At 63.9% G+C, this 453,606-nt stretch carries 448 protein-coding genes, 2 tRNA genes, 1 pseudogene and 2 riboswitches (1 of these 453 only partly in view); of the genes and pseudogenes, 235 read left to right on the top strand and 216 right to left on the bottom strand.

Annotated features, from left to right (window positions below; translation table 11 throughout):
• Positions 1-540, top strand: partial view of an NADP-dependent malic enzyme gene (locus DY201_RS02240; protein WP_115729795.1) — the end only. 1,749 nt of this gene lie to the left of the window's left edge; 540 of the gene's 2,289 nt are visible here — the last part of the coding sequence; the start codon falls outside the window, past its left edge; it ends in the stop codon at positions 538-540.
• A gap of 319 nt (positions 541-859) precedes the next feature.
• Here DY201_RS02240 and DY201_RS02235 read toward each other — a convergent pair whose 3' ends face one another.
• Positions 860-1,918: a DUF4917 family protein gene (locus DY201_RS02235; protein WP_115729794.1), complete on the bottom strand. Its 1,059-nt coding sequence runs from the start codon at positions 1,916-1,918 to the stop codon at positions 860-862.
• Positions 1,919-1,978: 60 nt separating this feature from the next.
• On the opposite strand from DY201_RS02235, the gene DY201_RS02230 reads away from it, so the two are divergent.
• Positions 1,979-2,656, top strand: a complete 678-nt coding sequence (locus DY201_RS02230) for a DUF2971 domain-containing protein (RefSeq protein WP_115729793.1) — start codon at positions 1,979-1,981, stop codon at positions 2,654-2,656.
• Between the two features lie 621 nt (positions 2,657-3,277).
• Here the strand turns inward: DY201_RS02230 and DY201_RS02225 are convergent.
• Complete coding sequence (locus tag DY201_RS02225) at positions 3,278-4,285, bottom strand: adenosine kinase (protein WP_115729792.1); 1,008 nt, start codon at positions 4,283-4,285, stop codon at positions 3,278-3,280.
• 168 nt (positions 4,286-4,453) lie between these two features.
• Between DY201_RS02225 and DY201_RS02220 the strand changes: the two genes are divergently transcribed.
• A complete protein-coding gene (locus DY201_RS02220; RefSeq protein ID WP_115729791.1) occupies positions 4,454-5,176 on the top strand; it encodes a sulfate transporter family protein in 723 nt (240 codons plus the stop codon).
• Positions 5,177-5,198: 22 nt separating this feature from the next.
• On the opposite strand, the gene DY201_RS02215 is transcribed toward DY201_RS02220, so the two are convergent.
• The 4 genes from DY201_RS02215 to DY201_RS02200 all read right to left on the bottom strand — a co-directional run bounded on the left by DY201_RS02215 (position 5,199) and on the right by DY201_RS02200 (position 7,731).
• Entirely contained in the window at positions 5,199-6,005 is an 807-nt protein-coding gene (locus DY201_RS02215) for an isocitrate lyase/PEP mutase family protein (protein WP_115729790.1), read from the bottom strand.
• A 67-nt stretch (positions 6,006-6,072) separates the two neighbouring features.
• Complete coding sequence (locus DY201_RS02210; protein ID WP_115729789.1) at positions 6,073-6,729, bottom strand: HAD family hydrolase; 657 nt, start codon at positions 6,727-6,729, stop codon at positions 6,073-6,075.
• Positions 6,726-7,205 (bottom strand): dUTP diphosphatase, encoded by a 480-nt coding sequence (gene dut / locus DY201_RS02205; protein ID WP_115729788.1) that lies wholly within the window; start codon positions 7,203-7,205, stop codon positions 6,726-6,728. The genes DY201_RS02210 and dut overlap by 4 nt, the downstream gene beginning before the upstream one ends.
• A gap of 55 nt (positions 7,206-7,260) precedes the next feature.
• A complete protein-coding gene (locus DY201_RS02200) occupies positions 7,261-7,731 on the bottom strand; it encodes an Lrp/AsnC family transcriptional regulator (protein ID WP_115729787.1) in 471 nt (156 codons plus the stop codon).
• Positions 7,732-7,832: 101 nt separating this feature from the next.
• Here DY201_RS02200 and DY201_RS02195 point away from each other — a divergent pair, with 101 nt between their 5' ends.
• From DY201_RS02195 to DY201_RS02170, 6 genes are all read left to right on the top strand, one after another.
• Positions 7,833-8,048: a DUF6356 family protein gene (locus DY201_RS02195; protein ID WP_115733538.1), complete on the top strand. Its 216-nt coding sequence runs from the start codon at positions 7,833-7,835 to the stop codon at positions 8,046-8,048.
• Between the two features lie 5 nt (positions 8,049-8,053).
• Entirely contained in the window at positions 8,054-8,848 is a 795-nt protein-coding gene (locus DY201_RS02190) for a class II glutamine amidotransferase (protein WP_115729786.1), read from the top strand.
• A gap of 105 nt (positions 8,849-8,953) precedes the next feature.
• Positions 8,954-9,733 carry a helix-turn-helix transcriptional regulator gene (locus DY201_RS02185; RefSeq protein WP_115729785.1) on the top strand — a complete coding sequence of 260 codons (780 nt, stop codon included), beginning with the start codon at positions 8,954-8,956 and terminating at the stop codon, positions 9,731-9,733.
• A gap of 131 nt (positions 9,734-9,864) precedes the next feature.
• A complete protein-coding gene (locus tag DY201_RS02180; RefSeq protein WP_207904362.1) occupies positions 9,865-10,260 on the top strand; it encodes a VOC family protein in 396 nt (131 codons plus the stop codon).
• A 57-nt stretch (positions 10,261-10,317) separates the two neighbouring features.
• Positions 10,318-10,728 (top strand): VOC family protein, encoded by a 411-nt coding sequence (locus DY201_RS02175; protein ID WP_115729784.1) that lies wholly within the window; start codon positions 10,318-10,320, stop codon positions 10,726-10,728.
• A complete protein-coding gene (locus tag DY201_RS02170) occupies positions 10,718-11,074 on the top strand; it encodes a DUF1801 domain-containing protein (RefSeq protein ID WP_115729783.1) in 357 nt (118 codons plus the stop codon). The genes DY201_RS02175 and DY201_RS02170 overlap by 11 nt, the downstream gene beginning before the upstream one ends.
• A gap of 22 nt (positions 11,075-11,096) precedes the next feature.
• On the opposite strand, the gene DY201_RS02165 is transcribed toward DY201_RS02170, so the two are convergent.
• Positions 11,097-11,486 carry an SRPBCC domain-containing protein gene (locus tag DY201_RS02165; RefSeq protein WP_115729782.1) on the bottom strand — a complete coding sequence of 130 codons (390 nt, stop codon included), beginning with the start codon at positions 11,484-11,486 and terminating at the stop codon, positions 11,097-11,099.
• A 237-nt stretch (positions 11,487-11,723) separates the two neighbouring features.
• Here DY201_RS02165 and DY201_RS02160 point away from each other — a divergent pair, with 237 nt between their 5' ends.
• The 3 genes from DY201_RS02160 (at position 11,724) to phnN (ending at position 15,450) form a co-directional block, all read left to right on the top strand.
• Positions 11,724-12,830: a DNA alkylation repair protein gene (locus DY201_RS02160; protein WP_115729781.1), complete on the top strand. Its 1,107-nt coding sequence runs from the start codon at positions 11,724-11,726 to the stop codon at positions 12,828-12,830.
• A gap of 190 nt (positions 12,831-13,020) precedes the next feature.
• Positions 13,021-14,613: a peptide chain release factor 3 gene (locus DY201_RS02155; protein ID WP_115729780.1), complete on the top strand. Its 1,593-nt coding sequence runs from the start codon at positions 13,021-13,023 to the stop codon at positions 14,611-14,613.
• Between the two features lie 207 nt (positions 14,614-14,820).
• Complete coding sequence (gene phnN, locus DY201_RS02150) at positions 14,821-15,450, top strand: phosphonate metabolism protein/1,5-bisphosphokinase (PRPP-forming) PhnN (protein WP_115729779.1); 630 nt, start codon at positions 14,821-14,823, stop codon at positions 15,448-15,450.
• A 12-nt stretch (positions 15,451-15,462) separates the two neighbouring features.
• On the opposite strand, the gene DY201_RS02145 is transcribed toward phnN, so the two are convergent.
• The 6 genes from DY201_RS02145 to DY201_RS02120 all read right to left on the bottom strand — a co-directional run bounded on the left by DY201_RS02145 (position 15,463) and on the right by DY201_RS02120 (position 21,431).
• On the bottom strand, positions 15,463-16,572 hold the full coding sequence (locus DY201_RS02145) for a DUF1513 domain-containing protein (RefSeq protein ID WP_115729778.1): 1,110 nt from the start codon (positions 16,570-16,572) through the stop codon (positions 15,463-15,465).
• Positions 16,573-16,584: 12 nt separating this feature from the next.
• A complete protein-coding gene (locus DY201_RS02140; RefSeq protein WP_115729777.1) occupies positions 16,585-17,664 on the bottom strand; it encodes an imelysin family protein in 1,080 nt (359 codons plus the stop codon).
• Entirely contained in the window at positions 17,664-19,214 is a 1,551-nt protein-coding gene (locus tag DY201_RS02135) for a di-heme oxidoreductase family protein (protein ID WP_165916082.1), read from the bottom strand. Before DY201_RS02135 ends, DY201_RS02140 begins: the two co-directional genes overlap by 1 nt.
• Positions 19,215-19,285: 71 nt before the next feature.
• Positions 19,286-19,771, bottom strand: coding sequence for a bacterioferritin (gene bfr, locus DY201_RS02130; RefSeq protein ID WP_115729775.1), 486 nt, complete (start codon positions 19,769-19,771; stop codon positions 19,286-19,288).
• Positions 19,737-20,048 carry a bacterioferritin-associated ferredoxin gene (locus DY201_RS02125; RefSeq protein WP_115729774.1) on the bottom strand — a complete coding sequence of 104 codons (312 nt, stop codon included), beginning with the start codon at positions 20,046-20,048 and terminating at the stop codon, positions 19,737-19,739. The genes bfr and DY201_RS02125 overlap by 35 nt, the downstream gene beginning before the upstream one ends.
• 78 nt (positions 20,049-20,126) lie before the next feature.
• Complete coding sequence (locus DY201_RS02120; protein ID WP_115729773.1) at positions 20,127-21,431, bottom strand: imelysin family protein; 1,305 nt, start codon at positions 21,429-21,431, stop codon at positions 20,127-20,129.
• A 627-nt stretch (positions 21,432-22,058) separates the two neighbouring features.
• On the opposite strand from DY201_RS02120, the gene DY201_RS02115 reads away from it, so the two are divergent.
• On the top strand, positions 22,059-23,291 hold the full coding sequence (locus DY201_RS02115) for an NAD(P)/FAD-dependent oxidoreductase (protein ID WP_115729772.1): 1,233 nt from the start codon (positions 22,059-22,061) through the stop codon (positions 23,289-23,291).
• A 26-nt stretch (positions 23,292-23,317) separates the two neighbouring features.
• Here the strand turns inward: DY201_RS02115 and DY201_RS02110 are convergent, their stop codons facing one another.
• Positions 23,318-23,842 (bottom strand): DinB family protein, encoded by a 525-nt coding sequence (locus DY201_RS02110; RefSeq protein ID WP_115729771.1) that lies wholly within the window; start codon positions 23,840-23,842, stop codon positions 23,318-23,320.
• Positions 23,843-23,908: 66 nt separating this feature from the next.
• Between DY201_RS02110 and DY201_RS02105 the strand changes: the two genes are divergently transcribed.
• Entirely contained in the window at positions 23,909-24,532 is a 624-nt protein-coding gene (locus tag DY201_RS02105) for a TetR/AcrR family transcriptional regulator (RefSeq protein WP_342635170.1), read from the top strand.
• A 55-nt stretch (positions 24,533-24,587) separates the two neighbouring features.
• Here the strand turns inward: DY201_RS02105 and DY201_RS02100 are convergent, their stop codons facing one another.
• On the bottom strand, positions 24,588-25,862 hold the full coding sequence (locus DY201_RS02100; RefSeq protein ID WP_115729769.1) for a 4-aminobutyrate--2-oxoglutarate transaminase: 1,275 nt from the start codon (positions 25,860-25,862) through the stop codon (positions 24,588-24,590).
• Positions 25,863-26,050: 188 nt separating this feature from the next.
• Here DY201_RS02100 and DY201_RS02095 point away from each other — a divergent pair, with 188 nt between their 5' ends.
• A complete protein-coding gene (locus tag DY201_RS02095) occupies positions 26,051-26,425 on the top strand; it encodes a YciI family protein (protein ID WP_115729768.1) in 375 nt (124 codons plus the stop codon).
• Entirely contained in the window at positions 26,422-27,714 is a 1,293-nt protein-coding gene (locus DY201_RS02090) for an RNA polymerase sigma factor (protein WP_115729767.1), read from the top strand. The genes DY201_RS02095 and DY201_RS02090 overlap by 4 nt, the downstream gene beginning before the upstream one ends.
• Before the next feature lie 122 nt (positions 27,715-27,836).
• On the opposite strand, the gene DY201_RS02085 is transcribed toward DY201_RS02090, so the two are convergent.
• The 7 genes from DY201_RS02085 to DY201_RS02055 all read right to left on the bottom strand — a co-directional run bounded on the left by DY201_RS02085 (position 27,837) and on the right by DY201_RS02055 (position 35,788).
• The gene (locus DY201_RS02085; RefSeq protein ID WP_115729766.1) at positions 27,837-28,709 is read right to left on the bottom strand and encodes a DUF2189 domain-containing protein; all 873 of its coding nucleotides are present in this window, start codon (positions 28,707-28,709) and stop codon (positions 27,837-27,839) included.
• A gap of 220 nt (positions 28,710-28,929) precedes the next feature.
• Complete coding sequence (locus tag DY201_RS02080; RefSeq protein ID WP_115729765.1) at positions 28,930-30,174, bottom strand: Gfo/Idh/MocA family protein; 1,245 nt, start codon at positions 30,172-30,174, stop codon at positions 28,930-28,932.
• Positions 30,175-30,195: 21 nt separating this feature from the next.
• Entirely contained in the window at positions 30,196-31,212 is a 1,017-nt protein-coding gene (locus DY201_RS02075) for a LacI family DNA-binding transcriptional regulator (protein ID WP_115729764.1), read from the bottom strand.
• Complete coding sequence (locus DY201_RS02070) at positions 31,209-32,198, bottom strand: ABC transporter permease (protein ID WP_165916081.1); 990 nt, start codon at positions 32,196-32,198, stop codon at positions 31,209-31,211. The genes DY201_RS02075 and DY201_RS02070 overlap by 4 nt, the downstream gene beginning before the upstream one ends.
• Positions 32,195-33,181 carry an ABC transporter permease gene (locus DY201_RS02065; protein WP_115729763.1) on the bottom strand — a complete coding sequence of 329 codons (987 nt, stop codon included), beginning with the start codon at positions 33,179-33,181 and terminating at the stop codon, positions 32,195-32,197. Before DY201_RS02065 ends, DY201_RS02070 begins: the two co-directional genes overlap by 4 nt.
• Positions 33,181-34,680 carry a sugar ABC transporter ATP-binding protein gene (locus tag DY201_RS02060; protein WP_115729762.1) on the bottom strand — a complete coding sequence of 500 codons (1,500 nt, stop codon included), beginning with the start codon at positions 34,678-34,680 and terminating at the stop codon, positions 33,181-33,183. Before DY201_RS02060 ends, DY201_RS02065 begins: the two co-directional genes overlap by 1 nt.
• A gap of 82 nt (positions 34,681-34,762) precedes the next feature.
• Positions 34,763-35,788: an ABC transporter substrate-binding protein gene (locus tag DY201_RS02055; protein ID WP_115733535.1), complete on the bottom strand. Its 1,026-nt coding sequence runs from the start codon at positions 35,786-35,788 to the stop codon at positions 34,763-34,765.
• A gap of 542 nt (positions 35,789-36,330) precedes the next feature.
• Here DY201_RS02055 and DY201_RS02050 point away from each other — a divergent pair.
• From DY201_RS02050 to rpe, 3 genes are all read left to right on the top strand, one after another.
• A complete protein-coding gene (locus DY201_RS02050) occupies positions 36,331-38,226 on the top strand; it encodes a hypothetical protein (RefSeq protein ID WP_245432096.1) in 1,896 nt (631 codons plus the stop codon).
• Positions 38,227-38,237: 11 nt separating this feature from the next.
• Entirely contained in the window at positions 38,238-41,513 is a 3,276-nt protein-coding gene (locus DY201_RS02045; protein ID WP_115729760.1) for a DUF7929 domain-containing protein, read from the top strand.
• 217 nt (positions 41,514-41,730) lie between these two features.
• Complete coding sequence (rpe, locus tag DY201_RS02040) at positions 41,731-42,405, top strand: ribulose-phosphate 3-epimerase (protein WP_115729759.1); 675 nt, start codon at positions 41,731-41,733, stop codon at positions 42,403-42,405.
• 75 nt (positions 42,406-42,480) lie between these two features.
• On the opposite strand, the gene nagA is transcribed toward rpe, so the two are convergent.
• The 4 genes from nagA to DY201_RS02020 are packed head-to-tail and all read right to left on the bottom strand — an operon-like array spanning position 42,481 to position 46,322.
• On the bottom strand, positions 42,481-43,638 hold the full coding sequence (gene nagA, locus DY201_RS02035; RefSeq protein WP_115729758.1) for an N-acetylglucosamine-6-phosphate deacetylase: 1,158 nt from the start codon (positions 43,636-43,638) through the stop codon (positions 42,481-42,483).
• Positions 43,635-44,645 carry an SIS domain-containing protein gene (locus DY201_RS02030; RefSeq protein WP_115729757.1) on the bottom strand — a complete coding sequence of 337 codons (1,011 nt, stop codon included), beginning with the start codon at positions 44,643-44,645 and terminating at the stop codon, positions 43,635-43,637. Before DY201_RS02030 ends, nagA begins: the two co-directional genes overlap by 4 nt.
• A gap of 14 nt (positions 44,646-44,659) precedes the next feature.
• Positions 44,660-45,448 carry a GntR family transcriptional regulator gene (locus DY201_RS02025; protein ID WP_115729756.1) on the bottom strand — a complete coding sequence of 263 codons (789 nt, stop codon included), beginning with the start codon at positions 45,446-45,448 and terminating at the stop codon, positions 44,660-44,662.
• Positions 45,441-46,322, bottom strand: coding sequence for a glucosamine kinase nucleotide-binding domain-containing protein (locus DY201_RS02020; protein WP_115729755.1), 882 nt, complete (start codon positions 46,320-46,322; stop codon positions 45,441-45,443). Before DY201_RS02020 ends, DY201_RS02025 begins: the two co-directional genes overlap by 8 nt.
• Before the next feature lie 197 nt (positions 46,323-46,519).
• On the opposite strand from DY201_RS02020, the gene DY201_RS02015 reads away from it, so the two are divergent.
• The 6 genes from DY201_RS02015 (at position 46,520) to DY201_RS01990 (ending at position 52,865) form a co-directional block, all read left to right on the top strand.
• The gene (locus DY201_RS02015) at positions 46,520-47,434 is read left to right on the top strand and encodes an N-acetylmuramic acid 6-phosphate etherase (RefSeq protein ID WP_115729754.1); all 915 of its coding nucleotides are present in this window, start codon (positions 46,520-46,522) and stop codon (positions 47,432-47,434) included.
• Positions 47,435-47,470: 36 nt separating this feature from the next.
• Positions 47,471-48,730: an ABC transporter substrate-binding protein gene (locus DY201_RS02010; RefSeq protein ID WP_115729753.1), complete on the top strand. Its 1,260-nt coding sequence runs from the start codon at positions 47,471-47,473 to the stop codon at positions 48,728-48,730.
• Between the two features lie 217 nt (positions 48,731-48,947).
• Positions 48,948-49,889, top strand: coding sequence for a carbohydrate ABC transporter permease (locus DY201_RS02005; RefSeq protein ID WP_115733534.1), 942 nt, complete (start codon positions 48,948-48,950; stop codon positions 49,887-49,889).
• Between the two features lie 7 nt (positions 49,890-49,896).
• The gene (locus DY201_RS02000; protein WP_115729752.1) at positions 49,897-50,736 is read left to right on the top strand and encodes a carbohydrate ABC transporter permease; all 840 of its coding nucleotides are present in this window, start codon (positions 49,897-49,899) and stop codon (positions 50,734-50,736) included.
• A complete protein-coding gene (locus tag DY201_RS01995) occupies positions 50,733-51,797 on the top strand; it encodes a Gfo/Idh/MocA family protein (RefSeq protein ID WP_115729751.1) in 1,065 nt (354 codons plus the stop codon). Before DY201_RS02000 ends, DY201_RS01995 begins: the two co-directional genes overlap by 4 nt.
• Positions 51,798-51,866: 69 nt before the next feature.
• On the top strand, positions 51,867-52,865 hold the full coding sequence (locus DY201_RS01990) for an ABC transporter ATP-binding protein (protein ID WP_115729750.1): 999 nt from the start codon (positions 51,867-51,869) through the stop codon (positions 52,863-52,865).
• Between the two features lie 158 nt (positions 52,866-53,023).
• Here DY201_RS01990 and DY201_RS01985 read toward each other — a convergent pair whose 3' ends face one another.
• A complete protein-coding gene (locus DY201_RS01985; protein ID WP_115729749.1) occupies positions 53,024-54,757 on the bottom strand; it encodes a hydantoinase B/oxoprolinase family protein in 1,734 nt (577 codons plus the stop codon).
• Between the two features lie 265 nt (positions 54,758-55,022).
• Positions 55,023-57,092, bottom strand: coding sequence for a hydantoinase/oxoprolinase family protein (locus tag DY201_RS01980; protein WP_115729748.1), 2,070 nt, complete (start codon positions 57,090-57,092; stop codon positions 55,023-55,025).
• Positions 57,093-57,278: 186 nt separating this feature from the next.
• On the opposite strand from DY201_RS01980, the gene DY201_RS01975 reads away from it, so the two are divergent.
• The 3 genes from DY201_RS01975 (at position 57,279) to DY201_RS01965 (ending at position 61,820) form a co-directional block, all read left to right on the top strand.
• The gene (locus tag DY201_RS01975) at positions 57,279-58,106 is read left to right on the top strand and encodes a ferredoxin--NADP reductase (RefSeq protein WP_067955244.1); all 828 of its coding nucleotides are present in this window, start codon (positions 57,279-57,281) and stop codon (positions 58,104-58,106) included.
• Positions 58,107-58,330: 224 nt separating this feature from the next.
• Entirely contained in the window at positions 58,331-59,377 is a 1,047-nt protein-coding gene (gene deoC / locus DY201_RS01970; RefSeq protein WP_115729747.1) for a deoxyribose-phosphate aldolase, read from the top strand.
• A gap of 73 nt (positions 59,378-59,450) precedes the next feature.
• Positions 59,451-61,820 (top strand): aldehyde dehydrogenase family protein, encoded by a 2,370-nt coding sequence (locus tag DY201_RS01965; RefSeq protein WP_115729746.1) that lies wholly within the window; start codon positions 59,451-59,453, stop codon positions 61,818-61,820.
• Positions 61,821-61,888: 68 nt separating this feature from the next.
• Here DY201_RS01965 and DY201_RS01960 read toward each other — a convergent pair whose 3' ends face one another.
• From DY201_RS01960 to DY201_RS01935, 6 genes are read right to left on the bottom strand one after another with little or no spacing between them, the layout of a single operon-like run.
• Positions 61,889-62,317, bottom strand: coding sequence for a MarR family winged helix-turn-helix transcriptional regulator (locus DY201_RS01960; protein WP_115729745.1), 429 nt, complete (start codon positions 62,315-62,317; stop codon positions 61,889-61,891).
• Positions 62,314-62,898 carry an amino acid synthesis family protein gene (locus tag DY201_RS01955; protein ID WP_115729744.1) on the bottom strand — a complete coding sequence of 195 codons (585 nt, stop codon included), beginning with the start codon at positions 62,896-62,898 and terminating at the stop codon, positions 62,314-62,316. Before DY201_RS01955 ends, DY201_RS01960 begins: the two co-directional genes overlap by 4 nt.
• A complete protein-coding gene (locus DY201_RS01950; RefSeq protein ID WP_115729743.1) occupies positions 62,891-63,772 on the bottom strand; it encodes a UPF0280 family protein in 882 nt (293 codons plus the stop codon). The genes DY201_RS01955 and DY201_RS01950 overlap by 8 nt, the downstream gene beginning before the upstream one ends.
• On the bottom strand, positions 63,769-65,304 hold the full coding sequence (locus DY201_RS01945; protein WP_115729742.1) for a 6-hydroxynicotinate reductase: 1,536 nt from the start codon (positions 65,302-65,304) through the stop codon (positions 63,769-63,771). The genes DY201_RS01950 and DY201_RS01945 overlap by 4 nt, the downstream gene beginning before the upstream one ends.
• Positions 65,301-68,057: a molybdopterin-dependent oxidoreductase gene (locus DY201_RS01940; RefSeq protein WP_115729741.1), complete on the bottom strand. Its 2,757-nt coding sequence runs from the start codon at positions 68,055-68,057 to the stop codon at positions 65,301-65,303. The genes DY201_RS01945 and DY201_RS01940 overlap by 4 nt, the downstream gene beginning before the upstream one ends.
• Positions 68,054-68,911 (bottom strand): FAD binding domain-containing protein, encoded by an 858-nt coding sequence (locus DY201_RS01935; RefSeq protein WP_115729740.1) that lies wholly within the window; start codon positions 68,909-68,911, stop codon positions 68,054-68,056. The genes DY201_RS01940 and DY201_RS01935 overlap by 4 nt, the downstream gene beginning before the upstream one ends.
• 210 nt (positions 68,912-69,121) lie before the next feature.
• Here DY201_RS01935 and pncA point away from each other — a divergent pair, with 210 nt between their 5' ends.
• Both pncA and DY201_RS01925 read left to right on the top strand, forming a co-directional pair.
• The gene (gene pncA, locus DY201_RS01930) at positions 69,122-69,721 is read left to right on the top strand and encodes a bifunctional nicotinamidase/pyrazinamidase (protein WP_115729739.1); all 600 of its coding nucleotides are present in this window, start codon (positions 69,122-69,124) and stop codon (positions 69,719-69,721) included.
• Positions 69,722-69,806: 85 nt separating this feature from the next.
• Positions 69,807-71,234, top strand: a complete 1,428-nt coding sequence (locus DY201_RS01925; protein ID WP_115729738.1) for a sodium:proton antiporter — start codon at positions 69,807-69,809, stop codon at positions 71,232-71,234.
• Here DY201_RS01925 and DY201_RS01920 read toward each other — a convergent pair.
• The 8 genes from DY201_RS01920 to gcvA form a co-directional block, all read right to left on the bottom strand.
• A complete protein-coding gene (locus tag DY201_RS01920; RefSeq protein WP_115729737.1) occupies positions 71,231-71,938 on the bottom strand; it encodes an ABC transporter ATP-binding protein in 708 nt (235 codons plus the stop codon). The genes DY201_RS01925 and DY201_RS01920 overlap by 4 nt on opposite strands.
• Complete coding sequence (locus tag DY201_RS01915) at positions 71,935-72,672, bottom strand: ABC transporter ATP-binding protein (protein ID WP_115733533.1); 738 nt, start codon at positions 72,670-72,672, stop codon at positions 71,935-71,937. Before DY201_RS01915 ends, DY201_RS01920 begins: the two co-directional genes overlap by 4 nt.
• Positions 72,669-73,634 carry a branched-chain amino acid ABC transporter permease gene (locus DY201_RS01910; protein ID WP_115729736.1) on the bottom strand — a complete coding sequence of 322 codons (966 nt, stop codon included), beginning with the start codon at positions 73,632-73,634 and terminating at the stop codon, positions 72,669-72,671. Before DY201_RS01910 ends, DY201_RS01915 begins: the two co-directional genes overlap by 4 nt.
• Positions 73,631-74,512, bottom strand: a complete 882-nt coding sequence (locus tag DY201_RS01905) for a branched-chain amino acid ABC transporter permease (protein ID WP_115729735.1) — start codon at positions 74,510-74,512, stop codon at positions 73,631-73,633. Before DY201_RS01905 ends, DY201_RS01910 begins: the two co-directional genes overlap by 4 nt.
• A gap of 197 nt (positions 74,513-74,709) precedes the next feature.
• On the bottom strand, positions 74,710-76,014 hold the full coding sequence (locus DY201_RS01900; protein ID WP_115729734.1) for an ABC transporter substrate-binding protein: 1,305 nt from the start codon (positions 76,012-76,014) through the stop codon (positions 74,710-74,712).
• Positions 76,015-76,167: 153 nt separating this feature from the next.
• Positions 76,168-77,616 carry a hypothetical protein gene (locus DY201_RS01895; protein ID WP_425358708.1) on the bottom strand — a complete coding sequence of 483 codons (1,449 nt, stop codon included), beginning with the start codon at positions 77,614-77,616 and terminating at the stop codon, positions 76,168-76,170.
• A 352-nt stretch (positions 77,617-77,968) separates the two neighbouring features.
• Positions 77,969-79,273 carry a nicotinate phosphoribosyltransferase gene (pncB, locus tag DY201_RS01890; RefSeq protein WP_115729732.1) on the bottom strand — a complete coding sequence of 435 codons (1,305 nt, stop codon included), beginning with the start codon at positions 79,271-79,273 and terminating at the stop codon, positions 77,969-77,971.
• A gap of 162 nt (positions 79,274-79,435) precedes the next feature.
• Complete coding sequence (gene gcvA, locus DY201_RS01885; protein WP_115729731.1) at positions 79,436-80,398, bottom strand: transcriptional regulator GcvA; 963 nt, start codon at positions 80,396-80,398, stop codon at positions 79,436-79,438.
• A gap of 212 nt (positions 80,399-80,610) precedes the next feature.
• Between gcvA and speB the strand changes: the two genes are divergently transcribed.
• The 9 genes from speB to asnB all read left to right on the top strand — a co-directional run bounded on the left by speB (position 80,611) and on the right by asnB (position 89,621).
• Positions 80,611-81,672, top strand: a complete 1,062-nt coding sequence (speB, locus tag DY201_RS01880) for an agmatinase (RefSeq protein WP_115729730.1) — start codon at positions 80,611-80,613, stop codon at positions 81,670-81,672.
• A 93-nt stretch (positions 81,673-81,765) separates the two neighbouring features.
• On the top strand, positions 81,766-82,569 hold the full coding sequence (locus DY201_RS01875) for a transporter substrate-binding domain-containing protein (protein WP_115729729.1): 804 nt from the start codon (positions 81,766-81,768) through the stop codon (positions 82,567-82,569).
• Positions 82,570-82,572: 3 nt separating this feature from the next.
• Positions 82,573-83,241 carry an amino acid ABC transporter permease gene (locus DY201_RS01870; RefSeq protein ID WP_115729728.1) on the top strand — a complete coding sequence of 223 codons (669 nt, stop codon included), beginning with the start codon at positions 82,573-82,575 and terminating at the stop codon, positions 83,239-83,241.
• Positions 83,238-83,885 (top strand): amino acid ABC transporter permease, encoded by a 648-nt coding sequence (locus tag DY201_RS01865; protein WP_115729727.1) that lies wholly within the window; start codon positions 83,238-83,240, stop codon positions 83,883-83,885. Before DY201_RS01870 ends, DY201_RS01865 begins: the two co-directional genes overlap by 4 nt.
• Positions 83,886-83,957: 72 nt before the next feature.
• Entirely contained in the window at positions 83,958-85,046 is a 1,089-nt protein-coding gene (locus DY201_RS01860) for an ABC transporter substrate-binding protein (protein WP_165915982.1), read from the top strand.
• Between the two features lie 219 nt (positions 85,047-85,265).
• Entirely contained in the window at positions 85,266-86,303 is a 1,038-nt protein-coding gene (locus tag DY201_RS01855; RefSeq protein WP_115729726.1) for an ABC transporter ATP-binding protein, read from the top strand.
• The gene (locus DY201_RS01850; RefSeq protein ID WP_115729725.1) at positions 86,300-87,154 is read left to right on the top strand and encodes an ABC transporter permease; all 855 of its coding nucleotides are present in this window, start codon (positions 86,300-86,302) and stop codon (positions 87,152-87,154) included. The genes DY201_RS01855 and DY201_RS01850 overlap by 4 nt, the downstream gene beginning before the upstream one ends.
• Positions 87,154-87,951: an ABC transporter permease gene (locus tag DY201_RS01845; protein WP_115733531.1), complete on the top strand. Its 798-nt coding sequence runs from the start codon at positions 87,154-87,156 to the stop codon at positions 87,949-87,951. Before DY201_RS01850 ends, DY201_RS01845 begins: the two co-directional genes overlap by 1 nt.
• A 149-nt stretch (positions 87,952-88,100) precedes the next feature.
• Positions 88,101-89,621 (top strand): asparagine synthase (glutamine-hydrolyzing), encoded by a 1,521-nt coding sequence (gene asnB, locus DY201_RS01840; protein WP_115733530.1) that lies wholly within the window; start codon positions 88,101-88,103, stop codon positions 89,619-89,621.
• Between the two features lie 122 nt (positions 89,622-89,743).
• Here asnB and DY201_RS01835 read toward each other — a convergent pair whose 3' ends face one another.
• Both DY201_RS01835 and DY201_RS01830 read right to left on the bottom strand, forming a co-directional pair.
• Positions 89,744-91,147 (bottom strand): MATE family efflux transporter, encoded by a 1,404-nt coding sequence (locus DY201_RS01835; protein ID WP_115733529.1) that lies wholly within the window; start codon positions 91,145-91,147, stop codon positions 89,744-89,746.
• A 177-nt stretch (positions 91,148-91,324) separates the two neighbouring features.
• Entirely contained in the window at positions 91,325-92,227 is a 903-nt protein-coding gene (locus DY201_RS01830) for a LysR substrate-binding domain-containing protein (protein WP_115729724.1), read from the bottom strand.
• A gap of 131 nt (positions 92,228-92,358) precedes the next feature.
• Between DY201_RS01830 and DY201_RS01825 the strand changes: the two genes are divergently transcribed.
• Positions 92,359-92,538: a hypothetical protein gene (locus DY201_RS01825; RefSeq protein WP_131922386.1), complete on the top strand. Its 180-nt coding sequence runs from the start codon at positions 92,359-92,361 to the stop codon at positions 92,536-92,538.
• Between the two features lie 96 nt (positions 92,539-92,634).
• Entirely contained in the window at positions 92,635-93,270 is a 636-nt protein-coding gene (locus DY201_RS01820; RefSeq protein ID WP_115729722.1) for an HAD family hydrolase, read from the top strand.
• Positions 93,271-93,425: 155 nt separating this feature from the next.
• On the opposite strand, the gene DY201_RS01815 is transcribed toward DY201_RS01820, so the two are convergent.
• The 14 genes from DY201_RS01815 to DY201_RS01750 form a co-directional block, all read right to left on the bottom strand.
• The gene (locus tag DY201_RS01815; protein ID WP_115729721.1) at positions 93,426-94,184 is read right to left on the bottom strand and encodes a class II aldolase and adducin N-terminal domain-containing protein; all 759 of its coding nucleotides are present in this window, start codon (positions 94,182-94,184) and stop codon (positions 93,426-93,428) included.
• Positions 94,185-94,299: 115 nt separating this feature from the next.
• Entirely contained in the window at positions 94,300-94,935 is a 636-nt protein-coding gene (gene ureG / locus DY201_RS01810) for an urease accessory protein UreG (RefSeq protein WP_115729720.1), read from the bottom strand.
• Complete coding sequence (locus tag DY201_RS01805) at positions 94,932-95,372, bottom strand: DUF3995 domain-containing protein (protein ID WP_115729719.1); 441 nt, start codon at positions 95,370-95,372, stop codon at positions 94,932-94,934. The genes ureG and DY201_RS01805 overlap by 4 nt, the downstream gene beginning before the upstream one ends.
• Positions 95,369-96,079, bottom strand: coding sequence for an urease accessory protein UreF (locus DY201_RS01800; protein ID WP_425358707.1), 711 nt, complete (start codon positions 96,077-96,079; stop codon positions 95,369-95,371). The genes DY201_RS01805 and DY201_RS01800 overlap by 4 nt, the downstream gene beginning before the upstream one ends.
• Positions 96,030-96,575, bottom strand: a complete 546-nt coding sequence (locus tag DY201_RS01795) for an urease accessory protein UreE (protein WP_115729718.1) — start codon at positions 96,573-96,575, stop codon at positions 96,030-96,032. The genes DY201_RS01800 and DY201_RS01795 overlap by 50 nt, the downstream gene beginning before the upstream one ends.
• Positions 96,576-96,617: 42 nt before the next feature.
• A complete protein-coding gene (locus DY201_RS01790) occupies positions 96,618-97,205 on the bottom strand; it encodes a hypothetical protein (protein WP_115729717.1) in 588 nt (195 codons plus the stop codon).
• A 189-nt stretch (positions 97,206-97,394) separates the two neighbouring features.
• A complete protein-coding gene (locus DY201_RS01785) occupies positions 97,395-97,940 on the bottom strand; it encodes a peroxiredoxin (RefSeq protein WP_115729716.1) in 546 nt (181 codons plus the stop codon).
• Positions 97,941-98,100: 160 nt separating this feature from the next.
• Entirely contained in the window at positions 98,101-98,889 is a 789-nt protein-coding gene (locus DY201_RS01780) for a PhzF family phenazine biosynthesis protein (RefSeq protein WP_115729715.1), read from the bottom strand.
• A 27-nt stretch (positions 98,890-98,916) separates the two neighbouring features.
• Positions 98,917-100,629 carry an urease subunit alpha gene (ureC, locus tag DY201_RS01775; RefSeq protein WP_115729714.1) on the bottom strand — a complete coding sequence of 571 codons (1,713 nt, stop codon included), beginning with the start codon at positions 100,627-100,629 and terminating at the stop codon, positions 98,917-98,919.
• Complete coding sequence (locus DY201_RS01770) at positions 100,629-100,934, bottom strand: urease subunit beta (protein WP_115729713.1); 306 nt, start codon at positions 100,932-100,934, stop codon at positions 100,629-100,631. Before DY201_RS01770 ends, ureC begins: the two co-directional genes overlap by 1 nt.
• Before the next feature lie 5 nt (positions 100,935-100,939).
• On the bottom strand, positions 100,940-101,530 hold the full coding sequence (locus DY201_RS01765; RefSeq protein ID WP_115729712.1) for a HupE/UreJ family protein: 591 nt from the start codon (positions 101,528-101,530) through the stop codon (positions 100,940-100,942).
• 26 nt (positions 101,531-101,556) lie between these two features.
• Positions 101,557-101,811, bottom strand: a complete 255-nt coding sequence (locus DY201_RS01760) for a DUF1272 domain-containing protein (protein WP_115729711.1) — start codon at positions 101,809-101,811, stop codon at positions 101,557-101,559.
• Positions 101,812-101,818: 7 nt separating this feature from the next.
• Positions 101,819-102,121, bottom strand: coding sequence for an urease subunit gamma (locus DY201_RS01755; RefSeq protein ID WP_115729710.1), 303 nt, complete (start codon positions 102,119-102,121; stop codon positions 101,819-101,821).
• Positions 102,122-102,137: 16 nt separating this feature from the next.
• Positions 102,138-102,992: an urease accessory protein UreD gene (locus DY201_RS01750; RefSeq protein ID WP_115729709.1), complete on the bottom strand. Its 855-nt coding sequence runs from the start codon at positions 102,990-102,992 to the stop codon at positions 102,138-102,140.
• Between the two features lie 196 nt (positions 102,993-103,188).
• On the opposite strand from DY201_RS01750, the gene DY201_RS01745 reads away from it, so the two are divergent.
• The 3 genes from DY201_RS01745 to DY201_RS01735 all read left to right on the top strand — a co-directional run bounded on the left by DY201_RS01745 (position 103,189) and on the right by DY201_RS01735 (position 105,504).
• Complete coding sequence (locus DY201_RS01745) at positions 103,189-103,443, top strand: acyl carrier protein (RefSeq protein WP_115729708.1); 255 nt, start codon at positions 103,189-103,191, stop codon at positions 103,441-103,443.
• 1 nt (position 103,444) lies between these two features.
• On the top strand, positions 103,445-104,656 hold the full coding sequence (locus DY201_RS01740) for a beta-ketoacyl-[acyl-carrier-protein] synthase family protein (RefSeq protein ID WP_115729707.1): 1,212 nt from the start codon (positions 103,445-103,447) through the stop codon (positions 104,654-104,656).
• A 143-nt stretch (positions 104,657-104,799) separates the two neighbouring features.
• Positions 104,800-105,504, top strand: coding sequence for a glutathione S-transferase N-terminal domain-containing protein (locus DY201_RS01735; RefSeq protein WP_115729706.1), 705 nt, complete (start codon positions 104,800-104,802; stop codon positions 105,502-105,504).
• Positions 105,505-105,529: 25 nt separating this feature from the next.
• On the opposite strand, the gene DY201_RS01730 is transcribed toward DY201_RS01735, so the two are convergent.
• The 3 genes from DY201_RS01730 to DY201_RS01720 all read right to left on the bottom strand — a co-directional run bounded on the left by DY201_RS01730 (position 105,530) and on the right by DY201_RS01720 (position 107,716).
• A complete protein-coding gene (locus DY201_RS01730; RefSeq protein ID WP_115729705.1) occupies positions 105,530-105,853 on the bottom strand; it encodes a hypothetical protein in 324 nt (107 codons plus the stop codon).
• A gap of 96 nt (positions 105,854-105,949) precedes the next feature.
• On the bottom strand, positions 105,950-106,558 hold the full coding sequence (locus tag DY201_RS01725) for a nucleoside triphosphate hydrolase (RefSeq protein ID WP_115729704.1): 609 nt from the start codon (positions 106,556-106,558) through the stop codon (positions 105,950-105,952).
• Positions 106,559-106,624: 66 nt separating this feature from the next.
• On the bottom strand, positions 106,625-107,716 hold the full coding sequence (locus DY201_RS01720; protein WP_115729703.1) for a hypothetical protein: 1,092 nt from the start codon (positions 107,714-107,716) through the stop codon (positions 106,625-106,627).
• Between the two features lie 285 nt (positions 107,717-108,001).
• On the opposite strand from DY201_RS01720, the gene DY201_RS01715 reads away from it, so the two are divergent.
• Entirely contained in the window at positions 108,002-108,973 is a 972-nt protein-coding gene (locus tag DY201_RS01715) for a D-alanyl-D-alanine carboxypeptidase family protein (protein WP_342635169.1), read from the top strand.
• 24 nt (positions 108,974-108,997) lie between these two features.
• On the opposite strand, the gene DY201_RS01710 is transcribed toward DY201_RS01715, so the two are convergent.
• Positions 108,998-109,399 (bottom strand): (R)-mandelonitrile lyase, encoded by a 402-nt coding sequence (locus DY201_RS01710; RefSeq protein WP_115729702.1) that lies wholly within the window; start codon positions 109,397-109,399, stop codon positions 108,998-109,000.
• A gap of 250 nt (positions 109,400-109,649) precedes the next feature.
• The gene (locus DY201_RS01705) at positions 109,650-110,237 is read right to left on the bottom strand and encodes an IMPACT family protein (protein WP_115729701.1); all 588 of its coding nucleotides are present in this window, start codon (positions 110,235-110,237) and stop codon (positions 109,650-109,652) included.
• A gap of 192 nt (positions 110,238-110,429) precedes the next feature.
• Here DY201_RS01705 and DY201_RS01700 point away from each other — a divergent pair.
• Positions 110,430-110,506, top strand: a tRNA-Arg gene (locus tag DY201_RS01700).
• Between the two features lie 30 nt (positions 110,507-110,536).
• Here the strand turns inward: DY201_RS01700 and DY201_RS01695 are convergent.
• The 4 genes from DY201_RS01695 to DY201_RS01680 all read right to left on the bottom strand — a co-directional run bounded on the left by DY201_RS01695 (position 110,537) and on the right by DY201_RS01680 (position 122,896).
• Positions 110,537-111,013 carry a pyridoxamine 5'-phosphate oxidase family protein gene (locus DY201_RS01695; RefSeq protein ID WP_115729700.1) on the bottom strand — a complete coding sequence of 159 codons (477 nt, stop codon included), beginning with the start codon at positions 111,011-111,013 and terminating at the stop codon, positions 110,537-110,539.
• Between the two features lie 100 nt (positions 111,014-111,113).
• Positions 111,114-111,878: a class I SAM-dependent methyltransferase gene (locus tag DY201_RS01690; RefSeq protein ID WP_115729699.1), complete on the bottom strand. Its 765-nt coding sequence runs from the start codon at positions 111,876-111,878 to the stop codon at positions 111,114-111,116.
• A gap of 224 nt (positions 111,879-112,102) precedes the next feature.
• Positions 112,103-121,813: an autotransporter-associated beta strand repeat-containing protein gene (locus DY201_RS01685; protein ID WP_165915981.1), complete on the bottom strand. Its 9,711-nt coding sequence runs from the start codon at positions 121,811-121,813 to the stop codon at positions 112,103-112,105.
• 219 nt (positions 121,814-122,032) lie between these two features.
• A complete protein-coding gene (locus DY201_RS01680) occupies positions 122,033-122,896 on the bottom strand; it encodes a hypothetical protein (RefSeq protein WP_342635168.1) in 864 nt (287 codons plus the stop codon).
• Between the two features lie 364 nt (positions 122,897-123,260).
• Between DY201_RS01680 and DY201_RS01675 the strand changes: the two genes are divergently transcribed.
• The 3 genes from DY201_RS01675 to DY201_RS01665 all read left to right on the top strand — a co-directional run bounded on the left by DY201_RS01675 (position 123,261) and on the right by DY201_RS01665 (position 128,832).
• On the top strand, positions 123,261-124,427 hold the full coding sequence (locus DY201_RS01675; protein WP_115729697.1) for an efflux RND transporter periplasmic adaptor subunit: 1,167 nt from the start codon (positions 123,261-123,263) through the stop codon (positions 124,425-124,427).
• Complete coding sequence (locus DY201_RS01670; RefSeq protein WP_115729696.1) at positions 124,424-127,507, top strand: efflux RND transporter permease subunit; 3,084 nt, start codon at positions 124,424-124,426, stop codon at positions 127,505-127,507. Before DY201_RS01675 ends, DY201_RS01670 begins: the two co-directional genes overlap by 4 nt.
• Positions 127,508-127,701: 194 nt before the next feature.
• Positions 127,702-128,832, top strand: a complete 1,131-nt coding sequence (locus DY201_RS01665) for a glycoside hydrolase family 3 protein (RefSeq protein ID WP_115729695.1) — start codon at positions 127,702-127,704, stop codon at positions 128,830-128,832.
• A gap of 13 nt (positions 128,833-128,845) precedes the next feature.
• Here DY201_RS01665 and DY201_RS01660 read toward each other — a convergent pair whose 3' ends face one another.
• Complete coding sequence (locus tag DY201_RS01660) at positions 128,846-129,817, bottom strand: bile acid:sodium symporter family protein (RefSeq protein ID WP_115733525.1); 972 nt, start codon at positions 129,815-129,817, stop codon at positions 128,846-128,848.
• 152 nt (positions 129,818-129,969) lie between these two features.
• On the opposite strand from DY201_RS01660, the gene DY201_RS01655 reads away from it, so the two are divergent.
• The 4 genes from DY201_RS01655 (at position 129,970) to DY201_RS01640 (ending at position 134,456) form a co-directional block, all read left to right on the top strand.
• A complete protein-coding gene (locus DY201_RS01655) occupies positions 129,970-130,866 on the top strand; it encodes a LysR substrate-binding domain-containing protein (protein WP_115729694.1) in 897 nt (298 codons plus the stop codon).
• 76 nt (positions 130,867-130,942) lie between these two features.
• Positions 130,943-132,190 (top strand): flavin-dependent oxidoreductase, encoded by a 1,248-nt coding sequence (locus DY201_RS01650; protein ID WP_115729693.1) that lies wholly within the window; start codon positions 130,943-130,945, stop codon positions 132,188-132,190.
• 443 nt (positions 132,191-132,633) lie between these two features.
• Positions 132,634-133,467, top strand: coding sequence for an NADPH-dependent F420 reductase (locus tag DY201_RS01645; RefSeq protein WP_245431867.1), 834 nt, complete (start codon positions 132,634-132,636; stop codon positions 133,465-133,467).
• A gap of 350 nt (positions 133,468-133,817) precedes the next feature.
• On the top strand, positions 133,818-134,456 hold the full coding sequence (locus tag DY201_RS01640) for a class I SAM-dependent methyltransferase (RefSeq protein ID WP_115729691.1): 639 nt from the start codon (positions 133,818-133,820) through the stop codon (positions 134,454-134,456).
• Positions 134,457-134,478: 22 nt separating this feature from the next.
• Here the strand turns inward: DY201_RS01640 and maiA are convergent, their stop codons facing one another.
• Together maiA and DY201_RS01630 are read right to left on the bottom strand one after the other, a co-directional pair.
• A complete protein-coding gene (gene maiA / locus DY201_RS01635; protein WP_115729690.1) occupies positions 134,479-135,120 on the bottom strand; it encodes a maleylacetoacetate isomerase in 642 nt (213 codons plus the stop codon).
• Positions 135,121-135,131: 11 nt separating this feature from the next.
• Positions 135,132-135,500, bottom strand: a complete 369-nt coding sequence (locus DY201_RS01630) for a hypothetical protein (RefSeq protein WP_165915980.1) — start codon at positions 135,498-135,500, stop codon at positions 135,132-135,134.
• A 205-nt stretch (positions 135,501-135,705) separates the two neighbouring features.
• On the opposite strand from DY201_RS01630, the gene DY201_RS01625 reads away from it, so the two are divergent.
• Positions 135,706-136,263, top strand: coding sequence for a MarR family winged helix-turn-helix transcriptional regulator (locus DY201_RS01625; protein WP_115729688.1), 558 nt, complete (start codon positions 135,706-135,708; stop codon positions 136,261-136,263).
• Between the two features lie 28 nt (positions 136,264-136,291).
• Here DY201_RS01625 and DY201_RS01620 read toward each other — a convergent pair whose 3' ends face one another.
• The 7 genes from DY201_RS01620 to DY201_RS28895 all read right to left on the bottom strand — a co-directional run bounded on the left by DY201_RS01620 (position 136,292) and on the right by DY201_RS28895 (position 144,111).
• The gene (locus DY201_RS01620; protein ID WP_115729687.1) at positions 136,292-137,293 is read right to left on the bottom strand and encodes an ABC transporter ATP-binding protein; all 1,002 of its coding nucleotides are present in this window, start codon (positions 137,291-137,293) and stop codon (positions 136,292-136,294) included.
• Between the two features lie 13 nt (positions 137,294-137,306).
• Positions 137,307-138,335: an ABC transporter ATP-binding protein gene (locus DY201_RS01615; protein WP_115729686.1), complete on the bottom strand. Its 1,029-nt coding sequence runs from the start codon at positions 138,333-138,335 to the stop codon at positions 137,307-137,309.
• Entirely contained in the window at positions 138,332-139,390 is a 1,059-nt protein-coding gene (locus DY201_RS01610) for an ABC transporter permease (RefSeq protein ID WP_342635209.1), read from the bottom strand. The genes DY201_RS01615 and DY201_RS01610 overlap by 4 nt, the downstream gene beginning before the upstream one ends.
• Positions 139,391-139,403: 13 nt before the next feature.
• On the bottom strand, positions 139,404-140,324 hold the full coding sequence (locus DY201_RS01605; protein WP_115729685.1) for an ABC transporter permease: 921 nt from the start codon (positions 140,322-140,324) through the stop codon (positions 139,404-139,406).
• A gap of 99 nt (positions 140,325-140,423) precedes the next feature.
• Positions 140,424-141,860, bottom strand: a complete 1,437-nt coding sequence (locus tag DY201_RS01600; RefSeq protein ID WP_115733524.1) for an ABC transporter substrate-binding protein — start codon at positions 141,858-141,860, stop codon at positions 140,424-140,426.
• Between the two features lie 716 nt (positions 141,861-142,576).
• Complete coding sequence (locus DY201_RS01595) at positions 142,577-143,947, bottom strand: amidase (RefSeq protein ID WP_115729684.1); 1,371 nt, start codon at positions 143,945-143,947, stop codon at positions 142,577-142,579.
• Entirely contained in the window at positions 143,944-144,111 is a 168-nt protein-coding gene (locus DY201_RS28895; protein WP_165915979.1) for a hypothetical protein, read from the bottom strand. Before DY201_RS28895 ends, DY201_RS01595 begins: the two co-directional genes overlap by 4 nt.
• A gap of 102 nt (positions 144,112-144,213) precedes the next feature.
• Between DY201_RS28895 and DY201_RS01590 the strand changes: the two genes are divergently transcribed.
• Positions 144,214-145,473, top strand: a complete 1,260-nt coding sequence (locus DY201_RS01590; RefSeq protein WP_165915978.1) for an NAD(P)/FAD-dependent oxidoreductase — start codon at positions 144,214-144,216, stop codon at positions 145,471-145,473.
• Positions 145,474-145,484: 11 nt separating this feature from the next.
• Here DY201_RS01590 and DY201_RS01585 read toward each other — a convergent pair whose 3' ends face one another.
• Together DY201_RS01585 and DY201_RS01580 are read right to left on the bottom strand one after the other, a co-directional pair.
• A complete protein-coding gene (locus tag DY201_RS01585; RefSeq protein WP_115729682.1) occupies positions 145,485-146,249 on the bottom strand; it encodes an SDR family NAD(P)-dependent oxidoreductase in 765 nt (254 codons plus the stop codon).
• Between the two features lie 47 nt (positions 146,250-146,296).
• On the bottom strand, positions 146,297-147,718 hold the full coding sequence (locus DY201_RS01580; RefSeq protein WP_245431865.1) for a gamma-glutamyltransferase family protein: 1,422 nt from the start codon (positions 147,716-147,718) through the stop codon (positions 146,297-146,299).
• A 220-nt stretch (positions 147,719-147,938) separates the two neighbouring features.
• Here DY201_RS01580 and DY201_RS01575 point away from each other — a divergent pair, with 220 nt between their 5' ends.
• From DY201_RS01575 to DY201_RS01545, 7 genes are all read left to right on the top strand, one after another.
• Positions 147,939-148,697, top strand: coding sequence for an iron-containing redox enzyme family protein (locus DY201_RS01575; RefSeq protein ID WP_115729680.1), 759 nt, complete (start codon positions 147,939-147,941; stop codon positions 148,695-148,697).
• 9 nt (positions 148,698-148,706) lie between these two features.
• On the top strand, positions 148,707-149,015 hold the full coding sequence (locus tag DY201_RS01570) for a 2Fe-2S iron-sulfur cluster-binding protein (RefSeq protein WP_115729679.1): 309 nt from the start codon (positions 148,707-148,709) through the stop codon (positions 149,013-149,015).
• A gap of 162 nt (positions 149,016-149,177) precedes the next feature.
• Entirely contained in the window at positions 149,178-149,477 is a 300-nt protein-coding gene (locus DY201_RS01565) for an ATP-binding protein (RefSeq protein WP_115729678.1), read from the top strand.
• Positions 149,478-149,502: 25 nt separating this feature from the next.
• Positions 149,503-149,796 carry a 2Fe-2S iron-sulfur cluster-binding protein gene (locus DY201_RS01560; RefSeq protein ID WP_115729677.1) on the top strand — a complete coding sequence of 98 codons (294 nt, stop codon included), beginning with the start codon at positions 149,503-149,505 and terminating at the stop codon, positions 149,794-149,796.
• 76 nt (positions 149,797-149,872) lie between these two features.
• The gene (locus DY201_RS01555; RefSeq protein ID WP_115729676.1) at positions 149,873-151,327 is read left to right on the top strand and encodes an aldehyde dehydrogenase family protein; all 1,455 of its coding nucleotides are present in this window, start codon (positions 149,873-149,875) and stop codon (positions 151,325-151,327) included.
• A gap of 1 nt (position 151,328) precedes the next feature.
• On the top strand, positions 151,329-152,084 hold the full coding sequence (locus DY201_RS01550; protein ID WP_245431864.1) for a sulfite exporter TauE/SafE family protein: 756 nt from the start codon (positions 151,329-151,331) through the stop codon (positions 152,082-152,084).
• Complete coding sequence (locus DY201_RS01545) at positions 152,081-153,001, top strand: ornithine cyclodeaminase family protein (protein ID WP_207904343.1); 921 nt, start codon at positions 152,081-152,083, stop codon at positions 152,999-153,001. Before DY201_RS01550 ends, DY201_RS01545 begins: the two co-directional genes overlap by 4 nt.
• A gap of 21 nt (positions 153,002-153,022) precedes the next feature.
• Here the strand turns inward: DY201_RS01545 and DY201_RS01540 are convergent, their stop codons facing one another.
• The 5 genes from DY201_RS01540 to DY201_RS01520 form a co-directional block, all read right to left on the bottom strand.
• Positions 153,023-153,310 carry a hypothetical protein gene (locus DY201_RS01540; protein WP_115729674.1) on the bottom strand — a complete coding sequence of 96 codons (288 nt, stop codon included), beginning with the start codon at positions 153,308-153,310 and terminating at the stop codon, positions 153,023-153,025.
• Positions 153,311-153,353: 43 nt separating this feature from the next.
• Positions 153,354-153,620 (bottom strand): YjhX family toxin, encoded by a 267-nt coding sequence (locus DY201_RS01535; protein WP_115729673.1) that lies wholly within the window; start codon positions 153,618-153,620, stop codon positions 153,354-153,356.
• A gap of 573 nt (positions 153,621-154,193) precedes the next feature.
• Complete coding sequence (locus DY201_RS01530; RefSeq protein WP_115729672.1) at positions 154,194-155,702, bottom strand: S8 family serine peptidase; 1,509 nt, start codon at positions 155,700-155,702, stop codon at positions 154,194-154,196.
• A complete protein-coding gene (locus DY201_RS01525) occupies positions 155,699-156,361 on the bottom strand; it encodes an anti-sigma factor (protein WP_115729671.1) in 663 nt (220 codons plus the stop codon). The genes DY201_RS01530 and DY201_RS01525 overlap by 4 nt, the downstream gene beginning before the upstream one ends.
• On the bottom strand, positions 156,358-156,930 hold the full coding sequence (locus DY201_RS01520) for a sigma-70 family RNA polymerase sigma factor (protein ID WP_115733522.1): 573 nt from the start codon (positions 156,928-156,930) through the stop codon (positions 156,358-156,360). The genes DY201_RS01525 and DY201_RS01520 overlap by 4 nt, the downstream gene beginning before the upstream one ends.
• A gap of 222 nt (positions 156,931-157,152) precedes the next feature.
• Here DY201_RS01520 and DY201_RS01515 point away from each other — a divergent pair, with 222 nt between their 5' ends.
• The 5 genes from DY201_RS01515 to DY201_RS01495 all read left to right on the top strand — a co-directional run bounded on the left by DY201_RS01515 (position 157,153) and on the right by DY201_RS01495 (position 161,839).
• Positions 157,153-157,881: an iron-containing redox enzyme family protein gene (locus DY201_RS01515; protein WP_115729670.1), complete on the top strand. Its 729-nt coding sequence runs from the start codon at positions 157,153-157,155 to the stop codon at positions 157,879-157,881.
• Positions 157,882-157,972: 91 nt separating this feature from the next.
• On the top strand, positions 157,973-158,452 hold the full coding sequence (locus tag DY201_RS01510; RefSeq protein ID WP_115733521.1) for a GlcG/HbpS family heme-binding protein: 480 nt from the start codon (positions 157,973-157,975) through the stop codon (positions 158,450-158,452).
• A gap of 42 nt (positions 158,453-158,494) precedes the next feature.
• Complete coding sequence (locus tag DY201_RS01505) at positions 158,495-159,508, top strand: 2Fe-2S iron-sulfur cluster-binding protein (protein ID WP_115729669.1); 1,014 nt, start codon at positions 158,495-158,497, stop codon at positions 159,506-159,508.
• Between the two features lie 33 nt (positions 159,509-159,541).
• The gene (locus tag DY201_RS01500) at positions 159,542-161,104 is read left to right on the top strand and encodes a carboxylesterase/lipase family protein (protein ID WP_115729668.1); all 1,563 of its coding nucleotides are present in this window, start codon (positions 159,542-159,544) and stop codon (positions 161,102-161,104) included.
• A 93-nt stretch (positions 161,105-161,197) separates the two neighbouring features.
• Complete coding sequence (locus DY201_RS01495; RefSeq protein WP_067954987.1) at positions 161,198-161,839, top strand: GntR family transcriptional regulator; 642 nt, start codon at positions 161,198-161,200, stop codon at positions 161,837-161,839.
• Positions 161,840-161,849: 10 nt separating this feature from the next.
• Here DY201_RS01495 and DY201_RS01490 read toward each other — a convergent pair whose 3' ends face one another.
• Positions 161,850-162,869: a LacI family DNA-binding transcriptional regulator gene (locus DY201_RS01490; protein WP_115733520.1), complete on the bottom strand. Its 1,020-nt coding sequence runs from the start codon at positions 162,867-162,869 to the stop codon at positions 161,850-161,852.
• Between the two features lie 355 nt (positions 162,870-163,224).
• Here DY201_RS01490 and DY201_RS01485 point away from each other — a divergent pair, with 355 nt between their 5' ends.
• The 5 genes from DY201_RS01485 to DY201_RS01465 all read left to right on the top strand — a co-directional run bounded on the left by DY201_RS01485 (position 163,225) and on the right by DY201_RS01465 (position 169,777).
• On the top strand, positions 163,225-164,580 hold the full coding sequence (locus tag DY201_RS01485; protein WP_115729667.1) for an ABC transporter substrate-binding protein: 1,356 nt from the start codon (positions 163,225-163,227) through the stop codon (positions 164,578-164,580).
• Between the two features lie 214 nt (positions 164,581-164,794).
• Positions 164,795-165,811: a carbohydrate ABC transporter permease gene (locus tag DY201_RS01480; protein WP_067965784.1), complete on the top strand. Its 1,017-nt coding sequence runs from the start codon at positions 164,795-164,797 to the stop codon at positions 165,809-165,811.
• Between the two features lies 1 nt (position 165,812).
• Positions 165,813-166,967 (top strand): carbohydrate ABC transporter permease, encoded by a 1,155-nt coding sequence (locus DY201_RS01475; protein WP_115729666.1) that lies wholly within the window; start codon positions 165,813-165,815, stop codon positions 166,965-166,967.
• 17 nt (positions 166,968-166,984) lie between these two features.
• Positions 166,985-168,637, top strand: coding sequence for a beta-galactosidase BglA (gene bglA / locus DY201_RS01470; RefSeq protein ID WP_425358706.1), 1,653 nt, complete (start codon positions 166,985-166,987; stop codon positions 168,635-168,637).
• A gap of 27 nt (positions 168,638-168,664) precedes the next feature.
• Positions 168,665-169,777 carry an ABC transporter ATP-binding protein gene (locus DY201_RS01465; protein WP_115729664.1) on the top strand — a complete coding sequence of 371 codons (1,113 nt, stop codon included), beginning with the start codon at positions 168,665-168,667 and terminating at the stop codon, positions 169,775-169,777.
• 116 nt (positions 169,778-169,893) lie between these two features.
• On the opposite strand, the gene DY201_RS01460 is transcribed toward DY201_RS01465, so the two are convergent.
• From DY201_RS01460 to DY201_RS01435, 5 genes are all read right to left on the bottom strand, one after another.
• Complete coding sequence (locus DY201_RS01460) at positions 169,894-170,736, bottom strand: metal ABC transporter permease (RefSeq protein ID WP_115729663.1); 843 nt, start codon at positions 170,734-170,736, stop codon at positions 169,894-169,896.
• A gap of 238 nt (positions 170,737-170,974) precedes the next feature.
• Positions 170,975-171,835 (bottom strand): metal ABC transporter permease, encoded by an 861-nt coding sequence (locus DY201_RS01450; protein ID WP_115729661.1) that lies wholly within the window; start codon positions 171,833-171,835, stop codon positions 170,975-170,977.
• A complete protein-coding gene (locus DY201_RS01445) occupies positions 171,832-172,737 on the bottom strand; it encodes a manganese/iron ABC transporter ATP-binding protein (protein ID WP_172582913.1) in 906 nt (301 codons plus the stop codon). The genes DY201_RS01450 and DY201_RS01445 overlap by 4 nt, the downstream gene beginning before the upstream one ends.
• Positions 172,734-173,546: a metal ABC transporter substrate-binding protein gene (locus tag DY201_RS01440; RefSeq protein WP_245432094.1), complete on the bottom strand. Its 813-nt coding sequence runs from the start codon at positions 173,544-173,546 to the stop codon at positions 172,734-172,736. The genes DY201_RS01445 and DY201_RS01440 overlap by 4 nt, the downstream gene beginning before the upstream one ends.
• Before the next feature lie 327 nt (positions 173,547-173,873).
• Positions 173,874-174,641 (bottom strand): glycosyltransferase family 25 protein, encoded by a 768-nt coding sequence (locus DY201_RS01435; RefSeq protein WP_115729659.1) that lies wholly within the window; start codon positions 174,639-174,641, stop codon positions 173,874-173,876.
• A 183-nt stretch (positions 174,642-174,824) separates the two neighbouring features.
• Here DY201_RS01435 and DY201_RS01430 point away from each other — a divergent pair, with 183 nt between their 5' ends.
• Both DY201_RS01430 and gndA read left to right on the top strand, forming a co-directional pair.
• On the top strand, positions 174,825-175,265 hold the full coding sequence (locus DY201_RS01430; RefSeq protein WP_067954969.1) for a Fur family transcriptional regulator: 441 nt from the start codon (positions 174,825-174,827) through the stop codon (positions 175,263-175,265).
• Between the two features lie 135 nt (positions 175,266-175,400).
• On the top strand, positions 175,401-176,819 hold the full coding sequence (gndA, locus tag DY201_RS01425; RefSeq protein ID WP_115729658.1) for an NADP-dependent phosphogluconate dehydrogenase: 1,419 nt from the start codon (positions 175,401-175,403) through the stop codon (positions 176,817-176,819).
• A gap of 130 nt (positions 176,820-176,949) precedes the next feature.
• Here the strand turns inward: gndA and DY201_RS01420 are convergent, their stop codons facing one another.
• Positions 176,950-178,017 (bottom strand): LacI family transcriptional regulator, encoded by a 1,068-nt coding sequence (locus DY201_RS01420; protein ID WP_115729657.1) that lies wholly within the window; start codon positions 178,015-178,017, stop codon positions 176,950-176,952.
• A gap of 362 nt (positions 178,018-178,379) precedes the next feature.
• On the opposite strand from DY201_RS01420, the gene DY201_RS01415 reads away from it, so the two are divergent.
• The 8 genes from DY201_RS01415 to DY201_RS01380 all read left to right on the top strand — a co-directional run bounded on the left by DY201_RS01415 (position 178,380) and on the right by DY201_RS01380 (position 186,305).
• Positions 178,380-179,618 carry an ABC transporter substrate-binding protein gene (locus tag DY201_RS01415; protein ID WP_115729656.1) on the top strand — a complete coding sequence of 413 codons (1,239 nt, stop codon included), beginning with the start codon at positions 178,380-178,382 and terminating at the stop codon, positions 179,616-179,618.
• A 127-nt stretch (positions 179,619-179,745) separates the two neighbouring features.
• Positions 179,746-180,648: a carbohydrate ABC transporter permease gene (locus DY201_RS01410; RefSeq protein ID WP_115729655.1), complete on the top strand. Its 903-nt coding sequence runs from the start codon at positions 179,746-179,748 to the stop codon at positions 180,646-180,648.
• Positions 180,641-181,594: a carbohydrate ABC transporter permease gene (locus DY201_RS01405; protein WP_245431863.1), complete on the top strand. Its 954-nt coding sequence runs from the start codon at positions 180,641-180,643 to the stop codon at positions 181,592-181,594. The genes DY201_RS01410 and DY201_RS01405 overlap by 8 nt, the downstream gene beginning before the upstream one ends.
• A gap of 4 nt (positions 181,595-181,598) precedes the next feature.
• Positions 181,599-182,678 (top strand): ABC transporter ATP-binding protein, encoded by a 1,080-nt coding sequence (locus DY201_RS01400; protein ID WP_115729654.1) that lies wholly within the window; start codon positions 181,599-181,601, stop codon positions 182,676-182,678.
• Between the two features lie 29 nt (positions 182,679-182,707).
• A complete protein-coding gene (locus tag DY201_RS01395) occupies positions 182,708-183,451 on the top strand; it encodes a sugar phosphate isomerase/epimerase family protein (RefSeq protein ID WP_115729653.1) in 744 nt (247 codons plus the stop codon).
• Positions 183,452-183,463: 12 nt separating this feature from the next.
• Positions 183,464-184,606, top strand: a complete 1,143-nt coding sequence (locus DY201_RS01390; RefSeq protein ID WP_115729652.1) for a Gfo/Idh/MocA family protein — start codon at positions 183,464-183,466, stop codon at positions 184,604-184,606.
• Between the two features lie 57 nt (positions 184,607-184,663).
• Positions 184,664-185,716, top strand: a complete 1,053-nt coding sequence (gene mgrA, locus DY201_RS01385; protein ID WP_115729651.1) for an L-glyceraldehyde 3-phosphate reductase — start codon at positions 184,664-184,666, stop codon at positions 185,714-185,716.
• 175 nt (positions 185,717-185,891) lie between these two features.
• Entirely contained in the window at positions 185,892-186,305 is a 414-nt protein-coding gene (locus DY201_RS01380) for a Fur family transcriptional regulator (RefSeq protein ID WP_115733516.1), read from the top strand.
• 6 nt (positions 186,306-186,311) lie between these two features.
• Here DY201_RS01380 and DY201_RS01375 read toward each other — a convergent pair whose 3' ends face one another.
• The 4 genes from DY201_RS01375 to DY201_RS01360 all read right to left on the bottom strand — a co-directional run bounded on the left by DY201_RS01375 (position 186,312) and on the right by DY201_RS01360 (position 190,910).
• Positions 186,312-186,941: a LysE family translocator gene (locus tag DY201_RS01375; RefSeq protein WP_115729650.1), complete on the bottom strand. Its 630-nt coding sequence runs from the start codon at positions 186,939-186,941 to the stop codon at positions 186,312-186,314.
• A gap of 1 nt (position 186,942) precedes the next feature.
• Positions 186,943-189,924, bottom strand: a complete 2,982-nt coding sequence (polA, locus tag DY201_RS01370) for a DNA polymerase I (RefSeq protein WP_115729649.1) — start codon at positions 189,922-189,924, stop codon at positions 186,943-186,945.
• Between the two features lie 177 nt (positions 189,925-190,101).
• A complete protein-coding gene (locus DY201_RS01365) occupies positions 190,102-190,533 on the bottom strand; it encodes a GNAT family N-acetyltransferase (RefSeq protein ID WP_207904342.1) in 432 nt (143 codons plus the stop codon).
• Positions 190,534-190,697: 164 nt separating this feature from the next.
• Entirely contained in the window at positions 190,698-190,910 is a 213-nt protein-coding gene (locus tag DY201_RS01360; protein ID WP_342635167.1) for a winged helix-turn-helix transcriptional regulator, read from the bottom strand.
• A gap of 20 nt (positions 190,911-190,930) precedes the next feature.
• Between DY201_RS01360 and DY201_RS01355 the strand changes: the two genes are divergently transcribed.
• The 13 genes from DY201_RS01355 (at position 190,931) to DY201_RS01295 (ending at position 200,799) form a co-directional block, all read left to right on the top strand.
• Positions 190,931-191,212, top strand: a complete 282-nt coding sequence (locus tag DY201_RS01355) for a nuclear transport factor 2 family protein (RefSeq protein ID WP_245431862.1) — start codon at positions 190,931-190,933, stop codon at positions 191,210-191,212.
• A 24-nt stretch (positions 191,213-191,236) separates the two neighbouring features.
• Positions 191,237-191,446, top strand: coding sequence for a tautomerase family protein (locus DY201_RS01350; protein WP_115729647.1), 210 nt, complete (start codon positions 191,237-191,239; stop codon positions 191,444-191,446).
• A 343-nt stretch (positions 191,447-191,789) separates the two neighbouring features.
• Positions 191,790-193,178 (top strand): M20/M25/M40 family metallo-hydrolase, encoded by a 1,389-nt coding sequence (locus DY201_RS01345; RefSeq protein ID WP_115729646.1) that lies wholly within the window; start codon positions 191,790-191,792, stop codon positions 193,176-193,178.
• A gap of 76 nt (positions 193,179-193,254) precedes the next feature.
• Positions 193,255-193,872 carry a ribonuclease D gene (locus DY201_RS01340; RefSeq protein WP_115729645.1) on the top strand — a complete coding sequence of 206 codons (618 nt, stop codon included), beginning with the start codon at positions 193,255-193,257 and terminating at the stop codon, positions 193,870-193,872.
• 144 nt (positions 193,873-194,016) lie between these two features.
• Positions 194,017-194,316, top strand: coding sequence for a hypothetical protein (locus DY201_RS01335; protein ID WP_115729644.1), 300 nt, complete (start codon positions 194,017-194,019; stop codon positions 194,314-194,316).
• 73 nt (positions 194,317-194,389) lie between these two features.
• A complete protein-coding gene (locus DY201_RS01330; protein ID WP_115729643.1) occupies positions 194,390-194,641 on the top strand; it encodes a hypothetical protein in 252 nt (83 codons plus the stop codon).
• Between the two features lie 36 nt (positions 194,642-194,677).
• The gene (locus DY201_RS01325) at positions 194,678-194,878 is read left to right on the top strand and encodes a hypothetical protein (protein ID WP_115729642.1); all 201 of its coding nucleotides are present in this window, start codon (positions 194,678-194,680) and stop codon (positions 194,876-194,878) included.
• A 205-nt stretch (positions 194,879-195,083) separates the two neighbouring features.
• A complete protein-coding gene (locus DY201_RS01320; RefSeq protein ID WP_115729641.1) occupies positions 195,084-195,314 on the top strand; it encodes a hypothetical protein in 231 nt (76 codons plus the stop codon).
• A gap of 186 nt (positions 195,315-195,500) precedes the next feature.
• On the top strand, positions 195,501-197,744 hold the full coding sequence (locus DY201_RS01315) for a transglycosylase domain-containing protein (RefSeq protein ID WP_115729640.1): 2,244 nt from the start codon (positions 195,501-195,503) through the stop codon (positions 197,742-197,744).
• A gap of 77 nt (positions 197,745-197,821) precedes the next feature.
• Positions 197,822-198,325 (top strand): MarR family winged helix-turn-helix transcriptional regulator, encoded by a 504-nt coding sequence (locus tag DY201_RS01310; RefSeq protein WP_115729639.1) that lies wholly within the window; start codon positions 197,822-197,824, stop codon positions 198,323-198,325.
• Positions 198,326-198,413: 88 nt separating this feature from the next.
• A complete protein-coding gene (locus DY201_RS01305) occupies positions 198,414-198,755 on the top strand; it encodes a DUF6616 family protein (protein WP_115729638.1) in 342 nt (113 codons plus the stop codon).
• Positions 198,756-198,947: 192 nt separating this feature from the next.
• Positions 198,948-199,787, top strand: a complete 840-nt coding sequence (locus tag DY201_RS01300; protein ID WP_165915977.1) for a DUF2865 domain-containing protein — start codon at positions 198,948-198,950, stop codon at positions 199,785-199,787.
• 154 nt (positions 199,788-199,941) lie between these two features.
• On the top strand, positions 199,942-200,799 hold the full coding sequence (locus DY201_RS01295) for a hypothetical protein (RefSeq protein ID WP_115729636.1): 858 nt from the start codon (positions 199,942-199,944) through the stop codon (positions 200,797-200,799).
• Between the two features lie 91 nt (positions 200,800-200,890).
• On the opposite strand, the gene DY201_RS01290 is transcribed toward DY201_RS01295, so the two are convergent.
• The gene (locus DY201_RS01290; RefSeq protein ID WP_115729635.1) at positions 200,891-202,702 is read right to left on the bottom strand and encodes a cation:proton antiporter domain-containing protein; all 1,812 of its coding nucleotides are present in this window, start codon (positions 202,700-202,702) and stop codon (positions 200,891-200,893) included.
• Between the two features lie 189 nt (positions 202,703-202,891).
• Complete coding sequence (locus DY201_RS01285) at positions 202,892-203,341, bottom strand: baeRF12 domain-containing protein (RefSeq protein WP_115729634.1); 450 nt, start codon at positions 203,339-203,341, stop codon at positions 202,892-202,894.
• A 590-nt stretch (positions 203,342-203,931) separates the two neighbouring features.
• Here DY201_RS01285 and cysG point away from each other — a divergent pair.
• Genes cysG through DY201_RS01255 form a run of 5 tightly spaced genes read left to right on the top strand, consistent with a single transcriptional unit; the run spans position 203,932 to position 208,658 of the window.
• Positions 203,932-205,383, top strand: coding sequence for a siroheme synthase CysG (gene cysG / locus DY201_RS01275; RefSeq protein WP_115729632.1), 1,452 nt, complete (start codon positions 203,932-203,934; stop codon positions 205,381-205,383).
• Positions 205,380-205,685, top strand: a complete 306-nt coding sequence (locus DY201_RS01270) for a DUF2849 domain-containing protein (protein ID WP_115729631.1) — start codon at positions 205,380-205,382, stop codon at positions 205,683-205,685. Before cysG ends, DY201_RS01270 begins: the two co-directional genes overlap by 4 nt.
• A 20-nt stretch (positions 205,686-205,705) precedes the next feature.
• Complete coding sequence (locus tag DY201_RS01265) at positions 205,706-207,376, top strand: nitrite/sulfite reductase (RefSeq protein ID WP_115729630.1); 1,671 nt, start codon at positions 205,706-205,708, stop codon at positions 207,374-207,376.
• Complete coding sequence (locus tag DY201_RS01260) at positions 207,351-208,109, top strand: phosphoadenylyl-sulfate reductase (protein ID WP_115729629.1); 759 nt, start codon at positions 207,351-207,353, stop codon at positions 208,107-208,109. The genes DY201_RS01265 and DY201_RS01260 overlap by 26 nt, the downstream gene beginning before the upstream one ends.
• Positions 208,110-208,121: 12 nt before the next feature.
• Positions 208,122-208,658: a DUF934 domain-containing protein gene (locus tag DY201_RS01255; protein WP_115729628.1), complete on the top strand. Its 537-nt coding sequence runs from the start codon at positions 208,122-208,124 to the stop codon at positions 208,656-208,658.
• Positions 208,659-208,693: 35 nt separating this feature from the next.
• Here the strand turns inward: DY201_RS01255 and DY201_RS01250 are convergent, their stop codons facing one another.
• Positions 208,694-208,903 carry a hypothetical protein gene (locus DY201_RS01250; RefSeq protein WP_115729627.1) on the bottom strand — a complete coding sequence of 70 codons (210 nt, stop codon included), beginning with the start codon at positions 208,901-208,903 and terminating at the stop codon, positions 208,694-208,696.
• 255 nt (positions 208,904-209,158) lie between these two features.
• Between DY201_RS01250 and grpE the strand changes: the two genes are divergently transcribed.
• From grpE to DY201_RS01230, 4 genes are all read left to right on the top strand, one after another.
• A complete protein-coding gene (gene grpE / locus DY201_RS01245) occupies positions 209,159-209,791 on the top strand; it encodes a nucleotide exchange factor GrpE (protein ID WP_115733514.1) in 633 nt (210 codons plus the stop codon).
• Between the two features lie 116 nt (positions 209,792-209,907).
• Positions 209,908-210,540, top strand: coding sequence for a trimeric intracellular cation channel family protein (locus DY201_RS01240; protein WP_115729626.1), 633 nt, complete (start codon positions 209,908-209,910; stop codon positions 210,538-210,540).
• Positions 210,541-210,609: 69 nt separating this feature from the next.
• On the top strand, positions 210,610-211,953 hold the full coding sequence (locus tag DY201_RS01235) for an NAD(P)/FAD-dependent oxidoreductase (RefSeq protein WP_115729625.1): 1,344 nt from the start codon (positions 210,610-210,612) through the stop codon (positions 211,951-211,953).
• A 28-nt stretch (positions 211,954-211,981) separates the two neighbouring features.
• The gene (locus DY201_RS01230; RefSeq protein ID WP_115729624.1) at positions 211,982-212,329 is read left to right on the top strand and encodes a hypothetical protein; all 348 of its coding nucleotides are present in this window, start codon (positions 211,982-211,984) and stop codon (positions 212,327-212,329) included.
• Between the two features lie 30 nt (positions 212,330-212,359).
• Here the strand turns inward: DY201_RS01230 and DY201_RS01225 are convergent, their stop codons facing one another.
• From DY201_RS01225 to DY201_RS01190, 8 genes are all read right to left on the bottom strand, one after another.
• A complete protein-coding gene (locus tag DY201_RS01225) occupies positions 212,360-212,836 on the bottom strand; it encodes an SRPBCC domain-containing protein (RefSeq protein ID WP_115729623.1) in 477 nt (158 codons plus the stop codon).
• 20 nt (positions 212,837-212,856) lie between these two features.
• Positions 212,857-213,210: an MmcQ/YjbR family DNA-binding protein gene (locus DY201_RS01220; protein ID WP_115729622.1), complete on the bottom strand. Its 354-nt coding sequence runs from the start codon at positions 213,208-213,210 to the stop codon at positions 212,857-212,859.
• A gap of 5 nt (positions 213,211-213,215) precedes the next feature.
• The gene (olsB, locus tag DY201_RS01215; protein ID WP_115729621.1) at positions 213,216-214,097 is read right to left on the bottom strand and encodes a l-ornithine N(alpha)-acyltransferase; all 882 of its coding nucleotides are present in this window, start codon (positions 214,095-214,097) and stop codon (positions 213,216-213,218) included.
• A gap of 150 nt (positions 214,098-214,247) precedes the next feature.
• Positions 214,248-216,488 carry a PAS domain-containing hybrid sensor histidine kinase/response regulator gene (locus DY201_RS01210; RefSeq protein WP_425358750.1) on the bottom strand — a complete coding sequence of 747 codons (2,241 nt, stop codon included), beginning with the start codon at positions 216,486-216,488 and terminating at the stop codon, positions 214,248-214,250.
• Positions 216,489-216,640: 152 nt separating this feature from the next.
• A complete protein-coding gene (locus tag DY201_RS01205; RefSeq protein WP_165915976.1) occupies positions 216,641-217,348 on the bottom strand; it encodes an SH3 domain-containing protein in 708 nt (235 codons plus the stop codon).
• 329 nt (positions 217,349-217,677) lie between these two features.
• Positions 217,678-218,169: a signal peptidase II gene (gene lspA, locus DY201_RS01200; RefSeq protein ID WP_115729618.1), complete on the bottom strand. Its 492-nt coding sequence runs from the start codon at positions 218,167-218,169 to the stop codon at positions 217,678-217,680.
• A 9-nt stretch (positions 218,170-218,178) separates the two neighbouring features.
• On the bottom strand, positions 218,179-219,015 hold the full coding sequence (locus DY201_RS01195; protein ID WP_115729617.1) for a TrmH family RNA methyltransferase: 837 nt from the start codon (positions 219,013-219,015) through the stop codon (positions 218,179-218,181).
• A complete protein-coding gene (locus DY201_RS01190; RefSeq protein WP_115729616.1) occupies positions 219,012-220,121 on the bottom strand; it encodes an RsmD family RNA methyltransferase in 1,110 nt (369 codons plus the stop codon). The genes DY201_RS01195 and DY201_RS01190 overlap by 4 nt, the downstream gene beginning before the upstream one ends.
• A 296-nt stretch (positions 220,122-220,417) precedes the next feature.
• Between DY201_RS01190 and DY201_RS01185 the strand changes: the two genes are divergently transcribed.
• From DY201_RS01185 to DY201_RS01175, 3 genes are all read left to right on the top strand, one after another.
• A complete protein-coding gene (locus tag DY201_RS01185; protein ID WP_115729615.1) occupies positions 220,418-221,110 on the top strand; it encodes a helix-turn-helix transcriptional regulator in 693 nt (230 codons plus the stop codon).
• Between the two features lie 66 nt (positions 221,111-221,176).
• Positions 221,177-221,563, top strand: coding sequence for a VOC family protein (locus DY201_RS01180; RefSeq protein ID WP_115729614.1), 387 nt, complete (start codon positions 221,177-221,179; stop codon positions 221,561-221,563).
• Positions 221,560-221,994, top strand: coding sequence for an EVE domain-containing protein (locus tag DY201_RS01175; RefSeq protein WP_115729613.1), 435 nt, complete (start codon positions 221,560-221,562; stop codon positions 221,992-221,994). Before DY201_RS01180 ends, DY201_RS01175 begins: the two co-directional genes overlap by 4 nt.
• Here the strand turns inward: DY201_RS01175 and lhpI are convergent.
• The 4 genes from lhpI to sppA are packed head-to-tail and all read right to left on the bottom strand — an operon-like array spanning position 221,984 to position 224,661.
• Positions 221,984-222,949: a bifunctional Delta(1)-pyrroline-2-carboxylate/Delta(1)-piperideine-2-carboxylate reductase gene (gene lhpI, locus DY201_RS01170; RefSeq protein WP_115729612.1), complete on the bottom strand. Its 966-nt coding sequence runs from the start codon at positions 222,947-222,949 to the stop codon at positions 221,984-221,986. The genes DY201_RS01175 and lhpI overlap by 11 nt on opposite strands.
• A 36-nt stretch (positions 222,950-222,985) precedes the next feature.
• Positions 222,986-223,315, bottom strand: coding sequence for a LapA family protein (locus tag DY201_RS01165; RefSeq protein ID WP_115729611.1), 330 nt, complete (start codon positions 223,313-223,315; stop codon positions 222,986-222,988).
• A 44-nt stretch (positions 223,316-223,359) separates the two neighbouring features.
• Positions 223,360-223,644 (bottom strand): integration host factor subunit beta, encoded by a 285-nt coding sequence (locus DY201_RS01160; protein ID WP_055981346.1) that lies wholly within the window; start codon positions 223,642-223,644, stop codon positions 223,360-223,362.
• Positions 223,645-223,686: 42 nt separating this feature from the next.
• Positions 223,687-224,661, bottom strand: a complete 975-nt coding sequence (gene sppA / locus DY201_RS01155; protein ID WP_115729610.1) for a signal peptide peptidase SppA — start codon at positions 224,659-224,661, stop codon at positions 223,687-223,689.
• A 266-nt stretch (positions 224,662-224,927) separates the two neighbouring features.
• On the opposite strand from sppA, the gene lptC reads away from it, so the two are divergent.
• The 6 genes from lptC to ptsN all read left to right on the top strand — a co-directional run bounded on the left by lptC (position 224,928) and on the right by ptsN (position 230,138).
• Positions 224,928-225,647 carry an LPS export ABC transporter periplasmic protein LptC gene (gene lptC, locus DY201_RS01150; RefSeq protein ID WP_115729609.1) on the top strand — a complete coding sequence of 240 codons (720 nt, stop codon included), beginning with the start codon at positions 224,928-224,930 and terminating at the stop codon, positions 225,645-225,647.
• A gap of 40 nt (positions 225,648-225,687) precedes the next feature.
• The gene (locus DY201_RS01145) at positions 225,688-226,197 is read left to right on the top strand and encodes an LptA/OstA family protein (RefSeq protein WP_172582912.1); all 510 of its coding nucleotides are present in this window, start codon (positions 225,688-225,690) and stop codon (positions 226,195-226,197) included.
• Positions 226,198-227,019 carry an LPS export ABC transporter ATP-binding protein gene (lptB, locus tag DY201_RS01140; protein ID WP_115729608.1) on the top strand — a complete coding sequence of 274 codons (822 nt, stop codon included), beginning with the start codon at positions 226,198-226,200 and terminating at the stop codon, positions 227,017-227,019.
• A gap of 189 nt (positions 227,020-227,208) precedes the next feature.
• Positions 227,209-228,744: an RNA polymerase factor sigma-54 gene (gene rpoN / locus DY201_RS01135; RefSeq protein ID WP_115729607.1), complete on the top strand. Its 1,536-nt coding sequence runs from the start codon at positions 227,209-227,211 to the stop codon at positions 228,742-228,744.
• 280 nt (positions 228,745-229,024) lie between these two features.
• Positions 229,025-229,609, top strand: coding sequence for a ribosome hibernation-promoting factor, HPF/YfiA family (hpf, locus tag DY201_RS01130; protein WP_115729606.1), 585 nt, complete (start codon positions 229,025-229,027; stop codon positions 229,607-229,609).
• Between the two features lie 64 nt (positions 229,610-229,673).
• A complete protein-coding gene (gene ptsN / locus DY201_RS01125; RefSeq protein ID WP_115729605.1) occupies positions 229,674-230,138 on the top strand; it encodes a PTS IIA-like nitrogen regulatory protein PtsN in 465 nt (154 codons plus the stop codon).
• Positions 230,139-230,233: 95 nt separating this feature from the next.
• Here the strand turns inward: ptsN and DY201_RS01120 are convergent, their stop codons facing one another.
• Both DY201_RS01120 and DY201_RS01115 read right to left on the bottom strand, forming a co-directional pair.
• Entirely contained in the window at positions 230,234-230,491 is a 258-nt protein-coding gene (locus DY201_RS01120) for a BQ00720 family protein (protein ID WP_067954857.1), read from the bottom strand.
• 62 nt (positions 230,492-230,553) lie between these two features.
• Positions 230,554-230,979 carry an Hsp20 family protein gene (locus DY201_RS01115; protein ID WP_115729604.1) on the bottom strand — a complete coding sequence of 142 codons (426 nt, stop codon included), beginning with the start codon at positions 230,977-230,979 and terminating at the stop codon, positions 230,554-230,556.
• A 129-nt stretch (positions 230,980-231,108) separates the two neighbouring features.
• On the opposite strand from DY201_RS01115, the gene DY201_RS01110 reads away from it, so the two are divergent.
• Complete coding sequence (locus tag DY201_RS01110; protein WP_115729603.1) at positions 231,109-232,050, top strand: nucleoside hydrolase; 942 nt, start codon at positions 231,109-231,111, stop codon at positions 232,048-232,050.
• Between the two features lie 50 nt (positions 232,051-232,100).
• Here DY201_RS01110 and DY201_RS01105 read toward each other — a convergent pair whose 3' ends face one another.
• From DY201_RS01105 to DY201_RS01070, 8 genes are all read right to left on the bottom strand, one after another.
• The gene (locus DY201_RS01105) at positions 232,101-232,427 is read right to left on the bottom strand and encodes a hypothetical protein (protein ID WP_115729602.1); all 327 of its coding nucleotides are present in this window, start codon (positions 232,425-232,427) and stop codon (positions 232,101-232,103) included.
• A 75-nt stretch (positions 232,428-232,502) separates the two neighbouring features.
• Positions 232,503-233,117 carry a LysE family translocator gene (locus DY201_RS01100; protein WP_115729601.1) on the bottom strand — a complete coding sequence of 205 codons (615 nt, stop codon included), beginning with the start codon at positions 233,115-233,117 and terminating at the stop codon, positions 232,503-232,505.
• Between the two features lie 67 nt (positions 233,118-233,184).
• Entirely contained in the window at positions 233,185-234,084 is a 900-nt protein-coding gene (locus tag DY201_RS01095; protein WP_115729600.1) for a ribokinase, read from the bottom strand.
• 67 nt (positions 234,085-234,151) lie between these two features.
• Positions 234,152-234,613: a hypothetical protein gene (locus DY201_RS01090; RefSeq protein ID WP_115729599.1), complete on the bottom strand. Its 462-nt coding sequence runs from the start codon at positions 234,611-234,613 to the stop codon at positions 234,152-234,154.
• Between the two features lie 2 nt (positions 234,614-234,615).
• Positions 234,616-235,113 carry a hypothetical protein gene (locus DY201_RS01085; protein WP_245431861.1) on the bottom strand — a complete coding sequence of 166 codons (498 nt, stop codon included), beginning with the start codon at positions 235,111-235,113 and terminating at the stop codon, positions 234,616-234,618.
• Positions 235,080-235,469 carry a hypothetical protein gene (locus tag DY201_RS01080; protein WP_115729598.1) on the bottom strand — a complete coding sequence of 130 codons (390 nt, stop codon included), beginning with the start codon at positions 235,467-235,469 and terminating at the stop codon, positions 235,080-235,082. Before DY201_RS01080 ends, DY201_RS01085 begins: the two co-directional genes overlap by 34 nt.
• 28 nt (positions 235,470-235,497) lie before the next feature.
• On the bottom strand, positions 235,498-235,971 hold the full coding sequence (locus DY201_RS01075; protein ID WP_115729597.1) for a hypothetical protein: 474 nt from the start codon (positions 235,969-235,971) through the stop codon (positions 235,498-235,500).
• A gap of 584 nt (positions 235,972-236,555) precedes the next feature.
• Positions 236,556-236,822: a hypothetical protein gene (locus DY201_RS01070; RefSeq protein WP_115729596.1), complete on the bottom strand. Its 267-nt coding sequence runs from the start codon at positions 236,820-236,822 to the stop codon at positions 236,556-236,558.
• Between the two features lie 218 nt (positions 236,823-237,040).
• Here DY201_RS01070 and DY201_RS01065 point away from each other — a divergent pair, with 218 nt between their 5' ends.
• Positions 237,041-237,955 (top strand): EamA family transporter, encoded by a 915-nt coding sequence (locus tag DY201_RS01065; protein WP_115729595.1) that lies wholly within the window; start codon positions 237,041-237,043, stop codon positions 237,953-237,955.
• On the opposite strand, the gene DY201_RS01060 is transcribed toward DY201_RS01065, so the two are convergent.
• On the bottom strand, positions 237,885-238,811 hold the full coding sequence (locus tag DY201_RS01060) for a methylated-DNA--[protein]-cysteine S-methyltransferase (RefSeq protein ID WP_115729594.1): 927 nt from the start codon (positions 238,809-238,811) through the stop codon (positions 237,885-237,887). The genes DY201_RS01065 and DY201_RS01060 overlap by 71 nt on opposite strands.
• Positions 238,812-238,873: 62 nt before the next feature.
• The gene (locus DY201_RS01055) at positions 238,874-239,368 is read right to left on the bottom strand and encodes a DUF2244 domain-containing protein (protein WP_115729593.1); all 495 of its coding nucleotides are present in this window, start codon (positions 239,366-239,368) and stop codon (positions 238,874-238,876) included.
• A 22-nt stretch (positions 239,369-239,390) separates the two neighbouring features.
• Between DY201_RS01055 and nth the strand changes: the two genes are divergently transcribed.
• Positions 239,391-240,191 carry an endonuclease III gene (nth, locus tag DY201_RS01050; protein ID WP_115729592.1) on the top strand — a complete coding sequence of 267 codons (801 nt, stop codon included), beginning with the start codon at positions 239,391-239,393 and terminating at the stop codon, positions 240,189-240,191.
• Here the strand turns inward: nth and DY201_RS01045 are convergent.
• Positions 240,185-240,625: a DUF2214 family protein gene (locus DY201_RS01045; protein WP_115733512.1), complete on the bottom strand. Its 441-nt coding sequence runs from the start codon at positions 240,623-240,625 to the stop codon at positions 240,185-240,187. The two genes, nth and DY201_RS01045, sit on opposite strands and share 7 nt — an antisense overlap.
• 130 nt (positions 240,626-240,755) lie before the next feature.
• On the opposite strand from DY201_RS01045, the gene DY201_RS01040 reads away from it, so the two are divergent.
• Complete coding sequence (locus tag DY201_RS01040) at positions 240,756-240,983, top strand: YdeI/OmpD-associated family protein (protein WP_115729591.1); 228 nt, start codon at positions 240,756-240,758, stop codon at positions 240,981-240,983.
• Between the two features lie 129 nt (positions 240,984-241,112).
• Complete coding sequence (locus DY201_RS01035) at positions 241,113-241,646, top strand: GNAT family N-acetyltransferase (RefSeq protein WP_115729590.1); 534 nt, start codon at positions 241,113-241,115, stop codon at positions 241,644-241,646.
• A 16-nt stretch (positions 241,647-241,662) separates the two neighbouring features.
• Here DY201_RS01035 and DY201_RS01030 read toward each other — a convergent pair whose 3' ends face one another.
• Positions 241,663-242,235: a transglutaminase-like cysteine peptidase gene (locus tag DY201_RS01030; protein WP_245431860.1), complete on the bottom strand. Its 573-nt coding sequence runs from the start codon at positions 242,233-242,235 to the stop codon at positions 241,663-241,665.
• 282 nt (positions 242,236-242,517) lie between these two features.
• Here DY201_RS01030 and DY201_RS01025 point away from each other — a divergent pair, with 282 nt between their 5' ends.
• Genes DY201_RS01025 through DY201_RS01005 form a run of 5 tightly spaced genes read left to right on the top strand, consistent with a single transcriptional unit; the run spans position 242,518 to position 246,335 of the window.
• Positions 242,518-243,189, top strand: a complete 672-nt coding sequence (locus tag DY201_RS01025; RefSeq protein ID WP_115729589.1) for an amino acid ABC transporter permease — start codon at positions 242,518-242,520, stop codon at positions 243,187-243,189.
• Positions 243,189-243,860, top strand: coding sequence for an amino acid ABC transporter permease (locus DY201_RS01020; protein WP_115729588.1), 672 nt, complete (start codon positions 243,189-243,191; stop codon positions 243,858-243,860). Before DY201_RS01025 ends, DY201_RS01020 begins: the two co-directional genes overlap by 1 nt.
• Positions 243,861-244,592, top strand: coding sequence for an amino acid ABC transporter ATP-binding protein (locus DY201_RS01015; RefSeq protein ID WP_115729587.1), 732 nt, complete (start codon positions 243,861-243,863; stop codon positions 244,590-244,592).
• Between the two features lies 1 nt (position 244,593).
• Positions 244,594-245,517, top strand: coding sequence for an isoaspartyl peptidase/L-asparaginase (locus tag DY201_RS01010; protein WP_115729586.1), 924 nt, complete (start codon positions 244,594-244,596; stop codon positions 245,515-245,517).
• 20 nt (positions 245,518-245,537) lie between these two features.
• On the top strand, positions 245,538-246,335 hold the full coding sequence (locus DY201_RS01005) for a transporter substrate-binding domain-containing protein (RefSeq protein ID WP_115729585.1): 798 nt from the start codon (positions 245,538-245,540) through the stop codon (positions 246,333-246,335).
• A gap of 80 nt (positions 246,336-246,415) precedes the next feature.
• Here DY201_RS01005 and DY201_RS01000 read toward each other — a convergent pair whose 3' ends face one another.
• Positions 246,416-247,414: a LacI family DNA-binding transcriptional regulator gene (locus DY201_RS01000; protein WP_115729584.1), complete on the bottom strand. Its 999-nt coding sequence runs from the start codon at positions 247,412-247,414 to the stop codon at positions 246,416-246,418.
• A gap of 84 nt (positions 247,415-247,498) precedes the next feature.
• On the opposite strand from DY201_RS01000, the gene DY201_RS00995 reads away from it, so the two are divergent.
• Positions 247,499-248,413, top strand: coding sequence for an ROK family protein (locus tag DY201_RS00995; protein ID WP_115729583.1), 915 nt, complete (start codon positions 247,499-247,501; stop codon positions 248,411-248,413).
• Positions 248,406-249,131, top strand: coding sequence for a copper homeostasis protein CutC (locus DY201_RS00990; protein ID WP_115729582.1), 726 nt, complete (start codon positions 248,406-248,408; stop codon positions 249,129-249,131). Before DY201_RS00995 ends, DY201_RS00990 begins: the two co-directional genes overlap by 8 nt.
• A gap of 57 nt (positions 249,132-249,188) precedes the next feature.
• Here DY201_RS00990 and DY201_RS00985 read toward each other — a convergent pair whose 3' ends face one another.
• The 3 genes from DY201_RS00985 to DY201_RS00975 are packed head-to-tail and all read right to left on the bottom strand — an operon-like array spanning position 249,189 to position 254,042.
• Positions 249,189-250,745 carry a SpoVR family protein gene (locus tag DY201_RS00985; protein ID WP_115729581.1) on the bottom strand — a complete coding sequence of 519 codons (1,557 nt, stop codon included), beginning with the start codon at positions 250,743-250,745 and terminating at the stop codon, positions 249,189-249,191.
• 9 nt (positions 250,746-250,754) lie between these two features.
• On the bottom strand, positions 250,755-252,071 hold the full coding sequence (locus DY201_RS00980; RefSeq protein WP_115729580.1) for a YeaH/YhbH family protein: 1,317 nt from the start codon (positions 252,069-252,071) through the stop codon (positions 250,755-250,757).
• Between the two features lie 21 nt (positions 252,072-252,092).
• Complete coding sequence (locus DY201_RS00975) at positions 252,093-254,042, bottom strand: PrkA family serine protein kinase (protein ID WP_115729579.1); 1,950 nt, start codon at positions 254,040-254,042, stop codon at positions 252,093-252,095.
• 404 nt (positions 254,043-254,446) lie between these two features.
• Between DY201_RS00975 and DY201_RS00970 the strand changes: the two genes are divergently transcribed.
• From DY201_RS00970 to DY201_RS00925, 10 genes are all read left to right on the top strand, one after another.
• Complete coding sequence (locus DY201_RS00970) at positions 254,447-254,884, top strand: OsmC family protein (protein ID WP_115733510.1); 438 nt, start codon at positions 254,447-254,449, stop codon at positions 254,882-254,884.
• 147 nt (positions 254,885-255,031) lie between these two features.
• Positions 255,032-255,982, top strand: a complete 951-nt coding sequence (locus DY201_RS00965; protein ID WP_115729578.1) for a sugar-binding transcriptional regulator — start codon at positions 255,032-255,034, stop codon at positions 255,980-255,982.
• A 204-nt stretch (positions 255,983-256,186) separates the two neighbouring features.
• The gene (locus tag DY201_RS00960) at positions 256,187-257,497 is read left to right on the top strand and encodes an ABC transporter substrate-binding protein (protein ID WP_115729576.1); all 1,311 of its coding nucleotides are present in this window, start codon (positions 256,187-256,189) and stop codon (positions 257,495-257,497) included.
• Positions 257,498-257,590: 93 nt separating this feature from the next.
• The gene (locus DY201_RS00955) at positions 257,591-258,463 is read left to right on the top strand and encodes a carbohydrate ABC transporter permease (protein ID WP_115733509.1); all 873 of its coding nucleotides are present in this window, start codon (positions 257,591-257,593) and stop codon (positions 258,461-258,463) included.
• 10 nt (positions 258,464-258,473) lie between these two features.
• Positions 258,474-259,298 carry a carbohydrate ABC transporter permease gene (locus tag DY201_RS00950; protein ID WP_115729574.1) on the top strand — a complete coding sequence of 275 codons (825 nt, stop codon included), beginning with the start codon at positions 258,474-258,476 and terminating at the stop codon, positions 259,296-259,298.
• Between the two features lie 21 nt (positions 259,299-259,319).
• Entirely contained in the window at positions 259,320-260,318 is a 999-nt protein-coding gene (locus DY201_RS00945) for an ABC transporter ATP-binding protein (RefSeq protein WP_115729572.1), read from the top strand.
• Entirely contained in the window at positions 260,315-261,091 is a 777-nt protein-coding gene (locus tag DY201_RS00940) for an L-iditol 2-dehydrogenase (RefSeq protein ID WP_115729570.1), read from the top strand. Before DY201_RS00945 ends, DY201_RS00940 begins: the two co-directional genes overlap by 4 nt.
• A gap of 174 nt (positions 261,092-261,265) precedes the next feature.
• A complete protein-coding gene (locus tag DY201_RS00935) occupies positions 261,266-262,744 on the top strand; it encodes a mannitol dehydrogenase family protein (protein WP_115729569.1) in 1,479 nt (492 codons plus the stop codon).
• 157 nt (positions 262,745-262,901) lie between these two features.
• Positions 262,902-264,473, top strand: a complete 1,572-nt coding sequence (locus DY201_RS00930) for an FGGY-family carbohydrate kinase (protein WP_115729567.1) — start codon at positions 262,902-262,904, stop codon at positions 264,471-264,473.
• Between the two features lie 68 nt (positions 264,474-264,541).
• On the top strand, positions 264,542-265,111 hold the full coding sequence (locus tag DY201_RS00925) for an isochorismatase family protein (protein WP_245431859.1): 570 nt from the start codon (positions 264,542-264,544) through the stop codon (positions 265,109-265,111).
• Between the two features lie 12 nt (positions 265,112-265,123).
• On the opposite strand, the gene DY201_RS28890 is transcribed toward DY201_RS00925, so the two are convergent.
• The 4 genes from DY201_RS28890 to DY201_RS00910 form a co-directional block, all read right to left on the bottom strand.
• A complete protein-coding gene (locus tag DY201_RS28890) occupies positions 265,124-265,288 on the bottom strand; it encodes a hypothetical protein (RefSeq protein WP_165915975.1) in 165 nt (54 codons plus the stop codon).
• A gap of 161 nt (positions 265,289-265,449) precedes the next feature.
• Complete coding sequence (locus tag DY201_RS00920) at positions 265,450-265,842, bottom strand: hypothetical protein (protein WP_115729565.1); 393 nt, start codon at positions 265,840-265,842, stop codon at positions 265,450-265,452.
• A 70-nt stretch (positions 265,843-265,912) separates the two neighbouring features.
• The gene (gene groL, locus DY201_RS00915; protein WP_115729563.1) at positions 265,913-267,538 is read right to left on the bottom strand and encodes a chaperonin GroEL; all 1,626 of its coding nucleotides are present in this window, start codon (positions 267,536-267,538) and stop codon (positions 265,913-265,915) included.
• A 40-nt stretch (positions 267,539-267,578) separates the two neighbouring features.
• Positions 267,579-267,893, bottom strand: coding sequence for a co-chaperone GroES (locus tag DY201_RS00910; protein ID WP_115729561.1), 315 nt, complete (start codon positions 267,891-267,893; stop codon positions 267,579-267,581).
• 258 nt (positions 267,894-268,151) lie between these two features.
• Between DY201_RS00910 and DY201_RS00905 the strand changes: the two genes are divergently transcribed.
• Positions 268,152-268,379, top strand: a complete 228-nt coding sequence (locus DY201_RS00905) for a hypothetical protein (protein WP_067954773.1) — start codon at positions 268,152-268,154, stop codon at positions 268,377-268,379.
• 402 nt (positions 268,380-268,781) lie between these two features.
• Here the strand turns inward: DY201_RS00905 and DY201_RS00900 are convergent, their stop codons facing one another.
• The 4 genes from DY201_RS00900 to DY201_RS00885 all read right to left on the bottom strand — a co-directional run bounded on the left by DY201_RS00900 (position 268,782) and on the right by DY201_RS00885 (position 274,477).
• Positions 268,782-269,627 carry a ChaN family lipoprotein gene (locus DY201_RS00900; protein WP_115729559.1) on the bottom strand — a complete coding sequence of 282 codons (846 nt, stop codon included), beginning with the start codon at positions 269,625-269,627 and terminating at the stop codon, positions 268,782-268,784.
• A 4-nt stretch (positions 269,628-269,631) separates the two neighbouring features.
• On the bottom strand, positions 269,632-270,357 hold the full coding sequence (locus DY201_RS00895; protein WP_115729558.1) for a ChuX/HutX family heme-like substrate-binding protein: 726 nt from the start codon (positions 270,355-270,357) through the stop codon (positions 269,632-269,634).
• Positions 270,358-270,366: 9 nt separating this feature from the next.
• Positions 270,367-272,103: an ABC transporter ATP-binding protein/permease gene (locus tag DY201_RS00890; RefSeq protein WP_165915974.1), complete on the bottom strand. Its 1,737-nt coding sequence runs from the start codon at positions 272,101-272,103 to the stop codon at positions 270,367-270,369.
• Between the two features lie 64 nt (positions 272,104-272,167).
• A complete protein-coding gene (locus tag DY201_RS00885) occupies positions 272,168-274,477 on the bottom strand; it encodes a TonB-dependent hemoglobin/transferrin/lactoferrin family receptor (protein ID WP_115729555.1) in 2,310 nt (769 codons plus the stop codon).
• Positions 274,478-274,835: 358 nt separating this feature from the next.
• Between DY201_RS00885 and DY201_RS00880 the strand changes: the two genes are divergently transcribed.
• The 8 genes from DY201_RS00880 to DY201_RS00850 all read left to right on the top strand — a co-directional run bounded on the left by DY201_RS00880 (position 274,836) and on the right by DY201_RS00850 (position 288,738).
• Complete coding sequence (locus DY201_RS00880) at positions 274,836-276,596, top strand: peptidase domain-containing ABC transporter (RefSeq protein ID WP_115729553.1); 1,761 nt, start codon at positions 274,836-274,838, stop codon at positions 276,594-276,596.
• Positions 276,597-276,670: 74 nt separating this feature from the next.
• Positions 276,671-276,882, top strand: a riboswitch (cobalamin riboswitch).
• A 111-nt stretch (positions 276,883-276,993) separates the two neighbouring features.
• Entirely contained in the window at positions 276,994-279,879 is a 2,886-nt protein-coding gene (locus tag DY201_RS00875) for a ribonucleoside-diphosphate reductase subunit alpha (RefSeq protein WP_115733507.1), read from the top strand.
• A 69-nt stretch (positions 279,880-279,948) separates the two neighbouring features.
• Positions 279,949-281,067 carry a ribonucleotide-diphosphate reductase subunit beta gene (locus DY201_RS00870; protein WP_115729551.1) on the top strand — a complete coding sequence of 373 codons (1,119 nt, stop codon included), beginning with the start codon at positions 279,949-279,951 and terminating at the stop codon, positions 281,065-281,067.
• Positions 281,068-281,127: 60 nt separating this feature from the next.
• Positions 281,128-281,301 (top strand): hypothetical protein, encoded by a 174-nt coding sequence (locus DY201_RS28885; RefSeq protein ID WP_165915973.1) that lies wholly within the window; start codon positions 281,128-281,130, stop codon positions 281,299-281,301.
• A complete protein-coding gene (gene cobF / locus DY201_RS00865) occupies positions 281,298-282,056 on the top strand; it encodes a precorrin-6A synthase (deacetylating) (protein WP_115729549.1) in 759 nt (252 codons plus the stop codon). Before DY201_RS28885 ends, cobF begins: the two co-directional genes overlap by 4 nt.
• Before the next feature lie 99 nt (positions 282,057-282,155).
• Positions 282,156-285,965, top strand: coding sequence for a methionine synthase (gene metH, locus DY201_RS00860; protein ID WP_115729547.1), 3,810 nt, complete (start codon positions 282,156-282,158; stop codon positions 285,963-285,965).
• A gap of 86 nt (positions 285,966-286,051) precedes the next feature.
• Positions 286,052-286,257: riboswitch (cobalamin riboswitch) on the top strand.
• A gap of 117 nt (positions 286,258-286,374) precedes the next feature.
• The gene (locus tag DY201_RS00855) at positions 286,375-287,622 is read left to right on the top strand and encodes an aromatic ring-hydroxylating oxygenase subunit alpha (protein ID WP_115729545.1); all 1,248 of its coding nucleotides are present in this window, start codon (positions 286,375-286,377) and stop codon (positions 287,620-287,622) included.
• A 21-nt stretch (positions 287,623-287,643) separates the two neighbouring features.
• Positions 287,644-288,738 carry an FAD-binding oxidoreductase gene (locus tag DY201_RS00850; RefSeq protein WP_115733506.1) on the top strand — a complete coding sequence of 365 codons (1,095 nt, stop codon included), beginning with the start codon at positions 287,644-287,646 and terminating at the stop codon, positions 288,736-288,738.
• 12 nt (positions 288,739-288,750) lie between these two features.
• Here the strand turns inward: DY201_RS00850 and DY201_RS00845 are convergent, their stop codons facing one another.
• The 16 genes from DY201_RS00845 to exbB all read right to left on the bottom strand — a co-directional run bounded on the left by DY201_RS00845 (position 288,751) and on the right by exbB (position 306,590).
• Complete coding sequence (locus DY201_RS00845) at positions 288,751-289,509, bottom strand: iron ABC transporter ATP-binding protein (protein ID WP_115729544.1); 759 nt, start codon at positions 289,507-289,509, stop codon at positions 288,751-288,753.
• Positions 289,506-290,447: an iron chelate uptake ABC transporter family permease subunit gene (locus DY201_RS00840; protein ID WP_245431858.1), complete on the bottom strand. Its 942-nt coding sequence runs from the start codon at positions 290,445-290,447 to the stop codon at positions 289,506-289,508. The genes DY201_RS00845 and DY201_RS00840 overlap by 4 nt, the downstream gene beginning before the upstream one ends.
• On the bottom strand, positions 290,440-291,405 hold the full coding sequence (locus tag DY201_RS00835; protein ID WP_115729542.1) for an ABC transporter permease: 966 nt from the start codon (positions 291,403-291,405) through the stop codon (positions 290,440-290,442). The genes DY201_RS00840 and DY201_RS00835 overlap by 8 nt, the downstream gene beginning before the upstream one ends.
• The gene (locus DY201_RS00830; RefSeq protein ID WP_115729540.1) at positions 291,405-292,310 is read right to left on the bottom strand and encodes a siderophore ABC transporter substrate-binding protein; all 906 of its coding nucleotides are present in this window, start codon (positions 292,308-292,310) and stop codon (positions 291,405-291,407) included. Before DY201_RS00830 ends, DY201_RS00835 begins: the two co-directional genes overlap by 1 nt.
• 72 nt (positions 292,311-292,382) lie before the next feature.
• Entirely contained in the window at positions 292,383-293,228 is an 846-nt protein-coding gene (locus DY201_RS00825; RefSeq protein WP_115729538.1) for a sugar phosphate isomerase/epimerase family protein, read from the bottom strand.
• Complete coding sequence (locus tag DY201_RS00820) at positions 293,225-294,526, bottom strand: DUF6005 family protein (protein WP_115729537.1); 1,302 nt, start codon at positions 294,524-294,526, stop codon at positions 293,225-293,227. The genes DY201_RS00825 and DY201_RS00820 overlap by 4 nt, the downstream gene beginning before the upstream one ends.
• Positions 294,526-295,794, bottom strand: a complete 1,269-nt coding sequence (locus DY201_RS28880) for an AMP-binding protein (protein ID WP_165915971.1) — start codon at positions 295,792-295,794, stop codon at positions 294,526-294,528. Before DY201_RS28880 ends, DY201_RS00820 begins: the two co-directional genes overlap by 1 nt.
• Positions 295,795-295,804: 10 nt before the next feature.
• On the bottom strand, positions 295,805-297,517 hold the full coding sequence (locus DY201_RS28875; protein WP_165915970.1) for an IucA/IucC family protein: 1,713 nt from the start codon (positions 297,515-297,517) through the stop codon (positions 295,805-295,807).
• Positions 297,501-299,282: an IucA/IucC family protein gene (locus DY201_RS00810; RefSeq protein ID WP_115729535.1), complete on the bottom strand. Its 1,782-nt coding sequence runs from the start codon at positions 299,280-299,282 to the stop codon at positions 297,501-297,503. The genes DY201_RS28875 and DY201_RS00810 overlap by 17 nt, the downstream gene beginning before the upstream one ends.
• A 92-nt stretch (positions 299,283-299,374) precedes the next feature.
• Positions 299,375-299,659, bottom strand: coding sequence for a DUF2218 domain-containing protein (locus tag DY201_RS00805; protein WP_115729533.1), 285 nt, complete (start codon positions 299,657-299,659; stop codon positions 299,375-299,377).
• Positions 299,660-299,718: 59 nt separating this feature from the next.
• Complete coding sequence (locus DY201_RS00800; RefSeq protein WP_115729531.1) at positions 299,719-301,995, bottom strand: TonB-dependent receptor; 2,277 nt, start codon at positions 301,993-301,995, stop codon at positions 299,719-299,721.
• Between the two features lie 130 nt (positions 301,996-302,125).
• Positions 302,126-303,097 carry a FecR family protein gene (locus tag DY201_RS00795; protein ID WP_115729529.1) on the bottom strand — a complete coding sequence of 324 codons (972 nt, stop codon included), beginning with the start codon at positions 303,095-303,097 and terminating at the stop codon, positions 302,126-302,128.
• 112 nt (positions 303,098-303,209) lie between these two features.
• Entirely contained in the window at positions 303,210-303,713 is a 504-nt protein-coding gene (locus DY201_RS00790) for an RNA polymerase sigma factor (protein ID WP_165915969.1), read from the bottom strand.
• Positions 303,714-304,075: 362 nt separating this feature from the next.
• Positions 304,076-304,978: a TonB family protein gene (locus DY201_RS00785; protein WP_115729525.1), complete on the bottom strand. Its 903-nt coding sequence runs from the start codon at positions 304,976-304,978 to the stop codon at positions 304,076-304,078.
• A complete protein-coding gene (gene exbD / locus DY201_RS00780) occupies positions 304,975-305,436 on the bottom strand; it encodes a TonB system transport protein ExbD (RefSeq protein WP_115729524.1) in 462 nt (153 codons plus the stop codon). The genes DY201_RS00785 and exbD overlap by 4 nt, the downstream gene beginning before the upstream one ends.
• A gap of 11 nt (positions 305,437-305,447) precedes the next feature.
• Complete coding sequence (gene exbB / locus DY201_RS00775; RefSeq protein ID WP_115729522.1) at positions 305,448-306,590, bottom strand: tonB-system energizer ExbB; 1,143 nt, start codon at positions 306,588-306,590, stop codon at positions 305,448-305,450.
• A 421-nt stretch (positions 306,591-307,011) separates the two neighbouring features.
• Between exbB and DY201_RS00770 the strand changes: the two genes are divergently transcribed.
• The 7 genes from DY201_RS00770 (at position 307,012) to DY201_RS00740 (ending at position 313,071) form a co-directional block, all read left to right on the top strand.
• Positions 307,012-307,407, top strand: coding sequence for a cupin domain-containing protein (locus DY201_RS00770; protein ID WP_115729520.1), 396 nt, complete (start codon positions 307,012-307,014; stop codon positions 307,405-307,407).
• A 29-nt stretch (positions 307,408-307,436) separates the two neighbouring features.
• Positions 307,437-308,432, top strand: a complete 996-nt coding sequence (locus tag DY201_RS00765; protein ID WP_115729518.1) for a sialidase family protein — start codon at positions 307,437-307,439, stop codon at positions 308,430-308,432.
• 10 nt (positions 308,433-308,442) lie between these two features.
• Positions 308,443-309,135, top strand: coding sequence for an HpcH/HpaI aldolase family protein (locus tag DY201_RS00760; protein ID WP_165915968.1), 693 nt, complete (start codon positions 308,443-308,445; stop codon positions 309,133-309,135).
• Positions 309,132-309,482, top strand: coding sequence for a RidA family protein (locus DY201_RS00755; RefSeq protein WP_115729515.1), 351 nt, complete (start codon positions 309,132-309,134; stop codon positions 309,480-309,482). The genes DY201_RS00760 and DY201_RS00755 overlap by 4 nt, the downstream gene beginning before the upstream one ends.
• Positions 309,483-309,589: 107 nt before the next feature.
• The gene (locus tag DY201_RS00750; protein WP_115729513.1) at positions 309,590-310,765 is read left to right on the top strand and encodes a Gfo/Idh/MocA family protein; all 1,176 of its coding nucleotides are present in this window, start codon (positions 309,590-309,592) and stop codon (positions 310,763-310,765) included.
• On the top strand, positions 310,762-311,589 hold the full coding sequence (locus tag DY201_RS00745; RefSeq protein WP_165915967.1) for a sugar phosphate isomerase/epimerase family protein: 828 nt from the start codon (positions 310,762-310,764) through the stop codon (positions 311,587-311,589). The genes DY201_RS00750 and DY201_RS00745 overlap by 4 nt, the downstream gene beginning before the upstream one ends.
• Before the next feature lie 12 nt (positions 311,590-311,601).
• On the top strand, positions 311,602-313,071 hold the full coding sequence (locus DY201_RS00740) for an amidase (protein WP_115729510.1): 1,470 nt from the start codon (positions 311,602-311,604) through the stop codon (positions 313,069-313,071).
• Between the two features lie 3 nt (positions 313,072-313,074).
• Here DY201_RS00740 and DY201_RS00735 read toward each other — a convergent pair whose 3' ends face one another.
• The 5 genes from DY201_RS00735 to DY201_RS00715 form a co-directional block, all read right to left on the bottom strand.
• Positions 313,075-314,778, bottom strand: a complete 1,704-nt coding sequence (locus DY201_RS00735; RefSeq protein ID WP_131922383.1) for a glycoside hydrolase family 3 N-terminal domain-containing protein — start codon at positions 314,776-314,778, stop codon at positions 313,075-313,077.
• A 121-nt stretch (positions 314,779-314,899) separates the two neighbouring features.
• Positions 314,900-315,700, bottom strand: a complete 801-nt coding sequence (locus DY201_RS00730; protein WP_115729506.1) for an ABC transporter permease — start codon at positions 315,698-315,700, stop codon at positions 314,900-314,902.
• A complete protein-coding gene (locus DY201_RS00725) occupies positions 315,693-316,613 on the bottom strand; it encodes an ABC transporter permease (protein ID WP_245431857.1) in 921 nt (306 codons plus the stop codon). The genes DY201_RS00730 and DY201_RS00725 overlap by 8 nt, the downstream gene beginning before the upstream one ends.
• Positions 316,610-317,659 carry an ABC transporter ATP-binding protein gene (locus tag DY201_RS00720; protein ID WP_115729504.1) on the bottom strand — a complete coding sequence of 350 codons (1,050 nt, stop codon included), beginning with the start codon at positions 317,657-317,659 and terminating at the stop codon, positions 316,610-316,612. The genes DY201_RS00725 and DY201_RS00720 overlap by 4 nt, the downstream gene beginning before the upstream one ends.
• 30 nt (positions 317,660-317,689) lie before the next feature.
• Positions 317,690-318,751, bottom strand: a complete 1,062-nt coding sequence (locus DY201_RS00715) for an ABC transporter substrate-binding protein (RefSeq protein WP_115729502.1) — start codon at positions 318,749-318,751, stop codon at positions 317,690-317,692.
• Positions 318,752-319,217: 466 nt separating this feature from the next.
• Here DY201_RS00715 and DY201_RS00710 point away from each other — a divergent pair, with 466 nt between their 5' ends.
• Together DY201_RS00710 and DY201_RS00705 are read left to right on the top strand one after the other, a co-directional pair.
• The gene (locus tag DY201_RS00710; protein WP_131922381.1) at positions 319,218-319,535 is read left to right on the top strand and encodes a hypothetical protein; all 318 of its coding nucleotides are present in this window, start codon (positions 319,218-319,220) and stop codon (positions 319,533-319,535) included.
• Positions 319,536-320,030: 495 nt separating this feature from the next.
• Entirely contained in the window at positions 320,031-320,183 is a 153-nt protein-coding gene (locus DY201_RS00705) for a hypothetical protein (protein ID WP_245431856.1), read from the top strand.
• A 13-nt stretch (positions 320,184-320,196) separates the two neighbouring features.
• Here DY201_RS00705 and DY201_RS00700 read toward each other — a convergent pair whose 3' ends face one another.
• A complete protein-coding gene (locus DY201_RS00700; protein ID WP_115729498.1) occupies positions 320,197-320,886 on the bottom strand; it encodes a TetR/AcrR family transcriptional regulator in 690 nt (229 codons plus the stop codon).
• Positions 320,887-321,242: 356 nt separating this feature from the next.
• On the opposite strand from DY201_RS00700, the gene DY201_RS00695 reads away from it, so the two are divergent.
• Positions 321,243-321,725 carry a RidA family protein gene (locus tag DY201_RS00695; RefSeq protein ID WP_115729496.1) on the top strand — a complete coding sequence of 161 codons (483 nt, stop codon included), beginning with the start codon at positions 321,243-321,245 and terminating at the stop codon, positions 321,723-321,725.
• A 56-nt stretch (positions 321,726-321,781) separates the two neighbouring features.
• On the opposite strand, the gene DY201_RS28665 is transcribed toward DY201_RS00695, so the two are convergent.
• Positions 321,782-322,039, bottom strand: coding sequence for a hypothetical protein (locus DY201_RS28665; protein WP_131922380.1), 258 nt, complete (start codon positions 322,037-322,039; stop codon positions 321,782-321,784).
• Between the two features lie 14 nt (positions 322,040-322,053).
• On the opposite strand from DY201_RS28665, the gene DY201_RS00690 reads away from it, so the two are divergent.
• The gene (locus DY201_RS00690) at positions 322,054-322,263 is read left to right on the top strand and encodes a cold-shock protein (RefSeq protein WP_115729494.1); all 210 of its coding nucleotides are present in this window, start codon (positions 322,054-322,056) and stop codon (positions 322,261-322,263) included.
• Positions 322,264-322,402: 139 nt separating this feature from the next.
• Positions 322,403-322,627, top strand: coding sequence for a hypothetical protein (locus DY201_RS00685; protein WP_115729493.1), 225 nt, complete (start codon positions 322,403-322,405; stop codon positions 322,625-322,627).
• 41 nt (positions 322,628-322,668) lie between these two features.
• Here the strand turns inward: DY201_RS00685 and DY201_RS00680 are convergent.
• A tRNA-Ser gene (locus tag DY201_RS00680) sits at positions 322,669-322,758 on the bottom strand.
• A gap of 343 nt (positions 322,759-323,101) precedes the next feature.
• Here DY201_RS00680 and DY201_RS00675 point away from each other — a divergent pair.
• The 5 genes from DY201_RS00675 (at position 323,102) to DY201_RS00655 (ending at position 326,556) form a co-directional block, all read left to right on the top strand.
• Entirely contained in the window at positions 323,102-323,815 is a 714-nt protein-coding gene (locus DY201_RS00675) for a hypothetical protein (RefSeq protein ID WP_115729491.1), read from the top strand.
• 70 nt (positions 323,816-323,885) lie between these two features.
• Positions 323,886-324,206, top strand: a complete 321-nt coding sequence (locus tag DY201_RS00670; RefSeq protein WP_115729489.1) for a hypothetical protein — start codon at positions 323,886-323,888, stop codon at positions 324,204-324,206.
• Positions 324,207-324,251: 45 nt separating this feature from the next.
• Positions 324,252-324,917 (top strand): peptide-methionine (S)-S-oxide reductase MsrA, encoded by a 666-nt coding sequence (gene msrA, locus DY201_RS00665; RefSeq protein WP_115729487.1) that lies wholly within the window; start codon positions 324,252-324,254, stop codon positions 324,915-324,917.
• Positions 324,918-325,111: 194 nt separating this feature from the next.
• Positions 325,112-326,101 carry a BMP family lipoprotein gene (locus tag DY201_RS00660; RefSeq protein WP_115729486.1) on the top strand — a complete coding sequence of 330 codons (990 nt, stop codon included), beginning with the start codon at positions 325,112-325,114 and terminating at the stop codon, positions 326,099-326,101.
• Between the two features lie 83 nt (positions 326,102-326,184).
• Entirely contained in the window at positions 326,185-326,556 is a 372-nt protein-coding gene (locus DY201_RS00655) for a VOC family protein (RefSeq protein WP_115729485.1), read from the top strand.
• 37 nt (positions 326,557-326,593) lie between these two features.
• On the opposite strand, the gene DY201_RS00650 is transcribed toward DY201_RS00655, so the two are convergent.
• Positions 326,594-326,803, bottom strand: a complete 210-nt coding sequence (locus tag DY201_RS00650; protein WP_115729483.1) for a SlyX family protein — start codon at positions 326,801-326,803, stop codon at positions 326,594-326,596.
• A gap of 167 nt (positions 326,804-326,970) precedes the next feature.
• Between DY201_RS00650 and DY201_RS00645 the strand changes: the two genes are divergently transcribed.
• The 6 genes from DY201_RS00645 to deoA are packed head-to-tail and all read left to right on the top strand — an operon-like array spanning position 326,971 to position 333,232.
• Entirely contained in the window at positions 326,971-328,503 is a 1,533-nt protein-coding gene (locus DY201_RS00645; protein ID WP_115729481.1) for an ABC transporter ATP-binding protein, read from the top strand.
• Positions 328,500-329,642: an ABC transporter permease gene (locus tag DY201_RS00640; RefSeq protein ID WP_115729479.1), complete on the top strand. Its 1,143-nt coding sequence runs from the start codon at positions 328,500-328,502 to the stop codon at positions 329,640-329,642. Before DY201_RS00645 ends, DY201_RS00640 begins: the two co-directional genes overlap by 4 nt.
• A gap of 1 nt (position 329,643) precedes the next feature.
• Entirely contained in the window at positions 329,644-330,615 is a 972-nt protein-coding gene (locus DY201_RS00635; RefSeq protein WP_115729477.1) for an ABC transporter permease, read from the top strand.
• A gap of 59 nt (positions 330,616-330,674) precedes the next feature.
• Positions 330,675-331,067: a cytidine deaminase gene (gene cdd, locus DY201_RS00630; protein WP_115729475.1), complete on the top strand. Its 393-nt coding sequence runs from the start codon at positions 330,675-330,677 to the stop codon at positions 331,065-331,067.
• The gene (locus tag DY201_RS00625; protein ID WP_115729473.1) at positions 331,064-331,870 is read left to right on the top strand and encodes a purine-nucleoside phosphorylase; all 807 of its coding nucleotides are present in this window, start codon (positions 331,064-331,066) and stop codon (positions 331,868-331,870) included. The genes cdd and DY201_RS00625 overlap by 4 nt, the downstream gene beginning before the upstream one ends.
• 42 nt (positions 331,871-331,912) lie before the next feature.
• Positions 331,913-333,232, top strand: coding sequence for a thymidine phosphorylase (gene deoA / locus DY201_RS00620; protein ID WP_115729471.1), 1,320 nt, complete (start codon positions 331,913-331,915; stop codon positions 333,230-333,232).
• Positions 333,233-333,268: 36 nt separating this feature from the next.
• Here deoA and DY201_RS00615 read toward each other — a convergent pair whose 3' ends face one another.
• Positions 333,269-334,483, bottom strand: a complete 1,215-nt coding sequence (locus tag DY201_RS00615) for an MFS transporter (RefSeq protein ID WP_115729470.1) — start codon at positions 334,481-334,483, stop codon at positions 333,269-333,271.
• Positions 334,484-334,558: 75 nt separating this feature from the next.
• Here DY201_RS00615 and DY201_RS00610 point away from each other — a divergent pair, with 75 nt between their 5' ends.
• Positions 334,559-335,515: an AraC family transcriptional regulator gene (locus DY201_RS00610; RefSeq protein ID WP_115729468.1), complete on the top strand. Its 957-nt coding sequence runs from the start codon at positions 334,559-334,561 to the stop codon at positions 335,513-335,515.
• Between the two features lie 3 nt (positions 335,516-335,518).
• Here the strand turns inward: DY201_RS00610 and DY201_RS00605 are convergent, their stop codons facing one another.
• The 3 genes from DY201_RS00605 to DY201_RS00595 all read right to left on the bottom strand — a co-directional run bounded on the left by DY201_RS00605 (position 335,519) and on the right by DY201_RS00595 (position 337,865).
• Entirely contained in the window at positions 335,519-336,061 is a 543-nt protein-coding gene (locus DY201_RS00605) for a TIGR02281 family clan AA aspartic protease (RefSeq protein ID WP_115729466.1), read from the bottom strand.
• A gap of 100 nt (positions 336,062-336,161) precedes the next feature.
• The gene (gene upp, locus DY201_RS00600; protein WP_067954623.1) at positions 336,162-336,788 is read right to left on the bottom strand and encodes a uracil phosphoribosyltransferase; all 627 of its coding nucleotides are present in this window, start codon (positions 336,786-336,788) and stop codon (positions 336,162-336,164) included.
• 102 nt (positions 336,789-336,890) lie between these two features.
• Positions 336,891-337,865, bottom strand: coding sequence for an adenosine deaminase (locus DY201_RS00595; protein WP_115729464.1), 975 nt, complete (start codon positions 337,863-337,865; stop codon positions 336,891-336,893).
• A 110-nt stretch (positions 337,866-337,975) separates the two neighbouring features.
• Between DY201_RS00595 and ubiE the strand changes: the two genes are divergently transcribed.
• From ubiE to DY201_RS00530, 13 genes are all read left to right on the top strand, one after another.
• Positions 337,976-338,752, top strand: coding sequence for a bifunctional demethylmenaquinone methyltransferase/2-methoxy-6-polyprenyl-1,4-benzoquinol methylase UbiE (gene ubiE / locus DY201_RS00590; protein WP_115733503.1), 777 nt, complete (start codon positions 337,976-337,978; stop codon positions 338,750-338,752).
• 13 nt (positions 338,753-338,765) lie between these two features.
• Positions 338,766-340,340, top strand: coding sequence for a 2-polyprenylphenol 6-hydroxylase (gene ubiB, locus DY201_RS00585; protein ID WP_115729462.1), 1,575 nt, complete (start codon positions 338,766-338,768; stop codon positions 340,338-340,340).
• 68 nt (positions 340,341-340,408) lie between these two features.
• On the top strand, positions 340,409-340,603 hold the full coding sequence (locus DY201_RS00580; RefSeq protein ID WP_115729460.1) for a FitA-like ribbon-helix-helix domain-containing protein: 195 nt from the start codon (positions 340,409-340,411) through the stop codon (positions 340,601-340,603).
• 27 nt (positions 340,604-340,630) lie between these two features.
• Positions 340,631-340,867 (top strand): FitA-like ribbon-helix-helix domain-containing protein, encoded by a 237-nt coding sequence (locus DY201_RS00575; protein ID WP_115729459.1) that lies wholly within the window; start codon positions 340,631-340,633, stop codon positions 340,865-340,867.
• Positions 340,864-341,274 (top strand): type II toxin-antitoxin system VapC family toxin, encoded by a 411-nt coding sequence (locus DY201_RS00570; RefSeq protein WP_115729457.1) that lies wholly within the window; start codon positions 340,864-340,866, stop codon positions 341,272-341,274. The genes DY201_RS00575 and DY201_RS00570 overlap by 4 nt, the downstream gene beginning before the upstream one ends.
• A gap of 18 nt (positions 341,275-341,292) precedes the next feature.
• Positions 341,293-342,510 carry a bifunctional phosphopantothenoylcysteine decarboxylase/phosphopantothenate--cysteine ligase CoaBC gene (gene coaBC, locus DY201_RS00565; RefSeq protein WP_115729455.1) on the top strand — a complete coding sequence of 406 codons (1,218 nt, stop codon included), beginning with the start codon at positions 341,293-341,295 and terminating at the stop codon, positions 342,508-342,510.
• Positions 342,511-342,636: 126 nt separating this feature from the next.
• A complete protein-coding gene (gene gstA, locus DY201_RS00560) occupies positions 342,637-343,242 on the top strand; it encodes a glutathione transferase GstA (RefSeq protein ID WP_115729453.1) in 606 nt (201 codons plus the stop codon).
• Between the two features lie 369 nt (positions 343,243-343,611).
• Positions 343,612-343,701 carry a K(+)-transporting ATPase subunit F gene (gene kdpF / locus DY201_RS00555; protein WP_115729452.1) on the top strand — a complete coding sequence of 30 codons (90 nt, stop codon included), beginning with the start codon at positions 343,612-343,614 and terminating at the stop codon, positions 343,699-343,701.
• Between the two features lie 31 nt (positions 343,702-343,732).
• Positions 343,733-345,436: a potassium-transporting ATPase subunit KdpA gene (gene kdpA / locus DY201_RS00550; RefSeq protein WP_115729450.1), complete on the top strand. Its 1,704-nt coding sequence runs from the start codon at positions 343,733-343,735 to the stop codon at positions 345,434-345,436.
• A gap of 37 nt (positions 345,437-345,473) precedes the next feature.
• Entirely contained in the window at positions 345,474-347,546 is a 2,073-nt protein-coding gene (gene kdpB, locus DY201_RS00545; protein ID WP_115729448.1) for a potassium-transporting ATPase subunit KdpB, read from the top strand.
• A 12-nt stretch (positions 347,547-347,558) separates the two neighbouring features.
• Complete coding sequence (kdpC, locus tag DY201_RS00540; RefSeq protein ID WP_115729447.1) at positions 347,559-348,128, top strand: potassium-transporting ATPase subunit KdpC; 570 nt, start codon at positions 347,559-347,561, stop codon at positions 348,126-348,128.
• Positions 348,129-348,185: 57 nt separating this feature from the next.
• Positions 348,186-350,939 (top strand): sensor histidine kinase, encoded by a 2,754-nt coding sequence (locus tag DY201_RS00535; protein ID WP_115729445.1) that lies wholly within the window; start codon positions 348,186-348,188, stop codon positions 350,937-350,939.
• A complete protein-coding gene (locus DY201_RS00530; protein ID WP_115729443.1) occupies positions 350,936-351,628 on the top strand; it encodes a response regulator transcription factor in 693 nt (230 codons plus the stop codon). Before DY201_RS00535 ends, DY201_RS00530 begins: the two co-directional genes overlap by 4 nt.
• On the opposite strand, the gene DY201_RS00525 is transcribed toward DY201_RS00530, so the two are convergent.
• Positions 351,604-352,260 carry a Pr6Pr family membrane protein gene (locus DY201_RS00525; RefSeq protein WP_115733502.1) on the bottom strand — a complete coding sequence of 219 codons (657 nt, stop codon included), beginning with the start codon at positions 352,258-352,260 and terminating at the stop codon, positions 351,604-351,606. The two genes, DY201_RS00530 and DY201_RS00525, sit on opposite strands and share 25 nt — an antisense overlap.
• 133 nt (positions 352,261-352,393) lie before the next feature.
• Complete coding sequence (gene gyrB, locus DY201_RS00520) at positions 352,394-354,841, bottom strand: DNA topoisomerase (ATP-hydrolyzing) subunit B (RefSeq protein WP_115729441.1); 2,448 nt, start codon at positions 354,839-354,841, stop codon at positions 352,394-352,396.
• A 501-nt stretch (positions 354,842-355,342) separates the two neighbouring features.
• On the opposite strand from gyrB, the gene DY201_RS00515 reads away from it, so the two are divergent.
• Positions 355,343-357,241 carry a PAS domain-containing sensor histidine kinase gene (locus tag DY201_RS00515; protein ID WP_165915966.1) on the top strand — a complete coding sequence of 633 codons (1,899 nt, stop codon included), beginning with the start codon at positions 355,343-355,345 and terminating at the stop codon, positions 357,239-357,241.
• Between the two features lie 69 nt (positions 357,242-357,310).
• On the opposite strand, the gene DY201_RS00510 is transcribed toward DY201_RS00515, so the two are convergent.
• Positions 357,311-357,754 carry a response regulator gene (locus DY201_RS00510; protein ID WP_280959934.1) on the bottom strand — a complete coding sequence of 148 codons (444 nt, stop codon included), beginning with the start codon at positions 357,752-357,754 and terminating at the stop codon, positions 357,311-357,313.
• Between the two features lie 139 nt (positions 357,755-357,893).
• Complete coding sequence (locus DY201_RS00505; RefSeq protein ID WP_115729438.1) at positions 357,894-358,463, bottom strand: NADPH-dependent FMN reductase; 570 nt, start codon at positions 358,461-358,463, stop codon at positions 357,894-357,896.
• 195 nt (positions 358,464-358,658) lie between these two features.
• Here DY201_RS00505 and DY201_RS00500 point away from each other — a divergent pair, with 195 nt between their 5' ends.
• Both DY201_RS00500 and DY201_RS00495 read left to right on the top strand, forming a co-directional pair.
• On the top strand, positions 358,659-360,029 hold the full coding sequence (locus DY201_RS00500) for a cytochrome P450 (RefSeq protein WP_115729436.1): 1,371 nt from the start codon (positions 358,659-358,661) through the stop codon (positions 360,027-360,029).
• A gap of 166 nt (positions 360,030-360,195) precedes the next feature.
• Positions 360,196-360,468, top strand: a complete 273-nt coding sequence (locus DY201_RS00495; protein ID WP_115733500.1) for an acylphosphatase — start codon at positions 360,196-360,198, stop codon at positions 360,466-360,468.
• 149 nt (positions 360,469-360,617) lie between these two features.
• Here the strand turns inward: DY201_RS00495 and DY201_RS00490 are convergent, their stop codons facing one another.
• The 4 genes and pseudogenes from DY201_RS00490 to DY201_RS00475 form a co-directional block, all read right to left on the bottom strand.
• On the bottom strand, positions 360,618-360,848 hold the full coding sequence (locus DY201_RS00490; protein WP_115729434.1) for a DUF3297 family protein: 231 nt from the start codon (positions 360,846-360,848) through the stop codon (positions 360,618-360,620).
• Positions 360,849-360,968: 120 nt separating this feature from the next.
• Complete coding sequence (locus DY201_RS00485) at positions 360,969-361,340, bottom strand: YraN family protein (RefSeq protein ID WP_115729432.1); 372 nt, start codon at positions 361,338-361,340, stop codon at positions 360,969-360,971.
• Positions 361,333-362,232: a 16S rRNA (cytidine(1402)-2'-O)-methyltransferase gene (gene rsmI, locus DY201_RS00480; protein WP_115729431.1), complete on the bottom strand. Its 900-nt coding sequence runs from the start codon at positions 362,230-362,232 to the stop codon at positions 361,333-361,335. Before rsmI ends, DY201_RS00485 begins: the two co-directional genes overlap by 8 nt.
• 216 nt (positions 362,233-362,448) lie before the next feature.
• Positions 362,449-362,882: pseudogene (locus DY201_RS00475) on the bottom strand (EamA family transporter).
• A 92-nt stretch (positions 362,883-362,974) separates the two neighbouring features.
• Here DY201_RS00475 and DY201_RS00470 point away from each other — a divergent pair.
• Positions 362,975-363,448, top strand: coding sequence for a GNAT family N-acetyltransferase (locus tag DY201_RS00470; protein WP_115729429.1), 474 nt, complete (start codon positions 362,975-362,977; stop codon positions 363,446-363,448).
• A 6-nt stretch (positions 363,449-363,454) separates the two neighbouring features.
• Here DY201_RS00470 and DY201_RS00465 read toward each other — a convergent pair whose 3' ends face one another.
• From DY201_RS00465 to rph, 5 genes are read right to left on the bottom strand one after another with little or no spacing between them, the layout of a single operon-like run.
• Positions 363,455-363,775, bottom strand: coding sequence for a low molecular weight protein tyrosine phosphatase family protein (locus DY201_RS00465; RefSeq protein WP_115729427.1), 321 nt, complete (start codon positions 363,773-363,775; stop codon positions 363,455-363,457).
• Between the two features lie 11 nt (positions 363,776-363,786).
• Positions 363,787-364,953, bottom strand: a complete 1,167-nt coding sequence (gene hemW / locus DY201_RS00460; protein ID WP_115729425.1) for a radical SAM family heme chaperone HemW — start codon at positions 364,951-364,953, stop codon at positions 363,787-363,789.
• A complete protein-coding gene (rdgB, locus tag DY201_RS00455) occupies positions 364,953-365,600 on the bottom strand; it encodes an RdgB/HAM1 family non-canonical purine NTP pyrophosphatase (RefSeq protein ID WP_115729423.1) in 648 nt (215 codons plus the stop codon). Before rdgB ends, hemW begins: the two co-directional genes overlap by 1 nt.
• The gene (locus tag DY201_RS00450; protein ID WP_115729422.1) at positions 365,600-366,028 is read right to left on the bottom strand and encodes a VOC family protein; all 429 of its coding nucleotides are present in this window, start codon (positions 366,026-366,028) and stop codon (positions 365,600-365,602) included. Before DY201_RS00450 ends, rdgB begins: the two co-directional genes overlap by 1 nt.
• Before the next feature lie 10 nt (positions 366,029-366,038).
• The gene (gene rph / locus DY201_RS00445; protein ID WP_115729421.1) at positions 366,039-366,755 is read right to left on the bottom strand and encodes a ribonuclease PH; all 717 of its coding nucleotides are present in this window, start codon (positions 366,753-366,755) and stop codon (positions 366,039-366,041) included.
• A 149-nt stretch (positions 366,756-366,904) separates the two neighbouring features.
• Here rph and hrcA point away from each other — a divergent pair, with 149 nt between their 5' ends.
• Complete coding sequence (hrcA, locus tag DY201_RS00440) at positions 366,905-367,975, top strand: heat-inducible transcriptional repressor HrcA (RefSeq protein WP_115733499.1); 1,071 nt, start codon at positions 366,905-366,907, stop codon at positions 367,973-367,975.
• A 24-nt stretch (positions 367,976-367,999) separates the two neighbouring features.
• Positions 368,000-368,197, top strand: a complete 198-nt coding sequence (locus tag DY201_RS00435; protein ID WP_067954561.1) for a hypothetical protein — start codon at positions 368,000-368,002, stop codon at positions 368,195-368,197.
• Positions 368,198-368,210: 13 nt separating this feature from the next.
• Here DY201_RS00435 and DY201_RS00430 read toward each other — a convergent pair whose 3' ends face one another.
• The 3 genes from DY201_RS00430 to DY201_RS00420 all read right to left on the bottom strand — a co-directional run bounded on the left by DY201_RS00430 (position 368,211) and on the right by DY201_RS00420 (position 370,477).
• The gene (locus DY201_RS00430; RefSeq protein WP_115729419.1) at positions 368,211-369,008 is read right to left on the bottom strand and encodes a YiiX/YebB-like N1pC/P60 family cysteine hydrolase; all 798 of its coding nucleotides are present in this window, start codon (positions 369,006-369,008) and stop codon (positions 368,211-368,213) included.
• Between the two features lie 63 nt (positions 369,009-369,071).
• Entirely contained in the window at positions 369,072-370,004 is a 933-nt protein-coding gene (locus tag DY201_RS00425; RefSeq protein ID WP_115729418.1) for a CHAD domain-containing protein, read from the bottom strand.
• Entirely contained in the window at positions 370,001-370,477 is a 477-nt protein-coding gene (locus DY201_RS00420) for a CYTH domain-containing protein (RefSeq protein ID WP_115729416.1), read from the bottom strand. The genes DY201_RS00425 and DY201_RS00420 overlap by 4 nt, the downstream gene beginning before the upstream one ends.
• Before the next feature lie 79 nt (positions 370,478-370,556).
• Here DY201_RS00420 and DY201_RS00415 point away from each other — a divergent pair, with 79 nt between their 5' ends.
• The 5 genes from DY201_RS00415 (at position 370,557) to DY201_RS00395 (ending at position 375,227) form a co-directional block, all read left to right on the top strand.
• Entirely contained in the window at positions 370,557-371,240 is a 684-nt protein-coding gene (locus DY201_RS00415; RefSeq protein WP_115729415.1) for a DUF1956 domain-containing protein, read from the top strand.
• On the top strand, positions 371,237-372,193 hold the full coding sequence (locus DY201_RS00410) for an HlyD family secretion protein (RefSeq protein ID WP_115729414.1): 957 nt from the start codon (positions 371,237-371,239) through the stop codon (positions 372,191-372,193). Before DY201_RS00415 ends, DY201_RS00410 begins: the two co-directional genes overlap by 4 nt.
• Positions 372,194-372,262: 69 nt before the next feature.
• Positions 372,263-373,180 carry an ABC transporter ATP-binding protein gene (locus DY201_RS00405; protein ID WP_115729412.1) on the top strand — a complete coding sequence of 306 codons (918 nt, stop codon included), beginning with the start codon at positions 372,263-372,265 and terminating at the stop codon, positions 373,178-373,180.
• The gene (locus DY201_RS00400; RefSeq protein WP_115729410.1) at positions 373,177-374,319 is read left to right on the top strand and encodes an ABC transporter permease; all 1,143 of its coding nucleotides are present in this window, start codon (positions 373,177-373,179) and stop codon (positions 374,317-374,319) included. The genes DY201_RS00405 and DY201_RS00400 overlap by 4 nt, the downstream gene beginning before the upstream one ends.
• 86 nt (positions 374,320-374,405) lie before the next feature.
• A complete protein-coding gene (locus tag DY201_RS00395; protein WP_115729408.1) occupies positions 374,406-375,227 on the top strand; it encodes a DUF2066 domain-containing protein in 822 nt (273 codons plus the stop codon).
• Between the two features lie 212 nt (positions 375,228-375,439).
• On the opposite strand, the gene DY201_RS00390 is transcribed toward DY201_RS00395, so the two are convergent.
• Positions 375,440-375,763 (bottom strand): hypothetical protein, encoded by a 324-nt coding sequence (locus tag DY201_RS00390; protein WP_115729406.1) that lies wholly within the window; start codon positions 375,761-375,763, stop codon positions 375,440-375,442.
• 177 nt (positions 375,764-375,940) lie between these two features.
• On the opposite strand from DY201_RS00390, the gene mbfA reads away from it, so the two are divergent.
• The gene (mbfA, locus tag DY201_RS00385; RefSeq protein ID WP_115729405.1) at positions 375,941-376,924 is read left to right on the top strand and encodes an iron exporter MbfA; all 984 of its coding nucleotides are present in this window, start codon (positions 375,941-375,943) and stop codon (positions 376,922-376,924) included.
• Positions 376,925-377,096: 172 nt separating this feature from the next.
• On the opposite strand, the gene DY201_RS00380 is transcribed toward mbfA, so the two are convergent.
• The 3 genes from DY201_RS00380 to DY201_RS00370 form a co-directional block, all read right to left on the bottom strand.
• On the bottom strand, positions 377,097-377,441 hold the full coding sequence (locus DY201_RS00380) for an antibiotic biosynthesis monooxygenase family protein (protein ID WP_115729403.1): 345 nt from the start codon (positions 377,439-377,441) through the stop codon (positions 377,097-377,099).
• On the bottom strand, positions 377,438-377,824 hold the full coding sequence (locus DY201_RS00375; protein ID WP_115729401.1) for an NIPSNAP family protein: 387 nt from the start codon (positions 377,822-377,824) through the stop codon (positions 377,438-377,440). Before DY201_RS00375 ends, DY201_RS00380 begins: the two co-directional genes overlap by 4 nt.
• Before the next feature lie 64 nt (positions 377,825-377,888).
• Entirely contained in the window at positions 377,889-378,092 is a 204-nt protein-coding gene (locus DY201_RS00370) for a DUF1127 domain-containing protein (protein WP_115729399.1), read from the bottom strand.
• Between the two features lie 84 nt (positions 378,093-378,176).
• Here DY201_RS00370 and DY201_RS00365 point away from each other — a divergent pair, with 84 nt between their 5' ends.
• Positions 378,177-378,857, top strand: a complete 681-nt coding sequence (locus DY201_RS00365; protein ID WP_115729397.1) for an ArsR/SmtB family transcription factor — start codon at positions 378,177-378,179, stop codon at positions 378,855-378,857.
• 287 nt (positions 378,858-379,144) lie between these two features.
• Positions 379,145-379,297 carry a hypothetical protein gene (locus DY201_RS28870; protein WP_165915964.1) on the top strand — a complete coding sequence of 51 codons (153 nt, stop codon included), beginning with the start codon at positions 379,145-379,147 and terminating at the stop codon, positions 379,295-379,297.
• A gap of 245 nt (positions 379,298-379,542) precedes the next feature.
• On the opposite strand, the gene DY201_RS00355 is transcribed toward DY201_RS28870, so the two are convergent.
• Entirely contained in the window at positions 379,543-380,163 is a 621-nt protein-coding gene (locus DY201_RS00355) for a glutathione S-transferase family protein (protein WP_115729394.1), read from the bottom strand.
• Positions 380,164-380,432: 269 nt separating this feature from the next.
• Between DY201_RS00355 and DY201_RS00350 the strand changes: the two genes are divergently transcribed.
• Together DY201_RS00350 and DY201_RS00345 are read left to right on the top strand one after the other, a co-directional pair.
• Positions 380,433-380,783 (top strand): YciI family protein, encoded by a 351-nt coding sequence (locus tag DY201_RS00350; protein ID WP_115729392.1) that lies wholly within the window; start codon positions 380,433-380,435, stop codon positions 380,781-380,783.
• A 1-nt stretch (position 380,784) separates the two neighbouring features.
• Entirely contained in the window at positions 380,785-382,029 is a 1,245-nt protein-coding gene (locus tag DY201_RS00345; RefSeq protein WP_115729390.1) for an RNA polymerase sigma factor, read from the top strand.
• A gap of 192 nt (positions 382,030-382,221) precedes the next feature.
• On the opposite strand, the gene cysK is transcribed toward DY201_RS00345, so the two are convergent.
• Both cysK and DY201_RS00335 read right to left on the bottom strand, forming a co-directional pair.
• Positions 382,222-383,202: a cysteine synthase A gene (gene cysK / locus DY201_RS00340; protein WP_115729388.1), complete on the bottom strand. Its 981-nt coding sequence runs from the start codon at positions 383,200-383,202 to the stop codon at positions 382,222-382,224.
• A gap of 154 nt (positions 383,203-383,356) precedes the next feature.
• Positions 383,357-383,974, bottom strand: a complete 618-nt coding sequence (locus DY201_RS00335) for a LysE family translocator (protein ID WP_115729386.1) — start codon at positions 383,972-383,974, stop codon at positions 383,357-383,359.
• A gap of 214 nt (positions 383,975-384,188) precedes the next feature.
• Between DY201_RS00335 and DY201_RS00330 the strand changes: the two genes are divergently transcribed.
• Complete coding sequence (locus DY201_RS00330; RefSeq protein ID WP_115733498.1) at positions 384,189-385,445, top strand: Hsp70 family protein; 1,257 nt, start codon at positions 384,189-384,191, stop codon at positions 385,443-385,445.
• Positions 385,446-385,471: 26 nt separating this feature from the next.
• Here the strand turns inward: DY201_RS00330 and DY201_RS00325 are convergent, their stop codons facing one another.
• The 3 genes from DY201_RS00325 to DY201_RS00315 all read right to left on the bottom strand — a co-directional run bounded on the left by DY201_RS00325 (position 385,472) and on the right by DY201_RS00315 (position 388,296).
• The gene (locus DY201_RS00325; RefSeq protein WP_115729384.1) at positions 385,472-387,187 is read right to left on the bottom strand and encodes a SulP family inorganic anion transporter; all 1,716 of its coding nucleotides are present in this window, start codon (positions 387,185-387,187) and stop codon (positions 385,472-385,474) included.
• 85 nt (positions 387,188-387,272) lie between these two features.
• A complete protein-coding gene (locus DY201_RS00320; protein WP_115729382.1) occupies positions 387,273-387,518 on the bottom strand; it encodes a helix-turn-helix domain-containing protein in 246 nt (81 codons plus the stop codon).
• A gap of 91 nt (positions 387,519-387,609) precedes the next feature.
• Positions 387,610-388,296 carry a phosphatase PAP2 family protein gene (locus tag DY201_RS00315; protein ID WP_115729381.1) on the bottom strand — a complete coding sequence of 229 codons (687 nt, stop codon included), beginning with the start codon at positions 388,294-388,296 and terminating at the stop codon, positions 387,610-387,612.
• Positions 388,297-388,539: 243 nt separating this feature from the next.
• On the opposite strand from DY201_RS00315, the gene DY201_RS00310 reads away from it, so the two are divergent.
• Entirely contained in the window at positions 388,540-390,525 is a 1,986-nt protein-coding gene (locus DY201_RS00310) for a PhoX family protein (protein WP_115729379.1), read from the top strand.
• Between the two features lie 46 nt (positions 390,526-390,571).
• On the opposite strand, the gene DY201_RS00305 is transcribed toward DY201_RS00310, so the two are convergent.
• The 8 genes from DY201_RS00305 to DY201_RS00270 all read right to left on the bottom strand — a co-directional run bounded on the left by DY201_RS00305 (position 390,572) and on the right by DY201_RS00270 (position 395,571).
• Positions 390,572-390,910, bottom strand: a complete 339-nt coding sequence (locus DY201_RS00305) for a hypothetical protein (RefSeq protein WP_115729377.1) — start codon at positions 390,908-390,910, stop codon at positions 390,572-390,574.
• Positions 390,911-391,078: 168 nt separating this feature from the next.
• Positions 391,079-391,387 carry a hypothetical protein gene (locus DY201_RS00300; protein WP_115729375.1) on the bottom strand — a complete coding sequence of 103 codons (309 nt, stop codon included), beginning with the start codon at positions 391,385-391,387 and terminating at the stop codon, positions 391,079-391,081.
• A 145-nt stretch (positions 391,388-391,532) separates the two neighbouring features.
• Positions 391,533-392,273, bottom strand: a complete 741-nt coding sequence (locus tag DY201_RS00295; protein ID WP_131922378.1) for a hypothetical protein — start codon at positions 392,271-392,273, stop codon at positions 391,533-391,535.
• Positions 392,274-392,344: 71 nt separating this feature from the next.
• A complete protein-coding gene (locus tag DY201_RS00290) occupies positions 392,345-392,941 on the bottom strand; it encodes a GNAT family N-acetyltransferase (RefSeq protein WP_115729371.1) in 597 nt (198 codons plus the stop codon).
• A gap of 111 nt (positions 392,942-393,052) precedes the next feature.
• Positions 393,053-393,532 carry a DoxX family protein gene (locus DY201_RS00285; protein WP_425358749.1) on the bottom strand — a complete coding sequence of 160 codons (480 nt, stop codon included), beginning with the start codon at positions 393,530-393,532 and terminating at the stop codon, positions 393,053-393,055.
• Positions 393,533-393,568: 36 nt separating this feature from the next.
• A complete protein-coding gene (locus DY201_RS00280; protein ID WP_115729368.1) occupies positions 393,569-394,318 on the bottom strand; it encodes an HvfC/BufC N-terminal domain-containing protein in 750 nt (249 codons plus the stop codon).
• 2 nt (positions 394,319-394,320) lie between these two features.
• Positions 394,321-395,208 (bottom strand): MNIO family bufferin maturase, encoded by an 888-nt coding sequence (bufB, locus tag DY201_RS00275; RefSeq protein ID WP_115729366.1) that lies wholly within the window; start codon positions 395,206-395,208, stop codon positions 394,321-394,323.
• 75 nt (positions 395,209-395,283) lie between these two features.
• Positions 395,284-395,571 carry a BufA1 family periplasmic bufferin-type metallophore gene (locus DY201_RS00270; protein ID WP_115733497.1) on the bottom strand — a complete coding sequence of 96 codons (288 nt, stop codon included), beginning with the start codon at positions 395,569-395,571 and terminating at the stop codon, positions 395,284-395,286.
• A 192-nt stretch (positions 395,572-395,763) separates the two neighbouring features.
• On the opposite strand from DY201_RS00270, the gene DY201_RS00265 reads away from it, so the two are divergent.
• The 4 genes from DY201_RS00265 to DY201_RS00250 all read left to right on the top strand — a co-directional run bounded on the left by DY201_RS00265 (position 395,764) and on the right by DY201_RS00250 (position 401,195).
• The gene (locus tag DY201_RS00265) at positions 395,764-396,300 is read left to right on the top strand and encodes a sigma-70 family RNA polymerase sigma factor (RefSeq protein WP_115729364.1); all 537 of its coding nucleotides are present in this window, start codon (positions 395,764-395,766) and stop codon (positions 396,298-396,300) included.
• 10 nt (positions 396,301-396,310) lie between these two features.
• Positions 396,311-396,949: an NrsF family protein gene (locus DY201_RS00260; RefSeq protein WP_115729362.1), complete on the top strand. Its 639-nt coding sequence runs from the start codon at positions 396,311-396,313 to the stop codon at positions 396,947-396,949.
• Positions 396,950-397,038: 89 nt separating this feature from the next.
• A complete protein-coding gene (lepA, locus tag DY201_RS00255; protein WP_115729361.1) occupies positions 397,039-398,847 on the top strand; it encodes a translation elongation factor 4 in 1,809 nt (602 codons plus the stop codon).
• Between the two features lie 374 nt (positions 398,848-399,221).
• Entirely contained in the window at positions 399,222-401,195 is a 1,974-nt protein-coding gene (locus DY201_RS00250; protein ID WP_115729359.1) for an FAD-dependent oxidoreductase, read from the top strand.
• Positions 401,196-401,322: 127 nt separating this feature from the next.
• Here the strand turns inward: DY201_RS00250 and DY201_RS00245 are convergent, their stop codons facing one another.
• On the bottom strand, positions 401,323-401,787 hold the full coding sequence (locus DY201_RS00245) for a hypothetical protein (RefSeq protein ID WP_165915963.1): 465 nt from the start codon (positions 401,785-401,787) through the stop codon (positions 401,323-401,325).
• 160 nt (positions 401,788-401,947) lie between these two features.
• Here DY201_RS00245 and DY201_RS28660 point away from each other — a divergent pair, with 160 nt between their 5' ends.
• The 7 genes from DY201_RS28660 (at position 401,948) to olsA (ending at position 409,776) form a co-directional block, all read left to right on the top strand.
• The gene (locus tag DY201_RS28660; RefSeq protein ID WP_131922376.1) at positions 401,948-402,127 is read left to right on the top strand and encodes a hypothetical protein; all 180 of its coding nucleotides are present in this window, start codon (positions 401,948-401,950) and stop codon (positions 402,125-402,127) included.
• Positions 402,128-402,469: 342 nt separating this feature from the next.
• Entirely contained in the window at positions 402,470-403,108 is a 639-nt protein-coding gene (locus tag DY201_RS00230) for a CDGSH iron-sulfur domain-containing protein (RefSeq protein ID WP_115729355.1), read from the top strand.
• Between the two features lie 213 nt (positions 403,109-403,321).
• The gene (locus DY201_RS00225; protein ID WP_115729353.1) at positions 403,322-405,355 is read left to right on the top strand and encodes a hydantoinase/oxoprolinase N-terminal domain-containing protein; all 2,034 of its coding nucleotides are present in this window, start codon (positions 403,322-403,324) and stop codon (positions 405,353-405,355) included.
• A 147-nt stretch (positions 405,356-405,502) separates the two neighbouring features.
• Entirely contained in the window at positions 405,503-407,674 is a 2,172-nt protein-coding gene (locus DY201_RS00220; protein ID WP_115729351.1) for a malate synthase G, read from the top strand.
• A 95-nt stretch (positions 407,675-407,769) separates the two neighbouring features.
• Positions 407,770-408,453 (top strand): tRNA (adenosine(37)-N6)-threonylcarbamoyltransferase complex dimerization subunit type 1 TsaB, encoded by a 684-nt coding sequence (tsaB, locus tag DY201_RS00215; RefSeq protein ID WP_115729350.1) that lies wholly within the window; start codon positions 407,770-407,772, stop codon positions 408,451-408,453.
• Positions 408,450-408,938 carry a GNAT family N-acetyltransferase gene (locus tag DY201_RS00210; protein WP_115729348.1) on the top strand — a complete coding sequence of 163 codons (489 nt, stop codon included), beginning with the start codon at positions 408,450-408,452 and terminating at the stop codon, positions 408,936-408,938. Before tsaB ends, DY201_RS00210 begins: the two co-directional genes overlap by 4 nt.
• A gap of 37 nt (positions 408,939-408,975) precedes the next feature.
• Positions 408,976-409,776, top strand: coding sequence for a lyso-ornithine lipid O-acyltransferase (olsA, locus tag DY201_RS00205; RefSeq protein ID WP_115733495.1), 801 nt, complete (start codon positions 408,976-408,978; stop codon positions 409,774-409,776).
• 111 nt (positions 409,777-409,887) lie between these two features.
• Here the strand turns inward: olsA and DY201_RS00200 are convergent, their stop codons facing one another.
• Positions 409,888-410,595 (bottom strand): outer membrane protein, encoded by a 708-nt coding sequence (locus DY201_RS00200; RefSeq protein ID WP_115729346.1) that lies wholly within the window; start codon positions 410,593-410,595, stop codon positions 409,888-409,890.
• Between the two features lie 280 nt (positions 410,596-410,875).
• On the opposite strand from DY201_RS00200, the gene miaB reads away from it, so the two are divergent.
• The 8 genes from miaB to trmB all read left to right on the top strand — a co-directional run bounded on the left by miaB (position 410,876) and on the right by trmB (position 419,450).
• Complete coding sequence (gene miaB, locus DY201_RS00195) at positions 410,876-412,276, top strand: tRNA (N6-isopentenyl adenosine(37)-C2)-methylthiotransferase MiaB (protein WP_115729345.1); 1,401 nt, start codon at positions 410,876-410,878, stop codon at positions 412,274-412,276.
• A gap of 74 nt (positions 412,277-412,350) precedes the next feature.
• Positions 412,351-413,343, top strand: coding sequence for a PhoH family protein (locus DY201_RS00190; protein WP_371746544.1), 993 nt, complete (start codon positions 412,351-412,353; stop codon positions 413,341-413,343).
• Positions 413,344-413,361: 18 nt separating this feature from the next.
• Positions 413,362-413,874 carry an rRNA maturation RNase YbeY gene (gene ybeY / locus DY201_RS00185; RefSeq protein ID WP_115729343.1) on the top strand — a complete coding sequence of 171 codons (513 nt, stop codon included), beginning with the start codon at positions 413,362-413,364 and terminating at the stop codon, positions 413,872-413,874.
• 26 nt (positions 413,875-413,900) lie between these two features.
• Positions 413,901-414,971 (top strand): hemolysin family protein, encoded by a 1,071-nt coding sequence (locus tag DY201_RS00180; protein WP_115729341.1) that lies wholly within the window; start codon positions 413,901-413,903, stop codon positions 414,969-414,971.
• Between the two features lie 87 nt (positions 414,972-415,058).
• Entirely contained in the window at positions 415,059-416,651 is a 1,593-nt protein-coding gene (gene lnt / locus DY201_RS00175; RefSeq protein WP_115729339.1) for an apolipoprotein N-acyltransferase, read from the top strand.
• Between the two features lie 140 nt (positions 416,652-416,791).
• Complete coding sequence (locus DY201_RS00170; protein ID WP_115729337.1) at positions 416,792-417,211, top strand: helix-turn-helix domain-containing protein; 420 nt, start codon at positions 416,792-416,794, stop codon at positions 417,209-417,211.
• A 255-nt stretch (positions 417,212-417,466) separates the two neighbouring features.
• Positions 417,467-418,732: a methionine adenosyltransferase gene (metK, locus tag DY201_RS00165; protein ID WP_115729335.1), complete on the top strand. Its 1,266-nt coding sequence runs from the start codon at positions 417,467-417,469 to the stop codon at positions 418,730-418,732.
• Positions 418,733-418,748: 16 nt separating this feature from the next.
• Positions 418,749-419,450 carry a tRNA (guanine(46)-N(7))-methyltransferase TrmB gene (trmB, locus tag DY201_RS00160; protein ID WP_115729334.1) on the top strand — a complete coding sequence of 234 codons (702 nt, stop codon included), beginning with the start codon at positions 418,749-418,751 and terminating at the stop codon, positions 419,448-419,450.
• 63 nt (positions 419,451-419,513) lie between these two features.
• Here the strand turns inward: trmB and DY201_RS00155 are convergent, their stop codons facing one another.
• Entirely contained in the window at positions 419,514-420,902 is a 1,389-nt protein-coding gene (locus tag DY201_RS00155; protein WP_115729331.1) for a sensor histidine kinase, read from the bottom strand.
• A complete protein-coding gene (locus tag DY201_RS00150) occupies positions 420,902-421,576 on the bottom strand; it encodes a response regulator (RefSeq protein ID WP_115729329.1) in 675 nt (224 codons plus the stop codon). The genes DY201_RS00155 and DY201_RS00150 overlap by 1 nt, the downstream gene beginning before the upstream one ends.
• A gap of 119 nt (positions 421,577-421,695) precedes the next feature.
• Here DY201_RS00150 and DY201_RS00145 point away from each other — a divergent pair, with 119 nt between their 5' ends.
• From DY201_RS00145 to DY201_RS00130, 4 genes are all read left to right on the top strand, one after another.
• Entirely contained in the window at positions 421,696-422,760 is a 1,065-nt protein-coding gene (locus DY201_RS00145) for an ABC transporter substrate-binding protein (RefSeq protein ID WP_115729328.1), read from the top strand.
• 313 nt (positions 422,761-423,073) lie between these two features.
• Complete coding sequence (locus DY201_RS00140; protein ID WP_115729326.1) at positions 423,074-424,018, top strand: Bug family tripartite tricarboxylate transporter substrate binding protein; 945 nt, start codon at positions 423,074-423,076, stop codon at positions 424,016-424,018.
• On the top strand, positions 424,015-424,503 hold the full coding sequence (locus tag DY201_RS00135; protein ID WP_115729324.1) for a tripartite tricarboxylate transporter TctB family protein: 489 nt from the start codon (positions 424,015-424,017) through the stop codon (positions 424,501-424,503). The genes DY201_RS00140 and DY201_RS00135 overlap by 4 nt, the downstream gene beginning before the upstream one ends.
• Positions 424,504-424,530: 27 nt before the next feature.
• Positions 424,531-426,045, top strand: coding sequence for a tripartite tricarboxylate transporter permease (locus DY201_RS00130; RefSeq protein ID WP_115729322.1), 1,515 nt, complete (start codon positions 424,531-424,533; stop codon positions 426,043-426,045).
• Positions 426,046-426,250: 205 nt separating this feature from the next.
• Here DY201_RS00130 and DY201_RS28865 read toward each other — a convergent pair whose 3' ends face one another.
• Complete coding sequence (locus DY201_RS28865) at positions 426,251-426,415, bottom strand: hypothetical protein (RefSeq protein ID WP_165916076.1); 165 nt, start codon at positions 426,413-426,415, stop codon at positions 426,251-426,253.
• A gap of 273 nt (positions 426,416-426,688) precedes the next feature.
• Between DY201_RS28865 and rimP the strand changes: the two genes are divergently transcribed.
• The 11 genes from rimP (at position 426,689) to DY201_RS00075 (ending at position 439,632) form a co-directional block, all read left to right on the top strand.
• Positions 426,689-427,321 (top strand): ribosome maturation factor RimP, encoded by a 633-nt coding sequence (gene rimP / locus DY201_RS00125; protein WP_115729320.1) that lies wholly within the window; start codon positions 426,689-426,691, stop codon positions 427,319-427,321.
• 51 nt (positions 427,322-427,372) lie between these two features.
• Positions 427,373-428,965, top strand: a complete 1,593-nt coding sequence (gene nusA / locus DY201_RS00120; protein WP_115729318.1) for a transcription termination factor NusA — start codon at positions 427,373-427,375, stop codon at positions 428,963-428,965.
• A 32-nt stretch (positions 428,966-428,997) separates the two neighbouring features.
• Positions 428,998-429,648, top strand: coding sequence for an RNA-binding protein (locus tag DY201_RS00115; RefSeq protein WP_115733494.1), 651 nt, complete (start codon positions 428,998-429,000; stop codon positions 429,646-429,648).
• Entirely contained in the window at positions 429,645-432,335 is a 2,691-nt protein-coding gene (gene infB / locus DY201_RS00110; protein WP_115729317.1) for a translation initiation factor IF-2, read from the top strand. The genes DY201_RS00115 and infB overlap by 4 nt, the downstream gene beginning before the upstream one ends.
• Positions 432,336-432,554: 219 nt before the next feature.
• Positions 432,555-432,962 (top strand): 30S ribosome-binding factor RbfA, encoded by a 408-nt coding sequence (gene rbfA / locus DY201_RS00105; RefSeq protein ID WP_115733493.1) that lies wholly within the window; start codon positions 432,555-432,557, stop codon positions 432,960-432,962.
• Position 432,963: 1 nt separating this feature from the next.
• Positions 432,964-433,911 (top strand): tRNA pseudouridine(55) synthase TruB, encoded by a 948-nt coding sequence (truB, locus tag DY201_RS00100; RefSeq protein ID WP_115729315.1) that lies wholly within the window; start codon positions 432,964-432,966, stop codon positions 433,909-433,911.
• Positions 433,912-433,972: 61 nt separating this feature from the next.
• Complete coding sequence (corA, locus tag DY201_RS00095; protein ID WP_115729313.1) at positions 433,973-435,067, top strand: magnesium/cobalt transporter CorA; 1,095 nt, start codon at positions 433,973-433,975, stop codon at positions 435,065-435,067.
• A gap of 163 nt (positions 435,068-435,230) precedes the next feature.
• Positions 435,231-435,500, top strand: coding sequence for a 30S ribosomal protein S15 (gene rpsO / locus DY201_RS00090; protein ID WP_067954434.1), 270 nt, complete (start codon positions 435,231-435,233; stop codon positions 435,498-435,500).
• A 365-nt stretch (positions 435,501-435,865) separates the two neighbouring features.
• Positions 435,866-438,007 (top strand): polyribonucleotide nucleotidyltransferase, encoded by a 2,142-nt coding sequence (gene pnp / locus DY201_RS00085; RefSeq protein WP_115729311.1) that lies wholly within the window; start codon positions 435,866-435,868, stop codon positions 438,005-438,007.
• A 127-nt stretch (positions 438,008-438,134) separates the two neighbouring features.
• Entirely contained in the window at positions 438,135-438,551 is a 417-nt protein-coding gene (locus DY201_RS00080; RefSeq protein ID WP_115729309.1) for a hypothetical protein, read from the top strand.
• Positions 438,552-438,615: 64 nt separating this feature from the next.
• Complete coding sequence (locus tag DY201_RS00075) at positions 438,616-439,632, top strand: class I SAM-dependent methyltransferase (protein WP_115729307.1); 1,017 nt, start codon at positions 438,616-438,618, stop codon at positions 439,630-439,632.
• Between the two features lie 35 nt (positions 439,633-439,667).
• Here DY201_RS00075 and DY201_RS00070 read toward each other — a convergent pair whose 3' ends face one another.
• The 4 genes from DY201_RS00070 to fabA form a co-directional block, all read right to left on the bottom strand.
• Positions 439,668-441,206 carry a putative bifunctional diguanylate cyclase/phosphodiesterase gene (locus tag DY201_RS00070; RefSeq protein WP_115729306.1) on the bottom strand — a complete coding sequence of 513 codons (1,539 nt, stop codon included), beginning with the start codon at positions 441,204-441,206 and terminating at the stop codon, positions 439,668-439,670.
• 191 nt (positions 441,207-441,397) lie between these two features.
• Complete coding sequence (fabI, locus tag DY201_RS00065) at positions 441,398-442,210, bottom strand: enoyl-ACP reductase FabI (protein WP_115729304.1); 813 nt, start codon at positions 442,208-442,210, stop codon at positions 441,398-441,400.
• A gap of 10 nt (positions 442,211-442,220) precedes the next feature.
• Complete coding sequence (gene fabB, locus DY201_RS00060; RefSeq protein ID WP_115729302.1) at positions 442,221-443,444, bottom strand: beta-ketoacyl-ACP synthase I; 1,224 nt, start codon at positions 443,442-443,444, stop codon at positions 442,221-442,223.
• Positions 443,445-443,474: 30 nt separating this feature from the next.
• Positions 443,475-443,996: a 3-hydroxyacyl-[acyl-carrier-protein] dehydratase FabA gene (gene fabA / locus DY201_RS00055; RefSeq protein WP_115729301.1), complete on the bottom strand. Its 522-nt coding sequence runs from the start codon at positions 443,994-443,996 to the stop codon at positions 443,475-443,477.
• A 245-nt stretch (positions 443,997-444,241) separates the two neighbouring features.
• Here fabA and irrA point away from each other — a divergent pair, with 245 nt between their 5' ends.
• Positions 444,242-444,667, top strand: a complete 426-nt coding sequence (irrA, locus tag DY201_RS00050) for an iron response transcriptional regulator IrrA (protein ID WP_342635166.1) — start codon at positions 444,242-444,244, stop codon at positions 444,665-444,667.
• Between the two features lie 73 nt (positions 444,668-444,740).
• On the opposite strand, the gene DY201_RS00045 is transcribed toward irrA, so the two are convergent.
• On the bottom strand, positions 444,741-445,298 hold the full coding sequence (locus tag DY201_RS00045) for an SH3 domain-containing protein (protein WP_115729297.1): 558 nt from the start codon (positions 445,296-445,298) through the stop codon (positions 444,741-444,743).
• A 158-nt stretch (positions 445,299-445,456) separates the two neighbouring features.
• Here DY201_RS00045 and DY201_RS00040 point away from each other — a divergent pair, with 158 nt between their 5' ends.
• Positions 445,457-446,458 (top strand): 2-hydroxyacid dehydrogenase, encoded by a 1,002-nt coding sequence (locus DY201_RS00040; RefSeq protein ID WP_115729295.1) that lies wholly within the window; start codon positions 445,457-445,459, stop codon positions 446,456-446,458.
• A 189-nt stretch (positions 446,459-446,647) separates the two neighbouring features.
• On the opposite strand, the gene DY201_RS00035 is transcribed toward DY201_RS00040, so the two are convergent.
• From DY201_RS00035 to dnaA, 7 genes are all read right to left on the bottom strand, one after another.
• The gene (locus DY201_RS00035) at positions 446,648-447,076 is read right to left on the bottom strand and encodes an aconitase X swivel domain-containing protein (RefSeq protein WP_115729294.1); all 429 of its coding nucleotides are present in this window, start codon (positions 447,074-447,076) and stop codon (positions 446,648-446,650) included.
• Entirely contained in the window at positions 447,073-448,326 is a 1,254-nt protein-coding gene (locus tag DY201_RS00030; protein WP_115729292.1) for an aconitase X, read from the bottom strand. The genes DY201_RS00035 and DY201_RS00030 overlap by 4 nt, the downstream gene beginning before the upstream one ends.
• Positions 448,323-448,805 (bottom strand): GNAT family N-acetyltransferase, encoded by a 483-nt coding sequence (locus tag DY201_RS00025; protein WP_115729290.1) that lies wholly within the window; start codon positions 448,803-448,805, stop codon positions 448,323-448,325. The genes DY201_RS00030 and DY201_RS00025 overlap by 4 nt, the downstream gene beginning before the upstream one ends.
• Positions 448,806-448,808: 3 nt before the next feature.
• Positions 448,809-449,567, bottom strand: a complete 759-nt coding sequence (locus tag DY201_RS00020) for a molybdopterin-synthase adenylyltransferase MoeB (RefSeq protein ID WP_115729288.1) — start codon at positions 449,565-449,567, stop codon at positions 448,809-448,811.
• 52 nt (positions 449,568-449,619) lie between these two features.
• Positions 449,620-450,771, bottom strand: a complete 1,152-nt coding sequence (recF, locus tag DY201_RS00015; protein WP_115733492.1) for a DNA replication/repair protein RecF — start codon at positions 450,769-450,771, stop codon at positions 449,620-449,622.
• Positions 450,772-450,820: 49 nt separating this feature from the next.
• Positions 450,821-451,939, bottom strand: coding sequence for a DNA polymerase III subunit beta (dnaN, locus tag DY201_RS00010; RefSeq protein WP_115729286.1), 1,119 nt, complete (start codon positions 451,937-451,939; stop codon positions 450,821-450,823).
• 203 nt (positions 451,940-452,142) lie between these two features.
• Positions 452,143-453,606, bottom strand: coding sequence for a chromosomal replication initiator protein DnaA (gene dnaA, locus DY201_RS00005; protein WP_115729284.1), 1,464 nt, complete (start codon positions 453,604-453,606; stop codon positions 452,143-452,145).

Genomic DNA, 453,606 nt, shown 5'->3' with positions numbered 1-453,606 from the left:
GGCCACCGCGTCATCGGCGTGTCGATCGTGCTCGCCCGCGGCCGCACCGTCATCGTCGCCGACACCGCCGTCCACGACATGCCCAATGCCGAGCAGATCGCCGACATCGCCGAGGAAGCCGCCCACTTCGCCCGCAGGATGGGCTATGAACCCCGCGTGGCCATGCTCGCCTACTCGACCTTCGGCCACCCCGCCGGCGAGCGTTCAGAGCGTGTCCAGGAAGCGGTCAAGATCCTCGACAAGCGCCGCGTCGATTTTGAATATGACGGCGAAATGGCTGCCGACGTCGCCCTTAACCACCGCCTGATGCAGCAGCAATACCCCTTCTGCCGCCTCTCGGGTGCGGCCAACGTGCTGGTCATGCCGGCATTCCACTCCGCCGCCATCTCGACCAAGATGCTGCAGGAACTCGGTGGCTCGACAGTCATCGGCCCGCTGCTCGTCGGACTCAACAAGCCGGTCCAGATCGTCTCGCTGAATGCCAAGGACTCCGACATCGTCAACATGGCAGCGATCGCGGCTTATAACGCGGGGACTTGAGGCGCGGTCGGCCCTGAGCTTGTCGAAGGGCCGATCAATCGACAACGATTTGTCGATTGAAGCGACTCAAGGCCCAGAGCCATAGCGGAGGGCATGGCGCTGCCGTCACCTTTCGCTGATGACGGTTGGGCGAGGCCGTCGAGGCTGCCAATCTCCCCCTTGTGGGGGGGGGTGAGGAGTGGTTGCCGGAGGCAACGAAAAGCCAATTGCTTGGCTTTTCGAACGACGAACGCCCGGCAGGGCAGAGGCAAAGGATCCCTAGGTGTCCGCGGCAGTGCCGGCGGGCCGAGGGAGCGACGAAGCGGGGCCGTGCTACTCTCTAACCCCATACCTTTGCAGAAGCTGCATCGTAGAAGTCTACATTCAGGGGGTATGACGGCTTTCGCATCTCTGCCAAAGCCTGTGCTCGCGCTATGATATGCTTGTTGCTGTCGGAGGAGGGGTCGCCGAACAAACTAACGTAAAGTTTCGGGAAGCGTCCAGTGCCTAGCCGCCTCAGTATGTGATCGTCGTTTTCCGCTAGCGAATGCCCATGTATGAAAAAACATACTTTGGTTTGTTGCGCATTAGCGACCAACTGCTTGAAGCCTTGATACAAATATGCGTTGTGCCGGATCTTCGCCTTTTTCTGCCAACTAGTGCCTTCTGCAACGAACAGCGGAAATTTGTTGCCGGCGATGGCGCTACGAGCTTGGTCCACGAGTCGGGCGTTTGTTCGAATCCAAGTGTACTTTTGAAGGTCATCCCCTGCATCGAACAAGTGCAAGGCGCCGTGAAGGAAATGCACCCTCGCGCTATGGGCTCCGGTTTCGCCTTGCCAAACGACATAGTCCGCAGTCGGGTCGGTCTCGTCATTTCCGAATCCATCATTGGTGGTGAGGTGGATTGGTTCTGTGGCAAGGGGGGCGTCCTCGTGCATGAGAGTCCAATAGAGGAGCAGATCGTAGTTTAACGTGAAAACCTGACCGTCATTGGGGCCGAGGAAGTAGTGAAGGAACGTACGACATGCCCAAAACTTCGCATCCGGAATATCAACTGGAATGTCAGGGTGATTTGCCGCGATAGTCTCAACGAGGATATCTTTTAGAGCTTTTGCGTCGTCCAACATTGCTACGGAGCTTGCGCTGCCATCAATGCCATAGATTGGGATGATTTTGGCGCTAGCTTCCAAGCTCCGAATTGCTAGTTCAAAGTCTTGAGTAGCTAAAGCATCAAAGACCTTCGGCAATTGCGAGTGGTTGGAAAAATCGGCTCTTTGAAACAAAGATCCATAATGGAATATATCGGGCCGCAGTGCGATGCTAAAGCCGTTTCCGAGAAGCAAATGGCGCTTTGAGAATTGTGTTGAGTCGGTAATTGCGTCCTCAAACGACCACATATATGTCTCCAAGAAAAATACCTAGATGTCTCACGATTGCGGAGAGGAGACTGCGTACTAATGACCGCGACCATCGAAACCTATGCTCCGCCTGCCTTGTTGTACAGGTTTCGAAAAATTGGTGTTGCTCCAGATTTTCCAAATCAAAGTACTCGCCGGGAGATCGAAGGCCTAAATGAAGGCAGGCTTTGGTGCGGTGAATATCACGACCTGAACGACGCAATGGAAGGACTTTACCGCGCTGGCGATGCTGCACGTGGACAGCCACAATGGGAGCGTGCGCGAACCCTGATCCGAGATGGGAAGACGTCCGTCGGGATTGCCTGTTTTAGTGAGGTCTGGCAGCAAGCGCTAATGTGGGCCCACTATGCCGACTCATTCAAAGGAATCTGCATAGAGTACGACTTCAGAGTACTGCGAGAGACCCTAGCGGACAATACGAGCTTCTCGCGCGTCAGTTATGCTGATCAATTACTCGATATTGGAAGCGATCTGGAAAATCCACGAAGACTTGCGAAGTGGATACTCTCAACAAAACATCATAGTTGGTCATACGAGAGAGAGTGGCGGTTGTTCATCCCAGAGCGGGGCTTAGTCCGGTTTGATCGAGCGGCAATTCGGCGAATTATTCTGGGTCCACGTATGTCCGCGAACGTTGCTCAATTTCTTGAGGCAAATCTTTCTCGCTATCACATCGTAAGGAGCAGAGTCAGAGGCTACGATGTGGAAGTTGACTAACCCAAGCCTGTGACCATCTGTCAGCAATCCGCACGAAATCCGGCCCCGTTTTCCACGCCCTCGCCACCTCCCGTATTATCGTCCCCCTTAGTTCCTCCCGCGGAAACGCCGGCGACGGTGATATGCGGAGAGGAGCCGGCGCCTCCGGCATTGGGCTGACGTAGGCTGTTGCCGGGGGCGTCCGAAGGTTCACCTCCGGGCAGATGCGCTGGTGGGATCGGGGCGAAAATGCCCGTGCCCGAAAAGCGGAACGGACAGGAACGAAAATCGCCGGCGGGGCGAACGTCGCGCCACTAACTGACATTCGGCAGGCACGGCCCTGCTTTCCGGATTTTCATGCGCAATGTCTAGATCGACAACGGGCCGTATGGAGAGGTGCGTGGGACAGCACCCCCCTCTGTCCTGTCGGACATCTTCCCCGCAAGGGGGGAGATTGGCAGCGTCAGGCGAGGCGCCGGTTCTGCGATGGCGACAATGGGGGGTGGGGGCAAAAGCGCAAGTGGCTGCTGGTCCCCCGAGAGAGATGTCCGGCAGGACAGGGGGAGGAATGAGAGCCGGCAGGTTTGCGCCGCCCCCGCCCTACGGGGTACCTTCTCCCCGTAAACGGGGTGAAGGAAGACCTCAGAGCAACCCTGCCTGTTCGGCCTCGCGCTTCAAATTCTGCCGTGGGCGTGGGCCGATCTGCTGGATGACCAGGCCGGCGGCGAGCGAGCCGAGGTCGCCGCAATCCTTGAGCGAGCGCCCTTGCGTGTAGCCATAGAGGAAACCTGCGGCGTAGAGATCGCCAGCGCCCGTCGTGTCGACGAGCTCGCGGATTTCGGTCGCCTGGATCACCACCGTCTCGTCGCCGCGCACGATGACCGAGCCCTTCTCCGAGCGGGTGACGGCGGCGATCTTGCAGTCCTTGCGGATCTGGGCGAGCGCCTCGTCGAAGGACGACGTCTCGTACAGCGACTTGATCTCGTGGGAGTTGGCAAAAACGATGTCGACGGTGCCCGAGCGCATCAGTTCGAGGAACTCGGCGCGGTAGCGGTCGACGCAGAACGAATCCGACAGCGTCATCGACACTTCGCGGCCGGCGGCGTGCGCGTGTGCCGCGGTCATGCGGATCGCTTCCTTGGCCAGCGGCGGGTCCCACAGATAGCCTTCGAAATAGGTGACCGCAGCGCCGCTCGCCTTGTCGGCCTCGACGTCGTCTGGCCCGAGCTCGACGCAGGCACCGAGATATGTGTTCATCGAACGCTCGCCGTCTGGGGTGACGAAGATCATCGAGCGCGCCGTCGGCGGCGTGCCGTCGAGCGGCGCCCCTTCAAGAGGTTTGGTGTCGAAGGCGACGCCCTGGGCGTGGATGTCGTGGCTGAAGATCTCGCCGAGATGGTCGCGGGAAACCTTGCCGAAATAGGCGGCGCGGCCGCCGAAGCTGGCGATGCCGGCAGCCGTGTTGCCGGCCGAGCCGCCCGAGGCTTCGATCGCCGGGCCCATGCGGGAATAGAGCAGTTCGGCGCGCTCGGCGTCGATCAGGTTCATCGCGCCCTTGATGATGCCGTTGTCGGTGAGAAAGGCCTCGTCGCATTGCGCGATGATGTCGACGATGGCGTTGCCGATGCACAGCACGTCATATTGGCTCATCAGGGTCTCCGCGGCGCTTTGGCCGAAAAAGGGGCCGAGGGGTCGGCAAAACGGATTGCGTTTAGCGGCTCGCGGCCCGTTTGCCTACCGGCAAATTGGAAGCAGCGGCTTGAGGCCGGCGCTGCGGCACCTTATCTCAGCGCGGAAACAGGGAGCCGAAACGCCAACATGATCCTCGACGCCGCCCGCATTGCTGCAAGCCAGCTCTTTACGGCCGAGTTCCGCACGGTGTTCCTGAAGACGCTGGGGCTGACGCTGCTTGCGCTGGTAGCGCTGTGGTTCGGCATCCGCGAGCTCTTCGACTGGCTTGCCTGGCCATGGATCGACGCCATGCTGCCCGGCCTGCCCTCGTGGACCGGCTGGCTCGGCCTGATCGCTGCGATCATTGCTGGCATAGGCCTGGCGCTGGGGCTCGCTTTGCTGATCGCGCCGGTGACGGCGATCGTCGCCGGCCTGTTCCTCGACGACGTCGCCGAGGTCGTCGAAAAGACCAACTATCCCACGGAGCGCCCTGGCCAGCCGGTGCCGGCCTTGCGTTCGCTGGTGCTGGCAATCAAGTTCTTCGGCATCGTCATCTTGGGCAATCTGCTGGCGCTGTTGTTGATGTTCATCCCTCTCGTCAACATCGGCGCCTTCTTCCTGGTCAACGGCTACCTGCTCGGCCGCGAGTTCTTCGAGTTCGCCGCCATGCGTTTCCGCTCCGAGCAGGAAGCCAAGGAATTGCGCCGCCGCTACGCCGGCACGGTTTTCATGGCCGGCCTCGTCATCGCTGCCTTCCTCGCCATACCGATCCTCAATCTTTTGACCCCTCTCTTTGCCGCGGCGATGATGGTGCATCTGCACAAGAGCGTATCAGTCGCTGAGCGTTGGCCGACCATGGCGCGGGCGTGAAGATGATGGTGATGAGGGGCGCTCAGCCCTCGCGGCCGAACATCGCCTGCAGCTTGGCGTAGGCGATGCCGTCGCGGGCGAATTCGAACGTGCCCTGGCCCAGCATTTCGCGCGACGCCTGCTCCATCATGCCGAAGGCGTAGGCGGTCAGCTTGGAGCCGAGCGAGATGCGCTTGGCGCCGGCTTCGGCCAGCACCGCGACCGAGAAGCCCGGCACCGCCAGCACGTTGACCGGCTTGCTGACCGAACTGCACAGCGTCCGGATCATCTCGATGTCGGTAATCCCTGGCGCATAAAGCACGTCGGCTCCGGCCTGCTCGAAGGCCTGCAGCCGCTTGATCGTGTCGTCGAGGTCGGGGCGGTTCCAGAGGAAGTTCTCCGAGCGCGCCGTCAAGACGAAGTCGCCTTTCAGCGCCCGCGCTGCCTCGACGGCTGCCGTCACCCGCTCCACCGCGTGCGAAAAATCGTAAATCGGCCGGTCGGCCTCGCCGGTATGGTCTTCGAGCGAGCAGCCGGCAAGGCCGGCGGCTTCGGCGGCAAAGACGGTCTCGCCGGCACTTTCTGGGCTGTCGCCCTTGCCCTTCTCGAGATCGGCCGACACCGGCAGGCCGGTGGCATGCGCCAGATCGCGGCAATGGTGGATCATCTCCTCGAAGCCGACGTCGCCATCGGGCCGCCCACGCGAGAAGGCATAGCCGGCGCTGGTCGTCGCCAGCGCCTCGAAGCCGAAGGAGGCCAGCAGCTTGGCTGTGCCGATGTCCCACGGATTGGGGATGATGAAGGCGCCCGGCGCCTCGTGAAGTTTCCGGAAGACCGCGCCCTTGTCCATGTCATCGCCCTCGATCCGAACCGATAGGCGATATTAGACCGGCGCGCCGGAGGGCTCAAACCCTGTTTCAGGCGATCGGGATCAGTCCTGCCAGTTTGCGCATGTCGTCGAACAGCACCGCACCCGAAGCCTTGAGGCCGTCACAGTCAGAGTGGGGGTCGCGGTGATAACCGAACACGCGCATGCCGGCGGCGCGCCCGGCCTGGGCGCCGGCGACGCTGTCCTCGATGACGATGCAGTCGGCGGGCTCATAGCCCATCGTGCCGGCGGCGTGCAGGAACAGGTCGGGAAACGGCTTGCCGCGCTCGACCATGGTGGCCGAGAACAGCACGTCGCGAAAATGGGGCAGCAGCCCGGTCTGGCCGAGCGTCATGTGCATCTTGTTGACCCGTGCCGACGACGCCACGCAATAGGAGATGCCGGCCGTCTGCACAGCGGTGACGAAGGTCTCGACATGCGGGATCGCCTGGACGCCTGACGCAAACAGTTCCGGCAGCTCGCGGTACCAGCGCTCGACGAAATCGGGGCCGAGGCTGATGCCCGTCGCCTCGACCTCCTTCTGCACCGACACCAGGCTGCGGCCGACGAACTGGCGGCGGCAGTCCTCGTAGCTGAGGGGATAACCCGCCTCGGTCAGCCAGGCCGAAAGCCGCTGGTTGGCCAGCGGCTCGGTGTCGACGAGCACGCCGTCGCAGTCGAAGATGACGAGCCTGGGCTTGCTCATGCCGTGCCGGTCGAGCCGAAGCCGCCGGCGCCGCGCGTCGTCTCCGCTGCGAGGTCGCGCTCTTCGACTTCGGCGCGGGTCACCGATGCGATGACGATCTGGGCGATGCGCATGGCGCGCTCGACATAGAAGTCCTCGTCGCCGTGGTTGATCAGCAGCACCTTGACCTCGCCACGATAGTCGCTGTCGATGGTGCCCGGTGTATTGAGGCAGGTGATGCCGTGCTTGAAGGCGAGGCCGGAGCGCGGGCGTACCTGGCCTTCAAAACCCTCTGGGATCTCGAAGATCAGGCCGGTCGGCACCAAGGCGCGCTTGCCGGGCAGGATCAAAAGCGGCCGGTCATCCGGCACGGCGGCGCGCAGGTCCATGCCGGCGGCACCCGATGTTTCGTAGGACGGCAGGGGCAGCTCGCCCGAATGCGGCAAGCGGACGATCCCGACGACGGGGGCGGAAGAGGTTGCAGCGGTCGATGTCATGGCGGCGATCCTATGGGACAGCGTCCAGATGAGGTCAATTCACAAGAGGTCGAACTCAGCGAATTTCCACCGGCACGGCAGTCGTTTCGCGGATCTCCTCCATGACGAAGGAGGCCGACACATCCGACAGCGGTACCTTGGCGATGAGGCGCTGGTAGAGACGGTCATACGCTTTCACATCGGCGACGCGGGCACGCAAGACATAGTCGAGGTCACCCGACATGCGATAGACGCCGGTGATCTCGGGAAACGAGGTCACGCCGGCGCGGAACCTGGCCAGCCACTCGGGATCGTGGCTCGACGTGCGCACCAGGATGAACACGGAAAGGCCGAGGCCGAGCTTGTCGGCGTCGACGAGCGCCACCCGGCCGGTGATGAAGCGTTCGTCGTCGAGTCGCTTGACCCGGCGCCAGCAGGCATTGCGCGACAACCCGACCCGCTCGGACAGCTGGTCGACCGAAAGCGTGCCGTCGCGCTGCAGCTCGGCGAGGATTCTTCGATCGATCGTATCGAGTTCTCCAGACATTTGGGATGAATGTCCCTAAATTTTGTGAATGGCAAGGACAGATTGGGACCGGTGAACCTCTCTCCCGTGCGACGATACTCATCTCAGCCAGGGAGGTTCTCATGTCCGCACGCATCGCAAAGCTGTTCACGGCTCACCCCGAGGCGGTCGACGAGACCTATTTCGAACATATGCGTTTTGCCGGCTGGTTCGCCGGCCAGCTGTTTTTGGCGGCGGGCGCCGCCCTCATTCACGCTTTGTTACCCTTCCTGTTCGAATCTACGGCCAGTGCGATCATCCGCCGGCTGTACGAGCGGACAAACAATCGGGGACGCTGAAGCGCATGTGCCGGTGGGCCGCCTATATCGGTGAAGAGGTCTTCCTCGAAGACATCGTGACGGCGCCGTGCCATTCGCTGATCGCCCAGAGCCATTGTGCGCAGGAGGCCAAGTCGCCGACCAATGGCGACGGTTTCGGGCTTGCCTGGTATGGCGAGCGGCCGGAGCCGGGCCTTTATCGTGACATCCTGCCGGCCTGGTCGGACCCAAATCTGAAAAGCCTGTGCCGGCAGATCAAGTCCGGCCTGTTTCTCGCCCATGTCAGGGCATCGACCGGCGGCGCCACCAGCCGCGCCAACTGCCATCCCTTCGTCTCGGGCCGCTGGAGTTTCATGCATAACGGCCAGGTCTCGGGCTTCGAGAAGATCCGGCGCCGGCTCGAGGCCAGTATCAACGACGATCTCTACGAGCAGCGTCAGGGCACGACCGATTCCGAGCTGTTTTTCCTGCTGATGCTGGAGGAAGGGCTCGACGCCGATCCGCAAGGGGCGGTCACGCGAGCGACCGGCCGTGTGGTTGCTGCCGCACACAGCGCCGGCATCGATCCGCAGCTGAAGCTGACCGCTGCCTTCAGCGACGGCCAGAACCTGTTTGCCGTGCGCTTTGCCACTGACGGACATGCGCCGACCCTCTACACGCGCGACGGCGAAACCGGACGCTGCATCGTCTCCGAACCCTTCGACCGCGAAGGCCAGAGCTGGCAGGCGGTGCCGCCTTCGAGCTTCGTTTCCATGACGCGCGATGACATGACGGTCCGTCCATTCCAACCGGCATTGGCCCAACTGGCGCTGGCCGGCTGAAGTCTGCTATCTCCTGAGACATGTTGGCCGCGTTGAAACGGCAATCACCCTTGTGTTTCGCGCAAACGGAGTGTTTTGCGCAAGCGGATCGAGCTGGCTAGAGAAATGACCTTGTCGGCTCGCTACTCGGAACTGGGCCTGGCCGCCGACGTCAGTGACGAGGTCGAGGCCGTGTGGACGTCGGTCAGCGATCGCGCCGGAAGCTACCGTGTCTTGCCGGACGGCCGTTGCGACATCATCCTCAGGTTCGATGCCGGACAAAAGCCGATCAACAGTGCGACTGTCGTCGTTACCGGTCCGGTAACGCGCTTCTACGATGTTGCCATCGAACCAGGCATGGGCTTTGCCGGCGTTCGCATTCGACCGGGCTGTTTCGAAAGCGTGCTCGGTTTTGAACCGACCGATCTGGCGAACGCCAATCTGATCGGCCCGGACGCTGTTTCGGCATGCCCCGGGCTTGAGGCGCTCTGCGCGCCTGCGCGCGACCAAACGGAACTCGTCGCGCGACTGACGGCCTTCGTTGGCCAGCGCGCCACTGCCAGCCGCTTCAGGCCGGCGCCTCTGGCGCGCAGCGTGATCAGCGCCTTTCACGCATCGGGCGGACGACTGCGCATCAGGGAGGTGGCTGAGATGCACGGCCTTTCAGACCGAACCGTGCAGCGCCTTGTGGTCAAGGCGACGGGGCTGACGCCAAAGGCATTCGCGGCCGTTCTGCAGTTCCACCGCGCCCTGCGACTGCTGCGGGATCACCGCCTCAGTCCGGCAGCGGCAGCGCTTGAGGCAGGCTTTTCGGACCAGGCGCATATGAGCCGCGTCATCAGGCGCATGGGCGGCTTCTCGCCGGCGCGGCTTCCCGATGTAACCCTCGTCAGTTTGCTCGACTGATGTCCGATTTGTTCAAGATCGAATTGGAGCGAGGCGTGATGATCCGCGCATAAGCCGGACGGGGTTCCCCTGCTTGCGTGCCAAACTTGGCGCGCGGGCCGTCCATCTGGCACCTTGCCTGGAGATCTTCGATGACAGTGCGCCTTGGCTACACCATCCTGTACGTTGCCGACGTCGAAGCGACCGTTTCTTTTTACGAAGCCGCATTCGGCCTGCGTCGCAAATTCATCCACGAGAGCAATCTCTACGCCGAAATGGACACCGGCCCGACGACTTTGTCTTTTGCCGGCGAGGCGATGGCGGAGATGAACGGCCTGGCCATTCGCGCCAACCGCAAGAGCGACCTGGCGGCGGGCTTCGAACTCGCATTGGTCTTTCCCGATCCTCACGATGCCTACCGAACGGCGGTCGCCGCCGGCGCCAGCCAGGTGAAGCCACCTGAGAACAAGCCTTGGGGACAGATCGTCGGCTATGTCCGCGATCTCAATGGTTGCCTGGTCGAGATCGCCTCGGCGATGCCGGATTGACGCTCAACTCGCTAGTTTGAAAACCACCCGCCCACACGTTGCACAGCGAGCCCATCGATGCGCCCGAAAACTGCCTCTCCCTGCATCACAACGAAACTGGTCGCGGAGACGCGCGACTTCTACTTGAGATATTTTGGCGCGCGAGCGGTGTTCGATTGCGGCTGGTTTGTCAGTCTTGAATTTGAAACAGGGCTTTCGCTGCAGTTCATGGAGCCGCAGGGCGGGCAGCCTTTGTGCAACACCGCAGGGCTGACCTACAATTTCTGCGTCGACGACGTCGATGACGACCACCGGCTGGTGACGGCGGCGGGACTGGTGCCTGTCATGCCGATCGAGGATCATCCCTGGGGTGATCGTGGCTTCGCGATCCAGGACCCAAACGGCATCATGCTCTACATCTATTCCAACAGGGCGCCATCTGCCGAATTCAGGCAGTTCTACGCGCCAGGAGCAGGCCATGACCGGTAATCGCGTTCAAGCACTGCTCGAAGAGATGCGCGATCACCAGCCGGACCACTTCGCGATCGTCTTGCGGGTGCGCGAGATCGTGCTGCAGGCCGGTCCGTCCATCTCCGAGGAGATCAAATACGGCGGCATCCTGTTTTCGGCGCGTACGCCGTTTTGCGGCGTCTTCTCATATGCCGGTCATGTTACGCTGGAATTCAGCCAAGGTGCGGCTTTGCCGGACACGCACGGCGTGCTTCTGGGGCAAGGCAAACTGCGACGACACATCAAGCTGCTGTCGGTGTCGGACATCAAGGATCGGCATGTCGCCGCCTATGTCAAACTGGCGCGCAACGCCGCAGGCGACTGAAAGGCGCGCGCTCGGCGACCACTCAATGATGCGTCAGCGCGCGGTTCATCGGCTCCCAGTACATTTTCTGCCAGCCCTCATCGAGCGTAGCGTGCGCCGATCGGGGGTAGCCGGCTTGGTCGAAGGTCAGCCCGGTGCAGGTGCCGTCGGCCTGCAACTCGAAGCGCACGATCGAGCAGGTGCCCTCGGGCCAGGCGCGCGAACGCCAAGCCTGGAAGATACGGCGGTTGGGCACCAGCTCGACATTGCGAACTTCGATGTCGCCGCCGAACATCGACACCTCGCCGCCTTCATGCGTTGAGATGTGCGCCGCGCGGCCGCCTGACATCGCCTGGAAACGGGCGGAATCGAGCAGCAGCTCGTACATATTCCTGGGCGAACCCTCGATGTGCACTTCCTGGTGGATGGTCATGTGACCTCCTGGAACGGCGCTAGATGGCGCGCGCTTTCGATTATTTTCCGCCTGTCAGGGTCGGTCGTCAACGTCAGCGCAATGCCTTGCAAATGCCACTACCGGCAGGCTCCTGACAGCTCATTGGCAGGAGAGAGGTTGTAGATTGGAGGCGAGCTTCGTATCTGCGCAGCAAGCCCGTGCATCCGGATGGACGCACAGGGGGCCGGCGCGGGGGCGCCATGCAGGACGAGATCGATGACGGAAGACCAGACGCTAGCCGCCCCGGCACTCAAGGAAATCTTCGACCGTGAGCGCCTTCGCCACATCGCCACAGAGACGGCTTCCATTTCTGCTGCCTTCGATGCGGAAAAGTTCATGGCGCTGGCAACCGCCAATCTCGACGATCTCGGCATCATGCAACGCCTGCGCCAGACGGCAACCAGCCTGCACGGAGCACTGCCGGGCAGTTTCGAGAATGCCGTCGATGTGCTGCACGAGCTAGCGCCGCGAATCCAGCACGGCTTCGCCTCAATCGTTCTGTCGGAATATGTCGCGCTTTACGGCAAGGGGCATTTCGACCTGTCGATGCAGGCGCTGAGCTATTTCACCCGCTTCGGTTCGGCCGAGTTCGCCATCCGTCATTTCCTGGCCAGGGATTTCCACGGCACGTTGCAGGTGATGCGTGGCTGGGCGCTCGACGACAACGAGCATGTGCGCCGCCTGGCCAGCGAGGGTTCGCGGCCAAGGCTGCCGTGGTCGTTCCAGCTCAAGCAGCTGATCAAGGATCCGTCGCCGACGGCGCCGATCCTCGAGGCGCTGCGCAGTGATCCGAGCCTTTATGTGCGCAAGTCGGTGGCCAACCACCTCAACGACATTTCCAAGGACCATCCCGACCGGGTGATCGACCACATATCGGCATGGGACATGGACGACAGGAACACTGCCTGGATCGTCAAGCACGCGCTGCGCACGATGATCAAGAAGGGCGACCCGCGCGCGCTTGGCGCGATCGGCTCCACGGGCAAGCCGATGGTGCGTGTCGAGGCCTTCGCGATCCAGCCGGCGGCGATCCTGCTCGGCGGCCGCATTACGCTGAAGGCCAACATTGCCTCGACCGCCGAGACCGTGCAGCAGCTGGTGGTCGACTATGCCGTGCACTATGTCAAGAAAAGCGGCGGCAGCTCGAAGAAGGTGTTCAAGCTCAAGGAGATCAACCTTCCGCCGGGCAGCCAGAAGGAGCTTTCGATCAGCCAGGCGGTACGTGACTTCACCACGCGCAAGCATTATCCCGGCCATCACCTGATCGAGCTGATCGTCAATGGCGAGACCGTGGCCGAGGGCGGCTTCGAGCTGAAGGGGTAGGCGCGACGCTCACGCCTGCCCCTCCCCCGTGGGGGAGGGTGAACTTGCGAACAGCTCCGCTCTACGGCGTACCCCACCCTCTATTCCTCACCACAAGGGGGGAGGGATGTCCTGAACGCCCCGCATCGTTCCAATTCCTCGACAGGCGCGGCATCGGCTGTTAGAAGCCCGCCATCACAAGGAAACCCCGATGGCTGAAGACATCGAAAAGGCGGTGGCGCGCCGCCGTACTTTCGCGATCATCGCGCACCCTGACGCCGGCAAGACGACGCTGACCGAAAAGCTGCTGTTATTCGGCGGCGCGATCCAGCTCGCCGGCGAGGTCAAGGCCAAGAAGGACAAGATCCAGACCCGCTCGGACTGGATGAAGATCGAGCGCGAGCGCGGCATTTCGGTCGTAACCTCCGTCATGACCTTCGAGTATGGCGACAACGTCTTCAACCTGCTGGATACGCCGGGCCACGAAGACTTCGCCGACGACACCTATCGCACCCTGTCGGCTGTCGACAGCGCGGTCATGGTCATCGACGCCGCCAAGGGTATCGAACCGCGCACGCTGAAGCTGTTCGAGGTCTGCCGCCTGCGCGATATCCCGATCATCACCTTCGTCAACAAGATGGACCGTGAGGCGCGCAACACTTTCGAGATTCTCGACGAGATCGAAGAAAAGCTGGCGCTCGACACCGCCCCGATCACCTGGCCGATCGGCCAGGGCAAGACTTTCTCCGGCACCTATCACCTCGCCCAGAACGCGGTGCGCCGCGGCGACGCCGAGGCCGAGCGGACGCCGGTGCATGGCCCTGACTCCAACCGCGCCGCCGGCCTATTGCCCGACAACGAACGCCCGGCCTTCATCGAGGAACTGGAGCTTGCCCGCGAGGCCTGCCGTCCGTTCGACCTGCAGGCGTTCCGCGAGGGGCATCTGACGCCGGTCTATTTCGGCTCGGCGCTCAGGAACTTCGGCGTCCGCGACCTGATCGAGGCGCTCGGCGACATTGGCCCCGCACCCCGCGCCCAGGAAGCCGACGCGCGTAAGGTCGAGGCGACGGAAGAGAAGATGACGTCGTTCGTCTTCAAGATCCAGGCCAACATGGACCCCAACCACCGCGACCGCATCGCCTTCGTCCGCGTCTGCTCGGGCGAGCTCAAGCGCGGCATGAAGGCCAAGCTGGTCCGTACCGGCAAGCAGATGAGCCTGTCGGCGCCGCAGTTCTTCTTCGCCCGTTCGCGTATCACCGCCGACGAGGCCTATGCCGGCGACGTCGTCGGCATCCCCAATCACGGCACGTTGCGCATTGGCGACACGCTGACCGAGGGCGAGGACATCCTGTTCCGCGGTGTGCCGAATTTCGCGCCTGAGATCCTGCGCCGCGTCCGCCTCGGCGACGCGATGAAAGCCAAGAAGCTCAAGGAAGCGCTGCACCAGATGGCCGAGGAAGGTGTGGTCCAGCTGTTCCAGCCCGAGGACGGCTCGCCGGCCATCGTCGGCGTCGTCGGCGCGCTGCAGATCGACGTGCTCAAGGAGCGCCTGTCGGTGGAATACACGCTGCCGGTCGACTTCGAGATGGCGCGTTTTTCGATCTGCCGTTGGATCGATGCCGACGACAAGGCGGACCTGCACCGCTTCATCGAAAGCCATCGCGGCGACATCGCCCGCGATCTCGACAACGACCCGGTGTTCCTCGCCCAGCACGAGTTCTCGCTCAACTATGAGGCCGAGCGCTGGAAGATGATCCGCTTCGCCGCGATCAAAGACTATCAGGTCCGCGACAAGGTCGCCTGAAGCATGATGCGGGGTGGATTTGCCGCTCCGCATCTCGTTTCGTCATTCCGTCATGCAAATCGCCTATTGGCATCGCAGTGCCGCCGTCCGCCCCTTGGTCCAAGCCATGGAGCGTGACAGCGCGGTGCTGGAGATGTTCAATGCGCCGAGCTGAAAAGGGCCGGCGCCGCCAGGGCGGGGGTTCTGGCTAGGAGGAAATGACGTCGCATGATGGTTTCAGCATTGATCGAGCGTGAACTGACCCGCCTTGGCTCGCCTGTCCGCAATGGCGTCTTCGTCGCGGTGGTCGGCCCCAGCGGTGCCGGCAAGGACACGCTGATTGCCTATGTCCGCGCGCGCCTGACCGACGACGATCACGTCGAATTCGCCCGCCGCGTCATCACTCGCCACAGCGACGCTGCCACCGAGGATCACGACACACTCGCCGACGCGGCCTTCATTGAGGCAGAGGCTTCGGGCGCTTTCGCGCTGTCATGGGAAGCACACGGACTGCGCTACGGCATTCCGGCTTCGGTCGACGATGCCATATCGGTCGGTCATGTCGTCGTCGCCAACACCTCGCGCGGGGTCATCCCGGCGTTGCGCCAGCGCTACGCCAATATCGCCGTCGTCGAAATCACCGCATCGCCTGAGATACTCGCCACGCGGCTTGCGGCGCGCGGACGTGAATCGCGCGGCGAAGTGTTGGCGCGCCTCGCACGTACCGCACCGCACGATCTCAGCGGCCCCGGCCATGTGGCGATCGACAACAGCGGTGCGGCCGAGATCGCCGGCGAACGCTTCCTTGCGGTGCTGCGCAAGGCCGTCGCCTTCTCTGACGTGTCAGGTCTTATTTAGGTAAGCAAAAGCTTACGTATTTCCCAGGTCGATGCGCAGCATGTGGTTGTCCCAGACATGCTCGGGATCCTCGGTCTGCTTGCCGTCAGGCTCGACGACCAGGCCGGCGCCTGTCGTGGCGAGGAAGCCGTGGCGGTCGGGCGCCAGTCCGCAAACCTCGACAAGATCGTTCTTTGCCACAACCTTGCCCGTCTTCGCCTCGATCATCGCCCAAGCGTTGCCTTGCGGCGAGGATACCGCGATCAGCCCGGCGTCGCGGTTGGCTGCGACCGAGCCGATATAGTTGCGGAAACCGCCGAGGATGCCCTCGGGCATGTCGAGCATCTCGAGTTCCTTGCCACGCGCAGCACGGCCGATCAACAACGGCTTCTCGCTCGCCGGACCCTCGTGCTGGCAGCCGAACCAGACCGTACCCTCAGCGTCGATGTCCATGTGTCGGATCGACAATTGGTGAAGTTTTTCAGGCAGTTCGTGTTTCTCGATGAGATCGTTTGAGACGCGGTCGACCAGCACGAAGGACGGCTTCATCGTCGGAATGTTGAGCTTGGCGCGGCCGAAATCCGGATGGGTCTCGATGCCGCCATTGCAGATGGCGAGCGTGCGTCCGTCGCCGAGCAGGATCAGCTCATGCGGTCCGACGCCATGGGTCGGGAATTCGCCGAGGCGGCGGAAGCCGTCGCGGGCGTCATAGACGCCGACCATGCCGGCGGCGTTGTCGAAGTCGTTCTCGGTCACATAGAGCAGGGCGCCATCGGGCGAGAACACGCCGTGGCCGTAATAGTGCCGGCCGGCGATGCTCGGGATGGTCAGCGGCGCGTCCTTGCCGGTGTGGTCGAAGAACAGCATGAAGGTGCCGGGCTGGCGCGCGAACACCACCGACTTGCGCGAGATGGGATCGAAGGTAACGTCGTGACCGCGTTCGGGCAGGGTGACGCTGTGCAGAATCTTGCCGGCCTCGGACAGGATCGCCACGCCATACTCGCCAGTCCTTGCTTGGTAAGTCGTGGCGAACATTGAGTCGGTTTCGAGCGCCAACGCGCGCCGGGCCGGGCTGAGCGAAAGCACGAAGCCCGCGCCAGCTGCCTTGAGGAAATCGCGACGGTCGAACAGCGGCGTGCGCATCGTCCTGCCTCCTCAGTCGCCGTCGAGCGACGAGAAACCGGCGGTCAGGCCGAGGGCCCCGGACAGCCTGGTGCCGAACTGCTCGGACAGGCTCGACGTTACCAGCGCGAAATAGCCGAGCTTCTCGCGCTTGGCCGGGTCGGCAAGGGCCGCATCGATCGGGCCGGTGACGGCGGCCGCCGCCGCCTGCGCATTGGTGAATTCGAAGCCGATCGACTCGGCAACCCAGCGCTCGTCGGCCGGCACCAGCTCGCCGAATTTCGAAGCGGCGAAAAGCGCTTCCATGCCTGATATGTTGCCGGCCAGCGAGGCGCCGGTGCCTTCCGAGCGCCAATAAAGCGCCTGCTTCGGCTTGTCGGACGCGGTATTCTTGCCGAAGAAGCCGTTGAGGCGCACGTCGCGCACCAGTTCGACCCCGTTGACATAGACTTCGAGCAGTTCGGTCAGGGCCTCGCTGTCGTCGCGGTAGAGCGGATTACCAGCACCGGGGTTCTTCCACTGGCTGGCGAAGCCATTGTCGTCGCGCCAGCCGGCATCGACGTCGGAGGCGATGGCCCCGATGTTGCCTGAAATCGCCTTGCCATAAGCGCAGCGATAGGCGGCCGAGTTGCCGGCGAGCTCGTCGGCGCCGGTGCCGAACAATACGAATTCCAGCGCACCGAGCCCTTGCATGGCAACGCTCTTCTGGCTCAGCGTGGCTGCGTCGGTGGCGGTGGCATCCTTGTCGGCGAGGGCCGACTGCACCTGCTTCAGCCCGGTTCCCTTGCGGTCGGGCCAGAACAGCAGGCGCTCCAGCCGGTTCTGTTCGGTGATCGGCCCGAAACGGATGATCTCGACCTCCGACCAGGTCGCCGTGGTGCGTGCGAATGACGCGCGCGCTGCAGCAAGCGTGTCGGTCGACGGCGTTGCACAAAGTGTAATCATCGACTTACTGAGTTCGGCTGTCGTCTCGACCAGTCGGCCGTATGCCGGACGGATGAAGCCGTCGATGGCATCGGCGATCACCTTGGCCGACGCCTCGCTGGCGGAGGTGGCGGTCGAAGGCAGGAACAGGCAGAAGGCGAGGGCAGCAGCCAGGGAACGTCCAGCCATCACAGCGACTCCAGGAATTTGACCAGCGCATCGCGGTCTTGCGCCGGCAGCGCGGCAAAGTGGTCGCGTGACGTCTGGCCTTCGCCACCGTGCCAGAGGATCGCCTCGCTGAGGTTGCGGGCCCGGCCATCATGCAGAAAGAAGGTGTGGCCATTGACGGTATGGGTCAGGCCGATGCCCCACAGCGGCGGCGTGCGCCATTCGTTTCCGCCGGCGTCGCCGACCTGCTGGCCGTCGCCGAGTTCGTCGCCCATGTCGTGCAGCAGGAAGTCGGAATAGGGCCAGATCAGCTGGAACGACTGCGCCTTGTTGGGGGTGTCGCGGCGGGTGACGAATTTCGGCGTGTGGCAGGAAGCGCAGCCGGCTTCGTAGAACATCTTCTTGCCGCGCAGCACCTGCGGGTCGTCGATGTCGCGCCGGGCCGGCACCGCCAGGTTCTGCGAATAGAAGGTGACCAGATCCATGATCGGGTCGGGGGCTTCGCTGCCGCCGAGCCGCTCCTGCACGCCGTTGGGCATCTCCAGGCATGCCGTCTGGCCCTTGGTGCAGTCGCCCCAGTGCTTGGGCACGTCGGGCGTCGAGATGCCGATGTCGCCGGCGAAGGCATCGGCCGATTGCTGGCGGATCGACGGCGCCGAGGCCTTCCAGCCGAAGCGGCCGAGCGTCAGTTCGCCTGATTTGTGGTCGCGCACGATCGAGGCCTTGCCCGATATGCCGTCGCCGTCCTTGTCGTTGGGATCGGCATTGGCAAGGATGTCGGCGGGGTGGATCTGCTCGACGAGGCCAAGGCCGATCATCGGCGGCGTGAGGCGTGGCGACAGGGTGGTCTTCGGATCCATCGGACCATAACCGAGGTCGGTCACCGAATAGATCGGCCAGCGCAGCGTCGTCATGGTGTCAGAGAGCTGGACCGGAAACTGCTGGTAGGAAATCACCATCCGGCCTTCGCTTTTGAGGCCGGGCACGGCAAGGTCCTGGAACTGACCGCCATAGACCGGATCGGGGAAATTCAGCACCTTGCGCTCGGCGATCGCGGCCTTTTCCTCTGCCGTCTCCGCCGTGCGGGCAAGCCTGAGGAACATCGAGGTTGCGTCGCTGCTGCCTTCCGGCGGATGGCCGCGGCCGTCCTTGAGATGACAGCTCTGGCAGGCGCGGGCGTTGAACAACGGCCCGAGCCCGTCGGAGGCCTGCGTCGACGACGGCGACGACACCCAAAGCTTGCGGAACATGCCGTTGCCCAGCTTGAAGGTGCCTTCCTCCTCGAAGGTGATGTTGGCCGAGGATTGTGAAAACGCATCCTGATTGACACGCTTTTCCGAGGTGCCGGCGCCGCCCTGCATGCGCTCGAACTGCTCGGGCTTGGTGAAATCGGTGGTCGGCCGGACGATCTTTTCGACGCGCGCCTTGTCCTTGGGATTGAGGTCGGTGCGCTCGGTGGCAAGCCCTGCGGGAGCCGCATCGCCTGAAATCGCCGCTGTCGCATGCAGAGCCAGCGTCAGGCTGGCCAGCAGCAGAAGGCGAAGCGCATCTGCGCTCCGCGTTTTTCTCATGTGGTCATCGGGAAATTTGCCGGTAGGTGCGCGGCGCGTGTTCAGAAAAGTGCGCCGCATTCCGGCATGCCCTATTCGGCCTTGTCAGCTGGTTCGGCGTTGAGCTGGCCGTATTTCTCGTCGCCGATCTCGCCGAGCAACTGCAACTGGGTCTCGAGGAAGTCGATGTGACCTTCCTCGTCGGCGAGCAGTTCCTCGAAGAGCTTCATCGATACGTAGTCGCCATGCTGGGAGCAGATGTCCCTGGATTTCTTGTAGGAGGTGCGGGCGTCATATTCACCGGCGAGATCGCTCTCGAGCACTTCCTTGACGTTCTGGCCGATGCGAAGCGGCGAGATAGACTGCAGGTTGGGATGGCCTTCGAGGAAAATGATGCGTGCGATCAGCTTGTCGGCGTGATGCATCTCCTCGATCGATTCTTCGCGCTCCTTCTTGGCGAGCTTGCCGTAGCCCCAATCTTCAAGCAGGCGGTAGTGCACCCAATACTGGTTGACGGCGCCTAGCTCGAGGAAAAGTGCCTCGTTAAGCCGCTCGATGACCTGTTTTTCGCCCTTCATTTGCCTTGCTCCCAAATTGAACGCGCAACTCTCTGACGCGGTCCAGGTGTGAAACGACATCCATCTCGCCCGCTCCAGAACGAGCGTGATAAGCTTCGGTGACCCGAATTATCGTTTCGACCACATTTGGGAAGCAGCCGCAACAACGTCCTCGCTTTTGCAGCGTATGATAGACCTTCGCGGGCACGATCAGTGTCCACGGGTCGCGGTCCAAAAGCTCGACGATTGTGTCTTCGATCTCCTTTTGGGTAATCAGATTGCAATGGCATATGAGCATGGTTTCGAATGACCGTGGCTGACGGCGCGCTCCCTTTGGCGCGCCGTGTGGCTAGAGAAAGTTAGGCGCAGTAGCCCCTCACTGGAAGACCTTGTCAGGCGAATCGAGGCTGTCCGAACCTTCGAATGCGATGGCGTCGAGCTTGAGCGCGGCAACGGCGCGCTCGATCGACTTGGTCTGGTCGACGAGGGCGTCGATGGCAGCCTGCACGGTGGCGTTGCCTTCGGCATTGCCTTCGCCGATCTGCTGGTCATAGGCCTCGCCGCCGACGGCCCGGGCCTGGATGGCTTCCATCTTGGCAACCGTCGCATCCAGCTTGCCGCTGAGCTCGGTGTCGAGCGTTGCGTCCGCGTCCTTGACCATGTCGGAGACCGACGGGCCTTCGACGATCGAGCCGTCGATGCGCTTGTAGCTGCCGTGATAGGCGTTGCGGATGCCGACGGCGTCGTAGAGGTGCGAGATGTGGGTGTTGTCGGAGAAGCAGTCATGCTCCTCTTCCGGATCGTGCAGCAACAGGCCGAGTTTCATGCGCTCGCCGGCCAGCTCGCCATAGGACAACGAGCCCATGCCGGTCAGGATGGTGGAAATGCCAGCCTTGGCGTCACCGTCGAGAAGCGCCTTGCGGGCAGCACCGTCGGCCTTCCAGTTGCCGACCATCTCTTCGAGATCGGCGACGAGCAGGTCGGAAGCGGCGTTCAGATACTGGCCACGGCGGTCGCAATTGCCGCCGGTGCAGTTGGCAGTGTCATAGTCGGTGTAGGGACGGGTGCCGGCGCCGGGTCCGGTGCCGTTCAGGTCTTGGCCCCAGAGCAGGAATTCGATGGCATGGTAGCCGCTGGCCACGTTGGCCTCGATGCCGCCGGCTTCCTGCAGCGTGCCGGATAGCAGTTCCGGCGTGATCTTGGAGGCATCGACCTTCTGGCCGTTGATCTCGATCGACGGGTTGGCGATGACATTTGCGGTGTAAAGCGAGTTCTCGTCGGATTCGGTGCCATAGCCCTTGTCGACATAGTCGATCAGGCCTTCGTCGAGCGGCCATGCGTTCACACGGCCTTCCCAGTCGTCGACGATTGCGTTGCCGAAGCGGTAGACTTCCGTCTGCTGGTAGGGAATGCGCGCCGCCTTCCAGGCATCGCGCGCCGCCTTCAGCGTCTCGTCCGACGGCTTGGCGATCAGCGCTTCGATAGCTGTGTCGAGCGCCTTGGCCGTGGTCAGCGAGTCCTCGTACTTGGCGAGCGCGATGTCGGAATAGGTGGTGAGGACGGCCTTGGCGTCGGTCGCGGCCTTGGCCGGCAGCACGAAAATCGCGGCGGTCAGCGCGGTCGTCGCGGCAATGGCGGCGAGCCTGCCGTAGTGACGGTTGCGCGAGATGGATGCAGGCATGGTCTCTCCTCAGTGAACCAGTTGGCGCCGGCAAGCGCCGAAAAATCGTGTGCCGTCAGCACTTTGCTGGATCGGCGGCATGGCATCGAAAGAAAGCTCAGGGGCGATCCGGCCTCGGATATGCGCGTGGTTCGAGGCCCTGGTGGGGCGCAGCGCGACCATGCTGCAAGCAGCCGCGCCATGGCGCGGTTCGACGAAGGCAGGCACCCAGATAGCTCCAATCGAAAGGGTTAAAGGCCCAGACATCAAAGACAGGCGCTGTGAAGCACGACTTCATAAAAGCCGAGTGGCATCAAAAGTCAACGCAATTCCGGGCAAAAAGCGTAGCGGGATCAATAGTTTAGAATGATTCTAAACTGATTTTGTCCAGTTTAGCTTGGCTTCTTCCGGCCAAGCTGTTGATTTGTCGAGACATGGCACGGGACGTGGCGAGACGTATCGGCAATCCGCTGCGACATCAGGTAGCGCCGCGATGCGGCGTCGGCAGGGTGCTGTGCCTGGCACGATCCTGCCCGCCTTTCGGCCATGAAATACTGCCTGTCAGCCATGAAATCACGTCATGGCCCCTTGCGGCGGAAGCCCCTAGCGGTCATTTCGGTAGAGGTTTCCGGTGTTGCAGAGGCGAGCATGAAGAACGGTGTGGTGATTGTCGGGGCCGGCCATGCCGGCGTGCAGGCTGCAGCCAGCCTCCGTGAGGAGGGTTATGACGGCCAGGTCATCCTGCTCGGCGACGAGAAGGAGCTGCCCTATCACAAGCCGCCGCTGTCCAAGACCTTCATCAAGGATGCAGTCGCCCAGCCGCAGCCCTTGCGCGGCGAGGTATTCTACACCGGCCACACGATCGACTTCAGGCCTGGGACGCTGGTCCAACGCATCGATGCTGCCGCGCGCCGGCTCGAACTCGCCGGTGGCGGCGACCTTGCCTATGACCACCTGATCCTTGCCACCGGCTCGCGCCCGCGCGCGCTGCCGTTGCCGGGCGCAGATCTTGCAGGTGTGCTGTCGCTGCGCTCGGTGGCCGATGCCCGGCTGATCCGCGAACAAAGCGCTGCCTGCGAGGAGGTCGTCGTCATCGGTGGCGGCTTCATCGGCCTGGAGATCGCGGCCACGCTGGCCGCCGGCGGCCGCAAGGTCACGGTGATCGAGGCGCTCGACCGCCTGCTCGGGCGCGCGGTGGCACCCCTGATCGCCGAACATGTGCGCCAGCGCCTGACGGCGGCAGGTGTCCGCATCCTGCTCAAGACCACTATCGAGCGCATCGAAGGCGAGAATGGCCATGTCTCGGGCGTGCTGACCTCGGCTGGCGAACACCTGCCGGCGAAAATGGTGATAACAGGCATCGGCGTCGTGCCTAATGTCGAACTGGCCGAGACGGCGGGGCTGACGATCGCCAACGGTATCCGCGTCGACACGGCGATGCGCAGCTCTGTGGCTGAGATCCTCGCCATTGGCGACAATGCCAGCTACCGGCACTGGCAGACCGGTGGTGATGTCAGGCTGGAATCGGTGCAGAACGCCACCGACCAGGCCAAGCTCGCCGCCCGCACGGTTCTTGGTCATCCCGGTGACTATGCCGCTGTGCCGTGGTTCTGGTCCGACATCGGCGATATGAAGCTACAGATGGTCGGCCTGACCTCGGGCAGCGACCGCCAGATCCTGTCGGGCGATCCGGCCGAGAACCGCTTCTCGGTTTATCATTTCATCGGCGACCGTCTCGTAGCCATCGAATCCCTCAACCGCCCCGCTGACCACATGCTCGGCCGCAAGATGCTCGGCCTCCGCTTCTCGCCGACGCCGGAGCAGGTGGCGGGCGGCGCCGAGGCGCTGAAGGCGGCGCTGGCTGCGCTGCCGGCGGGGTGATGACATAAGGCGCCGAAGTATCGTGGCTAGGCAGTCTTTGACACGTGTCGGCCTTGCATGCGGCGCGACGGTTCCGTCTGGTGGAGATACACGGCGAGTGTGTCCCAGGGCGGCGTGATGGAAAGCTGCGACAGGATGCGACCGACCTCGCCGCGGTGATAGCCGCCGTGCAGGATCACATGGCTCAGCATCTCCTCGCGCGACATGTAACCCTTGTCGCCATCGGTGAAGACGAATGCCACCCGCTCGGCCAGCTGGTCTGAGCGTATGTGCTCGACATAGTCGAGATACCATTGGTCCGACCCGGCGACAGCCGATCGAAGGTCGGCCAGCGCGGGTGTTTCCTCGACATTGTCGGCGGTGTAGCCGTGCTTGTCTGCAGTCAGGTGGGCGGCGAATATACGTGCGACCACATGGTAATGGCTGATCAGCCGCAACGCCTTGGCCAGATCGGCTTGATGCCGCTCGGGGTCGAGCTCCTCCAGCTTGCCGAACAGGTCGGCGTTGGCCCAGGCGTGATAGCCGAACATGGTGCGCAGAAGACCGCTCATCGCCAGGCTCCTTTTGTCTGCGTGCAAATGTGAGTAACGTCCCGATGATCGTCCGGAGCAGCCCTGGTGTCTACTCGCATTGCGAAATCGAACTCCCCGATGCGCAAGCTGCCACGACAGGGCCGTTCGCAGGCGACCGTCGACGCAATCATCGAGGCCGGGGCTCACATTCTGAGCGAGAAGGGCTGGGACGATTTCAGCACCAACAAGGTCGCCGAACTGGCGGGCGTCAGCATCGGATCGCTCTACCAGTACTTTCCCGACAAGCAATCACTGGTCGAGGCCATTCGCCGGCGTCATCTCGACGATTGCCTCGCCGTGATGCGCGGATCACTGCGCGAAGGAAAGACCGTCGAGCAATTTGCCGAGGATCTGGTGCGCGACATGTTTGCGGCGCACAGCATCAATCCGGGGCTGCACCGCAAGCTTCTAGACGAGGCACGGAGTTCCGAGAGCATGAGGGATCCCAACAGCGCGTTCGAGGCCGAATATCTCGGGCACTACGCCGCCGCTGTCGCTGCCTTCCGGGCATCGCGGTCTGGGGCGAATGAGCGGCTCGCCGGCATGATGCTTTCCGACCTGATGAACGGTGTCGTGCACAACGCTGCCCGTCGCGGCATGCTCGACTCCGAGGAGCTGAAGCAGGAGCTGATCCGGCTGGTACGCGCCTACCTGATGATCTCGGACTGAGCTTGGCTCCGGCACCGTCCGATGCCGGAGAGGAGGCCGCCCATTGACGGGAAGCTTACGCTCGCACCTCTCGGATCGACGCCTCGAGGATGTCGAGCGCCTCGGTCATGACGTCGTCCTGGATGGTGATTGGCGCCAGGAAGCGGATGACATTCCCGTGGATGCCACAGGTGAGCAGGATCAGGCCCTTGTCGAGCGCCTTGAGCCTGACGGCGTTGGCGAAGTCGGCCGACGGCAGTTTGGTCTTCACGTCGTTGAACTCGACCGCGTTCATGAAACCGGGGCCGCGGATGTCGGTGATTTCGGGCACCTCGTCGCGCAGCGATTCCAGCCGCTGCTTGAGCCGCGCGCCGAGCTGGTTGGCGCGGTCGCAGAGCTTCTCGTCCTCGATGACGTCGAGCACGGCATGCGCCGCCGCGACGCCGATCGGGCTGCCGCCATAGGTGCCGCCGAGGCCGCCCGGATTGGGCGCGTCCATCAGCTCGGCCCGGCCGGTGACGGCGGCGAGCGGGAAGCCGCCGGCGAGGCTCTTCGCCATCGTCATCAGATCGGGGGCGACGTCGTGATGATTCATGGCGAACATCTTGCCGGTACGGGCAAAGCCGGTCTGCACTTCGTCGGCGATGAGGAGCATGCCGTGCTGGTCGCAGATCTTGCGCAGCGCCGTCATGAAGTCACGCGGCACCTCATAGAAGCCGCCTTCGCCCTGCACCGGCTCGATGATGATGGCGGCGACCCGGGCCGGATCGACGTCGGCCTTGAACAGCCGGTCGAGCGCTGCCAGCGCATCGGCCACCGTTACGCCATGCAGCGGCACTGGAAAAGGCGCGTGGAAGACATCACCTGGCATGGCACCGAAGCCTGCCTTGTAAGGCTGCACCTTGCCGGTCAGCGCCATGCCCATGAAGGTGCGGCCGTGAAAGCCACCGGCAAAAGCAATGACAGCCTGGCGGCCGGTGGCGTTGCGGGCGATCTTGATGGCGTTTTCGACCGCTTCCGCGCCAGTTGTCACGAAGATCGTACGCTTGTCGCCCTTCATCGGGGCGATTGTATTCAGCCTCTCGCCGAGCCTGACATAACTCTCATAGGGCACGACCTGGTGGCAGGTGTGGGTGAAGCGGTCGAGCTGCGCCTTGACCGCCTCGATGACGCGCGGATGGCGGTGGCCGGTGTTGACCACGGCGATACCGGAGGAGAAGTCGATGTAGCGGCGGCCTTCGACATCCCAGATTTCGGAGTTCTCGGCGCGGTCGGCATAGACCTGCGTCGTCATGCCGACGCCGCGAGCGATGGTCTGCATCTTGCGCTGTGAAATTTCGGCGTTTTTCATCGGTGGTCCTCCAACCTCGCCGGCACCTTGCAGGCACCAAACCGGCGTCATATCTGCACCTCTCCCGGCTTTTCACAAGCCGTCACGGCGGCCGAAGGCATTGGTCCTCGCGCACGGCAAAAAAAGTTGCCGACGCCCTGTCGGAATTGCGCATACTCGCGCGTCCTAGTCATGAAGGAACTGAAAAGATGCTCTACGCCATCCTTTGCTACAACAACGAAGACGTCGTCTGCGCCTGGTCCAAGGAGCAGGACGACGAGGTGATGGCGCGCCTGCAGGTCGTCACCGGCAAGCTGCGCGACCAGGGCAGGCTCGGACCGGTCGCCCGGCTGATGCCGACGACGGCCGCCACCACCTTGCGCAAGACCAAGGACGAACCGCTGGTCATCGACGGGCCCTTCGCCGAAACCAAGGAGCAGTTTCTCGGTTTCTACGTCGTCGACTGTGCAACGCTCGACGATGCCGTTGCCGTGGCCAAGGACCTGGCGGAAGCCAATCCTGGCGGCGGCTCTTACGAACTGCGCCCGATCGGCGCATTTTTCCCCGGAAAAGAGGCAGTATGACCGACCCGGCCTGGATCAACACGGCACTTTCTTCCGCCCGGCCTCAGGCGTTGGCGGCCCTGCTGCGTTATTTCCGCAACCTCGACACTGCGGAAGAAGCGTTCCAGGAGGCCTGCCTGCGCGCCCTGCGCAGTTGGCCGGAGAAGGGGCCGCCGCGTGATCCGGCCGCCTGGCTGATCTTCGTCGGCCGCAATTCCGGCATCGACGCCGCACGCCGCCAGAGCAAGCAGGCGCCGCTGCCGGCCGAAGAGCTGGTATCCGACCTCGACGACGCCGAGGCCGATATCGCCGAACGGCTCGATGGCCAGCATTATCGCGACGACATCCTGCGCCTGCTGTTCATCTGCTGCCATCCCGACCTGCCGGCGACGCAGCAGGTGGCGCTTGCCCTGCGCATCGTCTCCGGCTTGTCGGTCAAGCAGATCGCGCGTGCCTTCCTTGTCGGTGAAAGCGCCATGGAGCAGCGCATCACCCGCGCCAAGGCCCGCATCGCCAATGCCGACGTGCCGTTCGAGGCGCCGGGTCCGGTCGAGCGCTCGGAACGGGTCGCAGCCGTACTCGCCATGGTCTATCTCGTCTTCAACGAAGGTTACTCCGCCGGTGCCACCGAGATCGCCAACCGCGCGCCGCTGTGCGAGGAGGCGATAAGGCTGGCGCGGCTGTTGCTGCGCCTGTTCCAGACCGAGCCCGAAGTGATGGGCCTGACGGCCCTGCTGCTGCTCCAGCATGCCCGCGCCGCCGCCCGCTTCAATGCCGAGGGCGAACTGGTGCTGATGGACGACCAGGACCGCACGTTGTGGAACAAGGCGCTGATCGACGAAGGCCTCGCGCTGATCGACAAGGCGATGCGCCATCGCCGGCCCGGCCCCTACCAGATCCAGTCGGCGATCGCAGCACTCCATGCCCGCGCCGCTCGGCCCGAGGATACCGACTGGGCCGAGATCGACCTGCTCTATTCTGTGCTGGAATCGATGACGCCGTCGCCGGTCGTTACGCTCAACCGCGCGGTTGCCTTCGCCAAGCTGCGCGGACCTGAGGCGGCTCTGAAGCTGATCGAGCCGCTGGCACCGAAGCTGTCGGGCTATTTCCACTTCTTCGGCGTCAAGGGTGGGCTGTTGATGCAGCTCGGCCGCAGCGAGGAAGCGCGCGAAGCCTTCGACCGGGCGATCGCGCTGGCCAACACCGCAGCCGAAGCCGCTCATATCCGCATGCATCTCGACCGGCTTTCGGCGCCTTCACCGACTTCGGTTAAAGCGACCGCCAAGGCGCCAAGCCGCCAGCTGCAGTAGCCGCGCGAAAAGGTCGAAGTAATCAGCGCGACGACGTCGGTGCCGCGACTTCGCCCGATCACGCCGGGGTGCCTTCTCCTCGATTGCGGGGAGAAGGTTCACAGAAGATTTGGCCAGGTCGACTATCCGCGAAGCCAGTATGGGAAGTGTCCATCCTCCCCTTTGTCGGGAGCAGGTGGCAGGGGCGTCTTCTTCTCAGCCGGGACTTCCACGACCTTGCGATAGAGGTGCCACGTCGCGTGGCCGAGCACCGGGATGACGACGGCAAGGCCCGCCAGGAACGGCAGCGACCCGATCAGCAGCGCGACAGCGACGATCAGGCCCCACAGCAGCATCGGTACCGGATTGTCCCGCACCGCCCGTGCCGAGGTTTCGATCGCGGCATAAGCACCGACATCGCAGTCGAGCAGCAGCGGCAAGGCGACGACGGTGGTGCAAAGCACCGTCAGAGCGAACAGGAAACCGATCAGATTGCCGAGGATAATCAGCGTCCAGCCGCGCTGAGTGGTGAAGAGGTCGCTGAAGAACGATGCCATCGACAGGGGTGCGCCCGCTCCATAAAGCCAGCTGTAGAGCACCTGCGCGACCAGCAGCCATGCGACGAAGAGCGCGAGCAGCATGATGCCGATGACCAACATCGCAGGAATGGCCGGCGAATGCCTGACATCGAAAGCATGCCTCCAGGACGTGTCTAGGTTTTGCTCACGCCTTCGGCTGATCTCATAGAGACCGATGCCGAAGAAGGGGCCGAGCAAGGCAAAGCCGGACATCAGCGGGAAAATGAGCTGCAGGGCGTTTCCGCCCGATGTCCATGTGATCAGGAACACCCCGACGATCGGATAGATCAGGCACAGGAAAACGTAATGCGAAGGCTTGTCCCAAAAGTCGTCGAAGCCACGTCGCAGCGCGTCAAACACATCCGCGACCGATATTCGGCGGATGGCGGGATGCTCGATCGTATTGGTGGCACCTGCGTACACATGGAAACTTGCCATGACCACTCCTCCGTTAGGGTGGGTCGCGGCTCGCGCTTGGCATGAGTGGTCACGCCAAACCGCGACCTTCACCATGGCAAATCATAGCGTGTTTCGAGTGATTTGACGACCCTGCCGAACATCTTCCTCAGGTTCAGGCAAGGTCGCCGAAGGTTGCGGCCTTGCCCGTCGCCAGCGGACCGGAGCGGGGGCTCCATGATCCGGCTGTCGGATGGTCCGCTCAGGCGCCCGTGCGGGCGACAACCGGCACGTAGTTCTCGAGCTCCGGCGCGGGGAAGCTGACCGAGCCGCTGATTTCGGCCGAGCGATACAGCCCCATCAGGATCTCGACGACGGCGAGCCCGTCATGGAATGTTTCCATCGGCGTTTCGCCCTTGCGGAAGCACTCGACCATGTGGCGGTTCTCGTCGGTGTAGCCATAGACGCCGGCCTCGTCTTCCAGCACCGGCATCAGCCCCTGTTCGGCGTTCTGCTTTTCGACCAGGTCTTCGCCTTCCTCGCCCTTGACCTCGCGCGACATGAAGATCTTCAGCCCGGTGTTGAGCGAGTTGAACTCCATCGCATATTCGGGCCCGAGCAGTTCGAGCTGGATGCGCAGGCCGGCACCGACATAGGCCCACGACGTCGTTGCCTCGATGACCAGTTCGTTGCCCTCTTCGTCCTCGAGCAGGATGGTGCCGCGGGCGAAATCCTCCGAAGGGCGGTTGCGGTAATCGACATCATTGCCAAAGCGCTTGCGCAGCTGGTCGGCATAGCTGGGCCGCGTCCATTTGAGGTTGGCGACCGTGCCGCTGACCTGCTTGATGGTCAGCGACTTGCGCTGAGCACCCGGCTTGGTCAGCAGGTGGCGGGCCACCTCGACGCTGTGGCACATCATGTCGGACAGGACGCCGCCGCCCTGCTTGTCGCCCTGCCAGAACCACGGCTCATGCGGACCGGAGTGCTCTTCCGCCGCGCGCGCCAGATAGGGCCGGCCGGTAGCCGAGGCGGCACGGCGCCAGATGATGTCCTTGCCGCGAATGACCGGTGTGCAGAACACCTGGTTTTCGAGATAGCCGTGGTTGAGGCCAGCGTCTTCGGCGAGGCGCAGCATCTCGCGCGCCTCGGCGATGGTGCGGGCCAGCGGCTTTTCGCAGGCGACAGCGATGACCTTGCTGCGGCCTGCCTTCACCTCGGCATGCAGCGTTCGCATCACGTCGAGGCGGGTGTAGTTGGGCGAAAGGATCCAGATCGCGTCGACATTGTCGGCGTTGACGAGCGATTCCAGGCTGTCGTGGCTGGTGCATTCGCCGAGGCCAAGTTCTGCAACGCGATTGGCGAAGCGGGCGCGGTTCTCCGCCTTGCGGCTGAACACGCCCGTGACATCGACATTGCGCACGCCGAGCATGCCCTTGAGATGGAATTCCGCGATGAAGCCGCTTCCGACGAAGCCGACGCGCAGCCGCTGTTTGGGCAATCCGGTCATGTGAGGTCCCCTAGACTGAAATCATTTCGGCGCAGGCGCCGTGGTGCCGCGAACCTTGAGCGTTGTCGGCAGCATCACCGGTTTGCGCGGCGTAGCACCGCCCGACAACAGGTCGAGCAGCATGGTCATGGCGGCGCGGCCGATGTCGGTGCGCGGCTGGCTGACCGTGGTCAGCGGCGGATAGAAGGCCTCGCTCAGGAACAGGTCGTCGAAGCCGACGACCGAGACCTGGCCCGGCACGTCGAGGCCGAGCTTGCGCAATTCGTGGATCACGCCGAAGGCCATTTCGTCGTTGGCGACGAAGATCGCCGTCGGCGGCTCGGGCAGCTCGAACAGGGCGCGGCAGAGGCGTTGGCCGGTGTGCAGCAGATAGTCGCCGCGCTGTTCGTAGCCTTCCGGAATGGCGAGTCCCGCCGCCTGCATGGCGGCGCGGTAGCCATCGCGGCGGTCGACGCTCATGATTTCCGGCACCGGGCCGGAGACATGGGCGATCCTGGCATGGCCGAGGCCGATCAGATGCTCGACGGCGTTGCGGGCGGCTGCCGCATTGTCGATCATCACATGCGGGAAGCCGGCATCCTGGATCTCCTCCAGCGCGACCACGATCGGCGCGCCGCCTTCGACCGAGGCAACAAAACCGTCGCGGTGGGGCAGCTTGCCGGTCATCAGGATCATGCCGTCGGCATGGCCGTCGCGCAGCATGTCGAAATATTCGATCTCGCGGTCGGAGTCGTTTTCGGTATTGCCCATCAGCACCGAATAGCCGGCGGCGCGGGCGGTCGCTTCGACACCCTTGAGGATCTCGAGGTAGAATGGGTTGCCGACGTCGCGGACCACCATCAGCACCGCCATCGCCTTCTGCGTGCGCAGGTTGCGGGCGCTGACATTTGGCCGGTAGTTCATCTCGCGCGCCACCTCGCGGATGCGGCTCAGCGTCGGCTCGGCGACGAGACCGCTGTCTGAAAGCGCGCGCGACACGGTGGCCGCGGAAACGCCCAGCCGCTCGGCGATGTCCTTGATCTTGGGTCGCTCGTTCATGCGCGCATCGCCCTGCCACGGCCGTAGAACAGCATCAGGATCAGCAAGGTCGCGCCGAACACCATCTGCCGCCCGGACTCTTCGATATGCACCGTCGTCAGGATGCTTTGCAGCACGACCAGCAGCACGGCACCCGCCATGGTTCCGGTATAGCCGCCCTTGCCGCCCGACAGCGGCGTGCCGCCGAACACCACGGCGATGATCGAGGGCAGCATGTACTGCTCGCCGACATTGGCGAAGGACGAACCGGAATAGCCGATCAGGCACATGCCGGCGACGGCGGCGAATGCGCCCGACAGCATGAACAAGGCGATACGGGTGCGCTTCACCGGCACGCCGGCCATGAAGGCCGCCTGTTCGTTCGAGCCGATGGCATAGATGCGGTGACCGAACACGGTGCGGCCGAGCATGAAGGCCATCAGCAGGCCGATCGCCACCCACAGCCAGATGATGCCGGGCAGGCCGAGGAGGAAAGGCTGGGTAACGAACTGCGACAGTCCGGGTGCGGCGCGTCCTGAGGGAATACCGTTGCGGATCACCACGAGAAGGCCCTGCAGGACGCCGAGCATGCCGAGCGTCATGACCAGTGGCGGGATGCGCAGGAGTGTCACGCCGAGGCCGTTGAACAGGCCGATCACGGCGCCGGCGGCGATGCAGCCGAGGATCGCGGGTGCGATGCCGGCGTCAGTACCATTCATCAGGTTGCCGCCGATGATCGCGCTGAGCGAGACGACGCCGCCGACCGAGAGGTCGATGCCTTCACGGCCACCCAGGATTACCAGGTTCTGGCCCGCGGCGACGATTCCGAGCAAAGCGGCAACTATGAGCAGGCGGAGGATCTGCTGGCCCGAGGCGAAGCCGGGCGAGAGCGCCTCGCCGAGCAGCAAAAGCGCGGCGATGAGGATCAGCGCCACGACCAGCGGCTGCTTGAGGACGGTCAGCACCGGCGAGGGGCCTGCCGCTGGGGTTTGGGTTGCCATGGTCATGCGCGTGCCCTCCGCCCCAGGAGAATGCCGGCCATCAGCGCTACCAGGATGGCGAAGCCCTGGACCAGGTTCTGCCATTCCGACGGCGTGCCGACGAAGAACACCAGCGAGTTGATCAGGCCGATGATCAGCGCCCCGATGATCGAGCCGACGACGGTGCCGAAGCCGCCCGACAGTGCGCTGCCGCCGAGGACCACCGCTGCCACCGAGAAAAGTGTCATCTTGCCGCCGACAAGCGGGTCGCCGCTGGCCGTGTCGCCGGTGATGCAGAAAGCTGCGAGTGCCGCGAACAGGCCGCACAGCGCGTAGCCCTGGATGCGGATCTTGGTCACCGGCAGGCCGCTCTGATAGGCTGCCTGCGCGTCGTCGCCGACGGCGAGCAGTTGCGTTGCAAGCCGCGTGCGGGCGAGAACGTAGATCACGATGGCCAGCGCCACCGCAGCATAGAAGACGAAGGGGATTTCGAAGAACCGACCGCCATAGGTGCGCCAGAAGGCAACGGGCGCCGGCGTACCGGCAACCGGCATGACGTAAAGTGCAAGACCCGTGAAGAAGATGCTGGTGGCAAATGTGGCGACGATCGCCTGCAACCTGAGTGCTGCGACCACAATGCCGTTAATGATGCCGCAGGCGAGGCCGACGAGAAGCCCGATGCCAAGCGCTGCAACCACCGAGAAGCCGTTGCCGCCCAGCTTCTCCATCGTCACCACGATGATGACATTGACCAGCGAGACGATGGCGCCGGCGGAGAGGTCGATGTCGCCGGCATAGACGACATAGGTCTGGGCGATCGCGAGCATCATCAGAGCAAGGTAGGTCTTGGTAAGTCCTGTGATGCCGGCGAAGCTTATGCTGCGCGGCTGGTAGAGGCCGTTGAGCGCAAGCAAGACGATGGCGATGACCAGCGCCGGCAGGAACGGATAGCGCTCGATGAGGCGCTTGAGCCCGCCCGGTTTGCTGGAAGGAAGGGTCGCGGCATCCATCACGCGGCCTCGTAAGCTGCCTGGTAAAGATTGTAGCGCGTTCTGTCCGCGCCGGTGAGTTCGCGCCGCAACTGTCCGCCATTGAAGACGAGGATGCGGTCGGCATTGTTGAGCAGCTCGGCATCCTCCGAGGAATAGAGCACGATGCCCATGCCCTCGGCCGCGAGCTTGCGGATCAGCGAAAACAGATCGGCCTTTGCCGACAAGTCGATACCTTTGGTCGGGTCGTCGAGCAGCAGCACGTCGGGCCTGTCGATCAGCCAACGGGCGATGACGATCTTCTGCTGGTTGCCGCCTGACAGCGAGTTGATCGGATGCGAAAGCCCGGCGAACTTGGTGTGCAGCGCCTCGAGCGCCGGCTTGACCCGCTCTGCCAGGGCTGACGGACGCGCGAGGAAGAGCTTCTGGCGGAGATAGTGGATCGGCGTCACGTTCTCGAGGATCGGCCGGCCCGAGATGACGCCGTCGCGGCTGCGGTCGCCGGAGACGTAGGCCAGGCCGTGCCGGATTGCTGCGCGCGGGTCGGACGGGGCGAATGCCGAACCTGATAGCGAAAGCGTGCCGCCGCTGGAGGGGTTGGCGCCGAAGATGGCGCGCAGCACCGCTGACTGGCCCTGGCCATGCAGACCGCCGAAGCCGAGGATCTCGCCCTTGGCGACCTCGAAGCCGACATTGGCAAAGCCCTTGCCGGAGAAGTTGGCGACGGTCAGCACCGCGCCATTGCGCGTCGCAGCCGTGGCAGGCGGCGCACTGGTGCCGGGCGCAAGCTCGTCCTGCCCGCCGACCATCAGCCGGATCACCGCGCCAGGGTTGGTGTCGGCGATTTTCTCGGTGCCGACAGTCTCGCCATCGCGGATGACGGTGACGCGGTCGCCGATGGCGAAGATCTCGTCCATGCGGTGCGAGATGAAGATGATGCTGCGCCCCTCGGCCTTCAGGTCGCGCAGGATTTCGAAGAAGCGGTCGACCTGTGCTCGGTCGAGCGCTGAGGTCGGTTCGTCGAAGATGCTGATCGGCGCCTCGGTCGCCAGCGCCTTCATGATCTCGACCAGCTGGCGCTGGTCGGCACGCAGGTTCTCGACCACTGCCTCGGCCGAGAAGCCCTCGCCGGAAACGGTGTCGAACAAAGCGATGTAACGCTGTGCCCGGCTCTCCAGGGCTGCGCGGTCGACGAAGATGCCGCCTGGCATGTCGGGCAGGCAGATGTTTTCCGCCACGGTGCGATGTCCGGCGAGGCTGAGCTCCTGGTAGAAGATGCCGATGCCGGATGCGCGTGCCGCATGCGGCCCGGTGATGGTGACCGGCCTGCCGTCGATGAGGATTTCGCCGCTGTCTGGGCGCACACTGCCGGCCAGCACCTTGCACAGGGTGCTCTTGCCCGAACCGTTCGAGCCGATCAGCACATGCACTTCGCCGGCGTCGACGGCGAGGTCGCCGCGGCGCAAGGCCAGGGTGGCGCCGTAAGCCTTGCTTACGCCGCGCATGATGAGTTTCGACATGGTGGTGGCTTCCCGGTGCTTCGTCGGTCGCGGGGACGCGGGCCTGCGTGCAGGTGCCGCGTCCCCCGTCTTGGGAGGAAGCTTACTTGAAGAGCTTTTCGGCGTCTTCGATGGAAAGCTGGCTGGTGTAGGAATAATAGCCCGGCTTGCCCTCGACCGCCTTGGCAGCGTCGGCGAGGTTCTTGCTGTCGATGAACGGGATCGGCAGGTACATGGCGTTCTTGTACTGGCCAGCCGTTGCCGGTTCCTTCAGTTCCTTGCCTTCCAGCATCAGCACGGCAACGTTGAGTGCCGACGCCATCACGCCGGGCGGATTCACCGAGGCACCGGAGTTCAGCTTGTCCTTGGTCCAGATGTCGATGAAGTCCTTGCGGATCTCGCCGGTGGCGGCGATCGACGATTCCTTCTTGGCGTCGATGATCGACTTCCAGGCGCCCGCCGCCATGCCGTCCTGTACCCACACGCCGTTGATGTCGGGGTAGGTGGCGAGCAGGTTCTGCATCGCCTGCTGGCCCTGGGCCTGATCCCAGTTGGCATTCACTTCGTTGACGATCTTGATGTCGGGATACTGGCCGAACACTTCCTTGTAGCCGGCGACGCGCATCTCATTGGCCGGGTGGCCGGCGACGCCGTTGATGGCAACGACATTGCCCTTGCCGCCGAGCGTTTCGGCGAGCCACTTGGCGCCTGCCGCACCCCATGCCTTCTGGTCGATGCCGACATAGGTGGCGTCAGGCGACGACACTTCGGCGTCGGTCGAGATCACCAGGATGCCGGCTTCCTTGGCCTGGGCGAAGACCGGGTCGAACGCCGTCGGGCTGTTCGGGTTGATGATGATGGCGTTGACGCCCTCGCTGATGAAGTTGCGGACATGCGCGATCTGGCCGGGCACGTCGACATTGGCGCTCTGCACCACGACCTCGACATTGACGCCCTTTTCCTTCCAGGCGGCTGCCGCTGCCTGGGCTTCCTCGATCATCTGCGTGCGCCATTCCGAGCCGACCCAGCCATTGGACAGGCCGATCTTGTAGTCGGCTGCCTGGGTCGAGAACGCCGACACGGCAAGTGCCGCGACGGTGGTGAGCGCCAGTGCTGAAAATTTCCTCATGAACTCCTCCCGATGCACAAAAAAACTGCTGCAAGGGATCATAAGCTGAAAATGTAATCGATTTCAATGGGGATTTTCAGGGGTTTGCTGGACAGGAGCCCGCGCCCGGCCGAGGCCGCAAATACCACCATTGGGGGTGAACCTTTTCGCGTGCCGCAGCGACCAACGTCCAGGCACCGCGTGGTGCGGTGTCATGAAAGGACAACCCAATGACCACAGACACCAGGTGTTGCGGGTCACCGCGAGCACCCGGAGCACGGCGCGACCATCGCCTCAGGGAGAGGGTGGACGCATTGGGCTTCGGGCTTGTTCCATTGACCCTAGGTAAGCCCCGGCGTATCGTCGCGCCGAGGGACATTCGCAGGACTGCAAGGGAGGAAAGTGCCGGGTATCAGCGCTTTGCACTTGCTTGCGCTCCAGCACCTTCTTCCACACAACTCGGGAGAGGTGCCATGCCGTGCTTTCGTGGTGGTTCCGGTGCGCGTGCGCTGCCGGCCGAACCGTCAGGTGCCCGCCTGAAAGCACTTGCCTTCAACACCGGCATGATGGCTCTGGCGATTGCCGCAGGTCTCGGGCTCGCGCCGACGGCACAGGCCCAGGAAACGCAGATCATCAATCCCGGATCGATGGCCGTTACCGGTTTTTCCGGCACCGTGATCCCGGGGGTAGAAGAAGGGCTGCCGCCCGGCATCGATCCTGTGGACGAAACCTTCATCGATACCGAGCGCGCAACCTTGCGCGTCTTTGACGTTTCGGCCCTCGGCGGCCCGCCGGCCGGCCAACTCGTCAACACGCCGCAGCCCTTCGAGGTCTTGGCCAGCCAGATCGGTCAGGTTTTCGCGCTGACCTATGACGATGGTGTTCGCGACGGCACCCCCTCTGGCGTGCCCGATCTCTATGCGGGCGCGACCTCGCTGCACGGCATTCGCATCGTCACCCCTGACGCCGACGCCGACGGACGCCCCGAACGCGAGCGTCGCGGTAAGGCCGGCGCCACCTTCATGGCCGGCCAGTTCGGCGAGGAAAGTGGCGGCGGCCCCGGCACGATCTGGCGCATCGACGGCATTTCGGGTGCCGTCGCCAAGTTTGCCGATATCGACAGCAATAGCGGGCCTGGCATTGGCGATGTCACCTTCGACAAGGTTCATCGCCAGTTCTTCGCTTCCGACCTCGACACCGGCCTGATCCACCGCATCGATGCAACGGGCGCTCTGATCGACAATTTCGATCACGGCGTTTCTGGACGTCCGGTGCGCGGACTGGCGCCGACGGCCGACGACGGCGCGGTGATGGATATCGAAGGTGCCGCCTTCGACAGCGAGGACCCAGGCACCTGGGGCTACACCCAGGACGAACGCCGGGTCTGGGGTGTCGCCTTCCACGGCGGCCGCGTCTACTACGCGGTCGGCGACAAGGCCGAGATCTGGTCTGTCGGCATCGCCCGGGACGGCAAATTCGCCGGCGACCCGCGCTGGGAGCTGACGGTCGCGGCCGACAACGACCTGCCGGTCACCGATATTGCCTTTGACAACAAGGGCTTCATGTATCTGGCACAGCGCGGCGAGATCGAGAACCGCTACGACTACAGCCAGTTTGCAGATACAGGCGATGGCGAGGTCATTCGCTACTGGCGCGAAAGCCCCGACGATCCGGCGACCGAAAGCATCTGGGTGCCGGTGCCGCAGGAATATGCCGTCGGCTTCCCTGAAGGCAACCGCCGGTCGGCCGGCGGCATCGACCTGCAATATGGCTATGACGCGCAAGGCTTCATCAACCCCAACGCCTGCACCGACACCATCGTCAAGACGGGTGACAGACTGAGGGACAATCCTACCCTGGCCGAACAACTCGCAGTTGGCGGCCCGCTCGCCGTCCATGGCGTGCAGATCACCTCGACCTCGCTTGTGAAGCCGGCGAACGTTCCGCCCTTCGGCTCATGGTTCGTCGACTTTGACAGCTTCTATGAAGACCCCGAGGTCGAGGGGCACGTCGGCGACGTCGAAATCTGGCGTCCCTGCGACGGCCGTGCCGGCTATTACGAGCAGCTTCCCTATCCGGGCGACTATCCGACGCCTCTGTGGCCGCCGGACTTCCCACCGCCCGGCAATATCCCGCCTTGCCTCGACGTCGAGGCGGTCGAGTATTTCTGTACCCCGGCCGGGCTCGAGGCCGATCTCTATCTCCGCGACGTTGCAGGCATCGGCGGCGATTCCGTCAAGGCCGATTCCAGGACGCCGGGCGTTGGCATCACTCCGCTTCAGCAGAGCAAGCCGGCGGGTGCGCCGTTCACCATCGGGGTGACGGGCCACTTCCCCGGCGACACTGTCAATGTCGGCCTGTGCTTCTACAAGCAGTCCGATGCCGACAAGGGTGGTTACTACCCATGCTGCAAAGTGGTGGTGCCGCTTGCCACGCCCCAAGTCAGCTGCGAACCGTGAGGGAGGGAGAGATGAACATTCGCACCCCCGTCCCGCTCGCCACGCAGAGCAACCCAACCGTCATGGAGACGATCATGAAACCCCTGTCATTCGCCAGGCGCGGCGCGCGCTGGCTGGTGGCGGCAGGTATCGCGCTCGCCGCCATGCCCTTGTCGCCGGCAGCAGCCCAACCGCTGCCCGAGGTCGTGCCTGAACTGAGGCTCGACCGCGTCATACCGCATCCCGGCCACGACGACGTCGTACCGTTCTTCACCAAGAAGGGTGTCCAGCGCAATTGCGACTATGTCGTCTACAACCTGCGTTTCGGCGCTCGCGGCAATCCGGAAAAGTTCTTCGATCCGGCCTTCGCCAACGGCCTCAAGACGTTGCGCATGGATTTCCGCGACCAGGTCGCCGCAGGCCTGACGATCGTCAACGTCCAGGCATCAGGCGATGGCACCGATGCCATCGGCGGTCCGCTGCCGGCGGCCACCATCGGTGCCACGGCGAATCCCAACGACACCGCTGGCATTTCCGACTTCCGGCTGTCGGCGACCGATCTTGACGGAGTCGGTGCACCCAACGAACGTTACATCGACATTCGCATCACTGCCCTGATCGACCACGCCGCCTTCCCGGCCCCGGCGATCGTCGACAACCAGGGTGTCGTGAAGCTGTCGGCAGGCCCAGGCTCGATCGAGATCCCCTCGCACGATCCGTCCAAGCCCGACGATGGTGATTTCCGCACCGGCGAAAAGACCTCTATCCGCATCGACGTCACCGATTGCGAGCCGCCTCCGCCCCCGCCTCCGGGTGGCGACGGGCCGTGCTTCAAAGTCGAACGTGGTGATGTCGACTGCGTGCCCGGCGGCGGCGCCTACATCTACAACATGCCTGTCGGACCCGAGATGGCCGGCCGCTGGGTGCAGCTTCGTACCACCACGCCCGGCATCACCATCGATCCGCCCCTGCAACTCGCTCCGCCCGGCGGCGGCGTGCTGCACTGGGAGATCGAGGGCGCAAGCCCCGGTGATGTCGTCAATCTGATCGTCACCGGCATCGAAACCTATGCCGGTCCGGAAGAGGGTGTCGGCCTGTGCTGCACCCAGACTGTCGACATCGTCATTCCGCCAGACCTCAGGTGCCCACCCGAAAAGCGGCCCGACATCAAGGTCGAGAAACGTGCCGAGGTCGCCCGCTGCACCTATCTTGGCGGCTGCGACTTCACCATCCGCGTCACCAATGTCGGCGATGGTCCCTACAATGGCAAGATCGTGCTCGACGAGGTGACCTTGCCAGGCAACGCGACGATAGATTCCGGGCCGAACGCGCCCTGGACCTGTCTGCCGGCGACCAGCCCGATGAGTTGCGAGCATCCGGCGACCACGCTTGATCCAGGCGAGTCTGTCGATCTCAAGATCGGCTTCAAGCCCGGACCCGGCTGGGAGGCACGCTTCATCCGCAACTGTGCCGAATACGACTACACGGCGAGCGGAAAGCCCGACGTGTTCGGCCGTACCGACAACGACAAGGCCTGCGCCACCATTCCGATCTGCAAGCGCGGCGATCCCGATTGCCGTCCGCCTGTGGAGAAGAAAGTCGATCTGCGCATCACCAAGGACCCACGTTCGGTTTCCTGCAGTGCCGATGGCGTCTGCAGCTTCCTGATCCGTGTCTACAACAACGGCACCGAAAACTATGTCGGACCGCTGACCGTGATCGACGACTATCCCACGGGAGCGCCGACGTCCTCGACTTTCGGTCCGACCCCGCCCTGGACGTGCGGTCCGGCCGGTCCCGGCCAGTTCCGCTGCGATCATCCGGGCGTGGCACTCGTGCCGGGCGCGTCGGTGCCGTTGTCCGTGGTCGCCATCGTGCCGGCGGATTACCAGTCCGACATGATCCGCAACTGCGGCGAGGTCCGGGCGATCCTGGGCGAGACGGTGCTCACCAACAACAGGGCCTGCGCCACCATGCGCATCCCGCATCCGGGACGGCCGCGCCTGACGGTTGCCAAGACCGGCGACCGGCAGTGCGAAACCGGCCGGCCCTGCACGTTCGAGATCACCATCACCAACAGCGGCACCGCTCCCTTCAATGGTTCGGTCCGCATCGGCGATGCGATCGGCGTGGACGGTCTCGGACGGCTGGATGGTGTTGCGATCGCGTCGGTCGAACCGCCCTTCGGCTGCTCGCCGGAACCGGCGACGCTGCCGCTGTCCTGTGTTGCCAACATCAGCCTCGGCGCCGGCGAAAGCCGCGTCCACAGGGTAACGGTGGTGATCCCCGACGATGGCCGCCTCGCCAATCTACCCCGGCCGGCGCCCGCCCAGAACTGCGTTGCCGTGCTTCCGCCCGACACGCCGGTTCGCGGCCTCGACCTGGCCGGTGGAACGGCGGTTCCGGGCGGTCTTGGCGGCAGCCCTTATGCCTGCCACCGCTTCCTGATCGACCACGAGGAAAAGCAGCAGTGCTCGGAAGGCTTCGTGCTCAACCAGGCGGGTCGCTGCGTCTGCCCCGAGGGGACGACGTTCCGTAACGGCCAGTGCGTCCAGGATAGCGGGACGGTGACGCCGGTTCCGCCGGTCAAGCCGCAATGCCGCCTGTTGCCGGGACAGATCCGCACCGAAGACGGGCGCTGCATCTGCCCGCGTGGCACGGACCTCAAGAACGGCAAGTGCGTGCGGCCGGAGCAGCCGCCGGAACGGCAGTGCACCCTGCTGCCCGGCCAGATCCGGACGCAGGACGGAAGCTGCATCTGCCCGCGTGGCACCGAGCTGAAGAACGGCCGTTGCGTCAAGGACGTGCCGCCGGTCCGCCAGTGCACGCTGCTGCCGGGTCAGATCCGGACGCAGGACGGACGCTGCATCTGCCCACGTGGCACCGAGCTGAGGAACGGCCGCTGCGTCAAGGATGTGCCGCCGGTGCGTCAGTGCACGCTGCTGCCGGGCCAGATCCGGACCAAGGAGGGGCGCTGCATCTGCCCGCGTGGGACGGAGCTGATCAGGGGCGCATGCCGCAAGGCACCGACGACGCAGTGCCCCGAAGGCACGTCGCTGGTGCGTGGCCGCTGCGTGCCCGACCGGCAGGACACCGTCTGCCGCCGTGGCGAGGTGCTGGTCAACGGCCAGTGCATGACCATCGAGCGTGAATGCCCGCGCGGTACGGTCGGCCAGTATCCGAACTGCCGCCCGCGCCAGCGTCCGACGCTCGAGATCATGCCGATCAACCCGGATGTGTTCCGCGGCCTGATCCCGCAGAGGCAGCAGCAGCCTCAGCGGCCCAACAACAACATCATTCCGCAGTGATCGGAGCGAACGTGATGGAACCCCGCCGGCCTGGCCGGCGGGGTTCTGCTTCCTTCAGGCTGGAGCGGTTTTGCGCAATTCCGGGCGGAGAATCGCTGAACACTTCTCCTGGAATCGCTCCTGGCGGCGATGTGACGGGATTCTCGGCTCGACAAGGGCCGCGGCTGATATTAGGCAGTCCGGAAAACCGGCTCTGCCCCTTTCGAAAGGCCTGAACGTGAGCAACAAGACCCTGATCGCGCCCTCGGTGCTGTCGTCCGACTTCTCCAAGCTCGGCGAGGAGGTCGAGGCCATCGTCGCCGCCGGCGCCGACTGGATCCATCTCGATGTCATGGACGGCCATTTCGTCCCCAACATTACCTTCGGCCCGCCGGTCATCAAGGCGATCCGCAACCGCACCGACAAGGTGTTCGACTGCCATCTGATGATTGCGCCGACCGATCCGTATCTGGCAGCCTTCGCCGATGCCGGCTGCGACATCATCACGGTTCACGCCGAGGCCGGCCCGCATCTCGACCGCTCGCTGCAGACGATCCGTAATCTCGGCAAGAAGGCCGGCGTGTCTCTCAACCCGTCGACGCCGGAATCTGTCATCGAATACGTGCTCGACCGGCTCGACTTGGTGCTCTTGATGACTGTCAATCCGGGCTTCGGCGGCCAGGCTTTCATCCCGGCGGTCATCGACAAGGTCAAGCGCGTCAAGGCGATGATCGGCAACCGTCCGATCGACATCGAGATCGACGGCGGCGTCACGCCCGAAACCGCGCCGCTGGTCACCGCCGCCGGCGCCAATGTGCTCGTCGCCGGCAACGCTGTGTTCAAGGGCGGGCCTGCGGCCTATGCCGCGAACATCGAGGCGATCCGGGCTGCGGCGGACAAGGCGGCGATCTGACCTAGGGGCTGAATGGCAAAGCCCCTCTCCGTCACGGTGAGGGGGCTTTTTGCTGAGCTTTGTCGGCCGAGGCGCCTAGGCGCCAAATACCCTCTTGCCATCGATCCAGGTGCCCGACACGTCGAGCCCCTCGGTCAGCTGCACGGCATTCGCCTGATAGCCCTTGGCAAGGCGGCCGAGGCGCTTTTCCTGGCCGACGGCTTCCGCCGGATAGAGCGAGGCCATGCGGATAGCCTCGCCGAGCTCGTAGCCGATCGTCTCGTGCATGAAGCGGATTGCCGAGATCATGTCGAGGTCGGCGCCGGCCAGCGTGCCGTTCTCAAGCGTCAGCCGTCCGTTCTCGCGCTTGATGGTGCGGCCGTTGAGCTCGAACGACTTGAGGTCGGTGCCGATGGTCGCCATGGCGTCGGTGACGAGGAAGATGCGGGCAGGGCCGTTCTTGGCCTTGAGTGCGATCTTCATCGTTGCCGGGTCGACATGGATGCCGTCGGCGATCAGGCCGGCCGAGAAGCGTGATATCTCGACGGCGGCACCGGCAAGGCCGGGCTCGCGGTTGCCGATCTGGCTCATGGCGTTGAATAGATGTGTCGCCATCGACGCACCCGCCTCGGCATATTCCTTCGCCGTGCGGTAGCTGGTGTCGGTGTGGCCGAGGCTGACGACGATGCCGGCATCGGCCAGCGCCTTGACCTGGTCGGCCTTGACCGATTCCGGCGCGACGGTGGTGAGGAGCACGGGCATCGACGGACGCGCGGCGATCAAAGCTGCCTCGTCGTCGGCGTCCATCGGGCGGATCAGCTGGGGATCGTGCGCGCCCTTGCGGGCAAGCGACAGATGCGGCCCCTCGAGATGCAGGCCGAGGAAGCCCGGCATCTTGCGCCTGGCCGCTTCGATACCGGCCGCGATGGTCGATCGGGTGATCTCACGTGTGTCGGTGATCAGCGTCGGCAGCACGGCCGTCGTGCCGAAGGGCATCTGCGCCTTGCAGATGACTTCGAGCGTGTCGACGTCCGGCTTGTCGTTGAGCATCAACCCGCCGCCGCCATTGACCTGCAGGTCGATGAAGCCGGGGACGAGCATGGCGCCTGCCTCCGTCACCTTCACGCCAGCGGGAATGTCACCCCGCGCGACGATGCCCTCGACCAGCCCGTCCGCGACGAGCAGCGCGGCATCCTGGTGCCAGGCATCACCGTCGAAGATGCGCCCGGCAGCAATGGCAAGACGTTCGCTCATATCGTTTCGGTCACTTTCCGCAGGTTGGGCGGGGCGTCGGGGTTGAGGCCGCGGTGGCGGGCGAAGGCCTCGACGAAGCCGTAGAACGAGGCGATCAGCATCAGCGGATCGGTCAGCGGGTGGCCGGTCGCGACATGCTCCAGCACCTTGGCCTTCTTTGCCAGCGACGATGTGATGTGGATCGCAGCACCGCGGTCGGCGAGGCCATCGGCGGCGTCCGCAATCGACGGCTCTGAGGCGTCGCGGGCAGCCAGCGCCAGCACCGGGAAGCCTGGGCGCACCAGCGCCAGCGGGCCGTGCATCACTTCAGCCGCGCTGTAGGACTCGGCGTGCATGGCGCAGGTTTCCTTAAACTTCAGGGCCGCCTCGTTGGCGATGGCGAAGGACGGGCCCCGGCCGAGGATGAACAGCGAGTTGCCTTCGGTCAGTTCGCCTGCAATGCCCATCCAGTCGCAGTCGACAGCCTTGGCGAAGTGCTCGGGCAGGGCGTCGAGTGCGGCCAGCAGCTTGTCGTCGCCGGTCCAGTGGGCGAGCACGGCAAGACCTGCGACCGCTGAGTTGACGAAGGTCTTGGTGGCAGCGACGCTCTTCTCGACGCCGGCACGAATGTCGATGGCGTGGTCGGAAGCCTCGGCCAGCGGCGAGCCGGCAGTATTGGTCAGCGCGATCGTCAGCGCGCCGCCGGCGCGCGCGCCTTCGGCCATGGCAACGATGTCGGGGCTCTTGCCCGACTGCGAGATGGCGAGGCAGGCGGAATCGGCGAGCTTCAGCCTGGCGCCGTAGATCGACGAGATCGACGGGCCAATGGAGGCCACCGGCAGGCCGGCATTCAGCTCGATGGCATATTTGAGGAAGGAGGCGGCGTGGTCGGAGGAACCGCGCGCGACCGTCGTGACAAAGCGGGGCTGCGCGCGCTTCAGGTGCAGGCCGGTCTCTGCCAGTTCCTTGGCCGAGCCTTCCAGCAGGCGGGCTGTAGCTTCGGGGATTTCGGCGATTTCGCGCCGCATATGGGTAGTCGCGTTCAAGTACCTTCTCCTTCTTGCCCATCCGGGCCGGGCAATCTCAGTTCCGCGACGAAATCGTAGGCGTCGCCGCGATAGATCGACTTTGTGAACTCGATCACCTTGCCGCTGGCAAGGTATGAAATGCGCTCGATCTGCAGGCAGGCCGAGCCCATGGGCACGGCCAGGAGCTGTGCCTCGGCTTCGCCGAGATTGACGGCGGAGATGCGTTGCACGGCCCGGACCGGGCGATGGCCGGTCTTGCCAAGAGCCATATAGAGCGAAGATGTCACTTCGTGAGGGTCTGGCAGCACGGAAGCCGAAATTGTTGCGCGCTCGATGGCGAGCGGCGTCTCGTCGGCGATGCGCAGGCGACTGAGCCGGGACACCAGCTCGCTGGCGGAGAGGCCGAGTACCATCATCTCGTCGGGCGAGGCGGTGTAGATGCCGCGGTCGAGCCATTGCGAACGCGCTGCCATGCCGCGCCGCGCCATGTCTTCGGTGAACGAGGTCAGGCGCGACAGCGACTGCTCGACGCGCTCCATGCGTGGGGCAACGAAGGTGCCCGAGCCGTGGCGCTGCACCAGCACGCCCGACTTGACCAGGTCCTGCACCGCCTTGCGCACCGTGACGCGCGAAATGTCGGCCTGGGCCGCAATATCGCGCTCCGAGGGCAGGGCGTCGCCGGGCCCAATCAGGCCGCGCTTGACCGCTTCCTCGATGTTCTTCTTGAGCTGGAGGTAGAGCGGGGCACCAGACTGGCTGACGTCGCGCAGGGCGGCGAAAATGCGTTCAGCGGCGTCATCCATGGCCGCCTCCCGCCTTGCCATATTTCTTCAACGCCATCTGCACCGCTCCGCCCAGCGCGTCCTGCAGTGGCGGGTGCATGATCGCACGGTAGCGTTTCGACAGCAGCGGCGCATAGAGCCCAGCGAGCCCGCCGAGAAGGCAGAGCCGCTCGTTCGGCGTGAGATCGAAGACGGCAAGCGTTTCCTCGACATCGGCGACGGCGCGGTCGACGAGCTTCTGCCCGACCGCGTCGCCCTTCGCTGCGTGCTCGAACACCATAGGTGCGAACTGGCCGTAGTCTCCTGGCTTGGCGTTGGTAGTGAACTCGACGATGTCGCTGGGGTCGCTGTTGAAACGCTCCAGCATGACGTCGGTCAGCGCCGAGCCGGCATGGATCCTGTCGTAGACCAGCAGGGTTTCCTGCAGCAGGTCACGGCCGATGCGCGCGCCGCTGCCGAGATCGCCGATCTGGAAGCCCCAGCCGCCGAGGGGCTGGAACTGGCCGGCCCTGCGACCGAGATAGACGGTTCCGGTGCCGAGCGCTGCGATGGCGCCATCATGGTCGCCGAGCGCGCCTTCCAGCGAGATCAGCGAGTCGTTTTCGACGGAACTGTTTCGAAACGGCAGCATGTCTTCGAGCCGCTGCTTGTAGTCACCGACATTGGCGCCCGCGAGCCCGAGGACGGCATCGACCGTGGCGATCGATGCCGGGTCCTGGCCGGCATCCACCAATGCTTGGCGGGCTGCCTCGACGATATTGTTGCACGCACCGGCAAGGTCGGTGCGGATATTGGCCGGCCCGCCACGCCCGCGGCCGATGATATCGCCGCTTGCATTGGCCAGAGCGGCCCGGCAGCCAGTGCCGCCACCATCTATCCCGAGCACAAGATCCACGGTGTTTTCTCCTCCAGATTGATAATACCAATAAAATACCAATAGCCAAGTGTTAAATTTCGGATGACGGACCTGGATGCCCATCCGATTGAATTTTATTGAGTTTTTGAATTTCCTTGCGCCGCAGCAAAGGAATTTGTTAACGGCGCTGGACAAGTGGTATTTTTTTGGTATTGTCGATGGAAGGGAGAGACAGAATGGCGCCAAGGCGTACAGAAGCGGTGCACAAGGATGCAGGGGGCATTGATGCCCAGGCACCCGATTCCGTTCTTCGCCTGCTTGCCGATGCGCAGATCGAAGCTGCGCGTGCTGTCCACCCAGCCATCCCCGCCATTGCCCAGGCAGCCGAAAAGGTTGCTGCCTGCCTCGCTGGCGGCGGCCGCCTCGTTTACGCCGCAGCTGGTAGTTCAGGCTTGATGGCGCTGGCCGATGCGCTGGAGCTTCCCGGTACCTTCGGTATCCCGCGCGAGCGTGTGTTCATCCTTCTTGCCGGCGGCCGCGAGGCGCTGGTCAATCTCGCCGGCGGTCCCGAGGACGATGCCGGCCAGGCAGCCAGCGATGTCGCCGCGACCGGCCTTGAGGCGGGCGATTGCCTTGTCGCCATCTCGGCCAGCGGCTCGACGCCTTATGCAATGAGCGCGCTCGAAGAAGCGCGCCGCCGCGGTGCCGCGACCATCGCTTTTGCAAATAACTCGGGCGCGCCGATGTTCGACCTCGCCGATGTTTCGGTGCTGCTGGCAACGCCGCCGGAAGTCGTCGCCGGCTCGACCCGCATGGGTGCCGGCACGGCCCAGAAGATCGCACTCAACATGATGTCGACGCTGGCCGCCATTCATCTCGGCCATGTCCATGACGGTTACATGGTCAATCTGCACGCCGACAACATCAAGCTGCACGAGCGTGCCGCGCGCATCGTTTCGGCCATTTCAGGCTGCGACACCGCGACTGCCGAAGCCCTGCTCGAAAAGAGCGGCGGTTCGGTCAAGCTCGCCATCCTTTTGGCTTCCGGCGCGTCCAGCCTGGAAGCGGCAAACCAACTTCTTGAAGGGGCGGACCAACGGCTCAGGTCCGCACTTTCGAAGCTCGAGGGGAGCAGAGGCTCTCATCAGTAGAGGCCCGAGAGAAAGTACAAAACAGGGAGAAATGAAATGACGAACAGGTTGCTTACTGGACTTCTGATGGCGTCCAGCATTCTCGGCTCAGCCGGGATCGCGCTCGCCCAGGACAAGACGCTGACGATCGAAAGCTGGCGCAACGACGATCTCGCCATCTGGCAGGAAAAGCTGATCCCGGCCTTCGAGAAGGCCAATCCGGGCATCAAGGTCACCTTCTCGCCGTCGGCTCCGACCGAGTACAATGCCGCCCTCAACGCCAAGCTCGATGCCGGTTCGGCTGGTGACCTGATCACCTGCCGTCCGTTCGACGCTTCGCTCGAACTCTACAAGAAGGGTCACCTCGCCGACCTGACCTCGCTGAAGGGCATGGAGAACTTCTCCGACGTCGCCAAGTCCGCCTGGCAGACCGACGACGGCAAGGCCACCTTCTGCGTGCCGATGGCCTCCGTCATCCACGGCTTCATCTACAACAAGGATGCCTTCGAGAAGCTCGGCATCGCCGTGCCGGCGACCGAGGAAGAGTTCTTCGCAGCGCTTGAGAAGATCAAGGCCGACGGCACCTTCATCCCGATGGCGATGGGCACCAAGGATCTCTGGGAAGCCGCGACCATGGGCTACCAGAACATCGGCCCGAACTACTGGAAAGGCGAAGAAGGCCGTCTGGCGCTGATCAAGGGAGAACAGAAGCTGACCGACGCCGACTGGGTTGCACCTTATGCGACGCTGGCCAAGTGGAAGCCTTATCTCGGTGACGGTTTCGAAGCCCAGACCTATCCGGACAGCCAGAACCTCTTCACCCTCGGCCGCGCCGCCATCTATCCGGCCGGCTCGTGGGAGATTTCGACCTTCAACACCCAGGCTCAGTTCAAGATGGGTGCCTTCCCGCCGCCGGTCCAGAAGGCTGGTGACACCTGCTACATCTCCGACCACAACGACATCGGCATTGGCCTCAACCCGAAGAGCGCAAACGCCGATGCCGCCAAGACCTTCCTGACCTGGGTGGCTTCGCCTGAATTCGCGACCATCTATGCCAATGCCCTGCCGGGCTTCTTCAGCCTGAACTCGGCTGCCGTGAAGATGGAAGATCCGCTGGCCCAGGAATTCGTCTCCTGGCGCGAGAAGTGCAAGCCGACGATCCGCTCGACCTATCAGGTCCTGTCGCGCGGCACGCCGAACCTCGAGAACGAAACCTGGGTCAAGTCGGCCAACGTCATCAATGGCACCGAGACCCCGGAAGCTGCTGCTGCCGAACTGCAGAAGGGCCTCGACAGCTGGTTCAAGCCGGCTAAGTAAGTTGCGGCGGGCTTGATGCTCGCTTGGAGGGCGCCGCACAGTCGGCGCTCTCCATCCCCTCGGCGAATTCGAACCTCGCGGAATCGGTTGGAGGGGTTGAAGGATGGCGCACAAAGATGCGCTACTGCTTCCCAGGCCATTGGCGGGAAGCCCGCAGAGGTCCATCCTCGCTATGATGAACAACGGCCCCCTCGCGGCCGGACCCAGGGATTTTGACATGTCGCAGCAAAGCCTAGAGCATAGCCAAGACAGAAGACCGACACGCTGGCATATCGCCGTATTCCTGGCTCCTGCGCTGCTGGTCTACACCGCGGTGATGATCCTGCCGCTGTTCGGGACCTTGCAGCTGTCGCTGTTCCGCAACGTCGACAATGCGCAGGTGTTCGCAGGCTTCGACAATTTCCGCACTCTTTTCGGTGATCCGCGCTGGGCGGCCTCGTTCTGGAACGCGCTCGGCAACAACACCTGGTTCTTCATCATCCACATGCTGGTGCAGAACCCGATCGGCGTGGTCCTTGCCGCCCTGCTGTCGAGCCCCAAGCTGCGCTTCTCGGCTTTCTACCGCACGGCGATCTTCATCCCGACAATCCTGTCCTTCGTCATCGTCGGTTTTGCCTGGAAGCTGATCCTGAGCCCACTCTGGGGCGTCGCGCCCAACCTGCTCGATCTCGTCGGCCTGAAGAGCCTTTTCGTGCCTTGGCTCGGCAAGGAAGAATATGCGCTGACCACGCTCAGCCTGATCTCGGTCTGGCAGTTCGTCGGTATCCCGATGATGCTGATCTACGCCGCGATGCTGTCGATCCCCGACGAGGTCATAGAGGCTGCCGAATGCGACGGCGTCACCGGCTTCTCGCAGTTCTGGAAAATCCAGCTGCCGCTGATCCTGCCCTCCATCGGCATCATCTCGATCCTCACTTTCGTCGGCAATTTCAACGCCTTCGACCTGATCTACTCGGCACAGGGCGCGCTCGCCGGCCCGAACTACGCCACCGACATCCTGGGCACGTTCCTCTACCGCACCTTCTTCGGCTTCCAGCTGCAGATCGGCGACAAGAACATGGGTGCGACCATCGCCTCGATGATGTTCTTCATCATTCTCGCCGGCGTGTGCCTGTACCTGTTCCTTATCCAGACGCGGCTGCGCCGCTACCAGTTCTGAGGGCGTCATGAGCAAGGCTGCCACTTCCCTGCCACGCACCATCGGCGCCCATGCGGTGCTTTTGACCTACACCGCGATCGCGCTGTTTCCAGTGCTCGTCATCGTCGTCAACTCGTTCAAGTCGCGCAACGCCATCTTCCGTTCGCCGCTGTCGCTGCCGACCGCCGAGACCTTCGACCTGATCGGCTACACGACCGTGATGGCGCAGGGCGACTTCTTCCTCTATTTCCAGAACAGCCTGATCGTTACCGTCGCCTCGCTGTTCTTCGTGCTTTTGTTCGGCGCCATGGCCGCCTTCGCCCTGTCGGAGTACCGCTTCAAGGGCAACACCATGATGGGCCTCTATCTGGCGCTTGGCATCATGATCCCGATCCGCCTCGGTACGGTCGCGATCCTGCAGCTGATGGTGGCGTCGGGCCTCGTCAACACGCTGACCGCGCTGATCCTTGTCTACACCGCGCAAGGCCTGCCGCTCGCCGTCTTCATCCTGTCCGAATTCATGAAGCAGGTGTCGGACGATCTGAAGAATGCCGGCCGCATCGACGGGCTCTCGGAATACCGCATCTTCTTCCGCCTCGTCCTGCCGCTGGTCCGCCCGGCCATGGCAACGGTCGCCGTCTTCACCATGATCCCGATCTGGAACGATCTGTGGTTCCCGCTGATCCTGGCGCCGTCGGAAGCGACCAAGACCGTGACGCTCGGTGCCCAGGTGTTCATCGGCCAGTTCGTCACCAACTGGAACGCCGTTTTGGCCGCGCTCTCGCTCGCCATCCTGCCGGTGCTGATCCTCTACTTCTTCTTCTCGCGGCAGCTGATCCGCGGCATCACTTCCGGAGCAGTCAAGTGAGCACAGAAAAGCCTCTTCGCGTCGTCGTAGCCGGCCTCGGCAACATGGGCCGCAGCCATGCGCTCGCCTACCACAACAATCCGGGCTTCGAGATCGCGGCGCTGGTCAACCGCTCCGACGTGCCGTTGCCCGAGGGCATGGAAGGCTACGGCATCCAGCGCTCCTTCGAAGGTGCGTTGCGCGAGCTGAAGCCCGATGTCGCCTCGATCAACACCTATTCCGACAGCCATGCCGACTATGCCGTCATGGCGATGGAGATGGGCTGCCACGTCTTCCTGGAGAAGCCGCTGGCGACCACGGTCGCCGACGCCGAGCGCGTCGTCGCCTGTGCCAAGGCCAATGGCCGCAAGCTGGTGATCGGTTACATCCTGCGCCATCACCCGTCGTGGATGCGCCTGATCGGCGAAGCCCGTGCGCTCGGTGGTCCCTACGTGTTCCGCATGAACCTCAACCAGCAGTCCTCGGCGCACAAGTGGGACACCCACAAGCAACTGATGAAGACGACCTCGCCGATAGTCGACTGCGGCGTGCATTATCTCGACGTCATGTGCCAGATCACCGACGCCAACCCGGTCGAGGTACGCGGCATGGGCCTGCGCATGACCGACGAGATTGCGCCCGACATGTACAATTACGGTCACCTGCAAGTGCTGTTCGCCGACGGTTCCGTCGGCTGGTACGAAGCCGGCTGGGGCCCGATGATGTCGGAGACGGCTTTCTTCGTGAAGGACGTCATTTCGCCCAAGGGCAGCGTGTCGATCGTCGTCAATGAGGCGGCAACCAAGTCCGACGACGTCGATTCCCACACCAAGACCAGCATGATCCGCGTCCACCGCGCCGAGCTCGGCGCCGACGGCAGCTTCGTCCACGCCGACGAGGACCTGTCGATGAAGGACGAGCCCGGCCACCAGGGCCTGTGCGATCGCGAGCAGGCCTTCGTGCTGAAGGCCATCCGCGAGGACATCGACCTCACCCGTCACATGGATGACGCCGTCAAATCACTGCGCGTGTGCCTTGCGGCGGACGAAAGCGTCCGCACCGGCCTCGCCGTCAAGCTTTAAGCCATGCCCCCGAAAAGCTCAGCGCTTTTCGGTCGGGTTCATGCGTCAGGAAAACGAGAGGAATAGCCTGTGGGATCTCTCAAGATCGAAAACGTCAAGAAGTCCTTTGGCCCGGTCGAGGTGCTGAAAGGCATCGACCTCGACGTCAAGGACGGTGAGTTCGTTGTCTTCGTCGGCCCGTCCGGCTGCGGAAAGTCGACGCTGCTGCGCATTATCGCCGGCCTCGAAGACGCGTCCTCCGGCAATGTGCTGATCGACGGCGCCAGGGTCACCAACGCCCCGCCGTCCAAGCGCGGCATCGCCATGGTGTTCCAGACCTACGCGCTCTATCCGCACTTGACGGTGCGCGACAACATGGCGCTCGGCCTCAAGCAGGCGGGAACGCCGGCTGACGAGATCGACAAGCGCATCACCGCGTCGTCGTCGATGCTTTCGCTGGAACCCTACCTCAAGCGCCGCCCGGCCGAGCTTTCGGGAGGCCAGCGCCAGCGCGTCGCCATCGGCCGCGCTTTGGTGCGCGAACCCAAGCTGTTCCTGTTCGACGAGCCGCTGTCGAACCTCGACGCCGCGCTTCGCGTCAACACCCGCCTCGAGATCGCCCAGCTGCACAACCGCCTCAAGGCGACGATGGTCTACGTCACCCACGACCAGGTCGAGGCCATGACGCTGGCCGACCGGATCGTCGTGCTGAACGCCGGCCGCATCGAGCAGGTCGGCGCACCGATGGAGCTCTACAACAAACCGGCCAATCTGTTCGTCGCCGGCTTTATCGGCTCACCCAAGATGAACTTCGTCGACGGCGCCCGCCTTGGCGAAACCGCCAAGACCATCGGCGTTCGTCCCGAGCACATCGCGGTCAGCCAGGCCGAGGGCACATGGAAGGGCACGGTTATCCATGCCGAGCATCTCGGCGCCGACACCAACGTCTTCCTCGAAACCGAGAAGGCCGGCCTGATCACCATCCGCCTGTTCGGCGAATACCAGACCGGCCCAGGCGCTACGCTCTACGCCACTCCAGACGCGGCGCGCACCTATCGCTTCGGCGAAGACGGCAAGGTTCTGGGCTGACGATTTGATGCGGCGACACGGGACGGGGTGGCTAACCCCTCTCCGTCCCGCGTCGCGGTCACCTCTCCCCCAGGGGGAGAGGAAACGCCAATCGTCCTTCCAAAACTCGCCCCCACGGAATGGGGAGAGGTGTCGAGCGTAGCGAGCCGGAGAGGGGGCTAACGCCGCCTAAGGTGAGCTGTAGCTTCGGCATCCACGCCGCCATCCACGATCGCCACGCCGAACATCGCGCTCGCCTGCTCGGGCGAATAGTAGCCAAGTCCGACATCGCGCAGCACCAGTTCGGGATCGCGCTCTAGCGGATCGCCATAACCACCGCCTCCTGGTGTGCCGACCGACACGCGGTCGCCGGCTTTCAGGGGAATGTCCTGTTCCTTGGACAGATGCGGCGGAACATGTGCTTTGCCGTCGCGAAACACGATCACCGAATTGACCTCGCCATCCCGCCCGCCGAGCGCGCCCTGCGGCCCGACGCGGCCGTGGTCCATGACGAAGGAGGCGCGCGCCTCGCCGCGCAGCAGCTCGATCTCGTAGGCGAGGCCGAAGCCGCCGCGCTGTTTGCCGGCGCCGCCAGATCCCTCGCGCAAGGCATATTGGCGGTAGAGCACGGGATAGGCCTGCTCCATGATCTCGACCGGCGGCGATTTGGAGATGCCGATGGTCGAGCAGCCATTCGACAGCCCGTCATGGCCTGAGTTGCCGCCATAGCCGCCGCCCGAGATCTGGTACATGACATAGTCGCGGCCGCGCGCCGGATCGTTGCCGCCGAGCGCGAAGTTGCCGCTCGAACCTGCAGGCGCCGCCGTCACCTTGTCGGGCGCTGCCTGCACCATGGCGGCAAACACCGCCTCGGCGATGCGCTGCGACACCTCGGCGGCGCAACCCGAGACGGGGCGTGGGTAGCGCGCATCGAGGAACGTGCCCTCCGGCCGCTTGACGATCAAGGGCTCGAAGGCCCCGGCGCTGATCGGCACGTCGGGAAAGATGTGTCGCATCGCGAGATAGACCGAGGACAGAGTCGTCGCCAGCACGCTGTTCATCGGCCCGGCGCAAGGCGGAGACGAACCGGCGAAGTCGAAGCTCAGCGCGTCGCCGGTCTTCTCGACCGACAACGCAATGGTCAGCGGCGCATCGACCACGCCGTCGGAATCGACACATGCCTTGGAGTAATAGGTGCCGTCGGGCAGGGCTGATATATGCGCCCGCATCTGCTCGGCGGCGCGCCGGCGCAACTCGGCGATCGCCTCGACAACGGTTTCGTCGCCGTAACGATCGAGGATCGCAAACAGCCTGTCTTGCCCGACATGGAGCGCCGCCGCCTGGGCGCGGATGTCGCCGATGCGCTGGTCGGCCACCCGGATGTTGGAGCAGATGATGGCGTAGATCTCGGGGTCCATGACCCCCTTCTTGAACAGCTTGACCGGCGGCAGCCGCAAACCTTCCTGTTCCACCGCCGTTGCCGATGCCGAGAAGCCGCCGGGCACAGCACCCCCGATATCGGGCCAGTGTCCGGTGTTGGACAGCCAGCAGAAGATTTTTCCCTTGCGCCACACCGGCATGGCGAAACGCACGTCCATCAGATGCGTGCCGCCGAGATAGGGGTCGTTGACGACATAGATATCACCTGGATCGGGCGGCAGCACGCGTCCGTCCGCTATCATCTCGATGATGGTCCTTGTTGAATACTGCATCACGCCGACGAACACCGGCAGCCCTTGCGACCCCTGTGCGATCAGCGCCCCATCAACTGCGGAATAGATGCCATCGGAACGGTCGTTGGCCTCTGCGATGACCGGCGAAAACGCCGCCCGCGAAAACGTCAGGTCCATCTCGTCGCAGGTCTGCTGCAGCGCTGCCTGGATGACGGAGAGGGTGATGGCGTCGAGGGTCATGACATGGGCTCGCGTCGGACGCGCGGCGCGCCCTCGACGGTCCGCAGCGTGAGGGATCGCAGTGTTCCGCGTGGGGCCAGGCAGGTCGACCCCCGCTCCGCCTCGCTGCGCACGACACCTCTCCCCCGTTCGACGGGGGAGAGGAAAAGAGCTGGTTCGACGGAGGAGACGAGGAGAGCCCTGATCGCCGCCGATCTTTCCTCTCCCCTGGGCAGCGGGAGAGGTGTTGAGCGCAGCGAGGCCGAGTGGGGGTGCTTGCGCCGCATCATCTCCCAATCTCGACGATGATGTTGCCATCCCGGTCCGACCGAGCCCGGTCGCCCGGCTCCAGCACGGTTGTTGCGTCCATTTGCTCAAGGATGGCCGGGCCTACGATCGTGGCGTCGAGCGGCAGCTTTTCCCTGAGATAAACAGGCGTGTCATGCCAACTGCCGTCGAACCACACCGGACGCATCTCGCGCAGCGCTTCAGCCAGCGTCGCCGACCGTCCTGCCGGGTCGATCAGGCGGCTCAGGTCGATCTCAGGCCGCGCGCCGGTCACCGACGTGTTGAGGTTGACGAGATTGGCGCGGATCTCCGGCAGTTCGACCTTGAAGCGGGCGAAATAGGCCTTCTCGAACAGGCCCTGCAGCGTCGCACGGTCGATATCCGTCGAAGGCAGCGGCACGTTGACGATGTGCGTCTGCCCGACGAATTGCATGTCGGCGGAGTGGTTGACGCGAATGCTCTTCGGTCGCACCGCCTCCTGGCCGATCAGCGCCTCGCCTGCCGCCCGATGCCCGGCGAGAATGTCCCGGGCCCGTTTCTCGTCCAGCAGTGCCACCGGCTGGTTGACCGTGTTGACGAAGTCGTGGCGCAAATCGGCGACGACGCAGCCGAGCGCGTTGGTGATGCCGGGCCGCGCCGGTACCAGCACCCGTGGCAGACCGAGTTCGCGGGCAAGCGCTGACGCATGCAGCGGGCCGGCGCCTCCGAAGGCAAACAGCGTGAAGTCGCGCGGGTCATGTCCGCGCGACACCGACACCATGCGGATGGCGCCCGCCATCTTGACATTGCCGAGCCGGAGCACAGCCCCTGCCGCCGAAACACCATCAAGCCCGGTCAACTTGCCGATGCTGTCTTCGAAGATCTGGCGCACGGTCTCGACCGTAACCGGCGCGTCGACGGCAAGCAGCCTTTTCGGGTCGAGCCGCCCGAGCACCAGATTGGCGTCGGTGATCGTCGGCTCCGTGCCGCCGCGGCCATAGCAGACCGGCCCGGGGTTGGCGCCGGCACTTTCCGGACCGACCTGGATCAGCCCGGAGGCATCGACACGGGCGATCGAGCCGCCGCCGGCGCCCACCGTATGCACCGCCACCATCGGCACATGGATCGGCATCGCATACTCGATCTCGATCTCGTTGGAGACCGCAGGCTCTGCATCGAGGATCAGCGCGACGTCGGTCGAGGTGCCGCCCATGTCGTAGGTGACGAGATGTCCGTAGCCGGCGCGCCGGCCAGTATGGGCGGCGGCGATAACACCCGAGGCCGGGCCTGACATGACGGTCTTTGCCGCCTCCCGGGTGACGAAGCGCGCCGAGATCATGCCGCCATTGCCGTTCATGATCAGGAAGTCGCGGCCGTAGCCGCGCTGGCTGAGTTCTTCGCGCAGCCGCCCGACATAACGTTCGAGGATCGGCTGCACGGCGGCGTTGACCGAGGCCGTGACCCCGCGCTCGAACTCGCGTGCCTCCGAAAGCAACGAGTGGCCCGTGGTGATGTGCCTATTCGGCCAGTCTTCAGCTGCGATCTCGGCGGCGCGGCGCTCATGGGCGGGATTCGCGTAGGCATGCAGGAAATGGATGACCAGCGCTTCGCAACCGGCGGCGGCCAGCTGATTGACCGCCCGCCGCACCTCGTTCTCGTCGAGCGGCTCGCGCACCCGTCCCGAGGCTTCGACGCGTTCGGTGACCTCGATCCTGAGATTGCGTGGGATGACCGGCACGAAGACGCCGGTCATGCCATAGGGCTGTGGCCGCGTACGCCTTCCGAGCTCGATCACGTCGCGAAAACCGCGCGTCGTGATCATGCCGGTTTTCGCCAGCCTGCGCTCCAGCACGGCATTGGTGGTGGTGGTCGTGCCGTGCACGATGAGGTCGATGTCGGCGATCGGAAAACCTGTTGCAGCGAGTGCCGCGATCACGCCATGCGCCTGGTTTTCAACTGTTGTCGGTGTCTTGGCGATGTGGACTGTCCCGCCATCCCTACCGTCGATCAGCAGCAGGTCGGTGAAGGTTCCCCCGACATCGATGCCTGCCACGACATTTCCCGCCTCTGCGGGAATATTCTCGTCCATGGACTAATCCCGAAAAGCCCGGACTACGTTCCTGTGCCAGTTTAGAAAGGCGTTTTATGCCACAATCTTGACGCTGATATCATTTGTATACTAATTAATAACCCGAACAAGGTCCCATTATTTGCCTGTATTTCCGCTGCGCGCCGGGTCTGGAAACGTCGCCGCGCCGGGCGAGAGGTTTGATCGATGAACACCGCAGCAGCGCTGAAGACGGCCGAAGCCAAGCCGCTTCAGTTCCCAATCCCTGCCAATGTCTACGCCGAAACTGTGGTTTCGGTGAAACATTACACGGATCGCCTCTTTTCCTTCCGCATCACCCGGCCGCAGTCGCTGCGCTTCCGTTCGGGCGAGTTCGTCATGATCGGCCTGCCCAACGCCGAAAAGCCGGTCTACCGCGCCTATTCGGTGGCAAGCCCCTCCTGGGACGACGAAGTCGAGTTCTTCTCGATCAAGGTGCCGGATGGTCCGCTGACCTCCGAGCTGCAGAAGATCGTTCCCGGCGACACCGTCCTGATGCGCCAGAAGTCGACCGGCACGCTGGTGCTCGACGCGCTGACCCCTGGCAAGCGCCTTTTCATGATCTCGACCGGCACCGGCATCGCGCCCTTCGCCAGCCTGCTTCGCGATCCCGACACCTATGAGCGCTACGAGCACGTCTTCCTTACCCACACCTGCCGCGACGTGGCCGAGCTGACCTATGGCCAGGAACTGGTCGCCAATCTCGAAAGCGACCCGCTGATCGGCGAACTGACCCATGGCCGCGTCACGCTCTACAATTCGACGACACGCGAGGAATCCGAGCGTATGGGCCGCATCACCGCGCTCATCTCGTCGGGCAAGTTCTACAGCGACCTCGGTATCGACAAGCTCGATCCCGAAACCGACCGCATCATGATCTGCGGCTCGATGCACATGCTCAAGGACGTCAAGGAACTGGCTGAGAGCCTCGGCTTCGTCGAGGGCTCGCTGAATGAGCCGGGCAGCTTCGTCGTCGAGCGCGCCTTCGTCGGCTGACGCTTCCCTCGGTGCCGGATCGCCTGGCGGTCCGGCGTTTTGACCATCCGGTCAAGATAACGCTTCGCCGTTTCGATTTTTCGTCTATCTTCCGCCCTCGGGGGACTCGTGGAGCATAGCTACACGGGCTATTCTTGTTTGTGCCGCGACGAAAGCATGGCTTGCCGTCGACGGCTCTTGAGATGTCGCGCCGACGACAAGGCGTCCGGAGGAAAGGCAGTCACATGAGCGGCAAGCTGCGCGAAGCCGAGAACCCGTCATCCGCCATAGTGACCGCCTTGCCGTCGCGGCTGGCTGCGAATGCGGCCGACAGGCACGCCATTGCGCGCAACCCCGGCATGGCGCTGGATTTGGGCTTTCTGGAATCGATGCGCAGTGTCAACCGTTCGGCGCTGGAGCGGCGGGTCGGCACGCTGACCAAAAGGCGCTCGATCAAGGCCGACAATCAGGCTGCCTGGCTGCTCAGGTCGATCTCGCTGATGGATCTGACGACGCTCAACTCCAACGACACCGACGAGCGTGTGCGCCGGCTCTGTGCCAAGGCGCTGAACCCGCTGCGCCGTGATCTGACCGAGGCGCTGGGACTGGGCGAGGTGCTGATCCGGCCGGCGGCGGTCTGCGTCTATCATCCGTTCGTGGCGGCGGCTGTCGAGGCGGTGAAGGGCTCGGGCATCCATGTCGCTGCGGTGTCGACGGCCTTTCCGCATGGCCTGGCGCCGTTGTCGACACGTCTCGCCGAGATCGAGGCATCGGTTGCCGACGGCGCCGACGAGATCGACGTCGTCATTCCGCGCGGACTGGTGTTCGGTGCGAAGTGGCAGGAGCTTTATGACGAGATCAGGCAGATGCGCGCTGCCTGCGGCGCGGCCCATCTCAAGGTCATCCTCGGCACCGGCGATCTGGCGACTTTGCGCAATGTCACGCTCGCCTCGATGGTGGCGATGATGGCGGGTGCCGATTTCATCAAGACCTCGACCGGCAAGGAAAGCGTCAACGCGACGCTGCCCGTCGGCCTCGCCATGGTCAGGGCGATCCGCGCCTATCACGAGCAGACCGGCTATCTCATTGGCTTCAAGCCGGCCGGCGGCATCTCGACGGCCAAGGTCTCGCTCGACTGGCTGGTGCTGATGAAGGAAGAGCTTGGCCGGCCCTGGCTCGAGCCTGAGCTGTTCCGCTTCGGCGCGTCGAGCCTGTTGACCGACATCGAACGCCAGCTCGAACACCACATCAGCGGCCGCTACTCGGCCAACCACCGCCACGCCATGGCGTGAGGGGCGACCTGGCCATGCCGCGTTCCTTCGCGCCCCCCGCCCGATCCTCGCGCCGCAAAGTCCGGAGCCCCTCATGAACATCCTCGAACGATACCACGCCATGGATTATGCCCCAGCCCCCGAGGCCCGCAGCGAAGCCGATGCCTGGCTTGCGGCCCGCGACTTCTCGAAGGCGCTGTTCATCGCGGGCGACTGGCGCGCCGGCATCGACGGCAAGAGCTTCGACACATCCGATCCCTCTGATGGCAAGCTTCTGGCCAAGGTCTCCGATGCCTCCGCCGCCGACATCGAGACGGCGGTGGCAGCAGCGCGCAAGGCGTTGCCCAAATGGAGTGCTGCCTCGGGTTATGAGCGGGCCAAGGTGCTTTATGCCATCGGCCGCGCCATGCAGCGCCACCAGCGCCTGTTTGCGGTGCTGGAAAGCCTCGACAACGGCAAGCCGATCCGCGAGAGCCGCGACATCGACGTGCCATTGGCGATCCGCCACTTCATCCACCATGCCGGCTGGGCCCAGTCGCTCGACCGGGAGTTCCCTGGCCGCAAGGCAGCCGGTGTCGTCGGCCAGATCATCCCGTGGAACTTTCCGCTTTTGATGCTGGCCTGGAAGATCGCACCCGCTCTTGCCACCGGCTGCACCGTTGTCCTGAAGCCGGCCGAGTTCACGCCGCTGACGGCCATTCTCTTCGCCGAGATCTGCGAACGTGCAGGTGTGCCCAAGGGCGTGGTCAACATCGTCCAGGGCGGACCCGAGACAGGGGTTGCGATCGTCAACCACCCCGGCATCGACAAGATCGCGTTCACCGGCTCGTCGGAAGTCGGCAAGATCATCCGCAAGGCAACCGCCGGCTCGGGCAAGAAACTGTCGCTGGAACTCGGCGGCAAGTCGGCCTTCATCGTCTTTGAGGACGCCGATCTCGACAGCGCCGTCGAAGGGCTTGTCGACGGCATCTGGTTCAACCAGGGCCAGGTCTGCTGCGCCGGCTCGCGGCTTCTGGTGCAGGAGAGCGTTGCCGAGGCCTTCATCGCCAAGGTCAAGACACGGATGAGCCGGCTGCGCGTTGGTTCCCCCCTGGACAAGAACACCGACATCGGCCCGCTGGTCGACAAGACCCAGCTCGACCGCGTCAGGCGCCTTGTCGAGGAAGGTGCAAGACAAGGTGCTGTCTGCTGGCAGCCCGACCAGGATGTGCCATCACAAGGCTATTATCACCTGCCGACGCTGGCGACCGGTGTCGCACCTGCCAACATCCTCGCCCAGGAGGAGGTGTTCGGTCCGGTGCTCGCCACCATGAGCTTCCGCAACACCGAGGAGGCGGTCGAACTTGCCAACAACACCCGTTTTGGCCTTGCCGCCTCGGTGTGGAGCGAGAACGTCAATCTCGCCTTGCATGTCGCCCCGCAGCTCAAGGCCGGAGTGGTCTGGATCAACGGCACCAACATGTTCGATGCCGCCTGTGGCTTCGGCGGCTACCGCGAGAGTGGCTTTGGCCGCGAGGGCGGGCGCGAGGGGCTGGAGGAATATCTGGCGCCGAGCGAGCCGCATGGCCCTGTCATCAAGCCGTCGACGGCGCCCAGGCAGGCAGCGCGGGACAATGGCGAAAGCCATGGCATCGACCGCACCGCAAAGCTGTTCATCGCAGGCAAGCAGGTGCGCCCCGACGGCAACTATTCGCTGCCGGTTCTGACTTCCAAGGGCAAACTCGCGGGCGAGGTCGGCTTGGGCAGCCGCAAGGACATCCGCGACGCGGTCTCGGCGGCGCGTGCCTGCAAGGCCTGGCCGGAGGCGACCGCCTACAACCGGGCGCAGGTGCTCTATTACCTCGCCGAGAACCTGTCGGGCCGCACGGAAGAGTTCGCTGCCCGCATCGTCGAACTGACCGGTGCTGCCCACAAGGCTGCCAAGGCAGAAGTCGAAGCCTCGATCGAGCGGCTGTTCTACTACGCCGGCATGGCCGACAAGTTCGAGGGCAGGGTGCACCAGCCGCCGGCACGCACAGTCACCCTTGCCCTGCACGAACCGGTCGGCGTGATCGGCATCGTCGCCCCTGACGAAGCCCCGCTGCTCGGCCTGATCTCGCTGATCGCTCCGGCACTTGCCATGGGCAACACCACGGTCGTGGTGCCCTCGACCACTGCCCCGCTCGTTGCCACCGACCTCTACCAGGTGCTCGAGTACTCAGATGTCCCTGCAGGCGCGATCAACATCGTCACCGGGCATACCGCCGAACTCACAGCCGTGCTTGCCAAGCACGACGACGTCGACGGCCTCTGGGTCGTTGCCGAAGCCGAGATCTGCGCCAAAGCGGAAGCTGAATCGACGGGCAATCTCAAGCGCGTCTGGACCGGCCACGGCCGCAGCCTCGACTGGCCGACCGCCCAGGGCGAAGCCTTCCTCCGCCGCGCCATCGAGATCAAGAACGTCTGGGTCCCATACGGCGACTAGGGGAGTAAGGGAATAGGTTATCCTCTTCCCTTACTCCCCTACTCCCTTACTTCCCTGCCCTGCGGCCCTCAGCTTATCTTCGTCAGCAGTTGCAGCAGCGTTTCGGCGTCTTTCGCCGACAGCGGCGACAACGTCTCCTCGGTGATCGTCCGCGCCCGCGGCAGGAGCTCGACGATGAGGCGATGGCCTTCGTCAGTCAGCTTTACCATCAGGCGCCTCTTGTCGACCTCGTGCTTGGCCAGTTGCACCAGTCCGCGTGCCGCTAGCCTGTCGATGACGCCCTTGACGGTTGCCGCATCCATGGCGATCAGGCCGCCAAGCTGGTTCTGAGAGGTTTCGCCGACGTCGCGCAGCTTGGCGAGTGCGGCGAACTGCGGTGGTGTCAGGTCCGCAATATGCGTGGCGAAGATCGCAACGTGACGCTGGTTTGCCTTGCGCAGGACAAAACCAATCTGCCCCTGGACCTGATAACCGCCTCCGGCGGGGTCCGGGCTCATCGCAAGCCATCCCAGGCCTTGATGTCGGAGGCCTTCAATCCACCCATGCGGTCGTGAATGCGCGGACCCGAGGTCATGACCAGTGCAAAGACGATCTCGTCCGGTCGCGGCCCGTCGGGCACTCCCACTTCCATGGCGTCGAAATGGCTGCGCACGTAGGCAGCGTTGACATGGCCGATCGGCACATCGAGCCGCGCGCCGAAAGCCCCCAGCTTCTTGGCCGAGGGCACGATTGCCTTGGCTTCGCCAAGCCGCTCGCGCATGGCGTAACCGCCGGGCACATGCCACAGCGCGCCGTGTTCCAGTTCGCCAGCCGAGCCGACAATGGCGCCTTTGCCATAACCGTCGATGGCTTTCGCATCGCCACCCAGTGCGGCGATCAGCCGGTCGGACAGCATCAGCCCGAGCGGTTTCAGATCCTCCATCGCGGTCTCAAGCTCTTCGACATAGCGGCCGGCGAACGGGTTCTTCACCACCGCAAGCGCTGCCGCTCGTCGTCGGGGGATATGCGCGGGTGGCCCTCCGTCGTGCAGGATTTCCTCGATCGTTACAGCGATCTTCCGGATCGGAAAGTCAGGCATGGACAGGTTCCCCCCTTGTCACACCGTCGGTTACGGCACGCTCATGCGTGCCGCTTATGCGGGTTCGGCCTCCTAGGTATAGAGCTGCAGTCTGGATCGACCCTTGCCGCCGCAAGTTTTCGGCCACGGAAAATCCGGCGTCGAGCGCGACCTCGATTTCGGCGACGGCGAGTGGTGCGACATCTATCGTAACCAGCCTGTCGCCAAGGTCGCTATCGGGGGCCAGGTCGCGCGCCGGCCGGCGGTGGATGGCTGCGTGGCCGGGCAGGTCGACAGCATTGGCGATCAGCGTTGCTGCCGCGTCGGCCGCAGCCCCGCTCGAGGCGAGCACCGTTACAGCATCGGCGATGCCGAGCGAAAAGCTGCGCCCGCGCCAACCGCTGGTGGCGATGCCGCGCACTGCGTCCTGCCAGTGGATCGTCAGCCTGTCGGCCAGACCATGGCCCGTGCCGGCGATCGCCACCGAGACCTCGTGGCCCTGTGCAATGTGCAGCGCGATATCGCCGCCATTGTTGACATAGGCGCGGTCTATCGCACGCCCTGCGACCATCGCCGCCATCATCTCGTCGGCGACCGAGCCGGCAACTGCGGCCATCGGTGTGATGAACTGCCCGGCTAGCGGTGCAACGGCGGCTTCCATCCGACGTGCTGTCGGGCCGTCGAAGTTGCGGGGGCGCAAGCATGCCGGCCGTCGCAGCTCGGCGAGTTCCTCGACCAGTTCGCCAAGGATGGTCTGGAAGCGCGCCGCCGCCTGGCCGTAGGCACAGCGCAGCTCTTCGGTCTCACCAAAAGCCTCGACAATCAGGTCGATGGGGCCATGGTTGAAGTGCAGGCGGTGTCGATCGGGCAGCCAGGAGATTTCGGGGCCATTCATGGTAACCCGCCCGGCGCCATCAGGCGCAATTGCGCCAGCGGAGGCCAGGGGTTATCCGTCCCGGCCTTTGCCGTCGCCCGTTCGTTGAAATACGCGCCGCCGCGCGCCAGCACGTCGTCGATGCTCCTGATCTCGCTTTCGTAGCCGCCCAGCGCAAGATAGTCGTCGCGCCGAAGCGTGAATTCGATCGGCGCTACCAGCGCAGGTGTAGGCACATAACCGAAGGCGTTTTCGGGCACCCTGACGACATCGACCATCAGCGTGATGCCGCCGCCCGGCCAGACATAGACAGGCGCGCCGCCGACAGTGACATAGGTTCTCAGGCCCTGCACCGAACGCGTCAGGTTGACCGGGTTTTCCGTCACCCCTGCGCGCAGGCTGCCGCCGGCCCCGCCGACGAAAAGCACGGTACACATTGCCGGCTCACAATTTTCCTCGATCAGCCCGACCGACTTGCGCAGGCGATCCGGGAACGGCTTCTTGACCGGCTTCAGCGCGTCGTCGAGTTCGTAGTAGGCGAATTGTTCGCCTGTCGTCGAAACCATCAGCAGTGAAAGGCCGGGCCGCGCGCCCTTGTTGGCATTCCATTCGCCGAGAATCTCAAGCGGGTCGGAGATGCTGGTTCCACCCCAGCCGAGGCCGGGCCCCGACACCTTGAAGTAACGTCCCGGCGTCGAACGGCTGCCGAGGATCCTGATGCCGGTATCCTCCCAGCCGAGGACCTTTCCGGCCTGGTGCTCGGAGACGACGCCAGTGATGTGGTCGTCGACGACCACGACCTCATCGACGAGCCCGCGCCATTGCGTGGCGAACATGCCGATGGTCGCCGAGCCGCAGCCGACACGCATGCGGTGTTCGACCGTGCCATCGATGACGGGCGGCTTGCCGGCTTCGACGACGATCGTAGCGCCGCCGTCAATGCTGAGCTCCACCGGCTTCTTGTTGCACAGGTCGAGCAAAGCTGCGCAGGTCACGCGGCCTTCACTCTTGGAGCCGCCGGTCAGGTGGTGGACACCGCCGAGCGACAGCATCTGCGAGCCATATTCGCCTGTCGTCACATGGCCGATGGCCTCGCCCTGGGCACGTACGGTTGCCGTCTCGTGACCGAGATGGCGGTCGGTGTCGATCTTCACTTTGACACCGCAATAGGAGAAGATGCCCTCGGTCACGACGGTGACGAGATCGACGCCTTCGACCTCCTGGCTGACGATGAACGGTGCCGGCTTGTAGTCGGGATAGGAGGTGCCGGCACCAATGGCGGTGACGAAGCGCCGGCCGGTGTTGACCAGTTCGCCATCCCACGCCTCGCCGCCGAAAGGCACCACGGCACTGCCGCTCTGCATTGCGAAGTCGAGCACGCGGACGGGGTCGGCGCGTACGATCCTGCCGCCGAAATTGCCATAGCGATCGCAGGCGCCGGTGCGCCCTTCGGCGATATAGCACATCACGGGACAGGCATCGCATCGCAGCCTTTCGCCCGCTTGCCTGTCACCGGCCGGGTGTGTCTCGAAACGCTCGGAAAGCTCGTTCATCGACGTGCCTCCTCGATTGCTGCCAGGATCCGTGACGGAGTCGCCGGTATCCTGGTCACCAAAACGCCGGTGGCGTGGCGGATGGCGTTGAGGATGGCGGGCGCAGTCGGGATCAGCACATGCTCGCCCAAACCCTTGGCACCAAAGGGTCCTTCCGGGTCCGGAACTTCCACCAGGATGGTTTCGATCGGCGGCACGTCGCCGATCGTCGGGATCAGGTAGTCATGCAGGTTCTCGGTGCGGCCGGGAATGTATTCTTCCATCAGCGCCATGCCGATGCCTTGGGCGATGCCGCCTTCGATCTGGCCTTCGGCAAGCAGCGGGTTGATCGCGCGGCCGACGTCATGCGCCGCGGTGATCTTGACCAGCTTCACCGTGCCGAGCGCCATATCGACCTCCAGCTCTGCGATCTGGGCGCCATAGCCATAGACGGCGTAAGGTTTGCCCTGGCCCTTGGCGTCAAGCGCCGTCGTCGGCGGATCGTAGCTTTCCTCGGCGGCGAAGACGAGGCCGTCCTTGTCCGGTTCGAGCAGCGTCAGGTCGATGCGCCGGCGCTCGCCACCTTCATGCACCAAAAGCAACCCGCCGGCGAGCAACTGCAGCGAGGCTTCGACCGAGACGTTGGCGTAGCGCAGAATGCTGTCGCGCAAGGCGCGAGCGGCCTTTTCCGCCGCCTTGCCCGAGACATAGGTCTGGCGCGACGCCGAGGTCTTGCCGGCGTCGGGAGTAACTGCGGTGTCGGCACCGCGAAGCACGAAATCGCCGAGCGGCAGGCCGAGTGCGTCGGCAGCGATCTGGGCGATGACGGTGTTCGATCCCTGGCCGATGTCGACCGCGCCCTGGTGAAGCACAACCTTGCCTTCGGGCGCGAGGCCCAGCTTGATTGTCGAGGGGTTGGGCAGCGAGGTGTTGCCGCAGCCATACCAGCAGGAGGCGATGCCGACACCGCGCTTGATCTTGCCATTGGCCGCGTTGAAGGCGTTCGCTTCGGCCAGCGCGCGCGCCCAGTGCGAACGCAGCGCCCGGAGGCACTCACCGATGCCGACACCGGTCTCAAGCCGCTGTCCGGTTACTGTTTCGGAGCCGTTTCGAAGCGCGTTTTTCAGGCGTATCTGCAGCCTGTCGATACCGAGCTTGTCGGCCAGCTCGTCGAGCAGCGTTTCCTGCATCAAGGTTGCCTGAGGCACGCCGAAGCCACGAAAGGCGCCCGACACCGGGCCATTGGTATGGATGGCGCTGGCGACGGCGCGATAGTTCGGCGTGGCATAGGGGCCAGAGGCGTGCACCGGCACACGGTTGGCGACGGTCGGTCCAAAACTGGCATAGGCGCCGGTATTGAACTCGCCATCAAATACCATGCCGCGCATGGTGCCATCGGCGTCGGCGCCGATCGTTGCCTGCATAGATGCCGGATGGCGCTTGGTGGTCGAGGCCATCGATTCCGTGCGGCTGTAGGCGAGTGCCGCCGGGCGCCCGGTCTTCAGCGCCACCAGCCCGATCAACGGCTGCAGCGAGACGTCGATCTTCGAGCCAAAGCCGCCGCCGGTCGCCGTCGGCAGGATGCGTATATTTTCTGCGGCGAGGCCAAGGACTCGGGCGGTGTCATCGCGGTCAAGGTGCGGTGCCTGGGTGCAGGCGGCGATCGTCAACATGTCGCCATCCATGAATGCATAGCCGGCTTCCGGTTCAATATAAGCGTGTTCCACATAAGAAGTCTGCATGGTGCCGGAGACCACACATGCGGCCTGCGCCAAGGCACTTTCCGGCTCGCCGCGCTCGACAAGACCGCGCACCAGCAGATTGTCGGGCCGGTTGGTATGAATCAGTGCAGCGCCTTCCGTCTGGGCGCCAGCTGGTTCCAGCGCTGCCGGCAACTCGTGCCAGTCGACGGGGAATGAAGCGATGTCCAGATCGCGCGCCGCCCAGCCCTCGCAGGCGACAAGCGCCACTGCCTCGCCGCGAAAACGCGTCTCGCTCTCGGCCAGTGCCGGTTGGTCGGCAAATGGCGGGATCACGCCGAAGCTGTTGATGCCAGGGATATCCTCAGCAGTGAACACCGCCACGACGCCTGTATTGGCGGTGACATAGGCGTCGAGGTCGCCGAACGAAAACGCCGCGCGGTGATGCGGCGAGCGGATGACAAGCACCGACAAAGCACCAGCGGGAAATGAATCGCCGCCGAATCTCTCGGCGCCTGTCACCTTCGGAATGCCGTCGAGCCTGATGGGCGAGGCGCCTACTGCCGAACCAGCCCGCGGCATGCGAAAATCGAAGGATGGTGGCAGCACAAAGCGCCATGCCTCCTTCACCGCCTCGACGATCTTGCGGTAGCCGGTGCAGCGGCACAGAACCCCGCCGAGCGCGTCCTGGACCTGTTGTTCGCTTGGACGCGGTACCCGTTCCAGCAGCGCGGTCGCGGTGACCAGCAGCCCGGGCGTACAGAAACCGCACTGCGCGGCCCCATATGCAAGGAACGACGCCTGCAGTGCCGAGAGGCTGCTCACCTCTAGCCCTTCCACGGTGCGGACCGCAGCGCCCTCGACCGATGCCATCGGCAGCAGGCAGGCGCAGACGGGATCGCCGTCGAGCAATACGGTACAGGCGCCGCAGTCGCCGGCGTCGCAGCCGACCTTGGTGCCGGTCAGACCGAGGTCATCGCGCAGCACTGACGACAGGCGCCGTAACGGTGCGGCGGATACCGACACGGAGGCGCCATTGACAGTGAAGCTGATCGGCGCCCGGTCGTTTTTCATGCCGCGGCCCGTTTCTGCGAGCCGCCGGCTGCCTGCAACAAAGCTCGCGCCACGATTTCTCGCGCCGCACTTCGCCTGTAACCGGCACTACCGCGCACGTCGTCGATCGGCGACAACTCGTCCAGCCCGGTGGCTTGAACGGCGTCTTCGATGGCTTCCGGACTTTGCCCGGCAAGTGCTGTTTCCAGGACGCGCAGCCGTTGTGCCACCGCCGAGCAGGACCCTACAGAAATCGCCGCGCTGCAAATTCTTCCATCGTCGTCGAGCACGATCCTTGCCGCTGCCATGGCGATCGAAATGACGAGATAGCGGCGCGCGCCCAGTTTGACGAAGGCCGAACGGCCGGCTGCGCTGGCCTTGGGGATCCGCAGCGCCGTCACCATCTCGTCGTCGCGCAGCTTCGTCCGCCGGTTGCCGACGATGAAGTCGCCAAGCCGCAGTATACGCAGCTCGTGGCGCGAACGCAGCTCAACCTCTGCGTCGAGGATCATCAGGGCGGGCACGCCATCCGCCGCCGGCGAGGCATTGCAGATGTTGCCGACTACCGAAGCGACGTTCTGGATCTGGATCGAGCCGACCTCGCGCGCCGCCTGCTTCAGCGCGTCGAAGGCCGGCGGCAACGGCGACTTTTCGACCTCGGTCCAGCTTGTGCGCGCCGCGATGATGAAATGGCTGTCGCTTTCGGCGATGCCGCGCAATTCGGCGATGCCGTTGATATCGATTACATCATGCTGCAGGGGGCGGTTTCCGAGGGCTGGATAGAAATCCGTTGCGCCCGCCAGCACTCGCCACGAACCCTCGCTGAGCAGCGCCAGCGCTTCGTCGAGTGACTTGGGTTTCGCGTAACGGGTCACGCAATGCCTCCGGGCGGTCGCCGGACATCTTCATTCGTACACAAGTGATAACCTGCCGCGATCTTTTGTCAAAGCCTGGCTTTACTTCGCCGGATCACTTCCCGGTGGGATCGCGCTTGGCCAAGTTGACGGTTGACGCAAGGCGCCATCTGGTCGAATTTCGGCGGCCTGCTGCCAAGGCGGCACCGATTGGATCAAAATGGAGCCCGTATGGCCACGGATGCGCTTATTGTCGTCGACCTTCAAAACGACTTTTGCCCCGGCGGTGCGCTTGCCGTGAACGGCGGTGACGAGATCATCCCGCTGGTTAACGACCTCATCCGCAATAGCGAGCACGTGCTTTTGACCCAGGATTGGCACCCGGCCGGCCATTCGAGCTTCGCCTCAAGCCATCCCGGCAAGCAGCCTTTCGAAAGTGTCCGCATGTCCTATGGCTCCCAGACGCTGTGGCCGGATCATTGCATCCAGGGCAGCCGCGGCGCCGACTTCCATTCCGGGCTCGCCTGGTCGAAGGCCGAGCTGGTCATCCGCAAGGGCTTTCGCCCGCACATCGATAGCTATTCGGCGTTCTTCGAAAACGATCGTTTCACGCCCACCGGGCTCGCCGGTTACCTGCGCGAGCGTGACGTCGCTTCGATTACGCTCGTCGGCCTCGCCACCGATTTCTGCGTCGCCTATTCGGCGCTAGACGCGGTCAAGCACGGTTTTGCCACCACGGTGCGCCTCGATGCCTGCCGGGCGATCGATCTGGGCGGTTCCCTCGACACGATGATCGGCAAGATGCGCGACGCTGGCGTCAAGCTGCTCTGATTTGCTGACTTCGGCAGCATCAGACGCTGCGGTCACTAAATTCGAACACAATGCCCGGCGCAAACGCCGGCTCCGAGGGGACGGCATGAAGGGTTCGCGTCTTGCGGCAGCGTCTCTGGCGCTGGCCGGCCTGCTGGTGAGTGCAAGCACGGCGCTGGCCGCCGAGCAGGGATTGCCCGGGGCGACGATGTCGCTCGTATGGGCACTGCCCTTTGCGGGCTTGCTGCTCTCCATCGCAACCGGGCCGCTGCTCTATCCGCATCTCTGGGAGCACCACTACGGCAAGATCACAGCCGGATGGGCAGCGCTGGTCGTGGTGCCGATGGCGCTGTCGTTCGGCTTCGACGTCTCAATCGAGGCCGTGCTGCACACGCTGCTGCTCGAATACATGTCCTTCATCATTCTTTTGTTTGCCCTTTTCACCATCTCGGGCGGCATCCTGGTGGCAGGCAACATCCAGGGCACGCCGCTCATCAATGTCGGCCTTCTGGTCATCGGCGCGTTGCTGGCCTCCGTCGTCGGCACCACCGGCGCGTCGATGATCATGATCCGGCCGGTGATCCGCGCCAATGACAACCGGCCGTTCAATGCCCATGTCATCGTCTTTTTCATCTTCCTGGTGTCCAACATCGGCGGTTCGCTGACGCCGCTGGGCGACCCGCCGCTGTTCGTGGGCTTCCTGCGCGGCGTCGACTTCTTCTGGACGACTGTCCATCTCTGGCGCGAGGCGCTGCTGGTCGGAGGCATCGTGCTCGCGGCTTTCCTCGCCATCGACTGGCATTTCCACAGGCGCGAGGCTGGGCAGCCCAAGATCAAGGATCCGACGCCACACTCCAAGGTGCGTATCCGCGGCCTTGCCAACATAGCCCTGCTTGCCGGTGTCATCGCCGCGATCCTGATGTCGGCGTCGTGGCAGCCCGGTGTCGGGGTCTCCGTCTACGGCGTCCGTGTCGAGCTGCAGAACCTCGTCCGAGACACCATCATCCTGGCGCTGACCTTCGTGTCCCTGGTCGTCACCCGCAGGGAATACCGTGCCGCCAACGGCTTCTCCTGGGGACCGATAACAGAGGTGGCAAAGCTGTTTGCCGGCATCTTCATCTGTATCGTGCCTGTGATTGCCATCCTGCGCGCCGGGCTCGACGGCGCGTTCGCACCACTGGTGTCGCTGGTCACCGGGTCGGGCGGCGAGCCCAACAACCTTGCCTATTTCTGGCTGACGGGCGCGCTGTCGTCGTTTCTCGACAACGCGCCGACCTATCTTGTCTTTTTCGAGCTTGCCGGCGGTGACCCGCGGGTGCTGATGACGACCTTTGCCACGACATTGGTGGCGATCTCGGCCGGCGCCGTGTTCATGGGCGCCAATACCTATATCGGCAATGCGCCGAACTTCATGGTCTACGCCATCGCCCGGGAGAGCGGAGTCAGGATGCCAGGCTTCTTCGGCTACATGCTGTGGTCCGGCGCCGTGCTGATCCCGACCTTCGCGATCGCGGGTCTGGTCTTTTTTGGCTAACCCACGCCGACATAACGTCTGACCATTTCAGGATCCTCGCGCAGCCGCGCGACCTCGACGGTCTCGCGGTTGCGGCCGTTTTCGATGAAGGCGATTCGGTCGGCGACCGGCAGCACGGCGTCGACGCGCTGTTCGACGAGGATGGTCGAGACGCCGCGCTCGCGCAGCCCGGCCACCGTCTCGCGGATCTTGGCGATCATCGACGGCATCAGGCCTTCGGTCGGCTCGTCGAGCAGCAGAACCTCGGGTTCGACGCACAGCGCGCGCGCCATGGCCAGCATCTGTTGCTCGCCGCCCGACAAGGTGCCGGAGCGCTGCTTCAGCCGGTCCCGCAACAGCGGGAACAGGTCGAGCACGCTGTCGCGCACCGCGTTGCCCTTTTTCCGGGTCATCAGGCCGATCTCGATGTTCTCGGCGACGGTCAGTTCGGCAAACAGCCGGCGGCCCTGCGGCACATAGGCTACGCCGGCCCTGGGTACCTCGTGCGGCGGCAGGCCGGTGAGCTCCTGCGCACCCAGCCTGATCGAGCCGGCGCGGGCCGGGACCAGCCCCATGATCGCCTTCAACGTTGTGGTCTTGCCTGCGCCGTTACGGCCGAGCAGGCACAGCACTTCGCCCTTGCGCAGTTCGAGGTCGAGGCCATGCAGCACCTGCACTTCGCCATAGAAGCAGTCGATGCCTGATATCGTCAGCGCCGCATTCATGCTCCGGCCTCCTGAGCGGTGCCGAGATAGGCTTGCTGCACGGCGGCGTTGGCGCGAATCTCGGCCGGCTTGCCTTCGGCGAGGATTTTGCCGGCATTGAACACGCTGATGCGCCGGGCCAACTCCATGACAACAGGCATGTTGTGCTCGATCAGCAGGATGGTGGCGTCACGGGCGATCTCGCGCACCAGGGTGATGAAGCCTTCGATCTCGCCGTCCGACAGGCCCTGCGTCGGCTCGTCGAGAATGAGCAGGCGCGGCTTGAGCGCCAGGCCCATCGCTACCTCGAGCAGCCGCTGGTGGCCATAGGCCAGAGCGCCGGCCTGCTCATGCGCGCGGTCGGCGAGCCCGACGCGCTCCAGTGCTTCCATCGCGCCTTGCCGCACGGCGCCACGCGAACGCCCATCGGTCAGCGTGCGTTGTACCGGCAGGGCAACGTTGTCGTAGGCGCTGAGATTGGCGAAGACACTGGTGATCTGGAACGTGTAGGCGATGCCGCGACGGACCCGGAGATGCGCCGGCATGGCGGTGATATCCTCACCGTCGAAGACGATGCTGCCTGAGGTCGGTGCGTAGCGGCCACAGACGAGGCTGACGAAAGTAGTCTTGCCTGCGCCGTTGGGGCCGATCACCGCCCTGATCTCGCCCGGCTCGAGCGAGAAGTCGACATTGTCGACGGCGCGCAGTCCACCGAAATGGCGCGACAGACCTCTGGTGCTCAGAAGCGCCGTCACGGCAGCCACCCGAGCCAGCGTTCCCGCAGCGTGCCGAGAACGCCCTTGCGGAACCAGAGCACAAGCAGGATCAGCATTGCGCCGACAACCAGCATGTAGGCCGAGGTGTAGCTGCTGGTGATGTCGATCACGTAGTACATGAACAGCGTGCCGAGCAGCGGCCCGAGCGTGGTCGCGGCGCCGCCGAGCAGCACCCAGAGCAGCGGCAGGATCGAATATTGCACCGAGGCGAAGGTCGAGCCGACATAGCCGAACAACAGTGCGTAGGCGGCCCCGGCCGCAGCGCATATGACGCCCGAGGTGACGACTGCCGCCAGCTTGTTGGCGAAGGTGTCGTAGCCAAGCATCCGCGTCCGCTCCTCGTTTTCGCGGATCGCGACGAGCACGCGGCCATGGCGCGAGCGGACGATGGCGAGCGTGGCGAACAGGGTCGCGGCAAACAGCGCCACCGCCATCAGATAGCGCGTCGCCGGGTTGGTCAGGTCGAGTGTTTCGCTGCCGAGCGCTATCCGCCGCGTGTGCTGCTGCAGCACCAGCCCTTCGTCGCCGCGGGTCCATTCGCCGAAATAGAGCGTGGTGAGATAGAACACCTGGGCGAACATCATCGTCACGATCATGAAGGCGACGCCCGAGGTGCGCAGGGCCAGAAGGCCGATGACCAGCGATACGGTGAAACCCGCGCCGATGCCTCCGGCAAAGGCCGGCACGACGCCCCAGCCGAGATGATAGAGCGGCAGGCCGGCACCATAGAGCCCTACTGAAAAGAACATGGCATGGCCGAGGCTGAGCAGCCCGACATAGCCGAACAGCAAGTTGTAGCCCATGGCAAAGACGGCGAGCACCAGCACCCGCGCCAGCACGCCATGATGATACTCGGGCAGCGCGAAATTCAGCGCGACGAGCACGGCTACGACGGCCCCATGCAGCGCGTAGACCTTTGTTGTCGTGCCGTCGCCGCTCATTTCGTTGCTGTCCCGAACAGGCCCTGCGGCCGGAACACCAGCACCATGGCAACGACGAGTGTGGCGATGATCTTGGCCAGCGTCGGCGAGAAGAACACCGAAATGATGCCGTCGGAGACGCCGATCAGCAGGGCGGCGATGACGGTGCCGCGCAGCGAGCCGAGCCCGCCGATGATGACGACGATGAACGACAGCAGCAGCGGGTCGAGCCCCATGAGGTAATGCGCTTGCTGGATCGGCACGATCAGCACCGCGGCGATGGCCGCCAGCATGGCGCCAAGTGCGAACACTGCGCCATAGACGCGCCCGACCGGGATACCGAAGGCAAGTGCTGTCTCGCGGTCATATTGGGTTGCCCGCATGATCAGCCCGATGCGAGTGCGTGTCAGCACGAACCAGGTGGTGAGCAGGAGTAGTGCGGAGGCCGCTATGATCGACAGCTTGTAGCCGGAATAGCCGAACCATGGCAGCTGGATGCGGTAGTTGAACGGCGGCGTCACCGGTCGCGCCTCGGGGCCGTAGAAGGTCAGAGCCAGCTGCTGGATGATATAGAGCAGGCCGATGGTGGCAACGATCGTGGCTTCGGGATTGTATTCGAGCCGGCGCAGCACAAGCCGCTCAGATATCCAGGCGATGAAACCTACGATCAGCGGCGACAGCACCAGGGCTGCGGCGAAGCCGAGAGCTGGGTGTCCGCTAACGGCTGTGGTGATCGCCCAGGCGAGCACGGCGCCAAGCATGAAGAACTCGCCATGCGCGACATTGACGATGCGCATCACGCCGAACACCAGCGACAGGCCCAGCGCCGTCAGCGCCAGTACTGCCGAGGTGACCAGCCCTTCGAGCGTGGCAAGCAGGAGATGCGGGAAGAAGGCCACTAGCCAACCCACCTGGATTGCGCTTTGTCGCACTCCCCTCTGGCCTGCTGGCCATCTCCCCATCCTCCCGCCTGTCGCGACCGTGGCAAGACCCGAGCGAGGTCCGAACGGCCGATCTCCCCCCCTACGGGGGAGATGGCCGGCAGGCCAGAGGGGGGTGGGAAGGAACTCAACCTAGGGAGCATCCGGCAGGCTGCTCACAGCGGCTGCGTCGTGTAGTCCGCCTCCGGCTCGTACATGCCGTCCTCGATCGAGGTCCGGTGGACGACGTTGAGCTTGCCGCCTTCGACCTTGGAGATGTTCTGGTGGCCGAAGACCTGGTGGATCTTGCCGTTGAACTTCTTGTCGCCCTGCGGGTGCTCGGGGCCTTCCTTGAACTCGGTCAGAGCCTCGGTCGCCTCGACAAGCTTGGCGCGGTCCTCGGGGCCCCTGTAGCCCGAATCCTCCATCGCCTTCTTGATGACATAGAGCGTTTCCCAGCAGCCGAACATGTGGGCCGCGGTCGAGACGTCCTTGGCATCCGTCGTCGATGCGCCGTTGTCGTCGATGCCGACGGCTGCGCGATAGGCCTTCTGAGCCTCGCTGTCATTGGCCTGGGCGTAGCGTGGCGAGCCTTCCCAGAAATGGCTGCCGTCGAGGAATTCGAGGCCAGGGCTGTTGATGTCGACGGCTTCCAGCGAGTCGATGAAGCCGAACAGCTGCGGCTTGGTCGAGCCGTAGAATTCGCCGAGCTCCTTGACGAAGGTCAAAACGCCTGGGCCGACCATGACGTGGTATAGCACCTCGGTGTCGGCAGGGATCTGCGGCAGGTATTTGGTGAACGAGCTTTCGGTCGGCGGGATCGGGATCTGGGCGACGACCTCGCCGCCCTGCGCCTTGATGGCGGGCGCGAAATAGTCGCGATGGTCGTAGCCGAAAGCATAGTCCGGATAGATCATCGTCACCTTCTTGCCGAGGTTGGCTGCGACCCAGGGCGCGACCGAGGTGACCTGCGAGCGCACGTCGGTGATGCCGGGCTGGAACACCCAGCGGTTCAGCTTGCCCGAGGCGACGTGATAGCCCTCGCTGACGACATAATAGGGGATCTTGAGCTCGCCGGCGGTGGGCGCAGAGCCGACGACGACATGCGAGAACAGCGTGCCGAAGACGATGTCGGTCTTGTGCTGGCTGGCGAATTTCGCCACCACTTCGGCGCCACGCTTGGGATCGGTGCCGTCATCCTCGACGACGATCTCGACCGGCCGTCCGTTGATGCCGCCGGCATCGTTGATCAGCTTCACGGCGGCGTTGGTGGTCTTTTCGTACCAGCGGCCATAGGCGGCGCCGATGCCGGTGCGGTGGGCCTGGAAGCCGATCTTGATCGGAGCGGAGGATTGCGCCTGTGAGTAGCGTACGAAGCCCGGGGCCGCGATCAGGCCAGCGCCGGCGGCGATGCCCTTCAGCGCCGTGCGGCGGCTGAGGCGCGATTTTCCGAGGTCGAAGAAGCGATTGCTGTCAGTCATGCCCTGTCCCCTTGCCGTGTCTTTGACCAACGATCATGCGGATTGGCAGCTCTTCCGCCGAAGGCGAAAAATTGCATGTATACAAACTAGATCACCAATCCCTGGAGGTGGCAATAGTTGCTTCCCCAAGGTCAAAATCCACCTGCATTTGCACTATCCCGCCGTTGCTGTCGAGAGCAGCCAGAGGCCAAAAACGGTGTAGCCGATCATCAGCACGGTGAGCGGCAACTGGCTGAGCGAGGCGCTGGCCGAACTGGGGTGCATTCGCCAGGCAAGCACATGGGCGACGAGCACCGCCAGCACGTGCCCGCCGACGATCGCCGCCGCCTGGAGGTTCCACAGCAGCCAGGCCGAATGCGCGCCCATGGCGATGCCGGCTTCGACCGGCATGTGGGCTGTGCCGAGCAGGTTCCAGCCTCTTGCGAACGGGTCCGACAGCGCCACCAGCGCGTATTGGCCGTTGACCAGAAGTGCCGTCAGATAGTGCGAGAAGTGATAGGCCAGCGCGATCGGCACGATCGACCAGACGAACAGGCCGGCGGCCTCGGTCAGCGGCACGGTGCTGCGGACCAATCTTTCGCCCGCCACGACCGCGAGCATGCCGACACTGGCGAGTGCTGTGAACATCGCCATCAGGCCGAGGCTGTTGGTGGCAATCAGCGCGGATCGGCCTGGCAGCTCGAGCGGGTTGATGCCGTTGAGCCCGAGCCAGAAGAAGGTTTTGGAGAAACCGTCGAACGACACCGAAGCGAGGGTCGCAAGCAGGAACAGCGCGCCCGGTAGTGGCAGCGCTTCGGCCTGGTAAAGCTTGGCGCCCGGCCAGCACAGTGCGAGGCGCAGGCGGCAGCCGTCTTTGCCGGCCTCGACGATGCCGAAGCGGCCGATCATGGCGAAGAAGACAGACAGGAATTCGCCTTGCCGGCTCCAGCGCTCGAAGCCGAAGGCCAGCATCGTGGCGAAGGAGGCGAACCAGTAGAGACCGGCGGCCGTGGCGAGGCGCGCCGGATCGTCGGGGGCGGGGTCGATCAGCTCGAACCAGGCGAAGGCGAAAAACAGGATCACCGCAGGCCAGTAGCCGAGCCATTCGGGAAGATGCAGCGGGGTCTTTTGCCGAGCCTTGGCACCCAGCGCTCCTGTGACCAGGCGATACGGTCCGTACCATGGATTGAGCCAGTACCAGAGATTGCCGAACAAGCCCTGGGCCAGCGTCAGCCCGACCCAGAGCAGCGTCCAGATTGTCAGCGGCAGCGGGTTGGACAGCGGGTCGCGCGAGCCGGTGAAGCCGGCTGTGACCAGCGCCGCGAGGACGGCGAAGGCGGCGAGGCTCGCCGGCAACCGCAGATCGGGGATGGAACCGAGCGGCTGGCGCCTGCGCCAGAAGGCCACCAGCCGCGCCGGCGGCAACAGCGCCAGCACCAGAAAACTCGCCGCCACCGCGAACGCTGCGCCGGCTATGTAATGCCCGGTCGGCAACAGCAGGACATGGCCACGGTCGGAGGCATGGGCGAAAGCTGGCGAGGTTTGCCATGCGAGCGCAGCGCATGCGGCAAGCATTGCTGCCGCATTGCGCTGGATAGTGGTGGCTGTGTTGGTTCCCCGCATCACGTTGCCGGTGTGCCATATGGTCGGGATCGCGGGAAGGGGGCGACTATCTACGGCGGATGGCGACAGGTGGTGACGCTCGCGCTTTGCGAGGCAACCCTTTAGCCGCGCGATCCTTCGCACCCCCCTCTGGCCTGCCGGCCATCTCCCCCACAAGGAGGAGATCAAGCCTTCATCAGCCGCCCGGCCAACTACCAACGTTGCAAAGGTTCATCCATACGACGTTGCAGAATGAGCGCCGCCGGCAACGAGACTAATCTCCCTCCTTGGGGGGAGATGCCCGGCAGGGCAGAGGGGGTGTGCGAAGGAATGAGAGGTTGAAGGGAACCCAAATCCAGGCCCCAAGCCACCCCTAAACCTTCACCAATTGCTCCACCCGGTCCTTTTCACCGAAGATGCGGAGGTAGCGGGCAATTTCTTTTTTGTCGCCGGTGGCCTTGGCCGGGTTGTCGGACAGCTTGACCGCCGGGCGGTCGTTGGCTTCGGTGACCTTGCAGACCAGCGAAATCGCGTTGAGACGATCGGTTTCCTTGGGGGCGCAGCCCTCGAAGTCGTTGGTAAGATTGGTGCCCCAGCCGAAAGACATGCGCACCTTGCCCTCGAAGTGGCGGTAGGTCTCGATGATGGTGTCGACGTCGAGGCCGTCGGAGAAGATCAGCAGCTTAGAGCGTGGGTCCTGGCCCTTCTTGCGCCACCAGTCGATGATGCGCTCGCCGCCTTCGATCGGCGGAGCGCTGTCGGGGCGGAAGCCGGTCCAGTCGGCGACCCAGTCGGGCGCGTCGCGCAGAAAGGCGGCGGTGCCGAAGGCGTCGGGCAGAACGATCAGAAGGTTGCCGCCATAATAGCGCTGCCAGTCGCGCAAGACCTTGTAGGGCGACTGCTTGAGCTCGGCCTCGTCGTTGGCAAGTGCGGCATAGACCATCGGCAGCTCATGCGCGTTGGTGCCGAGCGCCTCGAGGTCGGTATCCATGGCCAGCAGCACGTTGGAGGTGCCGGTAAAGGCGTCGCCGATGCCTTCCTTGAGCGCTTCGACGCACCAGCGCTGCCACAGGAACGAATGGCGGCGGCGGGTGCCGAAATCGGAGATCTTGATGTCGGGCAGCGTCTTCAGCCGCTCGGTCTTGTCCCACATCTTGGCCTTGGCGCGGGCATAGAGCACGTCGAGCGCGAAGGGGCCGAAGACCTTCATCGCCGAGCGCGAGCGCAGCTCGTTGATGATGGCAAGTGCCGGGATTTCCCACATCGAGGTCATCACCCAGGGGCCGGAGAAGGTCAGCTCATACTGGCCATTGCGCTTTTCCAGGTGATAGGGCGGCAGCTGGAAATTCTCGAGCCAGGCCAGGAACTCCGGCTCGAAGATCTGCTTGCGGCCATAGAAATTGTTACCGCCGAGCCAGATCATCTCCTTCTTGGAGAAACGCAGGGTGCGGGCATGGTCGAGCTGCTCGCGCAGTTCGCCCTCGTCGATCTCCTCGGCGAGCTTGACCGAGGTGGCGCGGTTGATCAGCGAGAAGGTGGCGTCGACCTTGGGGTGCATGCCCCAGATCATCTGCAGCATCAGAAGTTTGTAGAAGTCGGTGTCGAGCAGCGAGCGGACGATCGGGTCGAGCTTCCAGGTGTGGTTGTACACCCGCCGTGCAATGTCGGTCCTGGCCATCCCGCTTCATTCCTCTCTGGCGCATCCACCTGTCATCCAGGCGCGCCGCATCTTCATTGACAGCATTGGGATATAGCGCCCGGCCGATCAAGCTTAAGAGGTGAAAAAAGCAACCCTGGCCCTATGGTTGCATCGGCGGATCAAAGCAGGCGCCGGCGAAGACTAGCCGGTGGCGGCCGCCTTCTGCCCGCGCCGCTTGCGGATGCTGATCTGGCCGGTAACGGCCTGTTCGTTGCGCGCGGGAAGCTCCTCGCGCTCGGCGAACAGCCAGTCGATGAAGACCTGGGCGATCGGGGCCGATTTCACCTCGTTGCGGCAGACGATGTAGAAGGCATCGACAGCCGGCACCGACAGGTTGAACGGCGTGACCAACTGGCCCTTGGCGAGCATGCCCGACGCGGTGACGCTGTCGCCAAGCGCCAGCCCATGGCCGTGCACCGCCGCTTCGGTGGTGAGGCTCGCGCCCGACATGCGGTGCTGCTGCACCGGCTTGACATCGAGCGCGTCGGCGGCGGCGAGCCAGGTGTGCCATTCGCGCCCGTCATCGGCATGGAGCAGAACGTGATCGGACAGGTCGCGCACGCTGCGGATCGGCCGGTTGTTGATCAGGGTCGGGCTGACGACGGGAAACAGCTCGAGCGTCGACCACTTCTTCAGCCAGCAGTCGGTCCAGCTGCCGTCGCCATAGAGCATGCAGACATCGACGTCGGGCGCATGGATCTCGCGTGGGTCGTTGGAGGCGTTGAGGCTGAGGCTGATGCCGGGATATTGCGCGGTGAAGCCGCCGATGCGCGGCACCAGCCACAGGGACAACAGTGCCGGAACGCAGCTGACGGTGAGCTTGCCCGAACTCGTCGGGCGGGTCATGCGCGCAGTGGCGGAAGCGATGCTTTCGAAGGCGCCAGTGACCGCGGGCAGAAGCTCGGCGCCCTGCGGGGTGAGCTTGAGGCGCGCGCCGCTGCGCTCCAGCAGCTTGACCTTGAGCGTGGCTTCCAGCGCCCGGATCTGGTGGCTGATGGCGCCATGGGTGACGTTGAGCTCGCCCGCCGCCTTGGTCAGCGAGCCATGGCGCGCGGTCGCCTCGAAGGCGCGCAGCGGATTGAGCGGGGGCAGGCGCCGGGACATGGAAACTCCACCGGGGGAGAAGCGTCGATTGTGAGAAATTCTCACAGCACAGACCTTAACATTATCAATTGCTATTTCAACGGCGCTGCCGGAAACTTGCCTCATAACAACCAAAAAGCATGCGGGGAACACGAGGTATCAGGCCGACCGCCGGGAGCGGACGGCCGCAGGCGATCGTACCGCATTGCCATCTCGGACCACAGGAGGACACCATGGGTTTCGACGTCAAAAAGCTCGACGAGCTGCGCAAGAAATATGGCGAAGGCCATGGCGGCGACCTGTTCGACCCGAAGTTCCGCCGCGTCGCCGACAAGATCTTCAACAAGTCGGGCACCCGCCTCGCGCCCTATTCGGGCGTGCCCACTTTCCTGACGGCACCTTACCTCCAGGTCGATAACGACAATCCCGATTTCGGCGATCTGCAGGTGGCGATGATCGGCGTGCCGATGGATCTCGGCGTGACCAACCGTCCGGGCTCGCGTTTCGGCCCGCGCGCGCTGCGCACCATCGAGCGCATCGGGCCCTACAACCACGTGCTCGACTGCGCCCCGGTACAGGAGCTGCGCGTGGCCGACATCGGCGACGTGCCGTTCCGCAGCCGCTACCGCCTCGAGCTCAGCCATGAGGACATCGAGCGCCGCATCGGCCAGATCGTCGACGCCGGCGTTGTGCCGCTGTCGGTCGGCGGCGACCACTCGATCACCCATCCGATCCTCAAGGCTGTCGGCAAGAAGCGCCCGGTCGGCATGATCCACATCGACGCCCATTGCGACACCGGCGGCGCCTACGACCTGACCAAGTTCCACCATGGCGGCCCGTTCCGCAACGCCGTGCTCGACGGCGTCCTCGATCCCAGCCGCGTCATCCAGATCGGCATCCGCGGTTCGGCCGAATATCTGTGGGAGTTCTCCTACGAGTCCGGCATGACCATCATCCACGCCGAAGAGGTCAGTGGCATGGGCATACAGGCGGTGATCGAGAAGGCGAAGAAGATCGTCGGCGACGGTCCGACCTATCTGTCCTTCGACATCGACAGCCTCGACCCGGCCTTCGCGCCCGGCACCGGCACGCCCGAGGTGGGCGGGCTGACGACGCGTGAGGTGCTGGAGATCGTGCGCGGGCTGAAGGGCCTCAACCTTGTCGGCGGCGACGTCGTCGAGGTCGCACCGCAATATGATTCGACGACCAACACGGCGCATGCCGGCGCCCAGGTGCTGTTCGAGATCCTCAGCCTGATGATGTTCAGCCCCTCCGTCACCAGCAAGGGCGCATAACCAACAGCAATTTCGACTGGCCGCTGTTTGGGAAGCGGCGGCCAGATGCTAACGCGACACTTCAACAACAAACATCCCAGAGGGAAGCACGACATGAATATCAAGACGCTCCTGCAGTCGACAGCAGCGGCCCTGCTTGTCGCAGGCACCGCCATCTTCGCAGTGCAGCCCGCCAATGCCGACGCGCTCGAAGACATCGCCAAGGCCGGCCAGATCAATGTCGGCGTCTTCGCCGATTTCCCGCCCTTCTCCTCGGCCAGCGCCGACATGAGCCTCAAGGGTTATGACATGGACGTGGCGCAGGCGATCGCCGACGCGCTCAAGGTCAAGCTCAACCCGGTGCCGGTGACCGGCCAGAACCGCATTCCCTACCTGACCGACAAGCGCGTCGACCTGCTGATGAGCGTCGGCTACTCCAAGGAGCGTGAAGAGGTCATCGACTTCGCCGCCGCCTACGCGCCCTACTATATCGCCGTGATCGGCCCCGCCGAGCTCAAGGTTGCCGGCAAGGAAGACCTCGCCGACAAGTCGATCGCCGTCAATCGCGGCACGCTGGAAGACACCTCGCTGACCGAGGCCGCACCTGCCGGCGCCGACATCAAGCGCTTCGACAACTACAACGCCGTCATCCAGGCCTTCATCTCTGGCCAGACCCAACTGATGGTGGTCGGCAACGACGTCGGCGCCCAGGTGCTGGCACGCCAGGAGGCGCTGAAGCCGGAGCAGAAGTTCCAGCTTTTGACCTCGCCGTCGCATATCGGCCTCAACAAGAACGAGGAAGGCCTGAAGAAGGTCATCAACGACACGGTCGCAGCGATGCTCACCGATGGCCGGCTCTCGAAGTCGTCGGAAGAATGGCTCAAGGTTCCGCTCAATCCCGAAAACCTCAAGGATTGATCGGTGAGCTACAGCCTCGACTTCGGCTGGCTTGAAGGTGCCGTGGGCGCGATCGCCCGCGGTGCCGCCATGACGGTCTTGCTGATCTTCGTGACGACGATTGCCGGCACGCTGATCAGCGTGCTGGCCGCCGCCGGCAGGCGCAGCGGGCCGAAATGGCTCCAGCGCGCGATCACTGTCTATGTCGAGGTGATCAGGAACACGCCGTTCCTGGTGCAGCTGTTTTTCATTTTCTTCGGCCTGCCGAGCCTCGGTATCCGGCTTGACCCGATCGTTGCCGCCATCCTGGCGATGACGCTCAATATGGCCGCCTACACCACCGAGATCGTCGGCGCCGGCCTGGACGCGGTGCCGAAGGGTCAGCGCGAGGCGGCCGCTGCTTTGGGCTTGCGGCCACGGCAGGTCTTCGTCAAGATCGTTTTGCCGCAGGCACTGAAGGTCATCTTCCCAGCGCTGACCAGCCAGATCGTGATCATGATGCTCGAGTCTTCGGTCGTGTCGCAGATCGCAGTGAGTGAACTCACCTACGAAGCCGATATGCTGCAGGCACGGACCTTCCGTCCGTTCGAGACCTACTTCGTCGTGGCGATGATATATCTCGGCCTGTCGATCATATTGCGCCGTCTTCTCGTCGGCGTCGGCCGACGCACGCTCTCGGCGGGTGTGTCATGATCGAGTTCACCTTCTGGGACATCCTGCGCAACCTGATCTTCGCCACGCGCTGGACCGTGCTCCTGTCGATCGCGGCCTTTGTCGGCGGCGGCATCGTCGGCGTCATCATCCTGTTCCTGCGCATATCCAAGGCCAAGTGGGCACGGCGCTTCGCCAGTGGCTACATCGCGCTGTTCCAGGGCACGCCCCTGCTGATGCAGCTGTTTTTGATGTTCTTCGGCCTGCCGATGCTTGGCTTCCGCATCGAGCCGTGGACGGCGGCTGTGCTCGGCCTGACCTTCTTTGCCAGCGCCTATCTCGCCGAGATCTGGCGTAGCGGCGTCGATGCCTTGCCGCGCGGCCAGTGGGATGCCGGCGCCAGCCTTGGGCTGCACTATATCCAGGAACTGCGCCTGATCATCCTGCCGCAGGCCTTTGCCATCACGCGCGCACCGGTCGTCGGCTTCCTCGTCCAACTGATCAAGGCAACCGCGCTGACTTCGATCATCGGCTTCGAGGAACTGCTCAGGACCTCGAACGCCATCAACAACGCGACGTTCGAACCCTTCACCGTCTACGGGTTGGTGGCACTGATCTTCTTCGTGCTCTGCTACCCGCTTACCCAGTATGCACGTTCATTGGAGGCCCGCGCCGCAGCACGCTGAACGACACTCCATCATCATAAGAACCCGTGGGAACAGCCGGCACAAAGCCGGCAATAAATGAGGAGAACTAGCATGAGCAAGATTCTGAACCACCCGATCAGCCGGCGCACCGTGCTGGGCGCCGGCGTCGCGTCGGCGAGCCTGCTGGCGATGCCGTCCATCCTGCGCGCCCAGGACAAGTCGATCAAGATCGGCGTCTATGGCGGCTACTTCAAGAAATCGTTCGACGAGCACATCTTCCCCGAATTCACCAAGTCGACCGGCATCGCGGTGGAATCGGTCGCCGAGCCGACTGGCGAAGCCTGGCTGGTGCAGCTGGAGCAGGCCGCCAAGGCTGGCCAGGCCCCGGCCGACCTTTCGATGATGTCGCAGACTTCGATGTTGAAGGGCCAGTCGACCGAGCTGTGGGCGCCGCTCGACCTCGCCAAGATCAAGAACAGCGCGAACCTGATCGACCACTTCGTCAACAAGTACCCGGATGGCCGCGTCGCGGGCATCGGTGCCGTTGCCTGGTACATCACGCTGGTGACCAACACCAACGTCTTCCCGGCTGCACCCGACAGCTGGGCGGCGTTCTGGGATCCGGCCAACGCCGACAAGCTCGGCCTCCTGGCGCTCGCCTCCAACTCGTTCCTGCTCGAAGTGACCGCCACCACTTTCATGGGTGGCACCAAGGCGCTCGACACCGAGGAGGGCATCCAGAAGGCGCTCGAGAAGCTCGCCGAGGTCAAGCCGAACGTGCGGCTGTGGTATCGCGACGAGGCGCAGTTCGAACAGGCGCTGAAGTCGGGCGAAATCCCGATGGGCCAGTATTACCACGACGTCACCGGCCTCGCCGCCGCCGAGGGACAGCCGGTGCGGTCGACCTTCCCGAAGGAAGGCGGCATCCAGGATTCAGGCTCGTGGGTGCTGTCGCGCGCCTCGAAGAAGACCGAAGAGGCGCACGCCTTCATCGACCACATGTGCCAGCCGGCCGTGCAGTCGCTGATGTCGCGCAAGGTCGGCACTGCGCCGACGGTCAAGCGCGAGCTGCTCGATCTGACGCCGGAACAGTTTGCCGGCGTGTCGTCCGACATCCCGCCGATCATCCCACGCTACGACCTCTACACCACCAAGGCCGACTGGATTAACCAGAAGTGGACCGAGCTGATCGTCGGCTGATCTGCCTCATTCCTTCTCCCCGCTTGCGGGGAGAAGGTGGCCCGTAGGGTCGGATGAGGGGCAGAGCCACCGTGGCAAGGTTCGCGCCGCCCCTCATCTACCTGCCGGCATCTTCTCCCCGTGAACGGGGGAAGAGACGCTTTCCGCAACGCTCCACTTCGACGTGACGCGTGCCGCGTTCCGTCTCGACAGTTACAACAACACTTCTGAGGACCTCGCATGTCCGGACTCGTGCTTAAGGACATCACCAAGTCATTCGGCAGCTTCACGGCTGTCGACACGGCCAATCTGTCGGTCCCGCATGGCAAGTTCGTCTGCCTGCTCGGTCCGTCCGGCTGCGGCAAGACAACGCTTTTGCGCATGATAGCAGGCCTCGAGGATCCCTCGAGCGGCGCGATCCTGCTCGACGGCACCGACATCACGCCGGTACCGACCCACAAGCGCAACCTCGGCATGGTGTTCCAGTCGCTGGCGCTGTTTCCGCATCTGTCGGTCGGCGACAACATCGCCTATCCCTTGCGCATTCGGGGCGCTTCGCGCGACGAGCAGAAGAAGCGCTCCGACGAGCTTTTGAAGCTCATCCATCTGACCGGCTTCGCCGATCGGCCCGTCGCCAAGCTGTCGGGTGGCCAGCGCCAGCGCGTGGCCATTGCCCGCGCACTCGCACTGTCGCCGAAGCTGTTCCTGCTCGACGAACCGCTGTCGGCGCTCGATGCCAAGCTGCGCGAGGCGATGCAGGTCGAATTGCGCCAGCTGCAGCAGCGCTTGGGCATCACCACCTTCGTCGTCACCCACGACCAGCGCGAAGCGATGACCATGGCCGACCTGGTCGTCGTCATGGGCAACGGCAAGATCCTGCAGGCCGCACCGCCGATCGAGATCTACCGCAAGCCGGCCGACGCCTTCGTCGCCGACTTCATCGGCATGACCAACCTGCTCGACGTGACCGCCGACCGGCTTGGCCGCGTCTCGGTGCTCGGCCAGGCCATTCCCAATCTGACGATGCCCGAAGGCCTGTCCAAGGCCTCGGTGTCGATCCGGCCCGAAGACGTGCATCTCGGCCCTGTCGGCGGCGACGCCATATCAGGCACGGTGACTTTCGTGCGCGATCTTGGCGGCACGATCGAGACCTTCGTTGAAACAGGCGGCAAGACCATCATTGCGGTGGCCACGCCGCGCCAACGGCCCGAAGTGGTGGCCGGTCAGCAGGTAGGTCTGATCCTGCCGGCGGAAGCCTGCGTGGTGCTCAAGTCATGAAACGCGAGGCGCCAAAATCGCTGGCCGACTACAGCCCGCTGTTCTTTCCCGGGCTGATGCTGATCGTCTTTTTCGTCGTGCCGTTCTCGACGATGATCGCCGTCAGCTTCTTCCAGCGTGATCCCTCGGGCTTCTATACGCCCGACTTTGTCTTCGACAATTATGCCCGCTTCCTAAGCCTGTTCTTCGCCAAGGTGCTGGGCTTCTCGCTGGTGCTGGCGGTGATGGTGGCGATCTGCTGCGTGGTCATCGCCTTTCCCTTCACCTATCTGCTCACCAAGCGGCCGCGAAAGGTGCAAACGGTCTGGCTGGTCTGCCTGCTGTCGGTGCTTTCGTTGTCGGAGGTCATCATCGGCTTTGCCTGGTCGACGCTGTTTACACGGACCGCCGGCATCACCAATTTGTTCGTGGCGATTGGCCTGATGAGTGAGCCGGTGGCGCTGACGCCAAGCATCTGGGCGGTGCTGACCGGCATGGTCTATCAGGCACTGCCCTACACCATCCTGGTGCTCTATCCCGCTTTGGTGCGGCTCGACCCGACCTTGCTGGAGGCGGCGCGCACGCTCGGCGCCTCGCCTGTAAGGGCGTTCATGAACGTCGTCGTGCCGGCGCTGCGCAACACCATCGTCGCGACGCTGATCATGGTCTTCGTGTTCGCGCTCGGCTCCTATCTGCTGCCGCAGATCCTTGGCCGGCCGTCGCACTGGACGTTGTCGGTGTTGATCACCGACCAGGCCATCTACCAGTCCAACATGCCGTTTGCGGCTGCGATGGCGGTGTTTTTGGTGCTGATGTCGCTGGCACTTGTCGGGCTCACTCTGCTCGTCGGACGTAGGGAGAACGCGCTGTGATACAGACATTCTTTCGCCGGCTCTATTTCTTCGCCGTCGCCTTGTTCCTGGCAGCACCGCTGATTGTCGTTGCCGGCGTGTCGGTCAACGAAAAGCAGGATCTGGCCTTTCCGCCGAAAGGCTTCTCGCTGGCCTGGTACGCGCAGATCTTCGCCGATCCGGAATGGCGCAAGGCGCTGTTCGCCTCGCTGTCGCTGGCGGTGACTGCGGCGGCACTTGCGGTTGCCATCGCGCTGCCACTTGCATGGTTCCTGTGGCGGCGCATAGCGCCATGGGCCAACGTGTTCCAGATCCTCGGGCTCGCTCCATTCATCCTCCCGCCGGTCATCACCGCACTCGGCATGCTCACCTTCTGGGCGACGTCAGGCTTCTATGGCCAACCCTGGACGGCTGTCATCAGCCACGCGATCTTCTTTGTCACCCTGCCGCTGGTGACGCTGTCGCTCGGCTTCGCCTCCATCGACCGTTCACTGGTCGAGGCGGCGGCGACGATGGGCGCCGACGACCGCACAGTGCTGAAGACGGTGGTGCTGCCGCTGATCCGGCCCTACCTCGTCTCGGGATACGCCTTCGCCTTCGTCCTGTCGCTCAACGAGTACATCGTTGCCTACATGACCATCGGCTTCACGCTGGAGACGCTACCGATCAAGATCTTCAACGCCCTGCGCTATGGCTACACGCCGACGATGGCCTCGGTGTCGGTGTTTTTCGTCGCCGTGGCGGCACTGGTGTTCGGCTTGATCGCCAAATTCGGCGACATCAGGCGGCTCTTGGGCGCAATGTCCTCGGAGACCTGATCCGCCTGCAACGGCCAGCGCCACACCTTTGGCCGGTGTCGCCTGAGTGACAATTGCCAGTCGCCGGGTTGTCGCGCCTCGTGGCTGGCGCTCCTAGCATCGCTTTCATGCCGGCCAAGACGCTGGCGGCCATGCGGGAGCGAAGCGCCATGTGCGGATTTGTGTGCCTCTGGAACCTCGACGACGAGCAGCTGGCCTCGCGGATGATCCGCAAGATGGAACATCGCGGCCCCGACGCGCTGGAGGTGCTGCGACCGAAGAACATTCCCGTCGTCATGGCGCATGCAAGGCTCGCGATAATAGGCCCCGACAACGGCGCCCAGCCGATCTACCAGGGCGACAACATCCTGGTCGTCAACGGCGAGATCTACAACCATACCGACCTCAGGGCGATCCTCGGCGAGGCCGCCTTCCAGACCCGCAGCGACAGCGAGACCGTGCTGCATCTCTTCCGCAACAATACGCTGCGCTGGGTGTCGCGGCTCGACGGCATGTTCGCCTTCGTTCTGGCAACGCCGGATCGCATCATCGCGGCGCGCGACGCGCTCGGCATCAAGCCGCTCTATGTCGCCCATATCGGCGAGGGGCTGGCCTTCGCCTCCGAGCTCAAGGCCTTCGACGGCGTGGATGCCGCAAAGATCGAGGCGCTCGCACCTGGCGCCATGTTCGACAGCCAGGCCGGCATGCGGCGCTGGTATCGCATGCCGCAAGGCGCCGCCGACCCGGAACCCGGTATCGACGAAGAGCTGACCTGGCGCGAGCTCAGGCTGGTGCTGGAGGAGGCGGTCGCCAAGTGGATGGTCGCCGACGTCGAGGTCGGCTCGTTCCTGTCGGGCGGGCTCGACAGCTCGCTCATCGCCGCGATCGCCGCAAGGCAGTCGCCGAAGCGGCTGAAGACCTTTTCCGTCGGCCTCGCCGGCAGCCCTGACCTGATTGCCGCCCGGCGGGTGGCCGACTATCTCGGCACCGAACACTACGAGCATGCGTTTACGCCTGAAGAGGTCGCCCGCGTCCTGCCGCATGTCATCTATCATCTCGAAAGCGCCGACATCGACCTGGTGCGCTCGGCGGTGCCGACGCATTTCGCCGCCAGGCTGGCGCGGCGACATGTCAAGGCGGTACTGACGGGCGAGGGCGCCGACGAGCTGTTTGCCGGCTACACCTATCATCACGCCTATGTCGACCGGCCGCGCGAACTGGCCGACGAGCTGACGCGGTCGCTCGGCACCATGCACAACATCAATCTGCAGCGCGTCGACCGCGTCACCATGGCCGAGAGCCTGGAGGCGCGCACGCCGTTCCTTGACCGAGAGCTGATCGGTTTCGCCCAGAGCATTCCGGCGACGCTGAAGCTCAGGCGCACCGATCCGGCCTCACCCGAAAGCACCGGGCCGACGACGGAAAAGTGGATCCTGCGCAAGGCCTGCGCCGACCTGCTGCCGCACGATCTCGTCTGGCGCAAGAAGGCGCAATTCGACGAGGGGTCGGGTGCTGTGGCGGCACTTGGCGAGGCGCTGCAGGCGATGACCGGCTCGGCCACACCGCTGGACCGTGCCGCCGAGGGTGCGGTCTATGAGAGCCTCTTGCGGCAAAGCTACAGCGATCCCGACCGCATCATCAATGCGGCCGGCAAATGGGTAGCCAACCGGGTGTCGGTGGCGGCGGCTTAGAGCAATTCCAGGAAAAGTGCGTAGCGGTTTTCCGTCCGGAATTGCGCAGATACGAGAATATAGAGGGGTTCCGCGATTCGAAGAACGGCGCGGAACCACTCTAGACGGGCACTGAGCGCCCGTCAGATCACCGGCTTGTGCATCAGGCCGAGGCGGTCGCGCCTGAGCCAGCGCCACAACAGCAGCACCGACACCACCGCCAGGCCGGAGAACAGGCCGATCCAGATGCCGCGGCCCTCGAAGCCGAAATGGAAGGCGAGCAGCACGCCAAGCGGCAGGCCGATGCCCCAGTAGCCGATGGCAGCGAGGATCATCGGCACCTTCGTATCCTGCAGCCCGCGCAGCTGCCCGGCCGATACCGCCTGGGCGCCGTCGACCACCTGGAACAGCGCTGCGAAGACCAGGAAGCTGACCGCAAGACCGATCACCTGCGCATTCGCCGGGTCGCTGACGTCGATGAAGGCCGAGATCAGCAGGTGCGGCCAGAACACCATCACCAGCGCCATCAGCGCCATGAAGCCTACGCCGAGTACATAGGCCGTCCAGCCGGCACGCGTGATACCGTCGCGGTCCTTGGCGCCGTAAGCCAGCCCGACGCGCACAGTGACGGCCTGGCCGAGACCGAGCGGGATCATGAAGGTGACCGAGCAGATCTGCAGCGCGATGGCGTGCGCGGCGAGTGAGGACGAGCTGATAAGCCCCATCAGGAATGCCGCGGCGTTGAAGATCGTCACCTCGAAGGCGAGGATGCCGGAGATCGGCAAGCCGAGCTTGAGCAGCGCCCTGAAGCGCGGCCAGTCGGCGCGCCAGAAGCGGCCGAACAGGTGGTAGCGGCGGAACTTCTTTTCCATCATCACGACGGCCGCCATGCCGACGAACATCATGCCGCTGGCGATGCTGGTGGCAAGGCCGGAGCCGGCGATGCCCATCTCGGGGAAGCCCCATTTGCCGAATACCAGAAGCCAGTTGCCGAGCGCGTTGGCCGCCACCGCGATCGCCATGATGACCAGCGCCCAGCCGGGGCGCTCCAGCGCCGAGATGAACGAGCGCAGCACGATGTAACCGAAAAACGGCAAGGCCGCCCATTGCAGGTGGTGGACGTAGATGCCGGCCTGCTCGGCGAGCTTGGGTTCCTGGCCCATGGCGAGCAGGATGTCCTCGGCGTACCACAACAGGGCCCAGATCGGGATCGAGATGAGGACGGCGAGCCACAGGCCCTGGCGCACGGTGCGGCGGACGTCGCGCACCGAATGGCGCTTGCGGCCAAGCTCGGCCGCCATCATCGGCGAGGTTGCATACATCAGGCCGAGGCCGAAGATCAGCGGCGCGAAATAGAGGTTGGAGCCGAGCGCGCCGGCGGCAAGCGCATCGGGACCCAGCCTGCCGAGCATCATCACGTCGGTCGCCGTCATCGCGGTCTGGGCGAGATTGGTGAGGATCATCGGCCAGGCAAGCGCCAGCATGGCGCGAAGTTCGTCGCGCCAAGGAGTGGCCGGTGATTGCGCGCCGGTTGCGATCGCAGACATGGTTTTTCGTCTTTCGGTGGCGATATCGCGGCTCATTGGCGTCGATATCGCAAGTTTTGACGACGAAATCCGCCCTTTTGGCGCGTCGTGGCGCCGTTTGTGACCGAAAGTGTGAGTTGTGGCAAGCTGTCACGAAGACCAAGGATTATGCCAGCAGAGGTGGGCTGGCCTGTGCTGTCAGTCGCCTGTCGCATCCGGGGGGCAATTGAGCTCGGCCATGATCCATTCGCGGAAAGCCCGGATCTTGGGCACGTTGCGGCGCCCCTCGGGATAGACCAGCCAGTAGTCGCCGCCATGGGCGGTGAGTTCAAACGGCTGGATCAGCCGGCCCTCGGCCAGTTCCGCGGTGAACAGCGCCGTGGTCAGGACCGTCACGCCCTGGCCGGCTATGGCGGCATTGGCCTCGGCGGCCTGCGAACCCAGGCTGGTATCTGGCATCCTGTCGAGAGCGTCCGCCGGCACATTGGCCTTTGCGAACCAGTCCTTCCACCAGATGTCGGCGGGGTTGAGGATCCTGAGCTTGAGCAGGTCCGCCGGCTCCTTGATCCCGCCGATGCTCTCGGCAAGGCGCGGGCTGAGCATGGGCGAAAATTGCGAGCGCAGCAAAAAATGGGCGGCAAGCCCAGGCCATTTGCCTGAGCCGGATCGGATGCCGATATCCATCTCCTCGCGCGAGAAATCGACGAGGTAGCTCGAGGTGTCGAGGCGGACGGCGATGTTGGGGTGGCGCAGCTGGAACGAGCCGATGCGGGGGGCCAGCCAGTTCGACGCGAAGGTGTGGACGGTCGAAATGCCGAGCGTGCCGCCGGAGCCGGCGCGCGCCACCTGATAGGCCTCGCTCAACAGGCCAAATGCCTCGGTCACCATAGGCACCATGCGGCTGCCGACCTCGGTCAGCACCACCTGGCGCGGTTTGCGCAGGAACAAAGGCGCGCCAACACGCTCTTCGAGCAGCTTGATCTGGTAGCTGACGGCGGCCTGGGTCATGCCGAGCTCGGCCGCGGCCTTGGTGAAACTGCCCTGCCGGGCGGCGGCTTCGAACACCCTGATCGCGGTCAAAGGCGGTAGCTGAAGCGGCATTTCACGCACTCCGATACATAAGGCCATTTAATGGGTTGTGATCGATGTTCAATTGGAAAAGTCAATCATTCCAGACCAATATCTAGGCCAAGACATCAGCACATTTCAAGCGTCTCAAAAGGATGACGATCATGGCCACGGCACAGGCAAGCCTTTTCCATTGCGAGCAGATCGGCTGGACCGCACGTCTGGCTGCGGCCTTCGGGCTGCGTTCGCGCAAACGCGTGCTGGACTTCCGCGACCTGCCGGATCACCTCCAGCGCGACGTCGGCTACATCGACGGCAAGGATACTTGCGGCCGGCGGGTTTGAGCCTCCGCACGCGCATGTGTTTCGCTAGGTCATATCAACGGTTCATTTCCTCCGCCAAAGCTCCTATGAGCAAAGGGGTGAACAGGGACCGGTCATATGACGCCGAAGGCAGTGTATTGGGACATGGACGGCACGCTGATCGACAGCGAGCCGCTGCACGAGGAATCGCTTGTTTCGGCGCTGCGCAGCGTCGGCATCGAGCCGCCCGCCGACCTGCACGCGCGTGTCGTCGGCCAGGCGGCGCGGCCGGTCTATGAAGTGTTGCGCGACAAGTTCGGCCTCGCCCTCGAATTCGACGATTGGATCGCCCTCAAATACGATCACTATATGGGCCGTGCGCCGGACCTGCTTCCGCGCGAGGGCGCGATGGAAATCTTCCGCGATCTGGAGGCAAAGGGTGTGGTCCAGGCGATCGTCTCCAATTCGGACCGCATGGTGGTCGAGGCCAATCTGCAGGCCGTCGGCATGCATGAGCCGACGATGAAAACGATCAGCCGCAACGACGTGCGTCTCGGCAAGCCTGATCCCGAACCCTATCTCCGCGCCGCTTATCTCACCGGCATCGATCCTGCCGACACGGCTGTCATGGAAGACAGCATCACCGGCGCCATGGCAGGCGTTGCCGCCGGCATGCGCACCATCTTCTGGCCGCAAGACAAGATCGATGGCCCGGCGGGTGCGCTTGTGGCGCACAGCGCCGAAGAGGTCAGGGCGCTGCTCGGGCTGGACTAGCTAGCCCTCGTGGCTAACTCCCAACGACGGTGAATGGCATAGCCGTCATCTCAAATTCGTCATCCTCGGGCGGAGCAGGAGTGAAACGACTGCGGAGACCCCGCATCCATGCCGTAACCTCGGCGATCATACGATGACGAACCAAAACCCGCCTCTCAGTTTCGGTACACCGGCTCCTGCTCATCGAGGATCGCCTTGAGCTCGGCGAGGTGGCGCTCGGCCTGGCCGGGATAGTCTTCCTGCTCGAGCGCTGCCTTTTCGGCGGTCTCATCGGATAGCGTGCGCAGAGGACGGCCGGTCCACAGAGCCTTGATGTAAGTCTCGCAGGCGCGCTCGAAATAATAGAGCCGGTTGAAGGTATCGGCGACGCTGTCGCCGATGACCATGACGCCGTGATTGCCCATGATCATCACCTTGACCTTGGGGTCGGCGAGCAGCTGCGAGCAGCGTTCGCCCTCTTCCTCGAAGGCGAGCCCGCCATAATGGCCGTCGACGACATGGCGGCGGAAGAAGATCGCCGTGTTCTGGTCGATCGGCGGCAGGGTGGAATCGGCAAGCGAGGCCAGCACCGTGGCGTGGATCGAATGGACATGCATGACGCAACGCGCGTGCGCGCAGTTGCGGTGGACAGCGCCATGCAGGCCCCAGGCGGTCGGGTCGGGCGCGTTGGGGCCGCTCATCGTCTCGGGGTCGTTGGCGTCGATCAAAAGCAGATCGCTCGCATTGATGCGCGAGAAGTGCACCTGGTTGGGATTCATCAGGAACTTCGAGCCGTCGTCGTTGACGGCAAGCGAGAAATGGTTGGCCACCGCTTCGTGCATATTGAGCCGCGCCGTCCAGCGGAAGGCGCAGGCGAGGTCGACGCGCTCTTCGTAGAACGGCAGATTGGTCTGCTTGAGCTGGGTGACGGGCATTTGTTCCTCCCTCGCAATTTGCTGGCGCATCGTACTTTCCCAAGGCCGTTGCCGGCATCGGGGCGATGCGCTGACAGGAAGAATGCCGCGTCATGACTGGCACGGCAACATCGGCTCAGGCTGAAATCGGCTGGTCCAGCCTCAGCCCGCCATTCTCGACGATGAAGTCGATGACCGCTTCCAGCCCCTTGCCGCGCGACAGGTCGGTGAAGCCGAACGGACGCTTGCCGCGCTGGCGGGCGGCGTCGCCTTCCATGACCTCGAGATTGACGTTCACATAAGGTGCAAGGTCGCTCTTGTTGATGACCAGGAAGTCGGAGCGGGTGATGCCGGGGCCGCCCTTGCGCGGAATCTCTTCGCCCTGGCAGACCGAGATGACATAGAGCGTGATGTCGGCAAGGTCGGGCGAGAAGGTCGCTGCCAGATTGTCGCCGCCCGATTCGATGAAGACGATGTCGAGGTCGGGGAACTTCCTGTTCATCTCGGCGATCGCCTGCAGATTGATCGAGGCGTCCTCGCGGATGGCGGTATGCGGGCAGCCGCCCGTCTCCACGCCCATGATGCGCTCTTCCGGCAGCGCCTGCAGGCGGGCCAGCATCATCGCGTCTTCCTTGGTATAGATGTCGTTGGTGACCACCGCGATGGAGAACTCGTCGCGCAGTGCCTTGCACAGCTTTTCGGTCAGCGTCGTCTTGCCCGAGCCGACGGGGCCGCCGATGCCGATGCGAAGCGGGCCGTTTTTCGAGGTCATGACTGGAATCCTGAGATGGCAAGGATAACGAAACCCGCGCCGATGGCGAGGCACAGCGGTGAATAATACTGCCGGTCGAGCCGGGCGAATGGCATCTCGGGCGTAAGCCTGCGCCATGCTGGCGTGAAGCCGGCAATGCCGCGGCCGAGGAACACCAGCGCGACCATCAGCGCCGAGGCGGCGAGGCCTACCTTGGGGAATGGCGTGGCAAAGATGCCGACAAGCGCCAGCGGCCACAGCGTCGCAACGATAAGGCAGGCAGTGACGGCGAAGCTGGCGACGGGCGAGGGCATCGTCTCGATGCCGAGCGCGCCGACGACGGTACGGGCGCAGGAAGCCTGATCGGTGCCCGGCCAGACGCCGCCAAGCCCCCAATAGGCATGGATCGAGGCAATCAAATAGAGCACGGCGGCGAGGGCGAAGGCGAGGACGGTCATGAGCGGAACAGTCTCGAATGTTGGGTCTCGTGGCGCATCGCCATGATGTCGGAGGTTAGGGCGGCGGACCCCAGATCGTCGAGGGTCGATACTGCCGCACGGGCGCCCACACCGAGCGCCACAGGCTCGAAGCCGGCAATGATGCTGGTTGCAGCCGTCTGGCCGATGACGCTTAGCCGGATTGCCGCCTGAATGAGATTGGTGGAGAAAGCCTGCAGCCAGGCGGCCAGCGCATATTCCAGCGTTATGCCATGGGCGCCGGCGACGGCGCCGACGGCGACGCAATAGGGGCACTCGGCCGGAAGCCGCGCGATGACAGGATGCGGCCAAGCAGCGGCGGCGCTGAGGAAGGCCTCGCCCTGTAGCATCGATTCCATGTGGCGCTCGCGCGAGCCGGCCAATGCTTCGGCGAGTTCCGCTACCTCGCGCAGGTCGCCGTCGGTAGCGGCGCGGCGCCAGCTTTCGGCGAACAGCACCGCGTCGTTCCAGCCCGAGCCGATCTCGGCGAGCGCAGTCAGCCATGCTGCGAGGTCGTCGCGGCTGGCGATCAGATTATCATGTACGGCTTGTTCGAGGCCGTGGCTGTAGGAAAAGCCGCCGACTGGAAAGGCCGGTGACAGCCACGCCATCAGCCGCAACAGCGAGGCATTGCCGCGCTCAGTCATGGTGGTGATGATGGTGGTCGCCATGGTCGTGGTGATGAGCATGGTCGTGCTTATGGTCGTGCCCATGTGAATGGCCGTGCTCGTGGTGATGACCGTGATTTCCATGGCCGGAATAGGCGCCGCGCACCGGCTCGAAGGGGGCGAGGATGTCGGTGACGGTAGCGCCCAGCCCTTCCAGCATCGCCTTGATGACATGGTCGCGCAGGATGAGGATGCGATCGACTGAGATGGCAGCGGCGAGATGGCGGTTGCCGATGTGCCAGGCGAGCTGCGTCAGGTGGACGGCGTCGCGGGCGCGGATATCGTAGAGCTCCTCCTCGGCGGCGACGATGCTGGCGGTGCGATTGTCTTCCAGAAGCACGAGGTCGCCGGTTTCGAGCACGACCGGCTCGGGCAGGTCGACAAGCACGCGTTCGCCATTGGAGAGCGCGATGGCACGGCGCCTGATGTGGCGCTCGTCATGGTCGAGCACGGCGACGTCGAAGGGCTGCGCGCCTGCTGTGACGTCGGCACGGATGATCTTGGTTGCGCGCAGCATGGGTCGTTGTTCCTGTGGCGTGGTGGTGGAGCCGGCGGCGGGTCAGACGATGGTGTCGAACAGCCGCCAGATCCACGATATCTGATACAGCAAAGTAGCTGTCACGAATGCCAGATGATATCGCCTGCTCGGGGTGGCGATGGCGATGAGGCAAAGTGCCACCAGGATCGGCGTGCGGATCAGATACTCGCCGCCGAAATGGGCGAAATGCGCCTCGCCCTTGATCAAGGTGTCGATGATGTCGAGCAGATAGGTCATGGCCAGGAGGCCGAAGAACCAGGCGCGACGCGAGTAGAAGAAGTCCTCGTAGCTTTTATAGTCCTGCATCGAGTCTGGGAAGAGCAGCGCGCACAGCAGGAACAGCGCGATCGCGTAGCCGAGGATGAACAGGTACGTGCCGAAGGTCCAGTTCGGGACGGCGTAGAGGCCGAATTCCCACCACCAGAAATGCACCAGCGTCAGAAGCAGCGACGCAACCCAGGCGAGGTGCACCGGATAGAGCCTGTACTGGTCGGGATGCTGGACGATGCGGGCGACGCCCGACAGAAGCCGCGCCATGCCCAGGCCGATGATCATGCCCATGACGATGCGGATATGCGGGAAGACCTCGGCCGGGATTTCGGGCGTCATGGGACGCTCCTGGGATGGTCGAATGCGGGCATTGTCGGTTCCGGGAAGGTTTTCACGGCGGGGTAGGAGAGAGCATCGTGCGCCGATTCAGCTGTCCAGCCAATAGACGTTGCCGTGAGCACGCCGTGACACAAAAAACCCCGGCGCGCTTTCGCGGCCGGGGTTTGTATCAAGCAAAGACGGTGAAGCTTATGCGGCTTCGGCGACGTCGTCGTTCTTCAGCGCCTCAAGAATGTTCTGCGGCGAGGAGACGCCATAGGGGTCGCTGTCGCAATTGTCGGCGAAACCTTCTTCCTCGAACCACTTTTCGATGCGGCCGTTACTGATGACGGCGGCGTAGCGCCAGGAGCGCATGCCGAAGCCGACATTGTCCTTGGCAACCAGCATGCCCATCTTGCGGGTGAATTCACCCGAGCCATCCGGGATCAGCTTGACCTTGTCGAGGTTCTGCGACTTGCCCCATGCGTTCATGACGAAGGCGTCGTTGACCGAGACGCAATAGATCTCGTCGATGCCTTCGGCCTGGAACTCGCCATGCAGCTTCTCGAAATCGGGCAGCTGGTAGGTCGAGCAGGTCGGCGTGAAGGCGCCCGGCAGCGAGAACAGCACGACGCGCTTGCCGCCAAAATAGTCGGCCGAAGACTTGTCTTCCCAGCGGAAGGGGTTCGGGCCGCCGACGGCCTCGTCGCGCACGCGCGTGCGGAAGGTGACAGCAGGAACGTTCTTGCCGATCATTTGAAACTCCATTTCCAAGAAAGCAGGGTCCCCGATCTTGGGCTCGGGGAATCCTGCCGAATTTTTAGCTAGCGGCGGCTCAATACCAACTGGCTGGAGGTGGTTCCAGCGCTGCCGGCGTGGCATCAGGTCGCGGGCGGTTCCTTGGCGGCAGGACTGCTCAGGCAAGGTGGATCGTGGCGTCCATGTAGATCACTGCCTGGCCGGTGAGGAACATCCTGTCGCCGGCGACTTCGCAGCCGAGCACACCGCCGCGGGGCGACAGCTGGCGCGCTGAAAGGATGGTCTTGCCGAGCTTTTCAGCCCAGTAGGGGGCAAGCGTGGCATGCGTCGAGCCGGTAACCGGATCCTCCGGGATGCCGGCGCCGGGGGCGAAGTAGCGCGAGACGAGATCGCATTCATTGCCGCGCGCCGTGATGCACAGGCCGAACGATCCGAGTTCGGCGATGCGTGGCAGGTCGGGCTGGTAGGCGCGCAGCACAGCTTCGGACGTTAGCTCAACGAAGTAGTTCTCACGGTTGCGGAACAACTGCACCCAGCGGTGATCGCGCAGGCCGTTGACCAGCGCATCGTCCGGGATGGCGAAGTCGGCGTCGAAGCGTGGGATGTCCATGCGATAGCCGCCACCCTGCGGTGTGACGAGGAGATCGCCGACCTCGCGGGTGGAGAAGCGCATGGTCCGCTCGATGCCCTTGCGCAAATGAAGCGCGCAGGCCGAGGCCAGCGTGGCGTGGCCGCAGAACGGGACCTCGTCGGTGGGCGTGAACCAGCGGATGTCCCAGCCATCGTGGCTGGGCTTGAGGAAGGCCGTCTCGGCGAGGTTGTTCTCCAGGGCGATGCCCTGGAGCACCTGATCGGGCAGCCAGGCCGCGAGGAACACGACGGCGGCCGAATTGCCCGAAAAAACCGTGTCGGTGAAGGCGTCCAACTGGATCATTTCGAGCTTCATCGCGGCCTCCTCATCGCAAGCCTGAAGCTAGAACAGGAAGTAGCGCTGCGCCATGGGCAGCACCGTCGCCGGCTCGCAAGTGAGCAGCTCGCCGTCGGCGCGGACCTCGTAGGTCTCGGGGTCGACGTCAATCTCAGGCATGGCATCATTGAGGATCATCGAGCGCTTGCCGATGCCGCCACGGGTATTTTCCACCGCCACCATCTCTTTTGCCACGCCGATGCGGTCGCGCAGGCCGCCCTCCAGCCCGGCCTTCGAGACGAAGGTGATCGAGCTGTTGGTCAGCGCCTTGCCGAAGGAACCGAACATCGGGCGGTAGTGGCTCGGCTGCGGCGTCGGGATCGAGCCGTTGGGATCGCCCATGGCGGCGGTGGCGATCCAGCCGCCGAGCAGGACCATGTCGGGTTTCACGCCGAAGAAGGCCGGGTTCCACAAGACGAGATCGGCACGCTTGCCGACTTCGATTGAGCCGATCTCGTGCGACATGCCATGCGCGATAGCCGGGTTGATGGTGTATTTGGCGATGTAGCGGCGGGCGCGGAAATTGTCGTTGTTGCCCTTCTCCCCAGGCAGCGCGCCGCGCTGGCGCTTCATCTTGTCGGCCGTCTGCCAGGTCCGGATGATCATCTCGCCGACACGGCCCATCGCCTGGCTGTCGGATGAGATCACCGAGAACGCGCCGAGGTCGTGCAGGATGTCCTCGGCGGCGATCGTCTCCTTGCGGATGCGGCTTTCGGCGAAGGCGATGTCTTCGGGGATCGACGGCGACAAATGATGGCAGACCATCAGCATGTCGAGATGTTCGGAGATGGTATTGACGGTGTAGGGGCGCGTCGGGTTGGTCGAGGCCGGGATGACGTTCGGGTACTGGCAGACCTTGATGATGTCAGGGGCATGGCCGCCGCCGGCGCCTTCGGTGTGGAAGGAATGGATGGTGCGGCCCTTGAAGGCGCCGACCGTGTCCTCGACGAAACCGCCCTCGTTGAGCGTATCGGTGTGGATCGCCACCTGGATGTCATAGGCGTCGGCGACGGACAGGCAGGTGTCGATGGCCGCCGGCGTCGAACCCCAGTCCTCGTGCAGCTTGAGGCCGCAGGCGCCGGCCAGCACCATCTCTTCCAGCGCGCCGGGCAGCGAGGCGTTGCCCTTGCCGAAGACGCCGATGTTCATCGGCAGGCCGTCGAAGGCCTGGATGATGCGGGCGATGTTCCATGGTCCCGGCGTGCAGGTGGTGGCGAGCGTGCCGTGCGCTGGTCCGGTGCCGCCGCCGACCATGCAGGTGACGCCCGAGTTCAGCGCCTCGTCGACCTGCTGCGGCGAGATGAAGTGGATGTGGGTGTCGATGCCGCCGGCGGTCAGGATCTTGCCTTCGCCGGCAATGACCTCGGTGCCCGGTCCGATAATGATGGTGACGCCTGGCTGGGTGTCGGGGTTGCCTGATTTGCCGATCGCGGCGATGCGCCCGTCCCTGAGGCCGACATCGGCCTTGTAGATGCCGGTGTGGTCGAGGATCACGGCATTGGTGATGACACAGTCGACGGCGCCCTGGGCGCGGCTCAGCTGGCTCTGGCCCATGCCGTCGCGGATGACCTTGCCGCCGCCGAACTTCACTTCCTCGCCATATATGGTGAAGTCGTTCTCGACCTCGATGAACAGTTCGGTGTCGGCGAGCCGGACCTTGTCGCCGACGGTCGGGCCGAACATCTTGGCATAGGAGGCGCGGGAGATTTGTGCAGGCATCAGAGTTTACCCATCACCTTCTTCTGGAAACCATAGACCTCGCGCTTGCCGCCATAGGGCACCAGCGTCACGTCGCGCTCCTGGCCCGGCTCGAAGCGCACGGCGGTGCCGGCGGCAATGTCGAGCCGCATGCCGAGCGCCTGCTCGCGGTTGAATTTCAGGCCGTTGTTGGTCTCGTAGAAATGAAAGTGGCTGCCGACCTGGATCGGCCGGTCGCCCGTATTGGCGACCTTGAGCGTTACCGTCGGCCGGCCCTTGTTGAGTTCGATCGAGCCTTCGGCTGCAATAATTTCGCCCGGGATCATGGGTCTCACGCTCCGAGCGCCAGCCAGAGGCCGCCGAGCGCTGTCGCAGCGCCGGCGATGCGGGTGACGAGACGGCCGGTGTCGCTGCCGAAGGCGCGACCGATACCGAGGCCAAGACCGACGCCGGCGGCATGCAGCAGCGCCGTCGACAGCGCAAAACCGATGCCGAAGCTGAGCGCGCCGGCCGAACCGAGTTCGCCGCCATGGGCGTGGCCATGGAAGCAGGCAAAGACGCCGACCATCAACATGCCCGCCCATGTCGGCACCTTGAGCGCGATCGCGGCAAGCAGGCCGATCACCACGACGGAAGCGAGGATGAAGGGTTCGACGAAGGGCAGCGGCGCGCCGGCGATGGCAGCCCCGAAGCCCAGAGCCATGGTGCCGACGAACGCCGCGGGCACCAGCCACAAAGCGCGGCCGCCGAGCAGGGCAGCCCACAGGCCGACGGCCACCATGGCGAGGATGTGGTCCATGCCGAACAGCGGATGCGACACGCCGGCGAGCAGCGAGCCGTGCTCATCCGGATTGAGGTGGGCGAAGGCGGGTGCGACCGACAAAGACATCAAGGAGAGGGCGACAGCGAGACGCTTGAGCATCGTTGATAACCTTTCGTTCAGGGCAATCAGGCGGCGGATTTCGACGCGCAGCCTTCGGCTTTCAGCACGCGCCTGGTCGAAGCAGGATATTTCGCAAGCATGGCCGCGGGCCGGATCGGCCGAGCCGAAAAATCGCCGCCGCAATTGGGGCAGCTGCCCGAGAGCACGCCTTCCGCGCAGTCGCTGCAGAAGGTGCATTCGAAGGTGCAGATGACGGCGTTCGTCGCCTCGGGCGGCAGGTCGCGGTCGCAGCATTCGCAATTCGGGCGCAGTTCGAGCATGGCGGCCTCAGCGGATAGGTTCGTGGACGGTGACGAGCTTGGTGCCGTCGGGAAACGTGGCTTCGACCTGGACGTCGTGGATCATCTCGGCAATTCCATCCATGACCTGGGCGCGGGTGATGACGTGAGCGCCTGCTTCCATCAGCTCGGCGACCGAGCGGCCGTCGCGGGCGCCCTCGACGATGAAGTCGGAAATCAGTGCCACGGCTTCGGGATGGTTGAGCTTGACGCCGCGCTCCAGACGCCGGCGCGCGACCATTGCCGCCATGGCGATCAGAAGCTTGTCCTTTTCCCTTGGCGTCAGGTTCATTCGCGCACCGAAATTCTTAGAGTGACCACAATCTGGGCAGGCCTGCCTGTCCATTGAGCAGGGCGACCAGCGGCATGAGTCGTTTCCGTAGCGTGTAGCCGTCCCCGGCGTAAAGCCTCGCAAGAAGCTTGCCAGTTGGCCCGACCGACCAGAAGCTGGCGCCGCCGTCGTCGCCGACAATTTGCCGCGCCGGCTCCAGCAGATGTTCGCTGCGTTCGGAGACGAGCAGCAGCGTTGCCATGGCGATGCGCCCGCCGCTCGATGCCTTTCGGCCGAGCGTTGCTTCGATCTCTGGTCCGACGGAGAAATCTTCGGCGTGGATGAGCCGGCCCGCGCTCCTGACGCGCCACCGGTCGCGGAACGTGCCGCTTTCGACGCGCTCGCCCATGGCGCTGCGGCCGAAGACGGTCGCTTCGACGATCAGCGCCTCGGCACCCACTGCCAGGTCGGCGTCGAGCCTGCGTGAAAAGGCGGAGCGATCGTAAGTGATCGTTTCCTGCGGCAGCCAGCCGAGGTAACCGCCGGCGCCGACCGACAGGCGAACCTCGACCTCGGCACGGTCGGTAAGCGCGCGGTAGACCTTCTCGCAGGCTTGGGTTGTGATGACGGCGCGTGCGCTCGCGCCGACCGAAACCTCCCAGCCGAGCCTGTCGCCGCCGGTCAGCCCGCCGGCCATATTGATCAGCACGGCTTCGAGCGGATCGGCGCCTGTCTCGGGCAGCCTGATCTTGGCAGCGCCATCCTGGTAGAGGCGGGCGAGGCGGCTGCGGCCGGCACGGTGATCGATCTCGATGCGGCCGCGCGCCGCCACGCGCTGCGTCGAAATTGCCGCTGCGTCCGCCTGGACGGACGATGATATGCCTGAAGTCATGGTGCCCCAAGGTTAGCCGCACAGGCGGAATTGTCGATATACAAGCTTGTTGCCTCCTCGCGTTTCGCTTTCTATACAGGGATGCCTTTTTGGCTCAATTCGGGGGCGATATCGTCTGAAAGGTCTGGCTCGGGCCCGGCGCAAGTGCTGCGCGGCGCGGGCATGACAAATGTGAGAGTTCTGGGGAAGGGTACTTATGGCCGACCAGTTGGCAACGGACATCATCGCCAAGATCAAGGCGCATGCTGAGGAAGGTGGCGAAGAGATCACGCTCGGCACAGAGCTGACCGCGCTCGGCATCCACTCGCTCGAACTCACCGAGATTATCTTCGACCTCGAGGAAGAGTACGGCATCGAGATCGAGATGAACACCGTCGACGCCTGGAGCAGCCTCAAGAATGTCGGCGACATGGTCGAAGCCGTTCGCGCCCTGATTGCAAAATCGGCCTGAGATGAAGCGACCCCGCATCGTCATCACCGGTATCGGCGGGCTGTGCGGTCTCGGCACCGATGCTCCAGCCATCTGGGATGCCATGCGTGCCGGCCGTTCGGCCATCGGGCCGCTGACCAATGGCGAGTTGCATGAGCTCAAGATCCGCATCGGCGCCGAGATCAAGCATCTGCCCGAGCACGGCATCGACCGCAAGCAGCTCGTTTCGATGGACCGGTTCAGCCTTCTCGCCGTGATCGCGGCCAAGGAAGCATTGCGTCAGTCCGGCCTGGTGGTCGACGACAGCAATACCCATCGTGTCGGCACCATCGTCGGCGTCGGCGTCTGCGGCTGGGAAGCGATCGAGGAAAACTACCGCGCCATCCTGCTCGAAGGCAGGAACCGCGCCGGCATCTTCACCGTGCCGAAGGTCATGCCGGGTGCGGCTGCCGGCCAGGTCAGCATGAACCTTGGCCTGCGCGGGCCGGTGTTCGGCGTCACCTCGGCCTGCTCGTCGTCCAACCATGCATTCGCCACCGCAATGGACCAGCTTTTGCTCGGCCGCGCCGACGCGATCGTTGCCGGTGGCACCGATGCGCCCTTGGTGTGGGGCGTGATCAAGGGCTGGGAAGCGTTGCGCGTCGTTGCGCCCGACACCTGCCGTCCGTTTTCCGCGGACAGGCAAGGGCTGGTTCTCGGCGAAGGCGCGGGCATGGTCGTGCTCGAAACCCATGACCACGCGGTTGCCCGTGGCGCGACGATCCTGGCCGAACTTGCCGGAACCGGCATGTCCGGCGACGCCTCCGACATCGTGGCGCCGACTGTCGAAGGCCCGACCGCGGCGATGCGTGCCTGCCTGCTCGACTCTGGGCTGGCACCGGAAGAGGTCGACTACGTCAACGCCCATGGCACCGGCACCAAGGCAAACGACCAGATCGAAACGGCGGCCATCCGCCGTGTCTTTGGCGCCCATGCCGACAAGCTGTCGGTGTCGTCGACAAAGTCGATGCATGCCCACTGCCTCGGCGCCTCAGGCGCGCTCGAGATGATCGCCTGCGTCAACGCCGTGCGCGAAGGGATCGTGCCGCCGACCGCCAATTATCGCGAGGCCGATGCCGATTGCGATCTCGACATCACGCCTAATGTCTCCAGGCAGCGCCCGGTGCGCGTTGCGATCAGCAACGGCTTTGCCTTTGGCGGCACCAATGCCGTGGTTGCGGTGAAGGCGGTCTGACCGCGCCTTCTTCGGCCTAATCTGTCATCGAGACAAAACAGGTGCGCTGCATATTGATGCGGCGCGTCCGCATGACTAACTCTTGTGTGCCCCACCATTCTGGCTCGTGCGCTTCACGCCGGCCACCCCACGAGGAACCGTCGATGAGCGATCTCACTCCCTTTCCGATTGCTGCCCGCTGGCCGGCGCAGCACCCGGACCGCATCCAGCTTTACTCGTTCCCGACGCCGAATGGCGTCAAGGTGTCGATCGCGCTCGAAGAGCTCGACCTGCCCTACGAGGCGCATGCCATCAATATCGGCAAGAATGAAAGCTGGACGCCGGAATTCCTGGCGCTGAACCCGAATGGCAAGATCCCGGCGATCATTGACCCCAACGGTCCCGGCGGCAAGCCGCTGGCGTTGTTCGAGTCGGGCGCCATCCTGCTCTATCTAGCCGAGAAGACTGGCCGCCTGATCCCTGCCGACCGCGCCCGCCACTACGAGACCATTCAGTGGGTATTCTTCCAGATGGCGTCTGTCGGCCCGATGTTCGGCCAGCTCGGCTTCTTCCACAAATTCGCCGGCCGCGAGATATCAGACAAGCGACCGCTCGAGCGCTATCGCGACGAGTCGCGCCGCCTACTCGGCGTGCTCGACAAGCGGCTCGAAGGCCGCAAGTGGATCATGGACGACGACTACACCATCGCCGACATCTCGATGCTTGGCTGGGTGCGCAACCTGATCGGCTTCTACGACGCCGGCGACCTGGTCGGCTTCAAGAGCTTCGAGAATGTCGGGGCATGGCTGGAGCGCGGCCTGGCCCGCCCGGCAGTGCAGGCGGGGCTGAACATTCCGGCACGCTCGTAGCCAACAACGTCAAGTCAGGGTCAAGCTATTTGGTGCTGGCCTTGGCTTTCGCCTTGGAGCCGTCGCGCTTCACCACGGAGGCGGCAAAACCGGCGACGCCGGTTGCCACACCCTTGACTTTGCGCATGATCCGAGTAGCCACCGACGGCCGCCTCTCGGCTGCGGTCTTTTGCGGAGTTGCCGCCTTGACCGGTTTTTCAGCTTCAGGCGTCACCTTTTTCGGCGCGCTCTTGCCGAGTTCCGGCTTGGCTGCGTCCTTGGATCTTTCGGCCAACGCCGGGCCAGCGCCCACCTTCGATTGAAGTGCTTTGCCCGTCTTCGGGGCAGCTTTTTTCGCCTTGGTCGCCATTGCTGTCGCCTCGCTGTTTCGTGAATTTCTGGACGCGCATTTGCGAATCGTCCGATGCGAGACAACGGGCATGCTGCGGTTCGGTTCCGCTTGTGGTCAGATCACCAGATCGGCCTTGCGTCGCGCGGCGAGCACGCGATCGATGTTGGGCATGTCGTTGCTGTCGATCCAGTTGCGCGCGTCGGCGTCCGAGCGGCCATGCTGGCGCCAGCGCTCGACCAGCCGCCGCTCCAGCTCCTCGCGCGGCACATCGACGAAGATAGTGAAGTCGAACAGCTGATGCAGCCGTTGCCAGGGCTCCTCGTCGAGCAGCAGGTAGTTGCCCTCGACGAGGATGAACTTGACGTCGGCCGAGACGATGTCCGCCGCCGCACGCGACAACTCGATGCTGCGGTCGAAGACCGGGATGGCGATGTCGGGCTCGGCGGCGCGCAGGCGCTTGAGCAGAACTTCGAAGCCGGCAAAGTCGAAAGTCTCGGGCGCGCCTTTGCGTTCACTGAGGCCGCGCTTTGCCAGTACCGCGTCGTCGAAGTGGAAGCCGTCCATCGGCACCACCGCGGCTGAGCCTTCGGGCAGCACGTCGTGCAGCGCCGCCGACAAGGTAGACTTGCCAGATCCGGGCGGTCCGGCGATGCCGATCACGAAGCGCTCGGCATGATGGGCGCGCTTGAACAGGGTTGCGGCGATGTGGGCGATTTCGGACATGGATCTCCCCGATGGTTTCGATGACATTCTGCCGCCGCACCCGTCAAAAATGAGGCGGCGGCGGCGTCACTTCAAGATCGGCTGGCCGATCCGCAGGAATGTTTCGTCGAACGGCGCCTCCCGCCGGCCGCCATCGGCGAAGGTGAGCTGCAAGCGGCCCGGCAGGGCTTCGACCTGCGATGGCGGATCACCGCCATCCAGCGGCATCGCGCCGACGATCTGGCGGAAGGCGACGCGGCCACCCAGCCCAAAGGCTGTCTCTATGCCTTCCTGCTTCAGCCAGTTGTCGCCGAGGGATGCTGCATGGCCGATTGCCGAGCGCCCGTCCTCGATGCCCAGGACGCCGTGGCGGCCGTTCCATGGCGCATAATAGCGGCCGCCATTGCTGATCCACAGCATGGTGACGGGCAGCTCGGCCGGGTTCTTCAGCACCAGGACGACATCGGCCTCGGCCTTGCGCGCCACCGCCGTCCAGCCCATGCCGCCGTGATCGGCCTCGACCAGGGTGACGAAATCCTCGTGCCGGCGCACGGCACTGTAACAGGTGAGGTCGGTCTGCCCGCCATCGGCGGCCGGGAAGCTGGTGAGGTCGTCGCTGCGGGCAGGGTAAGCAAGCAGATGGGCGCCCCGTAGCGGATCGGGCTCGGTCACATCGGGCGGGGTCACAGCCAAACGCTTCGGCGAAAAAGCGAGGCGGCCGCCCGCGGCCATCTCGGTCATCGGGTGATGGGCGACCGAGATTGCCCCCGATCCGCCGGTAAATGTGTGCTCCTGGTACAGGAACGGGTGGCCGTCGCGCAGGACGAGCGTCTTGTCGACGGTGGCCCCCATCACCTTGTGCCGGAGCCGGAAGCTTACGCTGTGGCCGCCTGGGATGGCTTGGTCGGCGACGAGATCCCAGGCGCTGTTGGCCGGCCAGCCATGCAGCGGCGCTGCCTCGACGTCGCTACGCGAAAACGGTGCACACAGGAAATCGCCTGACAGCCTGACGACACCCTTGGGCAGGCCTTCAGGCAAGTCTTGGCGGTCGATCCAGGCTGCGCGGTGCAGCGGCTTCAGCGTGCGTCCGCCGCTTGTGATGGCGAAATCGGCAATGTGGCCGACGGCAAGGTCGAGCGCGGCTGAAATGCCCTCGGCCCGGAAACCATGTTCGCTCATGCCAAATCACCCCGCTGCATGGCCCAACAGAGCCGATTTGGCATCCTTCGCGCAAGCCGGCGGGTGTAACCAATATTCAACACCGCCGGCGCAACATGCATCTGGTGCGTCCGACCAAATGGACGGAATGGCGTGCGTTCTGTAGTTTTCGGCTGTTGTTGCCGGCCGACATGTGACAAAGCCCAATTTTGGCGATCACCGACAGGTTCTTTCTTGTTAGCTCAGACCCACTCGATTTTGCTGCCTCTCGGACACCCCCGGTTTTCTGGGCTGTGGCGCAATGTCGTGGCACTGCTTGCGGTGATAACTCTTGTCGCTGGCTGCGCCACATCCGAGACGCTGAATGTTGCGCCGCCAGCCGCGGCGCCCGATAAGTTCGCCGCCATAGTCGTCGACGCCTCCAACGGGCGCACCCTCTACCAGGCCTATTCGACGGCACCCCGCTATCCCGCCTCGCTGACCAAGATGATGACGCTGTATCTGACCTTCGAGGCGATGCAGCAGGGGCGCGTCTCCAAGACGACGCTCATCCCGGTGTCGGAGAACGCCCGCTCGCAGCCGCCCTCCAAGCTCGGCTTCAAGCGTGGCGAGCAGATCGAGCTCGAATCGGCGATCCGGGCGCTTGCGACCAAGTCGGCCAATGACGTGGCGGTGGCCGTCGGCGAATATCTCGGCGGTTCGGAAGCAGGTTTTGCCAGCCAGATGACGGCAAAGGCGCGTCAACTCGGCATGACCAGCACCATCTTCCGCAACGCCTCGGGCCTGCCCGACCCGCAGCAGCGCACCACAGCGCGCGACATGGCGGTGCTCGGCATGGCGCTGCGCAAGCATTTTCCGCAGAATTACTACTACTTCTCGGCGACCGACTTCAATTTCCGCGGCAAGCGCATCCGCGGCCATAACGACCTGCTCGGCCGGGTCAACGGCGTCGACGGTATCAAGACCGGCTATATCAGGGCCTCGGGCTTCAACATCGTCACCTCCGTGCAGGCCGACGGCCGCAAGCTGGTGATCGTCGTCATGGGCGGCGACACGGCGCGCAAGCGCAACGCCCAGGTCGAAGAAATGATCGTCCGCTACATGCCACAGGCCGCCGGCGGCAGCCTGGCGTCCTCACTGTTCACCCCGGCACCGGCGGCTACCGCATTGGCAGCACCCTTGCCGGCACCCGCTGCCCCTGGCATGCCTATGCCTGTCGACACGTCCGCGACCATCCAGCAGGGCGACGCGCCTGTGCCGATGGGCGAAATCCAGTAGCCTTGCTGGTTGGCGCAGCGCGGCTCACGCCGGCGCGTTGTACTGATCATCCGTGACGTGCTCGAGCCAGTCGACGGCGCGGCCGTCGAGCGCTTCCTGCAGCGCGATGTGGGTCATGGCTGTTGTCGCGGAAGCACCGTGCCAGTGTTTTTCGCCGGGCGCGAACCAGACCACGTCGCCGGTCCTGATCTCTTCGACCTTGCCGCCCCAGACCTGTGCCCAACCGAGACCCGAGGTTATGACCAGCGTCTGGCCGAGCGGGTGCGTGTGCCAAGCCGTGCGTGCGCCCGGTTCGAAGGTGACGGTGACGGCGCGCAGCCGCGCCGGCGCCGGCGCTTCGATAACAGGATCCTGACGCACTGCGCCGGTGAAATAGTCGGGGGAGGGCGTTGCCGAAGGACGCGAACCGCTGCGTTTGATTTCCATTCTGGTCTCCTATGGTCGTGCCTGGCCGCTCTCTCTTCGGATCGCGGAGCCTCATTTCCCGTTGCTACGCTATTCCGGACGGAACACCACTGCACGCTTTTCCTGGAACGTTGTTCCAGCGAGCGGGAACGCCCTTGGTGGCCGTCCCTGCGCATCCCGCTGGGCGCGCACCGCGTCACAAGCTGAAGCAGTGCCTCTTGGCCGCCGACAAGTCTAGCCGCGCTTGATCGATTGAAGTATCGTGGCTGCGTCAGTCCGGCAGGGCGACGATCGCTCGCCCGCTGGTCAGGTCGGTTATCATCCGCGCGGTCGCAGCCGTGTCAGCCACGGGCAGCGCAACCACAAGCTCGGCGCCGGTCGCGGTGAAGGTCTCGGCGACGATGCGCACGCCCGGCTGGGCCGCGAGCCTTGCCTGAACGATCGCAAGATCGGCGAAGCCGCAGGTGATTGTTGCCTCGACCGTAATGACGATCTCGGTCTTGGCAGCACTGCGCAGGCAGGCGGCCGCGGTGCCGCCATAGGCTCGTACCAACCCGCCGCTGCCCAAAAGGATGCCGCCGAACCAGCGCGTGACGACGACGGCGACATTGTCGAGGTTTTGGCCATCAAGCGCCTGCAGGATCGGCTTGCCCGCCGTCCCGCTCGGCTCGCCGTCATCGCTGAAGCGGTAGCTCTGGCCGAAGCGCCAGGCCCAGCAATTGTGATTGGCCCCGGCATCAGAACTCGCAGCGATAAACGCCTTCGCCGCCGCCTCGTCCGCCACAGGCGCGGCGGTTGCCAGGAACCGGCTCTTCTTGATGTCCTGGGCGAAGGTTGCGGGGTGAGCGAGCGTGAACATGTCTGAGGGCGTTAGACAATGCCGGAAGGGTGGCCGTCAATTGCGCCTTGCTTGAGTCGACCGATAGCCGCAACACCCGATCGGTCTGGGCATTGCGATTTGCCACTTCCCCCGTTGAAGCTTGCCGCCGCATCGGTTATGAACGCGCGTCGTCCGGTGCGCCGGGCGTGTTCGGCGCGAATTCGCCGACGAGCACCCGTAGCTCAGCTGGATAGAGCGCTGCCCTCCGAAGGCAGAGGTCACAGGTTCGAATCCTGTCGGGTGCGCCAGACGTTTCGATTGCTTCCCGAATTCGCTGGCTAAAGTGGCACTTTCGCCACGCTGTCCTTGTAGTCCTGCTTCGGGTCACCCAGGCCCAGGAACATCTTGACGCCGGCAACGAGGCTGGAAGCGTCGAGCCAAATCTGGGCGTCTGCCGGTTCGAACCGCAGCAGCCTGAGCTTCGGATCATCCTTGCCCTTCTCGAACCACGCGGCCACGAAGCGGTTCCACAGCCGATCGATCGTGCCACGGTCGCTGTCGATCCTGAGGGTGCCATGGACGGTGGCAAACAGGTCATGCTTCTTGGAGGCGTAGACGAGCGTGGCTTTCCTGGCCCGCGCCAGCTTGCCTGCAAGCTCGGTGTCGCTTGCCGTGAAAAAATAGATGGTCGTGCGATCGCCATCGAACTGCGCGGTCATCGGGCGTGAGTCGATACCAGCTACACTCACCATCACGGTCATGTCTGAACGTATCGATTTCCAGAACTTCGCTTCGAACTCTCTCTTGTCGGCCATCGTGAATGTCTCCTTGAAGGAGGTTCAACCCCTGGCGTCACGGGAGGTTCCATCTGGCCGGCGATCCTAAGTGGGCGACGCGTGCTTACAGCCCAGCCCGCTATTGCTGCTCGGCGCTGATGATCCATGCACGCGAGTCGAACATCACACCTTCGGCAGTCATATGCTTCTCGAGCAGGTTGCGCAGCCGTTGGAGCGGCTTTTCAGGTGGTTCGTCAGCGCCGGCAAGCGCGTCCTTCACCATGTAAAGGCCGACAAGCGCATCGAGCGCCGCATTCACGTCCGACCCGTAGAAGACCGGCTCCCGCACCTCGGCAAAGCCAAAGCCGGCCGTGCTCAGGAGCTCCGTGGCGATGGCGGGATCGCCAAGCGAAAACGCTTTGCCGGCGTCCGTGACAACGGCGGCTCCTGGAGCCAGCGCCTGTCTGATGGCGCCGGACCATGGGTTTCGATCCTGGCTTTGCCACACCATCCAGGCAAGACGGGCGCCTGGGCGCATTGCCCGCGCGATGTTGGCGAATGCCGCCGCAGGATCGGCAAAGAACATCACCCCGAAGCGGCTGATGCACAGATCGAAGCCGGCAGCCGGGAAGTCGTGATGTTGCGCGTCGCCCAGTTCGAACGCCACATTCGCCAGCCGTGCCTTCGCGGAACGCTGCCGTGCGATCTCGAGCATGTCGGCTGAAATGTCGATGCCGAGCACATTTGCCTTCGCCGCGGCACGGGCGGCTTCGCGGGTGGTCTGGCCCGCGCCGCAACCGATGTCGAGCACCCGGTCGAACGTTCCGACGCGGGCAGCGGCCAGCAGATGCGGATGATGCCGCGCCAACTCCGCGTCGTAGAAATCAGCGCACTGGCATGCCATGCAACACTCCCTGTTGGTCTTGGAGGCCCTTGCCGTTTCTACGACGGATGAACCCTGTCAACAAATGGTCGGGTCATGGATTTCAGTAACCGGATAGCTGGCTTTGAAAATGCAAGACGACCCCTAACAGGCCAAGCTGCTGGAGCCACCAGTCTTACCGTGATTTTCTGGATGAATGCATGACGCGAAGATCGTAGGAGCGGCGTCTCCGCCGCCCCGACTGATCAGAAACTCACGCCGAGATTGGCCCTGAAGCTCTGGTCGACCACGCCGGAACCGAACTGGCCGGCATAAGTGACGCCGAGCTTGGCATCAGGGGTGAGCGCGAGGTCGAGGCCGGCTTCGACGATCGCCACGTCCTTGGCGACCGGCGAGCCGGCGATGGTGAAGGCGCCGCCGCCTGAGAAGGCGACCGAGGTCATCGGGGTGACGTCGCCGAAGGCGTGGCGCCAGCCGGCCATGCCGTGCAGCGTGGCATCCATGCCGCGGATGGCGATGTCGGTGCTGGCCCTGACGCCGAGCGTCGTGAACGTCGTCTCGGCGGTCGAGGCGTCGGCCCTCAGCGCTGCCTGGCCGCCCTTTTCGGTGAAGCCGTCGGTCTTGACGTTGATGTAGGCAAGCGCTGCGAAGGGCTCGACGATCGCGTCGCCCGTCTGCAGGCGGTAGCTCGCCTCGCCGAAGACCTGGGTGATGCCGGCGTCATAGCTGGCGGTCAGCTTGTCTTTGAAGTTGGCAAAGGCAACGGTGCGGCTGGTTTCGATATGGTTCCAGCTGTAGGCGGCGCCGGCGCGCAGGCTGAACGCCTGCCACCGGCCGCCGGCAAAGACACCGGCATGGTAGGCGCTGCTGTCGCCCGAGGACGCGCGGTCGTCGGCATCGAAGCTGCCATTGCTGAAACCGGCGAAGGTACCGACGCGAAGGTTGTCGCCGATGCCGGCATCGAGACCGCCGATGAAGCCGCCGGTGGTCCGGCCGAAGGCTGCCGCGTTGCCGTCGCTGCCGGTTCTGCCCCAGGAACCATAGGCCTGGCCCCAGAATGCCATACGCTCGGTCGTCGCCTCGGCGATCTCTGGGCCGTCAGGGCCATAAGCCATGACGGGCAGGGCTGCAGTGCCGATGTCGCCGAAGGCAGCGCGGATACGGTCGTTGGCGGCACTGGCGAGGAAGCGGCTGTCCTGGACGAGCATGCCGCCGATGGAGGCGTGAACCTCGCCCGACAGCGTGTCGAAGGCCTTGCGCGCCGCGTCCTTGTCGAGATTGACGATCGCCTTGTAGATCGCGTGCTTGTTGCCCAGCTTGTCGGCCGCCCCGCCGGCGGCGAACTGGTTGCGGGTCGCGGCGATGTCGGTGAACTTGATGTCGTTGCGGTCGAGCGACAGGCCGACGGCGTTGCTGGTGTAGGTCAGCGTGGGGGTCAGGAAGGCGAGGTTGCTGGTGACGGAAGTGAACTGGCCGAGCACACCGGTTGCCGCGGTCAGGATGGTGTACTGCGTCGACGGCGCGTAGTTGCCGCTGCCGGCGAGCACTTGGACAGTACCGCCCGAGAGCGTCGCCTTGCCGGCGACCGAGAGTCTGTCCGATTTGGTCGTGTCGACGTCGACCTGGAAGGTCGAGCCGGCGGCGAAGCTGGCGTCACCAGTGACGCTGAGCGTACCGATCGAGCTGCCGGTGTTGACGATCGAGCCGGACTGCGCGGTCAGCTTGCCGACAATGCCGGTGCCGCCAAGGGTCGCTCCCGAGGCGACCGTCACCGCCGACTTGGCGAGCGAGCCGTTCACCGAGAGCTTGCCGGTGCTGACGGTCGTGTCACCCGAGAGCAGGCTGGTACCGGTCAGGGTGAGCGCGCCGTTGCCCGACTTGGTGAAGCTGCCGGTGCCGTTGATGGCATTGGCGAAGCTGGTGTCGGTGGCCTGGTCGATGATGAAGGCGGCGTTGTTGAGGATCGCGCCGCTGCCGAAGCTGGTGGCCGAGCCGGAGAGCGTGCCGGCGGAGATGGTCGTGCCGCCGGTGTAGCTGTTGGTGCCCGTCAGGACCGTCTTGCCCAATCCGATCTGCTTGACCGCTCCGCTGCCGGAGATCGCGCCGGCGAAGGTCAGCAGGTCGGAGCGGTTGAAGGCAAGCACGGCATTGTTCTCGACGTTGCCGACGATCGAGCCAGCCGTGCCGCCGCTGCCTATCTGCAGCGTGCCGGCGCTGATGGTGCCGGTCAACGTCAGCGTTTCCGAGCCGGTCTTGGTCAGCTTGCCCTGGCCGGAGATCGTGCCAGATGCGGTGAGGTCGGCCTTGACGTCGAAGGTGCCGCCGGCAAGGCGCAGCTCGATGTCGCGATCGGTGGTCATGGCGGCGGTATTGGTCAGGATGCCGCCGACGAAGGTGAGGCCGCCCGAAGCTGCGCCGAGATTGCCGTCGGAGGAGATCGACAGCGTGCCGCCTTTGATCGTGGTGCCGCCGGTGTAGCTGTTGGCGCCGCTGAGGACCAGCGTGCCGTAGTCGTCCTTGACCAGCCCGCCGGAACCGGTGAGCTCGGATTCGATCGATGCAACGGTGCCGGCGCTCGACACGGTTCCGTCGCCGACGCGGATGGTGGTTGCGGCATCATGAAGGCCGATCGCGTCGCCCTTGATGACGTAGCCGCTGGTGGCGAACTGCATGCCGGTGACTGCAATGGCGCCCTGATTGGCGTCGACAGTCACAGTGCCGGCGGTGCCCTGGAAGATGGCGTAGCCCGGTTGCGGCGTCATCGGCGCGTTGAAGGCGCCGTCCTGTCGGGTCCAGTTGCCGCTTGCGGCGCTCCATGTGCCGTCGCCGCCGTCGACGGTGCCGTTGTTGAGATTGCCACTGGCGCCGCCATCCCAGAAGGCGAGCGCCGTACCACCGGTGTTGATCAGGTTGATCTGCTGGGCAATCTGCGTCTGGATGGTGAGGTCGCTGGCCTGGAAGGCACCGGGAACGGTGCCGATGACCATGCCATTGTCGGTCAGCGAGCCGCCATAGTTGATCAAGCGATAGACGCCGGCGCCGAAATCGTTGCCGCCGCTGACATTGAGCTTGCCGTCGAGGATGAGGTTGCCGTTGACGTCGATACGGTCGCTCTGGGCGCCGAGTTCGAAGTCGAGATTGGCGCCGCTGGACAGGCTGAGCGAGCCGACCGTCAGCGTGCCCTTGCCGGCGCCGGGGGCGATATGGCCGCCGTCGGAGACTTCGACGCTGCCCGATACAGTGCCCGAGCCGGACAGCGTCGCGCCGCTGTCCACGGTGATGGCGGTGTTGCCGAGCTTGCCGTTGACCTGGAGCTCGCCCGCCTTGACCGAGGTCGCACCGGTGTAGATGCTCTCGCCTGACATGGTCTGCTTGCCGTTGCCCTGCTTGGTAAAGCCGCCAGTGCCCGACATGACGCCCTGATATTCGGTGTCGTCGCCGTTGCCCGATGTCAGCGTGCCGGCACCAAGCTTGACGTCGCCGGCGCCGGCCAGCGAGGCGATGGTCTGGCTGTGGCCGTCGAGGTCGAAGGTGGCGCCTGAGGCGACGCTGACGGCGCTGGCCGATGCGATCGTGTTTGCAGCCCCAGCCTTCAGCGTGCCGGCGTCGATCTTGGTTGCGCCGGTGTATGTGTTGGAACCTGACAGTGTGAAGGTGCCAGAACCCTGCTTGGTCAGGCCGCCGGAGCCGTTGATGACGCCGGAGAAGTCGGTCCAATCGTTGTTGCCGCCTGTGGTCAGGGTACCGGCACCGAGGGAAACCGTGCCCGCACCGGCGAGAGATCCGATGACCTGGTCGAAGCCGTCGAGATCGAGTTCCGTGCCGGTGGCGACTTCAACTGCGCTGGCCGAGGAGAAGCTGTTGACAGCCCCCGCCTTGAGGCTACCGCCATCGAGCCAGGTCTTACCGGTGTAGCTGTTGGCGCCGCTCAGAGTGAAGATGCCGCTGCCGACCTTGGACAGGTTGCCGGCGCCGGAAATCGAGCCGGAGAAAATGGTCGAGGCGTCGTTGCCGCCCGTCGTCAGCGTGACTTCTTGCGGCGAGCCCCAGAGCGGCCTGGCCACGCCGAGCGTGACCGAACCAGCGCCTGCCAGCGAGCCGATCTGCTGGTCGTAGCCGTCGAGGTCGAGCGTGGCGTCGGCCTTGACGGTCACCGCGCCAGTCATGTCAAATGCATTCGCATTGCCCGCCTTGAGCGTGCCTTCGCTGACTGTGGTCGGGCCACCGTGCTGCATGGCCTTGACGACGAGCGTGCCGTCGCCGGTCTTTTCCACGGCGCGTGGCACGCCGCCGCCCGACAGGATGACGCCCGACTGCGTGGCGGTGCCGGACGCGACCGACAGCACGGTGTTGTCCTGCTGCAGGGTCATGATGTTGGCAAGCTCGACGTCGGCGCCGTAGTCGAGGGCGCCGCCGAACATCATGATGTAGCCGGTGCCGGCGGCGAGGCTGTTTTCGAGCCGCAACGTTCCGGCAAGCGAGTAGACGATGCCGTCGAAACCGCCGCTGTCGCCCGACAGCGTAAGCTTGCCTTCGCCGTACTTCTTGAAGTCGCCTGAGCCTGAGATGTCGCCGTCGAAGGAACTGTCGTCCGACCGGTCGAAAGCGAGCGTGCCGGAATTGCTGACATTGCCGGACAGCGTGCCGCTTGTCTCGGATTTGCCGATCTGCAGGACGCTGCCGCTGTCGATCGTCGTGCCGCCGGAGTGGCTGATGTCGCCGCTCATCAGGACGATGCTGTTGCCAGTGAGGGTCACCGCGCCGCTCCCGGTGATGTCGCCGGCAAACTCGCCATTGGCCTCGGTATTGTTGAAGACCAGTCTGCTGTTGTTGAGCACGTCGCCCTTGATCGAGCCGCCATTTCCAATCTGCAAGGTGCCGGCGTTGATCGTCGTGCCGCCGGTGTAATAGTTGGCGGAGGTCAGCGTGGTGGTGCCGTCGCCGTTCTGCTCGACGCGCCCGGTGCCGCCGATGTAGCCGCCGATGACGAGGGCGTCGTCGGAGCGGTTGAAGGCAAGCACGCTGTTGTTGACGATGTCGCCGGCAACGGAGCCCGACGTGCCGCCATCACCAAGCTGCAGGGTGCCCGACGAGATGGTGGTCTTGCCGGTGTAGGTGTTTTCGCCGGTCAGGATCAGCGTGCCGAGGCCGAACTTGTCGAGCTCGGTCATGTCGCCGTCGGCGATGACGGATCCGATGGTTGCCGTCACGCCGTTGTCGGTGTTGATGAAGCTCGCTTTTTCGTTGCCGTGGGGATTGCCCGACAGGGCGAGGATGCCGCCGACGAGATGGTAACCGTCGGTCGAGAACTGCAGGCCCTGGAAGGCCAGCGTGCCATAGGCGTTGACCGTGCCGGCCGTGCCGGCGAACACGCCGACCTCGCCGCGCCAGCCTGCGTTGATGGTGGCTTCTCCTGGCGCCCCGGTCCAGTTGCCGTTCGACGCGTTCCAGGTGCCGGTGCCGCCGTCGACCGTGCCGTTGCCTGAAGTATCCGAGCCGTCCCAGAACTGCAGCAGCTGGTTGTTGTTGCGGATGAGCAGGTTGACCTGGTTGGCGACCGCCGTGCTGATGAAGGCGTCGGTGGGAAGCGTGTGGAACGATCCGGTGACCATGCCCGAGAAGTTGAACAGGCGGTAGTAGCCGGTCACTGCGTCGGGGGTCTCCAGCGTGCCGCTGAGCGTCAGGTTGCCATTGACGACGACGAGGTCGTTGGTCAGGCCACCGACAACGCCAGGTTTGCCGAGCTCGAAGACGCTGGTGGAGCCACCATCGAGGGTAAGGTCGCCATCGACGGTCAGCGTGCCCGGGCTATTGCCGGCCGAGAGCGTGCCGTAGATCGTGGTGTCGGCAATGGTGCCGCTGCCGCCGATGGTCGCGCCGGCATCGACCGTGACGCTGGAGGACGACGCAATCGAGCCGTTGACGACCAGCTTGCCGGCGGAAACCCTGGTCGCGCCGGTGTAGCTGCTGGTGCCTGTGAGAATGGTGGTGCCGGACCCGACCTGCTCGAACGTGCCGGTGCCCGAGATGGCGTTGGCGACGGTGACGATATCAGAGCGGTTGAAGGAAAGGGTGCCGGCGTTCTGGACGTTGCCCGAACCTAGCTTGCCTGACGTAGCGCCATCGCCGACCTGCAGCGTGCCGCCGATGACGCTGGTGGTGCCGGTATAGCTGTTCTCGCCCGATAGCACAGTGGTGCCGCTGCCCTTCTGCGCGAGACCACCCGTGCCGGACAGGATGCCATTGAAGGTCACCTGGTTCGACCTGTTGAACGCAAGTGTGCTGTCGTTCAGGGCGACGACCGAGTTGCTGCCGATGCCGCCGCCCGAAGTGCCATCGCCGATCTGCAAAGTGCCGCCGAAAAGCGACGTGGTGCCGGACATTGTGTTGGGGCCGCTCAGGGTCAACGTGCCGTAGCCGTACTTCTCCATGGTGCCTGTGCCGGAGAAGCTGTTACCGAGGGTGAAGTCGCCGTCGCGGTTGAGTACCAGCATCGCGTTGTTGACGACCGCGCCGCTGCCGAGCGTGGCAGGGTCGCCGTTGCCGAGGATAAGCTTGCCAGCTGCGATGGTCGTTCCGCCGGAGTAGCTGTTGACGCCATTGAGGGTCAGCTCGCCCGACCCCGTCTTGACAAGGCTGCCCGAGCCGCTGATCGCGCCGTTGAGCAGCATGTAGGTGTCGGTGTCGAGCGTGGCGGCGGCATCGAGATCGAAAGCATTCTCGAGCCAGGCGTTGGCGCCGTGCAGGGTTGCCGCGCCGCCGAAGGTGACGGTGCCGGTGCCGAGCCCTCCGCTTCCGTCGACCTCAAGGGTGCCGCCATCGATGTAAGTGCCGCCGGTATGAGTGCTGGGCCCGCGCATGAGGAGCCTGCCGGAGCCGGTTTTCACAAGCTCGGTGCCGGCACCGCTCAGGCCCCAGATGCCGGTTCGGCCGCTGCCGTTGACGGTCAGCCGGTGGCCGTTGCCGTCCACGCCGCCGAAGAACACGATGCCGGTGTCCGCTTCCGTCAGGACCAGCGCGGTGCCGCTCAGGCTAGCCCGGGTCATGGCACTGCTTTCGCCGGAGACCGTGTGGAGGGCACCCTTTCCGTTTGCGCCGATACCATTGAGCCTCAGCGCGCGTGTGTTGATCGACATTTCACCGTCGATCTCAAGCGTTGCGTTGGCCGCGACATCGATGGCGCTCGAACCGCTGCCGAGTGCACTTGCGTTGCCGACATTCAAGGTGCCGGCATTCACGGCGATGCCGCCGAGGAAGGAATTGGTGCCGGTCAGGATCGTCTTGCCGGTGCCGTTCTGGCTGAATCCGCCATTGCCGGAGATGCTGTTGGCAAGTGTATAGGTGTCGGAGCGGTTGACGGCGAGCGTGCCATTGTAGTTGCTGATCGCGCCAAGAACGGAGCCGGTGGTCCCACCATTGCCGAGCTGGAGCGTGCCTGAGTAGATCTCGGTGCCGTTGGAATACGTGTTGTCGGCGGCAAGGATCGTGGTTCCGCCGCCCAGCATGGTCACCGTGCCGCCGCCGGAAATGACGCCACCGAAGGTCAGCGTGCCGGCGCGGTTGAACGACAGCGTGGTGCTGCTGGCCAGCTCGACATTGCCGGCGAGCGAGCCTGATGCGCCGCCATCGCCGATCTGCAATTGTCCACCGCTCACCGTGGTGCCGCCGCTGTGGGTATTGGCTCCTGTGAGCGTGAGCAGGCCGCTGCCCACCTTGGCCAGCGAGCCGGAGCCCGAAGTAGCGCCGGCGAAGGTCGAGGAGACATCGCCCAGGCCGACGGTCAGGGCACCCGCGCCGAGCGCAACCGCGCCGGTGCCGGTCAGCCTGCCGATGGTCTGGGCCTTGCCGTTGAGGTCGAATGTGGCGCCCCAGGCGACGGAAAGATCCTTGCCGAACAGCAGGCTGCCGCCGGTGGCGAGCCTGAGCGTGCCGGCGTTGACCGCGGTGCCGCCGGCATAGGTGTTGGCGGCGCCGAGCACCACCGTGCCGTCGCCTGATGTGCTCAGCGCGCCAGCGCCGCTGAGCAGGCCGTTATAGGTCAGCGTCATACCGGCATCCGCCGAAAGCCCGGCGCCGCTGGCGCCAAGGGTCGCGTCGCGGCCGGTGGCGAAGGACGCGGTGGCGTTCAGCGTGCCGCCGCTGAAGCTCAGCGCGCCGTTGCCGAGGCTGGCGTCTGAAGCCACCGACAGCGTGCCGCCCGAGATGTTGGTGCCGCCGGTGTAGGTGTTGGTGCCGGTCAGGGTGACCGTGCCGGCGCCGATCTTGTTGAGCACTGCCGTGCCGGTGAGTTTCGTCGCGTAGGACCCGGCGTTGAAGTTGAAGGCGGTCGACGCCTCGATGGTGCCGGCGCCGGCGGCGTTGCCGCCGGTCGAGGTCAGGGTGGCGAGCGAAAGCGTGCGCCCCCCGCTGATGTCGATGGTGCCGCCCGCGCCGTTGGTCAGTTCGCCGATGCCGGTCAGGTTGCCCCCCGTCAGCGACAGCGTGCCATTGTTGCTGAAGGTGACGTTGCTGGCGGTGACGTCGCCGGCCTTCACGTTGACGGTGCCGCGATTGACGAACTGGCCCCAGCCGCCCGACAGCGTGCCGCGGCCGTTGAAGTTCAGTGTCGCGCCGGTTTCGTTCGTCCATCCGCCGGCAGCGTTGACGGTGCCGGTGTCGGCGACATTGATGGTGCCGTTGTTGAGGACGCCGCCATTTGTCGTTTCGAGCGTTGCACCCGAGGCGATGTTCATCGTCGCGAAGTTCGTGCCCATGTCCAGGCTGAGCGACCTGCCGGTGTCGACGGTGACGAGGCCATAGTTCTTCAGGTCGTAGATGGACCTGGCGTTGTTGGCGGAACTGGCCCCTTGCACCTTCATCTCGGCGCCGCCGTCGATCAGGACCCAGGTCGGCCTGGTGCCGTAGGAATAGGTGCCCGAGATCGTAGTTACGCCGGCGTCGAGATGGATCGCACCCTGCACCGTGCCCTGGTTGGGGGCGGAACCCAGGCTGTTGATGCTGTTGGTGCCGCCGGTGATGTAGATTGCGTCCTGCCCGCTGAGCGTGCGCCTGATCGCGCCCGCGGTGCCGATGGTGATGTTAAGGTTCTGGCCGCGAATACCGACACCGCTGGCGCCGCTCGCCGCCCTGTTGCCATTCCAGCCGCCGCCTGCGGCGCCTTCGACGCCAGAGACATCGCCATTGACGATGATCGTTGCGCCATTCGGGTCGGTGACCGAGATGCCATGGCCACCACTGCCGCCGCCGCCATGATCGCGTGGGTACAGTGTTCCACCTGGACCGCCATTGGAGTTGCCGGCTTCCCCCTCACCACCCAGGCCACCACGCACGAACACGCCCGCGCCAACTGTTACGGTTGTCGAACCGCTGGTGCCGCCGATTACAATGCCGCTGCCCCCGCCCCCGCCCCCGCCGCCGCCGGCGATCGAGGTGCCGCCAATCTGGACGCCGCCGTAACCACCCTTGCCGCCTTTGCCGCCAGTCGAGCTCTGGCTGACGGTAACGTTGCCCGAGTTGATCACCAGCCCCGCGCCGCCGCCGCCACCACCACCGCCGCCGCCAGCGCCGTTATAGCCGGCGCCACCGCCAGCACCGCTGTCGGCAGCACCGCCGCCGCCGCCGCCGAAGCCGTTGGTCCCGCCGTTGCCGCCGTTGGTGCCGGAAGGCTGTCCGTTGCCCGACTGGCCGCCAGCGCCGCCGCCGCCGCCCGACGCTAGCACTGCACCCATGCCGGTACCTCCGGCTCGGGTGCCGGAACCGTTGCCGCCATTGCCGCCGTCTGCACCCGTGGTCTGTGCGGCAGCCGGGCCGACGGCGGCTGGCATCACCAGCGGAGCAACAAGTGCTGTGCAGGTCAAAAGCGCGGCGCGGTAGATGCCATAGCGGGACGGCGCGCAGTGATCTCCGGTTACATGGTCATGCCGTGCTGCTTCATTTCGGCTGCGAATGCTGCTCACGTGATATTCCCCGGATCGCGGACGCAAACCGGCAGCCGGCGGCGCGCAAGGCTCCGCCGGCGCCGCGACAGGTGTTGTCGGCGCAGTTCACATCGGCTGCTAAGTTCAGCTCCGGCGCCCGCCCAAAAACCCCAAGCGCCGGATGAACGGGACCCTATGCCCGCCGAAAAAGGGGGTCAATTGTTAGAGACTGACTATTATTGGGGGGAATTTCGGCCGTTATTGCAGGTGTTTAGCCGATTTCGGGGCGAGGGAGGCCTCGTATGCCGCGTCGATGACGGCGAGCTTCGCGGCCTGTGCGGCGGCAATTTCGCCGAGGAAACCCCTGGATACCCACATCACCGAACTGCCGCGCTTGCCGCGCCAGCCGATGCTGCCAAGGCTCTCGGCCTCGCGCAACTTGCGGGCGAGATGCGACCGCGACAATTGCAGCCACAGGCCCATTTCGGCGATCGAGGTGATGCTTGTCGACAGCTGCTCGGCATCGGTGGTGGCTTCTTCCAGCCCGGCGATCAGCCGCTCCATGATGATGCCGCCATTGTTGAGCCATGTGAACAGCGAGAAGGTGTTGGCCGGCTCGCGGATGGCATGCGAGGACAACAGCCCGTCGCAGATCAGCGGCTCGATACGGGCCAGGCCGTCCGATGTCGCCAGATAGGTGGCTAGGCGCTGGCCGCCGTCGAGGCCGTCGAGCGTCGCCAGATGCACCATGACCCAGCCGTGTATCGCATCTATCGTCGATTGCGAGGGACGCACCGGCCGTGCGCGTCGATCGTCGGTCTCGGGGCAATACTCGATGTAGCCGTAGTTGAGCAGCTCCTTGATGAAGGCGTCGGCTGTGTTGCGGCTCGCCACCGCATGGGCCTGGGTCATGTCGAGGAAGCGCGAGGTCAGCAGCCCTGACTCGCCGGCTTCCCGCCGGAAGTACAGGGCGAAGCCGATATGGCCCATCAGCCAGCGCTGCTGAGTGGCGAAGACGGAGGACTGACGGGGATTGGCCTCGTAGGCCATCAGCAATGCCTGCGACTGCCGCCGGATGAACTCCTGCAGCGCGGCGTGGCTGGCGATTTCGTCCGCAGTCATCGGCAAGAATCGGCCCTCGAACTGTTTGCTATATCCGCGCATCGACCCTTATCTGTCCAGCCCCGTCGAAGTAGTCTGGCATGCTGTCGATGAAGTGATGGGCATGGCATGCGCCTGAGCAAATCTAACTCGGCAAATCACCTTCCGATGAGCCTTAACAAGGGAAATTCAAGCTGCCGATGCAAAAACTGCCGGCTGCATGCGTCACGACAGATTGCTGCAATGGTGCTCTGTCATTTGGCTGATCATGAAAACGGGTCTGGCCCAAATATTAGATTGATCAATCGAATAATGGTACGCTGGCTTGGAGGATGCCGGCGGACGCCGGTCTTCGGAGACATCTGACTGTGGAAAGTTTGTACCAATGACGCACTATCTTCACCGCCGGGCGCGGATCGCGGCGGCGGTCGCGGCGCTGCTGGCAAGCACGGTCCTGCCCGCGGCGGCCGACACCGCCGCCAATGCCGCGGTGCAGGGCGAAACCGCCAGGCGGCTGGTGTCGACCTTCGTCGTGGCCAGCGACATGACCGAATGGACGCTGTCGTTCACCGGCGTGCTTGCTGCCCGCGAGGAGGTTGCCGTCGGCGCGCCGTTCCAGGAACAGCGCATAGCAAGCGTCGAGGTCGAGGTCGGCGATCGGGTCGAGGCCGGCCAGATCCTGGTCCGGCTGGACACGGCGATGCGCGAAAACCAGCTGCACGAGAGCGAAGGCCGGCTGGCGCGGGCCAAGGCAGCACTTGCCCAGCAGCAGGCCAAGGCGTCACAGGCGCTGGCGGCACTGCAGCGCGCGACGACGCTGAAGCATTCGGGCGCGCTGTCGGCACAGGGCTATGCCGACCGTGCCTCGACCGAGGCTGTCGAGCGCGAGGGTGTTGCCTTGGCGCAGGCCGAGGTCGACCAGGCCGAGGCCCAGCTCACCGAATCCCGCCGGCTGGTCGAGCGCAACGTTATCGTGGCGCCGGTCGCCGGCGTCGTGTCGGAACGCCACGCCAATGCCGGCGCGCTGACCGGATCGGACCCGCTGATCAGGCTGATCCGCGACGGCGACGTCGAACTGGCGGCGGAGATCCCGGAACGCGAGTTGCCGCAACTGGCCGTCGGCCAGGCTGCCTCGGTTACCTTGCCGGGCGTGGACGGCAAGATCCCTGGAACGGTCCGGCTGATCTCGCCGAAGATCGATCGCGAAACCCGTCTCGGCGTGGCACGCATCGCCTTCAAGACGGCCACCCCCCTTTTTTCCGGCGCCTTTGCTCGCGCCGCGGTCGTGGTAGCCAAGCGCCAGGCGATTGTCATCGCGGATTCGGCGCTGATCTACGGCGGCAAGGACAAGACATCGGTCTTCGTCGTCGAGGATGGCAAGGTCGACCTGCGGCCGGTCCAGACAGGCATGCGCAACAATGGCAGGCTGGAAATCCGCGCCGGCCTCAAGGAAGGCGACATCGTCGTCGCCAAGGCTGGTGCCTCGCTGCGCGACGGCGACGTGGTCGCCACCACCGACACCGGCGCCAAGACTGGAAGCGTCAGGCCATGATCAGCAACATCTCCGCCTGGGCGATCCGCAAGCCGGTACCCACCATCGTGTTGTTCGTCGTGGCGACGCTGGCCGGCATCGCCGCCTTCATGCGCCTCCCGGTCAACGCCAATCCGAGCCTGTCTTTCCCGATCGTCACCGTCTCGGTGACGCAGCCAAGCGCCGCGCCCGCCGAGATGGAGAGCCAGATCACCCGTCGCGTCGAGGGCTCCATCTCCGGCCTCGCGGGCGTCAAGAACATCCGCTCGACGATCAAGGACGGCGTGTCGACGACCACGGTCGAGTTCAAGATCGGCGTCGATCCCGACCGCGCGACCAACGACGTCCGCGAGTCTGTCGGCCAGATAAGGTCCGACCTGCCGCAGTCGATCCAGGAGCCGGTCGTCTCGCGTGTCGACGTCGAAGGCGGTGCCATCCTCTATTTCACCATGCAGGCGCCCCAGATGTCGGCACTCGACGCCTCGTGGTTCGTCGAGGACATGGTCAGCCGCGAACTGCTTGCAGTGCCGGGCGTGCAGAAGGTCGAGCGCTTCGGCGGCGTCAACCGCGAGATAACGGTCTCGCTCGACCCCGACAGACTGCTTGCGCTCGGTGTCACCGCCGACCAGGTCAATACCGCGCTACGCAGCATCAATGTCAATGTTCCCGGCGGACGCGGCGAGGTCGGCGACCGGGAGCAGTCGATCCGCACGCTTGGCAGCGTCACCTCCTTCGACCAGTTGCTCAGCCTCTCCGTGTCCCTGCCGGGCAAGCGCTGGGTGCAGCTCAACGACATCGCCACCATCACCGACGGGCCGACCGAAGCCCGCGGCTTTGCCCGCTACAATGGCGACGCCGTCGTCGGCTTCTCGGTCTATCGCGCCAAGGGCTACAGCGACACGGCTGTTGCCGACGCGGTGACCAAGCGGCTTGGCGAGATCACAGCGCGGACATCCGACGTCGCCTTCGTCGAGGTGATCTCCAACGTCGAATACACGCTCGAAAGCTACAACGCCGCGGTAACCGCGTTGCTCGAAGGCGCCGGCCTGACCGTCCTCGTGGTGTTCCTGTTCCTGCGCAACTGGCGCGCCACGCTGATCGCTGCGGTCGCCATGCCGCTGTCGATCCTTCCGACCTTCGCCGTCATGGATCTGCTCGGCTACACGCTGAACGGCGTCAGCCTGCTGGCGCTGACGCTGGTGATCGGCATCCTCGTCGACGATGCCATCGTCGAGATCGAGAACATCGAGCGCCATGTCGACATGGGCCGGCGGCCATATCTCGCCTCGATCGAGGCGGCCGACGCGATCGGCCTGGCGGTGGTGGCAACGACGCTGACCATCGTCGCCGTGTTCGCGCCGGTCAGCTTCATCGGCGGTGCCGTCGGCCAGTATTTCCGGCAGTTCGGCATCACCGTTGCCGTTGCCGTAATGATCTCGCTGGTCGTCGCGCGCCTGCTGACGCCGCTGATGGCAGCCTACCTGCTGCAGCCCAAACCTGCCGGTCACCACGCCGCCGAACCCTCGCGCCTGTCGCGACGCTATCTCGCGCTTCTCGGCTGGACGCTCGATCATCGCAAGACGACGTTTGCGCTGGTCGGTGCGTTTTTTATCGGCTCGGTGCTTCTTTTGTCACAGCTTTCAACCGGCTTCGTGCCCGGCACCGACAGCAACGTCTCCGAGGCCAGCATCACCTTGCCGCCGGGCACCAGGCTCGACGAGACGGCGCGTGTCTCCGACCACATCGTCGCGCAGCTGCTGAAGCGCCAGGAAGTGGCGAGCGTCCTGGCCATCACCGGCGACGTCAACAGGGTGTCGCTGATCATCAGGCTGAAGCCGCGCGACGAAAGGCAGGTCTCGCGCAAGGAGTTCGAGCTCTCTGTGCTTCCCATCCTGGCCAGCGTGCCGGATATCCAGTTCAGCTTCGCCAGCGACTCCGGCGGCAAGGAGCTGTCGGTCTTCCTCGCCGGCAACAATCCGGAGGAGCTGAACAAGGCCGCACGCCAGCTCGAGAACGAGATGCGCAAGCTGCCGCAGCTGGTCAACGTGCTGTCCAACCAGCCTCCGGCGGCGCCGGAACTGCTGGTCAGGCCGCGCATGGACGAGGCGGCACGCCTTGGTGTCTCCGTGGTCTCGCTCGGCACCGTGGCGCGCATCGCAACCCTCGGCGAGACCGACGCCAATTCGGCGCAGTTCAACCTCGGCGACAGGCTGGTGCCGATCCGCGTGCTGCTCGACAAGTCGGCGCGCGGCGACCTCGAGACATTGCGCAACCTGAGGGTCGGTACCGACAGCGGCGCCGTGGTGCCACTGACGTCGGTGGCCGACATCGACTTCGGTGCCGAGGAAGGCAAGGTCGAACGGCTCGACCGCAAGCGCATGGTAGCAGTCGAGGCCAATTTGAACGGGGTGACGATCGGCGACGCGATGGCAGCCGTCGAGGCACTGCCGCTGCTCAAGAACCTTCCGCCCAGCGTGGCACACGTCAAATATGGCGCCTCGGAAGAGATGGGCGAAATGTTCCGCGGCTTCGCGCTGGCGCTGGTAGCGGGCATCCTGATGGTAATGGCGGTACTGGTGCTGCTGTTCAGGAACTTCCTGCAGCCGCTCACCATCCTGGTAGCCCTGCCGCTGTCGCTGGGCGGCGCCGCCCTTGCCCTGCTGCTTTATGGCGCGGCACTCGACCTGTCGTCGACGATCGGCATCCTGATGCTGATGGGCATCGTCTGCAAGAACTCGATCCTGCTCGTCGACTACGCCATCGACTGCCGTGCCCAGGGCATGGAGCGTCGCGATGCGCTGATGCAGGCGGGCATGACCCGCGCCCGGCCGATCATCATGACGACGATCGCCATGGTCGCCGGCATGGTACCCGCAGCGGCAGGCATCGGTGCCGACGCCAGCTTCCGCGCACCGATGGCGGTTGCGGTGATTGGCGGACTGATCACCTCGACGCTGCTCAGCCTTGTCGTCGTGCCGGTCATGTTCACCTCGATGGACGACCTCAACGCCTGGTTCGCCCGTCGTCTCAAGCGCCTGACGTCGGTGACCGAGGCGGATCGCGCCGAAGGCGAGCTGATCGCCGAGCGGGCGCAAGGCTGAAGGGCGGCCTGTCCGGGACCGAATGACGATACTGGCGGTCGATGGAAATTTAGCCCCCGGTTACGCCGGCTCGCATCTTTTGCGGGGCGGCTTTTCCGAAAGCGATTCCGAATCCTGCGCTCATGTACTAAGGACTTGTTTGGATCGGTCTGCCACAAAGAGGTAGCGGATTTCAGGCGGAGTGTGGCACAGCAATGGATCTCTCATTCGATCTCGGGCGCGGTCCTGCGTCCTATGGACACCGGTTTCTGATCGGCCTGCAGCCCGGCCACACGCTCGGCGACAAGGACAAGCGGCTGCTGTCGCTGCTCAAACCGGCCGGCGTCGTGCTGTTCCGCGCCAACTTCCTGCCCGACGCGCCCTATGAGGACTGGCTCGACAACCACGCCAGACTGCTGTCCGACGTGCGCGAATACATCGAGCGCGACGAGGTGATCGTTTCGATCGACCATGAGGGCGGCGGCGTGCTGCGTCCGCCCGCGCCGATCACCGCCTTCGCCTATGCTCGCGAGTGGCCGAAGCAAGCCGCCGATGTCGGAAAGGCAATGGGCGTCGAATTGCGCTCGCTCGGCTTCAACGTCAATTTCGCGCCCGTCGTCGACGTCAATTCAAACCCGGCCAATCCGGTCATCGGCCAGCGCTCGTTCGGCACGACGCCTGACGATGTGGTGCCGGCGGCGCGGGCGTTTCTTGACGCGATGCAGGCCGAAGGCGTGCTCGGTTGCCCCAAGCATTTCCCCGGCCATGGCGATACGGCCGTCGATTCGCACTATTCGCTGCCGGTCATCGACGTCGATCCCCGGACCTTCCGTAGCCGCGAGCTCGAGGCATTCCGACATTTCAACGATGCGCAGACGCGGATGATCATGACCGCTCACATCGTCATTTCGCAGATCGATCCAGGCATCCCGGCGACGATGTCGAAGGTGATCCTGCAGGATATACTGCGCAAGGAACTGGGTTATGAAGGCGTCGTCGTCAGCGACGATCTCGGCATGAAGGCGATCTCCGACCGTCTCGACAAGCCCGAGACGACGATCCGCATCATTAACGCCGGCTGCGACCTGCTGTGCATGTGCGCCTACTGGGCCGACACCGAGATCATCACGCGCATGATCGACTACATGGCGGCCGGGCTGAAGGCGGGCGAGATCAAGGAGCGCGCGCTCGAACAGTCGTTCACCCGCGTCGCCGGCCTTTTGGCGGACCTGCCCAACCACAAGGTGGAAGTGCTTGGCGAGGAGACCTTCGAGCAGCACGCCTCGGTCGCCCCGCTGCGCGCCCGTTCGCTGCCGGCCAACCACGGTGGCGCCACCAAGATCTAGGTTTTCGGCGCGGCTACTGCGCCGCGCCCTGGGCCTCGGCGAGGGTCGCACTTTCGGCGGCGTTGCGCTCGGCGTAGCGCCTGGCCATCCAGGCGCAGACCATCAGCTGCATCTGGTGGTAGAGCATCAAGGGCAGCACGATCGCGCCGATCTCCTGGCCGGCGAAGATGACGTTGGCCATCGGTACGCCCGAGGCCAGGCTCTTGTGCGAGCCGCAGAAGGCGACGGTGATCTCGTCCTGCCGGGAAAAACCGAGGAAGCGACTGGCAGAGATGGTGACGGCCAGCACGGTCGACAACAGGAAGGCGGCGATCAGCAGCAGCACCACCAGCGACTGTAGCGGCAGCTGCTGCCAAAGGCCTGCGACCATCGCCTTGGAGAAGGCGAGATAGATCACCATCAGGATCGAGCCGCGGTCGACGATGGTCACCAGCCATTTGTGCCGGGCGAGCCAGCCGGCAAGCCAGGGCTGGACGAGCTGGCCGGCGATGAACGGCGCCAGAAGCTGCAGCATGATGCCTTCGATCGCCGACAGCGACACGCCGCCGCCTCCGGTCTTGGCGAACAGCAGTCCGACCAGAAGCGGCGTCAGGAACATGCCGATGATGTTGGAGGCGGAGGCCGAACACACAGCGGCCGGAACATTGCCGCCGGCAAGTGCGGTAAAGGCGATGGACGACTGCACCGTCGACGGCAGCACGCACAGGAACAGCACGCCGGCATAGAGCGCTGCCGGCAGCACGGTCGGCACCAGCAGGCCGAGCGCCAGCCCGATGATCGGGAACAGCACGAAAGTGGTCGAAAACACCAAAAGGTGCAGCCGCCAATGCGTCATGCCGGCAATCACCGTCGCCCGTGACAGCCGTGCGCCATGGAGGAAGAACAGCAGCGCGATGGCAATGTTGGTCGCGGTGCCGAAATGGCCGGCAAAGCTGCCCTGCGCCGGCAGCAGCGATGCCAGCGCGATGCAGGCGACCATCAGCATGATGAAAGTGTCGGGACGAAAACGTGCAAACAAGGCGAGGCATCCCTTGGCAATGAGTTAATTTTGTATACAGTATGCCAAATGCCAGCGGCATTGTGAATGGCACATACAGGAATGATGCTCATTTCGTTTCGTGAACACAGGGAGGGATCATGTTCGATCCGATACTCCTCCAGACCTTCGTAGCGGTTGCCGGCTCGCGCAGCTTCACCGGCGCGGCGGTGCATCTCAGGCTCGGCCAGTCGACGGTGAGCCAGCACATCAGACGGCTCGAAGTCAGCGTCGGCCGGAGGCTTCTGGTCCGCGACACCCATTCGGTGATGTTGACGCCGGACGGCGAGGCGATGCTGGGCTTCGCCCGCTCGATCCTCGACGCCAACGAACGTGCCCGCAGCTATCTGCAGGGGGCCAGGCTCAGCGGCCGCATCCGCTTCGGCGCTTCGGAGGATTTTGTCACCACCCGCCTGGCCGACGTGCTGCACAAGTTCACCGAGCGCCACCCATCCGTCGAGCTCGAGCTGACGGTGGCACTGTCGAGCACGCTGTTCGACCTGCTTGACGAAGGTGCGCTCGACCTCGTGATCGCCAAACGCCGCGTCGGGCTCAACCAGCAGCGCGAGGCGCGCAGCGGCGTTGCGGTCCGCACCGAGCGGCTGGTATGGGCGGCACGCGACCCATCGGTCGTCGAAGCCGGCAAGCCCTTGCCGTTGATCCTGTTTTCGCGTCCGGGCATCACTCGCGTCGCCGCGATCGAGGCGCTCGACCGCAAGGGCATCCCGTGGCGCATCGTCTGTACCAGCGGCAGCTTGAGCGGGCTGCAGGCAGCCGCCCGTGCCGGCCTGGGTGTCATGGTGCAGCCGCGCGGCATGGTGTCGTCGGGACTGATGGTGCTGCCGACGAGCCAGCAGCTGCCGCAGCTCGAGGAGGTCGAGTTCATCCTGACCAGCGCCGCCAACGAGCCGACGGGCGTTGCGGCGGCACTTGCCAAGGAGATCCTCGACCGTAACGCCCGCCAGGAATTCGAACTGCCGTTTCGCGAGGCGGTCTAGCCGGCCCGCTTCGGTCGGCTACGCCATTCAAACCCAAAAATAGTCAGTATACTGCTTAAATTGATCGGAGAGCCACATGGACGTGATGATCATCGGCGCAGGTATCGGCGGGCTGACGCTGGCCCTTATGTTGCACAAGGCGGGCATTCCTTTCCGCGTCTACGAAAGTGCACAGGAGATCCGGCCGATCGGCGTCGGCATCTCGATCCTGCCGCATGCCAGTCGCGAGCTGACCGAGCTCGGCCTTCAGCCAGCACTCGCCGAGGCCGCGGTCACGGCGCGCGAATCCTGCTTTTTCAACCGCTTCGGCCAGCTGATCTACAAGGAGCCGGTCGGCACCTTTGCCGGCTATGATTACCCGCAGTTCCAGATCCATCGCGGCGACCTGCAGCAGATCCTGTATCGCGCACTGGTCGACCGCGCCGGCCTCGATTGCGTGGTCACCGGCTGGAAATGCATCGATGTCAAGCAGTCCGATACGGCAGCTACCGCCCGCTTCGTCGACGGACGCACCGGTGAGGACCGGCCCGTCCAGCATGGCGCGGCCATCGTCGGCTGCGACGGCATCCACTCCGTCGTGCGCCGCAAGCTGGTGCCCGACGATGGCGGCCCGATCTATTCCGGCGTCAATATGTGGCGCGGCACGAGTTGGTGGCAGCCATTTCTCGGCGGCGCGAGCTACGTCCGCGCCGGCTGGCTGACGCATGGCAAGATGGTCATCTACCCGATCCGCAACAAGCTCGACGCCGACGGCCGCCAGCTGATCAACTGGGTCGCCGAGATCGAGACGCCTGACTATCACCAGCAGGACTGGAACCGCCGCGGCCAACTCGACGATTTCATCCATGCCTTCGCCGACTGGCGCTTCGATTTTCTCGATGTGCCCGGCCTGATCCGAGGTGCCGAGTCGATCCTCGAATATCCAATGGTCGACAAGGACCCGCTGGTGCGCTGGAGCTTTGGCCGTATCACGCTGCTCGGCGATGCCGCCCATCCTATGTACCCGCGCGGCTCCAATGGCGCCGGCCAGGCGATCCTCGACGCCCGCGCGCTGGCCGACAGTCTTGGCGCAGGCGGCGATGTCGCGGCTGTGCTCAAGGCCTATGAGGACAAGCGGCTGCAGGCGACCGCGACTGTCGTGCGCACCAACCGCACCACCCCGCCCGACGTCATCCTCAAGGAGGTCTATGAGCGTACCGGCGACCGCCCTTTCGCGCGGCTCGACGACGTCATCACCCAGGACGAACTGGCAGCACTGTCGAACAGCTACAAGAAGGTCGCCGGCTACGACAAGGCAACCGTGGCCGAGCGACGGCGGGCGTGAATGAGTGGGCTAGGTCAAAGTTCAAACCCGGTAGCCGACTAACCTGGTTCGGCATGGCGAAGCTCGACTGGAAATTTGCCGACATGATCGAGCAAACTCCTGAATCGCTGCTCGTCTGCCCGCGATCGCTCCCTTTTGAGGCTCCCTTGTGAGGCTCCCTTGAGGGAGTTCCTGGCTTCTCTCCACGTTGTCACCACGCGCGCGCTAACCGGCAACCCGTTAGCATCCTCCAAAGTCCGCCTTGCGCTGTGAGCGGAAGTTGACGGGCGGAACGGATCTCGCAAAGGAAGCGGATTGACATGCAGGTATTTGCCTGCATATCTTGTCCTTCCAGATGGTGAAGCCGATGAAAGCCACAAGCTGTTCAAATTACTTGGCTACCCGGTCCGCAAGAAACGCTGGGTCCATATAGGCCTGGTTCTGCGGCAAGAAGCCTTCCACGGTTGAGACCTGGCGTTCCAGAGCCGAACAAGGCCCATATTCGGTCGCCCACGAAAGGCAGGACAATGAAGATCGGTGTTATTGGCATTGGCGAGATGGGTGGCACCTTGGCGCGCAAATGGAGCGAGAAAGGCCATGACGTTAGCGTGGCCAATTCGCGTGGCGCAGAGGCGGCGCTGGCATTTGCGACCGAAATCGGCGTTCAGTCGACCGACACCCATGGCGCGGTCGAAGGCGCGGACGTCGTGCTGCTTGCCATGCCTTTCCCGGCTGCGGCGACGCTTCCGAATGATTTGTTCGAGCGGGCTGCGGGCGACGTGGTCATCATTGATGTCAGCAATTATTTTCCCGGAATACGCGACCCAAACATCGCCGAGATCGATGCCGGGATGCCGGAAAGTGTGTGGGTCTCGCTGCAGCTTGGGCGCCCGATCTTCAAGGCGTTCAACAGCATCTTGTTCTACTCCCTCGCCGAACTTGGCAGGCCGGAAGGGGAACGCGGACGTCTCGCAATTCCAGTCGCTGGCGATGATGGGCGTGGCAAGCAGATGGTCATGAGCCTGATAAATGAAATCGGCTTTGATCCCGTCGATGGTGGGTCGTTGGCGGAGTCCTGGCGCCAGCAGCCGCTGACCCCTGCATATTGCTGCGATTTCGATGCCGACAAGACCCGCCACGCCCTCGTGGCGGCGGTCAAGGGAAAGGCTCCGAGAATCCGTGACAACGAATGGTGGGACAATCACCGCAGGCTCTTTGCCGACAATCCGACCTATCGCGAAGTCCACGCAGAGCAGATCGCCGTGAACCGCGCCCTCAACCCACTAGGCGAAATGTAGCCCTCTCGACGTCGGGTCTTTGTTTGATTGGCGCAACTCGAGATAACGGTCACCGGGCTCACATGGCGGACCTCTTCAGCGAGCCAAAGAAGCCGATGTCGCACGCCATTTGGCACAGGTGCGCAAAGTCGCGCGCAGAAACGTGGCCGGCATTTTACCGCCTTGAGGAAGTCGCGGAGCCGGACAGGGCCGCGATCGCTTCGATGTCGTCAGCCGGTAATCTGCGCCAATCGCAGGAGCGGCCGGGTCGCACCCAGACGCCGAAAGGTTGTTCGAGTCATTTTTGCAATGTTGCCGCAAGGCTGTCGGTTTAGTCAGAGCATTGCCGTTGCGGTGGAGGAGCATCCTGCATGAGCATTGCCAGCGACGCCCGCTTCTGGGACCGGTCTTCACGCAGATATGCCAAGTCGGCGGTGGCAGACCGCGACGGCTACGCGCGTACGCTGGACCGGACGCGCGGGCTGTTGCAGGCCGGCGACCAGATGCTGGAACTCGGCTGCGGCACCGGATCGACGGCCATGCTGCTGGCTGGCGACGTGAAAACCTATCTGGCGACGGATTTCTCGCCGGCCATGATCGCGATCGCCGAAGAAAAGCGCCTGGTGTGCCCCCTCAAAGGGCTCGATTTCCTGACCGCGACGGCGGAGGCGCCTGAACTCGGGTCCGGCCAGTTCGAGGTGGTTCTCGGCTTCAACTACCTGCATCTGGTGCGCGACCTGCCTGGCACCTTGCGGCGCATCCACACCCTGCTTGCCAGCGACGGCCTGTTCGTCTCCAAGACACCTTGCCTCGGCGACATGAACCCGCTGATCCGGCTGGCGCTGCTGCCGGTGATGCGCGCCACCGGCCTTGCACCCCATGCCGGTGCCTTCAGCACGGCGGAACTGGTCAGGCTCATCTCGACCGCGGGTTTCGAGGTTGTGGCTACCGAAACCCACGCGACGAAGGGCAACGACAACAGGCCCTACATCGTCGCTCGCAAGCGCTAACCGACACGGCCGAGCCGCGGGTTCAGAAGGCGTCGGCCTGCAGGCTCGGATGCGCCTCGGCGAAGGCGGGCAGGGCGGTGGCGGCACCTGATATCTCCACCGATAGCGGGAATGCGGTAAGATCGCAGTCGAAGCGGCGGGCATTGGCCACCTGTGGCACCAGGCAGATGTCGGCGATGGTAATGGTGTCGCCGAGACAGTAGCGGCCGTGGCGGGCGGCGGCGCGAAGCGTCGCTTCGAAGGAGCGGAACCCTTCTTCGATCCAGTGCCGGTACCATTCGTTGGTGTCGTCGTCAGACATCTGCCAGCGCGATTTCAGGAATTTCAGCACACGCACATTGTTGAGCGGGTGGATGTCGCAGCCGATGATCTGGGCGAGGCCCCTGACATAGGCGCGCCCGGCCGGGTCAGTGGGCAGCAGCGGCGGCTCGGGGTGGGTTTCGTCGAGATATTCGAGCACGGCGAGGCTTTGTGCGAAGACCTGGCCGTCCTCGACCAGCGCCGGCACCAGCCCTTGGGGATTGAGCGCCATGTAGTCGGCCGTGCGGTGGTCCATCCTGGGCAGGCTGATGAAGCGGGGCTCGTAGTCGAGCCCCTTGAGCGCGAGCGCGATGCGCAGCCGGTATGATGTCGACGACCTGAAGAAGGTGTAGAGCGTGCGCATCGTTTTGGCAGTCAGTGTGACGCGGCGTTGAGGATCTCGTCGGGTGTCGACGAGACGACCTCGACATATTTCGGCACGAATGTGCGGCCTTCGATCAGGCCGACAAAAGCCGGCTTGAGCTCTTCCGCCAGCACCTTGCGGATCTTGGCGTGCTCGACGATGTCGGACCACTCGGCGATGAGGAAGAAGCGCTGCGGATCCTCGGTGTCGCGGCACAACACGCCGTCCTTCACCTGGGCCGAGGATTTATGCATCGGATTGCCGTCCGAATAGTCGAACTCCTCGAACAATTGGACGAATTCCTCCTCGCGTCCGGCCTCGACGCGGAAGTCGTAGATGTGAAGGAAGTTGCCTTTCGTGGCCAGTGGTTCCTGCGCCATGCTGCTCTCCTTTTCCGGCGTTCCCAATAATCATCAGTATACCGCCTTTTATTGCGTGCGCAAGGCGCGACGCCTTGCCAGGCAAAAGTTCCGGAGCGGCGGGCGTCCCGCGACTGCCGTCTCGAGAGCCTGGAAATATGCGGTGGTACCGCTCTTTCCCGCGGGTCTGGCAAGGGATAGAGATGGGCAGTGACAGGCGAGGGGAATGAGCGTGGCCAAGTCGGTTAGGACGGACGGGACGCAGAAGAAAAAAGCAACGGCCGCCGCGCCCAATCCCGAACTGCAGCAACTCATCGAGCGGCTGCCGCTGTGGAAGCGGCCGGGCTATCTCATCCGCCGGCTGCACCAGGTCCACTATGCCCTGTTCTTCGAGGAGTGCGAGGGTTTCGGCATCACCCCGGTGCAGTACGGGCTATTGACCATCCTCTCCGGCAATCCCGATTCCGATCAGATTTCGCTTGCCCAGGCGCTCGGCATCGACCGCACCAACGTCGCCGACGTGCTGTCGCGGCTGGCCCAGCGCGGGCTGGTCGAGCGCACCCGCAGCACCGAGGACAAGCGCATGGTGCTGGCGCGCTTGACCGGCGAGGGCGAGAAGCTGGTGGCGGCCATGCATCCGGCGATGAGCCGCGCCCAGGAAAGGCTGCTCGACACGCTCGGTGACAAGGAACGCGAGGCGTTCCTGTCGACGCTGATCAAGCTGCTCGAGGCCAACAACAAATATGGCCGGGCCGCCCTTGCCACCGGCAAGTTCGGCGACTGACCGACGGCCGTCAGCTTGATCGCGGAGGTTATCTGTTCCAGCAGGCGACGAGATGGCTGGCGGAGCGCTCCGACAACTTCGGCGCTTCCTTGTGGCACTGGTCCGTTGCCAGCGGGCAGCGGGTCGAGAAGCGGCAGCCGGCCGGCGGGTTGACCAGATCGGGGATCTCGCCGCCATAAACGATGCGCTTGCGCTGGCGTTGGGTACGCGGGTCGGGTACCGGCACCGCCGATAGCAACGCCTCGGTATAGGGGTGGATCGGATGCTCGTAGAGATCGTCGCGGTCGGCAATCTCGACCATGCGCCCGGCATAAAGGATCGCCACGCGATGCGAGATGTGGCGTACGACAGACAGGTCGTGGGCGATGAACAGGTAGCTCAACCCCAGCTCGCGCTGCAGGTCCTGCATCAGGTTCACCACCTGCGCCCGCACCGAGACGTCGAGCGCCGACACCGGCTCGTCGGCGACGATGAACTCGGGCTGCAACGCCAGCGCCCGGGCGATGCCGATGCGCTGGCGCTGCCCCCCAGAAAAGGCGTGCGGAAAACGGTCATGCGCGTCCGCCGGCAGGCCGACGATGCGCAGCAATTCGGTGATGCGGTCGCGCGCCTCGTCGACATGACGGATCAGCCCGTGCACCAGAAGCGGCTCGGCGACGAGGTCGATCACCCGCATGCGCGGGTTGAGGCTGGCATAAGGGTCCTGGAACACCAGCTGCATGTTGCGGCGGAGCTTGCGCAGTGCCTCGCCCTTGGTGTGGGTGATGTCCTTGCCCTGGAAGACGATCTTGCCCGACGAGGCCGTGATGCGCCGCAGCACCGCGCGGCCCGTCGTGGTCTTGCCGGAGCCGGATTCGCCGACAAGTCCGAGCGTCTCGCCAGGGTGAAGGTCGAAGGAAACATCTTCCAGTGCCTTGAACGCCTTTGGCCGCCCCCAGAAGCCCTGCGCCCCGGTTTCATAAGTCACGTCGAGGCCCTGCACGCTGAGCAGCGGCGGTGCTGGCGGCTGGGCTGGCACGGGGTTGAGCATCGAAAAATTCCTGTCAGGGGAAGGTGGGCGACATCAGTGGCGTTGCCCAGGCCGGCACCGATGGCTGCCAGCAGGCGGCCTCAGCATCCGGGCGGATATGTTCGAGCTTGGGCGCCTTGCGGCAGGCCTCGCCCGACAGCGGGCAGCGCTGCTGGAACGAACAGCCCTCGGGCGGCGTCACCAGATTGGGTGGCGTGCCCTCGATCGAGACCAGCCTGTCCGACACCTCGTCGAGCCGCGGCGTCGAGCGCAGAAGCCCTTGCGTGTAAGGGTGGGCCGGGCGCTCGAACACATCTTCGGCAAGGCCGGTCTCGATGATCTGGCCGGCATACATCACCGCAACGCGGTGGCAGAGGCCGGCGACGACACCGAGGTCGTGGGTGATCAACACCACCGACAGGCCGAGCGATTGCTGTAGCTCGGCGAGCAGTTCGAGGATCTGCGCCTGTATGGTGACGTCGAGCGCCGTCGTCGGCTCGTCGGCGATCAGCAGCTGCGGCTCGCAGGCAATCGCCATGGCAATCATCACGCGCTGGCGCATGCCGCCGGAGAATTCGTGCGGATACTGGTCGAGCCGGCGACCCGGCGCGCTGATGCCGACGGCGGCGAGCAGGTCTGCGGCACGGTTGCGCGCTTGAGCGCGCGTCATGTCGAGATGCCGCTCCAGCACCTCGCCGATCTGCGTGCCGATCCTGAGAACCGGGTTGAGCGAGGTCATCGGGTCCTGGAAGACCATCGCCACTTCCTTGCCCCTGATGTCGCGGGCATAACGCTCGCCATCGGGGCCAAGCAGCGAACGGCCCTTCCATCTGATGTCGCCGGAGGCGATGCGGCCGGGCAGGTCTATCAGGCCCATCACAGCTTGCGCGGTCACGCTCTTGCCCGAGCCGGATTCGCCGACCACGCCGAGCGTCTCGCCGCGACCGATCGACAATGTCACGCCGCGCAGGCCCTGGACCAGCCCGCGCCTGGTGTCGAACTCGACCTTCAGCTTTTCGACCTCAAGCAGCGGTTCCTGGTTGCTCATGGCGCTGATGTTCATGACCGGCCTCCCTGGCTTGCAGCTTTGGGGCTTGCAGCTTTGGGGCTTGGAGCTTTGGGGCCCTTGGCTTTCGGGCTTTGGGCTTTCGGGCTACGGCGCGCCTGCCGGGCGGCAAGCCTGGCACGCTGGTAAGCAAAGCGCTTCTCGCGCTCCTGCGGGTCGGTGGTGACGCGCACCCAACTAGCGAAGAGATTGACTGCAAGCACGGTTGCGGCGATCGACAGGCCGGGGAAAGTGATCAGCCACCAGGCGACGAAAATGTAGTCGCGACCGTTGGCGACATCGAGGCCCCAGCTCGTCGCTGGCGGCTGCACCCCGAGACCAAGGAAGGAAAGGGCTGCTTCGGCCAGTACGATGTTGGTGAATTCGAGGATCCCTAGCGTCAGAAGCGGCGACGTCAAATTGGGCAGGATGTGGCGGAAGATGACGCGCGAGGTCTTGCAGCCGATCATTTCGGCCGCCTCGACATAGGGCGTCTGCCGCACCGACAGCACGATGCCGCGCACGACACGCGCATAGACCATCCAGTTGGTGACGACGAGCACGATGATCATCGTCGTCATGCTCGGGCCGATGACCGAGATCACAAGAAGGATCAGCAGCAGGCCCGGGAATGCCACCTGCACGTCGACGATGCGCATGATGATCGAGTCGGTGCGACCGCCCCTGAAGCCGGCCCACAGGCCGAGCACGACGCCGAAACTACCGGCGAACAGCACCACCAGCACGCCGACAAGCAGTGAGGCGCGGGCACCGTAGATGACACGCGAAAGCACGTCGCGGCCGAGGTGATCGGTGCCGAGTATATGCTCCCAGCTGCCCTTGGGCAGCCAGGCCGGCGGCTTGAGACGCGAGATCACCGACTGTGCGGCCGGGTCGTAGGGCGCGATCAGTGGTGCGAAGATCGCCATCAGCAAAAGGGCGACGATGACGGCGAAGCCGAGCGTGCCGAGCTTGTCCTGCCAGAGCTCGCGACCGAGCTCATCGAGCCTGGTCAACAGCGTCGGGCGCTGCGTGGCCTTGCGGGCGATTGCCACCGGCGTCGTCACAGGCATGGGCATAGCCATCTCAAGCCAACCTTATCCGCGGGTCGATGAGTTTGTAGAGGACATCGAGGCCGACATTGATGACCACGATCAGAACGGCGACGGTGAAGACGATCGCCTGCATCAGGAACAGATCGCTCTTCTGGATCGCCTGCATCGCCGTCAGCCCGAGGCCGGGCCAGGCAAACACCGTCTCGACCACCACCGTGTAGCCGGCCAGCGCGCTGATCAGCTCCCAGCCGGCCAGCGTCACGAATGGTACCAGCGTGTTGCGCATCGCATGCACCATCACCACGCGCCTGAAATGCAGACCCTTGGCGCGCGCGGTGCGGACATATTGCTGGTTCAGCTCGTCGATCATAGATGAGCGCACCAGCATCACCAGCCGGGCCAGCGAGGGCAGGGCCAGCGTGATTGCAGGCAGAATGTAATAGCGCGCGCCGCCCATGCCGGAGGTCGGCAGCCAGCCGAGGGTGACGGCGAAGAACACGATCATCAGAAGGCCGAACCAGAATTGCGGCAAGGACAGCCCGAACAGGCCGACAAAGACTGTCGTTCGGTCGACCCAGCCTCCCGGCCTGAGTGCGGCGATGGCGCCGAGCGGCAGCGATAGCAGGATTGCCAGGCCTAGGCCGGCGCCGATCAGCTTCAGCGTGTTGGGCAAGCGTTCGAGCACGACGTCGAGCGCCGGCCGGCGCTGCCAAAGGCTCTCGCCGAAGTCGAGCCGGGCCATGTCGCTGACGAAATCGACGAACTGTGTGCCGATGGGGCGGTCGAGGCCAATCTGCTGGGCAAAGGCCGCGCGCTGTTCGTCGGTCGCCGAAAGCGGCAGCATCACCTTGACCGGATCGCCGACCATGCGCGTGGCGATGAAAACGATCACGGTCACGCCGATTACGACAAGGAGACCTTGTCCAATGCGGCGTAGCAGAAAACCACCCATATTCCTCTCCATTGGCTGGAGCCGGCTACCCCTTGTCGAGCCGGCTCCAGAACTGTTGGGGTTCGTTTGTGTTTTTGTTCGAACCCGCAATTGTCCCGGTTATTCGGTGACCTTCATCTCCTTGACCAGGAGCTTGGAGTCGACGCGCGGCTGCCATTCCAGGCGCTTCGAGAAGCCATAAATGTCCTGCTGGTTGAGCAGAGGAACGAGATAGGACAGATCGTACGACTTCTTGGTGATGGCGTCATACATGGCCTGGCGCTTCTCGATGTCGGTCTCTGTCCTGGCGGCGCTGATCTGGTCCGACATTTCCTGGTCGCTGTTGGACGCGGAACTCGCCTTGCTCTGTAGCACGGCGGTCATTTCACGGTCGACGTCGAGCAGTTCGTTGGAGTTCGACAGGAAAATCGCGTCAGGCCGCGTGTTCTTGTCGAACAACTGGTTCAGGTACTCGCCGAAGTCCTCGATCTTGATGTCGACGTTGAGGCCTGCGTCCTTCCAATAGGCACCGACGGCCTCGATCAGTTCGCGGTCCTTGAGCCAACGACCGGCCTCGCCGACGAGCTTGATGGTCTTGCCCTCGGCACCCGCTTCCTTGATCAGGGCCCTGGCCTTTTCGACGTCGAACACGTAGTCGGGCAGCGCCTTGTTGTAGCCGAAGGCCTTGGGATTGACGACCTGACCCTTGGCCGGCGTGGCATAGCCGCCGAACAGGCTCTCGGCCAGCGCCTTGCGGTCGACCGAGATGTTCATGGCTTCGCGGACGCGCGGATCCTTGGTCACCTCGTTGTCGGTCGAGACGATCATCAGGCTGGTTTCGAGGCCGCTGACGGCCGCGAATTTCGGCGCCTGCTGGGCAAACTCCGGCAGCAGGTTGGTGATGACGTCGAGTTCGCCCGCCATCAGGCCGGAAAGGCGCGTGCCGGATTCGCCGACGAAGCGGTAGGTCACCTTGTCGATCGACGCGGCATCGCCCCAATAGTCGGCGTTCTTCTCCAGCACGATGTCCTGGCCGCGGTTCCAGCTGGTGAACTTGTAAGGGCCGGTGCCAACAGGCGCTTCGGCGAACTTCGCGTCCGCCGCATAGGTCGCTGGGATCATCTTCATCCAATACATGCGCGACGGCAGGATCGGATCCGGACCGGAGGTGATGATGCGCACGGTCAGGTCGTCGACCTTCTCGGCGCCGGTGATGGTGCCGAAATAGGCGGCCTGCTCCGACTTCAGTGCCGGGTCGATGACGCGCTTGACGCTGTTGACCACGGCATCCGCATTGAACGCCTCGCCATTGTGGAACTTGATGTCGGGCCTGAGCTTGAATTCCCAGGTCTTGGCGTCGACCTGGGTCGGCGTCGCCGCCGCCAGTCCGGCGACCAGTTCGCCGTCCGGCGTGCGCGCCATCAGCGTTTCATAGACATTGTCGTTTATCGCGCGTTCACCGCCGTCGTCGCGCACCTGCGGATCGAGCGTCGAAGGCTCCGATCCGATCGCGATGGTGATGTCGGCGGCGTACGCCGACAGCGGGGAAAGTGCCATGATCGCCGCAACGGCGGCGCTGCTTGCCAGTTTCGTCAATAAGTTCATTGGTCCACCCATTCGCGAAAGACAACAAATTCGACCTGATGTGCGCAGTCTTATGCTGCGTTGATAATGCGGGCCGCCACATCCCTCGGCCAGAAGAGTGGATTGTATGCAATTGACTGTCAAGCGATAGTTGATCAACTTTGCTGACGATGCCGGGCCGCGCTTCGGAAATTCGCCGATCAGCCACATAAATTATTGAAAATGCACAAAATTTAGAACGTGATTGCTGAAATTTCGTTCACGAATATCACACCGGAAGTTGGCTCGACCATCTATTCCGGCAATTTCTTGCATATAGTATACTAAAAATGACCATTGCATCCATGATGCCGGCACTCTCTGGCCTTTCCCGGTGATCGCATCTGAGGAAAATACATCGTTGCAACAGCTACGGCCGTGCCGGAGTTCAGCGACAAGAGTGCAAATTGCGCCAGCCTGTTGGTGCAGCCAGCGACGTTATCCTGTTTGGTTGAGCTCAGAAGCCGCATGCAATTGCTGGAAAGTCGTCGCTAAAGGCGGAGATATGCTTGTACGTTCTGTTATCGCGTTTCTCGCCGCCAGCGATGTTCAACTACCACCTCGCTCGTGCTGTGTTGCGCGTGCGGCGGCTTCGGCTGGCAGGGCGGTGGCCGTTCTAGGGGTACGCCGCCACGCCGGCGGCGCTTGCATCAGCTGAAATAGCGTGGCGGCAGCCTGACGGGATTGCCGTCGAGCCGTTCGAACCTGGCAGCGATGTCGAAGAGGCGATTTTCGCCCCACCCTGCGCCCAGAATCTGCAACCCCAGCGGCATGCCATTGCCGGCCTTGCCGAACGGAAAGGCCAGGGCCGGGTGGCCGGTCAGGTTGGCCAGGATGTTGGGGATAGGCTCTTCGAGGAAATAGAACTTGTCGACTGTCTTGAGCGGTCCAGCCGGCGCCAGCGCGCCGGGCAACAGAATCGCGTCTACAGTGGCGAGGCTGGCGTCGATCTGTCTGCGCAGCACGTCGCGCAGCGTCCCTGCCGCGACGATCTCGGCTGCGGCAAGACTTTCGCCGACCAGCGCGCGGCCGCGAAACATTTCGCCGAAAGCGGAGAAGTTGCCGCGCACCTCGGCGCCGTAATGCGCTGCAATCTCGGCCATCATCACCACTGCCCCGGGGGCGTGGAAAGTTTCGAGCGGCGGCAGTTCGAGTTCGATGATCTCGCCGCCATTGTGGTCGAAAAGGTCGAGGGCGTTCTGCATCGCCGTTGCCATTTCGGGCCGCAGGCTGGCGCCCAGCCCCCATTGGCAGGCGGAGATGCCGAGGCGCATGCCGGCAAATGACGGCCTGTCGCCGATAGACATCGGCCGGCTTTCGCTCGCCGACATCGCGGCATAGAGCCTGTGGCAGTCGTCAACCCGCGCCGCGATCGGCCCGCAATGGTCCATCGACTGCGCCAGCGTATCGATCCCTTCTACCGGAACCATACCGAAGCCCGGCTTGAATCCGACCATGCCGCACATGGTCGCCGGCAGGCGGATCGAGCCGGCGGTGTCGGTTGCCACCGAGCCCAGGCACAGCCCGCCGGCGACAGTGACGCCCGACCCGCTCGACGAGCCGCCCGGGAACATCTCAGGGTTCCAGGGATTGCGCGCCGGCGGAAACGGCAGGTCGAAGGATGGTCCGCCGAAGGCCAGTTCGTGGCAGTTGGCCTTGCCGATGATGATCGCGCCGGCATCGCTGAGCCGGCGCACCACCGGCGCATCCTGCGTCGGCTTGCGGCCGAGCCGCGAATGCGAAGCCCCGGTGTTGGGCATGCCGGCAACCGCGACGATGTCCTTGACCGAAATCGGCACGCCTGCCAGCGGGCCGACGGTCTCGCCGGCCGCGAGGCGCGCGTCGAGACGCCGGGCCTGCGCCAGCGCCGCCTCGTCGGCGACATGGATGTAGCCCGAAAGCTCGCGATCGAAACGAGCGATTCGGTCGAGGAAATAGCCCGTCACCTCGACGGCCGCGATCTCGCCTTTGGTCACGGCGCGGGCGAGTTCAGCGATGGAAAGCTGTTCCAGCCTGCTCACAGCTTGTCCTCCTGGTCCTGCGTGCGGGTCAACTCAGTGACGCGTCTGGCCAGCCGTTCGAGCACTGAGATGCCGCGCGCGAAATCGGCGGCTTCGGCAGCGCTTGCCTCGGGCGGCAGCGCAATCTCGCGAAGGTCGGGAGCAGGTGGGGTCACGTCGCGCATGTTTTTTCCGGGGCTGAGAGAATGGAATTGATCAGTATACGTCTGTTATGCATTGTTGGAACCGGTCGGAATTGGAACCGACCGGGGCATCGGGTGGGCAGCGTGAAGCAGAATGAAAAGCCGTTCGACGTGGTCGTTGTCGGCGGCGGCATCGTCGGTTTGTCGGTGGCGCTTGAAGCGCAGTCGCGCGGTCTCACCGTCGCCGTCATCGATCCTGATGTCGCCGAGGCCCGCGCGTCTTATGGCAACGCCGGCGTGCTCAGCCGCGGCTCGATTTTCCCGATGGCCGCTCCCGGCATCCGGTCGCGGCTGCCGCGTTATGCGTTCGGCCGCGACATTGCGGTTCGTGCCCGCCTGCGCTCGCTGCCGCATCTCGTGCCGTGGCTGGTGCGCTTTCTGCGTGCCGCCGAGGAGGGTGCGTGGCGCCGCGCGGCGGCGGCTCTCAACCCGATGGTCGCCGAGGCGTTCGACCGCCATGTCGCGCTGGCCGATCTTGTTGGCGGCCGCCACCTGATCAAGCGCAATGGTTGGCTCCGCCTCTATCGCAGCGCCGAGGCATTCGCCGGCAGCGCCTTGGAGCAGGCGGTCCTGAAAGAGAACGGCGTCCGCATCGACTGCCTCGGCGGGGACGAGATTCGCCAGCTCGAGCCGCATCTCGCCCGCCGTTTCAGCAACGGCATTTTCTTTCCCGACACCGGTTCCGTCGAAAGTCCCGGTGAGCTGGTCGAGCTTTACCGGCGGGCGGCTGAAGCGCGGGGAGCGGTACTGGTCACCGGCAAGGCCGAAGCAATAGCAGATGCCGGCGAGACCATGGCGGTCATGGTGGCCGGCCGCGGGATCGAAGGCCGCCATGTCGTGCTTGCCGCCGGCGCCCGTTCGGCGACGCTTGCCCGTACTCTCGGTTACCGTTTCCCCCTTGCCGCCGAGCGCGGCTATCACCGCCATTTCGCTTTGGCAGATGGCGTCGAGCTGCGCCGCCCCGTCTACGATGCCGCCGGCGGCTACGTGCTGTCGCCGATGAACGGTCATGTGCGACTGCTCACCGGTGTCGAGCTGGCGCGACCGGACGATCCTGCAAATCATGCCCAGATCGACGGCGTCGAACCCGACGCGCGTCGGACGCTTTCCTTCATCACGCCGGTCGACGGCAAAACCTGGTTTGGCAGCCGGCCGTCGACACCGGACGGGCTGCCGGTCATCGGCCGTGCAGCCCGCCATAGCAGGCTGGTCTTTGCCTTTGGCCATGGCCATATCGGCTTCGCCAACGGTCCGATGACCGGTGCCGTCGTCGCCTGCCTGATCAAGGGCGAGCGACTGCCGGTGCCGGTTGCCGCCTTCGCGCCTTCGCGTTTCGGCGGTTAGGCGTAGGACCGTCACGGCAGCGTCAGCCCGCCGTCGACATGCAGCGACTGGCCGGTGATCTGCCTTGCCTCGCGCGACAGCAGGAACAGGATCGCCGCCGCCACGTCGGCCGGCTCGGTCAGCCGGCCTGTCGGGGTGACGGCGATGGCCTTTTCGAGTGCCGAGGTCGTCGCCGCGAAATGGCCGGTCGGGTCCTTGCGGGTGAAACCGGGAACCACTGAGTTGACCGTCACGCCCTTCGGCGCGAGTTGCACGGCCATCGATTTCGCCAGCGCCTCGAGCGCTCCCTTGGCCGCCGACGTTGCTGGAAAATGGATATCGGCGGTGCCGAAGATGTGGGCGACAAAGGAGCTGACCACCACCACGCGTCCGCGGTCCGAGGCAACGAGGTCGGCCATCGCAGCATTGACGAGGCGCAGCAGCGCGGTTGGCATTGTCTCGAACGCCTGCGCCAGATCTTCCGGCCGGACTTCGCCGAGCGTCGACCGTGTCGCCTGGGCGGCGTTGGAAACGATCTGGTCGACGCGGCCGAAGCGGGCGCGGGCAGCCGCGACCATTGCCGCGGGCACATCAGGATCGGCGAGGTCGCCGAGCACGATCTCGGTTGCGGCCCCCGATGCCTGGCAGGTTTCGGCGACGCTCTTCAGCCCTTCGGCGTTCTTGCGCGTATGCAGCACGAGCCCGATATGAGGAGCTGCCAGCCGCCGGGCGGTTTCGGCGCCGATGCCGCTGCCGGCGCCGGTGATGAGCACGATGCGATCGAATGATGTGGTCAAGTCTTTGTCCCCGAAGCTGTTGAGAGTGATGTTTGCAGGTGCTCGGCTCAGGCGCCTAGTGCCACGCCGTCCTTGCGCTTGTCCGAGCCGCCGAGCAGGCTGCCGTCTTCGTCGCGCAGGACGAATTGCGCACCGCCGAAATCGCTGCGGCCGGCCAGCTCGCCGGCGCCTTCCGGATCGCTGTAGCCGGCATTGCGTAGCGTGCTGACGATGGCATCCGATGTGCCCGGCTCGATCGCCAGTGCCTTTTCACCCTCCAGCCGCCAGCGCGGTTCATCGATGGCAGCCTGCAGCTTCTCGCCCCAGGCGGCGAGGCGGACCATCATCTGAACATGGCCTTGCGGCTGCATCGCGCCGCCGACGACACCGAAGCAGGCATGGAATCGGCCGTCCTTCAACGCCGCTGCCGGGATCACCGTGTGGTAGGGTCGCTTCGACGGTCCCGGCCCGTTGACGTGGCCCGGTTCGGAAAAGCCCGAGCCGCGGTTCTGCAACACGAAGCCGCTGCCGGGAACGGCGATGCCGGAGCCGAAGCGCTTGAAGATGCTGCTCATCAACGTCACCGCCAGGCCGTTGCCGTCGACGACCACGGTGCAGACCGTATTGCCGGCAGGATCGGCGACGGTGTTCTTGGCCTTTGCCATGGCGCGTCCGACCGCCTCGACCATCGCGAGCGTGGTCGCCGGATCGTCGCGGTCGAGGGGCAGGGCGTCGAGTTCCTCCAGCGCGTCGAGCACGGCGATGCCATGGGTGTTGGGCGGGCATTCGAGCACGGTCAGGTCGCGAAATTTCTGTTCGAGCGGCAGGACGAAATCGCCTCGATGGCTGGCGAAGTCCTCGACGGACAGCAGCCCGCCCTTGGCCTGGTTCGCCACGGCAGCCTGCCGGGCCGGGGCGCCGAGATAAAAGGCGTCGGGGCCGTCGGCGGCGATCGCCCGCAACACCGCCGCCAGCTCGGAATTGGCGAAGCGTTCGCCCTCGCGTGGCGTGCTGCCGGCGCGATAGAGCTTGGCGCAGGCGGGATCGAGCTTGATCACCGGCTCGAACACCGCCCATTCACGCGCGGTTATCGGCAGGACGGCAAAGCCGTCGGTGGCGAGCGCGATGGCCGGAGCCAGCAATTGGGCAAAGGGCAGGCGGCCGAAGCGGCCGTGCAGGTCGAACCAGCCACTCACTGCGCCGGGCACCGTGACCGACAGGCCATGCCGCTCCGGGATGCGCCGGTTTGGCAGCTTATCCACCACTTCGACGGAAAGTGCTGCCGGCGAGCGCCCGGTGCCATTGTAGCTGATGGCGTGGCCGTCCGGCTCCACCAGCATCGCCAGAAGGTCGCCGCCAATGCCGGTCGCCATCGGCTCGGCCACGCCGAGGATGGCATCCGCCGCAATCGCCGCGTCGACCGCGGAACCGCCGGCAGCCAGCATGTCCCGGGCGGCACGTGCGGCGAGCGGGTGCCCGGTCGCTACCATTGCGGTTTTGCTGCGAACGCCTGCTTTGCCGTGTGTTTCGGAGCCGTCCATCGCCGTTGTCCTAACCTGTTTCAGGCCTTTGATCATCGCTCGCGCCATATACTGTATGCGTACAGCGGTTGCGATCGCTGGATTGACAGTAGAATGCGACTTGCGCCGATGTCAATTTGGTATACAGTATTCTAAATCGAGTTTGACATATCGACGACAGGGGAACCGCATGACCAAGCCGATGAACCCGGACGAATTTCGCACCGCGCTCGAAAACGCCATCAAGGGCAAGAGCGCCAACAAGTCGCCATTCAGCCTCGCCTGGGCCAGCGGCAAGCTCAGCCGCGACCATCTCTCGCGCTGGGCCGAGAACCACTACCACTATGTCGGGCCGTTCGCCGATTACCTCGGCTACATCTATTCCCGCATGCCCGAGCAATATGTCGAGGCCAAGGATTTCCTGCTCGCCAACATGTATGAGGAAGAGATCGGCGGCGACCGCCACACCGATCTTCTGATCCGTTTCGGCGAGGCATGCGGGACCTCTAGAGAACGCATGACCGATCCGGAGAACATGTCGCCGACGACGCGGGGCCTGCAAAGCTGGTGCTATGCGGTGGCGATGCGCGAGGACCCGATCGTAGCTGTTGCCGGCCTCGTCGTCGGCCTCGAATCCCAGGTGCCGTCGATCTATCGCAAGCAGACCCCGACGCTGCGCGACAGCTACGGCTTCACCGACGAGGAGGTCGAGTTCTTCGACCTGCACATCGTCTCCGACGAAATCCATGGCGAGCGCGGCTACCAGATCGTGCTCGAGCACGCCCGCACCGTCGAGATGCAGGAACGCTGCCTGAAGATCTGCGAGGTCGGCGCCCAGATGCGCTTGCTCTACACCACGGCGCTCTACAACGACTATGTCGCCGAGGATGTGAAGCTTGGTCGCGTCGCACCGATGGAGCCCGAACTCGCCGGCATCGGCGGGGTTTGAGGCACGCACATGCCGACAGTCGTGATCCATAGCAAGGGTGAGGCCTTCTCAGGCGAGGTCAAGGAGGACACCAACCTCGTCGTCCGCGCCGGCATCAAGCAGTTTCCCTTCCCGCACCTCGCCTACAAATGCGGCATGGGGAAATGCGGCACCTGTGCCAGTCGCATCCTCGCCGGCGCCGAGCATCTGCCGCCGCCCAACTGGAAGGAGAAGAAGCAGCTCGGCGACAAGATCGACGAGGGTTTCCGTCTCGTCTGCCAGCTGTGGATCAAGAACGACATCGAGCTCCGCCAGGAAAAGGTGACGGAGCAGGCCTGACGAAATTCCAGGAAAATCGTGCCGCGGTTTTCCGTCCGGAATTGCGCAGAAAACACAAAGAGAGCCTGCCGCACCGTGCGGGCGCGGCACTTCCCGAACAATTGGCCGGCGGCATCTGGGTGCTGTCAGTCGCTCGAACAGCAATCAGCATGAGGTGGACAAATGTATGTGGTTCTGACGACCAAGCCGGGCGAATTCCGCACCGAGATGAGCCCCGGTGTGCAGCCGGTCGAGACCTACGACTACATCTTCTACGGCCGCAAGCGCGCAAGCTTCACCATCGCCAAGCTCGACGATGATGGGCAGGCACGCATCCGCATCGTCGAGGACGAGCCACCGCAGATCGAAAACAACGTGCCCTGCAAGTTGTTCGAGAAGTTCTCGTCTGTCGAGGACGCTCGCCACGAGCTCAAGACGCTCACCACCTACGGCAGCATGGACATCCAGCTCAAGCTGGTCTGACCGGCCAACAGCATCGAACGCGCCGATGATCAACATCACCTTCATCACCAACGACAACAAGCAGGTGTCCGCGCCCGAAAACAGCAATCTGCTGCGCGTGTCGCTGCGCGAGAAGGGGGGCATTCCCTTCAAATGCGGCGGCGGGCTGTGCGGCACCTGCAGATGCCGGATCGAGACCGGCATCGAGAATACAGATGCCGTCAAGCCGAAGGAACGCAATCACCTGACGGCCGACGACCTCGCCGCCGGTTTCCGCATGGCCTGCCAGACCTTCGTGCTCGGCGACGTCAGCGTCTCCTGGGTGCCCAAGGCACGTTGACGCAGGACGCGCTGGGGCGTGTTCGCCAAAGCAGAACGTCCCCCGGAAGCAAAACGACCCCGAAAGCAAATGACCGATGACTGAGCGACACCTGAACTACATCGCCGGCGAGTGGCAGCCCGCTTTCGGCGGCGCCACCTTCGAGGATCGCAATCCCGCCGACGAGCGCGATCTCATCGGGCTGTTCCCGGATTCGGGTGCCGCCGACGTCGCCGCCGCGGTGTTGAGTGTTTCAGCCGCGTGGCCGGCCTGGGCGGCCCAGTCGCCTGAGCTGCGTGCCGACGTGCTGTTCAAAGCTGCCGACATCATGGCCCGCCGCGCCGACGAGATCGCGGCCGAGTTGACCCGCGAGGAAGGCAAGACACTTAACGAGGCGCGCAACGAGGCCCGTCGCATCGCCGCCAACTTCCGCCTCTATGCCGGCGAGGCGCTGCGCCTCAATGGCGAGACCTATCCGAGCGAAAGCGCCCAGTTGGTGCTGTCGCTGCGCCAGCCGGTCGGGGTGGTCGCCGTCATCACGCCGTGGAATTTCCCGCTGTCGATGGCCGCCCGCAAGCTCGGCCCGGCGCTGGCCGCCGGCAACGGCGTCGTCTTCAAGCCGTCCGAGATCACGCCCTCGATGGGTCAGCGCCTGGTCGAGGTGCTGCTCGAGGCAGGACTGCCGCCGAAACTTGTCGCGCTCGTCCAGGGCAAGGGCGCCAAGGTCGGTCAGGCCATCACGGCGCAGCCGGGCGTCGACGCGCTCACTTTCACCGGCTCTTACGCGGTCGGCAAGCAGATCGCCGCGTCGCTTTCCACCGACACCCGCGTCCAGCTCGAAATGGGCGGCAAGAACGCGACAGTCGTTCTGGCCGACGCCAGCCTCGACAAGGCCGTCGCCACCATCGAACGCGGCGCCTTTGGACTGACGGGCCAGGCCTGTACCGGCACCAGCCGTGTGCTCGTCGCCCGCCCGCTTTATGCCGAACTCGTGGCAAGGCTCGAAAAATCCGTTGCCGCCATCAAGGTCGGGCCGGGCACGGCGGAGGGCGTGCAGATGGGGCCGCTCGCCACCCGCGGCCAATACGACAAGGTGCTCGCCTATGTCGGCATCGCCCGTGAGGAGGGCGGCCGCGTCGTCGGCGGCGATGCGCTGAGCAAGGCCGACCCGAGCCTGGCGCACGGCTATTTCGTCCGGCCCGCCGTAGTCTCCGACCTGCCCGAAACCAGTCGCCTGTGGCGGGAGGAGATATTCGGGCCGGTCGTTGCCGTCCGTGCCATCGATAGCCTAGACGAGGCGATAAGACTGGCGGACGACACCGAATACGGTCTCGCTGTCTCGCTGGTGACGGGAGATTTGCCGTCGGTGCTGCGCTTTGCCCGCGAGACCCAGCACGGCATCGTCAAGGTCAACAGCCCGACGACGGGTGTCTCGCTTAACGCGCCTTTCGGCGGCCTCAAACATTCGAGCAACCAGGCGGCCAAGGAGCAGGGCGGCGCCAACGTCATGGACTTCTACAGCCGTATCAAGAGCATCTATCTTGGGGCCTGACATGTTCCCGTCCCTGACTGAACTGATGCCCGGCGATTTCGTGCCCGGCCATCTGTTCGGCATGGGCGCCATGGTTTTCGTCGCAGCCCTGCTGCAGGGCATAGGCGGCCTGGGCTTTGCCATGGTCTCGGCGCCGCTTGCGGTGCTGTTCTTTCCCGAGATGGCGCCGGGGCCGTTGCTGGTGCTCGGAGCAGGCCTTGCACTGCTTGGCCTTCTGCGCGACTTCGACGCCGTCGACTGGCCGAGCGTGACGACGCTGATGGTCGGCCGTGCGGGCGGCACATTGGTCGCCGGGGCAACGCTGGCTGCCCTGCCGACCAATGCGTTCTCGATCGTCTTTGCGCTGCTGATCCTCGCCGGCGTCGGGCTGAGCTTCGCTGGCTGGAAAGTCAGGGCATCTCACCCCAACATGGCGATCGCCGGACTTGCCTCCGGGCTGATGGGCACCATCACCTCGTCGGGCGCGCCGCCCTTCGCGATCGTCATGCAATATGTCCCGCCGCGCCAGATGCGGGCGACCATCAGCTGCGTCTTCTTCGCAGGCGCCATCCTGTCGCTTTTGATGTTGGCATATGTCGACCGTTTCACCCTGCCGCAGCTCTGGCTTGGCATCCTGCTGTTTCCGCTGATGCTCGGTGGCTTCTTGGTCTCCGGCCGGTTCCACCGCTATTTTTCGCCGCGCGGCGTCCGCATGCTTCTGCTCACCATGTCCGGCCTCGGCGCGCTCGGCATTCTCGCGAGGACGGTTGTCCAATGAGCCTGCCCCATATCACCGACGAGCTGGTCGAGGCCGCCGTCTCCGCCGCCGACGCGCGCGAGGTGCTGGCCGATGCCTTCCTGCGTTTCGGCTGCGAGGAGGCAGCGATGCAGGCGCGCATCCGCAGCGAGGCCGGCGGCGTCAAGCTGTCGACCCTGGGCGCGGTCATCCCCGGACAGGAGGTGGTTGGCGCCAAGGTCTACACCACAATCAAAGGCCAGTTTTCCTTCATCATCCTGCTGTTCTCCTCGGTCGACGGCCGCGCGCTTGCGACCTTCGACGCCGGCGCCATCACCAGCCTCCGGACCGCCGGTTGTTCGGTCATATCGGCCCAGTTGCTCGCACGCCCCGAGGCCTCGACGCTTGCCGTCTTTGGCTCCGGCCCGCTCGGCCGGGCGCATGCAATGCAGATGGCTGAAGCCTTCCCGCTCAAGCGCGTGCTGCTGGTCAGCCGCTCGTCCGATCCTGCCTTGGCTGCCGAGCTGGAAGCCGCCTGCGGCATCCCGACGCGACTGGCTACGGCTGAACAGGCGGCCGCGGAAGCCGACATAATCGTCAGCGCCTCGCGCTCGCCGACCGCGCTGTTTTCGGGCGACCTGCTCAGGCCGGGGTGTTTCATTGCTGCCGTCGGCTCGAGCCTGCCCAACACGCGCGAGCTCGACGACCGGGCGATGGCCCGTGCCTCGCTCGTCACGGTGGAATGGCGCGAACAGAGCCTGCGCGAAGCAGGCGATCTTGTGCTGGCCGATCCCCAGGCGCTTACTCCGGACAAGATCGTCGAGCTCGGTGAGATCCTCGCCGGCAAGGCACGCGGCCGCACCAGCGAGGACGAGATCATCATTTACAAGTCCGTCGGCGTCGGCCTCCAGGACATCGCCCTGGCCGGCCTGGCCTACAAGCGGATCATCGGCGGCTAGGGAAGATTTCTGCTGTTTGATTTAGCGTCGTCTGACCGCAAGCACGCGATACAAGCATGCAGCGGCACACATCAGCCAAAGCGCGGCGACGAGATAGGCAGTGGCGGTTGACCCGACACACTCACTTTCGTCGATCGCGCAGGCGTTGGTCACGCCGGTGAACAACAAATACCCACACACCAGAAGCGTACTCAGTGTCAGTGCCGCGCAGATGAAACGGTACCTGCCACCTGATGTGAGCAGGATTGTCGCCAGCGTCGCAGCCAGTGGTGCAACGATCATGAGCCCCATCGAATAGACGGTTGTCATAGCTAAAATCCCGCTCTCATTGTTGGGGGTGTCCTAGCTTGGCCTACCCTTTCTTCGCGGCCTGCCGTGCCCGCTGCAGGCTGACCACGCCTTCCCTTGATATGGTGTAGTTGCCGCCGTTGCGGGAGACCACCAGTCGCTTCGCCTTCAGCACCTTGAATTCGGCGAGGCCGGCGCCCTCCAGCGACCAGCCTTCCCGGGTGACGACCGACGCTTCCAGCGGCCGGTTGCTGGAGTCTTTTTCTAGGATGATGGTGCCGCCGAACGACAGCACTTCGAGCGCTTTGCGCTCCTTCTTCGTGATATTCATGATTTGTGAGTCCGCAGTCCCGATGCCAAGGCACCGGGCGTCATCCACCTTGGCGAGCCGTAGAGCTCACCGGTTTGGCTGAACACGGCCCTGGTCCACGCGATGCGTGAAGCGGGGCCTTAGCGGGACTCAAAAGAACAGGTCATGATGGCGCGGAGCTATAGGTCCGATTGCGGCAGGCTCAAGGCCTGCATGCAGCGCCCCTGCGGCACGCGGATCAGCTTGCTGTTGTCTACCCTGGCAGAATCGAGGTTGCGACAATCTCTTCCCTGATGCGGCTCGCCGTGATCTCGCGCTTGAGCGTCAGGCTGCCGCGCTGTCAGTCGATTGACGTATGCCCCGTCAGGTCATCATGCGAACTGGCGGCGCAGCGATGTGATTACCAGCCCGCCTGGGTCCCGCAGACGATTAGACAGCCCGCGACGGACGACGTGAATTATAGTGAATACAATAGATGATGAATTCAGTTTCATAAAACCGAATGGTGACCCAACAGACTTGGGTTTCAGCTCAAAGAATAGTGTCAGCGAGGCGCCGACATCGCGATAAACCCATACCGCCGAAGTGTTGCGCCTACTTCGCTGCTTCTGCTGCCTTGGTGTTGATCAGCCCGAAACCGAAGTCAGTGTCGCGGCCCTTGTCGCCGAGATCGGTGGCGGTGCTGGCCAGCGCCTTTTCGATCGAGTCGGCGCTGCGCTTTGGCTCTGCGTGTAGAAGGTTGGCGATCGCGCCGCTGACGACGGCCGCGGCAAAGGACGTGCCGGTGACGAGGTCGGTGCCCCCGCCGACCGGTGCCATCAGGTCGACGCCTGGGGCCGAGATGTAGACATAAGGGCCGCGATTGGCCTGCTGCATGATCGCATCCTTGGCGTCGGTCGCCGTCACCGCGATGACGCCCTTGTAGGCGGCAGGGTAGCCAAAAGGCGCGCCCGGGCCGTTGTTGCCGGCGGCGGCGACCAGGATCATGCCGCGCGCCCGCGCCCCGCGGCTCGCTTGTTCCAGCAGCGCGTTCTTCGGCCCGACGAAACTCATATTGACGATCTGGACGTTCTGCTCGGCGGCCCAGTCGAGCGCGTTGAGGATGATCTCCATGTTCGACTTGCCGCCTTCGAAGGCGCGGGCGTGGAAAATCTTCGAACCCGGCGCCATGCCCTTGAAGTCACCGGTGCCTGATATCAGCCCGGCCACCGAGGTGGCATGGTCACGGGCGGTGACGGCAACGCCCGGCATGGCGTCGAAGCTCTCTGCGATGACGCCTTTCAGCGCCGGATGGGTCTCGTCGATCGCCGTGTCGATGACCGCGACATTGACGTTTTCGCCATTCGCCGCCGCCTCGTCGAGCGAGATGCGCTGGAAGGCGAAGCTGGGGGCGGCGGCCGCCTGCTGCAGTTCGTAGATGTGGTTGGGCTCGCGCTCGCTGGTGCGGCCGTCGCCGGCGAGCTGCGCCAGCACCACGCCGACTGGACGGCCGTCGGGGATGCCGAAGCGCACGAGACTGGTGCCGAGCAATGTCGACTGGCGCTGCGAGCGGATTTCAAGGCCATAGGCGGCAGCCAGTGCCTGGGCGTCGGCGGCACCACCATCGACCGTCACCAGCACCTCGTCGGGAACGAACGCACCCGAGATGGCGCGCGCCGCCGCCGTGATGGCGGGGCCGGGCGGCGTCGCGTCGGCTGCCGGAGGTGTTGGCGGAGGAGAACCGGCCTGCCCGCCACTGCCGGAAGGAGCGGCACCTCCTGTAGGGTCGCGCAGCGGATTGGGCGTTGGCACCGGTGTTGGGGGCTGGCCGCCCGAGGCGACACCGGGAAAGTCGCCGGGATTTGGAAACAGGTCGACGATCAGCTCAGGCAGGCCGACGGAGCCCGGCAGGCGGCTGCCGCCCGAGGGACCTTCCGGGGTGGGGTCGCCAGGTACCGGGCCACCCGGCTGCAGGCAATTGGCGTTGCCGGCCGCTGTCGTCTGGTTGAGGCAGTCGAGCTGCTGCGGCGTCAGGTTGGGGTCGTTGGTCTGGGCGAAAACAGGCATGGCGGCGAACAATGCCGCCGCCAGCACAAGCTGTGCAATTCGCCCCGACGCCATCATCCCTGGGGTTTCCTTCCTGCCGTCACCGTGTCCGCGAAGGGTGCGGCGGCAATGACGCTGACGATGCGGTCGTAATCGGCGACGGTCTCGGACGGGATGGCGATGCGGAACACGCCGCTCGCCGTCGGGCCGTCGATGATCGAGGCGCCATTGTCGCCGAGCAGGGTGGCGATATCGGCCATCCTGGCGTCGGGCTTGAAGGTCACCAGGGCGAAGGGCAGCTTGGTCTGGTCCTCGCCTGTGCCGGCGACCTGGATATCGTTGCCGCGGCTGCCGGGTTCGAGCACCGACTGCACCATGACCAGCGCCAGCAGTGCTGCCGCAGCACCCCAGGCGACGCCAACCGGCAGGCCCATGAAGCGCTCCCATACACGCGACAGCAATGATTGCGCCTGCGGCTCGCGCACCGGCCCGGCTTCGGCGTCGAACAATTTGGAGAAGCGGCTCAGCGCGTCGGCGGGCGGGCGGATCGCCTCGTTGGCGGCCATGGTGCCGGAGAATTCGGCTTCGGCGGCTTCAAGTGCGGCGGATGCCGCCGGATCACTGGCGAGCCAGTCTTCCACGGTCGCCAGCTCGGAACCTTCGAGCGTGCCGTTAAGGTAGAAAGGCAGCAGGGTTTCGATCTCGTCGCGGCGCGACATCTTTTCGGCAGCGCTCATGGCCAGCCCCTGTCATATCCGGCGGCCTTCAAGGCTTCGCCGAGCTTCTTGCGGGCATAGAACATCCGCGTCTTCACCGTGGCGACTGGAATGTCGAGTACCTCGCCGATCTCGGTGACCGACTTGCCATGGTAGTAGGCCAGGTCGATGACCATGCGATGTTCGTCGGCGAGCGTGTCGACAAGACGGCGCAGGGCAGCGCCCTTGTCCTGTTTCATCGTCGCCACTTCGGGCGTGTCGTTGTCATCGGGAACGGCTGCCGCATCGTCGTCATCTAGCCACTCCTCCTTGCGCTTGCGCAGCGACGACAGCGCCTTGAAGCGCGCGATGCCGAGCAGCCAGGTCGAGACTTCCGAACGGCCTTCGAATTTCGGCGCCTGGCGCCACAATTCGAGAAACACTTCATTGGCTACGTCATCCGCCATTGCTTCCGACCCCGTCTGGCGCGCCACGAAACGGTAGACCCGTGCGTGGTGCCGCGTGAACAGGAGCCGCAAAGCGGCGCGGTCGCCGTTTGCGACGCGGCTCACGAGATCACGATCGGACATGGGGTCTGATGCGATGTTCATGGCCGGTGCTACCGCCGGGCTCCTGTCTGCTTGGTCGTTGTTGGCCGCAAAAAGGTTCACCGGAATGTTTCGGATGAAAGAAAGCTAGCGGAACTTCCGCGGCATGGCCAGTCCGCCGCCATGCTCTACCCACCGTATCCTTTACCGGCCCTTGCACTCAGGTCATTTTGGTATACAGTATTCCAAAATGACCTTCAGACGACACCTCAAGGGGAACAGTGAATGACCGTTGCAATGAACCCGGACGAGTTCCGCACCGCGCTCGAAAACGCCATCAAGGGCAAGAGTGCCAACAAGTCGCCCTTCAGCGTCGGCTGGGCCAGCGGCAAGCTCAGCCGCGACCATCTCGCCCGCTGGGCCGAGAACCACTACCACTATGTCGGGCCGTTCGCGGACTACCTCGGCTACATCTACGCCCGCATGCCGGAGGGCTATGTCGAGGCCAAGGATTTCCTGCTCGCCAACATGTATGAGGAAGAGATCGGCGGCGACCGCCACACCGATCTGCTTGTCCGTTTCGGCGAAGCCTGCGGCACTTCAGGCGACAGGATGCGCGACCCCGACAATATGTCGCCGACGACCCGTGCCCTGCAGAGCTGGTGCTATGCGGTGGCGATGCGCGAAGACCCGATCGTAGCTGTTGCCGGCCTCGTCGTCGGCCTGGAATCCCAGGTGCCGTCGATCTATCGCAAGCAGACGCCGACGCTGCGCGACAAATATGGCTTCACTGACGAGGAGGTCGAGTTTTTCGACCTGCACATCGTCTCCGACGAGATCCATGGCGAGCGCGGCTACCAGATCGTGCTGGAGCATGCCCGCACCGTCGAGATGCAGCAGCGCTGCCTCAAGATCTGCGAGGTAGGCGCCCAGATGAGGCTGCTCTACACCACTGCCCTCTACAACGACTATGTCGCGGCCGAACTGCCGCTCGAGGAACTGCTCGCAGCCTAATTCCACCACATCGGGGACCGCGCGGGGCGACCCTGCCTCGCGCATTCCCTCAGCGGTCCAAAAATGACAACAATTGCCGGACGATAGCGACGTGAAACAGGTTCTCAAACTCGAACTCGAAGAAGCCCGTGTGATGGTGGCCGCGGCTGTGGCCAAGGCACAGGAGCTCAATGTTCCCGAAACCGTCTGCATCGCCGATGACGGCGGCTATCCGATCGCGCTGGAGCGCATGAATGGCGCGCGCGTCACCGGCCCGCAGATCGCCTGGAACAAGGCCTTCACCGCCGCCGGCCACAAGCGCTCGACGCATCTGTTCACCACTCCGCCGAACGGCCCGGCGCTGCCCGGCAACGAGGCCTTCGGCATCCAGCTCAGCTTCGAAGGTCGTTTCGCCGCCTTTGTCGGTGGCTTTCCTGTCGTCGTCGATGGCGAGGTCATCGGCGGTGTCGGTCTCAGCGGCGGCAATGGCGAGCAGGACATTGCCTGTGGCGTCGCGGCACTCGCCGCGTTGCAGATGCTGCTCGAGCCCAAGGGTCACAAGGTCATGGTGCAGGCCGACATCAAGAAGTGACCGGAGCGGCAGCGCCGCATCCCAACCTTAGTGGAGACAGGGATGGACCATGTTGTGCGCGTCCTCGAGACCGAGGACGAGTTTACCGTTGCCGCGGAGGAATCCGTGCTGATGGCGGCGATCCGCCAGGGCGTCCAGCTGCTGCATGACTGCACCGAAGGTGGCTGCGGCACCTGCCGTATCAGGCTGATGGAAGGCTGCGTCCGCTATGAGGAGTACCCGCTGGCGCTGACGCCGGAAGACGAGGAGGAGGGCTTCGCGCTCGCCTGCCAGGCAAGGCCCGAAAGCGACCTCGTGATCTCGACCGAACGGCCGATGGAACCGTGCTCCGATCCAGAACGGTATACCGCGACCATCCAGTCCGTCCGCAATGTTGGCCGCGACGTCGTTCACCTGACGCTTGCACTTCCCGGCGCGGAACAGCTTGTCTACCGGCCAGGGCAATATCTCAACGTGCTGCTCGAGGACGGCAAAAAGCGCAGTTTCTCGATGGCTTCGGTGCCCAACGGCAAGACCGTGGACCTGCATGTTCGCCGCGTCCGCGACGGCCATTTCACCGGCGGCCAGCTGCTGCGGCTCGGCCCCGGCGACAGACTCGATGTCGAGCTGCCGCATGGCCTGTTCTGCTGCCGCAAGGAGGATTTTCGCCCGTTGCTGATGGTGGCGACCGGCACGGGGCTGGCGCCGATCAAGAGCATACTGGAATCGCTGATGGACGATCCCGACTGCCCGCCCGTATCGCTCTACTGGGGCATGCGGACGGAGGAGGATCTTTATCTGCATGACGAGATACAGACCTGGGGCGAGCGTCTGTGTGACTTCCAGTATGTGCCGGTGCTGTCGCGGCCCGGATCGGGCTGGCAAGGGCGGCAAGGCTATGTCCAGGAGATCGCTGCCGAGGACCTCGGCGATTTTTCCGAGCACGCGATCTACATGTGCGGTTCGCCCAAGATGATATCGAGCGCCAGGAAGCTGTTTGTCGAGAACGGCGCCAATCCCGGATTCATCTACGCCGACGCTTTCAATTTCCAGCACACGCTGGTGCCGGCCGTGTAGCGACGAACAGCCGGTCGCGGGGCAAGGGACAACATGGAAATCTCAGTCGCAACGCCGGCCGGCCGCCTCGCTGGGCGACGGCATGGTGGTGTCGACCATTTCCTTGGCATTCCCTATGCGGCAGCGCCCGTGGGCTCCCTCCGATTGCGCTCGCCTATGCCAGCGCCTGGCTGGACCGGCATAAGGCCTGCCGACCGTATCGGTCCGGCGGCGCCGCAGCACCTCGCTGGCAGCCAGACTTGGCTCAACGAGCCGATTGCACGCATGGAGGAGGACTGCCTTACGCTGAATGTCTGGGCCCCTGCCGAGGCCCGCGATCTGCCCGCGCTGGTCTGGTTCCACGGCGGGGCGACACGCAACGGCCATGGCGGCGCTGCAGCCTGCGACGGCTTTCGCCTGGCCTGCGAGCACGGCATTGTCGTCGTCACCGTCAACTACCGGCTCGGGCCGCTGGGCGGCCTTGCCCATCCTGACCTTACCGACCCCGAAACCGGCACATGCGCCAATTGGGGCATGCAGGACAAGATCGCGAGCCTGCGCTGGCTGCGCGACAGCATCGCTGCCTTCGGTGGTGATCCCGGCAAAGTGACGATAGCCGGCCAATCTTCCGGTGCCGCCAACGTTGTGCTGATCGCCCAAAACCCTGACTGCCGGGGGCTGTTTCGTGGCGTCATCGCGCAGAGCCCGCCCTTGTTCCAGCCGCCGATGTTTGTCGGGCTCGACGATGCCGCCGAATATACAGAGGCGGTGGCTGCGGCGCTGGGCACCTCGGTTGCCGGCTTGCGCGAACTCGACGGCGCCGACCTCGTCCGCCGCGAGGCTGCACTGCTGCGCGATCCCGACTTCGCCAGGCAGTTTCCCCGGCCACGGACGGCGCCGACGCTAGATGGCAGCCTGGTGCACGCCTGGCCGCATGATGGCGTCATGGCCGACGTGCCGCTGCTGATCGGCTTCACCCGCGACGAGGCCAGGTTCTGGTACGACCTTGCGCTACCCGACGGAGTCGAGCTTTCGGTACTTGCACCGCCCGAGGCCGGCGCGCCATTCGAAGCGGCGCTGACGCGGCTGATCACGTTGCACTATCCCTTCGAGCCAGCACCTTCGCCCGCGGCGATCCTGGCCAGCTACAATGAGGCCATGCCGGATGCCTGTTCCGATGCCGTCTGGCTTTCGATTTATTCCGACCTCGTCTTCCGCGCGCCGATCTTGCGCTGTGCAACGCGTCATGCGCGGCGCGGCGCGCCCGCCTTTCTTTACGATTTCGCCTGGCCGCTTGCGGTCACCGGCGGCACGCCGCACGCTGCCTGTGTGCCATTCGTCTTCGGCAGCCACCGCCATCCGCATCTTGCGTCCAAGATCGGCGCCGATGCGGCCGAAGCTACCGTCACCGCAATGATGGCCGCCTGGGCGGCGTTCGCCAGGGATGGCAGGCCGTCAACGCCAACCATGGATTGGCCAAGGTTCAACCCCGAGTTGCCGCCAGGCGCGGCGAAGGCGATGCGGATCGGGCGCGACGGTATGCTGTTTGGGCCGCTTCATGGCGCAATCCGGCTCGCATCGTGGCCGGCAATGCACCAGATGGGGGGTGCAGATTGAATATTGTACTCCAAAGCCCGGACGCTATATCATTCGGCACAAGGCGTTGCTTCCGCAGGTTGATTCGACCCTTGCCACAGGAAGTGTAAGACCATGACCGTCGTACTCGGGGAAATCCACGCTCCGCTCACCAAACTGATCACCGCCGCTTTGCGCGAGCGCATCGTCAGCGGCGAAATCGGTGTCGGCGAGAGACTGGTCGAGGGCCGCCTCTCAGAGGAGATGGGCGTGTCGCGTATGCCGGTGCGCGAGGCGCTACGCGAGCTCGCCGCCGAAGGCATCGTCACCATCGAGCCGCGCCGCGGCGCCTCGGTCACGGTGTTCAGCGAGGAGCAGAAGCGCGAGCTGGTCGAGGTGCGCGCCACGCTCGAGGCGCTCAACGCCAAGCTTGCCGCCAAGCGCCACGACCCCGAACAGATCGCCGCCTTGCAGCGCATCCTTGACGACGGCGCCAAGCTCGCCGACACCGACGATCCGGTGCTTTTGTCGCGCCAGAACACCGAGTTCCACGAAGCGCTGGCAACCGTCGCCGCAAATTCTGTGCTGCAGGACATGGTGCGTTCGCTGCGCGACCGCACGGTGATGCTGTTCGCGCCGATCAGCAAGCGCCGTGGCCGCCAGAACTGGGAAGAGCACGCCGGCATCCTGCGCGCGGTGATCGCCGGTGACAGTGAGCTCGCCGCCCTGCTTGCCGCCCGCCATGTCTACAACGCCGCCGAGATGCCGCAGGAATAGCCTGCGCGTCTTACCTCACGCCTGAAATGGACCCGCGCACCACCAGGTCGACCGGCCAGACCTCGCCGCGCGCGCCGTCCTCCAGTCCTGAGATCCGCGCCGCCAGCCTTTCGGCGACGCGGGCGCCGGCAGCGCGGATCGACGAGCGCGTCGTCGTCAGCGGTACCGAGAAATGCTCCGGCTTCAGCCAATGAAACACGTCGTCGTGGCTGACCAGCGAGAGATCCCGCGGCATTGAAAGGTTGAGGTCGCGCGCCGCGCGCACGATGCCGAGCGCCATCAGCAGGCTCGAGCAGACGATCGCCGTCGGCGCTTCAGGCCCCTCAAGCAACCGGCGCGCGGCGCGATAGCCGTTCTCTTCGGTCATGATTTCCGAGCGGATGTTCTTCGGCTCCAGCACCAGCCCGCTTTCGGCTAGTGCCCTTTTGACGCCGCGCTCGCGGAAGATGGCGAAGGTCTGGGTGTCGTCGCCATTGATCAGCGCCACCCGCCTGTGACCGAGCTGGACGAGCAGCCGCGTCGCGTCGTGAAAGGCGCCTTCATTGTCGATGTCGATGAACGGATAGTCGAAATCGAGGCCTTCGCTGCGGCCATGCACGATGAAGGGGATGCCGAGCTGGTGGGCAAGCGCCACGCGCTTGTCGGCATTGTAGGGCGCCGAGATATAGAGCGCGTCGACCTGCTTGTTGGCGACGATGCGCCGGTAGGTGGTTTCTTCGTCCTGTGCATCCGCCGGGCTCAGCACAAGGTCGAGTTCGTGGCCGCGGGCATAGTCGCCGAGACCGGAGAGAAATTCGACGAAATGCGGATCTATGTCGACCGAGGCTCCCGTCGGCATGACATAGCCGATCATCCCGGCCTTGCCGGTCGCCAGGCGGCGCGCGCTCGGGTTCGGCCGGTAGCCGTGGCGCTTGGCGGCATCGGTGACCCGGCGGCGCGTCTCCTCGCTGACCTCGGGATAGCCGTTCAGCGCACGGCTCACCGTCGTCTGCGAGAGTTCGAGCATCAGCGACAATTGCTTGAGGTTCACCTCGGCTCCGATTTCCAAAGCGCTTTCAATCGGGCTTCCTCCCGATGTCGGGCGAAGCAGCTGCGCGTTGACGGCAAGAATAGCTGCCGGATTGCTTGCTTTGAAGTGAAATCTACTCGTACGACCCCGAAAAAGCATGCTGCAGCGCACACCTTTGCCAAATTTAAATCGATTAGTTGAGCAAGGCTCTTGACTCCTGACAATTCCAGTGGCGTGATACGGCGATCCAAAGCGCTTTGAAATGCCTTGGCGTGATGTATTGCAGCTTGCGCAAGACTGGGGCACAGTTCAGGGCGGTGCAGGCGGACGGAATGGAGGTTCCGTCCGGAGTTTTCGATCCACTGGGAGGAAGACCATGAGGAAGACCCTGTTGCTGGGCGTGGCTTTTGCTGCCGTCGCCCTGAGCGCGCCCGCGTCGGCGGAGCTGAAGTTCAAGCCGGGCGAGGACGCCCGTTTCACCTGGGCAAATTTCGACGAACTCAAGAAGGTCGACCTGAAGGGCGAAACGCTCTCGATCTTCGGGCCGTGGCGCGGCGAAGACGAAGCGCTGGCCCGCTCGGTGCTCGACTATTTCAGCGAGGCCACCGGCGCGACGATCAACTACTCGTCGTCGGAGAACTACGAGCAGCAAATCGTCATCGACACCCAGGCCGGCAGCCCGCCCAACATCGCCATCCTGCCGCAGCCCGGCCTGATCCAGGATCTGGCCTCCAAGGGCCTGCTGACCCCGCTCGACGAGGGCACCGCCAATTTTGTCAAGGAGAACTACGGCGCCGGCCAGTCCTGGGTCGATCTCGGCACCTACAACGACAAGGAAGGCAAGCCAGGCTTTTACGGCTTCCCCTTCAAGGCCGATTTGAAGTCGCTGGTCTGGTATGTGCCTGAGAATTTCGAGGAAGCAGGCTATGAGGTTCCCAAGACCTGGGAAGAGATGCAGGCCCTGACCGACAAGATCGTTGCCGATGGCGGCGTGCCGTGGTGCATCGGCTTAGGTTCGGGCGGGGCCACCGGCTGGCCTGCTACCGACTGGGTCGAAGACATCATGCTGCGCACCCAGGCGCCCGACGTCTATGACAAGTGGACCAGGAACGAGATTCCGTTCAACGATCCGGCCGTCGTCAACGCACTCGACATCTTCGCCAAGATCGCCACCAACGACAAATATGTCGACGGCGGCAAGGCAGCGGTGTCCGCGACCGATTTCCGCGACAGTCCCAAGGGCCTGTTTGCGGTTCCGCCCAAATGCTACCTGCACCGCCAGGCATCGTTCATCTCGTCTTTCTTCCCTGAAGGCACCAAGCTTGGCGAGGGTGCGGACTTCTTCTACCTGCCGCCTTTTGCCGCCAAGCCCGAGCTCGGCAATCCTGTGCTCGGCGGCGGCACGCTGTTCACCATCGCCAAGGATTCGAAGTCCGCGCGCGCCTTCATCGACTTCCTCAAGATGCCGCTGGCCCACGAGATCTGGATGGCGCAGTCGGGCTTCCTCACCCCGCTCAAGACGGCGAACAAGGAGGCTTATGCCAACGACGCGCTGAAGAAGCAGGGTGACATTCTGGTCAACGCCTCGACCTTCCGCTTCGACGGTTCCGACCTGATGCCCGGCAAGATCGGCGCCGGCGCCTTCTGGACCGGCATGATCGACCTCGTCGGCGGCAAGCCCGCGGCCGATGTCGCAGCCGACATCCAGAAGAGCTGGGACGCGATCAAGTAAGGCGTTCAAGCTAGTCCCCTCGCCTTGCCGCTTCGCGGACGCCTTCCCCTTGTCGGGGGAGGCACCGGCGGCTCCAACCCGGTCCCCCCTCCCGCCGGGGAGGCGCTCCGGCGTGTCGCGGAGAGCGGGTGAGGGGACTTCCTTTCAAGTTTGCTCGAACAAGTCCGTTGAAGAGGGCCCCTTGAAAAGGGCCGGTTGAAAGGGAATGATTCCCATGACGGCACAGATACTTTCGGCCATTTTCACCATCATCGTCGGCGTCGGCGGCTGCGTCGTCTACTACTGGGGCGCCAACAAGATCCTCGACGCGGTCTTTCCCTCGCGCGGCGTTTCCGGTGCTGCTGCCGTCGACAATCTGCGTCGCCAGGGCCTGATCCGGCCATGGCTGTTCGTCGGCCCGGCGATGCTGATCGTCACCGTCTACCTGGTCTATCCTGTCATCGAGACGCTCAGGCTGTCCTTTATGGACCGTGGCGGCGAGAATTTTGTCGGCCTTGCCAACTACAGCTGGGCCTTCGGCGACCGCGAGTTCCGCAATTCGATCTTCAACAACCTGTTGTGGCTCGCCGTCGTGCCGGCCGCCTGCACCTTCTTCGGCTTGATCATCGCCGTGCTCACCGACAAGATCTGGTGGGGCAACATCGCCAAAAGCCTGGTCTTTCTGCCGCTCGCCATCTCCTTCGTCGGCGCCAGCGTCATCTGGAAGTTCGTCTATGAGTATCGAGCCGAGGGCCAGACCCAGATCGGCATCCTGAACGCCGCCGTGCAGTATCTCGGCGGCAATCCGCAGGTGTGGATCTCGACGCCGTTCTGGAACAACTTCTTTCTGATGGTCATCCTGATCTGGATCCAGACCGGCTTTGCCATGGTCATCCTGTCGTCTGCCCTGCGCGGCATTCCGGAGGAGACCATCGAGGCCGCCGTTATCGACGGTGCCAACCCGTTCCAGATTTTCTGGAAGATCATGGTGCCGCAGATCTGGGGCACGATCGCGGTCGTCTGGACCACCATCACCATCCTGGTGCTCAAGGTCTTCGACATCGTCCTGACCATGACCAACGGCCAGTGGAACAGCCAGGTGCTGGCCAATCTGATGTTCGACTGGATGTTCCGCGGCGGCGGCGACTTCGGCCGCGGTGCGGCGATTGCCGTCATCATCATGCTCGCCGTCGTGCCGATCATGATCTGGAACATCCGCCAGGCCAATCGTGAAGGTGGGGGAGGACACTGACATGGCCAGTTCAAGGGGAAAATCCTTCATCGGCCGCTTCGGCGTCCACTTCGCGGTGCTGGTCTTCGTTGCCATCTGGACCATCCCGACGCTCGGCATCCTGGTCAGCTCGCTGCGTGACAAGGACCAGCTCATCGTGTCGGGCTGGTGGACGGCGTTGTCGACTTCGTCTCAGACCGAGGCCGGGCGCACCGACGCCGCCGACAAGCAGGTCGAGAAAGACGGCAAGTTCCTGATCATGGGCAATCTGTTCGGCGCCGGCGATCCACGCACCGTGACCGCCTTCGGCACCAAGGCGCAGCAGCCGACGCAATTCGAAGCAGGCACCGCCGCCGACCTCGGCGAGGGCGTGACGCTTCAGGTCAATGACGACGGCTCCTATGTGATGTCATCGCCCAAGGCCTTCGAGATCACCCGTGGCCAGCGTGTCTACTTCTCGGCCTCCGCGCCTCCGCGCTTCACCACCGACAACTACCGCACAGTGCTGTTTTCGGAAGGCATCGGTCGGTCCTTCATCAATTCGCTGACTGTGACCATTCCGGCGACAATCATCCCGATCCTGATCGCCGCCTATGCTGCCTATGCGCTTGCCTGGATGCGTTTTCCTGGCCGCGCGCTGCTGATTGCCGTCATCATCGGCCTGCTCGTCGTGCCGCTGCAGATGTCGCTCATTCCGCTGCTCAAGCTCTATAACGGCGTCGGTCTGTTCTTCGGTGTGCCGGCCAAGACCTATCTCGGCATATGGCTTGCGCATACCGGCTTCGGCCTGCCCTTCGCGATCTATCTCCTGCGCAGCTACATCGCCGGCCTGCCGCGCGAGATCATGGAATCAGCGCGCATAGACGGCGCCAGCGACTTCGAGATCTTCGTCAAGATCGTGCTGCCGCTGTCCTTCCCGGTGCTCGCCTCCTTCGCCATCTTCCAGTTCCTGTGGGTCTGGAATGACCTTCTGGTGGCGATGGTGTTCCTCGGCTCAGGCTCCGACCAGCTGGTGCTGACCGGCAAGCTCAACGCCCTGCTCGGCTCGCGCGGCGGCGACTGGGAAATCCTCACCACCTCGGCCTTTGTCACCATCATCGTGCCGTTGATCGTGTTCTTCTCGCTTCAACGTTATTTCGTCCGCGGCCTGCTCGCGGGCTCAGTCAAGGGAGGCTAGCTCAGATGCAAGCCGCAATGCGCAAGTTCGAAAACCCTGAAACCGCAGTCGATCGCGACTGGTGGCGCGGGGCCGTGATCTACCAGATCTACCCCCGCAGCTATCAGGATTCGAACGGCGACGGCATCGGCGACCTCAGGGGCATCATCGATCGGCTGCCGCACATCGCCTCCCTCGGCGCGGATGCCGTCTGGATCTCGCCCTTCTTCAAGTCGCCGATGAAGGATTTCGGCTACGACATCTCCGACTATCTCGACATCGACCCGATGTTCGGCACGCTGGCCGACTTCGACGCGATGATCGCAGAAGCCCACCGCCTCGGCCTCAAGGTGATGATCGACGGTGTCATCTCGCACACCTCCGATCTGCACGCCTGGTTCAAGGAAAGTCGCGCCAGCCGCGACAACCCCAGGGCGGATTGGTACGTCTGGGCCGACGCCAAGCCCGATGGCAGCCCGCCCAACAACTGGCTGTCGATCTTCGGCGGCTCTGCATGGCAGTGGGACACCCGGCGCATGCAGTATTACCTGCACAACTTCCTCGCCGAACAGCCCGACCTCAACTTCCACAACCGCGACGTCCAGGACGCGCTGCTCGACGTTACCCGCTTCTGGCTCGACCGTGGCGTCGACGGCTTCCGTCTCGACACCATCAATTTCTATTTCCACTCGGCAGGCCTCGAGGACAATCCGGCGCTGCCGCCGGAGCAGCGCAACGACCAGACGGCACCCGCTGTAAACCCCTACAATTTCCAGGACCACATATACGACAAGAGCCGACCGGAGAATCTTGAATTCCTCGCCCGCTTCCGCGCCGTGCTCGACGAGTATCCGGCGGCCGCAGCCGTCGGCGAAGTCGGCGATTCCCAGCGCGGTCTCGAGGTCGTGGCGTCCTACACCGCCGGCGGCGACAAGGTGCAGATGTGTTACGCCTTCGACTTCCTGGCGCCGGAAAAGATCTCGGCCGCCAAGGTGCGCACGGTGCTCGAAGATTTCGGCAAGGCGGCGAGCGACGGCTGGTCGTGCTGGGCCTTCTCCAATCACGACGTCGTCCGCCATGCCTCGCGCTGGGGCATGGGCGAGGCCGACCGCACCGCCTATCTCAAGGTGATCTCGGCGCTTCTGATGTCGCTGCGTGGTTCGGTCTGCATCTATCAGGGCGAGGAGCTTGGCCTGACCGAAGCGAGCCTCGCCTTCGAGGATCTGCAGGATCCCTATGGCATCCGCTTCTGGCCCGAGTTCAAGGGCCGCGACGGCTGCCGCACGCCGATGGTGTGGAACAAGGACGCCGCCAACGGCGGCTTCTCCACGGCGAAGCCCTGGCTGCCGGTGCCTGCGGATCATCTGGCGCAGGCCGTCGACACCCAGGAGGGGGATGCTGCTTCGCTGCTTGAGCACTACCGGCGTTTCCTCGCCTTCCGCCGATCGCATCCGGCACTCGCCAAGGGCGAGATCGCCTTCCTGAAGGCAGAAGATGACGTCGTTGCCTTCACCCGTCGCGAAGGCAACGAGGAGGTCGTCTGCGTCTTCAATCTTGGCAGCGCGCCGGCTAACATCGACCTCGGAGGACGTGGTCTGCAGCCCTTGCCGGGGCATGGGCTCGATGGAAATGCCAACGCCGGCGCAGTCCGGCTCGGTGGTTACGGCGCCTGGTTCGGGCGCTTCGTCTGACCGCAAATTAGGTACTGGGAGGAAACCATGGCCGATCTAACGCTCAGGGACGTCAAGAAGTCATACGGCAATCTGCACATTCTTCATGGCATCGACCTCGACATCAAGTCGGGAGAGTTCATCGTTTTCGTCGGCCCTTCGGGCTGCGGAAAGTCGACGCTTTTGCGTTCGATCGCCGGGCTGGAGGAAATTACTGGCGGTGAACTGCACATCGCCGGCGAGAAGGTCAACGACGTGCCGCCGTCCAAGCGCGGCATCGCTATGGTGTTCCAGTCCTACGCGCTCTATCCGCACATGACCGTCTACGACAACATGGCCTTCGGCATGAAGATCGCCGGCGAGAGCAAGGCGGAGATCGACAAGCGGGTGCGCGCCGCAGCCGAAATCCTGCAGCTGACCAAATATCTCGACCGTCTGCCCAAGGCGATGTCAGGCGGCCAGCGTCAGCGTGTCGCCATCGGCCGCGCCATCGTGCGCAACCCCAAGGTCTTCCTCTTCGACGAGCCATTGTCCAACCTGGATGCCGCCCTGCGCGTCGCCACCCGCATCGAAATTGCCAAGCTCAAGGAATCGATGCCCAACACGACGATGATCTACGTCACCCACGATCAGGTCGAGGCGATGACGCTGGCCGACCGTATCGTCGTGCTCAAGGACGGCCGCATCGAGCAGGTCGGTTCGCCGATGGAGCTCTACAAGCACCCCGGTAATCTGTTCGTCGCTCAGTTCATCGGCTCGCCGGCGATGAACGTCGTTGCCGGTACAATCGAAAGGACGGGCGAGACGAGCCTTGTCAGCCATGTCGGCGGCCACAAGAGCTCTGTTCCGGTGGCGACACCCTCTGAGGCCCAGGGCAAGCCAGTCAGCTTCGGCGTGCGACCTGAGGATCTCTATGTTGCGACCGGTGACGACTACCTGTTCGAGGGGCTCGTCGACTATGTCGAGCAGCTCGGCGAGGTCCAACTGGTCTATGTCGACATCGGTCGCGCCGATCAGCCGCTGGTGGCCAAGCTGCCCGGCAATGTCGAGGTCAAGCGCGGCACCAAGATTAGGCTCGCTGCCAGTCCCGACGAACTGCATATCTTCGACAGTGAGGGTCATTCCTTTGCCCGCCGCCGGCTGACGGCTGCAGCAGCGTGAGTGCCTGAACTTCCCCCATTGTGGGGAGGGTGGCCAAAACGGGCCGGGTGTGGGCGAGCGTGAGAACTCTTACGCCCAAACCCGCTCGGCTCTCCCCACAAGGGAAGGTATGCTGTTCACTCTACCATCACCTGCTTCTGCCTGACCGCCGTCCGCCGCCTGGAGACAAGGAACGCGGCGACGAAGGCAAGGCTCATCAAAAGCACGATGGTTGGCGCCGGCGCACTGTCGATGAAGAAGCTGAGATAGACGCCCGACAACGAGCACGACATCGCCACCAGCACAGACACCATAAGCATCCGTTCGAAGCGGTCGGTGAGTAGGTAGGCAATCGCGCCGGGTGCGATCAGCATGGCAATGGCGATTATGATGCCGACGGCCTTCAGCGCGCCGACGATGGTCAATGACAGGATCGTCAGCAGCCCATAATGCAGCAGCCTGACCGGCAGGCCGATGGCCTGCGCGTGCTGCGGGTCGAAGGCATGCAGTAACAGGTCCCGGCGGAACAAGCCGATGGCGCCTGTTGCCACCAGCGCGATGGCTGCCGCCTGGCCGACATCGTTCCAGCTCACGCCGAGCATGTCGCCGAACAGGATATGGTCGAGATGCACGTCGGTCTGGATCTTCGTATAGAGCACGATGCCGAGGCCAAACATGCCGGAAAAGACGATGCCCATGACGGTGTCTTCCTTGATCCGGCTGTTCTGCTTGAGATAGCCGGTCGCCAGCGCGCAGGTCATGCCGGCGGCGAAGGCGCCGACAGCCAGTGGCAGGCCGGCGATATAGGCCAGCACGACGCCAGGCAGTACCGCATGGCTGATGGCATCACCCATCAGAGACCAGCCCTTGAGCACCAGGAAACACGACAACAGCGCCATCGGCACAGCGACCAAAAGCGAGATGGCGAAAGCCTGCTGCATGAAAGGGAAGGCGAAGGGCAGGGTGAGGGTTTCGATCATGGCTGCCCCGCATAGGTCGGCGCGCCACGCCACCCCCCTCTGGCCTGCCGGCCATCTCCCCCGCAAGGGGGGAGATTGGTTTCGTGCTCTACGGAGCGCCGTCCTGCAGCGTCGTAAGGACAGGACAAGCCCCGCGACGTTGACGATTGGGCAAGGCGCTGATGCAGGCCTGATCTCCTCCCTTGCGGGAGAGATGGCCGGCAGGCCAGCGGGGGGTGGGAAGGAATGAGACCAATCATCATATCCCAGCCTCCAGTTCCAGCCGGGCACGCCGACGGGCCGCGAGCAATCCATGCTTGGGAGCGAGGAAGAACGCAGCCAGGAAGATCAGCGTCTGCGCCACCACGATGATGCCGCCGGTCGCGCCGTCCAGAAAGTAGCTGGCATAGGCGCCGACGAAGCTGGTCACGCTGCCGATCGCCACGCTGATGACGATCAGCCGGGGAAACCGGTCGGTGAGCAGATAGGCCGTCGCCCCCGGCGTCACCACCATGGCGATGACCAGGAAGGCGCCCACCGTCTGCAAAGCCGCCACCGTCGATGCCGACAGCAGCATGAAGAACAGCACCTTGAGCAAATCAGGGTTCAGTCCGATCGAGCGCGCGTGGTTTTCGTCGAAGAAGGCGACCATCAGGTCTTTCCACTTGGCGAGCAGGATCGCCAGCGAAATGCCGCCGATAAGGACGAGTTGCAGCGTGTCGGCCGGGGTCACCGCCAGAATATTGCCGAGCACGATGGTCTGGATGTTCACCGAGGCGGGCGACAGGGAGATCATGAACAGGCCGAGCCCGAAGAAGGAGGTGAAGATCAGCCCGATGATGGCGTCCTCCTTCAGCTTTGTGCGCTGGTTGAGGAACAGCATGGCGCCCGCCGCCAGCCCGCCCGACAGGAACGCGCCGAGCGCGAATGGCAGGCCGAGCATGTAGGCGCCGGCGACACCTGGGACAATCGAATGCGAGAGAGCGTCGCCGATCAGCGACCAGCCCTTGAGCATGAGATAGGCCGACAGGAAGGCGCAGACGCCGCCGACAAGCGCCGACACCCACATGGCGTTGACCATATAGCCGTAGCCGAACGGCTCCAGGAGCGTTGAGATCATTTCCGGCGCCCGCCTTTCCTGGCGGCACCATCATTGCCATCGTCATAGATGACGAAGGGGCGCTCGTCATCGGTCAGCACGGTCACCTGCCGCGTGTCGGCATCGTCATGCAGTTCGGAGCCGCCGAGGATGAACTGGCGCAGCACACCGCCGAAGGCCTTTTCCAGATTGGCTTTTGTAAAGGTCTCCGCGGTCGGGCCTGATGCAAGCACTGTCCGGTTGATCAGCACGGCGCGGTCGCAGAAGCGGGGTACCGAACCCAGATTATGCGTCGACACCAGCATCACCCGGCCTTCGTCGCGCAGGCCCTGCAAAAGCGCGATGATCGCCTCCTCGGTGCGCACGTCGACGCCGGTGAAGGGCTCGTCGAGCAGGATAAGCTCGCCCTCCTGCGCCAGCGCGCGGGCCAGGAACACACGCTTCTTCTGCCCGCCCGACAGTTCGCCGATCTGGCGCTTGCGGAAGTCGGCCATGCCGACGCGTTCGAGCGCTGCGTCCACCGCCTCGCGATCGATGCCGCGCGTCATGCGCAGGAAGTTCATGTGGCCATAACGGCCCATCATCACCACGTCCTCGACAAGGACGGGGAAGTTCCAGTCGACGTCCTCGCTCTGCGGCACATAGGCGACGAGGTTCTTCCTCAGCGCCTCGCGCGCCGGCTGGCCTAAAATCTCGACGCTGCCGGTGGCGAGCGGCACGAAGCCCATGATCGACTTGAACAGGGTCGACTTGCCGCTGCCATTGACGCCGACGAGCGCGGTGATGGTGCCGCGCGGAATGGCGAAGGAGGCATTGCGCAAGGCGGTGTGGCCGTTGCGGTAGGTCACCGAGATGTTGGCGACGTTGAGACCGTCGCCGGGAGTGGCTTCCGCCTGGGGCCGCCCTTTCAGGGGGATGGTCATTGGGTCAGCCCCTTGACGATGGTCTGGGTGGTGACGCTGAGCAGGTCGAGATAGGTCGGCACCGGGCCGCTCTCATCGCTGAGCGAGTCGACATAGAGCACGCCGCCATATTTTGCCCCGGTCTCCCGCGCGACCTGCTCGGCAGGCTTTGACGACACGGTGCTTTCGCTGAACACGGCCGGAATGCTGTTGGCCTTGACGAGGTCGATCACCTTGCGCACCTGCTGGGGAGTGCCTTGCTGGTCGGCATTGATCGGCCAAAGATAGACCTCCTTCAGCCCGAAGTCGCGCGCCAGGTAGGAGAAGGCGCCTTCACTGGTGGCGAGCCAGCGGCGCTCGGCAGGAATGGTCTCGATGGCCTTGTGGATCGGCGCCACCGTTGCCTTGATCTTCTCGGCATAGGCGGCGGCGTTTCGGGCGTAGGCCTCCGCGTTCTTGGGGTCTTTCTCGGTGAAAGCCTTGCGGATGTTCTCGACATAGATCAGCGCCGCCTCGGGCGACATCCAGGCATGTGGGTTGGGCTTGCCGGTATAGGGGCCCTCGGCGATGCCCATCGGCACCACGCCATCGGAGACGACGGCCTGGCTGACGCCGTCGAGGTTCTCGAAGAATTTCTGGAACCACAATTCGAGGTTCAGGCCGTTCCACAACACGAGGTCGGCCTTCTGGGCGCGCAGGATGTCACCCGGCGTCGGCTGGTAGTTGTGGATCTCGGCATTGGGCTTGGTGATCGATTCCACCTCGGCCGCGTCGCCGGCGACGTTGCGCGCGATGTCGGCGATGACGGTGAAGGTGGTCACCACCTTCATCTTGCCGCCCGCCGCGCTTTCCTGGGAGCAGGCCGAAAGCCCGAGCGCCGCCGCGAGCAAGGCGATGGCGGCAAAGGTGGTGCGAAACGCTGTCATGGAAATCCCGTTCGAGAGGCCGCGCCGAACGGGCGGCAGATACGATGCCTTACCTAATGGCTGTTGTCGCCTTTGTCAATGCAATTGCAAATCGTTTGCAAGTAGCCTGGCGATGCGACTGTCAATGCCGCCGCTTGGGCGGTTTCGCCGGCGCCGCATAACGCGCTCGAACGCCTCTTCTCCCCACAAGCGGAAAAGGAAGGCGCGGGTGGCTTCGGACGGTGCAGCTTGTCAGCCGCGCGGCGGGACGTCGATGGTTCTGGTGAGAGCACTGGGCGTCAGCGCATAGGCTGCGCAGCGGAAATAGTTGAGCGTCCGGAAGATGCCGGTGCGCCAGCGGCGCCTCAGCGGAAACTTGATGCGTCTCTGACCGGAGCCTTCGATGACGCTTGGCGCGCGGGTCAGCTTGACCAGAGGCTTGTCGAGGGTAAACAGCGCTGTGCCGTGCGCCCATCCACGCTCGAGTTCGACGTCGAACTGCATGACCATTGGACGCAACGAGGTCACAAGCCGCCGCGCGGCATCGCGCCTGACGGCATATGCTGCGGCGCTGCCGAGAGAGCCGTGGATACACCGGCCCAGCGCATAGCCATTGCCGAGCGGCAGGCGACGGAGGAAGGCGGTCGTCCGATGATTGACCAGTTTTACGACATCCCAACCCTTGATACAGGCGAGTTCGTCGATGACAGCGGAAAAATCCGCCGTGAATTGGACGTCGTCCTCCAGCACCACACCGATTTCGTCCTCGCCCTCGGCAATGTGCCTGATCGCCCGGAGATGGCTGAGGTAACAGCCGATCTCGGCCGTGAGCACCGTCTTGCCGCAGATCTGGTGAAAGCGTGCTTCGTCGATCAGGCTTCGTTGCTCCGCTGTCAGCGTGCTGCCGTCGATTGCCGGAACACGGGTGATGCGAAGGCCAAGTCCAGCCGCGCTTGCTTCGACGGCAGCGAGACGATCCTTCGAGCGGTCCAGGTTGATAAGCAGCAGCGGCGTGGGCATCGATCGGTTCGAAACGGCTTAAGGGTCGCGTCCAACTAACCCATTTTGCGGCTAAGCCAAGGGGCGGCATGGCTGAAGCCGGCATAATTTCTCGGGAGCATCCGGCGACCCATGCCGTTGATCTGGGGATGAACGTCGACTTAATCTTTTGCAACTGAGTGTCATCTGGCACATAGTCGCGCCATGACGAAGACGCCTGTGAAACATGCCCCCAAGAAGCCGGACTACGAGAAAGCGCTGCGCAAGGCGGGCATCCGCATCACGCGGCCGCGCAAGATCATCCTTGGCATTCTGGGTGAAACTGAAGACCATCCCGACGCGCTGGAGATCTTCCGCCGCGCCGAACAGGTCGACAAGAGCATCTCGCTTTCGACAGTCTACCGCACCATGAAGTTGCTCGAGGAGATGGGCGCCATTCACCGCCATGCCTTCGAAGGCGGGCCATCGCGCTTCGAGCAGGCCGGCGGCGATCATCACGACCATCTCATCGACATGGACACCGGGGACGTCATCGAATTCCGCTCCGACCGCATCGAGCAGCTGCAGCAGGAAATCGCCCGCCAGCTCGGCTACGACATCGTCCATCACCGGCTTGAGCTCTACGGTCGCCGCCGCAAGGATTGATGACGCAAGGTCAGGCCACGACGAGTTGATCGTCCGGTGACAAGGCGCGTCGGGCGGCGAGTTGACCTCCGCAGAAGCACGGTCAATCATGCCGCGTCTTTCGACGACAGCAATCAGCAGACAGGATCAGCGACCATGGAAAAAGCCGAAATCGGACTGATCGGATTGGGCACGATGGGCTCGAACCTGGCGCTGAACATCGCCGAAAAAGGCCATCGCATCGCCGTCTTCAATCGCACACCGGCCCGTACGCAGGCGTTTGTCGAAGCGGCGGGCGCCTTGCGCGACATGGTCGTGCCCTGCGGCTCGATCGAGGAACTGGCAGCTGCCATCCGCCCGCCGCGGCCGATCATCATCATGGTGCTGGCAGGCGATCCGGTCGACCAGCAGATCGCGGCCCTTCGCCCGGTTCTCGCCGCCAACGACATCATCATCGATGCCGGCAACGCCAATTTCCGCGACACGATGCGCCGCTTCAAGGAGCTCGACGGCTCGGGCCTGACCTTCATCGGCATGGGTGTGTCGGGCGGTGAAGAGGGCGCGCGCCACGGCCCCTCGATCATGGTCGGCGGCACGCCCGAATCCTATGCCCGCGTCGAGGACGTGCTGACCGCGATTTCGGCCAAGTACAAGGGCGAGCCCTGCGCCGCCTGGCTCGGGCCGAACGGTGCCGGCCATTTCGTCAAGACGATCCACAACGGCATCGAATATGCCGACATGCAGATGATCGCCGAGATCTACGGCATCCTTCGCGACGGGCTCTCGATGAGACCGAAGGAGATCGCGCCTGTCTTTGCCGGCTGGAACAAGGGCCGGCTCGAATCCTACCTGATCGAAATCACCGCATCGGTGCTCGAAGCCGACGATCCCAAGACCGGAAAGCCGGTGGTCGACATCATCCTCGACCGCGCCGGCCAGAAGGGAACCGGCAAGTGGTCGGTGATCGAGGCGCAGCAGCTTGGTATTCCGGCAACAGCAATCGAAGCGGCGGTCGCGGCGCGCGTGCTGTCGTCGATGAAGGATGAACGGCTGGCGGCAGAAAAGGCCTACGGCGCCAACACGCTGAAATTCGCCGGCAACAAGGACGAGGTTCTCGGCGATCTCGAGCTTGCGCTGTTTGCCGGCAAGATCGCCGCCTATGCGCAAGGCTTTGCCGTGATGGCCGGCGCGTCGAAGGAGTTCGGCTGGAACCTGCCGATGCCGACCATCGCCAAGATCTGGCGCGCCGGCTGCATCATCCGTTCGCAGTTCCTCGACACCATCGCAGAAGCTTTCGGCAAGGCCGATCCGTCGACCAACCTTTTGATGGTGCCCGCCTTTGTCGAGATCATGGGCAAGGCGCATCCGTCGCTGCGCCGCATCGTCGCCCGCGCCGCCGAGGCCGGGCTGCCGGTGCCGGCACTGTCGTCGGCGCTGGCCTATTTCGACGGCTATCGCCAGGGTCGCGGCTCGACCGATCTCACCCAGGCGCAGCGCGACTTCTTCGGCGCCCATGGCTTCGAGCGCATCGACGAGCCGGGCGCGCACCATGGGCCGTGGGGCAGCGGCAGCTAACGTCTTCGTTCGGGCCACTCGCAGTCCGCCTGTCGGCACGTTCTCTCCGTGACAGGGAGAAGGAAGTGCTTGGATCCCTGAGAACCCCCTCTCCCGTTTACGGAAAGAAGGCAAGAGACCATGTCAGGCGTTAAGCCTTCCCGGGGTTCTCGTAGGCCTCGACCGCCTCGGGCGTGCTGAGGCTCTGCAGTGCAGTGATGTCGCGCCCGGCGATGCGGCCGAGCACGGCGCGGGCGAGTTCGGCGCCAGCCAGCCGCACGTCTTCGTTGACGACGTAGAGCTGCGGTCGAAGCAGGTGCAGCAGTTTCGAAGATTGCTTGGAGACGATGTCGACGTCCTGGCCGATCTGGAACCCCGCCTCCTCGATGCCGGCGACCAGCGCGAAGGTGCCGGCGCCCGCGCCACTGACGAAGGCGTCGGGACGGTTGGGTCGGCGCATCAGTTCGACTGTCTGCTTGCGGATGTCCTCGATGGAGTGATCGACGGTGGCCATCGGGAACGGCACTTCGCTCAGTCCGTGTTCCATCAGGGCATCGGCGAAGCCGTCGCGCATGTGGTGGTAGTAGCTGAGGTTCGAGGGCGGGGCGAGCAGCGCCAGCCGTTTGCGCCCGAGGGCTGCAAGCTTGTTCACCGCCTCGACCGAATAGGCATGGTTGTCGAAATCGTGAAACGCATGGTCGATGCCCATATGGGTGCGACCATGAGTGGCAAAAGGCATGCCGCGCTCGGTCATGTAACGCACACGTTTGTCGTCGGGCTCGGTGCGCGAGATGATGACACCGTCGGCCGACGCCGTCTCGACGACATAGCGCACCGGCTCGAGCGGGTCGTTGTTGCGCGAATAGGGTGTCACCACCAGGTGATAGGGCGTCTGTGCCAGCGCCTCGGAGATGCCGTAGATGAGGTCCGAGACGAAGCCGCCGACCTGCTCTTCGGTGTCGAGCACCAGGCTGATGACATTGGTCTTGCCGGTGCGCAGGCGCACGCCGGCGCGGTTTGGCCGGTAGCCGATCTGGCGGGCGACGAGCTGCACGCGCTGCCTGGTCGCGGCGCCGATTTCGGGGGCGTCCTTGAGCGCGCGCGACACGGTTGTGACGCCGAGGCCAGTCATGAAGGCGATGGTTTTCAGCGTCGGCGGATTGGCCTCCCCGCCGACGGCCTGGTCTGCATTTTCATCCGGCGGTGTCTTGTCGTTCATGGCCGTTGCCCCACCGTGATCCCTGCTCGGCGCATATCGCATTTGCATGATGGACCTGACAAGCGCTTTCCTGCAGGAACTGTAACGTTTCAGGTTGTACTAATTCATGGCGTTTTTGGAGAGCCGCCCCGGTCGCCGGCTCAGACGTGACCGTGCGCTGCAAAATGACCGTCGACTGTTGATTCATTTGCATGATTGTCTGGAAATGCTGCATTGCGGCGTGGTTTGCCAGCACAAATATGGCGGCTACCTCTCCTGGCTTTAGTTCGGCTTGCGAAGAAAATATCGCGCACCCATTGCAGCGGTCAAAAACTTCGCCTAACGTCCCCACCTGTAACGTTTCAGATTCAGGGAGGAGTGCGATGCGTTATAGGCTGACGACAGCTGCATTTGCAGCAAGCGTCGTGTTTGGGGGTGCAGGTTCAGCCTCCGCGACCGATCTCGAAGTGACGCACTGGTGGACCTCCGGCGGCGAGGCGGCGGCGGTTGCCGAGCTCGCCAAGGCCTTCGATGCCACCGGCAACAAATGGGTCGACGGTGCCATCGCCGGTTCCGGTGATGTCGCCCGTCCGATCATGATCGGCCGCATCACCGGCGGCGATCCGATGGGCGCCACCCAGTTCAACCACGGCCGCCAGGCGGAAGAGCTCGTCCAGGCAGGATTGATGCGCGATTTCACCGCGCTGGCCGAGAAGGAAGGCTGGACAAAGTTCATCCACCCCAAGAGCCTGCTCGACGGCTGCACGCTGGACGGCAGGATCTATTGCGTGCCGGTCAATATCCATTCGCAGCAGTGGCTGTGGTTGTCCAACAAGGCCTTCGCCGACGCCGGCGTGGCGGTGCCGAAGAACTGGGACGAGTTCGTCGCGGCGGCCCCGGCGCTGGAAAAGGCCGGTATCGTGCCGCTTGCCATCGGCCAGCAGCCCTGGCAGACGACGCTCGCCTTCCAGGTCATCCTCGTCGCGCTTGCCGGTCCGGAAACGTTCCAGAAAGTGTTCGGCGACAAGGACGCGACTTTGGCTGCCGGCGCCGAAATGGCCAAGGTCTTCGCCGCCGCCGACCAGGCGCGCCAGATGTCGGCCAAGTCCAACGTCCAGGAGTGGAACCAGGCGACAAGCATGGTCATCAACGGCAAGGCCGGCGGACAGATCATGGGCGACTGGGCGCAAGGCGAGTTCCAGGTCGCCGGCCAGGTTGCCGGCAAGGATTACACGTGCCTGCCTGGCCTCGGCGTCAACGAGATCATCTCGACCGGTGGCGATGCCTTCTATTTCCCCAAGCAGACCGACCCTGAAAAGGCCAAGGCCCAGGAGGCGCTTGCCTCGGTGATGCTGTCGCCTACGACCCAGGTTGCCTTCAATCTCAAGAAGGGCTCGCTGCCGGTGCGTGGCGACGTCGACCTGAACGCCGCCAACGACTGCATGAAGAAGGGGCTCGAGATCCTCGCCAAGGGCAACATCATCCCAGCGCCCGACCAGTTGATGTCGGCCGATGGCGTGACCCAGATCAATGATCTGTTCGTCGAGTTCTTCGCCAACAAGGAGCTTTCGGCACAAGACGCGCAGAAACGCTTTGCCGAAATCATCGCCGCTGCGGACTAGGGCAAGGACATCCGGGCTTCCCGACCTGGTCCTTGCCTGAGATGCTGCAGTCCTGTCAGCGGCGATCTGCCGGCCCCGACGTGTCGGGACCGGCAGATTGGCTGACGATCCGGATGAGTGCCGACCGATGACCCCGACGTATCAGGGCCGACCATTCGGGTTGTTTCGCAACCTGAATGCCAAGATCGCCTCGATCCCGATGATCCTGACCGCGCTGGTCATTTTCGTCGGTGGCACGGCGTGGACGGTGTTTTATTCCTTCACCAACTCCAAGCTTCTGCCCCGCGCCAGCTTCGTCGGCTTCGACCAGTATGAGCGCCTGTGGGCGACGCCGCGTTGGCTGGTGGCGGTCGAGAACCTCGCTATCTACGGCGTCTGCACGTTGGTCTTTTCACTGGTCATCGGCTTCATGCTCGCGGCCCTGATGGACCAGAAGATCCGTTTCGAGAACACCTTCCGCACCATCTTTCTCTACCCTTTCGCGCTGTCCTTCATCGTCACCGGCCTGGCGTGGCAGTGGATCCTCAACCCGAATTTCGGCATCCAGCAGGTGGTGCGCAATCTCGGCTGGGAGAGCTTCACCTTCGACCCGCTCTATAATGCCGACATCGTCATCTACGGCATCCTGATCGCCGGGCTGTGGCAGGGCACCGGGCTGATCATGTGCCTGATGTTGGCCGGCCTGCGCGGCATCGACGGCGACATATGGAAGGCGGCGCGCGTCGACGGCATCCCGACCTGGAAGACCTATGTCTTCATCGTCATCCCGATGATGCGGCCGGTGCTTGTGACCACGCTGGTCATCATCGCCAGCGGCATCGTCAAGGTCTACGACCTCGTCGTCGCCCAGACCAGCGGCGGCCCCGGCATTGCTTCCGAAGTGCCGGCCAAGTACGTCTACAACTACATGTTTCTGGCGCAGAATCTGGGGCAGGGCTTCGCCGCCTCGACAATGATGCTGCTGTCGGTCGTCATCGTCATCGTGCCCTGGGCCTATCTCGAATTTGGCAGGAGGCGCCGCCATGGCTGAGCAGATTCTGCGCGCCGCCCCCGAACTTGCCGTGGCAAGCGCTCTGCCCGCCCGCGCAAGGGCGCTGTCGGGTCCGCATGGCCCCAGGCCGCGCCGCCGCTTCTCCCGTCGCAACGTCTTCATCTACGGTACGCTGGCGCTGGTCGCCGCCTACTACCTGTTGCCGCTCTATGTGATGGTGGTGACGTCGCTGAAGGGCATGCCCGAAATCCGGCTGGGCAACATCTTTTCGCCGCCGGTCGAGATCACCTTCGAGCCATGGGTCAAGGCATGGTCGACAGCCTGCACCGGCCTCAACTGTGACGGGCTCTCGCGCGGCTTCTGGAACTCGGTGATGATCACTGTTCCGTCGGTGTTCCTGTCGATCGCCATCGCGTCGATCAATGGCTACGCGCTGGCCAACTGGCGCTTCAAGGGCGCCGAGGTGTTCTTCACCGTGCTCGTCGTCGGCGCCTTCATTCCCTACCAGGTGATGCTCTATCCTGTAGTCATCGTGCTGCGTGAGATCGGCCTCTATGGCTCGCTTTGGGGCTTGGTGCTGGTGCACACCATCTTCGGCATGCCGATACTGACGCTGTTGTTCCGCAACTATTTCGCCTCGCTGCCGGAGGAGCTGTTCAAGGCGGCTCGTGTCGACGGTGCCGGCTTCTGGACGATCTATCTCAGGATCATGCTGCCGATGTCGTTGCCGATCTTCGTGGTGGCAATCATCCTGCAGGTCACCGGCATCTGGAACGATTTCCTGTTCGGCGTCGTCTACACCAAGCCCGACACCTATCCGATTACGGTCCAGCTCAACAACATCGTCAACGCCGTACAGGGCGTGAAGGAGTACAACGTCAACATGGCAGCCACCCTTCTGACCGGACTGGTCCCGCTCGTCATCTACTTCATTTCAGGCAAGCTTTTCGTCCGCGGCATCGCCGCCGGCGCGGTGAAGGGGTGAGGCGATGACAAGTGTCCAGGTCAGGGACGTTTCGCTCAGCTTCGGCGCCTATGATGTGCTGAAGGAGCTCAATCTCGACGTGCCGGAAGGCGAGTTCCTGGTGTTGCTCGGCCCATCCGGCTGCGGCAAGTCCACGCTGCTCAACTGCATTGCCGGCCTGCTCGACGTGTCCGAGGGGCAGATCTTCATCAAGGGCAAGAACGTCACCTGGGAGGAGCCCAAGGATCGCGGCATCGGCATGGTGTTCCAGTCCTATGCGCTCTATCCACAGATGACGGTGGAGGGAAACCTGTCCTTCGGCCTGAAGACGGCAGGCATGGCGAAGGACGAGATCGCAAGGCGTATCGCCCGCGCAGCCGAGATCCTGCAGATCGAGCCGCTGCTCCAGCGCAAGCCGGCGGCGCTGTCGGGCGGGCAGCGCCAGCGCGTGGCGATCGGCCGGGCGCTGGTGCGTGATGTCGACGTGTTCCTGTTTGACGAGCCACTGTCCAACCTCGACGCCAAACTGCGCTCGGAGCTGCGCGTCGAAATCAAGCGGCTGCACCAGAAACTCGCCAACACCATGATCTACGTCACCCACGACCAGATCGAGGCGATGACGCTGGCCGACCGCATCGCCGTCATGAAGGGCGGCGTGATCCAGCAGCTCGACGCACCGCAGGTGATCTACAACAAACCGGTCAATCGCTTCGTCGCCGGCTTCCTCGGCTCGCCCGGCATGAACTTTCTCGACGGCGATGTTGAGGGCGATGCGCCGACATTCGTCGCGACAGACACGAAGATACCGCTCGACCGCTACGGTTTTGGCGACGCGGCTAAGCCCGGCAAGGCGGTGTTCGGCGTGCGGCCCGAGCACATTGCCACGGGCCATGCCGCTGCTGCCATGCCCTTTCAAGCGGACGCCAGGGTCGAGCTGGTCGAACCGATGGGTTCGGACACGCTGGTCTGGACGAAGCTTGGCGGCCAGAGTTTCGCCTTCCGCGTCGAGGCCGAACGCCATCTGGCGTCGGGCGATCAGCTGCGCATCGGCTTCGATCCAGCGCGCGCCTCGCTGTTCGACGGCCAGAGCGGCAGCCGCATGTGAAATCCCCTCCCAAGCAAACGGACAGAACCATGGACTGGTCATTCCAACTCTACAGCGCCCGCAACTTTCAACCCTGGCAGAATGTGCTCAAGACGCTCGGCGCCCTCGGTTACGCCCAAGTCGAGGGCTTTGGCGCCGTCTACGAAGAGCCCGCAACGTTCCGCGCCGAGCTCGACAAGAACGGTCTGGCCATGCCGAGCGGCCATTTCGGCATCGACCTTCTGGAGCAGGATTTCGCCAAGGCGGCAGGCATCGCCAGGACGCTCGGCATGAAGCTGATCGCCTGCCCGTGGCTCGAGCCGGCGGAACGGCCTACCGACGCGGAAGGCTGGCGGGCATTCGGCAGGCGTCTTGCTGCCATTGGCGCAAAGGCCAATGACGCAGGTTTCGACTTTGCCTGGCATAACCATGACTTCGAGTTCGTGCCGGTTGGCGGCGTGGTGCCACAGCGCCTGATCCTGGAGGCTGCCCCTGAGGTCGGCTGGGAGATGGACGTCGCCTGGGTGATCCGCGGCGGATCCGACCCGCTGCACTGGATCGAGGAGTTCGGCCCGCGCATCCTGGCTGTCCACGTCAAGGACATCGCGCCTCAAGGCTTGGCGACGGATGAGGACGGCTGGTCCGACGTGGGACACGGCACGGTCGACTGGGCAGGGCTCGTGACGGCTTTGCGCAAGAACACGCCGGCGAAGTATTTTGTCATGGAACACGACAACCCGGCCGATTTCGAGCGCTTCGCAAGCCGCTCGATCGCAGCCGCCAAGACCTTCTAGGGGGATCAGCATATGGCAAGGAAACTCGGGGTCGGGGTGATCGGCTGCGGTAACATCTCGAAGACCTATTTCAAGCATGCGCCTGAATTCAAAGGCATCGAGATGCGCGCCTGCGCCGACATCAACATGGATGCGGCCAAGGCAAGGGCGAAGGAATTCACGCTACGCGCCGAGACGGTCGAAGGGCTTTTGGCATCTGACGACATCGACATCGTCGTCAACCTGACCATTCCGGCGGTACACTACGAGGTGTCGAGGCAGGCAATCGAGGCAGGCAAGCACGTCTATTCGGAGAAGCCCTTCGTGCTCGCCATCAAGGACGGGCTCGACCTCAAGAAGCGCGCCGACAAGAAGGGCGTGCGCATCGGCTCGGCGCCCGACACCTTCCTCGGCGGCTCGCACCAGCTGGCGCGCCACCTTATCGACACCGGCAAGCTCGGAAAGATCACCTCGGGCACCTGCCACGTGATGAGCCATGGCATGGAGCATTGGCACCCCAACCCCGACTTCTTCTTCCAGCCAGGCGGCGGGCCGATCCTCGATCTCGGACCCTATTACATCGCTAACCTCGTTCAGCTCATCGGGCCGGTTGTCAGGGTAGCGGCATTGTCGTCGATTCCGGCAAAGGAACGCACGATCTTGTCGAAGCCACGCGCGGGTGAAAAAATCCCGGTGGCGACGCCGACGACGATCCTCGCGCTGATGGAGTTCGATAACAGGGCGGTGTTCACCTTCAATGCCAGCTGGGACGTCTGGGACAGCGGCCATGCACCGATGGAGCTTTATGGCGAGCAGGGCACCATCCACATGCCGGACCCCAATTTCTTCGGCGGTGATCTCAGCTACACCAGGGGCGACAAGCCGGTGAAGGCGCTGCCTAAATGGGACCATCCGTTCTCAGTCGCCAATGAAAAGCATCCGCACGGCATGATGGCCAATTACCGCACGGCGGGTCTCGCCGACATGGCGTTGGCAATCATGCAAGGCCGGCCGCACCGCTGTTCGCTGGAACTCGCCAACCACGTCATCGATATCATGACCGGCATACTGAAGTCGGGCGAGACGAAGAAGTTCGTCGAGATGCAGACGACCTGCGAGCGCCCGGAGCCGCTCGGCCCGGCTGCTGCAAGGGGGCTGCTGGCTCCGTCGAAATAGGCTAAGAGAGGGGAACGGCGTATCGGCCGATTCCCCTTTCCATTCGAGGACAGCATCATGACCTGGCAGCCGGCTGCGAACCGTTACGAAAACATGGTCTATAATCGCTGCGGCAAATCGGGGCTCAAGCTGCCGGCGATCTCGCTCGGCCTGTGGCACAATTTCGGCGAAGACACGCCGCACAACACCAAGCGCGCCATCTGCCAGAAGGCTTTCGACCTCGGCATTACCCACTTCGACCTCGCCAACAATTACGGCCCGCCGCCCGGCTCGGCCGAGACTGCATTCGGCGACATCCTGCGCACCGACTTTGCCGGCCTTCGCGACGAGATGATCATTTCGACCAAGGCCGGTTACGACATGTGGCCCGGTCCCTACGGCGAGTGGGGCAGCCGCAAATATGTGTTGGCGAGTCTCGACCAGAGCCTGAAGCGCATGGGTCTCGACTATGTCGACATCTTCTATTCGCACCGCTTCGACCCGGACACCCCGCTCGAAGAGACGATGGGTGCGCTCGACCATGCCGTGCGCTCCGGCAAGGCGCTTTATGCCGGCATCTCCTCATACAATGCCCAGCGCACCCGCGAGGCGGCCGACATCCTGCGCCAGCTCGGTACGCCCTGCCTGATCCACCAGCCGAGCTATTCGCTGATCAACCGCTGGGTCGAGGATGACGGCCTGCTCGACGCGCTCGACGGGTTGGGCATCGGCTCGATCGTGTTCTCGCCGCTGGCACAGGGCATGCTGACCGGCAAGTATCTCGGCGGCGTGCCGGAAGGCAGCCGTGCATCGCAGGGCAAGTCGCTGCGCCCGGCTTTCCTCAACGACAAGAACCTCGCCAACATCCGTGCGCTGAACGGTATTGCCGAACGCCGCGGCCAGACGCTGGCGCAGATGGCGCTGGCCTGGGTGCTGCGTGGCGGCCGCGTCACTTCGGCACTGATCGGCGCCAGCCGTCCCGAGCAGGTCGAGGACTGTGTCGGCGCGCTGAAGAACGCAATCTTCACTGATGCGGAACTGGCCGAGATCGACACCTATGCCCGCGAGGCCGACATCAACCTCTGGGCCCGCTCGTCCGAGCGCGATGGCCCGGCGCGACAGAAGAAGTAAGCTGGCGCTCTGACGCTTCGAAACATGCAGGCGGCGGGCGTTCCCGCCGTTTGCTTTCGGCGCAGATTGTCTTTGCCGGCGGGACGCGCTAGCAAAACCCTTGTCCAGTCGCCATCTTAGGCGCTGGATTGTGCCGTCCGGGCATCGGCTCGGCCGAGGAAGGTGAATGCGGAAGATGGCGGCGCGGGTTACGCTGACGAAGAACCAGCAGAAGGTTCTGGAGAAACTCGAAGTGGCGACCGGACCGCTCAGCGCCTACACGCTGCTCGATCAGTTGCGCGACGAGGGTTTTCGCGCGCCGCTGCAGGTCTATCGCGCCCTTGAAGCGCTGATGAAGGACGGGTTCGTCCATCGCCTCGAAAGCCTGAATGCCTTCGTCGCCTGCTCCGAGCCGCACGACCACAGCCATCACAACCACCGCATGACGGCCTTTGCCATCTGCGACACCTGTGGCCAGGTGACCGAGATCTCGGACGAGACGATCGGCAAGCAGCTCGATCACTGGGTCGGCTCGACCGGCTTCGTCGCCAAGAAGGCTGTCATCGAGTTCCGCGGTACCTGCGCCAAATGTGCTGCGATCGCCGCCTGAACCAGCTCAGCGTGCCGTCGAAAACGCGAACCAGACGGCCACGGCCGCCAGCAGCGCCGACAGGAACTTTCGCGCGACCTGCTCAAACAGTGGGTTGTTGAGCAAGGGCTCGAGCGTCCCTGCCAATGCCACGATCAACGCATGGATGATGGTCGCAACCGCGACATAGATGGCGGTCAGCGTGAGCGTCTGCGACAGCACCGGCTTGTCGGCAATGATGAAGGTCGGCAGCACAGCGACATAGAACACCGCCGCCTTCGGGTTCAGAAGGTTGGTTACCAGCCCGCGGGTGAAATGGCGCCGGTCGGCATCGCTGCCTTCGGATACCACGTCGCCCGGACCGCGCCAGCCTTCATAGGCGAGAAAGAGCAGGAACAACACGCCGGCCCAGCGCAGGCCCTCGTAGAGCAGATGCGATGACTGGATCAGTTCGGTGACGCCAAGCGCCGCGACCACGCCGATGGTGGCGAGGCCCAGCGCAATGCCGGCCACCGTGGCGAAGCCGGCGCGGCGGCCTTCGCCAGCCGACACCAGCGCGAGGTAAGTCATGTTCGGGCCTGGCGTCAGCTCGATGATGAGAGCGGTCAGCGCGAAGGAGAGCAACGTCGGCAGATCAGACGCCGCCGCGAACTCCATCTCAGTGCGCTTCGTCCCAGCTGTCGGCGGCGTTAGCGTCGACATGCAGCGGCACCGACATCGACGCAGCCGGCATGGCCGCGTTCTCCATCACATGCCGGACTACAGGGATCGTCGCTGCGACCTCACTCTCGACAGTTTCGAAGATCAGTTCATCGTGCACCTGCAGCAGCATGCGCGCCGACAGCTTGGCCGCGACCAGTGCGTCGTCCATGCGGATCATCGCCCGGCGGATAATGTCGGCTGCGGTGCCTTGCAGGCGAGCGTTGATCGAGGCGCGTTCATTGAAGGCGCGCACCGACGGGTTCGACGAGCGGATTTCGGGATAGTGGATGCGGCGGCCGAAGATGGTCTCGACATAGCCGTTGTCACGGCAGAACGCCTTGGTCTCGTCCATATAGGCGCGGATGCCGGGGAAGCGCTCGAAATACTTCTTGATGTAGTCGGACGCTTCCTCGCGCGGGATCGACAGCTGGTTGGCGAGGCCGAAGGCCGAGATGCCGTAGATGATGCCGAAATTGATCGCCTTGGCGCGGCGGCGCACTTCCGACGGCATGCCCGCGACCGGCACCGAAAACATTTCGGATGCGGTCATGGCATGGATGTCGACGCCGTCGGCGAAAGCCTGCTTGAGCTGGGCGATGTCGGCGACATGGGCGAGCACACGCAGCTCGATCTGGCTGTAGTCGGCCGAGATCAGCTTGTTGCCCTTGTCGGCGATGAAGGCCGTGCGGATCTTGCGGCCTTCGGCGGTGCGGATCGGGATGTTCTGCAGGTTGGGGTCGGAGGACGACAGGCGGCCGGTGGTGGTGGCGGCGAGCGCGTAGGAGGTATGGACGCGCTTGGTCTCAGGGTTGATGAAGCCGGGCAGGGCATCGGTATAGGTCGATTTCAGCTTGGTCAGCTGGCGCCAGTCGACGATCTTGCGCGGCAGTTCGTGGCCTTCGGCGGCGAGATCCTCGAGCACCTGCGCCGAGGTCGACCACTGGCCGGTCTTGGTCTTAGTACCGCCGGGCAGGCCCATGCGGCCGAACAGGATGTCGCCGAGCTGCTTGGGCGAGCCGATATTGAAGCGCTCGCCGGCAAGCGTGTTGATCTCGTCTTCAAGCCGCGCAGCACCCTGGGCGAGCTCGCCCGACAGACGCGACAGGATCTGGCGGTCGACCGAGATGCCGCGCTGCTCCATCGCGGCCAGCACCGGCACCAGCGGCCGTTCCAGCCGCTCGTAGACCGAGGTCAGTCCCTTGGCGGCGAGGCGCGGCTTGAGCACGCGCCACAAGCGCAGCGTCACGTCGGCATCCTCGGCGGCATAGGCGGTCGCCTTGTCGATGTCGACCTGGTCGAAGCCGACGAAGCTTTTGCCGGAACCGGCGATATCCTTGAAGGCGATCGGCGTGTGGCCGAGCCACTTCTCCGACAGCGGGTCCATGCCGTGGCCGCCATTGGTGCCGCCGTCGAGCACGTAGGAAAGCAACATCGTGTCGTCGAACGGACGCACGTCGACGCCGTGACGGTTCATCACCACCAGGTCGTATTTCAGATTCTGCGCAATCTTCAGCACCGAACCATCTTCGAGCAGCGGCTTAAGCACGGCGAGGGCGTCGCGCACCGGAATCTGGTTTTCGACCAGCCCGCCGCCGAGCAGGTCGCCACGCCCGCTCTTGTGGGCGATCGGAACGTAAGCGGCGCGGCCGGGTGCGGTGGCGAAAGAAATACCGACGAGTTCGGCCTGCATCGGATCGAGCGAGTTGGTCTCGGTGTCGAATGCCATGACGCCGGCCTCGGTCGCCTCCGCGACCCAGGCCTTCAGTGTCGCGAGGTCACGGATGGTGACATAGGCGGCGTGGTCGAATTTTTCCGAGACTGCTGCTGCTGCGATCTTGTTGGCGAGGTCGGTGGGGGTGTCGAGCGCAGTGCCGCTTTCGCCAGCGGCGGACGAGGGCACTGCGGAAGAGGTGCTGCCGCCATTCGCACGCGCTTCTGGAGCTGCAGCGGGCGCCGCTGCAGGTGTTGCGCCCGCTCCGACGTCTGGTCCATGCGCGTCGGCGCCCCATTGCACGGCAACCGGCACGGCCTCGATCTCGCCCGCCTCGGTGCCCGTCGCCTCGGCGACGCGGCGCGTCAGCGAGGTGAATTCCATGGTCTTGAGGAAGCCGATCAGCTTCGGCCCGTTGGGCGGCTGCAGCACGAAATCTTCGAGCGCATCGGTCACCGGCACATCGATCTTGAGCCGCACCAGCTCGCGCGAAATGCGCGCCTTTTCGGTGTTGTCGATGATCGACTGGCGGCGCTTGTCCTGCTTGATCTCGGAGGCGCGAGCGAGAAGCGTGTCGAGGTCGCCGAACTGTTCGAGCAATTGCGCTGCCGTCTTCGGGCCGATGCCGGGAACGCCCGGCACGTTGTCGACCGAGTCGCCGGTCAGCGCCTGCAGATCGATCATCTTCTCGGGTGGCACGCCCCACTTCTCGATCACTTCGGGGATGTTGATCTGGCGATCCTTCATCGGGTCGTACATCGACACGCTGGGACCGACGAGCTGCATCAGGTCCTTGTCGGAGGAGACGATGGTGGTGTCGCCGCCGGCCTCGCAGGCGAGCCTGGCGTAGGTTGCGATCAGGTCGTCGGCCTCGAAGCCCTCCATCTCGATGCAGGGCAGCTCGAAAGCTTTGGTCGCCTGGCGGATCAGGCCGAATTGCGGAATCAGGTCTTCTGGCGGTGCCGAGCGGTTGGCCTTGTATTCAGGATAGAGCTCGTTGCGGAAGGTCTTGGACGAATAGTCGAAGATGACGGCGAAATGGGTCGGCACGACGCCAGCATCGGTGTTGCGTGCGTCGAGCATCAGCTTCCACAACATATTGCAGAAACCGGACACCGCGCCGACCGGCAGGCCGTCTGATTTGCGGGTCAGCGGGGGCAGCGCGTGGTAGGCGCGGAAAATGTAGCCGGAGCCGTCGACTAGGAAGAGATGATCGCCTTTTTTCATGGCGATACGGGTAACTTGACGCAGCGCGGCTGTCCATGGTCAAGCGGGCTTTGCCGCCGTCTACTGACAAGTCGTTGACACCATCTGCTGCGGTCGGCCCGGCGCCACGGGCAAGGTGGCTGCTGACGTGCTGCCACCGGAAACATTCAAGCGCCGCAGGGCGACCTTGGTGCCCCTTCAGAGCGGCGCGAAATGCTTTGAAATGGTCTCGGCGCTCTCGCGATAGTCGGTAAAGCCAATGCCCCCGTAATACGCCTGGCCGCCGGTGTTTTCCTTGCGGATGGTTGCGTCGATGAAGCTGACGCCCGCCTTTTTCGCGGCTTCCACCGTGTTGGCGAACAATGCCCGTCCGGCGCCCCGCTTGTGTGCGTGCGGATCGACGAAGGTTGCAATGACGCCCCAGTCGGAGGGCAGCCTATCGCCCGGCCAGTCCGGGTCGGCCCAGTCGAGCGACTGGAACCCCAGCACCTGCTCGCCCTCCAGGGCCACGAAGCAGCTGATTCCGAGTTTCGGCGAGATGAAGTAGTCGATGATGCGCTCTTCATCGAACTTTTCGCGAAGCGCGGTGGTTCCGCCGATGTCGATGATTTCGTTGAGGATTCGGGCCATGGGGCTGGCGTCTTGAGGCAGGGCGGCTCGGACATGCACGGGCATGGATTGGTCATTCCATAATTGAATTGGCTGATTTGCCCAGACTAGGCGGGCAGCATCCTTGTGCAAAGGGGCGGGGCCCCGGCAACTGACATTGGCCGCCAGCCCACACCGTGTCGATATCAGGAGGCTGCCACCGCCATGTCGCCCGACTGGACGTGGGCAGCCTGGCGCTGCTTGAGCTTGTGGCCGATCGCCACGATGGCCGCGATCGCTGGCTGGAACTCGGTGCCGAGGTCGGTCAGGCCGTACTCCACCGAGGGCGGCGACGTCGGCATCACGCGGCGCCACAAAACGCCCTTGGCCTCGAGATCGCGCAGCCGTCCGGTCAGCACCTTTGCCGAAAATTGCGGGGATGTCGTGGCGCAGCTGGCCGAAGCGGCGCGGGCCGCTGCTGCGGCTGACCATGGCGGAGTACTTCCCCATCGTCGACAAGCGGCCCTCGCCGGCCAGCCGGTCGGAGACACGCAGCGATCGCATCGTTTCGATCGAATTCGCCGGTCCGGTGACGGCCTTCGCCAAGCTCAACTGCGTCATCGGCCTGAAGCATTTTACCGACTTCCTGACGTTGGTGAAGCTCGATGGCCGTTGGCAGATCATCTCAAAGGTTTTTCACTTCGACCTGCAGTCGAAGTGAGCCGCCGGGAGTGGGAGCAGAAGAATGTCCTACGTCAATTTCAAGATCACCCGTGAAGGCGTGACGACGGAGCAGAAAGCCGCCCTGATCAACGGGGCAACCGATCTTCTTGTCGACGTCCTGGACAAGGATCCGACGACAGAGTTCGTGGTTATAAATGAAGTCGATTTGGGGGATTGGGGCGTCGGCGGAATGGCTGTCGAACAGTACCGTCGACCGCGCGGCAAGGGCTGACCAGGGCGGCGCCCCGATCACGCGCATGTTACAAAAGTGTAATCTACGTGCCCTTGAATCGCCACGTTCAAAGGAACAAATGTAGGGCATCGGCAGTTTTTGCCGAAGTCCGGTCTCAGGCCCGTCCCCCGCCTATCCGGACCCTGCGGCAGCCTCATCCCCCTCTCCGGGCTGCCGCACCGTTTAAGAATGTGCCGCCGTGGCTCCCCCCTCCACCACGGCGGCACTTTTTTGTCCACGATCAGCAAGCTCCGCAGCATGGGCGCTGGCCCAATCCTGCCGCCTTTTCGTTTTCACATCGGCCCACTAGGTTGCGCGCCAGAAGAATCGAAAGGCACCTCAAATGTCCGCAGTCGCACCCGTTCTCGATCGCCTCGACCAGAATCTCGACCAGAGCCTGGAGCGCCTGTTCGAGCTGCTCCGCCTCAAGTCGATCTCTACCGACTCGGCCTTCGCAGGCGATTGCCGCAAGGCCGCCGAATGGCTGGTCGCCGATCTCAAGACCATCGGCTTCGACGCCAGCGTGCGCGACACGCCAGGTCATCCGATGGTGGTCGCCCATCACGACGGTCCCGCCGGCTCGCCGCATGTACTGTTCTATGGCCACTACGACGTGCAGCCGGTCGACCCGCTTAACCTCTGGGAAGACGATCCCTTCGATCCCAAGATCAAGGAGATCGCAGGCGGCATCAAGGTCATCACCGGCCGCGGCTCGTCCGACGACAAAGGCCAGCTGATGCTGTTCGTCGAGGCCTGCCGCGCCTGGAAAGAGGTGCATGGTGGTCTGCCATGCAGGATCACGCTTCTGTTCGAGGGCGAGGAGGAGTCCGGCTCACCCTCGCTCAAGCCGTTCCTCGAGGCCAATGGCGCGGAACTGAAGGCCGATTTCGCCATGGTCTGCGACACCGGCATGTGGGATCGCCAGACGCCCGCCATCTGCGTCGGCCTGCGCGGCCTCGTCGGCGAGGAGGTGATCGTCAAGGCCGCCGACCGCGACCTGCATTCGGGCGAATATGGTGGTGCGGCCGCCAATCCGGTGCGCATCCTTTCTAAGGTGCTGGCAGCCATTCATGACGACAATGGCGGCGTTACCATCCCTGGCTTCTACGACGGCGTCGAGGAGACGCCCTCGCAGGTGCTGAAGTCGTGGGAAACCCTCGGCGAAACGGCGGAAAACTTCCTCGGCGAGATCGGTCTGTCGATCCCCTCGGGCGAGAAGGGCCGGTCGATCCTCGAGCTTGTCTGGGCTCGCCCGACCGCCGAGTTCAACGGCATATCAGGCGGCTACACCGGCAAGGGCTTCAAGACCGTCATTGCAGCGGAAGCTTCGGCCAAGGTTTCGTTCCGCCTCGTGCACAAGCAGAACCCGGACAAAATCCGTGCAGCGTTCCGCGACTTCGTGAAGGCACGCATCCCGGCCGATTGCAGCGTCGAGTTCCACGAGCATGGCGCCGGGCCGGCAATCCAGCTTTCCTACGACTCGCCGTTCCTGGCCAAGGCCAAGGATGCGCTGTCGGACGAGTGGCCCAAGCCGGCAGTAATGCTCGCCATGGGTGGCTCGATCCCGATCGTCGGCGACTTCCAGAGCTTCCTTGGCATGGAGTCGCTGCTCGTCGGCTTCGCCTTGCCTGACGACCGCATCCACTCACCGAACGAGAAATACGATCTGGCCTCCTTCCACAAGGGCCAGCGCTCCTGGGCGCGCATCCTCGAGGCGCTGACCCGCAAGTGAGGTAGAAACCGAGGTTTCTATTGATTTTTCCTCCGATCGCGGCAACTGAGAAGCCAAGCCGCGATCGGAGACACGCATGACCATCCGCTTCCACAAAAACGACCTTCCCGACCTCCAGCACTACGACGTCGATGCCGTTGCCATCGACACCGAGACGCTGGGCCTGAACCCGCATCGCGACCGCCTCTGCGTCGTCCAGATCTCGCCGGGCGACGGCACCGCCGACGTCATCCAGATCGCGCCCGGCCAGAAGAAGGCACCGAACCTCACCGCGCTTCTGAAGAACCGCAAGGTGACGAAGCTGTTCCATTTCGGCCGCTTCGACATCGCCGTGCTCTACAACGCCTTCGGCGTGATGACCGAGCCGGTCTTCTGTACCAAGATCGCCTCGCGCCTGACCCGCACCTATACCGACCGCCATGGCCTCAAGGACATCTGCAACGAGCTTCTCGGCGTGTCGCTTTCCAAGCAACAGCAGTCGTCCGACTGGGCCGCCGAGACGCTGTCGCCCGAGCAGCTCGAATACGCTGCCTCCGATGTGCTCTACCTTCACCGCCTGCGCGATGTGTTGGCCAGCCGGCTCGAGCGCGATGGTCGCACCAACGAGGCCGAGGCCTGCTTCCGCTTCCTGCCCACCCGCGCCAAGCTCGATCTTATGGGCTGGGACGAAGAAGACATCTTCGCCCACAGCTGAGGCGCAAGCTGTTGATATCGTGAGTTTTCCGGCCCGGCGACCGATGAATTTCGCGGGGCCGGCCTGCGGCGTTCGGTCCCGTCGAGGGAACGAACACCTGGCCTGAGCCGTTTGGGTGAGTACCAGATGAAAGGACGCATACGAATGGCTTCCACCCGTGAAGAAATCCAGGCTGACCTCGAAGAACAGATTTCCCAGCTGACAAAGCAGGTTGCTTCGCTGACCAAGACGATGTCCAAGCGTGGCTCCGCAGCCCTTGCCGACAGCCGCGAAAGCGCCTCGGAGCTCTATGAAGGTTTCTACGATCGCTTTACCGAAGCACTGCCGGCGATGCGCAAGCAGGCGCGTGTGGCGCAGAAAACCGCCCAGGACAATCCGATGACGACAGCACTTGTCGGCGTCGCGGTCTTCGGCCTTCTTGCTGCCCTTCTCAGCCGCCGCTGACTTTCGCTGCCGCGTGGTTTTACCAGGCCGCGCGGTCGTCTATCGTTGGCCAGAAGCAATTCGAGGGACCCACATGAGCGCCAAACTGCCGATCGCTTCCGCCCCCACCGATGGCTCCAAGGTTACGGTCTACTGGACCGACCGCGACGGCCAGGAGAATGAATCTGTCGCGCAGTATCGCTCGCTGGCGCGCCTGCAGGCCGCCGGCGGCCAGTGGGACGACAGCGACGCAGGCTGGTGGGCCTATGTCGACAGCGACACCCAGAAACGCATCAGCCCGCACTCCTGGGCCAAATCAGGCGGCAGCGACGAAGATGACGAATAGGCGTATGATCGGTTCTGCCAGCCAGGGAGCATAGCCATGGCCGAAAAAACCGATCGCAAGGAACATGAGTTCATGGTGGCGGCCGTCGAGGCTGCCAAGGACGACACGCTGGACGGCGTCGCCGTGACGCTCGTCGATGCCCGCGGCGGCCGTGTCCGCCTGCACATGGCCACAGACATCGCCGAGATGCTGCGCGAGCGGGTCTCAGCTGCCCTCCACAAGACGACCGGACCATAGAAGCGGCAGCCACTGCCGCCGGACCTCCAAGCTGCTGCCGATTCAGGTCCAACGCCACGTTGGGGGTCATCATCTCGGCGCCGCTGCCCTGTCCTGCTACCGATTAGAGGCAGCGCAAAAAATCTCAAATCTCTTTTGAACCATTTCGCCCTTGGCTGCGACCCAGTCTCGTGAGGTGGGAAAATTCATTTCAAAGGAGAGAACCATGAGTGCATTCCGCAATATCATTCTGGCCGTAGTCGCCGCTTCGGCGGTCACTGCGTGCCAGTCGACCGAGATCCGCCGCTGCGAATGGAAACCGAAGGACCCGCGCTATCTGCAGAGCAGCAATTGCTGCGACAAGAACGATCCCTCGAGCCCATGCTACAAGGGCAGCGACAAGCCGGATCGCCCCGACAAGCCGAACGACCCGCGTCCTGATCCTATCCCGCAGTGACATGAGCCGACCCGCAAACCGCCGCCCGCAAGGACGGCGGTTTTGCTGTGTCGGTCACCCCTATCCACAGCGCGGCCGTTGCGCCTTGCCCACAGGGCGGCAGCTCCGGTTGTTTAAGGCCTCCTTAAATCGCCGCATTTACTGTCCAACCGGAACGCCATTGGCATGGGGGCCGGACAAACAGGTATGGCGAACCGGAACGACAGACGCATCGAGCCCAGCTTCGATGGACCGCGCAATGATGCGGAGGACGACGTCTTTTCGGTGCGCGAGGAGGACCGCGTCGTGCCCAGCCGCCGCAAGCAGCCCGCCAAGCGCAAATCGTCCAAGGGCCGCGCGCCCGAACGCGGCCGCGGCCGCTCGCACAAGCCCAAGCGCGGCCTGTTCGGCATCTTCGGTCGCCTGGTCTACTGGTGCTTCGTTCTCGCCATCTGGGGCGGCATCGCCGCTGCCGGCATCGTCGTCTACTACGGCGCCAAGATGCCCAGCGCCACCACCTGGGCCATTCCCGACCGTTCGCCTAACATCAAGATCGTCGGCGTCGACGGCCAGCTCGTCGCCAATCGCGGCATGACCGGCGGCGAGGCTGTCGGCCTGCACCAGATGTCGCCTTACATTCCGCAAGCCGTAATCGCGATCGAGGACAAGCGCTTCTATTCGCATTTCGGTTTCGACCCCATTGGCCTGGCGCGCGCCGTGTCGACACGTTTCCTCAATGGCCGTTTCACCCAGGGCGGCTCGACGCTGACCCAGCAGCTGGCAAAGAACCTGTTCCTGAAGCCCGACCGCACGCTGGAGCGCAAGGTCCAGGAAGTGCTCTTGGCAATGTGGCTGGAGCAGAAGCACACCAAGGACCAGATCCTTGAAATGTATCTCAACCGGGTGTTCTTCGGCTCCGGTTCCTATGGTGTGGAAGCCGCCTCGCGGCGCTACTTCGGCAAGTCCTCGCGCGACGTGACGCTGGCCGAGGCAGCACTTCTGGCCGGTCTGCTCAAGGCGCCGTCGCGGCTGTCGCCGGCGCGTGACCCCAAGGCCGCCGGCGACCGCGCCCAGCTGGTCCTTGCTGCCATGCGTGACCAGGGCATGATCGGCGACAAGGAACTGGCCAACGCCACGAACGCGCCGGCGACCCGCGTCGCCTCGTTCTGGACCGGTTCGGAAAACTATGTCGCCGATCGCGTCATGCAGGAGCTTCCCGAGCTGATCGGCGAGGTGCAGTCCGACATCGTCGTCGACACCACTGTCGACATGACGCTGCAGCAGATCGCCGAGAAATCGATCCGGCGGCTTGTCGACGAGAATGGCCAGAAACTCAATGTCAGCCAGGGCGCGTTGGTGTCGATCGACAATACGGGTGCAGTGCGCGCCATGGTCGGCGGCTACGACTATGCCACCAGTCAGTTCGACCGCGCCTCCGAAGCGCGGCGCCAGCCGGGCTCGGCGTTCAAGCCCTTTGTCTACATGGCGGCACTTGAGCAGGGTCGGACACCCGACAGCATCCGCAACGACGCGCCGATCAAGATCGGCAAGTGGACGCCGGAAAATTACAACGGCAAATATTATGGCCGGGTGACGCTGAAGACCGCACTGGCGAAATCGCTGAACTCGGTGGCGGCACAGCTCGCCATGGAAGTCGGGCCCAACGCGGTCGTCGAAGCCGCCCATCGCATGGGTATCGAGTCCGAGCTGCAGCCCAATGTCTCGATCTCGCTCGGCACTTCCGAGGTGACCCCGCTCGAGCTGACCGCTGCCTACGTGCCCTTCGCCAATGGCGGCTACAGGCCCGAGGTGCACATCATCCGCCGCGTTACCACCACCGAGGGCAAGGTACTCTACGAGAACACCGCAGGCGGCGGTCCGCGCGTCATCAGCCCCGAAGTCGTTGGCATGATGAACGCGATGATGACCGGCGCGGTCGAGGAGGGTACGGCCAAGAAAGCCGCCTTCGCATGGCCGGCAGCCGGCAAGACCGGCACCAGCCAGAATTCACGCGATGCCTGGTTCGTCGGCTTCACCGCGAACCTGACCACCGGCGTGTGGTTTGGCAATGACGACGGCAAGCCGATGAAGAAGGTCACCGGCGGCGCACTGCCGGCGCTGGCCTGGCACGAATTCATGGTCGCCGCTCATGAGGGCGTGCCGATGGCTGCGCTTCCTGGCTCGTGGACCCCGGGCAGCGGAACCCCCGACGTCGCCGTCGACGACCAGCCGGCCCAGCAGGTGGACGAGAACACCTTCCCGCCGGCGCCGCAGCCGGTGCGGCAGCAGGTAGGCGCCGCAAACGCCCGGCAAGACCAGCCAACCGCGTCAATCGGCCGGCCTGTGCCGCCCGCAGATGTCGGTGGCGGCCGCCCGGTTCCTCCCGGCGATGTCGGCGGCCCGACCCAGCGTCGCGAGACCTCGATCCTCGACGTATTGCTGGGGAATTAGCCTTTTCAACTGGCCAGCGCGGATCGCGATCGAACGGCGATTGACAGTTAGTATGGCACCATACTATATGGCGCCACATGACACTGCTTGAACAAAAACATCTTGCTCTTCTGGACGAAGCCAAACGCCGGGGCAGGCCCGAGGCCGGCTTGCGGCTGTGCCTGGAAATCCTGGCGCTGTCGTCGGCGATTGACCGGGATTGTGCCGCTCGTCTCGCTCCGCATCAGCTGTCCGAGGGCAAGTTCGTGCTTCTATTCCTGCTGCATGACCGTCCCGAAGGGCTGTCGCCACACGAGTTGGCAGAGCGCGCCGGTGTCACCCGCGCGACGATCACCGGGTTGCTCGACGGGCTCGAGCGCGACGGCTTCCTGGCACGCCATCCCGGCACAGAGGACCGCCGTAAGATCTCGGTGCGTCTGAGCTCCAAAGGGCAGGTGGCGGCAGGTGAACTGTTCGACGAACATACCAAATGGATCGCCACACTGTTTGCCGGCTTCAGCGCCGATGACCGCCAGCGCTTTGGCGAACTGCTTAGCCGTGTCTGGCGAAATCTCGATCCCGCAGCAGCAAAGCCCAGCTGACAGGGCCCGCGTCCAAATCAATCCCTGCGTATGCAAACGCGGCCGCATCCCGTGGCCGTTGGCAGCGCTTTGCCGAAAGGAAACCACTGTGGCGCATTATCTGGCCGAACTGTATACCCCGAAACCCGCATGGCTGGCACTCGACGCAGTCGGGCGGCAGGCATTCTTTGAAGCCATAGGTGCCGGCATGGCCGCCTTGTCGGCGCTCGGTGTCGAGGCGATTGCCTTGGGCGAAATCGACGCCACCAAGATCTATCCCGCGCCATATCGTTTCTTCGCCATCTGGCGTTTTCCCGACAATGCTGCGCTGGACGCGCTCCTGCAGGGCATCGCGGCCTGCGGCTGGCACGACTATTTCGACACTGTCAATGCAGCCGGCCCCGGCACGGACCTGCCGGGTCATCTTGTACAGCTTGCTGCCAGCAGTTGACGTTGCCCTGGCGCGTGCATGACCTCAAGTCATACAGCCGTTCCCGCAGTTAACGCAGTTTGCAGGGCCCGTTTTGAAGTAACTTTTCTCCGTGATATTGTTCAAAGCTTGCTGGGGTCTGGCGGAGCTTAGGCAACTATGTCAGATATTTTAGGTTTCTTTAATATACATTTGCGGTTCGCAGGGTGCGTGTTGACACTTTTCATCGGGCTTTCCCAGGCTCACGCCGACGCCTGCAGTGCCCTTCGAGCCCAGCTGGGCGGAGGCAACGCCGTTCCCGCGCATCTGACCCGGCAACTCCTGGCGATCAAGGCGCTGGAACGCCAGCGGCAATGCAGCGGTCGCAGCAGCGGCGGCTTCTTCGATCCCTGCCGCGACCTTGCCGGCCGCCGTTCAAGCGTCGAGTGCGAAATTCAGGCCGCATCGGGCCGCGGCAACGGCACGGCGATCAGGGCGCGCCTGTCGGCATTGGGGTGCACCCAGATGGCGGCGCGACAGGACCGCCGCAAGTCGGACAGGCCCTTGTCTTTCACCGGACAGGCGATGCTCTACTGCGTGCGGCTCAAGGACGGCTATTATTTCCCGGCGCCAAACGCCCAGTTCGTCAATGCCGGCTATTACGACAACACGCTCGATCGTTGCCGCTACATCTGCAACGACAAGGCGATGGACGTCTATGAGCTTGACGACATCGGGCGTGAAACCGAGGAGATGGCTTCCGTCAAGACGCGCCAGTCCTACAAGGACCTGCCGTCCGCCTTCGCTTATCGCGACAAGGCCGACTTCCAGGGCTGTGACCTGCCGCGCTACTATCGCCGCGCCGACGAGATGCGGGCGGGGACGGTGACGCCAAAGAACATGGAGGCAGCGGTGATCCCACTGCCGCAGGCCAAACCCGAACTGCTCGATGGCACAGTTACCGCCTATGTGTCGGAAACCACCGAAGCCACGCCGGCGACGCGGCGCAAGGTTCGGGTCGTCGGGGCTCCATTCCTGCCGAACCAGGCCAATCCGCCTCTTGATCGGCGCTGAAGCACGCGGGGGCGGATCGCGACGCTGGTGTTGCGAGAATGTGTCAGTCCCGCAAAAACCCGCCAGAGTTGTGCGCCATTGCGCGGCATGACCTTTCCGTTAGCTAATTTAGCGATACGAAATATGGCGCCAAATCACTGACGAGGGGCCATCCATGAAGAAACTGCTCGCTGCCGCCGGGCTTGCCGTGCTTGCGACGCCGGCTTTTGCCGCCGATCCGACGCAACCGGTCGAGGAGACCGTTCGCCAGGTCTCCGGCTACGGCCAGATCTATGGCGGCGGGCTGTGGATCAGCGAATTCTCCGACGAGACCCTGTGGGCTGCCGGTGGCGCGGCGCGCATCAACGTCCCGTTTGCCGAGCGCTGGAACGCCCAGGGCGACTTCACAGTCGATGCCGTCGGCCAGGACGGCGAGAGCCTCCATGGCGTCGGCGGTGCCGCGCACCTGTTCTGGCGCGACCCGGCTTCTTATGCCTTTGGTGGTTTCGTCCAGGCCAATACCTATGGCTCCTCTACCGGCCTTGACGCGGATATCTGGGACTGGAAGGTCGGTCCCGAGGCTCAGGCCTATTTCGGCAACATGACGCTCTACGCGCAGGCCTACTACGGTGGCCTGGAAGCCGATTTCTTGCCCTTCAATGTCGACCTCATGGGCATTCGCGGCGTGGTTCGCTACTTCGCCCAGGACAATCTGCGCTTCGACGGCGAGCTCGGCTTCCATCGCACCCATTTGAGCGTCGGTGGCGATTCGGCTGACTTTGACACCATCGCCGCTGCGCTGCAGGCCTCCTACCGTTTCGACGGTACGCCGTGGTCGGTGTTTGGCCGCTATCAGTATGAGAACATCTCGTTCTCGGAGGGCGGCCCGGGTACGGATATCCTCGACTCGCACAAGCTGATGGTTGGGCTCCGCGCCAGCTTCGGCAGCAGCACACTTATCGATGAAGATCGCAATGGCGCGACGATGGACACCTATCAGCCCAACTTCGTCATGCCGTTCCCCTTCCTCTGAGCAGGGCCGCGGGCGGCGCCCGCTCGCCAATGAAAAATGGCCGCGCAGTTGCGCGGCCTTTCTTGTTTTGGAGAAACTGGTTTCGACCGGTTCAGGCTGCCGCCGGCGGGGCGTCGGGCTCCGGATCGCTGGTAGGCGGCCTGGCCGAACCATCCAGGACCTGTTCGACGATGCCGCGTGCGATCTCGCGCTCGCCCATGATCACCTTGTCGGCCCCGAGCCCTGTCAAATGCTCGACCTCGGCGTCGGAGTGGGCGCGAGCGATGATCAGCATACCGGGATTGGCGGCCTTGGCCTTGAGCACGATCTGGCCGGCCTCGAAGGCATTGGGGATGGCCAGGATCAGGCGTCTGGCGCCGGCAGCATTGGCCGCGCCGAACACCTCGCCCTTGACCGCGTTGCCAGCGACAGTCTCGATACCTTCGGCCAGGAGCCTTGCGATGGTCTTGTCCGAGTCTTCGATGACCAGGAACGGGAGCTGGGCGTCCTTGAGCGACTGGCCGACCAGCGAGCCGACGCGGCCATAGCCAATCAGGATGGTGTGGTCGGTGAGTTTGGTCGGCGGCGGGAGGTCATCGTCGACCTTGGCTGCCGCTACCTGCGTTATGGTGGCGACTTCGCCGGGCTCGGTGGCCGGACCGATCGGCACGGCTTCGACAGCCTCCGGCACCTTGCCCGCGCGTTTTTCCAGCCACGGCCGCAGCCGCGCGACGCCTGCGAAGACCAGTGGGTTGAGCACGATCGACAGGATGGCGCCGGCAAGGATCAGGTCGCGGCCTTTTTCCGGCAACAGGCCGAGCCCCACGCCGAGTTCAGCCAGGATGAACGAGAATTCGCCGATTTGCGCCAGGCTGGCTGAAATGATCAGCGCGGTGGCCACCGGATAGCCGAAGGCTATGACGATCAGGAAGGCGGCGACCGATTTGCCGATGATGATGATGAACAGCGTGGCGAGGATCGGCCAAGTGTTGCTTAACAGGCTGGTCGGGTCGAACAGCATGCCGACCGAGACGAAGAACAGCACCGAGAAAGCGTCGCGCAGCGGCAGCGTTTCTTCCGCCGCTTGATGGCTGAGCTCGGATTCGCTCATGATCATGCCGGCGAAGAAGGCGCCCAGCGCCAGCGAGACGCCGAATAGCTTGGCGGCACCGAAGGCGACGCCGAGCGCGATCGCCAGCACCGACAGGCGGAACAATTCGCGCGAGCCGGTGTGGGCGACGTAGTGCAGCACCCACGGGATGACCCGGCGGCCGACGACCATCATGACGACGACGAAGGCCGCGACCTTGGCCAGCGTGAGCCCGATGACGCCCCAGACGCCGAAATCGAAGCGCAGGGCAAGGATGTTGGGAGCTTCGGTCGTCTGCGCTTCGCCGCCGAGCACGCCGGCAAGCGCCGGCAAAAGCACCAGCGCCAGCACCATCGCCAGGTCTTCGACGATCAGCCAGCCGACGGCGATGCGGCCGCGTTCGGTCTCGATCATGCGCCGCTCTTGCAGTGCCCGCAAAAGCACGACCGTTGACGCCACCGACAGCGCCAGACCGAACACCAGGCCGGCGCCGGTCGACCAGCCGAGCATCCAGGCCAGGCCGGCGCCAAGTGCTGTGGCAAAGGCGATCTGGACGATCGCGCCCGGCACGGCGATGGCGCGGACGGAGAGGAGGTCCTTGAGAGAGAAATGCAGTCCGACGCCGAACATCAGCAAGATGACGCCGATCTCGGCGAGCTCGAGAGCCAACTCCTGGTCGGCGACGAATCCGGGCGTGTTGGGCCCGACCAGCACGCCGGCGATCAGATAGCCGACAAGCGGCGGAACCTTGAAGCGATTGGCGAGCGCGCCGAAGATGAATGCCAGCCCCAGACCGGCGACGATTGTAGCGATGAGGGGCGTGTCATGCGGCATTGTCCCGGCGGCACCTTTCAAAAATGAGCATTGTATTGGGGAGCGGCGGTGAAATCCGCTGCATTTCCAATATGGTGGACGCAGGCGCGCATGCGCAACCCTAAGCGGCCAAGAAACTTGGCCACCGTCAAAAAAAGTGCCGGCATTGGCTGCCGGCACGCTGGGAGTGGTCAGGAAAGACGGACGGGATCAGGCGGCCATCAGGATCGACTCGATGTCGCTTACGCTATGATTGGTCAGCGTCTTGGCCATTTCGGCCGAAACGCGCTCGTCGACTTCCTTGTGCAGCTTCTTGCGCAACTCGCCGAGCACCAGCGGGGGCGCCACAAGGATGATCTCGCGGAAATCGCCGGCATGGGCGAATTTGTAGAGCCGGGCGGCAATCTCGTCGGCGAAACGCTCCTTGGCGACACGGTGCCAGTCGGTATCGTCTACCGCGCTGCGGTGGATCGAAGGCCCATCGCTGTAGCGGCCGGGACGATCGCTGCCCTGTTCGCGCGTCGGCGGGTTGTTCTGCTCCATCTCGCGCACGACCTCGAGGTTCGGATATTTGGTGTCGCCCCGGTTCTTCAGGAACAGCGCCTTTTCGCCATCGGCTACAAGCACCCAGATGCCGTGCTTCAGATTGATATGGGCCATTTGTCCGTTCCTTCCGTGGGCTGTTTCATCGTCGGATACAGGGGGTGAACGCGTCGTGCCCGGCCTGGTTCCGGAAACATTCAGGACGGGCTGCCGCTACCGGCTCGCCGTCGGCCAGAGTCCGGGTTTTACCGGCTAGATCCGGACGCACTGGGAGAAGATCGAGATCGCGCGAGCGGCATATGATGAGCGCGGGAAGTGACGTTTTGTGGGGCGCCTTACCCTCTCTCGGATATGGCTGGCGGCGGCCCGTCTTAATTCTACTAAATCAGTAGAAATTAGGAAAAACCGGTCCGAGATCGAAAGTGGCGACTGGATCGAGCCCGGGGTCGAAAGCACGCGACGGGGCGGCGATGAAGCGCGGCACCACAAGCGTTTCAAAGGGTTCGGCGACGGACTGCGACGACGTTTGGCTGGCCTGTCGGCAAAAGGTCGCCAGCGGGTGCACAGCCGGCGGTTGGAATAATTTTCTCTTGGGGCATCGGGCCGGGCAAAACCGATTGCCTCCCATATCGGCGCGCGCGAGTGCATTTCTTCTGCAGCGCAGCAAGGACAGCTAGAAATGACTGGTATCCGGAACCATACGCGTCATGACCCAAGCCGCCGCCAAGCTCAACGCATTCCCGATCTTCCTCAAGGTCGAAGGCGAAGCCGTGGTCATCGTCGGCGGTGGCGACGAGGCGCTGGCCAAGGCGCGCCTGCTGGCGCAGTCGAGCGCCGAAATCCGGATCATCGCGGACCATGTCGAGCCGCACCTGCGCGACTGGATCGCCGCCAACGGCGCAACACGTATCCATGCCGCCTATGACGCGTCGCTGATCGAGCGCGCCGTGATGGTGTTTGCCGCGACTGGCGACGAGGCCCTCGATCGGCTGATATCCCTTGATGCACGTGAGCTGGGCATCCCGGTCAATGCCGTAGATCGTCCCGAACTCTGCGACTTCTTCACCCCCGCGCTGGTCAACCGTGCACCGGTCGCCGTTGCCATCGGCACCGAAGGGGCAGGGCCTGTTCTGGCCCAGATGATCCGCGCCCGCGTCGACCGCATGCTGTCGCCGCAGCTCGGCGCACTGGCCACACTTGGCGCCGGCTTCCGCGATGCCGTCGAGCGCCTGTTGCCCAAGGGCAATGTCCGCCGTGGCTTCTGGCGCGAATTTTTCGAGGGCGCGCCGGCGCGTGCGCTCGACAACGGCCAGCTTGCCGAGGCGCATGGAGCGGCAACCGAGCTTTTGCTGCACAAGGGCGCGGTCAAGGGCCATGTCGCGCTCGTCGGTGCCGGCCCGGGGGCCGAGGATCTTCTGACACTGCGTGGCCATCGCCTGCTTATGGAAGCCGACGTCATCGTCCATGACGCGCTGGTCCCCGAGGCGGTGATTTCGATGGGCCGCCGCGATGCCGAGCGCCTCCCGGTCGGCAAGCGCAAGGGCTGCCATTCCAAGAGCCAATCCGAGATCAACGATCTGCTCGTCGAACTGGCGCAAGCCGGCAAGCGCGTGGTGCGCCTCAAGTCGGGCGATCCGCTGGTGTTCGGCCGCGCCGGCGAGGAAATGCAGGCGATGCGCGATGCCGGCGTGTCCTACGAGGTCGTGCCGGGCGTGACCTCGGCCTTCGCCGCCGCTGCAGATTTCGAGCTGCCGCTGACGCTGCGCGGCGTCACCTCCTCGATGGTCTTTACGACAGGCCACGACCTCAAGGGCGGATCGTTGCCTGACTGGGCCAAGCTCGCCATCTCGGGTGCGACAGTTGCCGTCTACATGGGCCGCTCGGTCGCCGCCGACGTCGCCGGCCGCCTGATCGACGCCGGGCTGTCGCCCGACACGGCGGTGGCCGTCGTCGAGAACGCCAGCCTGAAGAACCGCCGCCGCTTCCATGGCACGCTCGCCGACCTGCCTTCGCTGGAAGCGCGCAGCGATCTCGATGGCCCGGTCATGACCATCATCGGCGACTCTGTCGCCGGCGCCAATTTTGAACTTTCCGAGCCGCTCGCGGCACACAGGCACGAACAGGCCGCCCGCGCGGCGCTCGAAGGAAGCAAGGCATGAAGATCCTTACCGCCAACAGGCTGACCGACGGCGAAGCCGTGTGGTTCGCGGTCGACGGCAGCTGGGCCGAGACCATCGATGTTGCCGAGACCGTCGGCGACAAGGCCGGCGAAGCCCGCCTCGAGGCGATCGGCAAGGCCGCCTATGACAACAACGAAGTCGTTGACGTCAATCTCATCGACGTCAGCGTCGTCAACGACGCGATCCAGCCGCTCCGGCTGCGCGAAGTGATCCGCGCCGCTGGTCCCAGCAATCGCCTCGACCTTGGCAAGCAAGCCCGGCCCGCCGCCGGCGCCGCCTGAACACAGACCGGAAGACGACCATGTACCGTTACGACGAGTTCGACCATGATTTCGTGAAGGCCCGCGTCGCCGATTTCAGCGACCAGGTCGAGCGTCGCCTTGCCGGCGAGATCACCGAGGACCAGTTCCGGCCGCTGCGCCTGATGAACGGGGTCTATCTTCAGCTGCACGCCTACATGCTGCGCATCGCGGTGCCTTACGGCACGTTGAGCTCGAAGCAGATGCGCATGCTTGGCCACATCGCCCGCAAATACGACAAGGGCTATGGCCACTTCACCACGCGCCAGAACATCCAGTTCAACTGGCCGGCGCTGTCCGACATCCCGGCGATCCTCGCCGACCTCGCATCGGTCGAGATGCACGCCATCCAGACCTCGGGCAACTGCATCCGCAACGTCACCGCCGATCACTTCGCCGGTGCCGCCGCCGACGAGGCTGCCGATCCGCGCCCCTATGCCGAAATCCTGCGCCAGTGGTCTTCGGTGCATCCGGAGTTTTCGTACCTGCCGCGCAAGTTCAAGATCGCGGTCACGGGTGCCGAGCGCGACCGCGCCGCGATCCAGACCCATGATATCGGCCTGCACCTGAAGAAGAACGACAAGGGCGAACTCGGCTTTGCCGTCTATATCGGCGGCGGCCAGGGTCGCACGCCGATGGTCGCCAAGAAGATCCGCGACTTCCTGCCGGAACAGCACCTGCTGTCCTACACCACCGCAATCCTGCGCGTGTACAATCTGCACGGCCGTCGCGACAACAAGTACAAGGCGCGCATCAAGATTCTGGTTCACGAGACCGGCGTCGACGAGATCATCCGCCAGGTCGAGCATGAGTGGCAGGCGCTCAAGGACGGCGAGCTCAAGCTGCCTGAGGCCGACGTCGCCGCGATCCAGTCCTATTTCGCGCCGCCGGCGCTGACCGACCGGCCGGAAGGCGACGAGGCCATCAAGCTGGCGCGGCTCGATTCCAGGAGCTTTGGCGAGTGGGTCGACCAGAATGTCTTCACCCATCGCAATCCCGACTACGCCGCTGTGACGATCTCGCTCAAGGGAATCGGCGAAGTACCGGGCGATGCCACCGACAGCCAGATGGAGGCCGTGGCCGACATCGCCGAGAAGTACGGCTTCGACGAGATCCGCGTCAGCCACGAGCAAAACCTGATCCTGCCGCATGTCGCCCGCGCCGATCTCAAGGCGGTCTATGACGCGCTGATGGCGATCGACCTGGCCACATCGAATTCTAACCTGATCAGCGACATCATCGCTTGCCCGGGCCTGGATTATTGCGCGCTGGCCAATGCCCGTTCGATCCCGGTGGCACAGGAAATCTCCAGGCGTTTCGCCTCTCTGGAGCGCCAGCGCGACATCGGTGAGCTGAAGCTCAAGATTTCCGGCTGCATCAATGCCTGCGGCCACCACCATGTCGGCCATATCGGCATTCTCGGTGTCGAGAAGAAGGGCGCTGAACTCTACCAGGTCACGCTCGGCGGTTCGGCCGACGAACACACTTCGGTCGGCGAGATCATCGGCCGCGGCTTCGGCCCGGAAGAGATCACCGACGCCATCGAAACGATCGTCGAGACCTATCTCGGCATCAGGCTCGACAGTTCGGAAAAGTTCCTCGACGCCTATCGCCGCGTCGGCCCAGCGCCGTTCAAGGAGGCGCTTTATGCTAGCGAAGCCAAGGCAGCCTGACGCCGGAACTGAAGCGCAGGTTCTTGCCGAGGCTGCGGCGCTCGACGCGCTCTATGGCCAGCTGACGCCCGTCGAGATCATCGCGCGCGCCGCAACCGAGCGTTTTGTCGGCGAGATCGCGGCCGTATCGTCTTTCGGGGCGGATTCGGCCGTGCTTCTGCACATGATCGCCGAAGTCGACCGCAAGCTGCCGGTGATTTTTTTGGACACAGGCAAGCATTTCGGCGAGACGCTCGATTACCGCGACGCGCTCGCCGCAGATTACGGCCTGACCGACATTCGCATCGTCACGCCTGACGAGGCGGCGCTGGCGCGGATCGATCCGATGGGCAATCTGCATCAGACCAGCACCGACGCCTGCTGCGACGTCCGCAAGGTCGAGCCGATGGCGCGTGGAGTCGAGCCGTTTCGGGCCTGGTTCACCGGACGTAAGCGCTTCCAGGCCGCCACCCGTGCTGCCCTGCCAGTGTTCGAGCAGGTTGGCCCGCGCTTCCGCATCAACCCGCTCGCGCGCTGGACCACGTCGGATCTCGCCGACTACATGCGCAAGCATGCGTTGCGCGAGAACCCGCTGGTCGCCTATGGTTACCTGTCGATCGGTTGTTTTCCCTGCACGCAGATCGTCAAGCCGGGCGAGGATGCGCGCAGCGGACGCTGGGCCGGACAGGCCAAGACCGAATGCGGCATCCATCTATCGGGTCTCGAACAGTCGCTGACCGACGCATCACTTTAGGAATTCTTCTTCATGACCGAAGCGACACCGGCGCCGCGCCTCTGGACACCCGAAGGCTTCAGGGACGATGGCTGGACCTACGCCGAGGATGCCAGCGCGCTGGCCGGTAATAGCCGGGTCATCCTGCCGCTTCAGGCCTTTCTCGAACTCTCGCCCGAACAGCGCGAAGCTGCAAAGGAACGCCTCGGCGTTCTGCTCCAGCCTGGCGACCAGCTCGAGGAGATCGTCGATAGGCTCGACCAGCTGTCCTTGGTGGCGCTTTCCTTTCCGGTCTTCAATGACGGCCGCTCCTTCTCCAAGGCCGAGCTGCTGCGTAGCCGCCACGGCTTCGAAGGTGCCGTGCGCGCGACCGGCCAGGTGTTGATCGACCAGCTGCCGCATATGCTGCGTGTCGGCTTCAACGAGTTCGAGGTATCGCATCCCGTACTCCTGAAGCGGCTCGAAGCTGGCCAGGTCGGTGGCCTCTCGCTCCACTACCAGCCGACCGCCAAGCCTGCGGCAACGCCTTCGGAAGGTGCGAAGTATTCCTGGCGCCGCAGCGCGACATGAAATAGCTGAAAGCCTGGACGGAAACGTCCGGCGCGCTAGCTTCTGCCAAGCATCTTGCGAAGCGGCTTGTCATGCTCGGCGGCATCGAGCCTGTCGAGCAGGCGGCGCAGCTTCTTTGGCAGCTGTTCGTCTGCCTGGAAGGCAGGCAGCGCTTCCAGGACGCGCAGATTGCTTTCGGACGCAAGCTCTCGCCTGATGTTCGTTGCGACCTTGGCTGCTGTCTTGGTGATACGTGCGCTGGACATGATTGAAACCTGTGTTCGCTGGCAAAACTCGCGCCAGATGCAAATGGTTCCCAGATTGCTTGCCCGCCGCAGACATGGTCGGCTTGTATGGTAAAACTTGAATTAACATTGAATGGCCGGCGCTGCCTGTACCGCAGATGATGGCGCCCAAAAGGCGCGGCATCCCGTCCCGGCGGCCCTTGCCCCTTGATTTTTGACACCCAAACCTCGATATCGGGCACAACTTAGAACGTGTCCAAACAACGGGAAATGGCGATGAGCGATCAGGCAAAAGACGAACGCGCGCTCGATGAGGCCGCGACTGCCGAGGCCCAGGCCGACAAGATCGAAGGCAGCGTCGAAGGCGACTATGAAGCCCTCGTAAGGCTGCTGAAGGAAAATGAAGAGCTGAAGGATCGCGCCCTGCGCGCTGCTGCCGAGATGGAAAACCTGCGTCGCCGCACCGCGCGCGACGTGCAGGATGCCCGTGCCTATTCGGTGGCCAACTTCGCCCGCGACATGCTGTCGGTCTCGGACAATCTGCGCCGTGCGATCGAGGCTGTCACTGACGAAGCCAAGACATCAGGCGGTACTGGCCTGGCCAGCCTGATCGAGGGCGTCGAGGTGACCGAACGTTCGATGCTGTCGGCGCTCGAGCGTCACGGTGTCCGCAAGCTCGATCCGCTTGGTGAAAAGTTCGACCCGAACTTCCACCAGGCGATGTTCGAAGTGCCGAACCCCGACGTCGCCGCCAACACGGTCGTGCATGTCGCCCAATCTGGCTACACCATCGGCGACCGCGTGCTGCGCCCGGCCATGGTAGGAATCGCCAAGGGTGGCCCCAAGCAAGTCGCAGATGCCCCGGCCGAGCCCGGCCCGGTCAACGAACAGGCTGAAAAAGACGCCTGAGAAGCGAATAGCGAATAGGGATTAGCGAACCGGGATTTGATCAGTAAAGTGGCCCCCAAACCGGGGGCTGCTTTGTTTTTCTCCTATTCGCTACTCACTACTGCCTGTTCGCTCGAATGAGCCCACTGCTCTACCTCGACTATGCCGGTGTGGCGGTGTTTGCCGCGACTGGTGCGCTTGCCGCATCGCGCAAGCAACTCGACGTCATCGGCTTTCTGTTCCTGGCAAGCTTTACCGGCATCGGCGGCGGCACAGTTCGCGATGTCATCCTGGGGCTCCCGGTGTTCTGGGTGATCAACCCGGCCTATGTGCTGGTCTGTGCCGCGGTCGCGGTCGGGGTGTTCTTCACCGCCCATCTGGTCGAATCCCGTTACAAACTGTTGCTCTGGCTCGATGCGCTCGGCATGGCCGCCTACGCCGCCATCGGGGCTGCCAAGGGGCTGGCGGCGACCGCATCGCCGACGGTCGCCATCGTCATGGGGCTTTTGACGGCGACCTTCGGCGGCATCCTGCGCGATCTGCTTGCCGGGGAGCCCTCGGTCCTGCTCAAGCCTGAAATCTATGTCTCGGCGGCCATGGTGGGAGCGGGCATCTACACGCTCGCCGACATCGCCGATTTGCCGCCTGAAGTGTCAACCGTCGTTGCTTTTGTCGCTGCCTTCATGGTGCGCGGCGGCGCGTTGAAGTTCGGCTGGACCTTTCCGGCCTATCGCAGCCGCCCGGGCCGCCGCCCCGAAGATATTCCCTGAGATATCAGGCCCTATACCTGTCCGCGAAGCTGGTTCTACTATGTGCCGACGAAGCAGAGGGCAGGTCAGATGCAGCATCGCGTAGTGGTCGTCGGCGCCGGCTTCGGCGGGCTGGAGGTCGTCAAGGGGCTGGCGGGTGCTGCGGTCAGCATCACCTTCATCGACCGGCGCAACCATCACCTGTTCCAGCCGCTGCTCTACCAGGTCGCGACGGCCTCGCTGGCCACCTCCGAGATCGCCTGGCCGATCCGCTCGCTTGTCTGGAACAGGCCGGAGGTGACGACCATCCTGGCCAGCGTCACCGGCGTCGATGCCGTGCGGCGCCACGTCCTGCTCGAAGGTGGCGAGACAGTGCCCTATGACAGCCTGGTGCTGGCGACGGGCGCGCGGCATGCCTATTTCGGCCACGACGAATGGGAGCCCTTTGCGCTCGGCCTGAAGACGCTCGAGGACGCAACGACGATCCGCCGCCGCATTCTGGTGGCGTTCGAATGCGCCGAGCGAGAGACCGATCGGGAAAAGCAGGCGGCACTGCTGACTTTCGTCATCGTCGGCGCCGGACCCACCGGGGTGGAAATGGCCGGGACGATCGCCGAACTGGCGCGCGACACGCTACCGCGCGATTTCCGCAACATCGATACGGGCAGGGCACGGGTGGTACTGATCGAGGCCGGGCCGCGTGTACTTGGTGGCTTCCCCGACGACCTCTCCGAATATGCGCTGCGCTCGCTGCGCAAGCTTGGCATCCAAGTCGAGCTCGGCCGCGCCGTCTCCGACTGTAATGCCGACAGCGTCACCTATGGCGATATCAGGCTGGCGACCAAGACGATCATCTGGGCCGCCGGCGTGCGCGCATCGCCCGCCGCCGAGTGGCTCGGCGCCCCGGCGGACAGGGCAGGACGTCTCCAGGTCATGCCTGACCTGACGGTTCCAGGTTATCCTGAGATGTTCGCCATCGGCGACACCGTGACGGTGAACGACCCGAACGGAAAACCCGCGCCCGGCATCGCGCCCGCCGCCAAGCAGCAAGGCCAGCACGTCGCCGCCACCATCAAGGCGCGGCTGCGCGGTGATGCCGCGCCGCGGCGGTTCCACTACCGCCATCAGGGCAGTCTCGCACAGATCGGCAAGCGCCGCGCGGTCATCGACTTCGGCTGGATCAAGCTGAAGGGAGCGCTGGCATGGTGGCTCTGGGGCATCGCCCACATCTACTTCCTCATCGGTTCGCGGGCACGGCTCAGCGTGGCCATCAACTGGCTGTGGATTCACGCCCGCAATCAGCGCGGCGCCCGGCTGATCACCCAGGGCGAGGCCCGGATCGACGCGATCGGGGTAACGGCTGGCGAGGAGGCGCCAGACGCGCAGCCGACCCCTGCCACTCGCGCCATGCCAGTGCCATCAGGGCGGCAATGACGGGTCGAACGCGCCGGGACGGGGTGGCATGATCGAGCGGAAACAGCCGCGCCACCTCGCTGCCATCCTTGGCTATACCGCCCTTGTTGTCGGCCTGCCCATTGTCGTGCTCGGGCTGTTGCCGGCGAACGAATACAAGGTGTGGGGCGGAGGCGGCATCGACTGCGACGGCCCGGGCCTGGTGCTGTTCCTTGGCCTGCTTGGACTGGCCATCTACGGCGCCGGTGCCGTGCTCAACGGCCGGCAGTTCAGGAAACCGTTGTGGCTGCTGGTCGCCGGCATCTGCGTGCTGGTCTGCCTGGCACTGATGCCCAACATTGCGGACGCGTTGAGGGAGCAACGGCTGAACGAGCTTGCCGCGGAAACCTGCGGCTGATCGAGAAGCCGCCCCATCGGCAGCCGTTGCTCAGACCTCGACGAAGGCCGCCAGATTTTCGAGCGACGAGGCGATGCCCTGCTGATGGTCGTCCTGGCCGATGCCGGCGGGCACGTTTTCGCAGCTGACGGTGACCCGTGTGCCACCGTCGACCGGCCCCAGCGTCGTCACGATCCGCATCGTCCCGGCAAGATTGGGATCTTCCGATTCGAACGTGATGAGCTCGACGACCCGCCTTCCGGGCGTCAGCTCGGCAAACCGGCCATCGAAGAAATCGGCATTATCAGTGGTCTTGCCGTGTCCGCTGTCGCCTTCATAAATAAAGGCCATGCGGAAAATGCCGCCCTCGCGCGCATCGAAGGCCAGGACTTCGCCACGCATGCCTTGCGGCGGACGCCAGCTTGCCACGGCTTGAGGCTCGATCAGCGCCCGGTAGATGACGTCAGGCGCTGCCTTTATGATCCGCGATCCGGTGTCTGTTCTCCCAAGCTCCTGGGCACCTGCCATCAGTGTCTCGCCCCTTGGGATCAACCGGTCGCTTGCCGTGCCTTGAGCAGGCTCTTTGGTGCCTGCATCAGCCAGCCGCGTTCGAGCCGCGTCCTCAGTTGATCGGGCGGGATGTCGTGGATGCGCACCAGGACTACCGGCCACCCCTTATAGTGGGTGGTCTCGAAATAGAGATGCGGGTCGGCCTCTATGAGCATCTCCTTTTCCTCGAGCGGACACATCACCGCCACCGTGTCCGCATCCTTGACCCGACAGAGGAATTTCTTGCGGACATGAAGCGACGGCGTGCCGTAGGAGGTCCCCTCTACCACCTCCGCCAGCCCATCAGCCGCCGCGCGCAGCTTGTTGAAGGCAGGCCGGAGGTCGTCGCTCACAGCACCTAGGCCGCGAAGCGCTGGGTTTCGCCGCCATAATAGTTGATGTAGCGGGCGCCGATTTCTTTCACCGGCATGACGATGAAGACGTCGGTCGTGCCGAAGTCATGGTCGATGACGCAGCCATCGCCGATCTTGGCGCCGACGCGCAGGTAGCCCTTGATCAGCGGCGGCATCGCGGCGATTGCGGACTTGGCGTTGACCGCTTCGATCGGCATCAGGTCCATGGCGCAATAGCGCCCAACCACCGCCCGCACGTCCCAATCCGCGCTGGTGCGGCAATGATGGGCCAGATAGGTCAGCGCCTCGGCATGCGCCGCCGGCACCGTGCCGTGGAACGAGGCGCAACCGGTCATGACGTCGATGTCGTAACGGTTCAGATAGGCCCAGATGCCTTGCCAAAGCGCCTCGATGGTGCGCTTGGAGCGGTATTCGGGCAGCACGCAGGAGCGGCCGAGCTCGAGGAAGCGCTGGCCCGGATGTCGGGCGATGAGCTTGTTCAGCTCGAATTCATCGTCGGAATAGAAGCCGCCGGCCTCCGTCGCGCGCTCCTGGCGCAGCAGACGGTAGGTGCCGACGATGCGGCGATGCTCGGGGCCTGATATCGAGGTGTCGAAGACCAGCAGGTGATCGCAGATGTCGTCGAACCGGTCGGCGTCGCGTCGCTCGATCGAATGCAGCGCCTGCTTCCTGGCGCCGAGTTCGTCGAAGAACACACGGTAGCGCACTTCCTGGGCGGCGGCGATTTCCGCTTCGTCCCGGGCGAGGCGAACCTCAAGTGTACCGATCCGTCCGAGCGGTGTCCCTGGCAGTAAAGGTTTGGAAGGCACTGTCACCTTGGCGCCGTTGGCTTTCTGAGTGTCACTGTCCGGCAAGGCTGTATGCACGGGTGATTCTCCTTCGAGCCATCCCTCCTGGCGCGGGGATACGGTGTCGGTGCTACAGGATTGTGACAGTATCGTGATCAACCTGTCGCGGCAAGTCTGGCCGGGCAAGCAACGTCGGGTAGCCGGCTAGGAAAATCACACTTATCTAGTTCAGGCGGCGGCGCGCTGCTCGACGAGATTGATCAGGACATCGGGGTCGAGGGGCTTGGTGACGAAGCCGCTGGCGCCATGGGCGAGCACCGCGTGGCGGGTCTTTTCCTGGCTGTCGGCCGACAGCACCATGATCGGCACGGCAGCCATTCCATGCTGCTCTTCATGCCGGCGGATGGCCGATATCGCGTCCAATCCGTCCATTACGGGCATGTGCATGTCCATCAGCACGACATCGTAGCGCCGCTTGCGACTGGCTCCGGTCACCGCCTCGACGGCGGCCTTGCCATTGTTGACGACGTCGACCCGATGCCCTGCCTTCACCAGCACCGCGCGGGCGAGCATGGCATTGATGTCGTTGTCCTCGGCGATCAGTACCGACAGGCCACGAAGCTGCGGACGATTCGCGGGCTTGGCCGCTGTGCGCCGGCTCGCCAGTTGCGGCTTGCCCGGCACGACGCCCTGTTTCGCCAGCAGAATTCGCAGCAGGGTCTCGCCGCGCACCGGCCGGGCCAGGAAGGTCGCATAGCCGCTGGCGCGCAGTTCGCCGAGCAATCCGCGGTCGGTCGGCGCAATCAGCGTGACCGCCTCGCTGGCGGCGAAACCGTTTTCGCGCAGTTGCTTCAGCATACGGCCGTCATTATCTTCCAGTGCGGCGTCGACGAGCAGCGCGTTGCAGCCTTCGGCGAAGGCGGCGGCCTGTTCGGGCGTCACCGCAATGTCGGCGCGGCCGCCATGGGCGCGGATGGTTTCGGCCAGCGCCTCCGCCTCGGTGGTGTTCTTCGACAGGATGACGGCGCGCCGTCCGGCCAGCGCATCGGCATTGGTCTGGGGCGTGTCGGTCGCGCCAAATGCCGGCAGCTCGAAGGTGAATTCCGAGCCTTCGCCGGGTTGGCTGGAGACGGTGATCGTGCCGCCCATGGCGGTGACCAGACGCTTGGAGATGGCGAGCCCGAGCCCGGCGCCGCCATGCGACCGCGTCGAGGTGCCGTCGGCCTGCTCGAATTCCTCGAAGATGCGCTCGACGTCCTCGGCACGCAGGCCAGGGCCTGTGTCGGTCACGGTGAAGCGGATCTTGCCCGGATGATCGTCGCCAGTCCGCGCGACGTTGAGACGGACGCCGCCGGCATCGGTGAACTTGATGGCGTTGCCGATCAGGTTGAGCAGCACCTGGCGGACGCGGCCCGGATCGGCCGAAATCATCTGCGGCACAGCGGGCGCGACATGGCACCCGAGCCCGATGCCCTTGGCGAAGGCGCGAGACGCCAGCAACTCGACGACATTGTCGGCGATTTCGCGCGGCGACATCGGCTGCGGCTCGGGATCGAAGCGGCCCGCCTCGATCTTGGAATAGTCGAGCAGATCCTCGATCAGCGCCAGCAGTGCGCTGGCCGAGGTCGAAACGGCGCCGACATAGGTGCGCTGCTCGGGCGACAGCTCAGTGTCGTGCAGCAGCTTGGCCATGCCCATGATGCCGTTCATCGGCGTACGTATTTCGTGACTTACGGTTGCCAGGAAGCGCGACTTTGCTTGGCTGGCATATTCGGCGCGCTCGCGGGCGCCGATCAGGGCCGCCTCGGCGCGCTTGCGGGCGGTGATGTCACGGGCGATGGCCCGGTGCGACACCGCATTGCTGGCTTTGTCGCGTACAGAAAGCTCGATCCAGGAGAACCAGCGCACGACGCCGTTGGAGCGGATGCCGACATCGGTGGAGCTCAGGCATTCGCCGTCTGAAAAGGCGGCGTCCGGCACCACGCCGACATCGACGCCGAGTTCCGCCAGCGTGCGGCCGGCGAGATCGCGCGGGTCCTGGCCGATGAGTTCGGCGAATACCTTGTTGGCATAGACGATGCGGCCGTCGCGGTCGCGGTGGACGACAAGGTCGCCAAGCGCGTCGATGAGGCCGCGGAAGCGCTCCTCACTTTCCTGCAACTCCCACATCCGATCGGCGAGGGTCTCGATCTCGGCGCGGTTGCGCGAGGCGTTCTCGGTGATTGCCTCGGCAGCCCGCGCGCGCTCGCCCAGGCTGCGCGACAGCAGCACCATGCCGGCAAGGCCGATGGCGAAAAGGCTCGTGCTGATGAAAACAGGGGCGCCGGTCAGATGGGCGAGGCCCGACAGCACCAGCACCGCGACGAGGATGGTGAAATAGAGGCCGCGCGGCGGCTCCTTCGGCAATGCCGGTGCAAGCGAAGGTGGCGTGATGAGGCGGCGATGCGACTGCATGTCGGTGTCGGCCATGGCCGCACCTTGCTTCGTCTTTTCATCAGTTGTGCCGGATTCCGTCATCATGGCGGAAGCCTAACACCGAGAGCTTAGGGAAGATTTTGGCAGATAGTTCGAATTTTAGCGGTCGCGCGTTTTAGCAATATGACGGCAGGGGAATACTACGATTACTGAACGTAGCTCTTGTAAACGTAGCCGCGTTTGCCGTTGAAAACGATTTCGCACCATTGGGTGCAAGAAACGAGTTCGACCGAGGTCTTGGCCGGAATGACGCCAAGCACCTCGCCGCCTTTTTGCGGCTTGGCGCGCATGTTCACCGACCGCTTGATGACGGCTGCCTTGCCGCCCTCGCTGGCCCCGGCCGGCTTGGCTTCGGCTTCGATGGCCTGGACTGCGGCGGTTTCGGCAGGATCGGTCTTGGCGTTGGTGTCGGTAAGCGCCAGTGCGACGGTCTCGGTCGGGTCCTTGGCGATGACCTTCTCGGCACCGGGAATGGCCGGCATGGCTTCGAGCGGCTGCGTTGCGCCGGCTTTCACCACTTGGGCCCAGCGCGGGTCGGCGGCCAGCGGCATGTCGGATGCTTCCTCGGCAACGGCGTCCGAAACGATGATCGAGCTGGCGGCGGAAGCGACGCGGCTCTTTCGTCCGGTCGGTTCGGCGGTGATGGTGGTAATCTTTTCCTTGGATGGCTCGGCCTCAGCCTGCTTGGCTTCCTGCACGGTGTCGGCGGAGCTCTGGCCCATATGCGGTACGATGAAGAGGGCGGACACGGCGGTGACGCTCATCAGGGCGGTCATAGCCAATACAGCGCAGACCAGGCCGCGGTTCGGCGCATTCTCGCGCCAGGAAGCCGGCTCGGCTTTCGTGAACATCATAGTGGAGCGCGGCTGATTCGCTGCGCCCAACCCGAAGGGCATTTTCACTAGCAACTCTCCACTCAGGCCCCAAAGCGCTCGGAATAGCGAGCTCCCCCACCTGTCGTTTCGACCCGCAAATCTACGCCGCGTAGCCGCAAGACAGTTCAGTCGGTACCTTTCGGCCCGTCCACCGAACGCACCATGATGAGCGATTGTGGCAGACCTTGGACCCGATTGCGACCTTAGTGAAAAAAATCTTAACCGCTTAGTCAAGTCTGTGGGTAAGCTGCAGATGACCTCACGCCTCTGTCACATATTGTATTGTGACTTGATCGATGCTGGTGACCCTATTCATCGGCGGCCTTGGGCTCGCTGCGGCCGCGCCGCCAGGCCAGGAATTCGTCCAGCACGACAAGGGCGGCACCTACGGAAATGAAGGCATCGGCGAGGTTGAAGATGGCAAACGACCACACTGGCGTGTGGAACAGGATGTAGTCGATGACGTGTCCGTAGACGGTGCGATCGATGAGGTTGCCCAGTGCCCCGCCAACGATCAGCGCGAAGCCAAAGCGCGAGATGACCTGTGCCGCCGTGGTCTTGATGGCGAGAAAGGTGACGAAGGCGACGACCACCGTCGTCAGCACGATCAGGCCGGTGTCGCCGACATTGGAGAACATCGAAAAGGCGATGCCGGTGTTGTAGGTGCGATAGAGTGCCAGGAACGGCAGCAGGTCGACCTTCTCGTGCATGACAAGATTGGCCTCGACCACCACCTTGATCCATTGGTCGAGCGCAACGGCGAGAGCTGCGACGATCCCGTAGACTGCGACTGGCTTCAACAGGGGCTCCTAAAGCTTCAGCGCGCCGCGCCGGATTTCAAACAGCATGACGCCGGTGGCGACTGCGAGATTGAGCGAATCGGCCCGGCCCGCCTGCGGGATGCGCAAAAGCTTGTCGCAGGCATCGGCGAGATTGTCGGGCAGGCCCTGCTGCTCGTTGCCCATCATCAGAAGCACCGGGCGGCTGCCGAAATCGACGGAGCGGTAGTCGACCGCACCCTTGAGGTGCGTGCCAGCGACGGTGCCGGCAAAATCCTTGCGCCAGGCAAGGAATGCTTCCGGGTTGGTCTTGGCGACCGGCACGGCGAAGATCGAGCCCATCGTTGCCCGTACGGTTTCGAGCGAGAACGGATCGGTGGTCTCGCCGACGAGGATGACGCCCTTGGCGCCGACAGCATCGACGGTGCGGATGACGGTGCCGAGATTGCCGGGGTCACGTACCCTGTCGAGCGCCACCCAGACGTCGTTGCCTTTTGGGCGAATGTCCTTGAGCGGCACCAAACGCTGGCTGAACACGCCGACAACCGCCTGCGGATTGTCGCGGCGGGTGATCGCCGTCAGCACCTTTTCGGAGACCTCGAGCACGTCGCCGCCGGCAGCGACAGTCCGCGCCGCGACCTTCTCGACCGCCTGATTGCCAAGTGCCGACTTGGCGAAGATCAGAGTCTTGATCGTCCAACCGAGGTCGAGCGCGTCGATGACCAGCTTCAGGCCCTCGGCCATGAAAGCGTTCTGCTGGTCGCGGAATTTCTTCAACGCCAGCGCCTTGATGTCCTTGACCAGCGGGTTGGCGAGGCTGGTCACTTCCTTGACGCGCCCAGGTGCCCCGGTGCGGTGTTCGCTCATTTGGCCACCCAGCGTGAGAAAAGCGATGTCGAAAGCGCCCGTCCTGCCGACTTCTCGCGGATGACGAGCTCGCCCGACTCGATGGTGCCGCCCATGCCGGCGAAAGTATCGCGCATCAGGGCGTGGATGGCGAAGAACGAGGCGCGGATCGAATAGGCGGTGAGCACCACGGCCAGCGGCTTCGGCGTCAGGATCGAGCGGCAGATATCGGTCATGGCGGGCAGGCTCTCGAACAGCTGCCAGACTTCGCCCTTGGGGCCGCGGCCATAGGCCGGGGGATCGAACAGGATGATGTCGTAGCGGCTGCCGCGGCGCTCCTCGCGCTCGACGAATTTCATCGCGTCCTCGCAGATCCAGCGGATCGGCTTGTTGGCAAGTCCGGCCATCTCCTGGTTTTCGCGGGCCCAGCCGATGGCCTTCTTCGAGGCGTCGACATGGGTCACCTCGGCGCCGGCCCGGGCGGCGACAAGCGACGCGAGGCCGGTGTAGCCGAACAGGTTGAGCACCTTGACCGGGCGCTTGGCGTCCACGATCAGCCGGGCCATGTGGTCCCAGTGCGTCGCCTGCTCGGGAAACACGCCGACATGGCGGAACGATGTGAAGCGGCCCTGATAATGCAGCCCGTCATGGCGCATCGGCCAGGTCTCGCCGAGCGGTTGCTTGGGGAAACGCCAGCGGCCGAGGCCTTCTTCGTCGGTGTCGCCGGTGAAGACGGCGTCTGCGCGGTCCCATTCCTTGGCTGGCAGAGCGCGCTGCCAGATCGCCTGGCCCTCGGGACGGACGATGCGGTAGGGGCCGTATTGCTCCAGCTTCTGGCCGTCGCCGCTGTCGAGCAGGGCGTAGTCGTCATTGGGCGCGACCTCGAGGATAAGCGGCAGCCGCTCGGCCGGAAAAGCGCCTTCGCGGCGCGTAAGCTTGCGCGGCTCCGACTTCGGCTCGGGCGGATGCTTCGCCTCGGCCTGATGGTCCTGGCGCGGGGCAGGGCGCTGCTCCGTTTTGCGCTCCGGCTGCCGCTCGGTGCGGTCGCGCATCTGCGTGGCGGCGGCGCCACCTTTACGGGGCGGCTGCGGGCGGCTGTCGCGGCGTTTGTCGCGCGGATGCTTCAAGGAACGGCGTCTCCGGATGGTCGGCCGCTTTTGACACAGGCCACGATACACCGCAACCGGACGGGCGGTCGCGGATGTGGCGGGGGCTGCTCGGTTGCTGGCGAGGATACCCACTACAAAGGGACCTTGCTGCGCTAACATCGCCGTGTGGGCGACTGCAGCGGCCTTGCCGGAGGCTTCCCTTCCCCCCCCCCCTTTGCGGAGGAGGTAGGGAGGGTACGACCGCTCGAGCTCTCAGACGCCTTCCGACGCCGTCGTCTCCGGCCTATCGTATCTCACCAAAGCGCCCGAGAATCATGTCGCGTTCTGAACGTCTGCTCGACCTCATCCAGATCCTGCGTCGCCATCGCCGGCCGGTGAGCGGCTTGACGCTTGCCGGTGAGGTGGATGTGTCGATCCGCACGCTCTACCGCGACATCGCCACCTTGCAGGCGCAAGGCGCACCGATCGAGGGCGAGCCGGGCGTCGGTTATGTGCTGAAGCCCGGCTTCATGCTGCCGCCTCTGATGTTCACCGACGAGGAGATCGAGGCGATCGTGCTTGGCTCGCGCTGGGTGGCGAAGCAGCCCGACACCAGACTGTCGGCCGCCGCGACCGATGCGCTCGCCAAGATCGCTGCAGTGCTGCCCGACGACCTGCGCGAGGAACTGGATGCCACCGCCCTCCTGGTCGGGCCGAGCGCCGAGGCGACGCGTGAGGGCGCCGACCTCGGCATCATCCGCAAGGCAATCCGCGCCGAACGCAAGTTGGAGATGACCTATGAGGACGCTTCGGGAGCGGGCTCGCGGCGCATCGTCTGGCCCTTTGCGCTCGGCTTCTTCGACAAGGTCCGGGTGATGGTGGCGTGGTGTGAGATGCGCCAGGACTTCAGGCATTTCCGCGCCGACCGCATCTCCGATCTCGCCGCCACCGACATGCGCTATCCCCGCCGTCGCGCCGTGATGCTGAAGGAATGGCGGGCGACGCTCGATACCTCCAGGAAGCTTTGAACGCCACTGCCAGAATCTGACAGTGGTGCCGACTACTCTTCTCCTCGTCCAACAAGGAGAACAGAGATGCGCAGCCCCAACTTCATCATCCTTTATGTCGACAGTCCGGAAGCCAGCGGTGCCTTCTATGCCCAGATGCTCGGCCGCCAGCCGGTAGAATCGTCGCCGACCTTCGTCATGTTCGTGCTCGACTCCGGCTTCAAGCTCGGGCTGTGGTCGCGTCATACCGTCGAGCCGGCGGCAGCCGCGGCGGGCGGCGGTGCGGAGATTGTCTTTGCCCTCGACACGCCTGCCGCTGTGGACGCAACCCACGCCGAGTGGGACGGGCGCGGGCTCGAGATTCTGCAGGCGCCGACCGATATGGATTTCGGTCGCAGCTTTGTCGCGCTCGACCCCGACGGTCATCGCCTGCGTGTCTACTGCCTCGATGAAGCAGCGACGGCACGGCCATGAGCACGGGCAACTGGCTCGCCGTCGCTTCGGCTGAACATGTCCGGCGCGGCCGGGCCGGAGGCTTCATGCAGGTCTGTCATGGCAAGGCAGGCCCGCTGCGCCGCATCGGCGCCGGCGACGGCGTCGTCTATTATTCACCGTCGACCGTCATGGGCGGCAAGGACGCGCTCAAATCCTTCACCGCAATCGGCAGGGTGCGCGCAGGCGAGCCCTACCGCTTCGACAGCGGCGGCGACCTCCAGCCGTTCCGGCGCGATGTCGATTGGGCGGCGTGTTGCGAGACGCCGGTTGCGGGTCTGCTCGGCCAACTCGATTTCACCGCCGGTCGCAACTGGGGCTACCAGCTGCGTCTCGGCCTTTGTCCGCTCAGCGAGCACGACTTCCGCCTGATCGCGGAAGCCATCGAGGTCGGCCGCGAAATCAGCGCTTGAGCGCCTTGTAGACAGCAATGCCGGCAGCGAGGTCTTCGAGGGCCGCACCCACCGACTTGAACAGCGTGATCTCGTCCGCAGACTGGCGGGCGGGCTTCTGGTCGCGGGCGAGCTCGTGCAGGTCGGCGACGATGTCGTCGGCCTTGAGCACGCCTGCTGCGATCGGCTGGACGATGTCGCCGGCTTCCTTGGTCGCGCCGGCACGGGTGTCGACATAGACGCGTGCCTTGCGGATCGCGTCGTCGTCGGCCTCGCGCATGCCGGGCGTGAAGCCGCCGACGAGATCGACGTGGCAGCCGGCGTTGAGCTTGGCGCCCTTGACCAGCGGAGTCGTCGAGATGGTGCCGGCGGTGATGATGTCGGCCCAAGCCAGTCCAGCATCGAGATCGGAGACGGAGGTCGCTTCGAAACCTTCGCCGCGCAACGACGCGGCAAGCGTTTCCGCGTTGGCCGGCGTCCGGTTCCAGATGCGAATCTCTTTGATCGGCCGCACGGCGGCATGCGCCCGTGCCAGGAACCTGCACTGCGCGCCGGCACCGATCACCAGCAGCTTCGAGGCGTCCTCGCGCGCCAGGTAGGAGGCGGCGAGTGCCGAAGCGCAGGCGGTGCGCCACTGGGTCAGGCGCGGGCCGTCCATCAGCGCCTGCGGCTCGCCGGTGATCCCATCGAGCAGCAAATAGAGCCCGACGACCGCCGGCTTGGCGATGTCGTTGTTGTCGGGCGAAACGGTGACGATCTTGACCCCGATATGTCCGTCGGGCCCTGCATCCGCGGCCTTGAAGTCGGTCCAGGCCGGCATCAGCAGCAGGGTCGAATCGGTACCTTTGGCGCGCTCGACGGTGTGATGATGGCGCACCGGCTGCACCGCGCCCTCACGAAAGGCCGTGCGCAACGTCTCGACCAATCCCGGAAAGGTCAATGCGCGGTCGATGTCATCGGCCGAAAAGTGCAGCATGAAGTTCTCCCTGAAAGGTCGTCGCGCCTGAGCGGATCAGTTGGGGCGCGGCAGGGCCGGGCCCTGGGCAACCGGCGGCCGCTGGCTTGCTGCCTGGCGCAGGCTTTCGGCCTCGAGGCCGCGTTGGCGGGCGATCTTGCGAAAGCGGCCCTGTTTGAGCCAGGTCACGGCGCCGCCGAGAATCACCCCGAGCGCCAGTGCCACGAACAGCAGCACGAACAGTGGCGCCTGGATGGTCAGAGCCGGATTGCCGGGATTGAACGGGTCGAGCGTGAAGGCGGTGGACGCGCGGTTGGCGACGGCAAGCGCGATCAGCACGATCGCCACCGGTACGAACACAACGATAAGCATGAAGCGGTTGAACATGGATATTCCCGTTTAAAGCCCCGCCGCCACAGCCGCCTGGCGGCCTATTTTGCCGAGTTCAGCCGCTCGCGCAGCTCTTTGCCGGTCTTGAAGAACGGCACCCACTTTTCCTCGACCTCGACGGATTCGCCGGTGCGCGGGTTGCGGCCAGTACGGGCAGGGCGGTTCTTGACCGAAAACGCGCCGAAGCCGCGCAGCTCGACGCGATTGCCATCGGCAAGAGCATCGGTGATTTCGTCGAAAATGGCGCTGACGATGTTCTCGACATCCCGCAGGAACAGATGCGGATTGCGTGTGGCAATGATTTGCACCAGTTCAGACTTGATCATGTGCTCGGTCCCCGTCGAGATGGTGATGATTTTGTTTGTTTTTCAGCCGCCTGACACAGCTTTTTCAGCCTGCCAGAGCGACAGCATACCGTCAAGGAACAAGCGGTCGGCGCCCATTTCCTTGATCAGTTCCGACGACAAGTCGCCCAGGCCGAGCGCCCGGCCAAGGGCCTGGGCAACGGAGCTGGGCAGGAAGAAGCTGCCTGTGCGGGCCGGCTTCCACTCGATCACGTCGAGCTTGGCGTCGACGCCCTTGGTGCCGAGCCAGGCGATGGCCTGATCCTCGCCGCCGACCTCGTCGATCAGCCTGTTGGCAAGCGACTGGCGCCCGGTCCACACCGAACCGTCGGCAAGGGCGGTTGCCTCGGCCTTCGACATCGAACGGCGTTCGGCGACGATGCCGACGAACCAGTCGTAACTGTCCATGATCATGTTGCGCATCATGGCGCGCTCTTCGTCGGTCGTCGGATTGAACGGATTGGGCTCGGCCTTCAACGGCGACGACTTGATCTCTTCGAGCTTGACGCCGAGCTTGTCCATCAGCCCGGTCAGGTCGGGAAACTGCACCAGCACGCCGATCGAGCCGACGATGGACGACTTGCGCGCCACGATGTGGTCGGACGCCGAAGCGATCATATAGCCGGCGGATGCGGCCAGCGTGCCGACCTGGGCAACCACCGGTTTCTCAGCCGCGAGCTTGCGCACGGCATCGTAGATCGCCTCGCCGCCGGCGGTCGTGCCGCCGGGCGAATCGATCGATAGGATCACGCCCTTGACCGAGGGCGACTTGCGGACCTCGTCGATGCGGCGCAGCAGATCCTCGTCCTCGGTGATCGTGCCTTCGATCCGGATCTTGGCGATATGGTTGGCGGTCACGCCCGGAATGCGCTCGCCTGCCAGCCATGTCGACATGCCGACGACCGCCAGGGCGGCGATGAGAAAGGCTACGACCCGCCAGAAGGTCAGCTTGCGCCGCAAGCGGCGTCGGTCGATCAGATCGTCGGCTTTCATGGACATGGCGTGCCTCGCATGCTGTGCAGGCTAGCGCTTTTAAAGCAACGCTCTGGCGAGAGCCACAGCTTTCCTGCCGCAGCTGACGTTGCGGGACTTGGGATTTGTAAGCTAAATAGCCATATTGGGGTTTGCATCAGGCAGCCGGACGCGGGGCAGTAGTGCGTTCGGTCGCAACTCTTTGACCTTATGGTCATATTTTCGTGGCTTTCATCCGCTTCACCGTGCCGGCCTGAACGGCGGCTTGGACAGTTCGAAGAAGGACATTTCAGTTGGCGCGACCAATCGAGACGAGTGGCGGCGGTGGCGGCGTTGCGGTTGACACCGCGATTGCGCTTGCGACCTCGCGCGCCGATGCGTTCGACCTCGCCGCGCGTCATTCGCGCCGCGTCCGCTTCCTCAAGCGCGCCTTGCCGCTCTCGGCGGTCGTGCTGGCCGCGCTGTTCGGCGGCTATACCTATCTGGCCGCGCCGCCTTCGATCCAGGTCAAGGCGGAAGGAGCCGCCTTCTCCGAAGGCAAGCTGGTCATGGCCAAGCCCCAGCTCAGCGGCTTCACCCGCGACAACCTGCCTTATTCGATGACCGCTGACCGTGCCGTGCAGGATCCGGCCAATCAGGGCGTCGTCGAATTGCTCGGCATCGACGCCAACCTGCCGATCTCAGCCGAAAACATTGCCAAGGTCGACGCTGTCCGCGGCGTCTACGACCGCGAGGGCAATACGCTCAATCTGACCGAGCAAGTAATCGTAAAGACCAGCGACGGTATGGTCGCCAAGCTCAAATCGGCGTATCTCGACATGGGCAGTGGCGCGATGAAGTCTGACGAAGCGGTCGAAATAAGCCTTGACGGTTCGAAGATCACGTCCGATTCGATGTCCATGCTCGATAACGGCAAGGTTGTCGTGTTCGAGAAAAAGGTACGCGTGGACATCGATCCCGCGCGGATGAAGGCGGCGCAGAATGGCAGCGGAGGCGGGAGTGCGGCAAATTAGGTCTTGGCGGTCATTGGCCGCGTTAACATGCGCGGGCGTGATGCTGTGCACCGCCGGAGCTTTTGCGCAGGACAGCCAGAGCAGGCTTTCCGGCCTCAAGCTCTCGGGTGACCAGCCGATCCAGATCGAGAGCGACAAGCTCGAGGTCCGCGAATCGGAAAATCTCGCGATCTTCACCGGCAATGTCAGCGTTACCCAGGGCCCGACTGTCATGAAGTCGGGCAAGATGACGGTCTATTACGCCAAGGATGGCGGTTCGGCCGCCACCGGCTCGGCCAACATCGACAGGCTCGAAGTCGACGACAAGGTCTATGTGAAGTCGGACAAGCAGGTGGCCACCGGCGACCGCGGTACCTTCGACATGAAGACCGAGGTGCTGGTGATGTCCGGCAAGGAAGTCGTGCTTTCCGAAGGCGACAACGTTCTGGTTGGCTGCAAGCTCACCGTGCAGATGAAGACCGGCCTTGCCCAGGTCGACGGCTGCAACAAGGGCACCAAAGGCAATGGTCGCGTCATGATGTCGATCACACCGGGTTCGCAGAAGAAATAAATGACTGAGGCATCCTCGCTGTTGTCGCGTCTGAAGCCGGGCTCGGCGCAAAAACTTGCCGCGCCCGCAACAACAGGCAGTGCCAAGAACGGCAAGTTCAAGGGCACGCTGATCGCCAAGGGGCTGACCAAGAGCTACAAGGGCCGGCAGGTGGTCTCGGGCGTGACGCTCGGCGTCCGCGCCGGCGAAGCTGTCGGCCTGCTTGGTCCCAACGGCGCCGGCAAGACGACCTGCTTCTACATGGTGACGGGGCTGGTTCCCGTCGACCAGGGCACGATCGAGATCGACGGCTTTGACGTCACGGCGATGCCGATGTATCGCCGCGCCCGCCTCGGCATCGGCTATCTGCCGCAGGAAGCCTCGATCTTCCGTGGCCTTTCTGTCGAAAACAACATCCGCGCGATTCTCGAAGTGGTCGAAAAGAGCCGCAAGGAGCGCGAGAAGTCGCTCGATGCCCTGCTCGAGGAATTCCACATCAGCCATCTCCGGAAGTCGCCGGCAATCGCCCTTTCGGGCGGCGAGCGTCGTCGCCTCGAAATTGCGCGTGCGCTGGCCAGCCGGCCCAACTACATGCTGCTGGACGAGCCCTTTGCCGGCATCGACCCGATCGCCGTCGCCGATATCCAGCAGCTCGTCCGGCACCTCACCAAGCGCGGCATCGGCGTCCTGATCACTGACCACAATGTCCGCGAGACGCTGGGCCTGATCGACCGTGCCTACATCATCCATGCCGGCGAGGTCTTGACCCACGGCCGCGCTGACGAGGTCGTCGCCAATCCCGATGTCCGCCGCCTCTATCTTGGCGAGGGCTTCACGCTGTAGGCTGCTTGCCGGGGCGCAACGTGCCGGCGAAATGCGCAGCCTTCATTCGCGATTGCCGGGCAATGCGCCGGCAATCGCGATGCCAAACCCCCAATCTGCTTGACATGCAAAAGCCGGGCCAGTTTTATCGCGACTGGCGAGCGCGCCGATTTTCGGCAGCACATGACAGGGATTGGACCACTTCAAGCAATGGCGCTGTCGGCGAAACTACAGCTACGGCAGTCGCAATCGCTGGTGATGACGCCACAGCTGATGCAGTCGATAAGGCTGCTGCAGTTCACCCACACCGAGCTTGAACGTTTCATCGACGACGAGATCGAACGCAACCCGCTGCTCGAACGCGCCGAGGCGCCTGACGACGCGCCGACCGATCAGTTCCCGAAGATCGAGACACAAAGCGAGGCAAACCCCGCCACTGGCGAGGACTGGTTCGAAGGTGAGGCCGGCTGGAGCTCGCAGGCCATCTCCGAGAAACTCGACACCTCGCTCGAAAACCTGTTTCCCGACGATCCCGGCGCCGTCGAGCGTATGGGCCCCGACCTTGCCATGCAATGGAAGTCGGCATCCTCCGGCTCCGCTTCGGGCGGTGGCTCCGAAGGTTTCGACATGGAGGACATGGCGGCAGCTGCCGTCACCCTCCGTGACCATGTCGGCGAGCAGATATCCTTCGCCTTCACCGAACCTGCGGAGCGGCTGGTTGCATCCGAATTGACCGATTGGCTCGACGAGGCGGGCTATTTCCGTGGCGAGGCCGACGAGATCGCAGCGCGCTTCGGCGTCGATGAGGCCTTCGTGCTGAGAGTGCTCAGCGGCTGCCAGGGTTTCGACCCGGCCGGCCTGTTTGCCCGCGATCTGGCCGAATGCCTGCGGGTCCAGCTCATTCGCCGCGACCGGCTCGATCCGGCGATGGCGGCACTGATCGACAATCTGGACCTTCTAGCCAAACGCGATTTCCACAGCCTGAAGCGCATCTGTGGTGTCGATGAGGAGGATCTGCTTGCCATGCTGGCCGAGATCCGCGCGCTCGATCCCAGGCCCGGTGGGGCCTTTGCCGGCGGCTCTACCGACACCATCGTGCCCGACGTCGAGGTGCGCCAGGCCGCCGACGGTAGTTGGGCGGTGGAACTCAATCCCGATACGCTGCCGCGCGTGCTGGTCGACCAGGTCTATTTCGCCCAGGTCACAGGCCGCACCAGGGATCCGGCCGAGCGCAATTTCCTCAGCGAATGCCTGCAGAACGCCAACTGGCTGACCCGTAGCCTCGACCAGCGCGCCAAGACCATCCTCAAGGTCGCCTCGGAGATCGTGCGCCAGCAGGATGCCTTCCTGGTTCACGGCGTACGCCATCTCAGGCCGCTCAACCTGCGCACCGTAGCTGATGCCATCGGCATGCACGAATCGACGGTCAGCCGCGTCACCGCCAACAAATACATGCTGACCACGCGCGGCGTGTTCGAACTGCGCTATTTCTTCACCGCCTCGATCGCCTCTGCTGAGGGCGGCGACGCGCATTCGTCCGAGGCCGTACGCGACCGCATTCGCCAGATGATCGAGGAAGAGCAGGCCTCCGACGTGCTGTCCGACGATGCCATTGTGGATATCCTCAGGAAAAGTGGCGTCGACATCGCCCGGCGTACTGTCGCCAAATACCGTGAAGGCATGAACATCGCCTCGTCGGTGCAGCGTCGGCGCGAAAAACGCGCCATGGCCGGTGCCGCCAGCTAGGCCGAAAGGCGCAGAATTGCGGGCATTCTGGCGCTTGATTGACAATCCTTAATGAAGTGTCTAGAAGCCCGCCCGCATGAAGAGGGCTAAGCCCACCAAGGAAAGATGCGGCACAGGATGGCTTGCGACACGAGCCAGAGGCTGCCGGTGGGTGGCCCAAGATCAGCCGACAAGTTCGGACTTAAAATTGGTGCGACAAGCGAGCCAACGCTTGTTTGCATCTGCCACGGGTATAAACTCGGACTGGTTTGAAGTCTGAACAGAAAAGGTCAGTTTTCAGATGAGCCTGCGCATATCAGGAAAACACATGGACGTCGGCGATGCGTTTCGTACGCGCATTGAGGGACGTATCGGCGAAGCGATCGACAAGTATTTCGATCGCGGCTTCTCCGGGCACGTCAACGTCGTGAAGTCCGGCTCGCGCTACACCGCCGATTGTGTGGTGCGGCTCGATTCGGGCATGTCGTTGCAAGCGACCGGTGAGGCACAGGAACCGACTGCCGCGTTCGAAGCGGCAGCCGACAAGCTCGAGACTCGCCTGAGGCGCTACAAGCGTCGGCTGAAGTCGCACAATCTGGGCGCCGGCAACGGTGAATTGACCGATGTCGCCTATTCGGTGGTCGCAGCACTCGTCGACGACGACGAGGATGTGCCGGAAGATTTCGCGCCCGCCATCGTTGCCGAGTCGACGATGGTTCTGAAGACGATGTCGGTGGCATCAGCCGTCATCGAACTCGACACCAAGGATAGCCCTGTTGTGGTCTTCCGCAATGCTGGCAATGAGCACCTCAACATCGTCTACCGCCGGTCTGATGGCAACATCGGCTGGATAGATCCCTCGACCGCAAAGGTCGCCCAGGGATAGTAGCCGCCACCGCATGTGGGGTTTTGGGGCAATGCGGCGGTGAGCACAGCAAGGGAATTTCAGCATGGATCTGAGTGATCTGATCGAGGCTCCGGCAATCATGCCGGCCTTGAAGGCGAATTCGAAGAAGCAGCTTCTGCAACTTCTCGCCGAAAGGGCCGCATCGATTTCCGGTATCCCCGAGCGGGAGGTGTTCGACACCATCCTTCAGCGCGAGCGTCTCGGCTCGACGGGTGTCGGCAATGGCATCGCCATCCCGCATGGAAAGCTCGCAGGCGTCAAGCGGATCACCGGCGTCTTTGCGCGCCTGGAAACGCCCGTCGACTTCGAAGCACTAGATGACCAGCCGGTCGATCTCGTCTTCCTGCTCCTGGCCCCTGAAGGGGCCGGGGCCGATCATCTCAAGGCGCTGTCGCGCATCGCACGTGTGCTGCGCGACGCCGACACGGTGGCCAAGATTCGCGGCACGCGAGATGCATCGGCGATCCACGCATTGCTGTCGGAAACACCGGCGTCGCACGCCGCCTGATTTCGATTTCGCGGAAAAAAGCTTGGGAAGGGCCGCATGTTGCGGCCCTTGTCCATTCCGCCACCCTGTCGCCGGCTCGGAGCGGCGCTCGAAGGTCAGTGGATGGCAACGGTTGTCAGATCGTTTTCCATCGCACCCGCAAGCGCACGGTCACGGGCATCGGACAACAGGATCGGTTCGCCGGTGGCGGCAAACAGCGCCCAAAGCTCGAGGCCGGGATCGATTTCGGTAAGGCCGGGGAAACGGCCGCGCAGATCGTCGCTGGATACCTTCCTGAGATAGGCGACGGAGCCTTCACCGAGATGGGCGAGTTCGCCCGTGGTCATCGTATGTCTCTGGGCAGTATTGGGCATTGTAGCCTCCTTCTAGCCAGGATGCCGTCTCGGCCATCCCGCATGAGAGCCATCGGCAGTGCTTAGTCTGCTACCGATATGTTTATTTTCCGTACCAGTCTTTCGGCTTCCGGCCGGTCCAGATCGACCGACAGCAGACCGTTCTTCAGATCGGCCGCGATCACCCGCATCCCGTCGGCCAGAACGAAGCAGCGTTGAAACTGCCGTGAGGCGATGCCGCGATGCAGGAACTCACGCTCCTTGTCGTCGCTCTGTCGGCCACGCACGATGAGCTGGTTTTCCTCGACGGTGACTTCGAGATCGTTTTCGGCGAAACCGGCCACCGCAAGTGTGATCCGCAGCCTTTCGCCCCGTTCCTCGGCATCCCTGATGCGTTCGATATTGTAGGGCGGGTAGCTGTCGCCCGACTTGGCAAGGCGCTCGAGCGTCTTTTCCATCGTGTCGAAGCCCAAGAGAAGCGGGCTCGAGAAGGGCGTCATACGGCTCATGTTACAGCTTGTCCTCCGAGAGCGACATAATGCGGAAAAACCCGGATGGCATTTTCCCGTCTGTTGTTGATATGGTCCGCGCCGTCGGCAACTTCAAGACTGCAGAAAACTGCCCAACAAGGAAAGAAAATGCCCGTACCGCGCAAGATAATCATCGACACTGACCCCGGTCAGGACGATGCCGTCGCCATTCTGTTGGCGCTGGGGAGCTCCGAGCTCGAAATTCTGGGAATCACCGCTGTCGCCGGCAACGTGCCGCTGAAGCTGACCGAAAATAATGCCCGCAAGATCTGCGAGCTGGCAGGTCGTCCCGACATAAAGGTCTATTCCGGCGCCATCCGGCCGCTGATGCGCGAACTGGTCACCGCCGAGGAAGTGCATGGCAAGACCGGCCTGAACGGCCCAGATCTGCCCGAACCCACGATGAAGCTCCAGGAGCAGCATGCTGTCGACTACCTCGTCGAGACGCTGATGCGCGAGGAAGCCGGCACCGTCACGCTGTGCCCGCTCGGTCCGCTGACCAACGTCGCGCTCGCTCTCATCCGCGAGCCCAGGATCGCCCCGCGCATCAAGGAGATCGTTCTGATGGGCGGCGGCTTCTTCGAAGGCGGCAACGTCACGCCGTCGGCCGAGTTCAACATCTATGTCGATCCGCATGCGGCCGATGTGGTGTTTCGCTCGGGCGTGCCGATCGTCATGATGCCGCTCGACGTCACCCACAAGGCGCTCACCACCACCAAGCGCATCGAGGCCTTCCGCAAGCTCGGCACCAAGGTCGGCCTTGCGACTGCCCAGATGCTGGAATTCTTCGAGCGCTACGATGAAGGCAAGTACGGCACCGACGGCGGCCCGCTGCACGATCCGTGCGTCATTGCTTACCTTCTCAAGCCGGAACTGTTCCAGGGCCGTCACTGCAACGTGACCGTCGAGACGGCTTCCGAGCTGACGATGGGCATGACGGTTGTCGACTGGTGGGGCGTCACCAAGCGCCCGAAGAACGCCATCGTCATGCGCGACATCGACCATGACGGCTTCTTCGGCCTGCTGGTCGAGCGTCTCGGCCGGCTCTGAGGTTTTCCGTCTCCCCGTACGCGGGGAGACGCCTTCCCTTTAGTTCCGCGTTAGTTCAGCTGATAATCAGCCTTCCCATTCTCATAGTTTATGCGCCGAAGCATCACGGTCGAACCGCGCCTGCGGATTTGCCAATCCTGCAGAAAAACCAGCCGGTCTCCGACCATCACACCGTAACGATAGCTGGTTCCATGCACGCCTCGGCCTGTGCTCGTTGCGACGACTTCGACGGTCCCGACCACGAAATCGATCGACACCACTGGGCTTGAGTTCCAAGCCAGCTGCAAGATGGGTTGGAAAGCGAAAGCCACGCACATCGCGACCAAAATTGCCGCAACAAGATACTTCGCGGCAGGCGCCAAACATGTCTTCAGCATCGCGCGAGCCCCCACTTGTGATGACATGGGGCGCGCGCGCTATACTTCAATAATCTGATAGGATGGTGTCGTACTTCATTTCGCCCGTGAAAACGCCAGCCAGACACCGCCGCCGATAAGGAACGTGCCCGATATGCGCGTCATCAGCTTGACGCGCTTCGCCGACAGGAACTTGCCGGCGCGGCCGGCGGCAATCGCGTAAGCCGAGTCGGACATGGCGGCGAAGACCATCGCGGTGACACCCATGATGACGATCTGTTGGGCGTAGTTGGCGGTCGGGTCGATGAACTGCGGGATGAAGGCACCGAAGAAGATCAGCGTCTTGGGATTGCTGATCGCAACAAGGAAACCCTGCAGGAAAAAGCCGCCGCGCGGCCGTTTGGGCATGCCGTCGGCGGCAAGCTCTCCGCCCGAGCGGAACATCTGGATGCCGAGCCAGATCAGATAGGCCGCGCCCAGCAGCCGAACCCATTCGAACCAGTGGCCCATCGCCTCGATCATCTGGTTGAGGCCGATGCCGACGATAGCGATCATCATGGCGACGCCGATCTGCGTACCGGCGGCATTGGCAAGGCCGGCCCGCGTGCCGTGCCTGATGCTGGAGGCGATGATCAGCGTGACGGTCGGTCCCGGTATAAGCACGATGACGATGCAGGCGACGACATAGGCGGCGTAGAGTTCGAGCGACATTTTCCGTTCCTCCGGGGGTCGCCCGACAATAAGCACGCAGAGTTTTTGCGTGTCCAGAGGGTAGAGTTCAACCCTTGAGTGCTGCGTCCACCTCGGCGGCCAGCGGGATGGCCGGCTGGGCGCCCGGCTTCAGGCAGGCGAGCGAGCCTGCGGCGGCGGCACGGCGAAGCGCGTCCTCTAGGTCGAGGCCCGCCGACAGGCCGGCAGCGAGATAACCGCAGAAGGTGTCGCCTGCACCAACCGTGTCGACGGGGGTGATCTTGAGCGCGTCGACATGGACGAGGTCGTCGCCCCTGGCGGCCAGGACGCCGTCGCTGCCGAGCGTGACGATGACGGCGGCGCCTGTGCTGCGGGCGAATTCGCTCATCCGCGCCCGCCGCTCTCCGGCAGGCAGCGAAAGCGCCTCGGCATAGAGGTCGAACTCGGTTTCGTTGGCAACGACATAGTCGGCCTTGCCGACGAAACTTGCTGCCTCGGCGCGGAAGGGGGCTGTGTTCAGCATGGTCACGGCGCCCGCCTTGCGTGCCGCGTCGAGTGCCGCATCCACAGTCGCAAGCGGGATTTCATGCTGCAAGAGCACGATGTCGCCCTTCTTGAACTGGGCTTTGGTCAGGTCGCCCGGCACCACCGAGCCATTGGCGCCCGGCACCACCGCGATCATGTTCTCGCCGTCACCGCCAACCAGGATCAACGCGATGCCGGTGGCTGCCTGGATCTCGGCCACGCCGGAAAGGTCGACGCCATCGGACTTGAGATAGGCGACAGCCTCGCCGGCGAAGGCATCCTTGCCAACGGCACCGACCATGCGCACCTCTGCGCCCGCGCGTGCCGCAGCAAGCGCCTGGTTGGCGCCCTTGCCGCCGGGCGCCGACTTGAAGTCGCTGCCGGGCACGGTCTCGCCCGGGCCGGGAAGGCGGCCTACGGTTGCGATGAGGTCGAGGTTGATGGATCCGACAACGATGATCACGGCAGTCTCCTGAAAATTCAGCCGGAAACTACATTGTGTCGCGGTCGCATGCCAGACGGTTCCCCCGTCATTCGCAGCGGAAGACCACCTGGGCCTGGTAGGTGCCGGCCGGGAAGATGCCGGTCGACTTGGTGGCTGTCAGGTTCACTGGGACGATCCTGGTTCCATTCGACACCCGGGTGATCGTGCTGCCGCCATAAGTCACACTGTCCACCGTGTAGGTGGAGGCGAAGGTCACGTTGGCATCGCCGCCGCTCGGGGCCGACAGGAAGTTGACGGGAGCGGGCGCCGACAGGCCGTAGCAGTCGAGCAGGTTCAGGATCGAGCACAGTAGCGAACTGGTCGTCACAGTCACCGAGGCGGCCGATCCGCCGGCCTGGCTCGAGCCGAAGACGTTGATCGTCGGATTGGGCGACAGCGTACCCGTTGTCTGGACGTTGATGGTGCAGGTGCCGATGATCGCTGCCTGCGCGGGCACAGTGGCCAGCCAAAAGCTTGCAATGCAGAAGGCCGAAGCGATGTGGCGCATTGTCACTGCGCCGTCTGTTTTGCTGCCGGGGTCTTGCCATCGGTCCAGCCGCTATCTGCCCAACCGGCCTTGGAATGCTGCACCGAGCCGGTGACGTCGCCTCCGCCTGGTGCCCCCAGCCCCATCTTGAGCAGCTTCAGCTCCATCTGCAGCCGCGCCACTTCGAGCTCATAAAGTTTGGAGCAGTCGAGCCGTTTCGGCGTGCGCCCGATCGGGATGACGACGCGGCCATAGGTGGCGATGTCGTTGTTCTCGCGGTTGTTGCCCTGGATCACGCCGACATCGAGATAGGCGCCGCTGCCCGATACGGCCGAACGGCAGGTCGTGCCATCCGCGGCGCGCACCTCATCCTGGCCTTGCGGCAATGTCACGCCCGGCAAAGAGAAACCGCTCTGGTTCTGGTTGAGATTGTAGACGTCCTCTGCCCAGGACGCGCAAGGCGTCAATGCGGCGAGGCTCGTGAGCGTCAGAAACGCCGCTGTCCGAGGAATTTTCCGCATATTTGAGCCTTGATCTGCGTCTGTTCATTTGGAAATGGCACACTTTCCGTACAGATACGCACTTTACGCTCATTGTTGCCGTCGAACGGCACGACCACGAGGACCGGTCGCGACGCCTCTGCCCCCAGCATGAAACTGTCGGGCGCTATCTTGGCGTCGACCGGCTGGAAGTTCTGGTCGTAGACCCGGACATCGATCCGGATCTTCTTGTTGTAGGGGTTGGATGGAAACACCCGCACAGCGAAGGCGTCGGTGAAACTCGTCACTTCGCCGCGCATCGGCGACATAGACTGTGCGGATGCGGGGCTGGCCGCCAGAGCCATTCCGAGGAATGGAATTGCCAGACTGCGTAACATCAAGCTCTCCCTGTCGTTCTTGTCTAGCCTACTGGCAAGTGACCGTGACTGTGGCCGAGTAGTTGCCGGCGGCGAAGATGTCGGAGCCGGTCTTGGTGCCGGTCAGGTGGACGGTGACAGTGTCGACGCCAGGCGTCGACAGATTGGAGGAGGCCCCTGTTTCCGCAACCGTATGGGCGCCCGCCACCGAATAGGTCGGCGCCCAGGTGATCGGGGTGACATCGGCCGGCGGCACGGTGATTGCAGTTGGCGCGCCAATGCTGATCGCAACATTGCCCGTTGTGGTGGCCGTGATGGTGCCGGCCACGCCGCCGGCATTGTGCGAGCTCAACGATTGCAGGCCTGGGCTCACTGTCATCGTGCCGCTGCCATTGGTGACGACCAGCGTGCAGATTGCCGCGACAGTGCCGTTGAAGGTTACGTTGCCGGTGGCCGCGAGCGCCGGCTGGGCAATCGAGCAGGCCGCTACGGCAATCCCTGCAGTGAGAATGCAGTATTTCATTATGCTCTCCGGGACCGCGAAAAATGCATCTGTCCTGGAGGTGACGGTGATCCAGTATGGTTAATTTGATATTAACGCCAAACTCTGCCCAAAAGTTCGTTTGTATGCATATAATTTATTCTACATGATTTCGAGATTTTCGACACGGCGTCAATCTCGTTTGCTGTGTTGAATTAAAGTATATTTTTGAAATTGTTTTATAGAAGCAGATTATTTTCTCGAAATAAGCGGCCATGCCGTCAAGTATCTGTGCGTCACGTTTGAGCCAGCCGTGAGGTGAATATGGTCCACAGCAGCAAGAATATGCTCGTCGACTAAGCATGGCGAGATTTTGCCGCAGTCTCCCTTCAAACAATATGATCGATGGCTGATATAATCTCGCCATGGCGCGCAGCACAAGCATACGAGCTTATGCGGCGTCCGGCCCGCGGTTGAAACAACAGCAGCGGGCGCCAGTCAGCCAGGTGCAACCAACCAATGAAGATTAGTGACCCGGCGGAGTAGATGGAGCTTGAAAAGGGCCGCCTGGAACGCGATGCGTTCGTCACCGCCGGAGGCGGGCCGCCATCATTTGCAGATCGGTGCTACTGCTTGGAGCCGCCACTGGGTTGCCTTGACGCTTCGATCAGGTCCGCCTGGCGGACGAGGCCTTCTGCGATTTTCCGTGCCTGGTGCGGCTTTATCAGGAGTTCCACACTCTCAGCCGTGGCCTCTCCACGACGAACCCGCTCAATGTGCTCCTGGGAGGTCACATACTCAAGACGAACAATAAGGTTCCCCGGCTCCAGCGCGTTGATGTGCACGTTGATCAGGTTCGGTGTTTTGGTCGTATTTTCAAATTTTGCAGGCATGGGCGTTCCTTCCGAATCTGCGGATCATGCCGCTCCACCAACCAATAGTCCATCAGCCGCCTCAACGCACTTCTCGCCAACGAGCGCGATCGACCGTGGCCGGAGATGAAACCCGAAGCCGGCGCAAGGGGCAGGTCTTTTCCATCCGGGCATCATCGTGTAGATTAAAAAGTCAATAAATTCAAATATTTGATCGGTAGTGTCAGGAAAATTGAACCATGCGGCCGCGCCATCTGCTGCTCGCCTTGAGCATCGTTCTGATCTGGGGCGTCAACTTCGCCATCATCAAGATCGGCCTCAAGCAGGTGTCGCCATTGGCGCTCGGTGTCGCGCGCTTCTTTCTCGCCGCCTTCCCATGGGTGTTTTTCATCAAGCGTCCGAACGTGCCGCTGTCGATGATTGCCGCCTACGGCTTTCTGACCTTTGCGCTGCAGTTCGGCTTCCTGTTCACCGGAATGAAGATCGGCATGAGCGCCGGACTGTCGTCGCTAATCCTTCAGCTGCAGGTGTTCTTCACCATCGCCTTGTCGATGCTCCTGCTCGGCGAGCGGCCGACACCTTGGCAACTGGCTGGAGCTGCGCTGGCGTTCAGCGGCGTTGGGCTGGTTGGGCTGCATATCGGTGGCGACGTGACCATGGCCGGATTGTTGCTGCTGATCGCGGCTGCTGCTGCCTGGGGCGGCGGCAACGTCGTTTCCAAGCAGATTTCGCAGCGTGCCGCCATGGCACCCAACGTGCTCGGCCTCGTCGTCTGGGGCAGCCTGTTTGCCTTGCCGCCGCTGCTGGCCGTGGCGCTGATTCTCGACCCGGAGCATTTCGTGAGCAGCTTCACCGAGCTGGACTGGGCCTCGGCCGGCTCGATCGCCTACATCGTCTATCTCTCGACGCTGTTCGGCTTTGCCGCCTGGAGCGGGCTGCTGGCGCGCTATCCTGTCTCGACGGTGGCGCCCTTCACCTTGCTGGTGCCGGTTTTCGGTTTTCTCGGTTCGGCGGTGTTGCTTGGCGAGCCGCTGCAAGACTGGAAACTTGTCGCGTCCAGTCTCGTGATCGCGGGCTTGTGCATCAACCTGTTCGGGCCACGGCTGTTTTCGCGTCCGCAGCGGTCAGTTGTCCCGCCTCCCAACCCAGAATAGCCCGTTTGCGCGTCAGGCCCCAGTGATAACCGGTCAGCGCGCCTGACTTTCCAAGTGCCCGGTGGCAGGGAACCACAAACGACAGGGGGTTGGCGCCCACCGCCGCACCGACCGCCCGGCTTGCCTTGGGCGAGCCGACTTCCGAGGCGATTGCCGAATAGCTGCAGGCCCGGCCCATCGGGATCTTGAGCAGCGCTTCCCACACGCGCACCTGGAAGTCGGAGCCGATCATGACCACGCGCAAGGGCTGGTCCTGGCGCCAGCGGGCCGGGTCGAAGATGTGCGCGGCATAAGGTGCGGTCGCACCCATGTCCTCGACATAGGTGGCATTCGGCCAGCGGCCTGACATGTCGGCAAAGGCGGCGCGCTCTTCTCCGGCGTCGTTGAACGACAGGCCGGCGAGACCGCGGTCGGTGACCATGACGAGCGCCACGCCGAAGGGCGAAATGTGGAAGCCGTAGCGGATCGTGAGGCCTGCGCCACGCGTCTTGTAGTCCCCCGGCGACATCGCTTCATGGGTGACGAACAGGTCGTGCAGGCGGCCCGGTCCCGACATGCCGACTTCGAACGAGGTTTCGAGCAGCGGCAGACCGTCATCGAGCAGCTTCCGGGCGTGGTCGAGTGTCACCGCCTGCAGGAAGGCTTTCGGCGACAGGCCGGCCCAGCGGCTGAACAGCTTCTGCAGGCTTGTCGGCGTTTCGCCGACCGCGGAGGCCAGCGCCTCAAGCGAAGGCTGGTCGCGATAGTCGAGGCTGATCTTCTCGATCACCCGGCGCACAGTCTCGTATTCCGAGCCGGTCGGGGTAATGTCGTGCTGCAATGTGGCAATGGGCTTCATCTGCGTCTGGGCGTTCATGGCTTGATCTCCTTGGACGCCAATATCGCGTTGGCCGTGGGTATTTCCCACCCGATTCCTGCTCATCTGCTCCTTGCGGTTGCAAGAGCCCGCGAAAACGCAGTGGCAAAGCTCTCGCGATCGTCGGGATTGAGGAAACTGCCGATCGCGACGCTTTTTTCACGCGTCTCGACGGCCATGTCGGTGATGCCGATCTCGTCATGACGTGAAACTTGGAATCGTGCCCAGAACGGATTGAAGTGATATTGCTCCGATTTGCCTGAAGGGGCGGTCTTCACGATGTCCAGGCTGGTGCGGGAGACGCTGACTTCCTCGCGGGCACGGGCGGCGCGATAGTTGAGCCGGAAGGCGACATATAGGGCTGCAATATCGAGGCCGAGGAAACCGAAGATCGGCCAGGCACCGTGGCTCAGGAGGATGGCGCCGATGACGATCCAGCCGGAGGTAAGCGTACCCATCAGGATCAGAAAGCCGGTGCGCCCGAGCGAGCGGTGCGGCAACAGAAGAGCTTTGAAGAAGGGCTCGTCGGCAACAAAACTGGCGTTTGTCTCGCTCATGACGACTAATTATAGAGAGGCGATGAAAAACCCCAAGCCCAAAGATAAGCCAAAGGCCTCGCCCAATGGTCGCATGTCGACCACTGGCGCCAAGCCACGTGCCAAGCGCCGCCGTTCGCTCTACTCGGCGGCAGAAGTAAGCGAGATCTTTCGCCGCTTTTCGGTCCAGCGGCCTGAGCCCAAGGGCGAGCTCGAGCACGTCAATGCGTTCACGCTGCTGGTAGCCGTGGTGTTGTCGGCGCAGGCGACCGACGCCGGCGTTAACAAGGCGACGCGCACGCTGTTTGCCATCGCCGATACGCCCGAGAAGATGTTGGCGCTGGGTGAGGAGAGCGTCGGCCAGCACATCCGCACCATCGGCTTGTGGCGCAACAAGGCCAAGAACGTGATCGCCCTGTCCGAGGCGCTGATCCGCGACCATGGCGGCGAGGTGCCCGACGACCGCGACCAGCTCGTCGAACTGCCCGGCGTCGGCCGCAAGACCGCCAATGTCGTCCTCAACATGGCCTTCGGCCAACACACCATGGCCGTCGACACCCATATCCTGCGCATCGGCAACCGTATCGGGCTGGCACCTGGCAAAACACCCGAGCAGGTCGAAGATACGCTGGTGAAGATCATCCCCGATGAATTCATGCGTCATGCCCATCACTGGCTGATCCTGCATGGCCGTTATGTCTGCAAGGCGCGCAAGCCCGATTGCTGGCGTTGCGTCATCGCCGACATTTGCAAGTCTCCGGAAAAGTCGACGAGCGAACCGGCGCCGCTGGTGCCTCTCGACGACATCGATCCGATCGAGGTCGCGGAAGCGGCGGCTCAGTAGCCGCGCGCCATAGCTGCGGCAAGGATCGGAATGAGAGCGAAAACGGCGATCTCGGCCTTGAGGAAACTGCGCACCCTGGCGATCTCGGCGTCCGGAACGACGTAAGCCTCGCCACCGCCGGCCCCGCGCCAGCGCGCGATGCGGATCGTAGGTGCGATGGACAGCAGCCCGACTGCCGCGAAAGCCACCATCTTGGCCCAGAAGGTCGGGTTGTAGATATAGAACTCCCAGCCCTTCAGCCCGAAATAGACACGCGACGCGCCGATGAGCACCAGCAGTGCTGCCAGTCCACCATAGACCGCGTCGATGCGTCCGAGCAGTGCGAGATTGCGCCGGCCGAGTCCGGGGCGAACCAGTATCACCTCGGCAGCGAGCACGCCCGCAAGGGTGAATGCCAGAAGGTGGTGAATGATGGTCAGGATAATGTCAGTCATCAGTGCCTCGTGATGCGACTCGCCGCGGCACCCTAGCAACGGACCCAGGGCAAGCATATGACGAGGCAAATGTCAGCTGTCTGTCACTTGTCGAATTGACGACGAGACTGAGGAAATACACGTTTCGACCATGGCGCTGACGCGACAGATCAATCCGATGACTGACTGGGTCCGCGGCGAACTTGTTTCACGTGGTCTGACCGAGGCATATGAGGCGCGGCCCGACTACCAGCGCAACGACTATCTCGGCTGGATCAGCCAGGCCAAACTCGAAACGACGCGCCGCAAACGGCTGGACAAGATGCTCGTCGAACTCGCGCGCGGCAGCGTCTGCATGCGGATGGTCTGGAGCGGCTAGAGCAAGGTCCCGAAAGCGGGCATGACACATAGAAGTCAGCGCGCTGGCGGACAGCGTTGCCATGTTCTGGCCTGCTGACTGCCCGATCATCTGTGCTAGACCGGCGTCCATCGTTCACGGAGCATCTCGATGGCCGCCTTTTCCCTTGCCGACATTCCCGTCATCGAGACCGAGCGCACCATCCTGCGGCCGCATCGCATCGACGACTTCGATGCCTATGCCGCGATGTGGGCCGATCCGGTCGTTACCCGCTTCATCGCCAAGCCGCGGACGCGAGAGGAAAGCTGGCAGCGCTTCCTGCGCCACGCCGGCTCCTGGTCGCTGATCGGTTATGGATTCTGGGCCGTCGAGGAAAAGGCCAGCGGCCGCTTCATCGGCGAGTGCGGCTTCCATGACCTGAAGCGGGAAATCGTCCCTTCGATCGAAGGCATTCCCGAGGCTGGCTGGGGTTTTGCCGCCGACATGCATGGCAAGGGCATTGCGAGCGAGACAGTTGGCGCTTTCGTGCGCTGGGCCGACAGCCGATTTGCCGGCCACACAGTCTGCATCATCGATCCGGCCAACGGCGCGTCGCTGCGTGTCGCCGAGAAGAACGGCTACCGCGAGACTGGTCGAACTACCTATCACGGTGAACCGACCATCCTACTCGAACGTCGAGGCTGAAGTTCGGGAGAGGGCGTCAGCCGCCGAACGCGGTCGACAGGATCGGCTTGGCGGCGCCAATCCGTTCCCAGCTTCTGCCGTTGCCTTGCGCCTGGCGGGCGAAATAGCTGTAGGGCGTGCTCGACCAGTCGCGAACCGAGCTGGTCAGGTTGTCGAGGATCAGATCGCCTTCGCTGGTGCGCACGGTCAGGACCGTGTGACCCTGGCCACGATAGCGCGCCACGGTCAGCAGCAACGCCGAGGCCGGCCAGCCGCGCTTCAGCAATTCGCGCTTCTTCAGGATCGCGAAATCCTCGCAATCGCCTGATGAAACCGGCACGCGCCAGTCATCGCCGATATCGTTGCGTTCCTTGATGCGCGAATTGACGGCGCGGTTGATCTGCTTGAGTTCGGACTTGAGGTCGGCGTGCAAGGCAACAACCTTGCTGCCGCCGGATGTGCTGCACAGGCCCGGCTCACGGCCGCAGAACGAGGCGAATGCAGGCGGCGCAAAAGCCTTACCCTTGGTCTCCATGGTCGTTCCGGCCTGGGCAGCAAGCGTAGAGGCAAACGACGCCGATAGCGCGATCAGCGCGACGATACTTTTCACAGTGGTAGTCCCCGATGCGTAGAAAAAGGATGACGTGTGTCGGTTAATGAGCGGTTGCTAAAATGACGATTGGTCGCAAACGAGGCAGCGCCCCTAACAAATTGTAAATCGAACACATAAGAGTTGAGACATTGTCCCACCGGCCGGTCGCAGGGGCGGCGAACCGAGGCACTCGGCGGGACGTTCCCCGACGAAAAAACTGCAACTCAGCCTGTCGAGGCGTTGACATCGCCTTGGCTGTTTTGCAGAGTGAAACCGGTTTCACTCTTGGGAACGTGCCGCTTGAAGTTCGATCTGTCGATCCTCGCCAAGCATATCCCCTTCCTGCTGGATGGGGCGTGGTTGACATTGCAGGCCTGCGCTCTTGCCGTTGTCGGTTCGCTGGTGCTGGGCCTCGTCGTCGGCGCGATGCGAACGTCGGCCTCGCCGCTGCTCAACCGGCTGGCTGCCGTCTATATCGACATTTTCCGCAACATCCCGTTCATCGTGCAGCTGTTCTTCTTCTATTTCGGCCTGCCCGAGATCGGCATTTACATCGACGCCTTCACGACCGGCGTCGTCGCGCTGTCGATCGCCGGCGGCGCTTTCACTTCTGACGTCATCCGCTCGGGCATCCTGGCAATCGACCCGGGCGTCATCGAGGCAGCGCAGGTCAGCGGTCTCAGGAAGACAACCATCTTCCGTAAGATCATTCTGCCGATTGCCCTGCGCGCCTCGGTGAGGCCATTAGGCTCGGTCTTCATCAACCTGATCCTGACCTCGTCGATCCTGTCGACAATCACGCTCAACGAGCTGACCGGCTCGGCCAAGATCGTGGCCTCGAACACCTTCCGCCCGTTCGAGGTCTACTTCGTCCTGCTCGTCGCTTACGCCGCACTGACCTATTCCGTGTCGATCCTGATCGGCATGCTGCACCGCTACCTCAACCGTCACCAGGAAGAGGGAGCTGTCTGATGCGCTACGGGGATTTCACACCGTTCGACATCATCCTGCTGCTGCAGGGCCTCGGCGTTTCGCTGGCATTGTTCGTTTCGACCACCCTGATCGGCCTCGTCATCGGGACGGCTTGGGCGGTGGTCCGCTTCTACCGCGTGCCGGTGCTGATGCAACTCGTCACCTTCATTGCCGAGCTGCTGAAAAATTCGCCTGTGCTGGTACAGCTGTTCCTGGTGTTCTTCGGCCTGCCGGCTTTCCTCAAGATCAACGTCACGCCGACCGAAGCCGCCGTCATCACGCTGTCCGGTAACAGTGCCGCCTTCATCTATGTCATCGCCGTCTCGGCCATCGAGTCCGTTGGTCGCGACCAGATAGAGGCTGCGCGTGTCTTCGGCCTGACGCGCTGGCAGATCCTGCGCCGGGTGATTGCGCCGCAGGCAACCGCCTTCGCCATCGGGCCGCTGACGGGCCTGCTGGTCAACCAGTTGCAGGTCACCTCGCTGATCTCGGTCATCGGCGTGATGGACCTGACCAAGGTAGGCAACATCCTCAACCTGCGCACGCTGAAGCCGTTCATCGTCTGGACCGCCGTAGGCTTGCTCTACTACCTCACCGCCAAGCTGGTGACCTATGCCGGCGCGCGCTTCGAGAAGCGGCTTCGCGCCCATACCGCCTGGAAGGGTCTGTAAATGATCAGCATCACCGGCCTGCGCAAAGCCTTCGGCGCCGCCACTGTCCTCAACGGCATCGACCTTGAGATCCGCCAGGGCGAGGTCGTCTCGGTGCTCGGCTCGTCCGGCTCGGGCAAGTCGACGCTGATCCGCTGCATCAATGGCCTGGAGAAGATCGACGCCGGCAAGATCACGGTCGACGGCTTCGACGTCTCGAAGCCGCGTGAGCTGAGCGAGGCGCGCAAGCGCTCCGGCACTGTGTTCCAGCTGTTCAACCTCTACCCGCACATGACGGCGGTGCAGAACGTGGCGCTTGCCCCGGTCGAAGTGCTGAAGGTGCCGCGCAAGCAGGCTGAGGCAGAGGCGCGCGAGCTGCTGCACTCCGTCGGGCTAACCGAGCGCGCCGACGCCTATCCCTCGCAGCTGTCAGGCGGCCAGCGCCAGCGCGTCGGCATCTGCCGGGCGCTCGCCATGAAGCCGAGCTACCTGCTGCTCGACGAGGTGACGAGCGCGCTCGACCCCGAGATGACGTCCGAAGTTCTGTCGATCCTGGCCAAGCTCGCCAAGGGCGGCACGACGATGGTGTTCGTCACCCACGAGATCGAGTTCGCGCGCTCCATCTCGTCGCGCATCGCCTTCCTCGACAAGGGCCAGCTCATCGCCGACCTGCCGACCGAAGACTTCTTCTCCGCCACGGGCATGGCCCTGCCCCGCGTGGCCCAGTTCCTCTCCAAGATGCGTAAAGACTGAAATGATCCTGCTTGCCAATTCCGAGGCCTGGCCCGGTTTCTCCAAGAGCGTCGAACTCCTGAAACGTGGCAGCCACGGCATAGATGCCATGGTCGCCGGCATCAGCGAAGTCGAGCGCGAGGTCAAGGTCCGCTCGGTCGGCTTCGGCGGCTGGCCGAACATGCTTGGCCGTATGGAGTTCGACGCCGGCGTCATGGACGGCACGACGCGCGAAGTGGGCTCGGTCGGTGCGGTACCCGACACCATTCCGGTCGCCGCACTTGCCCACGAAGTGATGAAACGCCTGCCGCATGTCATGCTGACCGGCGACGGCGCCCGCCGTTTCGCCACCGAGATCGGCTTTGGCGTCGACCAGACGCTCTTCGAAGACAGCAAGCGCGTCTGGTGGCAGCGGCTCGAAAAGGAATTGTCGCCTGAAGAGCTGGCGAAGTTCCCGGACATCGCGCTCGCGCCGCTGAGCCGCACCATCACCGATCCCGAGCGTGTGCGCGACACCACCGTGTTCCTTTCCAAGGACAGCCTCGGCGGGCTCAACGTCGTGACCTCGACGTCCGGTTGGGCCTGGAAATATCCCGGCCGTCTCGGCGACTCGCCGATCCCCGGCGCCGGCTTCTATGCCGACAGCCGCTTTGGTGCTGCCGCCTGCACGCACACTGGCGAGATGACCATGCGCTGCGGCACCGCCCGCACCATCGTGCTGGCGATGCGCCTTGGCCATTCGCTGGAGCAGGCCATCGCGCTCGCCATCGAAGAGCTCCGCGAGCTGAAAAGTGGCTTCCTTGCCGGCGTCGTCATCCACGCGCTTGATGCCAAGGGCAATCACAAGGTCGTCAGCCTGAATTGCGAAGAGCAGATCAAATACTGGTTCTGGGACACCGACCTGCCTGAACCGGAGCATCGCTTCGCCGAACCGTTCACATCCTAACAACCCGAGGGAGAGGGAAAATGAAGAACCTGATCACGAAACTGGCCGGCATGGCGCTGGCCGTGGGGCTCGCCGCCACCGGCGCTGCCCAGGCCGGCAAGATCGACGAGATCCGCGAGCGCGGCACCGTGCGCATCGGCGTGTCGCTTGGCGGCGAGCCGATCGGCTTCCGCGATGCCCAGAACAACCCTGTCGGTTATGACGTCGACGTCGCCACCCAGCTCGCCGAAAAGCTCGGCGTGCCGGTCGAGTTCGTCGACGTCTCGGGCGACGCCCGCATCTCGATGCTGGTTTCCGGCCAGATCGACATCGCCGTTGCCAATACCTCGGCAACGCTCGAGCGCGCCAAGTCTGTCGATTTCTCGATCCCCTACAACCGCGCGGGCCTGCGCATCATCGTCCAGAAGGACGCCGGCATCACCTCGCTCGAAGACCTCGCCGGCAAGAAGATCGTCGTCGGCCGTGGCTCGACCGGCGAGACCTTCATCAAGAACGCAGCACCTGAGGCCGAGCTCGTCTACACCGACAACTTCTCGCCTGAAGGCGTGCTGCTGTTGCAGCAGAAGCGCGTCGATGCTGCGATCGAAGACTCCTCGCTGCTCGACTACCTCGCCACCAAGAACGAGAACCTGGTGACGCTGCCGGGCCTGCACTCGAACGACCCGATCGGCATCGCTGTTGCCAAGGGCGACGAGGGCTTCGTTCGCTGGATCGACATGTTCGTGTCCGACTACATCCAGAGCGGCGCCTACGAGACCAACTACAAGAAGTGGTGGGGCGAAACCGCAAACCCGCCGGCACTGACCCCGCTCTGGTAATTGCTACCAACTGCGCCCCTCTCCCTGTGGGGAGGGGTAGGCGGTGCGTTCTGCGAGCCCGCAGGATGCACCACCAGTGCCTACGACGTCGCGCGCGGCACGAAGAAGGTCGGCACCGTCACCTCGGCACCGCCGTTGTCAAACTGCTCGGGCGTCGCAAGAAAGCGCAGGATTTCGCCGACATAGGTCTTCTTGTCGTAGCCGATCGACGAGATCGGATAGGCTTCGAAATCGGTCAGCGACAGATTGTCGAAGCCGTAGAGCCGGAACCGCTCGGGCCTGTTACCCGGAAAGGCATCACGGTGAACATCCATGATCCCCATGGCCATCGCATCGGAGGTGCAGAACACCGCGTCGGTCGTAGGCCATTCGGGCGATAACGCGACGCTGCGGCCGCTCTGGTAGGAGTAGTCGCCGCGCAGTTCTGCAACCAGTCTGATGTCGCGCTTCGCCATCTCGGCCTTGTAGTTGGCAATGCGCTGCTGTTCGACCGGCGAAGACACACGGCCGGTCACAAGTGCTGCTGTCGCCACCCCCTTGCTGGCGGCGTCGGCGACAGCTCCCGCTATGCCGGTCGCCTCATCGGGCACGACTGAAGGAGACGAGCCGTCATGCATGCCGTTGAGCATCAGAACGTCGTCGCTGCGGAACATCTTGCGCACGCTTTCGGCGTCGGCGAAGTCGGAAAACACCAGTGCGGCATCGACATGATAGGCGACGCCGTTGCGCAGGAACTCCTCGATGCGTTCGACGGAGCCGACGCGCAGGAAGATCACCTGCTTGCCGATCGACTGGATGTCGCTGATCAACAAGTCGAACAGGTCGAGGTCGGAGAAGTCGTGGATGTGGTTGACGATGACGGCGATCAGGTTGACCGTCTTGGTAGTCAGGCTGCGCGCCAGAAGATTGGGCTTGAAGCCGAGCTTGTCTGCTGCTTCAAGCACACGCGCGCGCTTGTCGGCGGAGACGGGTCGAATTTCGCTCGACAGCGCCCGCGAGGCGATCGCGCGCGACACGCCGGCAAGCTCGGCGACATCGGCGATGGTCGGCGAGGTGCGTCGTTTGCGCGAACTGTCCATAAGTGCCTTTGCGAGTTGTCGTCTTGAAATTCGGGCGCCGTGGCCAGACGTCCCGCAGCAATCATCTACCCGGGAACTTATTTCATGCTTACCTGCTTCGACATTGGTGGTTCAACGATAAAAAGCGCCCGGGCGCTGTCGGCCGGCAAAATCGAGATCATCGACCGGGTCAAAACGCCGCTTGATGATTTCAGCGCCTTCGCCGCCGTCATCGCCGAGCGTGTGGCGATGGACCGCGATCGCACCCGGGGCGTATCCATTTCGATAGCCGGCGTCGTCGATCCTGCCTCCGGCAGCCTGAAATGCGCCAACATCCCTTGCATTGACGGGCGCATCATTGCCGCCGATCTCCAATCCAGGGTCGGCCTGCCGGTTTGGATCGCAAACGATGCCGATTGTTTTGCCATGGCCGAGGCGACTGAAGGGGCAGGGCGCGGCCATCGCAACGTCTTCGGCATCATCCTGGGAACAGGCGTCGGCGGCGGCCTGGTCATCGACGGGCGCCTGGTCACCGGTGCTGGCGGCTATGCCGGCGAGTGGGGCCACGGCCAGGCGCTCGCGACAAGGGTCGGCACGCCGCCGGTCGACATCCCGCATTTCGTCTGCGGCTGCGGCCAGGTCGGCTGCGTCGACACGATCGGCGGCGCGCGCGGGGTCGAGAAGCTGCATCATTTCCTTTGTGGTGAAGCGCTGTCGAGCACCGACGTCATCGACCGTTGGCGCGAAGGCGAGCAGAAGGCGCGCCGCACGATGGAGGTCTATCTTGAACTCGTCGGCGTGCCGTTGGCGCTGACCATGAACATTATCGGCGCCTCAGTCGTTCCCGTCGGTGGCGGCCTGTCCAACGTGCCCGAATTGATCGAGCGGCTCGACAATCAGGTGCGCAGCCGCACGCTGCGGCGCTCGCAAAGCCCGCTGCTGGTCAAGGCAGCCTTGACCACCGAGCCGGGCCTCATCGGCGCGTCAGCCGTCGGATACCAGGAACTCGCTCATGTCTGAGAAGATCCACCTCGAAGTCTGCGTCGACAGCCCGCAAAGCCTGGCCGCGGCGATTGAAGGCGGCGCCGACCGCATCGAGCTCTGTGCTGCGCTCGAAACTGGTGGCCTGACCCCGTCGCACGGGCTGATGGCCCTTGCCGCCAGGGCGCCGATCCCGGTCTATGCGATGATCCGCACGCGCCCCGGCGACTTCGTCTTCGACGACGCGGATGTCGTAACCTTGCTGGCCGACATCGACGCCGTACGTGCCGCAGGTCTGGCAGGCGTCGTGCTCGGCGCCAACAGGCGGGATGGCGCGCTGGATCACGAGGTGCTTTCGCGCCTGGCGGGCCACGCCAAGGGGCTCGGCATGACCCTGCATCGCGCCTTCGATCTTGCCGGGCCTGACTTCAGTGAGGCGGTGGAGTTCGCCGTCGAACTCGGCTTCGAGCGCATCCTTACCTCGGGAGGCGAAACCACTGCGCTGAAGGGGCTCGACGCGCTGGCCGCGTGCTTCGACCACGCGCGGGACCGTATCGTCATCATGCCGGGTTCGGGCGTCAATCTCGAGACTGTCGGTGCAATCAAGGCGCGGCTGACGCTGCGCGAGATTCACTCCTCCTGCTCGGTGGTATCAGACGCGCCGGCCGGCAAGGCACTGGAACTCGGCTTTGTCGCGCCGCGGCCAAAGCACACCGACGCAGGTATCGTGCGCAAGATGAAAGCGGCGCTGGCCTGAAGTCCGGCAAAAGTGCGTAGCGGTTTTCCGTCCGGAGTTGCGTGAGATGGTCTAGGCTCAGGCCTTCTCGCCCAGTTCCTTGGACGAGACTTCGTAGAGCACCTTTTCGGTCTGGGCATCGACGCCGACGAGGCTGACCTCGTGGCCCCAGAGCCGCTGGATGTAGCGCATCGTCTCGTTGCGGGTTTCCTCGACCAGCGTAGCCCCATTGTGCACCGTGTGCTTGAGGCGCAGCTTGCGGTCGCCCTTGAGGTCGGCATCCACCGCCTGGATGTCGGGCTGGGTCATGCCGACATCGTAGCTGTTGGCGAGGCTCGAGCGCACGCGTTCGTAGCCGCGCTCGTCATGAATCGCCGTCACCTCGTAATAGGGATCCGAGGATTCTTCCTGCAGCGAAAAAAGCCGCATGTCGCGGATCAGCGCCGGGCTCAGGAACTGCCGGATGAAGGATTCGTCGCGGTGTGTCGCCCAGGCGTCGAGCAGGGTGCCGCACCAGTCGCCGTTACCGGCGAAGTCGGGAAACCAGTCGCGGTCCTCAGCCGTCGGCTCGGTGCAGATGCGCTGGATGTCCCGCATCATGTTGAAGCCCAGCGTGTAGGGATTGAGCCCGCCATAGCGCGGGTCGTCGAAATGGGGCTGGAACACCACGTTGGAGTGGTTCTGCAGCACCTCCAGCATCGTGCCTTCGCTGATCTGGCCCTTGTCGTAGAGGCTGTTCATGATGGTGTAGTGGACGAAGGTGGCGCAGCCCTCGTTCATCACCTTGGTCTGCCGCTGCGGGTAGAAATACTGCGCGATGACGCGGACGATACGCAGGATCTCGCGCTGCCAGGCTTTGAGCACCGGACTGTATTTTTCCAGGAAGTAGAGCAGGTTTTCCTCGGGATACTCGATCGCCGATTGCCGTTCCGACATGTCGGTTTCGACCTCGCGCGGCGCCTCGGCTTCGGCGGCTTGCGGCAGGGTGCGCCACAGGTCGCTGAAGGTGCGCTCCTCATGCTCCAGCCGCTCGCGGATGCGCGCCCGCTCGCGCTCGACCGACAGGCGCGGACGGCGGCGATAGCGGAACACCGCCTGTGGCATCAGCGCGTGCGCAGCGTCGAGTACAGCCTCGACGGCACCCGGGCCGTAGCGTTCCTCGCAGCGGGCGATGAAGCTCTTGGCGAACTCCATATAGGCGAGGATTGCGCCGGCGTCGGTCCATTGTTGGAACAGGTAGTTGTTCTTGAAGAAGTGGTTATGGCCGAACGACGCATGCGCGATGACAAGCGTCTGAAGCGCCATGGTGTTCTCTTCCATGAGATAGGTGATGCAGGGATTGGAATTGATCACCAGCTCATAGGCGAGCCCCATCCGTCCCTTGCGGTAGAGATTGGACTCGTGGACGAAATGCTTGCCGAAGGACCAGTGCTGGTACATCAGCGGCATGCCGATCGAGGAATAGGCATCGAGCATCTGCTCCGACGAGATGACCTCGATCTGGTTGGGGTAGAAATCGAGGCGAAGTTCGTTGACCGCGATCTCGCGGATCGCGTCATAGGCGCGCGACAGGTCGTCAAAGTTCCAGTCGGAACTGGTGAACAGAAGCGGCAACGTTTTCGAACGTTTTTCCAACTTGCATCCTCATCCGCGTTTTGCCGGGGCTGGCGCTTTGGCGAACAACTCATGAAAGACGGGATAGATGTCGGACGGCTTGGCGATGCGCGTCATCTCGAAATTCGGCCACTCGGCGCTGACTTCGCGATAGGCATTCCACAGCGACGTGCCGTTGTCGGCGTGGCGGAACATCTCGCTTTCGCGCTCGTCTATGATCTCGACATAGGCGTAGTACTGGCAAAGCCGCATCAGCGTGCTGTCGAGCATCGACACGCACTTTTCCGAATCGTTGGGGATGTTGTCGCCGTCGGAAGCCTGCGCGGCGTAGATGTTCCACTCCTTGGCGGGATAGCGTTCACGGATCACGCGCAGCATCTCGTCGAGTGCTGTGGAGACCACCGTGCCGCCGCTCTGGGTGCTGTAGAAGAAAGTGTCCTCGTCGACCTCCGAAGCTTCATGCGTGTGGCGGATGAAGACGATGTCAGTCTTGGCGTAGCGCCGCTTGAGGAACAGGTGCAGCAAAACGAAGAAGCGCTTGGCAAGATCTTTCTCACGCTCACCCATGGAGCCCGAGACGTCCATCAGGCAGAACATCACGGCGTTGGCATTGGGCACCGGCTGCGGCTCGAACCGGTTGAAGCGGATGTCGATGGGGTCGATATAGGGAATCAGCTTTCGCCGCCGCGCGAGTGTTGCGATCTCCTCGCGCAAGGCCGCGATGCGTTGCAGGATGGCGGCGCTCGGCCGCCTCTCACCCTCCAGCTTTGCGAGCTCCGCCGCGAGCGCGTCAATCTCGGCTTGCTTCGGTCGTCGCAGCGCGATGCGCCGGCCAAAGCTGTTGAACATCGTACGTCCGACGCTGATGCTTGTCGGGTTGCCGCTCATCGTGAAGCCGGCCCGGCGCGGCCGGAACGTCACCACTTCCTTGAGGTTGAGCTTGACCAGATCGGGCAGCTCGAGGTCTTCGAAGAACAGGTCGAGCGCTTCTTCGCGCGACAGCACGAACTGGAAATCGTCCTCGCCCTCTCCAGATGACGAAGGGTCCGAGCCCTTGCCGCTGCCTGCCGCCGGGCGTGGAATACGGTCGCCGGTGCCGAAGGTCTTGTTGCCGGGAAGGACCTCCTCCCGGCGGCCCGAATGCGGTGCGCGTTGGAACGTCGGCTCCCCAATCCCCTTGCGCGGGATCGGGATGACCTGGTCTTCCCCCACCGCATCGATCTTGCCGGACCTGACCCGTTCGTTGATCGCTCGTTTCAACTCATCTCGGGCGCGCCTCAAAAAACGCTGCCTGTTGCCAAGGCTCTTGTCCTTGGGGTTGAGGCGCCGATCTATGAAGTTCGGCATGTGGTCCCCACTCGCTTCCGGTCAGCCTGCCTTGTTGACCCGCATGTACCAATCGACAAGTCGCCTGACCTGACGCTGCGTGTAGCCGCGCTCTGTCATGCGCTCGACGAATTCGGCATGCTGTTTCTCGGTGGTGCTGTCGCGCTTGGCGCCGAAGCTGATCACCGGCAGCAGGTCCTCGACCTGGCCGAACATCCGCTTCTCGATCACCTCGCGCAGCTTCTCGTAGCTCGTCCACGACGGGTTGCGGCCATTGTTCTTGGCGCGCGCCCTCAGCGTGAACTTCACCACCTCGTTGCGGAAGTCCTTGGGGTTGGCGATGCCGGCCGGCTTCTCGATCTGCGACAGTTCCGAGTCGAGAATGCCGCGGTTGAGAATCTGGCCGGTGTCGGGGTCCTTGTAATCCTGATCCTCGATCCAGGCGTCGGCGTAGGCGATGTAACGGTCGAACAGGTTCTGGCCGTATTCGCTGTAGGATTCGAGATAGGCCTTCTGGATCTCGTGGCCGATGAACTCGGCGTAGCGAGACGCGATTTCCGACTTGATGAAATCGAGATAGGAGGATTCGATCTCGCCTGGGAACTGCTCGCGCTTGATCGCCTGTTCGAGCACATACATCAGATGTACCGGATCGGCGGCGATCTCCTTGGTGTCGTAGTTGAAGGTCTCCGACAGCACCTTGAAGGCAAAGCGCGTGCTGACGCCGTTCATGCCTTCGTCTACGCCGGCAGCGTCGCGATACTCCTGCATCGACTTGGCCTTGGGGTCGACATCCTTCAGGTTCTCGCCGTCATAGACGCGCATCTTGGTGTAGAGCGGAGAGTTCTCGTGTTCGGAGAGCCGCGTCGATACGGTGAAGCGGCTCAAAATGTCGAGCACCTCGGGTGCGCATGGATTGCTCACCAGTTCACTTTCGCGCAGCAGCTTCTCGTAGATCTGACGCTCTTCGGTGACACGCAGGCAGTAGGGCACCTTGACCACCAGGATGCGGTCGAGGAACGCCTCGTTGTTCCTGTTGCTCTTGAATTGCAGCCATTCGGACTCGTTGGAGTGCGCCAGCACGATGCCCTGGTAGGGGAAGGCGCCGAAGCTCTCGGTGCCGTTGTAATTTCCCTCCTGGGTCGCGGTCAAAAGCGGGTGGAGCACCTTGATCGGCGCCTTGAACATCTCGACGAATTCGAGCAGCCCCTGCGTCGTCCGGTTGAGCCCGCCGCTGTAGGAATAGGCGTCGGGGTCGGCCTGGCTGAAATTTTCGAGCTTGCGGATGTCGACCTTGCCGACAAGCGCTGACACGTCCTGGTTGTTTTCGTCGCCTGGCTCGGTCTTGGCGATGCCGATCTGGCGCAGCCGCGACGGCATCAGCTTGACGACGGAGAATTTCGAGACGTCGCCGCCGATTTCTTCGAGCCGCTTGGCCGCCCATGGCGAAATCAGACCGGTTAGCCGGCGCCGGGCGATGCCATATTTGTCTTCGAGCAGGTCGGCCATGCGTTCGGGATGGAACAGGCCGAGGGGTGATTCGAAAATCGGGCTGAGCTGGCCGCCGACTTTGAGCGTATAGATCGGCCGCTCTTCCATCAGCTTCTTCAGCCGCTCGGCGAGCGACGACTTGCCGCCGCCGACGGGGCCGAGCAGATAGAGGATCTGCTTGCGTTCCTCGAGCCCTTGCGCGGCATAGCGGAAGTAGCCGACGATTCGCTCGATCGTGTCTTCCATGCCGTAGAACTCGGCAAACGCCGGATAAATCTTGATTGTTCGGTTGGCGAAGATGCGCCCCATCCGGGGATCTGCGCTGGTGTCGATGAGCGTGGGGGCGCCGATGGCGTCGACCATTCGCTCGGCCGCAGTCGCGTACATCGCAGGCTGGTCGCGGCAGGCGAGCAGGTATTGCTGTAGGCTCATCTCCTCGGTGGTCTGACTGCTGTAAATCTCCGAGAAGAGATTGAAGACGTCGGATTCACGTGTTTGCATGGCACCCTCACAATGCCGAAGTCGGTAGGGAGTGTAACACCACTTCGACCTTTTGCCTTCCTCTCAACTTCCCTGAACAGGCAAAGTTCCGCACAGAATGTCGTGATCGAAGATTTAGTTTGCATGCGTCTGATTGTGTTGCGAGGCAGGCTTCGATCTGCCTGGGCCGGGGGCCGATTCTGCGGGCACCCTTGCAGGCCTTCGTCTCAACTTTCGGCTGCACGGGATACAGTCTCTCGAACACACGAGTGCTCGGCGAGACAAGTTTCGCATCGGTGTCCGCGACGATTTTTCCGGATCAAAAAGTTGCCCGTGCATGGCCCGGTACTCGACGCTCCGGCCGCCATCCGGCTATGAACGCTGACCGCGCTCGCGGAACGTTTTTGCAGGGAAGGATCGCCGTCATGAAGGCACGCATCAAATGGGTTGAGGATCGCACCTTCGTCGGTCAGTCCGGCAGCGGGCACAAGATCGTGCTCGGTACCTCCAAGGAACCGGGCGGCCAGACGCCGGGCCCGAGCCCGATGGAACTGATGCTGATCGGTGCCGGCGGCTGCTCGGCTTATGACGTCGTCCACATCCTGGAAAAGGGCCGGGAGGCGATCGAGGACTGCTCCGTCGAGCTCGATGCCGACCGCGCCGACACCGACCCCAAGGTGTTCACCCGCATCCACATGCATTTTGTCGTCAAGGGCCGTGGCCTGGCGCCGGCCAAGGTCGAGCGCGCCGTCAATCTGTCGATCGAGAAATACTGCTCGGCGTCGGCGATGCTCGCCAAGTCCGCCGTCATCACCCACGACTTCGAGGTCGTCGACACCTCGGCGCCGACCAGCGCCGACTGATCCGCACCGACGGGGCGCGGCGATGGCTGCCGCGTTTTGTCCAGAATCGATCCAGAATCGCTATCGAGCAAATGCGCGATTGCAGGGCAATTGCGCATTTCTGAAAACCCTGCGAAACTGCCTCGGCAGATTGAAGAGGCGTGACGCATGAGTTCCCGGAGCGAAAACCCAAGGCTCGACGAGGCCGCCCGCGCCGGCTGGCTCTATTATGTCGCCGGCAACACCCAGGACCAGATCGCAACCAAGCTCGGCGTCTCGCGCCAGACAGCGCAGCGGCTGGTGTCGCTCGCCATGTCGGAAGGTCTGATCAAGGTCAGGGTCGACCACCCGATCGCCAACTGCCTCGATCTCGCCGCCAAGCTCCGCTCGCGCTTTGCGCTCGACCTCGTCGAGGTCACCCCAAGCGATCCGGATTCGTCGTCGACGACGATCGGCATCGCCCAGGCCGCGGCGGCCGAGATCGAAAAATGGTTGCGTTCGCCCGAGCCGATCGTCATGGCAATCGGGACTGGCCGCACGCTGAAGGCGGCTATCGAGCAACTGTCGCCGATGGAGTGCCCGCAGCACAAGGTGGTTTCACTCACCGGCAACATCTCGCCGGACGGTTCGGCTGCCTTCTACAACGTCATCTTCACCATGGCCGACACCATCAAGGCGCGCAGTTTTCCAATGCCTTTGCCGGCAATCGCCTCGTCATCCGAAGAGCGCCGCATGCTGCACGGCCAGCCCCTGATCCAGCCGACACTGGCGCTCGCCGCCCAGGCCGACGTCACTTTCGTCGGCGTCGGTGACATGGGCCCGCAGGCGCCACTCTACGAGGACGGCTTCATCACCGAAGCGGAACTCAAGGCGCTGCAGAAGGCCGGTGCCGTCGGTGAGATCGTCGGCTGGGCTTTCGACCGCGACGGCAAGCTGATCGACGGCATCACCAATGACCGCGTCGCCTCGGCGCCGCTGCCGTCGCGCGAGCGCTCGCTGGTGGTGGCGCTGGCCATGGGCGAGCGCAAGCTGCCCGGCATCCTCGCCGCTGTCACCCGTCGCCTCGTCAACGGCCTGATCACCGACGAGCGCACCGCAGCCGCCCTGCTCGCCGGCTAATCTCACCCTTTCCGAAACGCCAGGTCGCCGCGTCTTCGCGTGGCGCGCCGTCGCACGCAATTTCCCAGCATCTGCGCCTGCAAGCCGCCGCCAGACAGGTGGCTGCATTGCCATGTCCAGATTCGTGCTTGACATAAATCACATCGGATGAATAATTGCCCACAGCAAAGGCAAATGCTCACTTTGGCTTTTGGGAGGAATTCGATGAAACTGAACACGCTCTTCCTGGGCTTGTGCGGAGCGAGCGCGCTTGCGTTTGCCGCTCATGCCGAGACCATCACCATCGCCACTGTCAACAATGGCGACATGGTCCGCATGCAGAAGCTGACGGACGACTTCACCGCCAAAAATCCTGATATCCAGCTCGAATGGGTCACGCTCGAAGAGAACGTGCTGCGCGAGCGCGTCACTACCGACATCGCCACCAAGGGTGGCCAGTACGACGTGATGACCATCGGCACCTATGAAGTTCCGATCTGGGCCAAGCAGCAGTGGCTCTTGCCGCTCGACAACCTTGGTGCCGACTACGACGCCGCCGACATCATCCCGGCCATCGCCGGTGGCCTTTCGGTTGATGGCAAGCTCTATGCCGCGCCCTTCTATGGCGAGAGCTCGTTCGTCATGTACCGCAAGGACCTGATGGAGAAGGCTGGGCTTACCATGCCCGATGCGCCGACCTGGGATTTCATCGCTGACGCGGCGCGCAAGATGACCGACCGCGCCGCCGACATCAACGGCATCTGCCTGCGCGGCAAGGCCGGCTGGGGCGAGAACATGGCCTTCCTGACAGCCATGTCCAACTCCTTCGGCGCGCGCTGGTTCGATGAGAAATGGCAGCCGCAGTTCGACCAGCCCGAATGGAAGAAGACACTCCAGTTCTATGTCGATCTGATGAAGGACGCCGGCCCGTCCGGTGCCTCCTCCAACGGCTTCAACGAGAACCTGGCGCTGTTCCAGCAGGGCAAGTGCGGCATGTGGATCGACGCCACCGTCGCTGCCTCCTTCGTCTCCAATCCGAAGGATTCGACGGTCGCCGACAAGGTCGGCTATGCGCTCGCTCCCGACACCGGCCTCGGCAAGCGCGGCAACTGGCTGTGGGCATGGTCGCTCGGCATTCCGGCGGGCACGCAGAAGGCCGAGGCGGCGCAGAAGTTCGTCTCATGGGCGACCGGCAAGGGCTATCTCGACCTCGTCGCCTCGAAGGAAGGCTGGGCCAACGTTCCGCCCGGCACGCGCACCTCACTCTACAACAACCCCGAGTACCAGAAGGCTGCGCCCTTCGCCAAGATGACGCTCGACTCGATCAACTCGGCCGATCCGACCAAGCCCACCGTCAAGCCGGTGCCTTATGTCGGCGTCCAGTTCGTCGCCATTCCCGAGTTCCAGGGGCTGGGCACGACTGTCGGCCAGCTGTTCTCGGCGGCACTCGCAGGCCAGTCGAGCGTCGATGACGCGCTTGCCGGTGCACAGACCGCAGCAGTCCGTGAGATGACCCGCGCCGGTTACATCAAATAGGCAGATCCTCCCTGCCTGGCCGTCCGGTCTCCCAGTCCGGACGGCCCCTTTCGGTGACCTGAAACCTCATCCGTCCGAACCGGGGTGATCGCCATGGCTACTCGACAGACCAGCTCGCTGGCGCGCCTGATGATGGCGCCCTCGGTGATCCTCCTATTCATCTGGATGATCGTGCCGCTGGCGATGACCCTGTGGTTCTCGTTCCAGAACTACAATCTGCTCAATCCCGCCAATGTCAGCTTCGCCGGCCTGTTCAACTACAAGTTCTTCTACACCGATCCGGCCTTCTTCCAGTCGATCTGGAACACGCTGGTGCTGGTGGTCGGGGTGTTGTTGATCACCGTCGTTGGCGGCATCGCGCTGGCGCTGTTGCTCGACCAGCCGATGTTCGGCCAGGGCATCGTCCGCATCCTCGTGATCTCGCCCTTCTTCGTCATGCCGCCGGTGGCCGCGCTGGTGTGGAAGAACATGATCATGCATCCCGGCTATGGCGTGTTCGCCGACATCGCCAAGTTCTTCGGCGCCCAGCCGGTCGACTGGTTTGCGCAATTTCCGCTGTTTTCGATCATCATCATCGTCGCCTGGCAATGGCTGCCATTCGCGACGCTCATCCTGTTGACCGCGCTGCAATCGCTCGACGGCGAGCAGAAGGAAGCCGCCGAGATGGACGGTGCGGGTTTTGTCAGCCGCTTCATCTATCTGACGATCCCGCATATCTCGCGCGCCGTAACGGTGGTCATCCTGATCCAGACAATCTTCCTGCTCGGCGTCTATGCCGAGATCCTCGTCACCACCAATGGCGGCCCGGGCTACGCCTCCACCAACCTGCCGTTCCTGATCTACCGGACGGCATTGCTCGGCTACGACGTCGGCGGCGCTTCGGCCGGCGGCATCATCGCAGTCATCCTTGCCAACATCGTCGCCTTCTTCCTGATGCGCGCGGTCGGCAAGAACCTGGACAAGTGAGGAGGAACCGATGGCCCGCGCAGTCTCGACACGACGCAAGATCGGCTTCACCGTTGCAGCCTGGGCGGTTGCCCTGCTGATCTTCTTCCCGATCCTCTACACCATCATCACCAGCTTCAAGTCGGAGACCGAGGCGATCGCCGGCTTCAGCCTGGTGCCTTCGGGCACGCTGGAGAGCTACGCCGAGGTGCAGGCGCAGAGCAACTATTTCAAGTTCTTCCTGAACTCGGTGATCATCGCCGTCGGCTCGACGATCCTGGCGCTGCTGGTGGCGATACCTGCGGCTTGGTCGATGGCCTTCTCGCCGACCAAGCGCACCAAGGACATTTTGATGTGGATGCTCTCCACCAAGATGATGCCGGCGGTCGCCGTACTGGTGCCGATCTACCTGATCTTTCGCGACGCCAACCTGCTCGACACCCGCATCGGGCTGACCGTCATGCTGATGCTGATCAACCTACCGATCGTGGTGTGGATGCTCTACACCTACTTCCGCGAGATCCCCGGCGAGATCCTTGAGGCGGCACGCATGGACGGCGCCACGCTGTGGGGCGAGATCGTCCATGTGCTGACGCCGATGGCGGTGCCCGGCATCGCCTCGACCATGCTGCTCAACATCATCCTGGCGTGGAACGAGGCATTCTGGACGATCCGCCTGACCACCACCAATGCCGCACCGCTGACTGCCTTCATCGCCTCCTTCTCCAGTCCGCAGGGGCTGTTCTGGGCGAAGCTGTCGGCGGCGTCGACGCTCGCCATCGCTCCGATCCTGATCATGGGCTGGTTTTCCCAGCGCCAGCTCGTCCGCGGCCTGACTTTCGGCGCCGTGAAGTAGTCGACCCCGCGGGAGGAAACCATGGGAAACATCACGCTCAAGAAAGTGTCGAAGTCCTTCGGCGCAACGACAATCATCCCGGAGATCGATCTCCAGATCGAGGACGGCGAGTTCGTCGTCTTCGTCGGCCCGTCGGGTTGCGGCAAGTCGACCTTGCTCCGGCTGATCGCCGGACTGGAAGACACCTCCGCCGGCACGATCAGCATCGACGGCCGTGACGTTACCGGCGAGGCGCCGGCCAAGCGCCGGCTGGCGATGGTGTTCCAGTCCTACGCGCTCTATCCGCACATGACCGTCTACAAGAACATCGCCTTCCCGCTGAAGATGGCCGGCGAGGACGCCGCTGTCATCGACAAGAAGGTCAAGGACGCGGCGCGCGTGCTGAACCTGACCAACTATCTCGAGCGCCGGCCCGGCCAGCTTTCGGGTGGCCAGCGCCAGCGCGTCGCCATCGGCCGCGCCATCGTGCGCCAGCCCTCGGCCTTCCTGTTCGACGAGCCTCTGTCGAACCTCGACGCTGCGCTGCGCGGCACGATGCGGCTGGAGATCAGCGAGCTGCACCACCAGCTCAAGACGACGATGATCTACGTCACCCACGACCAGGTCGAGGCGATGACCATGGCCGACAAGATCGTGGTGCTGAACGCCGGCAACATCGAACAGGTCGGCTCGCCGATGGAGCTCTACAAGACGCCGAAGAACCTGTTCGTCGCCGGCTTCATCGGCTCGCCCAAGATGAACCTGATCAACGGCGCCGTCGCTGCCAAGCATGGCGCGACGACGATCGGCGTGCGGCCCGAGCACCTGGGCATCTCGACGACCGCCGGCGAATGGAAGGCGACCGTCGGCGTTGCCGAACATCTCGGCTCCGACACCTTCCTGCATGTCCAGGCCGGCGATGTCGGCACACTCACGGTACGGGCCGACGGAGAAGTCGGCGTGCGCCACGGCGAGACTGTCTACCTGACGCCGAGCCCGAACAAGATCCATCGCTTCGGCGCCGACGGGAGGGCCATGTGAGCGGCAGGCTGGAGGGCAAGTCGGCGCTGATAACCGGTGCCGCGCGCGGCATCGGCAGGGCGTTCGCCGAGGCCTACATCCGCGAAGGGGCAGTGGTTGCCATCGGCGACATCAATCTCGACGCCGCGATGAAGGCGGCTGCCGAAATCGGCCCGTCGGCCTATGCCGTCAGCCTTGACGTCACCAACCAGAGCTCGATCGAGGCGGCGATCAAGGTCGTGGAGCAGAAGACCGGCGGGCTCGACATCCTGGTCAACAACGCCGCCCTGTTCGATCTCGCGCCGATCGTCGAGATTTCCAGGGCGAGTTATGACCGGCTGTTGTCGGTCAATGTCGCCGGCACCTTGTTCACCTTGCAGGCCGCCGCCCGCTCGATGATCGCGCGTGGCAAGGGCGGCAAGATCATCAACATGGCGAGCCAGGCCGGGCGTCGTGGCGAAGCGCTCGTGGCCGTCTATTGCGCCACCAAGGCGGCCGTCATCAGCCTGACCCAGTCGGCCGGGCTCGACCTGATCAAGCATGGCATCAACGTCAATGCCATCGCCCCCGGCGTGGTCGAGGGCGAGCATTGGGAACATGTCGACGAGCTGTTCGCCCGCTACGAGAACCGGCCCCGCGGCGAGAAGAAGCGCCTTGTCGGCGAAGCCGTTCCCTTTGGCCGCATGGGCGCCGCCGAGGATCTCCTCGGCATGGCGATCTTCCTCGCCGGGCCTGAGAGCCAATACGTCGTCGCCCAGACCTACAACGTCGATGGCGGCAACTGGATGAGTTGAATTCAGCGCTCCTCTCCCCGTTCACGGGAGAGGATGCCGGCAGGCAGGTGAGGGGCAGCGAGAACCTTCGAGATTTCGCTCTGCTCTTCATCCGGCCCTTCGGGCCACTTTCTCCCCGTAAACGGGGCGAAGGGATCGGAGGCGCTTGCGCCGAACAAGAGAAGGCGTCGAACCATGACCGTGAAGCTCTCCCTCGCCACGCTGCCGAATTTGCCTGCCAAGGTCGCGCGCCCGACATACGACCGCGCGTCGCTTAAGGCAGGCATCGTTCATTTCGGTGTCGGCAATTTCCATCGCTCGCACCAGGCGATCTATCTCGACGAGCTGTTCAACACCGGCACCGGCCACGATTGGGCAATCGTCGGCGCCGGCGTGTTCGAGGGCGAAAAAATCGGACAGGCGAAGCTCGCCGGGCAGGATTGGCTGACCACCGTCGTCGAGCAGGACAGTGGCCACATGAGCGCCCGTGTTACCTCGGTCATGGTCGACTTCATGACGCCCGGCGATGCTGCCACCATCATCGAGCGCCTCGCCGACCCGGCGATCCGCATCGTTTCGCTGACGATCACCGAAGGCGGTTACTTCATCGATCCGGCGTCCGGCCTATTCAACCCGACCCATCCCGACATCGTCGCAGATGCCCAGAACATCGCTGCACCCAAGACCGTGTTCGGCATCATCCTTGCCGGCCTTCGCCGCCGGCGCCAGGACGGCATCGTGCCCTTTACCGTCATGTCTTGTGACAACATCCCCCATAATGGCGGGGTGACAGCCGATGCGGTGATCGGCCTGGCGCGGCTGGCCGACGAAAGCCTTGCCGACTGGGTTCGCGACAATGTCGCCTTCCCCAACAGCATGGTCGACCGCATCACGCCCGCAACCACCGACCGCGAACGCGGCATTCTCGCCAGTGACTTCGGCGTCGAGGACAGCTGGCCGGTGTTCTGCGAACCGTTCAAGCAATGGGTGATGGAGGACCGCTTCACCGACGGGCGGCCGGCGCTGGAAAAAGTAGGCGTCCAGTTCGTCGATGACGTCGCCCCGTTCGAGTTGATGAAGATCCGCATCCTCAATGGCGGCCACGCGACGATCGCCTATCCGGCCGGGCTTATGGACATCCATTTCGTCCACGAGGCGATGGAAAATCCGCTGGTGCGCGCTTTCCTGGCCAAGCTCGAGCGCGACGAGATCATGCCGACGGTGCCGCCGGTGCCCGGCGTCGTGCTGGAGGAATATTGCCAGCTCATCGAGCGCCGCTTCTCCAATCCGAAAATTGGCGACACCGTCCGCCGCCTGTGCCTCGACGGCTCCAACCGGCAGCCGAAATTCATCATCCCGACCATCTCCGATCGCCTGAAGACGGGCGCCGGCATATCGGGGCTGGCACTCGAATCCGCGCTGTGGTGCCGCTACTGCTTCGGCGTGACCGAATCTGGTGCCATTATCGAGCCTAACGACCCGAGTTGGGACCGCCTGCAACGAACAGCGCAGGCGGCGAAGAATGCGCCTGCGACCTGGCTTGCGATGGAGGACATCTATGGCGATGTCGGCAAATCCGCAGCCTTCGCGGCTGCCTTTGGCGACAGCCTCGACATGCTCTGGCAGTTGGGCACGCAGGAGACATTGACGCGCTATCTCGGCGATCGCCTCTGAACCGAATCCGGGGCGTCCCTGCCCGCTGGAATTGGCCATGGCGCGCATATAGACTGCGCGTCATGGTGTTGATCTCCACGTCCTTGCCTCATCTGAAATCGCCGCCGGAAGGCTCTGGCTGCCGCGCAATCGCGCCTTTTGGGGCGTCGTCGTTCTGATGGCGGCCTATCTATGTGCGGTCGATGTCGGTACCGGCAGCGCGCGCGCCGGCATCTTCGATGCCGCAGGCAAGCTGCTCGGGCGCGCTGAACATCCCATTGTCATGAACCGCTCGCCATCGGGCCATTGCGAGCATGACTCCGAGCAGATCTGGTCGGCTGTCTGCGACGCTGTGCACGGAGCCCGCAAGGCTGCCGGCGTCGACCCGGCTGAAATTGTCGGCATCAGCTTCGATGCGACATGCTCGACGGTGTTCAGGGGCAGGGCGGGCGAGCAGGTTGGTATTTCGAGCAATGGCGAGCAGCGTTGGGACACCATCGTCTGGCTCGATCATCGCGCCCTTGCCGAGGCCGACGAATGCACCGAGACCCGCCATGACGTGCTCGGTTATGCCGGTGGGGTGATGTCGCCGGAGATGGCGACGCCCAAGCTGATGTGGGTCAAGCGTCACTTGCCGCAGAGCTGGGCGCGAACCGGGCAGCTTTTCGACCTTGCCGATTTTCTCAGCCACAAGGCCTGCGGCTCGTTCGCCCGCTCGCAATGCACGCTGACCGCCAAATGGACCTATCTCGCCCATCAGCGCGAGGCCTGGCGCCACGACTTCTTTTCTGCCGTCGGCCTTGCCGACATCTTCGAACATGCCGCCTTGCCCGAGCGCGCCAGCCCGGTCGGCGCCGACCTCGGTCCGCTCACGCCTATCGCCGCCGCGGCGCTCGGCCTGACCACGGCCTGCCGCGTCGGGGCGGGCATGATCGACGCCTTCGCCGGCGCCATAGGCGTCATCGGCGGCCTGTCCGGCATCGAGCGCCATCTCGCGTTGATTGCCGGCACCTCGAGTTGTGTCATGGCGATGTCGCCCGAGCCGCGCGCCTTTGCCGGTGTCTGGGGGCCGTATTTCGGCGCCGCATTGCCCGGCCTGTGGCTGAGCGAAGGCGGCCAGTCGGCGACGGGTGCGCTGCTCGACCACGTCATTCGCTGGCACGGCGCCGGCGGCGAACCCGACGCTGCGCAGCACCTGCGCATCACCGAGCGCATCATGGACCTGCGCGCCGTCGAGGGCCTCGACCTCGCCGGTCGCCTTCATGTGCTGCCCGACTTCCACGGCAACCGCTCGCCGCTTGCCGACCCGCATGCGCTCGGCGTGATCAGCGGGCTGACGCTCGATTCATCCTTCGACAGCTTGTGTCGGCTCTACTGGCGTACCGCGGTCGCCATCGCGCTCGGCCTGCGCCATGTGCTCGACGCGCTCAATGCCAATGGCTACGGCATCGACACGCTGCATGTCACCGGCGGCCACACCCGCAATCCGCTGCTGATGGAACTCTATGCCGACGCCACCGGCTGCACCGTTGTCGAGCCGCTGGGCGGCGATGCCGTGCTGTTGGGCACGGCGATGGCGGCAGCTGCCGCGGCCGGGCTCTATCCAAGCCTCACCGGGGCTTGTACGGCGATGCGCCAGGACGGCCGCGCGCGCCAACCGAACCCCTTGGCCCGGCAACGCTTCGATCGCGACTACCGCGTGTTCCTCGAAATGCACCGCCAGCGCAAGGCACTCGATGACATCGGCTGAGCCGCTCACCATATCCCCTGTTGATTCAGCCGAGGGGAATAGTGGTGCAGGCAACTCCAAGAACTGACGTGGACGAGGCTCCGACCGCCGCGGCCCTGGTCGTTGTCGACGTCCAGAATGCGTTCGTGTCTGGCGTCGAGGCGGTACCGGGCCATGCGCGGCTTCTGGCAGCAGTGGCGACGTTGCTCAAGAATGCGCGAGCGTCGGGCGTGCCCGTCATCTTCATCCAGAACGACGGCCCGGTAGGCGCCGTCGACGAGCCGGATACGTCAGGCTGGCAGCTGCATTTCTCGCCGCTCCCTGGCGAGCATGTCGTGCGCAAGCAGGTCGATGATGGCTTCGATGGCACCGACCTAAACGACTTGCTGGTGGCAGCCGGCGTGGAGACCGTCGCCATCTGCGGCATGCTGTCGGAGATGTGCCTGGCGGCGACGGCCCGAACCGCGATGGCGATCGGCTATGGCGTGATCCTGCCGCATGACGGCCATGCCACTAACGACGTGCCGCCTGGTCCGGGCGGCTCTGAAGGCGTTCCGGCGCACCTCGCCGCGCGTGCGGCCGAATGGTCGTTGGGCGACGAGGTGACGATCGTGGCTTCGGCGGGCGACGTCAAATTTGCCCGCCACCAAGCGGGCTAACTGCCCGGCCATTCAATCCGTTTGGTCGTCTTCTGCAGCTTGCTGCTCGCGCCGCCTGGTATCATCGTCCGACTTCTTGTGCTGCGCGGCTGCTGTCCTGCGGATGAAATCAAACCGGTTCTCTTCGGCATCTGCCGGCTTCGGCGGCGTGCCGGTCTTGCTTGTAAACTTGATCATGGGCGAAATCCTATTCTGCTGAAGCCGAGGAGCCCGCCGGGAAATGTCCTGGCGGCGGCAGCACTAGTCTTTCGGGAAGAAAATCAGGCTGAGTTTGACAACAGATTGCGAAAAGTCCGCGCCGGTGTCTCCGGCACGGACGTAGGAAGATACGCCAGATATCAGGCTGCGAGCGCGGTGGCGCAGCCGATGGAGGCGCGGCGGTCGGGGGAGGTTTCGCCCGGCATGGTGGCCCAGCCGCCGGTCTCGACGAACTTCTGCCTGTCATAACCGACCGACTTGGCCTTCAGTTCGACCAGCTTTGCCGCTGCGTCGGGTGCCGCATTGAACCGCTCGACGCAGATGGTCGAGGCGAGCTGACCGCGCGCCACGTCGCCGGCCGTCTGCGCAAGTGTCTGCGAAGTGCCGCCGGTGACCCAGCCGCCCCAGCTGAAGCCGACGATCATCGTGGCGACGGCGGTGCCGACGCATGTCCAGACAAGCGTTGATTTGGACGGCTGGTAGCTTTCCCAACGTGCGGCGAGGGACTGCTTCTGGTTGCTCTGCATAGCCATGGAAACGTTCCTTGTTGATAGTGGGAAGTCACCATCCAGCCGCATCGCGGCCAGATGGTTCAGGTGTCGCTTAGTAACCCATGCCGGCTGGGCTGCCGCCGTTGGAGGCTTCCTTCGCCGGACTGTCGGCGATCATGGCCTCGGCGGTGATCAGCAGGGCGGCGACCGAGCCTGCATCCTGCAGGGCCGTGCGAACGACCTTGGCGGGATCGACGATGCCGGCCTTGATCATGTCGACATAGGCTTCTGTCTGCGCATTGAAGCCCAGATTGGCATCCTTGCTTTCCATCAGCTTCCCGACGACGACGGAGCCTTCGACGCCGGCGTTGTCGGCGATCTGCCGGATCGGCGCCTCGAGCGCCTTCAGCACGATCGAAATGCCGGCGGTAACGTCGGCGTTCGCTCCGGTGAGCGTATCAAGCGCTGCCTTGGCGCGCAGCAGGGCCACGCCGCCACCGGCGACGATGCCTTCTTCGACGGCAGCACGCGTGGCGTTCAGCGCATCGTCGATGCGATCCTTCTTTTCCTTCACCTCGGTCTCGGTTGCCCCGCCGACGCGGATGACGGCGACCCCACCAGCGAGCTTCGCCAGGCGTTCCTGCAGCTTCTCCTTGTCGTAGTCGGAGGTGGTTTCCTCGATCTGCATCTTCAGCTGTGCGATCCGGGCTGCAATACCGTCCTTGCCGCCGGAGCCATCGATGATGGTTGTCGTGTCCTTGTCGATGAGCACGCGCTTGGCCCGGCCGAGCATCTCGATGGTGACGTTCTCGAGCTTGATACCGAGATCCTCCGAGATCATCTGGCCGGCGGTCAGGACCGCAATGTCTTCCAGCATCGACTTGCGGCGATCGCCGAAGCCGGGTGCCTTGACGGCGGCGACCTTCAGGCCGCCACGCAGCTTGTTGACGACGAGCGTGGCCAAGGCCTCGCCTTCGACATCTTCGGAGATGATGAGCAGCGGCCTGCCGCTCTGGACCACCGCTTCGAGGATTGGCAGCAGGGCCTGCAGATTGCCGAGTTTCTTCTCGTGGATGAGGATGTAGGGGTCTTCCAGTTCGGCACGCATCTTGTCGGCATTGGTGACAAAGTAGGGGCTGAGGTAACCGCGGTCGAACTGCATGCCTTCGACGACGTCGAGTTCGGTCTCGGCGGTCTTTGCTTCCTCTACGGTGATGACGCCCTCATTGCCGACCTTGTCCATGGCCTTGGCGATCATGGCGCCGACAGAGGCATCGCCATTGGCGGCGATGGTGCCGACCTGGGCGATCTCGTCCGAAGACTTGACCTTCTTGGCGCGCGCCTGGATGTCCTTGACCACGGCAGCCACGGCAAGATCGATGCCGCGCTTGAGGTCCATCGGGTTCATGCCGGCGGCTACCAGCTTGGCGCCTTCGCGGAGGATGGATGCAGCCAGCACCGTTGCCGTCGTTGTGCCATCGCCGGCGAGGTCGTTGGTCTTCGAGGCCACTTCCCGCACCATCTGCGCGCCCATGTTCTCGAACTTGTCGGAAAGCTCGATCTCCTTGGCGACGGTGACGCCGTCCTTGGTGATGCGCGGCGCGCCATAGGCGCGGTCGATGATGACATTGCGGCCTTTAGGGCCGAGCGTCACCTTGACGGCGTTGTTGAGCAGCTCGACGCCGCGCAACATCCGGTCGCGGGCATCGGTCGAAAATTTGATTTCCTTGGCAGACATGACTTTTCGTCCAATTCGTTCTTGAGGTCGCAGAGCCGGATCAGGCGGCCTTGTTCGCCGCTTCGCTCGTGTCGACGATGCCCATGATGTCGGCCTCCTTCATGATCAGGAGATCCGCGCCGTCGATCTTGACCTCCGTGCCCGACCATTTGCCGAACAGCACGATGTCGCCGGCCCTTACGTCGAGCGGGATCAGCTTGCCACCTTCGTCGCGCGAGCCGGGGCCGACAGCGACGACTTCGCCCTGCTGGGGCTTTTCCTTGGCATTGTCGGGAATGATGATGCCGCCCTTGGATTTGATATCGCCTTCGGCGCGCCGAATGACGACGCGGTCGTGAAGTGGTCGGAATTTCATGAATGTTCTTTCTGCAGCCGGCGCATAGGGGACCGCATCACCTATGTACGCCCTTTGGCACTCGAATGACAGGAGTGCCAAAAATTATTCGCTATGCACGAGAGTATTCAAAAATAACAGGCGCCAGTGGCGGCTCAAAGTTTGACTCAGTGACAAAATAGGCAAGAAATTTGAATTCTGGGCGGAGAAACCTTATTTAAGGCGCAGTGGAATTTTTATTTTCCGCGCACGAAGAGGATTCAGATATTGGATGTAGTCATGGAAAATTTTCTGGAAAAAGCGCAGTCCCGTTCGATCGAGGCACAGAAGAAGGCAGCGGAGCGCAACAGCGCCATGGCCGATTATCAGTCAGAAGCAAAAGCCCGGGCCATCAAGACAGCAAAGTTACGGGAATTGCGCTTGGCCAAGGACGAGGCTGACCGCGCTGCCGAGGCGCTGAAACCCGTGGAAGCGAAGAAGAAGCGCGTGGCGCGCGCTGCAAAGTAGCAACCGGCATCTCCTGACTGCCAATCCTGCCTGGAGCGTCAGCCCATGTGTACGCACCTGGGCGTCGTGCTTTCCGAAAAACGACTCCGATTTTCGGGCTGATGAGCGAGGCAGGATGCCAGTCGGTCGATGTACGATCGAGAATGCCGGCCTTGCTGTCAGCTAGCCTATTGTTTTGTAGAACATCCCTCCCCATATGGGGACCATCGGCACTCCGCCGGGAGCGAAACGCTCATCGAGATACGATGGTGGGTTTTGCCGCGGAATGCTGCATTTGCCCTGATTGACAGCTGGCCGACCACGAATGTACCGGCGGCATGCAAGTCTCAGGAGCCAGAGGGAAGCGGGCCTATGCCCGCTTTTTCCTTTTCTGGAGCGCTTTTCCCGACTGTTGTGCCCGCCTCAAGTGCCTGGTCTGGCGTCGGCTTTCGGCTGCAGCCGAAACAGCGCCCGGGCAATTCCCCTGACCTTGTCCCGGTCCACTTGCGACGCGTCGTTGGGCATCAGCGTCGTCACCTTGTCGATGCCGAGATCCTTGAGCTGGAACGGCGTGCCGTGGCCGAATTCGAGATGTCCGCGTCCGATGATGCCGATCACCAGAGGCGGACTGTCGGTCGCCTGCATCCTGGCGATGTTGCAGGCAAACGCCCGATCCCATGTCTGCTGCGCCCTGACGAACCGGTCGAAGTCCGGCGCTTGGGGCGAAGTCACCTTGCGCCTAGGCGACCCGCCGCCGGTGATGTCAAACAGATATTGCCGGTAGGCCGGCGTGGCACTCGCCGAAGGCGTGAGCCCGTCACGCTCGTCGACAGGAACGGCGTCCCAGCCTTCCTTGCCGACCCGCGTCACCAGTTCGCGGTAGCAATTGAGCGCCAGCATCGGCACGCCAAACTCGCGGCAGAAATGGAAGATCGGCAGGTAGAGCTCGGCCGGGAACCCCCTGACCTTGCCCCATTCGGCAGCCTTCAGAAATTCATCCCGCTCGAGGCTGCCTGCGACCCATTGGTCGAGCACCGGCTGCAACCGGCGCGGAAACATCTCGAAGCCGATGGCGATGTCGTTGCGCAACGTCCGCATCGCCGTGCAGACCTGCAACTGCCACCGATGGATGTCGTAGCGGTCGTGCGTTTCGCCGAGCAGCAGCACGTTGCTCTGCGCAACCTCCCGCATCAGCGTGGGATGATCGAGCAGCGCTCCGCTGTCGGGGTCGAGCCAACTGGCGACAGGGTGGTTCCAAGTCTTGGTCATGGCGTCACCCGAAGCTCGCCGGCGCGCCGCTGACGGTGAGCCCCGTCTCGGCGCCGTCAGCGGCCAGGGCGACAAAGCGCAGCTGATCGGTGCCGTCTTCGCGGCGCCAGCCGCCGACCGAACCGCCCTTGAGATGAAGATGGAAGTCCGGCCGCATGACGTTGACGTAGCCCATGACGGGCTTGACCGCCGGCATGTCGCCTTCCCAGGCCTGCCAGAAGGACGTACGGCTGAACTCGATCCTGACGCGGCCGCCGCTGCGCTCGGCAGCCGCGAACGGCGCGAGACCGGCATCGTCGGCGTCGAGCTCCTTGCGCTCGTCCAGGCCGTTGCCTTTGCGCTCTTCGACAGGAAGATCGGTGCCCTGCGGGAAAGCCGCAAGCACGGCGTCGAACGGGTCGAGCCCCTCGAAGCCGGTGACGTTGGCGATGCTCTCACCGTCGGCGCCACGCAGTTCGATACGCGGATAGGATTTCTCACGCATCACCGACGTGCGGTCGACGATGACGGTGGCGATCGCCGCCAGCTCGATGCGGGAGTCGTGCTCGGCGCCTTCGCAAACCAGCCAGCCATCCTCGATGCGAACCTTCTCGACCGATCCGATACGTTCGTGGGTGGCGCCCCGGCGTTCCGAATTGATCATAACCCGGCCGATGGCCGGCAGCCGCGCAAGCAGGGCGGCGGGTGTGACGTCGAGGCGTTCGCGTTTGTGGGGCGTGCGGGCGGTCATGGGTATTTCCTATGCGAATTGCAGGACTGGATTTTCGTTTGCCGCTTCGTCTTTCGGCTCGAGATCGATGACACGCAGGGTCCCCAGTGCCTTGGGGGTGCCGTGCGAAACGATGACGAATGTCGTTGCCGGCAGATGCGTCTTGAGCACCGCGAAGAGCTCAGCCTCGGCAGCCTCGTCGAGCGCGCTTGTCGCTTCGTCGAGGAACAGCCAATCCGGCTTGAGCACCAGTGCGCGGGCCAACGCCAAGCGTTGCAGTTCGCCACCGGAGAGGCCCGACAGCACCAGCGGATGGCCTTGCGCTGCATCTTCGAGCCGCAGGATGACGCTGTCGCCGAAGCCGACGGCCTCGATGGCGCGGCGCAGATCCTGCGGGGCAAAGGCCTCTGCCGGCGCGGGATAAGCGACCGCACCGAAGACGTCGCCCTGAGGGAAATAGGTATTCTGCGACAGGAACAACTTGCTTGCCGAAGGCATCTTGATGCATCCATCGCCATGATCCCAGCCGCCGGCCATCGCCTTCAGCAGCGTGGTCTTGCCGAGCCCCGACTGGCCGCGCAGCCACACTGTCTCGCCAGCGCGAATATCGAGGCGCGCTATCGACAGCAGCGCGCGGCCCTGGGGTGTCCTGAGCTTCAGATCACGGAGATGGAGGCCGTCTGACGACGCCTCGACGACGATGCCGGAAGGCCGGCCGCGTACAGCCTCGGTTGCGGCAAGGAAGCCGTCGAGACGGGACGAGGCGGCGACGAGATTCGACAGCGGCTTGTAGGAGAAGATGAACCACGACAGCGTGGTGACCACATTAGAAAACGCCATGGCGATCTGCATCAGGCCGCCAAGCGCGATGCTGCCGGCGAGGAAGCCGGGCAGGGCAACGAACAGCGGAATGCGCAGCACGGTGTGCTGGTAGGGGAAGGTGAAGCAGCCGAGCAGGAACTCGCGACCGGCGAGCTTGCGCCAGTTCTGCGTGATGCCGTCGAAGCGGCGGTCGAGCCCGGCGCGCTCGACATTCTCGCCGCCAATCAGCGCGATCTCGTCCGCCGACTGGCGGATGCGCGCCATGGCGAAGCGGAAGTCGCCCTCGCGCTTCTGCTGCGTGTAGAACAGCGACTTCAGCGGCCGACCGAGCAGATGCGTCAGCCCGCTCGACAGCGCGACATAGATGAACGCAGCCCAGACCATGTAGCGCGGGATCGAGACGTCGAAACCGAACAGCGAGAAGTTGAGCGCGAAGGTCGACAGCCCCCACAGCAGTGCGAGAAAGGAGAAGATACCGACGATCCTGGTGATCAGCTCGATGCCTTCGTCGAGGATGCCCTTGACGAACAGGCCGCAATCGTCGGCGATGCGCTGGTCGGGATTGTCGACCTCGCGCGGGCAGTCGCCCTGGGTCAGCCGCCAATAGGCGCGGTCGGCGAACCACGAGCCGAGTGCTGCCTCGGTCAGCGACTTGCGCCACCTGATATGCAACATTTTCTGCAGGTAATCTGCCGTCAGTGAGCGCACCGAATTGGCCGCGACGATGCCTGCAAAAATCCAGATCTGCCAGACCGCGGCCTTGGCGTCGACCTTCTCCAGCGCGCCGTAGAATTCCGAGGTCCAGCTCACCAGCCGGATGGTAAAGTAGATGCCAGCCAGCTGCAGCGCGATGACTGCGGTGAGGTAGACGAGGCTCGTCTTGCCGCCCTTGCCGGCAATGCAGAGCTTGAGCAGGCGAACGAACTGCCTGAGGACGTTGGTCACCGCGAGCACCTTTCATGCAGGAAGCAGGGCTTGATGCCCTGCGTCGGATCGCTGTCGATCTGGCTCAGAAGCGCACCGTCGCGCCGAGCTTGAAGGTGCGACCTGGAGCCACCTGCATTTCCGGATTGTTGGCGTTGGCCACCGGCCCCGAGATCACGTTGGTGACGCCAGTGAGAGTATTGGGGAAATAGCGGCGGTCGAAGATGTTCTGGATGCCGAAGTCGACATCGACATTTTCGGTCGGCTTCCAGCGGGCATAGGCGTCGAACACCGCATAGCCGCCCGGCTTGAAGGCGTTGGGGTCGGCGCGTTCGGTGACGCGATGGGCGAAGGTCGCGACGAGCTCGGTTTCGAGGTTCCAGTCGGGGATGAGGTAACGCCCGCCCAGCACCGCGGTCAGCGGTACCGCACCGTCGAAGGCCGTTTCCGCTGCACCCGCTGAAATCCGCTGCGTGCCCTTTTGGTAGGAGATCGAGGCATGGAGGAAGAGGTTGTCGTAGACCTCGTATTCGCCGCCGAACTCGATGCCCCAGACCTTCACGTCCTCGACATTGTCCGAGGTGTATCGCTCGGTTGGGCCAGGGACGGGCTGGAGCGAGCGGATGAAATCCTTGTAGTCGGCATAGAAGCCGGTGAGGCTGAAGTAGCCCTTGTCGAGCTCCCCGCGCACGCCCACCTCGTAGCTGCGGACGAATTCTGGCTTCAAATTCGGATTGGGGATCACCTCGACCAGCCCGGTGGAACCGATCGACAGCGACGACACGAACAGCTGCTGCGACGTCGGCATCTTGAAGCCCTCGCCATAGCCGGCATAGAGCGAATAGGTGTCGTTCAGCTCATACATCGCGCTGATCCGCTTGATCAGCCTGGTCTCGTCGATCTTCTTGGGCTGGAAGCCGGGCAGAGGAACGTAGTCTTTGTCGCCGGTCGGATCGATCGAATAGTGCGCCAGGCGGGCGCCGGGCGTGATGGTCAGCCGGTCGTCGAGCAGCTTGATCTCGTCCTGCAGGTAGAGGTCGGCGCGCACGGTGTCGACTTCGGGGAAATTGAAACCCTGGTTGTTGGCGGTGGTCGAGGTGCCGGTCGTCAGGTTGTTGGTGATGTTGTAGCCGGAATAGCTGCTGTTGGTCAGGTCACCGTCGAAGCCATAGGTCAGCTTGTGCGAAAGACCTCCCAGTTCAAAGGACGAATTGGCCTGAACGTCCGCCTCGAGGAAATCCTCGCCATAGTTGCGGACCTGGATGTTCTGCTGGCGACGGGTTGGGTAGGTGCGCAGCTGATTGCTGTAGGTGTCGCGCTTCTGCGGTGAATAGGAGATCTGCCACTTGATCTCGTCGAGCCAGGGCGCGTCGACCTTCCAGTTATGCGAGATGGCAAGCCTGTAGCGCTCCATCTCCAGCTCGCGCTGCCAGCTGGTGTTGGCATAGCCGCCGAGTGCCGCGCTCGAATCGTACATCTGCTGGATCGTCGTGTTGCGGTTGAACCACTCGCCGGTCAGCTTGACCTCGTGATCCTGGGTCGGGTTCCACTGCAGCTTCATCAGGCCGTTGAAGGCGTCGGTGTCGGCTGGAAACGCCTTGTTGCACGGCCAGATCGCTTGGCGTGGGCAGCCCCACTGGCCGCCATCGGCGCGGCTGTTGCTGAAATCGCCTTCCGACGCCCCGAGATGACCGAAACTGCCGAGGAACTTGAAGTCGCCGGATTCAGCGGCCGCACTGACCTGCTTGCGGAATGAATCGTCGTAGCTGTCATAGGCGGTCTTCATCTCCACCGCCCATGGCTTCGAGCCGTTGAGAAGATCGTCGGGGTCGAGCGTGCGGAAGGCGACGGCGCCACCCAGCGCATCGGCGCCCTGGAGCACCGAGTTCGGGCCGCGCACGATCTCGGCGCTGCGCATGTTGAACGGGTCGACGAAGTCGCGGCTGCCGTCGATGATCTGCTCCTGGATGCGGCTGCCGTCGACGGTCATCTGGACGCGGTTGCCGCCCATGGCGCGAATGTTGAAGCCGGTGAGCTGGCCGAACGGATTGGTCAGCGATGTCGTGCGTGAGACGGTGACGCCTGGCTCGTAGCGAACCATATCCTGAATGTCGCGGACGACATGGCGCTGCAGCGTTTCGCGGTCGATGACCGAGACCGACATCGGAATGTCGAGCACCTTGCCGGTGGTGCGCGCCGAGGTGACGACGAGCCTGTCGAGCACGATGCGCTCTTCATTGCTCAGCAGCGGCTTGGCTTCCTCTGCCTTCTTGGCCGGCGGCGGCGTGGTTGCCGTCTGGGCGCTGGCAATGCCCGCCGATTGCAGCAACAGCAGCGAAACGCCGGCCAGAAGTATTTGGGACCGCGAACCGCGGCCGGTGTGAACGTTAGACATGACAGCCCCCTTGAAAAATCTGGAAAAGCTGGCTGTCCGCGAACGAAGGGCTGGCGCAAGTTAATATGAGTCTATGACTCAAGATTATTGATGGCTGTATAATGGGCCCTGCGGTGTGTGCAAGCCGGGGGATGCGCAGCGCGACACCTGGTCTCACCCGGAACGGACACATTCCGGCGTCGCCCAGCTACCGCTTGCGAGGATTTGGAAGACTTGTTTCGCGCGTCGTTCCGCGTGGTGGGTGATTTTCGCCGAAGCGGTTCATGAAAATATGACTGTTATTGTCATATTATTTGACAGGAAAGCGCGAATGACCTAGCGAACCCGTCCCTGTTGTTCGAGCGGCGTCGGGTGGGCAATGAAATTTCGAGAGAAACTGAACGCCTTGCGCAAGATACCGCTCGGCGACTGGCGGATACTGATGCGGATCATGGGCATCTACCGCCGAAAATTTTTTCTTGCCATTGCGCTTTCGCTGGCCGGAATCGTCCTTTCGGTGACGGTTCCGATCCTTTCGCAGAAGATCGTCGATAGCGTCATGGTCGGCAAGGACGGTTGGGCAGCGACCCAGTTCGCCGCCATCGCCATCGTGGCGGCGGTTATCAGGCACATGACCTCACGCTGGCACAACTCGCTGATCAATGATGTGGACGCAAGGTTCACCGCCCGACTGTCGAGACGCATCTACTTCCGCCTCATGCGCATCCCCTATGAGAGTTCGGCATCCGCGGGCGGCAGCACGATCAACCTGCTCAACGAATCCCAGCGTGTCGCCAGCTTCATGCTGAGCGCCGCGCCGAATTTCTTCCTCACCATTTTGGGTGCTGCCGTCTCGTTCGCCGTGGCGCTGTACTACGACTATCTCATCTGCCTGCTCGCCTTTGTCGTTGCCCTGATCTTCGCCGTCTTTGCCCGTAAGACCAATGCCCAGCTGGGCGAGGCGAGCCGCAGCTCGTTTCGCCTCAACGGCGCCCTGCAGGGGGCAACCGCTGAAACGGTAGGCAACATCCGCGGCATCAAGTCGAATGCGGTGGAGCGCTTCTTCATCGGGCGCTGGTCCGCGAAGTCGGCCCAAGCCATCAAGGCGCGCTGGCGCATCCTCGACCTCTCACACTCCTATTCGTTCACGCTTGGGCTGCTGAGCGAGATCCTGACGCTGCTCGTCGTCCTCGTCGGCTGCTGGCGCATCCTACGCGGCGATCTCACGATCGGTGGCCTGCTTGCGCTGCAGCTGCTCGTCACCCGGGCGACCATGCCGATGCTGACCAGTGCCGGCATTCTGATCCAGTTCCATTCGGTGAGCGTCACCGTCTCTGCCCTCGCGGCTTTCCTCAAGCGCCAGCCGGAGCGCGCCGTCGTTGCCCCGGCGCTGCGTGCTGCCGATTTCGGCCCGATCACGGTCGAGGATCTGACCTTCCGCTATCCCGAGGCGACGGCTGCGGCACTCAACGGTGTCAGCCTGGTGCTGCCGGCGACCGGCGTCGTCGCGATCGTTGGCCGCAATGGTTCCGGCAAGTCCAGCCTGCTGCGCGTGCTTTTGGGACTAGAGCGCGATTATGCCGGCAAGGTGGCGATCGGCGGCCTCGACGTCCGCGCCTACAATCCGCGCTGGCTGCGCGGCCGCATCGGTGTTGTCGACCAGGAGACGTCGCTGTTTTCGGGTACCATCCGCGAGAACCTTCAGGCGTCGCTGCCGCGCCCGCTTCGCGACGACGAGATCGACAAGGCGCTGGCGTTTTCCTCCGCCGACAAGTTCACCGCCGGCCTGCCCAAAGGTATCGACACCGAACTGGTGCAGGCAGGGCAGAACCTGTCCGGCGGCCAGCGCCAGCGCCTGGCGATTTCGCGCGCCGTGCTGCGCGATCCGCACATCGCCGTCTTCGACGAACCGACCTCGGCGCTCGACGCCGAATCGGCGATGGCGCTCGAGCGTGAGCTGTTGGCCTTCGGCCGCGACCGCCTCGTCATCATCGTCACGCATCATCTCTTTTCGGCGCGTTCGGCCGACATGATCGTCGTGCTCGACGATAGCAGGATCGTCGGCACGGGCAGCCATGAGGCTCTCACTGCCGAATGCCCGGTCTATCAGGCGCTGTGGCGCGACTACGTCAGGGATTGATCGGACGCCGGCGTTGACCTGTCGACGAGGTGGAAATGATCCATCCACCTGTTGACATGACACCGGGCGGTCATACTACATGTAGACATCGTGGTCTTCCGAGTTGATTCCAGCTCGGGAGCTAAGAGGGAAGCCGGTGAGCGATTTCGCAATGCCGGCGCTGCCCCCGCAACTGTAAGCAGTGAGTTGCTGTCGCGTAGTGCCACTGGTGCCAATGGGCGCTGGGAAGGCCAGACAGCGGCAATGACCTGTGAGCCAGGAGACCTGCCGCGATCGATTCTGAACGTCCACGGGCGGGGTGTCCGGTGGTGCGCTTGCGTTCTGCCGGCTTGCGCCGGTCGAAATTCGGCACGCGTCCGCTCGAGGCCCTTCGCCCCCCAAACCATCGGGGAAGATGATGCCGGCGACTTCTACCATTCTATCAAGCGGAACCGACAGGATTCTGTCCGCCCTCAGCCACGGTTCCGAGACCGCGTCCGAGCCTGGCTACCGTGTCATCCGGCGCAACGGCTCGGTGACGCCGTTCGACGCGACCAAGATCACTGTGGCGCTGACCAAGGCGTTTCTCGCCGCCGAGGGTTCGGTGGCTGCAGGTTCGCGCCGCGTCCACGACCTCGTCGAGGAGCTGGCCGGGCAAGTGTTGGCCGCACTGACGCGCCGGGCCGACACGGGCCGCATCTTCCACATCGAAGAAATCCAGGACCAGGTCGAACTGGCGCTGATGCGCTCCGAGCACCACAAGGTCGCCCGCGCCTATGTACTTTACCGAGAGGAACGTGCACGCGAACGCGCTGCCGCCAAGGTCGCGTCGGTCGAAGTCGCCGCACCGGCGCTCCAGGTCAAGGCCGATGACGGCAGCCTGGCGCCGCTGGATGAGAGGCGTCTGGCCCGTATCGTCGATGAGGCCTGCGCCGGACTAGAGGCGGTCTCGGCGGATGCCATCCTGGCCGAGACGAGGCGCAATCTCTATGACGGCATCACCGTGGACGAGCTTTCGCTGGCGCCGATCCTGTCCGCGCGTACGCTTGTCGAAACCGAGCCGAACTACGCCTTCGTCAGCGCGCGGCTGTTGCTGGACCGGCTGCGGCGTGAGGCACTGAGCTTCGTCTCCGGCAGGCCCGAGCAGGCCACCCAGGCCGAAATGACCGCGCGTTATGCCACCTATTTTTCCGCCTTCATCGCCACCGGCATCAAGGCTGAATTGATCGACCCCGAACTTGGCCGTTTCGACCTTGCCAGGCTGAGTGCCGCGCTAAAACCCGAGCGCGATCTGCAGTTCCAGTATCTTGGTCTGCAGACGCTTTATGATCGCTACTTCCTGCACAGCAGGGGCAAGCGTTTCGAACTGCCGCAGGCCTTCTTCATGCGGGTGGCGATGGGCCTGGCAGGCCGCGAGATCGACCGCGAGAGCCGCGCAATCGAGTTCTATGACCTGTTGTCGTCCTTCGATTTCATGGCCTCGACGCCGACTTTGTTCAACTCCGGCACGCTACGCCCGCAATTGTCGTCCTGTTTCCTCACCACCGTCGCCGACGATCTCGACGGCATCTTCAAGGCGGTGAAGGACAATGCGCTGCTCGCCAAATATTCCGGTGGGCTCGGCAATGACTGGACCCCGGTGCGTGGCCTCGGCGCCCACATCAAGGGCACCAATGGCGAGAGCCAGGGTGTGGTGCCGTTCCTGAAGGTGGCCAACGACACGGCGATCGCCGTCAATCAGGGTGGCAAACGCAAGGGTGCTGTCTGCGCCTATCTCGAGACCTGGCATGTCGACATCGAGGAATTCCTTGACCTCAGGAAGAACACCGGCGACGACCGCCGCCGCACCCACGACATGAACACCGCCAACTGGGTGCCGGACCTGTTCATGGAGCGGGTCGAGGCCGATGGCGAATGGACGCTGTTTTCGCCCGATGAAACGCCCGACCTGCACGATCTCTATGGCACGGCCTTCAAGGCGGCCTACGAAGCCTACGAGGCAAAGGCTCTGGCCGGTGGCATCAAGGTGTTCCGCAAGGTCCGGGCGCTCGACCTGTGGCGCAGGATGCTGACGATGCTGTTTGAAACCGGGCATCCCTGGATCACCTTCAAGGATCCCTGCAATATCCGCTCGCCGCAGAGCCACATCGGCGTCGTGCATTCGTCGAACCTGTGCACCGAAATCGCCCTCAACACCTCGAAGGACGAAGTGGCAGTCTGCAATCTCGGCTCGGTCAATCTCGCCAATCACATCGGCGCTGAAGGTCTCGACCTCGACCGTCTGGCTCGCACCGTAAAGACGGCGATGCGCATGCTCGACAATGTCATCGACATCAATTTCTACACCATTCCCGAAGCCAGGCGCTCGAACCTGCAGCATCGCCCGGTCGGCCTCGGCATGATGGGTTTCCAGGATGCCTTGCAGGTGCTGAAGATCCCCTATGCCTCCGATCAGGCGGTGGCCTTCGCCGACGCCAGCATGGAGGCGATCTCCTACAACGCGATCTCGGCATCCTGCGACCTCGCCGCCGAGCGCGGCCGTTATCCGAGCTTCGACGGTTCGCTGTGGTCGAAGGGCATCCTGCCGATCGATTCCATCGACCTGCTGGCCAAGGCGCGCCCCGGCGTCGACATGGACCGGGGCTCGACGCTCGACTGGGATGCCTTGCGCAAGCGCGTCAGCAAGACCGGCATGCGCAACTCCAACACCATGGCGATCGCGCCGACGGCAACCATCTCCAACATCTGCGGCGTGGCGCAGTCGATCGAGCCGGCCTACCAGAACCTGTTCGTCAAATCGAACATGTCCGGCGACTTCACCGTGGTCAACGCAGCACTGGTGCATGAGCTCAAGGCGCGCGGCCTGTGGGACGAGGTCATGGTCTCCGACCTCAAATATTTCGACGGCTCGATCGGCCAGATCGACCGCATCCCCGACGATCTCAAGGCGCTGTTCGCCACTGCTTTCGAGATCGACAGTGCCTGGCTGATCGAGGCGGCGTCGCGCCGGCAGAAGTGGATCGACCAGGCCCAGTCGCTCAATCTCTACATCGCCAATCCGAGCGGCAAGAAGCTCGACGCGCTCTATCGTCTGGCCTGGAACAAGGGCTTGAAGACGACCTACTACCTGCGCTCGCGCTCGGCCTCTCATGTCGAGAAATCGACGCTGAAGGGCACCGACGGCAGACTGAATTCGGTGTCCGCCGTCACCATGACAGCGTCCGCGCCAATCGTCGTCAACGCCGATGCTGCCTGGGGCAAAGCCTGCGCCATCGACGATCCCGAATGCGAAGCCTGCCAGTAGACATCATCGAAAGCCGTCAACGCGGGCGCCGTAGCGCCGAGGGCGCAGAACAAATCAAGGAAAACGAAAATGCTCGACTGGTCCGAACCGAAGTCCACACCCATCGTCCCGCCACTTGCCGGTGCACCTGTCGCCGACGCCACCGGGCTCGGCGCGATCGAGCGCGGCGGCGGCCGCGTCCGCGTCGACGACAAGCGCATGATCAATGCGCGTGCCGACGTCAACCAGCTTCTGCCGCTCAAATACCGCTGGGCCTGGGAGAAGTATCTCGCCGGCTGCAACAATCACTGGATGCCGACCGAAGTGTCGATGCAGGCCGACATCGCCTTGTGGAAGTCGAAAGACGGGCTGACCGACGACGAAAGGCGCATGATCAAGCGCAATCTCGGTTTCTTCGCCGCTTCGGAGAGCCTGGTTGCCAACAACATCGTGCTGGCGATCTACCGCCATCTGACCAATCCTGAATGCCGGCAATATCTGCTGCGCCAGGCCTTCGAGGAGGCGGTCCACACCCACACCTTCCAGTACATCGTCGAGAGCCTCAGCCTGGACGAGGGCGAACTGTTCAACATGTACCGCGAGGTGCCGTCGATCACCGACAAGGCGGCGTGGGCGCTGAAGCACACCCAGCATCTCGACGATCCGGATTTCCGCACCGGCACGCCCGAGACCGACCAGGCCTTCATGCGCGACCTCGTCGCCTTCTACGTCATCTTCGAGGGCATGTGGTTCTACACCGGCTTTGCCCAGATCCTGTCGCTCGGCCGGCGCAACAAGATGGTCGGCATCGCCGAGCAGTATCAGTACATCCTGCGCGACGAGTCGATCCATCTCAACTTCGGCATCGATGTCATCAACCAGATCAAGCACGAGAACCCGCATCTGTGGACGGCGGCGTTCCGGGACGAGATCCGCGGCATGATCCGCACGGCGGCCGAGCTCGAGGCCTCGTATGGCCGTGATACGATGCCGCGCGGTTTCCTTGGGCTCAATGCAGCGCTTTGCGAAACCTACATGCACTTCATCGCCAACCGGCGCTGCGCCCAGCTCGGCTTGCAGCCGGTCTTCGCCGAGGTCGAGAATCCGTTCCCATGGATGTCGGAGGCGATGGACCTCAAGAAGGAGAAGAACTTCTTCGAGACCCGTGTCATCGAATACCAGAATGGCGGAGCGCTGGCATGGGACTGAACTGGAACCGCGCCACCGTCGCGCCGGTCATGCCCGAACCCGAACAGGTGTTCCTGGCATGTGATCGCCCAACCTGAGGACGGCAATCTACGCGAGGCGGCGTCGCGGCAGGCCAATCGCCTGGCCGAGTATGGCGGTGGGCATCCGGGGCCGCGCCAGCTCAGGCAATTGTTCCTCGACCTCGCCGCCGAGCTTGGCCGTGGCACTGCCGGCGGCAGGGCCATGTCGTCATGAAGCGAAAAATACTTGTCATCGGCATCGGCGCCGGCAATCCCGACTATGTCACCATCCAGGCGGTCGATGCGCTCAACCGTGTCAACGTCTTTTTCGTCCCCGACAAGGGTATCGAGAAGGACGGGCTGGCGCGTGTCAGGCGCGAGATCTGCGAACGCTTCATCCGCGACCAGAGCTACCGCACCGTCGGGTTCGACGTGCCTCGCCGCAGGCCGGCGATGGAGGATTATGGCGCTGCCGTCTCGGCTTGGCACGATGCGGTCGAGGACGTCTACCAACAGCTGCTGATGGAAGAACTTGAAGAGGATGAGTGCGGCGCCTTCCTCGTCTGGGGCGATCCGACGCTTTACGACAGCACCATGCGCATTCTCGACCGGTTGCAGGCCAAAGGCGGCTTCGAGCTCGAATATGATGTCATCCCCGGAATATCGAGCGTCCAGGCGCTCGCCGCCCAGCACAAAGTCGCGCTCAACAAGATCGGCCAGTCCATCGCCATCACCACCGGCCGCAAGCTAACTGAGGGCTTTCCCAACAATGCCGACAGCGTCGTCGTCATGCTCGACGGAGAAGGCGCTTTCGACCGCCTCGATGGCGATCTCGACATCTGGTGGGGCGCTTATGTCGGCACATCAGACGAGATTCTGGTGTCGGGCAAGCTGCGCGAGGTTGTCGGCGACATCGAGCGCATCCGCGCCCAGGCACGCGCAGACAAAGGCTGGATCATGGATACCTACCTGCTGAAGCGCCCGGACTAGCTGCGGCGGCGCCGTCCGCGGCGGCAAATGCGTGCTCGACATATTGACATAAAGATGTCTTTATGTGACCTGACGGCTTTGTCGCCGAAAGGATGAAAAGTGTCGCAAAACGCCACCTCGCTCGACGCCCTGTTTGGGTCGGTTGCCGCCAAGCCCGACGGCTCGGAGGTGCTTGCGGCGCTGAAAGCTGCGGCGCGCGAACGCATCCTGATCCTCGATGGCGCGATGGGCACGCAGATCCAGGGCCTGGGCTTCAACGAGGACCATTTCCGCGGCGATAAGTTCACCGGTTGCGCCTGCCATCAGCAGGGCAACAACGACCTTCTGATCCTGTCGCAGCCCAAGGCGATCGAGGAGATCCACTACAAATACGCCATCGCCGGCGCCGACATCATCGAGACCAACACCTTTTCGTCGACCTCCATCGCCCAGGCCGACTACGGCATGGAGGACATGGTCTACGAGCTCAACCGCGATGGTGCGCGGCTGGTCCGCCGCGCCGCAATCCGCGCCCAGCAGGAGGACGGCAAGCGTCGTTTCGTTGCAGGAGCACTCGGGCCGACCAACCGCACCGCCTCGATCTCGCCAGACGTCAACAATCCCGGCTATCGCGCTGTCACCTTCGACGACTTGCGCATCGCCTACGGCGAACAGCTGCGCGGCCTGATCGACGGTGGCGCCGACATCATCCTGATCGAGACCATCTTCGACACGCTCAACGCCAAGGCGGCGATCTTTGCCTGCGACGAGATATTCATCGAAAAGGGCGTGCGCCTGCCGGTGATGATTTCGGGCACCATCACCGACCTGTCCGGCCGCACCCTGTCGGGCCAGACGCCGTCCGCTTTCTGGAACTCCATCCGCCATGCCGACCCGTTCACGGTCGGGCTCAACTGCGCGCTTGGCGCTGCCGCCATGCGCCCGCATCTGGCCGAGCTGTCCGATGTCGCCGAGACCTTCATCTGCGCCTATCCCAATGCCGGCCTGCCCAACGCCTTCGGCCAGTATGACGAGAGCCCCGAATTCATGGCCGCCCAGGTCGAGGAGTTCGCACGCGAAGGCTTCATCAACATCGTCGGTGGTTGCTGTGGCTCGACACCCGAGCATATCCGCGCCATCGCGCAGGCTGTTGCCAAGTATCCGCCGCGCCAGGTGCCGGAACTCAAGCCGCAGATGCGCCTGTCGGGTCTCGAGCCGTTCACGCTCACCGACGAGATTCCTTTCGTCAATGTCGGCGAACGCACCAACGTCACCGGCTCGGCCAAGTTCCGCAAACTGGTGACTGCCGGCGACTACGCCGCCGCCCTTGATGTCGCCCGCGACCAGGTCGTCAACGGCGCCCAGATCATCGACATCAACATGGATGAGGGCCTGATCGACTCGAAGAAGGCGATGGTCGAATATCTCAACCTGATCGCCGCCGAGCCTGACATTGCGCGTGTGCCTGTCATGATCGACAGCTCGAAATGGGAGGTGATCGAGGCCGGGCTGAAATGCGTCCAGGGCAAGCCGATCGTCAACTCGATCTCGATGAAGGAAGGCGAAGAGGCCTTCCTGCATCACGCCAGGCTCTGCCGCGCCTATGGTGCCGCCGTCGTCGTCATGGCATTCGACGAGCAGGGCCAGGCTGACACCAAGGCGCGCAAGGTCGAGATCTGCACCCGCGCCTACAAGCTTTTGACCGAGCAGGCCGGCTTCGCGCCCGAAGACATCATCTTCGATCCCAACATCTTCGCCGTCGCCACCGGCATCGAGGAGCACGACAATTACGGCGTCGACTTCATCGAGGCGACGCGGGAGATCACCGAGACCCTGCCGCATGTCCATATCTCGGGCGGCGTGTCGAACCTGTCGTTCTCGTTCCGCGGCAATGAGCCGGTGCGCGAGGCCATGCATGCCGTGTTCCTCTACCACTGCATCCAGGTCGGCATGGACATGGGCATCGTCAATGCCGGCCAGCTCGCCGTCTACGAATCGATCGACCCGGAGCTGCGCGAGGCCTGCGAGGACGTTGTGCTCAACCGCGCGCCCAAGGCCGGCGGCACCGCCACCGAGCGGTTGCTGGAACTGGCGGAACGCTACAAGGGCACCGCTGGCAAGGAAGCCAAGGAACGCGATCTCGCCTGGCGTGATTGGCCGGTCGAACAGCGCATCAGCCACGCGCTGGTCAATGGCATTACCGAGTTCATCGATGCCGACACCGACGAGGCGCGGCTGAGGGCGGAGCGCCCGCTGCATGTCATCGAGGGCCCGCTGATGGCCGGCATGAACGTCGTTGGCGACCTGTTCGGCGCTGGCAAGATGTTCCTGCCGCAGGTGGTCAAGTCGGCCCGCGTCATGAAGCAGGCCGTTGCAGGTCTCCTGCCGCACATGGAGGCGGAGAAGCTCGCCAACGCCGCCAATGGCATCGACAATGGCGAACGCCAGACCGCCGGCAAGATCCTGATGGCGACGGTCAAAGGCGACGTCCACGATATCGGCAAGAACATCGTCGGTGTCGTGCTCGCCTGCAACAATTACGAGATCATCGACCTCGGCGTCATGGTGCCGGCAACCAAGATCCTGCAGGTCGCCAGGGACGAAAAGGTCGACATCATCGGCCTTTCCGGCCTGATCACGCCGTCGCTCGACGAGATGGCGCATGTCGCTGCCGAAATGGAGCGCGAAGGTTTCGACATTCCGTTGCTCATCGGTGGTGCCACCACCAGCCGCGTCCATACGGCGGTGAAGATCCATCCGCGCTATTCGAGCGGCCAGACCGTCTACGTCACCGACGCCAGCCGTGCGGTCGGCGTGGTGTCCAATCTGTTGTCGTCGGAGGCCAAGGGCGGCTACGTCGAAACCATTCAGGCTGAATACCAGAAGGTCGCCGACGCCCATCACCGCTCGGAGGCCGACAAGCAACGCCTGCCGCTGGCCAAGGCGCGTGCCAATGCGCACAAGGTCGACTGGGTGTCCTACACGCCGCCGAAGCCGTCCTTCCTCGGCACCAGGGTTTTCGAAGGCTGGGATCTGGCCGAGCTTGCCCGCTATATCGACTGGACGCCGTTCTTCCAGACCTGGGAGCTCAAGGGCCGTTACCCCAAGATCCTCGATGACGAGAAGCAAGGTGCCGCGGCCCGCCAGCTGTTCGAGGACGCGCAGGCGATGCTGAAGAAGATCATCGACGAGAAGTGGTTCGCGCCCAAGGCCGTCATTGGCTTCTGGCCGGCTCATTCAGTCGGCGACGACGTCAGGCTGTTCACCGACGAGGCGCGTAAAAAGGAACTTGGCACCTTCTTCACCCTGCGCCAGCAACTGACCAAGCGCGACGGCAAGGCCAATGTCGCACTGGCCGATTTCATCGCTCCGCTCGACAGCGGCAAGCCGGACTATCTCGGCGGCTTTGTGGTGACCGCCGGCATCGAGGAAGTGGCGATCGCCGAACGCTTCGAACGTGCCAACGACGATTATTCCTCGATCATGGTCAAGGCGCTGGCCGACCGCTTCGCCGAGGCTTTTGCCGAGCGCATGCACGAGAAGGTGCGCAAGGAGTTCTGGGGTTACGCACCCGATGAAAGCCTGGCGCCGGATGAGCTGATCGGCGAGCCCTATCGTGGCATCCGCCCGGCGCCGGGCTATCCGGCCCAGCCCGACCATACCGAAAAGGTGACGCTGTTCCGCCTGCTCGACGCTGAGAAAAACGCCAGTGTCAGCCTGACCGAGAGCATGGCGATGTGGCCGGGCTCCTCGGTCTCGGGCATCTATCTGGCGCATCCCGAGAGCTACTATTTCGGCGTCGCCAAGATCGAGCGCGACCAGGTCGAGGACTATGCCCGGCGCAAGGACATGACCATCGCCGAAGTCGAACGCTGGCTCGGGCCGATCCTCAACTACATACCGGCCTCATACGCCCAGGCGGCCGAATAGCAACACAATGATATCACAGGGGCTCTGTCGCCTTTGCGCTGAGCCGGTGTCGTTTTCGTGCTCGTGTCCGGCCAGCTTTCCGTGGTCTGATCAGACATGTTCAAGGTGCTGCTTCGCGTGAGACGAAGCAGAGAATTGGGAAGCCGGTTAGATGCCGGCGCTGCCCCCGCAACGGTGGCGGAGTTTGTTGTTTCGACGGGAGACCACTGGGCCTGAAGGCCTGGGAAGGTGTCGAGACAGTCCGAAGGGACAGCTCCGGAGCCCGGAAACCAGCCTTGAACCTGAAACAACTCGACTGATCGCGGTGGGCGGTCAAGAGGCGGATCGTTGCTGCGCGGACCCTACGTCCGCCGGGCAGTCGTTCTTCCCGACATCACCACCAGTTCAGTCCTTGGCATGAGGACAGGACATGGACACGAAGAACGAAATGCTGAGGCTGCTGCGCGGACGCCGCGACGGGTTCAGCCTGGAACAGCCCTTCTACACCGACCAGGATTTCTACCGGGTCGACATGGAGCTGATCTGGTATCGCGACTGGCTGTTTGTCGGGCATGACTGCGAACTGGCCAAGCCGGGCAGCTTCTTCACCGTCCAGATCGGCGACTATCCCGTCGTGCTTGTCCGCGACCAGAAGGGCGAGCTTCGTGCCTTCCACAATTCCTGCCGCCATCGCGGCAGCCGTGTCTGCGCGACGGAAAAGGGCACGGCGGCCAAGCTTGTCTGTCCCTACCACCAGTGGACCTATGAGCTCGACGGCCGGCTGCTGTTCGCGCGCCAGATGGCGGAAGGCTTCGACAAGAGCCAGTTTGGCCTGAAGCCGGTCGCTTGCGAAACCGTCGGCGGCTACATCTTCATCTGCCTTGCCGACGAGCCGGCCGACTTTGCGCCGATGCGGTCTTTGGTCGAGCCCTATCTTCTGCCGCACCGGTTGCGCGAGGCCAAGGTCGCGTTTGAAAGCACCATCATCGAGAAGGGCAACTGGAAGCTGGTCTGGGAAAACAACCGCGAGTGCTATCATTGCGCCGCAAACCATCCCGAGCTGTGCAAGACTTTCCCCGAGGCGCCAACTGTCACCGGCGTCAACGGCGCCGAGAGCGATCCCGAAATGCTGGCGCACTGGGCCAAGTGCGAGGCGGTGGGGCTGCCGAGCAAGTTCCGTATCGACGCCGCCGGCCAATACCGGGCGACGCGCGCCCCGTTGCTGCGAGATGCGGTGAGCTACACCATATCAGGCAAGCGCGCCGTGCAACGAAATCTCTCCGACAGCGTCTCGGCCGACAGGATCGGCACGCTTCTGCTCTATCACTATCCGACCACCTGGAACCATGTGCTCGGCGACCACGCCGTCACCTTCCGCGTGCTGCCGATCAGCGCCACCGAAACGGCAGTCACCACCAAGTGGCTGGTTCACAAGGATGCCGTCGAGGGCGTCGACTACGACCTCGCCGAACTGACCCATGTCTGGACCGAGACCAACGATCAGGACCGCCGCATCGTCGAGGAAAATGCCTTCGGCATCAAATCGCCGGCCTACGAGCCCGGGCCCTATTCGGTCGAGCACGAGGGCGGGGTCATGCAGTTCATCGAATGGTACGCCAATTTCATCGAGCCGCGGCTGGCCGATGACGGCAAGCCGGCATTGCGCAACGTCGCCTGAGCAGGAGGAGGCATGAACGCGATGTCCGATCTCGGCCTTTACCGCAACCTCGACGAGATGGTGCCCTGGAACGACAGGCTTCAGGTTCTGGAGGTCATCGGCGTCACCGACGAGGCCCCCGACGTCAAGACCTTCACCTTCCGCTCCGACAACCAGACCTGGTTCCGCTACAAGCCCGGCCAGTTCGTGACGCTCGAGCTGCCCGTCGACCCGGTGCCTGTCATGCGCACCTACACGCTGTCGTCCAGCCCGTCGCGGCCGTTCTCCATCGCCGTCACCGTCAAGGCGCAGGCGGGCAGTGTCGGCACGCGCTGGATGTTCGACCAGCTCAAGCCGGGCGTCCGGATCAAGGCATACGGTCCATCAGGCGATTTTTCGCTGCACCAGCATCCGGCCGCCAAATATCTGTTCGTCTCGGCGGGCTCCGGCATCACGCCGATGATGTCGATGCTGCGCTGGCTCAACGACTGCGCGCCCTGGACGGACGTCTCTTTCGTCAATTGTGCGCGGCGTCCCGAAGAGATCATCTTCCGCAAGGAGCTTGAACTTCTCGGCACCCATATGCCCGGCCTGTCGCTCGGCTTCATGATCGAAGAACGGTCGAGCCGCGAGGGCTGGTTCGGCCATATGGGGCGCATCGATGCGGTGCGCCTGCCGCTGCTGTCACCCGATTTCCGCGAGCGCGAGGTGTTCTGCTGCGGCCCCGATCCTTTCATGCGCGCCGTGCGCGGCATGCTGGAAGCTTCGGGCTTCGACATGGCCCGCTACCATCAGGAGAGCTTCGCCGCACCAATCGTCGAGGAGGTCCCGGCACCTTTCGCAGCTCCGGGCGAGGGCGGGTCCGAGGCAGCAGCCGTCATCCCGGTCCGCTTTTCGCTGTCGGACATCGACGCCCACTGCCTGGCCGGCCAGACCGTGCTGCAGACGGCGCGGGCCTCGGGCGTGCGCATCCCGGCGGCGTGTGAGTTCGGCCTGTGTGGCACCTGCAAGGTCAGGAAACTCTCCGGCGAGGTCGAGATGAGCCACAATGGCGGCATCCTCGATCACGAGATCGAAGACGGCTTCATCCTCGCCTGCTGCTCGAAGCCGCTGTCGGCCATCGAGGTCGAAGCATAGCGCGCAGTGCCGTCAGCGGTGATGCAGCACCAGCGGCGCGCCACCGACGTCGATGACGTTCATGTCGTAGCCGAAAACCTGGGCGAGCACGTCCGGCCGCAACACCGCCGCCGGCGGTCCGTCGGCGATAATGCGCCCGTCCTTCATCGCCACGATCCTGTCGGCATAGACGGCGGCGTGGTTGATGTCGTGCAGCACCACGATGACTGTGCGCCTGTCGCTGTCCGCTGCCGTGCGCAGGTCACGCATCAACTGGCGGGCAGACAACATGTCGAGATTGTTCAGCGGCTCGTCGAGCAGCATGTAGTCGGTGCCCTGGCAGAAGGCCATGGCGACCATGGCGCGCTGGCGCTGGCCGCCTGAAAGATTGTCGAGGAAGCGGTCGGCGAGGTCCGTCAGGCCGAACTGCTGGAGCGCTGCCTCGATCAGCTTCAGGTCGTTTGCATCGATGCGGCCACGCTGGTGCGGAAAGCGGCCGAAGCCGACAAGTTCGCGCACCTTGAGCCGGCTTGCCACCGCCGGGTCCTGGCGCAGGATGGCGAGGGTCTTGGCCAGCCTGCGGCTAGGTGTCGTGTCCACCGGCAGGCCGTCGACCGATATGGACCCGCTCTGCAGCGGCTGCAGCCGGGCGATCAGCGACAAGAGGCTCGACTTGCCGGCGCCGTTCGGCCCGACGAGCGCCGTCACCCCGCCCTTCGGCATGGTCAGCGATACATCCTGCAGGATCTGCGTGTCGCCGAGGCGGAGCGAAACGTTGTTGATCTCGATCATCGTTTGCTCGTTGTGATCAGCATAACCAGGAACACCAGGCCCCCCACGAATTCGATGACGACGCCGAGCGTCGCAGCACCGCCCAGCACGTGCTGCAGCATCATCTGGCCGCCGAGCAGAACGATGATTGCCGTCAGCATCGCCGCCGGCAGCAGCAGGCGGTGGCGCCGGCTGTTGACGATGCGCTCGGCGAGCGCCACGACCAGGAGCCCGAAGAACGTCACCGGCCCGACCAAAGCCGTTGATACCGCAACCAGCGCCGCCACCAGCAGCAGCAGACCGGCCAGCGCCTTGGACCAGTCGACGCCGAGTCCGGTGGCGCTGTCAGCGCCAAGGGCAACGATGTCGAGCGTATGACGCAGGCGCCAGATGATGACGGCCGCAATGGTTGTCACCATAAGGCCGACGATGACGAGGTCTGGCCGTACGGTATTGAAATCGGCGAAGCTCGACCCCTGGACGACGGCGAATTCGTTCGGGTCGATCAGCCGCGCGATCAGCATGGCAAGGCTGCGGAACAGCACGCCGAGTACCACGCCAGTCAACAGCAACAACCCGACGTCGAAACGCCGGCGCAGCATCGGCAAAAACAGCAACAGCGCCATGACCATCATCAGGCCGGCTTCGCCGGCGAATTTCAGGCGCGGGTCGAGCGCGACGTAGCCAACGCTGCCGAGCGTCAGCACAAGCGCCATCTGACCAAACAAATAGAGCGCATCGAGCCCCATGATCTGCGGCGTCAGCACCCTGTTCGCCGTCACCGTCTGGAACACTACGGTCGAGATCGCGATGGCCACGCCGACCTGGATCAGCGTCACCAGCCGCACCGCGCGCAGTTCGAGCGCGAAGCCGACATTGCCACGCAATCCGACGGTCATGAAGGCGATTGCCACGACCAGGGCCAGGGCCGCCAGTATCAGGAGACGTTTGTCAGGCACGCTGGGTCCGCCCGAACAGGATCCACAGGAACAAGCCCGAACCGACGACCCCGAGCACGGTGCCGACAGGGATTTCGTAGGGATAGCGGATGACGCGTCCGATGATATCGCAGGCGAGCAGCAGCACCGCACCTGTCATCGCCACCCAGGGCAGGGCGCTTTTCAAATTGTCGCCCATCAGGCGGGACACGAGATTGGGCACCACCAGTCCGACAAACGGGATCATGCCGACGACGACGACGGCCAGCGACGAGATCACCGCCACCATGACCAGGCCGAGTTGGACGATGCGCTGGTAGTCGAGTCCGAGACCGACGCTGACCTCTCGACCCATCGAGGCGATCGTCAGCCGATCGGCGACCCACCATGCCAGCGCCACCATGCCGGCAAGAATCCACAGCAGTTCATAGCGGCCGCGCAGCACGCCGGAGAATTCGCCGTTGGTCCAGATATCGACATATTGCAGCAGATCGGTCTGCCAGGCGATGAAGGTCACTGCCGCCCCGATGACCCCGCCATAGACGAGGCCGAACAGCGGGATGAGGAACGGCTGCGTCGGCGGCAGCCGATGCGCGATGGTGAGGAAAATCGATGTTCCGGCAAGCGCGGTCACGCTGGCGCCAAGCGTCTTCATGGCGATCGAGGCGGTCGGAAAAAGCAACGTCACTGCCAGCACACCAAGGGCGGCACTTTGGCCGGTGCCCGTGGTGATCGGCTCGACGAACCGGTTGCGCACCAGGACCTGCAGCACCAGGCCGGCAATCGCCAGGCCAGCACCCGTCAGCACCACGGCCACCGTTCTCGGCAGGCGGCTGACCAGCAGAAGCTGCAAGGCGCCGGCATCGGTGAGCACGCTGCCCATGGGCAGGTCGTCGACGCCGATGCCGAGGCTGAGCGCGAACAGCCCCACGAGGCTGGTGGCGACCACCAGCCGCGTACTGGGCATTGCCGCTGACATTACTTCGCCTTGGTGAAGGCTTGTTCGATGGTCTTGAGCACGCGCTGCGTCGACTGCACGCCACCGGCGGCGATGTAGACGTCGGGCGACGGCAGGAAGATCACCTGGCCCTTTTTCCACGCGGTCGTCTGCGCCACCAGTTCGTTGTCGAGCGTCGCCTTGGCACCTTGATCGCCCGAGCCGATGGCAGCTGCGCGGTCGAGTACCAGCAGCCAGTCGGGATTGGCCTTGCTGATGAATTCGAACGAGATCGCTTCGCCATGCGTCGCCGCTTCGACGTCGGCAACGGCCGGCTCGAGGTCGAGCGTCGTATGCACCCAGCCGAAGCGCGAACCGGGACCGTAGGCAGTGATCTTGGGGCCGTTGGTCATCAGGATCAGCGCCTTGCCCTTCCCCTTGACCGCCTGCCTTGCGGCTTCGACGGCGGCGTCCAGTTCCTTGGCGGCGGCGGCGGCTTCGTCCTGCTTGGCGAACAGTTCGCCATAGGCGGCGAGGCGCGTCTTGGCCTGGGCTACGAGGTCGTCGCCATCCATGGTCATGTCGATGGTCGGGGCAACACGCGACGTTGCCTCGACCTGCGTCGAGGAGCGGCCGCCGACGATCACCAGGTCGGGGGCAAGTTCATTCAGCGCTTCGAGGTTCGGTTCGAACAGTGTGCCGACGACGGTGGCGCCCTTGGCGACGTCTGCGAGTTCCGGCACGAACAGCTTGTCGGGAATGCCGGCCGGCTGGATGCCGAGGCGGTTCAGCGTGTCGATCGCGGCGATGTCAAAGACGGCGACCTTGGCCGGAACCTTGTCGATGGTCTTGGGGCCGGTCGCGGTGGTGATCTCGACGGCGAAGGCGGGTGCCGTGGCTATAGCCAGTGCCGCCGCAAGATTGGCCAGCAGCCGAACAATCTTCATCTTTTGTCTCCGTCCTCGTCGATTTGCGTCGGTTGCTTAAAACCTTCGCAATATACTCTTCTTTGGTGCATATCAGAAGCTGCCGGTGCGCAGCAAGACTTCGTCGCGGCCCTTCAAGCGCTTTATTGCTTGCCGGTCGCTGCGCAGCACGTTGAAGCAATCATTGCCGAACCATTCGAGCGAAGCCTCGACATCGGGGTCGCAGCGAAGCTCGGCGAGGAAACGCCGGTAGTCGACCTTGCCGTCGAACAGCGGCGTCATGCCTTCGCGGCTTCCGGCCGCGGCATAGACGTTTGCCGGCTCGAACACCCGGAGGTCGGCGCGCGAGCGTACGTTCTTGAGATGGTAGTGGCGGATATGCGGGCGCATCGCGGCATGGGCGGCAACCGGGTCGTCGCCGCCTTCCCAGACATGCAGCGTATCGAAATTGAGCTTGAACGCGGGATGGTCGACCTCCGCAACGAGCCTGAGCGTCGAGGCGCCGCAGTCGGCCAGCGTGCCGGGATGCGTCTCGGCCAGGAGGTCCAGCTCGAAGTCCGCGGCGATCTCGGAAATCTCGCGCAGCCGCGCCGTGATGATGCGCCTGGCGTCGACCGGCGTGTCGCGGCTGCCGCGGCTGCCGGCGAAAGTGCGGATCTTGCCGGCCCGCCAGTGCCGGGCGAGACGGCACAGGTCGATGGTCTTGTTGCGCAACACTTCGGCATCGCCGTCGAGCGGCAGGTAGTCGCTGACCATCGGCACATAAAGCCCTTGCTCTGCCAGCCAGTCAGCCTCGCAATGTGGCTGGTAGGCCAGGTTGCGGGCATGCGCCCCCCAAAGCTCGATGCCCTGGAAGTCGTTGGCGCGCGCCCATCTGGCGATGTCTTCCAGCGACAGGAGGTGATGGCGAAAGGTGATGGTGCAGAGCGAGATCTTCATTCGGCTGCTCCGAGCAGTTCGGTGGGGGTTATGTGGGGGATGCCTTTGCTGGCGCACCAGGCCTGGAAGGCCTCGCCGAGCCTAGCCTTGATCCGCCGTTCGAACCCGTCCAGCGTGTCGAGCCGGCGCAGGACGTCGTCGACCAGGCTGCGGTCTTCGGTCTGGGCCAGCTTCATGACGGCGTAGTGCAGGGCCTTGAAGTCCTGGATCACGCGCTCGATCTCGTCGCACCAGTGGTCGAAATCGGCATTGGCCAGCTTCATCTCGCGCCAGAAGAAGGCGAAGCCGTGCTCATAGGCATATTTGCGGATCGAGATGACCGGCACCTCGCGCAGTGCCGCGCCGAGATCGGCGAGCTTCACACCATCCCGGCCTTCGAGATGAGCGGAAACGATGCGGCGCACGCCGTCGACCAGCGGATTGTGGTCAGGCTGGTAGCAGGCGAGGAAGAAGTCGCGCAGGTCGGATGCGGCGGGGACGTGCGCCTCCAGCCGGTCGAAGATGTAGCCGCCGCCGACGGTCGGCTGGCGGATCGCGTGGATGACCTTGTCGCGGGCGATCTGACCTTCCCAGCGGAAGTCGGGATCGTTGACCTGCCAGATCTTCGGATCGTCGGTCTTCTCGATCATCAGATAATGCGGGAAGGGGTTCTGGTTGAACTTGTTCTCCCGCTCCGGCAGGTGGAACAGGTCCAGCATCACCATCAGATATTCGCTGTCGCGTTTGCGCTCGAGCAGGTCGAGCATGACGACGATGTTCTGGTCCTTCGACCGTGCCGGGTCGTACCAACAATGCATGCCGACGCCGTAGAGCCGCTGGTACCAGGCGTGGAAGAAATCGTGGTTGATCGACTTGTCGTGATAGGCGAGCTGCCAGCGCTCGTTGATGGCGAAGCCGGCGTCCCAGACGCTGAAATAGAATGGCCGCTGGTCGATGCCGGAGCGCTTCAGCGCGTCGCAAACGCTGCTGACGAAGCAATGCACCTTGATGTCGATATAGTCCTCGCCATGCACGCCTTCACCGGCCGGCGCGGAGCGCTCTGCAGCGACACTCGCCTCGCCGGTGAACAGCTGCGCCAACTCGCGTACCGTCTCGATGTCCTGGCGGTTGATTGCTTCCTCCGGCGCGGACAGGCCGAACTCGAGCTCCAGGCTGAGGAAGATCTCGAGAATCAGCACCGAGTCGAGATAGAGGTCCTCGTTGAGCCGTGCATCGGGTCCGAAACGGTCGACATGGGCGTGCTTCATGTGATCGTGTAGCACTGTGCCGATCGCTTCGATCACCTGTTCGGTGTTCATCACGCGACCTCCCTCGCCACTGCCGTGAACTGGCCGGCGGCATGCTGTGCCGCCACTTCGCGCCGGCTGATCTTGCCGTTGGCCTGGCGTGGTATCGCGTCGACCTGGACGATCTCCATCGGCAACTGGTGGCTGGCGAGGTTCTGGGCGCACCATTGCCGCACGACGGGCCCCTCCAGCCGCTCGGTGGCGCTGAACAGCAGGCCGACCCGCTCGCCGGCCAGCGTATCGGCCTTGCGGAAAGCGACGGCGTCGGTGATGGCGGGCATAGACATCACCACGTCCTCGACCTCGCGCGGATAGACGTTGAGGCCGGAGACATTGATCGTGTCGTCGAGCCGGGAGACAAACACCAGCATGCCATCAGGCCTGTAGTAGCCGAGGTCGCGGGTAGCGACGGCGCCATTCGGGCCGCTGACGACAATTTCGGATGGCGCAACCGCGCTGTTGCTGCATCTGACCGCGTGATGGGGCAGCACGAAGCCCATGTCGGCGGCGTCGGTGACATCTGGATTGACGGCGATGCAGCCGGTTTCCGAGCAGCCATATTGCTGGAACAGATACGTCGTCCGTGCCCGGATGCGGGCGAACCACGGCTCAGGCAGCACCGTGCCCGAGGTCATCGCCGCATGGAGCTTCTCGCCCTCGGGCATCAGCCGGGCCAGCGTGTGCAGCACCGCCGGCGACGAATAGAGCAATGGCCGCTCGATACCGCGCAGGGTCCTGAGCAGGTATTTCGGATTGCCGGCATCGACGATGACGGGTGTGCGGCCGCGCTTCAGGGCGACGAGAATACCGCAGATCAGCCCGTAGGAATGCGTCGTCGGGCAAGCGATGACGGGCGTCATGTCTTCCGGCTTGCGGAAGGTCGTGACATAGCTTGCCACCTCGGCGTCGATCTCGGCCCAGCCGCGGGCGATGCATTTCGGCGCGCCCGTCGTGCCCGAGCTCATCTGCAGGAGCTGACCGGTGGCGCCGGGCACGGTTTCGCTCGACAGCGTCTCGGCGTCGAGGCTGTTGAAATAGAGCGCGTGGCAGCCCGCCGCGACGGCCAGGCGGCGTGCCGCGGCATGCGGCGTTGCCGGATGGATCGGGAAGACGCTGGCGCCGATGTTGCGGATGGCGAAGAACAGCGCCAGCCAGGCCACCGTGTCGCTGAAACAGACGGCATAGCGCCCGTTCGGGTCAAGTCCGGCCCGGTCGGCGCTCTGCGCCAACATCTGCTCGAACTTCTGTCGGTCATAGTACCTGTCGTCGATCTGGAACATCGATTTTCCTTCAGGTGTCGGGGGTGGAGAGGGGGTTGGGAACGGCGTGGCTCGAACGGCCGGTGTTCAGCTTGCGGGCGAGCAGGGCTTCAGCCGTCAATGTCGGCCGCCAGAGCGCGAGCTGGTCCTGGCGCGCGCCAAGCCCGTGGGTGGCAGCATAGTCGGTCAGCATCCGCCTGATGGCTGTCCAGAAGTCGGCTTCGCGCAGGCCGTAGAATGTCTGCAAAAGGTGCGAGACCTCGGCGAGATTGAAGACGAACAGCGCGTCCGTCACCAGTTCGCCGAGTGTCTCGACATCCTCCATCCAGTAGTACTGGTCGGGCAGCGCGTCCCGATAGGCCGGATCGAGGGCCAGGAAATCGGGCACCTTGTCCGGCTGGCTGAGGAATCCGGGCACATATTCGACGCTGTCGTGGAAGTCGCGCAGCACCAGCCGCCCCGGCCAGCCGTTGCGGTGGATAAGCACCATGTTCTGGCCATGCGCCTCGGTGGCGATGCCATGCCCGACAAGCAGGTGCCAGACCGGCAGGATGGCGACTTCAAGCAATTGTCCCAGCCAGTTGCGGAAGCCATGGCGGCGCACCCACGCGTCGATGAACGGGCGTCCGTCATGCTCGACAGCCATCAAAGCGTTGAACGGCACCGCCTGTTCGCCGTCGGCCAGAACCGAGGTGACGCTGCGTCGCCATATCGCCGCAAGCTGTCCAGCCAGCGGCCCATCGCGGTCGGCGATCATGCCGGCATATTCGTCGAGCACGACAAGCGGATATGCCGTCTCGAACAGCGGATCGCTGGCAACGATGTCGCCGAGCCAGCGCGAGATCACTGGTGCCGTGCACACTGAATGCGGCGCGATCGTTCGCAGCGACGACGAGTTGCTCATGTTCATCGACAGCTTGACGTTGGCCGCTTCGGGCCGGTCTGCGTTGAGCAGCGTTCGGATTGACTGGCTCGCCGTGTAGCGGTCGCCGGCAATGCCAGCGAAATGCGCGGTTCCGTCCGCAAACCATGGCGAAAGCAGCGTGTCCCGCAGCGACTGCCATTGCCATGGGTGCAGCGGCAGCAGGCCGTAGTCGTCCCAGGCAAGGCCAAGGTTGACACGCTCGCGGTCGAGCTGGGCGAAGACATTCTTGCCAAGCTCGGCGATCCAGAACGCGGCTTCGTCCGCCGGCAGGCGCTGGCTTACCTTGCTGCGCTTGACCAGCAGCCAGGCGAGTTGGAAGCTGTTGCCGGCTTCGGGGCCGAAATCGCGGTGATCGCTTTCGCTGAACCCCGTCCGCGCCTTGAAGCACGGGTGGTAGGCATGGCCCTCATGCAGCGCGCTTTCGAGCGCGGCGAAGCCGAGGTCGCGGCGCGACTCTTGCTGCAAATTGCGGTCGTTCCAGCTGCAATGCGCCACCGTGCTGTACAGTTCGCCCAGCAGCCGGCGCTTGTCCTCCACTGAGGCCGGCAGGCTCGCGACCAGCTCGTCGAGCGTTGCTGCTTGCCACGCCCCATCACGGCTCTCGCTCTCGATCGAGCCCGCCGAAAGGCGGATGCGGCCGAACGCGCCCTTCGCGCCATCGCAGCGAAACCGCTTGGCGCCTTGCGACCAGGTGAAGGTGAGCTGCGTGCCGTCGCCGGCAACCAGCGTGTCGAACAGCCCTTCATACAGCGCTGCCTCGACCAACTGCCTGGCCACGCGCTCGTCCGGACGGCCGGGCAGGTCAAGAGGCAAGGGCACTGCCATCTCCGTGATAGAGGCCCGCGATCGCGGCGAAGAGTGGATTGGGCTGGCGGGCGTAGAGCGAGCGCTCGTTGCTGGTCTGCAACTCGTCGACGTCGAACAGCCGCGTCATCAGATTGGCCTTGAACGCTAACGTCGGACGGTCGAGCACGCTGCGGACGAATTCGCGGCCGACGCCCGATGTCGTTCGTGACAGCACCTCCAGCCGGTCCCGCAGCATGTGCAGCAGAACCTCCTCGTCGATCAGGCCGTCATGTCCCATGCGGGCGATGACCGAGAAGATCTGGTTGACGATCAGATAGTAGGCGAAGCGGTCCTGGATATCGCGGTCGTCGTAATAGAGCGAGGCGATCTCCGCCGCCTCCGGTACATGCTGGCTGAGGCAGGCGCGATAGCGTTTCGACAGGTAGAAGCCTTGATTGTCGCGATAATAACCCGTGCTCGGATAGCCCTGGCTGATGTCGATCAGGCTGTTCTGCTGGTGCGCTTCGAGCGCCAGGCCGAAATCGTCATAGAGGCAGACCAGCGGGTCGAGCGCGCAGTCGAGATAGCGCTGGAACCAGTACTGGCAGACAAGCTCCTGATGTGTGCCGTCCCTGAGGCAGAGCCTGCGGATGATGCGTTCGAGCCGCGACTGTTCGCCTGGCAAAGGTTCGGCCGTGAGTGCTGCGATGGTGATCTTGCCGCGCCCCTTGCAGGCGAAGTACGGATTCTCGCGCAGGATTACCTCGAAGCCGCTTTCGGAGCGACCGGGCAGGTCGAGCGTGATGTAGGCCGGATCGGAAATGATTCTGAAGCGGCCGTCGTCGCCGCCGATGCCTGCCCGCTGCACGAGCTTGGCCATGGCGACGCCGGCCTCCAGCTCCTTGCGGCTGTTGACCCTGAGCGAGTTGGTGATTCGCACTGGCAGCGAGAATTTCAGCATCCACGGCAGGTCCTGGTTGTAGACCGTGCGTACGGAGGACGTAGCGGTGAATGCCGGGCCGGCCGGACCGACGAGGCGCAGCTTGCCCGATGCCTGCAGGTCGCGGATCCCGTCGTCGAGCAAGAGCGCTTCGCCCTGCAGCGGATGCATCGGCAGCAGCATCTCACCACGCCGGGTCTCGATCTCGTCCTGGCCTGCAAGCGACGCGACGATCTCGGGTGCCGATTGCCTGGCGGCCGACTTGTGGCTGACGAGGGACGCATCGACGGCGAAATAGACAAGCTGGAAATTGCCGCGCAGCTCAGGCGCGTAGCTCGGCTCCTGCCACCAGCTCATGCCTTGCCGGCTCTTCGGCGTCGGGTGCAGCGAATGGCCGAACACCAGCGACTGTTCGGCTGCGATGAAGCTGTCGTCGTCTTCGTCGACGCGATGCGCCTCGATGTAGCGCAGCGTCTGCTGGTAGCTCTGCAGCGCCCGCCCGAGCAGTTCGAGTTCGCAGCCGCGCATCGCATCGCCGCGCTCGTCATGCAGCTGCCTGTAGGCCTCCTGCAACAAAAGCTGGAGTGCGGCGAAGGGCTCGACATTGCGCCAGCCGCCTTCCGTCGCCCGGCGCTGCCAGACCTGTCCGAAGCGGTGCGGGCCGCAGAGCGAGTGCGACCGAAGCTCGGCGCGCAGCACCAGCTGCTGTGCTGCCAGAACCAGTTCGATGCAGTTGATCGGGTCTTCTGGTCCGACCCTGTGTTGGGTCACCCTGCCGGGCGAGATTTCGCGGACATAGCAGTTGGCGAAATTCTGGAACGTCGCGTGTTCGGCAACCTGCCGCTGCGTGAGCTTCATCTGTCGTCACCACATGGTTTGACCGATAGAGTCCCTTGCAGCAGCTAGGTATCTGACGGATTTTCTCGGGAACGTAGGCGCTGCCTGGCGCCTCAGGCACTCCACGCGATGCTGCGTTCCGGCTCGCGGAAGGCGAAGCGGACGAGGTGGTCGTCGATGACGGCCTTGGTCCGCGCCAACTGTTCGGCGTCGGGCGCATCCACCTCGATGGTCAGGGCGGTGGCATCGGCATTCATGACGGCATGGCCGAACGGGAAGTGGCATTCGCCATGTCCGCCGCCATGGCTCACCTCGACCTTGTGGGCAAAATGCTTGCACAGCTGGGTCAGATACTTCACGCCGTGCTCGGTCTCGAACCGTCCCGTCGATTGAAACATGCTCTCTCCGTCCGTGCTTCGGTTGAAATGGCCACGGACAACGCCCGTGGCCATCAGGGTCAGAACTTGGCCGTCGCGCTCAGCCGGAATGATCGGCCCGGCTCCAGCAACGGCTTCACGGTGACGAACTCCTGTCCATATGTGGCCCGGCCGGCATAGTTCTCGTCGAACAGGTTCTTCACCTCACCGCGGAAGGTCAGGTTCGGGTTCGACTCCGGCTGGTACTCGGCGAAGATGTTGACGACCTCGTGCCCCTTGAAAACATCGTCCTTGAGCGCGATCTCGACATCGCCGCCGAGCTTGACGCCCCAGTCGTCGAAACGGTGCACCGCCGAGAGCGTGATGATCTGGCCGACCGGCGTTACCAGGTAGGTGCCGAGGTCGGAATCGGCAGGCTTGCCGTCAATGGTGACGTCGATATTGGCGTATTTGACGCTGACATTGCCCGCACCCCAGTCGTAGCCGCCGGCGATGGTGAAGCCCTGGGAACGCACGTCATGGGTCTCGATGCCTCGCGGCACCTGGTAGCGGGCGGTGCGGGCATCGTAGATGTCGGTGCGGAAGATGCTGCCTTCCAGAGTGAAACCTTCATAGGTCGCGAGAAGGCCGGCCGTCAGATTGTCCGATGTCACCGGCTTCGGGCCGGCGCCATAGTTCCAGTTCGGATTGAAGATGAAGTTCTCGGCCAGCGGCACGCCGGCCCAGACATGCGAATATCCGGCCTTGGCAGTGAGGAATTCGGGAACGAGGTCATATTCGCCCGAGATGTTGCCGCTCAGACCGGCATTGGTCCATTCCTGTCCCGTCGTTCCCTCGAACCACTGGTTGTCGCCGCGTGCGCCGAATGACAGCCGCGTCCGCTCCCATGGCTCGAGACGAGCCTGAGCATAGATGCCGACATTGCTGGCGTGCTCGGTTGCCGGTTCGAACTTGTCTTCGAGATCGGCGGTGTCCTTGTAGAAGTCGAAGCCGGCGGTGATGCTGCCGATGTCGAGCGCGAAGCGGTTTTCCGCCTTGCCGTTGAAGCTCTCGGTCAGACCGATTGCGGTGTATGGCGCGGAAACTGCAGGCTTCGGATAGACGGTCGTTTCCACCTTGCTGCTGGTATAGGCGATCACCACCTTGGGGTCCCACCATCCCTCGGGGGACTCGTCGGTGTAGGTGAAGACTGTGCTGCGGCGATCGAGCTTGTAGTCGCGGATCAGCGGCTCCCAAGGCTTCGGATTGGGAACCAGTTCTCTCATATTGGCGCGGAACGGCCTCGGCGCATCGTCGCGCGACTGTTCGTGGCTGAGCTCGAAGCGGTGGCCGCTTTCGGCCTGGTAGGCGACTTTGCCGAGGCCGCTCAAAAGGTTGGCGCTGGTGCCGTCGACGATGCTGCCGTCGCCGGCGGTGTAGTTGTCGCCCTTGGCAAAGTTCAGATAGCCGAGGAACTCGAAGCCGTCCTTCATGCCATATGCGGCGAGACCGACAGTCGAGGTCTTGCTGTTGAAGTCGTAGGTGCCGGTGACCAGGCCGCCGAGGCTTTTGCCCGGCTCGAGCAGGTCGCGCGCGTCTTTGGTCTCGTAAGCGATCGAGCCGCCGAGCGCGCCGGGGCCGGCATCCGCCGGAGCCACGCCGGCGTCGACGCTGACGGCTTTCAGCAGCGAAGGGTCGATCAGGTTGGTCGCGTTGTGGTGGAAGACCTTGTTGTTCTGGCGCGCGCCATCGACGGTCACGGCAAGGTTGTTTTCCTCGATGCCCTGGACGTAGACCTTCTGCGATGTGGTGGTCGAGCCGCCGACGGCGACCTTGGGTTCGTTGGCGAACACTTCCTGCAGATCGGCAGGCGCCTTCTGCGCCAGATCCTCGGCTGTGATCTGCACATTGTTGACGCTGCCGCCGGAGCCCAGCGTGGTCACGTCGATGGTGTCGAGAACCACCGCGCCATTGGCCGAGACGCTAAGCCCGCCTGTAGCCGCGCTGGCGGAGGCCGACTGGACCGAAACCGTATTGGGCCCGGTAAAGCGGTAGTTGAGGCCACTGCCCGCGAGCAGGCGCTGCAGCGCCTGTTCCGGCGAAAAGTTACCCGAGACGGCAGGGGCGGCTGCCCCGCCGATGTCAGCGGTTCCGAAGGCGATCTGCAGGCCGGTCTGAGCCGCCAGCTGCCTCAACGACTGGCCGAGCGACTGTGCCGGCAGGCTGATGCTCTGCGCGCGCGTCGCCGATTGTGCATGGGCAACACTCATTGCCGTGCCAGCCGTCAGCATACCGGCGCCAAGCGCCGTGCCCACAAGAAGCCGTGCCAGCAGGCGCCCCGACGCCCTGCTGCCAAGATCCATGTTGCTGTTGCCCATCGTGCTGGTCCCCAAAGGTCTGGCGCACGCATCCACCGCGCGCCCTCGATGGTGTGACGCGCGAACGGGCCAACTGCCTAAAGAGCCAGTTGCGATTTTTCTGAAATAAGTTGGATCGACTTCGTCGGGCTCAGGAGATGACGATGACGACGCCCGGAACCCGATGCACCGACATCCCTTGCGTCTGGGCCAGGGCCTCGATCGCGTCATGGGCGTCGCGCGTCAGGAACACGGCGCTGACAGGGCTCGCATCATGGGTGTGCGTAGCGATCACGAGGCGTTCGGGCACGTAGCGGCCAAGCTCGCCGATGGCACTGCCGAAGGGCTTGCCCTCGAATACCACGCGGCCGCCACGCCAGGCGAGTTCGCTCTCGAGATTGACGTCGGCAACTGCGAGCGGCGCCTTGCCCGTGAGGTAGCGCGTCCGTTGGCCGGGGGCGAGCGACACGGTGTTGGCCGCATCGGCCTTGGCGCCGCCCGAGACGGAAATGCGTCCTGCCGATGCCGTGACCGTCACTTCGTCTGCAATGGAACGAACAGCATAGGTGCCTTCGACGGCATCGCTGTTGCCGCCGAGGGCCGCGACACGGAACGGTGCGCGGGTATCGGGCCTGACCGAGAATTCCACCTCGCCCGAGAGCAGGTTCACCAGCCGCAGACCCGGCTGGAAATCGACGTCGACGGCGCTGTTGGTGTTGAGCAGCATCGTCGACCCGTCGGGCAGGGTGGCGGTTGCCTGTACGCCAGCACCGGTGGCGAAGTCCGACCGCATCCAGGTCAGGACGCGCGGGGCAACGACAGCCGCCGCAGAGGCGGCCAGCGCGCCTCCAACCAGAAACGTGCGCCGGCTGAAGATCTGAGGCTGTTTCGGCGCGGCAACGGGAGCGGTATCCAGGTCGCTGCCATCCACGTTCTGCAGCAGCTGCCAGAATTCCTTTTCGCGGGCGAAGGCCCGCGCATGCGCCGGCGACTGGGCCCGCCAGGCGTTGAATCGGTCGAGATCCTGCCGGCTGACATTGCCGGCGCTTAGTCGAACGATCCAGTCGCGCGCATCCAGTGCGACGCTACGGTCGATCTCGGATCGTTGTTGCCCTTTGCCCATCGCCACACGCAGTACGTGCCCATCCGTTCGGGCACACTAACCATCTTGCTATCATAGACACGCGAGATGGCACCACGCCTAAGCGTCACGGCAAAATAAATCTTGGAACAGGTCAGCCGTTGCTGTCGCGCAGTTCGGCCAGGCGTTCGACCACCCGGCGGATATGGTAATAGACGGCCTCGTCGCTGATGCCGAGCTGGCGGGCGATCTCGCGGTGCGAGACGCCGTTGACCCGGTTCATCAGGAAGATGCGCCGGCTTCTCTCCGGCATCGTCTGCAATGCCTTGTCGACGGCGCGCAGCATGTCGCGACCCATGACGATGCGTTCGGGCGAGATCTCGTCGACCGACGCCGACAGAAGCTCATTGACCTCGGCGTCGATCTCGTTGCGCCGCTGCTGTTTGCGGAAGTGCCCGATGGCAGCATTCTTCGCCGCCTGCATGGTGAAGGCGGCGTGATTGTCGATGGCGTCGTCATGACGGACGTTGGACAGCCTGATCCACGTGTCCTGAACGATGTCCTCGGCGGTCGCGCTGCAACCGACGCGGCCACGCGTCAGCGCCTCGATGCGCGGACGCAACGTCGCAAAGCTGGTCATCAGCCTGGTGAGTGTCATTTTTTCACTCTTGTTTGCACCAGTTCCGATCGCGCATGCCTGGGGGGCGGCCGCGACGGACGTTCGATAGGCCATCAAAAAAGTGCCTGCAACCCCAACACCTTAGGGAAAAACACGGCACTGCCGGGGTTGCGGGTTAAAACCTTCCTATTTTTATCATATTTAGTGTTTGATTCTGCTGAACTAACGGCGGCAGTCGCATCGCGGCCCGCATGAATTGTCGCAGCAAGAAAGTCTTACGGGTGTAGCAGAAACAACACACGATGCTTGCAGGCGCAAAGCGATCGCCAGCCGACCATGGCGGCCGGACGTGAACCACGAGGCGTTTCGATGAGGGACTGCACCTGACAGGGAGGCGCCCGTCAGCGCTTGAAGTCGATCGGGACAACGATCACTGACGGCACCGCCGGCGGCGGCGCCGGGATCGGCGAGGACCGGCGCACCAGGCTGACCGCAGCTTCGTCGAGGGCCGGGTCGCCAGACGAATTGATAAGTTTGACCGACAGCACGTCGCCGCCGGAATTGAACGAAAACTGAACTGCGGCAACGCCCCGGTTGCGCACGTTGCGCGGCTTGTGCCTGTTCAGATGGGCGAAGACGCGCGACTGCCAGCGCGCCGGCGACATTGCCTTGCCGCCGCCCTGGCCGGGTGCGGGCGCGCGCACGCTGTCGGAGTTCTGCGCCGACTTCTTCGCCGCGGCGCTCTGCTGCGACGGCTTCTTCTCGATCTTGGCTTCCTTGATCGGCTCGGGCTTCTTCTGCACCGGCTTCTTTTCGCGCACCGGCTTTTCCACCGGCTTCGGCTTCTTGATCTCGGGACGCGGTTCGGGGATCGCCATCGCCACTTCGGGCAGCGGTGCCTCGACGAGGTCGGGGATCACGTCCTCGATCGGCTCGGCCTCGGTGACTTCTTCCAGAGGCTCCGGCGTCAGCTCCGCGACCTGCTCGACCGGCTCGGTCACCGGCTCGACTGGATCGGGCGGAATGGTCTCGGTCATTTCCTCGACGTTTTCGGCCGCCGCACTGTCGACCATGTCGGTCGCGTCCTGCTCAACGGCTTCCGGGGCCATTGCCATCGGCGCGAGGTCGATCATCACGGCGGACTGCGCCTGCATGTCTTCCATCATCATTGGCGGTTGCTGGTTGAGATACCAGGCGCCGGCCATGTGGACGGAGAGGATGACGGCCGCCGCCGTCGACCACAGCAACGCCTCGCTGCGGCTGATGCCGCCGAAGCTGAACTGGTCATGCGTTGCAGCACTCATTGCACCTGCCCCTCGCTGACCGCAGGCGGAGTGGCCTGCACCTGCTCCAGCCCGACGAGCGCTATCTTGAGGTAGCCCGCGCCGCGCATCAGGTTCATCACTTCCATCAGCTCGCCATAGTCGACGCCGCGGTCGGCGCGCAGGAAGATGCGGGTTTCCTTGTCGGCCTTGGCGGCGGTATCGAGCTGCTGCTGGAAGGCGGTGCGGGCAACCGCGTCCTGGCCGATCGAGATGCTGAGGTCTTCCTTCAGCGTCACATAGAGCGGTTCTTCCGGGCGCGGCGTGGCGGTCGCGGTCGAGGCCGGTAGGTCGACATTGACGTCGACGGTGGCCAGTGGTGCTGCCACCATGAAGATGATCAAGAGCACCAGCATGACGTCGATGAACGGCGTCACGTTGATCTCGTGGTTTTCCTGGAGATCGTCCTCGTCAACGGATTGTCTGATGCCGCCGGCCATGGTCCCGACTCCTAGACAGCGACGGCGGGCGCGCCACGCCCGTTGCCGCGCATGGCTTCATTGGCCGGCAAGCGCTCACTGCGCTGTGGCTGGCGATCGAGATCGCGGCTGACCAGGCGCTGCACGCCTGCTGCGGCGTCGGCCAGGCCCTGGCGGTAACCGGTGATCGAACGTGCGAAGACGTTGTAGATCACCACCGCCGGAATGGCGGCGATCAGGCCGACGGCGGTTGCGAGAAGCGCTTCGGCGATGCCGGGAGCGACGACAGCGAGGTTGGTCGTCTGCGATTCCGAGATGCCGATGAACGAGTTCATGATGCCCCAAACGGTGCCGAACAGGCCGACGAAGGGTGCCGTCGAGCCGATCGTGGCGAGCACGCCGGTGCCGCGGCTGAGGCGGCGGCCGGCCTGCGCCTGAATGCGCATCAGCCTGGACTCGACGCGCTCCTTGATACCGGAGGCGTCGGCATGGCCGAATTCGTGGCCCGACATCTCGAGCTCGTCGACGGCGGCGCGAACAAGTACGCCGCCGATGCCGGCGCGTTCGCCGAGCGCCTGCGAGGCGTCGGCGAGCCTGCGGGCGTGCAGGATACCGCGCAGCGCCTTTTTCAGCCGCGCCTTGCTGGCGGCGATCTCGAGTGATTTGGCCAGCCACACGGTCCAGGTGATCAGCGAGGCGAAGGCAAGGCCGATCATCACGCCTTTGACCACCCAGTCGGCGGCCATGAACATGCCCCAGGGCGAGAGGTCGTGCGGCAACAGGCTCTTGGGAACGTCCGTGCCGGCAGGTGCACCGACGGTCGTGTCGATCGGCGCGGACGCAGCAGGCTGCCCGGTTGCGGGCGCCGTGGCCGCCGGTGCGACTGTCGGCTCACGGGCAGCCTGGTCCGGTTGTGGTGCGACGTTGGTGCCTGGCTGCGGCAGGGCGTTGATACGTGGCTGCGTTGCTTCGGCTGCGGGGGCGGCCGCATTGGGAGCGTCGCCGGGCGCTGCCTGCGCTGCTGGCTGGGCGGTCGGCGTGGCGACGGCTGCCGTCGGATTTGCCGGAGCCGTTGGAGCGCTCGTTGCGGGTGCTGTGGGCTCCACCTCAGTCGGCGCGGTCTGCTGGGCGAAAGCCGCGCCCGCGCTCAGAGTGATGCACAGCGCCGCTGCCATGATGCGTCCGGACCGATACTGAGCTTGCGACCCGAAAGCCGTCCCGGTGCTTGTGATGCCCCAGATGCTTCTCATGTCCGCGGTCTCCGATCGCACGCAAATGACTCAAAGGCAGGTATCTTGCCGGGCCTCTAACATTGTTGACTTCTTTAATCAAGAAAAGCGCCAAAGAAACATGAGAATGACACACCAGAATTCATGCGTCGAGGACGAAGCGCCATCGAAAGGGCTGCGGCGCAGGGAAATCGGAGGCTCGGCTGACCGCTTTCGACGTTCGCCCGAGCGCGCTGCGGCTTATCAATAAAGTTGGCGATAACCCATTTCTGGCCAGCGCCGAGGGCCGTTCGTAAGGTCCGGTCCATCGCAGGGCCTTGAGGCCCAGACAAAAAGATCAGCATTGGCCGGCTAAAGGAGCGCTCCGATGGACATCCGCTCGAGCGATTTCACGCGACCGACACTCGAGCACCAGGGCACCACGCCGGTGTGGTGGCTGGTGCCGCCGCGCGAGATGCGGGACGAGACGCTGGGCGGCCATCTCGAACTGATCAGCGAGTTCGAGATCCGCGCCGGCGGAGAGGTCAACACCCACCACCACCCCACCTACGAGTTCTATTTCATGCTCTCCGGCCGGGCGCTGATGACCATCGAGGACGAGACCCGCGAGATCGGCCCCGGAGACCTGGTCAAGATTCCGCCCAATGCGCGGCACTCGATCAAGCCGGCGCACGAGCACAACGGCATCCGTGCGCTCGCCATGGCCTTCGGTGTCAAGGACGCGCCCGTCGTCGACTATTCGACCGACCCGGAAAGCTACTGACCCCTTTCACCCAGGCTGCGACCACGACAATGACCATCACCCTTTATGCCGGGCTCGCCGGCGACACCGATCCCGGCCGCTTCATGAGTTCAGGCCTGCTGCGCAGCCGCGATGGCGGCGTCTGGGAGCGGATCGAGAAAGGCTTTCCCGCAGTACCGCAGACATTCGCACTGCTCGCCGATCCCGGGCGTCCGGGCGAAGTTTTCGCCGCCACGCAGGACGGCATTTTCCACAGCGCCGACCATGGCGACAGCTGGTCCCGGCTCGACGCGCCGAAGCCGGAGTTCGTGGTGTGGTCGCTGACCCGTCATCCGCATGAGCCGGATACGCTGTTCGCCGGCTACGAGCCGACGGCGATCTTCAAGTCGACCGACAATGGCCGCAGCTGGCGCAACCTCGACGTCTCGGTCGGCTACCCCGACATCACGGCCGGCATGCCAAGGCGCATCACCCGCATTGCAGTCGACCCCACCAATGCCGACAGGATCTACGCCAGCATCGAGATCGGCGGCCTGATCATGTCGGACGACGGCGGCCGCAGCTGGCGCCAGGCGCTCGACGGGCTCTATGTCGTCGAGGATGCCGTCGACCTGCACTCGGTGCTTGTTGATGCGGAGGGCAATGTGTCGGTGACGACACGTGTCGGCGCTTTCCAGAGCCGTGACAATGGTTGCCGCTGGCACAAGCTGCCGGTGCCGGCGCTACGCGAAAAGGGCTCCTATTGCCGCGTCCTCGGCCAGGGCCCGGCTGACACGATCTACCTCGGCGCCGGCAACGACTTCGACGGTGACCTCGGCGACTTCTTCCGTTCTACAGATGGCGGCGCGAGCTTCCAGCGCCTTGATCTCGGCGCGCCCCTGAAGAGCACAGTCTTTGCCATGGCTGTCGACCCGACCGACCCGAAGCGGCTCGTCTGCTCGGACAAGTTCGGCCACGTTTTCCTGAGCGACGATGCCGGCGACAGCTGGCGTGCGCATCCGCTTCCCCGTGGCATCGGCCATGTCTTTTCCATCGCCATCGGCTGAGGGGCGCATCATGGTAAATCTGTTCAAACAGCGTCTGCAGCGGGACGAACCCGTCGTCGTCGTCAATCCCGACCATCCGTCGCCGGCGCTGACCGAGTTTCTCGGCCGCCTCGGCGTCGACGGCGTGTTCATCGATTGCGAGCATGGCACGGCCTCGATCCAGACCGTGCAGGACATGTGCCGCGCGGCGCGTGCCGCCGGCCTGCAGTCCATCGTCCGGCCGGAAGCCAATCTCGACCATCTGCTCACGCGTTACCTCGATGCCGGCGCCGGCGGCCTGATCGTGCCGCATGTCGATGATGCCGACAGCGCCCGCAGCATCGTTGCGGCCGTGCGCCGGGCCCGACCGCAGAACCATGGCGATACCGTGGTGGTGGCGATGATCGAGTCCCTTGAAGCGGTCGACAACCTCGACGCCATCGTCGCTGTCGAAGGCGTCGACGTGTTCTTCATGGGCCCCAACGACCTGTCGCACTCGATGGGCCTGAACGGCCAGACCCATCATCCCGACGTCAAGCGGCTCGTCCTCGACTGCGCCGCAAGGATTCGCGCCGCAGGCAAGGTGCCGGGCACGCTGGTGACGCGCGACACGGTCGCCGCCTTCGTCCGCGGCGGCTGCCGCTTCCTCTACGAGCACGCCAACAACTTCCTGATCACCGGAGCCAACGACTTCCGGCACATAATGAAAGAGAGCAACACATGAGCAAGATTGAACGGCTGCGCCAGGGCGAGCGCATGTCGCAGATCGTCATCCACGGCGACACTGTCTATCTCGCCGGCCAGACGGCCACCGACCCGGTGCCGTCGGTCGCCGAGCAGACCCGGCAGATCCTCGACAAGATCGACACCTATCTCACTGAGGCCGGCACCGACAAGTCGAAGATCCTGTCGGCCAACATCTGGCTCACCGACGTCGCCAACTTCGAGGAGATGAATGCCGTCTGGGATGCCTGGGTCGCCAAGGGCAATACGCCGGTGAGGGCAACAGTTGGCTCGCCGCTGGCGCGGCCGAAGAACCTGGTCGAAATCGCCGTCATCGCGGCGCGTTGAGCGCCGCGCCAAACCTCAACTGAAAACCCGGTCCGAACCGGCAAGCGCTTGCTCGACCTGTCGAGCGGGAATGCCGGCCTGCGGCCAGAGAAAACGGAAGAACTGCCATGTCACGTCAATTGGGAGTGGGGCTCTACGGGGCCGGAAATATTGTCCACGACGGCCATGCGCCGGCCGTGGCGGCTGGTGCCTCGACCAGGCTCGCCGCGGTGTGCGACATCGATGAGGCGCGCGCCCGGACGCTGGCCGACGCCTATGGCGGCGCCAACATCTACACCAGCCTGGACAAGATGCTCGCCGACCCGTCCGTCGACATCGTCATCATGGCGACGCCCAACAACCTGCATCGCCGCGACTTCGAGGCCTGCGCCCGTGCCGGCAAGCATGTGCTGTGCGAGAAGCCGCTGGCCGTCACCTATCCCGACGCGATCGCCATGGCCAGGATCGCCGAAGAGCACAAGATCGTGCTCAAGACCGGTTTCAACCAGCGCTACCTCAACCAGATCCGCATGGCCAAGCTCGCCATCGAGGCCGGCCTGATCGGCGAGGTGTTTTCCTTCCGCACGGTGTTCTCGGCGAAATGGGACAACTGGGTCGACGGCAGCAACTTCCGCTGGGATCTCGAACGGTCGGGCGGCGCCACCACCAACGACAACCTGATCCACCGCTTCGACATGCTGCGTTACCTGCTCGACGACGACTATGCCGAGGTCGTGGCCGATGTCAGCCATTGCGTCATCCCGCCCGTCGTCGACGACAACGTCCATCTGATGGTGCGTACCAACAAGGGCGCGCGCGGTTCCTTCATTGCCGACCGCTATTCGCCGGTGCTCGGCGACGCCACCGAACTCTACGGCACCAAGGGCTCGCTGTCGTTCTGGACCAATGCCGGCTCGCCCTTCTTCGACGTGCCGCTCGCCATCAACACCACCGTGCCGATGAACGAGCTGCCGGAGCCGATCCGCAAGGCCGTCTATCCGACCGCGCGCTCCAAGCAGAACCGCCATGCCTGGGATGGCTGGCTGTCGATCTGGCCGCCGCGCAACGAATGGGACACCTATGCCGAGCAGCTCGCCGGCATGGCCGAGGAAATCCTCTCCGGCACCCGCGACGGTATCGGCGCCACAGGCTTCGACGGCGCCCGCGCCACCGAGCTGGTCCATGCCGCCTACAGCTCGCAGATTGCCCGCGCCTGGGTGTCGCTGCCTTTGGCCGACAACGCGCCCTTCGCATTTCCCGATTTCGAGGGCCACGGCTCCGATGCCAAGGCGGGCCGGTCATGATCAGCGCCGGCTTCTACAGCACCTTCCTGCACCAGCTGCCCGTCACTGAGTTGGCGGGCAAGCTGTCGCAGGCCGGCTACAGCTCGGTCGAGCTCAATGGCGACCTGTGGAGCAACGGCTTCGTGCCGCATGTGACGCCGTCGCTCGATGCCGCCGGCCGAGCGGATGTCGCCCGAGCCATATCGGATGCCGGCATGAGCATCTCGGCATTGAGCGCCTGCCTGCATCTCGCCAAGGAGACCGCTGAGGAACGCCGCGCCGGCATCGACTATCTCAAGGCATCGGTGGACCTGGCGCGCGACATCGGCGCTCCAGTCGTCTGGGTCTTCACCGGTCGCGCCTTCGGCGGCATCGACATAGCTACGGCGCGAAAGTACCTGGCGGCGGCACTGGAAGAGGTTTGCGACCACGCCAGGGATCGAGGCGTCAAGTTCGGCATCGAGGGCTGCTCGATGCACATCGTCGCCAAGGCCGACGAATATCTCGACCTGTTCCGGGCGATCCCCGGCTCCGATGTCCGCGTCGCTTTCGATCCGACCCATTTCCAGCTCCGCGGCGAGGATCCGGTCAGGGCGGCGGAACTGCTGTTCGACCGCATCAGCAACTTCCACGTCAAGGATTCGGTCGGACTCTACCCCGACTTCAAATGCGTGCCGCTCGGCACCGGCGAGGTCGACCTGAAGGCCGTCACCGACACCTTGAGGCGCCTTGGCTACGCTGGTTCCGCCTCGGTCGAATATGAATCGCACCTGTTCGGTTGGGAGATCCCGGCTGATGATGTCATCCGCGACAGCCGCGCCTTCCTGCGCGGGCTCGGCATCTGAACGGAGACGCCCATGTCGCGCTCGCCTATCGGGCCGTTCAAGGAGTTCGACGACTACGACGCGCTCGGCCTTGCCGATCTGGTGCGCCGCCGCGAGGTCAGCTCCCGCGAACTCGTTGAAACGTCGATCGCCCGCATCGAAGCGCTCGACGGGGTGCTGAATGCCGTCGTCATCCGCTGTTTCGAGCAGGCGCTCGCCCTTGCCGAGACCGCGCCGCCCGCCGGACCCTTTGCCGGCGTGCCCTATCTGGCCAAGGACCTGCATACCTCATGGGCCGGCATTCCCTCGACAAACAGCATCTCGTCCTTCGCCGGCACTGTTTCCCAGTCGGATTCGCTGATCACCCAGCGGACCAAGAACGCCGGATTCATCCTGCTCGGCAAGACCAACGCGCCGGAATGGGGCTGGTCGCTGACCACAGAGTCGCCGATGCATGGCCCGGCGCGAAACCCCTGGGCCTTCGACAGGACGCCAGGCGGTTCGAGCGGCGGGGCGGCAGTGGCGGTCGCGGCGGGATATCTTCCACTGGCCGACGCCGGCGACGGCGCGGGTTCCACCCGCGTGCCGGCAGCAATCAACGGGCTCGTCGGTCTCAAGCCGTCGCGCGGCCGGATTTCGCCGGGACCCGAGGCGGCCGACTTCTGGTTCGGCGGCGGACAGTCCTCATGCGTATCGAAGACCGTGCGCGACAGCGCGGCCATGCTCGACGCGTTGCAGGGCGGCTATCCGGGTGAGCCCTATTACATCAGGGAGCGCCCCTCGTTCCTCGACAACACAGCTCCGGTCAACCGGCGTCTGCGCATCGGCTTCAGCCTCAACAACCCACGCGGCGATGCCAACAGCGCAGTCGTCGACGAGGCGGTCTGCGATGCGGCGCGGCTCTGCGGCGCGCTCGGGCACGAGGTCGAGCCTTTCGATTTCGACTATGATTTCGAAGGCTTGTGGCGGGCCTATACGGGGATGATCCGGGTCCAGACCGCGGCTCAGTTCGACGATCATGCCCGGGCGCGGGGCGTTTCCAACAAGCCGTCCGACATGTCAACGACGATCTGGACGACGATCGAACGCGGTCGGGCGACCAGCGCCATCCAGCACAGCCGCGACATCGAGGCGATGCGCCGGCATTCCCGCCACATTGCCACGCTGACCTCGCGCTACGACGTCGTGCTGCTGCCGGTCTTGCCGCAGGGTACACGCCCGCTCGGCTATTACGACATGTCCAAGGACATCGACGCCTATGACGCCGCGGCGATGGGCGAGGACACGGTCTACATGATGCCGTTCAACGTCTCGGGACAGCCGGCCTTGTCGCTGCCGCTCGGCATGGACCGCTCGGGCCTGCCGCTTGGTGTCCAGCTTGTCGCTCCGCCGGCCGGCGAGGCCACGCTGATCGAACTCGCGGCATCGCTTGAACGGGCACGCCCCTGGTACGACCGGCGCGCGCCCTTCCATGCCGCCAATGGAGCTAGCGGCAGGTTCTGACAGTCAGTGCCGGACGCCGTTCGCCATGTGATGGGCGAACGGTCGGTCGAAATGCGCCGCGCACAATTTTCCAAGGCGTTGGAGGTCCTGGTCCTCCAGTGCCTTCACCATCTCGTCATGTTCGACGAGCGCCGGCTCGACGAGGTTGTCGGCCATCAGGCTCGCGGCATCTATGCTGCGCATGCCGGCATCGCAATCATTGATCGAGCGGGCAATGAACTCGTTACCCGTCGCTTCGAGCAACAGGTCGTGGAATGCGCGGTCCTGGACATAAGCCAGTTCGAGATCGCCGACCGAAATGGCCGAGCGATGGATCTGCCTTGCATGTTCGAGCTTGTTCATCAGCACCGGCGACACCGGCAGGCGAATGCGCTGCACGGCGGCGGCGATCAAGAGCTGGCGCACGTCGTGCAGCTTGACAAGGTCGTCCGGCGACAGGTGGCGCACCACCGCACCCCGATAGGGTTCGAGCTTGACCAGCCCGGTGCGTGCCAGTTCCTGCAGCACGGCGCGCGCGACGTGGCGCTTGACGCCGAGCCCGTAGACCAGCTCGTCCTCCATGATCCGCTCCTTGGGCAGGATGCGGCCCAGAACGATGTCGCGTTCGATCTTCTTGGCGACATTGCCGACGATTTCGGACGAGCGCGTCGTGCCGGACTGGCGGGCTCGCGCCCCAAGCGGCTTGAGCAGTTCCTCCAGTTTTCGGGCGGTTTCGGCCAGGTCGATCGCCGAAGGCCGGCGACGCATGCGCTCGGCGCGGTGCAGACGCTCGACCGCATTCTCTGACAACGGCATGGCAGCATCGGCGACGCGCTGCATCTCGTCCATGTCGCCGCTGCCGTGCAGGATGACGTCGCAGCCGGCTTCTTGCGTCGCGCTGACCTGGGCATCGATCGGATGGGTGCGGCTGATATCCGAGACATCGTCGCTCATCAGCACGCCGTCGAAGCGGATCATGCCACGGATGATCTCATCGATGACGGTGCGCGATGCGGTAGCCGGCGCGTCGCGGTCGATGGCGCGGTAGATGACGTGTGCCGCCATGGCGCAGGGCATGTCCTGCAACGAGCGGAACGGCACGAAGTCGGCCGACTGCATCTCGTCGAGCGAGGCGTTGACCACCAGCAGCGCCTCGGACTTGTCCTGCCGGGCACGGCCATGGCCGAGGATATGCTTGATGACGGGCAGCACGCCGCCGGCCAGCAGCCCCTCGCAGGTGGCGCGGCCGAGAATGCTTGCCATCTCCGGCGTGTCTCCCAGCGCCCGGTCGCCGATCACCAGGTCGCCCTTACCGATCGGCAGGTCGAGCACAGGCGCGATGTTGATGTCGATGCCGAGATCGAACAGTTCGGCTGCGACGAGGCGTGCGTTGAGGCGCACGGCATCGAGTGCCCGCTTGACGTCGGTGCGGGCGATCTGAGCGAACAGCGAGGCCGGCGGGGGCGCGCGCCAGTGCGGTGGCGCCAGCCGGGCGACGCGGCCGCCCTCCTGGTCGATCAGCACGCGCACGTCGCTGCGGCCGACGCTTTCGCGCAGTTCCGCCACCAGCGTGCGCAATTGCGCCGGGTCGGCGCAATTGCGCTTGTGCAGGATGAAGCCCCAGGGCTGGGCGGCGCGGAAGAAGCTGCGTTCGGCAGCGTTCAGGCTGGTGCCCGCGCAGCCGAACACCACGGCCTTCGGTTGGGTTCGGTCAATTGTCAGCGGCATGGTCATCACTCTCGGCGGACTGCACAAGACCGCTTGTCGCCACCACAGCCATCAGCTTGGCAGAAAAGCTGCCGGCACGGAAGGGCAGGCGGGGCCGGTGCGCATGCCCACCGTCTGCCGATCACGACGGCTCCTGCCGCTGGCGCCCGAACACCACCGTGACCACGATGGCGACAAGCACGATCCAGATCGTCGAGATCACTGCGGCCTGAGGATCGACGCGGTCGCGCAGGCCGAGGAACATCACCTTGGTCAGTGTCGTGTTGGCGCCACCGCCGACGAACATCGACACGATCACTTCGTCGAGCGACGTCAGGAAGGAAAGCAGGGCGGCTGACAGCAACGAAAAACGCATCTGCGGGATGACGACGGAGACCATCGTCCGCCACCAGCCGGCGCCGAGACTGCGGGCCGCCTTTTCCTGGGCGAAGTCGAAGCGGGCGAAACCGGCGGAAAGGATGACATAGGCGGTCGGGATGGCGATGACCGTATGGCCCAGCCAAAGGCCCGGGAACGAGCCGACGAGATGCATGCGTGCCAGAACGAAAAACAGGCCGATGGCGACGAGGATCGGCGGCACGGTGGCCGGCATCAGGAGTACCCCATAGAGCGGCAGCCTGGCCCAGCCGAGCGAACGCGTGGTGGCGTAAGCCGCGGCAAAGGCGATCGGCACGGCAACCGCGGCGGTGACGGTGGCCAGAAGCAGGCTGATCTTGGTCGCCGGCATCCACAGGTCGGACTGCCAGTACTGCTGCCACCAGCGCAGCGAAAATTCGGTCGGCGGGAACTGCAGCAGTTCGGAGGCCGAGAACGACATCGGCACCACGATCAGTGAAGGTGCCAACAGGAAGGTCGCCACCAGCGCGGTGAACAGGCCGACCGCCAGGCGCAACGGCCATGAGACATCGAACCCGTCAAACATTGGCAGCTCCTCCGAGGGCCTTGATGCTGCGGCGGAGCAGGAAGGTGACCAGGAACACCAGCCCGACCGACAGCAGCAACAGCACGCCGAGCGCACTTGCCGCCGGCCAGTCGGAAAGCACCGAGACGTTCTGCTCGATGCGGGTCGAGATCATCGGCACGCGGCCGCCGCCGAGGATAGCCGGGGTGACGTAGAAGCCGAGACTGAGCACGAACACCAGCACGGCGCCGGCGAAGATGCCGTTGGCGGCCAGCGGCAGGATCACCGCCCGCAGGGTCAGGAGCTTGCTGGCGCCGAGGCTGGCGGCGGCGCGGATAATGTTCTGGTCGATCTGCTTGATCGCCGCATAGACAGGCAGGATGAACAGCGGCAGCATCACATGGGTCATGCCGACGATGGTGCCGAAGAAATTGTTGATCAGCGGCAAGGGTTCGGAAACCAGCCCGGTGTCAGTCAGGAACCTGTTGACCAGTCCGTTGCGCTGCAACAGCACCGAGAGCGCGTAGGTGCGGACCAGAAGGGCCGTCCAGAACGGGAGCATGACAACCAGCAGCAGGATCGAAGCGAGCCGCCGGCCGACACTGGCCATGACCAGCGCAAATGGTGTGCCCAACAGCGCGCAGGTCAGCACCGTCATGCCGCTGACCTGGAACGTCGTCAGCACCGAGCGCGTATAGACCGGCGTGCTCATGATCTTGAGATAGGTGTCGAGCGACACAGTTCCGTCAGGCCGGGCGATCGATATCCACAACATGGCGGCGAGCGGCACGACGATGGCAATGGTCACCAGCAGCACCGCCGGCAGCGCGAGCCCAAAAAAGCCAAGCTGTGCCAGCATGCCGTCGCGCCGCAGCAGGGCCGAGTTGTCTGTGGCACCGGCTGCCGCCGGCAAGGTCATGGCAGGCGCGCTCATGCGTCGGTCACCGCGATCACCGCATCGCGCCGCACATGCAGCTTGAGCGCCGCACCTTCGGTCAGCGCCTCGAGACTGAAATTCGCCGCCTCGGCTGCGGCGATGCGCGCCGAGACGGCTCCGCCGTTCGCCAGAGCGACGGAGATGAGCCAGCTGTCGCCCTGGAACACAGAGCGCGTCAGCACGCCATCCAGTGACACGTTGTCATGGCCGCTGGCATCGGAAAGCGACAGCCTCTCGGCGCGGATCATCAGCTTGCGGCCCGGTCCGCCGACATCCGGCTCAGGGGCAACGAAGCTGTCCACCGCGTCGAGCTCGAGAATGTTGGCCTCGCCCAGGAACTCGGCGACGAAGCGTGAGGTTGGCCGGTGATACAGCGAAGCCGGCGTGCCGAGTTGCCGGATGACGCCGTCGCGCATCACGGCAATGCGGTCCGACATAGTCAGCGCTTCGCGCTGGTCGTGCGTGACATAGACGGTGGTCAGCCCAAGCCGGTCGTGCAGCTTGCGGATTTCGTACTGCATCTGCTCGCGCAGGTTCTTGTCGAGCGCCGACAGCGGCTCGTCCATCAGCATCAGCCGGGGCTCGAACACCACGGCGCGGGCGAGCGCCACGCGCTGCTTCTGCCCGCCCGACAGGGTGGCGATGTCACGTTCGGCCATGCTGGCGAGATCGACGATGTCGAGCGCCTTTCTGGCACGCTCGGAAGCCTCTGCGCGGCCGATACCGCGGACGCGCAGGGGAAACATGACGTTGGCAGCAACATTCATGTGCGGAAACAGGGCGTAGTTCTGGAACACCACGCCGATGCCACGCTTGTTGGCGGGCAGGCGGACAAGGTCGCGTCCATCGACAGAGATCTGTCCGCGATCGGGCCTGACGAACCCGGCAAGCGCCATCAGAAGCGTGGTCTTGCCGGAGCCCGAGGGGCCGAGAATGCTCAGGAACTCGCCGCGCCCAACATCGAGGTCGACGTCGTTGAGGGCACGGAAGGATCCGTAGGCTTTCCAAAGATTGCGGATTTCGATGAACGCAGCACTTGTCATGTCGCTTGAGCCGACCTGTTCCTGCCGCGCTCAGCGCGACATCATTTCCTGGAAGCCGAGCTGGGCTTCGCCGACATGTTCGACCCACCATTCATTGCGCTGGGCAAGCTGGTGCGCGGCATTGTCGGGATAGGTCGGAAGCTTCTTCGAGACGTCGTCGGGGATGAGGCCGGTCTCATAGGCGCGCTTGTTGGCCGCACCATATTTCACCCCGACCGAGAACTTGGCCTGGGCTTCCGGCTTGGACATCTCGTTGATCATCTTCATCGCTTCGGCGGCATGCGGGGCTCCGACCGGCACCGCCCAGCAATCCATGCTCATGACGCCCTGGTTGAAGGTGTAGTCGATCTTGGCACCGTCCTTCTTGGCGGCTTCGAAACGGGCATTCCAGCCCACCGACATGTCCACTTCCTTGTCCTTCATCAGCTGCGCATGCTGGGCACCCGAATTCCACCACACCGCGATGTGCGGACGCAACTGCTCGATCTTGTCGAGCGCGCGCTGCATGCCGCCCTCCGATCCCAGCACCTCGTAGACCTTGTCCATCGGCACGCCATCGGCGAGCAGCGCGATCTCGAGTTGCGCCTCGGCGTCGTTGCGCATGGCGCGGCGACCAGGGAACTTCTCGACGTCCCAGAAGTCGGCCCAGCTCTGCGGCGCCTTGTCCTTGTAGGCGTCGGTGTTCCAGGCCATGACCCAGGAGAAGATCAGCGCCGAGATGCAGTATTTCTGCGCCGTGCCTTCGATGAAGTCCTTGGAGTCGATGACGCCGTAGTCGAGCGGCATGAACAGGCCCTCGCGGCCGCCCTTTTCAGCCTGGAAGGCGTTGGTCTGGACGAGGTCGAAGGTCACCGCATTGGCCGCCGCCTGCAGTTTCACTGAGGCATAGGCGTCGTTGATGGTTTCCTCGCGCACGCTGTTGCCGAGCGTCTTGGCCGCCGGTCCCCACAAGGTCTCGCGGCCGACCTCCTGGATCACGCCGCCGCCGACGGCGACCGTCACCTCAGCCGCCTGGGCGGCCTGGCCTGCAATGCCCCACGCGGCAAGCAGCGCACAGGCAGAAAGAGAGTTCCTCACATTTTTCCGGATCATGACAATTCCCCACGGGGCTGGTTTTCGTCCAGCAGTTTTATTTTCCCTGAACAGCACTGTAAGGCTTGGTTTGCCCGGTGTTCAGCGCCCTTGGCTGTGTCGCCAGGGCCAGTTCCAGAATTACCGTAGGGCATGTTGGGCAGGTATCCGCGATTTATCGATCGGCTTATCGATAATTTTGTTCTCGCTATTTCCCAAGTCTCGCCGGCGGCCTCCGCAAGCGCCGCGGGCCCGTCACGTCGATGAGGCGTCACCGGGGAAGGCTGCGCCGGTCCATCTTGTCGCGACAGGCCAAGGTTAGGAGGCGAAGCCATCGCCAGGCTTGCGAGGCCTGCAAGCCGATGTTCCCGCCATAGTTGAGCCGAGGTCTGGTTGCACCATGCCTGCCTCGGTGGGGGAATCCATGGCAGCGGCACGTTTTGCTTCGACAATGCTGGGTTTGGGCTTGAGCCTCGCGGCCCCGCCCATGGCGCATGCCATCGTCGAGCTCGATGCCGTCGTGAGGCCGAGCCTTGCAGCGTCTCAAAGAGCCTGGATGAATTGCGCGCTGAACACCGCCGAAGAGCTGCTGGCCACGGCTCCTGCCCTGAACTCGCCTGCCATCGCCGACAGGGCGATCGCCTCTTGTCGCAAGGGCGAAGACCTCATGGAGGATGCCATGTTCGACGACGGCAGCATTTTTCGGGACCACAACGCCGTCACGCGCATGGCTGCCAGGTTCCGCGAGGCACTGATCGATTATCTCGACCATTCCCGCATCGCGGCGCCTGCTGTGAACCCATGAAACGCGCGTGCTGGAACAGCGAAGGCCTGCCGGGAGGGGGTCGCGGCAGGCCCCGCTGATGAAGCGAAAAGGTGGTTCTGGATCTTCGCTCCAGCACCTCAACCCGCTGGGCCGCGCAGAGTTCCTCTCAGCATCGGCAAATAACGTTTTCAATTGAAGCCAGTGGGATGATGCAAGCCGGGTGCCGTTTCTGTCCACGCAACAGTGCAGCGTGGCGTCCAGTGAACTGGCTGGTAGCTGCCCTTCCCCGGTATACGCAAGGTGCTCTTCACGCTGGCGATCGTATGTGAGACGGAGCAAAGGCCGAGCATCCTCTCGGCGAAAGGGACGATGTCTTGGCCTCGGGTGCAGTCAGGTGTTTACCATTCGTTAACCCAAGCCTTGCTCATTATGTAATTTTAGTGCTCACTCATATGACTGAGGGGTTCTCCGGCGGGATTGCAGACAATGAGGTATCGGGAAGTACAGGAACAGCTACGGCTGGTTGGAATTCTCATGAGCAAGAGGGGCGGAAGCCATCGGGTCAATCATTTCGGTGGCGGCCCGGAGACGGCATACGTCACACCGGACCTCGATGAAGCCCTCCGCGCCGGCCTGTCCATGGCCAGACCAAAACATCTGCCCAAGAACTGGTGCATGCTGCGCTAGCGGGAATCAACGTTCATCGTATTGGGGCAAGACCATCGAGGAGATAGTCGAGGCCCTTGCGGAAGGTGCCGTCCCAATCGTTGTCCAGCAGCAGGCGGGAACGTTCGATTTTCGGGTAGCGTTCGCTGAGGCTCGTGAGGCGCTGTTGTGCTGCGGCCCTGTCGTCGTCCGACATGTCGAAGCTAGCCCGGGTGATGGTGGAGCCCATCACATGGTTCCACAGCGACCAGATCGCGACGTTCAGATCTGCATCCGCTACACCGGCTTTGGACAAGGTATTGGCAAGCAGTTCCAGGCGGCCGAGAATGTTCGGGCCGAGTGCCCGGCGCGGCAACAGCGATGCCGACCAGGGATGGCGCAGCATGCTGGCTCGCCAGTCTTCGAGCACATATACGGCCTCTTCGCGCCACCCCTGGGGTTTGGCCTTCTCGGGCGGCGCGCGGGACTCGAGCACCTTGTCGAGCGCAAGGTCGAAGACGTCCTCCTTGTTGTCGACATGCCAGTAGAGGCTCATCACGCCTGAGCCGAGGCGGTCGGCCAGCCGGCGCATTGTCAAGCCGTCGATGCCCTGGGTGTCCAGCAGTTCCACCGCCGTCGCCACGATCCGCTCCAGAGACAACGGCGGTTCGCTCCGTGGCTCTCGCGATGGCCGGGGTAGTTTGCCGGGTTTGGGCTGCTTTTTGCCGCCGGGTTTGGCTGCCATTCGTCTTCCTCGCTAGCGGCACGATATCAAATTTCGCTTCATCGCCGACATTTGTATCCCGGGCGAACATCGAGATCGAAACGGCACTGGAATCAATCAGTTGCTGTCGCCCCGGTGCAGATATCCAGCCGTCGCCCGTTATCGAAATTCAAGCGAATTGTCAGAATAGAAGCACCGGTCGGGAGCCTTGATTTTGGCAGGCGACGTCAGGAATGTCGATGCTCGACAGTTGACTAGTACAGTGTACTATATGATTGATCGCACATCGTACGAGTCGTGTCGACGATGGACTGAAGTTCGATCAAGCCGCCGCGAGCGCAGGTTGCTCGCCAGCCGCGGAGCCAAAGAGAAAAATCATGTCACGCACAATCAAGCATCTGCTTGTCGGAGGCCTAATCACCATGGCAGTTCCCACCACCACGATGGCCAGCGAGAATGATCTCAAGCTGACCATCGTCAACCCTGAGAATCTCTACGACCCGACGCCGAACGGCTACAGCACGGCGGTCATCGTTCCCACCGGGGCAAGGCTTGCTTATATATCAGGGCAGGGCGGCCAGGACGCCAGCGGCGGCCTGTCGCCCGAATTTGCGGTCCAGGTGAAGCAAGCCTATGCCAACCTGCGCAGCGCCCTCGATAGCCTCGGTGCAAAGCCCGATCAGGTCGCCAAGCTCACCGTGTTCGTGGTCGACCACGACATGTCCAAGCTCGGCGTACTCACGGAGAGCGTCAAGGAGATGTTCGGCGACACGCTGCCGGCACAGACGCTGATCCCTGTTCCCAGGCTCGCGGTCGACCCGATGCTCTTCGAGGTCGAGGCTGTCGTGTTGCTGAAATAGCGATGGCTCGCCCGGCCTGACTGCTGCGTCGGCGCCCGGCATTGATGTTTGAACGGCTATCGCGAGGGCGGCCTCACCAAGGTCGCGCACCCGGTTGTAACTGGATTTTTTCCAGCCGGAGAAACGTCTCTCCTGGAGGGCAGAATAATAAAGTTGACATCGACAGCCAATAAATATAAAAATCGGCTGTCGATATTTGCTTGTTCGATTTTTGTTATTGCGCAAAATCGCTGTGCGCCAACGAACATCCCTTCAAATAAAATCGCGATGTAAAACAGCCGTGCACTCGCTTGGCTGTCGATGAATATTGCCATGAAAGGGGTTTGTTATGACCACTGGCACAGTGAAATGGTTCAATGCTACCAAGGGCTTCGGCTTCATCCAGCCTGACAACGGTGGTCCGGACGTGTTCGTCCATATTTCCGCTGTAGAGCGGGCCGGCATGCGTGAAATCGTCGAAGGCCAGAAGATCGCCTACGAGATGGAGCGCGACAACAAGTCGGGCAAGATGTCTGCCGGCCAGCTGCAGGCGGCCTGACCGGTCTTAGTGCCCTTCGGTGACCACGGATGTACTGGCACCGTCACAGGGCGCGAGCGACTACAGAAGCCAGGCAGTTTGCCTGGCTTTTTTGTTGGCAGCGTTCAGTCCTCTTTTCGAAACTGTAGGGATAACAAGCATGACTGATTCCCAGAGCAAGGCACGAGAGCAAGCCGAGTCAGCCTTCGGCAAGACGCAGTCGCAATCTCTTGCCCGCAACCGGATCAACTCGGAGATCGACGCGGTCGTTCAGCAGCGCGAAGAAAAGACGTTGCGCCTGCGCGCTCTGCGGTTGGAAAGGGAAGCCACCGAGCTTGCCGCCGGCCCATCTTCCGTTCGTGCGCGCGCATCCGTCAAGAAGTAAGAAATAGATATAAAATCAGTGGCCTAGGTGGTCAAAGCTGCTGGCGGAGAGAGCGGGATTCGAACCCGCGTTACGGTCTCCCGTAAACACACTTTCCAGGCGTGCGCCTTCAACCACTCGGCCACCTCTCCGCATGCGCAATGTGCGCCGGCTGGTTATGCCGGGCCGGTTGGGAGTGCACGCATCTCCTTGGCGTCGGCTCAAAGCCGTCATTCGGGTGCAGTCAACCTGCCGGGCACCCATCGCCTGCCGCCGAACACGTTAGCGTTCGGCTGCGGGGCTCATCTAGTCGATCCTGCGCCGCTTGCCAAGCGCTGACGTGGCAAATGTTATCGGGCAAATGATCGTGGCGGCATACTGAGCCGGCAACGTGGCGGGCAGCGGCCGACGGGCGGGTTGCCTATGCTACGGTTACCCTCCTTGCAACTGCCCGGCGCTCTGTCACAAAGTGCCTCCAGGGGCAGGGGAGATTCGATGTCGGCCGAGAACGAACCGTCCGGTTGGGACATCTGGCGCTGGCTGCCGGTGGCCTGGCTGTGCCTCGTCATGGCACTGAGCGCGCGCGGCATCGACGCCAGCACCGCCATCATGCTGGATTTCTCGATGCCGGCGGCGGTCACCTGGCTGATTTATGCCTCGGTCGCCTTCAGCGCGGTGACGATCGCCTGGGGCGTCCACCTGCTTGTCCTTGCCTACAACCGCGATGTTCGCTTCCCGCGCAACTTCACCATCTGGCAGTGGACGATCATCGTCTTCCTCGTCCTCAAGCAGATTTATATTCTTGTCATGCCCGACTTCGCCTTCGGCCTCGTCGGTCTCGCTTGGGACGGCGGCGAGATAGTGATCGGGCTTGCCATGATCTGGCTGGTTGGCCGGCGGGGACAACCGAGCGCCTTGTTGAGCAACGCCGAGCGCGAGCGGCCGCGGCTGCTGGTCTCGGTGGTTGCCGCCATCATCGGCGTCATTGTCGGTGCGGCACTCGGCGCCGGTCTCGGGCTCGCGGTTGGCTCGGCGATTTCCGAGATCACCGACATGAGCTGCTTCGAAGGCGCCTGCGGCTATTTCGTGGTGCTGCTTGGCCTTGGCGGTCTCATTGTCGGCGCTGTTGCCGGCGGCATCTTCGCGGTCTGGCGGGTCAATCGTCGCAAGCAGAAGCCAGCAGGCCGGCCGCAAACGCCTGTCAATTAGCCGTGTCGGCGATTGCGCCCGTCCCTCACGCGGCCTATTTCTCGTTCGAAACCGATATTCAGGACCGCAGATGATCCGCTTCGTGTTCCGTCTTGCCGCCGCAATCGCGCTCTCGGTCGCCGTCATCATGGCCGTGCTCGACGCCACCCGCACCGTCGCGGTGTCGCGGTTGGTCATGACCCCGCTCGACACCAGCTGGTCGACGGCCTCGCCCACCACATTGGCGGCAACCGAAACATTCGTGCGCGAAAAGACCGGACCAGCCGTTTGGGACAGCGTCGTCGTGCCGGTGCTCAACCAGCCGGGCTTCGCGGTCTTCGCCGTCCTTGCCTTTCTGCTCTACGCGATAGGTCATCGGCGTCGCCCGGGCCGCTTCACCGCCGAGGTCTGACGCCACGGCAACATTGTTCGGCGCAAGGACAAGGAAAGAAGGCAGATGTTTTTCCTGAGTGACATGCTGAACAAGAAGCTCAAGCTTCCGACCCCTGCTGAAGCGCTGCCCGGCCGCGAGCGGGCCATCCCGACCGCCTCCAAGCATTACGTCTCCAGGCGCCCGCTCAAGGCACCATATCCCGAAGGCTTCGAGCAGGTGCTGTTTGGTCTCGGCTGCTTCTGGGGTGCCGAGCGCCTGTTCTGGCAGACGCCGGGCGTGTGGGTGACGGCTGTCGGCTATGCCGGTGGCCTGACGCCCAATCCGACTTACCAGGAGACCTGCACCGGGCTCACAGGCCATGCCGAAGTGGTGCTCGTCGTGTTCGACCCGACGCAGGTTAGCTTCGGTGAACTGCTGCAGATCTTCTGGGAGAGCCACGACCCGACCCAGGGCATGCGCCAGGGCAACGACGTCGGCACCACCTACCGCTCGGCGATCTACGCCTTCTCCGATGCCCAGCAGGCAGAGGCGAGCGCTTCGCGTGATGCCTATCAGTCAGCGCTAAAGGCTGCCGGCCGCGAAAAGATCACCACCGAGATCGCCACGGCACCTCAGTTCTACTTCGCCGAAGACGATCACCAGCAATACCTGGCCAAGAATCCTCATGGCTATTGTGGCCTGAAGGGCACCGGCGTTGCTTGCGTAATCCCCGAGAAGGCCGCCGTTTAGACATTCGTTTCACAGGCCATTTGCAACGCCTGTGCATTTTTCCAAAAGGTCAAGATTCCGCGTGAATTTTGTCTTGGCCCGTGCAAGATATGGCCATGTGCGGGGGGAGAGATCCTCGCCATACGCCATGCGGCAGCCGGAGGAACGGCTCGCGCGGCGATTGCAAAAAAGACAACCGACAGGGTGTGGATCACATGAAACGTATCGTCCTCGGCCTTCTGGCGGCTACCGCCATGTGCCTTCCGGCGTTCGCTGCTGATGTTCAGCCGGCGCTGCTCTACGATCTCGGTGGCAAGTTCGACAAGTCGTTCAACGAAGCGTCCTTCAACGGCGCCGAGAAGTTCAAGGCCGAGACCGGCATTGCTTATGTCGAGTTCGAAGTCTCCAACGCCTCGCAGCGTGACCAGGCATTGCGCCGCTTCGCCGAGGATGGCCGCAATCCGATCGTCATGGCCGGATTTGCATGGTCCGAGGCGCTTGCCAAGGTCGCTGCCGACTATCCCGACCTCAAGTTCGCCATCATCGACATGGTTGTCGAGAAGCCCAATGTGAAGTCGATCGTGTTCAAGGAGCACGAAGGCTCCTACCTCGTCGGCGTCATGGCTGCCCTTGCCTCCCAGACCAAGAAGGTCGGCTTTGTCGGCGGCATGGACGTTCCGCTGATCCGCAAGTTCGGCTGCGGTTATGTCGGCGGCGCCAAGGCTGCCGGCGCGACCGAAGTCATCCAGAACATGACCGGCGACACGCCTGCTGCCTGGAACGACCCGACCAAGGGTGGCGAAATCACCAAGACCCAGATCTCGCAGGGTGCTGACGTCATCTACGCAGCAGCCGGCGGCACCGGCGTCGGCGTGCTCCAGGCTGCTGCCGACGGCGGCAAGCTCGGCATCGGCGTCGATTCCAACCAGAACGGCCTGCAGCCGGGCAAGGTGCTGACCTCGATGCTTAAGCGCGTCGACGTCGCCGTCTACAACGCCTTCATGGATGCCAAGAACGACAAGTTCGAAGGCGGCATCAACAATCTCGGCCTCAAGGAAGGTGGCGTCGACTACGCCATGGACGACAACAACAAGGCGCTCGTCACCGACGAGATGAAGGCAGCGGTCGAAAAGGCCAAGGCCGACATCATCGCCGGCACCATCCAGGTGCATGACTACACCTCGGACGACAAGTGCCCCTATTGATCGGTTAGGCTGATCAAATCCACGCCGCCGGGCATCGTCCGGCGGCGTGGGTCATTGTGGCTCAGTCTTTGGGACGGCAGTCAATGTTCACCGTGACCGGAATTGGCGGCTTCTTCTTTCGCGCCAATGACCCCCAGGCACTCGCTGGCTGGTATGAAAAGCACCTCGGCATCTCGGACATTTCGCGCACGGTCTGGAAACAGCAGGCGGGGCCGACGATCCTGACGCCGTTCAGCCAGGACACAGAATATTTCGGCCGCCCGGAGCAACAGTGGTTGATCAATCTGCGCGTCGACGACCTCGATGCCGCTATGTCCGACCTGAAGGCAGCCGGTATCGCGGTGGAGACGCGAGCGGAATGGGACTCGGAAGTCGGCCGGTTCTGTCGGATTCATGACCCCGAGGGCAATCCGATCGAGCTGTGGCAGCCATCCGACGCGGCCGGTCTGGCCTGAACCCTCGGCAGTCTGGATCTTGATCGGAAAGTTGGGTTCACCAGTGGGGCGGCTTGGTCACCGGCGTATCCGGCGCCGTCTGCTCCTCGAGCATCAGGAAGCGCTCGGCAAGGGCGTCGAGCTTCTTCTGCATCCGCTCGATGGTCTTCCACTGTTCGGCGATCTGGCCGGAAAGTTCCTCGATCGTATGCTCCTGTTCGGCAGCGCGTATTTCCAGCGTCGTCAGCCGGTCATCGGGCGTGGTCATGGGCGATCCTCATTGGGCCGTCATATCGGTCGTCGCGTCGAAATTGGCCATGGGTCGGTCAATTCCATGGGGCAGCAAGGCCAGCCGATTGGCAGGGCAGTATCGGCGTGCTAGCTCTTTCGGCAAGCCATAACAAGAACATAAGAAACCTGAGGTGGGACGGTCGTATGGCGGAAGCAGCTATCGAACTGATCGGCATCAACAAGAGTTTTGGTGCTGTCCGCGCCAACCGCGACATCGCGCTCGAAATACCGCGTGGCACCATTCACGGCATCATCGGTGAAAACGGCGCCGGCAAGTCGACGCTGATGTCGATTCTCTACGGCTTCTACCAGGCCGACAGCGGCGAAATCCGCGTCAACGGCAAGCCGACCAGCATCAAGACGCCCAACGACGCCATCGCCGCCGGCATCGGCATGGTCCACCAGCATTTTATGCTGGTCGAGAATTTCTCGGTGCTGGAAAACATCATCCTCGGCGCCGAAGGCGAGGCTCTGCTCAAGAACTCGATTTCCAAGGCGCGTTCGGAGTTGCGTCGACTGGAGCAGGAATATGGCCTCGAGGTCGATCCCGATGCACTCATCGAAGAGCTGCCGGTCGGCCTGCAGCAGCGTGTCGAAATCCTCAAGGCGCTCTATCGCGGCGCCGAAATCCTCATTCTCGACGAGCCAACCGGCGTCTTGACGCCCGCCGAAGCCGATCACCTGTTCCGCATCCTCCAGCAGCTGAAGGAGCAGGGCAAGACGGTGGTTCTGATCACTCATAAGCTGCGCGAGATCATGGCGATCACCGACAATGTCTCGGTCATGCGCCAGGGAACGATGGTGGCGACCCGCAAGACAAGCGAAACCACCGTCGAGGAATTGGCCGAGCTGATGGTCGGCCGCCGCGTGCTGTTGCGCGTCGAAAAGGGCGAGGCCAAGCCCGGTGCCGTCAAGCTCGCGGTCAAGAACCTGACCGTCAAGGATTCGCGCGGCGTCACCATGGTCGACGACGTTTCCTTCGACATCCGCGCTGGCGAGATCGTCGGCATCGCCGGTGTCGCCGGCAACGGCCAGTCGGAGCTGATGGAAGCCGTGTCCGGCATCCGCAAGGCGGTTTCGGGCACCGTCATGCTCGACGGCAAGCCGATCGACCTGACCGGCCAGGCCGATCCCGGCGAATTGCGCGACCGCGGTCTCGCTCACGTGCCGGAGGACCGGCACCATGTCGGCCTGGTGCTCGCCTTCGACGAAAGCGAGAACTCGATCCTCGGCTATCACGACAAGCCGCAATATCTCAAAGGCCCCTTCCTCAATCTCGATGCGATCCAGAAGGACGCGCAGGAAAAGATCGAGAAATATGACATCCGCCCGGCCAATCCGCGGCTCAAGACCGCCAATTTTTCCGGCGGCAACCAGCAGAAGATTGTGCTCGCGCGCGAGATCGAACAGGACCCCGGGGTGCTGATCGTCGGCCAGCCGACCCGCGGCGTCGATGTCGGCGCCATCGAATTCATCCACAAGCGCCTGATCGCCATGCGTGACCAGGGCAAGGCGGTTCTGCTGGTCTCGGTCGAGCTCGACGAGATCCGCTCGCTATCCGACCGTATCCTGGTGATGTTCGCCGGCCGCGTCGTCGGCGAGCGCGGGCCCGAAACGGGCGAAGGCGAGCTCGGGCTTCTGATGGCAGGCGTCGAACACAAGGAGGCCGCCGAATGAGCACGCCTTACGCAAAACTTCCGGCATGGGCCGATTACGGGCTCATTCCCCTCATCAACCTGCTCGTCGCCTTCGTCGTCGCCGGCCTCGTCGTGCTGCTCGTCGGTGAGAATCCTCTGCGCGCAGCTGTCATTCTCGTCGAGGGCGCCTTCGGCAGCGGCCAGGGCCTCGCCTACACGCTGTTTTACGCCACCAATTTCATCTTCACCGGCTTGGCCGTCGCGGTCGCCTTCCACTGCGGCCTGTTCAATATCGGCGGGGAGGGCCAAGCCTATATCGCCGGCCTCGGCATCGCCATCGTTGTCCTGGCCTTCGACAGCACGCTGCCATGGTGGGTCGTGTTTCCGATGGCGATCATCGCCTCGGCGCTGTTTGGCGCTTTGTGGGCACTGATCCCGGCCTATCTACAGGCCAAGCGCGGCTCGCACATCGTCATCACCACCATCATGTTCAACTTCATCGCCGCTTCGGTGATGGTCTACATGCTGGTCAACGTCTTGAAGCCGGCGGGTTCGATGGCGCCGCAGACGCGCCAGTTCCTCGAGGGCGGGCAACTGCCCAAGCTCGGCTGGCTGCTCGCCGAGTTCGGCCTCAAGGTCAGGCCGTCGGCGCCGCTCAACATCTCGTTCCTTTTGGCGCTGGTCATGGCCTTCCTGGTCTGGGTGCTGATCTGGCGCACCAAGCTCGGCTACGAGATCCGCACCTTCGGCTTCAGCTCGAAGGCCGCGCGTTACGCCGGCATTTCGGAAACCCGCATCATCATCGTCACCATGCTGATTTCGGGCGCGCTCGCCGGCATGATGGCGCTCAACCCGATCATGGGCGACCAGCACAATGTACCGCTCGATTTCGTTTCCGGCGCCGGTTTTGTCGGCATCGCGGTGGCGCTGATGGGCCGCTCGCATCCAGCCGGCATCGTGCCGGCGGCGATCCTGTTCGGCATGCTCTACCAGGGCGGCGCCGAGCTCGCCTTCGAGATGCCGAACATCTCCCGCGACATGATCGTCATCATCCAGGGCTTGGTGATCCTGTTCGCCGGCGCGCTGGAAAACATGTTCCGGCCGACGATCCAGGGCATCTTCGCCAGTGTCAGTCCACGATCTGTCGGCATCACGGCGACCAAGGGGGAGCGCGCCTGAAATGGAATTCATCGACGCGCTCATCAACATCCTGAACTCGACAATCCGTGTTTCGGTACCACTGCTGCTCGCCTGCCTGGCCGGCCTCTATTCGGAACGAGCCGGCGTCTTCGACATCGGCCTTGAAGGCAAGATGCTGGCCGGCGCCTTCGCAGGCGCGGCCGCAGCAGCTGTCTTCGCCTCCGCCTGGATCGGCTTGCTCGTCGCCATACTGGTTTCAGTCGGCATGGCGCTGGTCCACGGGTTTGCCTCGATCACCCATCGCGGCAACCAGATCGTCTCTGGTGTGGCCATCAACTTCATCGCCGCCGGCTCCACCATCATCCTCGGTCAGGCCTGGTTCCAGCAGGGCGGGCGTACGCCCTCGCTGCCGCCTGAAGGCCGCTTCGGCGAGATCAAGCTTCCCGGTGCCGATGCGCTCCGCGACGTGCCCGTCATCGGCCAGCTCTATTCCGGCCTGCTGTCGGGCCATTCGCTGCTGACCTACGTCGCTTTCCTCGCCGTGCCTTTCACCTGGTGGGTGCTGTTCCGCACGCGCTTTGGCCTGCGCTTGCGCGCCGTCGGCGAAAACCCGGCGGCAGTCGACACCGCCGGCATCTCGGTCGCCTGGCTGCGCTATCGCGCCGTCATCTGCACCGGCATCCTCACCGGCCTCGCCGGCTCCTACATGGCGCTCGCCCAGAACGCCGGCTTCGTCAAGGACATGACCGCAGGACGCGGCTACATCGCGCTCGCCGCTTTGATCTTCGCTAAGTGGAAGCCGGTGCCGGCGATGTTCGCCTGCCTTTTGTTCGGCTTCCTTGATGCGCTGTCGATCCGCCTGCAGGGAACGCCCTTGCCGATCATCGGCAAGGTGCCGGTACAGCTGATGCAGGCGCTGCCTTACATCCTCACCGTCATCCTCCTCGCCGGCTTCATCGGCAAGGCCATCCCGCCGCGCGCCGGCGGCGTGCCTTATGTGAAGGAGCGCTGAGGATGGCCCCGAAAAGCGGAAGCCGGTTTTCGGACCGGGCCACGCGAAAGGAGTAAGTCTTGTCCCACGATCTCTTCCAGGCGGCGACCGCGGCCATGGCCAAGGCCTACGCGCCCTATTCGAAGTTCCCCGTCGGCGCTGCTCTGCGCACCGAGGACGGCCGGGTCTTTGCCGGTGCCAATATCGAGGTCGCCTCCTATCCCGAAGGCTGGTGCGCCGAGACCACAGCCCTTGGCCACTACATCATGGCCGGCGGCGGCAAGATCACCGAGATCGCCGTCGTCGCCGAGCGCATGGCCCGCATCACGCCCTGCGGCGGCTGCCGCCAGCGCCTTGCCGAATTCACCAGCCCGGATACCAAGCTGTACCTCTGCGACGATGCCGGCATCGTCGAAACGGTCACCATGGGCCAGATGCTGCCCTACGGTTTTGAAGGCGAGATTCTGAAATGAAGGAAGCCGTCGATCGCCTCGTCGAGCAGCTTGACGGTCTTGCGCCTGCAACCGCCATGGTGCTGGGTTCAGGGCTTGGCGGCCTCGTCGACGAGGTCGAAAACGCCGTCCGCATTCCTTATGCCGCCTTGCCCGGCTTCCCCAGGAGCGGAGTCACCGGCCACGCTGGCGAACTCGTCGCCGGCCTGTTCGGCGGCCAGCCCGTCATCATGATGGCCGGCCGCGCCCATTATTACGAGCATGGCGACGCCTCGGTGATGCGGCCGGCGCTCGAGACGCTTGCCGGCATCGGCATAACCCAGCTCGTGCTGACCAATGCCGCCGGTTCCGTCGATCCCGAGATGCTGCCCGGCTCGATCATGCTGATCGAGGACCACATCAATTTCGCCGGCGCCAACCCCCTGTTCGGCGAGCCGACCGACCGCCGTTTCGTCGGCATGACCGAGGCCTATGACGCCGGCCTGCGCAAGGCGTTTCAAGCTGCAGCCGCAGCAGCAAGCATCGAGCTGCACAAGGGCGTCTACATGTGGTTCTCCGGCCCGTCCTTCGAGACGCCGGCCGAGATCCGCATGGCCCGCATGTTTGGCGCCAATGCGGTCGGCATGTCGACGGTGCCGGAAGCGATCATCGCCCGCTTCCTCGGCCTCAAGGTGCTCGCCTGCTCGGTCATCACCAATCTTGCCGCCGGCATGACCGGGGCCGAGTTGTCGCATCGCGAGACCAAGGACATGGCGCCGATCGGCGGCGGCCGCCTCGCCACCGTGCTGCGCAAAATGTTCGAGAAGGGCCCGCTCGATGGCTGAGGGCGGCAACGTCCAGTCGCTCCATGTCGCGAGCGCCCCCTGATGCTCCCGCAGGAAATCATCCGCCGCAAGCGTGACGGCAAGGCGCTGTCCGCCGACGAGATCAAGGCCTTTGTCCAGGGCATCACCTCAGGCGCGGTCTCGGAGGGCCAGATCGCGGCCTTCGGCATGGCGGTGTTCTTCAACGGCATGAGCCGCGACGAGGCGGTGGCGTTGACCACGGCCATGCGCGATTCCGGTGACGTGCTCGACTGGTCCGATCTGCCCGGTCCGGCCACAGACAAGCATTCGACCGGCGGCGTCGGCGACAACGTCTCGCTGATGCTCGCCCCCATCGTCGCTGCCTGCGGCGCCTATGTGCCGATGATCTCGGGCCGTGGCCTCGGCCACACCGGCGGCACGCTCGACAAGATGGATTCGATCCCGGGCTACGCCAGCCAGCCCGATCTTGCCCTGTTCCGGCGCACGGTGCGTGAGGCTGGCTGCGCCATCATCGGCCAGACATCAGACCTCGCCCCCGCCGACAAGCGCTTCTACGGCGTGCGCGATGTCACCGCGACGGTGGAATCGGTCCCGCTCATCACCGCCTCGATCCTGTCCAAGAAGCTCGCCGCCGGCCTCGGCTCGCTGGTGCTCGACGTCAAGATCGGCAATGGCGCCTTCATGGAAAAGGCGCGCGATGCCGCAACACTTGCCACTAGCCTCGTCGAGGTCGCCAATGGCGCGGGCCTCAGGACCACCGCCCTGATCACCGGCATGAACGAGCCGTTGGCCTCTGCTGCCGGCAACGCGGTCGAGGTCCGTAACGCCGTCGATTTCCTTACCGGCCGCTTCCGCGACCCGCACCTCGAAGAGGTCACAATGGCGCTCGCCGCCGAAATGCTGTTGTCCGCTGGCCGGGCGAGCTCGCAGCGCGAGGGGCTTCAGCGGGCGCGCACAGCCCTCGACGATGGCACCGCCGCCGACATCTTCGGCCGCATGGTCTCGATCCTCGGCGGCCCGGCAGACGTCGTGGCGAAGCCAGGAAAATACCTGCCAAAGGCGGATGTGGAACTGCTGGTCAAAGCCCCGCGCAACGGCTTCGTCTCGGCCATCGCCACCCGCGATGTCGGCCTCACGGTCGTCGCGCTGGGCGGCGGGCGCACCCGGCCCGACGACAAGGTCGATCATGCCGTGGGCATCACCGGGCTGTTGCCGGTCGGCGCCGAGGTGCGGGCAGGCGACGCGCTCGCCCGCGTCCATGCCCGCAGTCCGCTTGCGGCCGAGACTGCCGCTGCTTCGGTGCTCGCCGCCTATACGCTGGACGACTCGAGGCCAGCGGCCGCCAAGGTCATCGCCAGACGTATTGCGCCGCGCAGCTGACCGGCTGACGCGGCGCAATAATCATCTTCACCGCACTTAGCTCGCGTGCTTCCTGCCGAAGCAGGCCACCGCGATCGCCGCCAGCAGGGTCGCAGCGCCGCTGTAGATGAAGGCGCTGTTGACGCCTGCCGTGTCGACGAGCAGGCCGCCGAACAGCGCGCCCAGCGCGATCGCCACCTGGAAGGTAGCAACCATCAGGCCGCCGGCGCTTTCGGCGTGGTCGGGGGCCGCGCGCACCATCCAGGTCTGCACGCCGACCGGCACCGCGCCGAAAGCAAAGCCCCAGGCGGCGATGGCGACACCTGCGATCCCTGCCGATGAGCCTGCCACCAGCAGCGCCAGCGCCGAGATGGCGATGAGCAGGGGAGCCAGCGTCACCGCCGACCGCAGGCTGCGCTCGGCCATGAAGCCGCCGGCGAGGTTGCCGAAGAAGCCGCCGATGCCGAAGGCAAGCAGCACAAGCGAGATGGTCTCGATGCCGAGTGCCGGCACCTGCTCGAGGAAGGCACGGAAATAGGTGAAGCCGGCGAAATGGCCGGACGCGGTCAGGATCACCAGCAGCAGGCCGACGCGGATCATCGGGTTCCGGGAGACGTCACGCAGGGCGCTGAAGCTTGCGATGCTGATGGGCGGAAGCTTGGGCAACGTCGCGAACTGCACGATCAGTGTGACAAGGCCGACGCCGGCGGCAATGATGAAGGCAGTGCGCCATCCCCAGACGTTGCCGACATAGGCCCCGACGGGGGCAGCGCAGACGGTCGCCACCGAAACACCGGTCAGGATGATCGACATGGCACGCGGCAGCACCTCGCTGGGCACCAGCCGCATCGCGATTGCCGCCGACATCGACCAGAAGCCGCCCAGTGCGATCCCCAGTAGCACGCGGGCAAACAGCAGCGACGGCAGCGACCACGCCGTTGCCGCAAGCAGGCTCGATACGACCAACAACAGCGACAATCCGATCATCACATGCCGCCGATCGATCTTCCTTGTCGCGATCGCCATTGTCGGCGCGGCGATCGCGGCGACGACGGCCGTTGCCGTCACTGCCTGTCCAGCGGTGCCTTCGGTGATGCCGAGATCCTGTGCCAGGGGGGTCAGCAGGCTGGCCGGCAGAAACTCGGCCGTCACAAGGCCGAACACGCCGAGCGACAGCGACAGGACGGCGCCCCACAGGGGTTCCGCGGGCAACTCGGCCTTGGCGTGCGGGATTGGGATACCGTCCAGCGTTGCGGTCGCGACATCGTTCATTTGGGAGGCTCTCCGATTGCAGTGCGGTGCAACATGGGGGTGGCGAACTGGCGTTTCCATGCTAGAAACGCCAGCATGAATGATCGTTCGTCCAAACTTGTTGCCGATCCGCTGACCGACATCCTCAGGGGCTTGCGCCTGGAAGGAGTCGAATACGGGCGCTGGGAGTTGAAGGAGCCATGGAACATCGAGTTCCCGGCCCAGGCCACGGCGCGCTTCTATTTTGTCGGCCAGAAGGCATGCTGGCTGCGCCAACCCAGTGGCGACTGGGTCGAGCTCCGCTGCGGCGATGCCGTGCTCTTGCCGCGCGGTGTGGCGCATGCAATCGCCAGCGAGCCGGGCGCCAAGTCGTCGCCGATCAACGGCTACGAGATCAAGCAGATCTGCGAGAAGGTCTTCTGTCTTTCGACCGAGGGCTGCCGGCCGGGCACGCTGCTGTTCTGCGGCAGCATGTATTTCAACCTCGACGGCCTGCACCCGCTGCTTGGCATGATGCCCGACGTCATGCGCACCACCGAGCTCGAGGCCCATGACCCCGGCATCACCCACATGCTCGAGACCATGGCGCGTGAGGTCAAGCTCGAGCGCGTCGGTTCAGCCGGCATCGTCGCCCGGCTTGCCGACGTTCTCGCCGCCATCATCATCCGCTCATGGGTCGAGCGCGGCTGTGGCGATTCCAGCGGCTGGATCGCCGCCGTCAGGGATCCCAAGATCGGCAAGATACTGGCAGCGATCCATCTCGAACCGAGCCGCAACTGGACGGTCGAGGCGCTGGCCCGGATGATGGGCGCCTCGCGCTCGGGCTTCGCCGACCGTTTTGCCGCCATCGTCGGCGAAACGCCGGCGCGCTACGTCACCCAGGTCAGGATGCATCAGGCCAGGCAGTGGCTTGTCCGTGACCGCCTGCGCATCTCGGTCGTCGCATCGCGCCTGGGCTACGATTCGGAAGCCGCCTTCAGCCGCGCCTTCAAGCGCGTCATCGGCCAGCCGCCCGGCCATTTCAGGACTGCGGATCAGCAGACCGCGGCCTGAGGCTCACTGCACCAGAAGCAGAGCCCCGTTTTCGACCTGGTACTTCTTGAGGCGCGACAGGAAGCTCATCCCGATCAGCGTGCCGTCGAGCGCCTTGTCCTCGAGCACGACCACCGGCACGTCGTCGACGCTGATCCGGCCGATCTGAAGCCTGTCGATGCGCGCAAGCGCTGCTCGCGCGGCCCCGTTGGCGGTGTTGACCTGCTGGGTGAAGTCACCGGGCGCGACCTTCACCCCGGCCTTGCGCGCGGTCGAAAGATTGATCGCCACCAGCGTGGCACCGGTGTCGACCATGGCCTCGATCGAGCGCCCGTTGATCTTGAAGCTGGCGGTGAAATGACCGCGCATGTCGGCGTCGATCGTCACGCTGCGGCCCGAGGTGGAAGCCGTTGCTGCGCTGACCTCTATAGGCCGGGATGTGGGTGCACTATTGCCCGTCGCCATCTCGGTCAGCGCCTTGAACTTCTCGCCGTCCTTGTCCCAAAGCATCGGCACAGACGCGGATGCGCCGGCACAGACACCGAATATGATGAGCTTACGCAGCATGTGACGCCCTGATTTGAGGCGTCACGATAGTCCAGACAAGGTGATCGCGGCTTTAACGGCCGCGTCCCAATGTCAAAGGCGGTAAACCGTGGGTTAAGGCCTATTTGGTGCCGTACATGCGGTCGCCGGCGTCGCCGAGGCCAGGGATGATATAGCCCCGCTCGTTGAGCTCGCGGTCGATCGAGGCGGTGAAGACAGGCACGTCTGGATGCGCCTTGGTGAAGCGCTCGATGCCTTCGGGCGAAGCCAGCAGGCACAGGAAGCGCAGGTTGGTGGCGCCGCGGCCCTTCAGCTTGTCGATCGCCGCGATCGCCGAATTGGCGGTTGCCAGCATCGGGTCGACGACGATCACCAGGCGGTCGCCGAGGTCGCTCGGCGCCTTGAAGAAATACTCGACAGCTTCCAGCGTCTCGTGGTCGCGATAGAGCCCGACATGGGCGACACGTGCAGCCGGCACCAGGTCGAGCAGGCCTTCGAGCAGGCCGTTGCCGGCGCGCAGCACTGACGCGAACACCAGCTTCTTGCCTTCGAGCGTCGGCGCTTCCATCGTCTCGATCGGCGTCTCGATCATCTTGGTGGTCAGTTCGAGGTCGCGCGTCACCTCGTAGCCGAGCAACAGCGAGATCTCGCGCAACAGCCGTCGGAAGCCGGCCGTCGAGGTTTCCTTGTCGCGCATGATGGTCAGCTTGTGCTGCACAAGCGGATGGTCGACGACGGTCACGGTCATGGCTTACGCTCCTGGAACTCGGATAATTCGGGCCATTCTATCGGCTGGCGCGCCGCCGACCAATGTCGTGCCAGCCTTGAACCACAGTTTTGTCGGCCAAAATCAGCGTTTATGGCCGTCGAGACGGGCAAGAAGTGCAGCTTTGGTCTTCTTGTCGACGAAGGCTGCCTCGATCGCCGTCCACGTCGTTGCCTGCAGCGCCTTGTCGTCCATGCCGAAATGTTCTGCGGCAATGTCGTATTCGCGCTTCAGCGTGGTCCAGAAATAGGGCGGATCGTCGGAGTTCAGCGTCACCTTGCAGCCGGCGTCTCGCAGCTTCGGGAATGGATGGTCGGCAAAGCTGTCGAATACCTTCAGCGCGATGTTCGAGCCCGGGCAGATCTCGAGCACCACGCCCTCGTCGGCGATGCGCTTGACCAGATCCGGGTTTTCGATGGCGCGTACGCCATGGCCGATGCGCGAAGGCTTGATGTGGTCGAGCGCCTGCGCCACGCTCTCCCAGCCCAGCAGTTCGCCGGCATGGATGGTGATGCCAAGGCCGGCCTCGCGGGCGATCTCGAAGGCGCGCACATAATCCTCGAACTCGCCCATGCGCTCGTCGCCGGCGACGCCGAATCCGGTCACCAGCGGATGGTTGCACCTGGCGGCGAAGCGCGCCGCCGCCTCGATCGATTCGACACCGACATGACGCACGCCGGTAACGATCATGCGGCCCTCTATGCCGGTCTTGGCCCTGGCCCGCAGCATGCCTTCGCCGAGAGCGTCGGTGTAGGCCTTGGGCGACAGTCCCGCCTTGATGGCATGGTCGGGCGAAGTGAACACTTCCGAATAGATCGCGCCGTCACGGGCGAGGCTGGTCAGGTAGTGTTCTGAAAGCCGGGCGTAGTCCTCTTCGGTGCGGAAAAGGTCGGCGGCGAAGTCGTATGCCGCAAGGAACGAGGTGAAGTCGTTCCAGACGAAGGAGCCGTTCTGGATGAAGGGTGAGACGTCCTTGCCGTATTTCTGCGCCTGGCGGACGACGAGTTCTGGTGCCGCCGCCCCTTCTATGTGGCAGTGCAGCTCGGCTTTCAAAGGCATTCGTAATTCCTTGTCTTGACGGCGCGGGCGCGGCCTAAAACCGCGCCTCAAACAATAGCGCCCGCTGGTGTGATCGGCTATGGTCCCGCCGGATTTGATTGGACAACAAAATGTCAGAACAACGGACGACGGCTGTCGGCGGCATGGAAACTTCCTACGGTTTCCGCAATGTCGGTGCGGGCGACAAGCAGGGCCTGGTCAACGAGGTCTTTCACAAGGTCGCCAACCGCTACGACATGATGAACGACCTGATGTCGGGCGGCCTGCACCGCGTCTGGAAGGACGCCATGGTTGCCTGGCTCAACCCGCCCAGGCGTCCAGGCTGGAAAGTGCTCGACGTGGCCGGCGGCACCGGCGACATCGCCTTCCGCATCGTCGATGCCTCGCATGGCAACGCGCACGCCACCGTGCTCGACATCAATGGCTCGATGCTTGGCGTCGGCCGCGAGCGCGCCGAAAAGCGCGGCCTCGCCGACAAGACCGATTTTGTCGAAGCCAACGCCGAAGAGCTGCCTTTCGCCGATGAGACTTTCGACGCCTACACCATTGCCTTCGGCATCCGTAACGTGCCGCGCATCGACGTGGCGCTGTCGGAAGCCTACCGCGTGCTCAAGCCGGGCGGACGCCTGCTGGTCCTCGAATTCTCGGAGGTCGAGATGCCTTTGCTCGACAAGGTCTACGAAGCCTGGTCGTTCAACGCCATTCCGCGCATCGGCCAGGCTGTAACAGGCGATGGCGAGCCTTACGCCTATCTCGTCGAATCGATCCGCAAGTTCCCCAACCAGCAGAACTTCGCCGCGATGATCACGCGCGCCGGCTTCGATCGCGTTTCCTTCCGCAACTACACCGGCGGCATCGCAGCACTTCATTCGGGCTGGAAGCTTTGACGGACGGCGCGCGATGAGCAGTCTCGGGGCGTCTTTCCGGCTCGCGCGCGCGGGCTGGGTGCTGGTGCGCGAGGGCGTGGTCGCGGCTTTGCCGGGCGACCAGCTAACCGGCCTGCCCAAGTTCGGCTGGCAGGTGGCCAAGCTGTTCACCCGCCGCCGCGCCCGCAAGAGCGTGCGCAGCGATCGCCTTGCCAATGCGGTCGCCCGCCTTGGCCCGTCCTACGTCAAGCTCGGCCAGTTCCTGGCGACACGACCTGACGTCGTCGGCGACGACATCGCACTCGACCTAGCGCTGCTTCAGGATAGCATGGCGACCTTCCCGATGTCGGAGGCCGTCGAGGCCATCGAGGGTTCGCTCGGCCGCAAGGTTTCCGATCTCTACATCCGTATCGATGCGCCGATCGCCGCCGCCTCCATCGCTCAGGTCCATCCGGCGGAGGTCGCGACGCCGGAAGGTCCGCGCAAGGTTGCCGTCAAGGTCATTCGCCCCGGCGTCCGCCGCCGCTTCTTCCAGGATCTCGAAAGCTATTTCCTGGCAGCCCGGCTGCAGGAGCGCTTCGTCCCGTCGAGCCGTCGCCTGCGTCCGGTCGAAATCACCGAGACGATGGCCCAGACCACCAAGATCGAGATGGATTTCCGCCTCGAAGCGGCCGCCTATTCCGAGCTTGGCGAAAACACCAGGGACGATCCCGGCTTCCGCGTGCCGGCCGTCGACTGGGAACGCACAGGCCGCGACGTGCTCACCATGGAGTGGATCGACGGCGTCAAGCTCAACGACATCGAAGGGCTCCGCGCTGCCGGCTTCGATCTCAAGGCGATCGCCGCGACGCTCGTCCAGTCGTTCCTGCGCCACACGCTGCGCGACGGCTTCTTCCACGCCGACATGCATCCCGGCAACATGTTTGTCGACGCAAAAGGCGACATTGTCGCCGTCGATCTCGGTATCTCCGGCCGTCTCGGCAAGAAGGAGCAGCGCTTCCTCGCCGAGATTCTCTACGGCTTCATCACCCGCAACTACATGCGCGTCGCCGAAGTGCATTTCGAGGCCGGCTATGTACCGCGCCACCACAATGTCGCAGCCTTTGCCCAGGCGATCCGCGCCATTGGCGAGCCGATCCACGGCCAGCCGGCGGAAACCATCTCGATGGCCAAGCTTTTGACCCTGCTGTTCGAGGTCACCGAGCTGTTCGACATGGAAACGCGGCCCGAACTGGTGCTGCTGCAAAAGACGATGGTCGTGGTCGAGGGCGTCGCCCGCACGCTCGATCCGGCCTTCAACATGTGGAAGACCGCAGAACCGGTGGTCGGCAACTGGATCGCAGGCAATCTTGGCCCCCGTGGCCTTTTGGTCGATGCCCGCGACGGCGTCAGCGCGCTGATGTCACTCGTCCGCCAGGCGCCCGATTTTGCTGCCCGCACCGAACGCCTGTCACGCCAGATCGACCTCATGGCCGAAAACGGCCTGCGTTTCGATGCCGAGACCGCCAAGGCGATCGGCAAGGCCGAGGCCCGCTACACCCGCTCCGGCCGTGTCGCGCTGTGGGTTATCGCGGCGACGCTCATCTGCATCGCCTGGAAGCTGCTCTGAGGTGACATGACAGCATTGCTAGCAATGCTGTCATTGCTGTCGAAGGCCATTGCCACTATATTGGGCACATGGCTAGGATCACCGTCCGGAACCTGGATGACTGGGTCATGCAACGGCTGCGAGAACGCGGCGCGGCGCGTGGCGTATCGATGGAGCAGGAGGCGCGAGACGTGCTCGCCGCCTCCCTCGGGCTGCCAACCAGCAAAGGCTTCAATCGCCGGGGCGTGAAAGTGGATGACGGGTCCGAAGAAGACAAGAAGTGATCGGCAGGAGTTTTGCGAGGCACGACGATGGGCACTCTGACCATTCGCAATCTCGAAGAAGCCACAAAGCGGGAGCTACGCGGGCGCGCTGCCGCACGCGGTGTTTCGATGGAGCAGGAAGTGCGTGAGCGCCTTGCAAGCAGCGTTCGAAAACCTGAGAAAAAGGCGACGATAGAGGAAATCCTCGCGCTGGGAGTGAAGCCCTCCGAGCCGTTTGATCTCAAGAAGCTCAGCGACGAGATGTGGGATGAAGGGCTCTTATGATCAGTCTGGCGGTCGATACATCGGTACTGATCGCAATTCTGAGGGCGGAACCTGAAAGCAGGCCGTTTGCATCACTTTGCCACGCGGCCCCAAGCGTAGTCATCAGCACGGCGACAGTTCACGAGGCCTTTTGTGTTGTGGCAAAGAGCCGGATGGTTACGGGGTCCGTTCGCCTTGAGGCGCTTCTGTCGAAGCTTGAGCTGGAATTGATTGCCTTCGACGCACAACATCTTGCAGCCGCCAGGAGCGCCTATGCCCACTATGGACATGGCTCTGGGCATCCAGCTCAACTGAATATGGGCGACTGCTTCGCCTATGCGCTTGCGAAAACCCGTAATGTCCCGCTGCTTTTCAAGGGCGACGATTTCATCCATACCGACATCGAGCCGGCGCTGAAGCCGGCCTGAGAATACGGCGGACCTGGCATGATCCTTTCCGGCAAGCGCATCCTGCTCATCATCGGCGGCGGCATCGCAGCCTACAAGTCGCTCGACCTGATCCGGCGCCTGCGCGAGCGCGGCGCTTCGGTCCGTACCGTGATGACATCCGCTGCGCAGGAGTTCGTCACCCCTCTGTCGGTCGGCGCACTGACAGCGGATCACGTCTTCTCCGATCTCTTCGACCGCCAGGACGAGCACGACATTGGCCACATCAGGCTGTCGCGCGAGGCGGACCTTCTGGTCGTAGCACCCGCCACGGCCGACCTGATGGCCAAACTCGCCAATGGCCATGCCAATGACCTGGCCTCCACCGTGCTGCTCGCCACTGACAAGAAGGTCTTGCTTGCACCGGCGATGAACCCGAAAATGTGGTCGCATCCGGCAACCCGCCGCAACCGTGCTACGCTTGAAAAGGACGGCATCCATTTCATCGGCCCGATGAAGGGCGAAATGGCTGAGAGCAACGAGGCCGGCGAGGGCCGCATGGCTGAGCCGCTGCAGATCGTTTCCGCCATCGAAGCACTGCTCGACGTCAGCCCGAAGCCGCTGTCGGGCCGCAAGATCATATTAACCTCCGGCCCGACGCACGAGCCCATTGATCCAGTGCGCTACATCGCCAATCGCTCGTCGGGCAAGCAGGGCCATTCGCTCGCTGCGGCTCTGGCGAAACTGGGCGCCGATGTCCGCCTCGTCTCCGGCCCGGTCACCATCCCCGATCCCGCCGGGGTGAAGACCATCCATGTCGAGAGCGCGCGCGAGATGCGCGACGCCGTCGAGCAGTTGCTGCCGGCCGATGCCGCGATCTTCGTCGCCGCCGTCGCCGACTGGCGCACTGCCGCCTCTGCCGACGAGAAGATCAAGAAGGTAGCGGGCGAGGGCCCGCCGGCCCTGCAGATGGTCGAGAATCCCGACATTCTCGCCGGCATAGGCCATCACGCCAAACGGCCCTATTTGGTTGTCGGCTTCGCCGCTGAAACGCAGGACGTGCTCAAGAATGCCCAGGCCAAGCTTGCCAAGAAGGGTGCCGACTTCATCGTTGCCAACGACGTCAGCCATGAAGGCGGCGTCATGGGCGGCGACCGCAACAGGGTGAAGATCGTCAGCAGATCAGGCGTCGACGAATGGCCCGATCTGCCCAAGGAAGACGTCGCCGAGCGTCTCGCCCAGCTGATTGCCGAGCGCCTGAAGACCGTCACGGTCTGAACCCCGGCGACTTCGCCGGCACTTGTTCCACGCCGGCGGCAACAGAGTGTTCACCGGATGGATGCTTGGACCCTCCGGCCGCACATGCGAGGGGAGGGCCACCCACCATCCGGAGTTCTTTACGAAATGAAGCTTTTCTACATGCCCGGCGCCTGCTCGCTGGCACCGCACATCGTCGCCAACGAGATCGGCATCGACCTCGAGCTCGTCAAGGTCGACGGCAAGACCAAGACCACCGAAACCCAGCAGGACTTCCTCGCCACTAACCCCAACGGCTATGTGCCGGCTCTGGTGCTGGGCGATGGCCAGCTGATGACCGAATCCTCCGTGCTGGTGCAGTATCTCGCCGACCAGAAGCCCGAGAGCGGCCTGATGCCCAAGGCTGGCGACATGGCGCGCTACCGTGTCCAGCAGTGGCTGGCCTTCGTCGCCACCGAACTGCACAAGGTCTTCGGCGCCTTCTTCAAGCCCAACACGCCCGAGGCCACCAAGGAGATCAACCGTGAGCTGCTCGCCAGGCGTCTCGCCTATGTCGATGGCAAGCTCGACGGCCGCGCCTACCTGATGGGCGAAACCTTCACTGCGGCTGACGCCTATCTCTGGACGATCCTCGGCTGGGCAAAGCATGTCGGCATCGACCTGTCTTCGTTCGCCAACATCCAGCGCTATCTCGGCACCGTGGCGGCACGCCCGGCCGTACAGAAGGCGCTGCGCGCCGAAGGTCTGGCCTGATCTCCGGCTCGAGCAACTGCCGCTGCTGTTGAACCGGCAGCTACAGATTTGATTATAGACGGCCTCAAGGCACCCGCCTTGGGGCCGTTTTCTTTATGGAATTCCTATTTCTTTGTCCGCCCTGCTCTCTCGAACCTTAATGTGGTTCGGAGCCATATTCCGTTCCGAAATCCAGACCCGGCCAACGTCGTCAGCATCCCTGACGCCGTCGTTTGGCGCGTGGCCATGGTCCTTGCGCCCTCGGCGCAAGGTTTCAACGGAACAGGAGTCTTCGAAGATGGACATCTTCGTTCTCGCCATAGGCGTCGTCTTCTTCGCCATGTGCTTCGCCTACGTCAAAGCCTGCGACATCCTCTGAAGGAACGCCAAATGTTGCTCGAATACATCCTCGGCGGCGCAGTGACAGTGTTTCTGCTCGTCTATCTGACCTACGCGCTCATTCGCCCCGAACGGTTCTGACCGCTCAGCGCCCGCACGGAAAGTTTCTCAAATGACCATCAATGGCTGGATACAGATCGCCGCATTCTGCGCGGTCATCATTCTGCTCGTGAAGCCGCTCGGCGGCTACATGACCCGCGTTTTCACAGGCGAGCGCACCTTGCTGTCGCCCGTGCTTGGCCCGGTCGAGCGCGTGCTCTACAGGCTTGCCGGCACCAGCGAGCGCGAGGACCAGCACTGGACCGGCTATGCAGCCGCCATGCTGTCGTTCAACATCGCCGGCTTCCTGCTCCTCTATGTCATGCAGCGCTTCCAGGGCTCGCTGCCCTTCAACCCGGCGGCAATGGCTGCCGTACCGCCGGAGCTCTCCTTCAACACTGCCGTCAGCTTCGTGACCAACACCAACTGGCAGAACTATGGCGGCGAAAGCACCATGTCGTACCTGGTGCAGATGGCCGGCCTGACGGTGCAGAATTTCGTTTCCGCCGCCACCGGTATCGCCGTCGGCATGGCGCTGATCCGCGGCTTCGCCCGCGCCTCGGGCAAGTCGATCGGCAATTTCTGGGTCGATCTGACCCGCTCGACGCTCTACGTGCTGCTGCCGATGTGTATCGTGCTGACGCTCGCCTATGTCTGGCTCGGCGTTCCGCAGACGATCGGTTCTTACGTCGCGGCCACCACGGTCGAGGGCGCGCAGCAGACAATCGCCGTCGGCCCGGTTGCCTCGCAGCTCGCAATCAAGATGCTCGGGACGAATGGTGGCGGCTTTTTCAACGCCAACTCGGCGCACCCGTTCGAAAACCCTGACGCCATCTCCAACTTTATCCAGATGGTCTCGATCTTCGCGCTCGGTGCTGCGCTCACCAACGTCTTCGGCCGCATGGTCGGCAACCAGCGCCAGGGCTGGGCGATCTTCGCCACCATGGGCATGCTGTTTGTCGCCGGCGTCGCCATCACCTACTGGGCCGAGGCTGCCGGCAACCCGCTGGTGCACGCGCTCGGCATCGATGGCGGCAACATGGAAGGCAAGGAAGTGCGCTTCGGCATCGTCTTGTCGTCGCTCTTCGCCGTCGTCACCACCGCCGCCTCCTGCGGTGCGGTCAACGCTATGCATGGCTCGTTCACAGCCCTCGGCGGCATGATCCCGCTGATCAACATGGAACTCGGCGAAGTCATCGTCGGCGGCGTCGGCGCCGGCTTCTACGGCATCCTGATGTTCGTCGTCATCGCTATCTTCGTTGCCGGCCTGATGGTCGGGCGCACACCCGAATATCTCGGCAAGAAGATCGAGGCCAAGGAGATCAAGATGGCCGTGCTCGCCATCCTGTGCCTGCCACTCGCCATGCTCGGCTTCACGGCGATTGCGGTGCTGATCCCCAGCGCCGTGGCTTCGGTCGGCACACCCGGTCCGCACGGCTTCTCCGAGATCCTCTACGCCTACACATCGGGCGCGGCCAACAACGGTTCGGCCTTCGGCGGCCTCACCGGCAACACGCCCTGGTACAACGTCACCATCGGCCTCGCCATGCTGATGGGCCGTTTCCTGGTCATCATCCCGGCACTCGCCATCGCCGGTTCGCTGGTCACCAAGAAGACGGTTCCCGCCTCGGCTGGCACCTTCCCGACCGACAGTCCGCTGTTCGTCGGCCTGCTTGCCGGCGTCATCCTGATCGTCGGCGGCCTGACCTTCTTCCCGGCACTCGCCGTTGGCCCGATCGTCGAGCACCTCGCCATGATCGTTGGCCAGACGTTCTGATGCAGCGCCGCAAAACCAAAGGACTGGAGTCTCTCACATGAGTGCCCACAAATCTGCGAGCCTGCTCGACGCTCGCATCCTCCTCCCCGCCATGGGCGACGCGTTCAGGAAGCTCGACCCGCGCAACCTGGCCAAGAACCCTGTCATGTTCGTCGTCGCCGTCGTCACGGCGCTGACATCTGTGCTGTTCGTCAAGGATTTGGTCACGGGTGCGGGCGGCCTCGGCTTCTCGTTCCAGATCATCCTCTGGCTCTGGTTCACCGTTCTGTTCGCCAACTTTGCCGAGGCTGTCGCCGAAGGCCGTGGCAAGGCCCAGGCAGACTCGCTGCGCAAGGCGCGTACCGAAACCCAGGCCAAATTGCTGGATGGCGAAAGCCGCACCGCCTATAAGATGGTGGCTGGCACCAGCCTGAAGGTCGGCCAGATCGTTTTGGTCGAGGCTGGCGACATCATCCCCTCCGATGGTGAAATCATCGAAGGCGTCGCCTCGGTCAACGAAGCCGCCATAACAGGTGAATCGGCACCCGTCATTCGCGAGTCCGGCGGCGACCGTTCGGCCGTGACGGGCGGCACCCAAGTGTTGTCGGACTGGATCCGCGTCCGCATCACCGCGGCTGCCGGCTCGACCTTCCTCGACCGCATGATCTCGCTGGTCGAAGGCGCCGAGCGCCAGAAGACGCCCAACGAGATCGCGCTCAACATCCTGCTCGCCGGCATGACGCTGATCTTCGTGCTGGCCGTCGCCACCATCCCGAGCTTCGCCACCTATGCCGGTGGCTACATCCCGGTCATCGTGCTGGTCGCGCTGTTCGTCACGCTGATCCCGACCACTATCGGCGCGCTGCTCTCGGCCATCGGCATCGCCGGCATGGACCGTCTCGTCCGCTTCAACGTGCTCGCTATGTCGGGCCGTGCGGTCGAAGCCGCCGGCGACGTCGACACGCTGTTGCTCGACAAGACCGGCACCATCACGCTCGGCAACCGACAGGCGACAGAGTTCCGTCCGGTCAAGGGTGTCACCGAGCAGGAACTTGCAGACGCGGCCCAGCTTGCCTCGCTCGCCGACGAGACGCCGGAGGGCCGCTCCATCGTCGTGCTCGCCAAGGAACGTTACGGCATTCGCGCCCGCGATATGGGCTCGTTGCATGCCCATTTTGTGCCCTTCACCGCCCAGAGCCGGATGAGCGGCGTCGATTTCGACGGCTCCTCCATCCGCAAGGGCGCCGTCGACTCGGTGCTCAATCACGTCAAGTCGGGCGCTGCCTCGGCTTCGGGCGCACGTGTCGACGCTGAAGCGGTGCGTGGCATCCAGGCCATCTCCGACGAGATCGCCAAGCTTGGCGGCACCCCGCTGGCCGTTGTCCGCGATGCCCGCCTGCTCGGCGTCATCTACCTCAAGGACATCGTCAAGGGCGGCATAAAGGAGCGCTTCACCGAGCTGCGCCGCATGGGCATTCGCACCGTCATGATAACCGGCGACAACCCGATGACGGCCGCTGCCATCGCTGCCGAAGCCGGCGTCGACGACTTCCTCGCCCAGGCGACGCCTGAGAACAAGCTCAGCCTGATCCGCGAGGAACAGGCCAAGGGCAAGCTGGTCGCCATGTGCGGTGACGGCACCAACGATGCCCCCGCCCTTGCCCAGGCTGACGTCGGCGTCGCCATGAACACCGGCACTGTCGCTGCCCGCGAAGCTGGCAACATGGTCGACCTCGACAGCGACCCGACCAAGCTCATCGAGATCGTCGAGATCGGCAAGCAGCTGCTGATGACCCGTGGCGCTCTCACCACTTTCTCGATTGCCAACGATATCGCCAAATATTTCGCCATCATTCCGGCGATGTTCCTGGCCTTCTATCCCCAACTCGGCGCGCTCAACATCATGGGCTTGTCGACACCGCAGAGCGCCATCCTTTCGGCGATCATCTTCAATGCGCTGATCATCGTGGCGCTGATCCCGCTGTCGCTGAAAGGCGTCAAATACCGGCCGATCGGCGCCGGCGCGCTGCTCCGCCGCAACCTGCTCGTCTATGGCCTCGGCGGCATCATCGTGCCCTTCATCGGCATCAAGGCCATCGACATGGCGATCAACGCCATCGGCCTCGTGTAAAGGACATCCGTCATGTTGAAGCAACTCAGACCCGCGCTGGTCATGATCGTCGCGCTCACCGTCATCACCGGTCTTGCCTATCCCTTGGGCATGACCGGCGTAGCCCAAGTCCTGTTCCCGCACCAGGCCAATGGCAGCCTGATCGAGAAGGACGGCAAGGTCATCGGCTCCGAGCTGATCGGCCAGGTCTTCTCCGGCGAGCGTTACTTCCACGGCCGTCCGTCGGCCGCCGGCGATGGCTATAATGCCGCTTCTTCCTCGGGTTCCAACCTCGGCCCGACCAGTGCCAAGCTGATCGACCGCATCAAGGCCGAGGCGGACGCGCTCAAGCAGGCCTATCCCGGCGCGCCGGTTCCGATGGAACTGGTCACCACTTCGGGCAGCGGCCTCGACCCGCATATCTCGCCTGACACGGCCTATTTCCAAGTGGCGCGTGTCGCCAAGGCCCGCGGTGTCGATGAGGCCGCCATTCGCGAGCTCGTCGACGGCCATGTCGAGGCGCGTGAGCTCGGCTTCATGGGTGAACCGGTGGTGAACGTGCTCAAGCTCAATTTGGCCCTCGACGCAGCGGTTGCGCCCTGACATGGTCGCGCCGGAGTTCTACAGGAACTACGGCGCGCCAGACTGTAAAAAGAACAGATGCCAGACGATATCAGGGACAAGGAAGGCAGGCCTTCGCCGGACGCGCTGCTTGAGACAGCCGAGCGTGAAGGACGCGGCCGTCTGAAGATCTTCCTCGGTGCTGCCCCCGGCGTCGGCAAGACTTACGAGATGCTGATGTCGGGCCGTGCCCGGCTTGCCGACGGCACCGACGTCGTCATAGGCGTCGTCGAGACCCATGGCCGGCGCGAAACCCAGGCGCTGGTCGAAGGCTTCGAGGTCGTGCCGCGCAAGGCGGTCGACTACAAGGGCCGTACGCTTGATGAGATGGATCTCGACGCCATCATCGCGCGCCGGCCAGCCCTCGCATTGGTCGATGAACTCGCCCACAGCAACGCGCCCGGCAGCCGCCACCCCAAGCGCTACCTCGACGTCCAGGAGCTGTTGACCCAGGGCATCGACGTCTACACCACGCTCAATATCCAGCATGTCGAGAGCCTCAACGACATCGTCGCCCAGATCACGCGCGTTACCGTGCGCGAGACGGTCCCCGACTCGATCATCGATCGCGCCGACGACGTCGAGATCATCGACCTCACGCCCGACGACCTGATCAAGCGCCTGCATGAGGGCAAGGTCTATGTGCCGACAACGGCGCGCCGCGCCATCGAGAACTATTTCTCGCCCGGCAACCTGACCGCGCTGCGCGAACTGGCGCTGCGCCGCACTGCCCAGCGCGTCGACGAGCAACTGCTCACCCACATGCAGGCACATGCCATCGAAGGGCCGTGGGCCGCCGGCGACCGCGTGCTTGTCGCCGTCGACGAGCATCCGCGTGGTGCCTCGCTGGTTCGTTACGCCCGCCGCCAGGCCGATCGCCTGCGTTGCCCATGGGCGGCACTTCATGTCGAGACATCGCGCTCGGCCAACCTGCCCGACGCCGACAAGGACCGGCTGGCCGCCACCATGCGGCTGGCCGAGCAGCTTGGCGGCGAGGCGATCACAATCCCCGGCCAGTCGGTCGCCGAAGACATCGTCCGCCATGCCGGTAGCCACAACTTTACCCACATCGTCGTCGGCAAGCCGGCCAAGTCGCGTTGGCGCGAATATTTGGGGGGCTCGGTCACCCACGACCTGATCCGTCTCGCCGGCAACATCAGCGTCCATGTCACCTCGGGCACCGACCAGGATGCGGCAGCCGCTTCGCAAGGCGTGAAGACGGCAACGCCGCGGCGGCGCTTCGACCCATGGCCCTATCTCACGGCGGGGCTGCATGTCGTCGGCGCGTTGGTCGTCGGCATGGCGCTGCAGCAGTTCCTCGACGTCCGCAACATCGCCCTGGTCTTCCTGATGGCAGTGCTGAGTTCGGCGGTCACGCTTGGCTTGTGGCCGGCGCTGTTTGCCTCGCTGATCAGTGCCGCCGCCTACAATTTCTTCTTCCTGCCGCCGCTCTACACGCTCGACATTTCCGACCCCGAAAGCGTCGTTGCGCTGCTGTTTTTCCTGATCGTCGCGGTCATCGCCTCCAACCTGACCGGCCGGGTCCAACGCCAGGCTGCCGCCGCCCGCGAGCGCGCCCGCCTGACCGAGGACCTCTATCTCTTCGCCAAGAAGCTCGCCGGCACCGGCACGCTCGATGACGTGCTCTGGGCCACCGCCTTCCAGATCGCCTCGATGCTCAAGGTCCGTGTCGTGCTGCTACTGCCCGAGGATGGCAGCATCGCCGTAAAGGCAGGCTATCCGCCCGACGACACGCTCGTCGACGCCGACATTGCTGCCGCCAAATGGGCCTGGGAGCACAACCGCGCCGCCGGCCGTGGCGCCGACACCTTGCCCGGCGCCAAGCGCCTCTATCTGCCGCTGCGCACCGGTCGCATGGCTGTTGGTGTCGTCGGTCTCGACAACGACCGTCAGGGTCCGCTTCTGACGCCCGAACAGCAGCGCCTGTTCGATGCGCTGGCCGACCAGGCGGCGGTGGCCATCGAGCGCATCCAGCTCGTCGCCGATGTCGACCGCGCCAAGCTTGCCGTCGAGGCCGACAGGCTACGTTCGGCGCTGCTGACCTCGATCTCTCACGATCTCAAGACGCCGCTCGCCAGCATCATGGGGGCGGCCGGTGCGCTGCGCGAGTTCGGCGTTTCGCTGCCCGAGGAGGGCAGGGCGGAACTCGTCTCGACGGTGCTCGACGAATCGGAACGCCTCAACCGCTTCATCGCCAATCTGCTCGACATGACCAAGATCGAGTCGGGCGCGATGGAGCCCAATTCGGCGCTGCATTATGTCGGCGACATCGTCGGCTCGGCCCTCCGCCGCGCGGCCAAGATCACCGCCCGGCACAAGACCGAACTGGACATGCCGGCCGACCTGCCGATGCTGAAGCTCGATCCTGTGCTGTTCGAACAGGTGCTGTTCAACCTGCTCGACAATGCCGCGAAATATGCGCCCGAAGACTCGGCGATCCGCATTCGCGGCTGGGCCGACGGTGCGTCGGTGGCGATCCAGGTCATGGATGAGGGCCCCGGTATTCCACAGGCCGATCTGGAACGGATCTTCGATACGTTCTATCGCGTCCGCAAGGGCGATCATGTCCGCGCCGGCACCGGCCTCGGCCTGTCGATCTGCCGGGGCTTCGTCGAGGCGATGGGCGGCACCATCGTGGCCTCCAACCGGGCCGACCGCCCCGGCGCGGTCTTTACCATCACAATGCCGGTGACGGCCGAGCGGCCAAATCCTGGCGAACCAAATCTTGGTGGGCCAAACCTGGACGGACCAAACCTGGACGAAATTGCATGACCAACGCTGCGGTGAAGATCCTGATCGTCGATGACGAGCCGCCGATCCGCAAGTTGCTGCGGGTCGGGCTCTCCACCCAGGGTTATGCCATATCCGAGGCTCCGGCGGCCAAGCCGGCGATGGTCATGGTCAAGGCGGAGAAGCCTGATCTCATTCTGCTCGATCTCGGCCTGCCTGACATGGGCGGTCACGATTTGCTCGCAGTGTGGCGGCAGGAGGGGCTTCAGGTGCCTGTCATCATTCTGTCCAGCCGCACCGACGAAGCCGGTATCGTCAAGGCGCTCGAACTCGGCGCCGACGACTATGTGACAAAACCCTTCGGCATGAACGAGCTCGCCGCGCGCATCCGTACTGCCCTTCGCCATAGGCTGCAGCAGCAGGGCGAAAAGCCGGTGTTCCAGACCGGCGAGCTGTCGGTCGATCTGGTGAAGCGTATCGTCAGGCTTGGTGGCCTCGAAGTGAAGCTGTCACCCAAGGAATACGACATCCTGCGCGTGCTGGTGCAACACGCCGGCAAGGTGCTCACCCATCGCTTCCTGCTTGAGCATGTCTGGGGCGGTTCGGCCGACGTGCAGTATCTCCGGGTCTATGTCCGCCAGCTCAGGCAGAAAATCGAAAAGACCCCCGACGAGCCGCATTACATCACCACAGAGACCGGCGTCGGCTACAGGCTGCGCGAGCCTGACTGACTTGCCGGGCGGATGACGTCGCGGCGCACGAGCAGGCGGTCGATCGCAATCAGGGTGACGGCGATGATCAGGAAGGCCGCGGTCAGCACCACGATGCTGGCTGAGAGCTGCTTGAGGTTCAGTGCTTCCGGGTTGAGGAACCAGTAGGCGTACCAGCCGTCCGCCGCACCCCTGGCAAAGGCGTAACCGCAATAGGCCAGCGGCGGCACCGCCGCCCACAGCGCATCGCGCCATCTCAGGCCGCCGTGATCCCATGCCAGCCAGGTCAGGAAGAACAACACCGGCGTCGCATCATGCAGCGCATGGTCGGCGACGGCCTGCCAGCCGGTCGGCTGCCAGATCGCCCGCAGCAGCACGGAATAGACCAGCCCGCCGAACACGATCGCAGCCGCCGTCACCAGTCGCGAGCGGGGCCCGGCGAGTGCGGTGCCGGGGCTTAGCGCCATGGCGCTTGCTACCACGGCGGCCATCAGATTCATGATGATGGTGAAGAACCCAAAGAACCGCCACACCGCCTCGACGACAGACGCGCCGTCGGCCGTCATCCGTCCGACCAGCAGCATAAGCTGCAACCCAAGAGCTGACCAGGCGCTGATTGCGGTGATGAAGGCCAGGCTGCGGCGAAGGGGCAAAGCGGGCATTCCTGAGTGATTTCAGCCGCCAAGCTACATCAACAGGCCGTCAGCGCAATGCGTCCCCAGAAACGAAAATCGCCCCCTCCGCTGAGCGAAGGGGGCGAGGTTTCAAGCTTGGATCCCACGGGGATCACACGTCCAGATTGGCCACGCTGAGTGCGTTTTCCTGGATGAAGTCGCGGCGCGGTTCGACCTCGTCGCCCATCAGGCGGGCAAACAGCGCGTCGGCGTCGGTGGCGTCATTGACCTTGACTTGCAGCAGCGAGCGCACGTTCGGGTCCAGCGTGGTCTCCCACAGCTGCTCGGCGTTCATTTCGCCGAGGCCCTTGTAGCGCTGCATGGTCAGGCCCTTGCGGCCTGACGCGAACACTGCGCCCAGCAGCGCAAGCGGCCCCGCCAGTGTCTCGGAATTGTCCTTGCGGCGCAGCACCGGCGGCTGGGCATAAAGCTCGGTGAGGCGGCCGGCATAGCGGTCGAGCGCGCGTGCGTCGGCCGAATTGATCAGCGCCATGTCGAGGTGGATGCTCTCCTTGACGCTGCGCAGCGTGCGTTCGAACACGTAGCCGCCCGAGCCGTCATTGCTGGTCGCAATTTCCCCGGTCCAGCCGCGCTCGATGTCCTCAGAGATCAGGTCGAGGCGCTGGGCGATGGTTTCGGCCATCGCCTTGGCGCGACCGAGATCGTTGAAGATGTCGGGGTTGAGCGCGCCGGCGATTGCCGCCTGTTCGACCACCGGCCGCGAATAGCGCGTATGCAGGCCATCGATCAGCGTCCGCACGCCAAGCGCGTCGGCGATCGCTGCGCGCAGGTCCTGGCCGGTGCGCACCTCGCCTGACGCCAGCGTCAGCGAGGCCTCATCGAGACCAACGTCGACGAGGTACGCCTCGAAAGCACTCTCGTCCTTGAGGTACTGCGAGCTCTTGCCGCGCATCACCTTGTAGAGCGGCGGCTGGGCAATATAGAGGTGCCCGCGCTCGATCAGCTCCGGCATCTGGCGGAAGAAGAACGTCAGCAAAAGCGTACGGATGTGGGCGCCGTCGACGTCGGCGTCGGTCATGATGATGATCTTGTGGTAACGCAGCTTGTCGGCGTTGAACTCGTCCTTGCCGATCGACGTGCCGAGCGCGGTGATCAGCGTGCCGATCATGTCCGACGACAGCATGCGGTCGAAGCGGGCGCGCTCGACGTTCAGGATTTTGCCGCGCAGGGGCAGGATCGCCTGGTTCTGGCGCGAGCGCCCGCTCTTGGCGGAACCACCTGCCGAGTCACCCTCGACGATGAAGATTTCAGATTTCGCCGGGTCGCGTTCCTGGCAGTCGGCCAGCTTGCCCGGCAAAGAGGTGATGTCGAGCACGCCCTTGCGGCGGGTCAGCTCGCGCGCCTTGCGCGCCGCTTCGCGGGCCGCTGCCGCTTCTACCACCTTGGCGATCAGCGTCTTGGCTTCCGCCGGATGTTCCTCGAGCCAGGTGCCGAGGGCCTCGTTGACCAGGCTTTCCACCACCGGGCGGACCTCGGAGGACACCAGCTTGTCCTTGGTCTGCGACGAGAATTTCGGATCGGGAACCTTGACCGAGAGCACAGCAGTCAGGCCCTCGCGGGTGTCGTCGGCGGTGATCGAGACCTTTTCCTTCTTGGAAATGCCCGAGGTCTCGGCGTAGCCGGTCACCTGGCGCGTCAGGGCACCGCGAAAGCCGGCAAGGTGCGTGCCGCCGTCGCGCTGCGGGATGTTGTTGGTAAAGGCCAGCACGTTCTCGTGGTAGCTGTCGTTCCACCACATCGCCACTTCGACCGTGATGCCGTCGCGCTCGGCACGGATGGCGATCGGTGCAGCGATGAGCGGCTTCTTGGCGCGGTCGAGATATCTGACGAATTCGATCAGGCCGCCGTCATAGAGCAGTTCCTGTACCTTCACGTCGGCATGGCGCTTGTCGGACAAGACGATGCGCACACCCGAATTCAGGAAAGCCAGCTCGCGCAGGCGGTGTTCCAGCGTGTTGTAGTCGAAATCCACCATGGTGAAGGTGTCGGACGAGGGTAGGAAAGTCACTTCCGTGCCGGTCTCGTTGCCGGCCTGTCCCACGACCTTCAGCGGTGCAACGGCATTGCCGTGGCTGAAGGTCATCTCGTGGATTTCGCCCTTGCGGCGGATTCTGAGCTTCAGCCACACCGACAGCGCGTTGACGACGGACACGCCGACGCCGTGCAGGCCGCCCGAAACCTTGTAGGAGTTCTGGTCGAACTTACCGCCCGCATGCAACTGCGTCATGATCACCTCGGCGGCTGAAACACCTTCCGAAGGGTGGATATCTGTGGGAATGCCGCGACCGTTGTCGGTCACGGTCACTGATCCATCGGGATTGAGCGAAACCGTCACCAGCGTGGCGTGGCCGGCCAGCGCCTCGTCGATGGCGTTGTCGACGACCTCATAGACCATGTGATGCAGGCCCGAGCCGTCGTCAGTGTCGCCGATATACATGCCTGGGCGCTTGCGGACGGCATCCAACCCCTTCAAAACCTTGATGGAATCTGCGCCGTACTCGGCTTCTGCGCCGGGAAGGTTCTCGGACTGGTCGCTCATGAAAAACTTTCGTCTGACTGCCGCAGGAGGACGCGGCAAAATCGGCCCCGAATCGCACGCCCGTTGGTGCCCCAGATATAGGCGTTAAGTGTGGTTTTTCCAAGTTTTACCGGGCTTTTGCGAGGGGATAAAGCCATGCGGCGTGGCCTTGCGGCGCCTCGTCCTCCGGCTTGATGGTTCGGCCCATCCCGGCTGCCTGCAGCGCGTCCCGAAAACGAGTACAGGCCGTCATTTACGTGAGCCAAATGCCGACACACTGCTACCGGAAGCCGATCGACGGCAGCATCTTGGCGATGCTGCGTGGAAGCCGCCGATTGTTGGCAAACTGGCGAAACTATGTGATTTCTCGTCCGTTCATGTAGGCGGAGTTTGGAACAAACGCCGCGCTGGTGCATTCAGGCTCATCAATAATGTCGTCCCACTTCCGTCTGACACGGTGGGGACTACTTTTTGCCGGCCTACACTTTTCACAACAGATTTCAGCCGAGAAAATTCTCATCCATGCCGACCACAAGACCATTGAAGGCCGACGACAAGGTTTCCAATCCGATCGTTTCAGGTGAGCTGGCCGGGCTCATCGAGGCCCTGGACTGGACGTCTACGCCGATCGGTCCGATCGGTTCCTGGCCAGCAGTCGTACGGATGACGATCCGCATCATGCTGGCATCGGCAATGCCGATGTGCCTGCTCATCGGCCGCAAGGGCGTGATGATCTACAACGACGCCTACCGCGACATCGCGGGCGCCCGGCATCCGGCGTGCCTTGGCACGTCGGTCTTCGACAGCTGGCCCGAGGTCGCGCAGTTCAACCGTACCGTTATCGATCGCATCTTCGAAGGTGAAACGCTGACCTACGAGGATCAGGAGCTCGTGCTGTGGCGCAATGGTGCCGCCGAACGCGTCTGGCTCGAGCTCGACTATAGTCCGTTGCTCGACGACGACGGCGAGGCGGTCGGCGCATTTGCCATCTTGGCTGAAACCACCAAGCGCGTACGTGCCGAAAAGGCGCTTGCCCGCAGCGAGGAGCGCCTGTCCCTGGCGCTCGAGGCCTCGGGCATCGTCGGGGCCTGGGAACTCGATCTGACCAGCCGGATCGTCACAGCCGACGCGCGTTTCGCCGAGATGTTCGGCGTCGGCCTCGCCGAAGCCGAACAGGGCATTTCGGCTGAAGGCTTCTTCAGGCGCATCCATCCCGCCGACCGGGACTTTGTCGCGCGCAAGACCGACGAGGCAATCGCCAAGCGCGGCGGTTTTCGGGCCGAGTATCGCCTTGTCGACGGCGAAGGCGCAATCCGCTGGGTTCTGGCCACGGGCAAGTTTTTCGACACCGGTGGCGGCAATCCGCGTCTGCCGGGCGTCGTCATCGACATTACCGAGCGCAAGGCGGTCGAGGCGGCACTGGCGGCAAGCGAGGCTGGCTTCCGCACACTTGCCGACACCATGCCACAGATGGTTTGGTCGACCAGGCCCGACGGTTTCCATGATTATTACAATGCGCGCTGGTACGAATTCACCGGCATGCCGCTCGGCTCGACGGATGGCGAGGGATGGGCAGGGATGTTCCATCCCGACGACCAGGATCGCGCCTGGGAATTGTGGCGCCATTCGCTCGCCACCGGCGAGCCTTACCAGATCGAGTACCGGCTGCGTCACGCCAATGGCGAATATCGCTGGACGCTGGGCCGGGCGCTGGCCATTCGCAACGAGGCCGGCGAGATCATCCGCTGGTTCGGCACCTGCACCGACATCCACGAAACCAAGCAGGTTGCCGAAGAGCGCGAGATCGTCGCGCACGAACTCAGCCACCGCATCAAGAACATCTTTTCGGTGCTCAATGGAATCATCAGCCTGTCGGCGCGCTCCTATCCCGACATCAAGCCCCTGGCCGATCAACTCAGACAGCGCATCAGCGCTATGGGCAAGGCGCATGATTTCGTCCGGCCGCACAGTCAGGCATCTCGGCCGCAGAACAACCAGTCTTCGCTGCGCGCCTTGGTCGAGCTTCTGCTCGCGCCACATGTCGGCGAGCAGTCCGGCCGTTTCGCCTTTCACGGTGATGACGCCACCATCGACGACGGCGCGGCCACTCCGCTTGCGTTGCTTTTTCACGAGCTTGCCACCAATGCGGCGAAGTATGGCGCCTTGGCGGAGGCCGATGGCCGCGTGGTCATCGACGCCGTTCTGAGCGGCGACAATTATCGCATGGTCTGGAAGGAGACGGGTGGCGCGCCAGTGTCGGGTCCGCCTGCCGGCGAAGGTTTCGGCAGTCGCCTGATCACGCTGAGCGTCCAGGGCCAGCTTGGCGGCACGCTGCGCCGGCGCTGGAACGCAGATGGGCTCGAAGTGGAGCTGACGGTGCCGGCAGCACAGCTCAACCGCTCGGCAACGCTGCGGCGCTAGAATGACGACAAAGGAGCGCAACGGCCTCGGCCGGAGCGCCCCTAATGGTGTCGAGTCGTCGCGCTTCCGTCAGGCGGTTACGCCAAACCCGTCATCGCGGTCATTGCAATTATCCGCTCCAAAAAGCTTCAGCCGTGTTGGCGGATCGGCGGCAAGGCGGTGTCGGCGCGCCACTGCATATCGGACCGCCTCGGACAATTCTTCGTCCATCACCGGCTTGGGCAGAACGCCGATCGTGCCGGGAACGCCATCGCCCAGTTGCGAAGGATTGGCGGTGATGAACAGCACCGTCACACCGAACTGTTCGGCAAGAATCTTGCCCAGCGAAGGGCCGGTAGGGCCATCCCGCAAATTGAGGTCGACAAGCGCTATCTCGGCATGCTGCGCCAGATCGAGGGCGCTCGCCGAGTCCATGGCGATGCCAATCGGTTGGTGTCCTAGCTCTTCGAGCATGCTTTCAATTTCGGTGGCAACGAAGATCTCGTCTTCGACCACCATCACCTTGCAGTTCATCATGTTACTCTACACGTGTATTCCCTGTTGATTGGTTGCATGGGCCAAACGTCACCGACAGGGATAGGTTGCATGCCAGGTGGTTGAATTTCCGCAAAGACAGTGTTCGTCGCCTCAGCTGTGGTCCTGGACGATGTGGTCAGCCGACACGCAGCGGCTTCAGCGCTTCGCTCCAGCGAAACAGCTCGTTGAGCATCGTCTTGGCGCTGTCGTCGATCAGTGGGTTCGACTTGAACTCGCCGTTCTCTTGGAGATGCTGGGTGAACGCGGGAATGGCGATCGCCTCGGGGATCGGCATGATCTTCAGCGTCGTCAAAAGCATTTTTTCCGACTGTACGGCGCGCAGACCGGCCGAAACGCCGCCATAGCTCAGGAAGCCCGCCGGCTTGTAGTTCCACTCGCGCGCCAGGTAGTTGACGGCATTGACCAGCGCAGGCGCGGCGAAGAAATTGTACTCCGGCGTCACGAACACGAAGGCGTCGCCGGCCTTGATCGCCTCGGACCATTTCTTGGTGTGTTCGTTCTCGTACTGGCCGAGCCTCGGGTGCTTGGGCTCGTCGAAGATGGGCAGACCAAATGCCTCGATGTCGGTGATGACGGGTTCGAACTTGCCGTGCTCGCGCGCATAGGCATCGAGCCAGCGGGCGAAGACAGGGCCGACGCGGCCTGGGCGGGTGCTGGCCACAACGATGTTGAGCTGGTGTTTCAAGATTTCAGTCCTTGGGCAGTTTAGGGGGTAGGTGGAGGTGGTATCAAAAGGTGACTGTCAGCAAATAGTCGCCCGAACCCTCCCGTGGCAAGAAGGCACCTTTGGGTGACTGGGTCACATCTCGGTCATCGACAAATTCGGCCACATGGACGCGCGCACTCTCGATGCCTACATTCACCCGATGAGGCAAAGTTGATGGACACCAGACCTGAACCCTTCGTCCCGCCCGCGCCGACGCCGCGCACCACGCCGCCGTCGACGCTGGAGATGATGCGCATCGTCTACCGCAACCCGCTCGAACTGTGGGGTGAGCCATCCTACAACGAACCCTGGATTTCGGTGAACGGTGTCGGCGGCCCGCTGGTCATTGCCAATGATCCGGGGCTCATCCGCCACGTGCTGGTCGACAACGCCAGAAACTACAAGATGGCGACCGTCCGCCAGATGATCCTGCGTCCAATCCTGCGCGATGGGCTCTTGACCGCCGAGGGCGACGTCTGGAAGCGGTCGCGCAAGGCCATGGCGCCTGTTTTTACGCCGCGCCACATCTTCGGTTTCGCCCAGCCGATGCTGGCCCGTACCCTCGATTTCGTCCAACGCTACGACGACGTAACAGGCACTGTCGATGTCGCCCAGGACATGACCATGCTGACCTACGAGATCCTGGCCGAGACGCTGTTTTCGGGTGAGATCGCGGGCGAGGCCGGCAGCTTCGCCCATGAAATCGACCGGTTGTTCGAGACCATGGGTCGTGTCGACCCGCTCGACCTGTTGCGCGCGCCGGAATGGCTGCCGCGCCTCACCCGCATCCGGGGCCGCAAGACCATGGCCTATTTCCGCAAGATCGTCACCGACACGGTGGCGATGCGCAGCGCAAAGCTGGCCCGCAATCCCGACGGCGCTCCCGAGGATTTCCTGACGCTTCTGCTGCGTGCCGAAGGCCCCGATGGCCTGTCGCGCCAGGAGATCGAGGACAACATCATCACCTTCATCGGCGCCGGGCATGAGACCACGGCGCGTGCGCTCGGCTGGACCATCTACTGCCTCGCCGAAGCGACCTGGGAGCGCGACCGCGTCGAGCAGGAAATCGACGAGGTGCTGGCCCGCGAGCCCGACCCGGTGAAATGGCTCGATGGCATGCCGCTCACCCGCGCTGCCTTCGAAGAGGCGCTGAGGCTCTACCCGCCAGCCCCCTCGATCAACCGCGAACCGATCGCGGAGGACGAGTACAAGGGCTTCAAGATTCCGCGCAAGGCGCAGGTGCTGGTCATGCCCTGGACCGTGCACCGCCACCACAAGCTGTGGGACCGGCCCAATGCGTTTTTGCCAGAGCGCTTTCATCCCGAAAACAGGGACAAGATCGACCGCTACCAGTACCTGCCCTTCGGTGCCGGCCCGCGCGTCTGCATCGGCATGAGCTTTGCCATGCAGGAAGCCATCATCGCCCTTGCCATCCTGCTCTCGCGCTTCCGCTTCGACACCGTCGCCGAAACCAAGCCATGGCCGGTCCAGAAACTGACAACCCAGCCCCAGGGCGGCCTGCCGATGCGGGTGACGCGGCGCTAGGCATCTGAGCTTGTCGAAGAATGGGTAGGCGTAATGCTTGCTAAAGCCCTTCCTCCCCTTGCGGGGAGGTACAAAGGGTGGGGGCAGTCGTAGCGAGACGCGGTGCGTTGGGATCCCCGCCCCAGACATCCCCCAAAAGGGGACTGGCTACCGCTTGGAGGCCAAGATGAACGATCGTGCCGTGCTCGTCCACATCACCGGCCGCGTCCAGGGCGTCAGCTTCCGCGCCTGGGCACAGCGCGAGGCTAGGCGTCTCGGCCTGAATGGCTGGGTTCGCAACGAGCGTGACGGATCCGTCACCGCGCTGATTTCAGGTCCGGAAGAAGCAGTCGCCTCGATGCTCGAGGCATGTTGGCAGGGGCCACCCGGCGCTCACGTCGGAAGTGTCGTGCCCGAGCCCGCCGATCCGGCAGCGGCTGGCTTCAACATCACCGGCTGACCTGACCCCACCCGCCAGGTCGAGAGCTTTCGCGCCAATGCACCGCTGGTCGCAGGGCAGCGCGTCTGTCCCGCCTGTCGAGGGGGAGAGGTGGTTCGCGCAGCGAACCGGAGTGGGTGCTTGCCGGCGGCCTTCGCCGCGCAGTTGCCTCAAGGCTTCGGAAAAGCCTCGACGGTGCCCTTGAGCTTGATGGTGATCGGCTCGCCGTAGCGATCCTTCGACTTGCCCGCCGGCACGCGGACCCAGCCTTCGCTGACGCAATACTCGCTGACGTCCTGGCGTTCTTTGCCGTTGAACAGGATGCCGACGCCCGCCTGCAGCGCCTCGGCGTTGAAAAAGGGGCTGCGCGGGTCGTTGCTCAGGCGGTCGGGCAGGGACATTGCCATCTCCAGTAACTCGGGCGCCCTCGGCGCGAACCTCGATCGCCCGCATCGCAGGCTTTGCGAGGCCTGTTAAGGGCATTGTCCGCAGGCGTAAAGGCCTAACGGATCGTACGATGCTCAGTTCCTGCCGTGGAAGGCATTCTCGACATGCACCGGCCAGCGCCGTGGCAGCACCGCCACCATGTCGAAACGTACCGACAGCTTGCCGTAGTCGGGCTGCCGCGCCAGCCACAGATCGGCGGCGCCCTCGATGCGGCGTTCGGAACCGTAGGCGACGGCGTCCATCGCCTCGATCAGCGTTTTCCGCGCCTTTACCTCGACGATCAGCACCAAGTCGCCGCGCCGGGCGATCAGGTCGATCTCGCCAAGCTTGGTCTTGTAGCGCCGGGCGACGATCCGGTAGCCCTTGAGCATCAGCGCGAGCGCGGCCAGCCATTCGCCGCGGTGGCCGCGGCTATGTGCCTTCTGCCGGGCGAGCCGCTCAGTCACCGGATCCTTCCCTGAGCTCCAGCAACCGGCGATAGAGCGCAGGCTTCGGCTGGCCGGTCATGCGTGCGGCTTCCGCCGCCGCCTTCGACGCCGGCATTTCCTTGGCTAGCGACAGCAAAAGCTTGTCGACGTCGTCGGCAGATTCGGTCCGCTCCTCGGGCGGCGCGACTGAGATGACGATCTCGCCCTTCGGCGTATCGGCCTCGGCATAGTGCGCCGAGAGTTCTGCCAGCGTGCCGGTGCGGATTTCCTCGAAGGCCTTGGTCAGTTCACGCCCGATCGCCGCCTGCCTGGCGCCGAGCACCTCGGCCATCGCTTCGAGCGTATCGGCCAGCCGGCGCGGCGATTCGAAAAAGATCAGCGTGCCGGGCACGGCCCTGACCTCTTCGAGCCGTGTCCGCTTCTGCCCGTCCTTGACCGGCAGGAAGCCGGCGAAAAAGAAGGCGTCCGAGGGCAGCCCCGAGGCGGTCAGCGCGGCCAGCACCGCCGAAGCGCCGGGGATCGGCACGACGCGGATGCCGCGCTCCTGCGCTTGCCCGACAAGGCGAAAACCCGGATCGGAGACTAAAGGCGTGCCGGCGTCCGATACCAGCGCCACGCTGCGTCCGTTCTCCAGCGCCTCGATCAGCCGTGGCCCGGCCTCGCTGGCATTGTGCTCGTGATAGGCGGTCGGCCGCTGGCGAATGCCATAGCGGTCGAGCAAGACGCGGGTGACCCGCGTGTCCTCGCAGGCGACATGATCTGCGCCGGCCAGCGTCTCAAGCGCGCGCAGCGTGATGTCGCCTAGATTGCCGATCGGAGTCGCCACCAGATAGAGCGCCGGCGTCAGCGGCCTCGCCGCGATCTCGGTCTGGCCGATGACATAGACCCGCTTGTTTTCGTTGTTCTGCACGCCGCCTCGCTTTCACCCTCTCATTGGCATGGCCGGGCCCCGCTTGCAAAAGGATGTGATCGATTCTGCCATGGCTTTGCCATAGTGCGGGAAGCAAATCGCCGCCGCGGATCGGAACATAGCGATTCGTGAACAGAGGCAATCGTACCGGCCATGCCCTATCGCTTCGACGCCTTCATCTCCCGCCTCGACGCTGCCACCAAGGCGGCACCACCCTCACGCCTTGGTGGCGACCAGCACCGCCCCCGCCGCGATCAGCGCGATGCCGAGCCAATTCGCCGTGCCAAGTCTCTCGCCAAGGAAAATGACGCCAAACACCGCGACAAGAACGACGCTTAGCTTGTCGATCGGCGCCACCTGCGCCGCATTTCCGAGCTTCAACGCGCGGAAGTAACAAAGCCAGGACGCCCCCGTGGCCAGCCCCGATAGGATCAGGAAGGCATAAGTCTTCCCCGAAATCGAATCCAGCGCCTGCGCTTGCCCGGTGGCGGCCGCGATTCCAGCCAGCACTAGCAGGATCACCACCCGATCAGCGTGGCGAAATCCGAGTTGATGTTCTCGATGCCGACCTTGGCAAAGATCGCCGTCAGTGCCGCAAAGATGGCCGAAAGCACCGCCCAGAGCTGCCAGGATGCGACTGCGGTGTTCATGTTGGCTCCTTTGTTCTGATCTCTTGGCTGCTGGATAGTTGCTTGCGCATGCTGTACCCGGCGCTTGAAGTCTTCGAAATCAGGCTGACACCATGGCGACGCACAAGACCTATTCGATCTCCGATCTTCGCGACAGGCCGGAATTTGCTGGCGACGTTGCCGTCCGCATCTGGAATGCCTGGTGGCGCCAGGACGGCCATGAACTTGCCTTCATCCGGGGACTTGTCGACGAGAATTTTGCTTCGACCGGCCTGCCGCAGGCGCTCGTCGCCCATGACCGCGACACCTTCCTCGGCACCGCCCATCTGATCGAAAGCGATCTGGAAGCGCGGCCGCAATATTCGCCATGGGTGGCCGCCGTCTGGGTCGATGAAGCCGCCAGGAAATCCGGCATCGGCGCAGCACTTGTCCAGGCCGGGGCGGAAGCAGCGTTCCTGCAGGGTTTCGACACTGCCTATCTCTGTGCCAAACCCGCCGTCTCCGCCTTCTACGAGCGGCTCGGCTGGCAGCGCATCGAGGAAGACGTCGAGGGGCTCAACGTGTTTTCGCTGAAGCGGAAGGCCTGATCGGGCTCAGCGCAGGTGCTTCGGCACCCGCTCTTCCAGCAGCGCGACCAGCGCCGGGTCCATGAAGGCGTAGTCGTCGGGAATGTCGAGGCAGACGACGCGCGCCTTGAGCGCCTTGGCGAACTTCTTCTGCAGCTTGGTGCGGTGGGTCTTTTCCATCACGAAGATGAAGTCGGCCCAGGCGACAAGTTCCGGCGTCAGCGGGTTCTCGGCGTCATGATTGGTACCAGCGGAATCGACCTCGATGTCGCGGCGGGTGGCAAACACCTGCTCGGCGGTCGGGCTGCGCAACTTGTTCTGACTGCAGACGAAGAGCACGTTCTTCACCGCAGCCTCCGCTACCGCGCCAGATCAGCGACGACGGCATCGAGCACGATCATGCCCTCCGGCGTCGCGCGCAGGCGCGAATTGCCGATCGGTGCCACCAGCCCTTCGCCCTGCAGGATCGACAGCCGCGCCGAAGACAAGGACTTGCCGGAAAGCTGCTCGTAGCGGGCGAGATCGATGCCCTCGACAAGCCTGAGGCCCATCAGCAGGAATTCGTCCGCTTCCTCGGAGCGGTTCAGCGTCTCGCCGCCAACGACGCCGTGGCCCTGCTGCTCGACCAGTTCGACCCAGCGCTCCGGCAGCTTCTCGGCGATGGTGACGATGCGCGTTCCGTCCTCCAGGAAGCGCCCATGCGCGCCGGGGCCGACGCCGACATATTCGCCGTAGCGCCAGTAGGTCAGGTTGTGCCGGCTCTCGGCGCCTGGTTTGGCGTGGTTGGAAATCTCGTAGGCCGGCAGGCCATGCGCCGCCGTCACCTCCTGCGTGATTGAATACAGCTCGGCGGCATGTTCGCCGTCCGGGATCTCGAATTTGCCGGCATTGTAGAGCTGGAAGAAGCGCGTGCCTTCCTCGATCGTCAGCTGGTACAGCGACAGATGGTCGACGGCATAGCCGATCGCCTGCTTAAGCTCCGCCGCCCAATCCTCAGGCTTCTGGCCCGGCCGGGCATAGATCAGGTCGAAGGACAGCCGCGGAAAGATCTCGCGCGCCAGGCCGATGGCATGCAGCGCCTCCTCGACATTGTGCAGCCGCCCGAGGAAGCGCAAATCCCCGTCGTTCAGCGCCTGCACCCCCAGTGACACGCGATTGACGCCGGCCGAGCGATAGCCGCGGAAGCGCTCTGCTTCCACCGACGATGGGTTCGCCTCGAGCGTGATCTCGGCGTTATCAGCGATCGTCCAGTTGGCGGCGATGGCTTCCAGTACGGCGCCCACCGTCTCCGGCCGCATCAGCGAGGGCGTACCGCCGCCGAGGAACACGCTCGTCACCTCGCGCGGCCCGGTGCGGGCGCGCATGCTTGCGAGTTCGGTGGCAAAGGCGCGGGCAAAGCGTTCCTGGTCCACCGGCTGGTGGCGGACATGGCTGTTGAAGTCGCAGTAAGGGCATTTGGCCGCGCAGAACGGCCAGTGCACATAAACGCCGAAGCCGGGGTCGCGGCTGAGCGACGCAAACGCCATCAGGCCGAACCGAGCATGGCGCGGGCGAATTTCTGGAAGGCGCGGGCCCGGTGCGACAGCGCGTCGGCCTGGCCTGGCTTCCAGCCATGCTTTTCCTCGGCGCTCATCTCGCCGAACGTCTTGTCGAAGCCTTCGGGCAGGAACACCGGGTCGTAGCCGAAACCCTTTTCGCCGCGCGGCGGCCAGACGAGATTGCCTTCGGCCTCCCCGCGGAAATATTCGGCGTGCCCATCGGGCCAGGCCAGGCAGATGACGGCGACGAAGCGGCCGGTGCGCTGCTCGGCGGCCTTGGCGCCGCGCTCCTGCAGGGCGTCCTCGGTGCGCTGCATCGCCATGGCGAAGTCGCGCGTGCCGTCCGGCTTTTCTGCCCAGTTTGCGGTGTAGACGCCGGGCGCGCCGTCGAGCGCGTCGACCACAAGGCCCGAATCGTCCGACATCGCCGGCAGGCCGGTCGCGGTCGCTGCGGCCAGCGCCTTGATGTAGGCATTTTCCTCGAAGGTGGTGCCGGTCTCGTCGGGTTCGGGCAGGCCATATTCCTTGGCAGACTTGGCGCCGATGCCGAACGGCGCCATCAGCTCGGCGAATTCGCGCAGCTTGCCGGCATTGTGGCTGGCGATCACAATTTCATTGTCGGCAAGCTTGCGCATCAAAGGCCCCATAGTTTCGGCTCGGCGATCTCAAGCGAATTGCCCGACGGATCGCGGAAATAGATGGAACGGCCGCCCCTCATGTCCTTCTCGGGGGAGGGCCATTCGAAATCGGCTTCGATGGCAATGCCTTTGCCTTCGAGCCGCGTCTTCCAAAGTTCGACTTCCTCGGCAGTCGCGGCAAAGCACAGATGCCCCTGGCCGCATGTGCCATGCGGCGGCACCGGCAGCGTGGCATCGGGCCTCGGTGGCTGTCTGGTCGCTTCCGCGTTGAACAACAGCAGCACGCCCTGGCCGCAGCGGAAGAACACATGCCGCCCCGGCACCTTGGCGATCCGTTCCAGCCCCATCACCTCGCCGTAGAACACTTCCGCGGCATCGAGGTCGGTGACGTAGAGCGCAGATTCGAGGATCGCCGAGGGCCGCATGGCGAGTGCCTCAGCCCACCGCCATCTTCTGCAGGTCGACCAGACGCGCAATGCCCTTGCGGGCGAGGCCCATCAACTGCAGGAACTCTTCTTCCGAGAACGGCGTGCCTTCGGCGGTGCCCTGGATCTCGACGATCCCGCCCTTGCCGGTCATGACGAAATTGGCGTCGGTACCGGCCGAGGAATCCTCGAGATAGTCGAGGTCGATGACCGGCTGGCCGTCATGGATGCCGCAGGAAATCGCCGCGACATGGTCCTTCAGCACCTTGTCGACGCTGACCATCTGGCGCGCTTCCATCCAGCGCAGGCAGTCATAGAGCGCGATCCAGGCACCGGTGATCGAGGCCGTGCGGGTGCCGCCATCGGCCTGGATCACGTCGCAGTCGACGGTGATCTGGCGCTCGCCGAGCGCGCCCATGTCGACGACGGCGCGCAGGCTGCGGCCGATCAGGCGCTGGATTTCCAGCGTGCGGCCGCCCTGCTTGCCGGAAGAAGCCTCGCGGCGCATGCGTTCGCCGGTCGAGCGCGGCAGCATGCCATATTCAGCCGTCACCCAGCCCTTGCCGGTGTTGCGCATCCAGCCCGGCACCTTTTCTTCCAGGCTCGCCGCGCACAAGACATGGGTGTCGCCGAACTTGACCAGGCACGAACCTTCGGCGTGCTTGGAGATGTTGCGCTCGAAGGAGATGGCGCGCATTTCGTCGAACTGGCGTTTGGAGGGGCGCATACGGCTACTTTCTATGGCGAAATCGGAAATTGTTGCCGGCTTGTAGCTCCATGGCAGGACCAGCGCAAAGGAAAACCGGTTCCGCCGCTGGAGCTGTTGTGTTCGCGGCCATGCGGTCTATATCATTTTGGACGGAGACCATGAAGCAGATGACCAAAGCGGTACCCGATCCCACGCTGCAATCGCTCGACATGCGGTCGCGTGACATTTTCCGACGCATCGTCGATTCCTATCTCAGGGATGGCGAGCCCGTTGGCTCGCGCAATCTGTCGCGCATGCTGCCGTCATCGCTGTCGCCGGCCACGGTGCGCAACGTCATGAGCGACCTCGAACATCTCGGTCTCGTCTATGCGCCGCACATCTCAGCCGGCCGCCTGCCGACGCAGAAGGGGCTGCGCTTCTTCGTTGATGCCTTCATGGAATTGGGCGATCTGTCCGACGACGAGCGCCGCGTCATCGAGGCCCAGGTCAAGGCTTCGGGCGAGGGCGCCACGCTCGAGCACATGCTGACCGAGGCGAGCCAGATGCTGTCGGGCATGTCGCGCGGCGCCGGCCTCGTGCTCGCAGCCAAGAACGAGGTCGCGCTCAAGCACATCGAGTTCATCCAGCTCGAACCGACAAAGGCGCTTGCCGTGCTGGTGTCGCAGAATGGCGACGTCGAAAACCGCGTGGTCGAGCTGCCGCTCGGTGTCACCGTCTCGCAATTGCACGAGGCTTCCAACTTCCTCAACGCCCATATCCGTGGCCGCACGCTGGCCGAAGCCCGGCTCGAGATCGCCCGTATCAAGGACGAGACCAAGGCAGCGCTAGACACGCTGTCGCAGGATCTCGTCGAAAAGGGGCTCGCCGTGTGGGCCGGCGCCGAGAGCGGCCTGCCGGCGCGCCTCATCGTGCGCGGCCGCGCCAATTTGCTCGAAAACGTCACCGCCCAGGCCGACATCGAGCTGCTCAAGCACCTGTTCGAGGACATGGAAACCCAGGACGGGCTGATCCAGTTGCTCGACCTCGCTGAGGAAGGCTCGGGCGTGCGCATCTTCATCGGCTCGGAGAACCGGCTGTTTTCGCTGTCCGGTTCGTCGCTCGTCGTCGCGCCTTATCGCGACAAAGACGCGCGCGTCGTCGGTGCGCTCGGCGTCATCGGCCCGACCCGGCTCAACTATGCCCGTATCGTGCCGATGGTCGACTATACGGCGCAACTGATTTCGCGCATGCTGAGGTGAGCTGAAACCACGGAGGATCAGACCATGGCGCTCGAACAGATCAAGGCCCAGATAGCGGTCCTCCTCCAGGAAATGGTCAACCAGCCGGAGGATTCCCACGAATTGCAGGAGCAGCTGCGCGAGAAGCTGAGCGAGCTGCGCGCGCAGGGCCTGCCGCTGCCCAAGGATCTCGTCGACCTGGAAAAGCGTCTCGACGACGACTTCTCCGAACAGGAAGAGTGAGCAGACGGGGCAATCACGCCTTGTTGCCAGCCTTGTCTTGCTCACCCCAAGTCACTTGCCTGTAGTCGAAGCCGTATTCCAGCGTCGGTTTGACGATGCGGAAATAGGGCGACAGGTCGAAGTCGCGCGGCGTGTACAGCGAGTGATGGCGGATGTGCATGATCTCCTGGCGCATGTAAGTCGACTGCGCCGAGGCGCGGCCGGGGGCGCGGGTGATCTCGGGAAGGATCGGGTAGCGGATCTCACCATAGGCCTGCGCGATCATCGTCGAGCAGATGGCCCGCGTCGGGTCGCCCGAACCGAAGGCCAGCATGCGGCGACGCCAGCGCACCGGCACCGGCGGCCGCGGAACGAAGTAGCGCAGCATGTCGGTGATGTTCTTGAGGTCGTATTTCAGGCCGAGTCTCTGCACCATGAACCTGACGACGTGGTCGCGATCCTCGGGTGAGAGGCCGTTGGCACGGCAGATGCGGGTGTTGTAGGTGCGGTATTTCGACAGCGGCACGGCCACGCAGCCTTCGCCGAGATTGACCTCGATCAACCGCGGTCGCTCCGATCCGTCCGTCGGCTCCGGCAGCGCGTCGCCGATATAGAGTGCCGAATGCGACCAGGTCGACTGCGTCAGATACTTGATGACGGCCGAAATGCGCTGGTTGCCTTCGATCAGCAGGATGTCGCCGGGTTCCAGCGTCCGGCGCAGCGTGTCGGGGTCCGACGGCGTGTAGGGCTCGTAACCAGAGGATTCGACCTGCAGCCGGGATGCAAGCCAGCGGCCGAGACGGTCGAGCAGGGTGTCGGTCTTTTGCGTCATGACGCACAGGACGTACCATGAGCCGGGCCGGCGATGCCAGCGGGGCAAATGCCGGACTGACAGCTAGTCGGCTTCGGTATCCGCCATGGTTCCGCCGAGGTCGTCGCGGGCTTTCTTGGCCAGCCTCCGCACCGTACGCTTCGGCTTGTCCTCGAACAGTTCGGCGGCGTCCGCGAGGCACAGCTTGCGCAGCGCCTTTTCCGCGCGCTTGAGCAGCCTGACCAGATGTTTTGGCTCCGGACCGTCGAACGGTGCTTCGCCGGCCTCGATCAGTGCGCGCATGACGAACACGTCATGCAACTCACCCAGGCTTTCGCCGAGCGCCTCGACACGTTCGCGGCGCGGCTTGACCGGCGAGGGCCACAGTTTCCGCAGCAGGGATAAATGCGCGGCATGCCGCTTCACTGCCTTGCGCAGGTCATGGAAATCATCGGCTGCGCCGCGCTCGCGCGATTGCTGCAGCGCCTTGCGCGCCCGCCTGAGCGTCGCCAGCGCTCCGTCTGCCAAAACGTCGGCGGCATTCTCCGGCAGGTCGGGCAGGCTGAGTGTCTGCAGTGCCGCAAAACCTGCCTGGCATTCGGCGATTGCCGTGTCGAGCAATGCGTCCAGCCCGGCTTCGGTGTGGGCGGCTTGGGCGCGATGGCGCACCAGCATGGTGCGGATCGTGGCCAGGCCGGCATGGGCGGCGTTCTCGGCGAAATCCTCGGCCAACCGGTCGATGGTTTCGATCAGTGCAGTGGCCTGGCGTGGGCCGGCAATCGACGCCGAAATGGCGCGGTAACGGTCGTTCTCCGTGCGGCAGAAGGCCTCGTCGCCCGGCCAGACGAGATGCAGCAGCGCGCGCAGCGCCTTGAGTCGCCTGCGGGCTCTGTGCAGCCCCTTGTCGGGATTGTCGCGGGCGGCGTTGAGATGGGCGGCGATCTTCTCGATCTCTTCGCCGGCGATACGGCGGACCTCGCCGGTAAGCGCCAGACGCGGATCGATGCGAAAGCTCATGCAACGGCCTCCGGAACGTCGTCGCCATGGGCAAGCGACGCGTTGTAGTAGCGCGGATCGCCGGTCACCTCGCGGCCGATCCAAGCCGGCAGTTCGGATGCCGGAACATCCTCCGGCGTCTCAAGTTCAGCGATGATCAGCCCCCTCAGTTCGCCGCCGAAAACGTCGATCTCATAGAGACGGCCACGATGGCTAACATGGTGGCGTGTCTTCTCGATGACACGGCCGATGGCGAAAACCATCATCTCCTCGGCTTCGGCGAGGGGTACCTGGTACTCGAATTCGTCGCGCACACGCCCCCTGGAGCCGAACTTCAGCGTCAGCGTCGCAACCTCGCCGTCGGAGATGCGCAGCCGCACCGAGCGGCCCGTATTCGATGCGAGATAGAACTGCCGGATGCGGATACTGCCTTCGACAAGGCTCCGCCACTCCTGTCCGTTCACCAGGAACTTACGTTCGACTTCCTTGGCCATGGCGCCAATAAAGCGCGGCCCGGCAGCCCGCGCAAGATTTCATTTGACTTTAATCAATCGATTGATTAAATCTTTAGCCATGAACAAGACACAGACCCCACAAAATGCCTCCGCAGCCGACGCCACCCGCATGGCGCTGGTGATGGCTGCGCTGAAACTGTTCGGCCGCCAGGGCTTCGACGGCACCTCCACTCGTGAGATTGCCACCGCCGCCAACGCCAATATCGGCTCCATCGCCTACCATTTCGGCGGCAAGGAAGGCCTGAGGCTGGCCGCCGCCGACCATGTTGTAGCGACCATCCAGGCGATCGCCAGCCAGGCGCTTGGCAATGCCGGACTGGCCCTGCCGCAGGCGGTCACGCCCGCAGAGGCCGAAGCCCAGATCGATGCTGCGGTGGAGCGCATGGTCGGCTTCATGGTCGCCCGCCCCGAGGCTGGCGAGATCGTCCAGTTCGTGCTGCGCGAGTTGTCGACGCCGACGGATGCGCTCGACCGTATCTACACCGGCGTCTTCGAGCCGGTGCATCGCAGGCTGTGCCAGCTCTGGGCCGCCGCCACCGGCGAGGAGGCCGACAGCGAGCGCGTCAGGATCAGCGTTTTCATGATGATCGGCCAGGTCGTCTACTTCCGCATCGCCCGCGCCGCCGTGCTGCGCCGGATGGGATGGGCCGACATCGGCCCCGCCGAGGTCGGCCAGGTCATCGGCATCGCCAAAGAAAACGTCGCGGCCATCATCGCCGCGCGAAAGGCAGGAAAGCCATGAGTGTTCTGTGTTCCATCCCCTTTGCCGCACAGCTGTTTTCGGCCTGCGCCGGCCCGGCGCCTCTGGCCGTTGGCTATGTCGAGGGCGACTATGTCCAGCTCGCACCCATCGAGGTCGCCCAGGTTGAAACTGTTTCTGTCCGCCGCGGCGACCGCGTCGAGGCAGGCAAGCCCGTCGTCACGCTGGAAAGCGGCGATGCCAGGATCGCGGTGACCCAGGCCGAGGCAGCCCTTGCCCAGGCAGAGGCACAGCTCGCCGACCTCAAGATCGGCAAGCGTCCCGACGAGATCGCCGCCCTCGAGGCAGCCGTGCGCTCCAGCCAGGCCCAGGCCGACGATGCCCAGCGCAGCCTGACCCGCACCCAGGATCTCGCCCGACGTTCGATTGCCACCCAGGCCCAGCTCGACGACGCGACGACCAAGCTCGAGGTCGCCCAAGCGGCCTTTGGCCAGGCCACCGCCAATCTCGCCGTCGGCCGCCTGCCGGCCCGCAGCGAGGTGATCAAGGCCGCCGAAAAGCAGGTCGAGCAAGCCCGCTCGGCGCTCGGCCAGGCCGAGTGGCGCCTGTCCAAGCGCACGCTGACCGCACCCGCCGCCGGCCGCATCGACGATGTCATCCGCAACGCGGGCGACACCGCCGGCCCGTCATCGCCGGTGCTGTCGGTGTTGCCCGACGGTGCGGTCAAGCTGACTCTATTCATCCCGGAAAGCGCGTTTTCGTCCGTCCATGTCGGCACCCGGCTCGCCGTGCGCTGCGACGGCTGCGCCGACGGGCTCACCGCCAAGGTCAGCTATGTCTCGCCCGATCCTGAATTCACCCCGCCGGTGATCTACTCGCTCGAGAACCGGCAGAAGCTCGTCTATCTCGTCGAGGCCCGCCCCGAAGATGCCAGCTCGGCGCTGCAGCCGGGCCAGATCGTCGATGTGGCACTGGAGAAGGGAGCAGGGGAGTAAGGCAGTGGGGCAGGCCGGCGCGTTGCGGCCCTATTGCCCTATTCACTTACCGCCTTGCCTACGGCACCCATGAACGCCATCGAAGTCACCAACCTCGTCAAGCGCTTCGGCGACAAGACCGTCGTCGACCATGTCACCATGACCGTCGCCGAAGGCGAGATCGTCGGTTTCCTCGGGCCCAACGGCTCGGGCAAGACAACCACTATCCGCATCATGTGCGGCCTGCTGACGCCCGACGAGGGCGAGGGCCAGGTGCTGGGCTACGACCTGCGCACCGACAGCCTCAAGATCAAGCGCGAAGTCGGCTATATGACGCAGAAGTTCTCGTTCTACGAGGACCTGACGATCGGCGAGAACCTCGAATTCGTTGCCCGGCTCTACAAGCTCAGACCTGTCGAGGAGCATGTCGCCCGAACCCTCGAAGAGCTCGGTCTGACCACGCGCCGTAACCAGCTTGCCGGCACGCTGTCAGGGGGCTGGAAGCAGCGCCTGGCACTGGCCGCCTGTATCATGCACAAGCCGAAGCTGCTTCTGCTCGACGAACCCACCGCCGGCGTCGACCCCAAGGCCCGGCGGGAGTTCTGGGACGAGATCCACCGCCTGGCGCGGGGCGGGCTCACCGTGCTCGTCTCCACCCACTACATGGACGAGGCTGAACGTTGCCACCGCATCAGTTACATCTCCTATGGCAAGATGCTGGCGTCGGGCACCGTCGAGGACGTCGTGCGCAATGCCGGGCTGACCACTTTCGTCGTCTCGGGCCCGCGGCTCGACCAGATCGCCTCCGCGCTTGAAGGCCGGCCCGGCGTCGAGCAGGTCGCCCCCTTCGGCGCCACGCTTCATGTCGTCGGCTCCGACAGGCAGAAACTCGAGGCAGCCCTTGCCGATATCGGCAGCCGCGAAGGCGTGACCGTCGCGCCGGGCGAAACCAGCCTTGAGGACGTCTTCATCCAGTTCATGGCCGCTTCCAGGGACAATATGTCATGACCGCCAACGGCTTCTTTTCCTTTGCGCGGCTCGGTGCGCTGCTTACCAAGGAATTCATCCAGATGCGGCGTGACCGCATCACCTTTGCCATGATGCTCGGCGTGCCGCTGATGCAGCTGGTATTGTTCGGCTTCGCCATCAACAGCGACCCCAAGGGCCTGCCAGCGGCACTGGTCGCCACCAGCAACGACCAGTACACGCGGGCCATGGTCTCGGCCCTGCAGAACACCAACTACTACCGCTTCGACCACATCGCCGAAACGGCTGCCGAGGCCGAGCAGCTGATGGCCAGCGGCGAGGTTGCGTTCGTCGTCACCATCCCCGCCGATTTCGGCCGCCGGGTGGCGGCCGGCGACGCGCCGCAGATCCTGATCGAGGCCGACGCCACCGATCCCTCGGCCTCCAGTGGTGCCGTGTCGACGCTGGGCACGGTGGCCAACCAGGCGCTGCTCAGGGCAAAGGGCATGGAAGCGGCTTCCGCCGAGACCGCCAAGGGGCAGCTCGAGGTCGTCGTCCATCGCCGCTACAATCCCGAAGGCATCTCGCAATACAACATCGTGCCCGGCCTGCTCGGCGTCATCCTGCAGATGACGATGGTGATGATGACCTCGATGGCGCTGACCCGCGAAACCGAACGTGGCACGATGGAAAATCTGCTCGCCATGCCGGCAAGCCCGGCCGAGATCATGCTTGGCAAGGTTTTGCCCTATCTCGTCGTAGGAGCAGTTCAGGTGACGGTCGTTCTGGTCGCCTCGAAGCTGTTGTTTGCGATCCCCTTCATCGGCTCGCTGTCGCTGCTTTTGTCGGCGATCCTGGTCTTCGTGCTGGCGTTGGTGCTGCTCGGCTACACCATCTCGACGATTGCCCGAACCCAGATGCAGGCGATGCAGCTGACCTTCTTTTTCTTCCTGCCGTCGATCCTGCTGTCAGGCTTTATGTTCCCCTATCGCGGCATGCCCGGCTGGGCCCAGGCGCTGGGCGAAATCCTGCCGCTGACGCATTTCCTGCGCATCATCCGCGCCGTCATGCTCAAGGGTGCCGAATTCCCGGCGATCGCTGCGGAAGTTGGCATTCTCGGCCTGTTCGTCGCTGGCTTTGCCGGCCTCGCGCTGTTCCGCTTCCGCCGTACGCTGGACTGAAAAGGTCTTGCAGCTGCCTGCGGCATGAGTTTTTGCGCCGCCCATGGCTCTGCTAGGCTGCCTGCTCCCGGCGGAAGGTGCGGCACATGCTTCGCGGCGGACTGCGCAACGCGCAAACAGCGCTCCTGCTGCTCATCGTTGGCCTCGGCCAAGCGAGGGCGGACGACCTCTATACCGTTGGTACGATCACCAGCGGCACCGCGCCCGAGCGCCGCGACATCGGTTTTGCCAATTGCCTGCGCGATGTTGTGGTCCGGGTCACCGGCGACAGCAGGCTGCTGAATGAGCAGCGCCTTGCCGAACAGGCCGCGCATGCCGGCGAGCTGATCGCCAGCTACGCCTTCCGCGATCGCATGAGTGGTACGCCGATCCATGACGAGCAGGGCAGCTACGACCGTCCGCACGACCTGACCTGCGTCTTCGACCGCGCAAAACTTGACGCCTTCCTGAAGTTGTTCGACCACAAACCTTGGCTCACGCGTCCAAAACTTGTCGCTGTCATCGGCATCCGCGACATGAAGGGTCGTGCCAGCATGCTTGCCAGCGACAGCCTTGGCCTGCGCGACGACGATATGCGTTCAGCGCTGATCAGCGCTGCCGACAAGCTGGCATTGCCGCTTCTGCTGCCGTCGCAACGGCAGTTGGTGTTGGCGGGCCTCAGCGCTCCGGTATTGGCAAAGGCCGGCCCGGCGCGCATCGGCACTCTGGCTCGAATGGCCGGCGGCGAGAGGGCGCTTGTCGGTACCATCGTCTGGAACAACAAGCCTGCCGGCTGGGTCGCCGAATGGCGCATCGCCGACGCGCCGCCCGCCATGCGCTGGGGCATTTCAGGCGTCGGCTTCGACGACGCCTTCCGCAATGGAGTTTCTGGTTCTGCGCAGGTTCTGTCGGGGCATGAGATGCCGTAGTGGCCGCCTTGTAGAGGCGACGCGCTCAGGGCCTGCGAGGGATTGGCGATTCCTCTGCCTCACGAAGTGAGGGAGAGGTGGGCGCGTAGTGGCCGCAGAGGGGGCGCTTGGCGAAGAAGAGACTTGGCCCTCCGGCCCTCCGCTATGGCTCCGGGCGTTCGTCGTTAGAAAAGCCAAATCGTTGGCTTTTCTTGGCCTGCGGCCAACACTCCTCACCCCATCAGCGACCGCACGCGTTTCTCACCGCCTGCCTTTCGCCATGCGTTGAAGCGGTGGGTCGCGGCCGCGAACGAGATCTTCATCGCCTGGGCCACCGAGTAGCGCGACTTGCCTTCGTCGAACAGACGGTAGCAGCATTCGACGCCATCGGGCGTCAGCTTGCCGTCGCAGGTCTTGTTGTGCGGGTTGGCCGGGTCGAACTGTTCCGGCTGCGCTTGGAGCATGCCCTTGAGGCGGGCGAGGTCTGCTTCGATGCTGGCGATCAGCTCGAGCACGGGCTTGGGGTCGATGTGATGCGCGTGCTGCTTGGCCGCCATTGTGCATTCCCGTTATCAGGTGAGATTAGGCTATATAACCATAGATTTCCCTATAACAAGGGAGGTCGCCGCAGCTTCTTTGGCATGCGGCAAATAGATCCGCCAGGTGCCCATGCGCATTGACCGGCCAGCGCCGAATGCCTAGTTTAGAATTATTCTAAACTGGAAGATTCGCAGATGTTGTCCCGTGTTTTCGGCTTCGGCCGCCGCGCATTCGATTCCTTGTCCGAGCAGGAGATCCTGGCTCTAGCCATTTCATCGGAGGAGGATGACGGCCGTATCTATCGCGCTTATGCCGACGGTTTGCGCGACGAGTTTCCGCAATCGGCCAAGGTCTTCGAGGACATGGCCGAGGAGGAGGATGGCCATCGTGACCAGCTCATCGAGCAGCACCGCAAGCGCTTTGGCGAACGCATCCCGCTGATCCGGCGCGAGCATGTGCGCGGCTATTACGAGCGCAAGCCTGACTGGCTGGTGCGGCCGCTCGGCATCGCCAAGGTGCGCGAGCAGGCCGAGGAGATGGAGCGGCAGGCCTATCGTTTCTATGTCGAGGCGTCCAAGCGCACCGGTGATGCGACCACCCGCAAGCTGCTCGACGATCTCGCGCTCGCCGAACAGAGCCATGAATCGCTTGCCCAGAAGCTTGAGCAGAAGCACGTGCCCGAGCATGTCAGCGAAAAGGAGACGCTTGTCGAGCGCCGCCAGTTCATCCTGACCTATGTTCAGCCGGGCCTTGCCGGGCTGATGGACGGCTCGGTGTCGACGCTGGCGCCGATCTTTGCCGCCGCCTTCGCAACCCACGACACCTGGCAGACCTTTCTCGTCGGCCTCGCCGCCTCGATCGGCGCCGGCATCTCGATGGGCTTCACCGAGGTCGCCTCCGACGACGGCAAGCTGTCGGGCCGCGGCTCGCCGATCAAGCGCGGCATCACCACCGGCCTGATGACCACGCTCGGCGGCCTCGGCCATGCGCTGCCCTACCTGATCCCGCATTTCTGGACGGCGACGATGGTTGCGGCGGTCGTTGTGTTCTTCGAGCTCTGGATCATCGCCTACATCCAGAACCGCTACATGGAGACCCCCTTCCTCCGCGCCGCCTTCCAGGTGGTCCTCGGCGGCGCGCTGGTCTTTGCTGCAGGCGTGCTGATCGGCAACGCGTAAAGGGCGCGGCCGGCACCCCCTCTCTGAGGCCGGCCTGCATTCGTCGGTCAGCAATGTGGCAAAGCTATCGGTCAAACATCGCAGGACGAGAGGCCGTCGAGGACGCGACTAATCCCTCCTTGGGGGGGGAGTTGCCCGGCAGGGCAGAGCGGTGGCACGAAGGATCGCAGCCTCACCCATGCACCTCCCGACTATCCCCCGGCGCCTCCGCCCGCTCGGCCAGTCCATAGTCCCGCACGACATGGGCGATGCGCAGCCGATATGTGGAAAACACCCCGCTGCGCCCGGCTATCTGTGCCTGCCTGTGCTCCTCGGTGTTGCGCCACGCCTTCACCGCTTCCTCGTCGCGCCAGAACGACAGCGACAAAAGCCGCTTCGGATCGCCCAGGCTCTGGAACCGCTCGATCGAAAGGAAGCCGTCGATGCTCTGGAGCAGCGGACGCAGGTCGGCGGCAATGCCGAGATAGGCGTCGCGCCGGCCCTCCGCCGGCTCGACCTCGAAGATGACGGCGATCATGGCTGCACGCTTTCCTGTTGCATGATTCCTGTCCGCAACGCCTGCAACTTTTCGGGATCATGCAGGGCCGCATGCGGCCCCGATGCCTGCTTCAGGAAGATGCGGTCCTCTTTGAGGATGAACTTCTCCCGCCGGGCGAACTCGTAGTTCTCGCGGCCCATCGGGTCGGCGGCGAGCCGCGCCCGATAGGCTTCGTATGCGGCCAGGCTTTCGATGTTGTAGACGCCATAGGCGGTCGTCGCCGAGCCCTCATGCGGGGCGAAGTAGCCGACGAGGTCGGCACCGCAGCGCGGGATCGCCTGGCCCCAGTTGCGGGCATACGCCTCGAAAGCCGCCTTGCCGAACGGGTCGATCTGGTAGCGGATGAAGCAGGTGATGGTCATCTTGGTCTCCGGAAATGTTGGCAATAGTTCGGCCGGCGTCGAAGCATCCGGCCAAGGTGGCGTGCTAGCGCCAGAAGGGTTTTGCAATTTCACGCTCGGCCTCGCGGCGACAGACGCCGATGTCATCGAGCTGTTCGTCGGTCAGTTCGGAAAGGTCGAGCCGTTGCAGATGCCTGTCGTAGCCGCGGGATAGGCATGCCAGCACCCGGCCGAACACACCCAGCGGCAGGCGTCTCGGGGCGGTGGCAAATTCGCTTTTCGTCGTCATGCTCACTCCTCTGTCTGGTCGGAGAATACGCATTGCCTGACGAGAACGCTTCGACTACCATCGAACTATGGAGGTAGTTACGCCATGAAGGAAGGTCCTGATATCGCCCGCATCGCCAGCCTTGTCGGCGACCCGGCGCGCGCCAACATGCTGACCGCGCTGATGAATGGCGGCGCGCTGACAGCCAGCGAGCTGGCGCTCGAAGCCGGCGTTTCGCTGCCGACGGCCAGTTCGCATCTCGCCAAGCTGATGGACGGCAAGCTGCTGACGGTGGCGAACCAGGGCAGGCATCGCTACTACGCGTTGTCAGGCGCCGACGTCGCCAGCATGATCGAGGCGATCAGCGGCGTCGCCGCCCATTCCGGGCCCAAGCGTGCGCGTCCGGGCCCGCGTGACAAGTCGATGCGCGAAGCCCGCGTCTGCTACGACCATCTCGCCGGCGACCATGCGGTGGCGATGTTCGACCGCCTCATTGCCCAAGAGATCATCCTCCGCGACGACGAGGAGATCCGGCTCGGGCCGGCGGGCCAGGGCTTCTTCGCCGCCATCGGCATCGATACGTCGACGCTCGGTGCCTCGCGCCGGCCGATGTGCCGCGCCTGTCTCGACTGGAGCGTCAGGCGTTCGCATCTGGCGGGATCGCTGGGCACCGCCATCCTCGACAAGATCCTCGCCGAGAAATGGGCGCGCCGCCCCACAGGCAGCCGCGTCGTCGAATTCACCCCGCCGGGGCGCCAGGCTTTCGAGAAGCTGTTCCTCGCCTGACGCCCGATCCGTCGCAGTCACGCCGCTGACAGCCTCTGCCGATGTAACCGCGCTGCGAAACCTGTGGATAGTTTCGCGGCAATCGGCCGTTACATCGGTGGCGCAAAAGACACATCTTAACCAATGCTCCCCCATCCGGCCTAAATGCCTAGAAAAAAACACTATTCAGCCCTGATCGGGCGCATTTTCACACGAAGATTAACATCGCGTTCACCGAAGATTCACACCCGCCGGCTATGATCGCTTTCACGTTCGGGACGAGCCCCGGGCGGACAGGGATAAGAACAATGGCTATCTGGAACCACCTCACTTACGCCGCTGTGGCGTTTCGCGAATTCATCGCACCGACCTACCGCCCCGAACGCCACTACATGCGCGGTCCGGGACCTGCCTGCGCGCGCCGCACAAACACGCTTCAGTCGCGCGTGACGTTCCACTGAGCATGACTGTTACCGGACGTCACGAAAGCCGCATCGCGCGGCCGACCAGCGATCACCGCTCGACCACCTTGCGCGGCGAACGCCGGGCGATTGTCGCCACGCGCCTCTAAGGCTTGCTCGCTCCGCCGGCGGCGCAAGCCGGCAAACCTCAAGACGAGCTCTTCAAGACACGATAACGAACTGGCGCGCTGCTTCTTCGCGAATGCGGACGCCTTGACGGCCCGTTCATACGGGCCGTTCCGCCTTCACCACATGGCGTGGCTGGCGTTCAGCTCCGTCAGCACGGCATCCTCCTTGAGAACCGTGCACAGGCGCGCGATGTTGGGCCAGGCGAGAGCGAGTTTGCCCGGCTCCGGGTGCCAATACGCCAGCATCAGCAGATAGACGTCGGCGATCGACATATGCGTGCCGGCGAGCCAGTCCCGGTCTTGCAGTGCCGCCTCGACAACGCCGAAGCTGCGCTCCGCCTCGGCGATCGCGGCTGCCTTCACCGCCTCGATGCCAAGAGCGTCCGTGGTATAGCGATGGGCGTAATATTCGCGCAGCAGCGCCGGATAGGTCACCGATGTCAGGAAAGCCATCCAGCGCAGGAAGTCGGCGCGCCCAGACGCATCCACCGAAGGTGCCAGCCGGGCGTAGGGATGGCGTTCGGCGATCAACTGACACATCGCAGCCGACTCGGTCATCGCCTGTCCGTCCGGCAGCACCAGCGCCGGCACCTGGCCAAGCGGGCTTATCTTGCGGAACTCTGCTGCGGGCTCGACGCCCTTGACCACCTCGATGCGCTCGAATGGCACACCCGCCAGTGCGAAAGCCGCCTCGACGACAAAGCCGCCGCTGCCGGCGCGTGTGTAAAGCCTGTACATTTCTGCCCCCAGCCGTTCTTCCCCGGCGCTCGGATATGACATGCCGCCGACATCCTGCTCAAGGCGGGCACACGCTTGCCAGGATCGATTTTTCGCCGGTCCAGCCGCTACGGCTCTGCTGCCTTCATGATCCCCCGCAATCGGGGTCGTTTTTCGTAGTCCACCGGCGCGCGGCCGAAAAAAACTCTGCTAGCCTGTAGAAATCCGTCGAAGTGGCGCGACTTCCGTTCGGCCCGCGACGACGCGGCCGGGAACAACAGGAGACGACAATGCAGTACATGCTTCTGCTTCATCACGACGACACACCGCTTGCGGCGGCAAGTCGGGAAGACCAGGAGAAGATGAGCGCGCCCTATATGGCCTACAATGAAGCGCTGATCAAAGCTGGAGCCATGGTTTCGGGCGAGCGCCTGCGCGGCGCGTCGTCGGCCACCACGGTTCGAGTTCGCGACGGCAAGACCGAAGTGCTCGATGGCCCGTTCGCCACGACCAAGGAGCAACTCGGCGGCTTCTACATCATCGAGGCGCCGGATCTCGATGCCGCGCTCGGCTGGGCGGCGCGCTGCCCCAGCGCCAATTACGGCATCGTCGAAGTGCGCCCGATCTGGCCGACCCGCTAGCATGGCGCCAGCTGCCGAACAGGCGCGGGCGGCGGCGGAAGCCGCGGCCCGCCAGAGCTACGGCAGGCTCGTTGCCTATCTTTCGGCGCGCACCCGCGATGTCGCCGGTGCCGAGGACGCACTCGCCGACGCTTTTGCCGCGGCCTTGTCGAGATGGCCCGAGACGGGCGTGCCGAACCATCCCGAGGCCTGGCTGCTGACGGTGGCGCGGCGGCGTTCCGTCGACCAGCAGCGGCGACGCATGACCGGGGAGGCCGGCCAGGCGCATCTGCGTCTGATCGGCGAAGAACTGGAGCAGGAGATGGCGCGCGAGAAGTTTCCCGACGACCGGCTCGGCCTGATGTTCGCCTGCGCCCACCCGGCGATCGAGGCAGGCGTGCGCGCGCCGCTGATCCTGCAGGCAGTCCTCGGCTTTGATGCCGCCACCATCGCTTCGGCCTTCCTGGTCTCGCCTTCGACAATGGGCCAGCGCCTGGTGCGGGCCAAGTCGTGCATCAGGCAAGCCGGCGTCCCGTTTCGCATTCCTGAAAAGGCCGAACTCGCCGAAAGGCTGCGGGCCGTTCTGGAAGCGATCTACGCCGCCTTCTCCGAAGGCTGGACGGATGCCAGTGGTGCCGAATCCCGCCGCCGCAACCTCGCATCCGAAGCTATCTGGCTCGGCCGGTTGGTGGTCGACCTGCTGCCAGACGAACCGGAGGCACTGTGCCTGCTGTCCCTGATGCTGCATGCCGAGGCACGGCGGCCAGCCCGCCGCGGTCCGCTGAGTGAATTCGTGCCGCTCAGCGAACAGGACACTTTGTTGTGGGATGGCGCCCTGATTGGCGAGGCCGACGCATTACTTCAGCGCGCCGGCGCCTTGCACGGCATCGGCCGCTACCAGGTTGAGGCGGCGATCCAGTCGGCTCATGCTGCGCGGCGCTTTGACGGCCGCACCGACTGGATGGCGATCGCAACCCTTTATACCGGCCTGATGACGCTTTCGGCCTCGCCGGTCATTGCCGTCAACCATGCGGTGGCGGTGGCTTATGCGGGCGCGCTCGAACAAGGCCTGGCCCTGCTTGACGCCATCGACGACCCAAGGCTCAACGAATACCAGCCCTATTGGGCAGCGCGCGCCGAACTGTTGTCACTGGCGGGAAACGCGGGTGAGGCCGACAAGGCCTACCAACTCGCCATCGGCCTCGAATCCGACCAGGCCGTACGCGACTTCCTCAAGCGCAAGCGGGCGGCGCTGGGCGGCGGGTAAAGCCTCCAGCGGAAAGCCGGGTGCCACGATCTTACCTTCTCCTCCTGTGGGCGAAGGTGGCTCGGCGCGCAGCGCCGAGTTGGATGAGGGGGTTGGAAGAAATGAGAGGCTGAAGAAGGAACCTCTGTATGGAGCCAGCCGGAGCGCCTTCTCCCGCAAGGAGAGAAGGCGCACCAAGGTAGACGGCAAGACTTACCCGCCCAGTCCCTCGAACAGCACCGTCGAGAGATATCGCTCGGCAAAGGACGGGATCACCACAACGATGTTCTTGCCGGCATTCTCCGGCCGCGAGCCAACGATGACGGCTGCCTGCAGCGCTGCACCTGAGGAGATGCCGACCGGCACGCCTTCGAGACGCGCGACGAGACGGGCGTTTGCCACCGCATCCTCGTTGGAAACCTTGATGATCTCGTCATAGACGCTCGTGTCGAGCACCTTGGGCGCGAAGCCGGCGCCGATGCCCTGAATCTTGTGCGGGCCGGGCTGGCCGCCCGACAGCACCGGCGAACCCTCGGGCTCGACTGCCACGACATGCAGCGACGGCTTGCGGGCCTTGATCACCTGGCCGACACCGGTGATCGTGCCGCCGGTGCCGATGCCGGCAACAAAGATGTCGATTCCGCCTTGCGTGTCGTTCCAGATCTCCTCGGCCGTCGTCTGGCGATGGATCTCGGGGTTGGCCGGGTTCTCGAACTGCTGCGGAATGATGGCGTTCGGAATGGTCTGCACCAGCTCTTCGGCCTTGGCGATTGCGCCCTTCATGCCCTTGGCGCCTTCGGTCAGCACCAGTTCGGCGCCGAGCAGCGCCAGCATCTTGCGGCGTTCGATCGACATCGTTTCGGGCATGGTCAGGATCAGCTTGTAGCCCTTGGCGGCCGCGGCGAAGGCGAGCGCGATGCCGGTGTTGCCGGAGGTCGGCTCGATCAGCGTGCTCTTGCCCGGCTCGATGCGGCCGTCGGCCTCCAGTGCCTCGACCATGGCGACGCCGATACGGTCCTTGACCGATGCGATCGGATTGAAGAACTCCAGCTTGGCGATCAGGTTCGCCGCCACGCCCTTCTCCTTGGCGAACTTGTCGAGCCGCACCAGCGGCGTGTCGCCGATCGTTTCGGTGATGGAGCCATAGATGCGTCCGCGACCTGGTAGGCGCGTGGAGGTAACGGGCTTGTTCATCGATTTCGCTCCCGAAAAAGGCCTGAGATGTGAACTGCGAAGATAGGAGGTCGCAGGGCAGATTCCGAGTGGGTCTCGTGCTGATTAGCCAAGGTTCACGGAAACATGTTTCCGTGAACGCCAATTATGAGGAATGAAATTCCGGGCCGTCTGCTTATTGGCGGGCGGCGATAGCAGCGGCCGCGCCAACCATGAAACCGGCGGCGGTGCGGTTGAGCAGCTTGAGCGCGCGCGGCGTCTTGAGCAACCAGCGCGCCTGCGAGGCCAGCAGCAAGTAGGGCACCAGCACGACCAGCAGCACGGCAATGGTGATGGCGACGAGAATGCCGTAGTCGCCAAGTGTCAGTGCGTGCAGGTCGACCACCGTCGGCGTGATCGCCAGGTAGAAGATCATCGTCTTGGGGTTGCCCAACGTCACCGTCAGCCCGGCGAGGAAGCTCGAGAACAGCCCGCCCTTGCCCTTCTTCGTCTCGACGGTCTCAGGCGTGATGCCGCTGGTCCAGAAATTCCAGGCGAGCCAGGCAAGGTAGGCGACGCCGAGCCACTTGATTGCCAGGAACACCATGCCGAAGGACTGGGCGACAAAGGCAAGGCCAAGCACGACGGCGGTGAGATAGGTCAGGTCGCCGACCACCAGGCCGAGCGACATGGCCAGCGAGGAGCGGAAGCCCGAGCCGAGCGCACGCGCCACCAGCGCCGTCACGCCCGGACCGGGAATGGCGGCAGCGATGGCCAGCGCACCGCTATAGGCAAGAAAACCTGTAAGGGTCATGGCGGATATCCGGCTCGTTCGAATGGCTGCGATATCGCACGAAACCGGTTTCCATGGAATGCCGCGGGGATTGGGCCAGCGATCACATTTTCCCGGAAAATGCCCGGAAGAGATCGACAATCGTCGCCCCGTCGTGTAGGCGCACGGTCCGATTGCGGCCCGGCAGAAGCTTGGGGTCGCCCATTCATTCATGCAGAAAATTCAGGACCAGGCGATGCGACCGGCTTTCGGCGGCATAGACTTCGGCACTTCCAATTCAACCGTCGGCGTTATCGAGAACGGCCGTCCGCGCCTCGTTGCGCTCGAGGGTGAAAACGTCACGCTGCCGTCGGCCATCTTTTTCAATTTCGAGGACAACCAGACGGCCCTTGGCCGCCGCGCCATCGGCGAATACACCGACGGCGCCGAAGGCCGGCTGATGCGCGCCCTGAAGAGCGTGCTCGGCTCCTCGCTGGTGCATGAAAAGACCCGCATCAAGGCGCGTTACATCGCCTTCACCGACATCGTCGGCATGTTCGTCGGCCATCTCAAGGACCGCCTCGAAAACCACGTCGGCGAGCCGGTCGAAAACGTCGTGCTTGGCCGTCCGGTCCAGTTCGTGGACGACAACCCCGAGGCCGACGCGGCTGCCCAGAGCGAGCTTGAAAAGGCCGCCCGCGCACAGGGCTTCAAGCACATCGACTTCCAGTTCGAGCCGATCGCGGCCGCGCTCGACTATGAGCGCACGGTGACGCGCGAAGAACTGGCGCTGATCGTCGACATGGGCGGCGGCACCTCCGACTTCTCGATCGTCCGCGTCTCGCCCGAGCGTGCCGCCTCCGGCGATCGCAAGGCCGACATCCTCGCCAATCGCGGCGTCCATATCGGTGGTACCGATTTTGACCGCCTGCTCTCGATCGCCCACATCATGCCCGAGCTCGGCTATCTCACCCCGACCAAGGACGGCAAGCGCAACCTGCCGGCCGGATACTTCATCGACCTGGCGACCTGGCAGCGCATCAACCTGCTCTATACCCCCAAGGCAATGCTCGACCTGCGCCAGATCCGCTTCGAGGCGCAGCGGCCCGATCTCATCGACAGGATGATCGAGGTTGTCGACCAGCGTTTCGGCCACGCGCTGGCGACCAAGGTCGAAAAGGCCAAGATCGAGCTGACCGACGCTGCCGAAGCGACGATCGACGTCAAGCTGCCCGGGGCGAAATTCACCGCGCCGCTCACCAGGCGAGGCCTGGAAGATACGATCCGCAGTGCCGTCGAACGCGTCACCGCGACCGTCGCCGACACGCTTGCCGAAGCCCAGGTCGGCGCAAAGGACATCACTGCGGTGTTTCTGACCGGTGGCTCGACCGCCATCCCGCTGGCGCGCGAAAGCATCCTGGCGCTGGTGCCGGGTGCCCAGATCGTCCAGGGCGACGCCTTCGGCTCGGTCGGTCTCGGACTCGCCCTCGACGCCCAGCGCAAGTTTGCCTGACGCTTCTGATCATCAGGCAACCGGTTTCACGTTGCCTTGTCGGCCCTCACCAGTTCAACCGCTTCCGCCACCGAGGCTGCATAGCTGACCAGCGGCTGCCGGACGCCGTGGGTAACCAGCATTCGCCGCGTCTGCGGCGAAGCGCCTGTTATGAAGAACCTGACGCCGGCCTTGCCGGCTTTGCGTGCGGCGCCCTCGATTGCAATGGCCGCCGTTGAATCGAGCAATGGCACACGGCTGCAGTCGAGGATGAAGTTGCGCCGCTGGTCGGCGATGCGGTCGAGCACTGCTCCGACCGTCGAGGCGGCTCCAAAGAAGAACGCGCCCGAGATCCGGTAAATCACGGTGTCGGCATCGCCTGCATCCTCGGGCACGTAGGCATGGCGGCTGCCGTTGGTCGTGTCGGCGACGTCTTCCTGCGTCAGCGGAATTTCGGCCTCTACCGCGACGCTCTTTGCCATGCGGTCGATGAACAGCAGCGCACCCAGCGCGAAGCCAACGACGATGCCTTCGGTCAGATCGCGGAACACCACCAGCAGGAAGGTGACCGTCAACACCAGCGCATCGCCCCGCGACGAGCGGATCAGCGCGGCGAAAGCCTGTTTCTCGACCATGTTCCAGGCCACCACCGCCAGCACGCCGGCCAGTGCTGCCAGCGGTATGTAGCTCGCCAGGGGCGCTGCCATCAGCATGAAGGCGAGCAGGAACAGCGAATGCAGCATGCCGGACACCGGTCCGTAGGCCCCGGCCCGAACGTTGGTGGCGGTACGCGCGATGGCGCCGGTCACACAGATGCCGCCGAACAGCGCCGAACCGATATTGGCGAAACCCTGCGCCACCAGTTCGCAGTTCGAGCGGTGGCGCCGGCCGGTCATGCCGTCGGCAACCACCGCCGACAGCAGTGACTCGATGGCACCGAGCAGCGCGAAGGCGACGGCGTCCGGCAGTACCGACATCGCCTTGTCCAGACTGAATACGGGCAGGGCAGGCCATGGCAATGTTCTTGGGATGCCGCCGAACCGCGTGCCGATGGTCTCGACCGGCAGTGCCAGCAAGGCAACGACCATGGATCCGACGCCGACCGCGATCAGCATGCCGGGCCAATTCGGCCGCCAGCGCTTGAGCGCCAGAATTGTTGCGATGGTGAGTGCGGTCACAGTCACCGATGAGACGTTCAACGTGCCGGCTGCTTTCGCCAACGCCATAAGCTTCGGCACCAGTTGGCCCGGCTCCTTGCCCGGCAGCGTCAGCCCGAACATCTCGCTTACTTGGCTGGCGAATATGATGACTGCGATGCCCGCCGTAAAACCCACGGTGACGGGATAGGGGATGAACTTGATGTAGGTGCCGAGCCTGAGATAGCCGACGACAATCAGGACGACGCCTGCCATGAAAGTGGCGAGGATCAGGCCCTCGACGCCCTCGCGCGCAACCGTAGCTGCTACCAGCACGATAAAGGCGCCGGCGGGGCCGCCGATCTGGAACCGGCTGCCGCCCATTGCCGAGACGATGAAGCCGCCGATGATTGCCGTGAACAGGCCCTTGTCCGGCGACACGCCAGAAGCGATGGCAATCGCCATCGACAGTGGCAGCGCCACGATCGCCACCGTCAGACCTGATATCGCGTCGGCCTTGAACCGTGCCGCGCCGTAGCCTTCGCGAAAAACCGTCACCAGCTTGGGCGTGAACAGTTCGGCGAATGTCGGCGTGCTGTGCTGTTGTGGGTTCCCCACCGTATCCATCTTCCGCACCCTGTCGAATGCGGCGGGATCGTCGGCAAAATTGTCGGCGGTCGCCGTCGCGACTACATCTTGCGGATCACGAGGCTCAGAAGGCCTTTTTCTTCAGCCGCACGCCCCGGCCGCCGCTCTCGGTCTCGCCGATCAGCTCGATGCCGGCGGCATCGAGCGCCTCGATGACCTTGGTCAGCGTGTCGACAACGCCGCGCACAACGCCCTCGCTCGCTTCCATGCGCTGGATCGTCGGCACCGAGACGCCGGCCAGTTCGGCGAGCGTCTTCTGGTCGATGCCTGCCAGCGCTCTTGCGGCGCGCATCTGTGCGGCTGTGATCACTTGGAGCTGGTCCCGTCTCAATCCGCAGTATGAATGTACCATACATTCATACTGATGTCTCAAGCATCATTATTAATGCTTGTAGCACATATTATTCCTCGTCCTCGACCGGCCGCATGAAGCGCCGGCTGATCAGCCAGCACAACGTTGCCCAGGCAAAACCCGCGCACCAGCCGGCAAGCACGTCGGATGGCCAGTGCACGCCGAGATACACGCGGCTGATGCCGACCATGACAGTGGTCAGGATGGCGATGGCAAAGACGAAGATCGTCGCCGCCCGGCCCGGCAGGAAACGGGCAAGAAGCGCACCCAGTGTCAGGTAGGTGACGGCAGACAGCATGGCGTGGCCGCTCGGAAAGCTCATCGTGTGCACCTGCGCTAGATGCGGCACGAGGTCTGGCCGCGGCCGGTCGATGCCGAGCTTGAGCAGGCTCGACAGTACCTGGCCGCCGGCCACCGAAGCGAACACGAACAGCGCGGGGCCCCAGCGCCTGGTCATGGCGAGGTAGATGACGCTGATCGCGGTGATGTAGATCAGCACCGATGCACTGCCGAGTGCTGTAATGTCGCGCATCGCTTCTTCCACCCATGACGGGCCGATCGGATCGGCGGTGTTGCCGGCCTCACGGAAGAACAGCAGGATGTCGGTGTCGAAGCTGTGCGGTGCGGCCTCGCGGGCGATCTCGGACAGTTCGACGAAGCCCCAGAGGCCGCCGGCAATGATGATGCCTCCCGCCAAAAGCGAAAACTCGATCCTGTTCCACAATCTCTGCTGCATCGTCCGTCCGTCTTGTTCCGCTCTTGGGATGGCCGCTTCCGGGCCGGTTCGCAACAGGTGGGCACGCCTTTCCCAAAGAAAAGGCGTGCATGCAAAAGGTCGCAGCAAACCCACCCGCGAGGCCACTTCAGTCACGCTTTGGAGTGCTGTGGATTTTCGACCAGATTGTCATGCTGTTGTTATGCACGGCAACTAGCGGTCTCGGCGAACCCCAAGCCGAACACCCAGCCAGAGGTCGACGCCATGAACCAGCCCCATGATCAGAAATTCCGCACCTCGATGCTCGAGGAGAATGACGGTCCCGGCCACAACCCGACCGACAACCGCACCATGGGCGACATCATCGCCAGGCGCTTCTCCCGCCGCGGCTTCCTCCAGGGCTCGCTTGCCGTCTCTGCCATCGCCGCAACCGTCAGCCCGATCGCCATCCTGCTCGCCGACGATGCCCGCGCGGCTAGCGCGTCCGCCTTCGCCTTCGACGAGATCGAGGCCGGCATCGACGACAAGCATCATGTCGCCGCCGGTTACGACGCCGACGTGCTGCTGCGCTGGGGCGACCCGATCTTCGCCGACGCCCCCGAGTTCGACCCGGCCAACCAGTCGGCGGAAGCCCAGGCCAGGCAGTTCGGCTACAACAACGACTATGTCGGCTATATCGCGCTCGAAGGCTCGTCCGAGCACGGCCTGCTGGTGGTCAACCACGAATACACCAACGAGCACCTGATGTTCCCCGGCATCGTCAAGATCGTCGAGGGCAAGATCGAAGTCGCTCGCGCCGACCAGAAGCGCGTCGACATCGAGATGGCGGCCCATGGCGGCACCATCGTCGAGATCCGCAAGGAAGCGGGCAAGTGGCAGCCGGTCCGCGACGGCAAACTCAACCGCCGCATCACCTCGACCACCGAGATGCAGCTGACCGGCCCGGCCGCCGGCCATGACCGCCTCAAGACTAATGCCGATGCGACCGGCACCAAGGTGTTCGGCACGCTCAACAACTGCGCCGGCGGGGTCACGCCCTGGGGCACCTACATCATGGCTGAGGAAAACTTCCACGGCTATTTCGGCGGCGAGCTGCCGGCCGATCATCCCGAGGCCGCCAACTACAAGCGTCTCGGCGTGCCTGAGGGCACCTATGAGTGGTTCAAGTTCTACGACCGCTTCGACGTCTCCAAGGAGCCGAACGAGCCCAACCGCTTCGGTTGGATCGTCGAGGTCGACGTCAACGATCCAAACTCGCTGCCGAAGAAGCGCACGGCACTCGGTCGCTTCAAGCACGAGGGCGCTGAATCCATCGTTGCCAGCGACGGCCGCGTCGTCTTCTATCTCGGCGACGACGAGCGCTTCGATTACGTCTACAAGTTCGTGACCAAGGGCAAGTTCAACCCCGACGACCGCGCTGCCAATCTCGACCTGCTCGACGAAGGCACGCTCTACGTCGCCAAGTTTGCCGAGGACGGCACCTTCGCCTGGCTGCCGCTGGTTCAGGGGGAAGGCCCGCTTACTGCCGACAACGGCTTTGTCAGCCAGGCCGACGTGGTCATCGAGGCGCGCCGCGCCGGCGACCTGCTCGGCGCCACCAAGATGGACCGCCCCGAGGACATTCAGCCCAATGCCGTCAACGGCAAGGTCTATGTCATGCTGACCAACAACACCAAGCGCAAGGCCGACCAGGTCGACGCCGCCAACCCACGCGCCGAAAACGCCTTCGGCCACATCATCGAGCTGATCGAGGACGGCGGCGATTTCACCGCCGCCAAGGGCAAGTGGGAAGTCCTGCTCAAATGTGGTGATCCGTCGGTCGCCGAGGTCGGCGCCTCGTTCTCGACGTCCACGACCCAAAATGGCTGGTTCGGCATGCCCGACAACTGCGCCGTCGACTCCGCCGGCCGCCTGTGGGTGTCGACCGACGGAAACTCGCCCAAGGCCACCGGCCGCACTGACGGCCTGTGGGCCGTCGACACCGAGGGCGAGGCGCGCGCCACCTCCAAGCTGTTCTTCCGCGTACCTGTCGGCGCCGAGATGTGCGGCCCGCTGTTCGCGCCCGACGACCAGACCGCCTTCGTCGCCGTACAGCATCCGGGTGATGGTGGCGAGGACTGGGAAGGCTTTGGCCGCCCGTCCTATTACGAGGACCTTTCGACCCGCTGGCCCGACTTCAAGCCCGAGATGCCGGTCCGTCCGGCCGTCGTCGCCATCACCAAGCAGGGCGGCGGCAAGATCGCCGTCTGATCGAAGTCTTTGTACCTGGGGAAGCGGCCGCGTTCAGCGGCCGTTTTCATTTTCCGGCCAGCGCCGGCCCGAGCGTGATCAGCGCCACCGCGACCACGGCGAGCCCGACGCCGATGCCCTGTATGCCGCTCAGTTTCTCGCCAAAATAGATGATGGCCACCGCGTTGACGGCGATCAACTGGATCACCGCCGACAGCGAGAACGACACCGACATGCCGAAGTCCCGCACCAGGCGCAGCATGATCAGGTTGCCCAGCGAATAGAGGATCAGCGTCACCACCAGCTTGCCGATCGTCGGCTCGATGCCCCAGGTCTTGGCCACCATCGCGGCGATCAGGAAGATGACGGTCGAAAAACCAAGCAGCGAAAGGCCGATGACGGACATTTTTCAGGCAAGCTCCCACGAATGCCCGGCGATTTGCTCCGAATGCTGCGCCAACGTCAAGCAGAGCGGCGACACGCTCCAGCGTTATGGCGCCATGCGGCGCAAAAACCCTCCCGTCCTGAAGACGGGAGGGTGCTTGGCTTCCGGTCTTGGGAGCCCCTGATTCCATCAGGGATAGGTACACTTGCCCTTCTGGGGTTCGCCCTGCGGGCCAGGCGTGCCGGTCTCCTGCCAGTCGCCGCCATTGCTGATGCAATAGGAGATCATCAGGTTGCACGACGCCTTGTTGTTGCAGGTCTCGACATGGCCGTGGGTCTGTCCGCCGCTGCCCGGCGCCTTGAGCCCGAGCTGGTGCGGCGGCGGTGCCGGCACGCGGGCCTTGAGCTGGGCTGCCGATGCAGCACCTGCAAAGGCCGACATCGAAAGCGCGAGCGTTGCGATCAGCGACGAGCGGATGATGGTGTTGGTGACGTTCATTTCGGTTCTCCTCTGGGACACCTTTGATCTTGCGGCTCACTGGCCGCCACGATCGTGTGTGTCCGGGCAGGAGAAGAAGGTTCACGACGGAGATGGAAAAAAGATCAAGCGAATGGCGAAGGGCTCGTTTGCGCGATTGCCAGGATCAAACCGGCCTGCCTGACCGCTCGCCCAGCGGGATCGTCGCGACCACCCGCCCCGAAAGCGCCAGGTCGTCGTTCGTCGCCATCACCGCCAGCGACGTCACCGGCAGTTCGGCCAGAACCGATCGCCGCCACCGCTCGGCCAGCCGCGCCAGATCGGCCGTCTCCGCAACCGTCAGCGCCGCCGCGAAATGATACATTCCAACCCCGTAAAAGCGGCTCAGCCGCGCGCCGCAGGCCTGCTGCACCAGCCCAAAGACGTCCTCGCCGTCATGGCAACAGGGATAGACCGGAAGGTAGATCCGCCCGGTGTTGAGCCGGCCGAGGAACGGCCCGCCAATGCGAAGGGAAATCAAGCCCAGCGGCGTAGATGCCGCGGCCGCTGCCTCCACGCAACGCCCAATGCCAGACGCGGACAAGCCGCCGACGATGGTCGCATGCAGCTTGCCGGCGCGTTCGCGGCCAAGCTGCCAGGCGATCTTGTTGCTGAAGGAAAACGAGCGAAGCTCCGCCTCGAAGGCTTGGAACGTCTCTGCAGCGCCCAGCGCACCGGCATCCACCGGCACCACCAGGGAATGCCTTGGCGTATCATATCGTCCGTTGCGATAATCCTTCCCCTCCTTGCCGGGGATGACCTCGGCATGGGCTGGAGCCACCAACGGCAGATGAGCGAGCCGGCAGGCGGCGTCGAAGGTCAGCGCGTCGCCAGCTTCGAAGACCCGGCGCGAGGCGTCATAGGCCATGACGGTGTCGTCACAGAATTTCATTTGGGGCCGGGGCTCCGGGCGTGCGCTAATGTCGGGTCGGAAACCCTTCACGGCTTGACCATCAGCATCCAGTTCTCGCCAGCGCCGGTCCAGCCTTCCTTGACCATCGGCTCGGAGGCGATCGCGCGATATCCGACGCTCTCATAGAGGTGCCGGGCGGTGGTGTTGGCGTCCGAAACGATCAGGCTGGTGCCGGTGCAGCCGGTCGCCTCGGCGATGGTATCGGCCATGGCCAACAGCCGCGAGCCGTAGCCGCGCGCCCGTGCCTCGGGCATCGTCGCCATGACGTTGACGTACCAGCTGCCGACGGCCAGCGCCTCCAGCATATTGAACGGCACGAACATTGCAGGCGTGTCGGGGTCGGGCAGCGAAGGCACGATCGGATAACCGATCAGGCAGGCAATCACCTTGCCATGCTCCAGCACCACGGCGTTGCGGTAGGAAAAGCTGCCTTCCTCGCGTTGCGCCCGCCTCCGGCCGACCTCCCAGGGGTCCTCGCCGTCCTCGGCCATTTTTGTCCAGAGATAGAGCGGCAGCCCATCGCCGGCCATGTTGACCAGCTTGGCCAGGATAGCTGCGTCTTCCTTGGTTGCGGGCCGCGCCTCGGCAGTCAAACCCTCGTCGCTATGAGCCTTTTCGGGCATGACATGCTCCTTCAGTCCACAGCGTCCCCTCGCTGCGGGCGGTATAGGAGCGTGCGTTCCCCGCGGCGTCAACAGCCGACAGCGTGTGTCTCGCGCAAGCCCGCCACCGCCTCAGTTTTTGCGTGCGCCAAGGCCAACCAGCCTGTCCAGCGAAAGCTGTCCGCCGCCATAGGCGGCCAGCGCCAGCGCCATCGCGGCCCAGGGAAGGTGGAAGTTGGCCCAGCCCTCCGGCACGGTCAGCTGGATCACCGCCGTCATCAGGAGGATGCCGAGTGCCGCAAAGCGCGTGCCAAGCCCCAGCACCAGCAGCACAGGAAGCACGATCTCGCCGATGCCGGCCAGCGTCGCCATCAGGATGGGTGCAGGATAGGGATACTGGTTACCGAAAATGTGCAGCGAAAACTCCTGGGTGAACAGATAACGCGCGCCGTTCGACAGCGTCAGGAAGCCGTCCCATTTGGTCAGTCCCGACTTGAAGAACGGTACGGCAATGGCGACGCGCAGCGCCAGCAACGGCAGCGCCTCCGGGATCGCTGCAATGACGGCCTCGATGCGCCGGATTGCAATACCCAAGCCGGCCTTGTGCGCCATCGGCGCGTGGTTGATGTCAGTCATCTCGATGTCTCCTTATTGGTCGGCCATGCCGGCAAACATTCCGAGCGACACCAGGCCGACGATGGCGCGGCCGAAGTCGAATGCCGGATCCGTCTCGAATGCTTCCGCCGCGGCCTCGCCGATGCTTTGGCCGCGCAAAAGTGCTGCCGAAAAGACCGCATCCGCTTCGGCGATGACATGCACCTGTACGGTGATGTCCGGGCGGGTGATCACGATGCTCTCCCGTGCCATGACCGTCTGCACCCGAACTTCGCCGCCCTGGTGGGCTTGCCAGATCGTGCCGATGGAATAGTCCGACCGCACCAATGCTGCCGCCGGATGTGGGGTGAGCGTGGTCATGCCGAATAATTTGGGCGCAAATGCCGCCAGTGCCTCCACGGCCAGAGGGGGCATGTCGGCGGCATGGTAGGCGCGGGTCCATTGAGCCTCGAGCCGCGCCGTGTCGGCGAGGTAGTGCAGGGCGGCGGCAGGGACGAAGCCGGCGATGAAATCAGGAAAGCTGTCGCCATAGGCAAACATCAGCGGGCTGTCGGGCAGCGCCGTTGCAATGTAGGCCCGCGCCATGCCGTTGAAGAAATCGGCGCCGACAAGCCGCTGAACGACAGGGAAACGCTGGCTCAGCGCCGTGCAAAGCGAGACCGCGACATTGTTGCGGTAGACCGCGAACCGCGCCGCGTCGGCCTCGCCGCGCGCGCTGGTCACGCCGCTGGGCAGCGGTTCTGTGGCATCGAGCAGGGCCCTGGTGAAACTGTCCTGGTCCATCGTCAGGCCCGCCTGGAGAACTGCGCATTGCGCCACCGCACGGCCTCGTCGAGCACGACCTCGGCGCGCGTCGCTTCAGCCAGCAGCACCGCAAAGGCCGGCACGTCATTGTCCCATTCGATCAGCGTCGGCACCGGGCCGGTGCGACCGATCGTGCGGCGGTAGAGCGAAAAGACGTCGTCGGCGACTGTCGAATTGTGCGCGTCGATCAGCAGCCGGTCACCGGCGCAATCGACTGTCTCGTCATAACCGGCGAGGTGGATTTCGGCGACATGTTCGACTGGAAAGCGATCGACGTAGTCACAGGCATCGAGCCTGTGGTTGACCGCCGACACCATTACGTTGTTGACGTCGAGCAGCAGTCCGCAGCCGGTCCTCTCGGCGATGGCGTCGAGGAAGTCGATCTCGTCGATCGTGCTGTCTTCGAACAATATATAGGTCGAGGGGTTTTCCAGCAGTATGCGCCGTCCGACTGCCTGCTGCACCTCATCGACATGGGCGCTGACGCGCTCCAGCGTCGTTTTTGTGTAGGGCAGCGGCAGCAGGTCGTTGAGAAAGCCGCTCGCATGTGTCGACCAGGCCAGATGTTCGGAAAAGGACTGCGGCCGATAGCGCTCGACCAGCCTCGTCAGCCGCGCCAGATGCGCCTTGTCGAGCGGCCGTTCGGCCCCGATCGACAGGCCGACGCCATGCAGCGACAGCGGATAGCGCGCGGCGATCTCCGCCAGCGCGCGGTGCGGCGCGCCGCCGTCGCCCATGTAGTTTTCGGCATGGACCTCGAAGAAGCCGACATCGGGGGCGGTCGTCAGGATCTCATCGAGATGTTCTGGCTTGAGGCCAAGGCCTGCACGGGCGGGCAGAGCTGCGCCACCGTCGATTGCGAATGTCATCGTGGTCGCTCGGATTGATCGGCAGGCGGGAAGGGGCCCGGCGCACCGGGCCCCGTTTGCGTCAGCTCCGGCGCCTTACATCTTTGCCGGTTCGAGCATGCCCCTGTGGCCGCCGACGTCCATCGTCGTGCAGGTGCCGGCCGGCACGGCCTTCCAGGCGTTGCCCTGGTAGTCCATGGTCGAGGTGCCGGCGCAGGTGGTGCCGGCGCCGGCGGCGCAATCGTTCTGGCCCTTGAGCGAAATGCCGTAGCACTTTTCCATGCCGACCATTTTTTCGGCGGGCAGCGGAGCGGCAAAGACCGACGAGGTCAGTGCGGTGGCGAGCGAGCCGGCAAGGGCGAGCGCGAGGGTCTGGCGATTCATCATGTTCTCCTGATAAAGGATTGACAGGGAAGCGTTCCGCATCCCATGCCGACGACTTCGCCAGCGTCTCGCCGTTCGTTACGCAGTCAAAGAACACGCTTTCGTGAGTAAGTTGACCGGTGATGTGAGGATATTTCTGCGTCGCCCGAAGTAACAAAATGCTTTGTTTCGACGTAGAGGAGGAAGCCAAGCTTGACGAGGACGGATGATGCCGAACTCGCCCGGCTTTTCAGGGCGGCAATTTCAGGCGACCACAGCGCCTACGCGATGTTTCTCGAAAGCGTGAGCCAGCTGGTGCGCGGATACTGCCGCAGGCGTATCGTGCATGGTGGCGTTGACCCGGAGGATGTCGTGCAGGAGGTTCTGCTCGCGATTCATCTGAAGCGTCATACATGGCGTCAGGACGAGGCGGTGACGCCGTGGGTCTACGCCATCGCCCGCTACAAGCTGATCGACGCTTTCCGCCGTCGCGGCAAGCGTATCGAAGTCGATATCGCAGACTTTGCCGAAACCCTTGCCGAGCCCGAACGGGAAGAGGTTGGCGAGCGCGACATCGGCCGTGCGCTCGACGGATTGGCGCCGGTGCAGCGCAGTGTCGTTGCCTCGGTTTCGGTCGAGGGCGCTTCGATCGGCGAAACCGCCAATGCGCTTGGAATGACGGAGACGGCCGTGCGGGTGGCACTGCATCGCGGCCTCAAGGCGATCGCGCGTCGCTTCACACAGGACTGACGGAACGGAAATGGAAACGAAGGATCTCATCAAGGCGATTTCCTGCGACGCGGCAGCAGCCCGGCGTTCGTTCGGCACACTGCTGCTCGCCGCCTTCGTCGTGGCGAGCGTCATTGCCGCTATCGTCTTTTCCATCGTCGCCGGCCCGCGCGCCGATTTTGCCGCCGCCGCCGAAACCTGGCGCTTCCTGCTCAAATTCGTCGTCACCCTGGCGCTGGTTGGCACTACGGCCGCGCTGGCGTTGAGCCTTGCCCGCCCCGGTGCACGCCTCGGCATGCGGCTCGGCCTGCTCGCCGTGGCGCCGACCATCCTGCTCGGCGCCATCCTCGTCGAGCTCACCACAATCCCGTCGGCCGAATGGGCGACAAGGCTCGTCGGTACCAATGCCCGTATCTGCCTGACGCTGATCCCGCTCATCGGCCTCGGCCCGCTCGCGGTCCTGCTCACCGCCATGCGCCAGGGCGCGCCGACGCGTCCCAGCCTCGCTGGTGCCGCCTGCGGCCTGCTTGCCGGCGGCCTTGCCGCCACGCTTTATGCCGCGCATTGCTTCGATGACTCGCCGTTCTTCGTCGCCACCTGGTACACGCTGGCCATCGCCATCCTGACCGCCGTCGGCGCCATCGCTGGGCGCTACGCGTTGCGCTGGTAGCAAAGGCCGGCGCAAAGCCGCGCTGCGTTTTCCCTGCTTGTTAACCGCCCTGCTTGTTAAGCTTTGCCGCCCCTGCTAAAGCGCGGCGCATGACCACACCGCTCGACCACATCCGCAATTTCTCCATCGTTGCTCATATCGATCACGGCAAGTCGACGCTTGCCGACCGGCTGATCCAGTCCACCGGCGGACTGGAACTGCGCGAGATGACCGAGCAGGTCCTCGACAACATGGACATCGAGCGCGAGCGCGGCATCACCATCAAGGCCCAGACCGTTCGCCTCAACTACCGCGCCAACAATGGTGAGGATTACATCCTCAATCTGATCGACACGCCCGGCCACGTCGACTTCGCCTATGAAGTCTCGCGCTCGCTGTCGGCCTGCGAGGGATCGCTCCTCGTCGTCGACGCCAGCCAGGGCGTCGAGGCGCAGACGCTGGCAAACGTCTACCAGGCGATCGACAACAACCACGAGATCGTCGTCGTCCTCAACAAGATCGACCTGCCCGCTGCCGAGCCCGAGCGCATCAAGGAGCAGGTCGAGGAAGTCATCGGCATCGACGCATCGCAGGCCGTCTACATCTCGGCCAAGACTGGTCTCGGCATTCCCGACGTTCTGGAAGCGATCGTCACCCAGCTGCCGCCGCCGCGCGAAGGCGACGCCGAGGCGCCGCTCAAGGCGATGCTGGTCGACAGCTGGTACGACACCTATCTTGGCGTCATCGTTCTGGTCCGCATCATCGATGGCAAGCTCAAGAAGGGCCAGACCATCCGCATGATGGAGACCAATGCCAAGTACCTGGTCGAGCGCACCGGTGTCTTCACGCCCAAGATGATCCAGGTCGACGAGCTCGGCCCAGGTGAGTTCGGCTTCTTCACCGGCTCGATCAAGGAAGTGGCCGACACCCGCGTCGGCGACACCATCACCGAGGACAAGCGCCCGACCGCCAAGGCCCTGCCGGGCTTCAAGCCGGCCCAGCCTGTGGTGTTCTGCGGCCTGTTCCCGGTCGACGCCGCCGACTTCGAAGACCTGCGCGCTGCCATGGGCAAGCTCCGCCTCAACGACGCCAGCTTCTCCTTCGAGATGGAAACCTCGGCCGCACTCGGCTTCGGCTTCCGCTGTGGCTTCCTCGGCCTGCTCCACCTCGAGATCATCCAGGAGCGGCTCGAGCGCGAATTCAACCTCGACCTCATCGCCACCGCCCCCAGCGTCGTCTACCGCATGAACCTCAATGACGGCTCGGTCAAGGAACTGCACAATCCCGCCGACATGCCCGACGTGGTCAAGATCGCTGCGATCGAGGAGCCGTGGATCCGTGCCACCATCCTCACCCCTGACGACTATCTCGGCTCGATCCTGAAACTGTGCCAGGAGCGCCGCGGCATCCAGGCCGACCTCAGCTATGTCGGCAAGCGCGCCATGCTGGTCTACGACCTGCCGCTCAACGAGGTCGTGTTCGACTTCTACGACCGGCTGAAGTCAATCTCCAAGGGATACGCCTCGTTCGACTACCACCTCACCGACTATCGCGAAGGCGACCTCGTCAAGATGTCGATCCTGGTCAACGAGGAGCCGGTCGACGCGCTGTCGATGCTGGTCCACCGCACCGCCGCCGAAAAGCGCGGCCGCGTCATGGTCGAGAAGCTGAAGGAGCTGATCCCTCAGCACATGTTCAAGATCCCGATCCAGGCGGCGATCGGCGGCAAGGTCATTGCCCGCGAAACGATTTCCGCCCTACGCAAGGACGTCACCGCCAAGTGCTACGGCGGCGACGTCACCCGCAAGCGCAAGCTGCTCGAGAAGCAGAAAGAGGGCAAGAAGCGCATGCGCCAGTTCGGCAAGGTCGATATCCCGCAGGAAGCCTTCATCCAGGCGCTCAAGATGGGCGACAACTAACGTTCTCTTTTTCCTTCTCCCCGTTCACTGGGGAGGAGGACCCAGCCAACGGTCGCTTCAGTCGACAATGATGTGTCGACTGAAGCGACAAACGCCCGGAGCCATACCGTAGGGCGGTGGCCCGCAGCCGGATGAGGGGCGGCGCAAACTCTGCGCCAGCTCCTAAAATTATCAACGCCGCGCGCCGAATCGTGCCCCCGGCTTACCTCGCCCTTCGGCAATCGGGGCATCCATCCGAAGTCATCCTGCAGTGCAAAACCGTATTGCACCGCAGCGTCGAATTATTCGTCGCCACGCGTCTTCGACTGTTCTGTCGATTTACTGACATCGTGAAGATGGCTAGCCTTCCCTCGCATTCTGCCAGAGGGAACATCATGAACTGGACTGAAAAGGACAAGAAACTGGGTATGGATCGCGCCATATCCAGGCGCGATTTCATGGACGGCGTGGCGATGGCGATCGGCGGTGCCTTGGCGTTGCGCGCCATGGGCCCCGGCCGGGCGCATGCCCAAGCCGGCCCCGTTGCCTACCCGCCCGCCGCTGGCGGCCTGCGAGGCCAGACCGATGCTGCCCAGAATGTCATGCATGCCGTCCGCGACGGCACCTACTGGTCCGATGCCGGCCCGGTCACTGATAGCGCCGAGAGCTACGACCTGGTGGTCGTAGGTGCGGGCATTTCGGGCCTTGCCGCCGCTCACGCCTTCCGCAAGCAGGCCGGCCTCGACAAGCGCGTGCTGATCATCGATCCGCTCGAGGATTTTGGCGGCCACGCCATGCGCAACGAATTCACCGCCTCGAACGGCGCCAAACTCATCGGCTATGGCGGCAGCCAGTCGATGCAGACGCCGAGCTACTTCAGCCCGGCCGTCAACGCGCTGCTCGCGGACATCGGCATCGAGCCGAAACGCTTCGAAACCTTCTACGACCAGAAATGGTCCGACGATCGCGGGCTTACGGGCGCCATCTTCTTCTCGAAGGAGCAGTGGGGCGAAGACAAGCTGGTCATCCGCAAGGGCAAGCCGGCTGAGTGGGTGGCCGAGACGCCGCTCAAGGACAAGGCCAAGGCCGACCTGATCCAGCTTATGGAAGCGCCCGGAGACTATCTGCCCGGCCTGAGCCGCGAGCAGCGCCTGGAGAAGCTGTCGGAGATCACCTACAGGGCGTTCCTGCTCGACCACGCCAAGGTCGACCCTGAGGTCGCCGACTATTTCGCGACCTCCACCAACGGCTATTTCGGCGTCGGCATCGATGCCGCGAGCGCGCTCGACGCGCGCGCCAACGGCAATCCGGGCTTCGACAGCATGGATCTCGGCGAAGCCGTGTCGAAATACAACAGCCCGTCCGGCCGTCTCGCCTTCACCGACCCCGACGACTACATCTACCATTTCCCCGACGGCAATGCCGGCATCGCCCGCGCTCTGGTACGCGCGCTGGTGCCAAGCGCGCTCGCTGGCACGACAATGGAAGATCTGGTCACCGAAACCGTCGACTATTCAGCCCTCGACAAGCCGGAAAACCCTGTCCGCATCAGACTGAATTCGACAGTCGTCAAGGTCGCGCATGATGGCGCCCCAGACAGTGCCGGTTCGGTCGCCGTCACCTATGCCGATATCAAGGGCAAGCCGGTCAGCGTCAAGGCCGGGCACGTCGTGCTCGCCTGCTGGCACCGCGTCATTCCCTATCTCACCAACGAACTCGGCACTGAGCAGATAGCTGCCCTCAACGACCAGCAGAAGGTGCCGCTGATCTACACCAACGTCCAGCTCCGCAATTGGGAGGCATTCGACAAGCTCAAGATCGACGGCTTCAGGGCGCGCGGCGATTTCTGGAGCGGTGCCGACATCGATTTTCCCGTTTCGATGGGCGCCTACAAATTTGCTGACAAGCCGGGCGATCCTGTCGTCCTGCATTTGTCCAAGGTGATGACCAGCCCGGGCCTTGCCCCGCGCGAACAGGCGCTGGCCGGGCGGCGCGCGCTGTTGACGTTGAGCTTCGAGGAAATGGAACGTTCGATCCGCGATCTGCTCGGCCGCGCCCTGTCAGGCGGCGGCTTCGACCCCGCCCGCGACATCGAGGCCATCACCTGCAATCGCTGGTCGCACGGCTACGCCTACGAATACATGCGTCCGGGCGACCGCTTCTGGCCCGATGGCCCGCTGCCCATCGAAGCCGCGCGCAAGCCCTGGGGCCGCATCGCAATCGCCAACGCCGACAGCGGCGCTTACGCCTACGCCCATTCGGCGATCGACCAGGGCGTCCGCGCGGTGCGTGATTTGCTCGGCACGCCGGAAGGCGCCCCGGACTACGCGCGCTTCCCGGGGCCGCCGGCGGAGAAGATCGGACTCTGAGGCAGGCGATCAACGCTTTTTCCCTTCTCCCCGTTCAAGGGGAGAAGGTGGCCCGCAGGGCCGGATGAGGGGCGGCGCAAACCATCGTGTCGGCCATCACGGATACGCAACATGAGGGGGTCGATCGTTACCTCCCAAACCGCATCACCCAGTTAAGCTCCCACGTCTCGCCGCCATCCCTGGACATTGCCTGTTCCCAGCGCGGGCTTGCACCCGGAGTCCATAGAAACCGCACGCGCACCGGCACACCACCTTCGATATCGTCGCCATGGAAGATGCCGCGGCCGTCCTCGAACCGCCCGACGGTCGGCGGGAACAGCCGGTAACTCTTTGTGTCGCTCCAGTAGATCGACCACAGCCTTGTCTCGGGGTTGTAGAGCCTGAGCGTCATGCCGGTGAAGCCGCGCTCTGGCACCGTCATCTGGTCGAGATTGCCGCCGAACGTGCCGTCGGGTGCCTGCATCACCTTTTCGATGTGCGAGAAGGCAGAAAAAGTCTCCCACTCGGTTGACCCCACCAGCCGCTCGCGCAGGCGTTCGTTGGTCACCGTCCAGTCGCCAATCAGGAAATCGAAGTCGTCAAAGCCGCTCATGCCATCCTCCCTTGGTTTGCCCAGGAATAGCAGACCCCTGCTGACAGGCTTCTGTCAGCAGCTGCCCACGAGGGCCGGCAAGCGATGGCTTGACCTTGCCGGTACCTCGGGCTCATCTGCTGCCGCGATCCCGCCACACCTTGCCCTTAACGCCCGCCCCATGAAACTGCTCGCCGCCTTCCTTGCCCTGGCAATCCTCTCCGCCTGCGCTGCCCGCGCTAGGGTGCCCCCGGCACCCGTCGCCGCCCCGCCGGCGGCAGTGCAGCCTGCCGTCGAACCGCTGCCGGCAGGAGTGAAACCGCTGACGGTCGAGCAGGACGAGCAGATTTCGCAGGGCTGACGGACGATCTTGTCCCGTAGGCTCCTGCGCTATTTCCTGCTTGGTAGTGTTTCTTCGCACCCCCCCTCTGCCCTGCCGGGCATCTCCCCCACAAGGAGGGAGATTAGTCGCGTCGCCGGCGGCGCAAGTCCTGCAAGACTGCGGGGGTTCAGCTTACTGTCTCAGCGATTGGGCGCGGCGACGATGACAGCGTGATCTCCCTCCTTGTGGGGGAGATGGCAGGCAGGCCAGAGGGGGGCGAAGGAACGCAAGCTCTCAGAATCTGCGTCTAGCGCAAGCAGCCCTTGCCAGCGCACGCCGTAACGATAAGCTCCACCCATATCCACGGAGGCCGCGAAATACATGGCCAAGGGCATGGTCGAGGGCGAGAAGATCGATGTCGGTTTTTCCGGTCGTCGCTGCATCCATTCGCGCAACTGCGTTCTCGCCAATCCGCATGTCTTCGAGCCCAATGCGCCGGGCGAGTGGATCCATCCCGACGCGGCGTCTGTCGAGCAGATCGTGGCGATCGCCGAAAGCTGTCCTTCGGGCGCCATCACCTATCGCCGCAGGGATGGCGGGCCGGCTGAGGCGCCGCCGGTGGTCAACACCGTTCGCATCCGCGAGAACGGGCCGCTCGCCCTGCATGCCGAGATCGTCTTCAATGGCGAGACCTTCCATCGCGCCACCTTGTGTCGCTGCGGCGCCTCTGAGAACAAGCCGTTCTGCGACGGCAGCCACACCAAGACCGGCTTTGCCGCGACCGGCGAGCCGGCGCTGAAGGAAAGCCAGCCGCTCGCCGTCCGCGACGGCCCGCTGGTCGTCACGCCGCAGGCCAATGGCAACCTCAAGCTCGAGGGCAATGTCGAGATCGTCACCGGCACCGGCCACACGATCGACCGCGCGACAAAAGTCTGGCTTTGCCGCTGCGGCCAGTCGGCCAACAAGCCCTGGTGCGACAACACCCACAAGAGCGTGTCGTGGTCGACCGAAGGTCGATGACAAGCCAACGATTTGGCTTGGCAAACGGCTAAGCGCCCGGAGCCATAGCGGAGGGCAGGCTTCGTCGCGAGACAGGCGTGCGCGGCACGAGGCAGGCAGAAAATGGGGAAGCGCCTTGGGCTGCCCCCCTGCTTGGCCGCAACTGGCCAATTTTGCTTTGCGGGCGATATCGGCTAAGCGGGACGGAGCCCACCAAGTCCGGAACATCAGCGCATGCACGCCAGCCATCCCCTTAATCTCGGCCCCCTCTATCTCGGGATCGACACCGGCGGCACCTACACTGACGCCGTGCTGTGGTCCGAGGCACATGGCCCGCAGGGCAAGGTGCTGGCCAAGGCTAAGTCGCTGACCACCCGCCACGACCTGGCTGTCGGCATTGCGGGCGCGGTCGACGCGGTGCTGGACAAGGCGGGCGTCAATCCCGCCGCCATCAAGCTGGTGTCGATGTCGACGACGCTTGCCACCAACGCGCTTGTCGAGGGCCAGGGCGGGCGCGTGGCGCTGGTGATGATCGGCTTCTCCGAGGCCGACCTCGCCCGCGACGGGCTGAAGACCGCGCTCGGCACCGACCCGCTGGTGCTGTGCGAGGGCGGCCATGACGTCCACGGCAACGCCCGCACGCTTGATCTCGGAGCCCTCGAAGCGGCCTTGCCGGAATTGGCGAAATCCGTCTCGGGTTTCGCCGTCTGCGCCTATTTCGCCACCCGCAACCCGGCCCATGAGATCGCCGCCCGCGACCTCATCCGCGAGGCGACGGGCATGCCAGTCACCACCAGCCACGAGTTGTCGGCCAAGCTCGGCGGCCCGCGCCGGGCTCTGACTACCTTGCTTAATGCCCGCCTGATCTCGATGATCGACCGCCTCGTCGCCGCGACCGAAGGGTTTCTCGACAAGCGCAAGATCAACGCGCCCTTGATGGTGGTGCGCGGCGATGGCGCGCTGGTGTCTGCCCAATTCGCCCGCCAGCGGCCGATCGAGACAATCCTGTCCGGTCCCGCTGCCAGCCTCGTCGGCGCCCGTCACATGACCGGGCTCGACAATGCAGTTGTCTCCGACATTGGCGGCACCACCACCGATGTCGCCGTACTCGACCACGGCCGCCCACGCCTCGATCCCGAGGGCGCCACCGTCGGCGGCTTCCGCACCATGGTCGAGGCTGTCGCAATGCGCACCTTCGGCCTCGGTGGCGATTCCGAGGTGGCGCTGGAGGAAGGCGGGCTGAAGCCGAAGATGTCGCTCGGCCCGCGCCGCCTTGTGCCGCTGGCGCTTGCCGGCATGGTCCATGGCGAGGCTGTGACTGTGGAGCTGGAACGCCAGCTGCGCGCCCCCAATCCCGGACGCATGGATGGCCGTTTCGCTGTGCGCACCGGCGTGCCCGAGCAACTGGCGGCAGGGTTGACCGCGCCGGAGGCAAAGCTCTACGACCAGATTACCGGCGTGCCGCAGCCGATCGACCGTTTGCTCACCTCCAACGCCCAGAATGCCACGCTCAACCGGCTGGTGTCGCGCGGGCTTGTCCATGTCTGTGGCTTCACGCCTTCGGATGCCGCCCATGTGCTTGGCCGCCAGGCCAATTGGGACGAGGCGGCGGCAAGGCTCGGCGCCGAGCTGTTCGCCCGCAAGCGCGACGGTCGCGGCCAGCCGATCGCGGCGAGCCCGGAGGCGATTGCCGAACGCGTGCTGGCGACGCTGACCCGCCTGTCGGCGGAGGTGATCCTCGAAACCGCATTCGCCGAGGACGGGCTCGACGGTGCTGCAACCGTGGCACACGCGCTGGTACAGCGCGCGGTCGACGCCCATCCCGGTATCGCTCGCTTCACGGTTGCGCTCGACCGTCCGGTCATCGGTCTCGGTGCCTCGGCCCCGCTGCATTATGCCGGCCTGCCGCCATTGGTCGGCAATGAATGCGTGGTGCCCGAGGATACCGACGTCGCCAATGCGCTGGGTGCCGTGGTCGGCCAGGTCCGCGTGACGGCCGAGGCGCGTGTCAGCCAGCCCAAGGAGGGCCTGTTCCGGGTCGCGGTCGGTGAATTGCTGCGCGACTTCACCGACGAGGAGGCGGCAATGGCTTTGGCGGAGGCCGAAGCGCGCGCCATCGTTGCCGGAAGAGCCCGCGACGCCGGCACCGATGCCGCCGAGATCGATGTGGCGATCGACCTCAAGGTCTCGACGGTCGAAAGCCAGCGCATGTTCATCGAGGCTCATGTGCTTGCCACTGCCAGTGGCCGGCCCCGGATAGCCGTTTGACGGCTAAATCGATTTGCAGCGGCGAGGTCAGTAAATCATTGCTGCCTTGCAACATTCGACGAATTGACCCTGCGCGTTTTGCGTGCCAAACGCCCGAAAACGTTATTTAGAACGCCCCTGCGGCGCCGGAATTCTGGAGCGCATCTCATGACCGATACTGTCTCCCTTCATGGCCTTTCTGTTGCGCGCGCGCTCCACGACTTCGTGGTCTCGGAGGCTCTGCCGGGGACGGGTGTGGATGCGGATGCGTTCTGGGAGGGTTTTGCCGCGATCGTGCATGATCTGGCGCCGAAAAACCGGGCGCTTTTGGAAAAGCGCGACGACTTCCAGCTCAAGCTCGATGCCTGGTACCGCAAGCATGGCGCCCCGCACGACATGGCGGCCTACAAGGCGTTCCTGAGCGAGATCGGCTATTTGGCCCCCGAGGGGCCAGCCTTTGCTGTCACCACCGAGAATGTCGATCCCGAGATCGCCACCGTCGCCGGGCCGCAGCTTGTAGTGCCGGTGATGAATGCGCGTTATGCGCTGAACGCCGCCAATGCGCGCTGGGGTTCGCTCTATGACGCGCTCTACGGCACCGATGCGATCCCGGATGCCGACGGCGCCGAGAAGACCAAGGGCTACAATCCCAAGCGTGGCCAAAAGGTCATCGCCTGGGCCAAGGCGTTCCTCGATCAGTCCGCACCGCTGGCGTCGGGCAACTGGTCTGACGTGACTGCGCTTGCGGTCGAGGGCGGCACGCTCAAGCTTGCCACCGCTGCCGGTTCGGTTGTACTGGGCGACGGCAAACAATTCGCCGGTTATCGCGGCGAGGCAAAGAATCCCGATGCGGTGCTGCTGGTCAAGAACGGCCTGCATGTCGAGGTGGTGGTCGACAGGGACAGTGCGATCGGCAAGACCGATCCGGCCGGTATCGCCGACATGATCCTGGAGTCCGCTCTCACCACCATCCAGGACTGCGAGGATTCGGTCGCGGCAGTCGACGCCGAAGACAAGGTCACCGTCTACCGCAACTGGCTCGGCCTGATGAAGGGCGATCTCGCGGAAAGCTTCGACAAGGGCGGCAAGCTTGTCACCCGCAAGCTGAACGCCGACCGTTCCTATACCGGTGCCGACGGCAAGACCGTTTCGCTGCCCGGCCGCTCGTTGATGCTGGTGCGCAATGTCGGCCACCTGATGACCAATCCCGCGATCCATGACCGTGACGGCCACGAGGTGCCCGAAGGCATCATGGATGCGGCGATCACCGCGCTGATTGCGCTTCATGACGTCGGCGCCAACGGGCGTCGCATGAATTCCCGCGCGGGCTCGATGTATGTGGTCAAGCCGAAGATGCATGGTCCCGAGGAAGTTGCCTTTGCCGTCGAGATCTTCGACCGCGTCGAGCGGCTTGTCGGCATGCCGCGCAAGACCATCAAGATGGGCATCATGGACGAGGAGCGGCGCACCACGATCAACCTCAGGGAATGCATCCGTGCCGCCAAGGAACGCGTGGTGTTCATCAACACCGGCTTCCTCGACCGCACCGGCGACGAAATCCACAGCTCGATGGAAGCCGGCCCCATGGTGCGCAAGGGCGACATGAAGCAGGCGCCATGGATCAATGCCTATGAGGCCTGGAACGTCGACACCGGGCTCGAATGCGGCCTGTCGGGCCATGCCCAGATCGGCAAGGGCATGTGGGCGATGCCCGACCTGATGGCAGCGATGCTGGAGCAGAAGATCGCCCACCCACGCGCCGGCGCCAACACCGCCTGGGTGCCGTCGCCGACGGCAGCGACGCTTCATGCCACCCACTACCACAAGGTCGACGTGCATGCCGTCCAGGCCGAGCTGAAGAGCCGGCCCAAGGCGCGGCTCGACGACATCCTGTCGGTGCCAGTCGTCGTTCGTCCCAACTGGACGCCCGACGAGATCCAGCGTGAGCTCGACAACAATGCGCAGGGCATCCTGGGTTATGTCGTGCGCTGGATCGACCAGGGCGTCGGCTGCTCCAAGGTTCCCGACATCAACGACATCGGGCTGATGGAAGACCGGGCCACCTTGCGCATCTCGTCCCAGCACATCGCCAACTGGCTGCGCCACGACGTCTGCTCGCACATCCAGGTGATGGATTCGCTGCAGCGCATGGCGGCGATCGTCGACCGGCAGAATGTCGGTGATCCGCTCTACAAGCCGATGGCGCCCGAGTTCGACCAGTCGACCGCCTTCCGCGCCGCCTGCGACCTCGTCTTCGAAGGCCGCGCCCAGCCCAACGGCTATACCGAACCGGTCCTCCACAAGCGCCGGCTCGAGCTCAAGGCGAAGGAACGGGGCTGAGCTTTGCCAACGGAATGCTAAGCAGTCCGTGGTAAATTGGACGACATGAACGCATTCCGTTGCAGCCATCTCCGGCGGCCGATCCGGAGCAAGAAATGATCCTGCTCGCCATCGACTGTGCCGCAAGCCTCTGTGCCGCCAGCGTCTACGACGTCGGCGCCGGCCGTGAGCTTGGCCGTTCCGTTCGTGACCTCGGCAAGGGTCATGCCGAGCACCTGATGGGCGTCATCGACGAAGCCTTGGCACAGGCCGGCAAGAGCTATGCCGATCTCGCGCGGATTGCCGTTTCCACCGGTCCGGGATCATTCACCGGCGTGCGGGTTGCGGTATCGGCGGCGCGCGGCTTTTCGCTGGCGCTGAAGGTCCCGGCAGTCGGCGTGACGACGCTGGAGGCACTGGCCGCCGAAACGCGCCAGGCGCTCGGCCCGCGCAAGGTGCTTGCCGCCCTCGATGCCGGCCGCGCGGAACTGCATGCGGCCGTCTATGATGAAGATGGGCGGGCGATCCGCCAGCCGGCGGTCCTGACACCCGACGAGGCGGCTGCCATTGCCGCCTCGGAAACGATCGCGCTGGCCGGCACCGCGGCGCAGCTGATCGCCGGCGCTGCCACCGGCAAGGTGTTCGCGTTCGGGCCCTTGTCGGCCACCGCCGACATCCGCACCTATGCCCGCATCGCAGCCGGCAAGGCCGGCGATGGTGAGCGACCGAAGCCGATTTATCTGAGAGCACCGGATGCCAAGCCGCAGGCTGGCTTCGTGCTGCCTAGGGAAGAGAAATGAAACTGCCGTTCTGGCCGCTGAAGCGCGACTATGCCCTCGAACTCCTGACAACAGGCGACAGCGCCGCAATCGCTCCCTTGCATCGCGAGGATTTCGTCAGGCCGTGGTCGGGCGAGGAATTTTCGGCACTTCTCGAACAGGACACGGTGTTCGGCTTTGCCGTCCGCGAGATCGGCCACGGCGCCGAAGCACCCGCCGGCTTCGTGCTGGCAAGGCTCGCCGCCGGCGAGGCTGAAATCCTGACGATTGCAGTGTCGCGGTCGCACCGCCGCCATGGCGTAGGCTGGCGCTTGATGGACGCGGTGTTGCGCGAACTGCACGCCCAGCGTGCCGAGGCGCTGTTCCTCGAGGTCGACGAGACCAATGCACCGGCAATCGGCCTCTACCGCAAGTTCGGCTTCCACGAGGTCGGCAAGCGCCCGAACTATTACCAGTCGGCGCAAGGGGCGACGGGCGCGCTTGTCATGCGGCTCGATCTTCGCTAGCCAGAAGCCCGAAATCAATAAGGGCGTCGAGCGCTACATGATCGGAAAGATCCGTACGGGGCTCGCGCTCTTCTGGATGGTTGCGGCCTCGCTGGTGCTGGTGCCGCTGCAACTCATCTCGATGAAGACCGGCTTGTGGCCGGAAACCGTGATCCTGAAGATCTGGCACCGCGCCATGCTCAAGGCGCTCGGCATGCGCGTGCATGTCGTCGGTGAGATGGTGAAGACCCGACCGCTGATGATCGCCTCCAACCACATCTCCTGGACCGACATCATGGCGATGGGGTCGCGTTTCGACGTCACCTTCATCGCCAAGTCGGAACTCAATGGCTGGCCGATCTTCGGTTTCCTGTCGCGGCTGCAGCGCACGGTCTTCATCGAGCGCGAGCGCAAGCGCAAGTCTGGCGACCAGGCCAGCGAGATCGCCAGGCGTCTCGCCGCCGGCAATGCCATGGTGCTGTTTGCCGAAGGCAGCACCGGTGATGGCAACATGCTGTTGCCGTTCAAGAGCACGCTGTTTGGTGCCGCCTCGATGGCGATCGCCGAAGGCGCCGCCGAACATGTCGTCATCCAGCCGGTGTCGATCGCCTATACCCGCATCCACGGCATTCCGCTTGGCCGCCAGCATCGCCCGCTTGCCAGTTGGATCGGCGACATGGACCTGGTGCCGCATGTCGGCCAACTGCTGGCCGAAGGCGGCCTCGACGTCGAAATCCGCTTTGGCGAACCGATCGACTTTTCCGCCAAGTCGAGCCGCAAGGAAGCGACGCGGCTGATGGAAGAGCGGGTCCGCGACATGATGCAGCAGTCGCTTGGTCAGCCGTTGCCGGCGCGCTGACAATTGCCAGGCGGCAACGGCTTGCAATTGCAGGCCGGCGCGGTGAGGTGACGACAGCGCCAAATCTGAGTGAGCAAGAAACCCCGGTTGGAGCGGGGGTTAAAGTTGAGATCAGAACTTCTTGGCGATGCCAATTCGGATCATATGGATATCGTCGGAGACCTTGTAGGTCGCGTCGTATTCATCGGTTCGGTCATGCGAGCCAAAATCCGAATAGGAGTAATCCAGGCGCCCGACCCAGTTGTCCGTGAAGGCATGTTCAAGGCTTGCGCCAACAGTGAACCCGGCTTTTGCCCGGCTTTCGAAGATCGAACCTTCGGGGTCCGGTTCGCCGTCGTCGGTGTCACCATATCCGTAGTCGATATCGGCGACGATCAATCCGGCCTTCGCTGAAATGAGCGTGCGATCTACCGCAAACCCCACGCGGCCAACCAGGCTGCCATAGAGGCCATACTCTGTTTGGCCGAAATAATCTTCCCCTTCGGGTTCCCAAAAGCTGTCCTTGGCTCCGAGATACCCAAGCTCGCCTTCGAGACCATAAACCAACCGGCCACGCTGCCAGTTGTAGCCGGCAACCGCTGCGCCGGCGAACCCGCCAGGGCTCAGGTCTGCTCGGTCCTCAGGAGCTGATCCGTCGAAGCCACCGTCGGAAACTGCAGTGGAGTCGCCAGTTCCATATCCGAGCATTACGCCGGCATAGACACCAGACCAGTTGTATGCGGTCGAGCCTGGTTCAACCACAACAGTGTCTGCGGCCAGCGCGTGATCGCAGATACCTACCGCCAAAAGACCAGCGAACACTCCAACCTTCAATTTCATCACCCAGATCCCCGCTGCCAATTCAATCAATAGTTGGCCGAATATTCTATCGCTGAGACTGTGGGCAATACGGCAAATGCCGTATTTGGGACGGCGCGAGAGAGCCTATCAGTACCTGTATTTGACGCCGATCTTTGGAGAAACCGCGTTGGGCGGCGGTGCCGGATGCGAAGTGGTGGCCATCCTGTCCAGACCGCCGCACGTCGTCCAGCCACGACTAGTGGCACCGAAGGCGTAAAGCGTCTGTTTTTTCCCGTTGAAAGGCGCTAATAGGCGCCGCATGGAAATCGACGATATCGCTGAAATCATGCCGGCCAACAAAGCCGACGCAGCAACGGGCGCTGCCAAGAAGGTCTTCATCAAGACCTATGGCTGCCAGATGAACGTCTACGACTCGCAGCGTATGAGCGATGCGCTTGCCGCCGACGGCTATGCCGCGACCGAGACCATCGAAGACGCCGACCTGATCCTGCTCAACACCTGCCATATCAGGGAGAAGGCCGCCGAGAAGGTCTATTCGCAGCTCGGGCGCCTGGGCAAGCTCAAGGCCGAGCGCGCGGAAAACGGCCGCGAGCTGATCGTCGGCGTCACCGGTTGCGTCGCCCAGGCCGAGGGCCGGGAGATCCTGCGCCGCGCGTCGGCGGTCGACCTCGTTGTGGGGCCGCAGACCTATCATCGCCTGCCCGAAGTGGTGAAGAGGGCGCGTGGCGGCCAGAAAGTGATCGAGACTGAATATGCGCTCGAGGACAAGTTCGAGCATCTGCCGCAGCCGAGGAAATCCGAGGTCGCCAAGCGCGGCGTCACCGCCTTCCTGACCGTCCAGGAAGGCTGCGACAAGTTCTGCACCTTCTGCGTGGTGCCCTATACCAGGGGCTCGGAAGTGTCGCGCTCGGTCGCCCAGATCGTCACCGAGGCTGAAAGGCTGGCCGAGGCCGGCGTGCGCGAGGTCACCTTGCTTGGGCAGAACGTCAACGCCTGGCACGGCGAGGGCGCCGACGGCAAAGAGTGGGGGCTTGGGCGCTTGCTTTTTCGCCTCGCCGAGATCCCCGGCATCGCACGGCTGCGCTACACCACCAGCCATCCGCGCGACATGGACGACGAACTGATTGCGGCCCATCGCGACCTGCGCGCCCTGATGCCCTACCTGCACCTGCCGGTGCAGTCGGGCTCGGACCGCATCCTCAAGGCGATGAATCGCAAGCACACGGCATCGGACTATCTCAAGCTGATCGACCGCATTCGCGCCGCCCGCCCTGACATCGCCATGTCGGGCGATTTCATCGTCGGCTTTCCCGGCGAGACGGATGAAGATTTCGAGGCTACAATGGAGATCGTGCGCCAGACCAATTACGCCTCGGCCTACACGTTCAAATATTCGCCGCGTCCGGGCACGCCCGGTGCCGAAATGGACGGCCATGTCGAGGAAGAGGTCAAGGACGAGCGCCTGCAGCGGCTGCAAAAGTTGATCACCGAGCAGCAGCACGCATTCGCCGACGGGCTGGTCGGACAGACGATTTCGACCCTGATCGAAAAGCCGGGCCGCCAGCCCGGGCAGATCGTCGGACGGTCGCCCTGGCTGCAGCCGGTTATTGTTGATGAAAAGGCCGGCGAAATCGGTGACATTGTTGATGTGCGAATCACGAAGACAGGCACCAACAGCCTGTTCGCCGAGGCGGTCTGATCGGCCGTACGGCAGATGAGGAGAGACGGTTGAGCGCTGCTGAACTCAAGAACCTGCCCTCCGGGGCGTCTGACATGGCGCACATCGTACTGACCTTCGACAACAACAAGCTAGCCAGTGCGCTTTATGGCCAGTTCGACGAGAACCTGGCCCGTCTCGAACAGAAACTCGGCGTCGACATCCGCTCGCGCGGCAACCAGCTGACCATCAAGGGCAGTGCCACCGCAGCCGAGCAGGCGCGTCGCGCGCTCGATCATCTTTATGCCATCCTGCAGAAAGGCGGCGAAGTGGCGCAATCCGACGTAGACGGCGCCGTGCGCATGGCAGTTGCCCCCGACGACCAGCTGACGCTGCCGACACTGGAGCGCAAGGGCAAGATGGCGGCCGCCCAGATCTCGACGCGCAAGCGCACGATCTACGCCCGCTCGCTCAACCAGGACGCCTATATGCGGGCGCTGGAGCGCGCCGAGCTCGTCTTCGGCATCGGCCCTGCCGGCACAGGCAAGACCTATCTCGCAGTGGCGCATGCCGCCATGCTGCTCGAACGCGGCATGGTCGAGCGCATCATCCTGTCGCGACCGGCGGTGGAAGCGGGCGAACGCCTCGGCTTCCTGCCTGGCGACATGAAGGAGAAGGTCGATCCCTATCTGCGGCCGCTCTACGACGCGCTCTACGACATGATGCCGGCCGACAAGGTCGAGCGGGCGATCGCAGCCGAGGTCATCGAGATCGCGCCGTTGGCCTTCATGCGTGGCCGCACGCTGGCCCATTCGGCCGTCATCCTCGACGAGGCGCAGAACACCACCTCGATGCAGATGAAGATGTTCCTGACCCGTCTCGGCGAAGGCTCGCGCATGATCATCACGGGCGACCCGACGCAGATCGACTTGCCACCAAATACCAAGTCGGGCCTCGTCGAGGCGCTGCGTATCCTCGACGGCGTGCCGGGTGCCGTGACCGTGCGCTTTAACGACGCCGATGTCGTCCGTCATCCGCTCGTCGCCGAGATCGTCAGGGCCTATGACCGTGACGGCAAGGTCGCCCGCGGCCTTGGCACCGAGGGTTGATCGGGGACGGTTTTGGTCATGCCTGACAAGAAAACACCGGCGTCCGCCGTTGCGGCGGGCGCTCTCGACATTGACTTGATGATCGAGGAAGGCGGTTGGCCGGACGAAGATACGCTGCGTGCAATCGTCGACCGTGCCGTGCCTGTTGTCCTTGTCGAGGCTGAGGTCGAGGTGGTGGACGGCGTCGAGCTCAGCCTTGTCTTCACCGACGACGACGCCATCCAGAGCCTCAACGCCGAATGGCGCCAGAAGGACAAGCCGACCAACGTGCTGTCCTTTCCGGCCTTTCCGATGGCACCGGGCGACCCGTTGCCGCCGATGCTCGGCGATATCGTGCTCGCCTACGAGACTGTCGTGCGTGAGGCCGCGCTTGAAGGCAAGCCTCTTGAAAACCACATAACCCACCTCATAATCCACGGACTCCTGCACCTTTTGGGGTATGATCACGAGACCGACGAGGAGGCCGAGGAAATGGAAGCCCTCGAACGCCAGGCCCTGGCGAGGCTTGCCATTCCCGATCCCTACGCGTAACAGGGACGAACAACGACCGGAAGACGATGAACGACAAGCAAGAGACTGCCGCCACGCCCGATACGGGAACCCCGGCAAAGGCCTCCGACCAGACCGAGGACGGACCTAGTAGCAGTGCGCCGTTACAAGCGACGCACGACCCCCAGGCCGAGCGACCAACATTCATCGAGCGGTTGAGCCGTTTTTTCCGTCACCGCAGCAACGGTACCAATATCCGTGAGGAAATTGTCGACGCGCTGGCCGAAACCGGCAGCGACGCCGATTCGTTTTCGCCCGGCGAGCGCGCCATGCTCAACAACATCCTCAGGCTCCGCGAAGTCAGGGTCGAGGACGTCATGGTGCCGCGTGCCGACGTCGAGGCGATCGACCTGTCGACGACGCTCGGCGAATTGCTTTCGGTGTTCGAGCAGTCGGGCCATTCGCGCATGCCGGTCTATGTCGAGACGCTCGACGACCCGCGCGGCATGGTCCACATCCGCGACGTGCTTGCCCACATCACCCGTGGCGCGCACGTCAAGAAGGGCAGGACGCGCAAGGTGCAGCCCACCGACGTGCAGCTCGACCTCGCCCAGGTCGACCTCAAGCGCACGATTGGCGACCTCAACCTGATCCGGACCGTGTTGTTCGTGCCGCCGTCGATGTTGGCCTCGGACCTGATGAGCCGCATGCAGGCGACGCGCACCCAGATGGCGCTGGTCATCGACGAATATGGCGGCACCGACGGTCTCGTCTCGCTCGAGGACATCGTCGAGATGGTCGTCGGCGACATCGAGGACGAGCATGACGACGACGAGCCGATGATCACCCAGGCCGGCGATGGCGTTTATGTCGTCGACGGCAAGGCCGAGATCGAGGAAGTCGCCAAGGTTCTCGGCGAGGAGTTCTCGCCCGGCGAGCACAGCGAATATGTCGACACCATCGGCGGCATGATCTTCAATGCGCTCGGCCGCGTGCCGGCGCGCGGCGAAGTGGTGCAGGCGATCCCGGGCTTCGAATTCCACGTGCTCGACGCCGACCCGCGCCGCGTCAAGCGCGTCCGCATCGTCCACAGCGTCAAGAGCGAGCGCCGCCGTCGCGCCAAGGCTGAACAGGCGTGAGCCTGTGCCTGCCGGGCGGTCCGCCATTTGGTGCCGCCCTGCGGTGCTGCTACACCTTCGATCCGTGATTCTGCGACGAGGGCACGGATGGAGCGCCACGCTGGGCGGATAATTCTGCTGTGGGGATGGAAAAGGGCGCTTGTCGCCTTTGTGGCCGGCGCCTTTGCCGTCCTTGGGCAGGCGCCATATGATTTCTTCGCCGCCTGCTTCGTCTCATTCCCGATCCTGGTGTGGCTGCTTGATGGTGCCGTCGCCGACAGGCCCGCAGGCTTCCTGCGCCGCCTCATGCCGGCCTTTGCCGCTGGCTGGTGGTTCGGCTTCGGCTATTTCCTCGCCGGGCTCTGGTGGGTCGGCGGCGCAGTTCTGGTCGAGGCCGAGAGTTTTGCCTGGGCGCTGCCCTTCGCCGTTGTCGGCATCCCGCTGATCCTCGCCTTCTTCTATGGCTTTGCTGCCGCATTGGCGCGGCTGTTGTGGAGCGACGGCATCGGCCGTATCGCAGCGCTCGCCTTTGCCTTCGGCCTGATCGAATGGCTGCGCACCTTCCTGTTCACTGGCTTTCCGTGGAACCCGCTCGGCTTTGCCGCCATGCCCGTGCCTTTGTTCATGCAGAGCGTGACGATTACGGGCGTCACCGGCATGAACGTGCTGGCCATCTTTGTCTTCGCCATGCCGGCGCTGCTCGCCGACAGGCGCAACCTCAGGCTCGGCTTCTCACTGGCCGTGGTGCTGGTCGCGGCCCATGCGGCTTATGGCTATTTCAAGCTGTCCCGGCCGGCGCAGCCCGCCGAGCGAACCCTCAATGTCCGTATTGTCCAGCCCAACATCGATCTCACCGAGAAGTGGGACGGACGCGTCCGCGACCGCATCTTTGCCAGCATGCTGCAACTCTCGGCCGAGGCCCCCAAGCCGGGTGCGAAGAAGCCGGACCTGATCATCTGGCCCGAGACCTCGATGCCGTTCCTGTTTACCGAGCGGCCGGACGCGCTGGTGGCGATCGGCGACATGCTGGGGAGCGGTCAGACGCTGATGGCGGGCATCGTCCGCGCCGAAGGCGAATCGGTAGCCGGCGACGACACCCGCTATTACAATTCCGTTGTCAGCATCAACGACAAGGGCGAGATCGTCGACGCTGTCGACAAGGTCCATCTCGTTCCGTTTGGCGAGTACATTCCGTTTGCCGGGCTGATGGAGCGGATCGGGCTGACGCAGTTGGTTGCCGGGCCGATGAATTTCTCCGCCGGCGCCAACCGGCGTCCGCTCGAGTTGCCCGGCGGGATCAAGGCATCAGCCTTCATTTGTTACGAAATAATCTTTCCCCGCATGGTTGCGGTTGACGCAGCGTCAACTGGGATTATTGTGAACGTCACCAACGACGCGTGGTTTGGCGACACTCCGGGCCCCTACCAGCATTTCCGGCAGTCGCAGGTCCGCGCGGTCGAAAACGGGTTGCCGGTCCTGCGCGCGGCCAACACAGGAATATCCGGCATTGTCGACCCGAGCGGGCGAGTAGTGGATGCACTTGCGATGAATGTTCGCGGCACCATAGATGTCTCGCTTCCGGTGGCCGCCATTGGCGCTGCCTCGCCGCCGTTTTCGCGCGTTAACGGTTTTCTGATCATGTTGTTGATTGCCGTTGCGGCAAGTGGCTTGAAGCTCAGACAGAGGCTCAGGGCGAATTGACACTGTGCTTGTTAGAAACTCATATGTCGCCGCGCAGCCAGAAGCTGTGCCAATCAACGTCTGCACTCGGACGCAATAAACTGCCCTGAATGGGGTGCCTGCCCAAATAATAAGCTGGAAAAATCCGGCGAGGAAAGACAGTGGAAAAAGAGAACAAGAAAAAACCAAATCCGACCGACGTCTACGTCGGCGGACGCATTCGCCTGCGACGCAATATGCTTGGAATGAGCCAGGAAAAACTTGGAGAGAGTCTCGGAATTACTTTTCAACAGATCCAGAAATACGAGAAAGGAACAAACCGAGTTGGAGCGAGTCGCCTGCAGGCCATCGCTTCGATCCTGAGCGTTCCGGTTGCTTTCTTCTTCGAGGATGCTCCCGGCAGCGAGAGCGGCGAGAACAAGGGGCTGTCGGAAGATTCGTCCACGTCTTTTGTGGTCGATTTTCTGTCGAGCGCAGAAGGTCTCCAGCTCAACCGCGCCTTTGCCCGGATTTCCAACCCCAAGGTCCGGCGCAAGGTTATCGAGCTGGCCAAGGTCCTGGCCGACGACGAAGACCAATAATCTAGGAGCGCCGCGCGTCCTGACGGATGCGTAGGCGGCTCCGCGACTGCCCAAATTGCGCATCTCACTTTCCGAAGATCGCTGCTGATCTTCGGGCCGGTGCGCGAGTGCGACGGCGATGCGCCGTCGCAACTCCCTTGCATGAACAGCGCTTCCGCGACGAAAGCCTGCTTGACGAGGTCTGGCCGGCTTCGCTAACACGTGTCGCGCCAAATGATCGGCATCGCGCCGGTCGCTTTCTAGAGGGGACATCCCGTGCAGCGGCAGAATTATCTCTTCACTTCCGAGTCCGTATCCGAAGGTCACCCCGACAAGGTGTGCGACCGCATTTCCGACGAGATCGTCGATCTCGTCTACCGTGAAGCCAAAAAGACCGGCATGGATCCGTGGAAGGTCCGCGTTGCCTGTGAAACTCTGGCAACCACCAACCGCGTCGTGATCGCTGGCGAAGTTCGCGTGCCGGACACGCTGCTGAAGAAAGACAAGAACGGCCAGATCGTGAAGGACGCCGCCGGCCATCCGGTCGTCAATCCGTCCAAATTCAAGTCGGTGGCCCGCAAGGCCATCCGCGCCATCGGCTACGAGCAGGCCGGCTTCCACTGGAAGACCGCCCGCATCGACGTGCTGCTGCACGGCCAGTCGCCCGACATCGGCCAGGGCGTCGACAGCGCCTCCGACCGCCAGGGCGAAGAAGGTGCTGGCGACCAGGGCATCATGTTCGGTTATGCCTGCCGCGAGACGCCGGATCTGATGCCGGCGCCGATCTACTACAGCCACAAGATCTTGGAACTGCTTGCCACTGCCCGTCACGAAAACAAGGGCGATGCCGGCAAGCTCGGTCCTGACGCCAAGAGCCAGGTCACCGTACGCTACCAGGACGGCAAGGCCCACGAAGTCACGCAGATCGTGCTTTCGACCCAGCACCTCGACGGCAGCTGGGATTCGGGCAAAGTCCGCAAGGTTGTCGAGCCCTATATCCGCGAAGCCCTTGGCGAACTCGAGATCGCCAACGACTGCAACTGGTACATCAACCCGACCGGCAAATTCGTCATCGGCGGTCCCGACGGCGATGCCGGCCTGACCGGCCGCAAGATCATCGTCGACACCTACGGCGGCGCGGCCCCGCACGGCGGCGGCGCGTTCTCCGGCAAGGACACTACCAAGGTCGACCGCTCGGCAGCCTATGCCGCGCGCTACCTCGCCAAGAACGTCGTTGCGGCCAAGCTCGCAGAACGCTGCACCATCCAGCTGTCCTACGCCATCGGCGTGGCCCAGCCGCTGTCGGTCTATGTCGACCTGCACGGCACCGGCAAGGTCGACGAGGCGGTGCTGGAGGACGCGCTGCGCCAGGTCATGGACCTGTCGCCGTCGGGAATCCGCCGCCACCTCGACCTCAACAAGCCGATCTACGCCAAGACCTCGTCCTACGGCCATTTCGGCCGCAAGGCTGGCCGCGACGGGTCTTTCTCCTGGGAGAAGACCGATCTGGTCAAGGCCCTCAAGGATGCGGTCGCCGCCTAAGGCGACCGTAATATCGATGGAACAGGAACCGCGCCGCAGCCGCTCGACGGAAGCCTTCTTCGGGCGTCGGCGCGGCAAGCCTATCCGCCCGTATCAGGCGGAAGCGCTTGAAACAGGACTGGCCCGCCTTGGCATTGACCTTGGCGTGGCCGCTCCCGCCGATCTTCGCACGATGTTCGAAGCCGAGGTTTCGAAAGTCAGGCTCGAGATCGGTTTCGGCGGCGGCGAGCATCTTCGCCACATCGCCGCGAACAATCCCGATGACGGCTTCATCGGCATCGAGCCCTTCGTCAACGGCATGGCCAAGATGGCGGCAGCGCTCCATGAAAAGCCGCTCGCCAACATCCGTCTTTATGACGAGGACGCCACCCAGTTGCTCGACTGGTTGCCGGAAGCCTCACTCGACGGCATCGATCTGCTCTATCCCGACCCGTGGCGCAAGAAGAAGCACTGGAAGCGGCGCTTCGTCAGCCCCGTCAATCTCGATCGCTTCGCCCGCGTGCTGAAAACCGGCGCCAGGTTCCGCTTCGCCTCCGACATCGACACCTATGTCAACTGGACGCTGCAGCATTGCCGCGCCCATCCTGCCTTCGCATGGCAGGCCGCCGAAGCCGCCGACTGGCACACGCCCTACGAGGGCTGGACCCGTACGCGCTACGAAGCCAAGGCGATCCGCGAAAACCGCACGCCGGCCTATCTGACGTTCGTCAGGGAGTAGACGGCGCTTTTTCCTTCCCGCCAGATGCGAGGTTGGGTGCGAAAGGGCAGGAGGGCCAGCCCGTCACGACTCTGCTTTGCCGAACGCCACCCGCACCCTGAGCCCGCGACCATCCGCGCCGGCCAAAAGCTCCAGCCTGCCGCCGAAGAGCGAGGCGATTTCCTCGACGATGGGCAGGCCGAGACCGGCGCCGGGCTTGTCGCCCTCGCGCCCGCGCACGAAGCGCTGACGCACGCTTTCGAGTTCGGGTGCCGGAATGCCTGGGCCTGTATCCTCGACCTCCAGCACCGCGTCCGTGCCACAGTCGATGACCTTGACAGTCGCCTCGGCGCCGTTGCCGGCATAGGCCAGCACGTTTTCGATCAGGTTGCGGATCATTTCGCTGAGCAGCATCGGCTCACCGCGCACATGAAGCGGTTCCTCGCCCTCGAAACCGAGATCGATGCCGGCGGCGTGCGCCTGGGTGACACGGTCGGCGGTGAGTTGCTGGGCGAGATCGGTCAGGTTGACCGCGTCGAGGTTCTTCAGCCGGTCGGACGCTGCCTCGTCGACCTTGGCGAGCAGCAGCAGCTGGGCGATGACGCGCTCGGCATGCGCCACCGCTTCGTCGCCCATCCGGGCTGCCTGCCGCGCCTCATCCAGCGAATGGGCGCGCGAGGCTAGCGCCAGCTGGGTGCGGATGATGGTCAGCGGCGTGCGCAACTGGTGGCTGGCATTGCCGGTGAAATGCCGCATCGCGCCGAGCGCCGAGCCGAGCCGGCCCATGAAGGAATTGACCGTGTCGACGAGCCCGCGCACCTCCTTCGGCACCGACTGCTCGATCGGGTGCAGGTCGTCGGGATTGCGCTCGGCAATGGCGTCGCGCAGCCGGTAGAGCGGCCTGAGCGAGAAGGTGACGGCGAACCAGACGATCGCCGCCGCACTGCCGATCAGGATGGCGAGTCTCAGCGCCGAGCGCAGCAGGATGGTCTGCGCCAGCTGGGTGCGGGCGATCGTCGTTTCGGCAATGGTGACGACGAACGGGATCGAGGTCGCACCCGTCGAGGCGGCGCGGGACAGTGAAGTGAGCCGGATCGGCTCACCGCGGAAGCTGGCATCTTCATACCCGCTTTCTTCGAGCTCCAGCCCGTCGATGACGGGCAGCGTCTGGTAGCCGGTGATGAAGCCGTCGGGGCCGTCGACGCGGTAGAAGACGCGGTCCTGTGCCGCCGAGGTCAGCATTTCGAGCGCGACATAGGGGATGTCGACCTCCAGCGCCCCGTCCTCGGCCACCACCACGCGCTCCGCGATTGCCAGCGCCGAGCCGGCGAGCACGCGGTCGGAGACGGCGTTGGCCGTTTCCACGGCTTCGTTGTAGGTGTCGGCCAGCGCAATCAGGCCGAGGGCGACCAGCGGCACAAGGAGCCACAGCAACAGCCGCCGGCGGAGCGAATAGGGCCGCGTCCGCGCCATCAGGGGTTTTGGATCTTTTCGAGATAATAGCCGATGCCGCGCGCGGTCCTGACTGTCAGGCCATAGGGCGCCAGCCGCTTGCGCAGGCGGCTGACATATTGCTCGATGGCGTTGGCGCTGAGGTCCTCGTCGAAACCAGCCAGCGATTCGATGATCGCCTGCTTGGCGACGACCTTGCCGGCGCGCATGAACAAAGTTTCGAGCAGAGCCAGTTCCCGCGCCGGGATGTCGATGGCCGCCCCGTGCGAGGAGAAGCTGCGTGTGTTGAGGTCGAGCTGGACCTCGCCGAAGCTGACTGTGGCGGCCTTCAACCCGGCGCGGCGGCGCAGCAGCGTGCGGACACGCGCCTCCAGCTCGCCGACGTCGAAGGGCTTGACCATGTAATCGTCGGCGCCGAGGTCGAGGCCCTTGACCCGCTCGTCGAGCGAATGCCTGGCCGACAGGATCAGCACGGCGGCGTCGTGCTGGCGCCCGCGCATGGTGCGCAGCACGTCGAGCCCGTCCATCTCCGGCAAATTGAGGTCGAGGATGACGAGATCGAAGCGTTCGGTGGCGAGCACCGCGACAGCCGACGCGCCGTCGCCGACCACGTCGACGGCATAGCCGCTGCCCTTGAGCACCGCCGCCAGCCCCCCGGCCAGCGTCGCGTTGTCCTCAACCACCAGAATGCGCAACCCTGTTCTCCTTGCCCGCCCCATCCGAACGATGCCCATTCGCCGGGCAAAGGTCCAGAGCCCGTACGACGCATCCGCCCGTTGTGTCGTCCGGCGCGCTGAGGCATGGTCCGGCGATCATGCGCCTAGCCATTCTCACCGCCCTTGTCTGCCTTTCTGCGCCGGTGCAAGCGGAAGTCACCGTTTTCCCAGCTCTCAACGGTGCGTCGGACGCCCGCACGCTCGTCGTCTATTCCTCGCTTGATGCGCCGCTGAACAATCCGATGATCGCCGGCTTCCAGCAGGCCAATCCCGGCGTCGCCGTTCGTTACGAGGAACTGCAAACGGTCGACATCTACGACCGTGTCCTGGCCGAGACCGACGCCGGCAAGGGCACTGCCGACATCGCCTTTTCGTCGGCGATGGACCTGCAGGTCAAGCTCGCCAATGACGGTTACGCCCAGGAAAGCCGGCTGCCTTTGTCTGATCGTTGGCCGCGCTGGGCCAATTGGCGCGACACGGCCTATGCCTTGACCTACGAGCCGGCGGTGTTCGTCTACCACAAACCGAGCTTCAAGGACGTCGACCCGCCAGCGACACGCGGCCAGCTCGTCGACTATCTCAAGTCCCAGGGCGACAGGGTCTATGGCCGCATCGCCACCTACGACATCGAGCGCTCCGGTGTCGGCTTTATGTTCATGGCTCGTGATCAGGAACAGTATCCCGACATCTGGTCGGTGATCCGGGCCATGGGGGCAGCGGGCGTCAAGCTCTATTCCACGAGCAGTGCCATCCTTGAGCGCATCGCCGACGGCCGCTTCGTGCTCGGCTACAACATCCTCGGCTCCTATGCCGCCGACTGGGCGGCACGCAACCCGGATGTCGGCATCGTCCTGCCCAAGGACTACACGGTGGTGATGTCGCGCATCGGCCTGGTGCCGGCGGCCGCCAAGTCGCCCGACCTCGGCCGCCGCTATCTCGAATATTTCATGTCGGCCGAGGGCCAGACGGTCATGGCGCGGCAGCTGCACATCGCTGCCGTCAATCCCGATGTGTCGGGCGAGAACACCGCCAACCGCATGCAGGAGGTGCTCGGCGGGCAGTTGCGCCCGGTGCCGGTCAGTCCGGGGCTGATGGTTTATCTCGACCAGGTCAAGCGCTCGCGCGTCATCGGCCGCTGGAACGAGGCGCTGCGCAGTCCCTGATGTCAGCATGTTCCCCAAGCTGTTGCATCGGTGTCAGTCTGATGTCAGGTTGCTGCGATAGGGAAGTTTTGGCCCATCCGTTGGAGGCGGCGAGGCTCGGAAAGTTCGGGAGGATTTCGAACACGTTTCCGCTAAGGCTACCCGATGGCGTTTTTCACCGCCGCGCAGAGGGGCCAGGAAACGCTGCTGTGATGGCAGGCCCCTGGGCCGGCCTGTTCCTTCTCCCTCAGTTTTCCGGGACGCTGCTTCAGGCGCGGGCTTCGAAACTGAAAAAGCATTTTGTCCCGCGCATGCGGGCAAGGGAGGAACAGCAATGAAGCAGTTCGTATTGGCATCCATTATCGCAGGCGCGGTCGCCCTGCCGGCTTTCGCTGCCGACTACAAGATCATGGCTCCGGCAGCGCCTGGCGGCGGCTGGGACCAGACGGCCCGTTCGATGCAGACCGCACTCCAGGAAGAGAAGATCTCCGGCTCGGTTCAGGTCAACAACGTTCCGGGCGCCGGCGGCACCATTGGCCTGGCACAGTTCGTCAACCAGGCCAGTGGCGACCCGGCACAGTTGATCGTCGGCGGCTACGTCATGGTCGGCGCCATCCTGACCAACGCATCGCCAGTCACGCTCGACCAGGTCACCCCGATCGCACGCCTGACCGGCGAATACGAAGCGCTGGTCGTTCCGGCAGCTTCCGATATCAAGGACATGGCCGGCCTCGTCGCCAAGCTGAAGGCTGATCCCGGCTCCGTGTCTTGGGGCGGTGGTTCGGCCGGCGGCACCGACCACATCACGGCCGGCCTGATCGCCAAGGCCGTTGGCGTCGACCCGACCAAGGTCAACTACATCGCCTATTCCGGCGGTGGCGAGGCGCTCGCTGCTCTCCTCGGAAGCCAGGTGACCGTCGGCATTTCCGGCTATGGCGAATTCGCCGAGCAGATCAAGGCCGGCACGCTGCGCATCATCGGCATCTCGTCGGATGCCAAGGTCGAAGGCATCGATGCCCCGACCTTCAAGGAAGGCGGCGTTGACGTCTCGATCCAGAATTGGCGCATGGTTGCTGCCGCTCCCGGCATCTCGGCCGAACAGAAGGCCGCCGTCCTCGCCGATGTCGAGAAGATGGTGACCTCGGCTTCGTGGACGAAGATCCTTGCGGACAAGGGCTGGGCCAACACCTACCTTGCCGGCGACGATTTCGCAGCACAGCTGAAGAAGGACACCGAGGCGACGTCGGCGATCCTGAAAGACATCGGCCTGGTGAAATGAGCCTGGACAACCAGCAACAAGAAAGGCGCCGCCCCGATCGGGCGGCGCTTGTCATCGCCGCCCTTTTGATGGTGGTGTCTGTCGTCATCGCCTGGAGCACCGCCAGCCATGGTCCCGTCGCCAGTTACGCCCGTGTCGGCCCGACGACCGTTCCCTACATAATCGCAATAGCGTTCTGCGGCCTGTCGATCTGGACGTTTGTCGAAGCCTGGCGTGGCGATTTCCCCGAGCGCGAAAAGCAGGAGATCAGCCCGATCCTGTGGATCGTCGGCGGTCTTGCCGCCCAGATGCTGCTGCTCAAGACAGCCGGCTTCTCGATCGCCACCGGATTGCTGTTCGCGGCGACAGCTCGCGCCTTTGGCCGCGGACCGCTGTGGAAGACGATCCCGATCGGCATCGTGCTTTCCTTCGTCGTCTGGATCATCTTCGCCAAGGGGCTGCAGCTCTCGCTGCCCGCCGGCCCGCTCGAACATCTGTTGTTCTGAGCAAATATCAAGGGAGCTCGGCTCTAAATGGATACCTTTGGTCTGCTCGCGCAGGGACTGCTCACGGCACTCGAGCCGATGAACATGCTCTATGCGCTGATCGGCGTGACGCTCGGCACGGCTGTCGGCGTTCTCCCCGGCATCGGTCCGGCACTGACCGTCGCCCTGCTTTTGCCCGTCACCTACAAGCTTGATCCCGCGGGGTCGCTGATCATGTTCGCCGGCATCTATTATGGCGGCATGTATGGCGGCTCGACGACGTCGATCCTGCTCAACACGCCTGGCGAAAGTGCTTCGATCGTGACTGCGCTCGAAGGCAACAAGATGGCGCGCGCCGGGCGAGGCGGCCCGGCACTGGCAACGGCCGCCATCGGCTCGTTCGTTGCCGGATTGATCGCCACGGTCGGTCTCGCCTTTGTCGCGCCGACGGTCGTCAAGATGGCGCTGTCCTTTGGCCCGGCCGAATATTTTGCGCTGATGATCCTGGCCTTCATGACCGTTTCCGCCGCCTTCGGCGACTCGACCCTGCGCGGCCTCACCGCACTGTTCATCGGCCTCGGCCTTGGCCTGATCGGCATCGACACGCAGACCGGCCAGGCCCGTCTTGCCTTCGGCATCCCCGAGCTGCTCGACCGCGTCTCGGTGACGACGCTTGCGGTTGCGCTCTTCGCCGTCGGCGAGGCGCTCAGCGTTGCTGCCAGCAGGGGTGGTGATTCGACCATCCAGGCGATCAAGGGGTCGGTGTGGATGACCCGCGAGGACTGGAGCCGGTCATGGAAGCCATGGCTGCGCGGCACCGCCATCGGTTTCCCGATCGGCGCGATGCCGGCCGGTGGTGCTGAAATCGGCACCTTCCTGTCCTATTCGGTGGAAAAGAACCTGGCCAAGAAGCCGGAAGAGTTCGGCCATGGCGCCATCGAAGGCGTCGCGGGTCCCGAGGCGGCCAACAATGCTTCCGCGGCCGGTACGCTGGTGCCGCTCTTGACGCTCGGCCTGCCGACGACGGCGACCGCTGCCATCATGCTCGCCGGTTTCCAGCAATTCGGCCTGCAGCCCGGGCCGTTGTTGTTTGCGACCAACCCGCAGCTCGTCTGGGGCCTGATCGCCTCGCTGCTGGTCGCCAACCTGATGCTCCTGGTGCTCAACCTGCCGCTGGTCGGCGTCTGGGTCAGGCTGCTGAACATCCCGCTGCCCTGGCTCTATTCGGGCATCCTGCTGTTTGCGACGCTCGGCACCATCGGCGCCAACCCTTCGACTTTCGAGCTCGGCCTGCTGCTGGTATTCGGCCTGCTCGGCTACGGCCTGCGCCGCTTCGGCTATCCGATCGCGCCCGTCGTTGTCGGTCTGATCCTGGGACCGCTGGCGGAACAGCAGCTTCGCCGCGCGCTGGCCATCAGCCAGGGCGACCCGACGATCCTGGTGCATTCGCCGATCGCGATCGTGTTGCTGTTGCTTGCGGCGACCGCCGTCCTGCTGCCGCTGTATCTGCGTGCCCGTGGCCGGGGCAAGGTGCTGGCCCAGCTGGGCGCCAACGAGGACTGAGTTCGTCTCGTCCTCTGAAACGAAAAAAGCCGAGGCCCGGAATCCCGGCCTCGGCTTTTCTTTGCCTCGACGGCGAGGCTGGATACCCAGGGACAGAGCGACGGTCAGAATAACCGGCCGCTCCGGAGCGCGGCCCGGCTGGCCACGTCTCGGCTATCGCCAATGACGCGGCCAGCTGTGCGCTCTCTACCCTGAATGCTTGCGATCAGTATTTGCGAATGCGGTCGAAGTGGAGCGGGTCGATGCCGAGCATCACCAGGTCCTGGTTGGTTGGGCGATGACCGCGCTCGACGGCTGCTGCGGCAGCGACGGCGCTACCAAAGGTGCGGACCAGTTCGCCAATGCGGCCAAGGGGCTTGCGGGTGTTCATCTCTTTATCCTCTTTTGCGCTGCATCATCACTTCTTGTGCAACGCAGCAAATATAGGTGACGCACAGGGAAGCGGTAGGGGTGTCCGCGCATGTTTGCCATGCATCTGCTGCAATGGTCGGCTAAACAAGTGCCAGTGGACGCAACCGGCCACAGGACTTGAAAGGCGCGCCGCCTTCGGCTATATCAGCCTCAAATTCTTGGTCGGTATGACGAAGAGTGGGTCCACCCGGTCCCGCTCTTTTTTGTTACCTGCCGACCGTCTGGAGAACCAATGACCGAAAACGCAGTCGAACAGACAGGCGACGACCGCATCATTCGCGAGACCGGCATCGACGCCCGCATCGCCCTGATCGTTCAGCCCGTCCTTCGCGCGATCGGCTTCCGCCTCGTTCGCATCCGCCTGTCGGGCCAGAACGGGCTGACGCTGCAGATCATGGCCGAACGCGAAGACGGCACCATGACCGTCCAGGATTGCGAAGAGGTGAGCCGCGCGGTTTCGCCTGCTCTCGATGTCGATGATCCGATCGAAAAGGCGTATCATCTCGAAGTTTCGTCGCCGGGCATCGACCGGCCGCTGGTCCGCAAGTCGGATTTCGGCAACTGGATCGGTCACATCGTCAAGATGGAGACGTCGGTCATGGTTGCCGACCGCAAGCGCTTCCGCGGCAAGATCGCCGAGGTCGACGAAGAGAGCATCCTGATCCAGCGCGACCAGGCTGCCTACGGCGAGGAGCCGACTGTGCGCGTGCCTTTCGAGACGATCTCGGACGCGCGCCTGATCCTCACCGATGATCTTATTCGCGATGCCCTGAGCAAGGACAATCAGGCGCGCAAGGAAGCACGGAAGCGTCGTGGGGAACCCGAAGATGCGCCGGAAGACGAAGAAACCGAAACGGAAGATTGATAGAGCCCAACGGCTGGACCTGATCCGGCCGGACGCTCCGGGAGAAAGACAATGGTTGTAAGCGCCAACAGGCTCGAACTGCTGCAGATCGCCGATGCGGTCGCCCGCGAGAAGTCGATCGACAAGTCGATCGTCATCGCCGCCATGGCCGACGCGATCCAGAAGGCAGCGCGCTCGCGCTATGGTCAGGAGACCAACATCCGCGCCGACATCAATCCCAACACGGGCGAGATGAAGCTGCAGCGCCTGATGGAAGTCGTCGAAAAGGTCGATGACTACGCCATCCAGATCGCGTTGAGCTCGGCGCGTGAGCGCAATCCCGATGCGCAGCTCGGCGACTTCATCGCCGAACAGCTGCCGCCGATGGATTTCGGCCGCATCGCCGCCCAGTCTGCCAAGCAGGTCATCGTCCAGAAGGTGCGTGAAGCCGAGCGCGACCGCCAGTACGACGAGTACAAGGATCGCATCGGCGAGATCGTCAACGGCACGGTCAAGCGCGTCGAATACGGCAACGTCATCGTCGACCTCGGCCGTGGTGAAGCCATCATCCGCCGCGACGAACTGATCCCCCGCGAAAACTACAAGTACGGCGACCGCGTCCGCGCTTACGTCTACGACGTGCGCCGCGAGCAGCGCGGCCCGCAGATTTTCCTGTCGCGTACCCATCCGCAGTTCATGGCGAAGCTGTTCACCATGGAAGTGCCGGAAATCTACGACGGCATCATCGAGATCAAGTCGGTCGCCCGCGACCCCGGTTCGCGCGCCAAGATTGCCGTCATCTCGCGTGACAGCTCGATCGACCCCGTCGGCGCCTGCGTCGGTATGCGTGGTTCGCGCGTCCAGGCCGTCGTCGGCGAGCTCCAGGGCGAAAAGATCGACATCATTCCGTGGTCGCCTTCGGCAGCCTCGTTCATCGTCAACGCCCTGCAGCCGGCCGAAGTCGCCAAGGTCGTTCTCGACGAGGACGCCGAGCGCATCGAAGTCGTGGTGCCGGACGACCAGCTGTCGCTGGCCATCGGCCGCCGCGGCCAGAACGTGCGTCTCGCCTCGCAGCTGACCGGCTGGGACATCGACATCCTGACTGAGCAGGAAGAGTCGGAGCGCCGCCAGAAGGAATTCGTCGAGCGCTCGACCCTGTTCATGGAATCGCTCGATGTCGACGAGATGGTCGGCCAGGTGCTGGCGTCCGAAGGCTTCACCTCGGTTGAGGAAGTGGCATACGTCGATGCCGACGAAATCGCATCGATCGACGGCTTCGACGAGGACACAGCGTCCGAGATCCAGACCCGCGCCCGCGAATATCTCGGCAAGATCGAGGCCGAGCACGACGAGAAGCGCAAGGCACTCGGCGTGCAGGACGAACTGCGCGAGATCCCCGGCATCACCACCGCGATGCTGGTCGCGCTCGGCAATGACGGCGTGAAGACCGTCGAGGACTTCGCCGGCTATGCCGCCGACGATCTCGTCGGCTGGAAGGAACGCAAGGACGGAGAGACCAAGTTCTTCCCAGGCGTACTCGCCGACTACGGCGTGTCGCGCACCGATGCGGAACAGATGGTCGTTGCTGCCCGACGCATGGTTGGCTGGATCGCCGAGGACGAGATTGCGTCCGAGGAAGAGCCTGCCGACGTCGCCGGTGAGTGACGTGAGGCCGGCCGGAGAATCTGTTGGACGAGATGAACGATCGCACCTGCATCGTCACGCGCAAAAGCGCCGAACCGGATGATCTGATCCGTTTCGTCGTCGGCCCGGATTCGGCCGTCTATCCCGATCTCAAGAGAAATCTGCCCGGCCGTGGTTGCTGGGTGACGGCCGACCGCCTACATATCGACAAGGCGGCGGCCAAGGGCATGTTCGCCCGTGCCTTCAAGGCGCAGGTCGTCGTGCCGCCCGATCTGGGCGCGATGGTGGATAATCTGCTTGTCCGGTCGGCGCTTGGCTCGCTTGGGCTTGCCCGCAAGGCCGGTCTGGTGGCACTAGGTGCCGCCAAGGTCGACTCCACGGTCCGTGCCGGCAAGGCGCTTCTAGTACTCCATGCTTACGAGGGCGCCGAGGATGGCGTCCGCAAGATCACCCAGGCCCGAAAGGCCACAGTGCATATCGGCGGGCCTGCAACGCCCGCCTACAAACTTTTTTCGGAAGCGGAATTGGGTTTGGCATTGGGGGCAACAAATGTGATACATGCTGCCGTCCTCGCGGGAGACGCGGGCAAGGCGGTCGCGAAGCGCATGGTTGCGCTTGACCGATATCGGGGCGGATCCCCGGATGATCTGGCAATGATTGCGGCGATTGCCTACGACGATGATGCCGCAGAGGATATGGAATGAGCGATAGCAAATCGGGCGATGACAACACGTTGAGCGTCACTCCGAAGAAGACCTTGACGCTGAAGCGCCCGGGATCGGAGCAGGGAACCGTACGCCAGAACTTCTCGCACGGCCGCACAAAGCAGGTCGTCGTGGAGACGAAGAAGCGTAAGTTCTCCATGCCCGGCGACAAGCACGAGCCTACACCGACGGCAGCGACGGTGTTCGCGCCCAAGCCGCAGCCAGCAGCGCCTGCACCGGCAGCGCCGGTTGCGCCTGTGGCAGCGACACCTGTTGCATCGACGCCAGTCGCGGCGGCTCCTGCGCCCAGGCCGACACCCGCGCCTGCACCAGCACCTGCGCCTGTCGCGAAAGAGGCACCGCGGCCTGCGCCGCGCCAGCCCGAGCGCTCGGGCATGGTGCTGAATTCACTGTCACGCAGCGAGATGGATGCGCGTCGTCGCGCACTCGAAGGCTCGGTCGCGCGTGAACAGGAAGATCGCGCCCGCGCCGCAGAAGACGCGCGCCGCCGCGCCGAGGAAGACGAGCGCCGCCGCAAGGAGCGCGAGGATTCGGCTCGCCGCCAGGCAGAGGAAGAAGCCCGTCTCAAGACCGAGGCCGAATCGCGCCGCCGCGCCGAGGACGAGGCCCGTCGCCGTGCGCCGGCCGCAGCCCTCGAGGCCAATGTGCCCGACGAGGTGGAAGCCAAGCCAAAGGGCCGCGTTGGTCCCGGTGCCGCAACCGCATCGCCGATCCGCCGCGTTGCGACCCCCGAGATTGCCCGTCCGGCCAAGACCAAGACCGAAGACGACCGTCGTCGCGGCAAGCTGACGCTCAATACGGCGTTGACTTCCGCGGATGGCGACGCCCGTTCGCGTTCGCTCTCGGCGATGCGTCGCCGTCAGGAAAAATTCAAGCGTGCGATGCACCAGGAAACGCGCGAGAAGATCGTGCGCGAAGTCATTCTTCCTGAGACCATTACCATTCAGGAACTGGCCCAGCGCATGTCCGAACGCGCCGTGGAGGTCGTCAAGTTCTTCATGAAGCAAGGCCAGATGCTGAAGCCGGGCGACGTCATCGACGCCGATACGGCTGAACTGGTCGCTTCCGAATTCGGCCACACGGTTCGCCGCGTTGCCGAGTCCGACATCGAAGAGGGCCTGTTCGACATCGCCGATCACAGTGCGACCCTGGTTACGCGTCCGCCTGTCGTCACCATCATGGGTCACGTCGACCACGGCAAGACTTCGCTGCTCGACGCTATCCGCCAGGCCAACGTCGTTTCCGGCGAAGCCGGTGGTATCACCCAGCACATCGGCGCCTACCAGGTCGAGAAGAACGGTCAGAAGATCACCTTCATCGACACCCCCGGCCACGCCGCCTTCACGGCGATGCGTGCTCGTGGTGCCCAGGCGACCGACATTGCGATCCTGGTGGTTGCAGCCGACGACAGCGTCATGCCGCAGACCATCGAGTCGATCAGCCATGCCAAGGCTGCCGGCGTGCCGATCATCGTTGCCATCAACAAGATCGACAAGCCGTCGGCCGACCCCCAAAAGGTCCGTACCGAGCTGCTGCGCCACGAAGTCTTCGTGGAATCGATGGGCGGTGAAGTGCTCGACGTCGAGGTTTCGGCAAAGAACGGCACCAATCTCGACAAGCTGCTCGAGGCGATCCTGCTGCAGGCCGAAGTTCTCGACCTCAAGGCCAATCCCGACCGTACGGCCGAGGGCGTGGTCATCGAAGCCAAGCTCGACAAGGGCCGTGGTCCGGTTGCAACGGTGCTGGTGCAGACCGGTACACTGCTGCCAGGCGACATTCTCGTCGCCGGTGACCAGTGGGGCCGCGTCCGCGCTCTGGTCGACGATCGTGGCAACCGTCTCGAGGAAGCTCCGCCGGCGACGCCGGTCGAGATTCTCGGCCTTCAGGGCACGCCTCAGGCTGGCGACCGTTTCGCGGTTGTCAACAATGAAGCTCGTGCCCGCGAGATCACCGAGTACCGCCAGCGCCTGGCGCGTGACAAGGCTGTCGCCAAGCACGCAACCCAGCGCGGCTCGCTCGAGCAGATGATGTCGCAGTTGCAGTCGTCCGGCCTCAAGGAGTTCCCGCTCATCATCAAGGGTGACGTGCAGGGCTCGGTCGAAGCGATCATCGCAGCCCTCGACAAGCTCGGCACCGACGAGGTCCGTGCGCGCATCGTTCATTCGGGCGCCGGCGCCATTACCGAAAGCGACGTCACGCTCGCCGAAACCTCGGGCGCGGCAATCATCGGCTTCAACGTCCGCGCCAATGCGCAGGCACGTCACGCCGCTGAGCAGCAGGGCATCGAGATCCGCTACTACAACATCATCTACAACTTGGTGGACGACGTTAAGGATGCGATGTCCGGCCTGCTGTCGCCAGAACGCCGTGAAACCTTCATCGGCAACGCCGAGATCCTCGAAGTCTTCAACATCACGAAGACCGGCAAGGTCGCGGGCTGCCGTGTCACCGAAGGCAAGGTCGAACGTGGTGCGGGCGTCCGCCTCATCCGCGACAACGTCGTCATCCACGAAGGCACGCTCAAGACGCTCAAGCGCTTCAAGGACGAAGTCTCCGAAGTGCCAGTCGGCCAGGAATGCGGTATGGCCTTCCAGAACTACGAAGACATGCGCGCTGGCGACGTCATCGAGTGCTTCCGCGTGGAGATGGTGACCCGGAGGCTCTAAGCCTCTGGCATTTGCCTAATCGCCTAGAGCGCCGCGGCGTCCATTTGGGCGCGCAAAGGACGCTCTAGAACTTTGTGCCGGCACATCGTGCTTTCCGAAAATCGAAATCCGATTTTCGGGCCGATGTGCTAGACGGTGGCCGTTCGGCCGCCGTCCGTTTTCGTGCAGCAGGAAGCGCGGTCCCATTCCGCCTCCTGCGACATATGGATTTTCAGGACCATGTCGCGTATTCAGAGTTCAGGCCCATCACAGCGCCAGCTTCGCGTCGGCGAACAGGTGCGCCATGCGCTTTCCGAAATGCTCCCGCGCGGAGAGATCATCGATCCGGTGATCGAAACGGCTGTTATTTCGATCACCGAGGTGCGCATGTCGCCTGACCTCAAGATCGCCACCGCCTTCGTGTCGCCGATTGGCGCCAAGGATACTGATGCGGTCATCGCCGCGCTCAACAAATACGCCAAGTTCATCCGTGGCCGCGTTTCCTTTGCCTTGCGGCAGATGAAATACATGCCGGAATTCCGTTTCCGGCTGGACACCAGTTACGACAATTTCGCCAAGATCAACGATCTGCTGCGCTCGCCCGAAGTGGCGCGCGACCTCGACGGCGAAGAAGACAAGGAAGACTGACATGTCGCGTCGCGGCAAGAAGAAAGGCCGGCCCGTCTCCGGCTGGCTGGTGCTGGACAAACCTGTCGGCATGGGCTCGACAGAGGCCGTCTCCAAGATAAAATGGCTGTTCAACGCCGAAAAGGCCGGACACGCTGGAACGCTCGACCCGCTCGCCTCCGGGATGCTGCCGATCGCGCTCGGCGAAGCCACCAAGACCGTGCCTTACGTCATGGATGGCGCCAAGGTTTACCGCTTCACCGTCTCGTGGGGAGAAGAGCGCTCGACCGATGACCTGGAAGGACCGGTGACCAAAACCTCGGACAAGCGTCCGTCCGAGGAAGAGATCCGCGCCGTCATGCCGAAATATACCGGCGTCATCATGCAGACGCCGCCGCAGTTCTCGGCGATCAAGATCGCAGGCGAACGCGCCTATGACCTCGCCCGTGAGGGTGAGACAGTCGACATTCCAGCCCGCGAGGTCGAGATCGGCCGCCTTGAGATCATCGAAAACAGTGCTGACCGCACCGTATTCGAGATCGATTGCGGCAAGGGCACCTATGTCCGCTCGCTTGCCCGCGACATGGGTCGCGATCTCGGCTGCTTCGGCCACATCTCCGAGCTTCGCCGCACCGAAGTCGACCCCTTCACGGCAGAGGACTTCGTCACCATAGCCGAGCTCGATGCCGCGCGAACCGCCGGCCAGCCGGAAGGCGAAGAGGGCAAATGGGACTTCACCGCGATCGATGAATTCGTCGTCGACACCTCAGCGGCACTCGACTGCCTGCCGCAGGTTGCGGTGACCGACGAGGCCGCCTCCAAGATCAGGCTCGGCAACCCGGTCATCGTTCGCGGCCGCGATGCCCCTGTCGAGGCCGAGGAAGCCTGCGCCACCGCGCGCGGCAAGCTCGTTGCCATCGGCGCCATCGAACAGGGCATGTTCAAGCCCAAGCGGGTGTTCACTGCCTGACACTTGTCTGCCGGTGCCGTTTCCGCTTGGATCGCTGACATGATTCCGCGAGCGAGGCGAAATGGCACTGGCTGAACCTACCGGCAACCGCGGCCATCGCCAGCACACGCGGCCACCGGTCGGCGCGTCACCCGGCACGCTGATCGCCGATCCGTCGGCGCGCCAGTCGGCGCTGAACTTGACGCTGATCTCGCCGGAAGCCTGCGAATTCGTCGACGATGCCAGCCTCGACGACGTCGAGGCTGCTTGCAAAAATTGGCCGTTGATCTGGCTCGATTGCGTCGGCCTTGCCAATATCGGCCTGATCGAGGAGATCGGCAGGATCTTCGGCCTGCACACACTGGCGCTCGAGGATGTGGTCAATACCGGCCAGCGCTCCAAGGCCGACTTCTTCGACGATCACGCCTTCTTCGTGCTCTCGATGATCGATGACGCCAAGACCAGCCGCTACGAGCAGATCTCGTTCTTTTTCGGCGACAAGTTCGTCGTCACCTTCCAGGAGCGCGAGGGCGACCCGTTCGAGCCGGTGCGCCAACGCATCCGCACCTCCAACCCCAGCCGCCTGCGCCACCGCAAAGCCGACTATCTCGCCTATGCATTGATCGACGCGGTGGTCGACAGCTACTTCCCGATCGTCGATGCGACAGGCGACAAGGTCGACGCCATCGAGGACGAACTGCTGGCCGCTCCCAGGAAGCAGCACATCAGCCAGCTGCACGGCCTGCGTCGGGCAACCAGCCTGCTCAAGCGTACCATCATGCCGTTGCGCGATGCGCTGACTACGCTGATCCGTTCCGACGCTGCCTTCATCTCGGCCGAGACGAAGGTCTATTTCAACGACACGCTCGACCATTCCATCCGCTTGGCCGAAACGGTCGAGTCACAGCGGGAAACGATGATCGGCCTGATCGAGATGCAGCTTTCGCTGTCGCAATCGCGCACCAACGAGATCATCGGCGTGCTGACGATCGTTTCGGCGATCTTCATTCCGCTGACGTTTCTTGCCGGCATCTGGGGCATGAATTTCGATCCCGCCAGCTCGCCCTGGAACATGCCCGAGCTGCTTTGGCCTTACGGCTATCCGGCGGCCCTTGGCTTCATGGCCCTGGTCGCGATCTCGCTGGTACTGTTTTTCCGCTGGCGCAAATGGCTCTGAAGGGCGGCCCGGAGCCGGCTTGCGAATGGGACTGGCTTTTGTTGCCAAATTCCACTATATGCGCCGCAACATCGCGCTTTTAAGCGCCTTGTTCCATTGGCCCCAGCTGGACGACATCCCGGCCGAGGGCGTCCCGTTTCCTCCAGATTGAAAGGAAAACACGATGTCGATTACTGCCGAGCGCAAGTCGGAATTGATGGCTGAATTTGCAACCGCCAAGGGCGACACCGGTTCGCCGGAAGTTCAGGTTGCGATCCTTTCCGAGCGCATCAAGAACCTGACCGAGCACTTCAAGGACCACAAGAAGGACAACCACTCCCGTCGTGGTCTTCTGGCGCTCGTCTCCCTGCGTCGCTCACTGCTTGACTACCTCAAGCGCAAGGACGACGCACGCTATCAGACGCTGATCGAGAAGCTCGGTCTGCGCCGCTGATGAATTGATCGGCGGGTTCTCCCAGCGAGAGCCCGCCGTTCGCGCATTCGGGCTATCCTTTTTGATGGTCCATTAGTCCGATCTCGCCACAGGGGCGGGGCCGCGCTGAAAAAGGTTCCGGAGCGCCGCAGCAACGCGCCCGAACCGCCCATGGACGGTCATGGGGCAGGATTGCAGGACGTTCGGTCGGCCGCGTTGCGGCTCACATTTCCACCGAGCTTCTTGTTGTCTTGCCCGTGGCTGGCCAAATCGAAGCCAAGGCGTGTGCGGAAGACCAAGCGGTTTTCCCTATGGCGCGCCGAACAAGCCAGGGAATTGGCGCGCCGGAATGCGGCGTGGGCCGTTCCCGCCACGAAGGACAGAATATGTTCAATCACCACAAAGTTGAAATCGAATGGGGCGGCCGTCCGCTCATCCTCGAGACCGGCAAGATCGCGCGTCAGGCCGATGCCGCCGTGCTCGCCACCTACGGCGAAACCGTCGTGCTCGCCACCGTTGTTTCGGCCAAGGAGCCGAAGCCGGGCTTCGACTTCTTCCCGCTGACCGTCAACTACCAGGAAAAGACCTACGCAGCCGGCAAGATCCCCGGCGGCTACTTCAAGCGTGAAGGCCGTCCGAGCGAGAAGGAGACGCTGGTCTCCCGTCTGATCGACCGCCCGATCCGCCCGCTCTTCGCAGCCGGCTACAAGAACGACACCCAGGTCGTCATCACCGTCGTCCAGCACGACCTCGAAAACGATCCGGACATCCTGTCGATCGTTGCCACCTCGGCTGCCCTGACGCTCTCGGGTGTGCCTTTCATGGGCCCGATCGGCGGCGCCCGCGTCGGCTACATCAACGGCGAATACGTGCTCAACCCGCACATCGACGAGATGCAGGAATCCAAGCTCGACCTCGTCGTCGCCGGCACCGATGCCGCCGTGCTGATGGTCGAGTCGGAAGCCAAGGAACTGGCCGAAGACATCATGCTCGGCGCCGTCATGTTCGGTCACCGAGGCTTCCAGCCGGTCATCGACGCCATCATCAAGCTGGCCGAAGTTGCTGCCAAGGATCCGCGCGACTTCACCGCGCCGGATTATTCCGAGCTTGAAGCAGAGATGCTGAAGATCGTCGAAGGCGAGCTGCGCGACGCTTACAAGAACATCGACAAGCAGGCTCGTTATGCCGCTGTCGACGCGGTCAAGGCCAAGGTCAAGGCAGCGTTTGCCGCTGAAGGCGACGAAGCTCCGAAGTGGTCGGCCGACAAGGTCGCCACCGTGTTCAAGGAACTCCAGGCCAAGATCGTGCGCTGGAACATCCTCGACACCGGTTCGCGCATCGACGGCCGCGATCTCTCGACCGTTCGCCAGATCGTCTCCGAAGTCGGCGTCCTGCCGCGCACCCATGGTTCGTCGCTGTTCACCCGCGGCGAGACCCAGGCGCTGGTCGTTGCCACGCTGGGCACCGGCGAAGACGAGCAGTATGTCGACTCGCTGACCGGCATGTACAAGGAGAAGTTCCTCCTTCACTACAACTTCCCGCCCTACTCGGTTGGTGAAACCGGCCGCATGGGTTCGCCCGGCCGCCGCGAAATCGGCCACGGCAAGCTCGCCTGGCGCGCAGTGCGCCCGATGCTGCCGGCTGCCGACCAGTTCCCCTACACGCTGCGCGTCGTCTCCGAGATCACCGAGTCGAACGGCTCGTCCTCGATGGCTACCGTTTGCGGCACTTCGCTTGCTCTGATGGACGCCGGCGTTCCGCTGCAGAAGCCGGTTGCCGGCATCGCTATGGGTCTGATCAAGGAAGGCGAGCGTTTTGCAGTCCTGTCGGACATCCTCGGCGATGAAGATCACCTCGGCGACATGGACTTCAAGGTTGCCGGCACGACCAACGGCATCACCGCGCTGCAGATGGACATCAAGATCGACGGCATCACCGAAGAGATCATGAACATTGCGCTCGGCCAGGCCAAGGACGGCCGTCTGCACATCCTCGGCGAAATGTCGAAGGCTCTGTCGGAAGGCCGCTCGGAGCTGGGCGAATTCGCTCCGCGCATCGAGGTCATGCACATCCCGACCGACAAGATCCGTGAAGTCATCGGTTCGGGCGGCAAGGTCATCCGCGAGATCGTCGAAAAGACCGGCGCCAAGATCAACATCGAGGACGACGGCACGGTCAAGATCGCTTCGTCGAACGCCAAGGAAATCGAGGCGGCCAAGAAGTGGATCCACACCATCGTGGCTGAGCCGGAAGTCGGCGAGATCTACGAAGGCACGGTCGTCAAGACCGCTGACTTCGGTGCCTTCGTCAACTTCTTCGGCCCGCGCGACGGCCTCGTCCACATCTCGCAGCTTGCCAACGACCGCGTTGCCAAGACCTCGGATGTAGTCAAGGAAGGCGACAAGGTCTGGGTCAAGCTGATGGGCTTTGACGAGCGCGGCAAGGTCCGCCTTTCGATGAAGGTCGTCGACCAGGCCACCGGCAAGGAAATCGCCAAGAAGGCCGAAGGCGAAGAAACCGCCGCTTGAGCTTCTGCTTGATGTAATCATGAAAAGGGCGCAGCCGCATGGCTGCGCCCTTTTTGTTTGGGGAAGGGGCGACCGAATGACAAGCTTGAGACGGATCGATGTTCCGGCATGCGACGCTGGAGCGCCCATGCCGATGGTAGTCGCCGATGAAGAAGGTCTGCTCTTCGGTTACTACCTGCAGGCTTCCGGACGCGTGCCGTTCGAGACATGCGCGATTGTCAGCGCCGGTCCGTATCTTGCCCTCAAATTCGGCTATCCCAACGACGAGGTGCTGGGCGGGCATCGTTATGCGCCCTTGGGGCTTGCGGCTTACGAAGCCTATGAGGTGCTGGACTCGGAGTGGATCGACGAAATGAGGACGGCCAATCGCGTACATCGACAGCATTCGGACGCGCTGTTTGCACGCTATCGCCATTTTGTCTTCGCATTCCACGACTCCGTCCTGGAGTTCGTGGCCTCACGCGCGCCGGAGGTGAAGTGCCTGCGCGGAGAGTTGCGTGGCTTGCTTTTTGCCGAGGTTGGCGGTCAGACAAAGAACGGCTAAGCGATAGCCTGGTGGCGGTCCCGGACTGGCCGCCGATCGAACTCCCAGACACCTGGAAAACGCCATGCCACGCGACGCACTGAAAACCCTGTTCTATCCCTTCGAGGCCGAGCTGTTGGCGATGCCGGGGCAGGGCTTGCGTGCCCTGTTCATTGGCGCTGAGCCGGGCTTCAGGAAGCCGCAGGGCTTCGACGCCAGGCTTTCCCTTGTCCAGGGCTTCCGCCCGTATGTGCTGGCCCTGGCGGCGGCCGGACACGATGTTGCGGCGCGCGCCGAGGACGACGGTTTCGACATTATCCTGGTATTGGCCGGGCGTCATCGCGGGCTCAACGAGCTGCGTGTCGCCGAGGCGATCGAACGCGTTGCGCCGGGCGGGCTGATCGTCGTTGCCGGCGGCAAGGAGGACGGCATCGCAAGCCTGCGCAAGCGCTTGGCCGGTCTGCTCGAGATAGAGGACCACCTGCCCAAATATCACGGCACGGCACTCTGGTTCCGCCGCACCGCTCAGGCAGACGCCGCAGCCGCGACCTTGCGCGCCGACAATCCGGAAATGCTGGTCGAGGACCGCTTCCGCACCGCGCCCGGCATGTTCTCTTTCGAGCGCATCGACGTCGGCTCGCGCCTTCTGGTCGACAACTTGCCCTCCGACATAAAGGGCAAGGTCGCCGATTTCTGCGCCGGCTGGGGTTATGTTGCAGCCGAGGTGGTGACGCGTGCGAAAGAGCTCAAGGCGCTCGACCTGTTCGAGGCCGATTTCGAGGCACTGGAGGCCGCCAAAGCCAACGTGCCAGCCACATCAGTCCAGCCTGGGTTCCATTGGCAGGACCTCGCCAAGGAGCCGGTTGAGCGGCGCTACGACGTGGTGGTGATGAACCCGCCCTTCCACCAGGATCGCGACGCGGATCCCGAGATCGGTCATCGCATGATCAAGGCGGCGGCTGCGGCCCTCAAGCCGGGCGGACGCCTGTTCATGGTGGCCAACCGCCATCTGCCTTATCCGCCTGTATTGGCGCAGGCTTTCTCGTCGGTCGAAGAGATCGCCGTCGACAACGCCTTCAGGGTCTATTCCGCCAAGCGCTGACGTTGGGCATCGGCCAGGGGCGCTGATCAAGGGCGTCAGTGGACGCTGGCGATGCCTTCGGTGCCCTGGGTCAAAGCCGGGTCGCCGAGGCTGAGCGGCGCCGGGCGGCCGTAGAAATAGCCCTGAACCTCCTGGCAGCCGGCGGCCCTGAGCAGGCTCGCCTGGTTCTCGGTCTCCACGCCTTCGGCAATGGTGCGCACGCCGAGTGCCCTGGACAGGCCGACGATCGTCGATACGACGGCACCCGAATTGCTGTCGGTTTCCATGCGGCTGACGAAGGAGCGGTCGATCTTGAGCTTGTGGAACGAGAAGTCGATCAGATAAGCGAGGTTCGAGTAGCCGGTGCCGAAGTCGTCGACGGCCACGGAAATACCCATCTCCGTCAGCTGCTTCAGGATGAAGGCCGCACGCTCGCGGTCCTGCATCATCGCCGATTCGGTCAGCTCGAGTTCCAGGCGCTTGGGTTCGATGCCGGTGTCCTTGATGATCCGCTCGACGATGCCGACGAAATCGCGGGTCATGAACTGCACCGGCGAAATGTTGACGGCAACGAAGCAGTCTTCCGGCAGCAGGCGGGCATCGGTGCAGGCCTTGCGCAGCACCCATTCGCCGATCGGCGCGATCATGCCTGTCTCTTCGGCGACCGAGATGAACTCGATCGGCGGGATCATGCCGCGCTCCGGGTGGCGCCAGCGTATCAGCGCCTCGTAGCCGACGACGCGGCCCGAGGTCAGGTCAAGCTGCGGCTGGTAGTGCAGATCGAAGTCACCGCGTTCGAAGGCAATGTGCAGTTCCGATTCCACCCACTGGCGGTGGTCGGCAACTCGACCCATTTCAGGCTGGAAGACGGCCCAGTCGCCGATGCCGCTGGCGCGCGCATTCTGCAGCGCAAGGTTCGAGCGGCGCAGCAGCACAACGGGGTCGTAGCCGTCCTTCGGCATGGCAACGACGCCAACGGAGACGTTGACCGACTGCTGGTGCGAGGGCAGCTGATACGGACGCATCAGGTCGTGGATGAGGCGTTCGATGAGGGTGTCGAGTGAGCAGCGCAGCATCTGGTCGGGGTAGAGGACGGCGAATTCGCCAGCGCCGATGCGGCCGATGACCATGTCGCGCGGCAGGGCCGCCTTGAGTCGCGCGGTGAAGGCGCGGATCAGGGCGTCGCCATTGCTGTAGCCGATGGCATCGTTGATCTGCTTGAAGCGGTCGATGTCGATGTCGATGAGAAACATCGGCTTGCCGGTGCGAGCCGTGGCCGACGCTGCCTCGGCAATCTTGCCGACCATCGCTGGCCGCGCCAGAAGCCCGGTCAGCTTGTCGTAATGCGTTTCGTTGAAGACGAAATCAGCCGATTCGTCGACGCCGGCGAAGAACGACATCGCAGCGATCGATGCGGCGAGTGCACAAAGTCCTGCGATGACCGCGCTGACCGCTTCGCCCGACATGCCGCCAATATTGTCGCCAAGAGCAAACCTCAGCCACCACAGGCCCAGCACGAAACTGCCCATGCCGGAAGCGGCGATGGTGATAAGTCGAAACGTGCGGCTTCGACGGGGGTTCCTGGCGGCAGACATGCTGATTTTCCTAACTTGCGTGGCATTTCTACCGATTCGCTCGTTAAGATCGATTTTGACGATTGTCTACAATTTTACCAGCAGGCGTTTTTGTTGCGGCGCTGCATGGTCTCCTGGACGCGCGAAAAGGCGCACCAATATCCCGCTTCGTGCGGGCTCATTCCCGATAGTCGACGTTTTCGGGGCGGGCGCTATTCGCGCCCACCGTCCATCTGCTTGAGCTCGTCCAGCGTCGGCATCGAGACGATATGATAGCCCGAATCGACGTAGTGGATCTCGCCTGTCACGCCCGATGACAGGTCGGACAAAAGATACAGCGCCGAGCCGCCGACCTCGTCGAGGGTCACCGTGCGGCGCAGCGGCGAGTTGCGTTGCTGGTAGGTGAACATGTGGCGCGCATCGGCAATGCCGGCGCCTGCAAGCGTCCGCACCGGCCCGGCCGAGATGCCGTTGATTCGGATGCCGCGCGGGCCATAGTCGTTGGCAAGGTAACGCACGCTGGCCTCGAGGCCTGCCTTGGCGACGCCCATGACGTTGTAGTTGGGCATGACGCGGACAGAGCCGGCATAGGTCAGCGTGATCATCGAGCCGCCATCATTCATCAGCGCCGCCGCGTGCTTGGCGACTTCGGTGAAGGAGAAGCACGAGATCACCATTGTGCGTACGAAGTTCTCGCGCGTGGTGTCGGCATACAGGCCCTTGAGCTCGTTCTTGTCGGAGAAGCCGATGGCATGCACCAGGAAGTCGATGCCGCCCCATTTCTCCTTCAGCGTCTCGAAGGTCTGGGCAACCGACGCGCTGTCCTCGACATCGCATGGCACCAGGATCGAGGCGCCGACCTTTTCGGCCAGCGGCTTGACGCGGCGACCGAAAGCCTCGCCCTGATAGGTGAAGGCGAGTTCGGCACCATGCTCGGCAAGCTTCTGCGCAATGCCCCAGGCAATCGAGTGGTCGTTCGCGACGCCCATGATGAGCCCGCGCTTGCCCTTCATCAATCCGTCCATGTCGGGGTCCCTATGCCGAGAGGCGCTGGAAAACGAGCGTGGCGTTGGTACCGCCAAAGCCGAAGGAATTGGACAACACGGTGTCGATCTTGGCGTTGTCGATGCGCTTGCGCACGATCGGCATGCCTTCGAATTCCGGATCCAGCTCTTCGATATGCGCGCTCTCGCCGATGAAGCCGCCCTGCATCATCAGGATCGAGTAGATTGATTCCTGAACGCCCGCTGCACCCAGCGAATGGCCGGTCAGCGACTTGGTCGAGGTGATGTTCGGCAGGTTGCCGGCGAACACTTCGCGGATCGCGCCCATTTCCTTGGAATCACCCACCGGCGTCGAGGTGCCGTGGGTGTTGATGTAGTCGACCGGGCCCTTCACCGTCGACAGCGCCTGGCGCATGCAGCGCATCGCGCCTTCCCCGGACGGGGCGACCATGTCGTAGCCGTCGGAGGTGGCACCGTAACCGACCAGTTCGCAATAGATCTTGGCGCCGCGCGCCTTGGCATGTTCGAGCTCTTCCAGCACCAGCACGCCAGCACCACCGGCGATGACGAAGCCGTCGCGGTTGAGGTCATAGGCACGCGAGGCAACCGAGGCGCGGTCGTTGTACTTGGACGACATGGCACCCATGGCGTCGAACAAGTTCGACATGGTCCAGTCGAGGTCTTCGTGGCCGCCGGCGAACATGATGTCCTGCTTGCCCCACTGGATCATCTCCGCCGCATTGCCGATGCAGTGTGCCGAGGTCGAGCATGCCGACGAGATCGAGTAGTTGACGCCGTGGATTTTGAACCAGGTAGCGAGGGTCGCCGAGGCGGTCGACGACATTGCCTTCGGCACGGCGAACGGTCCGATGCGCTTGGGCGAATTGTTCTTCAGCGTGATCTCGGACGCTTCGACGATCGTGCGGGTCGACGGACCGCCGGAGCCCATGATGATGCCGGTACGCTCGTTGCCCGACACGTCGCTTTCTTCGAGGCCGCTGTCGGCGATTGCCTGCTTCATCGCGACGTGGTTCCACATGCCGCCCTGCGACAGGAAACGGGCGGCGCGGCGGTCGACGAGCTCTGTGGTGTCGAGGTTGGGCGAGCCCCAGACCTGGCACTTGAAGCCGTGTTCGGCGAAGGACTCGGAGAAGCTGATGCCGGACCGGGCGTCACGCAGCGAAGCTTGAACCTCGTCGGCGTTGTTGCCGATGGACGATACGATGCCAAGGCCAGTTACGACGACACGTCTCATGAAAATCTCCGGTCCAGTGTAAGGGGCCGATCAGACGGCCGCGGCTTCCTGCTTCGAGAGCCCGACCTTGAGGTCGGTGGCCTTGTATATGGTCTCGCCGTCGGCTTTCAACCAGCCGTCGGCGATGCCCAGTACCAGGCGGCCGCGCATCACGCGCTTGAAGTCGATGCCGTATTCGACCTTCTTGACCGAAGGCGTGACCATGCCCTTGAACTTCACTTCCCCGGTGGACAGCGCCATGCCCTTGCCCTGCTCGCCGAGCCAGCCGAGGTAGAAACCGGTCAGCTGCCACATGGCATCGAGGCCGAGGCAGCCCGGCATGATCGGGTTGCCGATGAAGTGGCAAGGGAAGAACCACAGGTCAGGCTTGATGTCGAACTCGGCGCGGGCAAAGCCCTTGTCGAATTCGCCACCGGTCTCGCTGATTTCGGTGATGCGATCGAACATCAGCATCGGCGGGGCGGGCAGTTGGGCGTTGCCGTCTCCGAACAGCTCGCCGCGCGCACATGCCAGCAATTCCTCGTAGCCGTAGCTGGATTTCTGTTCGGCCATGAACACCTTCCCGTCAATGTTTCGGGCGGTGCCACGCCCTTCTTGTGTGCTCTCACTAGCACAGACTGTCTGCTGCCGGAAACCGGCGTTTGCGATTAACGCGCCCGTCCGCCTGGGTCAATGCGCGCTATTGATCGCATTTGAGCTACAGAATATATGTCAACCATAGCTTGCCGGCTGCCGATCCGATTTTGGCGCGCTTGCAGGCTCCAAAGGGGCGAAGGCAAACTTCGACGAGGCGACGAGTGGATTCCCACAAGGCAAGCATTGCTGTGGAAATGCGTGTCCGCGATGCGGGGCTCAGGCCCACGCGTCAGCGTATCGCTTTGGCTGAGCTGCTGTTCGCCAAGGGCGACCGGCACCTTTCGGCCGAGGAACTGCACGAGGAAGCCTTGTCGGCCGGTGTGCCGGTTTCGCTGGCCACCGTCTACAATGCGCTGCACCAGTTCACGGAATCAGGCTTGCTGCGCATCCTGGCGGTCGAGGGCTCGAAAACCTATTTCGACACCAACACCTCCGACCATCACCACTTCTTCATCGAAGGCGAGAACCGGGTGTTCGACATCGAATCCGGCCCGGTCACGGTCACCAACCTGCCGGAACCCCCTGAAGGCATGGAAATCGCCAATGTCGATATCGTGGTTCGGCTGAGGCCCAAGCGCCCGGCATAACCGGGAGCCTCGTTCCGCTGTTTTTGATTTGCCGCGTTCGCGGCGTGTCCAGCAGACACGCTAGCGCCGGCGATCAGTTCTCGATGCTTTCGCCGGGGTATGCGCCCCAGACCTGCGATTGGCTGAGCCAGCCGCTGGTGCCGGCAAAACTCATCTCGCACCAGTTGCCATTGCACTGCTTGATCGAACCGACGACGCCGGGATCGATGATGGCAACCGTACGTGCGCCCTGTTCGGGCTTGGCCAGCAGGTTGAGCTGCGCCGGCTTGCCGCGCTGCCATGGCGCCGTCATCGCGGTGCGGTGACCCGACAGCAGCGACTGGTTGATCCAGCCCTCGGCGCCTTCGGAATCGCGCACCCGGCGCCAGTTGTCATATTCCTGGATGATCTCCATCGGCAGGCCGGGCTTCATATAGAGCCAGTCGACCGGATAGTTGACGCCGGGGCCGATGCGCGAATTGACCTTGCCCGACTTGAGGCTGACGAATCGCGGCAGCGGCAGGCCGCTCGGGCCGATCGTCCCGTTCTGGGCGGCGGTGGCGGGCCCGACGAAACCGGCATCGGGCAAAACGAAAGCAAGGCCGATCAGGGCTGCGCTGACGGCCAGACGGAGCGACGCGAAACCAGACACTTCCGTAACCTCTGTTTGAACTTGGCGCCCTTTTGGCGGACACCCTTTTTCTTTGTCTTCGGCGGCACTGCTTGTTACACAGATTACCGTTCATGGATCGGATTGCAGTTTCGCCGGTCTTGGTTAAAGAGGTCTCAACGATCTTCGTCGAGGATAGAATGGCCGGTCGAAAAAAGCCTCTCGTCGTCATTACGCGCAAGCTGCCCGACCAGGTCGAGACGCGGATGCGCGAACTCTTCGACGCGCGGCTGAATGTCGACGATCGGCCGATGAGCCAGCCGGAGCTCGTGGCGGCGGTCAAGGAAGCCGACGTGCTGGTACCGACGGTGACCGACACCATCGACGCTGCTCTGATCGAGCAGGCCGGCCCCAACCTCAAGCTGATCGCCAATTTCGGCAACGGCGTCGACAAGATCGACGTCACCGCGGCCGCCAAGCGTGGCATCACTGTCACCAACACCCCGAACGTCCTGACCGAAGACACGGCCGACATGGCCATGGCGCTGATGCTCGCGGTGCCGCGCCGCCTGACCGAGGGCGCAAGCGTGCTGACCGGCGACAAGAAATGGGCCGGCTGGTCGCCGACCTGGATGCTCGGCCGCCGCATCGGCGGCAAGCGTCTCGGCATCGTCGGCATGGGCCGCATCGGCACCGCCGTCGCCCGCCGCGCCAAGGCGTTCGGCCTCTCGATCCACTACCACAACCGCCACCGCGTGCTGCAATCGGTCGAAGACGAGTTGGAGGCAACCTACTGGGAGAGCCTCGACCAGATGCTCGCCCGCATGGACATCATCTCGATCAACTGCCCTTCGACGCCGGCGACCTTCCACCTGCTTTCGGGTCGCAGGCTGGCGCTGATGCAGCCGCACGCCTACCTTGTCAACATCGCCCGCGGTGACATCATCGACGAGGATGCGCTGGTCAAGATGCTGCAGGACGGCAAGCTTGCGGGCGCTGCCCTCGACGTCTTCGAACATGAGCCGGCGGTCAACCACAAGCTGCTCAAGCTAGCCGCCAAGGGCAAGGTGGTGCTGATGCCGCATATGGGCTCGGCCACCATCGAGGGCCGCATCGACATGGGTGAAAAGGTCATCATCAACATCCGAGCGCATGTCGACGGCCACCGCCCGCCGGACCGGGTCCTGCCGCTCAGGACATGAGCAGCGCTGGATCGCTTCGTCCTTCGACGCTCGCCCTGCATGCGAGCAGCTCAGGATGAGGACGGTTGGCGCGTTTCAGGTTGAGAGCTGGCGCCGTCTACTACCTCCATGGCTCATGGTTCGAAGTGCGGTACGCCGACGATCCTCATCCTGGTCGCACGCAGGGCGAGCGTCGAAGGACGGACCGATTCAGGCTGAGCGGTCTGCATCCAGAATCGTCAGCTCGCCGCCAGGGCCGGTCTGAACCCGCTTGCCTGCGAAGGCTGCGAAAGCATCTCGTCCAAGCTTCACCGCCACCGGCGTCTCCCAACCCATCTCGCGCGCCACGATCAGTCCCAGCAGCAGGATGGCGTCGGGCTCGTGCAGCACCAATGCCGCCGGCGCATGACCGGCATGGACAAGTTCCATCAGCACGGCTGATGCCGACGACGAGCCGATGGTGCCGGGCAAAAACAGCACCTTTCCCGATATGCTCTTGCCGCATTCGGGATGGCGCACGTCGGCGATGCGTCCGGATTTTGAATCGACGCCGCCCCAGAAGCTGATCGGTGCCGACAGCACCAGTGCCAGGCCTTGACCTGGCTTGCCCGGAACGAGGACTTCGCCGTGCGCGCTCATGAGCCGAACCTCGCGAAGACCGGGCGCCCGGTGACGGCACTTTCGACGCAGTCTGCGAGCGAGCCATAGAGCACTGCGTAGCCGGTGTTTCCCGGTGCATAATGCGCGAACTTTCCCGAGTTGGTCATCAGCACGCCGCCAGGCCGATCCGGCAGGATCGGCGTCACCACCACGCACGTATCGGCGACGATGACCACGCCCAAGGCTTCCAGCGCCTTGCGCCGGCCAGCGCGGTCGAGCTCGGTCAGAACATGCCGGCCGGTGCAGGCATGGATCGGTACGGTCAGTCGCCGCCCAGCCATCAGCCGTTCCAGCGCCTCGAATTCGCTGAGCGACAGGTGCGGGCTGCCGATGGCTACGGCGTCTATACGTTCGGTGCTGCTGGTGGTCGAAAGCCTGGCCTGGGCGGAAGCAACCATCCCAGGCGTCACCCGGATCGTGGTTTTGGCTGCGATGCCGCCGAGCACCGCCGTCGCATCGGGGGCCTCCGGCGTAATGCCCAATACATGGAAGAGGCCGACGGCACCGGACGATGCGGCGGCCGCACCGAAGGCTTTGAGCGCATCCTCGCCGGGGTCTTGTGTCACTCCTGCCACCACCCCGACCGCATTGCCGACCTCGCGGCCATAAAGGCTGCCGAGCACCGGCCAGGCGATCTCGGAAGCGAGGAATTCGCCGGGCAGGGCGGAGACGTCGAACACCAATGTCGCCCGGCGATTCGCCTGAAGGTGCAAGCCGAAGTCGGGCGCCCGGCCAGAAATCGCGCAGGCGATGTCGAGGAAGTCGCCATAGCGGTTGGTGCGCGCGCCGAGCACCGAATTGCAGAACACCACCGCATTCGACTCGCCCCAGGCGACGTCGCTGCCAAAAGCGGGCCGGTGGCCGGCCTGGTAGGGCGCGCAGGTCCAGCTCTGTTCGCAGCCGAGATTGCGGTAGGCTTCCATCATCCGCCGCGCCATGGAACGTTGCGGTTCTTCCAGGCGCACCCGTGAGCAGCCCGTCAGGTCGAGCGCGCCGACATTGAGCGTCGATCGTACCGCCACCCGTGCGCCGCCTTCGGCCAGCCTTTCGGCGAACAGCGTGCCCGAATCGCCGTGATAGAGCGCGCCGTCGATATGCGCCGAGGCGATCGGGATCAGCCGGGGCGCGCCGAGCAGGGCTGCACTTTCGGCGACGATGCGCATCGCCATCGCGGCACCATCCGTGCCGCTGGCGATTCGCCGCTCGTCGTCGGAGAGATCGACACTCACCGCAGCACCTTTCGAAAGGTTATCGAGGTCGGTCGATCGAATCCGTCATGCGCCGTGCGCTCGAACTCGACGAAGCCCATCTTCGCGAAGGTCGCGTGGTTGCCGGCAAGTTCGATTCGGGTCTGGAGTTCAAGGACAGGTTTACCTGCCGCAATGGCATGGCACTCTGCCGCGAGCATCAGTGCCCGTCCGACACCGCGACCACGGACGCTGTCGTCGACGGCCAGCTTGCCGACATAGAACAGCCCGTCCCGATCCGCGGCAAAGATGCAGCCGACGAGACGTCCGTCCAGAGTGGCGATGAAGCCGACCTCGTCCTCGGCCTTGTCACGCAGATTGGCCGGAGTGAGCCTGTGCGCCGAGGATGGCGGGTCGATGACGCCATCCATGTAGGCAAAGGCGCGCATGATCAGACCGAGCAGTTCATCCCAGCGGTCGAAATCCTGCGCCAGCCGCGCAATGTCAGCTTCGGTTGCCATGGCTCATGCGGCTTTGTAGCGCACGGTGTCGAAACGCGCACCGAGCGCATCGTAGAGCAAAAGTCGCCCGACCAGCGGCTCGCCGATGCCGGTGATCAGCTTGATCGCCTCCATCGCCTGCAGCGTGCCGATCACGCCGGTCAGCGCGCCAAGCACGCCGGCTTCGGCGCAGGACGGCACCAGCCCCGCCGGCGGCGGCTCGGGGAAAAGGTCGCGATAGGATGGGTTCTTGCGGCCTTCGGCATTTTTCTCGAACGGCTTCAGCACGGTGATCGAGCCGTCGAAACGCCCGACAGCGGCATGGACGAGCGGCCGCTTCACCTCGGCCGCGGCGTCGGCGACTGCATAACGCGTTTCGAAATTGTCGGAGCCATCGATAACCATGTCGTAATCGGCGATCAGCTTCGCGGCATTTGCCGACGTCAGCCTGAGCTTGTGCAGTTCGACCGTCACATGCGGGTTGATCCGGGCAATCGTTGCGGCAGCACTGTCGGCCTTGGAGGCGCCTACGGAATCCGTGGTGTGGATGACCTGGCGCTGCAAATTGGACAGCGAGACATGATCGTCGTCGACGATGCCCAGCGTGCCGACGCCGGCTGCTGCGAGATACTCCAGCACCGGCGCGCCGAGCCCGCCGGCGCCGATCACCAGCACGCGTGCCCGCTTCAGCTTCTGCTGGCCCGGCCCGCCGATCTCGGGCAGCACTATATGGCGCGCATAGCGTTCGAGTTCTTCTGAGGAGAGCGGGGCTGGCTGGTTCATGGTGCAACCATATCGCTGCCGGTTCGGCTTGTCAGTCGGGTAGCATCCCGATCTATCGGTCCAAGCTATCAGGTAATGGCGTGGTGCTGACGCTGCCATGGTAGACAGTCAGGAATTGTGCCCGGCCGACGAGGCTCGAAAACAGGCTTGCCTCGGTACCGGTCATGAAGGCCTGGCAATTGAGGTCTTCGAGGATTTCAAACAGCGCGGCGCGCCGCCCGGCGTCGAGATGGGCGGCAATCTCGTCGAGCAGCAGGATGGGGGTCGCACCCGCCATCTCGCCGGTGAGGCGGGCATGCGAAATCACGATGCCGACCAGCAGGGCCTTCTGCTCGCCGGTCGAGCACAGCTCAGCCGGCATGGATTTCGGCTTGTGGCGCACGACGAGGTCGGAGCGGTGCGGGCCTTCGAGCGTGCGTCCCGCCGCACGGTCACGCTCGCGTCCAACGGCCAGCGCCTGACGGAAGCGCTCCTCCAGCTCGACCGCCGGCATGTCGCCGATGCTTCGTTCAAGCGTGCCTGCAAGGCTGAGCTCGGCCTGCGGAAAGGGGCCGGTCTCGGGCATCCGCTCGATCATCGCCGTCAAAAGCCGCACCATTTCGACACGCGCCGCGGCAATCGCAGCGCCCGTCTCGGCCATCTGGATCTCGATCGCATCGAACCAGGCGTTGTCGCGGCGGTCCTCCGAAAGCAGCCGGTTGCGGCCGCGCATCGCCTTTTCATAGTCGAGCGCGCGCTGGCCATGAGCCGGGTCGATCGCCAGCACCAGCCGGTCGAGGAAGCGCCGGCGGTCGCCGGCGGGGCCGGTGAATAGGGCGTCCATCGACGGCGTCAGCCACACCACGCGCAGCCATTCGAGCATGTCGTCGGCCTTGGCGGCGGCACCGTTGATGCGGACGCGACGTCCGGCTTCGCCCACTGCTTCCGGTGCCGTCCCCGTGCCAATCTCGGCATCGCCGATCGGTCCTTGGATTGTGGCATGCACGGCAAAACTGCCCGCGCTGCCCTCGCGGGCGACATCGGGATAAGGCGCGCGGCGCAGGCCGCGGCCGGGCGTCAGGAAGGAGATCGCCTCGAGCAGGTTGGTCTTGCCGGCGCCGTTCTCGCCGGTGAACACCACCGCGCCCGGCCTGAGGTCGAGCGACAGCGCGTTGTAATTGCGAAAGTCCGTAAGCTTAAGTTTGCTGATATGTGTCGAGGGGATGCGTTTCCGCTCTCCCCCCGTGTCCGGCTCTTGCATTGGATTGCGCGCGCTACACGCGCATCGGCATCAGCACGTAGAGAGCGTTCTCGTCGGCTGTGTCGTGGATGAGCGTGGGCGAACCGGCATCCGCCAGCATGAAGCGGGCTTCGCTGCCCTTGAGCTGGGCGGCGACGTCGAGCAGATATTTGGCGTTGAAGCCGATCTCGATCGGGTCCGACGAATAGTCGGCGGCAAGTTCTTCGACAGCACTGCCCGAATCGGGGTTGTTGACGGCGAGCGTCACCAGCCCGTCGGCAATCGACAGCTTCACTGCGCGGCCGCGTTCCGACGAGATCGTCGACACACGGTCAACGGCCGCTGCAAAGCTCTGGCGGTCGATGATCAGCTTCTTGTCGTTGCCGCTCGGAATGACGCGTTGATAGTCGGGGAAGGTACCGTCGATCAGCTTGGACGTCAGGATCACACCGCCGATGGTCAGGCGCATCTTGGTGTCGGAAATCTCGGTCGTCACCGCAACATCCGGATCGTCGATCAGCTTCTGCAGCTCCGAAACGGTCTTGCGCGGAATGATGATGCCCGGCATGCCCTCGGAGCCGGCCGGCGCCTCGACTTCGGCGCGCGCCAGGCGGTGGCCATCGGTGGCGACAGCGCGCAACATCAGCTTGCCGCCGCTCTCATGCGTGTGCAGGTAGATGCCGTTGAGGTAGTAACGCGTCTCTTCGGTCGAGATGGCGAACTGGGTCTTGTCGATCAGGCCCTTCAGCGCATTGGCCTCAAGCCGGAAGATGTGGGAGAACGTGCCGGCCGAAAGCTCGGGGAAATCCGACTGCGGCAGGCACTGCAGGCGGAAGCTGGAGCGGCCCGACACCACCGACATGGCGTTGCCGTCCTCGTCGGTCTTCAGCATCACTTCCGCGCCGTCCGGCAGCTTGCGCACGATGTCGTAGAGCAGGTGCGCCGGAACGGTGGTGGCGCCGCCCTGTTCGACCGAGGCCGGCGTCGCTTCCGAGATCTCGAGATCAAGATCGGTGGCCTTCAGTTCGAGGCTCGCGCCATTGGCCTGCAAAAGCACGTTGGAGAGGATCGGAATGGTGTTCCGGCGCTCGACCACGCGGTGCACGTGGTTCAAGGACTTCAACAGGTTGGAGCGTTCCAGGATAACACGCATGACGAAACAGGCTCGCTTCTTTTGAAGGTGCGGGCTCGCGGGCTCGAATGCGCCCGGGAAAGCCCGCAACACGATCGGAATTGGGCTGAGTCTGACAGTAAAAACGGCGGAAAGGCAAGCCCGCGCGACGACTAGGCGGCCGTAGCGCGGGCGTTCTGGGGATAAGTCGCAGGCGTCAAACTGTCGCCTGCGTTCGCACCCCGTCAGGCCTGGTCGTTGATCAGCCGCCTCAGCAGTTCGAGTTCTTGGGCCAGCGTGTTGTCGCCGCCCGACAGGTCCTCGATCTTGCGCACGGCATGCAGCACCGTGGTGTGGTCGCGGCCGCCGAAACGCCGGCCGATCTCGGGCAGCGAGCGCGGTGTCATCACCTTCGACAGATACATCGCGATCTGGCGCGGCTTGACGATGGTGCGGGTGCGGCGGTTAGACAGAAGTTCCGTCTTCGACACGTTATAATGGCGCGCCACGATACGCTGGATGTCCTCGATGCGTACGCGCTTTGGCTCGCCCGAGCGGTATATGTGGCCGAGGATCTCGTCGATGCGCTCGATCGACAGCTGCGGCTCGAACGACTGGCGGAAGATCAGCTGGTTGAAGGCGCCTTCCAGTTCACGGCCTGAGCCGGTCACGGTGCGGGCGACATGGGTGAGGATTTCCTCGTCCATGGCAAGGTTGGGGTCTTCGTTCTTGGCGCCGGCAAAGCGCAGCTTGAGCATGCCAAGGCGCATGCCGAAGTCAGGCGCCGACATTTCCAGCGCCACGCCGCCGTTGAGGCGCGAACGCACGCGCGGCTCAAGCGATTCCAGTTCCGCCGGCGGGCGGTCGGCTGCAACCACGACCTGCTTGGCCGAATCGAGCAGCATGTTGATGAGATGGCAGAACTCGTGCTGGATCGACTTGCCTTGCAGGAACTGCATGTCGTCGATGATCAGCAGGTCGATGTCGCGCAGCTGCTCCTTGAGCGTCAGCGCGTTGTTGTCGCGGATAGCGGTCGCGAAGCGCCACATGAAGTATTCGGCGGTCAGGTAGACGACGCGCGACTTCGGGTTCTGGCGCAGCGACTCGGCGGCAATCGCCTGCAAAAGGTGCGTCTTGCCAAGGCCGACGGTGGCGTGGAGGAACAGCGGATTGAAGCGCGAGTTCGATTCCGCCACCGCGCGCGCCGCAGCAAGGGCGACCCGGTTGGAGGGGCCTTCGACGAAGGACTGGAAGGTGTAGCGCGGGTCGAGCGGCGAGCCGAGTACACTCTGCTTGAATTCCTGGTCGGCCGTGCCGTTGCGGGTGGGGGCAGGACGTTCAGCAGTACGTCCGGCAGCCGCCGTGCTGGTGGCAAGGGCCGTCTGTGCCTGGCGTACCGGCTTGCGAAGCGATGCGGCTTCGGTTTCCACGCCGGGGCGTGCCGTGCGGGTCGCCGTACGGATGATGATTTCGAGTTTCAGCAGCCCAGGCTCTTCCTGGCGCCACAGTTCGGAAATGAGATCCAGATAATGGCTGTTGATCCAGGAGCGCAGGAAAGCCGTCGGCACCGAAAGGCGCACGACGCCCTTCGAGGTTTCCGCCAGCTTCATGCGGCCGAACCAGCTTGAGAAGACCTCGCTGCCCAGGCGAACCTGGAGCTGCGTCTTGACCCTGTCAAAATTCTTCTCTGCGGCGCTGGTTGCTGCCAC

This window comes from Aminobacter aminovorans (assembly GCF_900445235.1).
GTDB lineage: Bacteria > Pseudomonadota > Alphaproteobacteria > Rhizobiales > Rhizobiaceae > Aminobacter > Aminobacter aminovorans.
Note: the sequence above shows the minus strand (reverse complement) of the source record. Positions and strands in the feature narration are given on the sequence as shown.

Coding starts and splice junctions, on each gene's coding strand:
- DY201_RS02235 (WP_115729794.1), bottom strand. CDS start 1,918: ATGTGGTCGTTTGAGGACGCAATTACCGACTCAACACAATTCTCAAAG.
- DY201_RS02230 (WP_115729793.1), top strand. CDS start 1,979: ATGACCGCGACCATCGAAACCTATGCTCCGCCTGCCTTGTTGTACAGG.
- DY201_RS02225 (WP_115729792.1), bottom strand. CDS start 4,285: ATGAGCCAATATGACGTGCTGTGCATCGGCAACGCCATCGTCGACATC.
- DY201_RS02220 (WP_115729791.1), top strand. CDS start 4,454: ATGATCCTCGACGCCGCCCGCATTGCTGCAAGCCAGCTCTTTACGGCC.
- DY201_RS02215 (WP_115729790.1), bottom strand. CDS start 6,005: ATGGACAAGGGCGCGGTCTTCCGGAAACTTCACGAGGCGCCGGGCGCC.
- DY201_RS02210 (WP_115729789.1), bottom strand. CDS start 6,729: ATGAGCAAGCCCAGGCTCGTCATCTTCGACTGCGACGGCGTGCTCGTC.
- dut (WP_115729788.1), bottom strand. CDS start 7,205: ATGACATCGACCGCTGCAACCTCTTCCGCCCCCGTCGTCGGGATCGTC.
- DY201_RS02200 (WP_115729787.1), bottom strand. CDS start 7,731: ATGTCTGGAGAACTCGATACGATCGATCGAAGAATCCTCGCCGAGCTG.
- DY201_RS02195 (WP_115733538.1), top strand. CDS start 7,833: ATGTCCGCACGCATCGCAAAGCTGTTCACGGCTCACCCCGAGGCGGTC.
- DY201_RS02190 (WP_115729786.1), top strand. CDS start 8,054: ATGTGCCGGTGGGCCGCCTATATCGGTGAAGAGGTCTTCCTCGAAGAC.
- DY201_RS02185 (WP_115729785.1), top strand. CDS start 8,954: ATGACCTTGTCGGCTCGCTACTCGGAACTGGGCCTGGCCGCCGACGTC.
- DY201_RS02180 (WP_207904362.1), top strand. CDS start 9,865: ATGACAGTGCGCCTTGGCTACACCATCCTGTACGTTGCCGACGTCGAA.
- DY201_RS02175 (WP_115729784.1), top strand. CDS start 10,318: ATGCGCCCGAAAACTGCCTCTCCCTGCATCACAACGAAACTGGTCGCG.
- DY201_RS02170 (WP_115729783.1), top strand. CDS start 10,718: ATGACCGGTAATCGCGTTCAAGCACTGCTCGAAGAGATGCGCGATCAC.
- DY201_RS02165 (WP_115729782.1), bottom strand. CDS start 11,486: ATGACCATCCACCAGGAAGTGCACATCGAGGGTTCGCCCAGGAATATG.
- DY201_RS02160 (WP_115729781.1), top strand. CDS start 11,724: ATGACGGAAGACCAGACGCTAGCCGCCCCGGCACTCAAGGAAATCTTC.
- DY201_RS02155 (WP_115729780.1), top strand. CDS start 13,021: ATGGCTGAAGACATCGAAAAGGCGGTGGCGCGCCGCCGTACTTTCGCG.
- phnN (WP_115729779.1), top strand. CDS start 14,821: ATGATGGTTTCAGCATTGATCGAGCGTGAACTGACCCGCCTTGGCTCG.
- DY201_RS02145 (WP_115729778.1), bottom strand. CDS start 16,572: ATGCGCACGCCGCTGTTCGACCGTCGCGATTTCCTCAAGGCAGCTGGC.
- DY201_RS02140 (WP_115729777.1), bottom strand. CDS start 17,664: ATGGCTGGACGTTCCCTGGCTGCTGCCCTCGCCTTCTGCCTGTTCCTG.
- DY201_RS02135 (WP_165916082.1), bottom strand. CDS start 19,214: ATGAGAAAAACGCGGAGCGCAGATGCGCTTCGCCTTCTGCTGCTGGCC.
- bfr (WP_115729775.1), bottom strand. CDS start 19,771: ATGAAGGGCGAAAAACAGGTCATCGAGCGGCTTAACGAGGCACTTTTC.
- DY201_RS02125 (WP_115729774.1), bottom strand. CDS start 20,048: ATGCTCATATGCCATTGCAATCTGATTACCCAAAAGGAGATCGAAGAC.
- DY201_RS02120 (WP_115729773.1), bottom strand. CDS start 21,431: ATGCCTGCATCCATCTCGCGCAACCGTCACTACGGCAGGCTCGCCGCC.
- DY201_RS02115 (WP_115729772.1), top strand. CDS start 22,059: ATGAAGAACGGTGTGGTGATTGTCGGGGCCGGCCATGCCGGCGTGCAG.
- DY201_RS02110 (WP_115729771.1), bottom strand. CDS start 23,842: ATGAGCGGTCTTCTGCGCACCATGTTCGGCTATCACGCCTGGGCCAAC.
- DY201_RS02100 (WP_115729769.1), bottom strand. CDS start 25,862: ATGAAAAACGCCGAAATTTCACAGCGCAAGATGCAGACCATCGCTCGC.
- DY201_RS02095 (WP_115729768.1), top strand. CDS start 26,051: ATGCTCTACGCCATCCTTTGCTACAACAACGAAGACGTCGTCTGCGCC.
- DY201_RS02090 (WP_115729767.1), top strand. CDS start 26,422: ATGACCGACCCGGCCTGGATCAACACGGCACTTTCTTCCGCCCGGCCT.
- DY201_RS02085 (WP_115729766.1), bottom strand. CDS start 28,709: ATGGCAAGTTTCCATGTGTACGCAGGTGCCACCAATACGATCGAGCAT.
- DY201_RS02080 (WP_115729765.1), bottom strand. CDS start 30,174: ATGACCGGATTGCCCAAACAGCGGCTGCGCGTCGGCTTCGTCGGAAGC.
- DY201_RS02075 (WP_115729764.1), bottom strand. CDS start 31,212: ATGAACGAGCGACCCAAGATCAAGGACATCGCCGAGCGGCTGGGCGTT.
- DY201_RS02070 (WP_165916081.1), bottom strand. CDS start 32,198: ATGACCATGGCAACCCAAACCCCAGCGGCAGGCCCCTCGCCGGTGCTG.
- DY201_RS02065 (WP_115729763.1), bottom strand. CDS start 33,181: ATGGATGCCGCGACCCTTCCTTCCAGCAAACCGGGCGGGCTCAAGCGC.
- DY201_RS02060 (WP_115729762.1), bottom strand. CDS start 34,680: ATGTCGAAACTCATCATGCGCGGCGTAAGCAAGGCTTACGGCGCCACC.
- DY201_RS02055 (WP_115733535.1), bottom strand. CDS start 35,788: ATGAGGAAATTTTCAGCACTGGCGCTCACCACCGTCGCGGCACTTGCC.
- DY201_RS02050 (WP_245432096.1), top strand. CDS start 36,331: ATGATGGCTCTGGCGATTGCCGCAGGTCTCGGGCTCGCGCCGACGGCA.
- DY201_RS02045 (WP_115729760.1), top strand. CDS start 38,238: ATGAACATTCGCACCCCCGTCCCGCTCGCCACGCAGAGCAACCCAACC.
- nagA (WP_115729758.1), bottom strand. CDS start 43,638: ATGAGCGAACGTCTTGCCATTGCTGCCGGGCGCATCTTCGACGGTGAT.
- DY201_RS02030 (WP_115729757.1), bottom strand. CDS start 44,645: ATGCGGCGCGAAATCGCCGAAATCCCCGAAGCTACAGCCCGCCTGCTG.
- DY201_RS02025 (WP_115729756.1), bottom strand. CDS start 45,448: ATGGATGACGCCGCTGAACGCATTTTCGCCGCCCTGCGCGACGTCAGC.
- DY201_RS02015 (WP_115729754.1), top strand. CDS start 46,520: ATGGCGCCAAGGCGTACAGAAGCGGTGCACAAGGATGCAGGGGGCATT.
- DY201_RS02010 (WP_115729753.1), top strand. CDS start 47,471: ATGACGAACAGGTTGCTTACTGGACTTCTGATGGCGTCCAGCATTCTC.
- DY201_RS02005 (WP_115733534.1), top strand. CDS start 48,948: ATGTCGCAGCAAAGCCTAGAGCATAGCCAAGACAGAAGACCGACACGC.
- DY201_RS02000 (WP_115729752.1), top strand. CDS start 49,897: ATGAGCAAGGCTGCCACTTCCCTGCCACGCACCATCGGCGCCCATGCG.
- DY201_RS01985 (WP_115729749.1), bottom strand. CDS start 54,757: ATGACCCTCGACGCCATCACCCTCTCCGTCATCCAGGCAGCGCTGCAG.
- DY201_RS01980 (WP_115729748.1), bottom strand. CDS start 57,092: ATGGACGAGAATATTCCCGCAGAGGCGGGAAATGTCGTGGCAGGCATC.
- DY201_RS01975 (WP_067955244.1), top strand. CDS start 57,279: ATGAACACCGCAGCAGCGCTGAAGACGGCCGAAGCCAAGCCGCTTCAG.
- deoC (WP_115729747.1), top strand. CDS start 58,331: ATGAGCGGCAAGCTGCGCGAAGCCGAGAACCCGTCATCCGCCATAGTG.
- DY201_RS01965 (WP_115729746.1), top strand. CDS start 59,451: ATGAACATCCTCGAACGATACCACGCCATGGATTATGCCCCAGCCCCC.
- DY201_RS01960 (WP_115729745.1), bottom strand. CDS start 62,317: ATGAGCCCGGACCCCGCCGGAGGCGGTTATCAGGTCCAGGGGCAGATT.
- DY201_RS01955 (WP_115729744.1), bottom strand. CDS start 62,898: ATGCCTGACTTTCCGATCCGGAAGATCGCTGTAACGATCGAGGAAATC.
- DY201_RS01950 (WP_115729743.1), bottom strand. CDS start 63,772: ATGAATGGCCCCGAAATCTCCTGGCTGCCCGATCGACACCGCCTGCAC.
- DY201_RS01945 (WP_115729742.1), bottom strand. CDS start 65,304: ATGAACGAGCTTTCCGAGCGTTTCGAGACACACCCGGCCGGTGACAGG.
- DY201_RS01940 (WP_115729741.1), bottom strand. CDS start 68,057: ATGAAAAACGACCGGGCGCCGATCAGCTTCACTGTCAATGGCGCCTCC.
- pncA (WP_115729739.1), top strand. CDS start 69,122: ATGGCCACGGATGCGCTTATTGTCGTCGACCTTCAAAACGACTTTTGC.
- DY201_RS01925 (WP_115729738.1), top strand. CDS start 69,807: ATGAAGGGTTCGCGTCTTGCGGCAGCGTCTCTGGCGCTGGCCGGCCTG.
- DY201_RS01920 (WP_115729737.1), bottom strand. CDS start 71,938: ATGAATGCGGCGCTGACGATATCAGGCATCGACTGCTTCTATGGCGAA.
- DY201_RS01910 (WP_115729736.1), bottom strand. CDS start 73,634: ATGAGCGGCGACGGCACGACAACAAAGGTCTACGCGCTGCATGGGGCC.
- DY201_RS01900 (WP_115729734.1), bottom strand. CDS start 76,014: ATGACTGACAGCAATCGCTTCTTCGACCTCGGAAAATCGCGCCTCAGC.
- DY201_RS01895 (WP_425358708.1), bottom strand. CDS start 77,616: ATGCGGGGAACCAACACAGCCACCACTATCCAGCGCAATGCGGCAGCA.
- pncB (WP_115729732.1), bottom strand. CDS start 79,273: ATGGCCAGGACCGACATTGCACGGCGGGTGTACAACCACACCTGGAAG.
- gcvA (WP_115729731.1), bottom strand. CDS start 80,398: ATGTCCCGGCGCCTGCCCCCGCTCAATCCGCTGCGCGCCTTCGAGGCG.
- speB (WP_115729730.1), top strand. CDS start 80,611: ATGGGTTTCGACGTCAAAAAGCTCGACGAGCTGCGCAAGAAATATGGC.
- DY201_RS01875 (WP_115729729.1), top strand. CDS start 81,766: ATGAATATCAAGACGCTCCTGCAGTCGACAGCAGCGGCCCTGCTTGTC.
- DY201_RS01865 (WP_115729727.1), top strand. CDS start 83,238: ATGATCGAGTTCACCTTCTGGGACATCCTGCGCAACCTGATCTTCGCC.
- DY201_RS01860 (WP_165915982.1), top strand. CDS start 83,958: ATGAGCAAGATTCTGAACCACCCGATCAGCCGGCGCACCGTGCTGGGC.
- DY201_RS01855 (WP_115729726.1), top strand. CDS start 85,266: ATGTCCGGACTCGTGCTTAAGGACATCACCAAGTCATTCGGCAGCTTC.
- DY201_RS01850 (WP_115729725.1), top strand. CDS start 86,300: ATGAAACGCGAGGCGCCAAAATCGCTGGCCGACTACAGCCCGCTGTTC.
- asnB (WP_115733530.1), top strand. CDS start 88,101: ATGTGCGGATTTGTGTGCCTCTGGAACCTCGACGACGAGCAGCTGGCC.
- DY201_RS01835 (WP_115733529.1), bottom strand. CDS start 91,147: ATGTCTGCGATCGCAACCGGCGCGCAATCACCGGCCACTCCTTGGCGC.
- DY201_RS01830 (WP_115729724.1), bottom strand. CDS start 92,227: ATGCCGCTTCAGCTACCGCCTTTGACCGCGATCAGGGTGTTCGAAGCC.
- DY201_RS01825 (WP_131922386.1), top strand. CDS start 92,359: ATGGCCACGGCACAGGCAAGCCTTTTCCATTGCGAGCAGATCGGCTGG.
- DY201_RS01820 (WP_115729722.1), top strand. CDS start 92,635: ATGACGCCGAAGGCAGTGTATTGGGACATGGACGGCACGCTGATCGAC.
- DY201_RS01815 (WP_115729721.1), bottom strand. CDS start 94,184: ATGCCCGTCACCCAGCTCAAGCAGACCAATCTGCCGTTCTACGAAGAG.
- ureG (WP_115729720.1), bottom strand. CDS start 94,935: ATGACCTCGAAAAACGGCCCGCTTCGCATCGGCATCGGCGGCCCCGTC.
- DY201_RS01805 (WP_115729719.1), bottom strand. CDS start 95,372: ATGACCGTCCTCGCCTTCGCCCTCGCCGCCGTGCTCTATTTGATTGCC.
- DY201_RS01800 (WP_425358707.1), bottom strand. CDS start 96,079: ATGCTCATCACCACGACCATGGCGACCACCATCATCACCACCATGACT.
- DY201_RS01795 (WP_115729718.1), bottom strand. CDS start 96,575: ATGCTGCGCGCAACCAAGATCATCCGTGCCGACGTCACAGCAGGCGCG.
- DY201_RS01790 (WP_115729717.1), bottom strand. CDS start 97,205: ATGACGCCCGAAATCCCGGCCGAGGTCTTCCCGCATATCCGCATCGTC.
- DY201_RS01785 (WP_115729716.1), bottom strand. CDS start 97,940: ATGATCGGCAAGAACGTTCCTGCTGTCACCTTCCGCACGCGCGTGCGC.
- DY201_RS01780 (WP_115729715.1), bottom strand. CDS start 98,889: ATGAAGCTCGAAATGATCCAGTTGGACGCCTTCACCGACACGGTTTTT.
- ureC (WP_115729714.1), bottom strand. CDS start 100,629: ATGCCTGCACAAATCTCCCGCGCCTCCTATGCCAAGATGTTCGGCCCG.
- DY201_RS01770 (WP_115729713.1), bottom strand. CDS start 100,934: ATGATCCCGGGCGAAATTATTGCAGCCGAAGGCTCGATCGAACTCAAC.
- DY201_RS01765 (WP_115729712.1), bottom strand. CDS start 101,530: ATGCTCAAGCGTCTCGCTGTCGCCCTCTCCTTGATGTCTTTGTCGGTC.
- DY201_RS01760 (WP_115729711.1), bottom strand. CDS start 101,811: ATGCTCGAACTGCGCCCGAATTGCGAATGCTGCGACCGCGACCTGCCG.
- DY201_RS01755 (WP_115729710.1), bottom strand. CDS start 102,121: ATGAACCTGACGCCAAGGGAAAAGGACAAGCTTCTGATCGCCATGGCG.
- DY201_RS01750 (WP_115729709.1), bottom strand. CDS start 102,992: ATGACTTCAGGCATATCATCGTCCGTCCAGGCGGACGCAGCGGCAATT.
- DY201_RS01745 (WP_115729708.1), top strand. CDS start 103,189: ATGGCCGACCAGTTGGCAACGGACATCATCGCCAAGATCAAGGCGCAT.
- DY201_RS01740 (WP_115729707.1), top strand. CDS start 103,445: ATGAAGCGACCCCGCATCGTCATCACCGGTATCGGCGGGCTGTGCGGT.
- DY201_RS01735 (WP_115729706.1), top strand. CDS start 104,800: ATGAGCGATCTCACTCCCTTTCCGATTGCTGCCCGCTGGCCGGCGCAG.
- DY201_RS01730 (WP_115729705.1), bottom strand. CDS start 105,853: ATGGCGACCAAGGCGAAAAAAGCTGCCCCGAAGACGGGCAAAGCACTT.
- DY201_RS01725 (WP_115729704.1), bottom strand. CDS start 106,558: ATGTCCGAAATCGCCCACATCGCCGCAACCCTGTTCAAGCGCGCCCAT.
- DY201_RS01720 (WP_115729703.1), bottom strand. CDS start 107,716: ATGAGCGAACATGGTTTCCGGGCCGAGGGCATTTCAGCCGCGCTCGAC.
- DY201_RS01710 (WP_115729702.1), bottom strand. CDS start 109,399: ATGGAAATCAAACGCAGCGGTTCGCGTCCTTCGGCAACGCCCTCCCCC.
- DY201_RS01705 (WP_115729701.1), bottom strand. CDS start 110,237: ATGTTCACGCTCGCTCACCCCGCAACCTTCGCCCAGGACATCAAGAAG.
- DY201_RS01695 (WP_115729700.1), bottom strand. CDS start 111,013: ATGGCCGACAAGAGAGAGTTCGAAGCGAAGTTCTGGAAATCGATACGT.
- DY201_RS01690 (WP_115729699.1), bottom strand. CDS start 111,878: ATGGCATGCCAGTGCGCTGATTTCTACGACGCGGAGTTGGCGCGGCAT.
- DY201_RS01680 (WP_342635168.1), bottom strand. CDS start 122,896: ATGACTGCGGACGAAATCGCCAGCCACGCCGCGCTGCAGGAGTTCATC.
- DY201_RS01675 (WP_115729697.1), top strand. CDS start 123,261: ATGACGCACTATCTTCACCGCCGGGCGCGGATCGCGGCGGCGGTCGCG.
- DY201_RS01670 (WP_115729696.1), top strand. CDS start 124,424: ATGATCAGCAACATCTCCGCCTGGGCGATCCGCAAGCCGGTACCCACC.
- DY201_RS01665 (WP_115729695.1), top strand. CDS start 127,702: ATGGATCTCTCATTCGATCTCGGGCGCGGTCCTGCGTCCTATGGACAC.
- DY201_RS01660 (WP_115733525.1), bottom strand. CDS start 129,817: ATGCTGATGGTCGCCTGCATCGCGCTGGCATCGCTGCTGCCGGCGCAG.
- DY201_RS01655 (WP_115729694.1), top strand. CDS start 129,970: ATGTTCGATCCGATACTCCTCCAGACCTTCGTAGCGGTTGCCGGCTCG.
- DY201_RS01650 (WP_115729693.1), top strand. CDS start 130,943: ATGGACGTGATGATCATCGGCGCAGGTATCGGCGGGCTGACGCTGGCC.
- DY201_RS01640 (WP_115729691.1), top strand. CDS start 133,818: ATGAGCATTGCCAGCGACGCCCGCTTCTGGGACCGGTCTTCACGCAGA.
- maiA (WP_115729690.1), bottom strand. CDS start 135,120: ATGCGCACGCTCTACACCTTCTTCAGGTCGTCGACATCATACCGGCTG.
- DY201_RS01630 (WP_165915980.1), bottom strand. CDS start 135,500: ATGGCGCAGGAACCACTGGCCACGAAAGGCAACTTCCTTCACATCTAC.
- DY201_RS01625 (WP_115729688.1), top strand. CDS start 135,706: ATGAGCGTGGCCAAGTCGGTTAGGACGGACGGGACGCAGAAGAAAAAA.
- DY201_RS01620 (WP_115729687.1), bottom strand. CDS start 137,293: ATGCTCAACCCCGTGCCAGCCCAGCCGCCAGCACCGCCGCTGCTCAGC.
- DY201_RS01615 (WP_115729686.1), bottom strand. CDS start 138,335: ATGAACATCAGCGCCATGAGCAACCAGGAACCGCTGCTTGAGGTCGAA.
- DY201_RS01610 (WP_342635209.1), bottom strand. CDS start 139,390: ATGCCTGTGACGACGCCGGTGGCAATCGCCCGCAAGGCCACGCAGCGC.
- DY201_RS01605 (WP_115729685.1), bottom strand. CDS start 140,324: ATGGGTGGTTTTCTGCTACGCCGCATTGGACAAGGTCTCCTTGTCGTA.
- DY201_RS01600 (WP_115733524.1), bottom strand. CDS start 141,860: ATGGCACTTTCCCCGCTGTCGGCGTACGCCGCCGACATCACCATCGCG.
- DY201_RS28895 (WP_165915979.1), bottom strand. CDS start 144,111: ATGCGCGACGTGACCCCACCTGCTCCCGACCTTCGCGAGATTGCGCTG.
- DY201_RS01580 (WP_245431865.1), bottom strand. CDS start 147,718: ATGGTAGCGACCGGGCACCCGCTCGCCGCACGTGCCGCCCGGGACATG.
- DY201_RS01575 (WP_115729680.1), top strand. CDS start 147,939: ATGACCAAGCCGATGAACCCGGACGAATTTCGCACCGCGCTCGAAAAC.
- DY201_RS01570 (WP_115729679.1), top strand. CDS start 148,707: ATGCCGACAGTCGTGATCCATAGCAAGGGTGAGGCCTTCTCAGGCGAG.
- DY201_RS01565 (WP_115729678.1), top strand. CDS start 149,178: ATGTATGTGGTTCTGACGACCAAGCCGGGCGAATTCCGCACCGAGATG.
- DY201_RS01560 (WP_115729677.1), top strand. CDS start 149,503: ATGATCAACATCACCTTCATCACCAACGACAACAAGCAGGTGTCCGCG.
- DY201_RS01555 (WP_115729676.1), top strand. CDS start 149,873: ATGACTGAGCGACACCTGAACTACATCGCCGGCGAGTGGCAGCCCGCT.
- DY201_RS01550 (WP_245431864.1), top strand. CDS start 151,329: ATGTTCCCGTCCCTGACTGAACTGATGCCCGGCGATTTCGTGCCCGGC.
- DY201_RS01545 (WP_207904343.1), top strand. CDS start 152,081: ATGAGCCTGCCCCATATCACCGACGAGCTGGTCGAGGCCGCCGTCTCC.
- DY201_RS01540 (WP_115729674.1), bottom strand. CDS start 153,310: ATGACAACCGTCTATTCGATGGGGCTCATGATCGTTGCACCACTGGCT.
- DY201_RS01535 (WP_115729673.1), bottom strand. CDS start 153,620: ATGAATATCACGAAGAAGGAGCGCAAAGCGCTCGAAGTGCTGTCGTTC.
- DY201_RS01530 (WP_115729672.1), bottom strand. CDS start 155,702: ATGATGGCGTCGGGGCGAATTGCACAGCTTGTGCTGGCGGCGGCATTG.
- DY201_RS01525 (WP_115729671.1), bottom strand. CDS start 156,361: ATGAGCGCTGCCGAAAAGATGTCGCGCCGCGACGAGATCGAAACCCTG.
- DY201_RS01520 (WP_115733522.1), bottom strand. CDS start 156,930: ATGAACATCGCATCAGACCCCATGTCCGATCGTGATCTCGTGAGCCGC.
- DY201_RS01515 (WP_115729670.1), top strand. CDS start 157,153: ATGACCGTTGCAATGAACCCGGACGAGTTCCGCACCGCGCTCGAAAAC.
- DY201_RS01505 (WP_115729669.1), top strand. CDS start 158,495: ATGGACCATGTTGTGCGCGTCCTCGAGACCGAGGACGAGTTTACCGTT.
- DY201_RS01500 (WP_115729668.1), top strand. CDS start 159,542: ATGGAAATCTCAGTCGCAACGCCGGCCGGCCGCCTCGCTGGGCGACGG.
- DY201_RS01495 (WP_067954987.1), top strand. CDS start 161,198: ATGACCGTCGTACTCGGGGAAATCCACGCTCCGCTCACCAAACTGATC.
- DY201_RS01485 (WP_115729667.1), top strand. CDS start 163,225: ATGAGGAAGACCCTGTTGCTGGGCGTGGCTTTTGCTGCCGTCGCCCTG.
- DY201_RS01480 (WP_067965784.1), top strand. CDS start 164,795: ATGACGGCACAGATACTTTCGGCCATTTTCACCATCATCGTCGGCGTC.
- DY201_RS01475 (WP_115729666.1), top strand. CDS start 165,813: ATGGCCAGTTCAAGGGGAAAATCCTTCATCGGCCGCTTCGGCGTCCAC.
- bglA (WP_425358706.1), top strand. CDS start 166,985: ATGCGCAAGTTCGAAAACCCTGAAACCGCAGTCGATCGCGACTGGTGG.
- DY201_RS01465 (WP_115729664.1), top strand. CDS start 168,665: ATGGCCGATCTAACGCTCAGGGACGTCAAGAAGTCATACGGCAATCTG.
- DY201_RS01460 (WP_115729663.1), bottom strand. CDS start 170,736: ATGATCGAAACCCTCACCCTGCCCTTCGCCTTCCCTTTCATGCAGCAG.
- DY201_RS01450 (WP_115729661.1), bottom strand. CDS start 171,835: ATGATCTCAACGCTCCTGGAGCCGTTCGGCTACGGCTATATGGTCAAC.
- DY201_RS01445 (WP_172582913.1), bottom strand. CDS start 172,737: ATGACCATCCCCCTGAAAGGGCGGCCCCAGGCGGAAGCCACTCCCGGC.
- DY201_RS01440 (WP_245432094.1), bottom strand. CDS start 173,546: ATGAAGGTGGTGACCACCTTCACCGTCATCGCCGACATCGCGCGCAAC.
- DY201_RS01435 (WP_115729659.1), bottom strand. CDS start 174,641: ATGCCCACGCCGCTGCTGCTTATCAACCTGGACCGCTCGAAGGATCGT.
- DY201_RS01430 (WP_067954969.1), top strand. CDS start 174,825: ATGACGAAGACGCCTGTGAAACATGCCCCCAAGAAGCCGGACTACGAG.
- gndA (WP_115729658.1), top strand. CDS start 175,401: ATGGAAAAAGCCGAAATCGGACTGATCGGATTGGGCACGATGGGCTCG.
- DY201_RS01420 (WP_115729657.1), bottom strand. CDS start 178,017: ATGAACGACAAGACACCGCCGGATGAAAATGCAGACCAGGCCGTCGGC.
- DY201_RS01415 (WP_115729656.1), top strand. CDS start 178,380: ATGCGTTATAGGCTGACGACAGCTGCATTTGCAGCAAGCGTCGTGTTT.
- DY201_RS01410 (WP_115729655.1), top strand. CDS start 179,746: ATGACCCCGACGTATCAGGGCCGACCATTCGGGTTGTTTCGCAACCTG.
- DY201_RS01405 (WP_245431863.1), top strand. CDS start 180,641: ATGGCTGAGCAGATTCTGCGCGCCGCCCCCGAACTTGCCGTGGCAAGC.
- DY201_RS01400 (WP_115729654.1), top strand. CDS start 181,599: ATGACAAGTGTCCAGGTCAGGGACGTTTCGCTCAGCTTCGGCGCCTAT.
- DY201_RS01395 (WP_115729653.1), top strand. CDS start 182,708: ATGGACTGGTCATTCCAACTCTACAGCGCCCGCAACTTTCAACCCTGG.
- DY201_RS01390 (WP_115729652.1), top strand. CDS start 183,464: ATGGCAAGGAAACTCGGGGTCGGGGTGATCGGCTGCGGTAACATCTCG.
- mgrA (WP_115729651.1), top strand. CDS start 184,664: ATGACCTGGCAGCCGGCTGCGAACCGTTACGAAAACATGGTCTATAAT.
- DY201_RS01380 (WP_115733516.1), top strand. CDS start 185,892: ATGGCGGCGCGGGTTACGCTGACGAAGAACCAGCAGAAGGTTCTGGAG.
- DY201_RS01375 (WP_115729650.1), bottom strand. CDS start 186,941: ATGGAGTTCGCGGCGGCGTCTGATCTGCCGACGTTGCTCTCCTTCGCG.
- polA (WP_115729649.1), bottom strand. CDS start 189,924: ATGAAAAAAGGCGATCATCTCTTCCTAGTCGACGGCTCCGGCTACATT.
- DY201_RS01365 (WP_207904342.1), bottom strand. CDS start 190,533: ATGGCCCGAATCCTCAACGAAATCATCGACATCGGCGGAACCACCGCG.
- DY201_RS01355 (WP_245431862.1), top strand. CDS start 190,931: ATGTCGTGGCGCAGCTGGCCGAAGCGGCGCGGGCCGCTGCTGCGGCTG.
- DY201_RS01350 (WP_115729647.1), top strand. CDS start 191,237: ATGTCCTACGTCAATTTCAAGATCACCCGTGAAGGCGTGACGACGGAG.
- DY201_RS01345 (WP_115729646.1), top strand. CDS start 191,790: ATGTCCGCAGTCGCACCCGTTCTCGATCGCCTCGACCAGAATCTCGAC.
- DY201_RS01340 (WP_115729645.1), top strand. CDS start 193,255: ATGACCATCCGCTTCCACAAAAACGACCTTCCCGACCTCCAGCACTAC.
- DY201_RS01335 (WP_115729644.1), top strand. CDS start 194,017: ATGGCTTCCACCCGTGAAGAAATCCAGGCTGACCTCGAAGAACAGATT.
- DY201_RS01330 (WP_115729643.1), top strand. CDS start 194,390: ATGAGCGCCAAACTGCCGATCGCTTCCGCCCCCACCGATGGCTCCAAG.
- DY201_RS01325 (WP_115729642.1), top strand. CDS start 194,678: ATGGCCGAAAAAACCGATCGCAAGGAACATGAGTTCATGGTGGCGGCC.
- DY201_RS01320 (WP_115729641.1), top strand. CDS start 195,084: ATGAGTGCATTCCGCAATATCATTCTGGCCGTAGTCGCCGCTTCGGCG.
- DY201_RS01315 (WP_115729640.1), top strand. CDS start 195,501: ATGGCGAACCGGAACGACAGACGCATCGAGCCCAGCTTCGATGGACCG.
- DY201_RS01310 (WP_115729639.1), top strand. CDS start 197,822: ATGACACTGCTTGAACAAAAACATCTTGCTCTTCTGGACGAAGCCAAA.
- DY201_RS01295 (WP_115729636.1), top strand. CDS start 199,942: ATGAAGAAACTGCTCGCTGCCGCCGGGCTTGCCGTGCTTGCGACGCCG.
- DY201_RS01290 (WP_115729635.1), bottom strand. CDS start 202,702: ATGCCGCATGACACGCCCCTCATCGCTACAATCGTCGCCGGTCTGGGG.
- DY201_RS01285 (WP_115729634.1), bottom strand. CDS start 203,341: ATGGCCCATATCAATCTGAAGCACGGCATCTGGGTGCTTGTAGCCGAT.
- cysG (WP_115729632.1), top strand. CDS start 203,932: ATGACCCAAGCCGCCGCCAAGCTCAACGCATTCCCGATCTTCCTCAAG.
- DY201_RS01270 (WP_115729631.1), top strand. CDS start 205,380: ATGAAGATCCTTACCGCCAACAGGCTGACCGACGGCGAAGCCGTGTGG.
- DY201_RS01265 (WP_115729630.1), top strand. CDS start 205,706: ATGTACCGTTACGACGAGTTCGACCATGATTTCGTGAAGGCCCGCGTC.
- DY201_RS01260 (WP_115729629.1), top strand. CDS start 207,351: ATGCTAGCGAAGCCAAGGCAGCCTGACGCCGGAACTGAAGCGCAGGTT.
- DY201_RS01255 (WP_115729628.1), top strand. CDS start 208,122: ATGACCGAAGCGACACCGGCGCCGCGCCTCTGGACACCCGAAGGCTTC.
- DY201_RS01250 (WP_115729627.1), bottom strand. CDS start 208,903: ATGTCCAGCGCACGTATCACCAAGACAGCAGCCAAGGTCGCAACGAAC.
- grpE (WP_115733514.1), top strand. CDS start 209,159: ATGAGCGATCAGGCAAAAGACGAACGCGCGCTCGATGAGGCCGCGACT.
- DY201_RS01240 (WP_115729626.1), top strand. CDS start 209,908: ATGAGCCCACTGCTCTACCTCGACTATGCCGGTGTGGCGGTGTTTGCC.
- DY201_RS01235 (WP_115729625.1), top strand. CDS start 210,610: ATGCAGCATCGCGTAGTGGTCGTCGGCGCCGGCTTCGGCGGGCTGGAG.
- DY201_RS01230 (WP_115729624.1), top strand. CDS start 211,982: ATGATCGAGCGGAAACAGCCGCGCCACCTCGCTGCCATCCTTGGCTAT.
- DY201_RS01225 (WP_115729623.1), bottom strand. CDS start 212,836: ATGGCAGGTGCCCAGGAGCTTGGGAGAACAGACACCGGATCGCGGATC.
- DY201_RS01210 (WP_425358750.1), bottom strand. CDS start 216,488: ATGGCCGACACCGACATGCAGTCGCATCGCCGCCTCATCACGCCACCT.
- DY201_RS01205 (WP_165915976.1), bottom strand. CDS start 217,348: ATGATGTTCACGAAAGCCGAGCCGGCTTCCTGGCGCGAGAATGCGCCG.
- DY201_RS01195 (WP_115729617.1), bottom strand. CDS start 219,015: ATGAGCGAACACCGCACCGGGGCACCTGGGCGCGTCAAGGAAGTGACC.
- DY201_RS01185 (WP_115729615.1), top strand. CDS start 220,418: ATGTCGCGTTCTGAACGTCTGCTCGACCTCATCCAGATCCTGCGTCGC.
- DY201_RS01180 (WP_115729614.1), top strand. CDS start 221,177: ATGCGCAGCCCCAACTTCATCATCCTTTATGTCGACAGTCCGGAAGCC.
- DY201_RS01175 (WP_115729613.1), top strand. CDS start 221,560: ATGAGCACGGGCAACTGGCTCGCCGTCGCTTCGGCTGAACATGTCCGG.
- lhpI (WP_115729612.1), bottom strand. CDS start 222,949: ATGCTGCACTTTTCGGCCGATGACATCGACCGCGCATTGACCTTTCCG.
- DY201_RS01165 (WP_115729611.1), bottom strand. CDS start 223,315: ATGTTCAACCGCTTCATGCTTATCGTTGTGTTCGTACCGGTGGCGATC.
- DY201_RS01160 (WP_055981346.1), bottom strand. CDS start 223,644: ATGATCAAGTCTGAACTGGTGCAAATCATTGCCACACGCAATCCGCAT.
- sppA (WP_115729610.1), bottom strand. CDS start 224,661: ATGTCCATGAAAGCCGACGATCTGATCGACCGACGCCGCTTGCGGCGC.
- DY201_RS01145 (WP_172582912.1), top strand. CDS start 225,688: ATGCTGTGCACCGCCGGAGCTTTTGCGCAGGACAGCCAGAGCAGGCTT.
- lptB (WP_115729608.1), top strand. CDS start 226,198: ATGACTGAGGCATCCTCGCTGTTGTCGCGTCTGAAGCCGGGCTCGGCG.
- rpoN (WP_115729607.1), top strand. CDS start 227,209: ATGGCGCTGTCGGCGAAACTACAGCTACGGCAGTCGCAATCGCTGGTG.
- hpf (WP_115729606.1), top strand. CDS start 229,025: ATGAGCCTGCGCATATCAGGAAAACACATGGACGTCGGCGATGCGTTT.
- ptsN (WP_115729605.1), top strand. CDS start 229,674: ATGGATCTGAGTGATCTGATCGAGGCTCCGGCAATCATGCCGGCCTTG.
- DY201_RS01120 (WP_067954857.1), bottom strand. CDS start 230,491: ATGCCCAATACTGCCCAGAGACATACGATGACCACGGGCGAACTCGCC.
- DY201_RS01115 (WP_115729604.1), bottom strand. CDS start 230,979: ATGAGCCGTATGACGCCCTTCTCGAGCCCGCTTCTCTTGGGCTTCGAC.
- DY201_RS01110 (WP_115729603.1), top strand. CDS start 231,109: ATGCCCGTACCGCGCAAGATAATCATCGACACTGACCCCGGTCAGGAC.
- DY201_RS01105 (WP_115729602.1), bottom strand. CDS start 232,427: ATGCTGAAGACATGTTTGGCGCCTGCCGCGAAGTATCTTGTTGCGGCA.
- DY201_RS01100 (WP_115729601.1), bottom strand. CDS start 233,117: ATGTCGCTCGAACTCTACGCCGCCTATGTCGTCGCCTGCATCGTCATC.
- DY201_RS01090 (WP_115729599.1), bottom strand. CDS start 234,613: ATGCGCCACATCGCTTCGGCCTTCTGCATTGCAAGCTTTTGGCTGGCC.
- DY201_RS01085 (WP_245431861.1), bottom strand. CDS start 235,113: ATGCGGAAAATTCCTCGGACAGCGGCGTTTCTGACGCTCACGAGCCTC.
- DY201_RS01080 (WP_115729598.1), bottom strand. CDS start 235,469: ATGTTACGCAGTCTGGCAATTCCATTCCTCGGAATGGCTCTGGCGGCC.
- DY201_RS01075 (WP_115729597.1), bottom strand. CDS start 235,971: ATGAAATACTGCATTCTCACTGCAGGGATTGCCGTAGCGGCCTGCTCG.
- DY201_RS01070 (WP_115729596.1), bottom strand. CDS start 236,822: ATGCCTGCAAAATTTGAAAATACGACCAAAACACCGAACCTGATCAAC.
- DY201_RS01065 (WP_115729595.1), top strand. CDS start 237,041: ATGCGGCCGCGCCATCTGCTGCTCGCCTTGAGCATCGTTCTGATCTGG.
- DY201_RS01060 (WP_115729594.1), bottom strand. CDS start 238,811: ATGAACGCCCAGACGCAGATGAAGCCCATTGCCACATTGCAGCACGAC.
- DY201_RS01055 (WP_115729593.1), bottom strand. CDS start 239,368: ATGAGCGAGACAAACGCCAGTTTTGTTGCCGACGAGCCCTTCTTCAAA.
- nth (WP_115729592.1), top strand. CDS start 239,391: ATGAAAAACCCCAAGCCCAAAGATAAGCCAAAGGCCTCGCCCAATGGT.
- DY201_RS01045 (WP_115733512.1), bottom strand. CDS start 240,625: ATGACTGACATTATCCTGACCATCATTCACCACCTTCTGGCATTCACC.
- DY201_RS01040 (WP_115729591.1), top strand. CDS start 240,756: ATGGCGCTGACGCGACAGATCAATCCGATGACTGACTGGGTCCGCGGC.
- DY201_RS01035 (WP_115729590.1), top strand. CDS start 241,113: ATGGCCGCCTTTTCCCTTGCCGACATTCCCGTCATCGAGACCGAGCGC.
- DY201_RS01020 (WP_115729588.1), top strand. CDS start 243,189: ATGCGCTACGGGGATTTCACACCGTTCGACATCATCCTGCTGCTGCAG.
- DY201_RS01015 (WP_115729587.1), top strand. CDS start 243,861: ATGATCAGCATCACCGGCCTGCGCAAAGCCTTCGGCGCCGCCACTGTC.
- DY201_RS01010 (WP_115729586.1), top strand. CDS start 244,594: ATGATCCTGCTTGCCAATTCCGAGGCCTGGCCCGGTTTCTCCAAGAGC.
- DY201_RS01005 (WP_115729585.1), top strand. CDS start 245,538: ATGAAGAACCTGATCACGAAACTGGCCGGCATGGCGCTGGCCGTGGGG.
- DY201_RS01000 (WP_115729584.1), bottom strand. CDS start 247,414: ATGGACAGTTCGCGCAAACGACGCACCTCGCCGACCATCGCCGATGTC.
- DY201_RS00995 (WP_115729583.1), top strand. CDS start 247,499: ATGCTTACCTGCTTCGACATTGGTGGTTCAACGATAAAAAGCGCCCGG.
- DY201_RS00990 (WP_115729582.1), top strand. CDS start 248,406: ATGTCTGAGAAGATCCACCTCGAAGTCTGCGTCGACAGCCCGCAAAGC.
- DY201_RS00980 (WP_115729580.1), bottom strand. CDS start 252,071: ATGCCGAACTTCATAGATCGGCGCCTCAACCCCAAGGACAAGAGCCTT.
- DY201_RS00975 (WP_115729579.1), bottom strand. CDS start 254,042: ATGCAAACACGTGAATCCGACGTCTTCAATCTCTTCTCGGAGATTTAC.
- DY201_RS00970 (WP_115733510.1), top strand. CDS start 254,447: ATGAAGGCACGCATCAAATGGGTTGAGGATCGCACCTTCGTCGGTCAG.
- DY201_RS00965 (WP_115729578.1), top strand. CDS start 255,032: ATGAGTTCCCGGAGCGAAAACCCAAGGCTCGACGAGGCCGCCCGCGCC.
- DY201_RS00960 (WP_115729576.1), top strand. CDS start 256,187: ATGAAACTGAACACGCTCTTCCTGGGCTTGTGCGGAGCGAGCGCGCTT.
- DY201_RS00955 (WP_115733509.1), top strand. CDS start 257,591: ATGGCTACTCGACAGACCAGCTCGCTGGCGCGCCTGATGATGGCGCCC.
- DY201_RS00950 (WP_115729574.1), top strand. CDS start 258,474: ATGGCCCGCGCAGTCTCGACACGACGCAAGATCGGCTTCACCGTTGCA.
- DY201_RS00945 (WP_115729572.1), top strand. CDS start 259,320: ATGGGAAACATCACGCTCAAGAAAGTGTCGAAGTCCTTCGGCGCAACG.
- DY201_RS00935 (WP_115729569.1), top strand. CDS start 261,266: ATGACCGTGAAGCTCTCCCTCGCCACGCTGCCGAATTTGCCTGCCAAG.
- DY201_RS00930 (WP_115729567.1), top strand. CDS start 262,902: ATGGCGGCCTATCTATGTGCGGTCGATGTCGGTACCGGCAGCGCGCGC.
- DY201_RS28890 (WP_165915975.1), bottom strand. CDS start 265,288: ATGATCAAGTTTACAAGCAAGACCGGCACGCCGCCGAAGCCGGCAGAT.
- DY201_RS00920 (WP_115729565.1), bottom strand. CDS start 265,842: ATGGCTATGCAGAGCAACCAGAAGCAGTCCCTCGCCGCACGTTGGGAA.
- groL (WP_115729563.1), bottom strand. CDS start 267,538: ATGTCTGCCAAGGAAATCAAATTTTCGACCGATGCCCGCGACCGGATG.
- DY201_RS00910 (WP_115729561.1), bottom strand. CDS start 267,893: ATGAAATTCCGACCACTTCACGACCGCGTCGTCATTCGGCGCGCCGAA.
- DY201_RS00905 (WP_067954773.1), top strand. CDS start 268,152: ATGGAAAATTTTCTGGAAAAAGCGCAGTCCCGTTCGATCGAGGCACAG.
- DY201_RS00900 (WP_115729559.1), bottom strand. CDS start 269,627: ATGACCAAGACTTGGAACCACCCTGTCGCCAGTTGGCTCGACCCCGAC.
- DY201_RS00895 (WP_115729558.1), bottom strand. CDS start 270,357: ATGACCGCCCGCACGCCCCACAAACGCGAACGCCTCGACGTCACACCC.
- DY201_RS00885 (WP_115729555.1), bottom strand. CDS start 274,477: ATGTCTAACGTTCACACCGGCCGCGGTTCGCGGTCCCAAATACTTCTG.
- DY201_RS00880 (WP_115729553.1), top strand. CDS start 274,836: ATGAAATTTCGAGAGAAACTGAACGCCTTGCGCAAGATACCGCTCGGC.
- DY201_RS00875 (WP_115733507.1), top strand. CDS start 276,994: ATGCCGGCGACTTCTACCATTCTATCAAGCGGAACCGACAGGATTCTG.
- DY201_RS00870 (WP_115729551.1), top strand. CDS start 279,949: ATGCTCGACTGGTCCGAACCGAAGTCCACACCCATCGTCCCGCCACTT.
- cobF (WP_115729549.1), top strand. CDS start 281,298: ATGAAGCGAAAAATACTTGTCATCGGCATCGGCGCCGGCAATCCCGAC.
- DY201_RS00855 (WP_115729545.1), top strand. CDS start 286,375: ATGGACACGAAGAACGAAATGCTGAGGCTGCTGCGCGGACGCCGCGAC.
- DY201_RS00850 (WP_115733506.1), top strand. CDS start 287,644: ATGTCCGATCTCGGCCTTTACCGCAACCTCGACGAGATGGTGCCCTGG.
- DY201_RS00845 (WP_115729544.1), bottom strand. CDS start 289,509: ATGATCGAGATCAACAACGTTTCGCTCCGCCTCGGCGACACGCAGATC.
- DY201_RS00835 (WP_115729542.1), bottom strand. CDS start 291,405: ATGTCAGCGGCAATGCCCAGTACGCGGCTGGTGGTCGCCACCAGCCTC.
- DY201_RS00830 (WP_115729540.1), bottom strand. CDS start 292,310: ATGAAGATTGTTCGGCTGCTGGCCAATCTTGCGGCGGCACTGGCTATA.
- DY201_RS00825 (WP_115729538.1), bottom strand. CDS start 293,228: ATGAAGATCTCGCTCTGCACCATCACCTTTCGCCATCACCTCCTGTCG.
- DY201_RS00820 (WP_115729537.1), bottom strand. CDS start 294,526: ATGAACACCGAACAGGTGATCGAAGCGATCGGCACAGTGCTACACGAT.
- DY201_RS28880 (WP_165915971.1), bottom strand. CDS start 295,794: ATGTTCCAGATCGACGACAGGTACTATGACCGACAGAAGTTCGAGCAG.
- DY201_RS00810 (WP_115729535.1), bottom strand. CDS start 299,282: ATGAAGCTCACGCAGCGGCAGGTTGCCGAACACGCGACGTTCCAGAAT.
- DY201_RS00805 (WP_115729533.1), bottom strand. CDS start 299,659: ATGTTTCAATCGACGGGACGGTTCGAGACCGAGCACGGCGTGAAGTAT.
- DY201_RS00800 (WP_115729531.1), bottom strand. CDS start 301,995: ATGGGCAACAGCAACATGGATCTTGGCAGCAGGGCGTCGGGGCGCCTG.
- DY201_RS00795 (WP_115729529.1), bottom strand. CDS start 303,097: ATGGGCAAAGGGCAACAACGATCCGAGATCGACCGTAGCGTCGCACTG.
- DY201_RS00790 (WP_165915969.1), bottom strand. CDS start 303,713: ATGACACTCACCAGGCTGATGACCAGCTTTGCGACGTTGCGTCCGCGC.
- DY201_RS00785 (WP_115729525.1), bottom strand. CDS start 304,978: ATGAGTGCTGCAACGCATGACCAGTTCAGCTTCGGCGGCATCAGCCGC.
- exbD (WP_115729524.1), bottom strand. CDS start 305,436: ATGGCCGGCGGCATCAGACAATCCGTTGACGAGGACGATCTCCAGGAA.
- exbB (WP_115729522.1), bottom strand. CDS start 306,590: ATGGCAGCGGCGCTGTGCATCACTCTGAGCGCGGGCGCGGCTTTCGCC.
- DY201_RS00770 (WP_115729520.1), top strand. CDS start 307,012: ATGGACATCCGCTCGAGCGATTTCACGCGACCGACACTCGAGCACCAG.
- DY201_RS00765 (WP_115729518.1), top strand. CDS start 307,437: ATGACCATCACCCTTTATGCCGGGCTCGCCGGCGACACCGATCCCGGC.
- DY201_RS00760 (WP_165915968.1), top strand. CDS start 308,443: ATGGTAAATCTGTTCAAACAGCGTCTGCAGCGGGACGAACCCGTCGTC.
- DY201_RS00755 (WP_115729515.1), top strand. CDS start 309,132: ATGAGCAAGATTGAACGGCTGCGCCAGGGCGAGCGCATGTCGCAGATC.
- DY201_RS00750 (WP_115729513.1), top strand. CDS start 309,590: ATGTCACGTCAATTGGGAGTGGGGCTCTACGGGGCCGGAAATATTGTC.
- DY201_RS00745 (WP_165915967.1), top strand. CDS start 310,762: ATGATCAGCGCCGGCTTCTACAGCACCTTCCTGCACCAGCTGCCCGTC.
- DY201_RS00740 (WP_115729510.1), top strand. CDS start 311,602: ATGTCGCGCTCGCCTATCGGGCCGTTCAAGGAGTTCGACGACTACGAC.
- DY201_RS00735 (WP_131922383.1), bottom strand. CDS start 314,778: ATGCCGCTGACAATTGACCGAACCCAACCGAAGGCCGTGGTGTTCGGC.
- DY201_RS00730 (WP_115729506.1), bottom strand. CDS start 315,700: ATGTTTGACGGGTTCGATGTCTCATGGCCGTTGCGCCTGGCGGTCGGC.
- DY201_RS00725 (WP_245431857.1), bottom strand. CDS start 316,613: ATGAGCGCGCCTGCCATGACCTTGCCGGCGGCAGCCGGTGCCACAGAC.
- DY201_RS00720 (WP_115729504.1), bottom strand. CDS start 317,659: ATGACAAGTGCTGCGTTCATCGAAATCCGCAATCTTTGGAAAGCCTAC.
- DY201_RS00715 (WP_115729502.1), bottom strand. CDS start 318,751: ATGATCCGGAAAAATGTGAGGAACTCTCTTTCTGCCTGTGCGCTGCTT.
- DY201_RS00710 (WP_131922381.1), top strand. CDS start 319,218: ATGGCGCATGCCATCGTCGAGCTCGATGCCGTCGTGAGGCCGAGCCTT.
- DY201_RS00705 (WP_245431856.1), top strand. CDS start 320,031: ATGAGCAAGAGGGGCGGAAGCCATCGGGTCAATCATTTCGGTGGCGGC.
- DY201_RS00700 (WP_115729498.1), bottom strand. CDS start 320,886: ATGGCAGCCAAACCCGGCGGCAAAAAGCAGCCCAAACCCGGCAAACTA.
- DY201_RS00695 (WP_115729496.1), top strand. CDS start 321,243: ATGTCACGCACAATCAAGCATCTGCTTGTCGGAGGCCTAATCACCATG.
- DY201_RS28665 (WP_131922380.1), bottom strand. CDS start 322,039: ATGGCAATATTCATCGACAGCCAAGCGAGTGCACGGCTGTTTTACATC.
- DY201_RS00690 (WP_115729494.1), top strand. CDS start 322,054: ATGACCACTGGCACAGTGAAATGGTTCAATGCTACCAAGGGCTTCGGC.
- DY201_RS00685 (WP_115729493.1), top strand. CDS start 322,403: ATGACTGATTCCCAGAGCAAGGCACGAGAGCAAGCCGAGTCAGCCTTC.
- DY201_RS00675 (WP_115729491.1), top strand. CDS start 323,102: ATGTCGGCCGAGAACGAACCGTCCGGTTGGGACATCTGGCGCTGGCTG.
- DY201_RS00670 (WP_115729489.1), top strand. CDS start 323,886: ATGATCCGCTTCGTGTTCCGTCTTGCCGCCGCAATCGCGCTCTCGGTC.
- msrA (WP_115729487.1), top strand. CDS start 324,252: ATGTTTTTCCTGAGTGACATGCTGAACAAGAAGCTCAAGCTTCCGACC.
- DY201_RS00660 (WP_115729486.1), top strand. CDS start 325,112: ATGAAACGTATCGTCCTCGGCCTTCTGGCGGCTACCGCCATGTGCCTT.
- DY201_RS00655 (WP_115729485.1), top strand. CDS start 326,185: ATGTTCACCGTGACCGGAATTGGCGGCTTCTTCTTTCGCGCCAATGAC.
- DY201_RS00650 (WP_115729483.1), bottom strand. CDS start 326,803: ATGACCACGCCCGATGACCGGCTGACGACGCTGGAAATACGCGCTGCC.
- DY201_RS00645 (WP_115729481.1), top strand. CDS start 326,971: ATGGCGGAAGCAGCTATCGAACTGATCGGCATCAACAAGAGTTTTGGT.
- DY201_RS00640 (WP_115729479.1), top strand. CDS start 328,500: ATGAGCACGCCTTACGCAAAACTTCCGGCATGGGCCGATTACGGGCTC.
- DY201_RS00635 (WP_115729477.1), top strand. CDS start 329,644: ATGGAATTCATCGACGCGCTCATCAACATCCTGAACTCGACAATCCGT.
- DY201_RS00625 (WP_115729473.1), top strand. CDS start 331,064: ATGAAGGAAGCCGTCGATCGCCTCGTCGAGCAGCTTGACGGTCTTGCG.
- deoA (WP_115729471.1), top strand. CDS start 331,913: ATGCTCCCGCAGGAAATCATCCGCCGCAAGCGTGACGGCAAGGCGCTG.
- DY201_RS00615 (WP_115729470.1), bottom strand. CDS start 334,483: ATGAACGATGTCGCGACCGCAACGCTGGACGGTATCCCAATCCCGCAC.
- DY201_RS00610 (WP_115729468.1), top strand. CDS start 334,559: ATGAATGATCGTTCGTCCAAACTTGTTGCCGATCCGCTGACCGACATC.
- DY201_RS00605 (WP_115729466.1), bottom strand. CDS start 336,061: ATGCTGCGTAAGCTCATCATATTCGGTGTCTGTGCCGGCGCATCCGCG.
- upp (WP_067954623.1), bottom strand. CDS start 336,788: ATGACCGTGACCGTCGTCGACCATCCGCTTGTGCAGCACAAGCTGACC.
- DY201_RS00595 (WP_115729464.1), bottom strand. CDS start 337,865: ATGCCTTTGAAAGCCGAGCTGCACTGCCACATAGAAGGGGCGGCGGCA.
- ubiE (WP_115733503.1), top strand. CDS start 337,976: ATGTCAGAACAACGGACGACGGCTGTCGGCGGCATGGAAACTTCCTAC.
- ubiB (WP_115729462.1), top strand. CDS start 338,766: ATGAGCAGTCTCGGGGCGTCTTTCCGGCTCGCGCGCGCGGGCTGGGTG.
- DY201_RS00580 (WP_115729460.1), top strand. CDS start 340,409: ATGGCTAGGATCACCGTCCGGAACCTGGATGACTGGGTCATGCAACGG.
- DY201_RS00575 (WP_115729459.1), top strand. CDS start 340,631: ATGGGCACTCTGACCATTCGCAATCTCGAAGAAGCCACAAAGCGGGAG.
- DY201_RS00570 (WP_115729457.1), top strand. CDS start 340,864: ATGATCAGTCTGGCGGTCGATACATCGGTACTGATCGCAATTCTGAGG.
- coaBC (WP_115729455.1), top strand. CDS start 341,293: ATGATCCTTTCCGGCAAGCGCATCCTGCTCATCATCGGCGGCGGCATC.
- gstA (WP_115729453.1), top strand. CDS start 342,637: ATGAAGCTTTTCTACATGCCCGGCGCCTGCTCGCTGGCACCGCACATC.
- kdpF (WP_115729452.1), top strand. CDS start 343,612: ATGTTGCTCGAATACATCCTCGGCGGCGCAGTGACAGTGTTTCTGCTC.
- kdpA (WP_115729450.1), top strand. CDS start 343,733: ATGACCATCAATGGCTGGATACAGATCGCCGCATTCTGCGCGGTCATC.
- kdpB (WP_115729448.1), top strand. CDS start 345,474: ATGAGTGCCCACAAATCTGCGAGCCTGCTCGACGCTCGCATCCTCCTC.
- kdpC (WP_115729447.1), top strand. CDS start 347,559: ATGTTGAAGCAACTCAGACCCGCGCTGGTCATGATCGTCGCGCTCACC.
- DY201_RS00535 (WP_115729445.1), top strand. CDS start 348,186: ATGCCAGACGATATCAGGGACAAGGAAGGCAGGCCTTCGCCGGACGCG.
- DY201_RS00530 (WP_115729443.1), top strand. CDS start 350,936: ATGACCAACGCTGCGGTGAAGATCCTGATCGTCGATGACGAGCCGCCG.
- gyrB (WP_115729441.1), bottom strand. CDS start 354,841: ATGAGCGACCAGTCCGAGAACCTTCCCGGCGCAGAAGCCGAGTACGGC.
- DY201_RS00515 (WP_165915966.1), top strand. CDS start 355,343: ATGCCGACCACAAGACCATTGAAGGCCGACGACAAGGTTTCCAATCCG.
- DY201_RS00510 (WP_280959934.1), bottom strand. CDS start 357,754: ATGAACTGCAAGGTGATGGTGGTCGAAGACGAGATCTTCGTTGCCACC.
- DY201_RS00500 (WP_115729436.1), top strand. CDS start 358,659: ATGGACACCAGACCTGAACCCTTCGTCCCGCCCGCGCCGACGCCGCGC.
- DY201_RS00495 (WP_115733500.1), top strand. CDS start 360,196: ATGAACGATCGTGCCGTGCTCGTCCACATCACCGGCCGCGTCCAGGGC.
- DY201_RS00490 (WP_115729434.1), bottom strand. CDS start 360,848: ATGTCCCTGCCCGACCGCCTGAGCAACGACCCGCGCAGCCCCTTTTTC.
- DY201_RS00470 (WP_115729429.1), top strand. CDS start 362,975: ATGGCGACGCACAAGACCTATTCGATCTCCGATCTTCGCGACAGGCCG.
- hemW (WP_115729425.1), bottom strand. CDS start 364,953: ATGGCGTTTGCGTCGCTCAGCCGCGACCCCGGCTTCGGCGTTTATGTG.
- rdgB (WP_115729423.1), bottom strand. CDS start 365,600: ATGCGCAAGCTTGCCGACAATGAAATTGTGATCGCCAGCCACAATGCC.
- DY201_RS00450 (WP_115729422.1), bottom strand. CDS start 366,028: ATGCGGCCCTCGGCGATCCTCGAATCTGCGCTCTACGTCACCGACCTC.
- rph (WP_115729421.1), bottom strand. CDS start 366,755: ATGCGCCCCTCCAAACGCCAGTTCGACGAAATGCGCGCCATCTCCTTC.
- hrcA (WP_115733499.1), top strand. CDS start 366,905: ATGACCAAAGCGGTACCCGATCCCACGCTGCAATCGCTCGACATGCGG.
- DY201_RS00435 (WP_067954561.1), top strand. CDS start 368,000: ATGGCGCTCGAACAGATCAAGGCCCAGATAGCGGTCCTCCTCCAGGAA.
- DY201_RS00430 (WP_115729419.1), bottom strand. CDS start 369,008: ATGACGCAAAAGACCGACACCCTGCTCGACCGTCTCGGCCGCTGGCTT.
- DY201_RS00425 (WP_115729418.1), bottom strand. CDS start 370,004: ATGAGCTTTCGCATCGATCCGCGTCTGGCGCTTACCGGCGAGGTCCGC.
- DY201_RS00420 (WP_115729416.1), bottom strand. CDS start 370,477: ATGGCCAAGGAAGTCGAACGTAAGTTCCTGGTGAACGGACAGGAGTGG.
- DY201_RS00415 (WP_115729415.1), top strand. CDS start 370,557: ATGAACAAGACACAGACCCCACAAAATGCCTCCGCAGCCGACGCCACC.
- DY201_RS00410 (WP_115729414.1), top strand. CDS start 371,237: ATGAGTGTTCTGTGTTCCATCCCCTTTGCCGCACAGCTGTTTTCGGCC.
- DY201_RS00405 (WP_115729412.1), top strand. CDS start 372,263: ATGAACGCCATCGAAGTCACCAACCTCGTCAAGCGCTTCGGCGACAAG.
- DY201_RS00400 (WP_115729410.1), top strand. CDS start 373,177: ATGACCGCCAACGGCTTCTTTTCCTTTGCGCGGCTCGGTGCGCTGCTT.
- DY201_RS00395 (WP_115729408.1), top strand. CDS start 374,406: ATGCTTCGCGGCGGACTGCGCAACGCGCAAACAGCGCTCCTGCTGCTC.
- DY201_RS00390 (WP_115729406.1), bottom strand. CDS start 375,763: ATGGCGGCCAAGCAGCACGCGCATCACATCGACCCCAAGCCCGTGCTC.
- mbfA (WP_115729405.1), top strand. CDS start 375,941: ATGTTGTCCCGTGTTTTCGGCTTCGGCCGCCGCGCATTCGATTCCTTG.
- DY201_RS00380 (WP_115729403.1), bottom strand. CDS start 377,441: ATGATCGCCGTCATCTTCGAGGTCGAGCCGGCGGAGGGCCGGCGCGAC.
- DY201_RS00375 (WP_115729401.1), bottom strand. CDS start 377,824: ATGACCATCACCTGCTTCATCCGCTACCAGATCGACCCGTTCGGCAAG.
- DY201_RS00370 (WP_115729399.1), bottom strand. CDS start 378,092: ATGACGACGAAAAGCGAATTTGCCACCGCCCCGAGACGCCTGCCGCTG.
- DY201_RS00365 (WP_115729397.1), top strand. CDS start 378,177: ATGAAGGAAGGTCCTGATATCGCCCGCATCGCCAGCCTTGTCGGCGAC.
- DY201_RS28870 (WP_165915964.1), top strand. CDS start 379,145: ATGGCTATCTGGAACCACCTCACTTACGCCGCTGTGGCGTTTCGCGAA.
- DY201_RS00355 (WP_115729394.1), bottom strand. CDS start 380,163: ATGTACAGGCTTTACACACGCGCCGGCAGCGGCGGCTTTGTCGTCGAG.
- DY201_RS00350 (WP_115729392.1), top strand. CDS start 380,433: ATGCAGTACATGCTTCTGCTTCATCACGACGACACACCGCTTGCGGCG.
- DY201_RS00345 (WP_115729390.1), top strand. CDS start 380,785: ATGGCGCCAGCTGCCGAACAGGCGCGGGCGGCGGCGGAAGCCGCGGCC.
- cysK (WP_115729388.1), bottom strand. CDS start 383,202: ATGAACAAGCCCGTTACCTCCACGCGCCTACCAGGTCGCGGACGCATC.
- DY201_RS00335 (WP_115729386.1), bottom strand. CDS start 383,974: ATGACCCTTACAGGTTTTCTTGCCTATAGCGGTGCGCTGGCCATCGCT.
- DY201_RS00330 (WP_115733498.1), top strand. CDS start 384,189: ATGCGACCGGCTTTCGGCGGCATAGACTTCGGCACTTCCAATTCAACC.
- DY201_RS00325 (WP_115729384.1), bottom strand. CDS start 387,187: ATGGATACGGTGGGGAACCCACAACAGCACAGCACGCCGACATTCGCC.
- DY201_RS00315 (WP_115729381.1), bottom strand. CDS start 388,296: ATGCAGCAGAGATTGTGGAACAGGATCGAGTTTTCGCTTTTGGCGGGA.
- DY201_RS00310 (WP_115729379.1), top strand. CDS start 388,540: ATGAACCAGCCCCATGATCAGAAATTCCGCACCTCGATGCTCGAGGAG.
- DY201_RS00305 (WP_115729377.1), bottom strand. CDS start 390,910: ATGTCCGTCATCGGCCTTTCGCTGCTTGGTTTTTCGACCGTCATCTTC.
- DY201_RS00300 (WP_115729375.1), bottom strand. CDS start 391,387: ATGAACGTCACCAACACCATCATCCGCTCGTCGCTGATCGCAACGCTC.
- DY201_RS00295 (WP_131922378.1), bottom strand. CDS start 392,273: ATGGCCTATGACGCCTCGCGCCGGGTCTTCGAAGCTGGCGACGCGCTG.
- DY201_RS00290 (WP_115729371.1), bottom strand. CDS start 392,941: ATGCCCGAAAAGGCTCATAGCGACGAGGGTTTGACTGCCGAGGCGCGG.
- DY201_RS00285 (WP_425358749.1), bottom strand. CDS start 393,532: ATGGCGCACAAGGCCGGCTTGGGTATTGCAATCCGGCGCATCGAGGCC.
- DY201_RS00280 (WP_115729368.1), bottom strand. CDS start 394,318: ATGGACCAGGACAGTTTCACCAGGGCCCTGCTCGATGCCACAGAACCG.
- bufB (WP_115729366.1), bottom strand. CDS start 395,208: ATGACATTCGCAATCGACGGTGGCGCAGCTCTGCCCGCCCGTGCAGGC.
- DY201_RS00270 (WP_115733497.1), bottom strand. CDS start 395,571: ATGAATCGCCAGACCCTCGCGCTCGCCCTTGCCGGCTCGCTCGCCACC.
- DY201_RS00260 (WP_115729362.1), top strand. CDS start 396,311: ATGGAAACGAAGGATCTCATCAAGGCGATTTCCTGCGACGCGGCAGCA.
- lepA (WP_115729361.1), top strand. CDS start 397,039: ATGACCACACCGCTCGACCACATCCGCAATTTCTCCATCGTTGCTCAT.
- DY201_RS00250 (WP_115729359.1), top strand. CDS start 399,222: ATGAACTGGACTGAAAAGGACAAGAAACTGGGTATGGATCGCGCCATA.
- DY201_RS00245 (WP_165915963.1), bottom strand. CDS start 401,787: ATGAGCGGCTTTGACGACTTCGATTTCCTGATTGGCGACTGGACGGTG.
- DY201_RS28660 (WP_131922376.1), top strand. CDS start 401,948: ATGAAACTGCTCGCCGCCTTCCTTGCCCTGGCAATCCTCTCCGCCTGC.
- DY201_RS00230 (WP_115729355.1), top strand. CDS start 402,470: ATGGCCAAGGGCATGGTCGAGGGCGAGAAGATCGATGTCGGTTTTTCC.
- DY201_RS00225 (WP_115729353.1), top strand. CDS start 403,322: ATGCACGCCAGCCATCCCCTTAATCTCGGCCCCCTCTATCTCGGGATC.
- DY201_RS00220 (WP_115729351.1), top strand. CDS start 405,503: ATGACCGATACTGTCTCCCTTCATGGCCTTTCTGTTGCGCGCGCGCTC.
- tsaB (WP_115729350.1), top strand. CDS start 407,770: ATGATCCTGCTCGCCATCGACTGTGCCGCAAGCCTCTGTGCCGCCAGC.
- DY201_RS00210 (WP_115729348.1), top strand. CDS start 408,450: ATGAAACTGCCGTTCTGGCCGCTGAAGCGCGACTATGCCCTCGAACTC.
- olsA (WP_115733495.1), top strand. CDS start 408,976: ATGATCGGAAAGATCCGTACGGGGCTCGCGCTCTTCTGGATGGTTGCG.
- DY201_RS00200 (WP_115729346.1), bottom strand. CDS start 410,595: ATGAAATTGAAGGTTGGAGTGTTCGCTGGTCTTTTGGCGGTAGGTATC.
- miaB (WP_115729345.1), top strand. CDS start 410,876: ATGGAAATCGACGATATCGCTGAAATCATGCCGGCCAACAAAGCCGAC.
- DY201_RS00190 (WP_371746544.1), top strand. CDS start 412,351: ATGGCGCACATCGTACTGACCTTCGACAACAACAAGCTAGCCAGTGCG.
- ybeY (WP_115729343.1), top strand. CDS start 413,362: ATGCCTGACAAGAAAACACCGGCGTCCGCCGTTGCGGCGGGCGCTCTC.
- DY201_RS00180 (WP_115729341.1), top strand. CDS start 413,901: ATGAACGACAAGCAAGAGACTGCCGCCACGCCCGATACGGGAACCCCG.
- lnt (WP_115729339.1), top strand. CDS start 415,059: ATGGAGCGCCACGCTGGGCGGATAATTCTGCTGTGGGGATGGAAAAGG.
- trmB (WP_115729334.1), top strand. CDS start 418,749: ATGGAACAGGAACCGCGCCGCAGCCGCTCGACGGAAGCCTTCTTCGGG.
- DY201_RS00155 (WP_115729331.1), bottom strand. CDS start 420,902: ATGGCGCGGACGCGGCCCTATTCGCTCCGCCGGCGGCTGTTGCTGTGG.
- DY201_RS00145 (WP_115729328.1), top strand. CDS start 421,696: ATGCGCCTAGCCATTCTCACCGCCCTTGTCTGCCTTTCTGCGCCGGTG.
- DY201_RS00140 (WP_115729326.1), top strand. CDS start 423,074: ATGAAGCAGTTCGTATTGGCATCCATTATCGCAGGCGCGGTCGCCCTG.
- DY201_RS00135 (WP_115729324.1), top strand. CDS start 424,015: ATGAGCCTGGACAACCAGCAACAAGAAAGGCGCCGCCCCGATCGGGCG.
- DY201_RS00130 (WP_115729322.1), top strand. CDS start 424,531: ATGGATACCTTTGGTCTGCTCGCGCAGGGACTGCTCACGGCACTCGAG.
- DY201_RS28865 (WP_165916076.1), bottom strand. CDS start 426,415: ATGAACACCCGCAAGCCCCTTGGCCGCATTGGCGAACTGGTCCGCACC.
- rimP (WP_115729320.1), top strand. CDS start 426,689: ATGACCGAAAACGCAGTCGAACAGACAGGCGACGACCGCATCATTCGC.
- nusA (WP_115729318.1), top strand. CDS start 427,373: ATGGTTGTAAGCGCCAACAGGCTCGAACTGCTGCAGATCGCCGATGCG.
- DY201_RS00115 (WP_115733494.1), top strand. CDS start 428,998: ATGAACGATCGCACCTGCATCGTCACGCGCAAAAGCGCCGAACCGGAT.
- infB (WP_115729317.1), top strand. CDS start 429,645: ATGAGCGATAGCAAATCGGGCGATGACAACACGTTGAGCGTCACTCCG.
- rbfA (WP_115733493.1), top strand. CDS start 432,555: ATGTCGCGTATTCAGAGTTCAGGCCCATCACAGCGCCAGCTTCGCGTC.
- truB (WP_115729315.1), top strand. CDS start 432,964: ATGTCGCGTCGCGGCAAGAAGAAAGGCCGGCCCGTCTCCGGCTGGCTG.
- corA (WP_115729313.1), top strand. CDS start 433,973: ATGGCACTGGCTGAACCTACCGGCAACCGCGGCCATCGCCAGCACACG.
- rpsO (WP_067954434.1), top strand. CDS start 435,231: ATGTCGATTACTGCCGAGCGCAAGTCGGAATTGATGGCTGAATTTGCA.
- pnp (WP_115729311.1), top strand. CDS start 435,866: ATGTTCAATCACCACAAAGTTGAAATCGAATGGGGCGGCCGTCCGCTC.
- DY201_RS00080 (WP_115729309.1), top strand. CDS start 438,135: ATGCCGATGGTAGTCGCCGATGAAGAAGGTCTGCTCTTCGGTTACTAC.
- DY201_RS00075 (WP_115729307.1), top strand. CDS start 438,616: ATGCCACGCGACGCACTGAAAACCCTGTTCTATCCCTTCGAGGCCGAG.
- DY201_RS00070 (WP_115729306.1), bottom strand. CDS start 441,206: ATGTCTGCCGCCAGGAACCCCCGTCGAAGCCGCACGTTTCGACTTATC.
- fabI (WP_115729304.1), bottom strand. CDS start 442,210: ATGGACGGATTGATGAAGGGCAAGCGCGGGCTCATCATGGGCGTCGCG.
- fabB (WP_115729302.1), bottom strand. CDS start 443,444: ATGAGACGTGTCGTCGTAACTGGCCTTGGCATCGTATCGTCCATCGGC.
- fabA (WP_115729301.1), bottom strand. CDS start 443,996: ATGGCCGAACAGAAATCCAGCTACGGCTACGAGGAATTGCTGGCATGT.
- DY201_RS00040 (WP_115729295.1), top strand. CDS start 445,457: ATGGCCGGTCGAAAAAAGCCTCTCGTCGTCATTACGCGCAAGCTGCCC.
- DY201_RS00035 (WP_115729294.1), bottom strand. CDS start 447,076: ATGAGCGCGCACGGCGAAGTCCTCGTTCCGGGCAAGCCAGGTCAAGGC.
- DY201_RS00025 (WP_115729290.1), bottom strand. CDS start 448,805: ATGGCAACCGAAGCTGACATTGCGCGGCTGGCGCAGGATTTCGACCGC.
- DY201_RS00020 (WP_115729288.1), bottom strand. CDS start 449,567: ATGAACCAGCCAGCCCCGCTCTCCTCAGAAGAACTCGAACGCTATGCG.
- dnaN (WP_115729286.1), bottom strand. CDS start 451,939: ATGCGTGTTATCCTGGAACGCTCCAACCTGTTGAAGTCCTTGAACCAC.